The 461373-nt window shown below is 60.8% G+C and carries 357 protein-coding genes, 6 tRNA genes, 9 pseudogenes, 1 CRISPR repeat array and 2 riboswitches (1 of these 375 only partly in view); of the genes and pseudogenes, 244 read left to right on the forward strand and 128 right to left on the reverse strand.

Annotated elements, in window-relative coordinates; translation table 11 throughout:
* Positions 1 to 281: pseudogene (locus HWX48_RS02570) on the reverse strand (hypothetical protein); the annotation flags it as partial.
* A gap of 78 nt (positions 282 to 359) precedes the next feature.
* Between HWX48_RS02570 and HWX48_RS02575 the strand changes: the two are divergent.
* Positions 360 to 2078, forward strand: coding sequence for a DUF418 domain-containing protein (locus tag HWX48_RS02575; RefSeq protein WP_175954389.1), 1719 nt, complete (start codon positions 360 to 362; stop codon positions 2076 to 2078).
* A 99-nt stretch (positions 2079 to 2177) separates the two neighbouring features.
* Here HWX48_RS02575 and HWX48_RS02580 read toward each other — a convergent pair whose 3' ends face one another.
* Complete coding sequence (locus HWX48_RS02580) at positions 2178 to 2525, reverse strand: DUF418 domain-containing protein (RefSeq protein ID WP_175954391.1); 348 nt, start codon at positions 2523 to 2525, stop codon at positions 2178 to 2180.
* A complete protein-coding gene (locus HWX48_RS02585; protein ID WP_175954394.1) occupies positions 2510 to 3376 on the reverse strand; it encodes a hypothetical protein in 867 nt (288 codons plus the stop codon). The genes HWX48_RS02580 and HWX48_RS02585 overlap by 16 nt, the downstream gene beginning before the upstream one ends.
* Positions 3377 to 3754: 378 nt before the next feature.
* Between HWX48_RS02585 and clpB the strand changes: the two genes are divergently transcribed.
* The 3 genes from clpB to HWX48_RS02600 all read left to right on the forward strand — a co-directional run bounded on the left by clpB (position 3755) and on the right by HWX48_RS02600 (position 8204).
* Positions 3755 to 6367: an ATP-dependent chaperone ClpB gene (clpB, locus tag HWX48_RS02590; protein ID WP_175954396.1), complete on the forward strand. Its 2613-nt coding sequence runs from the start codon at positions 3755 to 3757 to the stop codon at positions 6365 to 6367.
* 312 nt (positions 6368 to 6679) lie between these two features.
* The gene (locus HWX48_RS02595; protein WP_175954398.1) at positions 6680 to 7420 is read left to right on the forward strand and encodes a TetR/AcrR family transcriptional regulator; all 741 of its coding nucleotides are present in this window, start codon (positions 6680 to 6682) and stop codon (positions 7418 to 7420) included.
* On the forward strand, positions 7398 to 8204 hold the full coding sequence (locus HWX48_RS02600) for a serine hydrolase (protein WP_175954400.1): 807 nt from the start codon (positions 7398 to 7400) through the stop codon (positions 8202 to 8204). The genes HWX48_RS02595 and HWX48_RS02600 overlap by 23 nt, the downstream gene beginning before the upstream one ends.
* Before the next feature lie 46 nt (positions 8205 to 8250).
* Here the strand turns inward: HWX48_RS02600 and HWX48_RS02605 are convergent, their stop codons facing one another.
* Together HWX48_RS02605 and HWX48_RS02610 are read right to left on the reverse strand one after the other, a co-directional pair.
* Positions 8251 to 9045 carry an exodeoxyribonuclease III gene (locus tag HWX48_RS02605; protein WP_175954402.1) on the reverse strand — a complete coding sequence of 265 codons (795 nt, stop codon included), beginning with the start codon at positions 9043 to 9045 and terminating at the stop codon, positions 8251 to 8253.
* A 109-nt stretch (positions 9046 to 9154) separates the two neighbouring features.
* Entirely contained in the window at positions 9155 to 10609 is a 1455-nt protein-coding gene (locus HWX48_RS02610; RefSeq protein WP_175954404.1) for an ATP-binding protein, read from the reverse strand.
* A gap of 474 nt (positions 10610 to 11083) precedes the next feature.
* Here HWX48_RS02610 and HWX48_RS02615 point away from each other — a divergent pair, with 474 nt between their 5' ends.
* Positions 11084 to 11857, forward strand: a complete 774-nt coding sequence (locus tag HWX48_RS02615; protein WP_175954406.1) for an SDR family oxidoreductase — start codon at positions 11084 to 11086, stop codon at positions 11855 to 11857.
* Between the two features lie 160 nt (positions 11858 to 12017).
* Here the strand turns inward: HWX48_RS02615 and HWX48_RS02620 are convergent, their stop codons facing one another.
* From HWX48_RS02620 to HWX48_RS02630, 3 genes are all read right to left on the reverse strand, one after another.
* Positions 12018 to 14195, reverse strand: a complete 2178-nt coding sequence (locus HWX48_RS02620) for a hypothetical protein (RefSeq protein WP_175954407.1) — start codon at positions 14193 to 14195, stop codon at positions 12018 to 12020.
* Between the two features lie 479 nt (positions 14196 to 14674).
* Positions 14675 to 15241: an orotate phosphoribosyltransferase gene (pyrE, locus tag HWX48_RS02625; RefSeq protein ID WP_175954409.1), complete on the reverse strand. Its 567-nt coding sequence runs from the start codon at positions 15239 to 15241 to the stop codon at positions 14675 to 14677.
* Positions 15242 to 15374: 133 nt separating this feature from the next.
* Entirely contained in the window at positions 15375 to 16196 is an 822-nt protein-coding gene (locus HWX48_RS02630) for an HAD-IIA family hydrolase (protein ID WP_175954411.1), read from the reverse strand.
* A gap of 100 nt (positions 16197 to 16296) precedes the next feature.
* Here HWX48_RS02630 and HWX48_RS02635 point away from each other — a divergent pair, with 100 nt between their 5' ends.
* The 4 genes from HWX48_RS02635 to cas6 all read left to right on the forward strand — a co-directional run bounded on the left by HWX48_RS02635 (position 16297) and on the right by cas6 (position 20543).
* Positions 16297 to 17031 (forward strand): TrmH family RNA methyltransferase, encoded by a 735-nt coding sequence (locus HWX48_RS02635; RefSeq protein WP_175954413.1) that lies wholly within the window; start codon positions 16297 to 16299, stop codon positions 17029 to 17031.
* A gap of 153 nt (positions 17032 to 17184) precedes the next feature.
* Positions 17185 to 18210 (forward strand): class II fructose-bisphosphate aldolase, encoded by a 1026-nt coding sequence (fbaA, locus tag HWX48_RS02640; protein ID WP_175954415.1) that lies wholly within the window; start codon positions 17185 to 17187, stop codon positions 18208 to 18210.
* A gap of 105 nt (positions 18211 to 18315) precedes the next feature.
* Positions 18316 to 19656, forward strand: coding sequence for a hypothetical protein (locus tag HWX48_RS02645; RefSeq protein WP_175954417.1), 1341 nt, complete (start codon positions 18316 to 18318; stop codon positions 19654 to 19656).
* Between the two features lie 77 nt (positions 19657 to 19733).
* Positions 19734 to 20543, forward strand: coding sequence for a CRISPR system precrRNA processing endoribonuclease RAMP protein Cas6 (cas6, locus tag HWX48_RS02650; protein ID WP_175954420.1), 810 nt, complete (start codon positions 19734 to 19736; stop codon positions 20541 to 20543).
* Between the two features lie 3 nt (positions 20544 to 20546).
* Here the strand turns inward: cas6 and HWX48_RS02655 are convergent, their stop codons facing one another.
* Positions 20547 to 21878, reverse strand: coding sequence for an SAVED domain-containing protein (locus HWX48_RS02655; protein ID WP_175954422.1), 1332 nt, complete (start codon positions 21876 to 21878; stop codon positions 20547 to 20549).
* Positions 21879 to 21926: 48 nt separating this feature from the next.
* Here HWX48_RS02655 and HWX48_RS02660 point away from each other — a divergent pair, with 48 nt between their 5' ends.
* Genes HWX48_RS02660 through HWX48_RS02680 form a run of 5 tightly spaced genes read left to right on the forward strand, consistent with a single transcriptional unit; the run spans position 21927 to position 30581 of the window.
* A complete protein-coding gene (locus HWX48_RS02660; RefSeq protein WP_175954424.1) occupies positions 21927 to 24038 on the forward strand; it encodes a hypothetical protein in 2112 nt (703 codons plus the stop codon).
* A gap of 13 nt (positions 24039 to 24051) precedes the next feature.
* Positions 24052 to 26196, forward strand: coding sequence for an RAMP superfamily CRISPR-associated protein (locus HWX48_RS02665; RefSeq protein WP_175954426.1), 2145 nt, complete (start codon positions 24052 to 24054; stop codon positions 26194 to 26196).
* On the forward strand, positions 26193 to 27902 hold the full coding sequence (locus HWX48_RS02670; protein ID WP_175954428.1) for an RAMP superfamily CRISPR-associated protein: 1710 nt from the start codon (positions 26193 to 26195) through the stop codon (positions 27900 to 27902). Before HWX48_RS02665 ends, HWX48_RS02670 begins: the two co-directional genes overlap by 4 nt.
* Positions 27899 to 28438: a hypothetical protein gene (locus HWX48_RS02675; protein WP_175954430.1), complete on the forward strand. Its 540-nt coding sequence runs from the start codon at positions 27899 to 27901 to the stop codon at positions 28436 to 28438. Before HWX48_RS02670 ends, HWX48_RS02675 begins: the two co-directional genes overlap by 4 nt.
* A 1-nt stretch (position 28439) precedes the next feature.
* Entirely contained in the window at positions 28440 to 30581 is a 2142-nt protein-coding gene (locus HWX48_RS02680; RefSeq protein WP_175954432.1) for a hypothetical protein, read from the forward strand.
* 284 nt (positions 30582 to 30865) lie between these two features.
* Here the strand turns inward: HWX48_RS02680 and HWX48_RS02685 are convergent, their stop codons facing one another.
* From HWX48_RS02685 to cas1, 6 genes are all read right to left on the reverse strand, one after another.
* Positions 30866 to 31132, reverse strand: a complete 267-nt coding sequence (locus HWX48_RS02685) for an antitoxin (RefSeq protein WP_175954434.1) — start codon at positions 31130 to 31132, stop codon at positions 30866 to 30868.
* Positions 31110 to 31385 carry a BrnT family toxin gene (locus HWX48_RS02690; protein WP_175954436.1) on the reverse strand — a complete coding sequence of 92 codons (276 nt, stop codon included), beginning with the start codon at positions 31383 to 31385 and terminating at the stop codon, positions 31110 to 31112. Before HWX48_RS02690 ends, HWX48_RS02685 begins: the two co-directional genes overlap by 23 nt.
* A gap of 1037 nt (positions 31386 to 32422) precedes the next feature.
* Positions 32423 to 32686, reverse strand: coding sequence for a type II toxin-antitoxin system RelE/ParE family toxin (locus HWX48_RS02695; RefSeq protein WP_175954438.1), 264 nt, complete (start codon positions 32684 to 32686; stop codon positions 32423 to 32425).
* Between the two features lie 9 nt (positions 32687 to 32695).
* Positions 32696 to 32941 (reverse strand): type II toxin-antitoxin system Phd/YefM family antitoxin, encoded by a 246-nt coding sequence (locus HWX48_RS02700; protein WP_175954440.1) that lies wholly within the window; start codon positions 32939 to 32941, stop codon positions 32696 to 32698.
* A 209-nt stretch (positions 32942 to 33150) separates the two neighbouring features.
* Positions 33151 to 37586: a CRISPR direct-repeat array (repeat unit 37 nt; unit sequence GTCTCAATGCACCTTATGGCGCTGGGAGCCTTCTGAC).
* 376 nt (positions 37587 to 37962) lie between these two features.
* On the reverse strand, positions 37963 to 38250 hold the full coding sequence (gene cas2, locus HWX48_RS02705) for a CRISPR-associated endonuclease Cas2 (RefSeq protein WP_254872929.1): 288 nt from the start codon (positions 38248 to 38250) through the stop codon (positions 37963 to 37965).
* Positions 38241 to 39902, reverse strand: a complete 1662-nt coding sequence (gene cas1 / locus HWX48_RS02710; RefSeq protein ID WP_254872930.1) for a CRISPR-associated endonuclease Cas1 — start codon at positions 39900 to 39902, stop codon at positions 38241 to 38243. The genes cas2 and cas1 overlap by 10 nt, the downstream gene beginning before the upstream one ends.
* A gap of 618 nt (positions 39903 to 40520) precedes the next feature.
* On the opposite strand from cas1, the gene HWX48_RS02715 reads away from it, so the two are divergent.
* The 3 genes from HWX48_RS02715 (at position 40521) to HWX48_RS02725 (ending at position 41989) form a co-directional block, all read left to right on the forward strand.
* Positions 40521 to 41192, forward strand: a complete 672-nt coding sequence (locus HWX48_RS02715) for a DUF6318 family protein (protein ID WP_175954442.1) — start codon at positions 40521 to 40523, stop codon at positions 41190 to 41192.
* Positions 41189 to 41599 (forward strand): hypothetical protein, encoded by a 411-nt coding sequence (locus HWX48_RS02720; protein ID WP_175954444.1) that lies wholly within the window; start codon positions 41189 to 41191, stop codon positions 41597 to 41599. Before HWX48_RS02715 ends, HWX48_RS02720 begins: the two co-directional genes overlap by 4 nt.
* A gap of 69 nt (positions 41600 to 41668) precedes the next feature.
* Entirely contained in the window at positions 41669 to 41989 is a 321-nt protein-coding gene (locus tag HWX48_RS02725) for a hypothetical protein (protein ID WP_175954446.1), read from the forward strand.
* Between the two features lie 130 nt (positions 41990 to 42119).
* Here HWX48_RS02725 and HWX48_RS02730 read toward each other — a convergent pair whose 3' ends face one another.
* Genes HWX48_RS02730 through HWX48_RS02750 form a run of 5 tightly spaced genes read right to left on the reverse strand, consistent with a single transcriptional unit; the run spans position 42120 to position 49297 of the window.
* On the reverse strand, positions 42120 to 44072 hold the full coding sequence (locus HWX48_RS02730; protein WP_175954448.1) for an ABC transporter ATP-binding protein: 1953 nt from the start codon (positions 44070 to 44072) through the stop codon (positions 42120 to 42122).
* On the reverse strand, positions 44069 to 45997 hold the full coding sequence (locus HWX48_RS02735) for an ABC transporter ATP-binding protein (RefSeq protein WP_175954450.1): 1929 nt from the start codon (positions 45995 to 45997) through the stop codon (positions 44069 to 44071). The genes HWX48_RS02730 and HWX48_RS02735 overlap by 4 nt, the downstream gene beginning before the upstream one ends.
* Before the next feature lie 11 nt (positions 45998 to 46008).
* Positions 46009 to 46824, reverse strand: coding sequence for an energy-coupling factor transporter transmembrane component T (locus HWX48_RS02740; RefSeq protein WP_175954452.1), 816 nt, complete (start codon positions 46822 to 46824; stop codon positions 46009 to 46011).
* Positions 46821 to 48662, reverse strand: coding sequence for an ABC transporter ATP-binding protein (locus HWX48_RS02745; RefSeq protein WP_175954454.1), 1842 nt, complete (start codon positions 48660 to 48662; stop codon positions 46821 to 46823). Before HWX48_RS02745 ends, HWX48_RS02740 begins: the two co-directional genes overlap by 4 nt.
* Before the next feature lie 29 nt (positions 48663 to 48691).
* On the reverse strand, positions 48692 to 49297 hold the full coding sequence (locus HWX48_RS02750) for an ECF transporter S component (RefSeq protein ID WP_175954456.1): 606 nt from the start codon (positions 49295 to 49297) through the stop codon (positions 48692 to 48694).
* 307 nt (positions 49298 to 49604) lie between these two features.
* On the opposite strand from HWX48_RS02750, the gene HWX48_RS02755 reads away from it, so the two are divergent.
* The gene (locus HWX48_RS02755) at positions 49605 to 51872 is read left to right on the forward strand and encodes a CAP domain-containing protein (RefSeq protein WP_175954458.1); all 2268 of its coding nucleotides are present in this window, start codon (positions 49605 to 49607) and stop codon (positions 51870 to 51872) included.
* Positions 51873 to 51991: 119 nt separating this feature from the next.
* Here HWX48_RS02755 and HWX48_RS02760 read toward each other — a convergent pair whose 3' ends face one another.
* From HWX48_RS02760 to HWX48_RS02770, 3 genes are all read right to left on the reverse strand, one after another.
* A complete protein-coding gene (locus HWX48_RS02760) occupies positions 51992 to 52747 on the reverse strand; it encodes a glycerophosphoryl diester phosphodiesterase (protein ID WP_175954460.1) in 756 nt (251 codons plus the stop codon).
* A gap of 140 nt (positions 52748 to 52887) precedes the next feature.
* Positions 52888 to 54210: a DUF4032 domain-containing protein gene (locus HWX48_RS02765; RefSeq protein WP_175954463.1), complete on the reverse strand. Its 1323-nt coding sequence runs from the start codon at positions 54208 to 54210 to the stop codon at positions 52888 to 52890.
* Between the two features lie 121 nt (positions 54211 to 54331).
* Entirely contained in the window at positions 54332 to 55456 is a 1125-nt protein-coding gene (locus HWX48_RS02770; protein WP_175954465.1) for an ABC transporter ATP-binding protein, read from the reverse strand.
* A 332-nt stretch (positions 55457 to 55788) separates the two neighbouring features.
* On the opposite strand from HWX48_RS02770, the gene HWX48_RS02775 reads away from it, so the two are divergent.
* The 3 genes from HWX48_RS02775 to HWX48_RS02785 all read left to right on the forward strand — a co-directional run bounded on the left by HWX48_RS02775 (position 55789) and on the right by HWX48_RS02785 (position 59685).
* The gene (locus HWX48_RS02775) at positions 55789 to 57654 is read left to right on the forward strand and encodes a serine/threonine-protein kinase (protein ID WP_175954467.1); all 1866 of its coding nucleotides are present in this window, start codon (positions 55789 to 55791) and stop codon (positions 57652 to 57654) included.
* Between the two features lie 130 nt (positions 57655 to 57784).
* Entirely contained in the window at positions 57785 to 58609 is an 825-nt protein-coding gene (locus HWX48_RS02780; RefSeq protein WP_175954469.1) for a thioredoxin domain-containing protein, read from the forward strand.
* Between the two features lie 245 nt (positions 58610 to 58854).
* Entirely contained in the window at positions 58855 to 59685 is an 831-nt protein-coding gene (locus HWX48_RS02785) for a thioredoxin domain-containing protein (RefSeq protein WP_175954471.1), read from the forward strand.
* A 120-nt stretch (positions 59686 to 59805) separates the two neighbouring features.
* Here the strand turns inward: HWX48_RS02785 and HWX48_RS02790 are convergent, their stop codons facing one another.
* Positions 59806 to 61119 (reverse strand): DUF5067 domain-containing protein, encoded by a 1314-nt coding sequence (locus HWX48_RS02790; RefSeq protein WP_175954473.1) that lies wholly within the window; start codon positions 61117 to 61119, stop codon positions 59806 to 59808.
* 335 nt (positions 61120 to 61454) lie between these two features.
* Positions 61455 to 61527, reverse strand: a tRNA-Thr gene (locus tag HWX48_RS02795).
* A gap of 268 nt (positions 61528 to 61795) precedes the next feature.
* Here HWX48_RS02795 and HWX48_RS02800 point away from each other — a divergent pair.
* Positions 61796 to 64180, forward strand: coding sequence for a bifunctional UDP-sugar hydrolase/5'-nucleotidase (locus HWX48_RS02800; RefSeq protein ID WP_175954475.1), 2385 nt, complete (start codon positions 61796 to 61798; stop codon positions 64178 to 64180).
* A gap of 98 nt (positions 64181 to 64278) precedes the next feature.
* On the opposite strand, the gene HWX48_RS02805 is transcribed toward HWX48_RS02800, so the two are convergent.
* Positions 64279 to 65205: a DUF5692 family protein gene (locus HWX48_RS02805; protein WP_175954477.1), complete on the reverse strand. Its 927-nt coding sequence runs from the start codon at positions 65203 to 65205 to the stop codon at positions 64279 to 64281.
* A 283-nt stretch (positions 65206 to 65488) separates the two neighbouring features.
* On the opposite strand from HWX48_RS02805, the gene HWX48_RS02810 reads away from it, so the two are divergent.
* Entirely contained in the window at positions 65489 to 66088 is a 600-nt protein-coding gene (locus HWX48_RS02810; protein ID WP_175954479.1) for a TetR/AcrR family transcriptional regulator C-terminal domain-containing protein, read from the forward strand.
* Here the strand turns inward: HWX48_RS02810 and HWX48_RS02815 are convergent.
* The 3 genes from HWX48_RS02815 to HWX48_RS02825 are packed head-to-tail and all read right to left on the reverse strand — an operon-like array spanning position 66085 to position 68129.
* Positions 66085 to 66330 (reverse strand): helix-turn-helix transcriptional regulator, encoded by a 246-nt coding sequence (locus HWX48_RS02815; RefSeq protein WP_175954481.1) that lies wholly within the window; start codon positions 66328 to 66330, stop codon positions 66085 to 66087. The two genes, HWX48_RS02810 and HWX48_RS02815, sit on opposite strands and share 4 nt — an antisense overlap.
* A 21-nt stretch (positions 66331 to 66351) precedes the next feature.
* Positions 66352 to 67188, reverse strand: a complete 837-nt coding sequence (locus HWX48_RS02820) for an ABC transporter permease (RefSeq protein WP_175954483.1) — start codon at positions 67186 to 67188, stop codon at positions 66352 to 66354.
* Entirely contained in the window at positions 67185 to 68129 is a 945-nt protein-coding gene (locus HWX48_RS02825) for an ABC transporter ATP-binding protein (protein ID WP_175954485.1), read from the reverse strand. Before HWX48_RS02825 ends, HWX48_RS02820 begins: the two co-directional genes overlap by 4 nt.
* Before the next feature lie 395 nt (positions 68130 to 68524).
* On the opposite strand from HWX48_RS02825, the gene HWX48_RS02830 reads away from it, so the two are divergent.
* Positions 68525 to 70990 carry an ATP-dependent Clp protease ATP-binding subunit gene (locus HWX48_RS02830; protein WP_175954486.1) on the forward strand — a complete coding sequence of 822 codons (2466 nt, stop codon included), beginning with the start codon at positions 68525 to 68527 and terminating at the stop codon, positions 70988 to 70990.
* A 104-nt stretch (positions 70991 to 71094) separates the two neighbouring features.
* On the opposite strand, the gene HWX48_RS02835 is transcribed toward HWX48_RS02830, so the two are convergent.
* A complete protein-coding gene (locus HWX48_RS02835) occupies positions 71095 to 71982 on the reverse strand; it encodes a TPM domain-containing protein (RefSeq protein ID WP_175954489.1) in 888 nt (295 codons plus the stop codon).
* Positions 71983 to 71987: 5 nt separating this feature from the next.
* Positions 71988 to 72755 carry a hypothetical protein gene (locus tag HWX48_RS02840; RefSeq protein WP_175954491.1) on the reverse strand — a complete coding sequence of 256 codons (768 nt, stop codon included), beginning with the start codon at positions 72753 to 72755 and terminating at the stop codon, positions 71988 to 71990.
* Positions 72756 to 73468: 713 nt separating this feature from the next.
* Between HWX48_RS02840 and HWX48_RS02845 the strand changes: the two genes are divergently transcribed.
* Both HWX48_RS02845 and ppdK read left to right on the forward strand, forming a co-directional pair.
* Positions 73469 to 74722, forward strand: coding sequence for an SPFH domain-containing protein (locus HWX48_RS02845; RefSeq protein ID WP_175954493.1), 1254 nt, complete (start codon positions 73469 to 73471; stop codon positions 74720 to 74722).
* 236 nt (positions 74723 to 74958) lie between these two features.
* Positions 74959 to 77668: pseudogene (gene ppdK / locus HWX48_RS02850) on the forward strand (pyruvate, phosphate dikinase).
* A 528-nt stretch (positions 77669 to 78196) separates the two neighbouring features.
* On the opposite strand, the gene HWX48_RS02855 reads toward ppdK, so the two are convergent.
* Positions 78197 to 79528, reverse strand: a complete 1332-nt coding sequence (locus HWX48_RS02855; protein ID WP_175954495.1) for an O-acetylhomoserine aminocarboxypropyltransferase/cysteine synthase family protein — start codon at positions 79526 to 79528, stop codon at positions 78197 to 78199.
* A 38-nt stretch (positions 79529 to 79566) separates the two neighbouring features.
* On the opposite strand from HWX48_RS02855, the gene HWX48_RS02860 reads away from it, so the two are divergent.
* Positions 79567 to 79713, forward strand: coding sequence for a hypothetical protein (locus tag HWX48_RS02860; RefSeq protein ID WP_175954497.1), 147 nt, complete (start codon positions 79567 to 79569; stop codon positions 79711 to 79713).
* Between the two features lie 513 nt (positions 79714 to 80226).
* Here the strand turns inward: HWX48_RS02860 and HWX48_RS02865 are convergent.
* Positions 80227 to 81039, reverse strand: coding sequence for a hypothetical protein (locus HWX48_RS02865; RefSeq protein ID WP_175954500.1), 813 nt, complete (start codon positions 81037 to 81039; stop codon positions 80227 to 80229).
* Positions 81036 to 81704, reverse strand: a complete 669-nt coding sequence (locus HWX48_RS02870) for a DUF6318 family protein (RefSeq protein WP_254872955.1) — start codon at positions 81702 to 81704, stop codon at positions 81036 to 81038. Before HWX48_RS02870 ends, HWX48_RS02865 begins: the two co-directional genes overlap by 4 nt.
* 1259 nt (positions 81705 to 82963) lie before the next feature.
* On the opposite strand from HWX48_RS02870, the gene HWX48_RS02875 reads away from it, so the two are divergent.
* From HWX48_RS02875 to HWX48_RS11180, 3 genes are read left to right on the forward strand one after another with little or no spacing between them, the layout of a single operon-like run.
* Complete coding sequence (locus HWX48_RS02875; RefSeq protein WP_175954503.1) at positions 82964 to 83188, forward strand: FeoA family protein; 225 nt, start codon at positions 82964 to 82966, stop codon at positions 83186 to 83188.
* Positions 83185 to 85404 carry a ferrous iron transport protein B gene (gene feoB / locus HWX48_RS02880; RefSeq protein ID WP_175954505.1) on the forward strand — a complete coding sequence of 740 codons (2220 nt, stop codon included), beginning with the start codon at positions 83185 to 83187 and terminating at the stop codon, positions 85402 to 85404. The genes HWX48_RS02875 and feoB overlap by 4 nt, the downstream gene beginning before the upstream one ends.
* The gene (locus HWX48_RS11180) at positions 85356 to 86030 is read left to right on the forward strand and encodes a hypothetical protein (protein WP_254872932.1); all 675 of its coding nucleotides are present in this window, start codon (positions 85356 to 85358) and stop codon (positions 86028 to 86030) included. Before feoB ends, HWX48_RS11180 begins: the two co-directional genes overlap by 49 nt.
* 135 nt (positions 86031 to 86165) lie before the next feature.
* Here the strand turns inward: HWX48_RS11180 and HWX48_RS02890 are convergent, their stop codons facing one another.
* The 7 genes from HWX48_RS02890 to HWX48_RS11395 all read right to left on the reverse strand — a co-directional run bounded on the left by HWX48_RS02890 (position 86166) and on the right by HWX48_RS11395 (position 95814).
* On the reverse strand, positions 86166 to 86624 hold the full coding sequence (locus tag HWX48_RS02890; RefSeq protein WP_175954507.1) for a GNAT family N-acetyltransferase: 459 nt from the start codon (positions 86622 to 86624) through the stop codon (positions 86166 to 86168).
* Between the two features lie 116 nt (positions 86625 to 86740).
* On the reverse strand, positions 86741 to 88525 hold the full coding sequence (locus HWX48_RS11185; protein WP_254872933.1) for a S1C family serine protease: 1785 nt from the start codon (positions 88523 to 88525) through the stop codon (positions 86741 to 86743).
* Between the two features lie 88 nt (positions 88526 to 88613).
* Complete coding sequence (gene menD / locus HWX48_RS11190) at positions 88614 to 90587, reverse strand: 2-succinyl-5-enolpyruvyl-6-hydroxy-3-cyclohexene-1-carboxylate synthase (RefSeq protein ID WP_254872934.1); 1974 nt, start codon at positions 90585 to 90587, stop codon at positions 88614 to 88616.
* A gap of 77 nt (positions 90588 to 90664) precedes the next feature.
* Positions 90665 to 91906: an o-succinylbenzoate synthase gene (locus HWX48_RS02915; RefSeq protein ID WP_254872935.1), complete on the reverse strand. Its 1242-nt coding sequence runs from the start codon at positions 91904 to 91906 to the stop codon at positions 90665 to 90667.
* On the reverse strand, positions 91903 to 92658 hold the full coding sequence (locus tag HWX48_RS02920) for an HD domain-containing protein (RefSeq protein ID WP_175954509.1): 756 nt from the start codon (positions 92656 to 92658) through the stop codon (positions 91903 to 91905). Before HWX48_RS02920 ends, HWX48_RS02915 begins: the two co-directional genes overlap by 4 nt.
* Before the next feature lie 159 nt (positions 92659 to 92817).
* Entirely contained in the window at positions 92818 to 95325 is a 2508-nt protein-coding gene (locus tag HWX48_RS02930; protein ID WP_254872936.1) for a beta-galactosidase, read from the reverse strand.
* 261 nt (positions 95326 to 95586) lie between these two features.
* Entirely contained in the window at positions 95587 to 95814 is a 228-nt protein-coding gene (locus tag HWX48_RS11395; RefSeq protein ID WP_175954511.1) for a transposase, read from the reverse strand.
* Positions 95815 to 96096: 282 nt separating this feature from the next.
* Here HWX48_RS11395 and HWX48_RS02940 point away from each other — a divergent pair, with 282 nt between their 5' ends.
* The 3 genes from HWX48_RS02940 to HWX48_RS02950 all read left to right on the forward strand — a co-directional run bounded on the left by HWX48_RS02940 (position 96097) and on the right by HWX48_RS02950 (position 101353).
* Entirely contained in the window at positions 96097 to 97200 is a 1104-nt protein-coding gene (locus HWX48_RS02940) for a hypothetical protein (RefSeq protein ID WP_175954513.1), read from the forward strand.
* Positions 97201 to 97278: 78 nt separating this feature from the next.
* The gene (locus HWX48_RS02945; RefSeq protein ID WP_175954516.1) at positions 97279 to 98259 is read left to right on the forward strand and encodes a 1,4-dihydroxy-2-naphthoyl-CoA synthase; all 981 of its coding nucleotides are present in this window, start codon (positions 97279 to 97281) and stop codon (positions 98257 to 98259) included.
* Between the two features lie 160 nt (positions 98260 to 98419).
* Positions 98420 to 101353, forward strand: a complete 2934-nt coding sequence (locus tag HWX48_RS02950) for an FAD-binding and (Fe-S)-binding domain-containing protein (RefSeq protein ID WP_254872956.1) — start codon at positions 98420 to 98422, stop codon at positions 101351 to 101353.
* A gap of 16 nt (positions 101354 to 101369) precedes the next feature.
* Here HWX48_RS02950 and HWX48_RS02955 read toward each other — a convergent pair whose 3' ends face one another.
* The 4 genes from HWX48_RS02955 to HWX48_RS02970 all read right to left on the reverse strand — a co-directional run bounded on the left by HWX48_RS02955 (position 101370) and on the right by HWX48_RS02970 (position 105003).
* A complete protein-coding gene (locus HWX48_RS02955) occupies positions 101370 to 102854 on the reverse strand; it encodes an isochorismate synthase MenF (RefSeq protein ID WP_175954520.1) in 1485 nt (494 codons plus the stop codon).
* Positions 102855 to 102953: 99 nt separating this feature from the next.
* Positions 102954 to 103724 (reverse strand): hypothetical protein, encoded by a 771-nt coding sequence (locus HWX48_RS02960; RefSeq protein ID WP_175954522.1) that lies wholly within the window; start codon positions 103722 to 103724, stop codon positions 102954 to 102956.
* Positions 103721 to 104626: an ATP-binding cassette domain-containing protein gene (locus HWX48_RS02965; protein ID WP_175954524.1), complete on the reverse strand. Its 906-nt coding sequence runs from the start codon at positions 104624 to 104626 to the stop codon at positions 103721 to 103723. Before HWX48_RS02965 ends, HWX48_RS02960 begins: the two co-directional genes overlap by 4 nt.
* Positions 104623 to 105003, reverse strand: a complete 381-nt coding sequence (locus tag HWX48_RS02970; protein ID WP_175954527.1) for a GntR family transcriptional regulator — start codon at positions 105001 to 105003, stop codon at positions 104623 to 104625. The genes HWX48_RS02965 and HWX48_RS02970 overlap by 4 nt, the downstream gene beginning before the upstream one ends.
* Positions 105004 to 105418: 415 nt before the next feature.
* Here HWX48_RS02970 and HWX48_RS02975 point away from each other — a divergent pair, with 415 nt between their 5' ends.
* Positions 105419 to 106135 carry a class I SAM-dependent methyltransferase gene (locus HWX48_RS02975; RefSeq protein WP_175954529.1) on the forward strand — a complete coding sequence of 239 codons (717 nt, stop codon included), beginning with the start codon at positions 105419 to 105421 and terminating at the stop codon, positions 106133 to 106135.
* Positions 106136 to 106598: 463 nt separating this feature from the next.
* Here the strand turns inward: HWX48_RS02975 and HWX48_RS02980 are convergent, their stop codons facing one another.
* From HWX48_RS02980 to HWX48_RS03040, 13 genes are all read right to left on the reverse strand, one after another.
* Positions 106599 to 107120: a hypothetical protein gene (locus HWX48_RS02980; protein WP_175954531.1), complete on the reverse strand. Its 522-nt coding sequence runs from the start codon at positions 107118 to 107120 to the stop codon at positions 106599 to 106601.
* On the reverse strand, positions 107117 to 107491 hold the full coding sequence (locus tag HWX48_RS02985; RefSeq protein WP_175954533.1) for a glycohydrolase toxin TNT-related protein: 375 nt from the start codon (positions 107489 to 107491) through the stop codon (positions 107117 to 107119). The genes HWX48_RS02980 and HWX48_RS02985 overlap by 4 nt, the downstream gene beginning before the upstream one ends.
* 97 nt (positions 107492 to 107588) lie before the next feature.
* Positions 107589 to 108704 (reverse strand): hypothetical protein, encoded by a 1116-nt coding sequence (locus HWX48_RS02990; RefSeq protein ID WP_175954535.1) that lies wholly within the window; start codon positions 108702 to 108704, stop codon positions 107589 to 107591.
* A 21-nt stretch (positions 108705 to 108725) separates the two neighbouring features.
* Complete coding sequence (locus tag HWX48_RS02995; protein ID WP_175954537.1) at positions 108726 to 109730, reverse strand: Imm61 family immunity protein; 1005 nt, start codon at positions 109728 to 109730, stop codon at positions 108726 to 108728.
* 126 nt (positions 109731 to 109856) lie between these two features.
* Complete coding sequence (locus HWX48_RS03000) at positions 109857 to 110963, reverse strand: hypothetical protein (protein WP_175954539.1); 1107 nt, start codon at positions 110961 to 110963, stop codon at positions 109857 to 109859.
* Between the two features lie 104 nt (positions 110964 to 111067).
* Positions 111068 to 112099: a hypothetical protein gene (locus HWX48_RS03005; RefSeq protein WP_175954541.1), complete on the reverse strand. Its 1032-nt coding sequence runs from the start codon at positions 112097 to 112099 to the stop codon at positions 111068 to 111070.
* A gap of 21 nt (positions 112100 to 112120) precedes the next feature.
* Positions 112121 to 113236 (reverse strand): Imm61 family immunity protein, encoded by a 1116-nt coding sequence (locus tag HWX48_RS03010; RefSeq protein ID WP_175954543.1) that lies wholly within the window; start codon positions 113234 to 113236, stop codon positions 112121 to 112123.
* A 21-nt stretch (positions 113237 to 113257) separates the two neighbouring features.
* Positions 113258 to 114373 (reverse strand): hypothetical protein, encoded by a 1116-nt coding sequence (locus tag HWX48_RS03015; protein WP_175954545.1) that lies wholly within the window; start codon positions 114371 to 114373, stop codon positions 113258 to 113260.
* 19 nt (positions 114374 to 114392) lie between these two features.
* Positions 114393 to 115508 carry a hypothetical protein gene (locus HWX48_RS03020; RefSeq protein WP_175954547.1) on the reverse strand — a complete coding sequence of 372 codons (1116 nt, stop codon included), beginning with the start codon at positions 115506 to 115508 and terminating at the stop codon, positions 114393 to 114395.
* Positions 115505 to 119188, reverse strand: coding sequence for a putative T7SS-secreted protein (locus tag HWX48_RS03025; protein ID WP_175954549.1), 3684 nt, complete (start codon positions 119186 to 119188; stop codon positions 115505 to 115507). Before HWX48_RS03025 ends, HWX48_RS03020 begins: the two co-directional genes overlap by 4 nt.
* Positions 119185 to 119535, reverse strand: coding sequence for a hypothetical protein (locus HWX48_RS03030; RefSeq protein WP_175954551.1), 351 nt, complete (start codon positions 119533 to 119535; stop codon positions 119185 to 119187). Before HWX48_RS03030 ends, HWX48_RS03025 begins: the two co-directional genes overlap by 4 nt.
* A 6-nt stretch (positions 119536 to 119541) precedes the next feature.
* Positions 119542 to 119841, reverse strand: a complete 300-nt coding sequence (locus tag HWX48_RS03035; RefSeq protein WP_175954553.1) for a hypothetical protein — start codon at positions 119839 to 119841, stop codon at positions 119542 to 119544.
* 1 nt (position 119842) lies between these two features.
* Positions 119843 to 120016 carry a hypothetical protein gene (locus HWX48_RS03040; protein ID WP_175954555.1) on the reverse strand — a complete coding sequence of 58 codons (174 nt, stop codon included), beginning with the start codon at positions 120014 to 120016 and terminating at the stop codon, positions 119843 to 119845.
* An 861-nt stretch (positions 120017 to 120877) separates the two neighbouring features.
* Between HWX48_RS03040 and ndhC the strand changes: the two genes are divergently transcribed.
* From ndhC to HWX48_RS03135, 19 genes are all read left to right on the forward strand, one after another.
* Positions 120878 to 121237 carry an NADH-quinone oxidoreductase subunit A gene (gene ndhC / locus HWX48_RS03045; protein ID WP_175954557.1) on the forward strand — a complete coding sequence of 120 codons (360 nt, stop codon included), beginning with the start codon at positions 120878 to 120880 and terminating at the stop codon, positions 121235 to 121237.
* 21 nt (positions 121238 to 121258) lie between these two features.
* Positions 121259 to 121813: an NADH-quinone oxidoreductase subunit B gene (locus HWX48_RS03050; protein WP_175954559.1), complete on the forward strand. Its 555-nt coding sequence runs from the start codon at positions 121259 to 121261 to the stop codon at positions 121811 to 121813.
* The gene (locus tag HWX48_RS03055) at positions 121810 to 122544 is read left to right on the forward strand and encodes an NADH-quinone oxidoreductase subunit C (RefSeq protein WP_175954561.1); all 735 of its coding nucleotides are present in this window, start codon (positions 121810 to 121812) and stop codon (positions 122542 to 122544) included. The genes HWX48_RS03050 and HWX48_RS03055 overlap by 4 nt, the downstream gene beginning before the upstream one ends.
* Positions 122544 to 123908: an NADH-quinone oxidoreductase subunit D gene (locus tag HWX48_RS03060; protein ID WP_175954563.1), complete on the forward strand. Its 1365-nt coding sequence runs from the start codon at positions 122544 to 122546 to the stop codon at positions 123906 to 123908. Before HWX48_RS03055 ends, HWX48_RS03060 begins: the two co-directional genes overlap by 1 nt.
* Positions 123905 to 124633: an NADH-quinone oxidoreductase subunit NuoE gene (gene nuoE / locus HWX48_RS03065; RefSeq protein ID WP_175954565.1), complete on the forward strand. Its 729-nt coding sequence runs from the start codon at positions 123905 to 123907 to the stop codon at positions 124631 to 124633. The genes HWX48_RS03060 and nuoE overlap by 4 nt, the downstream gene beginning before the upstream one ends.
* Positions 124633 to 125934 carry an NADH-quinone oxidoreductase subunit NuoF gene (gene nuoF / locus HWX48_RS03070; protein WP_175954567.1) on the forward strand — a complete coding sequence of 434 codons (1302 nt, stop codon included), beginning with the start codon at positions 124633 to 124635 and terminating at the stop codon, positions 125932 to 125934. The genes nuoE and nuoF overlap by 1 nt, the downstream gene beginning before the upstream one ends.
* Positions 125931 to 128504 (forward strand): NADH-quinone oxidoreductase subunit G, encoded by a 2574-nt coding sequence (locus HWX48_RS03075; protein WP_175954569.1) that lies wholly within the window; start codon positions 125931 to 125933, stop codon positions 128502 to 128504. Before nuoF ends, HWX48_RS03075 begins: the two co-directional genes overlap by 4 nt.
* Positions 128501 to 129802, forward strand: coding sequence for an NADH-quinone oxidoreductase subunit NuoH (gene nuoH, locus HWX48_RS03080; RefSeq protein ID WP_175954570.1), 1302 nt, complete (start codon positions 128501 to 128503; stop codon positions 129800 to 129802). The genes HWX48_RS03075 and nuoH overlap by 4 nt, the downstream gene beginning before the upstream one ends.
* A 17-nt stretch (positions 129803 to 129819) precedes the next feature.
* Entirely contained in the window at positions 129820 to 130455 is a 636-nt protein-coding gene (nuoI, locus tag HWX48_RS03085; protein WP_175955019.1) for an NADH-quinone oxidoreductase subunit NuoI, read from the forward strand.
* On the forward strand, positions 130452 to 131441 hold the full coding sequence (locus tag HWX48_RS03090; RefSeq protein WP_175954572.1) for an NADH-quinone oxidoreductase subunit J: 990 nt from the start codon (positions 130452 to 130454) through the stop codon (positions 131439 to 131441). The genes nuoI and HWX48_RS03090 overlap by 4 nt, the downstream gene beginning before the upstream one ends.
* On the forward strand, positions 131438 to 131737 hold the full coding sequence (gene nuoK / locus HWX48_RS03095; RefSeq protein ID WP_175954574.1) for an NADH-quinone oxidoreductase subunit NuoK: 300 nt from the start codon (positions 131438 to 131440) through the stop codon (positions 131735 to 131737). Before HWX48_RS03090 ends, nuoK begins: the two co-directional genes overlap by 4 nt.
* 46 nt (positions 131738 to 131783) lie before the next feature.
* Positions 131784 to 133745, forward strand: a complete 1962-nt coding sequence (gene nuoL / locus HWX48_RS03100; protein ID WP_175955021.1) for an NADH-quinone oxidoreductase subunit L — start codon at positions 131784 to 131786, stop codon at positions 133743 to 133745.
* 17 nt (positions 133746 to 133762) lie between these two features.
* On the forward strand, positions 133763 to 135310 hold the full coding sequence (locus HWX48_RS03105; RefSeq protein WP_175954576.1) for a NuoM family protein: 1548 nt from the start codon (positions 133763 to 133765) through the stop codon (positions 135308 to 135310).
* Positions 135307 to 136875, forward strand: coding sequence for an NADH-quinone oxidoreductase subunit NuoN (gene nuoN, locus HWX48_RS03110; protein WP_175954578.1), 1569 nt, complete (start codon positions 135307 to 135309; stop codon positions 136873 to 136875). Before HWX48_RS03105 ends, nuoN begins: the two co-directional genes overlap by 4 nt.
* A complete protein-coding gene (locus HWX48_RS03115; RefSeq protein WP_175954579.1) occupies positions 136872 to 137885 on the forward strand; it encodes a polyprenyl synthetase family protein in 1014 nt (337 codons plus the stop codon). The genes nuoN and HWX48_RS03115 overlap by 4 nt, the downstream gene beginning before the upstream one ends.
* Positions 137886 to 138335: 450 nt before the next feature.
* A complete protein-coding gene (locus HWX48_RS03120; protein ID WP_175954581.1) occupies positions 138336 to 141863 on the forward strand; it encodes a DUF5979 domain-containing protein in 3528 nt (1175 codons plus the stop codon).
* 288 nt (positions 141864 to 142151) lie between these two features.
* Positions 142152 to 143651, forward strand: coding sequence for an FAD-dependent oxidoreductase (locus tag HWX48_RS03125; RefSeq protein ID WP_175954583.1), 1500 nt, complete (start codon positions 142152 to 142154; stop codon positions 143649 to 143651).
* 999 nt (positions 143652 to 144650) lie between these two features.
* Positions 144651 to 145523, forward strand: a complete 873-nt coding sequence (gene htpX / locus HWX48_RS03130) for a zinc metalloprotease HtpX (protein WP_175954585.1) — start codon at positions 144651 to 144653, stop codon at positions 145521 to 145523.
* Between the two features lie 1428 nt (positions 145524 to 146951).
* The gene (locus HWX48_RS03135; RefSeq protein ID WP_217701577.1) at positions 146952 to 147557 is read left to right on the forward strand and encodes a hypothetical protein; all 606 of its coding nucleotides are present in this window, start codon (positions 146952 to 146954) and stop codon (positions 147555 to 147557) included.
* A gap of 366 nt (positions 147558 to 147923) precedes the next feature.
* Here HWX48_RS03135 and HWX48_RS03140 read toward each other — a convergent pair whose 3' ends face one another.
* A complete protein-coding gene (locus HWX48_RS03140) occupies positions 147924 to 148427 on the reverse strand; it encodes a YajQ family cyclic di-GMP-binding protein (protein ID WP_175954588.1) in 504 nt (167 codons plus the stop codon).
* A gap of 104 nt (positions 148428 to 148531) precedes the next feature.
* On the opposite strand from HWX48_RS03140, the gene HWX48_RS03145 reads away from it, so the two are divergent.
* The 5 genes from HWX48_RS03145 to HWX48_RS03165 all read left to right on the forward strand — a co-directional run bounded on the left by HWX48_RS03145 (position 148532) and on the right by HWX48_RS03165 (position 150611).
* A tRNA-Tyr gene (locus HWX48_RS03145) sits at positions 148532 to 148613 on the forward strand.
* Between the two features lie 100 nt (positions 148614 to 148713).
* A tRNA-Thr gene (locus HWX48_RS03150) sits at positions 148714 to 148786 on the forward strand.
* 28 nt (positions 148787 to 148814) lie between these two features.
* Positions 148815 to 148891: transfer RNA gene (locus HWX48_RS03155), tRNA-Met, on the forward strand.
* A 56-nt stretch (positions 148892 to 148947) separates the two neighbouring features.
* Complete coding sequence (gene rpmG / locus HWX48_RS03160; RefSeq protein WP_175954590.1) at positions 148948 to 149118, forward strand: 50S ribosomal protein L33; 171 nt, start codon at positions 148948 to 148950, stop codon at positions 149116 to 149118.
* Positions 149119 to 149528: 410 nt separating this feature from the next.
* Positions 149529 to 150611 (forward strand): UDP-N-acetylmuramate dehydrogenase, encoded by a 1083-nt coding sequence (locus tag HWX48_RS03165; protein ID WP_175954592.1) that lies wholly within the window; start codon positions 149529 to 149531, stop codon positions 150609 to 150611.
* Positions 150612 to 150633: 22 nt separating this feature from the next.
* Here HWX48_RS03165 and HWX48_RS03170 read toward each other — a convergent pair.
* From HWX48_RS03170 to HWX48_RS03180, 3 genes and pseudogenes are all read right to left on the reverse strand, one after another.
* Positions 150634 to 151690, reverse strand: a pseudogene (locus HWX48_RS03170) (adenosine deaminase).
* A gap of 104 nt (positions 151691 to 151794) precedes the next feature.
* Positions 151795 to 152592 (reverse strand): alpha/beta hydrolase, encoded by a 798-nt coding sequence (locus HWX48_RS03175; protein WP_175954594.1) that lies wholly within the window; start codon positions 152590 to 152592, stop codon positions 151795 to 151797.
* 107 nt (positions 152593 to 152699) lie between these two features.
* Positions 152700 to 153857 (reverse strand): pyridoxal phosphate-dependent aminotransferase, encoded by a 1158-nt coding sequence (locus HWX48_RS03180; protein WP_175955022.1) that lies wholly within the window; start codon positions 153855 to 153857, stop codon positions 152700 to 152702.
* 768 nt (positions 153858 to 154625) lie between these two features.
* On the opposite strand from HWX48_RS03180, the gene HWX48_RS03185 reads away from it, so the two are divergent.
* The 8 genes from HWX48_RS03185 (at position 154626) to HWX48_RS03220 (ending at position 163969) form a co-directional block, all read left to right on the forward strand.
* Positions 154626 to 154701: transfer RNA gene (locus HWX48_RS03185), tRNA-Trp, on the forward strand.
* A 57-nt stretch (positions 154702 to 154758) separates the two neighbouring features.
* The gene (gene secE, locus HWX48_RS03190) at positions 154759 to 155052 is read left to right on the forward strand and encodes a preprotein translocase subunit SecE (protein ID WP_175954596.1); all 294 of its coding nucleotides are present in this window, start codon (positions 154759 to 154761) and stop codon (positions 155050 to 155052) included.
* Between the two features lie 191 nt (positions 155053 to 155243).
* A complete protein-coding gene (gene nusG / locus HWX48_RS03195) occupies positions 155244 to 155978 on the forward strand; it encodes a transcription termination/antitermination protein NusG (RefSeq protein WP_254872957.1) in 735 nt (244 codons plus the stop codon).
* 614 nt (positions 155979 to 156592) lie between these two features.
* A complete protein-coding gene (gene rplK / locus HWX48_RS03200; protein WP_124869589.1) occupies positions 156593 to 157024 on the forward strand; it encodes a 50S ribosomal protein L11 in 432 nt (143 codons plus the stop codon).
* A gap of 74 nt (positions 157025 to 157098) precedes the next feature.
* Positions 157099 to 157815 carry a 50S ribosomal protein L1 gene (gene rplA, locus HWX48_RS03205; protein ID WP_175954598.1) on the forward strand — a complete coding sequence of 239 codons (717 nt, stop codon included), beginning with the start codon at positions 157099 to 157101 and terminating at the stop codon, positions 157813 to 157815.
* A gap of 415 nt (positions 157816 to 158230) precedes the next feature.
* On the forward strand, positions 158231 to 161041 hold the full coding sequence (locus HWX48_RS03210) for a CshA/CshB family fibrillar adhesin-related protein (protein WP_175954599.1): 2811 nt from the start codon (positions 158231 to 158233) through the stop codon (positions 161039 to 161041).
* A gap of 90 nt (positions 161042 to 161131) precedes the next feature.
* Entirely contained in the window at positions 161132 to 162775 is a 1644-nt protein-coding gene (locus tag HWX48_RS03215) for a SpaH/EbpB family LPXTG-anchored major pilin (RefSeq protein WP_175954601.1), read from the forward strand.
* A 201-nt stretch (positions 162776 to 162976) separates the two neighbouring features.
* Positions 162977 to 163969, forward strand: coding sequence for a class C sortase (locus tag HWX48_RS03220; protein ID WP_175954603.1), 993 nt, complete (start codon positions 162977 to 162979; stop codon positions 163967 to 163969).
* Between the two features lie 196 nt (positions 163970 to 164165).
* On the opposite strand, the gene HWX48_RS03225 is transcribed toward HWX48_RS03220, so the two are convergent.
* Positions 164166 to 165188 carry an LCP family protein gene (locus tag HWX48_RS03225; RefSeq protein ID WP_175954605.1) on the reverse strand — a complete coding sequence of 341 codons (1023 nt, stop codon included), beginning with the start codon at positions 165186 to 165188 and terminating at the stop codon, positions 164166 to 164168.
* Positions 165189 to 165460: 272 nt separating this feature from the next.
* On the opposite strand from HWX48_RS03225, the gene rplJ reads away from it, so the two are divergent.
* The 14 genes and pseudogenes from rplJ (at position 165461) to HWX48_RS03290 (ending at position 184031) form a co-directional block, all read left to right on the forward strand.
* Positions 165461 to 165982: a 50S ribosomal protein L10 gene (gene rplJ, locus HWX48_RS03230; protein ID WP_175954607.1), complete on the forward strand. Its 522-nt coding sequence runs from the start codon at positions 165461 to 165463 to the stop codon at positions 165980 to 165982.
* 85 nt (positions 165983 to 166067) lie between these two features.
* A complete protein-coding gene (gene rplL / locus HWX48_RS03235) occupies positions 166068 to 166454 on the forward strand; it encodes a 50S ribosomal protein L7/L12 (RefSeq protein ID WP_175954609.1) in 387 nt (128 codons plus the stop codon).
* Positions 166455 to 166957: 503 nt separating this feature from the next.
* Positions 166958 to 167064: riboswitch (TPP riboswitch) on the forward strand.
* Positions 167055 to 167573, forward strand: a pseudogene (locus HWX48_RS11400) (hydroxyethylthiazole kinase); the annotation flags it as partial. Its footprint overlaps the riboswitch before it by 10 nt.
* A gap of 88 nt (positions 167574 to 167661) precedes the next feature.
* Positions 167662 to 167754: pseudogene (locus HWX48_RS11405) on the forward strand (hypothetical protein); the annotation flags it as partial.
* A gap of 161 nt (positions 167755 to 167915) precedes the next feature.
* Positions 167916 to 168580, forward strand: a pseudogene (gene thiE, locus HWX48_RS03245) (thiamine phosphate synthase).
* Positions 168577 to 169431, forward strand: a complete 855-nt coding sequence (thiD, locus tag HWX48_RS03250) for a bifunctional hydroxymethylpyrimidine kinase/phosphomethylpyrimidine kinase (protein WP_175954611.1) — start codon at positions 168577 to 168579, stop codon at positions 169429 to 169431. The pseudogene thiE and the gene thiD overlap by 4 nt, the downstream one beginning before the upstream one ends.
* A 37-nt stretch (positions 169432 to 169468) precedes the next feature.
* On the forward strand, positions 169469 to 170116 hold the full coding sequence (gene tenA / locus HWX48_RS03255; RefSeq protein ID WP_175954612.1) for a thiaminase II: 648 nt from the start codon (positions 169469 to 169471) through the stop codon (positions 170114 to 170116).
* 662 nt (positions 170117 to 170778) lie between these two features.
* On the forward strand, positions 170779 to 174255 hold the full coding sequence (gene rpoB / locus HWX48_RS03260; protein ID WP_175954615.1) for a DNA-directed RNA polymerase subunit beta: 3477 nt from the start codon (positions 170779 to 170781) through the stop codon (positions 174253 to 174255).
* Positions 174256 to 174270: 15 nt separating this feature from the next.
* A complete protein-coding gene (locus HWX48_RS03265; protein WP_175954617.1) occupies positions 174271 to 178170 on the forward strand; it encodes a DNA-directed RNA polymerase subunit beta' in 3900 nt (1299 codons plus the stop codon).
* A gap of 279 nt (positions 178171 to 178449) precedes the next feature.
* On the forward strand, positions 178450 to 179322 hold the full coding sequence (locus HWX48_RS03270; protein ID WP_217701578.1) for a class II fructose-bisphosphate aldolase: 873 nt from the start codon (positions 178450 to 178452) through the stop codon (positions 179320 to 179322).
* Positions 179319 to 180230, forward strand: a complete 912-nt coding sequence (locus tag HWX48_RS03275) for an HAD-IA family hydrolase (RefSeq protein ID WP_175954619.1) — start codon at positions 179319 to 179321, stop codon at positions 180228 to 180230. Before HWX48_RS03270 ends, HWX48_RS03275 begins: the two co-directional genes overlap by 4 nt.
* A gap of 60 nt (positions 180231 to 180290) precedes the next feature.
* Positions 180291 to 181637 carry a transaldolase family protein gene (locus tag HWX48_RS03280; RefSeq protein ID WP_175954621.1) on the forward strand — a complete coding sequence of 449 codons (1347 nt, stop codon included), beginning with the start codon at positions 180291 to 180293 and terminating at the stop codon, positions 181635 to 181637.
* A gap of 162 nt (positions 181638 to 181799) precedes the next feature.
* Positions 181800 to 182495, forward strand: a complete 696-nt coding sequence (gene deoC / locus HWX48_RS03285) for a deoxyribose-phosphate aldolase (protein WP_175954623.1) — start codon at positions 181800 to 181802, stop codon at positions 182493 to 182495.
* 18 nt (positions 182496 to 182513) lie between these two features.
* Positions 182514 to 184031 (forward strand): FGGY-family carbohydrate kinase, encoded by a 1518-nt coding sequence (locus tag HWX48_RS03290; protein WP_175954625.1) that lies wholly within the window; start codon positions 182514 to 182516, stop codon positions 184029 to 184031.
* A gap of 74 nt (positions 184032 to 184105) precedes the next feature.
* On the opposite strand, the gene HWX48_RS03295 is transcribed toward HWX48_RS03290, so the two are convergent.
* Positions 184106 to 184846, reverse strand: coding sequence for a GntR family transcriptional regulator (locus HWX48_RS03295; protein WP_254872937.1), 741 nt, complete (start codon positions 184844 to 184846; stop codon positions 184106 to 184108).
* Between the two features lie 325 nt (positions 184847 to 185171).
* Positions 185172 to 189077 (reverse strand): alpha-L-fucosidase, encoded by a 3906-nt coding sequence (locus HWX48_RS03300; RefSeq protein ID WP_175954629.1) that lies wholly within the window; start codon positions 189075 to 189077, stop codon positions 185172 to 185174.
* A 477-nt stretch (positions 189078 to 189554) separates the two neighbouring features.
* Between HWX48_RS03300 and rpsL the strand changes: the two genes are divergently transcribed.
* From rpsL to rpsQ, 19 genes are all read left to right on the forward strand, one after another.
* A complete protein-coding gene (gene rpsL / locus HWX48_RS03305) occupies positions 189555 to 189929 on the forward strand; it encodes a 30S ribosomal protein S12 (RefSeq protein WP_124869554.1) in 375 nt (124 codons plus the stop codon).
* Positions 189929 to 190399, forward strand: a complete 471-nt coding sequence (gene rpsG / locus HWX48_RS03310) for a 30S ribosomal protein S7 (RefSeq protein WP_124869552.1) — start codon at positions 189929 to 189931, stop codon at positions 190397 to 190399. Before rpsL ends, rpsG begins: the two co-directional genes overlap by 1 nt.
* A gap of 82 nt (positions 190400 to 190481) precedes the next feature.
* Positions 190482 to 192605, forward strand: a complete 2124-nt coding sequence (gene fusA, locus HWX48_RS03315; protein WP_175954631.1) for an elongation factor G — start codon at positions 190482 to 190484, stop codon at positions 192603 to 192605.
* Between the two features lie 178 nt (positions 192606 to 192783).
* Positions 192784 to 193974 (forward strand): elongation factor Tu, encoded by a 1191-nt coding sequence (gene tuf, locus HWX48_RS03320; RefSeq protein WP_175954634.1) that lies wholly within the window; start codon positions 192784 to 192786, stop codon positions 193972 to 193974.
* 1284 nt (positions 193975 to 195258) lie between these two features.
* A complete protein-coding gene (locus HWX48_RS03325) occupies positions 195259 to 197541 on the forward strand; it encodes a prealbumin-like fold domain-containing protein (protein ID WP_175954636.1) in 2283 nt (760 codons plus the stop codon).
* A 170-nt stretch (positions 197542 to 197711) separates the two neighbouring features.
* Positions 197712 to 199418, forward strand: coding sequence for a SpaH/EbpB family LPXTG-anchored major pilin (locus HWX48_RS03330; RefSeq protein ID WP_175954638.1), 1707 nt, complete (start codon positions 197712 to 197714; stop codon positions 199416 to 199418).
* A 262-nt stretch (positions 199419 to 199680) separates the two neighbouring features.
* Positions 199681 to 201375, forward strand: a complete 1695-nt coding sequence (locus tag HWX48_RS03335; protein WP_175954640.1) for a SpaH/EbpB family LPXTG-anchored major pilin — start codon at positions 199681 to 199683, stop codon at positions 201373 to 201375.
* A 91-nt stretch (positions 201376 to 201466) separates the two neighbouring features.
* On the forward strand, positions 201467 to 202423 hold the full coding sequence (locus tag HWX48_RS03340; protein ID WP_254872938.1) for a class C sortase: 957 nt from the start codon (positions 201467 to 201469) through the stop codon (positions 202421 to 202423).
* 545 nt (positions 202424 to 202968) lie between these two features.
* Positions 202969 to 203277: a 30S ribosomal protein S10 gene (gene rpsJ / locus HWX48_RS03345; protein WP_003790631.1), complete on the forward strand. Its 309-nt coding sequence runs from the start codon at positions 202969 to 202971 to the stop codon at positions 203275 to 203277.
* A gap of 11 nt (positions 203278 to 203288) precedes the next feature.
* Positions 203289 to 203957, forward strand: a complete 669-nt coding sequence (gene rplC, locus HWX48_RS03350) for a 50S ribosomal protein L3 (RefSeq protein ID WP_175954642.1) — start codon at positions 203289 to 203291, stop codon at positions 203955 to 203957.
* Between the two features lie 2 nt (positions 203958 to 203959).
* A complete protein-coding gene (gene rplD, locus HWX48_RS03355; protein WP_175954644.1) occupies positions 203960 to 204604 on the forward strand; it encodes a 50S ribosomal protein L4 in 645 nt (214 codons plus the stop codon).
* Positions 204601 to 204906, forward strand: a complete 306-nt coding sequence (gene rplW, locus HWX48_RS03360; RefSeq protein WP_124869531.1) for a 50S ribosomal protein L23 — start codon at positions 204601 to 204603, stop codon at positions 204904 to 204906. Before rplD ends, rplW begins: the two co-directional genes overlap by 4 nt.
* Positions 204907 to 204933: 27 nt before the next feature.
* Positions 204934 to 205770 carry a 50S ribosomal protein L2 gene (gene rplB, locus HWX48_RS03365; RefSeq protein WP_175954646.1) on the forward strand — a complete coding sequence of 279 codons (837 nt, stop codon included), beginning with the start codon at positions 204934 to 204936 and terminating at the stop codon, positions 205768 to 205770.
* A gap of 16 nt (positions 205771 to 205786) precedes the next feature.
* Positions 205787 to 206068, forward strand: coding sequence for a 30S ribosomal protein S19 (gene rpsS, locus HWX48_RS03370; RefSeq protein WP_175954648.1), 282 nt, complete (start codon positions 205787 to 205789; stop codon positions 206066 to 206068).
* 32 nt (positions 206069 to 206100) lie between these two features.
* Positions 206101 to 206472 (forward strand): 50S ribosomal protein L22, encoded by a 372-nt coding sequence (rplV, locus tag HWX48_RS03375; RefSeq protein WP_124869522.1) that lies wholly within the window; start codon positions 206101 to 206103, stop codon positions 206470 to 206472.
* Positions 206472 to 207272, forward strand: coding sequence for a 30S ribosomal protein S3 (rpsC, locus tag HWX48_RS03380; protein WP_175954650.1), 801 nt, complete (start codon positions 206472 to 206474; stop codon positions 207270 to 207272). Before rplV ends, rpsC begins: the two co-directional genes overlap by 1 nt.
* Positions 207273 to 207277: 5 nt before the next feature.
* Entirely contained in the window at positions 207278 to 207697 is a 420-nt protein-coding gene (gene rplP / locus HWX48_RS03385; RefSeq protein ID WP_124869515.1) for a 50S ribosomal protein L16, read from the forward strand.
* Positions 207697 to 207930: a 50S ribosomal protein L29 gene (gene rpmC, locus HWX48_RS03390; protein ID WP_124869512.1), complete on the forward strand. Its 234-nt coding sequence runs from the start codon at positions 207697 to 207699 to the stop codon at positions 207928 to 207930. Before rplP ends, rpmC begins: the two co-directional genes overlap by 1 nt.
* A gap of 5 nt (positions 207931 to 207935) precedes the next feature.
* Positions 207936 to 208205: a 30S ribosomal protein S17 gene (rpsQ, locus tag HWX48_RS03395; protein WP_175954652.1), complete on the forward strand. Its 270-nt coding sequence runs from the start codon at positions 207936 to 207938 to the stop codon at positions 208203 to 208205.
* 669 nt (positions 208206 to 208874) lie between these two features.
* Here the strand turns inward: rpsQ and HWX48_RS03400 are convergent.
* Positions 208875 to 209993, reverse strand: coding sequence for a hypothetical protein (locus tag HWX48_RS03400; protein WP_175954654.1), 1119 nt, complete (start codon positions 209991 to 209993; stop codon positions 208875 to 208877).
* Between the two features lie 545 nt (positions 209994 to 210538).
* Between HWX48_RS03400 and rplN the strand changes: the two genes are divergently transcribed.
* The 20 genes from rplN to HWX48_RS03500 all read left to right on the forward strand — a co-directional run bounded on the left by rplN (position 210539) and on the right by HWX48_RS03500 (position 223008).
* Entirely contained in the window at positions 210539 to 210907 is a 369-nt protein-coding gene (gene rplN, locus HWX48_RS03405) for a 50S ribosomal protein L14 (RefSeq protein WP_124869504.1), read from the forward strand.
* Positions 210907 to 211335, forward strand: coding sequence for a 50S ribosomal protein L24 (gene rplX / locus HWX48_RS03410; RefSeq protein ID WP_175954656.1), 429 nt, complete (start codon positions 210907 to 210909; stop codon positions 211333 to 211335). The genes rplN and rplX overlap by 1 nt, the downstream gene beginning before the upstream one ends.
* 1 nt (position 211336) lies before the next feature.
* Entirely contained in the window at positions 211337 to 211882 is a 546-nt protein-coding gene (gene rplE / locus HWX48_RS03415; RefSeq protein WP_124869497.1) for a 50S ribosomal protein L5, read from the forward strand.
* Between the two features lie 3 nt (positions 211883 to 211885).
* Positions 211886 to 212071, forward strand: coding sequence for a type Z 30S ribosomal protein S14 (locus tag HWX48_RS03420; protein ID WP_124869494.1), 186 nt, complete (start codon positions 211886 to 211888; stop codon positions 212069 to 212071).
* Positions 212072 to 212134: 63 nt separating this feature from the next.
* Positions 212135 to 212533: a 30S ribosomal protein S8 gene (gene rpsH / locus HWX48_RS03425; RefSeq protein WP_175954658.1), complete on the forward strand. Its 399-nt coding sequence runs from the start codon at positions 212135 to 212137 to the stop codon at positions 212531 to 212533.
* A 15-nt stretch (positions 212534 to 212548) separates the two neighbouring features.
* Entirely contained in the window at positions 212549 to 213085 is a 537-nt protein-coding gene (gene rplF, locus HWX48_RS03430; RefSeq protein ID WP_175954660.1) for a 50S ribosomal protein L6, read from the forward strand.
* Positions 213085 to 213456 (forward strand): 50S ribosomal protein L18, encoded by a 372-nt coding sequence (rplR, locus tag HWX48_RS03435; protein WP_124869486.1) that lies wholly within the window; start codon positions 213085 to 213087, stop codon positions 213454 to 213456. Before rplF ends, rplR begins: the two co-directional genes overlap by 1 nt.
* Before the next feature lie 28 nt (positions 213457 to 213484).
* Positions 213485 to 214177, forward strand: coding sequence for a 30S ribosomal protein S5 (rpsE, locus tag HWX48_RS03440; RefSeq protein ID WP_124869483.1), 693 nt, complete (start codon positions 213485 to 213487; stop codon positions 214175 to 214177).
* Complete coding sequence (rpmD, locus tag HWX48_RS03445; RefSeq protein ID WP_124869480.1) at positions 214177 to 214359, forward strand: 50S ribosomal protein L30; 183 nt, start codon at positions 214177 to 214179, stop codon at positions 214357 to 214359. Before rpsE ends, rpmD begins: the two co-directional genes overlap by 1 nt.
* Before the next feature lie 2 nt (positions 214360 to 214361).
* Positions 214362 to 214844, forward strand: coding sequence for a 50S ribosomal protein L15 (gene rplO / locus HWX48_RS03450; protein ID WP_175954664.1), 483 nt, complete (start codon positions 214362 to 214364; stop codon positions 214842 to 214844).
* A gap of 199 nt (positions 214845 to 215043) precedes the next feature.
* Positions 215044 to 216336 carry a preprotein translocase subunit SecY gene (gene secY, locus HWX48_RS03455; protein ID WP_175954666.1) on the forward strand — a complete coding sequence of 431 codons (1293 nt, stop codon included), beginning with the start codon at positions 215044 to 215046 and terminating at the stop codon, positions 216334 to 216336.
* The gene (locus HWX48_RS03460; RefSeq protein ID WP_175954668.1) at positions 216333 to 216926 is read left to right on the forward strand and encodes an adenylate kinase; all 594 of its coding nucleotides are present in this window, start codon (positions 216333 to 216335) and stop codon (positions 216924 to 216926) included. The genes secY and HWX48_RS03460 overlap by 4 nt, the downstream gene beginning before the upstream one ends.
* Positions 216927 to 216932: 6 nt before the next feature.
* The gene (map, locus tag HWX48_RS03465; protein ID WP_175954670.1) at positions 216933 to 217799 is read left to right on the forward strand and encodes a type I methionyl aminopeptidase; all 867 of its coding nucleotides are present in this window, start codon (positions 216933 to 216935) and stop codon (positions 217797 to 217799) included.
* A gap of 285 nt (positions 217800 to 218084) precedes the next feature.
* Positions 218085 to 218306 (forward strand): translation initiation factor IF-1, encoded by a 222-nt coding sequence (gene infA / locus HWX48_RS03470; protein ID WP_175954672.1) that lies wholly within the window; start codon positions 218085 to 218087, stop codon positions 218304 to 218306.
* A gap of 48 nt (positions 218307 to 218354) precedes the next feature.
* On the forward strand, positions 218355 to 218468 hold the full coding sequence (gene rpmJ, locus HWX48_RS03475) for a 50S ribosomal protein L36 (RefSeq protein ID WP_124869464.1): 114 nt from the start codon (positions 218355 to 218357) through the stop codon (positions 218466 to 218468).
* 150 nt (positions 218469 to 218618) lie between these two features.
* Positions 218619 to 218990 (forward strand): 30S ribosomal protein S13, encoded by a 372-nt coding sequence (rpsM, locus tag HWX48_RS03480; protein WP_124869461.1) that lies wholly within the window; start codon positions 218619 to 218621, stop codon positions 218988 to 218990.
* A 56-nt stretch (positions 218991 to 219046) separates the two neighbouring features.
* On the forward strand, positions 219047 to 219454 hold the full coding sequence (rpsK, locus tag HWX48_RS03485) for a 30S ribosomal protein S11 (protein ID WP_124869458.1): 408 nt from the start codon (positions 219047 to 219049) through the stop codon (positions 219452 to 219454).
* 162 nt (positions 219455 to 219616) lie between these two features.
* A complete protein-coding gene (locus HWX48_RS03490) occupies positions 219617 to 220618 on the forward strand; it encodes a DNA-directed RNA polymerase subunit alpha (protein WP_175954675.1) in 1002 nt (333 codons plus the stop codon).
* A 49-nt stretch (positions 220619 to 220667) separates the two neighbouring features.
* On the forward strand, positions 220668 to 221219 hold the full coding sequence (gene rplQ, locus HWX48_RS03495) for a 50S ribosomal protein L17 (protein ID WP_175954678.1): 552 nt from the start codon (positions 220668 to 220670) through the stop codon (positions 221217 to 221219).
* A 436-nt stretch (positions 221220 to 221655) separates the two neighbouring features.
* Entirely contained in the window at positions 221656 to 223008 is a 1353-nt protein-coding gene (locus HWX48_RS03500) for a DUF5979 domain-containing protein (protein ID WP_175954681.1), read from the forward strand.
* Positions 223009 to 223036: 28 nt separating this feature from the next.
* Here the strand turns inward: HWX48_RS03500 and HWX48_RS03505 are convergent, their stop codons facing one another.
* Positions 223037 to 223942: a CPBP family glutamic-type intramembrane protease gene (locus tag HWX48_RS03505; RefSeq protein WP_175954684.1), complete on the reverse strand. Its 906-nt coding sequence runs from the start codon at positions 223940 to 223942 to the stop codon at positions 223037 to 223039.
* Between the two features lie 119 nt (positions 223943 to 224061).
* Here HWX48_RS03505 and HWX48_RS03510 point away from each other — a divergent pair, with 119 nt between their 5' ends.
* From HWX48_RS03510 to HWX48_RS03565, 12 genes are all read left to right on the forward strand, one after another.
* Positions 224062 to 225363 carry a sensor histidine kinase gene (locus HWX48_RS03510; protein WP_254872939.1) on the forward strand — a complete coding sequence of 434 codons (1302 nt, stop codon included), beginning with the start codon at positions 224062 to 224064 and terminating at the stop codon, positions 225361 to 225363.
* Positions 225356 to 226009 carry a response regulator transcription factor gene (locus HWX48_RS03515; RefSeq protein WP_254872940.1) on the forward strand — a complete coding sequence of 218 codons (654 nt, stop codon included), beginning with the start codon at positions 225356 to 225358 and terminating at the stop codon, positions 226007 to 226009. The genes HWX48_RS03510 and HWX48_RS03515 overlap by 8 nt, the downstream gene beginning before the upstream one ends.
* A gap of 229 nt (positions 226010 to 226238) precedes the next feature.
* Entirely contained in the window at positions 226239 to 227576 is a 1338-nt protein-coding gene (locus tag HWX48_RS03520; protein ID WP_175954688.1) for an SHIRT domain-containing protein, read from the forward strand.
* A 201-nt stretch (positions 227577 to 227777) separates the two neighbouring features.
* The gene (locus HWX48_RS03525) at positions 227778 to 228626 is read left to right on the forward strand and encodes an ABC transporter ATP-binding protein (RefSeq protein WP_368483976.1); all 849 of its coding nucleotides are present in this window, start codon (positions 227778 to 227780) and stop codon (positions 228624 to 228626) included.
* Complete coding sequence (locus HWX48_RS03530) at positions 228623 to 229270, forward strand: ABC transporter permease (protein ID WP_217701579.1); 648 nt, start codon at positions 228623 to 228625, stop codon at positions 229268 to 229270. The genes HWX48_RS03525 and HWX48_RS03530 overlap by 4 nt, the downstream gene beginning before the upstream one ends.
* Positions 229267 to 229938, forward strand: a complete 672-nt coding sequence (locus HWX48_RS03535; protein WP_175954691.1) for an ABC transporter permease — start codon at positions 229267 to 229269, stop codon at positions 229936 to 229938. The genes HWX48_RS03530 and HWX48_RS03535 overlap by 4 nt, the downstream gene beginning before the upstream one ends.
* 10 nt (positions 229939 to 229948) lie before the next feature.
* Positions 229949 to 230980 (forward strand): ABC transporter substrate-binding protein, encoded by a 1032-nt coding sequence (locus HWX48_RS03540; RefSeq protein WP_254872941.1) that lies wholly within the window; start codon positions 229949 to 229951, stop codon positions 230978 to 230980.
* Between the two features lie 146 nt (positions 230981 to 231126).
* Positions 231127 to 232212 carry a tRNA pseudouridine(38-40) synthase TruA gene (locus tag HWX48_RS03545; RefSeq protein WP_175954693.1) on the forward strand — a complete coding sequence of 362 codons (1086 nt, stop codon included), beginning with the start codon at positions 231127 to 231129 and terminating at the stop codon, positions 232210 to 232212.
* Between the two features lie 224 nt (positions 232213 to 232436).
* A complete protein-coding gene (gene rplM / locus HWX48_RS03550; RefSeq protein ID WP_175954696.1) occupies positions 232437 to 232880 on the forward strand; it encodes a 50S ribosomal protein L13 in 444 nt (147 codons plus the stop codon).
* 44 nt (positions 232881 to 232924) lie between these two features.
* Positions 232925 to 233416: a 30S ribosomal protein S9 gene (gene rpsI, locus HWX48_RS03555; RefSeq protein WP_175954698.1), complete on the forward strand. Its 492-nt coding sequence runs from the start codon at positions 232925 to 232927 to the stop codon at positions 233414 to 233416.
* A 218-nt stretch (positions 233417 to 233634) separates the two neighbouring features.
* Positions 233635 to 234987, forward strand: coding sequence for a phosphoglucosamine mutase (gene glmM / locus HWX48_RS03560; protein WP_175954700.1), 1353 nt, complete (start codon positions 233635 to 233637; stop codon positions 234985 to 234987).
* Between the two features lie 132 nt (positions 234988 to 235119).
* Complete coding sequence (locus HWX48_RS03565) at positions 235120 to 237144, forward strand: BCCT family transporter (protein ID WP_217701580.1); 2025 nt, start codon at positions 235120 to 235122, stop codon at positions 237142 to 237144.
* Between the two features lie 101 nt (positions 237145 to 237245).
* Here the strand turns inward: HWX48_RS03565 and coaA are convergent, their stop codons facing one another.
* Positions 237246 to 238217, reverse strand: coding sequence for a type I pantothenate kinase (gene coaA / locus HWX48_RS03570; protein ID WP_175954703.1), 972 nt, complete (start codon positions 238215 to 238217; stop codon positions 237246 to 237248).
* 110 nt (positions 238218 to 238327) lie between these two features.
* On the opposite strand from coaA, the gene HWX48_RS03575 reads away from it, so the two are divergent.
* From HWX48_RS03575 to HWX48_RS03620, 9 genes are all read left to right on the forward strand, one after another.
* Positions 238328 to 239221, forward strand: a complete 894-nt coding sequence (locus HWX48_RS03575) for a GRP family sugar transporter (protein WP_175954705.1) — start codon at positions 238328 to 238330, stop codon at positions 239219 to 239221.
* Between the two features lie 69 nt (positions 239222 to 239290).
* Entirely contained in the window at positions 239291 to 241204 is a 1914-nt protein-coding gene (glmS, locus tag HWX48_RS03580; RefSeq protein WP_175954706.1) for a glutamine--fructose-6-phosphate transaminase (isomerizing), read from the forward strand.
* A 75-nt stretch (positions 241205 to 241279) separates the two neighbouring features.
* Positions 241280 to 242770, forward strand: a complete 1491-nt coding sequence (gene alr / locus HWX48_RS03590) for an alanine racemase (RefSeq protein WP_254872958.1) — start codon at positions 241280 to 241282, stop codon at positions 242768 to 242770.
* A 65-nt stretch (positions 242771 to 242835) separates the two neighbouring features.
* Positions 242836 to 243366, forward strand: coding sequence for a tRNA (adenosine(37)-N6)-threonylcarbamoyltransferase complex ATPase subunit type 1 TsaE (gene tsaE, locus HWX48_RS03595; protein WP_175954708.1), 531 nt, complete (start codon positions 242836 to 242838; stop codon positions 243364 to 243366).
* Between the two features lie 118 nt (positions 243367 to 243484).
* Positions 243485 to 244180: a tRNA (adenosine(37)-N6)-threonylcarbamoyltransferase complex dimerization subunit type 1 TsaB gene (gene tsaB, locus HWX48_RS03600; protein ID WP_175954710.1), complete on the forward strand. Its 696-nt coding sequence runs from the start codon at positions 243485 to 243487 to the stop codon at positions 244178 to 244180.
* Positions 244180 to 244746, forward strand: a complete 567-nt coding sequence (gene rimI, locus HWX48_RS03605) for a ribosomal protein S18-alanine N-acetyltransferase (protein ID WP_175954712.1) — start codon at positions 244180 to 244182, stop codon at positions 244744 to 244746. Before tsaB ends, rimI begins: the two co-directional genes overlap by 1 nt.
* Before the next feature lie 225 nt (positions 244747 to 244971).
* Positions 244972 to 245676: a succinate dehydrogenase cytochrome b subunit gene (locus tag HWX48_RS03610; RefSeq protein WP_175954714.1), complete on the forward strand. Its 705-nt coding sequence runs from the start codon at positions 244972 to 244974 to the stop codon at positions 245674 to 245676.
* 15 nt (positions 245677 to 245691) lie between these two features.
* On the forward strand, positions 245692 to 247668 hold the full coding sequence (locus HWX48_RS03615; protein WP_175954716.1) for a fumarate reductase/succinate dehydrogenase flavoprotein subunit: 1977 nt from the start codon (positions 245692 to 245694) through the stop codon (positions 247666 to 247668).
* Positions 247665 to 248408, forward strand: a complete 744-nt coding sequence (locus tag HWX48_RS03620) for a succinate dehydrogenase/fumarate reductase iron-sulfur subunit (protein ID WP_175954717.1) — start codon at positions 247665 to 247667, stop codon at positions 248406 to 248408. The genes HWX48_RS03615 and HWX48_RS03620 overlap by 4 nt, the downstream gene beginning before the upstream one ends.
* An 821-nt stretch (positions 248409 to 249229) precedes the next feature.
* Here the strand turns inward: HWX48_RS03620 and HWX48_RS03625 are convergent.
* Complete coding sequence (locus HWX48_RS03625; protein WP_175954719.1) at positions 249230 to 250327, reverse strand: hypothetical protein; 1098 nt, start codon at positions 250325 to 250327, stop codon at positions 249230 to 249232.
* A 391-nt stretch (positions 250328 to 250718) separates the two neighbouring features.
* Here HWX48_RS03625 and tsaD point away from each other — a divergent pair, with 391 nt between their 5' ends.
* The gene (tsaD, locus tag HWX48_RS03630) at positions 250719 to 251795 is read left to right on the forward strand and encodes a tRNA (adenosine(37)-N6)-threonylcarbamoyltransferase complex transferase subunit TsaD (RefSeq protein ID WP_175954721.1); all 1077 of its coding nucleotides are present in this window, start codon (positions 250719 to 250721) and stop codon (positions 251793 to 251795) included.
* A 141-nt stretch (positions 251796 to 251936) separates the two neighbouring features.
* Here the strand turns inward: tsaD and HWX48_RS03635 are convergent, their stop codons facing one another.
* Positions 251937 to 253190, reverse strand: a complete 1254-nt coding sequence (locus tag HWX48_RS03635; protein ID WP_254872942.1) for a class I SAM-dependent methyltransferase — start codon at positions 253188 to 253190, stop codon at positions 251937 to 251939.
* Positions 253191 to 253420: 230 nt separating this feature from the next.
* Here HWX48_RS03635 and groES point away from each other — a divergent pair, with 230 nt between their 5' ends.
* The gene (gene groES / locus HWX48_RS03640; protein ID WP_175954723.1) at positions 253421 to 253717 is read left to right on the forward strand and encodes a co-chaperone GroES; all 297 of its coding nucleotides are present in this window, start codon (positions 253421 to 253423) and stop codon (positions 253715 to 253717) included.
* 268 nt (positions 253718 to 253985) lie between these two features.
* On the opposite strand, the gene HWX48_RS03645 is transcribed toward groES, so the two are convergent.
* On the reverse strand, positions 253986 to 254279 hold the full coding sequence (locus HWX48_RS03645; RefSeq protein ID WP_175954726.1) for a WhiB family transcriptional regulator: 294 nt from the start codon (positions 254277 to 254279) through the stop codon (positions 253986 to 253988).
* A 340-nt stretch (positions 254280 to 254619) separates the two neighbouring features.
* Between HWX48_RS03645 and HWX48_RS03650 the strand changes: the two genes are divergently transcribed.
* The 4 genes from HWX48_RS03650 to HWX48_RS03665 all read left to right on the forward strand — a co-directional run bounded on the left by HWX48_RS03650 (position 254620) and on the right by HWX48_RS03665 (position 259640).
* On the forward strand, positions 254620 to 255552 hold the full coding sequence (locus tag HWX48_RS03650; RefSeq protein WP_175954728.1) for a MerR family transcriptional regulator: 933 nt from the start codon (positions 254620 to 254622) through the stop codon (positions 255550 to 255552).
* An 84-nt stretch (positions 255553 to 255636) separates the two neighbouring features.
* Positions 255637 to 257007, forward strand: a complete 1371-nt coding sequence (locus tag HWX48_RS03655) for a hypothetical protein (protein ID WP_175954729.1) — start codon at positions 255637 to 255639, stop codon at positions 257005 to 257007.
* 90 nt (positions 257008 to 257097) lie between these two features.
* The gene (guaB, locus tag HWX48_RS03660; RefSeq protein WP_175954731.1) at positions 257098 to 258621 is read left to right on the forward strand and encodes an IMP dehydrogenase; all 1524 of its coding nucleotides are present in this window, start codon (positions 257098 to 257100) and stop codon (positions 258619 to 258621) included.
* Positions 258622 to 258950: 329 nt separating this feature from the next.
* On the forward strand, positions 258951 to 259640 hold the full coding sequence (locus tag HWX48_RS03665; RefSeq protein ID WP_175954733.1) for a transaldolase family protein: 690 nt from the start codon (positions 258951 to 258953) through the stop codon (positions 259638 to 259640).
* A 9-nt stretch (positions 259641 to 259649) separates the two neighbouring features.
* Here the strand turns inward: HWX48_RS03665 and HWX48_RS03670 are convergent, their stop codons facing one another.
* A complete protein-coding gene (locus tag HWX48_RS03670) occupies positions 259650 to 260366 on the reverse strand; it encodes an exonuclease domain-containing protein (protein WP_175954735.1) in 717 nt (238 codons plus the stop codon).
* Positions 260367 to 260505: 139 nt separating this feature from the next.
* On the opposite strand from HWX48_RS03670, the gene HWX48_RS03675 reads away from it, so the two are divergent.
* Positions 260506 to 261636, forward strand: coding sequence for a GuaB3 family IMP dehydrogenase-related protein (locus HWX48_RS03675; RefSeq protein WP_175954736.1), 1131 nt, complete (start codon positions 260506 to 260508; stop codon positions 261634 to 261636).
* A gap of 308 nt (positions 261637 to 261944) precedes the next feature.
* Positions 261945 to 265169: a CshA/CshB family fibrillar adhesin-related protein gene (locus HWX48_RS03680; protein WP_175954738.1), complete on the forward strand. Its 3225-nt coding sequence runs from the start codon at positions 261945 to 261947 to the stop codon at positions 265167 to 265169.
* 158 nt (positions 265170 to 265327) lie between these two features.
* On the opposite strand, the gene HWX48_RS03685 is transcribed toward HWX48_RS03680, so the two are convergent.
* On the reverse strand, positions 265328 to 267025 hold the full coding sequence (locus tag HWX48_RS03685; RefSeq protein WP_175954740.1) for a fumarate hydratase: 1698 nt from the start codon (positions 267023 to 267025) through the stop codon (positions 265328 to 265330).
* A 306-nt stretch (positions 267026 to 267331) separates the two neighbouring features.
* Between HWX48_RS03685 and HWX48_RS03690 the strand changes: the two genes are divergently transcribed.
* Complete coding sequence (locus HWX48_RS03690; protein WP_175954742.1) at positions 267332 to 268732, forward strand: aspartate ammonia-lyase; 1401 nt, start codon at positions 267332 to 267334, stop codon at positions 268730 to 268732.
* A gap of 645 nt (positions 268733 to 269377) precedes the next feature.
* On the opposite strand, the gene HWX48_RS03695 is transcribed toward HWX48_RS03690, so the two are convergent.
* Positions 269378 to 270679 (reverse strand): ISL3 family transposase, encoded by a 1302-nt coding sequence (locus HWX48_RS03695; RefSeq protein WP_175954743.1) that lies wholly within the window; start codon positions 270677 to 270679, stop codon positions 269378 to 269380.
* Positions 270680 to 271472: 793 nt separating this feature from the next.
* The gene (locus tag HWX48_RS03700) at positions 271473 to 273938 is read right to left on the reverse strand and encodes a bifunctional UDP-sugar hydrolase/5'-nucleotidase (RefSeq protein ID WP_175954745.1); all 2466 of its coding nucleotides are present in this window, start codon (positions 273936 to 273938) and stop codon (positions 271473 to 271475) included.
* A 158-nt stretch (positions 273939 to 274096) separates the two neighbouring features.
* Here HWX48_RS03700 and HWX48_RS03705 point away from each other — a divergent pair, with 158 nt between their 5' ends.
* Entirely contained in the window at positions 274097 to 274597 is a 501-nt protein-coding gene (locus tag HWX48_RS03705) for a DUF456 domain-containing protein (protein WP_254872944.1), read from the forward strand.
* A gap of 125 nt (positions 274598 to 274722) precedes the next feature.
* Entirely contained in the window at positions 274723 to 276096 is a 1374-nt protein-coding gene (locus tag HWX48_RS03710) for an MFS transporter (RefSeq protein WP_217701581.1), read from the forward strand.
* Here the strand turns inward: HWX48_RS03710 and HWX48_RS03715 are convergent.
* From HWX48_RS03715 to HWX48_RS03725, 3 genes are all read right to left on the reverse strand, one after another.
* A complete protein-coding gene (locus tag HWX48_RS03715; RefSeq protein ID WP_175954747.1) occupies positions 276093 to 276857 on the reverse strand; it encodes a hypothetical protein in 765 nt (254 codons plus the stop codon). The two genes, HWX48_RS03710 and HWX48_RS03715, sit on opposite strands and share 4 nt — an antisense overlap.
* A gap of 113 nt (positions 276858 to 276970) precedes the next feature.
* On the reverse strand, positions 276971 to 277327 hold the full coding sequence (locus tag HWX48_RS03720) for an SdpI family protein (RefSeq protein ID WP_175954749.1): 357 nt from the start codon (positions 277325 to 277327) through the stop codon (positions 276971 to 276973).
* 70 nt (positions 277328 to 277397) lie between these two features.
* The gene (locus HWX48_RS03725) at positions 277398 to 279485 is read right to left on the reverse strand and encodes an NAD(+) synthase (RefSeq protein WP_175954752.1); all 2088 of its coding nucleotides are present in this window, start codon (positions 279483 to 279485) and stop codon (positions 277398 to 277400) included.
* Positions 279486 to 279798: 313 nt separating this feature from the next.
* Between HWX48_RS03725 and HWX48_RS03730 the strand changes: the two genes are divergently transcribed.
* The gene (locus HWX48_RS03730) at positions 279799 to 280980 is read left to right on the forward strand and encodes an ATP-binding protein (RefSeq protein WP_175954754.1); all 1182 of its coding nucleotides are present in this window, start codon (positions 279799 to 279801) and stop codon (positions 280978 to 280980) included.
* Between the two features lie 545 nt (positions 280981 to 281525).
* Here HWX48_RS03730 and HWX48_RS03735 read toward each other — a convergent pair.
* Positions 281526 to 282707: an acetate/propionate family kinase gene (locus HWX48_RS03735; RefSeq protein ID WP_175954756.1), complete on the reverse strand. Its 1182-nt coding sequence runs from the start codon at positions 282705 to 282707 to the stop codon at positions 281526 to 281528.
* A 55-nt stretch (positions 282708 to 282762) separates the two neighbouring features.
* Entirely contained in the window at positions 282763 to 284217 is a 1455-nt protein-coding gene (gene pta / locus HWX48_RS03740) for a phosphate acetyltransferase (protein WP_175955035.1), read from the reverse strand.
* Positions 284218 to 284540: 323 nt separating this feature from the next.
* Between pta and HWX48_RS03745 the strand changes: the two genes are divergently transcribed.
* From HWX48_RS03745 to HWX48_RS03760, 4 genes are all read left to right on the forward strand, one after another.
* Positions 284541 to 284843: a hypothetical protein gene (locus HWX48_RS03745; RefSeq protein WP_175954758.1), complete on the forward strand. Its 303-nt coding sequence runs from the start codon at positions 284541 to 284543 to the stop codon at positions 284841 to 284843.
* Between the two features lie 79 nt (positions 284844 to 284922).
* Positions 284923 to 286140, forward strand: a complete 1218-nt coding sequence (locus tag HWX48_RS03750; protein ID WP_175954760.1) for an NADP-dependent isocitrate dehydrogenase — start codon at positions 284923 to 284925, stop codon at positions 286138 to 286140.
* A gap of 208 nt (positions 286141 to 286348) precedes the next feature.
* A complete protein-coding gene (locus HWX48_RS03755; RefSeq protein WP_175954762.1) occupies positions 286349 to 288004 on the forward strand; it encodes a family 20 glycosylhydrolase in 1656 nt (551 codons plus the stop codon).
* A gap of 104 nt (positions 288005 to 288108) precedes the next feature.
* Positions 288109 to 290421, forward strand: a complete 2313-nt coding sequence (locus tag HWX48_RS03760) for a transglutaminase domain-containing protein (protein WP_175954764.1) — start codon at positions 288109 to 288111, stop codon at positions 290419 to 290421.
* A gap of 51 nt (positions 290422 to 290472) precedes the next feature.
* On the opposite strand, the gene HWX48_RS03765 is transcribed toward HWX48_RS03760, so the two are convergent.
* From HWX48_RS03765 to lysX, 3 genes are read right to left on the reverse strand one after another with little or no spacing between them, the layout of a single operon-like run.
* Positions 290473 to 291501, reverse strand: a complete 1029-nt coding sequence (locus tag HWX48_RS03765) for an alpha/beta fold hydrolase (protein WP_175954766.1) — start codon at positions 291499 to 291501, stop codon at positions 290473 to 290475.
* A gap of 60 nt (positions 291502 to 291561) precedes the next feature.
* Positions 291562 to 292389, reverse strand: coding sequence for a DUF998 domain-containing protein (locus HWX48_RS03770; RefSeq protein WP_175954768.1), 828 nt, complete (start codon positions 292387 to 292389; stop codon positions 291562 to 291564).
* Complete coding sequence (gene lysX, locus HWX48_RS03775; RefSeq protein WP_175954770.1) at positions 292379 to 295819, reverse strand: bifunctional lysylphosphatidylglycerol synthetase/lysine--tRNA ligase LysX; 3441 nt, start codon at positions 295817 to 295819, stop codon at positions 292379 to 292381. Before lysX ends, HWX48_RS03770 begins: the two co-directional genes overlap by 11 nt.
* 198 nt (positions 295820 to 296017) lie before the next feature.
* Here lysX and HWX48_RS03780 point away from each other — a divergent pair, with 198 nt between their 5' ends.
* Positions 296018 to 297343, forward strand: coding sequence for a dicarboxylate/amino acid:cation symporter (locus HWX48_RS03780; protein WP_175954772.1), 1326 nt, complete (start codon positions 296018 to 296020; stop codon positions 297341 to 297343).
* A gap of 351 nt (positions 297344 to 297694) precedes the next feature.
* On the opposite strand, the gene HWX48_RS03785 is transcribed toward HWX48_RS03780, so the two are convergent.
* Together HWX48_RS03785 and HWX48_RS03790 are read right to left on the reverse strand one after the other, a co-directional pair.
* Entirely contained in the window at positions 297695 to 300439 is a 2745-nt protein-coding gene (locus HWX48_RS03785) for a DUF5979 domain-containing protein (RefSeq protein ID WP_175954774.1), read from the reverse strand.
* Positions 300440 to 301346: 907 nt separating this feature from the next.
* Positions 301347 to 302204: a TetR/AcrR family transcriptional regulator gene (locus HWX48_RS03790; protein ID WP_175954777.1), complete on the reverse strand. Its 858-nt coding sequence runs from the start codon at positions 302202 to 302204 to the stop codon at positions 301347 to 301349.
* Between the two features lie 330 nt (positions 302205 to 302534).
* Here HWX48_RS03790 and HWX48_RS03795 point away from each other — a divergent pair, with 330 nt between their 5' ends.
* Complete coding sequence (locus HWX48_RS03795; protein WP_303048060.1) at positions 302535 to 304865, forward strand: 6-phosphofructokinase; 2331 nt, start codon at positions 302535 to 302537, stop codon at positions 304863 to 304865.
* A 661-nt stretch (positions 304866 to 305526) separates the two neighbouring features.
* Here the strand turns inward: HWX48_RS03795 and HWX48_RS03800 are convergent.
* A complete protein-coding gene (locus HWX48_RS03800) occupies positions 305527 to 306549 on the reverse strand; it encodes an acyltransferase (protein WP_175954779.1) in 1023 nt (340 codons plus the stop codon).
* A 269-nt stretch (positions 306550 to 306818) separates the two neighbouring features.
* Here HWX48_RS03800 and pgi point away from each other — a divergent pair, with 269 nt between their 5' ends.
* Positions 306819 to 308495, forward strand: coding sequence for a glucose-6-phosphate isomerase (gene pgi / locus HWX48_RS03805; protein ID WP_175954781.1), 1677 nt, complete (start codon positions 306819 to 306821; stop codon positions 308493 to 308495).
* Positions 308496 to 308621: 126 nt separating this feature from the next.
* Here pgi and HWX48_RS03810 read toward each other — a convergent pair whose 3' ends face one another.
* The 5 genes and pseudogenes from HWX48_RS03810 to HWX48_RS11195 all read right to left on the reverse strand — a co-directional run bounded on the left by HWX48_RS03810 (position 308622) and on the right by HWX48_RS11195 (position 315210).
* A complete protein-coding gene (locus HWX48_RS03810; protein ID WP_175954783.1) occupies positions 308622 to 312050 on the reverse strand; it encodes a glycoside hydrolase family 2 TIM barrel-domain containing protein in 3429 nt (1142 codons plus the stop codon).
* Positions 312047 to 312865 carry a carbohydrate ABC transporter permease gene (locus HWX48_RS03815; protein ID WP_240623061.1) on the reverse strand — a complete coding sequence of 273 codons (819 nt, stop codon included), beginning with the start codon at positions 312863 to 312865 and terminating at the stop codon, positions 312047 to 312049. Before HWX48_RS03815 ends, HWX48_RS03810 begins: the two co-directional genes overlap by 4 nt.
* A complete protein-coding gene (locus HWX48_RS03820; RefSeq protein ID WP_124869289.1) occupies positions 312849 to 313775 on the reverse strand; it encodes a carbohydrate ABC transporter permease in 927 nt (308 codons plus the stop codon). Before HWX48_RS03820 ends, HWX48_RS03815 begins: the two co-directional genes overlap by 17 nt.
* Before the next feature lie 127 nt (positions 313776 to 313902).
* A pseudogene (locus HWX48_RS03825) lies at positions 313903 to 314997 on the reverse strand (ABC transporter substrate-binding protein); the annotation flags it as partial.
* 15 nt (positions 314998 to 315012) lie between these two features.
* Positions 315013 to 315210, reverse strand: a complete 198-nt coding sequence (locus HWX48_RS11195; protein ID WP_254872946.1) for a hypothetical protein — start codon at positions 315208 to 315210, stop codon at positions 315013 to 315015.
* Positions 315211 to 315500: 290 nt separating this feature from the next.
* Between HWX48_RS11195 and HWX48_RS03830 the strand changes: the two genes are divergently transcribed.
* Complete coding sequence (locus HWX48_RS03830) at positions 315501 to 316574, forward strand: LacI family DNA-binding transcriptional regulator (RefSeq protein ID WP_368483977.1); 1074 nt, start codon at positions 315501 to 315503, stop codon at positions 316572 to 316574.
* 233 nt (positions 316575 to 316807) lie between these two features.
* Positions 316808 to 317794: a malate dehydrogenase gene (locus HWX48_RS03835; protein ID WP_175954785.1), complete on the forward strand. Its 987-nt coding sequence runs from the start codon at positions 316808 to 316810 to the stop codon at positions 317792 to 317794.
* A 408-nt stretch (positions 317795 to 318202) separates the two neighbouring features.
* Here the strand turns inward: HWX48_RS03835 and HWX48_RS03840 are convergent, their stop codons facing one another.
* Positions 318203 to 319567: a dicarboxylate/amino acid:cation symporter gene (locus tag HWX48_RS03840; protein WP_175954788.1), complete on the reverse strand. Its 1365-nt coding sequence runs from the start codon at positions 319565 to 319567 to the stop codon at positions 318203 to 318205.
* 778 nt (positions 319568 to 320345) lie between these two features.
* Between HWX48_RS03840 and purU the strand changes: the two genes are divergently transcribed.
* The 7 genes from purU (at position 320346) to HWX48_RS03875 (ending at position 328211) form a co-directional block, all read left to right on the forward strand.
* On the forward strand, positions 320346 to 321224 hold the full coding sequence (purU, locus tag HWX48_RS03845) for a formyltetrahydrofolate deformylase (RefSeq protein WP_175954790.1): 879 nt from the start codon (positions 320346 to 320348) through the stop codon (positions 321222 to 321224).
* A gap of 121 nt (positions 321225 to 321345) precedes the next feature.
* Positions 321346 to 321810 (forward strand): adenylyltransferase/cytidyltransferase family protein, encoded by a 465-nt coding sequence (locus tag HWX48_RS03850; protein WP_175954792.1) that lies wholly within the window; start codon positions 321346 to 321348, stop codon positions 321808 to 321810.
* Positions 321807 to 322571 (forward strand): CDP-alcohol phosphatidyltransferase family protein, encoded by a 765-nt coding sequence (locus tag HWX48_RS03855; protein WP_175954794.1) that lies wholly within the window; start codon positions 321807 to 321809, stop codon positions 322569 to 322571. Before HWX48_RS03850 ends, HWX48_RS03855 begins: the two co-directional genes overlap by 4 nt.
* Positions 322564 to 323565: a glycosyltransferase gene (locus HWX48_RS03860; RefSeq protein WP_175954796.1), complete on the forward strand. Its 1002-nt coding sequence runs from the start codon at positions 322564 to 322566 to the stop codon at positions 323563 to 323565. Before HWX48_RS03855 ends, HWX48_RS03860 begins: the two co-directional genes overlap by 8 nt.
* Positions 323562 to 325265: a hypothetical protein gene (locus tag HWX48_RS03865; protein WP_175954798.1), complete on the forward strand. Its 1704-nt coding sequence runs from the start codon at positions 323562 to 323564 to the stop codon at positions 325263 to 325265. Before HWX48_RS03860 ends, HWX48_RS03865 begins: the two co-directional genes overlap by 4 nt.
* Positions 325266 to 325497: 232 nt before the next feature.
* Positions 325498 to 326844, forward strand: coding sequence for a glycosyltransferase family 2 protein (locus HWX48_RS03870; protein ID WP_254872947.1), 1347 nt, complete (start codon positions 325498 to 325500; stop codon positions 326842 to 326844).
* Positions 326841 to 328211, forward strand: a complete 1371-nt coding sequence (locus tag HWX48_RS03875) for an O-antigen ligase (RefSeq protein ID WP_175954800.1) — start codon at positions 326841 to 326843, stop codon at positions 328209 to 328211. The genes HWX48_RS03870 and HWX48_RS03875 overlap by 4 nt, the downstream gene beginning before the upstream one ends.
* Here HWX48_RS03875 and HWX48_RS03880 read toward each other — a convergent pair.
* Positions 328174 to 328806 carry a hypothetical protein gene (locus tag HWX48_RS03880; protein WP_175954802.1) on the reverse strand — a complete coding sequence of 211 codons (633 nt, stop codon included), beginning with the start codon at positions 328804 to 328806 and terminating at the stop codon, positions 328174 to 328176. The genes HWX48_RS03875 and HWX48_RS03880 overlap by 38 nt on opposite strands.
* Before the next feature lie 273 nt (positions 328807 to 329079).
* Between HWX48_RS03880 and HWX48_RS03885 the strand changes: the two genes are divergently transcribed.
* The 3 genes from HWX48_RS03885 to HWX48_RS03895 all read left to right on the forward strand — a co-directional run bounded on the left by HWX48_RS03885 (position 329080) and on the right by HWX48_RS03895 (position 334908).
* Complete coding sequence (locus tag HWX48_RS03885) at positions 329080 to 330606, forward strand: oligosaccharide flippase family protein (protein WP_175954804.1); 1527 nt, start codon at positions 329080 to 329082, stop codon at positions 330604 to 330606.
* Positions 330607 to 330685: 79 nt separating this feature from the next.
* On the forward strand, positions 330686 to 334138 hold the full coding sequence (locus HWX48_RS03890; protein ID WP_175954806.1) for a fibrinogen-like YCDxxxxGGGW domain-containing protein: 3453 nt from the start codon (positions 330686 to 330688) through the stop codon (positions 334136 to 334138).
* Positions 334135 to 334908 carry a WecB/TagA/CpsF family glycosyltransferase gene (locus tag HWX48_RS03895; protein ID WP_175954808.1) on the forward strand — a complete coding sequence of 258 codons (774 nt, stop codon included), beginning with the start codon at positions 334135 to 334137 and terminating at the stop codon, positions 334906 to 334908. The genes HWX48_RS03890 and HWX48_RS03895 overlap by 4 nt, the downstream gene beginning before the upstream one ends.
* A 49-nt stretch (positions 334909 to 334957) precedes the next feature.
* Here the strand turns inward: HWX48_RS03895 and HWX48_RS03900 are convergent, their stop codons facing one another.
* On the reverse strand, positions 334958 to 336487 hold the full coding sequence (locus HWX48_RS03900) for a sugar transferase (protein WP_175954810.1): 1530 nt from the start codon (positions 336485 to 336487) through the stop codon (positions 334958 to 334960).
* Between the two features lie 203 nt (positions 336488 to 336690).
* Positions 336691 to 336774, forward strand: a riboswitch (ZMP/ZTP riboswitch).
* A gap of 41 nt (positions 336775 to 336815) precedes the next feature.
* Between HWX48_RS03900 and glyA the strand changes: the two genes are divergently transcribed.
* The 13 genes from glyA (at position 336816) to HWX48_RS03970 (ending at position 359985) form a co-directional block, all read left to right on the forward strand.
* Positions 336816 to 338105, forward strand: a complete 1290-nt coding sequence (gene glyA, locus HWX48_RS03905) for a serine hydroxymethyltransferase (RefSeq protein ID WP_303048061.1) — start codon at positions 336816 to 336818, stop codon at positions 338103 to 338105.
* Positions 338102 to 339001, forward strand: coding sequence for a bifunctional methylenetetrahydrofolate dehydrogenase/methenyltetrahydrofolate cyclohydrolase (locus HWX48_RS03910; protein WP_175954812.1), 900 nt, complete (start codon positions 338102 to 338104; stop codon positions 338999 to 339001). The genes glyA and HWX48_RS03910 overlap by 4 nt, the downstream gene beginning before the upstream one ends.
* 330 nt (positions 339002 to 339331) lie before the next feature.
* Positions 339332 to 345247, forward strand: coding sequence for an Ig-like domain-containing protein (locus tag HWX48_RS03915; RefSeq protein WP_175954814.1), 5916 nt, complete (start codon positions 339332 to 339334; stop codon positions 345245 to 345247).
* Positions 345248 to 345616: 369 nt separating this feature from the next.
* A complete protein-coding gene (locus HWX48_RS03925; RefSeq protein ID WP_175954819.1) occupies positions 345617 to 346582 on the forward strand; it encodes a MoxR family ATPase in 966 nt (321 codons plus the stop codon).
* A gap of 2 nt (positions 346583 to 346584) precedes the next feature.
* Positions 346585 to 347892 carry a DUF58 domain-containing protein gene (locus HWX48_RS03930; RefSeq protein ID WP_175954821.1) on the forward strand — a complete coding sequence of 436 codons (1308 nt, stop codon included), beginning with the start codon at positions 346585 to 346587 and terminating at the stop codon, positions 347890 to 347892.
* A complete protein-coding gene (locus HWX48_RS03935; RefSeq protein WP_175954823.1) occupies positions 347889 to 350360 on the forward strand; it encodes a transglutaminase domain-containing protein in 2472 nt (823 codons plus the stop codon). Before HWX48_RS03930 ends, HWX48_RS03935 begins: the two co-directional genes overlap by 4 nt.
* The gene (locus HWX48_RS03940; RefSeq protein WP_175954825.1) at positions 350353 to 351789 is read left to right on the forward strand and encodes an RDD family protein; all 1437 of its coding nucleotides are present in this window, start codon (positions 350353 to 350355) and stop codon (positions 351787 to 351789) included. The genes HWX48_RS03935 and HWX48_RS03940 overlap by 8 nt, the downstream gene beginning before the upstream one ends.
* Before the next feature lie 75 nt (positions 351790 to 351864).
* Positions 351865 to 353571: an FHA domain-containing protein gene (locus HWX48_RS03945; RefSeq protein ID WP_175954827.1), complete on the forward strand. Its 1707-nt coding sequence runs from the start codon at positions 351865 to 351867 to the stop codon at positions 353569 to 353571.
* A complete protein-coding gene (locus tag HWX48_RS03950; RefSeq protein WP_175954829.1) occupies positions 353571 to 355328 on the forward strand; it encodes a serine/threonine-protein kinase in 1758 nt (585 codons plus the stop codon). Before HWX48_RS03945 ends, HWX48_RS03950 begins: the two co-directional genes overlap by 1 nt.
* A 209-nt stretch (positions 355329 to 355537) precedes the next feature.
* On the forward strand, positions 355538 to 356749 hold the full coding sequence (locus HWX48_RS03955; RefSeq protein WP_175954831.1) for an arginine deiminase: 1212 nt from the start codon (positions 355538 to 355540) through the stop codon (positions 356747 to 356749).
* Between the two features lie 216 nt (positions 356750 to 356965).
* On the forward strand, positions 356966 to 357967 hold the full coding sequence (argF, locus tag HWX48_RS03960; RefSeq protein ID WP_175954834.1) for an ornithine carbamoyltransferase: 1002 nt from the start codon (positions 356966 to 356968) through the stop codon (positions 357965 to 357967).
* A gap of 133 nt (positions 357968 to 358100) precedes the next feature.
* Positions 358101 to 359027, forward strand: coding sequence for a carbamate kinase (locus HWX48_RS03965; protein WP_175954836.1), 927 nt, complete (start codon positions 358101 to 358103; stop codon positions 359025 to 359027).
* A gap of 121 nt (positions 359028 to 359148) precedes the next feature.
* A complete protein-coding gene (locus tag HWX48_RS03970; RefSeq protein ID WP_175954838.1) occupies positions 359149 to 359985 on the forward strand; it encodes an exodeoxyribonuclease III in 837 nt (278 codons plus the stop codon).
* A gap of 176 nt (positions 359986 to 360161) precedes the next feature.
* Here HWX48_RS03970 and HWX48_RS03975 read toward each other — a convergent pair whose 3' ends face one another.
* From HWX48_RS03975 to HWX48_RS03985, 3 genes are read right to left on the reverse strand one after another with little or no spacing between them, the layout of a single operon-like run.
* The gene (locus HWX48_RS03975) at positions 360162 to 360566 is read right to left on the reverse strand and encodes a hypothetical protein (RefSeq protein WP_175954840.1); all 405 of its coding nucleotides are present in this window, start codon (positions 360564 to 360566) and stop codon (positions 360162 to 360164) included.
* Between the two features lie 13 nt (positions 360567 to 360579).
* A complete protein-coding gene (locus HWX48_RS03980) occupies positions 360580 to 361698 on the reverse strand; it encodes a YhjD/YihY/BrkB family envelope integrity protein (RefSeq protein ID WP_175954842.1) in 1119 nt (372 codons plus the stop codon).
* Between the two features lie 26 nt (positions 361699 to 361724).
* Positions 361725 to 362267: a 2'-5' RNA ligase family protein gene (locus HWX48_RS03985; RefSeq protein WP_175954844.1), complete on the reverse strand. Its 543-nt coding sequence runs from the start codon at positions 362265 to 362267 to the stop codon at positions 361725 to 361727.
* A 356-nt stretch (positions 362268 to 362623) separates the two neighbouring features.
* Between HWX48_RS03985 and galK the strand changes: the two genes are divergently transcribed.
* From galK to HWX48_RS04025, 8 genes and pseudogenes are all read left to right on the forward strand, one after another.
* Positions 362624 to 363919: a galactokinase gene (gene galK, locus HWX48_RS03990; protein WP_175954845.1), complete on the forward strand. Its 1296-nt coding sequence runs from the start codon at positions 362624 to 362626 to the stop codon at positions 363917 to 363919.
* 290 nt (positions 363920 to 364209) lie between these two features.
* Positions 364210 to 364809, forward strand: coding sequence for an aminoacyl-tRNA hydrolase (gene pth, locus HWX48_RS03995; protein ID WP_175954847.1), 600 nt, complete (start codon positions 364210 to 364212; stop codon positions 364807 to 364809).
* Positions 364810 to 364967: 158 nt separating this feature from the next.
* Positions 364968 to 368612: pseudogene (gene mfd, locus HWX48_RS04000) on the forward strand (transcription-repair coupling factor).
* Positions 368613 to 368813: 201 nt separating this feature from the next.
* Positions 368814 to 369377, forward strand: coding sequence for a hypothetical protein (locus HWX48_RS04005; RefSeq protein ID WP_175954849.1), 564 nt, complete (start codon positions 368814 to 368816; stop codon positions 369375 to 369377).
* 226 nt (positions 369378 to 369603) lie between these two features.
* Positions 369604 to 370884, forward strand: a complete 1281-nt coding sequence (gene eno, locus HWX48_RS04010) for a phosphopyruvate hydratase (RefSeq protein ID WP_175954852.1) — start codon at positions 369604 to 369606, stop codon at positions 370882 to 370884.
* A 222-nt stretch (positions 370885 to 371106) separates the two neighbouring features.
* The gene (locus HWX48_RS04015; RefSeq protein WP_175954854.1) at positions 371107 to 371913 is read left to right on the forward strand and encodes a septum formation initiator family protein; all 807 of its coding nucleotides are present in this window, start codon (positions 371107 to 371109) and stop codon (positions 371911 to 371913) included.
* A 72-nt stretch (positions 371914 to 371985) separates the two neighbouring features.
* Complete coding sequence (locus HWX48_RS04020) at positions 371986 to 372492, forward strand: DUF501 domain-containing protein (protein ID WP_175954856.1); 507 nt, start codon at positions 371986 to 371988, stop codon at positions 372490 to 372492.
* Between the two features lie 230 nt (positions 372493 to 372722).
* Positions 372723 to 373682 carry an exopolyphosphatase gene (locus HWX48_RS04025; protein WP_175954858.1) on the forward strand — a complete coding sequence of 320 codons (960 nt, stop codon included), beginning with the start codon at positions 372723 to 372725 and terminating at the stop codon, positions 373680 to 373682.
* 91 nt (positions 373683 to 373773) lie between these two features.
* On the opposite strand, the gene nhaA is transcribed toward HWX48_RS04025, so the two are convergent.
* Positions 373774 to 375390 (reverse strand): Na+/H+ antiporter NhaA, encoded by a 1617-nt coding sequence (nhaA, locus tag HWX48_RS04030; protein WP_254872948.1) that lies wholly within the window; start codon positions 375388 to 375390, stop codon positions 373774 to 373776.
* Positions 375391 to 375698: 308 nt separating this feature from the next.
* Between nhaA and HWX48_RS04035 the strand changes: the two genes are divergently transcribed.
* The 3 genes from HWX48_RS04035 to HWX48_RS04045 all read left to right on the forward strand — a co-directional run bounded on the left by HWX48_RS04035 (position 375699) and on the right by HWX48_RS04045 (position 377862).
* A tRNA-Leu gene (locus HWX48_RS04035) sits at positions 375699 to 375775 on the forward strand.
* 561 nt (positions 375776 to 376336) lie between these two features.
* A complete protein-coding gene (locus tag HWX48_RS04040; protein ID WP_254872949.1) occupies positions 376337 to 377191 on the forward strand; it encodes a Bax inhibitor-1/YccA family protein in 855 nt (284 codons plus the stop codon).
* Between the two features lie 272 nt (positions 377192 to 377463).
* Positions 377464 to 377862 carry an FKBP-type peptidyl-prolyl cis-trans isomerase gene (locus HWX48_RS04045; RefSeq protein ID WP_175954860.1) on the forward strand — a complete coding sequence of 133 codons (399 nt, stop codon included), beginning with the start codon at positions 377464 to 377466 and terminating at the stop codon, positions 377860 to 377862.
* Positions 377863 to 378083: 221 nt separating this feature from the next.
* Here the strand turns inward: HWX48_RS04045 and msrA are convergent, their stop codons facing one another.
* The gene (gene msrA / locus HWX48_RS04050; protein ID WP_175954862.1) at positions 378084 to 378701 is read right to left on the reverse strand and encodes a peptide-methionine (S)-S-oxide reductase MsrA; all 618 of its coding nucleotides are present in this window, start codon (positions 378699 to 378701) and stop codon (positions 378084 to 378086) included.
* Positions 378702 to 378898: 197 nt separating this feature from the next.
* Between msrA and HWX48_RS04055 the strand changes: the two genes are divergently transcribed.
* Positions 378899 to 380548: an AI-2E family transporter gene (locus HWX48_RS04055; RefSeq protein WP_175954864.1), complete on the forward strand. Its 1650-nt coding sequence runs from the start codon at positions 378899 to 378901 to the stop codon at positions 380546 to 380548.
* 187 nt (positions 380549 to 380735) lie between these two features.
* On the opposite strand, the gene greA is transcribed toward HWX48_RS04055, so the two are convergent.
* The gene (gene greA, locus HWX48_RS04060; RefSeq protein ID WP_175954866.1) at positions 380736 to 381215 is read right to left on the reverse strand and encodes a transcription elongation factor GreA; all 480 of its coding nucleotides are present in this window, start codon (positions 381213 to 381215) and stop codon (positions 380736 to 380738) included.
* Positions 381216 to 381390: 175 nt separating this feature from the next.
* Positions 381391 to 382077 carry a hemolysin III family protein gene (locus HWX48_RS04065; protein WP_175954868.1) on the reverse strand — a complete coding sequence of 229 codons (687 nt, stop codon included), beginning with the start codon at positions 382075 to 382077 and terminating at the stop codon, positions 381391 to 381393.
* Positions 382078 to 382411: 334 nt separating this feature from the next.
* Here HWX48_RS04065 and HWX48_RS04070 point away from each other — a divergent pair, with 334 nt between their 5' ends.
* Positions 382412 to 383173 (forward strand): isoprenyl transferase, encoded by a 762-nt coding sequence (locus HWX48_RS04070; RefSeq protein ID WP_175954870.1) that lies wholly within the window; start codon positions 382412 to 382414, stop codon positions 383171 to 383173.
* 230 nt (positions 383174 to 383403) lie between these two features.
* Here the strand turns inward: HWX48_RS04070 and HWX48_RS04075 are convergent, their stop codons facing one another.
* The 3 genes and pseudogenes from HWX48_RS04075 to xseA all read right to left on the reverse strand — a co-directional run bounded on the left by HWX48_RS04075 (position 383404) and on the right by xseA (position 386149).
* Positions 383404 to 384336, reverse strand: a complete 933-nt coding sequence (locus tag HWX48_RS04075) for a carbohydrate kinase (RefSeq protein WP_175954872.1) — start codon at positions 384334 to 384336, stop codon at positions 383404 to 383406.
* 199 nt (positions 384337 to 384535) lie between these two features.
* Positions 384536 to 384754, reverse strand: a complete 219-nt coding sequence (locus tag HWX48_RS04080) for an exodeoxyribonuclease VII small subunit (protein WP_175954874.1) — start codon at positions 384752 to 384754, stop codon at positions 384536 to 384538.
* A 118-nt stretch (positions 384755 to 384872) separates the two neighbouring features.
* Positions 384873 to 386149, reverse strand: a pseudogene (gene xseA, locus HWX48_RS04085) (exodeoxyribonuclease VII large subunit).
* Between the two features lie 261 nt (positions 386150 to 386410).
* On the opposite strand from xseA, the gene HWX48_RS04090 reads away from it, so the two are divergent.
* From HWX48_RS04090 to HWX48_RS04105, 5 genes are all read left to right on the forward strand, one after another.
* Positions 386411 to 387550 carry a 4-hydroxy-3-methylbut-2-enyl diphosphate reductase gene (locus HWX48_RS04090; RefSeq protein WP_175954876.1) on the forward strand — a complete coding sequence of 380 codons (1140 nt, stop codon included), beginning with the start codon at positions 386411 to 386413 and terminating at the stop codon, positions 387548 to 387550.
* A gap of 209 nt (positions 387551 to 387759) precedes the next feature.
* Positions 387760 to 388854, forward strand: a complete 1095-nt coding sequence (gene ychF / locus HWX48_RS04095; RefSeq protein ID WP_175954878.1) for a redox-regulated ATPase YchF — start codon at positions 387760 to 387762, stop codon at positions 388852 to 388854.
* 9 nt (positions 388855 to 388863) lie between these two features.
* Entirely contained in the window at positions 388864 to 389301 is a 438-nt protein-coding gene (locus HWX48_RS11200) for a recombinase family protein (protein ID WP_254872950.1), read from the forward strand.
* An 87-nt stretch (positions 389302 to 389388) separates the two neighbouring features.
* Positions 389389 to 390405: a recombinase family protein gene (locus HWX48_RS11205; protein WP_303048064.1), complete on the forward strand. Its 1017-nt coding sequence runs from the start codon at positions 389389 to 389391 to the stop codon at positions 390403 to 390405.
* A 717-nt stretch (positions 390406 to 391122) separates the two neighbouring features.
* Positions 391123 to 391410: an antirestriction protein ArdA gene (locus HWX48_RS04105; RefSeq protein ID WP_175954880.1), complete on the forward strand. Its 288-nt coding sequence runs from the start codon at positions 391123 to 391125 to the stop codon at positions 391408 to 391410.
* A 162-nt stretch (positions 391411 to 391572) separates the two neighbouring features.
* Here the strand turns inward: HWX48_RS04105 and HWX48_RS04110 are convergent, their stop codons facing one another.
* The 9 genes from HWX48_RS04110 to HWX48_RS04150 all read right to left on the reverse strand — a co-directional run bounded on the left by HWX48_RS04110 (position 391573) and on the right by HWX48_RS04150 (position 397999).
* Positions 391573 to 392163 carry a cadmium resistance transporter gene (locus HWX48_RS04110; protein WP_175955046.1) on the reverse strand — a complete coding sequence of 197 codons (591 nt, stop codon included), beginning with the start codon at positions 392161 to 392163 and terminating at the stop codon, positions 391573 to 391575.
* Positions 392160 to 392510 (reverse strand): helix-turn-helix transcriptional regulator, encoded by a 351-nt coding sequence (locus tag HWX48_RS04115; protein ID WP_175954882.1) that lies wholly within the window; start codon positions 392508 to 392510, stop codon positions 392160 to 392162. The genes HWX48_RS04110 and HWX48_RS04115 overlap by 4 nt, the downstream gene beginning before the upstream one ends.
* Before the next feature lie 448 nt (positions 392511 to 392958).
* On the reverse strand, positions 392959 to 393153 hold the full coding sequence (locus HWX48_RS04120; RefSeq protein WP_175954884.1) for a hypothetical protein: 195 nt from the start codon (positions 393151 to 393153) through the stop codon (positions 392959 to 392961).
* A gap of 17 nt (positions 393154 to 393170) precedes the next feature.
* Positions 393171 to 393746, reverse strand: a complete 576-nt coding sequence (locus HWX48_RS04125; protein WP_175954886.1) for a hypothetical protein — start codon at positions 393744 to 393746, stop codon at positions 393171 to 393173.
* The gene (locus tag HWX48_RS04130; RefSeq protein WP_175954888.1) at positions 393694 to 394977 is read right to left on the reverse strand and encodes a relaxase/mobilization nuclease domain-containing protein; all 1284 of its coding nucleotides are present in this window, start codon (positions 394975 to 394977) and stop codon (positions 393694 to 393696) included. The genes HWX48_RS04125 and HWX48_RS04130 overlap by 53 nt, the downstream gene beginning before the upstream one ends.
* A complete protein-coding gene (locus HWX48_RS04135; protein ID WP_175954890.1) occupies positions 394974 to 395264 on the reverse strand; it encodes a hypothetical protein in 291 nt (96 codons plus the stop codon). The genes HWX48_RS04130 and HWX48_RS04135 overlap by 4 nt, the downstream gene beginning before the upstream one ends.
* A gap of 251 nt (positions 395265 to 395515) precedes the next feature.
* A complete protein-coding gene (locus HWX48_RS04140; protein ID WP_175954892.1) occupies positions 395516 to 395839 on the reverse strand; it encodes a hypothetical protein in 324 nt (107 codons plus the stop codon).
* 55 nt (positions 395840 to 395894) lie between these two features.
* On the reverse strand, positions 395895 to 397646 hold the full coding sequence (locus tag HWX48_RS04145; RefSeq protein WP_175954894.1) for a phage/plasmid primase, P4 family: 1752 nt from the start codon (positions 397644 to 397646) through the stop codon (positions 395895 to 395897).
* Complete coding sequence (locus HWX48_RS04150; RefSeq protein WP_175954896.1) at positions 397643 to 397999, reverse strand: helix-turn-helix domain-containing protein; 357 nt, start codon at positions 397997 to 397999, stop codon at positions 397643 to 397645. The genes HWX48_RS04145 and HWX48_RS04150 overlap by 4 nt, the downstream gene beginning before the upstream one ends.
* Before the next feature lie 600 nt (positions 398000 to 398599).
* On the opposite strand from HWX48_RS04150, the gene HWX48_RS04155 reads away from it, so the two are divergent.
* From HWX48_RS04155 to HWX48_RS04170, 5 genes are all read left to right on the forward strand, one after another.
* On the forward strand, positions 398600 to 399391 hold the full coding sequence (locus tag HWX48_RS04155; protein ID WP_175954898.1) for a helix-turn-helix domain-containing protein: 792 nt from the start codon (positions 398600 to 398602) through the stop codon (positions 399389 to 399391).
* A 183-nt stretch (positions 399392 to 399574) separates the two neighbouring features.
* Positions 399575 to 399916 carry a nuclear transport factor 2 family protein gene (locus HWX48_RS04160; RefSeq protein ID WP_175954900.1) on the forward strand — a complete coding sequence of 114 codons (342 nt, stop codon included), beginning with the start codon at positions 399575 to 399577 and terminating at the stop codon, positions 399914 to 399916.
* A gap of 17 nt (positions 399917 to 399933) precedes the next feature.
* Positions 399934 to 400056: a hypothetical protein gene (locus HWX48_RS11340; RefSeq protein ID WP_303048062.1), complete on the forward strand. Its 123-nt coding sequence runs from the start codon at positions 399934 to 399936 to the stop codon at positions 400054 to 400056.
* Between the two features lie 113 nt (positions 400057 to 400169).
* Positions 400170 to 401417, forward strand: coding sequence for an ATP-binding protein (locus HWX48_RS04165; protein WP_175954902.1), 1248 nt, complete (start codon positions 400170 to 400172; stop codon positions 401415 to 401417).
* Positions 401414 to 401584, forward strand: coding sequence for a hypothetical protein (locus HWX48_RS04170; protein WP_175954904.1), 171 nt, complete (start codon positions 401414 to 401416; stop codon positions 401582 to 401584). Before HWX48_RS04165 ends, HWX48_RS04170 begins: the two co-directional genes overlap by 4 nt.
* Here HWX48_RS04170 and HWX48_RS04175 read toward each other — a convergent pair.
* The 3 genes from HWX48_RS04175 to HWX48_RS04185 form a co-directional block, all read right to left on the reverse strand.
* Positions 401581 to 403614, reverse strand: a complete 2034-nt coding sequence (locus HWX48_RS04175) for a phosphotransferase (RefSeq protein ID WP_254872952.1) — start codon at positions 403612 to 403614, stop codon at positions 401581 to 401583. The two genes, HWX48_RS04170 and HWX48_RS04175, sit on opposite strands and share 4 nt — an antisense overlap.
* Before the next feature lie 69 nt (positions 403615 to 403683).
* The gene (gene treS, locus HWX48_RS04180; protein WP_175954905.1) at positions 403684 to 405444 is read right to left on the reverse strand and encodes a maltose alpha-D-glucosyltransferase; all 1761 of its coding nucleotides are present in this window, start codon (positions 405442 to 405444) and stop codon (positions 403684 to 403686) included.
* A gap of 16 nt (positions 405445 to 405460) precedes the next feature.
* Entirely contained in the window at positions 405461 to 406489 is a 1029-nt protein-coding gene (locus HWX48_RS04185) for a LacI family DNA-binding transcriptional regulator (RefSeq protein ID WP_175954907.1), read from the reverse strand.
* Positions 406490 to 406688: 199 nt separating this feature from the next.
* Here HWX48_RS04185 and HWX48_RS04190 point away from each other — a divergent pair, with 199 nt between their 5' ends.
* From HWX48_RS04190 to HWX48_RS04210, 5 genes are all read left to right on the forward strand, one after another.
* Positions 406689 to 406997, forward strand: a complete 309-nt coding sequence (locus HWX48_RS04190; protein WP_175954909.1) for a hypothetical protein — start codon at positions 406689 to 406691, stop codon at positions 406995 to 406997.
* Entirely contained in the window at positions 406970 to 408061 is a 1092-nt protein-coding gene (locus tag HWX48_RS04195; RefSeq protein WP_254872961.1) for an ABC transporter substrate-binding protein, read from the forward strand. Before HWX48_RS04190 ends, HWX48_RS04195 begins: the two co-directional genes overlap by 28 nt.
* A 283-nt stretch (positions 408062 to 408344) precedes the next feature.
* The gene (locus HWX48_RS04200; protein ID WP_175954911.1) at positions 408345 to 409070 is read left to right on the forward strand and encodes a carbohydrate ABC transporter permease; all 726 of its coding nucleotides are present in this window, start codon (positions 408345 to 408347) and stop codon (positions 409068 to 409070) included.
* Positions 409067 to 410407 (forward strand): alpha/beta hydrolase, encoded by a 1341-nt coding sequence (locus tag HWX48_RS04205; protein WP_175954913.1) that lies wholly within the window; start codon positions 409067 to 409069, stop codon positions 410405 to 410407. The genes HWX48_RS04200 and HWX48_RS04205 overlap by 4 nt, the downstream gene beginning before the upstream one ends.
* A 244-nt stretch (positions 410408 to 410651) precedes the next feature.
* On the forward strand, positions 410652 to 411104 hold the full coding sequence (locus tag HWX48_RS04210) for a cytidine deaminase (protein ID WP_175954915.1): 453 nt from the start codon (positions 410652 to 410654) through the stop codon (positions 411102 to 411104).
* A gap of 168 nt (positions 411105 to 411272) precedes the next feature.
* Here HWX48_RS04210 and HWX48_RS04215 read toward each other — a convergent pair whose 3' ends face one another.
* Positions 411273 to 412859, reverse strand: a complete 1587-nt coding sequence (locus HWX48_RS04215) for an endonuclease/exonuclease/phosphatase family protein (RefSeq protein WP_175954917.1) — start codon at positions 412857 to 412859, stop codon at positions 411273 to 411275.
* 347 nt (positions 412860 to 413206) lie between these two features.
* On the opposite strand from HWX48_RS04215, the gene HWX48_RS04220 reads away from it, so the two are divergent.
* The 3 genes from HWX48_RS04220 to HWX48_RS04230 all read left to right on the forward strand — a co-directional run bounded on the left by HWX48_RS04220 (position 413207) and on the right by HWX48_RS04230 (position 415047).
* Positions 413207 to 413698: a GNAT family N-acetyltransferase gene (locus tag HWX48_RS04220; RefSeq protein WP_175954919.1), complete on the forward strand. Its 492-nt coding sequence runs from the start codon at positions 413207 to 413209 to the stop codon at positions 413696 to 413698.
* An 85-nt stretch (positions 413699 to 413783) separates the two neighbouring features.
* The gene (locus tag HWX48_RS04225; protein WP_175954921.1) at positions 413784 to 414383 is read left to right on the forward strand and encodes a hypothetical protein; all 600 of its coding nucleotides are present in this window, start codon (positions 413784 to 413786) and stop codon (positions 414381 to 414383) included.
* Positions 414384 to 414528: 145 nt separating this feature from the next.
* Complete coding sequence (locus HWX48_RS04230; protein WP_175954923.1) at positions 414529 to 415047, forward strand: PH domain-containing protein; 519 nt, start codon at positions 414529 to 414531, stop codon at positions 415045 to 415047.
* A 64-nt stretch (positions 415048 to 415111) separates the two neighbouring features.
* Here HWX48_RS04230 and HWX48_RS04235 read toward each other — a convergent pair whose 3' ends face one another.
* Complete coding sequence (locus HWX48_RS04235) at positions 415112 to 416008, reverse strand: D-hexose-6-phosphate mutarotase (RefSeq protein ID WP_175954926.1); 897 nt, start codon at positions 416006 to 416008, stop codon at positions 415112 to 415114.
* A gap of 249 nt (positions 416009 to 416257) precedes the next feature.
* Here HWX48_RS04235 and HWX48_RS04240 point away from each other — a divergent pair, with 249 nt between their 5' ends.
* The 5 genes from HWX48_RS04240 (at position 416258) to HWX48_RS04260 (ending at position 423491) form a co-directional block, all read left to right on the forward strand.
* Positions 416258 to 417511, forward strand: coding sequence for a hypothetical protein (locus HWX48_RS04240; protein WP_175954927.1), 1254 nt, complete (start codon positions 416258 to 416260; stop codon positions 417509 to 417511).
* Positions 417512 to 417799: 288 nt separating this feature from the next.
* Positions 417800 to 419719: a translational GTPase TypA gene (typA, locus tag HWX48_RS04245; RefSeq protein WP_175954929.1), complete on the forward strand. Its 1920-nt coding sequence runs from the start codon at positions 417800 to 417802 to the stop codon at positions 419717 to 419719.
* A gap of 454 nt (positions 419720 to 420173) precedes the next feature.
* Entirely contained in the window at positions 420174 to 420497 is a 324-nt protein-coding gene (gene fdxA, locus HWX48_RS04250; RefSeq protein ID WP_175954931.1) for a ferredoxin, read from the forward strand.
* Positions 420498 to 420781: 284 nt separating this feature from the next.
* Positions 420782 to 422005, forward strand: a complete 1224-nt coding sequence (dapC, locus tag HWX48_RS04255; RefSeq protein ID WP_175954933.1) for a succinyldiaminopimelate transaminase — start codon at positions 420782 to 420784, stop codon at positions 422003 to 422005.
* 163 nt (positions 422006 to 422168) lie between these two features.
* Entirely contained in the window at positions 422169 to 423491 is a 1323-nt protein-coding gene (locus HWX48_RS04260; protein ID WP_175955050.1) for a citrate synthase, read from the forward strand.
* Positions 423492 to 423897: 406 nt separating this feature from the next.
* Here the strand turns inward: HWX48_RS04260 and dapD are convergent, their stop codons facing one another.
* Together dapD and HWX48_RS04270 are read right to left on the reverse strand one after the other, a co-directional pair.
* On the reverse strand, positions 423898 to 424881 hold the full coding sequence (dapD, locus tag HWX48_RS04265; RefSeq protein WP_175954935.1) for a 2,3,4,5-tetrahydropyridine-2,6-dicarboxylate N-succinyltransferase: 984 nt from the start codon (positions 424879 to 424881) through the stop codon (positions 423898 to 423900).
* A 259-nt stretch (positions 424882 to 425140) separates the two neighbouring features.
* Positions 425141 to 425851 (reverse strand): nucleoside triphosphate pyrophosphatase, encoded by a 711-nt coding sequence (locus HWX48_RS04270; protein ID WP_175954937.1) that lies wholly within the window; start codon positions 425849 to 425851, stop codon positions 425141 to 425143.
* 130 nt (positions 425852 to 425981) lie between these two features.
* On the opposite strand from HWX48_RS04270, the gene HWX48_RS04275 reads away from it, so the two are divergent.
* The 6 genes from HWX48_RS04275 (at position 425982) to galE (ending at position 432938) form a co-directional block, all read left to right on the forward strand.
* The gene (locus tag HWX48_RS04275) at positions 425982 to 427028 is read left to right on the forward strand and encodes an adenylate/guanylate cyclase domain-containing protein (RefSeq protein WP_175954939.1); all 1047 of its coding nucleotides are present in this window, start codon (positions 425982 to 425984) and stop codon (positions 427026 to 427028) included.
* Between the two features lie 287 nt (positions 427029 to 427315).
* Complete coding sequence (locus tag HWX48_RS04280) at positions 427316 to 427996, forward strand: response regulator transcription factor (protein WP_175954941.1); 681 nt, start codon at positions 427316 to 427318, stop codon at positions 427994 to 427996.
* A 163-nt stretch (positions 427997 to 428159) separates the two neighbouring features.
* A complete protein-coding gene (locus HWX48_RS04285; protein ID WP_175954943.1) occupies positions 428160 to 429485 on the forward strand; it encodes an ATP-binding protein in 1326 nt (441 codons plus the stop codon).
* A gap of 397 nt (positions 429486 to 429882) precedes the next feature.
* On the forward strand, positions 429883 to 431049 hold the full coding sequence (locus HWX48_RS04290) for a 5-(carboxyamino)imidazole ribonucleotide synthase (protein ID WP_175954945.1): 1167 nt from the start codon (positions 429883 to 429885) through the stop codon (positions 431047 to 431049).
* A 146-nt stretch (positions 431050 to 431195) separates the two neighbouring features.
* A complete protein-coding gene (gene purE / locus HWX48_RS04295; protein WP_175954947.1) occupies positions 431196 to 431753 on the forward strand; it encodes a 5-(carboxyamino)imidazole ribonucleotide mutase in 558 nt (185 codons plus the stop codon).
* A gap of 198 nt (positions 431754 to 431951) precedes the next feature.
* Positions 431952 to 432938, forward strand: coding sequence for a UDP-glucose 4-epimerase GalE (gene galE, locus HWX48_RS04300; RefSeq protein WP_175954949.1), 987 nt, complete (start codon positions 431952 to 431954; stop codon positions 432936 to 432938).
* 133 nt (positions 432939 to 433071) lie between these two features.
* Here the strand turns inward: galE and HWX48_RS04305 are convergent, their stop codons facing one another.
* The 4 genes from HWX48_RS04305 to HWX48_RS04320 form a co-directional block, all read right to left on the reverse strand.
* Entirely contained in the window at positions 433072 to 434091 is a 1020-nt protein-coding gene (locus tag HWX48_RS04305; protein ID WP_175954951.1) for an LCP family protein, read from the reverse strand.
* Positions 434092 to 434733: 642 nt separating this feature from the next.
* Entirely contained in the window at positions 434734 to 435963 is a 1230-nt protein-coding gene (locus tag HWX48_RS04310) for an LCP family protein (RefSeq protein WP_175954953.1), read from the reverse strand.
* A gap of 258 nt (positions 435964 to 436221) precedes the next feature.
* Complete coding sequence (locus HWX48_RS04315; protein ID WP_175954955.1) at positions 436222 to 436617, reverse strand: DUF2304 domain-containing protein; 396 nt, start codon at positions 436615 to 436617, stop codon at positions 436222 to 436224.
* A 5-nt stretch (positions 436618 to 436622) separates the two neighbouring features.
* Positions 436623 to 437297, reverse strand: a complete 675-nt coding sequence (locus HWX48_RS04320; RefSeq protein ID WP_175954957.1) for a glycosyltransferase family 2 protein — start codon at positions 437295 to 437297, stop codon at positions 436623 to 436625.
* 164 nt (positions 437298 to 437461) lie between these two features.
* Here HWX48_RS04320 and HWX48_RS04325 point away from each other — a divergent pair, with 164 nt between their 5' ends.
* From HWX48_RS04325 to HWX48_RS04350, 6 genes are all read left to right on the forward strand, one after another.
* The gene (locus tag HWX48_RS04325; protein ID WP_175954959.1) at positions 437462 to 438148 is read left to right on the forward strand and encodes an acyltransferase; all 687 of its coding nucleotides are present in this window, start codon (positions 437462 to 437464) and stop codon (positions 438146 to 438148) included.
* Positions 438145 to 439359: a DegT/DnrJ/EryC1/StrS aminotransferase family protein gene (locus HWX48_RS04330; protein WP_175954961.1), complete on the forward strand. Its 1215-nt coding sequence runs from the start codon at positions 438145 to 438147 to the stop codon at positions 439357 to 439359. Before HWX48_RS04325 ends, HWX48_RS04330 begins: the two co-directional genes overlap by 4 nt.
* Position 439360: 1 nt before the next feature.
* Positions 439361 to 440425, forward strand: coding sequence for a Gfo/Idh/MocA family protein (locus tag HWX48_RS04335; protein WP_175954963.1), 1065 nt, complete (start codon positions 439361 to 439363; stop codon positions 440423 to 440425).
* Positions 440426 to 440506: 81 nt separating this feature from the next.
* Complete coding sequence (locus tag HWX48_RS04340) at positions 440507 to 441625, forward strand: glycosyltransferase (protein WP_254872953.1); 1119 nt, start codon at positions 440507 to 440509, stop codon at positions 441623 to 441625.
* Between the two features lie 92 nt (positions 441626 to 441717).
* Positions 441718 to 442917 (forward strand): oligosaccharide flippase family protein, encoded by a 1200-nt coding sequence (locus HWX48_RS04345; RefSeq protein ID WP_175954965.1) that lies wholly within the window; start codon positions 441718 to 441720, stop codon positions 442915 to 442917.
* Entirely contained in the window at positions 442914 to 444182 is a 1269-nt protein-coding gene (locus HWX48_RS04350) for a glycosyltransferase family 4 protein (protein ID WP_175954967.1), read from the forward strand. The genes HWX48_RS04345 and HWX48_RS04350 overlap by 4 nt, the downstream gene beginning before the upstream one ends.
* Before the next feature lies 1 nt (position 444183).
* Here the strand turns inward: HWX48_RS04350 and wecB are convergent, their stop codons facing one another.
* The gene (gene wecB, locus HWX48_RS04355; RefSeq protein WP_175954969.1) at positions 444184 to 445284 is read right to left on the reverse strand and encodes a non-hydrolyzing UDP-N-acetylglucosamine 2-epimerase; all 1101 of its coding nucleotides are present in this window, start codon (positions 445282 to 445284) and stop codon (positions 444184 to 444186) included.
* 214 nt (positions 445285 to 445498) lie between these two features.
* Between wecB and HWX48_RS04360 the strand changes: the two genes are divergently transcribed.
* The 12 genes from HWX48_RS04360 (at position 445499) to HWX48_RS04415 (ending at position 458210) form a co-directional block, all read left to right on the forward strand.
* Positions 445499 to 446782, forward strand: coding sequence for a glycosyltransferase (locus tag HWX48_RS04360; RefSeq protein WP_254872954.1), 1284 nt, complete (start codon positions 445499 to 445501; stop codon positions 446780 to 446782).
* 67 nt (positions 446783 to 446849) lie between these two features.
* Positions 446850 to 448160: a nucleotide sugar dehydrogenase gene (locus HWX48_RS04365; RefSeq protein ID WP_175954971.1), complete on the forward strand. Its 1311-nt coding sequence runs from the start codon at positions 446850 to 446852 to the stop codon at positions 448158 to 448160.
* A 67-nt stretch (positions 448161 to 448227) separates the two neighbouring features.
* The gene (gene rfbA, locus HWX48_RS04370) at positions 448228 to 449091 is read left to right on the forward strand and encodes a glucose-1-phosphate thymidylyltransferase RfbA (protein WP_175954973.1); all 864 of its coding nucleotides are present in this window, start codon (positions 448228 to 448230) and stop codon (positions 449089 to 449091) included.
* A gap of 12 nt (positions 449092 to 449103) precedes the next feature.
* On the forward strand, positions 449104 to 449835 hold the full coding sequence (locus HWX48_RS04375; RefSeq protein WP_175954975.1) for a glycosyltransferase family 2 protein: 732 nt from the start codon (positions 449104 to 449106) through the stop codon (positions 449833 to 449835).
* A complete protein-coding gene (locus tag HWX48_RS04380) occupies positions 449832 to 450188 on the forward strand; it encodes a DUF2304 domain-containing protein (protein WP_175954977.1) in 357 nt (118 codons plus the stop codon). Before HWX48_RS04375 ends, HWX48_RS04380 begins: the two co-directional genes overlap by 4 nt.
* Before the next feature lie 31 nt (positions 450189 to 450219).
* Entirely contained in the window at positions 450220 to 451320 is a 1101-nt protein-coding gene (locus HWX48_RS04385; RefSeq protein ID WP_175954979.1) for a UDP-N-acetyl glucosamine 2-epimerase, read from the forward strand.
* A complete protein-coding gene (locus HWX48_RS04390; RefSeq protein ID WP_175954981.1) occupies positions 451283 to 452842 on the forward strand; it encodes a DUF2142 domain-containing protein in 1560 nt (519 codons plus the stop codon). The genes HWX48_RS04385 and HWX48_RS04390 overlap by 38 nt, the downstream gene beginning before the upstream one ends.
* The gene (locus HWX48_RS04395) at positions 452820 to 453821 is read left to right on the forward strand and encodes a glycosyltransferase family 2 protein (RefSeq protein WP_175954983.1); all 1002 of its coding nucleotides are present in this window, start codon (positions 452820 to 452822) and stop codon (positions 453819 to 453821) included. The genes HWX48_RS04390 and HWX48_RS04395 overlap by 23 nt, the downstream gene beginning before the upstream one ends.
* Positions 453822 to 453827: 6 nt before the next feature.
* Positions 453828 to 455096, forward strand: coding sequence for a lipopolysaccharide biosynthesis protein (locus HWX48_RS04400; RefSeq protein ID WP_175954985.1), 1269 nt, complete (start codon positions 453828 to 453830; stop codon positions 455094 to 455096).
* A 41-nt stretch (positions 455097 to 455137) separates the two neighbouring features.
* The gene (locus tag HWX48_RS04405; RefSeq protein ID WP_175954987.1) at positions 455138 to 456052 is read left to right on the forward strand and encodes a glycosyltransferase family 2 protein; all 915 of its coding nucleotides are present in this window, start codon (positions 455138 to 455140) and stop codon (positions 456050 to 456052) included.
* A 102-nt stretch (positions 456053 to 456154) separates the two neighbouring features.
* Entirely contained in the window at positions 456155 to 456613 is a 459-nt protein-coding gene (locus HWX48_RS04410) for a GtrA family protein (RefSeq protein WP_175954989.1), read from the forward strand.
* Positions 456614 to 456617: 4 nt separating this feature from the next.
* The gene (locus HWX48_RS04415; protein WP_175954991.1) at positions 456618 to 458210 is read left to right on the forward strand and encodes a hypothetical protein; all 1593 of its coding nucleotides are present in this window, start codon (positions 456618 to 456620) and stop codon (positions 458208 to 458210) included.
* 154 nt (positions 458211 to 458364) lie between these two features.
* Here the strand turns inward: HWX48_RS04415 and HWX48_RS04420 are convergent, their stop codons facing one another.
* The 3 genes in view from HWX48_RS04420 to HWX48_RS04430 are tightly spaced (at most 8 nt apart) and all read right to left on the reverse strand, a layout consistent with a single transcriptional unit that may run on beyond the window.
* Complete coding sequence (locus tag HWX48_RS04420) at positions 458365 to 460422, reverse strand: glycoside hydrolase family 99-like domain-containing protein (protein WP_175954993.1); 2058 nt, start codon at positions 460420 to 460422, stop codon at positions 458365 to 458367.
* Positions 460423 to 460430: 8 nt separating this feature from the next.
* Positions 460431 to 461252, reverse strand: coding sequence for a rhamnan synthesis F family protein (locus tag HWX48_RS04425; protein WP_175954995.1), 822 nt, complete (start codon positions 461250 to 461252; stop codon positions 460431 to 460433).
* On the reverse strand, positions 461249 to 461373 hold the 3' portion of the coding sequence (locus HWX48_RS04430) for a methyltransferase (RefSeq protein WP_175954997.1). Its footprint extends 97 nt past the window's final position; the window shows 125 of its 222 coding nt (coding positions 98-222); its start codon lies off the right edge, out of view; its stop codon occupies positions 461249 to 461251. The genes HWX48_RS04425 and HWX48_RS04430 overlap by 4 nt, the downstream gene beginning before the upstream one ends.

Genomic DNA, 461373 nt, shown 5'->3' on the forward strand with positions numbered 1-461373 from the left:
GTGGAGTAGGCGGCGATGCCGGCAACGACGAAGCCGAGGATCACGGAGGCTGTGATTGCGAGGATGGTGACGATATTGCGGTCTGACGAGGGCGCCGCCGGCGGCAGGGGCGCTTGGGGCTGTGAGGTTTGGGGGTGTGGCAGCCCAGGTTGGGGCATGGGAGCCAGGGTGCTGGGAGGCTGGGTGTTGGGAGGCTGGGGAGAGTGGGGCTGAGGCATCTGGGGCTGCGCGGAATCAGCGGATGCGGGCGTGCCCTGTGGGCTATCTGGATTCAAGCTCATTTCATCAGACTACTGAACAAGTGTGTCTGCCGCTGCGGGTTGAGGCGATGCTTTGCTTGCGCCTGATAGGCTCGATGCATGTCGAAAGCTGTTTCATTTACCGAAGGAAGGGCCGTTCGCTACCCGGCGCCTGACGTCGCTCGCGGATTCATGCTGATCCTGATCGCCCTTGCAAACGTTGGCGTGTGGGCTAAGGCTCTGTCTGTTCACATTCAAAGTACGCAGCTTGACGCGATTTTTACCGTGCTCCGAGTGGGCCTTGTCAGCCAGCGCGCTTACCCGCTGTTTGCCATGCTTTTCGGTTTTGGGCTGATGACCATGGTCATTCGCCGTAAAGCGAACTACATGAGTAAGGCTCGGGCCTCCATGGGGGCCTTGGATCCTGCCACAACTCCTCGGGAGTTCATGGATGCCCAGGAGCAGTCCTTCCTGCAGGCCTCGCTGGTGGATGCCCGCCACTTGCTGCGCCGTCGCGGCTGGTGGATGCTGCTCTTTGGCCTCGTTCACGGCCTGATTTTCCCCGGCGATATTATCGGCACCTACGCCCTGGTGGCCTTGATTTTTGCGGGAATGATCGTGCATGAACGCTACCGCGGCATGATGATCATTGGCGCATTCCCGCTGCTGCTGGGCTTGATGGGCGCTGCTTTCGCTCCGTATAAGGAGGGTGGGAAGGGCCTTGATGACCTCATCTCCTTGACTTACTGGCCATGGGATCTGCTGCGTAATTTTGGTCTGTGGTTCGTCTCCACCGCTGCGAGCAACCTGTTCACTCCGATTATTTTGTCGGTTGGTTTTGGTGCGTTCTTGGCGACGACCGACATCATTACTCACCCGGAGCGTCATCGTCGCCTGCTGGTGACCAGTGCCGTGCTTGGCTTGAGTGCCGCATTCTTGCTGGGGTTGCCCGGCGGCCTGTATATGGCTGAGCTGGTTGACTGGGAAGCCTCGTGGTGGATGTATGTGTTGACCGGCATTGGTGGCCCGATTGGCGCGTGGGGGTGGCTGAGCCTGCTGACCCTCTTTGCCGGTCCCGCTCCGACGACGGGTGAACTACGAGGCGTCCGCTGGGTTCTTTCCGCTGTTGGCCGCCGTTCGATGACCGCTTACCTGCTGCAGAGCCTGAGTTTCTTGGCGATCTTCCTCGTGGCGAATGCGCTGGAGTGGCCGGTGTCAGAAACGGCGACGGTGTTCTTCGCGTGGGCGACGTGGCTGATGATTGCGGCCCTGTGTGTGGCTTTGGAGTTTGCGGGCAAGCGCGGGCCCTTTGAGGTGCTGCTGCGTAGTGCGGTGACGTCAACGGGTAAGCCGGTTCCGGTTCCTCCGGTGCTGTTGCCTCCGGGTGTTCCGGGCGTGCAGGGGATGCCGATGGCTACTGGGGCGCCCTACCCTGGCGCGACTGCCGGTTATCCTGGCCAATCTGCTGGGTATCCTGGCCAGCCTGCGGGCTACCCGGGTGCTGCTGTGCCCAGCGTCCCCGATGCTCAGCCGGGCTATGCTGCGTCGACTGGTACGTTGCCGCCTCCTCAAAACGGCCAGCCTGCACAGAACGGCCAGCCTGCACAGCCCCCAATGCAGCGTGTGCCGGTGATTCCTCGCCCCTATCCTCAGCCGGGTCAGGAAGCCCCCAATGGCGCCTATCCGATGACGCCTCTTATGGGTGAGCAGATGCCGGTGCAGCCTCCTCAGCAGCCCGGCTCTCAACCTACCCCGGATCTTCCCTCCTCGCCTGCCGAGGGGAATCCCCCGACCAACCCCAATGAGGATGGTCGGGGCACCTGGGCTCAGCCCTTGTAATCTCTGAGAAGGGTGACAGTCCTTTTAGTCGCACCTGGTGGTAAAAAACCGCCGCTTTTACGGCCAATTATTACCACCAGGTGCGACTAAAATTTTCGCCTAAGCGCGGTCGCGCTCCGTCGCAGCGACCACCTTGCGCAGCAGTGTCTCCAGCGGACCGCGTTTACCAGCCTTCTCCATCGCCACGCATGCAGCCGCGATGACCGCCCACACCAGCCAGGCGATCAGCACATTGAGGCTTTCTGACATGGGAACCGAGGTGTGTTGAAGGAGCGCGAACAGCAGGCAGAACACGACACTTTGGGCGATGTAGGCAGTCATGGAACGGCGGCCAACAGCGGAAAGAACCCAGCGGACCCCTCGTAAATCGCCGCGAACGGGCGCTGGACCCGTCAGGAGGGCAATGAGAGCAAGCCACCCCCATCCGCCCGCTACACCTCCCAGCATGGACAGGCAGTACATCCACCATGAGGGGGTGCGAGGCCAACACCGGTGAGCGCTCCTACTTGAGCAAGACCTTGGGGGAAGCCGCTGAGCATCGCCAGCCCTAGACCCGCAATCGCACTGAGCGTGAGCAGTTTCCGGTGCCTCTCGGGGTGGGTAATAACGTCCGTGGCGGCCAGGTAGGTGCCAATGCTGGTGGCCATGACAACGGCGGTGAATACGAGACCCGCGAAGGTCGTGACCACCCAGCCGCTGGCATTGGACAGCAGTGCGGCCCAGGTGCCCTCCAGAGTGCGGAAGGGTGGGGTGCCATCGTTGGCAATAAACACCCGCAAGGAAGCGGCCGCAATCGAGATGATGAAGAAGGGCGTGGCGATGGCGAGCATTGCCCGGTGTTTGCCGCGAGAGATGAGGCCAGCGAAGGTCAGGGCCAGGATGCCGTAGGTGCCAATGACTTCAGTGGGGAAGATGAGCCCATGTGCGAAGCCGAAGGGCAGCATCCACCAGCCGCGTCGGCGTAGGAGCCTGCGGGCGTCGGCTTGCGCTGCCTGTGTTGCTGTCTGCGGCTCCTCGGGTGTGTTGCGAAGGGTGTGCGTGCTTCTGCGCTGGGCCATGATGGCGAGCCCGAACCCGAAGAGCATGGCAAAAAGGGGGTAGGCGCGCACATCTACGAGGCCCACGCGCAGCACGGTGAAGACGGTGTCGAGGCGTGAGGGGGTGGCCTGGGCGGGCATGAGTTGAGCCCAGAGGCCAACGTGGGCCAGGGAGATGAGGATGAGCATGAAGCCGCGCGCGACATCGGGAGCTGGGTAACGGATGGTGTTTCCGCCGGTGAATGACAGAGGGCTGGCCATAAAACGAGGTTAACACCGTGGGAAATCGGTTGTAGGGCCCGGGGAGCGTTGGGAGGCTACTGCGTGCGCTGCTCGAAGCGCTGGAGATTTTTACTCGCACCTGGTGGTAAAAAACGGCGCTAAAAAGGCCCGATTCGTGCCACCAGGTGCGAGCAAAATCCAGTCCACGGGGTGAGCGCCCTGTGCTGGGCGACACAGCGCTTCCCCTGGAAAAGCAAAGTTGAGTGGAGTAGGCTCAACTTTGTTGGTGGGGCTGCCACAAAAGCGCAGACGCCCACATCACATCACCGTAGAAACCTGTCTGACCTGCGCAGTATGTCGTTACCCGGCCTCGAACAGCATCAGCACCCAGGCCCCAACAACCTCAAAGGAGGCACCGTGACCCAAGAATTCACCACGAAATCTCAAGAAGCCATCTCGACTGCCCTCCAGAACGCAGCCGCAGCCGGCAACCCCCAGGTGGACACCCTCCACCTGCTCCAAGCACTCCTCGAACAAGAAGGCGGCATCGCCCTCTCCCTGCTCTCAGCCGTCGGAGCCGACCGCGCCATCATCGGCGCGCGCGCCCGAAACGGCGTCGCCGCCCTGCCTCGTATGACAGGAGGCGCAAGCGCAGCCCAACCCCAAACCTCCCGCGCCCTGCTGGAGGTCGTCAATAACGCCCAAGAACTGGCCAAGGAAGGCGGCGACCAGTACGTCTCCACCGAGCACCTGCTCATCGCCCTGGCCAACACGCCATCCGACGCCCAGCGCATTCTCACCGAAGCTGGCGCCACCGCCGACGCCCTCCGTCAAGCCCTGGCCCAGCTCCGCCCCGACCCCATCACCACCGCAAACCCGGAGGGCACCTTCGAAGCACTCACCCAATACGGCCGCGACCTCACCGAGGTCGCCCGCCAAGGCAAACTCGACCCCGTGATCGGCCGCGACACCGAAATCCGCCGCGTCATCCAAGTCCTCTCGCGCCGCACCAAGAACAACCCCGTGCTCATCGGTGAACCCGGCGTCGGTAAGACCGCCGTCGTTGAGGGCCTGGCCCAGCGCATTGTCGCAGGCGACGTCCCCGACTCCCTGCGCGACAAGACACTCATCGCCTTGGACTTGACGGCTATGGTCGCCGGGGCGAAGTATCGCGGCGAATTTGAGGAGCGCCTCAAGGCCGTGCTGGCCGAGATTGAACGCTCCGACGGGCAGATCATCACCTTCATCGACGAGCTGCACACCGTCGTCGGCGCAGGCGCGGGTTCGGAAGGGGCAATGGATGCGGGCAATATGCTCAAGCCCATGCTGGCCCGCGGTGAACTGCGCATGGTGGGCGCGACCACCCTGGACGAGTACCGCGAGAACATCGAAAAAGACCCCGCCCTGGAGCGTCGCTTCCAGCAGGTCTTCGTCGGTGAGCCCTCGGTGGAAGACACCGTGGCGATCCTGCGCGGTATCGCCCCCAAGTACGAGGCCCACCACAAGGTGACGATCTCGGACGGTGCGCTCGTTGCCGCCGCGCAGCTCTCGGACCGCTACATTACGGGCCGTCAGCTGCCCGATAAGGCCATTGACCTGATTGACGAGGCCGCCTCCCGCCTGCGCATGGAGCTTGACTCCAGCCCGGTGGAACTGGATGCCCTGCAGCGTCAGGTGGACCGCCTGCGGATGGAGGAGTCCTACCTCGCCGAGTCTGACCCCGAGCGCCTGGATGAAGCCACGCAGGATCGTCTGGCGAAGCTGCGCGCTGACCTGGCCGATAAGAACGAGGAGCTGACCGCGCTCACCTCGCGCTGGGAGGCGGAAAAGGCTGGCCACAACCGCGTGGGTGATCTGCGCGTGCAGCTTGATGAGTTGCGCACCCAGTTGGAACTCGCCGTGCGCGAGAACCGTTGGGAGGATGCGGGCCGCCTCCAAAACGGGGCGATCCCCGAGGTGGAAGCCCAGATCGCGCAGGCCGAGGCTGACGCCGCAGCCGCCGAGGCTGACGCCGCCGATCCGCTGATCGCCGAGAAGGTGGGCCCTACGGAGATCGCCGAGGTCGTTGAGGCGTGGACGGGGATTCCCACCGGGCGTCTGCTCCAGGGGGAGAGCGAAAAGTTGCTCCACATGGAGGAGGTCATCGGCGGGCGCCTCGTCGGCCAGAAGAAGGCTGTGCGCGCGGTGTCGGATGCAGTGCGACGTGCTCGCGCCGGCATTTCCGATCCTGACCGGCCCACCGGCTCCTTCCTCTTCCTGGGCCCCACGGGCGTGGGCAAGACGGAGCTGGCCAAGGCGCTGGCAGAGTTCCTCTTCGATGATGAGCGCGCGATAGTGCGTGTCGACATGAGCGAGTACTCCGAGAAGCACTCGGTGGCCCGCCTGGTGGGTGCGCCTCCGGGGTATGTGGGCTATGAGCAGGGTGGTCAGTTGACCGAGGCCGTGCGCCGCCGCCCCTACTGCGTGGTGCTGCTTGACGAGGTTGAGAAGGCTGATCCTGAGGTCTTCGACATCCTGCTGCAGGTCCTTGACGACGGCCGCCTGACTGATGGTCAGGGCCGCACCGTGGACTTCCGCAATACGATCCTGATCCTCACCTCGAACCTGGGGTCGCAATTCCTGGTTGATCCGATGCTCAGTGAGGGGGAGCGTGAAGAATCCGTGATGGCGACGGTTCGTCGGGCGTTCAAGCCGGAGTTCCTCAACCGTCTGGATGAGACGCTGCTTTTCGAGGCGCTGTCGCGTGAGGATCTGGCTCATATTGTTGACCTGCAGGTGGCGGCGATGGCTGCGCGCCTGGTGGGTCGACGTATTGAGCTGAGCGTGACGGACGAGGCTCGTGAGTGGCTGGCTGAGGTTGGTTATGACCCGGCTTATGGTGCTCGCCCGCTGCGTCGCCTGGTTCAGCGGGAGATCGGTGACCGTCTGGCTGGCTTGATTCTGGCCGGAGAGGTCAAGGATGGTCAGAGCGTTGTTGTGGATCGTGCGGGTGAGGGGCTAATGGTGATCGCATCAGAGTCTGCGTCGTAGGTTCATCTCGATAGATGAGCGAATGGGATAGCACAAACGTGTGCTATCCCATTCCTTTTCTGGCATGATCAATACTGAGCATTTGGTTGGAATATGTGAAAAGCCTTGTGATCTCAGGAGTTCTGCAATGTTGCCGAACAAAAGCCATTAGTGAAGCAGGTAGTTAAGTAGTTCTAAAGGCTTGCCTGAAGGCTGTGTGAGGGGAGAGAATAGGTGACAACCAAAGTAAGTCTTGAAACAACCTCGCTAAGTGATTGTCTAACGTATAATGCGGCAGCATTGAGCTCTGGATGTGAAGGAAATGGAGAAACCATGCCTGAGGGGCGTCGATTAAAAGGGTCATACTCTGTTGGTCTGGCAACGCGAGAAGCCATCCTTAAGTCAGCGACTGAACTGATCGCTGAAGTCGGCTACCACGGCATCTCCCTGCGCGATCTCGCCCGCCACGTCGGTATTTCCCACCCGGCAGTTGTCTACCATTTCCCCAATAAAGAATCCCTCATTCGGGCTGTTGTTGTCCGATGGGAAGAAGCCTATGGCGCCATCGATGTTGCCATTGATCCGCAGACCGATGAGCTGGTTATTCACGGCCTCAAGATTGAGTCTTATAGTGAGCTGGCAATGTGCCTTATGCGTCTGACAAAACGCGAAGACGCGGACATCATGTTGGCCCTTTCAGCCGTCGTCGCCTGCGAAGCAACCGCTCAGGACCACCCCGCCCGCGACTACATTATTGCCCGCCGTGAGATCATCCTGGATTTCCTCACCGCGCAGGCTGAAAAGGCCCGCGAAGAAGGCTCTTTAGGTTTCGTCATCCCCGCAGATCGCCTCGCGGACATGATTCTCACCTACTGGCAGGGGACAGGGCTGCAATCTCGGTATATGGTGAATGGTGAGAGTGCGCTGGACACCATTGCGAAGTTCCTGGCGACCTGCATCGTTCAAATGAAGGTCACCCCAGATACCCTCGTAGAGCTCAGCGGACACGTCTCTGAAGAGATCGCTGACGTCTACGTGAGGGTGATGTACTTTGTTCGCCACATCATTGAATGACTTCCCCATTCCCTTCGAGCACGCCTACGCACTATTTACCCCCGATGAGACGCTGATCCGTGACGGAGCCCAGCGGCGCACCTATCCGCTGGCCTCGGTCAGCAAACTCTTCTCCGCCTACGGCGCGTTGATCGCCATTGACGGCGGCTACATCACCCTCGACACGCCAGCTGGCCCAGAGGGCGCTACCCTGCGCCACCTCCTCGCCCACGCCTCCGGCCTGCCCTACGAGTCGCGCGAGGCTCAAGTGGAGGTCGGCAAGCGCCGCATTTATTCCAACACCGGCTTTGAAATGTTGGCCGAGGCCGTCGCCGCCGCCACCGGCACCGCTTTTGACCAATGGGTAGCGCGGACCGTTTTTGAACCGTTGGGTCTGCATGACACGACCTTTGAAGGCTCCCCAGCCCACGGCATTACCTCCTCGGTTGCCGACCTGGTGATCTTCGGGCAGGAACTTCTCGCTCCGCGCCTGCTCACCCCGGCCATGTACATGGAGGCCATCACCCCTCACTTTGGGGAACTGGCTGGCGTCGTCCCCGGGTATGGACGCTACCGCCAATGTCTCTGGGGCCTGGGCATGGAAATCCACGGCGACAAAGACCCCCACTGGATGCCACGGGGAGCCTCACCCCAGGCCTTCGGACATTTTGGGGTGACTGGTTCCTTCCTGTGGGTTGATCCCATTGAGAAACTCGGCGCCGCCTTCCTCGGCACAGAACCCTTCGGCCCCTGGCACAAGGACAACTGGGCCAACTTCAACGACGCCCTCACCGCCGGGCGGTAAGTGCTGGGCTTGTCGGTACCGCGATCTTCCTGTTCGCCGGGAGCGCTTAGTTGACGTCCACAATCACCGGTACATGATCGGACGCGCCCTTGCCCTTACGCTCATTGCGGTCAATCTCCGCCGCGCGCACAGCCTCGGCCAACGAGGGGGAGGCGTAGACGAAGTCAATGCGCATGCCCTCATTCTTCGGGAAACGCAGCTTCTGATAATCCCAGTAGGTGTAGTTATCCACGCGCTCGCGAGTGACCTCCATCCAGCCATCCTCAGCGAAGGCGAAGAAAGCGGCGCGCTCAGCCTCGGACACGTGCGTGGCGCCCTCGAAAGCCGCCATATCCCACACATCATGGTCAAAGGGCGCAATATTCCAATCACCCACCAGAGCAATACGAGCGTTGGGATCAGCCTCCAGCCAGGTCCTTGCCTCGGCGCGCAAGGCGGCCAACCACTCCAACTTGTAGGGGTAATGCGGGTTATCCAACTCGCGCCCATTGGGCACATACAGGCTCCATACGGTGGTGCGCTGCCCGGCCTCGTCCTCCACGGTCACGCCCAAGGCGCGCGCTTCGACAACAGCGGGATCACCCCACGTGGGCTGAGCAGGGAACTCCTGGCGTACCTCCACAATCGGCAGACGGCTCGCCACCGCCACACCATTCCACTGATTCAAGCCATGAACGGCAACATGATACCCGGCTTCCTCAAAAGCCTGGGTGGGGAATTGGTCAGGCTTGCACTTGATCTCCTGCATAGCCAGCACATCCGTGCCCGAGCGCTCCAGGAAAGCAATAACCCGATCAACGCGGGTGCGAATGGAGTTAACGTTCCAGGTGGTAATCCTCATGGGCACTAGCCTACGGGAGGGCAGGCAGAGGTGGCGGTATGGAGGCACAAGGTGGGACTTCACACCAGCTTCGTACTGAACTTCGTACTAGTACGAAGTAGGTGTGAAGTTAGGTGTGAAGTTTCGATGAGTGAAGCCTACTGGTGTAACGCTGTTTCGGACTGCGTGCAGGTTCGGTTTGGCGGATCTTCTTCTCATCTAAGAGAGAGCTCAAAGCTTTTTGAACGGCACTACGCGAAACCGCTAACATTTCCGCAAGTTCTGCACTGCTTGCGCTTTCCTGATGTGTTAAAGCCTCTAGGACACGGTCGCGGACCGTTGCGTACTTCTCGCTCGGGGCGACAATGCGTCTGCGGAAAATAACCGTGAAGGTTGATGAGGAGTTAATGAACTCTGGGGGCGGCATAAGAGACTCGGCGAGTGCGGACTGCATGACTGCAATGCCTGTGCCGCGGTTTTCCGCTACGACTCCTCCACCCGGAAGGGGGACAGACTCCAGGATTGTTGCCAAGCGTTGGTTGCGGGTCGAACTAATGCCATCTTGTCCGAGAGTGCGAAGGGTGGTTGCCCCGTAAAGGCCGCCAGGATTCTTAATCTCAAGCCGGTCAATGTATAGGTTCATTTGAATGGCTGTGCCACGAGATGCTGGCGAGTAATCGCGATGCATGAGAGCGTTGGTGATCGCTTCGCGAACGGCAACAAGTGGGTAATCTGGCAGATTTTGACGGAAGGCGCCTTCAATGTACGCCGCGTTGCGCATATTGTGGCGCAGCTTTTCGACTGCGGCCTCTACTATTTCCGGTATTGAGCCATTAAAAGCCGTTGAGTCTGTGAGTCTGACCCCCTCTGTCACCGAGCCTTTTGATGTGCCTGGAAACTCGGCAAAGGTGACACATAGCCTCGGAAAAAACTCTTGGGGGTAGTCACCCAATGCCAAGAGAGAGGCAAGGGTCAGGTTGCCGCCCTTAGTTACCCGCAGTCTTTCGAAAGCGCGATCTTCTCCCTGGCTAAAAGTCCGTTGCCGAAGCGCACGCTGAGAGTCGATGAAAGCATTAAGGGCTTCGGCAGCAAGGTCATCAGTGCTGGTTTCGGGGACAACCTCTTCGTCCCAAAGAGGTTGTGTGCGTTCTTCGAGTAGGCGGTCGATTTCATATTTTTCAAGACGGACATCTCCGTCGCCGGTGCGTGTGTAGCTTCCGCTGTAGCGACCTCGTGTTTCGATGTAGCAAGGCTTATCTTCTGAGGGTAGGGCAGGGATTTCTGCGACGAGAACCAGGGAATCCTCGAAAGGTAAAACGTCGATCTGCGGGCGAACGTGGGGTGACATCTCGGCGCAGCGGGCCATAAGCGCATCCTGTGCTTTTTTGGCGTCAAAATCGGGGGTTGGAAGAAAGCCAGTTTGCTCGTCAAGGCCGACGAAGATGAACCCCCCTTCACTGTTGGAGAAGGCGCTAAGAGTCTCAAGAATTGACTTCCCGATACCGCTTTTCACCTCAATGAGCTGTGTATCTTTCCCGACAAGGCGTAGGTCGGCGATCGTGGCTGCCAAGGCTGCAGCATCCATGGGCCCATCCTTCCATCGAACTTCACACCAACTTAGTACATAGCTTAGTACTAGTGTGAAGCTGGTGTGAAGTTCAGTGTGAAGTTCTGCTGCGCCCGAGTGTGACTTCAGGGCGGATTTGTGGGTTTTGAGTGTTGAAAAGCCGCTGGATGCACATGCGGGAGCGTGGCTGCTGGAACGCCGGGGTAAAGGATGTTGGTGAAGCATCCCGTAGTGTGCTGTTGTGAAGGGAATGCTGGAATCGCAAGGAAGAATTGAACTTCATACCAACTTAGTACTGAGCTTCGTACTAGTACGAAGTAGGTGTGAAGTTCGTCTGCGCCCGCGTGTGACTTCAGGGCGGATTCGTGGGTTTTGGGCGTTGGAAAGCCGTTGGACGCACATGCGGGAGCGTGGCTGCTGGAACCCCGGGGTGAGGTAATAGCGCTGCAGCCGTTTCAAGAACAGCGACTGACAACACGTAGCATTGCACCCATGGGTACAGCTTTAGTGACCGGAGCGACCTCCGGCATTGGTGAAGAGTTTTGTTGGCAACTGGCTGCAGCCGGGCACGACTTGGTGCTTGTGGCACGCAATGAGGAACGCCTCGAAACTCTGGCCAATGATCTACGCATGATTGCCGGAGTCAAGGCTGAGGTCATCTCCGCAGATCTGTCCAACCGTGAGGATTGCGAGCGCGTGTGCGCACGCCTGGACGTTGGCCTCGGGGAGGAACTGCCCCCTGTTGGCCTGCTGGTCAATAACGCCGGATACGCTCTGGGAGAATCCTTCCTCACCAACGCCTTCGACGCCGAAGAAGCCGGCCTGGACGTCATGGTCCGCGCCGTCATGATGCTTTCCCATCACGCCGCACGCTCCATGAGCGCTCGCGGACGCGGCGCCATCCTCAATGTCTCCTCAGTTGCAGCCGTCACCGGCATGGGAGTCTACGGCGCCCATAAGGCCTGGGTGCGTGCCTTCACTGAAGCGCTCTCCCAGGATCTACGAGGCACCGGCGTGACCGCCACCTGCGTCAGCCCTGGCCCCACGCTGACGAACTTCCATGAGCGCACGGGCATGAATTACGAGGACATGCCCACCTGGGCGTGGACCTCCGCCGAGCAGGTTGTTACCGAAGCTCTTGATGCGGTGCGCCGCGGGCAAAAGCATGTCACGCCAGGCGCCCAGTACAAGGTGGCGCAGCTTGCGGTGCGCTTGGCTCCGCGCGGCCTTGTGCACAAGGTGACAGGCCTGTTCCCCCACATGTGAGAGGCGTCGTGCGGCGAGGCCGCCGCGTGAAAGTGAGCTACTGCGCGACAATGAGCCGCCACGTATGGAACGCTCAAAAACTGACAACGCACGAGTTGGGGGTTCATGCGCACCACGCATGAACCCCCAACTCAGCTATGGGAGGCTCCTCGCAGATGCGTCACTCAGCCCTTGAGGGAGCCTGAATCCATGTGATCTGAGTGTGTCTTCTTCGATCAGCTCCTCTTGCGTCGCGTCGCGGCAGCGAAACCGGCGATACCCAAGGTGGCAGCAAGAACAAGGACGTGGGCATCAGCACCGGTGGCGGCCAGGCCTTTGGAAGGAGCTGGAGCCTTCGTTTGGGTGACAGCTGGCGGTGCGGGTTTCGGCTTTGGCGCTGGAGCGGGAGCGGGTGCCGGAGCAGGCGGCGGCGTCGGCTGGGGTTGGGTTGCGGCTGCGGTTGGGGCTGTGGTTGGGGTTGCGGCTGCGGTTGGGGCTGTGGTTGGGGTTGCGGCTGCGGTTGGGGCTGTGGTTGGGGTTGCGGCTGTGGATTTGGTGCAGGTGGCGGTGTCGTCGCCTTCCTCACCCACACGGGCACGATGGTGAACTGCCCATCTTGTCCCAGCACCATCTGTGTCGGCGCAGGGTGAGCCGGATCAAGCTCGTAACCAGCTGGCATCTCAGGGTAGGAGGAGAAGTCCCACACCTCGCCCTTGGCGCCTTCCTTCGTCAAGAAGTGAATGACGGTGGGCTGGCCATTGCTATCCAGCGTCACGTAGTCCACGCGGCCGTTAAAGAGCGTTGTGGCAACATGCAGGGCTTCGCGCACGCTGAAGGTGATGGATTCTCCTGGAGCGAGGGTGCGCGGAGAGAACAGGTAGTAGACGGCGGAGTCAACGCTCTTGGTCAGCTGCACGCCAGCAGCAGCGTTGGTGACATCGAAAATTCTCTTGGCGATGATAGCGTCACGGACGCTTCGAGCGTTGTTGTACGAGTCACTCCAGGTGCCACCATACATCGTGCCCGAGGGCAGGCTAATGGCATCCAGGTAGACCGACAGCTCGTCGTTGGAAATGACAACACCGCCCCTGCCGGTGGTGTACAGATCAACAATGTCATTGCCGTCCAGTTCCGTGTCGATACTCATGAGGATCTCAGTGGCCTGAGGGGTATCGGTGACATTAGTGACCGTCACGGTGTGGACGATGGTGCCGTCACTTTGGACGAGGCGCACCTCGTCGCGCTTGAACGTTTGGCCAAGGAGGAAAGAGTTTTTGGTGCCGTTGGGGGAGGCCTCAAAACTCAGCGGACGTGCGCCCCTCAGGTCCGGGCGCACGCTGAAGTACGAGGTCCGGCCTGAACCGTACTTGTAGGAGTAGGTGTGTTCGCCCCCGTCGAGGATGTAGGCGCCAGAGGGCCATGAGTGGTTGGTGTGGCATAGGCGGTGGTCGTAATACTGTGGCTTGCCAGCGCGAGTGAATTCCACGCGCGGACAGATAGGGGTGCCCGTGATGATAATGTCGTGGGCTTTGGGATTGCGTGAGAGGTCGACAGAGGTGACCGCCGTGTTCGACAGGTCAAGATAAGACAGGTGAGGAAGTAGATGAATGCCTTCGAGGCTTTTCACCTCAGAATTCCTCAGGGTAAGACCGCTCACACGAGTGAGGTCGGCGTAGGTAGGCGTCGGAATGCCTGCGAGCATCTTTTGAATGGCGGCCCTCAATACCGGATCGGGGAAGGATTTTTCCCAGTCAATCGGCGTACTGTCGGCTTGGCGGAAAGCGGCTCCTACCGGTGCGCTGGTAGGCAGGGGCTTGGCTGATTCCGGTGCGTCTGACGAGGCTGACGCCGTGGTTCCAGCAGGCGGCTCGGCTGGCGTTACGCCGGAGTCCGTTGCGTTCGTTTCGTCTTCGGTAGAAGCGGTCGTTGCTGCAGGATCTGCAGCAGCAGCGGTGGAGGTAGGCGGCGTCGCCTCGCTGGCATCTGTATCAACTTCTGCGGAGGTGCCATTCTCTACTGCCCCTCCTGTTGTGCTGTCGGCTTCTGCAGTGTCATCTTCAGCACCGCCATCTTCTGTGGTGGTGTCTGTTTCAACGGCAGACGCGGGCGGTGCGCTGGTCGGTGTTGGTGTGGCTGCCTCGGGGGTGGCGGTGGTGGCGTCTTCAGTCAGAGGCTGCGACTGGGGCAGATCAGCATCCGCGCTGGAGGTGATCACAGTGATGGACACTGCCGGTGTGGACTCGCTCGCGGCGCTAGTGTCCGCTGCCCAAGCGGCGTTGCTCAGATTGGTGGTGACGAGGGCGAGAAGTGAAGCGGTGGTGAGAATACGTAGTGTGTGCGGAAAATGTCGGCTAAACATGGCAGTCCTTAGCTTGGGCGTGGGGTGCAAGCAGGTGGCCCTTCGGCATCGGCACTTCACGGGATGCAGCAGGGCAGAGGCCACAGGTCGTGGAGCACAAGAGAGTAACGCGCGGAGGCAACCGCCATTGGTCGCCTCGTTGGGGGCATCACTCAACTATCAGCGAGTGCGGTGAACACTCAAGAGCGACACATTCATGCGCTGTGTTGGGGAATCGGATGATGAACAATCAGCCTCAACCCCACAGGATGTATATGGGGCAGGTCACTTCCATTATGTGGCGAGGGAGTAAAAAAGGAAAGAGCTGTGCAAACAGATCTTGCGCGACGAAAGGCGAAAAAAGCGCGTGTCGCCAAAGACGAGAGTCTTTGGCGACACGCGCAGAGCGTGACAAGGCAACGTCAAGGCCGCGATTGCCCAGGTCATCAGCGACAACCTCAGGCCGCCAGCAGAAGCGTGAGAGCCGCGCGCCTGCTGTGTCAGGCCAGGCCTAGATCCTCCAGGCCCAGGGCGTAGAAGTAGGGGAAGCCCTCGGCCTCGATCTTTTCCTTCGCTCCGGTTGCGCGGTCGACGATGACGGCCACAGCCAACACCTCGGCCCCGGTCTCGCGCAGCGTGCGCGCAGCTTCCAAGGGGGAGCCGCCCGTGGTGGAGGTATCCTCCAGGACAATGACGCGGCGGCCCGAAACATCGGGGCCTTCAATCTGGCGCTTCATGCCGTGATCCTTCGCGGCCTTACGCACGACGAAAGCATCCACATCCAGGCCGCGTGATGCGGCAGCGTGCAGCATTGCGGTAGCCACAGGATCGGCACCCATGGTCAGGCCACCAACGGCGTCGTAGTCGCCGGGGGCGAAACCGGATTCTTCCAGCAGATCCAGCATGACGTGTCCGATTAGAGGCGCAGCCTCATGGTGCAGCGTTGCGCGACGCATATCCACGTAGAAGTCGGATTCGAGGCCGGAAGCCAGGGTGACTTTTTCGTGGATGACTGCGAGTTCGCGGACCAGTTCGGACAGGCGTGCCTTGTGGGAATCATTCGTCATAGTGCTAAGCCTAGCGTTTCCAGAGGAGTATCCACCTCGCCGGTCATGGAGAGTGGGGATGGCGGCGCTGCGACTCCATGGCTGGCTGTGGCTTCTTAGGCGGACACGGAGGGGAGGTGAACCCCGTAGGTCCTCAGTGTCCTCCCTCGATCAACTCAATGAGCTCACCAATGCCGGTGTGAATCCCGAAGGGACGGAAGGGGAAGTTCTCCACCTGCTCAATCGAGGTTGAGCCCGAGAGCACCAGGTGCGTGCGCAGGCCTGCCTCAACACCGGCCTGAATGTCAGTGTCCATGCGGTCGCCCACCATCGCGGCATGCTCGGAGTGGGCGCCAATCTTATTCAGGCCAGCGCGGATCATGACCGGGTTGGGCTTGCCCACGAAGTAGGGTGAGCGGCCTGTAGCTGCTTGGATCATGGCGGCGATTGCGCCGGTGGCAGGCAGGGTGCCTTCGTCGGAGGGGCCGGTGACGTCGGGGTTGGTGGCAATGAACTTGGCGCCTTTTTCGATCAGGCGGATGGCGCGGGTAATGGCGTTGAAGTCGTAGGAGCGCGTCTCGCCCAGCACCACATATTCAGGGTCCTGGTCGGTCATGATGTAGCCCGCAGAGTGCAGGGCGGTGGTCAGGCCGGCCTCGCCGATGGCGAAGGCTGTGGATCGCGGGGACTGCTGGTGCAAGAACGCGGCGGTGGCGTTTGCGGAGGTCCAGATGCGTTCTTCGGGCACGTGCAGGCCGGAACGCTCCAGGCGTGCGGAAAGGTCGCGGTTGGTGAAGATGGAGTTATTCGTCAGCACGAGGAAGGGAATGCCGCGCTGTTCGAGGGCGTCGAGGAATTGCTGTGCGCCGGGGAGGGCGCGGTTTTCCTTGACGAGGACGCCGTCCATGTCGGAGAGCCAGGCGGAAACGGGAGGCAGGTCATCCAGGGGAGTGGGGGCAGCATCAATTGTCGTCATACCTCAAATGTAGCGCGCATCACCGCCAAAGTCGCTGTGCGCGGCGGCCTCGTCGGGCGGCGGGTGCCGATGTGCAGGGCGGGCGATTACCCTAGAGCAAATGAGCGCAGAACATGAGGGGGCAGAGGGCGTGAGCCTGGGGGGACACGCAACGGGTGACCGGGCGGGCGACCGGGCGGGCGGCGTTGCATCGTTTGACGAGGCCACCGCCGATGGCCAGGCCGCCACGCAAGCAAGCGTCGGTGTGGGCCCCTGGCCCGGCGGGCGCGACTGCTGGCCTGAAGGCGAGCACTACGACCCCGAATTGCTTGAACATGGGGACCGGCGCAATGTGGAAGACCAGTACCGCTACTGGACGGTCGAGGCAATCAGCGCCGACATCGCCGAACGCACCCTGCCCTTCGAGGTGGCGATCGAAAACCTCGGCCATGACTTCAATATCGGCTCCATCGTGCGCACGGCTAATGCGTTGGGCGCGCGGCGGGTGCATATTGTGGGGCGTCGGCGGTGGAATCGGCGTGGCGCGATGGTGACCGACCGCTATATGGAGGTTCTCCACCACGAGGACGTCGCCGCGTTTATTGCCGATTGTCGTGGGCGTGGTCTGGATGTGGTGGGCATTGATAATACGGAGGGCTCGCAGCCGATTGAGGCCGATGAGCTGCGCGGCGAGGTGTGTGTGGTCTTTGGGGAGGAGTCCTCGGGGCTCAGTGAGCAGATGCGTCAAGAGTGCTCCAGAGTGCTGCACATCACTCAACGAGGCTCCACGCGTTCAATGAATGTTGGACATGCTGCGGCGATTGCCATGTGGGCGTGGGTGAAAGCTAACGCCTGAGCGGAAAATTTGGTGTTGGCCTCCCGTGAACATCCGTTCTCTATGGAGGGCGGATGTGCGGGCGTGGCGGGCCGGGACTTCATGCCCTTCACAGGGGTGCAGAATGTGGGACAATTTGATCTGTCAGTTGCTTAAGTCGATGAGGAGGCTCCTGTGCCTATCGCAACCCCTGAGGTCTACAACGAAATGCTCAACCGCGCTCGCGACGGTAAGTTCGCTTACCCCGCGATCAACGTGACCTCTTCCCAGACCCTGACCGCTGCAATCCGCGGCTTCGCCGAAGCAGAATCCGACGGCATCCTCCAGGTGTCCGTGGGTGGCGCTGAGTACTGGTCCGGCTCCACCGTTCGCGACCGCATCGCAGGCTCCCGCGCAATGGCTGCCTACGCCCGCGAAATCGCCGACGGCTACGGCATCACCGTCGCCCTGCACACCGACCACTGCTCCAAGGAAAACCTCCCCGGCTGGACCGAAGCCCTCATGGAACTCGAAGCTGAAGAGGTCAAGGCAGGCCGCCTGCCCTGGTTCCAGTCCCACATGTGGGATGGCTCCGCTATCTCCCTCGACGAGAACCTCGAAATCGCCAAGCGCCTGCTGGACCTCGCTGTCCGCTCCAAGACCATCCTCGAGATCGAGGTTGGCGCTGTTGGCGGCGAAGAAGACGGCGTCGTTGGCGAAATCAACGAAAAGCTCTACACCACCACCGCCGACGGCATCAAGACCGTTGAGGCCCTGGGCCTGGGCGAAAACGGCCGCTACATCACCGCCCTGACCTTCGGCAACGTCCACGGCGCTTACAAGCCCGGCTTCGTCAAGCTCCGCCCCGAAATCCTGGGCACCATCCAGGACGAGGTCGCCGCCCACTTCGGCATCGACCACCGCCCCTTCGACCTGGTCATGCACGGCGGCTCCGGCTCCACCGACGAAGAAATCGCACTGGCAGTCGCCAACGGCGTCATCAAGATGAACGTCGACACCGACACCCAGTACGCCTACACCCGCCCCGTCGCCGACTGGATGCTCAAGAACTACGACGGCGTCCTCAAGATCGACGGCGAGGTCGGCAACAAGAAGACCTACGACCCCCGCGCATGGGGCAAGGTCGCTGAAGCAGGCATGGCTGCCCGCGTTGTTGAGGCCTGCCAGCGCCTCGGCTCCGTCGGCACCAAGATGGCCTGACGGTCAGCTATCTCACTGCGAGCGAACCCGCCAAGGAAAACCTTGGCGGGTTCGCCCTGTTTATGGTGGGATTAGTACAGTGAAACAATGATGGAAGGAACCGCGATGTCGCAGGCTCAACTTCAAGACTGGAACCGCTGCCACGGCGTAGTGGTGGGCGTTCATCTCGACCCCGAACTCGTCGCAGAAGCTCTGCGAGAACGCGGCGTCATGGCAGAACTATCCTGGTTCGACTACGCCCTCAACCAAGTCAGCCTCGTCGTCGCCGCAAAAGACGGCCACGTTGGCCTGCTCGCCAAGGACGGAAGCCACCTGACTGAAGGCCCCACCCTGGATGAACTCGCAGCCGAACTGGCCAGCCTCCTGGACGCTGAGGTCCGCATCGGCACCGCCCTCGCCGACGGATTCCCCGAAGAAGAAGCCGCCGATGCCGAGCAGTGCTGCGAACCGGCCGACGTTGCAGCCGAGAGCGAGGACGCCTGCTGCGCCACCACCTCCTGCTGCGCCTCCTCCGAAGAACCAGAACGCCAACTCGACGACGTCTTCCCCGACTCCACCCGCATCGTCGAACTCTCCCGCGCGGTAGCCTCGTCAGTGCCCCTCTTTGCCGCTGTTGAAGGCGTGGACGTGGCCGACATGGAGCTCGCCGACGGCTGGCGGGCCCTCATGGCGAACCTGCCCGAAGGCGCCGCTGGCTGGGGCTTTGGCGACCTGCCGACCGTCACCCTCGCGATCGACGACCACGGTCTGAGCACCCTGCTTGTCACCGACGACCACATCGAGCACATGTCCGCCTACGACTGGACGATGAGCCGCATCTTCGTTGGCGGCACCACCCCTTACGGCACCGCCGAGCTCGCCCCCGAGCTCACCGACCTCGTGACCTCCCGCCAGGACCTACTGCGCATCGCCGAGGCCGTCCCCGGAGCCGACGTGGATGCCTTCATCGCCGCCGCGCGTTCACCTAAGCGCGACGAGGCATGGCGTGACGCCGTCCTCGCCCTGGGCCTGCCCGAATCGGTGGTCGGCTTCCTCGCCGGCGAGATCGCCCTGGACGAGGTCGAAGGCACCACCTTCCACCGCTCGCGCGGCGTCCCGGCTGCCATTGGCCGCAGCGTCGACATGCTGCTGACCGACATGGAAGGCCCCACCCACCCCCTGTGGGACGCCTACGAGAGCTTCGCCGTCGACCGCCCCTGGGCATTCCGCGCCGCCGTCGCCGCCGAAGCCGCCGTGGGCGCTGGCCTGCTGGGCTTCTCGATCATCAAGCGCCCCCCGCGTTCGGGCTGGACTGTGCTGGCCGGTATCGTCGGCGGCCTGATGGTCGTTGACTCCATCGCCGAACTGTCCCTGGCCCGCTACTCGCGCCGCCGCGCCATCCAAGAACGCGCGCGTTACGTCGGCGAGTTCGGAGCGGATGATCTGGGAACCGATGTGAAGTACTGAGCCGATGACCCCCGGCGCGCTCGAGTGCGTGCCGGGGGTTATTGCGTGTGATTGTCTGTCTAAGGTGGAGGATCCTCGTGCCCGCAACGATCTTTGTGCGTTTCGACGCGCCCGCCCCTGTGCCCGCTACGCCGCGTCGTCTACACGCAGCATTGGGACATATCTTTGACCTGCCAGCAGGCGTTGACCCTGATCGGGCACGGACAATCGCCTCTCTTGCTCATCGTCCCACGCACGACAGTGGAAAGCTAAAACCCTATTCCATCGGCGAGATGAGCCAGATTGGTGACATGTTCGTCATGGAGATGCGCCTTCTGGATGACCGGCTGATCTCGACTTTGGACGCTTGGCTGGCGTGGGGTGGTGTGCTGCCCATTGGTGATGGCGGGCCGGACACCGTTCATCTGGCTGCTGTGGACGCGCAGATTACCTCGAAAGTGACCTGGGAGGAGCTGGCCGCCACTGCACCAGCAATGTCGTGGGAAGTGGACTTCGTAACGCCAATCGTCTTTTCTTCACGCGGATCTCACCTCTACGGGGTCACGCCAGCAGCCCTGGCCACCAGTTTGCAGCAGCGCTGGTGGAGCTACGATTCTGCAAGCGCACCCTCGAAGCCCAACCGCGAGGAGATCGAGGCACTCTTCGACTGGGAGACCGACCTGCAGCCCGTGACCTTGAGCCTGGCGAAAGGCCGTGGGGACACGCGAGGTCGCCTGGCCTCACGCAGCATTGAAGCCTACGAAGGGAAGATGTGGATCGACGCCCTGGAGGCGGGTGCCTACGCCCAGGAGTTCTCACAACTCATGGCGCTGAGCCGCTACACCAATGCCGGGTCGTACACGAGCTATGGACTGGGCGTGATGGTGGCAAGGGCTGTGGAGGAATAGGGATTAGCAGATTGCCGTGATGGGGCCGCCTTCTTGGCCGGGATTGAGAGAAAAGACCGGGGTGTAGGCGTTGTTGTCATACTCGTAGACAACGGTGGTCAAGGTATTGAGGAGTCGTCCGATGAGCACGGCCATTGGAAGCGGACCCGCATAAGCAAGATGGACTTCGGCCTGAGACGCTCCATTGATGCTTCGGGCGAGTTTCTTGATCTGTGTGGCGATATCCCTACTTAAGTGAGCAGCTTCGTGCGAGGAAATGTCTCTGTCCTCGGTCAATGTGATGCTTCCGGCAGCGTGAAAGGGACGAGCAGAATTGACAACGAGGGAATTAAAAGCCTCGTCGTCGGCACTTCTTAAGAGGTTTACGAAGAGGGCGATACGGGGAGCTTTGCCGGGTTTTGGTTCTGAGTGTGAGGATGTGATAACCGCAATTGAATCGGCCTCAGAGTGCTGTTGTGAAGAGAATGACGACCATGTTTGACCGTCTCGGTGCTCCACATTTAAGACATTAGCCAGTGTCTCTGGTAGCGCTGCACCCAAGGCGAGTCCTACCGATAGATGTGCGTGACCTGAGATGCGGATGCTTTGGGCGCGAGACGATTGAACTGTACTGCTGATGAGCGGGAGAGATTTGCGGAGGAGGTCCATGCTCTCTGTGGAGAGCAGGCGTGAATCCTCTGAAGGTTCCAGGAGGATGTGGAGATCCTCCCCTTGAGGAACAGGCCGAACTCCCGTCCAGCGAGTATCAATATGGATAGTGAAGTCGCGCTTGTCGAAGGTATTTATGGCTTGACGCTGTTTGAGGCGATGCTTCAGAAGTATCTGAACGATCTCCTCTGAGCCTGAGGGCTCAAGTAGGTTTACCTGGTTCCTATTAGCGAGTGTCTCTTTCCAGCTAGTCCCTAGAAGTTCGTCTGGGGCATCATAGTCGCATTGAGGCTTACCTGCCACGGCTCGCACAGCGTTAGCAATACACAAGCAGAAGTTGGGGTCCTCGGCGCGTTTGAGCAGGGCCGGAAGCTCAATGTTACGTACCACCTTACTCTTGACGATGTCCGGCGTTACTATGAGCACTGCTGCTTGTGCTTGGGCGATGACTTTAGTGACTTGATCAGCGGTGACACCGTGATCGAGGTCTTCGGTATCCTGCCAGGCATCAAGTCCTGCTGCGCGCAATAGGTCTCGAAGATCCTTAGCGTAGTCCTTGCCATCGTCGCGGCGGTAGGAAATAAAGACAGTGCCATCGCCTGTGGAATGTGTTGTCGATGAGCTTGCCGCAGTGGGAGCTGTAGCGGCATTCGAGCCCTGTTCGTGCAGATCTTGGATATTGCTCATCAGTACTCCCTCTTCATTGGGTAAGTGGCACACATAAACGCAGTGTGAGTGCTGCAGGTCGGAGGCTCATCCTTAAGCGCAACACATCATTATGCCTCTGAAGAATGTCAAAGAAAAGGACTCAGTCAAATTCTCCAGGATGTGGCCGCCTTAAATGAGAGATCGTCGAAAATCGCGGAGATCCGGGACTGGTGTGGCACACTGTGTGTGGATGCGGACCAAAGGAGGTTCTTCGTGCAGTTAGTAATGATCGAAACTAAAGGAAACCAGCGATATATTTTCTCCTCGCCGCGCCTGCGTGACGCGATTGGTGCCTCCTATTTGATTGCGCGCATCGGCACAACGAATGGTGGGGAAGACTCCTGTCAATCTGAAGACTGGGTAAAAGTAGAATATGACCGATTGCGTTCAGGTGCGTATCCGACCTATGAACAGGCGTGTGTGTCACGCTCATCAGGAAAGGTGATTCTCCACGTCGAGGATGCCGGATTTGCCAAAGAACTCATCGCCGCTGTCACACGGCGTGTGGCGGCTCAGGCTCCAGGTCTGGATGTCATCGGCACCTTTCTACCAGTCAACAAGACTCTAACGGGCCACGATCTGTGGCGGATTCGTGAACAATCTGAGCGTTACTCTCAATCGCGTCCCCCTGCAGTGGCACGTTTTGCGCAGATGCCCTTCCTGACGCGCGGACGCGATTCTGCGCTGCCAGCATCGCCGAGGTTGGCGAAATTTGTCGATGGGGAGTCCTCACAAGAAGGTAATGGGCGGCACGCGCCATCAGAGTTGCCAGACTCGGAGACGAAGAAGATCGAGTGCTTCGGTGAAGCCAAGGATGATCGGACGACAGCTCTAGCTTTACCAAGCCGCGTCAAGCGTTACTACGCCTTGCGCGGACGAGTAGATTTCTTACTGAATGTGGCTGGCCATCGCAGCATCGACTATCAAAACCTTGTCCGTGACCTCACCAAGCTTGAGCAGAATGTGCAAAAACTTGCTGACACCTTTGAAGGTAAGGTTCACGATGAGGCCACGGTGAAACCCGAAGAGCGATTGAGTCGCGTTGCCGTGATCCATATTGACGGCAATGGCATTGGTGCCCTCATGCAGAATCTTGAAGGTGCACTGAAGACGTTCCAAGACAGGTGCAGCGACCTTGAGCTCCTTCGGAAGCAGGGCCTCGAAGAGACTAATCCTTACGCTTTCCACAATTTCGTCAAGGCCATCAACGCAGCTCTTGAAAAAGCCATCACCGACGCGTGCCGCAAGGCCTACTGGATGGTGGCGCGTTTGCAATACCCCCATGACCATGAACGGTTAAAGCCGGAGCAGATTATCCACGTCGTGTCCGTCCTTCTAGGTGGCGATGACGCGACTGTCATTGCAAACGCCGACTACGCCTTGCCTTTCACCGCCGAGTTCCTTCGCGCCTTCGAGCAGGCCACTGCGGCAGATCCGCTACTGTCAGTCGTTGCTGAGGAAGGGAAATTCACGGCAGGCGCGGGCATTGCGATTGTGCGCACCGCCTTCCCCTTCCACTTGGCCTACGATCTGGCAGAGCACCTGGCATCTCAAGCGAAGAGCTTTGGCAAGAAAGAGGGAATCTCAACCTTCGCTTACCATCAGCTTGTTGATACAACGATCCTTGACCCGGATGACCTTGTCAGCAGGTATCGCAAACTCTCCTGCCAGCCCTTTGTGGTCAGCGAAGGATGGGTGGCGAAAACCTCGTCAAACGAAGGGGACGCACAGGAACTGCATGGCACGAACTGGGCCGAGATGATCCGTAAGACCGCACTCTTTACCGGCCTGACTCCCGCAGACCGCCAGAGTGAGGCGGTCGCCTTCCCTGGCACGCGAGCCCAACGGATGCGCCGCTATGCCGCCTTGATCGCAGCGGACAAGAACAAAGTCGAGTACGGGCTACCGGCAATAACGGAGGGGCCAAACAAGCGGGATGGAAAGAAGCCTTCGCAACTGCTCGCAGATGAATGGGAGGTCGCAAAGGGCGAAAGTGAAGCCCTGAAGGCGGCATGTGAAGCGATTGGCAGCCACACGTTCTTCTTCGACCTGATTAACCTCAAGGAGCTGCTGCCAGACGCTTATCTGCAAGGCGAACTGGGGCTGACCTCGGATGATAACGACGCTTCGGGCAAGTGAGGAGAGAACACCGATGACACACACAAATCGCTCCGAGCAGCCTCAGGCGTTGCCCATCCGCATTCACTTCACAACCAACTGGGGTGTGGCCACAGGCGAAGGCTCGCGAGGCATCGTGAACTCCACCGTTGAGACCGACGCGAAAGGCTATCCGCTTGTGCGGGCAACCGTCCTGACCGGCATTATGCGTGAGCAGGCCGAGGTCGTCGCCCGCGCTCTCGATAGCGGCGCAGAGCCCGATGGGTCCGAAGGGCAGTGGCAGACATTCGTTGCGCGCCTCTTCGGTTCACGAGGCCGAGCCGCTGGCGGCAGCGGGGAGGACGCCGCGCCCAGCGAAGGGACGACGGCTAGGCTCCTGAGTTTTAGCGATGCTGAGATCGACAAGGATCGCAAGGCCCCGGATCAGAATCCCACTACCGAAGCCGTGAGCATCTCTATTGACCCGGAAACCGGGTCGGTCAAGAACGACTTCTTCCGAACAATCGAGCGCGCATCAGCCAACGTACTTATCGGGAAAGTGCTCTTCATGGAGACCGACCATGCGGGCAACCCCATTGAGTGGACAGAGGAACAACAGCAGGCCGTCCGTTTTGTCCTGAGCCTTGCGGCCACGCTGGTACGTGGTATCGGGTCGGATCGCAGCTCGGGTGATGGCGAGTGCGCGGTGCTTGTGGGCGAGCACTCTGATGAGGTTCAGCAGCGCCAGTGGTGCAAGAAGAAGATGGAGGAATACCTCTCAGCGTCACCAGAGGAACGCGAGAAGAAGTGGCCCCCGCATCTTCCCGAGGCATCACAGGATCTCAAGGCTGCACCTCTCATTGAGGCTCAGCGGGATGCGACGCGTGACGGACGCGATACGGCCTCCGCAGGCTTCGTAGAAATCCCCCTGACATTGAAACTGTGCAGCCCAGTGGTCTCCTACGAGGTACCCATGTCCAACGAGGTGCGCACTCTGGACTTCCTGCGTGGTACGACCCTGCTGCCCTGGGTTCACAGCCGACTGCGCGCTGCGATGCCTGATAGTGAGATCATCCGTGACGCAGTGGTAGCCGGCGACCTTTACGTCTCGGATGCACTGTTCATGGCTAAAACTTCTGGTTCTTCAAGCTGCGGTGAGGATACGCCAGTTGTCGGCTTGCCCACTCCCTTGTGCCTGTCGCGGAGCAAAGCTGCAGGCGATGATGCGGACCATGTTCTCAACCGTCTGCGAACGGCTCCCGCGAAGAACGGTGAGGGCATCCCTGAAACTCACGTGTCACTGCGCGGAGGATTCATTTTCCTCCGTGGCCCGGAGGACCCTATCTCCCTTGGAGGGCCCAGCACGGTTGGCCGTCAATCCAACGCCCACAATGCCGTCACCGGTGCGACGGCGAATGCTCAGTTGTTCCTAGTGCGCGCGCTCGCGGCCGAGCAGGACTTCGGCGCGACGGTCGTAATGTCGGCCAGGCTTCAACAGGAACTGTCTTCTCTTGACCTTTCTGCAGTTCTTAGCGGAGAGGCGCGCCTGGGCACACGCAAGCTTTCTGGCACTTACGGTCAGGTGACATGTCAAGCGGGTACCGTGAGGGAAGTGCCCGAACTCCCCAACTACTGGAGTATGCCTGACTCAGACTGCGAAGAGGGGCCGTGGGAGGATGACGACACGACGACTCTATGGTGCGCGTCCGACCTCTTAGTGCGTTCCTCTTCCCTTGGACACGGCGGCAGCGTGGAGGACATTATCCGTGCTCTTCGCAGGGTGGGGGTGGAGGTTGATCGGCTCGAAGAGCCGGAAGCTGATACACCTGAAGATGAACTGTTCCGCGTGTCCATTCGCCACCGTCGCGTGGACTCATGGTCAGGTGGCGGCGATGGAGCCGACGGGCAGCCTCGCCCCACACGAATGGCCGTCCAAGCGGGGTCGGTTCTGCGCGTGAAGCTCGCTGCCGACGCAGACAAGGCGCAGGTGACCGAGGCGCTGGCGAAAATCGCCACCACCGGACTGGGAGACCTGAGAGCGCAGGGCTACGGGCGGATGCTCGTCGGGCACCCGCTTCTACGGGAGCAACGTATCGCTGTTACCCAGCCGCCAAACGAGGCTCCCGCCGGTACTGAGGCCAGTGCAGACACCGAGGAGTGTCCAGATAGCGAGGCAGTGGAAGGGAGCGTAGAGGCATGAGCATTACGCGCTATCAACTGATGATGTATCTGAAAACCATATCGGCGCTGCACTCAGGCGGGGTTGAGGAAACGGTCAATCGTGAAGACCCGGAGACAAAGCAGGAGCGGAAAGCCACCGCGCAGCGTTTCGCCCGGGACGGTCAGGGGCAGCCTTACCTGCCGGGGCGCTCTATCAAGGGGGCGATTCGCGCAGCTTGCGAGCAGACTGTCGCTCGGGCGGATGGTGCGATTGACGAGGACGGGCTGCTCACGAAGGACTCCCTCAAAGCGCTGTGGGGCGGTGAGACGGCTGCCTCGGTGTTGACGGTCCATCCGATTGTCCTGCCAGTCGTTGAAGAAGCCGCAGAGAAGCAGGGCGAGAATGAGGGCGAGGACGGTGCCCGCGCTGTATTGCGTGAGCGCCCAGGTATTGCCATTGACCGCTACTGGGGTGCCGTCGGCGATGGGGCTCTTTTCGTGCACGAGGTGCTGCCTGCTGGTGCGGAACTGAAACTGCGAATTAGCGCGCATGTGGATACCGAGTCGGGTAGGACGCCTGAGCAGGTTGAAGCACTGCTGCGTCTGATTGTGGAGCTCTTCAAGGCCGAACAGATTGCTTTCGGTAAGCGCAAAGGTGCCGGTTGGGGTGGTGTGACACTCGCCCAAGACTTGCCTGAAAAGTCGGTTTTCCTGACAAGGACAAAGCTTGATACTCCTGACGGGCTAGTCTCATGGCTTAGCGGCGGAGAGAAGCTTCCTCTTGAAGAGCTTCCTGCTATTGAGAGTGTGTCCGACGCTCAGGAACGACTGACGATCCGTGTGGAATGGTCGAGTCCGACGGGCATTCTGGTGGCCGATGTGGAACGCTACGAGCATGAGTTGAAGAAGAAAAAAGAGTGCGAGGAGTCCCGAAAGAAGACAGGTGAGCCGGAGGAGTGCCCGCCGGTTTCCTTGCGTCAGCTCAGTGAGCCTTCCAAGGATCCCAAGAATAAGCTTGTCATCCCAGGATCATCCATTCGTGGTGCTCTGCGTAATCGGGCGACTCGGATCGCCAGGACGATACTGTTTGCGACCGAAGGTGCAGGCGGGGAATATACCTCGGACTGGTCGGACGAGGACGTGCACAAGCAGCTAGCAGCCGACGTGCCGTTGATTCATGACCTCTTTGGGACTACTGATCGTCGTGGCGCACTGACCGTCCGCGAGGTTCGATCAAGAACACTGGGCGAGAAGATCACGGTCACCCACAATGCAGGGGATCGCTGGACGGGCGGTGTCATTGATGGCGGCTTGTACTCCGAGGAGTACTACGTCGATATGGATTGGCAAGACATCCGCCTAGAGATTGACCCTGCCTATCTCTACAGACCCAAGGATGGGCAGGGAGTATCCGATGAGTACGCGCGGGGAAGGCGGCTTTCCTCCCTCGTCCTTCTAGGACTCGTGGTGGCTGAGTTTGCCACCGGAACTCTGCCGATTGGTAGTCGAGGTACGCGCGGTATGGGCGCTGTGGAGGTCAAGACAGTGGAAGTGTCCGGACCTAAGGAACTGCTTGGTACGTCCCGGTGGGAGCTCGAGGGCGGTGGACAGGCGATTGCGCGTGAGCTTCTCAAGAAACTGCGGGAAATGAATGAGGGAATCAACGGTAATTGGACGGATTATTTGACGAAGGAGCCCGAGGCTGCACCCTCGGCCAGTGGTGAAGGTTTGGAGGAGCAGTTATGAGCAGCGATCAGATTCAGGAATTGAAAGCCCTAGCATTAGCTCCGTTGACAGAAGCGCGCTTCGAACGTCCTGATTGTGATGACCGGGCGGCGTTGCAGGCGGCAAGTGCGAGGGAGCTTTGCCGCCATGCGGACTCAGTGGAAGGGGCTGAATGGGCAGGGATTGTCTACAGTACCCGGGGCTTTTTCCTCGTCTACGGGGTAAGTGGCAACTCCGTAAAATCGACAGAGCGTGCATCGGATGATCTTCTGGATACTGCATATGAACTGCGCCTGTGGCGCGTGAATCTCAATTCGAATACCGATAACGTACTGGCCCATGAATTGCGGTGGGTCAACGGCGGGGGCGCAGTTGATCTCCGCGTAGTGAAAGCAGTGGAGTCAGATAAGACCGGGTGTTGGTACCGAGAAAATCAGTATCTGCAGCACGGCCAGGAGATTGATGGCCCAACCATGACCTCATTGGAGGTCTTTACCGAAGATACTTACGGCAATGTCGTGTTCGCCGATGAACTTATGACAGGAAAGTGGGCGTGAGATGAGCAAAGGGAAAAAAGGCTCTCAGGGAGGAAAGCCCAGGCCACAGGGACGCATTGATGGCAGCCCCTTCCACTCAGCAGTCAACCGCATTCCCGTGCCGCGCGAAAAAATTCTGCGAGAGGTGAGGCAGGGGACACTACCTGCTGTCCTCTTTGGGGATAGCGCTTCTCTTGGTCACGATCATCTGTCGGCTGAGTGCTGGAGTGGGACAGTAAAGCTGGTAATGACGGTGCAAACTCCGTTAGTTTATGGGCAGCAGCACTACCTCAACAAGCGCGAGGGGGTGAAGTATGTGGAGTTACCTGTGAACGGAGACGAAATCTATCTCCCGGCAACAATGGTGAAGGGGATGATTTCCCGCGCATACGAGACGCTCACTGCCTCGCGATTCCGCGTGTTCGGTGAGCATAGTCGGCCATTAACCTACCGGAGTACAAGTGATGAGGCCTCATGGCTTGTCGGCGCTCAGGTTGAAAAAGAAGGAGAGAACCTCATAATTCGGTTGCCGCAAGATCCAACTAAAGAGACGCGCCTGTTGCTCATTGAGGATGACCCAACCGGAGGGCCTAGGCGTAAGCAAAAAATCGAAAAGCTCAGAGAACGTTTGAGGCATGGAGAGCGAGTAAGCGTTGGCGTGCACGGAAGTAAGTGTGTTTTAGAGAGAGCGGATGTTCCTGGTGTGGTTTTCCGAACTGCCACAGATGGTGCCTACTCTCCAGAACTCTTCGGACCAGAGGAGGATTCATCGGATCCCTCCAAACAAATTCGTAAGAAATATGAGCGCCTTGTCAAAGATCTAGAAGGGGGTCAACCCCAGACGCGCGTATTGGACGAAGAGGAGCACATCAAGCCATACCTGCGCATCCTTCAAGCTTATGTCGATGAGTTTGAGCGCGGGTTAAGAAGGATGGAGGAAGTCCCTCCAGAAAAACTCAAGAAGCTGAATCGGGCAGCTTTCCAGCATAGGGAGGATTCTAAGCGCGGTCTGGAGGAGGGTGATCTAGTTTTCGTCGCTCCTCTGGGCCCTGTGAAGGATCCGTTCAAGAGATTTGCTATTGTGCCGACGATGGTTGGGCGACGAGCCTACAAATGCTCTCCCCGTGCTCTAGGGGAAATGCAAGGGGTACTTCCTTTAAAGGCTCCTTCTGAATCTTCGCCTGCTGACCGGCTGTTTGGATATGTTATTGACTCTTCCGAGGATGAAACTACCGATACCCTCCTGCCAGAACGTGGACGCAGTCTTCGAGGCCGAATAGAGTTTGGGCCGGTCTCTGTCGGCTTTTCTCTCGAGGAGGCTCGAAAGCAAAGGGAGGTGGTGCTACCTCCATTGCTAGAGCCAAAACCTAGCGCGGCGAGGCGTTTCTTGACCGACGCAACGATTCAAGGGAGGACGCCCACTACTGGAGGTAATCCCCTGCGTCGAGAGAACCTATACACATCTGGCCAATTTTTAGGTCGGGCTGCCTACCCGGTGCAGCGCGAGCGCTTCACCCAAAAATTCACCACAGAGTCGCTGCAGCCACCTTATGACGGAAAGCTGAAACAGGACAATGAAGAAGTTTGTCTTCGTGTCAAGAGCTGGATACCAGAAGGCGTACGTCTTGAATGCACGTTGACATTCGTCAATCTTATGGAAGACGAACTACGAGCCTTATTGTGGGTGCTCACACCTGAAAACCTATGCCCTGAAGAAAATGCATCTCAGGGAAGTGTAGGTTTTCTGCGAATGGGGATTGGCAAGCCGTACGGCCTCGGAGCTGTCGAGGTTCGCGTTGATGAACAGAGTTTCACTGCCGTGAAAGGTAGCAACCTGGCTGACGCGTACCGTCAACTTGATTTTTGTCTGGGCACTGACAGCACTGAAGATAGTTGCTCTGTTGTTTCTGATTTCAGGTTCAGTGAACAGATGGAAGCAAATCTCCGAAGGCGATCGTGGGTGAAAGCTTTTCAGCGTGCTGCTTATGGCTATGATCGTGAGCCCCGAAGAGTTCCCGTGAGATACATGAGCCTTGAAGAGGAGCAGGCGAACAATCGTGTGAACCGAGAGACACGTAACCCTCTTAGAGGCTGCGGCGTATTTCCTGAAGACTTGGCTGAAACGCCCTCGCCGATTCGGATACCGATGCCGAAGCGGAAATAGCGTATTCCTGTCTCAAGATCACGGTTAAGACCCTTGCTATCAGAGGGTATTAACCGCGTGCCATGTATCAATGCGCTTTAGGGCACTGAAGATTTCTGATCGAAAGGCACTCCTTTACTGCCGGTGCCTCCTTCAAGTTAGATCGCAACACGCGAAAAGGAGCGTCGCCGACAGGTCAGCCCAGCGGGTGCCCTCGTGACTCGATGGTGCACGGAGGTAAGGGGCGCTAAAGAATGTCGGCGTCGCGCGGTGCGATCTTCAACGATCAGGGGTGGGGCGCTGCCTCAGTGTGTCTGTACCTCGAAAGCTTCGGCGACGATCACGTTCAGGAGTGCATTGCGGGAGATTGCTAGATGCTTTGCGCGTTCATCAAGGGCATCGATGAGCCAAGCGGGCATAGTGAAAGTTGCTTTCTTGTTTCCCTTGCTCTGGGGCTGAACCATGCGAGCGTGGGAAAGATTGAGGTAGGGGATCAGGTCCTCTCCTTCCTCAAACTTGCGGTCAAACTCTTCAGTGGAGATCCTGGTTTTACCGTCTGCTGCTGTAGTCACGATAAAGCTCCTCTTCATTCAGGAGAGAGCGGCGAGCCGAAATGATGCGTGTGCGCCCATTGCGTTCTGTAACAATCACCGACCAAGGGAGACCGTCGATGAGGCCGATCACAAGAAAACGCTCCGCGTCGCTCCCTGCGTAGGTGGGGATGACTAGGGTTGGTCCTTCCCAAAGTTGCTGCACCTGGTCAAAGTCGAGACCGTGCTTGATCTTGTTGGAGCGGCTTTTGGCTGAGTCGTATTCAAACTCCATCGAACCTCCCCACTGATGTTTTGTGGTCGTAGCAGGAGTATTGTCAAAGCGCCATCGATCTAATGTCAGATCAACAGCATTTTGGCATTGTGCTGGGTGAGGCTCAGATGGGCTTTATGGTGTTGGGGGAACCGTCTCTGGCGCATGACATCCACCGTAAAAGTGGCTGATTGGCCTCGATGCGCCTTGTGGCGCTAGGAGCCTTCCGGCCCCCGTTCTGGGCCAACTGAGCGTAGCGACAATCATGTCTCAATGCGCCTTGTGGCGCTGGGAGCTTTCCGGCGAGTGCGTCGAAAGCACCAAGGCAACTTGGTACACGTCTCAATGCGCCTTGTGGCGCTAGGAGCCTTCCGGCACACGCTACCTGCCCGATCGTCTCGGGATATCCCTTGTCTCAATGCGCCTTATGGCGCTAGGAGCCTTCCGGCGACTCAGGTTCCCACACCGTCTCTGACGGCCGCATGTCTCAATGCGCCTTATGGCGCTAGGAGCCTTCCGGCTCCTCGTGTTTTTCACCCCTTCTGACCTGCGGCGTTACTCGCGTTTGCGCCACCGACCAAAAATAGGGTGTTTTGGAAGGCTCGAACACCCTATATTCAAGCACATAACTGCATGTCATCGCTATAGCGCCACCGATGGCATTTTCGCTGATTTTGGAACCGACTTGCCAACGCAAACATGCGGAAAAGTCTGCTTGTCTGACAACTAAGCGTTCTCTGTCGGCATCCGTATCTTGCTAGGTGAGAAGCTCAGTTCCCTCTGATTCTTCGAAGGTGTCCACCTTATCTAGGGGTATCGCACAAGTGAGAAGGAAGGCGGGTGGGAAGCCTTTTTGCGGGTGAGCTCGTTGATCGAAGGCGCTGGGAAAGGCAAATTATTGAGTGTCGCCGACGTCAGGTGATGCGAGCCTCAATGGCATTGATGAGCCGTGTTGGCATGGGTAGCACCGTTCCACTCTCCTTGCTGCGAGGGGTTTGAACGGCCAAGGATCCCGCCAGCCAGGCTCAAGGCGGCCATTAAGAATAAAAGTAGACGCTTCAGGGTAGCTGTCGGTAGACATCTCGACGGTGGCCGATCTTGAGGACGAGGATGATTAGCTCGCCGTTGTTGACCTCGTAGATCACGCGGTAGTCGCCGACTCGGATTCGCCGTTCTCCCTGACCTCCCTTGAAGTGGATGCTTCTGGGAGGGGTGGGATCGTTGGCGAGCTCCTCTATGGCATTGAGGAGACGCCTTTGGGTTGAGCGGTCAAGTTTACGTAGGTACTTGACTGCTGAAGGGGTGTATGAGACCTGGTACATCGCGAAGGGTTAGAATCCGAGTTCACGCGTGACGTCAGCATGCGAGATGCGACCAGTCTCCATGCGCGCGGCGGCAGCGTCCTTTATGTCCTGCTGATTTTCCAGGGCTTCCATGGCACGTGAAAAAAGTTCAGGTGAAACTACCACCGCTCGCGCAGTTGCGCCACGCGAGGTGATGGTGACAGGCTCACGCTGAGCGTGAGCCAGCCATGTGCTTTGCTCTTGGCGGAATTGGGACAGAGTAACCGTAGCCATGTATCAACCGTACAACATGTACAAGTTGTATGGAAGGGTGAGTCGCTAGAAGTTAGAGCTTACCCGTGAACACCGCTGCAGCTCGTGGATGATCCGTCGCTCGGCAGTTACTCATGTCAAGTGAATGCACCTTATGGCGCTGTCATCATGCGTCGAAACTCTGTCGTATTGACGAGATAGAGCCGAGTTGCCCGGAGTTTTGTCGATAAGACAGAGTTTCGACGAAAGTGCTGGGAGCCTTCTGGCGCGCGCCTGGCGTTCTCATCACTGATGAGGAACTGGACCGTCTCAATGCACCTTATGGCGCTGGGAGCCTTCTGACGTGACGGGCCAGGTGCATGATCTTGATGGGTTTGCGGAGTCTCAATGCACCTTATGGCACTGGGAGCCTTCTGACGCAGACATCAGCGGAGACGAAGAGCACCCCCTCGGTCTCAATGCACCTTATGGCGCTGGGAGCCTTCTGACCCGAGAATCAAGGGGGGCGAGCACTATGAGTGAGAAGTCTCAATGCACCTTATGGCGCTAGGAGCCTTCTGACACGAAGGCACTTGGTTTCGTGGAGCGTTCCAAGATGGTCTCAATGCACCTTATGGCGCTGGGAGCCTTCTGACGTCCTCGCAGTTCTTCACGAGGCGTGCCTCGTCGGGTCTCAATGCACCTTATGGCGCTGGGAGCCTTCTGACGGCCACTTCACCGGCCACGACGTTGGGGTCGGTGAAGTCTCAATGCACCTTATGGCGCTGGGAGCCTTCTGACTGAAATGGTCATCGGCGCACTAGAGGATGCGGCAGATGGCGTCTCAATGCACCTTATGGCGCTGGGAGCCTTCTGACAGGGATCTCGGAATGGGTGACGTGCTCGGGCTGCGAGTCTCAATGCACCTTATGGCGCTGGGAGCCTTCTGACCCCGCACCATCGTCCGCAAAGCCGCATCCGACAAGGTCTCAATGCACCTTATGGCGCTGGGAGCCTTCTGACCACGACAGTTGGCAACACATGGCGGAGATATTCGACCTGTCTCAATGCACCTTATGGCGCTGGGAGCCTTCTGACGGCCCAGAACATGCCTTCGCGGTAGGCAATGACGTCTCAATGCACCTTATGGCGCTGGGAGCCTTCTGACATGGCACGATGAGCACGTAGAAGAGGGGCATTTCTTCGTCTCAATGCACCTTATGGCGCTGGGAGCCTTCTGACAGGGGAATTAGTAACGATCACATTGTTTGTTGATTTGTCTCAATGCACCTTATGGCGCTGGGAGCCTTCTGACCGCTTGGTATCAAGACCGGTGAGTAGGGCTGTCAAGAGCGTCTCAATGCACCTTATGGCGCTGGGAGCCTTCTGACCAGGCAAGTCTTCGCGGAAGAAGAACAACTCTTGCTTGTCTCAATGCACCTTATGGCGCTGGGAGCCTTCTGACGCAGGGGCGCGAAGTGTCAGACGCCCACCTCCTCCGACGTCTCAATGCACCTTATGGCGCTGGGAGCCTTCTGACTGAAGGAGATGGGCTCCGAGAGGGCTTCGTTCACGGGTCTCAATGCACCTTATGGCGCTGGGAGCCTTCTGACACCGCCGCGTCAGGCGTGAGATTCGCGTTCATACCTGCCTCAATGCACCTTATGGCGCTGGGAGCCTTCTGACCACATTCAACCGCATCTTCGGCGTGCAGGGCGGGCTGTCTCAATGCACCTTATGGCGCTAGGAGCCTTCTGACCTGCCGGACTTCTCCAAGCTCGCGGCGCGCACGGTCAAGTCTCAATGCACCTTATGGCGCTAGGAGCCTTCTGACCATCAGCGCGGAGCTGGGCGACAGCTTCAGCTTGGGTGTCTCAATGCACCTTATGGCGCTGGGAGCCTTCTGACTGAAGCCCGAAGGGTCCACGGTCTACGATTTTTCTGTCTCAATGCAACTTATGGCGCTGGGAGCCTTCTGACACCTAGCGCGCGTGCTACGGCAGCGCGGGAGCGGCGTCTCAATGCACCTTATGGCGCTGGGAGCCTTCTGACCATGACAACACCACGCGCAATCTTCATCGAAATGGCGCGTCTCAATGCACCTTATGGCGCTGGGAGCCTTCTGACCCAACACACCAGAGTTGGGGTTGAGGCGCGTCAGCGGTCTCAATGCACCTTATGGCGCTGGGAGCCTTCTGACTGGGATGAGCTGGGATGGAGTGAGGCTCGTAAATCGTCTCAATGCACCTTATGGCGCTGGGAGCCTTCTGACGAACGTCCGTGGCGCATATTCGGCGCAGGCTTTTAGCGTCTCAATGCACCTTATGGCGCTGGGAGCCTTCTGACGTGAAGGCCGTCCAGCAGGCAACCGCTGAGGCCCTGCGTCTCAATGCACCTTATGGCGCTGGGAGCCTTCTGACAAGGCTGTCGCTCTGTTGGCTGGTCTAGCGATTGTGGGTCTCAATGCACCTTATGGCGCTGGGAGCCTTCTGACCGTCACCTCACCACCACCCACACGAACGGTAGCCTAAGTCTCAATGCACCTTATGGCGCTGGGAGCCTTCTGACCGTCACCTCACCACCACCCACACGAACGGTAGCCTAAGTCTCAATGCACCTTATGGCGCTGGGAGCCTTCTGACGCGCGCCTCCGCCACTTCTTCCTTCGCGGCCTTCGTGTCTCAATGCACCTTATGGCGCTGGGAGCCTTCTGACTGAGCTCCCAGCCGATGAATCCGCAGACGTTCCCGCGTCTCAATGCACCTTATGGCGCTGGGAGCCTTCTGACAACCCGTCAGCTCAACACCGAATACACCACTCAGAACGTCTCAATGCACCTTATGGCGCTGGGAGCCTTCTGACTCTCAAGTCGGTGCTGCTGCACCTCGATCTGGAGTTCCCGTCTCAATGCACCTTATGGCGCTGGGAGCCTTCTGACTGTAAACGGTATTCGTGCACAACAGAGCTCTAGGTCTCAATGCACCTTATGGCGCTGGGAGCCTTCTGACGCAGCAATCGACCCTCCTAGGTCGCCTGAGTGAGCGGTCTCAATGCACCTTATGGCGCTGGGAGCCTTCTGACACATCGGGGACGGGGATACACAGCTTCTTGCTTTGTCTCAATGCACCTTATGGCGCTGGGAGCCTTCTGACCTGGTAGATAGTCCAGAGCACGTACAACTGTGGTCGTGGGAGTCTCAATGCACCTTATGGCGCTGGGAGCCTTCTGACGCAACAAAGTATGCCCTTCCTGCTATCGGAACCCTTGTCTCAATGCACCTTATGGCGCTGGGAGCCTTCTGACCTCCAACGCCAAAGCCGGGGCGACGTTGGCGGCCAGTCTCAATGCACCTTATGGCGCTGGGAGCCTTCTGACGCACGGTGAAGGGCACGTGGAGGATCCCTGAGTCAGTCTCAATGCACCTTATGGCGCTGGGAGCCTTCTGACGATCCCGGCTTTTTCACAACAGCACCAATGGCGCGCGTCTCAATGCACCTTATGGCGCTGGGAGCCTTCTGACCCCTAAGAGGGTGGTCTTCCTGTGCTTTTCCGAAGAGTGGTCTCAATGCACCTTATGGCGCTGGGAGCCTTCTGACAGGGAAGCCTTTGCAACAGTTATGAAAGAGCTTGGTAGTCTCAATGCACCTTATGGCGCTGGGAGCCTTCTGACTTCGAAAAATGGACGCTCATGAAATTCTGACCGAGTCTCAATGCACCTTATGGCGCTGGGAGCCTTCTGACTTTCTAGCGTCTCCTGGTACGTCTCGACCACCCAGGTCTCAATGCACCTTATGGCGCTGGGAGCCTTCTGACACTGTGGACACCACCACCACACGCCAAACCATGCTCAGTCTCAATGCACCTTATGGCGCTGGGAGCCTTCTGACACAACAGCCGCGTGGCAACGTCAAGGCTCTGGATGTCTCAATGCACCTTATGGCGCTGGGAGCCTTCTGACCCTGACCAAAAAGTTCTCCCATACCTCCGCTGTTGAGTCTCAATGCACCTTATGGCGCTGGGAGCCTTCTGACGGCTCTCGGTTGGGACCATAACTCCACCAGCCTTGCGGTCTCAATGCACCTTATGGCGCTGGGAGCCTTCTGACTTAAAAGCGGCTGCCCTACCGCGGCAGGCCACACGTCTCAATGCACCTTATGGCGCTGGGAGCCTTCTGACCGGCAGCACCGCTCTTGGATGCTTACGAGAACGAGTCTCAATGCACCTTATGGCGCTGGGAGCCTTCTGACTAGCGAAATCCAGTCGCTGATCCTCATGATGAGGCAGTGTCTCAATGCACCTTATGGCGCTGGGAGCCTTCTGACCTGGAAGACCCGCCCCACCGTCGACGACTACGAGGGTCTCAATGCACCTTATGGCGCTGGGAGCCTTCTGACTCGAAAACCACGCCGGAGATGTTGAACCCGTGCTTGGTCTCAATGCACCTTATGGCGCTGGGAGCCTTCTGACGGAGACAGAGAATGACTGACCAGCAGACCGAGAACCAGTCTCAATGCACCTTATGGCGCTGGGAGCCTTCTGACCGCGGAGCGGAGGTCACACCCCCACTTTGAGCGCTGTCTCAATGCACCTTATGGCGCTGGGAGCCTTCTGACACGCTGAAACAACCGTGGGCAACGCTCATAATGCAAGGTCTCAATGCACCTTATGGCGCTGGGAGCCTTCTGACCCCCTACCGAAAAACACCCCTTCTGACCTGCGGCTTTACAAGCATTTCCGCCACCGATCAAAAACAGTGCTTTTCAACAGGCTCTGATAGGCCCTATTTAACCATAAAACCCCAGGTCAGAACCACCCCGCCACCGACGGCGGTTTTCGCTTGTTCTCCGCCGACTTTGAACGAGGTTATGCGGAAAAGTCGCCCTCGCCTCGCCCTCGTCGTACTGAAAATTACAGAAAACGCCAGCCCCGCAAGTCGACCTCGCAACCCAGCCCTGCAAGTCGGGCCGCCAAACCGACCTCGCAACCCAACCCCCGCCAAGCCGACCTCGCAACCCAACACCACAACCCAACAACACCCAGCAGCAGCAACCATCACCGCCCACCTACCACAGCCCTCGACAAAACCCCACATCATCCAGGGCCACGCCAACCCCGTGAACCTCGGCCCGCTCCTCACAATGTGCGCACAAGGGATAAATGTGCACTACATCCTCACGGTCATCAATCGCATCGGTGACCTGACGGCGAACCACCCCAATATCAGCCACCGACACGCGCAACTGAAAAACAGACTCCTGAATCCGATATCCCCAGCTCTGCAGGATCTTCGCCACGCGATTACGTCTACGATCAGAGGTAATGTCATAGGCAACCAGGTAAATCACCGCCACACCACCCCCACCCACCGATAGTCAGGCTCCATCATCGCCCGCGCCAACAACTGAGCCTCATGATGAATGTGCCTGCGCCACGAGCCAGCAAACCCCGGCAGAGCGCCACGCACCGAACGCTGCAATGTCTGCTCGTATGCGTCAGTGACTATCTTTTTCCCCTCAGCAGTCAACCACACGCCGCCCTCGTCAGCCGGGTTGGCATGCTCAGCGCGCAAACGTTTTGACCGCAACAATGCCATCACCGTCTGATCTACCAGAAGCGGGCGAAACTCCTCCATCAGATCTAAAGCCAAACTCGTGCGCTTATCCGTTGAGGCATGCAAAATCCCCAAAGAAGGCTCCAGCCCGGCAGCCATTAATGCGCCCACGCACTCGGACAACAAAATCGCATACCCATACGACAGGGCCGCATTCGCCAGATCCCGCGGAGGGCGGCGGCTACGCCCATGAAACGCCACCTCCGGCGGAACAAAACGGGGGAGAGCCTCAAAGTAGGCCTCGGATGCCGCGCCCTCCAACCCCATAAGCTCACTGATTGTTTCGGCATATTCGCACTCTGCGCTCAGGGAACGGATCGCCTGACAGGTTCGCCGCACGTCGCCCTCTTCGGACCGCCTGGCCAGACGTTGGACGAGGTACACCTGGTTACGAAGTTTGGCACGTACGATCGCCCTGGCCAGGGGCAGGCGTGTCTCCTCCTGGGCTGAGAGCGCGGCCTGCCGTAGAAGGCGCTGGGCGTGGGCTGCGCCGGACTTGCCCGCGAGCTGTCCCAGGTAGCCGCCGCGTCGCGTCAGGAAGCACACCGCAACATCGCTACGCAGCGCCCACGAGCGCGCGCCCGCAGATAAACCGACATTTCCACTGAGTACGATCCGCGACACCAGTCGGCAGGGTATGGACATCTCTGCGGTGCCTGTGGGGGATGCGACTATCACGCGGCCCGAGGCAACGCGGATTCTCGCTCCGTCGCGGCCGACGTATAAGACTTGGTCGGCGTGACCGGCCTCTTCTAGCCGAGGGGAGCTGGGGAAGGCAGACAGGTCGGGCCGAAGGAAGGCGTCAGCATCTTCTGTGGCAAAGCAGGTGATCTCGCAGGAAAGAAGAGGAAGACTAGTGAGATTCGCGTGTTGCTCAATGACAAGCTTGGCTGCGTGCAGGTCTGCCTCGCGCAGGGCGCACACTGCTCCCGTCGCGCCGAATCGCGCGTAAGCCAGGCCGAGGTCGGTCAGGGCGTGATCCATGGGGGCCAGCAGGTTATCGACAATGAGGGTGCGAAGGTGGTCAAAGGTCTGTGCGCGGGCTGTGGGGGCAGGCAGGGCATGGTTGTCTGTTGGGGCGTGGCGGACAGGGAAGACATCGTGGACAGGCAGCGCATTCTGGATCAGCGCGTCGAGGTGGACGCAGCGATCCTGAAGGGGAAGAAGATCGCTGAGGCGTGGGGCGAGCGCCCTCCAATCAGGTGGGGCAAAGGTAAAGAGGAGTGAGCTGCCTGCACTGGCCGCATGAATGTCGACGAGTTCATCAATGGCTTGGCGGGGGTCGCTGCCTTCCCGTGGAGTGAATGCTTGAGGGTGAACCTTGGAGGTGAGGGTGCCTTCGAATGCTTCAAGCAAAAGGGCGGTGCTGAGTTGTGCGAGCAGTGGAGACAAAGCTTCGGTTGATTGATGGGCAGGGTGTTTGGGGTCGCGTAGGTGTTTGCTGAGTGTGGCGCTCAGACTGACGAGGTCATCGCCTGTATCTGGTATCGAGTGGGATGGGAGTTTGTGGAGGGTGGTGAGGATGTGTTCTGGCGAGGTGAGGGAAGTGCAGAGCGTGCAGGAGGGGCGAGGGGCTGGGGTGGCCGGAGTCGTGGGAGTGATGGGAGTGGCTGTACTGGCGGGGTGAACATGGCGGCAACTTCCTTGTTGCTCGATGGGACTTTCCTAAAATATCGGGAATTAATTCGCTATTCAATAGATATTGTGGTTTTTGCTTTCTGAGAGCCTGAGGGAAGGCCTGGGGAGGGGGAAGCCCGGTCGAAGTGGGACTGGAGAGCGGTGCGAGACAAGAGGGTCTGGGGTGAGGTGCGCGCGGGAGAGGTTGCGTGGGAGGGATCGTGTGGGAAGGAGGGTAGAGGGGGAATTAACGCAGATGGCGGCGCAGGGGCTAACGCATACTCCCGTTGAAAACCTCATAATGTTTCACGCGTGAAACGCCATCGAAGTGCGAGTTATCCACAGATTTTCTGTTCAGCTGTGGTGTGGGTGTGGGGGCGGTAGCGTTGGGGCATGATGTTGTTGAATGCCTCAAGGAAAAGTGTTGGTGTGCTGCTTGCCTGTGTGGTGGTGAGCGTGTCGCTTAGTGCGTGTGGTTCTGCTGGTTCAGAGCAGGGGATGTCTGCGTCGCTTCCTGTAGAAGATGCTGTGCAGTCTCAGGTGGGGTCGCCTGATGATGTGGTGGCGATGTCTGGCATTTATGAGGTGACGCGTGAGGGGAAGTTGTTGAGGTATTCCTCCGATCCTCGCTTAGATAAGCCTGAGCTCAGCGACGTTGCGAAAGTGCATGACAATAACGGTGCTGAGGAGTTCGCACAGTATTTCATTCGGGTGGTGGAGTACACCTGGGATAGTGGAGACACATCCTTGCTGAAGGAAATCTCGTTGCCGTCGTGCACGTGGTGTGAATACATGAGTGCAACTACCGACGAGCGCATGAAGAATAAAGGCTGGGTCCGCAACCTGCGGGCAACGGTCATCGAGGTGCAACCGGCGTTTGAGGTCCCTGATCATCCAGGTCTGTGGCACGTTGACACAGTGTCTGAAACTAGTGCTCACCAGGAGTATGACGGTAAGAGACTGAAAGAGGTTGAAAAGGAGAGAGTGCGTTTATCGCTCCAAATGCGCTATGAAGAGGGTGCATGGAAGATTAGCGGTAGCAAGGGAGAGAGTATTTCCGAATGAAATCTCTTCGCTTGTGTTGTGCTTTCGTCGCTATTCCGGCGCTGCTTACAGTGCTTTCTCCAGCTGCTTACGCAGAAGATGATGGGGGTACGACGACGTTTTCAGTGAACAATTCCGGTCGTGACATGGTCGATGTCAGTGGGGTTTACTCGCAGCGTCAGGAGGGCAAGTCGGATCTGCCTGCTCCGGGTTCTTCTCGGGTGGAGTTGGGGCGGTCTGCTCCTCCGCCGTCTGCGGATTTGGGGTGTGTGGGTCAGTTGAGTGCGGGTGGGTGGAGTGGGGCGGATTTGTGTCCGTATCGTTTTGCTGATGATGAGCCTGCTGAGGAGATTCCTACTATTGATCTTCTCTATCATGCGCTCGCCCAGACGCAGGTGAAGGGCGCTGGGCTGAAGGTGGAGCCGTGAATTCGTACCTATGTGGGGCTGCCAACCCTGGTGCATGCGGCTACTCCTGTGAGGCAGGAGGTGGTGCGGGTGTTTGACCATGATGTGGTGGTCGATTTTGAGGCAACCTCGTTTAAGTATGACTTTGGGGATGGGTTGGATCCGTTGGTGACGACGGATCCGTCTTCGAGGTTTCCGGTGATGACGCTTCATCATGTGTACCTGGAGCCCAGGGAGTGGGTGAGTGTGGTGTTGGAGACGAAGTGGAGGGCTAGGGTGCTTCATCCTGTGACGGGTGAGACCTTGACGGTGCCTTCAGCCTTACTAACTACGGAAGTGTCAGCACCTTTTGAGGTGCGCAAGGCAAAGGGGTACCTGACCGACACGGCTGAAGAACTCATGGGCCGCTAAGAGGCAGCACCTATGCTCCCGCGTTGCACCGGTGGCGCCGCGTTGCACCAATCCACCCGGACCCGGCGCAATAAGAGCGACCAGAGGCCACCAGTGCAACCGCAAGCCACAGCTGAGCCAAGAAAACCCGCTACAGCCTCCACCTGGCCACAGCGCTTTGATCCTCCCAGAACTCACGGTAGGTGGGGGAAGCCTCGTACAGCTCATCATGACTGCCCACGGCCTCCACCGCCCCATCGGTGAGGACAATGATTTGATCGGCTCGGCGGATGGTGCTCAAGCGGTGAGCAATCACCAAGACCGTGCGGCCCTGTGCCAGGTCATCCAGGCTCTCAGTCACGCGCGCCTCGTTGACGCCGTCTAAGGCGCTGGTGACCTCGTCAAGCAGAAGGATGGGGGCATCCTTCAAGAATGCGCGCGCTAAGGCCACGCGTTGCCTTTCCCCGCCCGACACTGAGGCGCCGCCCTCGCCAACCCGGGTCTGCCACCCCTGCGGCAAACGCTCGATGACCTCGGTTAATGCCGCGCGCTGAGCGGCGGCGTGCACCTCTTCATCGGAGGCGCCGGGCCGACCAATGCGGACATTTTCCTCAATGGTGGTATCGAACAAGTAGACATCCTGGAACACCATGGACATGAGGCTCATCAGGTGCTCCTCGCTCATGTCGCGCACATCCACGCCGCCGACGGTGATGCGTCCGGCGCCGACATCCCAGAAGCGGGCGGCCAGGCGCGACAGGGTGGACTTGCCTGAACCTGACGGGCCGACGATTGCCGTCACCAACCCGGCCGGCACGCTGAAAGAAACATTACGGAGAACCTGACGAGGTGCCCGCGCGGCTGAGTTGAGAGTTGAGCCAGGGTTGAGAGTTGAGCCAGGGGTGGGAGCAGAGCCAGGGGTGGGAGCAGAGCCAGAGGTGAGCGCAGAGCCTGAGTGAGGGCCAGAGCTTTGGCCGGCCGCAAACCCAGAGGTGGGTAGTGCCTCGGGGGCGGAAAAACTCCCGGAGCCGGACACACTCTCTGAGCCAGACGCATCCCCTGTACCAGGCGTATTCCCAGCCTCGTCGTAGGAAAACTCCACGCCCTCAAAGCGAATATCAAAAGGCGCGCTCGCAGTTTTCTCTGCCCCCACAGCGGGTGCAGGCAGCAGGGGAGCCTCTGTAATGTCCTCAATGGCGTCCATAGCAACCTGCGCTTCATGCAGGGCATCAACGTAGAAAGCCAACATGCCCACGGGCTCACTAAAACGAGCCGCCATCAGGGCTAACGCGATAAAGACCGGCGCGCTCATTGACCCGGCAAAGAGCAGGGCAATACCGACAGCAATACTGCCGAGCATGCCCGCAGCGACGGCCGTGTGGAACAGCGAGCCGGCAGGGCCTTTAGCTTTACCTGCGGTAAACATGGTGTCACGCTCTGACGCCAGGGCATCCTCCAAAGGAGCCCACCCATTGCGGCAGCTGTCGGTCGCCCGCAAAATAGGCTGGAGCTGCGCGAACTCCATAATCCGATTCGACAGGTGATGCAGTTCCACGGCGTGCACCTGATGCTCGCGCACGACCATGCGGCGCATCCAGCGCAGCGCCCCCAATGCCACGGGCACGGGCAGCACCATCACCAGTGCCACACGCCAATCCACCACGACCGTCACCAGGAAAATGCCCACCAGGCTCCCTGCAGCCGAGGCAATATAGGGCAGTGCGATTGAGGGCATGTGGGACAGGAAGCTGACATCGCGTGAGGCGGCCTTGCTCACCTTCCCCACCGCGCTGGCATTAAACCAGCCCAGGGGTAGTTTCTGGACGCGTTCGGCCACCCGGCAGATCAGCGTGCCGCACACCTCCAGGCAGGCAAGAGCCATGGATTGCAGGCTCGCGGTAATAGAAAACGCCAAGGACACGGCAACAGCTAACGCCACCGCGGCCAGCCAGCCCCAGGCGGGCTCACCAGCCAGGAAGCGTGAGAGGAAGGGAATGAGCAGCCCCAGGGCAACGCCTTGGAACACTCCGCCCAGAGCGTGGCCGACGAGCATCCGCGTCGTCGCCGCGCGTTGGCCGATAATGCGGAAAAACTGGGTAATCATTGCTGTGCCTCCCACATGCGTCGGTACACGCCAGCCTCGCCTCCAGAAGCCCCGCCTCGCAGCAGCTCCTCATGCGTGCCGACCTCAACGACGCGCCCTTCATCCAGGACAACAATCTGATCAACGCCCTCAATGGTGCTCAGGCGGTGGGCGATGACCATGACGGTGCGTTCGCGCGCCAGGGCGGTCAGGGCCCGCTGGATGAGGCGCTCCGAATGCGGGTCGGTCTGCGAGGTTGCCTCATCCAAGAGCAGCAGCGGCGCATCGGACAGGAAAGCCCGCGCCAGGGCGATGCGCTGTTTTTCGCCGCCCGACAGGTGCGCGCCGTCCTCGCCAAGCACGGTGTCGTAGCCGTGGGGGAACTCCATAATCCGGTCGTGAATGAGGGCCTTGCGGGCGGCCTCTTCAATCGCCGCATCGGAGGCGCCGGGCACAGCCAGGCGGATATTCTCACGCACGGTGTCGGTTAGCAGACCAGGGTCTTGCAGCAGAATCGTCATCGTCGACAGCAGCGAGGACGTGGAGAGGTCACGCACATCCACCCCGTCGACGCGCACGCTGCCGCCGCTGACATCCCAAAAACGCGCGGCCAGGCGCACCAGCGTACTCTTGCCCGACCCGGAGGGGCCCACAACGGCGGTGACTGTGCCCGGTTCACACACGAGGTTCACGCCCGCCACCGCTGGCGGGGCGCCCTCGGCGTAGGCGAAGGTAACGTTGTCAAAGACTAACGAGGGTGCCCGCCCGCCCAGATCGAGGGAAACGGGGTGCTCCGCTTCGGGCAATTCGGGCAGGTCAAGGAGTTCGCTCAGGCGCTCAGCGGCGTCCGCCCCCAGGGTGATGAGGTGGAAGAGCTGACTGACGGAAATCAGGCCACCGGGCAGGGAGACGCCCAGCAGAATAAAGGGGATCAACGTGACGGGCTCAATGACGCCCCAGGCGTTCAGCGTTACGCCAAAGCCCAGCACGGGAATGAGCATGCCCGCAGGGGAAAACAGGGCCTGCACCACGGACATGACACTGCCTGAACTGCGCATCCAGTCGTAGGCTGCGCCGGTGTAGGTGTCCAAGGCTCCAGAAAAACGGGTGAAGAGCGAGCCTCCATTGCCGAAAGCCTTGACGGTGGCAATACCGTCGACGAGCTCCACAGTGGATGCGGCCAGGGTTTTCTCTGCTGACATGAAGCGCTCGCCCGTGTCGGCGGCGCGCACAAAACCCAGGTAGGCCAGGAGGATGAACACGATCACCACCCAGGCGAACACCAGCAGGGCAAACACCCACGAGCGGGTCAGCAGGTAGGTCAGGGCAGCAAGCGGCGTGCCAATGGCCGCGCCCAGGTCGGTGGAAAAGTGGGCGATCATCGTGTGAATCTTCGCCACGTCTTCGCTGATGATCGTGTGTACGCGGCCCGAGGATTCCTCGCTATGCCAGCCCAGCGGTAGGCGCGCCAGATGGCGGGCCACGCGGGTACGCAGGTCGTGGCGGAAATGCCCTTCAACAATATGGGCCCACCCCGTTGAGCTGAAGAGCACCAGGTGGGACAGGAAGACGCCCGCCGCAATCGCTGCAAACCACGCCCATGCCGCGCCCGAGGTGAGTGTGCCGGCCAGCAGTCCCTCAGCAATGGCGGTAATGCCAATGGCAGGCAGCAGGGAAAGGGCCGCGCCGATCATGCCCGCTACGAAGGCGGTGATCATCTTGCCTCGCACGGGACGTAGGAGGGTCGACAATGCGCCAGTCTGCGGGGCGCGCGCGGTGCCGCTGTCGCCTGTGGAACTAGCCTCGCCTGCGGGAACAGCGCCGCCTGTAGGATCAGTGTTCCCTATGGAGCCAGTCTCGCTTGCGGGACCAGCCTCGCCCGGCGAGGCCACCGCCCCCTTCTTGTGCCCGACCGGCTGGGCGTCGTCTGTGTGCGCGTCCGTCATCTCACCCTCACTTATACGTCGTGGAGAACCACGCCAGCATCACCAAAGAAATACGCCACCGCGACGGTCGCCACCCAGCCCGCCAGAAGCAGCACACTGTCTCGCCACCGCCAGGTCAGGACGCGCGGCTCCGTGCGCGTCGGAAACGCGGCAAAAGCGCGCGAATCCATGGACATGGACATGCGCTCCGCATGGCGCACGGCGGCCGCCGTTAAGGCCGGAATCGACGTCACCCACCGCACAGGTACGGTCAGCAGCGGAGTGCGCAGGCGCGAACCTCGTAGGGCGTGGGCTTCGCGGATAGCGCGGTGTTCGTCGCGAAAACGCGACATGAAACTCAGGGCGGCGATACCCGCGTAGGGCACGCGGTAGGGCAGGCGCAGGTGCTGGACCAGGGAACGCAGCAGGTCCTGGGGCGTGGCCAGCAGGCCCGTCAGCGCCGCCAGAGAGATCACCGCCGCGAGCTTCGCCCCCAGTTTCGCGCCAACGAACAGCTGATTGTGCTCAATGGGCGCCCCCCACAATTCAAAGACCACAGGCGAGGCGCCAACCTTCGAAATGGGCGTGGCCTGCGCCATCGACAGGCTCAACACTGTGGCAAACACCAGCAGTGCCAGGGCAATAGGAATGCCCTTGCGCGGCTGAATAAGGAAGAGCAGCGGGATCGTGAGCGTCAGCGTCCACAGGGCTGGCAGGGGAGTGTTGAGCGAGGCCACCGCCAGCATCAGCGGCAACGCGGCGGCGAAGGGCGAGAGCGGATCGAAGTTCAACCTGCCTGCAAGACCGGGTAGGGAGGGCAGGGGCGGTGGAATCATTGGCGGGGTCATGCGGGCACGACCTCTTTCCATGCGCTCCACTGCGGGCAGACCGCAGAATACTCGCGTGCCCGCGCCGTCATCTGAGCCAGGGGAGTGGGCATCAGTCCATAGGCTTCGAGCAAGGCAGTGTCGGCCAGTGCGCTCGCGGCAGGCATAAAGGCAGACCGCATGTCGCCGCCGTCTGCATGCGCTCCAAGCAGCACCATCGCATCGGCGTACTCGCTAATGAGCTCTAGGTCGTGCGTGGCCACGACAATCACCGCCCCGCGCGCAGCCGCCTGCACCATGGCATCCATCAGCCGCAGGGCGTGGCGATGATCCTGCCCAAAAGTTGGCTCATCGAGGCAGATGACGTGGCGTTCCTCGGCCAAAGCGGAGGCGACGGTCAGGCGCCGCTTCTGCCCGCCAGAGAGCGTGAAAGGATTGGCGTCGGCATGCGCAGAGAGTGAGAACTCCTCCAGCAGGCGCGCCACCGTGCGCTCAATCTCTTCGGCTGGACGCCGGGCAATACGCAGGCCGCGCCCCAGTTCAGCGGCGACTGTTCCTTCGAGGAACTGGTGTTCAGGATTTTGGGGGACGAGGGTGACGCGCGCATTGGGTCTGCGCGGATGGCGAGCCTTCCCGTCCACGAGGACCCGCCCGGCCTTCCATGGTTGGACGCCGGATAGGGCGCGCAGCAGCGTGGATTTTCCGCTGCCATTGATGCCAGCGACGGCAATGATCTGGCCAGGGTGAGCGTGGAAACTGAGGTCGTGCAAGATGGTGCGCGCCTGCCTGCCGCGGCCTCGCGTGACGTGGAGGCCGTCGACCTCAAGCAGGGGCCGAGAGGCGGAGGTGTGCGCAGGTAGCGGGTCTGGGGCAGTAGGGGCTCCTCCCGCAGGATCATCCCAGGTCAGCGTGCCTGCCTGCCGAGCAAAAGCGCGGGCGGCCTCGTCAATCGTCAAAGGGCAGGAGAGCGTAAGGTCGTCGCCTCCCCCTACGTCGCCAGGCGCGGTGGCCTCGTCGTAAGAGGGGGTGCGCAGCGTCCCCAGGGCATGCTGAAAACGCAGGGCGGAGGGCAGGCGAATCCCCTGCTCGTGCAGGGTGGGCGCGTGCGCGGAAAAGACCTCGCGCGGGGCGCCCTCAGCGATGACGCGCCCATCGGCGTCGAAGGCAAGCATGTGATCGACGTGCGCGATCACCGGATCGAGATTGTGCTCCACCACCAGCACAGCCGTCCCGCGCCCAACGATGTCAGGGAGGAGTGCGTAGAAATTGGCGCCAGCCTGGGGGTCAAGATTGGCGGTGGGCTCATCTAGGACCAGAAGACGCGGGTGCATTGCCAAAGCGGCGGCCAAAATGACGCGCTGGCGCTGCCCGCCCGACAGGTGCCAGGGGTTGCGCTCAGCTAAATGCGCAACCCCGACCTGCTTGAGCGCTCTGTGGGCGCGCTGGTCAATCTCGTCCTGGGGGAGGCGCAGGTTTTCGAGCGCGTAGCAGACTTCGTCCCACACGCGGGTGGTGAGGATCTGCGCGTCGGGATCTTGAAGGACGAGGGCGACGTGGCCGGCGAGGTGAGCGGGGGAGGCGTCAGCTACCTCTTCGCCGAGGAGGCGCAGTGAGCCTCGGTAGTGGGAGGGAATCGAATGCGGGACGATCCCGTTAAACGCCAAGGTCAGGGAGGATTTACCGCAGCCGCTTGGCCCAGCCAGGAGAGTCACCTGACCGGGCTGGAGGGTGAGAGAACAGGGCTGAGGCACCCACTGCTCTGCGCCGTGGTAGCGGATGGCCAGATCGGCGGCTGTCGCAAGGGGCGCCTCGGAAGGGGTGGTGTGCCCCTCGGATGAGGGGGCCTGTTCGGGAAGCATTGCTGAGCGTGGCACTGTGACTGGCAGGCTCACTTCGTGATGCCGACGCCGGCCTTGGCGAGGGCGCGCTTGAGCAGCAGGCAGACGCCCACCCCGGCGAAGCACGAGAGTAGGGAGAGGACCATAGAGATGGCCATGTCGCTGGTGGAGCCGTCAATGCCGTAGGCGGACCAGTACATCCAGCCGTTCATGCCGCCAAAGACTGCGGCGGAGATCATGTACACCCACCAGGTCCAGAAGCGGTAGAGGAATAGCGCCACAGGAATTCCGACGAAGGCGGCGCCAATGAGGTTACCGACGATGGCGCCTGCGCCAAGAGAGGTGGTGAAGGTGGAGATCACGCCCAGAATGAGGCCTGCGATGACGAAGGCTCCGGGCTTGTTCACGATGACGCCGGGCAGCAGGTAGGGGATCATCCACACGCCCATGATGGCGCACATGATGATGATGCCTCGCGGGGAGGTTGCCACGAGTGGCGTGATGTAGGTCAGGGGGATGGCGATGAGGGAGCCGACGACGGCCAATGCCGCGACGGTCATGAGGTTGCGGGTGCCGAGGACGGAGTCGCGCAGTCCTGATCGTGCGGAGCTGCGGATCTCGACGTCGTCACTGATTGAAGTGGGTGAAGAGTCCATGGTCGGGTCTTTCATCAACGATCCGTAGTTTAGGTGTACCTAACCTTACCCCTCTCGGGAATGTGATGTTTATGACACTTTGTTCGCCTCGTGGAAGATGAGATGAAATTATCTCAAGTTTTCGTAGGTCGCGAAGATGTTGTGAGTGATATTTGACCACGTGGTAAGCGGTTTGGTGTTGTGGAGTTCTCACTTTGTTGCTCAGTGAGACATAAGTAAGTGGGCATCGCAGGTGATTGGATTGTGGAGTTCGGCACATAGTAGGGTGCCTGTTGCATCCTTCACAGTGCTTAGGAGTTCCTTCGACATGACAACTCATTCGACGAAAAAGCGTCTTGCCGCCAGCGCCCTCGCCGCACTGGTTGCCATCCAACTGTCTGGCTGTTCACATGGTGCAGATACCGCCGATGCCTCCCCTGAGGCCAGCGCGCCAAGCGCAGAGGCGCCACAAAGCCAAGAATCGCTCCAGGGCGCAGAATCCACAACGGAATCGACACCGAAGGCCGGGGACGCTTCGAAGGAGCAAGAAAAGGCCAACGAGGGCGCCACCCCCGCCAAGGAGCCTGCTGCCAACACAGCTCCTTCACAGGAGCCTTCCGCAGCGCAGGATGCTAGCCCGCGCCAGAGCGCACCGGCTCCCGTTACCTCCGAGAATGGACGACCCCGCGCCGCAGCTGCCATCCCCGCACCTCAGAGGCACGAGCAACGGCGCCCTGCTGCGCAAGCTGGGAATGCGTCCGCAGCAACGCCTGCCGAACCGGTCCAGCCGAGCAGGCCCGCCGATCCGGTCCAGCCGAGCAATCCGCAGCCGACCGATCCGCCCAAGCCCGCAGAGCCCTCGCAGCCTGCCGATCCGAAGCCCGCAGATCCCCCCGCAAGCGAGCCTCCCGCAGTCACCCCCACGCCCCCTAGCACCGACAACGGCACCAACGCCGGAGCGGGCGAAGGCAACGGCGCTGGAACGGCTCCCATCACTGTCCCCGACGAAGCCCTCAAGCTGGCTGAAGCCAAGGCGCGCCTCGAAGTAGCAAAGACCCTGCGCCAGAACAAAGAAAGCGCACTGGCCCAAGCCCGCGAACTCCTCGACGCAAAGAAGACCGCCAAGGCTGACGCCCTGAGCCGCCAGGCCGCCGCCCAGGCCGAGGTACAAAAGGCCTCCGCCCGCCTGGCCCAGCTGCGCAGCGCCCACGGTGAAGCCAGCGCCCAGGCGCAGCAGGCCCGCGAAAGCCTCGCCGCCGCGCAGGACACCCTCAACCGGGCCACTGCCGCCCTCGAAGGGGCTCGCACCCGCGAAACCCGGGCAAGCATCAACCTCGCTACCGCTCAAGGAGCCCTGGCTACCGCCCGCATGCTGGAAAACGAAAAGCGCGGCGAACACCAGCTGGCCAACACCGCCCTCGTCCGCGCGCAAGACAAGGTCCGCGTTGAACGCGAACGCTACGATGCGCAGCGCGCCGCCTACGAGGCAGGTGCAGGACAGGTCGGCACGGACTGGAACAGCGTTCCCAAGGAAACTCGCGAGCGCGTCATTGAGGTCATCGTCCTTGACCTCATCAACAAGTACCGTCACAGTGAGGGCCTGCCCGCCTTCAAGACGAATGACGCCGTCATGGAGGACGCACGAATCTGGTCGCGCCAAATGGCGACGACGAAGAACTACGTACACGACCGCTTTGCCAACACCACCCTCCGCGGGCGCTACAACGCGAACTCCTTCAGTGAAAACATCTTCAACCCGCGTTTCTACGCTGATGAAGATCCCATCGAGATCGCAAAGTTCCTCTTCCTTGGCTGGAAGAACTCTCCGGGTCACAACAAGAACCTGCTTGAGAACGAATTGCATGAACTCTCTGGTGTGGGTGTCGTCATTGACGAGACCAACCGCGTGTGGGCAACCCACCGCGCGTGGGGCGTCCCCACTGCCCCCGCCGAAGCCGTGTGGGAGGTGCCCGATACGGGCGCCATCTACGGCGTTGTTGCCACGGAAGAGACCGCGCGCCTTGCCAACTCGCCCGGCTACACCCCCACTCCGCAGGAGAACCGCCGAACCTACACGGTGGTTGATGCTCCGAGCTCCTTCACCCCCGAGGTGCGCCCCGAAGGCGTCCAGCCCCCCTCGGATTCGGCGCTCCGCCAGGCCCGGGGCGAACTCGACGCTGCCACTGAGCGTTACGAGGCCACCGGCCAGAGCCTCGCTGCCGCCACCGAGGTGACAGAAAATGCGGAGAACTCCGAGCGCGTGGCCAGCCAAGAGTTCACCGAAGCGCAGGGCGCAGTGACCGAGGCGGGCGCCGCCGTTGAGGAGGCGACGGAAGCGAAGAATGGCGTGGATACCTCCGCCATCGCCCGCGCCGATGAACTCGCCGCTGAGGTCACCGCGGCCACCACTGCCGAGAGTGAAGCCACCCGCGAGGCACAGAACGCAACCGCCGCCGTTGAGGAGGCGACCTCGCAGGCAACCTCGCAGGAGGAAGCCGTGAGCGCCGCGCAGGCCGAGGCCACCGCCGCAGCTCAGCAGGTCGCCGAGGCCGAGGCCGCCGTGGCCGCATTGGAAGGAGCGACCACCACCCCCTGATCTTTCGTGAGTGAGGTGTGAAAATGCTTGCCGCCCCGCACAATGTGCGGGGCGGCAAGCGCGTGTGGGAGGCGTGGCGTGTCATCCTCCGAGCATAGGAGACACGCTCAGTGCGCCATCTATGAGGAGGCGGATAGTGCCTCGGCGGGGAAGTCTTGGGGACGGTCGGTGAAGATACCCGTTACGCCCCAAGAGGCCAGCTCGCGGGCCTGTTCGACATCATTGACGGTCCACACATTGACCTCAAAGCCCAGGTTGCGCAGCTCAGCGACCTCGTCCTTGGTGAGGCCCTCCACGCCGGGGTGAACGGCCTTGCAGCCCAGTTCGACGGCTCCGTGGGACCAGTGGGTGCGCTCATCCTCAGGATCAACCAGCCAGCCCAGCGCCACATTCGGACGCAACTCGTGCAGGCGACGCAGCTGGCGGTGGTCGAAGGAGGACACAATGAAGCGTGATGGATCAGCGACCTTATCAATGGCAACGGCAACGGATTCCACCAGGCGTTCTTGCATCTGCGGCCCGCCCAGGCAGGGCTTCATTTCGAGGTTGGCACCCATGCGATGCCCGTTGATGAATTCGAGGACGGTTGCTGCCTCAGGGATACGCTCGAAGCGGTACGTGGGAGAGAACCAGGCTCCAGCATCAAGCTTACGCAAGTCGGAAAAGCCCAGGTTGTAGTAGCCGCCGCTGCCATTGGTGGTGCGGTCAAGGGTGTCGTCGTGGATGACCAGCAGGGTGCCATCTCCCATAATGTCCACGTCGAATTCGATCCAACGCGCTCCGACCTCCATGGCCTTGACAAAAGAGGCCATTGTGTTTTCGGGTGCCAGGGAGGATGCGCCGCGGTGCGCAATAATGCGGGGAAATTCAGACATAATGCCTCACTCAGAAAGATAAGATCCCGGCCATTTTACGCTTGACCCTGCGGGGGTCAGTCGCCCTCGTCGGGGATGGCAGCAAAAGTCTGCCCGCCGCGGGGGCGCATGGGTAAATGTGCGCCGCGCCAAGCCCAGCGTCACTCCCAGTCGGGGGTAACGGGCAAGACCTCGTCATCCTCGGGGGCATCAAACATGGCGGCAAAATCCCCACCCAACGCCGGATACTCTGAGGTGTCCACCCCATCACCGGGGTCAAGGAGCAGAGCCTCGTCGCGCTTGGTGGGAAGCACGGTCTGCACGTAGGACTCGATGACCTCAGACAGGGGCAGGTCATGCCCGGCCTGCTGGGCGCGGAACCAGCGGTGGTCTAAGAACTCGTGGAAGACCTGCGCGGGCTCAAGCTTGCGCGCCAATTCCGGCGGGATGGCTTTAATGACGGGTTCGAACACTTCACGCATCCACTCGTGGGCGGCGATCTCCAGGGGCACATTTGCCCGGTTCGTCATGGCGCGGAAGGTTTCCAGGTCATTGAGCATACGCTGGGCCTGGAGTTCGCCCACGTCCATGCCGGTCAGGCGCATGAGCTTGCGGTGGTGGTGGCCGGCGTCAACGACCTTGGGTTGGATGAGCAGGCGCGTGCCATCCACGTCGGAGGTCATGGTCAGCTCGCCCACCTCGAAGCCCAGGTCGTTGAGTCTGCGGATACGTTCGGCCACGCGCCAGCGCTGGTTCGCTTCGATGGATTCCGATTCGGTGAGCTCACGCCATAGTTCCTCGTATCGGCTGCGAATACGGTCGCCCACCTCAATGGGGTCTTCCGTTTCGGGGAAGAAGGATCCGGCCTGCAGGTCCATGAGTTCGCCGATGATATTCGTGCGCGCCAGGTCGACGTCGTATTCGCGTTGGCCGCGTGTGAGGGCGGGGTGGAGTTCACCGGTTTCCGCATCGACGAGGTAGGCCGAAAACGCGCCGGCATCGCGGCGGAAGAGAGTATTGGACAAGGACACGTCGCCCCAGTAAAAGCCCAGCAGATGCAGACGGACCAGCAGTACCGCGAGGGCGTCAATAAGGCGTTTAGCGGTGTCGGGGGTCATGTACTGGCTGAAGAGTGCGCGGTAAGGCAGGGAAAACTGCAGGTGTTCAGTGACGAGGACGGCGTTCAATTCTTCGCCGTCGGGGGAGCGTCGTCCCGTGATGACAGCGGTGGGAATGACTGAAGGAGCATCCAGACGGTGGAGGTCGCGAAGGAGCTCATACTCCTTATGGGCTACAGATTCGCCAATTTCCTTGACGGCAATCACTCGGTCAGAAAGGTTGACAAAACGCACCACGTGGCGGGAAAGGCCGCGTGGGAGGGCCGCAATAATATCGGTGGGCCACTGGGAAAGGGGGACCTCCCAGGGGAGGTCAAGGAGTGCAGGATCAACTGTTGCCGCAGTAATCTCCATAGCGTTTGCCATGCCTTCTATTGTCGCACCCTTTACTTGAATTGCACATGGAGACGAAGAAAAGGGGGGTGCCCCGTCCGTGTGGACGGGGCACCCCCGGGGTCTCTCAAGCGATCAGCTCAAGGTCAGCAACTCACTCGGGAAGGCGCATGCCGGTCGAGGCCGAGAAGTTGTGCTGCTGGCCGGGCAGGATGCGGGTGTGGATGATGCCGCCGCGAGCCGGAGCAGTACGAGGAGGAACACGAACGATCAGCTGACCGCCCTTGCCTTCCTCACCCGAGCCCAGGGCTTCACCGTGGCCGCCTGCCAGGTGACCGTAGATGAAGGCGTCCGAACCCAGTTCTTCCACGAAGTCCACTTCGATCGGAATGGTGTTTTCACCTTCGGGAACAACCTCAAGGCCTTCAGGACGGAAGCCGATGGTGATCTGTCCGCCGTCCTCAGGAACCAACGCTGACACGGTCGCTGCCGACAGGGGCACGCGAGCGGGGCCGAGCTTGGCGACATTACCCTCAACGTCGAACTTGCCCAGGTTCATGGCGGGGGAGCCAATGAAGCCTGCGACGAAGTCGTTGGCGGGAGTGTCGTACATTTCCTGCGGGGTGCCGACCTGCTGGAGCAGGCCGTCCTTGAGCACGGCAATACGGTCGCCCATGGTCAGAGCTTCAGTCTGGTCGTGGGTGACGTACACGGTGGTGACGCCGAGTTCGCGCTGCAGGGAGGCAATCTGAGTACGGGTCTGGACACGCAGCTTGGCGTCCAGGTTGGACAGGGGCTCGTCCATGAGGAACACCTGGGGCTTACGCACGATGGCGCGACCCATAGCCACACGCTGGCGCTGACCGCCGGAGAGCGCCTTGGGCTTGCGATCCAGGTAGGGTTCGAGGTCAAGGATGCGGGCAGCTTCGTCGACGCGCTTCTTGATCTCTTCCTTGGGGGTGCCGGCGATCTTCAGAGCGAAGCCCATGTTTTCGCGCACGGTCATGTGCGGGTACAGGGCGTAGTTCTGGAAGACCATGGCGATGTCACGGTTCTTGGGCTGGACGTCGGTCACATCGCGGTCGCCAATGAAGATTTGACCAGCGTTGACGTCTTCGAGGCCTGCGAGCATTCGCAGGGAGGTGGACTTGCCGCAACCCGAGGGGCCCACGAGGACCAGGAATTCGCCGTCGGCGATTTCAAGGTCGAGGCCATCAACGGCGGGCTTGTCTGCACCGGGGTAGATGCGGGTTGCCTTCTTGAAGGACACGGTTGCCATTATTTAATTCCCTCCACCGGCAGGTACGTGCCGGACGATCCGTAGTAGAGATGTCACCTTGGCGTCTTCACCAGGGCGGCCGCAGCACTCATCCGACCTCCATCTTCGAAGATTGGATGCGAACCTCAACGAGAATCAAACTAGCATGTGCGGGCCGTCTTATCTAGGTGAATGAGAGAAAATGGACAGCGACTTTTGTCTGACAAATCGCGCTTTTCAGAGCATATTTGTCTGACGAGTACGGGTGGGATGAGGCGAGCCACCACAAAGGATCCCGAGGCACTGCCACGCTACGGCCACACAGTGCCTCCTCTCCCGCTAGGGTTGTCGGTGTGGAAACAGGGCAATGGCTAGGTGGATATCGCCTGATTGAACGCCTCGGTATCGGCGGAGCTGGAACAGTCTGGCTCGCTGAAGATGAGGGCGGAATGCGCGTTGCCCTCAAACTCCTCCACCCCGCCCTCGCCCACAGTGAACAGGCACGCAAGCGTCTGATCCGTGAGACACAAACCGTCAACGCGGTCCGCAGCGATGGGGTTGCCCACGTCCTCGACGTCGAAGTTGACGACGCCCAACCCTTCATCGTCTCAGAATTTGTCGAGGGCCCAACCCTGTCCTCCCTCCTCCGTCACGGCGCCCTCCCCTTCGATCAGGTCATCGAAGTGGCCCACACCCTGCACGCCACCCTCAGCGCCGTCCACGCCGCCGGAATCGTCCACCGCGACGTCAAACCAGGCAATGTCATTATGAGCCCGCGCGGGCCCGTCCTCATCGACTTCGGAATCGCCCAGAGCAGCGACGATGACCCCCTGACGGTCACCGGTTTCGTATCGGGCACCGCTGGTTACGCCTCCCCAGAACTCCTGCGCGGCCAGGGCGCCAGTGAAGAAAGCGACTGGTGGGCGTGGGCCGCGACTCTCCTGACAGCAGCCACCGGCCGACCGCCCTTTGGTGGGGGCGCGCAAGAGGCCGTCATGCGTCGCGTCCTCGAAGGAGACCCCGACGTGTTGGGCCTGCCCGCCGACCTGGCAAGCATCTTTACCGCCGCCTTCGTCGCTGACCCGAGCGTGCGCTCCACCCCCGAAGAGGTGATGTGGAGCCTCACCCACCGCGAGCAATTCGTCCCCCCGCCCACGCCGCAGGATCCTCACGCTGAGGGCCAGACCTCCCCTGACGAGGCCACCGCCGTCCTACCCGCGCACGCACCGCATCCTCAGCCCGGGGGCGCCTCGTCAGACGAGGCCACCGCCGTCCTTCCCCAGGCGAGCACACACACCACCCCCGAGGACGCCACCACGATCCTCCCCGCCTACGACCCGCCCATCAACCGGCCACCGGCACCCAGCCTCGCGCAAACCTCCATCCTCCCCACCACGCAGGCCACCCACTACGCGGCGCACCCTCTCCAGGCACCCCCTCTCCAGGCGCCACCAGCCCCCGGATACAACTACGCCCCACCCCAGTCGACCCTCTCGCACGACCCCGGAGGCGGGAACCTCGTCAATGAGGGCTACCCCGCGTACTTGCCCGAGGCACACGGCCCCACATGGGCGCCCATCGACACCGAAAGTCCCGCCCTCAGCACACGCGCCCGACCCACGCCCCTTGTGGGACTGGCCCTCATGCTCACCATCGCCATGCTGCCCATCCTGCTCGGCACGAATGGCACCATCGCCATGGGCATCATCCTCCTCGCCCTCGCCCTGCCCGGAGCCATCCGCAAAACCCTGTTCAAACGCAGCGCACTCTACGGGGCGCCCCGACGCTCCGACTACTGGATCGTCGCCCTCCAATCCCCACTCCTCCTGCTCTGGAGCGCCCTCACCCTCGCCGTCGGCGCCGCATTTGGCGTCGGCATGAGCATCCTCATCTGGTGGCTCGCCCACCCCTACCTCCAACAGATCGCCGTCGTGGACGCCTGGCTGCCCCTCACACTGCTGCAAAGCAGCCAGCCGCTGGCCATCTTCACCATGACAGACTCCCAGCCAGTGGTCCTCACCCTCTACGGCCTCAGCGCCCTCGTCACCCTGGCCACATGGGCCATGCCCACAGGTGACTCCCTACGCGAAGGAATCTCCACCATCGCTCGCGCCGCACTGCCTCCCACCTGGGCGCGCGTCATCTTCGTCCTCATGCTGCTCAGCGTCATCGGCGCCACCTGGAGCGTCACCACCGCAGCCACCGCGCCATGGGGATAAACCCACCCGTAGTCGACGCGCACACACCCCGGCCACAGGGGCGAGCAAGCGCAGCGTGCATCACATAACACGCGCTGGCCCAGAGCAATTCGCTAGTGTGTTCCAGTAACTTATTTCTGGAAGGATCTTCATGTCTCAGAAGCCCACCGGCACAAACGCCGTTCGCGCCAAGGCTCAGCAGATGCGACAGGAGCAAGAACGCGCCGACAAGAGGATGCGAGCCATCATTATCGGCTCCGTTTCCGCCATCGTCCTCGCCATCGTTGCCGTCGTCGCCGTGGTCGTCACCCAGCAGGTCAAGGCAGACGCAGAGATCAACAATGTTGACCCCAAGGCTGTCCTGGGAGCCTACGCTGACGGATCACCTATCGTGCTGTCCCCTGCGGGCATTGGCGAGGCCGACCCCTCCCTGCCGATCCTTACCGACTACTTCGACTACTCCTGCCACGTGTGCGCAGACGCTGAAGTTGGCTTCGGAGAAGAACTCGTCGCAGACGCCAAGGAAGGCAAGTACAACATCGTCTTCCAGCCGGTCAACACCGTCGAAGCACCCTACCAGTACGCTGCGACCACGGCCTCGCTGATCGTCGCGAAGGAATCCCCCGAACACTGGACGGCCCTCCACCACGCGCTCATGGCCTACTTCGCCGAGCAGTACAACGCCGGTCAGGGCACCGTCGTGCGTGACCTGGACAAGTCTGCTGCGCAGGTGCGTGAAATCGCTCTGAGCGTGGGCGTGCCCGAGTCCCTCGTGTCGACCTTCCCGAAGAACATCGCCGAGGAATACCTGACCGCCAGCACGAACGCCTGGCAGGCCGCGACCTTCGAAGGCCGCGACCCCAACAGCTTTGGCACCCCTGAATTCATCGCCAACGGCAAGAAGAAGGTTGACTTGACCTCCTTCGACCCCGCGCAGATGCTGCCCACCTTCCGTGAAGGCCTGGGTGTGAAGTGAAGACGTTGAGCCTTTCCTCCTTGGCATAGCTGACGAGGGAGCCCGCAGGCGGGGCAGGGTGGGGAACACCCTGCCCCGCTTTGTTTATGCGCTCCACCTCGGAACCTGGCTTGTCAGTTGGGCGTGCTGAGGCAGAAGTTGGCAGGGCTGCCAGGGCTGTCGGTGCTGCCAGGGCTGCCAGAGCGATAGGGCGGAAAGGTGGATCGGACTAGTGCAAAGGGGGTGCGGAGGAGTAGCTTCGTCATATGTCAAAGAAAACCGCATCACCAACGAGTGCGGCCTCTGCCGCTACCCGCGAGAAAGCAGCGCAGCTTCGCGCCGCCCAAGAACGCGCAGATAAAAAAGTGCGCACCTACATTATCGGCTCCGTCCTTGGCATTGTGGTGGCCGTGATCGCGGTCGTCGCCTACGTCATTAGTCAGCAGGTGCAGGCCCAGAACGAAGCAGCCAATGTCGACCCCGCTGCCGCCCTCGGCATCTACGCTGATGGCCGACCCATCGTCGTATCCCCCACGGGCATCGGCGAGGCCGACCCTGCACTACCGACCCTCAGCGAGTACTTCGACTACTCCTGCGGAGCCTGCGCCCAGGCAGAAACCCTTTTCGGGGAGCAGATCGCGCAAGGCATTAAGGATGGCAAATACAACGTCGCCTACCAGCCCGTCAGCGGACACGCGCTCTACCAGCTCCCAGCGGTCAGCGCCTCCCTCGTCGTCGCCCAAAAAGCTCCCGATCAGTGGCTGGACTTCCACCACGCCCTCATGGCATTCTTCGTCGACCAGACGGCCAAAGGGGAAGGGCGCATCGTCGGCGACCTCGACAAATCAGCAGAACAGGTCCGTGAACTCGCCCGAGGCGTCGGCGTCCCCGAAGACGTTGTCGCCACCTTCCCAGTCAACGCCGCCGAAGAATACCTCACCAAGGCGGGCGAGACGTGGAAAGCGACCACGGTTGAGGGCCGTGAGGGCTTCTTCACCCCAGAGTTTGTCGCCAATGGCAAGAAGAAGATCGAACTGTCCAGCTGGGACCCCGATGCCGTCATCGCCACCATCCACAAGGAACTTGGCGTGAAATAGGCATTGCGGCGCAGGTCATGGCCTCACACAACACAAGGCGGGTGGGAGAAGCGTTGCTTCTCCCACCCGCCTTGGTGTGACAGCAGCATGAAAGCTACGAAGGTGACACCTGAGCGCTCATCAATTGAGGGGGAATTCCTTCGTGACCATGCCTTCGGTGAAGAGGCCTTCAGCCTCAATGAGCACAGGTGCTGAGGGATCCCTCAGGACAAAGCCCGTCACGAAGGTGTGGGTGGCGCCAGGCTTGAGCTCCAAGAAGACATCCTTGTAGTCAAAGCCCTCAGGCACTTCCTGGGAGTAGACAGCGGTCTTGAGCTGAATACCGTTCTGGAAGGCTTTGATCTGGACGTCGAACATGTTGTATTCCCCGTCCTTACGCTGATTGGTCAGCTCGTAGGTCAGGGCAGCAGTGGCGTTGCCCTCGTAATCGTTGACCGACTTCGACATGGAGAGCAGCTTGATGTGGTAGTTACCCTCGTCAATGTCGCCTTCAGCCTCGGCAACCATGCCACTGCCACCATCGGGTGCAGTGACAGGAGCGTCACCCTCAGGAGCAAGCTCAGTCGTGGGAGCCTCGTTGGCTTGCTGCTCAATCTGCTGCTGAAGCTTCTCAAGGTCGTTCCCGAACTCAGTGAGGGCCCTAGCGTAAAGGGCTTGCAGAGCAAAGGTGAGAATGAGTGCCAGTACGGAAATGATGGTGGCGGCAATCGCAATACCGCGGCCGCGCGTCGCTCCCTGAGGGCCGCTCTTCACAATCGCAATAATGCCCATGACCAGAGCCGGAATCGCCAGCAGGTAGCTGAGCAGGTTGATGAAGGGAATCCAGCTCAGCAGGATGGCGATAACGGCCATCACGAGGGCGGTAATGCCAAGCGCCGACAGCGGCTTGGTAGCGCCCGCAGGGGCAACGCCATAAGCGGCCTGCGGGGCGCCATAGGGAGCGGCCTGCGGAGCGCCATAGGGAGCAGCCTGAGGCGTAGCGTAAGGGCCAGCTTGGGGAGCGCCATAAGGAGCAGCCTGCGGGGCACCGTAGGGCGTGGGCTGGGGTTGCTCGGAGAACTGAGCGGAAGCAACGGCCTCAGGTGCACCATAGGGCTGATCCTGAGGAACGCCGTAGGGAGCTTCAGTGGGGGCCGGAGCCTCGGGCATTGCCGGAGCGACCGGTTCTTCGGAAGCGTAGGGGGTGGCGGGCTGCGCCGGTTCCTCAGAAGCCGTGGCGAAGGGGCCGGACGCATAGGGAGCGGCGTAAGGCTGAGTGAGAGGAGCCTCCGGAGCCTGATCGGAGGGAGCTACGAAGGGGTCCTGGTGAACTACCGGCTCGGCTGCTGACTCTGCCTCCGTGGGCATCTCAGGCTGAGGCTGTTCGGGAACCGGGGGAAACTCCTGATCTGAAGGAGTTTCATCAGGGCGGGGCTGGCCGTCAGGGAAAGACATGAGGTCTCCTGCAATCTGCGAATAATTTCTTCGACACGCTGAAAAACAGCGAGGTCTTATCTGAACGTAGCATGGGAGACCCGTATCCCGGGAGTGAAAGACAGGGAGAAAAGGCCGCTGTGCTGTGATCTCTGACAGGCGAGGAAGGGCCTCAGCCCCCCAAAGCCTGTGATAGAGGCTGAGTTACGCGAGGTGACAAGAGCGCCCGTGAAAATCTGTGCACACCCCCGAGAGCTTCTGTGCAAGCGCATATCGGCACTGCAACAGCCTGGCACTACGGGAGAAGGGGGCAAACGGAGCCCCAAAAGAACTGAAGGTCTTGGGACGATGGGCGGAGCCACCTGCGGGACTCGAACCCGCGACCGTCCGCTTACAAGGCGGGTGCTCTACCAACTGAGCTAAGGTGGCGCGCTGCGCACAGAGATGCAGGGATGAACGAGTCAACACTGATGCTTACGGGGCAGCCCTAATAGTTTGCCATGTCCCTGTGAATTTGCCGAATCGAAGAGGAAAGCGCCTGGGTGTGGGGCCTCTTACCCCACCCCTCCCTCTCTTTCAATGTCTCAATGAACTGCCTCTGACCTGGACTTTTCGGCTGCCCAAGGGTTTGTTAGCCTAAACGAAGGCATATTCAAAGCCTAACAAAAGAGTTCCCTATCAACGTGAAGGACATTCAATGAAGAATCGGATTCTGCGCGGATCCGTCGCTTTCACCGCAGCCCTCGCCGTGGCCGCGACCCCTGTGGCAGCACTGGCCGACGGCAACGACGGCACTGCGGCCGAGGCGACAACCTCCACCACACAGCCGAGCACTGCGGCCGAGACGACCACCTCCACCGCACAGCCGAGCACTGCGGCCGAGACGACACCCCCCGCCGCACAGCCGAGCACTGCGGCCGAGACGACCACCTCCACCGCACAGCCGACCACTGCGACACCCGCCACCACGGTCACTCTCGACCTCTTCAACCTCACTGACATTCACGGACGCCTCGTCAAACGAATCGACCGCGGCGCCATCAAGGAAGCCGGCCTGGCCGAAATGCAGTGCTACATGGAGGCCCACGCCAACCCCAACAAGTCCTTCACCCTGCTCGGCGACAACATCGGCGCCTCCACCTTTGAATCCGGCTCCCTCAACGATAACCCCGTTGTCGCCGCCCTCAACCTCATGCGCCCCCTGGCCTCCACCATCGGCAACCACGAATTCGACGCCGGTAAGGACATCCTCAAGAAGCGCATCGACGGTACCGACCCCGCCTACATCAAGTTCGAATTCCCCTACCTCGGGGCCAACGTTGACGGCATGGGCACCTACGGCACCGACACCCCCTACCTCGGCGACTACGTCATCAAGGAAATCGCCGGAGTGAAGGTCGCCTACATCGGCGTCATTGCCGACGACGCCCCCGCAAAGCTGCCCGCCAGCGCCATCGAAGGCATCACCTTCAACGACCCCCACCCCAAGCTCGCCGCCCTCGCCAAGAGCCTCAAGGCCGAAGGTAAGGCCGACGTCGTTGTCGCCATGCTTGACGACGACGTGCGCCGCAACTACTCGCGCATGCCCGCTGAGGTCGACGTCCTCATGGGTGGAGACACCCACCGCCCCTACGAATTCGACCACGTTGACTCCAAGGAAACCCTTGAATCCGTCAACCCCCTGCTCGCTGGCGTCGCCTCCGGTTCCTACACCGACAACCTTGGCCTCGTCACCCTCACCTACGACACGACAGCCAAGAAGGTCCTCTCCGCTGACGCCAAGCTCATCAAGGCAGAAACCGTCGTCAAGGCCGTTGAAGGCAGCGACTGCCTGACCAACTCTCCCATCGCAGGTGTCATCAACACCTACATCGAGAAATCCAAGCCCCTGGGCGCAGTAGTCCTCGCCGACAACGCCACCGGTGACTTCCGACGCGGCACCTACGACGTCGAAGGAAAGGGAGCCACCGAGAACCGAGGCACCGAATCCGAAGTCGGAAACCTCGTCGCCGACGCCTTCCACAAGGAAATCACCACCAAGGAAGGCAAGCCCGTCGACTTCGGCGTCACCAACGCCGGCGGCCTGCGTTCCGACCTCAAGCAGAAGGGCGGCGCCGTCACCGTCAAGGACGTCTTCAACCTCGCCCCCTTCTCCAACTACTCCGCCTACCGCGAAATCACCGGCGCACAATTCAAGCAGGCACTCGAAAACCAGTGGACCACCCAGACGGGCGCAAACTCCCGTCCCCTGCTGCGCATGGCGACCTCCTCCAACGTCACCTACACCTACGATGCCACCCGCCCCATGGGCGAGCGCATCACCTCCGTCCTCATCAACGGAAAACCCCTGGACCCGGAGGCCACCTACATCGTCGGCTCGACCGACTTCGTCCTCAACGGCGGCGACTCCTACTTCCCGAAGTCCTCCGAAGTTGTGCGCACCGGCGAACTCGATCGTGACGTCATCGCCCGCCACCTCGGCAAACTCTCCAAGGCTGGCACGCTGACCCCCTCAACCCTCAAGCGTGCAACCGGCATCATCCTGCCCACCGGCACCGTTGAACAGGGCGCACAGGTCGATTTCGCCCTGCGCAGCCTGTCCTTCACCGCTGGCGCCCAGGCTCAAAACGTCACCGTCATGGTCGGCTCGGCCAAGGGCAGCGCAAGCGTCAACAACAGCATCCAGGAAGCAACGCCAAACCTGCCCACCGCCATCATCACCACCGACGGCTTTGGTCAGGCACTCGTGCCCGTGAAGATCGACTTTGATCCGGCGAAGGTGTGCGCAGCTGGCGCTAAGACCGCTGAACTTCCCGTCACCGTCACCAGCGAACTGGGCACACACATTCCCACTGCAGCCGGCCTGACCGTGACCGTCAAGTGCCCCGACACTGCTACCACCCCGGTGCCGCCGAACAACGGAAAGACTGGCAAGGACGTTGCCCCCAAGGGCAAGCAGGATGCTCAGACCTCGAAGAAGCTCGCCGCCACCGGCGCCCAGACCGATGTCCTCGCACTCGGCGCTGGCCTGGTGGTCCTGCTCGGCGCGGGAGCACTGACAGCTGCACGCCGCCGCGCCTGAGGCTAATCACCTCAACAGGGTTCTGAGCTGAGCTCAGCACTGCTGAAACAAGTGGCCCGACACGCATTCTGCGTGTCGGGCCACAGTCATCAGGTCAGTTACTTCGTGGCAGCAACAACCTCTTTGTACTGGGGAAGATGAGTGTAGAGCTCATCCGTGAGCGGATTCAGACGGCGCGAGACAATCACATAGATCTGGTAGACCGCCACCGCGATATTCGCCAGCAGAGCAACCAGGGACACGGTGAAGAGTGCTGTGGGGTTGTGGGACGCCTCGACAGCGAACATCGAGTCCGTGACGAAAGCTGGGAACGCCATGGTGAACATCATCCAGAACGCTAGGGTGTGGGCGCGGTGTTGCAGCCAAGCACCCTTCTTCATGAAGAAAGCTGGGATGGTGCAGGAAATCAGCAAAGCAGCGCCAGCGTAGAAGGAATGGTCGCCCACGCAGTTGTAGACATAAGCAAAGTTCCACAAGTCGTAGGCGATAATCCAGAACCACAGCATGTCAGGCCACATCATGTCCTGAGAGGAATCCTTCGAGATGTAGATGCCGAACCAGCCGCAGATTGTCAGCAGATTAATGATCCCGGCAATGCCATTCATGTAGTTCCACGAGCCAGACACCATGAACACGCCATCCACCATGCCATTGGCTCCCATCGTGCCCACTTCGAAGTCACGGATGCAGGCTTCAAGGATATTGATAGCCAAAATGGCGGGCGGGAAAACCAACGCAGCCTTCTTCGCCGCAATCTTCGGGTGGTAGCGCAACAGCATGAAGCCCAGGCAGCCAGCCAATGCCGAGTAGACCTTCACCCAGTGGAACCAGGTGCCTGTGGACGAAGTCGCTGGATTAGCGGTAGTGGGCCACACGAAGATCGTGCAGACGATCGGCACGACAATGAAGAAGAACCAGCCCGCCCAACGCCAGCGGCGGGAGACCTCGTTCAGCCCAATGAGGGCGGCGAGGACAACACACCACGCCACCCAGGAATACCAAGGAATCGACTCAAAGAGGAACATTTTTCCACCTCGCTGTCACGCAACGGCCGACATGTCGTTGCTGGGATGCCATGAATGTAGGGCTCCCTCAGCGGGTGCTAATACTGACACACACGCGAAAGTGTCAGAATTTCGGCTGAACGAGGTAAAAGCGGCAGCCTCGTCAGAGGAAAAAGGGGACTAAGGTCGTGGGCGCAGCCCATTTGAGCTGCACGAAAGTGACGCGCTGAAACGGCAGCAGCGAAACCATCAGCAGCTCAGGGGGCCTAAAGTGGAATGCAGGCAACACGAAAGGCGAAGACACATGTCGGCAGAACACACCCGCATGGCCTTAGCCACTGCTTTACGGCAACAACTTGCCCAGATGCCCCTGGCGAAAATTACCGTCTCTGGCCTGTGTGAAGCCGCAGGCATCAAGCGGCAAACCTTCTACTACCACTTCGCGGACGTCTACGCCCTAGCCGTATGGGTATTCCGCCAAGAGGTGGCCGACCGCATCCTCTCCAACGCCAGCTACGAAGAGTGGTCTGCCGGATTTTGCCAAATGCTCGAATACCTTGAACGCAACAAAGTCCAGACCTACGCGGTTGTGAACTCACTGAGCCACAGGGAGCTTGAGCAGTTCTTTTTCCACGCTCTGCGCCCCATGATGGTCGCGATCGTCGCCCAACTGACCAGCGATCCAGGGACATCCCCAGGCGAGCAGGAGGATAAACCTCACCTGCACCCCGAGGATAAAGACATGGTCATTGACCACTATACGGTGACAATCCTTGGCCACCTTTTCCATTGGCTCGCCAATGATATGCACATTGAACCTGAGGCTTTTGTGCGCCAGATTGAGTACATTCTGCGGGGGCATGTCCGCCACTCAATCACCCGCCTCGCTGCCACTTGCCGCTAAGCGGGGTTCTCGCCCTCGCCCTCGCCCTCGCTTTCATTCTCGCTCAGGGAAAAGATGGCCTCTACCGGCACCTTAAAGAGCGCCGCGAGGCGTAAGGCCACAGCGAGGGAGGGCGAATACTCGCCGCGCTCCAGGTAACCCACCGTTTGATAGTGGACGCCAAGAGCGGCAGCGAGTTCGCGGCGGGAAATATTGCGCTCCTTACGGAGGCTGGCGATACGGTTGAGGACCTTTTCCTCCATCACCTCTCCTTCCGTACGGGCTCACACACCCAGTTGGGAACGCATTGCGGATTGCATTGACGCCAAGCTTGACAGGGAAAGTTTACGGAAGGAGCGGTTAATACTCCACGTTGCCAGGGCAAAGCCGCCAATCATCCACGCCAACAAAATACCGGCGGCCAACAAGGGTTGGGAACCTCCTGCGAAGTCATACGATGCTCCATCGGCTCCCAGCAGGACCCAGCGGCTCAGGTGGCCAGCCCAGTAGAACGGCAAAGGCATGTGAAGGTATTGCAGCCAGGTGGGCAAAATGGTGATAGGGAAGAATGCTCCACTTGTCGCCACGACGATCATCGTCCCAAAGAAGAGGAACATCTGCGAGTACACGCCCCGCGCCAGGGCGCCGACCATGAAGCCTAAAGGTGCTGTGGCACAAATTGTGAAGAGCACAAGGCCAATGGTGACAAGCCATTGCGAGCCGCTAATCCCCAGGGGCGGCAGTAAAAGGAACGCGCCCACCATAATGACGGTTTGCAAAATGCCCTGGAGCACCACATTCGACAGGGTTTTCCCAATCGCCCACGAGAGCGCCCCATGCGGCAGGGTGCGCACACGCAAAAGGGTGCCGTCAAGACGCTCAGAGGACATTTCAGAGGAGAGCTGCATGACGATCATCGTTGAAAAAACGCCAATGGTGCTGACCAGCATGAAGCCCCCAACACTGAGCGGCATATCGTCGCTTACCCGGTCAGACAGGTAGTAGGCCCACCCCAGAATGAAGGCAGGGCCAAGCAGGACACCAATAACCGCAGGGGAGAAGAACACTGCGCGCAGGTCAGCGCGAGCCTGGGTGAGGGCGGTACGGATAATGCTGCTCATGCCTGGGACTCCTTCGTGGTGGGCTGTGCCTCGCCTGCCAATGTGGGGCTGCTGAGGGCGGCAGCCTCGTCGCTTACGAGCGAACGTTCACCGATCATGCGCAGGTACACATCTTCAAGGGTGGGGCGTGTGACTGTCAGTGCCGTGATGTCTGCGTCATTGCGACCGAGGAGTTCGCGGACGAAATCCTCGGGCGTGGTCGAGGAATGGACCTGTGGGCGTCCGTCTTCACGCCAGCGAATCTCCGCATGATGCGTGTATTTCTCGCGGTAGCCGTAGGGGGTGTCGTCCGCAATGATGCGTCCGCCGGCCAGGATAACCACGCGCGAGGCAATCTTTTCTGCCTCGGCCAGATCGTGAGTGGTCACCAGAACTGTCGCACCGGCGTCAACCTCTGCGCTAATCAGATCGTGAATCTGCGCCTTCGCTGCAGGGTCAAGGCCGGTGGTGGGCTCGTCAAGGATCAGGAGCGAGGGGTGAGCGATGGTGGCGGTAGCGAAGTCAATGCGCCTGCGCTGTCCGCCCGACAGTTTGCCCAGGCGTGCGTGCTTCTTGTCGACGAGGCTAACTGCGGCGAGGGCCTCGTCCACTGTGCGCGGTTCGCGGGTGGGGGAGCTGGAAGATCCGTTGAGGTGGGCGTTGCGCACCCATTCGAGCTGGTCGCAGACCCGCCATTTACGGTGGTCATTCCACTGCTGTTGGACGAGTCCAAGGTTTGACCAGTAGGCGTTGTCGGCTTCACGCGGGTTGATACCAAGGACGCGCACACTGCCTGCGGCGGGGGCGTAGGTGCCGATGAGGTTTTCAATGAGGGTTGTCTTGCCTGCGCCATTGGGGCCGAGGATGGCGACGACCTCTCCGGCTTGGACGTGGAGGTTCACCCCCTGGAGGACGGGCGTTGATCCGTAGGAGAACTCAAGATTGTTGACGTCAATGAGCATGTCTCTCCCCTTTCTTATGTAGTACATGTGCTACATGTCGATAGGGAGAATGTAGCACACCTGCTACATCTGGGGTCAAGGGACGCGGAAGAGTTCACGCGCCCATCAACCCCCACCGCACCCGCCAACCCCCACACAGACGACACCAGGAGCCATGTCGCCTCTCCGCCAACAGTGAACACGAACGCGGCGCGCGAACAAAGCCCCTAGGCTTGACCTCAGACAGGCGCACTGTACTCGCCCTGCCACCCGGTTCAGGCCCACCGGCCACGCCCGCCCGCACGAAAGCCCCGCTTTCAAGCGGACACGCGCCGCCGCTACGACCTCGTTGAACGAGGGCGCAGCTGCGGGGAACCTCGCCAGAGAGCGCAGTGCACACACACGAAGGAGAGCCCATGTTCGAAAGGTTTACCGACCGAGCTCGACGCGTCGTCGTCCTCGCTCGCGACGAAGCACGCGGACTCAACCACAACTACATCGGCACCGAGCACCTGCTCCTGGGCCTCATCACCGAGGGCGAGGGCGTCGCCGCCAAGGCCCTCGACAGCGTCGATATCAAGGGCGACGCCGTCCGCGACGCCATCATCGACATTATCGGCAAGGGCGAAAAGCCCGTCGAAGGCCACATCCCCTTCACCCCCCGCGCCAAGCGCGTCTTCGAACTCTCCCTGCGCGAAGCCCTCCAACTCGGCCACAACTACATCGGCACCGAGCACCTGCTCCTGGGCGTCCTCAAGGAAGGCGAAGGCGTCGCCGCCCAGGTCATTATCAAGCTCGGCGGCGACCTCGAAAAGGTGCGCCAAACCGTCATCCACCTGCTCCAAGGCCACCAGCGTGGTGGCGAGGGCGAAGGCCGCGAAGCCGTCGGCGTTGGCGCCTCCTCCGTGCCCGGCCAGACGACCTCGGCCATCCTTGAGCAATTCGGCCGCAACCTCACCCAGGCCGCCCGCGAAAACAAGCTCGACCCCGTCATCGGACGCCGCACCGAAATGGAGCGCGTCATGCAGGTCCTCTCCCGCCGCACGAAGAACAACCCCGTGCTCGTGGGTGAACCTGGCGTCGGTAAGACCGCCGTCGTTGAAGGCCTCGCCCAGGCGATCGTCGCTGGCGACGTGCCCGAAACCATTAAAGACAAGCAGATCTACAGCCTCGACATGGGCTCCCTCGTGGCCGGTTCGCGCTACCGCGGTGACTTCGAAGAACGCCTGAAGAAGGTCCTCAAGGAAATCCGCACTCGCGGTGACATCATCCTCTTCATCGACGAGCTCCACACCCTCGTGGGCGCCGGCGCCGCCGAAGGCTCCATCGACGCCGCCCAGATGCTCAAGCCCATGCTGGCCCGCGGCGAACTCCAAACCATCGGCGCCACCACCAACGACGAGTACCGCAAGTACATTGAAAAGGACGCCGCCCTCGAGCGCCGCTTCCAACCCGTCAAGGTCGAAGAACCCAGCGTTGAGGAAACCGTCAATATCCTCAAGGGACTGCGCGACCGCTACGAGGCCCACCACCGCGTCATCATCACCGACGCCGCGATCCAAGCCTCCGCAGAGCTCGCCGACCGCTACATCTCCGACCGCTTCCTGCCCGACAAGGCCATCGACCTGATGGACGAGGCCGGCGCCCGCATGCGCATCATGCGCATGACCGCACCCCCCGAGCTGCGCGCCCTGGATGAGAAGATCGCCCAGGTCCGCCGCGATAAGGAACAGGCCATCGACGATCAAGACTTCGAAAAGGCCGCGTCCTTGCGTGACGAGGAGCAAAAACTCGGTGAGGAACGCAAGACCAAGGAAGCCGAATGGCGCGGCGGCAGCCGCGATGAAATTGCCGAGGTCGGCGAGGAAGAAATCGCCCACGTCCTGGCCATGTCCACCGGTATCCCCGTCTTCAAGCTCACTCAGACCGAGTCGGCGAAGCTGCTCAAGATGGAAGACGAACTGCACAAGCGCGTCATCGGCCAGGAGGAAGCCGTCAAGGCTCTGGCCCAATCCATTCGCCGCACCCGCTCTGGCCTGAAAGACCCCAAGCGTCCCGGCGGCTCCTTCATCTTCGCTGGCCCCACCGGCGTTGGTAAGACCGAGCTGGCCAAGGCCCTGGCAGAGTTCCTCTTCGGCGACGAGGATGCCCTCATCCAGCTCGACATGTCCGAATTCTCCGAGAAGCACACCTCCTCGCGCCTCTTCGGTGCCCCTCCGGGCTACGTCGGCTACGACGAGGGTGGCGAGCTCACCGAGAAGGTGCGCCGTCGTCCCTTCTCCGTCGTCCTCTTTGACGAGGTTGAAAAGGCTCACCCGGACATCTTCAACTCCCTGTTGCAGATCCTTGAAGAAGGTCGCCTGACCGACTCGCAGGGCCGCAAGGTGGACTTCAAGAACACCGTCATCATCATGACCACCAACCTGGGCACCCGCGACATCAACAAGGGTGTGCTCACCGGCTTCCAGTCCACCGACAACCTGGCCCACGACTACGGCCGCATGAAGGCCAAGGTCAACGAGGAACTCAAGCAGCACTTCCGCCCCGAGTTCCTCAACCGTGTGGACGAGGTTGTTGTCTTCCCGCCGCTGACCAAGGAGCAGATCACCAAGATTGTCGATCTGATGATCGCCTCCCTCGCCAAGCGCATGGAAGCTCAGGACATGAAGCTGCAGATCACCGACGAGGCCCGCGAGCTGCTGGCCGACCGCGGCTTCGACCCCGTCCTCGGCGCTCGCCCGCTGCGTCGCGCTATCCAGCGCGACATTGAGGATGCTCTGTCTGAGCGCATCCTCTTCGGTGAGATCCTGCCCGGCGAGGTCGTCACCGTCGGCGTCAAGGGCGAAGGCCTGGAGCGTGAATTCACCTTCAATGGTGAGTGAAGCGAGCAGAGCGTAAAAAGTCGTTCAGCGTTCATTCCTGCATCAAAGGCTGGGGCTCACCTCATAGAGGTGAGCCCCAGCCTTTGACATGCGCCTAGGAGGCGTTAGAACTTCGAGGAGAAGCCTCCACGTGATGAACTCGATGATGACCATCCTCGAAAGGAGGAGGATCCAGAAGAAGAACGTGAGGAGCCACTCCAGAAGGAGGAGCGAGGCGAGTCATCGTCATCGAAGTAGGAATGATAAACGGGGATGTCGTCATGTTCTTCTTTCGACCGGATCAACTTTTCGTTTTGCTCATCTATCCCAAAGGAGATCACGATTGCTTTGGCCTTCTGGGGGAGGGATCTTGACTGCGACACACGGTTTTCCAGGTTCGCGGTCACGAAGTGCTTCGCAACGAAGAAAGCAATCAGCGCGATGATGAGGGGCGGCAGTGCTTCGAGCGGATCGCGAGGGAAAATCAAAGACCGATTCGTATAGGCTGAGAGTTCCCTCTCGCTTTGCTTGGCAAAGGCTTTAACAGCATCAACCCAGTCGGATCTACTGAGAAACGGGCGAGTGGTCGTGCCAATTCTACGAAGTCCCTCGCGGCGCAGGATATCGTGAGCTCTCCCATTCGACAGGAGATGCATGTCTCGCGAAGCGACCGAGACGAAGAGAAGCACCCCGTTTCGGCGAGAGCCATACCCAAGGCCCCGACTGTCAAAGTACTGGGCGGCGCTACCAGCGACATCCCCGTTCTTGACAGGGGAGAAGACGACGCTGATCTGCATCTGGGTCTTGCGCGAAACGTCGGTTAAAACGCGATTAAGAATGCTTTCCTGTGCGGGAGTAAAGATTTCGTCATCGTCGTACAGAAGGCGCTCCTGGTCGGCAGTGGCGGCATACGCTGCCGTTGGCTGCGTCAGCGGAAGGATAGTGACGAGCAGTAACGCCAGGCCGAGGCTGAGGAAAAGTCGATGCCACCGAGGCACATGTGTGGGAGTCAATGGTCTTACACTCCAAACATATTGAGAACTACTTGGGTGACGATGTCGCCCAGCCATAGCGCTGCGACCGTCGCTGCGGCACTGCAAGCGCCAATAATGCTGCGTTTTTGCAGCACCGAGACAGGGTAGTGCCCGGTCACTTCGCCGTTGTAACCGTTAATCAGATACTCATAGGTGCTGCCGCGGTACTCGATATTGAGGAACCATAACGGGATCATGGTGTAGGTGATCGTGGGATGCGTGAGGTGTGTCGTTTTGCGTCGTAACGAGACGACCTGGTGGCGGACCGAGTTGCGGACACGGGAAGAAAACTCGCTATCTGCCTCAACCTTTGCGGAGAGCTTTGCCTTTTCCGCAGACACCGACACATTCGGCGTGATGTAGCCAGCGAGGTAGGCGCCTTGGAAAGGAACGAAGGCGTCGGGAGTGAATGCTGGAGTTACGGGGATACGACGCTGAACTGAAGCGCTATCGGCGCATACCGGAAGGAATTTGAAGCCCGAATGTGCTTTTCGTGTGACCACATATTCATCGGTGGTGGTCACGGTCTTTGTGAGTTCGCGTTCCTTCCAGGTGTCGGAGGCTGAAAAGAGGAAGGTGCCCGTGATGACGCCCTCAACCATCCAGAACGGCACATAGGTCCCCTGAGCTTGGCGGATGAGGGCCTCGTCTTTGAAACGGCGAGGAAGAAGGAAACGTCCCTTCGTTGACTCAAGGAAGGCTTTCACCATTGCGTCGCGGTCGATAGAGAAGGGGATGATGAGTTCTGGCATAGGGGCGTCCATGCTGGAAGAACTTTGTACCAGGGTGCTGTTGCAGTAACCACAACGGGTCGAGAGCAGCGTCCGGTCAGAGATCACATGAGCGCCGCAGGAATTACATTCCCACGAGGACAGGGCCTCCTTGTCCCGCGCACTGAGGGCCTTCCCCTCGCGTAATGTCCAAACGAGGTCTTCTTCGGGTGGTTCGGTCCACTCGACCTCCTTTAGGGGGTCGACCTCTTCCACTGGCGAGGGCGTTTGTGGAGTTTGCTGTGGCCTGTGCTCCTCGCCTGTGCTTAGGCTTCGTCCTCGTTGACGAGGAGCGGTGGCGGGTGGCGTCGTGTTGGCGGTGGGAGGATTGTGGGCGGCCTCGACTTGTGCGGGCGTGAATTGTGACAGGCAGAAGGCACAATGCATCATTCGTGATGTCACCACATACTCAATGGAGGCTCCGCAGGAGGGACATTTATAGGAGGTAGCGGCCATAGGTGTGATGCTCCGAAATTCTGATGTAGCAGTGACGCGTGCCTCGGGCAGCAGAATTCATTTTAGAGGCAGAGCAGTCCTCACTTGTGAGGAACGACTTAAACAATTTGTGAACTGCCTCCGCAGAGCGGGCAAATCTGGAAGAATTCTAGGAAGACGGCCACGCAGAGCCACCCGTTCCAGAAAAACCCGCGCGCTGCCTCGCCGCCTTCCATCATTCCATTTTCTAAGGAGATCTCATGGGGCTCGAACGTGTCACTGACCAAACGCCTCAATCCTTTACCGCAGGTGACGTTCTGCGAGCAGGCAAAGACGCTGTTCTCGGTGGCCTGGGAGACCAGTGGCTCGAGGTCATTGAAGCTGCAAACATGGGAGAAGGCGTTGTCTTCACCAAAGGCTCACGCCTCAAGGGCGCAGGGCGTTCTAACGGCGTCAATGCGGGTACCGAAGATGTCATCTCCTCCGGATCACGCATTCACGTATATGACAACCAGGCGATGCTCCTCGTCGACTCCGGCGCAATCGTCGACGTCACCGCCGAACCTGGCGTCTACACCGTCAACACCTCAAGCTCGCCCTCAGTCATGGTCGGCCAACTTGAGGCCAGCGTCCGTGACACCTTCGAACGCTTCAGGTTCGGCGGCGTGACACCTCGGAAACAGCAGGCTTATTACGTCAATCTCCAAGAAATCAAGGGCATTCGTTTCGGAACCCCCAACCCCATTAACTACTTCGATAGCTTCTACAACGCCGAGCTATTCTTGCGATGCCACGGAACCTTCTCCATCAAAATCACCGACCCGATCCTGTTCTACCGCGAAGTGATCGCACGGAATGCCAGCCATGTGCACATCAATGACATTCAAGAGCAGTACATGGCGGAATTCCTTGAAGCCCTGCAAAGCGCGATCAACCAAATGAGTGTTGATGGAGTGCGCATCTCTCAAGTCACCTCGAAAGCGATGGAACTGTCACGCTACATGCGCGAAGCACTCGATCAAGAGTGGCGAGAGCGTCGAGGCATCGAAGTATGCTCGGTGGGTATTGCCGCATTGAGCTACGACGACGCCTCCCGCGAGATTATCGACATGCGTTCCAAGGGCGCCGCCCTCCAAGACCCCTCCCTCCGTGAGGGCTACGTTCAAGGCAGCGTCGCCCGCGGTATTGAGGCCGCCGGATCAAACGAGGCAGGTGCGGGCACCGCCCTCTTAGGAGTTGGCATCGGCATGCAGGCCGGTAGTGGTTTCACCCAAGCAGCTTCGGCCTCCAACCAGGCTCAGATGGCCGCAGGAGCTGCCATCCCCACCACTGGAACCGAATGGAACTGCGCGGACTGCTCAACAACGAACCGCACGAACTTCTGTCCCACATGCGGTCAGCCTCGCCCGAAGGCTGCCGCAGTGGCCTCGTTCTGCGGCGGATGCGGAGTGCGCTTCGAGGGTGCGCGGCCAGCCTTCTGCCCGGAATGCGGAGCGTCCCAAGCCTCAAACTGACCCCGGCGCGATAGGGCGTGCAGCGGGCTGGAAACACGATGTTCTCAACGGCTGTGCGCCCTATCTATCTGCGGGACGAAGGTGGGTGAGCGGCCCCGTCCGACCTGCGACGAACGGCGAAATCCCGGCGAAGATCACGTTGGCGGGCGTGGTGACCTAGGTCCCACACTTGCTAGGATGGGATCGACGTGCCCAAAGAAGGGCCGATATCGAAAATCTGAAGGAAGAGGGCCTCAATGGTCAAGTACGTGTACGACTTCTCCGAGGGTGACAAGTCCCAGAAGGACCTGCTCGGCGGTAAGGGTGCCAACCTGGCAGAAATGACGAAGCTCGGGCTGCCCGTGCCTCCCGGTTACACCATCTCCACCGAAGCCTGCCGCGCCTACCTGCGCGAAGGCGTTGTCCCCGAAACCCTCGCCACCGAGGTCACCGCTGCACTGCGCAACGTTGAGGACAAGATGGGCCGCCACCTCGGCGACGCCACCAACCCTCTCCTCGTCTCCGTCCGATCCGGCGCCAAGTTCTCCATGCCCGGCATGATGGAAACCGTCCTCAACATCGGCCTCAACGACCAGTCCGTCGCAGGCCTGGCTGAAGCCTCCGGCAACGAGCGCTTCGCATGGGACTCCTACCGCCGCCTCATCCAGATGTTCGGCAAGACCGTGCTCGACATCGAAGGCGACCTCTTCTCCGACGCCCTCGACGCGCTGAAGAAGGAACGCGGCATCACCGCCGACACCGACCTCGCCGCCGAAGACCTGCGCGGCCTCGTCGAAACCTACAAGGCCATCGTCAAGGCCGAAAAGGGCATGGACTTCCCGCAGGACCCCCGCGCCCAGCTTGACATGGCCACCGAGGCCGTCTTCCGCTCCTGGAACACCGAGCGCGCCCACATCTACCGCCGTCGCGAGCGCATCCCCCACGACCTCGGCACCGCCGTCAACGTCCAGACCATGGTGTTTGGCAACATGGGCGACGGCTCCGGCACCGGCGTGTGCTTCACCCGTGACCCCTCCACCGGCCACTCCGGCGTGTACGGCGACTACCTCGAGAACGCTCAGGGCGAGGACGTCGTTGCCGGTATCCGCAACACCCTGCCCCTGTCCGCTCTCGAAGAGCTGGACAAGAAGTCCTACGACGAACTGCGCGGCATCATGCGCAAGCTCGAAACCCACTACCGCGACCTGTGCGACATTGAGTTCACCGTTGAGCGCGGCAAACTGTGGATGCTCCAGACCCGCGTGGGCAAGCGCACCGCCGCCGCCGCCTTCCGCGTCGCCATCCAGCTTGTCGACGAGAAGCTCATCACCATGGATGAAGCCCTCAACCGCGTGACCGGCGACCAGCTGACCCAGCTCATGTTCCCGCAGTTCGACGCCGCAGCCTCCAAGGAGCTCGTCGCCCGCGGTATGGCCGCATCCCCCGGCGCAGCCGTCGGCGTCATCGTCTTCGACAACGCTCAGGCCGAGGCCGCCGCCGCTGAAGGCCGCAAGTGCGTCCTCGTCCGCCGCGAAACCAACCCCGACGACCTGCCCGGCATGGTTGCCGCTGAAGGCGTGCTCACCGCCCGCGGTGGTAAGACCTCCCACGCAGCCGTCGTCGCCCGCGGCATGGGCAAGACCTGCGTCTGCGGTGCCGAGGCCCTGCAGATCGACGCCGAGGCCGGCACCGTCACCATCGGCGACCGCGTCCTGACCGCCAACGACACCATCGCCATCGATGGCCAGACCGGCGAGGTCTTCTTCGGCGAGGTTCCCGTCACCGACTCCCCCGTCACCACCTACCTGGCTGGCGGCCTGGAGGCTGGCATCGCCGCCGCTGAAGGCGATGAAGGCACCACCGAACTCATCGAGGCAGTCCACAAGCTCCTCACCCACGCTGACTCCGTGCGTCGCCTGCGCGTGCGCGCCAACGCCGACACTCCCGAAGACTCCCAGCGTGCGCTGGACTTCGGCGCTGAGGGTATCGGTCTGTGCCGCACCGAGCACATGTTCCTCGGCGATCGTCGCCCGCTCGTTGAGCGCGTGATCCTCTCCGAAGAGGGCTCCACCGAGCGTCAGGAAGCCTTCGACGCCCTCGAGAAGCTGCAGAAGGAAGACTTCCTGCAGATGCTGGACGTCATGGACGGCAAGGCCATGACCGTGCGCCTCATCGACCCGCCGCTGCACGAGTTCCTCCCCTCCCTGTCCTCCCTCGAGGTCAAGGTGGCTCTGGCGAAGGCCGCCGGTGGGGCTGACCCCGCCGACGAGGAGATGCTCGCCACCGTGCGCCGCTTCCACGAAGAAAACCCCATGCTGGGTCTGCGCGGCGTCCGCCTGGGCATCTACCTGCCCGGCCTCTTCGCCCTGCAGATGCGCGCACTGTGCGAGGCTGCCGCCGAGCTCGTCGCCCAGGGCAAGGATCCCCGCCCCGAAATCATGGTGCCCCTGGTTGGCTCCATCCGCGAGCTGCAGCTCATCCGCGCTGAAGGCGAAGCCATCATCGCTGAAGTTGCCGCTGAAAAGGGCGTTGACCTGTCCAAGGTCACCATCGGCGCCATGATCGAGCTGCCCCGCGCAGCCATGACCGCTGAGGACCTCGCCACCGAGGCTGACTTCTTCTCCTTCGGCACCAACGACCTCACCCAGACCGTGTGGGGCTTCTCGCGTGACGACGTTGAAGGCGTCTTCTTCCCGCAGTACATTGAGGCCGGCATCTTCGGCACCTCGCCCTTCGAGTCCATCGACGTTCACGGCGTTGGCACCGTTGTGGCCGAGGGCGTGCGCCGCGCTCGCTCCACCAAGGGCGACATCAAGCTCGGTGTCTGTGGTGAGCACGGCGGCGACCCGCTGTCCATCCACTTCTTCCACAATGTTGGCCTGGACTACGTGTCCTGCTCTCCCTTCCGCGTGCCCGTCGCATCTGGAGGCTGGCCGCGTGGCAGTGGAGTCCAAGGTTTCCGAGTGAAGCTGTGTTGGCTGACGGTAGGGCCGCTTTGAGGCCCTGCTGAACTGAATGCCTGTGGGGAGGGCGCTGGGTGGCGCTTCACAGGCGTTGTTGGTGGGGATGTTGTGGTGGGGTGGGTGGTCTGAGGCGGTGGCCTGGGGTGGGGTGGTCGGGGGTGGGGTGGTGAAATGGGAGGGGCGTTGTAGTTTTTGGGGGTTATGCGGTGGGGAAAGTGCAACGCGGTGTGTATTTCTGGGGTTTTGCGCGATTGGCGAGGTCGGTGGCCTGGGGCAGAGGTCTGGGGTGGGGTGGTCGGGGTGGGGTGGCCGGGGTGGGGTGGTGAAATGGGAGGGGCGTTGTAGTTTTTGGGGGTTATGCGGTGGGGAAAGTGCAACGCGGTGTGAAAATCTGAGCAGAAGGCCGACAAGACCTGCCTCTGCCGGTTGGAGATTGGCTGGTTAGGGGTATGCGGCAGAGGTTGAGCATACGCAAGGGGGCCGTGTGTGCGCACCGCACACACGGCCCCCCGCAGCCTGAGCAAGCTATCTGTTAGGGCAGAGAGCCTGCAGCGGCGAAGCCCTTCTCCAGGTCAGCCAGAATGTCAGCAATATTCTCAATGCCGATCGACAGGCGCACGGTGCCACCCGAAATACCTGCGGCAACCAGTTCAGCCTCGGACAGCTGAGAGTGCGTGGTAGAGGCCGGGTGAATCACCAGAGACTTGGTGTCACCGATATTGGCCACCGTGGGCAGCAGCTCCAGAGCGTTGGCGAAAGCCTTACCAGCCTCGGCGCCCCCCTTAATGACAAAGGACAGCAGGCCGCCCGCACCCAGGGGTGCGTACTTCTGAGCAAAGGCGTAGTGCGGCGAGGACTCCAGGCCCGCGTAGGCCACAGACTCAACCTGAGCGTGAGCCTCGAGGAACTTCGCCACCGCCAGAGCGTTATCCGCGTGACGCTGCACGCGCAACGACAGGGTCTGAATGCCCTGCTCCAGCAGGAAGGCATTGAAGGGCGACAGAGCAAAGCCCATGTCTCGCTGAATCACAGTGCGGGCGCGCAGGATGAACGCAAGGTTGACGCCGAAGACGCCCTCGGCCCCCAAATCGCGGCCAAAGACAATGCCGTTGTATGAGGCATCGGGCTGGTTAAACAGGGGGAAACGTTCAGGCTGAGCAGTCCAGTCGAAGTTACCCGAGTCGATAACGACGCCAGCGATGGAGTTGCCATGACCACCCAGGTACTTCGTGGCCGAGTGAATGACTATGTCGGCGCCCCACTCAATCGGGCGCACCAGGTAGGGGGTGGCCACAGTGTTGTCCACGATCAGCGGCACGCCGATGGCGTGGGCGGCCTCGGCAATGGGCTCAATGTCCAAGATATCGCCGCGAGGGTTGGGGATGGTCTCGCCGAAGAAAGCGACGGTGCGATCGTCGGCCAGCGAGGTCCACGCGTCAATGTCACGCGGGTCGGAAACGAAGCGGGTCTCGATGCCCAGGCGCCCAAGGGTCGACTTCAGCAGGGAGACGGAACCTCCGTAGAGCGAGGGCGATGCCACGACATTGTCGCCAGTCTGTGCCAGAGTGAGGATCGCCAGGGTAATGGCGGCCTGCCCGGAGGAAACGACGAGGGCGCCGACGCCGCCTTCGAGTGCGCTAATGCGGTTTTCGAGGGCGTCGAGGGTGGGGTTGCCCAGGCGAGTGTAGATCGGGCCGAGCTCTTGGAGGGCGAAGCGTGCGGCGGCCTGCTCGGCGCTGTCGAAGGCGTAGGAGGCAGTCTGGTGGATGGGCAGGGCGGTTGCGCCGGTTGCGGCGTCGCGGTCCCAGCCTGCGTGGATCTGCTTGGTTTCGAAGGACCAGTTGTCGGCGTTTGCGGTGGACATGACATCTCCTTTGCGGGTCATCCACCCGCTGTTGTGACGTGAACACCACCTACGCTAGTGGCCTGGCCCACGAGGCCGGGCGGGTGTTTGCATGGTGGAAGAGTGTAACGGGGGTGCCGGTGGCCATCCCCTTGACGATTGTCGAGGCCGACGCCGTTGCTGAGGCCTGTGCAAAGGCTGAGTGAGGGTGCGGCGTGTGTGGTGGGCGTTAGCTGCCTGCGCTGGTACTGCTACTGGTGTCGGTATCTCCCGGGTGTACTGGTGACGCATGGTTGTACTGCTGGCGCCGGGTTGCGCTGGTAGCGCCGGGCCCGGCGCAACGCGATCGACCATGCGCAGCCAGTGCAACCAGGAGTAACTGGTGCAGGTTGCGTCCGGTGCAGGTTTGGGCTGAGGAGTTTCACGGGTGTCGTCTGGTTGTACCGGGGCTTTCTTGTTGCACTGGTAGTGCCGGGTTGCACTGGTAGCGCCGGGCCCGGCGCAACACGATCGACCACGCGTCACCGGTGCAACTAGGAGTAACTGGTGCAGGTGGCGCCCGAAGCAACTGGGAGTGATCAGTGCAGGTTGCGCCCGAAGTAGACAGGCGCCACCCCGTGCAACCACAGGCGCCTAGTGCTGTGAGGGGATTGTGCTGTGCTTGGGCGCCTGCCTGGTGGTGTGGCTGGGTGTCCTGCTGGGGAGAGTGGTTGGGGGTGTTATCTGCCTTTGAGTTCTTCGGCGGTGTCGGTCAGGTAGCCCTTGGCTTTGCGGACTTCGAAAGGTTGGGAGGTTTCGCGGGTGGTGAGGGCGTTGTTGAGGGTGATGACCTGCCCGGTGGTGGGGTGGGTGATGTGGGCGCTCCAGATGGTTTCTAGGGTGATGGTTTGGGTGGGGAAGGGCTGGTGGTAGATGTGGCGTAGGCGGCTGATGGGGAAGGGGCCTGATGGGTCGGTGGTCACCAGTGGGGCTGAGCCGTCGTTGAAGGTGTAGGTGTAGGAGGAGGCGGTGAAGGTGATGTGGATGGGGTGGCTGAGGAGTTCCACGGTTGTTTCGCGTGTGGGGTGGGTGGCGTGGACGAGGGTGGGGACGCCGACGTAGGCGCGGATGTGGGGTTGGACTTTCAGGCCTGCGCCTTCGATTTTTGTCAGGGCGAGGGCCCGGTAGGCGAGTTCTCCTGCGGGGAGGGTGTTGATGGTTTCTTCAGCTGGTGGGGTCTCGGGGTAGCAGGCAAGGGGGGTGCGAGGGATGTTGGCGAAGAAGCCATCGCAGGATTGGGCGGGCGTGGCCTGAGGATCAACACCCCACCCCTGCCATAACTGTCCAGGCACAGGAGGCTCAACAGGCGCAGGAGCAATCAAGCCAGACATGCCCAGCGCCAAGGTGGAGTTATCCAGCACCTCGGTGGTGAGGGTAGAGGTGTCGGCACTTGGAGGTGGAGGGTCTGAAGGGGAGGGAATAACGATGGAGTTTGGTAATGAGAGGACAAGGAGTGCGAGTAGGCCTGTGGTGGCAATGGATGCAGATGTCATTCTTCGCTTCCCAACGCCTGGGCTGCATAAACCTTCCAAGTGTCTCCATCGAGGAAAACTTGGACCTGGAAACGGGTGTCGAGAAGGTCTTTTTCGACGATCTCTTTCCCGGTGTAGTGAGTATGCGGATCTTGGCTGAGATCCATAAAAATGTTCCAGTATCCGGGGTGGTCGGGAATGGGCATGGCATCTTCTGTGCGGATGATGGCGATGCGTGCTCCTTGAATCCACCCTCCGGCTTGGGTGCGGGCGTCTGTGGTGTCGGCAATGTGAGCGCACCAGGCGCATTCGGGGCCGGAAATGCTGCGAAGGAGTTCGGTGTTGCCGGTTTGCCAGGTGTATTCGACGACGTGGATGAAGTATTGGGCGAAGGCTTTGGCGCCGTTCTTGTCGGGGGCTTGAGCAAGGTCGGATGGGGTGGGGGCCTCGTAGGTCTTATCTGCGTCAGGATTGATGAGTTTGCCGTCGGCACCCACCTCGAAGCCTGCTGACATGGCGGTGTCGGTTTTGCGGGTGGGAGTTGATTGGCTGAAGTCCCATCCTGGGTAGGCCTCGGACATGCTCATGACCTCAGGCTCGCTCGTGCAAGCAGTGAGGGAGAGGGAGGCGGTTAGGAGGGCTGTGGCGAGTGTGAGAGTTTTCTTTGATGAGTTCAACCAGTTCATGTGTGTCACGCTACAGCCTTGCCTGGTGGTTGTGGTGGCGATTGGGAAAACTGTGGATAACTCGCGCCATTGTCCATGTGTATCCCAGGTGTTTCTCATGGTTCTTTCAGCGGGCGGTGGCTGTGGGGCGAGAGCGCGGTGGAGCTGTGGGCGGTGCCTGTATGTGGGGCTGCGGGTCTGGACCTCGTCGGGTGGATGAGGTGGCGGGCGTGTGTCTGCTGCGTGCGAAGGCTAGGGGTGTCACTGGTGTTGTCTTGTTGCACTGCTGGCGCTGGGTTGCACTGGTAATGCCGGGCCCGGCGCAACACGATCGACCAGGCGCAACCAGTGCAACCAGGAGTAACTGGTGCAGGCGAGGCGCGCTGCAACCAAGAGTGTGCAGTACAACCAAGAGCGTGCAGTGCAACCAGGAGTAACTGCTGCAAGCGGCGCCCGAAGCAGAAAGGCGCCACCCAGTGCAACCACAGGCACTCTAGTGCCGTAAGGGGATTGGGCGGCGAGTGGGGCTGGGCTGGGAATGCAGGGTGTATTTAGCGATGGAGCTGTGGGTACTGCCTGCATGTGGAGCTGCGGTCCCGCACCTGCTGCAACAGACGCGGGGCCAAGTGGGTGCTGCCTGCATGTGGAGCTGCGGGTGGATGAGGTGGCGGGCGTGTGTCTGCTGCGGGCGAAGGCTGGGGGCGTCACTGGTGTTGTCTTGTTGACTGCTGGCTCCGGGTTGCACTGGTAACGCCGGGCCCAGCGCAACACGATCGACCATGCGCAACCAGTACAACCAGGAGTAACTGGTGCAGGCGGCGCCCGCTGCAACCAAGAGTGTGCGGAGCGACCAGGCGCAACCAGTACAACCAGGAGTAACTGGTGCAGGCGGCGCCCGCTGCAACCAAGAGTGTGTAGTACAACCAAGAGTGTGCAGTGCAGCTGTGGTAGCCCGGTATGACTATGGGAAGCCCAGGGCAATGATGCGGTGCAGGCGCTCAGTGGATGGATGTGGGCGTCTGGAGGGTTGGCTGCCCCTTCTCTTCGAAGATGTCACATTTTCGGGTAGGCGAAAGCAGAGGCAACTGTTTGTATGTCGAGGCTGTTGTGTTCCTCTGCTTAGGCCGAGGATGTGGGGGATGTGAGGACACCTCCACGCTATCTGACAGTCTAAAGGAGGACTGTCATATAGTTTCGGCGCGTCGAATCGTTGGAATAAGGCGAAAAAATGGTTACAAAGGTCCCGCTTCAAGGCATTAGGGCTTACTAAACTCCCTTACATGCTGCTCGCTAAATGTCCCGTGAATGTGCGCGCGAGATTGACCAAGATTGACGTCGATCCCGCCTATCAACTCCGTCTCCAAGAACTCGGCCTGCGTCCCGGCGCCGAGTTCTTTTTGACGAATCGCGCTGCTTTTGGCGGCGTCGTCATTAATATTGCTGGCACCCGCGTCGCCGTTGATCGGCGCTCTGCTGGCCGAATCCAAGTGGAGGTGGCCCAATGAGCTGCTCAAAGTGCGGACCCGGAACCCCTGACCAGGGGCCACTCCTCGTCGAAGAAACCGCCGACGGCAAGAAGGTCGAACCCACCATCCTCATCGTGGGCAACCCCAACGTTGGTAAATCCACCCTCTTTAACGCTATTACCGGCGCCCGACAGGCCGTCGTCAACGCCCCCGGCACCACCGTCGAGGTCATGCGCGGCCGCTGGGGAAGCCTCGGTGCGCGCATCCTCGACATGCCCGGCACCTACTCGCTCATCGCCAACTCTCCCGACGAGCAGGTCGTTGTCGACACTCTCGCTGGCGCCCCAGGATCTTTCACCGACCCCGCACGAGGCCAGGGCGTTGACCTCGTCCTCGTGGTCCTGGACGCCACGGCGATCACCCGTTCCCTGTACCTGCTTGGCCAGGTCGCCCGCACCGGCCGCCCCGTCGCCGCTGTCGTCACCCTCAATGATGTGCAAGAACACGACACCGGCAAGCGCGTGGACGTCTCTGCCCTTTCGCGCACTCTGGGCATCCCGGTCATGTCCATCGACCCGCGCTCCAAGAAGGGCATTGAGGGCCTGGATGACATGGTGGCGGCCGCCTTGCGCACCCGCCCTCGCGTGACCGGCATCGTGCCTGACCCTCGCGCGCCCGGATACAACCACACGGCCGCCCTCGCCGCAGCCTCTCGTGGACATCGCGAGGTCGACCCGCTTGACCTGACTGCCGTTGACAGTTGCTCCACGGGGCCCTGCGGATGCGGTCAGGAGGCCATGAACTGTGCCGAGGTGCCCGACTCCTCGGCAGCCGCAGCCGCCGCCCTCGCCGCAGATGAGTCTGGAGGGCGTGACTCTATGGCGGAGGCCGACGAAATCTTCCACTGGGTGGAGGCTGTCGAGGACGGCGCCTTCGGTGCGCGTGCTGACGCCGCCACCCTCTCGACCTCGGATAAGGTCGACCGTCTGCTGCTGCACCCGATCGTGGGCATCCCGGTGTTCTTCGCGCTCATGTGGCTGCTGTTCAAGGCCGCCGCCGAATGGGTGGGGCCGCTGCAGGACTTCTTTGACGGGCTGTTCACCTCGACCGACGAGGGCGCCTTCTCGCTGGCGAACCTGATTAATGCGGGCCTGGTGGCGGTGGGTGCTGACGGAGGCTGGCTGCAAGCATTCCTTGTCGATGGCCTGGCCACCGGCCTGGGGGTTGTCGCCTCTTTCTTGCCCCTCATGTTCGTCATCTTCCTCATGATTGCGATCCTGGAAGACTCGGGTTACATGGCGCGCGCGGCCTTCCTCGGCGACCGCGTCATGCGACTGATCGGCTTGGATGGACGCGTCATTATGCCCCTGATCATGGGCTTTGGCTGTAACCTACCCTCCCTGGCAGCGACCCGCACCCTGCCTAGCACGAAGCAGCGTCTGGTGACGACGCTCATCATTCCCTACACCTCTTGCGCTGCGCGCCTGAGCATCTACCTGATGATTGCTCGCATCTTCTTCCCGGATAATGCGGGCACCGTTGTTTTTGCCATGTATGTCATGTCGATCATTATGGTGATTATTGGTGCGCTGGTGCTCAAGCCCTTCATTACGAAGGGTGAGTCTCAGGCTCCCCTGATGCTGGTGTTGCCGCCCTACCAGGTGCCGCGCGTGCTGGTGATCCTGAAGAACACGTGGATGCGCGCGTGGTCCTTCGTTGAGGGTGCGGGCAAGATCATTGTCATTATGACGATCATTGTGTGGCTGATGTCGGCCATTCCGGTGACTTCGAAGCACTCCTTTGCTGATGAGATTCCCATGGAGGAATCCCTCTACGGGGCGACCGCCATGGCTCTTGAGCCTGTCTTTGCTCCTGCTGGCTTTGGCGAGTGGCACATGACGGGTGCGCTGATGACCGGCTTCGTCGCGAAGGAAACGGTGATTTCCTCGATCGTCTTGTCCTACAACCTGGATCCTGAGGTGGATGGCGGCGACGCTGAGGATGCTGGCGAGGACCTGGGTTCTCTGCCTGAGTTGGTCACGCAGTCTTTCGAGAAGTCGGCGGGCGATGCTGCGCCCTTGGCGGCCTTTGCCTTCCTCATGTTCGTCTTGACTTACACGCCGTGCTTGGCGACGGTCGCCGAGCAGGCGCGTCAGATTGGCGGGCGTATTACTGCCTTGTCGGTGGTGGTGCAGTTGGCAGCTGCGTGGATTTTGGCGGTGGCGATCTTCCAGATCGGACGCTTGTTCTTGTGACGCCTTCAGCGTTGCGTTCTGCGTGGAGGAGGTTCGTTTCGGGCCTCCTCCACGCGGGGCGTTTACCGCAGGACGAGGCTCCCGCCGGGGCTGGGTTCGTGGAGAAGGACGAGGCTCCCGCCGGGGCTGGGTTCGTGGAGAAGGACGAGGCTCCCGCCGGGGCTGGGTTCGTGGACGGGACCGGGGCTGCTGCTGTGCAGGAGAGTGCCACTGCGCCAGTCGGTGCTGCTGGCTGTGGATGCCAGCTTGGAGAGGGGAAAGCCGAAGGTAAATCCCCAGGCAAGAACTCTGAGCAGCAGGAAGCCTCGTGCTGCTCACCAGTGAGCGGCGGAGGATCAAACGCTCCGATCTTAGCTTCGAGGAGGACTCCATCTCGCCCTCCAGGCGCACGCCAAAAGCTCTACGTTGCCCTCCGCAGGGGCGCGACCCTCAACGCTGCGGCTGCTCAAGCTGGTGTTGATCTAGCCTATGCGGAGATCATGTGCGATGAGATGAAGCGCCAGGGCCTGCTTGACCGGGCTGAAAGCTTGTGCGCTTCAGGCCTGGGAGCCTGTGGAGGTGGAACCTCTGATGAGGTGAAGATTCACTGCGCGGGCTGTCCGATCTTGCCGTTGAAAGCTTCTTAGCCTGCCCGCTCAGGCCGGTGCCCCAGGCCTTACGCCTGGGGCACCGGCCGTTGAGCTGTAAGCAGTGATTCGCCTGTTGGGCTGTGCGGCTGACGCAGTTTGTGCACCTGAAGCAGGCTTGTGCGCCGAAGCAGGCTACATGGCTGAAGTGGGCACTGCCGCAGAAGAGACTGACCGGCTGAAATGGTAGGAGCTAATCCGATACCCGGCTCGGAAATACAGGCGATGCGCATCCTGGCGCTCAGCCTGCACGCCAGAATCCAGATGAATCTGAGTAATGCCTAGGCGTTGGGCTTCCTCCACAATCCACTCCAACAGCAGTGAAGCCGCTCCTTTGCCGCGTGCTTCGGGCAGGGTGGAGAGGTCGTCAATGTAGAGGTGCTCACCCCAGGCAAGGTTGCGCCCAAGGCGCAAGCCCGCCACGGCGATGGCCTCGTCAGAGGTGTCATCAAAGACGCCCAGCAAACGGTAGCCCTGCTGCATCTGCGCCGCGACCAGCGTGGGGAAGGAATCGGCGCTCAGGGCCGGGCGCAGTGCGCGCATAGCGGCGAAACCGAGTGCGCAGTCAAGAGCGGTGAGTTCGCGAATGTGCATGGCATCCTCTCGAAGATTGTCGACAGAAAAATAGTCGCACCTGGTGGTAAAAACAGGGGCTTAAAACGCCTTATTTTTACCACCAGGTGCGACCAAAATTCAGGTGCGCTCAGGCATCACTTCGCTTGGAGCGTCACCTCAACCTCGGAGCTCTTACCACCACGAATGTAGGTGATGGTCACCGTGTCTCCCGCGCTGTAGCGGCGGATGAAACCCGACAGGGACTTGGCGGAAGTCACCATCGACCCGTCAACGTGAGTGATGGCGTCACCGACTTGCAGGCCCGCCTGCTCTGCTGCGCCACCGGGGACGAGCTCTTCAATGCGGGCGCTGACGTAGGTCGTTCCGTCAGATTCAACGGCGGCGGTGGAAATGTTCACGCCCAAGATTGCGTGCGCGACGGTGCCGGTGGCGATGAGCTGATCGGCAACGTTTCGCACCAGATCCACCGGAATGGCAAAGCCCAGACCAATCGAGCCGGCCGTATCCGAAGAGTTCTGCGTCAGCGAGGCAATGGAAGAGTTAATGCCGATCACCGAACCGGCCGCGTCAAAGAGAGGCCCGCCGGAGTTGCCGGGGTTAATCGAGGCGTCCACCTGGATCGCGTTGGTCACTACAGACTCGGTGGCATTCGCATTGGGGTCGAGTTGGCCGAAAGGATCGTTCGGATCGAATTGGCGCTGGGACTTGGCCTGCACTGACACGGGCCGGTCAAGGGCAGAAATAATGCCGGTGGTGACGGTGTTGGACAGGCCCAGGGGCGAGCCGATCGCCATCACGTGGGAGCCGACCGTGAGGTTCGCGGAGGAGCCAAATTGAGCAACCGCGAGATCCGACGGGGGGTTGGTCAGGCGGATGACGGCAAGGTCAGTGCTGGGGTCGGTGCCAACGATGGTGGCCTCGTAGAGGCGTCCGTCTTTGAGGGTCACTTGGATGCGGCCTTGGCTGTTGACGGCGGGCATGATGACGTGATGGTTGGTGACGATGGTGCCGTCATCAGCGTAGATGACGCCCGAGCCGACTCCGGATTCGGTGGGGGCGGTGACGTGAATGGTGACGACCGTGGGGGAGACGGCTGCGGCAATGGCTTGCCAGTCAATGGTTGCGCCGCCGTTTGTGGTCGGCGTGGTGGTGGGGGCGGGGGCAGCGGTGTTTGACGAGGCCGACGCCGTTCCTGCAGTTCGGGGGACGAGGTACTTCCACAGGCCGTACATGCCGCCCATGCTTAGCGCTGCGGTGAGGAGCATGGCGAGCAGGAGGGTGCCCAGGCCAACGCCCTTGCGCTGACGGGGCTGCTCAGCGTGGGCAGGCGTGGGTGCGGGGAAGGTGGGGAAGGGGGGTGCTGCCACCCGCGCGTCCGCATGTGGTTCCAGTCGAGTGCCTGCTGCATGCTGCGGCGCCGGGGTAGAGAATGTCGCAGTAGAGGGCGCCGGGGTAGAAGGGGTCGGGGTTGAAGGCGCCGGGGTAGAGAATGCCGCAGTAGAGGGCGCTGGGGCAGAGAACGCCGCAGTAGAAGGGGCCGGGGTTGAATGTGCTGGGGCCGAAAAGGCCGAGGGGGAAGCCGCTGGAGCTGCGTCGGAGCGGACTGCCTGTGCCGGATCTGCCTGTGCCGGTCCTGCCTGTGCGGGCGCAGTGAAGGGTGAGGCGGCCTGCGTGGGAGCGGTCCAGCGAGTCTCTGCTGCGGGCGCAGGCCACGGGGAGGCGATGGGATCCAGTGGAGCGGTGTGATCAGTGGATGTCAGGGCATCGTCGGCGGGTTCCATTGAGTGTTCGGGCTGGGGTGCCTCTGTGGGGGTTGCCTCTGGCTCGGGAAGAGGAGTCTCGCGCGGCTCATCGGGTGTGGGCAGCGGCGGAATAGTGGAGCGGTTTTCCTTGTTTTCGTTAAAGGGTAACTCGGTCATCAATCCTTCTTTCATATGCGCAATGCTGACATTGTGCGGCGGAGCTTTCGTGGATTCCTGAAGCTCTGCTGAATGTTTGCTGAAAGCGTTAGGGGTGGGTGAGGCAGCCCTTCACCCACTTCAGCTCCTGGCGCGCATCCTCAATGACAACATGGACGATCTCCATGCCACGAGGCCGTCGCCCGCAGTGTTCGCGCAAATCGGCAGCGTTCTTCGGGCGGTAGTAGGAGGCTCCATAGGCGCGGGCAAGATCCTCCACCGACACATCCTGAGGCGTCCCAAACCAGCGCTCAAACACCTCCGCATACTCGGGGCGGCCATGCTCAAGGGAGGCAAAAATCCCGCCACCATGATCATCCACCACAACGATCTGCACATCGGGAATGACCTCGCCCGGAGCGACCGACAAAGCAGAGACGTCATGGAAGAAAGCTAGATCCCCCAGCATGACACGCACCGGCTCACCCGACCCCCAGGCCAAACCCATGGCCGTGGCAAGGGTGCCATCAATGCCGGCAAGCCCCCGGTTTGCGCACACGCGCGCACGGCCTCGCCCTCGTGCGACAAGGTCCACTGCGCGCACGGAATTCGACGCACCCAGGAGCAGGGTCGAGGCCTCGCTCGTCCACACGGCCTCCGCCACCGTCAGCAGAGACAGCGCCTGCGAAGGCGCAGCGGCCCTCGCCTCAAAGCGGCGGCCAACCTCCTCAGCGGCGGCTCGCCACGCAGGAAGCCATGCAGCATCCGCATGCGGACCCAATGGGGCCGCCAGGGAGGCGCACACAATATCGGCCTGACCAGCGACATCAGGCCACTGCTCATGCGCGTGCTCAACAATGATGCGCACATCCGCGCGAGCCAGCAGAGCCGACACCGGCCGAGAGAGCGTCGGTCGGCCCGTCACCACCACCTGCTCAATCAAGGCAATGGAGGAAAACTCAGCCGAACTCGGGGCTGCGCTGAGAGCCCCACCGGCAATCGCCGTCAACAGCGTCTGCTGGTGAGGAACCCACGCAGCTGAGAGCGTCACATTACTCGACGGCTCAGCTAGCAGCGGTACCCCCGCGATCTCTGCCCACGAGGCCGCCTGCGGATTCGCCCCATCCCCCGCGACAATGAGCGTCCGCAAGGAGAGGTCCACCACCTGCTCCCAGGGGAGGGCGGTGGGGGCGGTGCGCAGAACCTGCGGGCCAGTGGCACAGGCAGCGTGGAAGTCGAGCGCCTCAGGCACCAAAGGATCACGGAAGCCCACGTTGACATGCACCGGCCCAGGCCGTCCCGTCGGCGCGCCCAGCGCAGCCGCGCAGGCTCGAGCGACCATCGCATCCAAACGAGCATCGGCCGCAGTACCAGCAGGAATATCCCAGGTTGCACGCACATGGGAGCCAAAAATCCCCACCTGAGCCGTCGTCTGGGAGGCTCCGACATCACGCATCTCAAAAGGACGATCCGCGCTGATAACAATCAGTGGAAGGTCAGAATGGGACGCCTCAGCAACGCCGGCGTGGAACTCGGCAACGGCGCCGCCGGAGGTGCACATGAGGGCCACAGGACGAGGGCGCCGCCCATGGTGCAGGGAAGACCCAGGGTGGAGGGAAGGCGCAGGGTGCAGGGAAGACCCAGGGTGGAGGGAAGGCGCAGGGTGCAGGGAAGACCCAGGGTGGAGGGAAGGCGCAGGGTGCAGGGAAGGCCCAGGGCGCCGCGCGGGGGACGGGGCTGCGGCAGGCTGAGCGGCCGACGCTGCACCGCAGGCCGGTTCAGAATGACAGGCCAGCGCGGCCTGGCCGTCGGACTTGGCCTCGGAGGCGGCGGCCTCCACCTCCAGCGGATCCAAGGCGCCCGCCCTCGACAAACCAACAGCAACAAAGGCGGCCGCACGCTCATCCAGGCGCACATGACAACGAAGCGAACCTGCAGCCTCAGCCTCGGCCAACGCGTAAGCGAAGGGTGCCGAACGCGAACCGGGACAATAGACCACGTCACGCACACCTTGTGCGCGCAACGCGCGCACAAGCGCGCGGGCTAGAAGAATCGACGAAGACTCAGCGACGGACACACTCACACTGCCTTTCCACCGGCGCACCAGCGCCACACGTCTCCCAATCTATACCCCCAGCCACCCCGCAGAATGTAGCGGGCTTAGGCGGCCCCCATGACATCACACATCGCCTCAAGCCGAGCCAACCAGCGCGTCAAACACTCCTGCGCCACCGGCACGCGGTCAATGAGATCCTCATCGGGGCACACCTCGCGCACCCCCAAGAACCCATTCACCGGCAGCAGAGGAGAAGCACACACATCAGCCGCCAGGAGCTGCGAGGTCGCCAAACCACAGGCGTAGGGAAGATCCGGCAAAGCAGCGGCCAGTGCCACGCCCTGCGCCAAACCCACCGAGGAATCCACCGCCGAAGACACCACCACATCCAAGCCCGTCTCCGCGGCAATCGCCAGCGCGCGCTCCACCCCACCTAGAGGTGCAACCTTCACCACCGCAATATCGGCAGCCTCCGCGCGCACCACCGCCAGGGGATCCTCCGCGCGGCGAATCGACTCATCGGCAGCGATGGGAATATCACAGCTGCGGCGTAACCTCGCCAACTCATCCACCGTCGCACAGGGCTGCTCGGCATATTCCAAGCCGCCCACAGCCTCAGCCGCACGGTCCAACTCCTCCAACGCCGTGCGCGCCTGATCCACATCCCAGGCGCCATTGACATCCACCCGCAAGCGTGGGCGGGGCAGATTCGCCATCGCCCGCAAAGCCGCAGGTCCCGCCATTGAGGACACGTCCCGCAAAGGCCGGGCAATCTCAGCTAAAGCCTGCGCGGCAGCCTCCACGCGCGCGCAATCCTCCGCCAGACTCACCCCAGGGTCAGCCACCTTCACCTTCGCTGTTAAACACCCATCCGAATTGAGGACGCGCTCGCGGGTTACCGCCGGTGAACACACAGGGATCGTGACATTGACTGGGATGCGCTCACGCAGGGGGGTGGGGGAGGGACGAAGGGCTGAACGCAATGCGGAACGGAGCCAGACGGAGGCCTCGTGGGGCGCATAATCCCAAAACGGGGCGGCTTCGGCCCACCCGTGGGGGCCGCGCAGCAGCAGACCGTCACGCACCGTCACCCCACGAAAACGCATCCGCATGGGCGTGGAATACACGAGGAGGCGGTCAATGCCCTCCAGGGTGCGCTGCACGGTGGTGGGAAGGGAATCAAGCGGCACTTCGCTGAGTTGCAGACCAGAGCCCGACGAGGGCGGCGGAACGGGCGTGCGCTCCCCCGAGGGCGTCGAGTGCGTCGGCAGGGAGGTCACGCCGGGGGGCGCAGCGTGGATTCCACGCAGGTCCGTGCGGTTAGAACTCAGAAGGAAGGCATTCACAGTTCTTTATTCTCTCCCGAAACAGCACTGCGCTGCTCGCGCAGTTCAACAATAAAGTGACGGTGCAGGGGCGGGACGTGAACCAGGGGGCACACGTGCTCGGAGGCGCCCTCGCCGTAGGTGCCGAGGTGACCGGTCATCCGATCGAGGACGGCCGTGAAGTCCGCGTACTTCTTATTGAGGCGAATCTGGGTGGCGCGGTCGAGTTCAGAGCGGCGAATGGGGCAGGTGTTGTCAGCCAGATCTGCTCGTTTGACGCATACCGCGTCGGCGTCGAGGAGTCGCTGAATGTAGTCCTCGGAGGATTCACCCTCACGTTTAGTCATCGCATCAACCATGCACACGACGTGTTCAGAAAAGCCCAGATCCCCCAGGATGTCGGCTGTCACCCAGGTGTCTTCGATGGTGTCGTGCAGCCAGCCAGCGGCGACGATTTCCGGCGAGTAGCCCTGTTCTTTGAGCAGGTGGGCGACCCTTCGCGGGTGGTCAATGTAGTCTTTGCCGACCTTATCGAGCTGGTTGCGGTGCGCTTCGCGGGCGACGATCTCGGCCGCGACGTCAGGGGACTCGGCGGCGAGGGCGTGCGCGCGCAGCTGGTCGAGGACGTCTGCCCGTGGTGGGGGCGGGTCGGAGGGAGCTGTCGCCCCGGAGGAGGCGGCAGGGTTGGTGCCGACTGAGGGCGCCGCGGGGGCGTGCGAGGGCGCCGCGGGGGCGTGCGAGGGGAGCGTGGAGGAGGCCGTGGGGGTGTCCATCCTGTGCCTCCTTCCGCTACGCACGTTCCAATGTCTCTCTCACTGTCTATTGTCCGCCTCGGGGGCGCAGCTTTCTACAGGGCGGGTCAGAATTGTCTCCCTTCTGCCGATTAGCTCGCCCTCCACCCGATCTTGCCGTGGGATTGTCGCAGGCGCGGGCTACTTGCCGGTGGCCTCGACAACCACTGCCGAACGCGGTGCCACCACCACGTGTCCCGTGCATTGGGCTCCGGTGAGCAGATCGGTGCCGATTACGCCGGAGAGCTCCGCAGCCCGATCGGAGTGGTTGACAATGAAGGTCACCGTACCGCGCTTCACAGCCTCCACACCATCAGGCAAGGCCGGAATGGTTGGGCGCACGCGCGCATAAGCGCACAGCACCGTCAGGAGTGCCTGGCGGGTGACAGCATCACAGTCGGTGGCCGCATACCAGGCGGCGCCTCCACCCTGCACAGCGGCCCGAGTGATGGCCGCGTTCCCGACCATGTCGGCGCCGCCACCGCGACCGTCAAAAGCGGCAATGACCTCGGCGGACGAGGCTTCAACGGTGGTGGCTGAGGCTGCAAGCCCGTCGACAGTGGCGGCTGTAGCGGCTGCGGTGCCAGGCTGTGGCCAGAGCGCAAAATGCGCAGGAGCCTGCACAATGCCCCCTGTTCCAGTCTGGCCTGGGTTCTGTTGGGCGCCGCCAGCCGAGGCGCCACTGTAGGGGCGGACATCCTCCACCCAGCGTCCACCTCGTAAATCGGGGGCGGGCTTGCCCAAAGCGTCGCGGGCGCGCAGAAGCGGAGCTGCCAGCGGCTCCAACCCCACCCACTCTTCGGCTGCGGGCGTGCTCACCGCGCGCGAAATACGGGCCGTCAGGGCGTCGCGGTCGCTCAGCGGATTCACCGGCCCCGTCAGCGCCGCATGCTCCACCACCTGCACGCCCAGCACACTCCGCCACGACCCCAGGTAGCCGCCCAGCTTCGCACCCAGCGTCGAATCAACGACGCCACTCGGACCCGTCACCAGCACCTGAGCACCACGCGCCACCGCCCGCTCGCAGGCGCGCGTGAAATCCGGATAGTCAATAAAAAGCGCGGGCACAATCACCAGCGAGTAGGCATCCAGCGCATCCTCAACACCAATAATGTCGGCGGTAATCCCCGCCTCCCACAGGCTGCGATGCCAGGCGCGCGCCTGCGAGAAAGGCTCATCCTCAGCCGCCGGGCCAATGGAAGCCCGCCGCGCCCACTCCGACTCCCAATCGACAACGATCCCCACCTGCGACACCACGCGCTGATCGGCCGCGCGACCCAGGCGCGCCAGGGCCTCGCCTGTGTCCGTCACTGCCTGCCAGGTCGGGCTCAGGCGCCCAGCGTGAGGCACCATCCCCGAATGGAAAGCCTCCGAGCCGCGCGCGGATTGACGCCACTGGAACTGCAGGGCACCCTGGGAGCCGCGCGCCACAGAGCACAGCGACCACAGCAGGAAATTCCCAGGACGCTTAGGGGAGTTGCGCGGACGCCACTGCACGGCCGAGGGTGCCTGCTCCATGAGCAGCCAGTTATCGCCGCCCGCCAGGCCGCGCATGAGGTCCCCATTCCAGGCGATCTCCCATGCGGCGGCCGGGTCAGCCGGATCAGGGTAGAGGTCATTGGTAATGATGTCCAGGTGCTCGGCCCACGCCCGGTAGTTCAGCCACGGGAAGGACCCCATGAAATTCGTCGTAACCGGCAGGGGTGAGTGGGCGCGGATTGCTGCGGCTTCTTCGGCCATCATGGAGCGAAGTTGCGCGTCGCAGAAACGACGCCAATCCAGCACCTGGCTGGGGTTGCGGAAGGTTGGCATGGCGCCGGGTGGTGTGACCTGCTCAAAGGTCGTGTAGGTCTGCGACCAAAACGCCGTGCCCCACGCGGTGTTGAGGGCATCGATGCTGGCGTAACGGGCACTCAGCCAGGAGCGGAACGCTTCGGAGCAGGTCGCGCAGAAGCACTCGCGGACGTGGCAGCCGTACTCGTTGCCGATATGCCACATGACCACGCCCGGATGGTCCCCAAAACGCTGGGCGAGGGCGGCGGCGAGCGCACGGTTGCGCTCGCGCAGGTAGGGGGAGCTGAGGCAGGTGTGCTGGCGTGAGCCGAACCCCAGGCGCACGCCCTCGGCGCTGACGGGAAGGATCTCGGGGTGCTCGTGGGCCATCCACGCCGGCGGCGAGGCCGTGCCCGTGGCCAGGTCAACGTAGATGCCGTGCTCGTAGAGGCGGTCGATAATGCTGGCCAGCCACTCAAAGTCGTAGTGGCCCTCGCGCGGTTCTAGGCGGGCCCAGGAGAAGATGCCCAGGCTGACGAGGTTCACCTTCGCCTCCATCATGAGGGCAAGATCCTCGTCGAAGGTGGTGCTTTGCCAGCGAACGGAAGGGGAGGGGGCAACGGTGGAGGGCGTGTTGGTGGGAGGGACGGCGTCGGCCTCGTGAATCGACGTGGTGGGAGTTTCCGGAAGGGCAGGCCAGTTGCGTGCGTCCACCCACTGTTCGGGGTTGTAGTCGCCGCCGTAGGCCAGTCCACCCAGACGCTCAACAAGGCGAGCAGCGGCGGAGAGCGTGCCTGAAGGCTCGGCGCTCGACGGTGAGGCAGTGCTATGTGAGGCAGCGTGAGTTGAGGCAGGAGAGGCTGGCACAGAAGTCATGCTCCCAGCATATCTTCCTGTTGAGGCGGCCTCTCTAAGTGAATGTCGGGTGATGTTAGGGCGTATCGCACCTGAGACTCAGCCTTTTCTCACTTGCTGCAGAGCTTCAAGGGCGGCTGCGGAGTCTATGTCGTAGAGACCGTTCTCGATAGCATCCCGTGTCAGCGCATTGAGAAGCTCATGTTGCCTCTTGCGTTGGCGAGTTAGTCGCTGGGGAAGCGCTCAGGGTGGTAGAGGGAAGGTTCGTCGAATGCATGGTCCCTACAGGGGGGGGCACTTTCGATGACTTCGGAGACATGCTGGAGCGTGGGGTTCCCTGAGTAACCGCAAGAGTTTTAAAGTGGCCTGCGCGCTGGGGAAAATGCCACGGGTCCTAACGATCTTTCGTAGCCGATAGTTCAACGATTCGATCCCGTGGATGCTGTAGATGACCTGCTGAACGGTACGCGCAAAGGTCAAGAAGAACCTGCTGAAAGTGGCATTGAACATGGCATTCCCTTGCGGACGGAAGGCGTGACAACTGCTGTCATATGAAAGATATTAGGCCTCTACCAGTACATATCTTCAAGGTCATTATGTAACTAAACCTTCGTCGGGGTGAAGTCAATCACAGCAAGAGTCCTTGCTGGTCGGATTGGCCTCAGTGTTAGCCGCAACTGCATAAAATAGGCGAACGGGGTCGAAGTATATCGGCACCACGGAGCTGGGAGAACTTTTGGAGATTCTTCAGTGAAGCATCGAATAGTTTATTGGCTGGCAATTGGACTGTCTTTGGCCTCAATTCTTTCATTTTTATTGCGTGAATACCTGGAGATTGAATCGCGCTTTACGTTCTACGTATTGTTTTGCTCTGTGATTGTTCTGAACGTAGCAGAATGGCTACTTCGTCGTCGCGTGGAAAATTCTGAATCTATAGGGGGTCGCAGTCATAAAAATGCAGCCCGAGAGGAGAAGCGATATTCTTGGCGAATTGATATTCTTTATAAATTGCTGACTCTCGCTCTGGCGGCCGTGCCCATTTTTCTAATGGACTCTCCTGAGAGTGTTCAAGCGCCTATTGCGACTCCAGAAAGTGTGCAGCAATCTGATGTTACGATGAAGGAAAAGGGTGATTCTGTGAGGAAGAGCTCTGGGCAAGATTCTGTGCAGCCAGTGCAGATAAGAACAATAAAAGGAGGCTATCTTCCAGCGGGTATCGGTTGCCCCTTGCCAAATGATCTTCGGGATGAGGTTAACCTGATGCTGAGGGTGTACTGGTGGTGCCATGCGCCAGCCTACACGGAAGAGGGATATTCTGACCCTAACCAGTTTCAGTTGAAGGTGCGCTTGGGAATTGAAAATGGCCTTTCCTCAAAGCGTGATGTATCAATATCGATTGATCGGCCAAGTGCTATCCGGTTATTGATTCCATGTTTGACAGATAGTCTTGATTGGCGTCCTCCGCCATTAACTCGCGAAGCAGGTGATAGTCCGACATGCGTTCTGGTTGACGACCAGAATGTCTGGGCTATCCCCCCAGATGTTAATGATGATTTGATTAAACTTGCAGATGGGAGTGGTTATAACCACATCAGCCATTGGCATCCCGAGTATCTTGGGCAGGATGACATGATTCTCAGTCCCGGCGAAAGAATCGGTGATGATTCAAAAGCTGATGGCCTGACCTCTGCGGCAGATTTAAGTGAGCGAGGGAATATTTATACCGATCTTGTTTTTACGGTACCGGGCATGACGGATTCCACGCCGCTTTATGGTATTGCCATATTTGATACTGCTGGTTCTGACGATCCCGCTAAATGGAGCCTGATTGCGCTTTGTGAGCAGGAGAAAGGCTGTTTCAATGAGCGAAACAAGGCTGCGCCGAGCATGTTTTAGGGCTCCCCTATCTCATAGAAAATCTCGCCCCATGGGGTCCTGACCCCTGCCCCGCTTGAAACGCGTACCCTTGAAGGTATGAGCGTTCTTCCCTTTGTCTCCGACACTTTCGACCCCTCGCGTTGGCGTGAAGTAGAGGGCTTCACCCTCTCTGACATCACCTACCACCGGGGCATCTCCCGCGGGGAAGAACTCGACGGCCGCCCGGCCGGGGCTGACATGCCCGTTGTGCGCATCGCCTTTGACCGCCCCGACATCCGCAACGCCTTCCGGCCCCTCACCGTCGACGAGCTCTACCGCTGCCTCGATCACGCGCGCATGACCAGCGACGTCGCAGCCGTGATCCTCACCGGCAACGGCCCCTCACCCAAGGACGGCGGCTACTCCTTCTGCTCGGGCGGCGACCAGCGCATCCGAGGCGCCGCAGGCTACCAGTACGAGGTCGAAGGCGCCGACGCAGACGCCGACACCGCCCAGCGCCGCGAACAGGTTGATCCCGCCCGCGCCGGACGCCTCCACATTCTTGAGGTTCAGCGCCTCATCCGCACCATGCCCAAGGTCGTCATCGCCGCCATCCCCGGCTGGGCAGCAGGCGGAGGACACAGCCTCAATGTCGTAGCCGACATGTCGGTGGCCTCCATCGAACACGCGGCCTTCATGCAAACCGACGCCAATGTGGGCTCCTTCGACGCCGGCTACGGCTCAGCATTGTTGGCCCGCCAGATTGGCGACAAACGCGCCCGCGAGATCTTCTTCCTCGCTGAACGCTACGACGCCCAGACCGCTGAACGCTGGGGCGTGGTCAACCGCGCCGTGCCCCACGCCGAACTGGAAAACACCGCCCTGGACTGGGCGCGCACCATCGCCCGCAAGTCGCCGCAGGCCATCCGCATGCTCAAGTTTGCCTTCAACCTCGCTGACGATGGCCTGGCTGGCCAGCAGGTCTTCGCCGGCGAGGCCACCCGCATGGCCTACATGACCGCAGAAGCGCAGGAAGGCCGCGATGCCTTCCTTGCACGCCGCGAACCCGACTGGTCCGACTACCCCTATTACTTCTAGGGCGACCTCCAGCGCTGCTACCCAGCCCGCCAAGCCCGCGAACACCCACCCACTTAAAGGAGAGGCCGTGACCGACAGCGTCGAACTTCCTCTTGCTTTCCTCGACGAGCTCCGCGCCTACGCCCAAGAGTACGGCCGCGAAAACCTCGTCGATCTCAGTGTGGGCGGGCGCGCACGCTACTCCACCGACGCCGGCAACTACCGCGTCGTCCCCGCCGCCGTCTGCTTCCCCCAAAGCACCGAGGACGTCCTCGCCATCCTCGCCGCTTGCCGCGCCCACAATGTGCCCGTCACCAGCCGAGGCGGCGGCACCTCATGCGCGGGCAACGCCTGCGGCCCCGGCGTCGTCATCGACTTCACCCGACACCTCAACCGCGTCATCAGCATCGACCCCGAAGCGCGCACCGCCCTCGTCGAACCGGGCTGCATCCAAGCCACCCTCCAAGCCGCCGCCGCCCCCTACGGGCTGCGTTTTGGCCCCGACCCCTCCTCCATGAACCGCGCCAGCATTGGCGGCATGGTCGGTAACAACGCCTGCGGCCCCCACGCCACCGCCTGGGGGCGGACCTCTGATAATGTCGTGGCCCTGGACTGCGTGGACGGCCTGGGCAGGCGCTTCACCGCCACCCTCAGCCACGACGTCGGCCTGCCTGAAGTGCCCGGCCTGGCCGACCTTGTCGAGGGCAACCTCGCCCTCATCCGCACAGAGCTTGGCCGCTTCGGCCGCCAAGTGTCAGGCTTCTCCCTCGAACACCTCACCCCCGAAGGCAAACGCAACCTCGCCGCCATGCTGGTCGGCACCGAGGGCACCCTCGTCACTGTCCTGGCCGTGACCGTGCGCCTCGTGCCTCTGCCCACTGCGCCCGTCCTCGTCGCCCTGGGCTACCCCTCCATGATCGAGGCCGCTGACGACGTGCCCACGCTGCTGCGCCACAAGCCCCTGGCCGCCGAAGGGCTGGATGCGCAGCTGGTCGAGGTTGTCCGCCAACACAAGGGTCCTGGCGCCGTGCCCCCACTGCCCGAGGGGCAGGGGTGGATGATGGTTGAGATGGGCGGCGATTCAGCGGAGGACTCCCTGGCGCGCGCCCACGCCCTGGCCGCCGACGCGCACACCGATGCCGTCGCCGTCTACCCTCCGGGGGACGAGGCCACCGCCCTGTGGCGTATTCGCGCTGATGGAGCCGGCTTGGGTGGGCGCACGCCCTATAATCCTGAGACGGGCGAGGGTAACGCCCCGGCCTGGCCCGGCCTGGAGGACGCCGCCGTCCCGCCGGAGAACCTTGGCCGCTACCTGCGTGATTTCACCGCGCTCATGTCCGAGTACGGGATCGACGGCCTGCTGTATGGGCACTTTGGGGATGGCTGCGTGCACGTGCGCCTCGACATGCCCCTGGAAACTGACGAGGGCGTCGCCCACTCGCGTCGTTTCATGGAGGAAGCGGCGAAGATCTGTGCCAGCTACGGGGGCTCAATCTCAGGCGAGCATGGGGATGGGCGCTCGCGGTCTGAATTGCTGCGCTTCATGTACTCACCCGACATGCTTGACCTGTTCGCCCAGGTTAAAGCCTTGTTTGATCCGCGCAATCTCCTCAACCCTGGCGTGCTGACCGCGCCGATGAGCGCAGCTGTTGCCGCCCAGAGGAAGGCAGAGCGCCTCTCGCAGCTCCCCCCAGCCCAGGCAGACCAACCCGCGCAGACCCCAGCGGCGGCGCCCCACCAGGACCCCCAGCCTGGCGTTGACCTGCTTGATGAGTACCTGCGCCGCCCGGCGGCCACCCCCATGCCCGCCACGCGCGGCTTCGCTTTCCATGAGGATGGTGGCGATTTCACCACCGCCGTGCACCGCTGCACGGGCGTGGGCAAGTGCCGCGCGAATATGCCCGGCACCTTCATGTGCCCCTCCTACGCCGCTACCGGCGAAGAAAAGGATGTCACGCGCGGCCGCGCCCGCATCCTCCAAGAGGCCGCGAACGGTCGCCTCGTCACCTCCCTGGCGGGGCCGGAGGTTGCCGAGGCCCTGGACCTGTGCCTGGCTTGTAAGGCGTGCTCCTCGGATTGTCCGGCGGGCGTGGATATGGCGAAGTACCGCTCAGAGATACTGTACCGGCGCTACCAGGGCAAACTGCGTCCAGCCTCGCACTACATGCTGGGCTGGCTGCCCAGGTGGGGGCGTTTGAGTGCCCGCGTGCCCGGCGTGGCAGCCCTGGGCAATCTCATGCTGGGCATCGAACCTATCCGGCGCCTATTCTTCCGCACCTTCGGGATGGATGTGCGCCGCCAGATGGCGCCCCTGCAGTACGGGACCTTCTCGTCGTGGGCGCGCGCGCAGGGCCTGAAGGCCGAGGCCGCCGCGACCTCAGGCGGCGGCCCGCGTTACGTTGTTTTGTGGGCGGACTCCTTCTCACAAACCCTGGAGTCCGAGGGCGCGAAGAGCCTTGTGCGCGTCCTGCAGGCCAATGGTTTCACGGTGCTGATCCCGCCGGACGCGTGCTGTGGCTTGACGTGGATTACCACCGGCCAGTTGGAAACCGCCCGCCACAAGCTGGAAGAACTGCTCGGGGTGCTGGGCCCCTATGCGGCCAATGGGATTCCCATTGTTGGCGTCGAGCCCTCGTGTACGGCGGTGCTGCGCGATGACCTGGTGGATTTACTGCCCAATGATCCGCGCGCGCACGCGGTGAAGGCCGCGACGCGGACGCTGGCGGAGGTGCTCTCCGAGGTGCCCGCCGAGCAGCGCAGCCTGCCGGACCTGACGGGTGTGGAGGTTGTGGCGCAGCCTCACTGCCACCACTACTCGGTGATGGGCTGGGCGGCAGATCGGGCGCTCTTGGCGTCCCTGGGGGCGACGGTGACTGAGCTGTCGGGCTGCTGTGGCCTGGCCGGTAACTTCGGCATGGAGCAGGGCCATTATGAGATGTCTGTCGCCGTCGCGGAGCGCTCGTTATTGCCTGCCCTGCGTGAGCATCCTGACGCCGTGTACTTGGCGGATGGCTTCTCTTGCCGCACGCAGGCGCGCCAATTGGCTGACCGAGATGGCGTGCACCTGGCAACGCTGCTGGCTGGGGCAGGCGATAGAACTCTGTCGCAGCCCTAACTGCCACAGAAGCGTCTCAGTCCTCGCTGGTCATTCCCAGCGCCTGCAGCAGGGGCGCCATCTTCGCGCGGGTTTCACGCAGCTCCGCCTCGGGAATGGAGTCGGGCATGATGCCGCCTCCTGCAAGGATGGTCAAGCGCTGCCCGTCTTCGGAGAGTTGCCCGCAGCGCAGGGCAATACCAAATTCGCCCTCGCCAGCCCCATCAACCCAGCCCACGGGCCCGGAGTAGCGGCCGCGTTCGGTGGACTCGAAGCGTTCGAGGATGTCAAAGGCCAGCTTGGTGGGCGTGCCGCACACGGCGGCTGTGGGGTGCAGGGCGGCAATAACGTCCAGAACATTGCCGCTGGCCAGGGTGGCGGTGACGTCGGTGGCTAGGTGGGAGACATTGGGCAGGTCAAGCACCATCGGCACCTCGGGCACATCCAGCGTTTGTGTAATAGGTGCGAGCGCGCGGGCCACAGACTCCACGGCGAACATGTGCTCGGTGCGGTCCTTCATGGAGGCCATCAGTGCCTCGCCCTCCCCTGGGGAGGTCGTGCCCGCGAGCACGCGTGAGCACACCTGCCCGTCGTGCATGGCGGCGAGCATTTCCGGAGTTGCTCCGACCAGGCCCTCGACGGCGTAGGCCCAGGTGGTGGGGTAGAGGTCGGTGAGGCGCTCAAGCAGGAAACGCGGGTCAACGGGGGTGGGGGATTGGACCACCATGTCGCGGCTCATCACGACCTTCGAGGCCGCCCCTGCGCGCAGCAGGTCGATGACCTCGCTGACGGAAGCCATCCACTGGGCTTGGGTCATGCGCCCCGACGCCGTGGTGAGCCCCTCAGGGGCGGCGCTGGCAACCTCCGCGCGGCGGGTAAGGGCAGCGTCTAGGACGGCAAGGGGGTCGTCCAGTCCGTGGGGTGCGTCGGTGCTTTCGTTGCTGTGCGACGAGGCCCCCGCCGCCTCTCCCACGCTGTCCGCTTCCGTTGAGCTGTCTGCCTCTTCGCGTGCGACCTCGGTGGTGATGACGTAGCGCAGGCTGCGGGCGGGGCCGAGCCCACCCCAGTCACTGCCCCACACGGAGGTGGGGGAGTGGGAAGAAGCTGCAGCGGGCACCTCAATCACCGCCACCTGAGGAACCACCAAGAAACCGGGGGTGGTCGCTGAAAAGCCGAAGGAGCCAAAGGCAATCGGCAATACGGGCATCTCATCATTGGCGCAGGTGGGCGCGCATACGCACTCAATGCGGGCAGAGCCTCGTAGGTCATCCCACGCGCGAGCGGCATCACGGATCGCATGCGGGCCAACGACGGACACGCGGGTAGCTTCGCCCCAGCCGACGATGCGGCGGGCGTGCCCAAACCACGCGTGAGACCCCTCAATGTCAGCGGGGAGGAGCTCATGCAGACTCAAAGTCTGCGCGGGGTGCTCCGCAGGAATCCGAGCGATGCGGACACGTAAAGGCGTGAGGGGACAATGGTCGGAAGAGGGCGAGGGCGAAGCGGAAAGCACGTCGGACATGTCCCCATGGTAGCCAAGTTGGGGCAGGCGGAGTGCGCGCACACGGTGGGGCCCCGGCCGCACGACCGGAGCCCCACCTATTAGGTCACGCAGGTCCTCTTAGCGAGGAATCAGCGGTGCGCGGCGCATGCCCCACCATATTGCTGCGGTCAGCATGAGGACGACCAGCGTAGAGCCGAGGTAGCCCACCATTCCCTGCTCGAAGACGAAGCCGAGGCCAATAGTGGCGATAATCAGTAGCACAACCAGGGCAACGACCTCGAAGGAACGCCCTGAGTGCAGGTACATCGTGGCAAAAGCACCGCTGAGCAGGGCAAAGATCGCAATGAAGAGGACGGCTGCGGCGACCCAGCTCCACCCGTGGGAGGCGCCGACCTGAATGTCGAAGGCCGACGCCTCCAGGGAAAAGGCCGCTCGGAAACCAAAGCTCATACGATCGTCAATCGTGGAGATCATTCCAGCAGGGGTAATCAACATGTGAAGGACACCAAGAGTTACGGTGACAACCAAAGCGGAGGCGATGGCCACGCAATAGGAGACGAAGAAGTCCCAGCGTCGGTCTCCGGCGTTGACGCTCACACGCAGCCACTGGGTGATGACACTCCAAGAGTAGATCGCCATGACCGCGCCGACCACCGTCAGTGAGCCGTACCAGACGACGATGCTGCCCACGAAAAGGGCTTTCCACATGCTGTCGACGGCGTAGTTATTGACTATCATCGGGGCGCCGCTCCTGCTGGCCATGACGTAGGTACCTGCAGCAAAGACCGCGCCAATGGCCATCATGCCCAGGAAGGTGGCAAGGGCTGTGCCCACAGCCGAAGGGACCAGAGCAAAGGGCTTCTTCAAAGCAACATTGGTGTTCATCATGCCTCCATTTCGGTGGTGTCCACGCCAAGGGCGGTGACACATTCGTCAAAACTCACGCGGGCTTCCACACTGAGCCCACCGGCTGCGTCGGCCTCGCGGTGGAGTGACTGTGGAGCCTGCCCGCGCAACAGAAAACGGGTGAAGGAGCCGGCGTCGCGGCGGTCAAGCAGCGTGTACTCGAGGTGGGTGTCGGCAAAGGCTTGCACCTGGGAGGCCTCGCCGCTGATGGCAAAGACACTGCTGGCGATCTCTTCGGGACTGCCCTGGGCAACCAGGCGGCCGCCCTCAATAATGACCGCCGAGGAAATGAGGCGCTCAACCTCGGCAATCAGGTGGGTGGATAGGACGATGGTGCGCGGGTGCGCCTCATGGTCGGTGAGGAGGATGTCGTAGAAACGCTGGCGTGTGCGCGCGTCCATCCCCAGGGTGACCTCGTCAAAGATCGTCACGGGTGCTCGGGATGCTAGGCCGATAGCGGCCGAGACTGCTGAGCGTTGCCCCCGTGAGAGAGCATCGACCTTCTTGCCCAGATCAATGTTGAGCGGGGAGAGGAACTCATCGAAGAGGGCGCGCTCGAAGGTCGGGCGAAATTCGCTGTGGGTTTTAATGCTCTCCTCAAGGCTGAAATCCTTGAGGATGAGGTCGGCGCCCGTCCCAACCAGGGCCACGCTACCGGAGAAGTAATCCGTGCGGGTTTCCTCGCCAATGTGGATGCTGCCGGCAGTGGGGAAGAGGAGGCCACCCATAAGGCTGAGCAGCGTGGTCTTGCCCGCACCATTGGAGCCAAAGAGGCCGCTGACCTGGCCGGCAGGGAAGGACAGCGTCAGATTATCGAGGGCGAGGGTGTTCTTGCCGTAGCGGTAGGACAGGCCGGTTGCGCTCGCGGTCAGTGGGGTGGTCATGATGTCCTCCCGGTCAGCTCAGTGAAGTGGATGCGGATGAGGTTGATGAGGGCGTCGGGTGTCATGCCGATGTCGGAGGCCCTTTTGATGAGGGGAGCGAGGTGATCGTCAACGAAGGCTTCGCGGGCTCGTTGGTTGAGGCGGTCGCGTGCTCCCGCTGCGACGAAGGTGCCGATACCGCGGCGTTTTTCGAGGATCCCTCCGTCGATGAGCAGGGAGAATCCTTTGGCGACGGTGGCGGGGTTGATGCGGTAGAGCGTGGAGTATTGGGTTGTTGACAGCACCTGATCTCCTTCTGCGAGTGTGCTCGAGAGGATTTGGTGTTCGAGGTCCTGGGCGATCTGGATGTAGATCGGTTGGGAGTCGTTATCAAACATGCTCACCTCCTTGGTTCATTACATGACTAATGAACCATAGAACCGATGAGGTTGTCAAGAGCTGGGGCGTGTGGGCGTGTGGGCGTGTGAGGGGTGTGGGGCGTGTGGCTTGGCAGGGACTTTTGTGACAGTTGTTGCGTTGCGTGACAGGTATAGCTTGTCACAAAAGGTCGCAGGTGCTCCGCAATGCAACAACTGTCACGTAACTGCCTGGGGTGAGGGTGGGGGAGGGTGTAAAGCTTGGCTGTGTGAAGGACGAGGGCGGGTGGGGGGAACCGAGAGGCTGACGAGGGCGGGTGTGGGGGAACCGGGAGGCTGACGAGGCGGCGTGGTTTGGCATGAGAGTAAGTGCGAAGGCAGGGCTCATTCTGAGGCGAAGCCTGAGGATGCCGCCAGATGTGGAAAGATAGTGCCTATGACTGATGCGTCCTTGTCCGCCAATGTGTATCTGGACAAAAACCCTGAGCATATCGCCACCCTCTTTGATCGTGTGGCTGCCCGCTACGACCTGAATAATGCCCTGCTGACGGGCGGTATGGATCATGTGTGGCTGCGAGCAGTCCGCAACGCTGTTGCCCCCCAGCCCGGAGAGCTTCTGCTGGACGTGGCGGCCGGCACGGGTGCGTCCTCTGCCGTCCTCGCCGCGACAGGCGCGCAGGTTGTTGCCTGCGACATTTCTGAAGGCATGATCGAGGTTGGCCGCCAACGTCACCCCGAGATCGAGTTCGTCCACGGCAACGCCATGGACATGGACTTCGAGGACGACACCTTCGATGCTGTCACCATCGTCTGGGGTCTGCGCAATATCCCCGAAACGGATACCGCCCTCAAAGAGATGCTACGCGTGACCAAACCGGGCGGACGCCTGGTGGTCTGCGAGTTCTCAACTCCCCCCAACCCCTCCTTCCGCCGCCTCTTCCGTGGACATATGGAGATGGTCATTCCCCCGATTGCCAAGGCTTTTGCGGATGATCCCGATGCCTACGACTATCTGGTGGAGTCCATCCTTGCCTGGCCCGACCAGGAGGAGCTGGGCCGCATGATCCTCGAATCTGGCTGGGAGAACGTCGAATACCGCAACCTGACCGGCGGTATCGCTGCCCTGCATAGGGCCACGAAGCCTGTGGTCTAAAACCAGCTGGCTACGCCGCCAATGCTAAGGCCAACCCTTCCCGTAGATGTGCTGTGTCGGTCTGACCCTCGCCATGAGCGCACAGTCGCGATGAGGAAGGAGAGTCCTTCCTGCTACCTCCTGTGTGTTTGAGGTCGGAGGGAGTTAGGGGGCTTCCAGTGCAGACGAAAGCCGTGAGTCCGCCTAGTAATGCTAAGAGGACTCCTTAGGCTGTCGAAGATGCCAATGGCGATCCTTGAGGAATGTCATTGAATGAGGAAGGCTGTATCGATCGGTTGAACACCTCACCACCCTGTACGTAGACACCGGGGTGAGAATGGGGGCCTTCAAAGGTATTCCCGGGTAGGGAGATCGTTTTCCCCCGCGTGTAGCACGGTTGCGGCGCGAGCCGATCGGGCCTCAGGCTTAGAGGTATTTGGTTGGAATGAACGGCCTTGTCGATCAATTGTTCCAGCTGAGAAAACTACTCCCGACCTCCAAGCGCAACAACAAACTGCGCCATGTGACCAGCGGGGGACGAGGCGGAGTACGCCTCAAGGATTTCTTCAGGGGAGAGCCCGGCAATATGGGTGTAGGCGGCAAGCCTTGTCAGTTTCTTAGGGTGATCCTTCATCATGAGGCTGAGTGTCTGCCCCTTCGGGGTGATGAGCTGCCCGCGCCGAGGCTCGACAAATACCGTTTGCCAGCCTGGAGCGATACCCTCAGGGCCTGCAGGCAGGGTGATCGGAGAAAATTTTGAGTCCTCACGCGCGATGCTTCCGATCATGACAGTCGCCCAGCGTGCGACCTCGTCAAAATCCTCGCTGGCTGCGTGAATATGTTCGATTCCGTAAGGGAAAGTCCTGCTGAAAAACCACGTATCAGTGTCAAACCAGACGCGGTACTTCCACTCGTGCCACTCGAAGATGCTTTGTGAAGCGAAATGTTGGACGCGGGCTCCTGCCTGAGCCTCGGCGTAGTCTCCCAAGGTAATAAGGAATGTCATTCTGCTGGCACCTCCACCACGAGTCCGTGTCGGATAAGATCCTCGGCGGACTGGAACTCTTCTTGATCATCCATAAAGAGGAACTGGATAGCTCCGCCCTTCTGCCCGTTCTTAGGAGCAAGCGGGCCCGCGCTAATGCGCCAACCTTCAGGTAGGTCATCAACGATTACCTGATAGCGGTGGTACTGGTAGTGGATGTAGAAGGGGGGGAGGCAGCGTTCTCCCCAGCTTGAGGGGCCTTCGGGAAGAATAAGGAAGAGCTGGAACCCGGCGCCGGGTCCCACCCGATCAAAGAACACTGGCTGATCCTGGGGCAGGTTGTATTGCCTCTTCACTGCCCGGAAAACGTCAGTAGTCGCAGTAGGTTTCATACAAGTTTCCTTAGTGGAAGATCTGAGATACGCGGTAGCGACCTCTTTTTTAGATTACCTTGAAAACGCTTGGGTGAGGGTGCCTATGGGAGTGTTTTTACGAGGTGTACCAGGGGTGGGAGGCGATGAACGCGTCGTAGCTGCTCAGGTCATAGTCAGAGTAGGAGCGCATCCCTCGTAGGCTTGGGCGCATAAATCTTTCCCAGTGTTCGCGGTCAAGGTACTGGTGAAGCATTCCGCCCCAAGGGTCCAAGAAAGCATTAAGCAACTCCTCAGGAGACAAATGAGTAGTATTAGCGAGCCGTGCCCGCCGGTAGGGCTGCGTGGTGGCAGAAATATAGACTCCTTCTGGTGTTGTTAGGCCATAGAAGTCGTTGTCATTATCGTCCACGATGTCCCAGCCCTGTGCGAGCTGATCGGCTTTGGAAGGTATCGTGATAGGGGCAAATTCGCGGTAGTAACGACTTATCCAGCCTTGCTCCATGATGAGTAAGCGAATGAACACCGTGAAATCGGGAGCGGCGAACTCGGTGCGACATGGACCTCCGCGTGAACTGGTGCCGCAGACGTAATTTTCCCCATCAAACCAGAGATAGGTCTTCGTTTCTGGACCGTTGGCGTATAGGTGTTTAGTGACTTGAGGGATGTTGTACTCATCAAGCGCAAAAGCACAAACATCTGCCAGTGCTTGTCTCCCTGTATTTTCTTTCTGCATGTTGACAAGAGCCGCGAGGTTGGGGAAAAATCCTTTCCCCATGGGGTCTGTTTCCCAGGTCTTGAAGTCTGTGAGGTCGTGGAGTGGGCCTCCTGTGGGTGACATGTAAGCCGTAACGAGAGTATCTAGGTCGGTGTTGAGGAAGGCGGGGATGCCTGGGGCGATGTCGAGGTTAATACCATGTCCGGTTAGGTGAACCCCTGTGGGTGGGGCTTCACTGGTGTGGGGTGGGGTGATGGCGGGGTAGCGCATGCAATAGCGCGTGTAGGCGCCAATACGGGTGAGGGCCCACTTCCAGACGAGTTCCTCTGACCCGTAGCATTCCGCGATCGGCTCACTACCGCGCCTGGTTGAAGCCGCGAAAGTTGTGCCGCGATCTTCCCAGATCCGCAGATACCAATCAAGCCAGTGCAACGTCACACCACCAGCAGTGACTCTCACATTGGCACACGAGGACGCAAAACGACGAAAAGGCTCAAGAGCATCAGGGATGTCCATGGCATGTCCTCGCAGGTGTTCTTAGTTTGCTGTGTACCAGGGGTGGGAGGCGATGAACGCGTCGTAGCTGCTCAGATCGTAGTCAGAGTAGGAGCGCATCCCTCGTAGGCTTGGGCGCATAAATCTCTCCCAGTGTTCACGGTCAAGGTAGTGGTGAAGCATTCCTCCCCAAGGGTCCAAGAAAGCATTAAGCAACTCCTCAAGAGACAGGTGGGCGGTGTGCGTTAGCCACACTCGTTTGTAGGATGCTGCGCCAATCTGAAGGAGGAGACCCGAAGGTGACTGAAGGCCTACAGAAAAGCCATCGTTGTCAATGAGCTCCCATCCTGGTGCGATCTGCTCATCTTGGTATGGAATCTCGAGGGGTGCATACTCGAGATATTCACGGCCTATCCAACCATGCTCGAGGATGAGTAGGCGGGCGAATACTTCAAACTCTGGGGTGGCAAAGTTAGTGCCACGCGGCCCTCCTCTTGAACTTGAACCGCAAAAGTACTTTCTCCCGTCGTACCAGAGATACATCTTGTCTTCTGGATGATCAGAAAAAAGATAGTCCGTAACGACAAGATTGTTATGCTTATCAAGCGAAAAACCGCATAGGTCACGTGACGCTGTTCTTCCTTGGCGGGCGTTGTGCTTGCTGACGAGGGTTGCGAGGTTGGGGAAGAAGCCTTTCCCCATGGGGTCTGTTTCCCAGGTCTTCATGTCTACCAAGTCGCGGAGTGGGCCGCCTGTTGGTGACATGTAAGCACTAATGAGGGTGTCCGTGTCGGTGTTGAGGAAAGCAGGGATGCCAGGGGCGATGTCGAGCTTGAGGCCGTGCCCGGTTAGATGAACCCCTGCGGGGAGAGCGTCGTTGGTGAGGGGTGTGGTGATGGCGGGGTAGCGCATGCAATAGCGCGTGTAGGCGCCAATACGGGTGAGGGCCCACTTCCAGACGAGTTCCTCTGACCCGTAGCATTCCACGATGGGCTCACTACCGCGCCTGGTTGAAGCCGCGAAAAAGGTGCCGCGATCTTCCCACATGCGCAGATACCAATCAAACCAATAAAAAGTTATGAGGTCGGAGGTGGATCTGACAAGGCAGAACTTGGAGGCGAACTTTCGGAAGTTACTCATTTTGGAATTAGGCATCACGATTGTGGTCGCTTCCTATCCTTCAATATACCAGGGTTGTTCTCGTAGAAAATCCTCGTAGTACTTGTAGTCTCCGCATTCTTTGTCACGCAATCGACGGTACATGTGGGTTAGCCAATAGGTCTCGTCAAGGTAATGGTGGAGCATTCCGCCCCAGGGGTCACAAAAAGCGTTAAAGAGTTGTTCGGGAGACAGAGAGATGGTCTGTGCGTACTCCACCATTCTGCCAAAGCCGGTACTAGCGGGAATAAAATTTCCAGAAGGATCAGTGATGCCATCAGTTTGAGGGAAGAGGTTTCGTTCTAGCATCCATCCCGAAGGCACCTGGTGGAGCTTGTATGGGATGTCGAGAGGGGCATACATGCGAAGGGAACGGAGATCCTCTCCATCGAGAAGAAGGATGAGTCGGGTAAGGACACCAAAGTCAGGAGTCGTAAACTCTAGCCTGCGGAAGGCGCGTGAAGAGGTCTCAAAGCCATAGACTTGTCCGTCGAACCAAATGTAAGAAGGGTTCTCAGGGTGAGGAGAATAGACCTCTTCACGGGGTACAGGACGGTTGTTTTCGTCGAGAGCAAAGCCATTTAGATGGCGATGGCGCACAGACCGACCCTGGTCGTTTTGCCACGCATTAAATGATTCGAAGCTTGGGAAGAATCCTTTCCCCATGGGGTCTGCTTCCCAGGTCTTGAAGTCTGTTAGGTCTCGGAGTGGACCTCCTGTGGGTGACATGTAAGCCGTAACGAGAGTATCTAGGTCGGTGTTGAGGAAGGCTGGGATGCCTGGGGCAATGTCGAGGTTGATGCCGTTGCCTGTGAGGTGAATCCCGGTGGGTGGGGCTTCACTGGTGTGGGGTGGGGTGATGGCGGGGTAGCGCATGCAATAGCGCGTGTAGGCGCCAATACGGGTGACAACCCACTTCCAAACAAGCTCTTCACTTCCGTAGCATTCCACGATGGGCTCACTGCCGCGCCTAGCAGATGCCGTAAAAGTCAAGCCTTTCTCGGCCCAGACGAGGTAATACCAGTCGAACCAGTGAAACGTCACACCACCAGCAGTGACTCTCACATTGGCACACGAGGACGCAAAACGACGAAAAGGCTGAAGAGTATCAGGGATGTCCATGGCATGTCCTCGTAGGTGTTCTTAGTTTGTTGTGTACCAGGGGTGGGAGGCGATGAACGCGTCGTAGCTGCTCAGATCGTAGTCAGAGTAGGGCTTCATGCCGCTTAATCTTGGGCGCATGGCTCTTTCCCAGTACTCCTCATCACGGTAGTGGGCGAGCATCCCCCCCACGGATCCAAGAAAGCGTTGAGCAACTCCTCAAGCGATAAGTGAGCGGTCCGGCTGAATTCCACTCGACTATACGGGGTGGCGGCAGTCAGAAGGAGTATTCCATCAGGGGTAGTGATGCCAAACGGTCGGAGACCGTCATCAACGAGTTCCCATCCTGGTGTGATCTGCTCAGGCTGGTAGGGAATCTCAAGCGGAGCATAGTTAAGATATGAACGAATCCATGGGCAGTGCTCGAGGATAAGGAATCGCGCGAAAATCTCAAACGCAGGAGTGTAGAACTGAGGTACTCGCGGGCCGCCCCGCGAAGTCCTCTCCATGTAGTACTTCTCGCCGTCGTAGCGCAAATACTCTTCAAATTCAGGAGGGTTAGAGAAAAGATAGTCAGTAACGACAGGGGTGTTGTGTTCGTTAAGGGCAAAACCGCACACGTCGCGTAACACTGATCTTCCACGGCCGGGTTCGTGCCAATTGACGAGGGTTTCGAGGTTGGGGAAGAAGCCTTTCCCCATGGGGTCTGCTTCCCAGGTCTTGAAGTCTGTTAGGTCGTGGAGTGGACCGCCGGTGGGGGAAATGTAAGCCGTAACGAGAGTATCTAGGTCGGTGTTGAGGAAGGCGGGGATGCCGGGGGCGATGTCGAGCTTGAGGCCGTGCCCGGTTAGATGAACCCCTGTGGGGAGAGTGTCGTTGGTGAGGGGTGGGGTGATGGCGGGGTAGCGCATGCAATAGCGCGTGTAGGCGCCAATACGGGTGAGGGCCCACTTCCAGACGAGTTCCTCTGACCCGTAGCATTCCGCGATCGGCTCACTACCGCGCCTGGTTGAAGCCGCGAAAGTTGTGCCGCGATCTTCCCAGATCCGCAGATACCAATCAAGCCAGTGCAACGTCACACCACCAGCAGTGACTCTCACATTGGCACACGAGGACGCAAAACGACGAAAAGGCTCAAGAGCATCAGGGATGTCCATGGCATGTCCTCGCAGGTGTTCTTAGTTTGCTGTGTACCAGGGGTGGGAGGCGATGAACGCGTCGTAGCTGCTCAGATCGTAGTCAGAGTAGGAGCGCATCCCTCGTAGGCTTGGGCGCATAAATCTCTCCCAGTGTTCACGGTCAAGGTAGTGGTGAAGCATTCCTCCCCAAGGGTCCAAGAAAGCATTAAGCAACTCCTCAAGAGACAGGTGGGCGGTGTGCGTTAGCCACACTCGTTTGTAGGATGCTGCGCCAATCTGAAGGAGGAGACCCGAAGGTGACTGAAGGCCTACAGAAAAGCCATCGTTGTCAATGAGCTCCCATCCTGGTGCGATCTGCTCATCTTGGTATGGAATCTCGAGGGGTGCATACTCGAGATATTCACGGCCTATCCAACCATGCTCGAGGATGAGTAGGCGGGCGAATACTTCAAACTCTGGGGTGGCAAAGTTAGTGCCACGCGGCCCTCCTCTTGAACTTGAACCGCAAAAGTACTTTCTCCCGTCGTACCAGAGATACATCTTGTCTTCTGGATGATCAGAAAAAAGATAGTCCGTAACGACAAGATTGTTATGCTTATCAAGCGAAAAACCGCATAGGTCACGTGACGCTGTTCTTCCTTGGCGGGCGTTGTGCTTGCTGACGAGGGTTGCGAGGTTGGGGAAGAAGCCTTTCCCCATGGGGTCTGTTTCCCAGGTCTTCATGTCTACCAAGTCGCGGAGTGGGCCGCCTGTTGGTGACATGTAAGCACTAATGAGGGTGTCCGTGTCGGTGTTGAGGAAAGCAGGGATGCCAGGGGCGATGTCGAGCTTGAGGCCGTGCCCGGTTAGATGAACCCCTGCGGGGAGAGCGTCGTTGGTGAGGGGTGTGGTGATGGCGGGGTAGCGCATGCAATAGCGCGTGTAGGCGCCAATACGGGTGAGGGCCCACTTCCAGACGAGTTCCTCTGACCCGTAGCATTCCACGATGGGCTCACCCCCACGCGTGGCGGAAGCCGCAAAAGTCAAGCCTTTCTCGGCCCAGACGAGGTAATACCAGTCGAACCAGTGAAACGTCACCCCATTGGAAGCAAAGCGATAATTACAACTCTTCGCCGCAAAACGACGAAAAGGCTCAAGAGTATCAGGGGTGTTCATGGCATGTCCTCGTAGGTGTTCTTAGTTTGTTGTGTACCAGGGGTGGGAGGCGATGAACGCGTCGTAGCTGCTCAGATCGTAGTCAGAGTAGGATTTCATGCCTTTGAGGCCTGAACATATAGCTCTTTCCCAGTACTCCTCATCACGGTAGTGGGCGAGCATCCCCCCCCACGGATCCAAGAAAGCGTTGAGCAACTCCTCAAGCGATAAGTGAGCGGTCCGGATGAATTCCACTCGACTATACGGGGTGGCGGCAGTCAGAAGGAGTATTCCATCAGGGGTAGTGATGCCAAACGGTCGGAGACCATCATCAACGAGTTCCCATCCTGGTGTGATCTGCTCAGGCTGGCAGGGAATCTCAAGCGGAGCATGGTGACGGTGGGAACGGGCCCACGGGCCGTACCTGAGGATCAGGAATCGTGCGAAAATCTCAAACGCAGGAGTATAGAACTGAGGCACTCGCGGGCCGCCCCGCGAAGTCCTCTCAAGGTAGTACTTCTCGCCGTCGTAGCGCAAATACTCTTCAAATTCAGGAGGGTTAGAGAAAAGGCAGTCCGTCACGATAGGGGTGTTGTATTCATTAAGAGCAAAACCACACAAGTCACGTAACACTGATCTTCCACGGCCGGGTTCGTGCCAATTGACGAGGGTTTCGAGGTTGGGGAAGAATCCTTTCCCCATGGGGTCTGTTTCCCAGGTCTTGAAGTCTGTGAGGTCGTGGAGTGGGCCGCCTGTTGGTGACATGTAAGCCGTAACGAGAGTATCTAGGTCGGTGTTGAGGAAGGCGGGGATGCCTGGGGCAATGTCGAGCTTGAGGCCTTGCCCGGTTAGATGAACCCCTGCGGGGAGAGCGTCGTTGGTGAGGGGTGGGGTGATAGCGGGGTAGCGTAGGCAATAGCGCGTGTAGGCGCCAATACGGGTGAGGCCCCATTTCCAGACGAGTTCTTCACTTCCGTAGCATTCCACGATGGGCTCACTACCGCGCCGAGCAGAAGCCACGAAAGTTGTGCCGCGATCTTCCCAGATCCGCAGATACCAATCAAGCCAGTGCAACGTCACACCACCAGCAGTGACTCTCACATTGGCACACGAGGACGCAAAACGACGAAAACCCTCAAGGTCGGCAAGAGTGTCCATGGGATGCCCTCGTCTCTGCTTAGTTTGTTGTGTACCAGGGGTGGGAGGCGATGAACGTGTCGTAGCTGCTCAGATCGTAGTCAGAGTAGGGCTTCATGCCGCTTAATCTTGGGCGCATGGCTCTTTCCCAGTACTCCTCGTCGCGGTAGTGGGCAAGCATTCCACCCCAGGGGTCCAGGACAGCGTTAATCAGTTCTTCAAGAGACAAATGAGCGGTCCGGATGAATTCCACTCGACTATACGGGGTGGCGGCAGTCAGAAGGAGTATTCCATCAGGGGTAGTGATGCCAAACGGTCGGAGACCATCATCAACGAGTTCCCATCCTGGTGCGATTTGATCGGGTTGGCAGGGAATCTCAAGCGGAGCGTGGTGAAGGTAGGAACGGGCCCATCGGCCGTACCTGAGGATCAGGAATCGTGCGAAAATCTCAAACGCAGGAGTGCGGAACTGAGGTACTCGTGGGCCGCCCCGCGAACTTCTCTCAAGGTAGTATTTCTCGCCGTCGTAGAGCAAATACTCTTTGTCTTCTGGATGGTCAGAAAAAAGGTAGTCCGTAACGACGGGGGTGTTGTGTTCGTTAAGGGCGAAGCCGCATAGGTCAGTTAACCAGGGTCTTCCCTGGCCAGCTTTGTGCCAATTGACGAGGGTTTCGAGGTTGGGGAAGAAGCCTTTCCCCATGGGGTCTGTTTCCCAGGTCTTGAAGTCTGTTAGGTCTCGGAGTGGGCCGCCTGTTGGCGACATGTAGGCCGTAACGAGAGTATCTAGGTCGGTGTTGAGGAAGGCTGGGATGCCAGGGGCGATGTCGAGCTTGAGGCCTTGCCCGGTTAGATGAACCCCTGCGGGGAGAGCGTCGTTGGTGAGGGGTGGGGTGATGGCGGGGTAGCGCATGCAATACCGCGTGTAGGCACCAATACGGGTGAGGGCCCACTTCCAGACGAGTTCTTCTGTCCCGTAGCATTCCACGACGGGCTCACTACCGCGCCTGGTTGAAGCCGCGAAAAAGGTGCCGCGATCTTCCCAGATCCGCAGATGCCAATCAATCCAGTGAAACGTCACCCCATTGGGGGCGAAGCAATAACTACAACTCTTCGCCGCAAAACGACAAAAAGGCTCAAGGTTATCAAAAAGGCTCATCTTGGTGTCACATCCCTGACTATTTTTGCTTGCATGACTTCTTCGATGCTTTTCTCCACAAGGGTCACGCCATCGGCGTCAGGTCCGAAGAATTGGATCTGAATAGCGCCCCCTTTACCGCCGTGCCATGGGGCGACCTTGCCAACGGTCATTGACCACCCCTCAGGTAGATCATCAACATTGAGCTCATACACATAGTATTTGCCGTGGACGGAGGTGGGAGCCAGCGAACGTTCCCCAAAGCTCGCAGGCCCATCCTTACCGATCAGGCCAAGATACTGCCCTGAAGGATGGCCAATACGGTCGAAGCGAATCACCCCATCTTCGGGCAGATCGTAGAGTCTGCGAAGAGTGTCTTGGATACCGGTGGTCTTATGGTGGGTCATGCCATTGTGAACCATGCCCTCAATGCCCGTGGTCTCCGACTTTTCCGGCACGGCATTGCCGAAGAGATGGCTCTCGGCGCGATAAGCGCCGTGGTAAATCTCTGCGCTGTCTTCGATCCATTTCGAGTACTTTGCGTGCCATTCATTGTAGGAACGCAAAGAGCCATCCTCGTTTCGACCGAAGATCTCATCAATGTCTTTAATGAGAGAACGGGTCGTTGGATCCATGCCGCTAGCATCTTCAGGGGGAGGAAGAACCACGTCATATCTGTTGTCGTACCTAGTCAAACAAGCGCATATGTCGTCGATGGTGTTTGGCCTCACTGCCCTGCGTGCCTCGACCTCGGGCGTCAGCTCCCAATTGACCTTCTTTTCGTCGTTGCCAGTTGTTGAAGCCTCATCCGCTTCCGCGTCGTTTACTTTGTTACTCGCAGCCGTACTGTTGTCGGTATCAGGCTCGTGTGTTTTTCCTGGCTCAACAGAGTTGTCTGGGGCGGAATTCCTTCCAGGACTGTCTGGGATGCTGTTGTTCTCGGGATCGTTCTTGGAGTGAGTTGAAGAAGACGAAGACTCTGCATGTGACTTGTTGACTCCAGTAGCGATGGAATCCGGGTTGAGGCCAGAATCGGTGTCGGTGTTGGGCTGAGTTTCTAGGTTGGTGTCATCGTCAAGCGTGTCTGGTTTATCGCTTCGAGTGGGGGCCTCTTCGTCCTTATGGGTGCTGACAACGGTGTTGTCGTCCGTGTCATTCTTGCTGACAGGCTCGGAAGCATGGTCCACTGCAGCACCCGAAGAGTCAGCGTCGGATTTAGCTTCTATTTCGGCGTGTTCAGGAGTGTCAGCGTTGGTGGTTGTGGTCGAGCCTGGCACCTCATCCGCGTGTGCAGTGTCTGCATCGGCCTTAGGCGCAGGGGCGAGCGCTTCGGCATCTTTGGCCTCGGGTGAAGGGGAGTCTGTGGTGGGAGTTTCGTCCGGAGTGAGAGTGGAGTCCGCAGCAGGTGTTTCATTCGGATCGACGATGGAGCCAGAGTCAGCGCCAGCATCGGTGTCGGTGTCGGTGTTGGGCTGAGTTTCTAGGTTGGTGTCGTCGTCAAGCGTGTCTGGTTTATCGCTTCGAGTGGGGGCCTCTTCGTCCTTATGGGTGCTGACAACGGTGTTGTCGTCCGTGTCATTCTTGCTGACAGGCTCGGAAGCATGGTCCACTGCAGCACCCGAAGAGTCAGCGTCGGATTTAGCTTCTATTTCGCCGTGGTCAGGAGTGTCAGCGTTGGTGGTTGTGGTCGAGTCTGGCACCTCATCCGCGTGTGCAGTGTCTGCATCGGCCTTAGGCGCAGGGGCGAGCGCTTCGGCATCTTTGGCCTCGGGTGAAGGGGAGTCTGTGGTGGGAGTTTCGTCCGGAGTGAGAGTGGAGTCCGCAGCAGGTGTTTCATTCGGATCGACGATGGAGCCAGAGTCAGCGCCAGCATCGGTGTCGGTGTCGGTGTTGGGCTGAGTTTCTACGTTGGTGTCGTCGTCAAGCGTGTCTGGTTCATCGCTTCGAGTGGGGGCCTCTTCGTCCTTATGGGTGCTGACAACGGTGTTGTCGTCCGCGTCATTCTTGCCGACAGGCTCGGAAGCATGGCCTGCTGCAGCACCCGAAGAGTCAGCGTCTCGAGTGGGGGTGGGGGCAGAAGCGTCATCGCCCCTGAGTGAAGCTGCTTCGGCTTGGGGAGCAGCCTCTCTACCGACGGGTGAGTCAGCATTGCTGACCGCATTGGAGCTCGGGGTGGTTGCTTCAGTCGGCGTGTTGGGAGGCGCAGAGCGAGGCTGATCCGAACCATGTGGGGAGGGGTCAGCGCTCACATTGGCCCTGGCATCGCCAGGGTGGGTCGCGCTGGATACCTCCATATCCCTCCCTGCATCAGGGGAGGGGCTACGAGCCTCCAAGACAGCATCCTTCTGGTGGGCGCTTACCTCTGGGGTGGGGTCGAGACGCCGTAGGAGGCGGTCGTGGTCGATGCTTGTGTGTGCGGATGAGGGGGCATTAGAGGTGTGGGTTCGGGTGTAGAGGCGTCGTTCGAGTTCGGCAAGAGGCTCGGCCTGTGCCTGCGCCTGTGGCGTGGGTGGGGAGGTGGGCGCGTGGTGAGTGCTGCCGACGGAGGGCGGAAGTGATGAGGCGCGTTCGGGTAGCGATACGGGTGCAGCACCGGGCGCCGACGCAGATGCGGGCGACGACTTTCTACTCAGCCCAAGGTCGTGAACGGAGCCATTTGTCGAGTCGGGAATCAGCTTGGTGTGAGGAAGATCGTTGACGTTTTTGATGGGCGACGAAAGATGGAGATCGTCAAGGTGCGAAGGAAGATGATTGAGGACACGGGTGCCTTTCAAGCCCGCGTAGATACCGTCAATCTTGGTCACGAGAGACGCACCCCTAGTGGCAACCGTTCCAGAGCCTGCAGTGAGCACTGAAATAACTGCGTCAGGCACCAAGCGGCCAGCAGCGCGGGCTGGGTCGTCGGCCCAGGTTTCAACATCGGCTACCGCACTGACAACATTGATGAAAGTCTCACCGGGCCGATTCCACGCAGCGCTTGCAAGGTCAGCGGCTTGCTCGAAAGGACGCATCTGAAGGGCAAGGACCTCGGAAGGGGTGAGTTTACCGTCCCACCATTGGCTGAGCTGCTCGCCCAAAGTAAAGGTGTTGGTAACGGGCAAGAAGAGTAATTTGCCAAGATCAAACAAGGCTTCCGCTGCCCCACCAAAAAAAGCACCAGCCTCATCCAACCACGAACGTTCTGCGGGAGCGAGATCGCACGCAGCCTCCAACGCGCGGGCGCATTGATCACCTGCCCGATTGAGATCTGACATGATCCGTGCGAAATCGCTGAGGGCACTTTCTCTCAAAGCGTCGCCAGGACGAGTAACTGCAGCTGAGGTCTGCGAAGAAAAGATCGCTGTGTCGACGTGACGCCAAGCGGTTTGAACGTTCAACTCCGTCCCGCGCGCGTACCTTTCGCGGCATTCTTGAGCTGCCTGCTGACACTGCTCAAGCACATCGGCATACTCATCCAAAACCTCAGCTGCGTGCCGGAACGCCCACGACGCCTCTGCCCACCGGGAAGGTTCAGTGTGGAAGCGTTCGCGGAAAATACCAGATGCAGGGCCGCTCCATCCTGTGACCTCAACGGCTTTCAACGCTCGTTCGATATCCCCGAAAAGGGTGGAGTTGCGATCCAACTGTTGTGCTGAGAGACGTAGGTCGGCGACGTCTCCAACGATGGTGAAATCAGGAGCACCTCGATGTGATGCGTTCATCGTTGCCCTTCATTCACGCGAGGCATTCCAACGCTGGCCTGCAGTGATTGCATGGCTGTGCGAAACTCGACCATGGCTTCTTCAGCGGACTGGTTATATTCGCCATAGGCCTGCAGAACTCCCCCGAGGCGCCCGCCAATTTCGCCGAGATCAGCCGCCAGATTGTTAATCCCCAGCTCCCATCGCGCGGAAAACTCTCGGATACCTTCAGCGACACCAGGGTGTCCGACTTCGCCGGAGGGTAAGAAATCTTCAATGTCGTGCTCCCAGACCATCTTTTCGACTGCGGAGATCTTCTCGACAAGCTCGCTCATTCCCTGAGCATCCACACTGAAATCACGGTTCACCAGCGTCTACCTTTCCGACATCAAGACAACGCATCGTGATTCAGCCGCATACCCGGCTTCACTGACCCGCTCTAAGGCATCACTGGCCTGGGTGAGGGCATCCATCAGTTGGTCAAAACGCTGCTGCATTTCCTTGCGTTGGCGGATTTGAGCTTGACGTGATTCTGATGCCGGGGACCAGCCGGAGATGTGAATCTCTACTTGCGTGTCCATCTGTGTGAACTCAGAGCTCAAATGATCGCGTAAGGAGGTGATGGCCCGTTGAAGCTCATCCACAGTGGCACGAGAATACGTGAGATTCGCCATCTCAGTTGATTCCGAGCCTGCGAGCGAGCTCGGTGAACTCATCGACAACATCAAGCTCGGTGTGCTCGACACGATCATCGACCGCACTCAATGAGAGTCCGTAGGCCATCAAATTTGAGGAAAAATCGCTAAAAGCGAGGCTCCATTCACCTAACGCTTCCGCGAAAACAGGCATGCCAGAGTTTATGAGCCCTTCGTTAGTTGCTTGGATCTCAGTAGTGAAAACATCCCACTCCTGTGAAAAAACCTCACAAGCTGACTCGACGCGGGCGCCAGCAGCCCTCTGGCCACCCAGGCATAAAGCAAATTCGGACGCCAACGCCCCTCCCCCCATCAAGGTGAACGATTGCTGAACAGTCTAAAAACTCAGATAATTTCCCCATCGCTGTTTTGATAGTGATGTTTCCCACTCGGGCCGTGTTGGTAGATCTTGAATCCCTCTCTTGTTGTTGGCCTGGACACCGTGAAGGCGCTGGGTGTCATTAGGTAGCGTGTCGCCGCCTCTTTAAAAAGGGGTAAAGGTAGCGCGAGGTGGGTCGAAGGTCTCTGTTGGGGCATGTTTGGGCTGGGTGCTAGCTCACCCAGCCCTGAATAAGATAAGCATTTCCTTTCGCAAATACGGGTTTCTTGATCTGTGTATGAGTCCGAAAAACCGCCAAATAATGCGCGAATCTGCCTGTGTTCATCGCGAGTCCTGAATGTCGCTAATCTTCATGAGGAACTTCGCTAGATGGCCAGCGATGTTTGTGAACATTCGTGCAGTCGACGGGCTGCGCGTTCAGTCATGGAGGAATACTGTGCCGGGTAGGCTCGTGCGCTCTGCGCAAGCCAATCGCATCGACGCTGATGGCGTCGTGTGTGCCCCCGCACACCCTCACACCTCCGTGACGGCCCCAATAGCCGAGCAGAAACTGACTGAAGCTGCTCGCGCTCATTGGGGTTTTTGTGCGTTTAGAGCACGAGAACATCAGCGGCTCCACAAAGCCGCGCCCCCGAACACTCCACTGACCCTGACCCGATCCCGCTGGGAGGAACAATGACGAATCCCTACTGGCCGCTACTCATTATGTTTGCGGCCGCCCTGGTCCTGGCACTCGGTGGCCTGGGCGCTTCGGCGATCCTGGGTCCGAGCAAGAAGAGCAAAATTAAGGCCGACAACTATGAATGTGGCGTTGATCCTTCTGGCCAGTATGCCGACGAGGGCCGCTTCCCCGTGCGCTACTACCTCGTTGCCATGACCTTCATCATCTTCGACATCGAAGTGGTCTTCATGTACCCGTGGGCGGTGAGCTTCAACATGCTGGGCCTCTTCGGCCTAGCCGCAATGCTCACCTTCATCGCCCTGATCACGGTGCCCTACATCTATGAGTGGCGCCGCGGCGGTCTGGACTACTGAGGACAGGACTGAGGAAACATAATGGGACTTGAAGAACACCTGCCGGCGGGCGTTGCCCTGACCAGCATCGAAAAGATGCTGGGCTTGGCGCGAAAGCACAGCCAATGGCCCGTCACCATGGGTCTTGCCTGCTGCGCCATCGAAATGATGGCCACCGCCACCCCCCGCTTCGACATGGCACGCTTTGGCCTGGAAGTCTTCCGCGCCTCGCCTCGCCACGCTGACCTGATGATCGTGTCGGGTCGCCTCTCGCACAAGATGGCCCCCATCGTGCGCCGCGTCTACGACTCCATGCCTGAACCCAAATGGGTGATCTCCATGGGTGCCTGCGCATCCTCGGGCGGCATGTTCAACAACTACGCGATCGTTCAGGGCGTCGACCACATCGTGCCCGTCGATGTCTACCTGCCTGGCTGCCCGCCCCGCCCCGAAGCGCTCATCCACGCGGTCCTCACCCTGCGCGAGCAGATCGCCAACGAGCCCCTGGGCGTGCACCGTCGCGAGATCGCACGCAAGGCCGAACAGGCCGCGCTGGCTGCCACCCCCACCCACCAGATGAAGGGACTGCTGGCATGAGCGAAAACCTGCCTGAGGCCGCTTCCGCCGACCTGCCCTCCACCCACGAGGCCACCCGCGGATTCGCCCACCCTGAAACCATCGCCCGCCGCCAGGGATCCTTTGGCGTGCAGGACGCTGGCGACACCACCGGTTTTGGCGGCATGGTCGAAACCTTCACCCTGCCTGGCGAAACCGCCCGCCCCTACGGCGGCTGGTTCGACTCGGTCGTGGATATCCTCGAAGAGCTCATTACCGAGGACGGCCTGAAGGTTGCTGAGGTCATCGAAAAGGTGACGGTCTACCGCGATCAGCTGACCATCTTCGTGGCCCGCGAGCACATCCGTCGCGTCTGCCAGTACCTGCGCGATGACCAGGACCTGCGCTTCGAACTGTGCCTGGGGACCAATGGCGCCCACTACCCGGCAGACCTGGGCCGTGAACTCCACGCCATCTACCCCCTGATGTCTGTCACCCACAACCGCATGCTGCGACTGGAAGTGACCTGCCCTGATGCAGATCCCCATATTCCTTCCGTGGTAGACATCTACCCGGCCAATGACTGGCAGGAACGTGAAACCTGGGACCTGATCGGCATCGTCTTTGATGGCCACCCGGCGCTGACCCGTACCGCCATGCCAGATGACTGGACCGGTCACCCGCAGCGTAAGGACTACCCTCTGGGTGGTATTCCCGTCGAATACAAGGGCGCCACAGTTCCGCCCGCCGACTCGCGGAGGTCGTACAACTGATGAGCGACGCACAAGCTTTCAACACGCGTATTCACGCGCCTCAGTCCTCATTGGGGATCGACGTTGACGAGATTCCCGAGGTCCTCGCCCAGGGCGGCGACTGGGAGGACGTCCTGGCGGAGATTGAGAAGATCTCCAGCGAACGCATCGTGCTCAATATGGGCCCCGTGCACCCCTCCACCCACGGCGTGCTCCGCCTCATCCTCGAACTCGATGGTGAGAAGGTCCGTGAAACCCGCGTCGATACCGGCTACCTCCATACCGGTATTGAAAAGAACATGGAGTACCGCACCTGGACTCAGGGCGTCACCTTCTGCACCCGCATGGACTACGTGGCCCCCTTCTTCCAGGAAGTGGCCTACTGCCTGGGTGTGGAGCGCCTGCTGGGCATCACCGATGACATTCCCGAGCGCGCCACGCTCATCCGCGTGCTGCTCATGGAACTCAACCGCATCTCCTCGCACCTAGTGGCTATCGGTACCGGCGGTAACGAGCTGGGCGCAACCACCATGTTCGGTGTGGGCCTGCAGGGTCGTGAAGAGATCCTGCGTATCTTTGAGCGCATCACCGGCCTGCGTATGAACCACGCCTACATCCGCCCTGGCGGTGTCGCTCAGGATATTCCCGCCGGCACCGTTGAATACGTGCGTGAGCAGCTGCCCCTGGTTCGCAAGGCCATTGGCAAGCTTGAGGACCTCACCCAGGCTAACCCCATCTTCCACCAGCGCTTCGGCAATGTGGGCTATATGCCTCTGTCGGCCGTGATGGCCTTGGGCGCGACCGGCCCCACCGCCCGCGCCGCTGGCCTGCCCTTGGACCTGCGTAAGATGCAGCCCTACTGCGGTTACGAGACCTACGAGTTCGACGTGTGCACGCACAACGCCTCGGATGCTTTCGCCCGTACCCGCGTGCGTTTCGACGAGTGCTACCAGTCCATGCGCATTCTCCACCAGGTTCTGGATCGCTTGGAGGCCTGCGAGGGCGCCCCCACGATGGTGGGCGACGCGCAGATCGCTTGGCCTGCCCGTCTGTCGGTCGGCAATGACGGCCAGGGTAATTCCCTGGAGCACATTGCGGAGATCATGGGCCGTTCGATGGAATCCCTCATCCACCACTTCAAGCTGGTGACCGAAGGTTTCCGCGTTCCTGCAGGCCAGGTCTACCAGAGCATTGAGCACGCCAAGGGCATTATGGGCGTCCACCTCGTGTCCGATGGTGGTACCCGCCCCTACCGCGTCCACTTCCGCGATCCTTCCTTCGCGAACCTTCAGTCCCTGGCCATGATGACCGAGGGCGGCCAGCTGGCCGACGTCGTCGTGTCTCTGGCCGCCATCGACCCGGTGCTGGGAGGCGTCGACCGATGAGCTACACGCAAGAAGTCGAGGCGCGCCTGCGCGCCGAAGCAGCCCAGATCATTGGGCGCTACCCCACGGGGCACGAGCGCAGCGCACTGCTGCCCATGCTCCACCTCGTCCAATCCGAGGACGGCTACGTCTCCGCTGACGGCATTGCCCTGTGCGCTGACGTGCTGGGTCTGAGCCGCCCCGAGGTGTCCGCCGTGGCCACCTTCTACACCCAGTACAAGCGTCACCCCAATGGTGACTACCTGGTGGGTGTGTGCACGAACTCCCTGTGTGCCGTCATGGGCGGCGATGAAATCTGGGAGGCCGTGTCCGAGCACGTGGGTGTCGGTTCTGATGAGACCAACGAGTCCGGAAAGATTACCCTCGAACGCCTCGAATGTAATGCGGCCTGCGACTACGCGCCCGTTGTCATGGTGAACTGGGAGTTCTTCGACAACCAGACCCCAGAGTCGGCCATCGCCCTCGTTGATGACCTTGAGGCCGGACGCCCCGTGCGCCCCACCCGCGGCCCCGACACCGTGGCCACCTTCAAGGAGATCGAGCACGTCCTGGCGGGCTTCCCTGATGGTCGTGTCCACGAGGGTCCCTCCGCTGGTGAGGCCTCGCTGTTGGGCGTGCGTATCGCTGCGAAGAACGGGTGGACCGCACCGGTCGCCATCGAAGGCGCTGACAACACAGCCGACGCTGCCGCTGAAAGCTCCGAGAGCAAGGAAGGACAGGCCTGATGACCACCTACTCTGCACCTTCCACCCTCACCCCCATCCTCACCAAGGGCTGGGGCGAGGACCGCTCCTGGACCCTGGAGTCCTACCTGGCACGCGGCGGCTACGAGGGCCTGAAGAAGGCCAACACCATGGAACCCGCTGACATTGTTGAGGCCGTCAAGGCTTCGGGTCTGCGCGGCCGTGGTGGCGCTGGCTTCCCCACCGGCCTGAAGTGGTCCTTCCTGCCTCCCGACGACGGCATGCCGCGTTACCTCGTGGTTAACGCGGACGAGTCCGAGCCGGGCACCTGCAAGGACATTCCCACGATCATGGCTAACCCCCACATCCTCGTGGAGGGCATGGCGATCACCTCGCGCGCCATTAACTGCACCCACGCTTTCGTGTACCTGCGTGGCGAGGTCGTGCACGTCTACCGCCGCCTGATGAACGCCATCGAGGAAGCGACGGCCGCTGGCCTGCTCGGCGACCTGAAGATCACCGCCCACGCGGGTGCTGGCGCCTACATCTGCGGTGAGGAAACCGCGCTGCTGGATTCCCTGGAAGGCTACCGCGGTCACCCCCGCCTCAAGCCTCCCTTCCCGGCGGTGGCTGGCCTGTACGCCCGACCCACCGTGATTAATAACGTCGAGTCGGTCTCTCAGGTTCCCGGTATTTTCGCCAACTCCGTGGACTGGTACACGGCCATGGGCACCGAAAAGTCCCGCGGCCACGGTATCTTCTCCGTCTCTGGCCACGTGAAGAACCCCGGCCAGTTCGAGGCTCCCTTCGGCATCACCATGCGTGAACTCATTGACATGGCTGGCGGCATCCGCGAGGGCCACACCCTGAAGTTCTGGACTCCGGGTGGCTCTTCCACGCCGCTGCTCACCGAGGAAGACCTTGACGTGCCCCTCGATTACGAGGCCGTCGGCGCTGCAGGCTCCATGCTGGCAACCCGCGCCCTGCAGGTTTTCGATGACACGACCTCCGTGGTGCGCGTCATCACCCGCTGGATTGAGTTCTACCAGCATGAGTCTTGCGGTAAGTGCACGCCCTGTCGTGAAGGCACCTACTGGCTCAAGCAGATCATGCTCCGCTTGGAGGCCGGTCGCGGCCTGCCTGGCGACGTCGACCTGCTTGACGAGATCGCCCACAATATCTTCGGCCGCAGCTTCTGTGCCCTCGGTGACGCGGCGGCAACGCCGGTGATGAGCGGCATTAAGAAGTTCCGTGAGGAATTCGAGGCCGGACTGACCACGCCCGCCCGGGAACTCTTCCCGTACGAGCGCTCCGCTGTTTTCGCACGAGGAGGAGCACGATGACTGAGCCCACCACCATGGTGGACGTCACCATTGATGACGTGCAGCTAAGCGTCCCCGCTGGCACGCTCGTCATCCGCGCCGCCGAAGAGGCTGGCATCCGCATCCCACGTTTCTGTGACCACCCGCTGCTGGCACCCGTGGCTGCCTGCCGCCAGTGCCTCGTTGAGGTCGGCATGCCCGACCGCAACACCGGCGAGGTGCGTTTCATGCCCAAGCCCCAGCCCTCGTGTGCGCAGACCGTCACCCCCGGCATGGTGGTGAAGACCCAGGAAACCTCCGAGGTTGCCGCCGTCGCTCAGCGTGGCGTCATGGAGTTCCTGCTCATTAACCACCCCCTTGATTGCCCGATCTGCGATAAGGGCGGCGAATGCCCCCTGCAGAACCAGGCGATGACCGACGGGCGCGCCACCTCGCGTTTCGCTGATGCTAAGCGCGCCTACCCCAAGCCTCTGCGCCTGACCAGCCACATTCTGCTCGACCGCGACCGCTGCATCCTGTGCCAGCGTTGCGTGCGTTTCGGGAAGGAAATCGCTGGCGACGCCTTCATTGATCTGCAGGGGCGTGGCGGCGGTTCGGCTCCCACCGACCACCACTACTTCATGGCCGAGCAGATCGGCTCCTTCGACACCCAGGTGCTTGACTTCCACCAGGATGGCGCTCACGGCGCTGCCCCGGCGGATATTTCGGGCCCCTACGGCCAGGCTGGCATTATCGGCTCGGCGAACTCGGGTGACATGCGCGAGTCGGACCGCGACCAGACGGGCCGCACCTTCGCCTCCTACTTCTCGGGCAATATCATCCAGATTTGTCCGGTGGGTGCGCTCACCGCAGCCTCCTACCGTTTCCGCGCCCGCCCCTTCGACCTCGTGTCCACCGCTTCGGTGGCAGAGCACGACGCCTCGGGTGCCGCGATCCGCGTGGATGTGCGCCGCGGCGAGGTCGTTCGCCGTATGGCGGGCAATGACCCGCAGGTCAACGAAGAGTGGATCACCGACAAGGATCGTTTCGCCTTCGAGTGGCAGAACGTGGGCCGCATTACCCAGCCCCTGGTTCGTGAGAACGGCGAGCTGGTGCCGACCTCGTGGTCGGACGCTTTGCACCGCGCCGCCGAGGGCCTCAAGGCCGCTCGCGCCAAGGGCCGCGTGGGCTTCATGGCCGGTGGCCGCCTGACCTTCGAGGACGCCTACGCGTGGTCGAAGTTCGCGCGCACCGTCATGAATTCCGATGACGTGGACTTCCGCTCCCGCACCCTTTCCTCCGAGGAGCGCACCTTCCTGTCCAGCCGTATCGCCGGTTCGGGCCTGGGCGTGACCTACACGGATGTGGAGAAGGGTGGCCAGGTGCTCCTCGTGGCCCTCGAACCCGAGGACGAGGCCGGCTCCCTCTTCCTGCGTCTGCGTAAGGGCGTGCTCGCTGGCAGCGTGAAGGTCGCCACCGTTGCGCCCTTCACCACCGCTGGCTCGCGTAAGCTCGGCGCTCAGGTGCTGCACGCAGCGCCCGGCACCGAGGTTGAGGTGCTTGGCTCCATCGCGGAAGGTGGCGTTAATGCCGAGCTCGCCGAGGCTCTGCGCGGTGGCATCATCCTCGTTGGCGAGCGCGCCGCCCGCGCTGTTGGCCTGCTGACCGCCGTTGGTGAACTCGCTGACCGCCTAGGCGCCCGCCTGCAGTGGGTGCCGCGTCGCGCCGGCGACCGCGCCGCCCTTGAGGCTGGCCTGCTACCCGGCCTGCTGCCCTTTGGTCGTCCCCTGAATGACGAGGCCGCCCGCGCCTCGCTGGGCTGGGCGAATCTGCCCGCGCAGCGTGGTTCCTGCTCCCGCGGCCAGTGCGAACGCGCAGCAAAGGGTGAAGTGACCGGTTTTGTTGTCGGTGGCGTTGACGTGCGCGACCTTGCAGACCCGGAGGCAACCCTCAAGGGCCTGCAGACCGCTCAGTTCATCGTCTCCCTCGAGGTCACCGAGTCCGCTGTCACCCAGCTGGCCGACGTGGTCCTCCCCGTGGCGCCCGCCGTGGAGAAGCACGGCACCTTCATTAACTGGGAGGGCCGCCTGCGCCCCTTCGGCCAGGCCATTTCGGCCCGCTCCCTGAGCGACCGCGACGTCCTCGTGCGCCTGGCACGCGAGTTCGGTGTGGACCTGGGCCTGGAGAAACTGACCGACGTCTACGACGAGGTCAACCCCCTGATGACCTGGACCGGCGCTCGCGTTGAGCCCGTGGCCGTGGAGGCCCCCGCCCCCACCGCTATCGCCCCCGGTCAGGCCCTGCTCACCACCCACAAGCCGATGCTGGACGCTGGCCGCATGCAGGCCGGTGCCCCTCAGCTTGCCGGCACCGCCCGCCGTTCGGTGGCCTTCGTGTCCCCCGCAACCCTGGAGGGCCTGGGCGTCGCTGAAGACGCGCCCGTCACCCTCAGCGGCGAGCGCGGCACGATCACCCTTCCTGTTGAGGTCGCGGACCTGCCCGACGGTGTCGTGTGGGTGCCCGAATGTTCGCAGGATTCCCTCGTCCACTCGTCCCTCGGAGCCACCGGCTCCGTCGTGACCCTCACCGCTACAGCGGAGGTGGCCCGATGAACGCTCTTCCCTTCGAACTCCCCATGGCAGTTCAGAGCGCAGTTGCGGACTTCTCGCAGGAGACCTGGTGGCTGACCCTGATTAAGGCAGTGTTCCTCATCGTCTTCCTCATCCTCAACGTGCTCATCGCCTTGTGGGTGGAACGTCGAGGCCTGGGCCGCATGCAGTCGCGTCCCGGCCCGAACGTGGCCGGCCCCTTCGGTTTGCTGCAGGCCATCGCCGACGCCGTGAAGCTGCTCTTCAAGGAAGACATGTGGACGCGCCGCTCGGACAAGTTCCTCTACCTGCTGGCACCCGTCATCGCCGCCTTCTGCGCGTTCAGCATCTTCGCTGTTATGCCTCTGGGCCCCAATGTCAACATCTTTGGCTACTCCACTCCGCTGCAGATGGCTGACATGCCCGTGGCTGTCCTCTACATCCTGGCGATGGCATCCCTTGGCCTGTATGGCATCGTCCTGGGTGGCTGGTCGTCCCGTTCGACCCTGCCGCTCTACGGCGCGATCCGCTCCTCCGCTCAGGTGATCTCCTACGAACTGTCGATGGGTATGGCCCTGGTGTCCGTGTTCATCATGGCGGGCTCCATGTCGACCTCGCAGATCGTTGCCTCCCAGGAGAGGGTGTGGTGGGCCTTCGCCCTCATGCCGGCCTTCATCATCTACTGCATCTCCGCAGTCGGTGAAGTCAACCGTCTGCCCTTCGACCTTCCTGAAGCGGAAGGTGAAATCGTGGCCGGCCACATGACCGAGTACTCTTCGATGAAGTTCGCATGGTACTTCCTTTCCGAGTACGTCAACATGCTCAACGTCTCCGCCGTTGCGACCACCCTCTTCTTCGGTGGCTGGCGGGCACCCTGGCCGCTGGGCTACTTCGGGATCATGGATGGCGGCTGGTGGGGCATCCTGTGGTTCTTCCTCAAGATGTGGTTCTTCATGTTCCTCATGGTGTGGACCCGCGCCACCCTCATGCGTTTCCGCTACGACCAGTTCATGGCCCTGGGCTGGAAGCGCCTCATCCCCATCTCCCTGGTGTGGATCGTGCTCGTCGCCATCTTGCGTGGCGTGACCAGCTGGGTGCATGTCTCCTTGCCGGTCATCGCCGCCGTCATCGTCGGCATCTTCGTCATTGCCCTCATCGTCGTGTGGTTCACCGACGGTGGGGAGGAAGAGCAGGACGAGGCACCCGCCGACCGTCCCTTCGACGCCTTCGCCGACGGCTACCCGGTCCCACCCCTGCCCGGACAGACACTGCCGCCCTCGCCTCGCGCGGGCCGCGCACCGATCGTTATTGAGGAGGCCTGATCGTGAGCGACAAGGAAATGCTCTACGAGCACGACCCCATGGGGCCGATTGCCCGATTCTTTGCGCCGCTGGCTGGCTACGGTGTGACGATCACGCAGTTCTTCCAGCCCACCGCCACCGAGTGCTACCCCTTTGAGCCCGCAGTGCTCCAACCTCGTTTCCACGGACGCCACCAGCTCAACCGCTACGCGGACGGCCTGGAAAAGTGCATTGGTTGCGAGCTTTGCGCCTGGGCGTGTCCCGCTGACGCGATCTTCGTTGAGGCTGCCTCGAATACTCCCGAGGCTCAGTACAGCCCCGGTGAGCGTTTCGGCGCGGTCTACCAGATCAACTACCTGCGTTGCATCTTCTGCGGCTTCTGCATTGAGGCCTGCCCGACGCGCGCACTGACGATGGGTCACGACTTTGAGATTGCGAAGTTCGATCGCGAGTCGGAGATCTTCGAAAAGGACGAGATTCTCGTTCCCCTGTCCGAGGGCATGCTCCAGCCCCCGCACCCGATGGTTGAAGGCCTGTCTGACGGTGACTACTACCGCGGTGCGGTTGTGGGAGCCACCCAAGCTCAGGTTGACTGGGTGCGTGAACACCGCCCCGAGGACGAGAGCCTTGCGACCGTCACGGTCGTTGACTACCTGCAGGAGGCACTGAAGTGAACCTCTTTGGAAACTGGCCTGCAATGGCCTCCACCGGAGAAGCAGTGCTCTTCGCTGGCGTCGCCGTATTCATGATTGCGTGCGCTTTCGGCATCCTCCTGTTTAAGAAGGCCGCCTACGCAGCGATCTGCATGGTCGGCGTCATGCTGGGCCTGGCTGTCCTCTACGTCACCATGGACGCTCCCTTCCTGGGCACCGTGCAGGTGATCGTCTACACCGGCGCCATCATGATGCTCTTCCTCTTCGTCATCATGATGATCGGCCTGGGTGCCTCCGATGAGTACACCCGCCAGGGCCGCGCTCGCGTGATCTCCTCGATCCTGGCTGGCCTGGGACTGGTCATCATCCTTGGCGGCGCGATTGCTCAGGCCAACGTGGTGGCCGCACCCGCACCCGCCGTGGATCCCTTCTCGAATACGCCGATCACCATCCTCGCTGCGGAGCTCTTCTCCAAGCACTGGTTCTCCATGCAGTTGGCTGCCGCGCTGCTCATTACCGCCGCGATTGGTGCCATGCTGCTGACCCACACCGATGAGCTCGGCCCCAAGGTTGACCAGCGCAGCACCGCTGAAGCGAAGATGCGTGCCTTCAAGGCTAAGGGGCGTCACATCGGCCAGCTGCCTTCGCCCGGCGTGTACGCCACCAGCACCGCTGTGGACGTGCCGGCCCTGTCGGGTGAAACCCTCGGCCCGGTTGAAGAGTCCGTGCCCCGCGTACTTCGCGTGCGCGGCCTGGAGCGCAGTGTCGGCATGGTCGAACCCGAGGTCGCTCAATCCCTGCTGCTGGCCCGCACCGGCGACTCCTCGCAGTCTCCCTTCGGCCCTGGCGCCGCTGGCACCGCCGAGCGTTCTGGCGCTTGGGGTATGCCCGGCCCTGCAGCCCCCACCGGCCTCAACCAGCCTCTTGCTCCCGAGGTGCCCGCTGCGGCAGCCTCGTCGGAGGAGGCCGAGGCAACCGCTACTACCACTGAGGGGGCAGAGAAGTGAGCCTCGCATACTACCTGCTGCTTGCCGCCATCCTCTTCACCCTGGGGGCCGTCATTGTGATGGTCCGCCGCTCTGCGGTGATCTCCCTGATGGGTGTGGAGCTCATGCTCAACTCGGCAAACCTGGCCTTCGTGACCTTCGCCCGTATTCACGGCGAGGTCGCCGGCGAAATCATGGCCTTCTTCGTCATGATCGTCGCCGCCGCTGAAGTTGTGGTGGGTCTGGCCATCATCGTGTCCATCTTCAAGTCGCGCGCCACCACGAGCGTTGACGACGTCAACCTGCTCAAGAACTGAGGGAGGTCAATCAATGAACAACGCATTCCTCCCCGCTCTGGCTGGCATGGAAGGGCACGGCGCGATCGCTGAGCCCGTCGCCGCCACCGGCGCAGCCTCCTTCGCGTGGCTGATGATCGCAATCCCCCTGGCCAGCGCGTTCTTCCTGCTGCTGGCTGGCCGTCACACCGACAAGTGGGGCCATTGGCTGGGCGTCCTGGCCTCCTGGTCCTCCTTCTTCGTGGGTGTGGCCATCCTGGTTCAGATGCTGGGCACCGCCCCTGAAGGCCGCCGCTTTGCGTCCACGCTGTTTAGCTGGATCCCCGCCGGAGAGTTCTCCGTCGACTTCGGCCTCATGGTCGACCCCCTGTCGATGACCTTCGTCATGCTGGTCACCCTCGTCGGCTCCCTCATCCACGTCTACGCCGTGGCCTACATGGAACACGACAAGGACCGCCGCCGATTCTTCGCCTACCTCAACCTCTTCATCGCTGCGATGCTCACCCTCGTTCTGGGTGATTCCTACGCGGTGCTCTTCATCGGTTGGGAAGGCGTGGGCCTGGCCTCCTACCTGCTCATCGGCTTCTGGAACTACGTCCCTGACTACGCCAAGGCCGCGAAGAAGGCCTTCGTCATGAACCGCGTGGGTGACATGGGCCTGCTGCTGGCCATGATGGCAATGGTCGCGAACTTCAAGACCGTCAACATGGAAGCCGTTGCCCACGGCGTCGCTGAAATCCCCGTCGCCCAGGCCACCATGATCGGCATCTTCCTTCTGGTGGGTGCCTGCGGTAAGTCCGCACAGTTCCCGCTCCAGGCATGGCTGGGGGATGCAATGGCGGGCCCGACCCCCGTGTCGGCCCTCATCCACGCCGCCACCATGGTCACCGCCGGCGTGTACCTCGTGGTACGTTCCGGCGCCGTCTACCAGGCTGCCCCCGTGGCCGCCACCATCGTGGCAATTATTGGTGCGATTACGCTGCTCTTCGGCGCGATCGTCGGTGCCGCCAAGGACGATATGAAGAAGGTCCTGGCCGCCTCCACCATGAGCCAGATCGGCTACATGATGCTGGGCGCTGGCCTTGGCCCCATCGGCTGGGCATTCGCCATCTTCCACCTCTTCACCCACGGCTTCTTTAAGGCCCTCATGTTCCTCGGTGCTGGCTCGGTCATGCACGGCATGGGTGACCAGGTGAATATGCGTCGCTTCGGCGCACTGCGCACCGCCATGAAGGTCACCTGGCTGACCTTCATGATGGGTTGGCTCGCCATCCTGGGTGTGCCGCCCTTCTCGGGATTCTGGTCCAAGGACAAGATCATCGAGGCCGCCTTCTCCATGGATACCTTCGCTGGCACCCCCGCCCCCTGGGCTGGCTGGGTCTTTGGCGGTATCGCCCTCTTCGGTGCGGGCTTGACGGCCTTCTACATGTCGCGCCTGTTCTTCATGACCTTCCACGGCACCGCCCGTTGGACCACTGAAGCTGAAGGCGCGCCCGTCCACCCCCACGAGTCCGGCCCGCTGATGACCATCCCCATGATCATCCTGGCTGTTGGCGCAGTCTTCATTGGTGGCCTGCTCTCCATCGGAGACTTCTTCTCCGTGTGGTTGACGCCCTCGATTGGCGCCGCCGAGCACGGGCACCCCGTCCTGCCGATCCCGGTCATTATGGCCGCCTCGCTGATCCTCGTCGCGCTGGGCGCGGCTCTGGCGTGGATGAAGTACGGCAAGGGCGAGGTCGCCACCGCAGTGCCCGCAGGCAATGCCCTCGTGCACGCTGCTCGTAACGACCTCTTCCAAGACACCATCAACGAAACCCTCGTGGTCACCCCCGGCACCGCCCTCGTGGCAATGGCCTCCGGCGGCGACAAGCGAGCGGTGGACGGCGTGGTCGATGGAGTGGCCGCATCCGCGAAGGGCCTGGGCCGCCTGGTGAGCATCACGCAAACCGGTAATGCCCGCACCTACGCGTCCTACATCCTGGGTGGCGTCCTGCTGTCCCTGGCCGTCATCATCGGTTTCCAACTGTGAGCGTGGGAGGAGAACTCATGGAAATCAACACTCTCATCCCCGCCACCACCCCGTGGCTGAGCATCCTCGTGGTGCTGCCGCTGCTGGGTGCGCTGGTCCTGGCTATCCCGGGGCTGCGTCCCCAGGCGCGCGTCCTCGCTGTGGGCGTGTCAATCCTCGAACTGATCCTCGCCGTCTTCGCTGCGGTCACCGCCTTCGATTGGTCGAAGTCGGGTGACTACCAGATGGTCGAGTCCTACTCGTGGATTCCCCCTATGGGCGTCTCCTGGGCTCTGGGCGTCAACGCCCTGGGCCTGGTGATGGTCCTGCTGGCAGTGGCGCTGGTGCCGATCGTTATCGGTGCTGCGTGGAGGGACGAGGACGAGGATCCCCGCGGCTACCTGGCGCTGATCCTGGTCCTGGAAACCTTCATGGTCCTCATCTTCGCCGCCTTCGACGTGGTCCTCTTCTACTTCGCTTTTGAAGCGATGCTCATCCCGCTGTACCTGATGATCGGTCGCTACGGCGTGGGTGATATTGAGGCTCGTCGTCGCGCTGCGATGAAGTTCCTCCTCTTCTCCCTGGCTGGCGGACTGGCTATGCTCGGTGGCATGGTTGCTCTCTGGGCAGCAATCCCGGAGCACTCCGCCACCTTCTTCCGCTTGGACACCCTTTCCGGCCTCTCAGGCAACCTGCCTGCAGGCCTGCAGATGGGCGTGTTCGTCAGCTTCATGATTGCTTTCGCTATCAAAGCCCCGATGGTGCCCGTCCACACCTGGCTACCTGACACTGCCGCCGTGGCCCGCCCAGGCACCTCAGTGCTGCTGGTGGGTGTGCTCGACAAGATCGGCACCTTCGGGATGATCGCCCTGGTCCTGCGCCTCTTCCCTGTTGCTTCGGCTCAGGCCGCGCTGGTGCTGTGCGTCCTCGCTGTGGTGTCGATCCTGTGGGGTGGCTTTGCCGCCATCGGCCAGAACGACATTATGCGACTGGTGTCCTACACCTCCGTGTCTCACTTCGGTTTCATGGTGTTGGGCGTCTTCGTGGGTTCCTCGATCGCTATGACCGGCGCCATGGTGTACATGGTCGCTCACGGCGTGTCGATCGCTGCGATGTTCCTCATTTCGGGCTTCCTCGCTGAACGTGGCGGTAGCCGCGACATGCGTGACTACGTCGGTATGCAGCGCGTGACGCCGATCCTGGCCGGCCTGTGGCTGGTGTCGGGCATGGCCTCCATCGCTCTGCCTGGCCTGTCGGGCTTCGTGCCCGAATACCTGGTGCTCATGGGCACGTGGTCGGTCTCTGCTGGCCTGGCTGTGTTTGCGGTTCTGGGTGTTGTGGTTGCCGCCGTGTACGTGCTGCTGCCCTACCAGCGTGTCTTCACCGGCCGCCCGGCAGGTAAGAGCGCGAAGCTCGAAGATCTCAATGGTCGTGAGAAGGTTGTCGTTGCTCCCCTCGTTGCCGCCATGGTCATCCTTGGCGTGTGGGCAGCACCGCTGGTTTCCTCGCTGACCCCGATCGCTGATGAGGCCGCCACCGGTTTGGTGGCTGCCTCCCTCGTCGCCACCGAAGGGAGCGCGAAGTGAATAACCTTCCCGTTGACGGTTTTGTAGCACCCACCATTGAGTGGCTCTCGCTGCTTCCTGTCATCATCGTCCTGGGTGGCGCTGTCGTCGCTGTCCTGGCCGAGGCTCTCGCCCCGGTGCGCCTGCGCCGCGCCATGGGTATTGGGATCGCTCTGGTCTCGACCCTCGCTGCGGCAACCGTCCTCGCCCTGCGGTGGATTCCCGTTCTCGCTGCACCGAAATCTTTGGGTGAGTACCTCGACGATCCGCTGACCGTCGCCTCGCAGTTCATCCTGGCCGTCCTGGGTTTCTTCGCGGTCCTCGTCATCGCGGACCGCACGGAGATTGGTGACGGCGCCTTTGCTGGCCAGCCCTCGGATCGCCCTGGTTCTCATGAGGAAGAGCTGACCGACTCGAAGAACTATCAGCGCACTGAGATTTTCTCTCTCGTGCTGTTCTCTCTGGGTGGCATGATGGTCTTCCCCGCAGCGAACTCCTTCATCGCCCTGTTCGTGGCCCTGGAAGTGATGTCCCTGCCGCTGTACATCATGGCTGCGACTGCGCGCCGCCGCCGCCAGCTCTCCCAGGAAGCTGCTCTGAAGTACTTCCTGTTGGGCGCCTTCGCCTCGGGATTCATGCTCATGGGTTCGGCCCTGCTGTATGGCTTCTCCGGTTCGCTGACCATCTCTCAGATCGGGACCGCGCTGCCGCACATGAGCGGCATGAACTGGCTGCTCTACATCGGTGTTTTCATGGTGATGGTGGGTCTGCTGTTCAAGGTGGGCGCTGCTCCCTTCCACGCGTGGACCCCTGACGTGTACACGGGCGCTCCCACGCCGGTCACTGGCTTCATGGCTGCTGCGGTCAAGGTTGCGGCTTTCGCTGCGATGTTGCGCTTCTACCACGTGGTGGCTGCTGCACTGCAGTGGGAACTGCTCGGGGTGCTTTTCGCCATTGTTGCTCTGACGATGCTGGTGGGTACCTTCGCGGGCCTTGTGCAGACTGACATTAAGCGCATGCTCGCCTACTCCTCGATTGCGCACGCTGGCTTTATCCTGCTGGGTGTGTTCTCACTGGCGCCGGGTTCGGCAGGCAACACCCTGTTCTACCTGCTGTCCTACGGTCTGGCAACAGTTGGCGCTTTTGGCGTGGTTGCTCTTGTGCGCCGTCAGGATGGCGAGGGCACTGTCGGCGCTGAGGTCACGGATTTCACTCGCTGGTCAGGCCTTGGTCGTACCAACCCTGTGGTGGCGGGCGCTTTCCTCGTGTTCCTCCTGTCCTTTGCGGGTATCCCGTTGACCGCTGGTTTCATTGGGAAGTTCGTGGTCTTTGCGGATGCTTTCGCTGGTGGATTGGGGTACCTTGTGGCCCTGGCGCTTGCCTGCTCGGCCGTCACCGCGTTCTTCTACTTCCGCGTGGTGCGTGTGCTCTTCTTTGAGGAGCCCACGGGTGAGGTCGTGGTTGTTCGTTCTGAAGGTTTGAGCACCGTCGCGATTATTGTCGCCGCATTGGGTACGATCGTTCTGGGCCTCTTCCCGGCTCCGGTTCTGTCCCTACTCAATCAGGTGGTCGTGCTTCTCCCGTGAACGTCTCCACACCCGATCTTCACGTCCCTGACCTCGAGGCCCGCATTCTGCCGGGCCTCGAGGCCGTCGAAGAATCTCTTCACCGGGCTGTTTCTGGTTCGAGGGATCTTATTGATGAACTCACCTCGCATTTGGCGGTCGCCGGTGGTAAGCGTATTCGCCCGCTGCTGACGCTGACCTGCGCGCAGTTTGGGAGCCCTCAGCTTGCTTTGGGTGAGAAGGTGCTTAATGCTGCGACTGCGATTGAGCTGACGCACTTGGCGTCCCTGTACCACGATGACGTTATGGATTCGGCTCCTACCCGTCGTGGTGTGCCTTCGGCTCAGCATCAGTGGGGAAATAACCGGGCGATCTTGGCTGGGGATGTGCTCTTTGCGCGTGCCTCGGTCCTGGTGGCTTCCCTGGGGCCAGAGTCGGTGGCTTACCACGCGCATACTTTTGAGCGTTTGTGTATTGGCCAGCTCAATGAGACCTTCGGGGTGACTGAGGGTGCTGATCCGGTGGATTTCTATATCCAGGTGTTGGCTGATAAGACGGGGTCGTTGTTGTCCTCTGCCGCTCACTTTGGTGCCTTCCATGGTGGTGCGGGTGAGGAGATCGCTGCCACGGTTGCCCGTTTTGGTGAGAAGATCGGTGTGGCTTTCCAGATCGCTGATGACGTGTTGGATTTTGCTTCCGAGGTGGTGACCTCAGGCAAGACTCCGGGCACGGATTTGCGTGAGGGGGTCGATACCCTGCCGGTGTTGTTGCTGCGTCGCCGCCAGGCGGAGGGGACGATTGACGAGGCTGGCGCTCGCATCCTTGGGATGTTGGCTGACGATTTGTCCTCTGACGAAGCCTTGGCCGAGGTCGTCGCGGCCTTGCGTGAGCATGACGTGGTCGAAGAGACCCGTCAGATGGCTCGTGACTGGGCGGCGGAGGCAATTGCTGAGTGTCAATCCTTGCCTGAGACTGAGGCGAAGACGGCGCTCGTATCTTTCGCGCATCTGATGGTTGATCGGATGGTCTAATTGTGGCGGCTTGGCCGTGTCTGAGGCTCTGATCCGACGGTAGATACCCCCTACAGAATGTCCGCATACTGAGAATTACTTTTCAGTATGCGGACTTTTTGTTGCCCGAAATTTTGACCGAACGTCAAGATGCGTGAGGGTGTTAGCGCTGAAAGACCGGGATCGACGGCGATTGTATCGAGTGGGGGAGTACTTTTTCGCAAGATTTGGCGGCTCTTCGGGATAGGGGTCCATTAGTCACTTCAATAGTATATTGAATGCTGAAGATTGATGCTGTCCATTCGGTAAGATTATGGGTATTTGGATAGGGAATTAGGTGGTTTATTCAAGTCAATAAATAATTCCCCTTGAATGTGCCTTCTATATATGACATTCTGTGCAGCATTTCCTACTGTTTCACTCCGATACAAAGTGGGAATTCCGTCAATGCAGTAGACGATGGAGTATGCAATGAATGCCAGAGCAATGTTCATCGGTCGACGTGTTCGGGTACTGATGATCGTGATCCTCACCCTCGTCCTTCTCCCCCTCCTGTCGGCCACCGAAGTTCACGCGGACACTGACGTCGACAAGATCAACCCAAAGATCGCCGTCCGAATCACGCAACTGTCCAGAACCGATAGCGAACAGCAGCCCATCCCAGGCCAGATCCGCCGCTGGGATATCGTCGGCATGAACTTCACCTGGGACGCCACCAAGGCCGACCCGCGCCCCGGAGACGCCTTCACCATCAGCCTTCCCTCGTCATTCCGAAACCGTCAGACCTCAGGCACCCGCGTACTCCTCACCGCCAGCAACATCAAAGCAGGCGAATGTCGCCTCGAAACTCAACGCATCGTCTGCGTCCTCAACGACAACATCCGCGGCTACGTCAACATCCGCGGCCGAGGCAGAGCCGAACTGCTCGCCGTTGAAAACACCGATACCACCGATACCACCATCACCGTCAACGGAGAAACCCAATCCGTCCCCCTGCCAGGTAACCAACAGATCACTGATCCCCCGGCACCCAGATACTGGGAAGCAAGCTTCGACAAGGGCTACCACGCCATCCTTCCCGGCGACAAACTAGTGTCCTGGTCCATCTGGTTCAACCCCTCCGTCCTCGCCAAACAATGGCCTGGCGCAAAGCCCATCAACCGCCTCGTCTTCACCGACATCGTCGGCGAAGGACACGAACCCTGCCTTGACACCTGCACCGTGCGCCTCGACCTCTACCGCCGCAAGGACGACCCAACAATTCCCTCACGCGTCGTCGCGAACAATCAGGGCATCAGTGAGGACGGCTTCACCCTCGAAGTGACACCCAACGCGAACAACCCCAAACAATTCAGCGTCACACTCACCGGCCCCTTTGGAACCTTCCTCAACGGCGAAGCCAACTACCGCATCGTCTACCAGAGCCGACTGACCGCAGGCGAAGGAAACGCGCAAGTCGGACAGCGCTTCTCCAATAGCGTCACCTTGGCCGACTACCCGCGCGACATCACAAAAGAGGGGTCCGTGCGCGAATCCCTCAACGTCACCGTGCAGATGGAACAAGGTTTTGGCGGATTCTCCATCCTCAAGTCCCTGCGCGGATCGGGAAGCGACACCGTTGCCGCCACCCAACGCTACCGCTTCCTCGTCAACTGGACCCTCCCCGACGGAAAAACCCCGCAGGACTACCCCAACTGGACAGCACCAACAGAAAACCCCGCCGAATTCATCGTCGAAGAAACAGGAAAGGCAGTGCCCTTCCCCCTGAACTTCCCCATCGGCACGCGCATCACCGTCACCGAGGACGCCCAGCAGCTGCCCACTGAAGTCGGGAAGACCCTGCTCGCCTGGGGCACGCCCACCTACACGGTCGGCACCGACACCGCTGAAGGCACCAGCCCCACCTTCGAGATCCTCAACCAAAACGTCACCGAGATCGCCGTCACCAACCCCGTCGACAAGCAGGCGACCTTCGCCATCCGCAAGACAGTCCAGGGTGTCGACGCAGCTGTCTTAGGCGACCAAAAGTACACCTTCCGCTACGAATGCGGCACCGTGAGCGGCACCCTCGAAGTGCCCCCCACCAACGAGGTCGTCGCCGTCGGCACAACCTTCGCCCCCGGCACCCAATGCACCATCTCTGAAGTGGGGCCGGCCTCCGATCACCTCAAGGACTACACCTTCACCGTCCCCTCGGCCCAGACCCTCACCCTGGAGGCAGGCAAGGATAATCTCGCCTCCTTCACCAACCTCTACCAACGGATGCTCGGACGCTTCAGCATCACCAAGACCCTGAGCCCCACCACCCCCGCAGACCTGCGCACACGCCTGGCTGACACCGCCTTCCCCTTCACCTACACCTGCGGAGGAGCCACCGCCACGGCGGAAGTCAAACTCGGCCAGGTATGGACCAGCCCTGAACTGCCCGTCGGCACAGAATGCACGGTCACGGAAGACGCCGCGAAGGCTCCGAGCCTCCCCGGCTATCGCCTGCATGCGCCCGCTGAACAGAAGGTCACCATTGCCGCAGGGACAGCACCCCTGGCCCTCACCTTCGTCAATGACTACGAGCTGGAACGCGCACACTTCACCCTAAGCAAGAGCGTGGCGGGGGATGGCGTGGTGCTCGCCCCCGCCGACTACTCCTTCACCTACAGCTGCGATCCCCTCGCTGAGGGCCTCGCCCCCGTCACGGGCACCCTGAAGGTCGCCTCCGCCGCGCCCGCCCGCGTCACCAACCTACCGCTGGGCCGCTGCACCCTCAGTGAAGAGCCCATCACGGTCGAGAATGTCAGCCACGCCCTGAATTGGATCCTGGACGGGAAGGCAGCGGGCACCCCCAACACGCCGCTGACCTTCGACCTCACCACGAAGGGCGCCACCGTCGAGGTCGCCGCCACCAACACCTTCACCCGCGAACGCGCCGCCTTCAGCATCCGCAAACGCGTCACCGGGGACGGAAACTTTGAGGCTGACAGCTTCACCGTCGCCTACGAGTGTCGAGTCCCCCGCGCCGATACCATCACCGGCACCGTGAAGGTGCCCGGCAATGGGACTGCCGTCCTCGTCCGCGACGACCTGCCTGTCGGCACAGACTGTGTGGTCTCCGAAAGCGAAGACACCAAGAAACGCGCAGGATACGAGGTGCAGACCAATATCGTGCCCGCCTCCGCGCTGCGCATCGAGAAGAGCGGGGCAAACACGGTAGAAATCACCAACGCCTACCGCGCCCTCGTCGGAGGCTTCAGCATTGAGAAGGTGCTCAGCGGCGATGGCGCAGGCCTTGCCCCCACCTCCTTTACCTTCGACTACACCTGCACCGCCGACTCCGGCAAGATCATCAAGGGCGAGGCAACCGTCGTGCCCGGACGCGCAACAACCGTCTCCAACGTCCCGGTGGGCCAGTGTGAAGTGCGCGAGCGGCCCAGCCTCGTCAATGGGACGACGCTGAGTAGCCTCCTTCGTGTCGGCGGCACAACCTACGACGAGGGCGTCGCCACCTTCACCGTCGCCGATAATGTGACAGTCGAGGTCCTCGCCGATAATACCTACACCCTCAAGCGCGGTGAGCTGGCGGTGAAGAAGGTCGTCAAAGGGGCCGCCGACGCGGCCTTCACCAACCACTCCTTCATCGTCGACTACAGCTGCAGCGGCGTCGAGGACCCCGTGAAGGGTAGCCTCGTGCTGAAGGGTAATGGCGAGGCAGTGACCATCAGTAACCTGCCCTATGGAACCAGCTGCTTCCTGCAAGAACGCGCCCAGAGCGCATCGCTTCGCGGATACACGCTGACTGCTCCTCAACCCACGACGGTCACGATCAACGAGGTCGCCGCCAACGTCCAGATTGAGATCGTCAATAGCTACACGCCTGAGAAACCCGGTCCGAAGCCGCCGATCGCCCGCACCGGCCTGGGCGGTGTGGAAATCATCGGAGCGCTCGCGGCTGGCCTGATAGTAGTGGGCGGAGGAATGATCGCCCTGCTGAGGCGCCGCCGCTAAAACACCAGTGAGATTGCGGAAGGTGAGCAGTCCGGCGCGGGCTGCCGCCTTCCGCAATCCTTTTGTGTGCTCTGCCGCTCGGGTGGGGTGGGGCCTCGGGTGGTTGTGGGCGCGGTGAGGGTGGCTTTGGGCGTTGTGATGTTAGGGCGGGGGTGGCTCACACCATGACGGTGGGACTGCAACAGCGGGGGATAGCGGCGCTAGAATTACCGAAGTATTGTTATGCAAAAATCCCCGCAGCTTAGCGGAACGACTCATTCGCCCGTGCGAAGAAAGGGGAGTGCCGACGTGAGCACTCTGAACGTGGCCGTCATCGGCGCAGGTCCGGCTGGTATTTACGCATCCGACATCCTGTCCAAGTCGGGCCTGGACGTCAATATCGACCTCTTCGAGCGCCTCCCCGCCCCCTACGGCCTCGTCCGCTACGGTGTCGCCCCCGACCACCCCCGCATTAAGCAGATCATCGTCGCCCTGTACAAGATCCTCCAGCGCGGCGACATCCGCCTTCTGGGCAATGTCGAGGTCGGCCGCGACGTCACCGTCGAAGACCTGCAGGCCCACTACGACGCCGTCATCTTCGCCACCGGCGCCGACCGCGACGCGCCCCTGCCGATCCCCGGCATTGACCTGCCCGAATCCTACGGCGCAGCCGACTTCGTGTCCTGGTACGACGGCAACCCCGACTACCCTCGTCAATGGCCCCTCAATGCCAAGGAAATCGCGGTCATCGGCGTGGGCAACGTGGCCTTGGACGTCGCGCGCGTCCTCGCCAAGCACCTGCCCGACATGATGACCACCGAAATCCCTGAGAACGTTGCTGCGGGCCTGGCAGAAAACCCCGTCACCGACGTGCATGTCTTTGGCCGCCGCGGCCCCGCGCAGGTGAAGTTCACCCCCCTGGAACTGCGCGAACTGGGCCACGTACCCGATGTTGACATTATCGTCAGCGAGGAAGACTTCGACTTTGATGAGGGCTCGCAGGAGGCACTGCGCAGCTCCAACCAGCAGCGCCAGGTCGTCAAGACCCTCACTAACTACGCCTCCATTGATCCTGAGGAGCGCACCGCGTCGCGCCGCATCCACATCCACCTCTTTGAATCGCCCGTCGAAATCGTGCCTGATGAGGACGGCCACGTGAAGGCTCTGCGCACTGAACGCACCGAGCTGACAGGGGATGGCAATGTGCGTGGCACCGGCGTCATCACCACCTGGCCCGTGCAGGCCGTGTACCGAGCCGTCGGTTACTACTCCTCGCCCATTGACGGTATCCCCTTCGATACTGTGCGTGGTGTGATCCCCAATATTGAGGGCCGCGTCGTCGCTGAGGTGGGTTCAGAGCAGACCCTCAATGGCGTCTACGCCACCGGTTGGGTGAAGCGCGGGCCTGTGGGCCTCATTGGCTCGACGAAGTCTGACGCGCAGCAGACGATTGCGCACCTGGTGGAGGACGCGCAGGCGGGCCGCCTGGCTGCGACCACCAGCGATGTTGGCCACGAGGCGATGGTGGCTTTGTTGGAGGAGCGCGGCGTGGCCTACACGACCTGGCAGGGCTGGGAGCTGCTTGATGCTTATGAGCAGGCTCTGGGCGCCGAGTACGGCGAACTGCCTGGGGATCGCGGCACCCGTGAGCGCATCAAGGTCGTCTCCCGTGAGGCCATGACTGCGATCTCTCGCGGTGAAGAGGTGACTGCGGACCTCATCGGTGAGCCCGGCGAAATGGGCGTGCCGGGGGCTGTGGAGCGCTTCGGCGATCACTACACCGGTCCTGGTTCCACTCGTCATCAGTGAGTGAGTCGAGTGTGATGTCCAGGCGCTAGGCTGCCTGGGCCTGAGGCTGCCTGGGTGTGACGCTGTTTGGGCCTGGTGTTGGATGGCCTCTGGTTGGGATGCCGGGTGTTGGATGGCGGAGCTGTTCAGGCTGTCTGGGGTTCTTGTTTCTTCAGCTGCTCGGGATTTGTGGGTGCCAGGCGGGGTGTTTTAGCGCCTGTGGGTATGTATGAGCGCTGTTGGTACGGCTCAGCGCTGTTGCTACGGCTCAGCGCTGTTGGTCTGGGGTATGCCATGTACCGATGGCGCTCATCCCTACCATTAGTGCTGGGACTCAGCTTGTACTGCTCAAGCACTGCCTTGAGGACTCTCATCCCTAGCCATTAGTGCTGGGACTCAGCTTGTAGTGCTCAAGCACTGCCTTGAGGACTCTCATTCCTACCATTAGTGCTGGGACTCAGCTTGTAGTGCTCAAGCACTGCCTTGAGGACTCTCATTCCTACCATTAGTGCTGGGACCCACCTCTGGCAGGAGGTATGCCTCTGGCGCTGGGGTATACCGAAGGCTCTGGGGCATACCTCTGGTTGGGATGCCGGGTGTTGGATGGCGGAGCTGTTCAGGCTGTCTGGGGTTCTTGTTTCTTCAGCTGCTCGGGATTTGTGGGTGCCAGGCGGGGTGTTTTAGCGCCTGTGGGTATGTATGAGCGCTGTTGGTACGGCTCAGCGCTGTTGGCCTGGGGTATGCCATGTACCGATGGCGCTCATCCCTACCATTAGTGCTGGGACTCAGCTTGTAGTGCTCAAGCACTGCCTTGAGGACTCTCATCCCTACCATTAGTGCTGGGACCCACCACTGGCAGGAGGTATCCCACTGGCGCTGGGGTATACCGAAGGCTCTGGGGCCTACCTCTGGCTGTGGGTGTTGCTGCTGCGGCCTTTTCCTCGTTCGGGGTTTCAATCGCGGTCTCAAGATGCTCTAAGGGGCGATCCCGGCTACGGTGGAGGCATTACTGAAAGGATGATGATGGGACACGGTCATCACAATGGCCTCAAGACTGCCTTCCTCTTTGGCGGTCTGTGGCTGATTCTCTTAGCAATTGGTGGAATTATCGCCCAATCAACTGGGCGTCCAATTTTCCTTTTTGGTTTTGCTCTTATTGGTTTGGGGACGACCTTCTATTCCTATTGGAACTCTGCGACCTTGGCCTTGCGCTCAATGAATGCCTATCAGGTGTCCGAGGCTGAGGCGCCCGCACTCCACAGGATTGTCAATGAGCTGTCCGCTCGCGCTGGTCAGCCCGCTCCGACTATCTGGATTGCTCCGACGCAAACGCCCAATGCGTTTGCCACTGGTCGTAATCCGCAAAATGCTGCCGTGTGCTGCACGGAGGGTATTTTGCAGCTTCTCAACGAGCGTGAGTTGCGTGGCGTTCTGGGCCATGAGCTGATGCACGTCTATAACCGTGACATTCTCACCTCTTCGGTTGCTGCTGCGATTGCTGGTTTGATTACCTCAGTGGCGCAGGGGTTGATGTTTTTCGGTGGAGGTCGCCGTGATGAGAACTCGGTGAATCCTTTGGTCATGCTGCTGATGGCCTTTTTGGCGCCCATTGCGGCGATGCTCATCCAGTTCTCGATTTCTCGCACCCGCGAATATGACGCCGACGAGGACGGCGCCGCCCTCACTCAGGATCCCTTGGCCTTGGCTTCTGCTTTGAGGAAGTTGGAAGCCGGTACGGATCATGTGCCGCTGGCTCCAACACCTGCCCATCAGAATGTCGCGGCGATGATGATTGCCAATCCGTTCCGCAGCGCGGGGCTGCGTAACCTTTTTGCAACGCACCCGCCCATGGATGACCGCATTGCTCGCCTAGAGAAGATGGCGGGCTACTGAGCCTCTGGCGGAGATAACGTTACATCGCGGATACAACAACGCTTAGTGGATGCAGGGAACTGTGCACGCTAAGCGTTGTTGTATCCCTGCCATATGTGCAGTCCTTTTCTTATGCTGATGCCTGCAGAACCCCATCGGTGCATCTGGTCGCTGTTGGTAGCTTTGGGTGCTTTTGGTGCGTGGTATACCACCTACCTATGGCGCTGTGCCGTACCGTTAGCGCTGTGCCGTACCGATGGCGCTGATCCGTCCCCTAGGTGCCAGCCTGTGCCCTGGGTGCTGTTTCCTCCCCAAGGGTGTGTCATTTCGTAGTTGCACTGCCTTGTCGTTACAGAGCTCCATCGGTGCATCTGGTTGCTGTTGGTAGCTTTGGGCGCTTTTGGTGCGTGGTACACCACCTACCTATGGCGCTGATCCGTCCCCCAGGTGCTGATCCGTCCCCTAGGTGCCAGCCTGTGCCCTGGGTGCTGTTTCCTCCCCAAGGGTGTGTCATTTCGCAGCTGCACTGCCTTGTCGTTACAGAGCTCCATCGGTGCATCTGGTCGCTGTTGATAGCTTTGGGCGCTTTTGGTGCGTGGTATACCACCTACCCATGGTGCTGATCCGTACCGATGGTGCTGATCCGTACCGATGGCGCTGATCCGTCCCCCAGGTGCCGGACCAGCCTGTCTCTGCAGAGTCACGCTTCAACATGGGCGCCGGTCTTTCCTAGGGCAATTGGATGCAAACTGTGTATTTCTTCGTGTGGGCAGAGTGTCTGGTGAGCTTCTTCCCCATAGGTCCGGGCTAGGAAAGGCTGTTATCCACAGGCCCTGACCTAAAAATGCGTTATCCACAGGTCCCAATTTGTCACTAGGGCACAGCAATAAACGCGGGCAAGCTAAAGGGAAGGAGCTGTGCGAAGGAAAGGGAGGATCGATGCAGTCATTAGGGAATGTGCAGTCTAGTGACGCTGTCATGTACGGCGATAGGGACTTGATTCTGAGTGCTGAAAAGGACATTCGTGAGATCAGTGCGCAAATGTTGGTCACGGATCACTCGAGTTACCCGCGTCTGCGCAGGGAGGTGAGATCCGGGCGTTACCTGCAGATTCGAAGTGGTTTCTACCTGGATCGCCAGTGCCTGGAAGGTGAAGCATCGGAGTGGATGGTCCATCGGCGGATTGCAATTGCACGTCATATCGCCCACTATCCAACGCATCGTCATATTGAAGCTTTTACGCATCAATCAGCGCTGCTTCTTCGTGGGCTTCCGGTTCTCAGGCGTCCTGGGGGGATTCATGAGCGCCGACAAAGACAACAAGGACGATCTGCCTCAGAGTATCCAGCCGTCCGAATGGGGAGGCAGACTCTGTCCCCTCCCGGTCGTGTCGTCGTTCATAGCGGCGAGGCTGTCGGTGATGAGTTTGAAACCATAGGCGGTCTGCCAGTGACGACTCTTCGTGAGACGGCACGAGACATTTTGATTTTTAGCCCTCCGGCTGTGGCGGTTGCCGAGGTGTCCATGTTGCTGCGATCGGTAACGGGTTACAGTCGTTGGCAGAGGCAAGATTCTGAGTCTCGTGCCTCGTCCTTCCGGGCGCTTGTGGAACGAACGATTGACGAGGCTGAGTCGGTGAAGAGCAAAAGGAGAGCGCTGGAGTTGCTCTCCATGTGTGATCCTGCCTGCGAATCGATAGCTGAGGCTTATTTTGCCTGGTTTCTTCACGCTTTCAACGCGCATCCATGGAAGACGCAAGTTGAGATTCTGGCTGATGGTTCGTTGTTTGTTGCCGATTTCTGCTTCCCCGATCAGAAGGTCCTTGTCGAGATTGAGGGGTTCACCAAGCTGGGAGCAGAAAGGAAGGAGATTGGTCGGAATCTTGATGCGCTCATGCAGCGAAGCAACCTGCTGAGTGCTCAGGGCTGGAACGTGATTCATGTTCCAGCGCAACAGATTTTCGTGGACCCCATCGCTCTTTACACGCACTTGCGTCAGGTTGCGGCGGGTATCTTCGCTATGCGGCCTCCGCAAAAGTGGTTATTGCGCACTTGAGCGTCCTGCGACCGGCATTGCTGGCTCGTCGCCAAGTGCTGAAGGGCATGAATGAGCGTGAATGGTACGTCCTGGCGTCATTGGTACGAGGTATACGCCGTACCAGTGGCGCTGAAACGTACCGGTGGCGCTGAAACGTACCGGTGGCGGTGATGGTGGTGACGTATTGATGACATCGAGACGCGCTGATGTCTGGATCTGGCTGGTGTTGCGCGAGTGGCTGATGCTCAGCTCATCGCTGTTGGTATGGTTCGGCGCCTTAGGTAGATGGCATATGCCGTACCTAAGGCGCCGAAACGTACCGGTAGTGACGAGGCGTGCCTATGGCACTGCCCCTCCACAGAGGTGCGGACCTTCTGGGTGGCCTCAGCGGTAGTTGACGAACTGCAGGGCGGCGTCGATATTGGCACCAGCTTCGCCCTTGAGCAGAGCGATAACAGCCTGTAGGTCATCGCGAGACTTAGAGGAGACGCGCACCTCATCGCCCTGAATCTGAGCCTTAACGCCCTTGGGGCCCTCATCGCGGATAAGCTTTGTGATCTTCTTCGCAACCTCTTGGCTGAGGCCCTCGCGTAGGGGTGCGACCAGCTTGTAGATCTTGCCCGATGCCTTCGGCTCGCGGCCTTCTAGGTCGAGGGCCTTGAGGGAGACGCCGCGGCGGATGAGCTTGGTTTCGAGCACATCGAGGATGGCCATGACTCGTTCTGGGGAGTTGGCTTCCATCTCGATGGAATCGCCGGAGAGGCGGATTGCAGCGTCGACATTTCGGAAGTCGTAGCGCTGGGCGACCTCCTTAGCAGCCTGGTTGACTGCGTTGTCGACCTCTTGGCGGTCAAGCTTGGAGACGATATCAAATGAAGAATCGGCCATTTTTCAGCCCTTTCTGGCGGTGTGTTGCAGTGCACGTCAAATCTGATTGGCGTTTGGCGTGTAGACCCTGCTATTGTTTCATGTCGTCGCCGAAACGGCGGCATGGCGGGATTCCCGAGTGGCCAAAGGGATCTGACTGTAAATCAGACGCGGAATGCTTCGGGGGTTCGAATCCCTCTCCCGCCACTGATCTTGGATGACAATCTGGGATCAAAATGACGTGAGTTTCTTCTCGCTCAAACCGATTTGCAAAGCAGATCGAAAGTGATGTAAGGTTCTCGACGTTGCCCCGATAGCTCAGTCGGCAGAGCATCTCCATGGTAAGGAGAAGGTCAAGGGTTCGATTCCCTTTCGGGGCTCTGGTCGCGGCACGAGCCGCGCCGCTGCGGCGGGGTAGCTCAGCTGGTCAGAGCGCACGACTCATAATCGTGAGGTCGCGGGGTCGAGCCCCGCCCCCGCTACCAAGCGTCTCTAAAACAAGGTCGCGCATCGACCACCTAAGCACAAGTGAGGGACCACCGTGGCAAGCAAGTCCCAGGACGTTCGCCCGAAGATCACGCTGGCCTGCTCAGCGTGCAAGGAGCGTAACTACATCACCAAGAAGAACCGTCGTAACACGCCGGATCGTCTGGAACTGCAGAAGTACTGCCCGCGCTGCCGTCAGTCCACGGCACACCGCGAGACCCGCTGATTGCAGTCTTAAGAAATACCCCGAGGAGTTCACTCCCCGGGGATTTTTCTTACCCGCCCGCACCTCGGCCACTCCTTAGCCCGCCACCCCTTAGGCTCCCGGCCCACTCACCCGCCCGCACCTCGCCCAACCCTAGTCCGGTAGGGCCATCCCTTAGGCGCACCCACCCACCCAGCTGCCTGACCTCCTCCTTCCACCGCCCACCCAGCTGCCTGACCTCCTCCTTCCACCCACCCACCCAGCTGCCTGACCGCCCTCCTTCCACCCGCCCACCCACTAGCTCGCCCGACGCGCTGACAGCTCAACTGAGTGAGCCTCGTTTAGTGATACGGTCGTAATGATTCCCGCGCGCATCCGCCTCCCGTAGGTGCGGCATTGCGGGCCCAGTAGATGTAGAAAGAGCGATACCGATGACGGCACTTCAGGGTTACACCCTTGCGGACTTGACGACCTTCCGTGTGGGCGGTCCGATTGATCGTTTTGTGCGCGCCACCTCGGAAGAGGAGATGATCGCCGAGGTCCGCGAGGCTGACGCCGATGGTACTCCGCTGCTTGTGATCGGTGGCGGTTCGAACATTTTGGCCTGTGATAAGCGTTTTGAGGGCCTGGTTATTCAGGATGGCCGGTGTGAGATCACGGTCGTTGAGGATGGGCCGACGGTGTGCGTGCGCGCTACTGCGGGGACCACCTGGGATGTGTTGGTGGCCTGGACGGTGGAGGAAGGCTTTTCTGGACTGGAGGCTCTTTCGGGGATTCCAGGTACGGTGGGTGCCTCGCCGGTGCAGAACATTGGCGCTTATGGTCAGGATGTCAGCGCGACGCTTAAAGAGGTGCGCGCCTGGGATCGTGACGCTCGTCGGGTTGTGACGCTCAGTCGTGAGGATTTGCAGCTTTCCTACCGTCATTCGGTGCTGAAGGAATCGCTGACGACGCCGCAGCCGTCGGGCCGCGTGTATGGACCCACCGGCCGTTGGGTGGTGTTGAGCGCGACCTTCGCCTTGCCGCGCTCGGAGATGTCGGCGCCGGTGCTCTACGGTGAACTTGCCTGTCATTTAGGCGTTGAGGTGGGCGAGGTCGCTCCTGCCGCGAAGGTTCGTGAGGCTGTGTTGGCTTTGCGTCGGGGCAAGGGGATGGTGCTTGATTCGGCAGATCATGACACGTGGAGTGCGGGTTCGTTCTTCACGAATCCGATTCTGTCTGACGAGGCCGCTGCCGCTCTTCCGGAGGGTGCACCGCGTTTCCCTGCGGGGGATGGTTGGGTGAAGACCTCGGCCGCGTGGCTGATTGCTCACGCTGGCTTCCCGAAGGGCTTTGCTGTAGAGGAGGGGGCGCCGGCGTCCTTGTCGACGCGGCACGTGTTGGCGTTGACGAACCGTGGTGGGGCGTCGTCGAGGGACGTGTTGGCGCTTGCTCATCGGGTGCGCGATGGGGTGCGCGAGGCCTTCGGCGTGGATCTGGTGCCTGAGCCTGTCACGGTGGGGGTCACCTGGTAGCTCCGGGCACCCTCACGGCCACCTACACAGTGGGCTCTGTCTCCAGCCACGCATCAATCTGAGCGTGCCAGCGTGCCTTTGATGATTCCTCAGCTAGGGAAGCGCTAATCGACGAGTGCGCCAGACCGGCCAGGGAAGCGTCGCTCAGCCCATGCACGTCGCGGGCTGCCGCATACTGGGCGAGCAGGCGCGAGTGGAAGAGCAACGGGTCATCCGCACCCAGGGCAATCTCCGCCCCGGCATCAATCAGCAGATTAAGCGGCACATGCCCCAGGTCGTGATACACCCCAAGCTGCACATTCGACGTGGGGCAGACCTCGAAGGCCACGCCCTCGTCAACCAGGCGCCGCAGCAGGTCGGGGTCTTCGGTGGTGCGCACGCCATGCCCCAAGCGACGGGGCGCGAGGGCGGCGACGACCTCGCGGACGGAGTGCGGGCCCAGCAGCTCCCCGCCGTGGGGCAGGGAAGCCAAGCCCGCCTGGCGGGCAATACGGAAGGCCGCCGAGAATGCGGAGGTTTCCCCCATGCGCTCATCATTGGAGAGGCCAAAGCCGACGACCTCGCCAGCGCCGCTCCCGGCGTAGCGTGCGGCCAGGCGCGCCAGGGTGCGGGCGTCGAGGGGGTGGCGGATGCGGGAGGCGGCGACGACGATCGCCACGTCGACGCCGGTATCGCGGGAGGCGGCTTTGGCCTCGTCGAGCACGATTTCGAGGGCGGGGGTGATGCCCCCAACCCAGGGCGCGTAGGAGGTGGGGTCGACCTGCATTTCCAGGCGGACTGACCCCTCCAGGGCTTCGTCCTCGGCGGCCTCGCGGACGATGCGACGCATAGTGGCTTCAGAGCGGACGAGGGCGCGCGCCGAGTCGTAGGAGCGTTGGAAGCGGAACCAGCCGCGCGCGTCGGCAGGGACGGTCAACGGTCCAGGTCAAGCAGATGCGGAGGCAGGCGAACGCCCTGCTCGATGGCCATTTCCACCAGGGTCTGCGGGCGCATCGCGCCGGTGAAGTGCAGGTGCAGGTGCGCCTTGGGCAGGGCGCGCAGGTCGCGGCGGCCTCGGGTGTGGGCGGGAGGGTGAGCAGGGGGACTCGCGGGGCGGGGGCCTCGTGGCGGCGGGTGAAGCGCGCGGAGGCTGGCCAGTGGTCGGGGGTGCGGCGTTGGGGGGATGCAGGCGTGTGGGTCACTGTCAGTGCTCACCTAGCCACAGGACGATGTCGCGCATGAGCATGGGGCCTTCGGGCTCGTTGAGGACCTCGTGACGGGCACCGTCAATGATCCTCAGGTGAATGTCGAGGCTGGGGTGGGCGTCGCAGGCGCGGGTGACGAAGAGTTCGGAGCCGGCGGGGTCGGTGAGCTGGTCGTCACTGCCGTGCATGATGAGCATGGGTATGCGCGCCATGGCGGCGTTATTGAGGGTTTGGTAGCCCTGGACGGTCATGGTCGCGCCGGTCAGGAGTGGTACAGAGCCCTTGTAGGTGAGGGGGTCGGCGTCGAAGGCTTCCTCGACAGCCGGGTCGCGTGAGAGGAGGCCCTCTCGTCGGGGTGCTGCAGGGGCTGCGGGGGCCATGCGCGCAGCAGGCAGCAGGGCTTTCGCGGCGGCGAGGGGCATGTGCGGCAGGGGGTAGAAGGCCGGGCCGGTGAGGACCACGCCGCGCAGCTGCGTGGGGTCAAGCAGGCTGGAGGCCGCGGTGATGAGGCCACCCATGGAGTGACCGAAGAGGAAGAGCTCGGGTGTGCGCGCATTGACGAGGGCGTCGCGGCGGTGTTCGACGTGGTCGAGGATGAGTTTGCCGACGTCCACGCAGGCGCGCTTGCCGGGGGAGGTGCCGTGTCCGGCGTGGTCGTAGAAGCAGGTGTCGTAGCCCGCGTCAACGAGGGCGTCAGCCAGGTGCATGAAGCGGCCGGAATGTTCGGCGTAGCCATGAGAAATAAGGACTGTGCCCAGGGGGCTGTCAGTGTCTGCGAGGCGCCAGCGGATCTCCATGAACTTATTCTACCTATGACAAAACGTTGGGTCCCCTGCCGACCGCAGTGATGATGCGGCGGGCAAGGGACCCAGCGTTTCAGCGTGTGTGCTCAGGTTGAGCAACCTCAGGCGAGCAGCTCCTGGATGCGGCCCACGCCCTCAATGAGGTCCTCGTCGGAGAGGGCATAGGACAGGCGCAGGAAGCCGGAGGGGCCGAAAGCCTCGCCGGGCACGACAGCAACCTCAACCTCGTCGAGGATCAGGTCGGCGAGCTCCGCGGAGGTGGTAGGCACCTTTCTGCGGATCTCACGGCCGAGGACGGCCTCGACGGAGGGGTAGGCGTAGAACGCGCCCTTGGGGACGGGCACCTCGAAGCCGTCAATCTGACGCAGCATGTCAATCATGGTGCGGCGGCGGCGGTCGAAGGCAGTGCGCATCTCAACAACGGCATCCATCGGCGAGGTGAGCGCCGCGAGGGCGGCCTTTTGCGCGACGTTGGAGACGTTGGAGGTCAGGTGGGATTGGAAGGAGGTGGCGGCCTTGATGATGTCACCCGGGCCGATCATCCACCCCACGCGCCAGCCGGTCATGGCGTAGGTCTTGGCCACGCCGTTGAGGACGATGGTCTGGTCGGCGAGCTCAGGGACGAGGCGCACGATGTGGGCGGGGGCGGCGTCCTCGTAAAGCAGGTGCTCGTAGATTTCGTCGGTGATCACCCAAATGCCGTGCTCAAGGGCCCACTGGCCGATGGCGATGACCTCGTCGGGCGTGTAGACCGCGCCGGTGGGGTTGGAGGGCGAGCAGTGCAGGAGGATCTTGGTGCGGTCGGTGCGCGCTTCCTCCAGCTGCTCAACGGTCACCTTGTAGTCGGCGTCCGCACCTGCGAAGACGGGCACGGTGACGCCGCCAGCCAGGGCGATGGCCTCGGGGTAGGTGGTCCAGTAGGGGGTGGGCAGGAGGACCTCGTCGCCCGGGTCGATGAGGGCGGCGAAGGCTTGGAAGACGGCCTGCTTGCCGCCGTTGGTGACGAGCACCTGGGCGGGGTCGATCTCGTAGCCTGAGTCGCGCAGGGTCTTAGCGGCGATGGCGTCGCGCAGCACTGGCAGGCCTGAGGCTGGCGTGTAGCGGTGCATGGCGGGGTCTTTGGCGGCGGCCACGGCGGCCTCGACAATGTGGGCGGGGGTTGCGAAGTCGGCACCTGCGCCAAAGCCGATGACGGGGCGGCCGGCGGCCTTGAGGGCCTTGGCCTTGGCGTCGACGGCCAGGGTGGCGGAGGGAGTGATGGCAGCAAAGCGTGCGGAGACGCGAGAACGAGGTGAGTGGTCACCTGTCTATGGTCGCATGGGGTGGCGGGGAGACCGGGCCCGTATTGCGGGAAGGGGTGAGGCTGGGGAGGTTTTGTGGCTGCGGGTAGGGTTTGGTGCTGCGGGTGCGGTTCAGCGCCGTGGGTAGGGTTTGGTGCTGCGGGTGCGGTTCAGCGCCGTTGGTAGGGTTTGGCGTTGTTGGTAGGGGGTATGCCATGTGCCGGTGGCGCTCATCCGTACCGATGATGCTGGCCCATACCGGTAGCGCCGGGGTGTGCCAATGCTGCGGGTGCGGTTCAGCGCCGTTGGTAGGGTTTGGCGTTGTTGGTAGGGGGTATGCCATGTACCGGTGGCGCTCATCCGTACCGATGGTGTTGGCCCATACCGGTAGCGCCGGGGTGTGCCGGTGCTGTTTGGCGAGGTGTCTGCCGTGCGGAGCTTGGGTGCACCGGTTGCTGCTTGGGGTGTTGTTGTGGGTACAGTTCGGCGCCGTGGGTAGGGTTTGGCGTTGTTGGTATGGAGTATGCCATGTACCGGTGGCGCTCATCCGTACCGATGGTGTTGGCCCATACCGGTAGCGCCGGGGTGTGCCATTACTTTCCGACGAGGCGCCCGCCGCAAGAGTTTCGGGGGCAGCGGAGTGTTTGGACAGTGATGTGTGTCCCTTAAATGGGGTCAGTTGGACATTCGGCCAGGGATTCCCCTAGACTCTATCGAGCTGGTTCAAGATGATTCTTGATCGAGCGTAGGGCAGTGGCGCAATTGGTAGCGCACCGGTCTCCAAAACCGGCGGTTGTGGGTTCGAGTCCCGCCTGCCCTGCCAGTCATATCTAAGCGAGTGTTCATTGTAGAGACGCTCACGACGACACGGAGGAATGCCATGACTGAGGCTCACGCTGGTGATGCACCCGTGCGCAAGGACCGCACGAAGGCTGCTCCGACCCGCACTCGCGCCGAAGCTGAGCATCCCATTGAGGAAACTCCGAATTTCTTCCGTCGTATTTGGCTGTTCCTGACCCAGATCGTTTCCGAGCTGAAGAAGGTCACCTACCCGACGTCGAAGGAAACCTGGACGTACTTCGTGGTCGTCATCGTTTTTGTGGCGGTCATCATGGCCTACACAGGACTTCTTGACTTCGCATTCGGTAAACTGAATGCATTGGTCTTCGGCTGAACGCCAAAAAGACACCGCCTACAGGACACTGTAGGCGGATTTTTTTCCATAATTTCACCCCATCTGTGGTGGGGAACGGGCGGCCACCGGCAGGGGGCTTGCACGGCTCGGGCTCGCGATTCTCACGCGCGAGCTGAACTAGGAGGGTAACTGTGAGCGAAGAGTTCATGGCTGAGGAAGCCGTTGAGGAGATGCTTGACTCTGTCGAGGAGGCGACCGAGGCTGAGGCGACCGAGGCTGAGGCTACCGAGGCTTCGGTTGACGAGGCTGTAGCTGAGGAAGCTGTCGCTGAAGAGACCGTCGTCCTCGAAGAGGCTGCGATGGATCCGGTGGAGAAGCTCCGTATGGACCTCATGCTCCAGCCGGGCGAATGGTACGTGCTGCACACCTACTCGGGCCACGAGCGTAAGGTCAAGGCCAACCTGGAGCAGCGTATTCAGACCCAGAACATGGAAGAGCAGATCTACCGTGTTGAGGTTCCTGACGAGTACGTCATGGATTTCCGTGGCTCGCAGAAGAAGCGCGTGCGTCGCGTGCGCATTCCTGGCTACGTCATTGTCTGCATGGAGTTCACTGAAGAGGCTTACCGTGTCGTGAAGGATACTCCGGCTGTGACGGGCTTCGTGGGCGACCAGCACAATCCTGTGCCGCTGACCATTGACGAGGTTGTCATGCTGCTGACCCCCAATGTCATGGAGGAAGCTGCTGTCGAGGCGAAGACGGGTCCTGCGCCTGTTCAGGAGATCGAGGTCAACTTCGAGGTGGGCGAGGTCGTCACCGTTATTGATGGCCCCTTCGAGGCGATGTCGGCTGTTATTTCAGAGATCATGCCTGAGACTCAGAAGCTGAAGGTGCTTGTTACCATCTTCGAGCGTGAGACTCCGCTGGAGCTTTCCTTCGATCAGGTGGAGAAGCTGGAGAAGTGATTCTCTGAGGAGAGCGTCGTATGTGATGCTCTTGTCGTGTGCTCTTGCCTGGGGTTTCTGCGTGTGAGCCTTCTGCTTGAGCCTGATACTGACTGAGGTTGTGCCCCCGGATGCGATCGCATTCGGGGGCATAGCTGTATTGAGTGTGCGCAGCTGTATGGAGGGAGCGCAGCTGTATTGAAGGGGCGTTGTGTGGAGTGGAGTTGTTGGGCCTTGCCTGTCGCGGGCTTGCGGCGGGCGGTAGGCGTGGTTGTGGTGCACTTGTTGCATGAGGTGACGCTTATACCCGTCACCTAAGGTCGCAACTGCTCCTTTGCGCAACAAGTGTCACGTAATTGCGGTGTCGTCGTCTTCTGGCGCCCTGCCTCTGCCTGTCGGGGAGGTATTTTCGGGGCCATTTGCCGACGCTGGGCGGACATTCTGCCCAGTAACGTGATGTCGCGCACCCGGACTTGGGGAGAGTGTGGGGTGCGCGGTAAGATGACCATTTGTGTATGGCACCAGTGTGCCTTGCGTGCTTTCGTTGTTTGACGAGGGCGACGCGGGCGGCTGGCTATGCATAGTGTGCTGCGGTATCCGCCGTGGCATGGAAGTAGAAGAAAGACCCGAATCACATGGCACCTAAGAAGAAGGTCACCGGCCTGATTAAGCTGCAGATCCCTGCAGGCGCAGCTACCCCTGCTCCGCCTGTTGGTCCCGCGCTTGGTCAGCACGGCGTGAACATTGTTGAGTTCACCAAGGCCTACAACGCTGCGACTGAAGCCCAGCGTGGCTCCATCATCCCCGTTGAGATCACGGTTTACGAAGACCGCTCCTTCACCTTCGTTCTCAAGACGCCTCCGGCTGCTGAGATGATCAAGAAGGCTGCTGGCCTGCAGAAGGCTTCGGCAACCCCCAACACTGTCAAGGTTGGCTCGATCACCCGCGCTCAGGCTCGTGAGATCGCTGAAGCCAAGATGGTTGACCTCAACGCAAATGACCTCGATGCGGCTGAGAAGATCATCGCTGGCACTGCCCGTTCTATGGGCATCACCGTCGAAGACTGATCTCGACCTCATCAACCCCCAAGTGGTAGGGCATGCGCTGCCCGGATTACCACGACTGCAAGGAGATAAGCAGAATGCCTAAGCGCTCTAAGAGCTACCGCGCCGCCGCGGAGAAGATCCACGCCGGCGAGATCTACGCTCCCCTGGCCGCCATGCGTCTGGCCAAGGAAACCACCGTCACCAAGTTTGACTCGACTGTTGAGGTCACCTTCCGTCTGGGCGTTGACCCTCGTAAGGCTGATCAGATGGTTCGTGGCACCGTCACCCTGCCGCACGGCACCGGCAAGACCGCTCGGGTCTTGGTCTTTGCCGTTGGCGAGCGCGCGCAGGAAGCCCTTGACGCCGGTGCTGACGAGGTCGGCGGCGACGAGCTGATCGAGAAGGTGGCCGCTGGCTACACCGACTTCGATGTTGCTGTTGCTACCCCCGACCTCATGGGCAAGGTCGGCCGCCTGGGCCGCGTCCTCGGTCCCCGTGGCCTCATGCCTAACCCCAAGACCGGCACCGTGACCATGGATACCGCTAAGGCTGTCCGTGAGATCAAGGGTGGTCGTATCGAGTTCCGCGTCGACAAGCATGCCAACCTGGCATTCATTGTTGGCAAGGCTTCCTTCACTTCTGAGCAGCTCACCGAGAACTACGCTGCTGTTCTCGAAGAGGTTCTGCGTCTGAAGCCGACCGCCGCTAAGGGTCGTTACATCATCAAGGGCACCGTGGCTACCACCATGGGTCCGGGTATCCCTGTGGATGTTACGAAGACTCGTAACCTCACCTCTGAGGATGCTTCCTGATTTCAGGTTGCCCTATAGGGTGTTGAAGGCGCCGCTCCCCTGCGTGGGAGCGGCGCCTTCTTGATTGATGGAATATTGGTGGCTGTGGGGGAGGGGATGCTGAGCTGTGTTGAAGGATCACCACAGGAAATTCAATAGTTAGACAGAATGGTACAATCTACCGATTGTGTAGAAAGTCATATCGGGATATTGAGGATCGATCATTGCGGATTTGTCAGCATTTTTCCAGGCTATTCAGCTTTATCTGATTGCGCACCTAAAGGGCCCTGGGAAAAAAGTGAACTTCACCACTTGTTTTAGATATTGCTGGTCAATAAGATGACGCTATTCCATCAGCATCAGATGAGCAGGACCGTGTGCTTGGCGCATGCGTTGACAACGAACCCTGCCTAGATTTCAAGTAGGAAGGGGAAGAGTGAGTCCTGTCAAAAGGCGCTCATCATTTGCCTTCCTTATCGCAGCCGTCAGTGCCGCCGTCCTGACACTCAATACTGTTCAGGCACAAGGCCTCACGGGCACCACTGATGATTCTTCCACCACTGATGCAGAACACGCCGTCGCGACAGAATCAGTAGCCCATCCTGACCGCGAGCAGTCCAGCGAAATGCCGCATTCGAATCTTCCCCAACCTCACACCTCTGAGACTGCGGATAATGGTGCGGAAGATCCTCAATCCGATCCTGAGAGGAAAGAATCGGATCCCACGTTAGAGACGGATAAAGAGGGTATTGCTCCGTCCGACCCTGAGGGTATTTCACCTCAGCCAGCACCAATGCGCACCGCTCTGCGCGCAGCAACCAATAATGCTCCGACATCGGCAGATGCCAACGATCCCTCAATCCCCGAGGCACTCTTCGCCAATAATGGCTCTGGCCGTTTCAAGGACCTCATTCAGTGGATGCAGTGGGCGAATCGCGATGATTACGACGCACAAGGTGCCCCCCGCTTCCCGGGGATCCCTCAGAACGATATTCGCAACCACATTGATCCTCGGACCATCGTTCTTGATCCCGGATATGCAGGCGATGCCTCCCACGCTGCCCGTACCCCTGTAACCTCTCAGACTCGGCATAACCGTAAGGACGTCGGTCAGGACTATCGAGTGGTGACAAGCTGTGTGGTCCGCAACCTCAGCCACGCCGCCACGAGTTCAGCAATATCCGTTCGGAAGACCGCGCCCCTTGTCGCATCAGTCCCAGGTGCATGGCATCGTGACTTTCTCGATAACCTCTACAGCGTTGGCGGTTTCAACGCGGCCAATCAGCTCGTCATTGGCTTGGCAAACGTCTCCCCCAACCAAGTGGGCTGGCGACCCGGCGATGGCTCAACCCCAAGTTTCGATCTGTCCTGTACAGCAGCAGTGTGGAGCAAGACCGGTCAGAATCGTTACGGCAATCCCCGCTCCTTCCCCATCGACGGGCTTGTCTTTGCTGATGCTGAGACTGCGAGCAACGGTATTATGCGTAGCGGCGCCTCCGTCTCTGAACGAGTCCAGGTGACCACTGCCGCTGATGTGCAGTGGCGCGTCCTCGATCAATTTAGGAGCCCCTTCTGCGTTCCGCAGGCGGGGCAGATGCCAGTCTTGCCCTCGCCAAACAATCGGGAGGGCGCGACCTCGTCCTTTGGTATCTTGACCGCCTCCTCGCAGACGAGTCAGAAGACCCTTGTCATCCAACCCAATGGCCCCGAATGCTTCGACCCGGCGAACCGAGCCTCTGACGTGACCAACCCCGGTGCTGTCCTCTTCGCAGAGGGCGTCACGAGCGCGAATGTGCTGCTGCACGGCACCGGCGCTCAGGCGGTAGCGGTCGGCGTCATGGTGCCCTCCGACTTCGGTGATGCGCCGGCCTCGTATGGCAATCCGGTTGCCTTCTACCGCCCCGACTGGGGTACCCATACGCTCGTCGAGGGAACCAACGACCTGGTTTACGGCATCCAGAGCGCCCCCGAAAGGCAACCCGCGACATTCCGCCTCGGCGCTGACACGAGCAACGACAACGCTGAGAAGCACAGCGTCGGAGCGGATGCCGACAGTGGTGACGACGCTTTGAGCGCCAATGATCTTCAACTTGTCGCCCTTCCTGGTCTTAACCTCTCTCGCACTGTCTCCTGCGGCGGCAATGGGATCGTCGCTGGCTGGATTGACTGGGACGTGAACGGCACGTTCGAGGACGCAGAAAAGAGCAATCAAGTCCGCTGCACCAATGGTTCAGCGACGCTGACGTGGGCCGTGCCCAGGAACGTCAAGCGCGCTGTGCGCAACGAGGTTGACACGCCCAATAGCGTTTCCTACCTTCGTTTGCGAACCGCTGATAGCCAAGATGCCTTCCTTCCCGGTGACGGGGCGCTTTCCCCCATTGACCCCACGGCAAGCGGCGAGGTTGAAGACTACGCAGTCGAAATCTTCGCTCCTATGCTGAAAACCGTGGTCGAGGTTGTTGATCCGCATCATTACGCTGATCGCCTTGAGTCGCCGAGTTCTTGGACTGTGAGAGCCATCCCTGTTGGTCAGCATCAGCCGGTCCACCGCCTGTCAGGCTCTGGCGGATTTGACTGGACTCACGCGCAATTCCTGATGTACGCCCTGTCCTCGAATGGACCGGGCAACCGTCCGGTTCCCGGATACACCACCGAAGGATGGCGCTGCAGCGTTCGACTCGATTCGCGCTATCCCCAGGGCGTCACGCCGAGCTTCGAGCTCAACCGAAAGTCCTCGCGTCTGTGGATGAAAGCTCCAGACAGGATGATCTGCACCATCCAGTACACGCCGACTCCTGCGGTACTGAAGTGGTCGAAGATTTCCGCCGACGGAACAGCCCTTGCTGGTTCGCAATGGTCCCTACAACGGCCGAACAATGCCCAGGCCGTCACCATCACGGATTGTCGCGATCAAACATGTTCCAACCAGAACGTTGACTTTGTTGATCGTGACCCGCGCCCAGGGTATTTCGACATTGGGAACTTGGCCTGGGGCAGGTATGTACTTACTGAGAGTAGAGCTCCTGCGGGGTATCAACTCCGTACGCAGGAAGAGAGCGTCACTTTCAGTGGACAAGTCCTTGAAAGGGACTTTGGAGGAATCGTCAATGAGCTGCGTGAGCCCGTGGCTATTCCTCTCACTGGAGGCACTGCCTCCGTCCTCTATGTGGCCGGTGGCCTCATGGTCACTCTACTGTCCGTGGCTGGTGGTGCAGCCGTGGGACGCTGGGGCCGCCATGCCGGATAGATCACCGATCTTCACGACACGTGACTACTGAATCCACAACCCATCACACTGGCGAGGGAAACTCCCTCCCGAAAAATAAGGAGAAAAATTATGAGCAGGAACGGAGGCTTCTCTGTGAAGCGCACCGTTTGCACTGCAGCTGCGGTTGCTCTGGCCGCTTCCGGCCTCATTGCAGGCGCTGCCCATGCTGACCAGGGACCGCTCGTAGGGCCGGAATATGGCAATGTTCAGGCAAATGCTCAGGCCTCACTGACCATCCATAAGTTCGAGACAGGCTCTCTCGGTGGAACACCGAGCGCAGCGAGTGATGCCGGAGTCACCGGCTCTGCCGTGAATAACGTCCCCTTCGTCATGTATCGCATCAATGCTGACCTGACCACGAAGGAAGGCTGGGACCTCATCTCCGGTCTTAATGTTCCTGCAACTGCTTGTGGTGCTGATGGTGCAGCAAACTTCGCAGCTTTCGGTTCTACTGTGACTCAGAAGGATGCTGAGAAGTACGAAGGCACTACCACTGCCGGTACCGTGACCATTGAGGCACCGGTTGGCGCCTACCTTGTCTGTGAAAAGAACGCGCCGGATGCGACGAACGCTAACGGCACAAAGGTTGATATTGTGGCGAAGGCGGCGCCGTTTGTTGTCACCCTTCCTCGCCCTGATGCCGCTACTAAGAAGTGGATCTATAAGGTCCACTCTTACCCCAAGAACACGGTTATTGAAGCTCCCTCTAAGAGCGGCCAGGTTCAGGCAAAGGGTATCCAGACTGCTGACGGCTTCCAGTACACCATCACCGCGAAGGTTCCTAGCCTGCTGGACAATCAGCATTTCAAGTATTTCTCCATCCTCGACCAGATGCCTACCGAACTAGGCAAGGCCAAGGTCGCGAGTGTCACGGTCGACAACGAGACCTTTGATCTCAATGAGGAATACACCGTGGACTACACGGAGGATAGGGATTTTCTCGCAGTGAACTTCACCTCCAAGGGAATTTCGGATCTGCGAGCCAAGGCGAACAAGAACATCGTTGTCACGCTCACTGCTACTGTCGAGACCCTGCCTCAGGCCAAGATTGAGAATGTCGCCTACGTTGCAGTTGATACTACGAACGTTGCTCCAGGAGTCAACCCTGCAACGCCTGCGACTTCCAATGGCCCTGGTCAAGCACCTTCTTTGAAGGAGCAAAATGTTCCCGCCCTCAAGGTCTCGAACAAGACCGGCTCCACCTGGGGCGATCTCAAGATCAAGAAGTACGACGCGGGCAATGTTGACTCGGGCCTCGATGGTGCTGAGTTCAAGGTCTACTGGGCCAACGACCAGGTGAACTGTACCGACACTGCCCACGACGGAAACGCCATCTCTGTTAATGGCAAGGCAACCTTCACCACGGAAAACGGTGGAGACTTAACAATTGCGGGTCTCTTCCTTGACAGCAACGATGCGGTGGGTACCGGCGAAACCACCCCGAAGAACAAGGCCTGCTACGTTGTGGAGGAAACGAAGGCTCCCGCAGGTTTCGTCCTGCCTACCGACGGCACTCAGAAGAAGGCCGTCTGGGTGAATATTGGCACCTCGCCTACCGCTGACTGGAGCCTCTCCAACACCAAGGTCACTGTCCCTGCGCTGCCCCTGACCGGTGCCTCCGGCCGCGTGCTGCTCATGGTCGGCGGCCTGGCCCTCGTGCTCGGCTCCATGGGCTTCGTCATGGTGCTCCGCAAGCGCAACGCTGAGGCCTGAGACGTCCCACATCAGTACATAGCCCGCGCTGACCTCTGCTCGAGCGGGCTATGACCAAGGGTGGAGCCGCAGCCCCCTGCGGCTCCACCCTTCACACTGCCCACACCAGCCCACGGCCACCCGGCCATCAGCCCACCCGGCTACCCACCAGCCCACCCGGCCATCCAACGGCCACCCGGCCACCCCACGGAAGGAGGGACCATGCGCGACGGCCTCGTCCTACCAGGCGCTCAGCACCGCAGACCACGCTGGAAACTCAACCGCATCTCCCTCATCCCCGCATTCATGGCGATCGTCGGAGTGGGCATGTTCCTCTACCCCGACGCCGCCGCCTGGGTCACGCAATACAACCAATCTCAGATCATCGCCGTCTACGAAGAACAGGTCAATAACGCCGAACCCGAAGCCTCCGAGCAACTCCGCCAAGCCCGGCTCTACAACGACGCCCTCAGCGCTGGCGCCGTCCTCGATGCGAACGCCAACAAGCCCCGCGGCACGGGAACCTCGGTCAACGAACTGCTGGACTACAACCACCAGCTCAAAGCCTCGCCGACGGGCCTCATGGCCCGCATCCGCATCCCCAAAATCCACCTCGACCTGCCGATCTACCACGGCACCTCGGAGCACACCCTACTCAGCGGCGCCGGACACCTCGAAGGTACCTCCCTGCCCGTGGGCGGCCTCGGCACCCGCACCGTCATCACCGCCCACCGCGGCCTCGCCGAAGCAGAGATGTTCACCAACCTCGACAAAATCGGCAAGGGCGACACCTTCACCCTCGAGGTCTTCGGCGAAGTCCTCACCTACCGGGTAACCACCACCGAAGTTATCGAACCCGAAAAAACCGAAGCCATTCGCGCCCAGCAAGGCCAAGACCTCGCCACCCTCATCACCTGCACGCCTCTGGGGATCAACAGCCACCGCATCCTCGTCACCGGAGAGCGCGTCATCCCCACACCCGTGCGCGAACTCGAACAGAAAGGCTCCCCACCCGACGTGCCCTTCTTCCCCTGGTGGGCGGTGTTCTTCCTCCTGAGCCTGTGCGTCGTCATCCTCTACCTCTGGTGGGCCGGGCGCCCCGTCGGACGCAGGAAAGCAGCAAAGAATGCGGCCGCCCGGGCAGGCGAGAAGAAACGTAAGGGCGCCACGGGAGCGAATACCAGCCGCACGCGGCAGACAAGAAACCGGGCCTAAAGCGCGCCGTTGCGGACGCCGATAGGTGCTGCGCGGGGGCCTCGTCAAACCGAGCTGGCCGCCAGGCTGGCCCGCCCAGCGAGCGCCGAGCCCACCGAGTGCACCCGCCCACCGGCCGCACCCGCACAGCGAGCCTGCTCGCCCAAAGCCGCCCGGCACAGCGGGCCACCCCGCCCAGACCCGGCCTGTGAAGCTCCTACTGAACCGGGCTCTTGCCCAGCCTCTGCACATCCGGCGAAGAAGCCACGTATTCCTTCACGCGATCCTCCGCCCACGCCTGGCATAACTCCTTCATCGCGTCGGTATTGAGCAGGAGAATCGACTGCCCATCATCGGAGGTCCCCGCGCCCGCGATCGGTGCCGTGAAGAACACTATGCCATCGCGCCGCAGGCCGCGCGATTCCAACGCCAGTGCCGCCATGGAATCGAAGGAAAGTCCCTCATCCACGGCCGAATGCTGAAGCAACGCCTGCAACATCTCGTTCATCGCCAGGGGATTTTGCAGGGTTTGCTTGTCAAACATCGTCGTCAGGATCGCCTGAATCCACGCCTGTTGGCGTCGCACGCGATCCAGGTCTCCGTTGGGTAGCGAGTAGCGTTCGCGCACGAAAGCCAGTGCCGACTGCCCGTCCAAATGTTTCGGGCCATCCACGGTCTGAACCGTCACCCCACCCAACTGGTCCGTCATCTGCGCAAAGCTTTCAAAGTCGACGATGGCGAAATGATCAATGGGGGAGCCCACCACGGCCTCGACCGTGTCGATCGCCAGTTCTGCCCCTCCCAGGGAGTACGCAGAGTTGATCTTGCCTTCTCCGTGGCCGGGAATTGCCACCCACAGGTCGCGCGGCAGGGACATGACCGACAGGCGTTTGCGGTCGCCGCTGAGCTGAAGGACCATCATGACGTCGGAGCGTTGCGCTCCGGCATGCCAGTCACTCGGGTCCCCGCCTGAAGAGCGTGAGTCCGAGCCGAGAACCAGGAAATTCACGGCCGGATGGGTGGCGGCGGGTCGTGCCGACTGTGGGGCGGGGGAGGGGCCGGCCTCGACAGCGATGGGGATGTGGCGGATTTGCGCGTTAATGGAGTGGCGCAGGTAAGCGAATGCGCCGCCCACAATGAGGAAGAAGGTCAGGACGAGGATGAGCAGGGCGAGAAAAAGCGAACGCCGTCGGGTGGTGTGTGTTGGTGAGGGGCCTGCGGTCATGCGTTCAGTATGCACCCGCGTAGCCTGCCGATTGACGTGAAGGACGAGGGCGTGGCGCGATGCACAGTTGCGCTGCTTGAGTCCAGTGGGTCGGGCCTGTTAGCCTTATCGGGCCAGAGACCGTCGGAATCCACTGCTGTGGATCGAAGAGCGAAAGCAACCGACGCAGGTGAGTGACTATCGACGGATGAGAATCCGGGGTAGAGGGAATCTTCGGAGCCCAGCACGATCCTGCGTGCTGGGCTTTTTCGTTATTGTCCGGCGGCACACACATTGGAAGGAGGACCATGGCGAGGTCTGACAAGGTGGCTGCTGTCGCCGAGCTCGTGGAACGTTTCCGCGCAGCCGACGCAGTGCTGCTCACTGAGTACCGCGGCCTGACTGTTAAGCAGCTCAAGGAGTTGCGTCGCAGCCTGGGCGACAACGCGAACTACGCCGTGGTGAAGAACACGCTTGCTGCACTGGCGGCTAAGGAGGTCGGCCTCGACTTCCTCGCTGAGGATCTCACCGGTCCTACCGCTATTGCTTTTGTCTCCGGTGAGCCCGTTGAGGCTGCCAAGGCGCTGCGTGATTTTGCCAAGGAAAACCCTGCGCTGGTGCTGAAGTCCGGCGCCATGGACGGCGTGCAGCTGTCCGCTGAGGGTGTCAAGAAGCTTGCCGATCTCGAGTCCCGCGAGGTCCTGCTGGCCAAGGCCGCAGGTGCTCTCAAGGCCAAGGTCGCACAGGCGGCGTACGTTTTCAACGCGCTTCCGTCCAAGACGGTGCGCACCATCGATGCTCTGCGCGACAAGCAGGAGCAGGCGGCCTGACGCGACAGGCCCGGTCAGGCTCCGGCCTGACGGAACTCAACCCAATCTGCTCGCGTAGCAGGCCAAATAGGAAAGGATGCCAACCATGGCTAAGCTCTCCGCTGAAGAGCTCATCGAAGCTTTCAAGGAAATGACCCTCATCGAGCTCTCCGAGTTCGTCAAGCAGTTCGAAGAGGTCTTCGACGTGACCGCCGCTGCTCCCGCTGCTGTGGCCGTTGCTGCTGCTCCCGCCGCAGGCGAGGCTGCCGCCGCTGAAGAGAAGTCCGAGTTCGAGGTTGTCCTCGAGTCCGCTGGCGACAAGAAGATCGCTGTTGTCAAGGTCGTCAAGAACCTGACCGGCCTGGGCCTGAAGGAAGCTAAGGACCTCGTCGACGGCGCTCCCTCCACCATCTTCGAGAACGCCAAGAAGGAAGACGCCGAGAAGGCTAAGGCTGAGATCGAAGAGGCTGGCGGCTCCGTCACCCTCAAGTGATTTCACCATCACTGAGTCTTTCGTGAGCACTGAGTGCTCTGTGAGTGCCCATTGCTCTGTGAGGCCCGCGCGTTTTACGCGCGGGCCTCACGCTTTATGCGTCTCATCCCCGGATGAGCATCGCACTTTCCCAGGCAGCGTTGCTGCCTGCCCAGGTTTTTACGCACTGCGTTGCTGCCTGCCCAGGTTTTTACGCACTGCGTTGCAGTTTGCACACCGCATAGCCCCCAGAAACTGCAACAACCCTCCCATTGGTGGTGTGATGCCGCAGGTGCGTCTCATCCCCGGATGGGCATCGCACTTTCCCAGGCTGCGTTGCTGCCTGCCCAGGCTTTTACACACTGCGTTGCTGCCTGCCCAGATTTTTACGCACTGCGTTGCAGTTTGCACACCGCATAGCCCCCAGAAACTGCAACAACCCTCCCATTGGTGGTGTGATGTTGCGGCTGCGGCGGAGCCAGCACCTCGTCTGTCAACCAGTATTTAAGCTCTGTTACACTCATTCCTGTGACACGGGGTGCCACGCCACACAGAAGAGGCGTGCGCTGAGAAAACACCCGTTGAACCTGCTTCAGATAATGCTGACGAAGGGATGTCCTTATGGTGACATTGGTTCCTGCCCGCCAAATTTCCGCCGAAATCCGTGAAAAATCGCCGCTGGTCGGCTGTATCACCAACTCGGTTGTCACAAACTACACCGCTAACCTCTTGCTCGCAGTCGGCGCCGCTCCCGCTATGGTCGACATTGTTGGTGAGGCCGGGCTTTTCGCCGGGGTCGCCAACGCCACCCTCATTAACCTCGGCACCCCCACGCCAGAGCAGCGTCAGGCCGCCCTCGAAGCAGCCCCCTCAGCTCACGAGGCCGGCCGCACCTGGGTTCTTGATCCGGTCGCTGTCGGCCTCCTGCCGGTGCGCACCGCCCTGGCGAAGGAACTCCTCGCACACTGGCCGACCGTCATTCGGGGCAATGCGTCGGAGATTATTGCCCTCGCTGGTGAGGGCGCAGGTGGCCGGGGTGTTGACTCTGCCGACTCGGTGGATGCGGCGATCCTCGCAGCTCAGGCCCTCTCTGACGCCTACGGGTCGATCGTTGCCATCTCCGGCGAGGTTGACGCCATCGTCCAAGGTGACACGCTCGTGCGGGTAGCCGGTGGCTCAGCCCTGCTGACCAAGGTGACGGGGGGCAGGTTGCGCCCTCGGCGCACTTATTGGCGCTGCAGCCTCCACGGCCGCCGACCCCCTCTCTGGCGTGGTTGCCGCCCACGTCATGTACGCTGCGGCCTCGGAAAACGCTGCTGCTCGCTGCACAGGTCCGGGCACTTTTGGCGTGTACTTCCTTGACGAGCTCGCTGCTGTGAGCGACGCCGATCTTGACGCTGTGTCCGTCACCGTTGAACAGATCAGCGCTGGTGAAGCTACCCCCACGGGAGCGGCCCAGTGAACGCCCTCGCCCTCTACCTTGTGACCGATCACGATCTGTGCGAAGGGGCGGGCCGCAGCATCCTCGACACCGTCATCGCTGCCGTTGACGGGGGAGTGACCTGCGTACAACTGCGTGAGAAGGACAATCAGGCTAAGGATTTCCTTGACCTGACGATGCAGGTCTGCCAGGCCGTCGGAGCCAAGGTCCCGGTCATTATTAATGACCGCGTCGACGTCTTCCTCGCTGCCCGCGCCCAGGGAGCGGCGGTCGCTGGCGTGCATGTCGGCCAAAGTGACCTGGCCGCAGGCCTCGTCCGTCAGATGATCGGCGCCGACGCGATCCTTGGCTTGTCGGCCTCCACCCCGGAGGAGATTCGCCTCGCTGAGGAGTCCGGCGTCGTCGATTACATCGGGATTGCGACGGTGCGCGCTACCGCTACGAAGGAAGATGCCCCGAGGCTTTCGGGGTTGAGGGCGTGAGCGAGCGCGCCGCGATGAGCAGCCTGCCAGCCGTTGCTATCGGTGGGATTGGCGAGGCCGACATGGCGCCCTTGGGTCAGTCGCATATTGATGGTGCTGCCGTGGTGTCGGCGATCTGCTGCGCGCCGGATGCGGAGGCGGCCTCGCGCACGCTGCTGGAGCAGTGGCAGCGTGGCCGCGCGTTGAAGAACCACTCTGACCGCTCTCAGGAGGACGCCCAATGAGTATCCCCCGCGTATTGTCTATTGCTGGCTCTGACCCGTCGGGCGGGGCGGGCATCCAAGCTGACCTGAAAGCTATGAGTGCCTGCGGCGCTTATGCCATGACGGTCATTACGGCCCTGACCGCCCAGTCGACGAAGGGCGTGATGGGTGTGCATGCCGTGCCAGTAGATTTTGTGCGCGCTCAGCTCGACACTTTGCTTGATGACATCACGCCGGATGCGACGAAGGTGGGGATGCTCGCCAGTCGTGACCTGGCTCAGGCAGTGGGGGAGTACCTGCCGCGCCTGACCAATGTGGTCCTTGATCCGGTGATGGTGGCAACCTCGGGGGATCCACTGCTGGCTCCTGATGCCATCGAGGCCGTGCGTGAACTGTGCACACAGGTAGACCTCATCACGCCGAATATGGCCGAGGCTGCCGTGCTCCTTGACTGCGCGGTGGCCACTACTCCTGATGATCTGTGCGACCAGGATCAGGCTCTGCTGGATCTGGGAGTGCGGCGGGTGATTGTCAAGGGCGGGCACCTTGATGATGTTGCGACGGACGTGTATGCCGACGCCGATGGCATCAGCCTTATCACCTCGGCGCGCGTGGCGACCTGCAATACGCACGGCACGGGGTGCAGTCTTTCGAGCGCGATCGCCGCCCTGCGTCCGGCCTCTCCCTCGTGGTACGAGGCCGTCGCCCGCGCCAAGCGCTACCTGACGGGCGCGATTGGGGCGGTGGACAGCCTCGATCTTGGACACGGACACGGGCCTGTCCAGCACTTCTACGAACTGTGGTCGGCCGCTCAGAACGCCGAGGCCACCACCCTGGCTTTCCCTGAGATCGCACCGCGCACCTTCCGCTGACCTTCCTTCCTTCTTGATCCTTTGAAAGGGGCCTCCCATGACTTTCACCGATGAACTCTGGGATAACACCACCGACGTGTACCAGGCGATCACTGAACATCCTTTCGTCACCGGGCTTGGCGACGGTAGCCTGCCTCGTGAGACTTTCACTTACTACATGGCCCAGGATGGCCTGTATTTGGGCGAGTATGCGCGGGTCCTGGCAGGCTTGGCCACTCGCTGCGATAACCCTGATGACCTGCTGTTTTGGGTGGAGTCGGCGCGTACGGCCATTGTGGTGGAGCGCCAGCTGCACGCCTCGCATGTGGACCTTGAGGCGAAGACTCCGATGAGCCCCACCTGCCGCGCCTACACCTCTTTCCTGCTGGGTTGCCTTGAGTCTGGCTCCTATGGTGTGGCTACTGCCGCCGTGCTGCCGTGTTTTTGGATCTACCAGGAGGTCGGCCAGCACCTGTTGGCCAGCGCCGGTGACCTGGAGGGCCACAACTACGGGGATTGGATTGGCATGTACGCCGACGAGGAGTTCGCCCAGTCCGTGCGTCACGCCCGTGACATTGTCGACCGCCTGGGTGAGCGCGCCTCGGCTGAGGAGCGTGCCCGCATGCACGAGGCCTACGCGACGGCCTCGCGCTATGAGTGGATGTTCTGGGATGCGGCCTGGCGTAAGGAGGGTTGGCCGGTCTGAGAGGCGTCATCTGCTCAGCGCTTTTCGGTTTCCTATTTCTGAGCTGTGATGGCATAGGTGGGGTCTGCACGCGGTGGCGTGCGGGCCCCATCTGCTTTTACACACCGCGTTGCTGCCTGCCCTGCTTTTACACACTGCGTTGTAGTTTGCACACCGTATAGCCCCAGAAACTGCAACGCCCCTCCCATGGGCGGGTTGGGGAGCGAGGGCGGGTTGGGGGCGCGGCTGGCGGCGAGGGCGGGTGCTTTGAGTGGGCGGTTTGACTGGGGCGGTGGCCCCATCTGCTTTCCACACTGCGTTACTGCCTGCCCTGCTTTTACACACTGCGTTGCTGCCTGCCCTGCTTTTACACACTGCGTTGTAGTTTGCACACCGCATAGCCCCCAGAAACTGCAACGCCCCTCCCATAAGCTGTGGTCCTGGGTCTTTGCCTTCGGTCTGACGAGGCTCCTGCGGCGGCCCAAGAGTGAATCTGAGCACACCGCCCCAGACTCCCTACAATCCGCGCGGCGGCTTGCCTATGATGAATAGTTGCGCCTCAGTGTGCCCGAGGTGACCTGTACCCATTTTGCCGTAAACAGCGCCGAGCAAATATAGGTACCCGTCAGTTAGGGGCCGTAGGCGTGTCCGCGCTGAAAAGTTTTCGCAGGGAAGGACCCCTTTTGGCTGCCAGTACTACTGCCAACCAGTCCCACACCCGCATTTCTTTCGCTAAGCTTTCTGAGCCTTTGCAGGCGCCGAACCTGCTGGGCTTGCAGATGGAAAGCTTCGATTGGCTGCTGGGTAACGACGCGTGGAAGGCGCGAGTTGAAGCCGCAAAGGCTGATGGTCGCGTTGACGTGCCCGACATTTCGGGCTTGGAAGAAATCTTTGCCGAGATCTCCCCGATTAAGGACCTCGCAGAGACCATGGAACTGTCGTTCCGTGATTACCGCCTTGAAAAGCCCAAGTACACGGTGGACGAAGCGAAGGTGAAGGATTACACCTATTCGGCCCCAATGTACGTCACCGCCGAGTTCATGAACTACGACACCGGCGAAATTAAGTCGCAGACCGTCTTCATGGGTGACTTCCCCCTGATGACCCCTCGCGGCACCTTCATTATTAACGGCACCGAGCGCGTGGTTGTGTCCCAGCTCGTCCGTTCCCCCGGCGTTTACTTCGAACGCGCCTCGGACCGCACCTCGGATAAGGACACTTTCGGTGCCCGTATTATCCCCAGCCGCGGCGCCTGGCTTGAGTTCGAGATCGACAAGCGCGACTCTGTGGGCGTACGTATTGACCGCAAGCGTAAGCAGTCCGTCACCCACTTCCTCAAGGCCATCGGCATGACCGAGGGCGAAATCCGCGCCGAGTTCGCGGACTACCCCGTCCTGCTGGAAACCCTGGAGAAGGATACCGTCGACACCCAGGAAGCCGCTCTGCAGGACGTGTACCGCAAGCTGCGCCCGGGTGAACCCGCCAACGTTGAAGCCGCCCAAGTGCTGCTCAACAACTTCTACTTTGATTCCAAGCGCTACGACCTGGCAAAGGTTGGCCGCTACAAGATCAACAAGAAGCTGGGTATTGAAGCCGACCCCAAGGCCTCGGTCCTGTCCCTGGAAGATATCGTCGCCACCATCAAGTACCTGCTGGCACTGCACAAGGGTGACAAGACCTTCGCTGGCGTCCGCAATGGAGAGCCCGTGCAGGTCCGCGTCGAAACCGACGACATTGACCACTTCGGCAACCGTCGTATCCGCGCTGTGGGTGAGCTTATCCAAGCTCAGGTCCGTACCGGCCTGTCCCGTATGGAGCGCACCGTCCGTGAACGCATGACCACGCAGGACGCTGACGCCATCACGCCCCAGTCGCTGATCAACATCCGTCCCGTTGTGGCCGCGATCAAGGAGTTCTTCGGCACCTCGCAGCTGTCGCAGTTCATGGACCAGAACAACCCCCTGGCTGGCCTGACGCACAAGCGTCGCCTGTCGGCCTTGGGTCCCGGTGGTCTGTCCCGTGATCGCGCCGGCATGGAAGTGCGTGACGTTCACCCCTCGCACTACGGCCGTATGTGCCCGATTGAAACCCCTGAAGGTCCCAACATTGGTCTGATTGGTTCGCTCGCAACCTTCGCACGCATCAACCCCTTTGGTTTCATCGAGACTCCCTACCGTGTGGTGCGCGACGGCAAGGTGACTAACGAGGTTGCTTACCTGACCGCCGACGACGAATTCACTCACTACATCGCTCAGGCTTCTTCGCCGGTGAACCCTGATGGTTCCTTCGCTGAAGAGTTCGTTCTGTGCCGTGTGGCCGGTGAGGATCCCTCGCTGATTGCTCGCGACCGCGTGGATTACATGGACGTCTCTGCACGTCAGATGGTGTCTGTCGCGACCGCCTTCATTCCCTTCCTTGAGCACGACGACGCGAACCGAGCCCTTATGGGCGCGAACATGCAGCGTCAGGCCGTGCCGCTGCTCACTACCGAGGCGCCCCTCGTTGGTACCGGTATGGAACGCCGCGCCGCCACCGACTCCGGTGAAATGGTTCTCGCCTCCCGTTCCGGCGTGGTCACCGAGGTTTCCGCTGACCTCATTGTTGTCACCACCGACGAGGGAGGCCGCGACTCCTACCGCCTGGAGAAGTTCGAACGCTCCAACCCCGGTAACTGCACCAACCAGCGTGTCATCGTTGACGAGGGCGACCGCGTGGAAGCAGGTGACGTCCTCGCTGACGGCCCCGCCACCGACAATGGTGAAGTGGCTCTGGGTAAGAACCTCCTCGTGGCCTACATGTCCTGGGAAGGCCTGAACTTCGAGGACGCCATCATCCTGTCGCGCCGCGTTGTGGAAGAGGACATCCTCACCTCCATCCACATCGAGGAGTACGAGGTTGACGCCCGCGAAACCAAGCTCGGTGAAGAAGAGATTACCCGCGACATCCCCAATGTCTCGGAAGAATCCCTCGCTGACCTGGACGAGCGCGGCATCATCCGTATTGGCGCCGAGGTCACCGCCGGTGACATCCTCGTCGGTAAGGTCACCCCCAAGGGCGAGACTGAACTCACCTCCGAAGAGCGTCTTCTGCGCGCCATCTTCGGTGAGAAGGCACGCGAGGTGCGCGACACCTCCCTGCGTGTCCCTCACGGTCAAGAGGGCATCGTCATCGGCGTGCGCGAGTTCAACGATGACGAGGACGACCTGACCCCCGGCGTGCGCCAGACCGTGCGCGTGTACGTGGCCCAGCGCCGCAAGATCACCATCGGTGACAAGATGGCTGGTCGCCACGGTAATAAGGGTGTTGTTTCTAAGATTCTGCCCGTGGAGGATATGCCCTTCCTCGCTGATGGCACCCCGGTTGACATTATCCTCAACCCTCTGGGTGTCCCCGGCCGTATGAACGTCGGCCAGGTGCTCGAATACCACCTTGGTTGGCTAGCCAGCCAGGGGTGGGACGCCACTGCCGCTGTTGAGGCTGGCGAAGAGTGGACTCGTTTCTTGCCCGAAAACGGTGTGAAGGCAGAGCCTCGTTCGCTGGTTGCTACCCCCGTTTTTGACGGTCTTGAGGCCGACGAACTCGCAGGTCTGCTGCGCTCGGTCAACCCCACCCGCGACGGTGAGCACCTCACCAACGACGAGGGGAAGGCCATCCTCTTCGACGGGCGTTCCGGTGAACCCTTCCCGTACCCCATTGCTGTGGGCTACGCCTACATGCTCAAGCTGCACCACCTTGTTGATGACAAGATTCATGCACGCTCCACAGGCCCGTACTCCATGATTACGCAGCAGCCCCTGGGTGGTAAGGCCCAGTTCGGTGGCCAGCGTTTCGGTGAAATGGAAGTGTGGGCCCTGGAGGCTTATGGTGCTGCCTACGCCCTTCAGGAGCTGCTGACCATCAAGTCCGATGACACCACCGGTCGTGTCAAGGTCTACGAGGCCATCGTTAAGGGCGAGGATATTCCCGAGCCCGGTATTCCCGAGTCCTTCCGAGTTCTCATCCAGGAAATGCGTTCGCTGTGCCTGAACGTCGAAGCTCTCGACGCTGTCGGCAACACGATCGACCTCAAGGATGAAGACGATGACTTCAATGCGCGCGAGGATCTGGGCGTCTCTTTGGATGCCCGCCCGAACGCTGCGGCGACCATCGACACGATCTGATAAGGAGCAAAGACTTTGCTGGACGCCAAGACGTTCGACTCCCTCCGGATCACCCTTGCGACCTCTGAGGACATCGCAGGCTGGTCTCACGGTGAGGTCAAGAAGCCTGAAACCATCAACTACCGTACGCTCAAGCCCGAGCGTGACGGCCTTTTCGGCGAGCAGATTTTCGGTCCCACCCGCGACTGGGAGTGTGCTTGCGGTAAGTACAAGCGTGTCCGCTACAAGGGCATTGTCTGTGAAAAGTGTGGCGTGGAGGTTACCCGCTCGAAGGTTCGCCGTGAGCGCATGGGTCACATTGACCTGGCTGCCCCCGTCACCCACATTTGGTACTTCAAGGGCGTGCCCTCTCGTCTGGGCTACGTGCTGAACCTGGCTCCGAAGGACCTGGAGAAGGTCATCTACTTCGCCGCCTACATGATCACCGAGGTTGACGAAAAGGGCCGCGACGAGGACCTCGCCGACCTGCGCGGTGAGCTTGAGGTGGAAAAGGGCCACCTTGAGAACCAGATGAACACCGCTTTGAACGCTCGCGCCGAGCGCGCCGAGGCAACCGTGGCCCAGCTTGAGGCCGAGGGTGCTAAGCCCGCTGAGCGCGAGAAGGAACGCAAGGCTGCTGAGCGTGAAATGGCTCAGATCCGCCGTCGTTTCGAAGCTGACATGGAGCACCTGGAGGCTGTGTGGGAGCGTTTCAAGGACCTCAAGGTCGGTGACCTTGAGGGCGATGAGCGCCTCTACCGTTCGATGATGCTGCGCTATGGCACCTACTTCAAGGGTGATATGGGCGCTGCCGCCATCCAGAAGCGCCTGCAGAACTTCGACATTGAGGGCGAGGTGGAGAACCTCCGCCGTGTGATTGCCTCCGAAACGGGCCCGCGTAAGACCCGCGCCATCAAGCGCCTCAAGGTCATTAACGCTTTCGTTGCTACCGGCAATGCGCCTGAGTCGATGGTTCTGACCACCATTCCGGTGATCCCGCCGGATCTGCGCCCCATGGTGCAGCTTGATGGTGGCCGCTTCGCGACCTCGGACCTCAACGACCTGTACCGTCGTGTCATCAACCGCAACACCCGCCTCAAGCGTCTGCTTGAGCTGGGCGCTCCTGAGATCATCGTCAACAACGAAAAGCGTATGCTCCAGGAGTCTGTGGACGCCCTCTTCGATAACGGCCGCCGCGGCCGCCCTGTCGCGGGCCCCGGTAACCGTCCCTTGAAGTCCATCTCGGACATGCTCAAGGGTAAGCAGGGTCGTTTCCGTCAGAACCTGCTGGGTAAGCGCGTTGACTACTCGGGCCGTTCGGTCATCGTGGTTGGTCCGCAGCTCAAGCTCCACCAGTGTGGTCTGCCCAAGCAGATGGCTCTGGAGCTCTTCAAGCCCTTCGTCATGAAGCGCCTCGTTGAGAAGAACTTCGCCCAGAACGTGAAGGCTGCTAAGCGTAAGGTTGAGCGCCAGCGTCCTGAGGTGTGGGACGTTCTTGACGATGTGATCCGCGAGCATCCTGTGCTGCTCAACCGTGCACCTACGCTGCACCGTCTGGGTATTCAGGCTTTCGAGCCTCAGCTCATTGAAGGTAAGGCCATCCAGCTTCACCCGCTGGTTTGTGCCGCTTTCAACGCCGACTTTGACGGTGACCAGATGGCAGTTCACCTGCCCCTGGGCGCTGAGGCTCAGGCTGAGGCCCGTATCCTCATGCTCTCGACCAATAACATTCTCAAGCCTTCCGATGGCCGACCCGTGGCAATGCCCTCGCAGGACATGATTATTGGTCTGTTCCACCTGACCTCTGAGCCTGATCCGACGGTTGAGGTTGAGGTTGACGCTGAGGGTAACGAGGTGATTCCTTCCTTCACCTCCGCCGCCGAGGCTCGTATGGCTTTCGATAATGGTGATCTGCACCTGAATGCCAAGGCTCGCATCCGCTTCACCGACATTGTTGCTCCTGAGGGCTGGGGAGCTCCGGAGGGGTGGGCTGAGGGCGATCCGATCACCCTGGTCACCTCCCTGGGCCGCACCATCTTCAACGAGACTTTGCCGATCGACTACCCCTACGTTAACGAGGTTGTCGGTAAGAAGCAGTTGGGGACGATTGTCAACAACTTGACTGAGCGTTACCCCAATGTTTTGGCCGCAGAATGCCTCGATGCTCTGAAGGCTGCCGGCTTCCACTGGGCGACGTGGTCGGGCATCACCATCGCCTTCTCGGACATTCAGGCCTCTCCCCGTAAGGAAGAGATTCTGGCTCGTTATGAGGATCGTGCTGCTGAGATTCAAGAGCAATTCGACATGGGTTTGATCGTTGAGCAGTCTCGCTACGACGAACTCGTGGATCTGTGGCTGAAGTGCACCGAAGAGGTCGCAGCCGACATGAAGGCGAATTTCGATGAGCGCAACACTGTGTTCCGCATGGTGTCCTCAGGTGCTCGTGGTAACTGGTCGCAGGTCCAGCAGCTGGCTGGTATGCGCGGCCTGGTGTCTGACCCGAAGCAGAAGCTCATCGAGCGTCCGATTAAGTCCAACTACCGTGAGGGCCTGACGGTTCTGGAGTACTTCATCGCGACCCACGGTGCCCGTAAGGGTCTGGCCGATACCGCTTTGCGTACGGCAGAGTCGGGTTACCTGACCCGTCGTCTGGTTGACGTGTCGCAGGATGTCATCGTCCGCGAGGCCGACTGTGGTACCCGCGGTGGTCTGAAGATTCAGATCGCTGAAAAGAACGAGGACGGCACCTGGGTTGCGTTGGAGACCAACGAAACCACGGCTTACGCTCGTACACTTTCGCGCGACGCTGTGGCTGAGGATGGCACTGTTGTTGCTCCTGCTGGCACCGACCTGGGCGACCAGCTCCTGGCTGAGCTTGTGGCTGCAGGTGTTGCTGAGGTTCACTGCCGTTCGGTCCTGACCTGTGAATCTCAGGTTGGCACCTGTGCCACCTGCTACGGCCGCTCTCTGGCAACCGGTAAGCAGGTTGACATCGGTGAGGCTGTTGGCATTATTGCTGCTCAGTCCATTGGTGAGCCTGGTACGCAGCTGACGATGCGTACCTTCCACACCGGTGGTGCTGCTTCGGCTGCTGACATCACCCAGGGTCTGCCGCGTGTGCAAGAGCTCTTCGAAGCCCGTACACCTAAGGCTGAGGCCAAGATGAACGAGGCCGCTGGCCGCGTCCACATTGACGATGATGATCCTGCAATCCGTCGCGTGGTGATTACCCGTGATGATGGTAAGGAGGATCTGGTCATTGAGGTGTCGCGCCGCCAGAAGCTGCTGGTTTCTGAGGGTGAGCACATTGAGGCGGGCACTCCGCTGACCGAAGGCCAGCTTGATCCCAAGGAAGTTCTGCGCATTATGGGCCGCAATGTGGCTCAGAAGCAGCTTGTGGACGAGGTGCAGAAGGTCTACCGCGATCAGGGTGTGGGTATCCACTCCAAGCACATTGAGGTGATCGTTCGCCAGATGCTGCGCAAGGTCACCATCCTTGAGCCTGGCGACACGAACTTCATGCCTGGTGAGCTGGTTGACCGTATGGCTTACCTGACGCAGAACCGTAAGGTTGCTGCTGAGGGTGGCCAGCCCGCTTCTGCACGTCAGATGCTCATGGGTATCACCAAGGCTTCGCTGGCTACCGATTCGTGGCTGTCTGCCGCGTCCTTCCAGGAGACCACGAAGGTTCTGACTGAGGCTGCGATGAACGGCAAGTCGGATGCTCTGCTGGGTCTGAAGGAGAATGTCATCCTCGGTAAGCTCATCCCGGCTGGTACGGGTCTGGCACGTTACAACCGCGTGCTGGTGGAGCCCACCGCTGAGGCGATGGCGAACTCTAACTACTCGGAGATGGACTTCCAGGATGGCGAGGTGTCCGAGGACTTCCTCAACGCCCTGGGCAGTATCGACTTCGGGATGCCTTTCCGTAGCTGAGGCTGAATAGGCTAAGGGGCGGGGTTCTCGTTACTCACCGTGTGTGAGGAGCGAGAACCCCGCCCCCTTTTTTTGCTTGTATTCCTGTTCTTGTTGTAAGAGTTGCTGATGTGTGAGGGCGATGGGCTGTCTGACAAAGGGCTGCCCAGCGTGAGCTTGCGTGGGGCGCTTTTCCTCCGTCGCCGTCTTACCGCATCGAAGCGCAGTCTGGTATAGACCAGTCTAGGGGATGGTGTTAGGATGAGGGCCACATCACTGCCGCCCTCTGCCCTTGGGAGAATGATGAAAGCCTCAACCCTGGATATCGTCACCGCAGCTCAAGAACAGGGCTACGCCGTTGGCGCCTTCAATGTCTTCGATGACCTGAGCCTGCGCGCTGTGGCCAGAGCCGCCCAGGAGCAGCGCTCCCCGGTAATCATCCAGATCTCCGTGCGCACCGCCAAAGCTATCGGGGCAGAACTCGTCGCGGACATGTTCTCCGCCGCAGCCACGAGCGTTGATGTGCCGCTTTCCCTTCATCTCGACCACTGCCCCGACCCCACCTATGCCATGGAGGTCATTGATGCCGGTTGGTCCTCGGTCCTCTTTGACGCCTCCAGCTACGACCTGCCACAAGCCCGCGAACTTACCGCCGCAGTCGCCGCCCACGCCCATCAGCGCGGCGCCCACGTCGAGTCCGAGATCGAAAACATCGTCGGCGTCGAGGACGGCGTCGGGAGCGACGTCATCGTCCATGCCTACAGCGACGAAGAACTCGTGACGGTCGCCCAGGAAACGGGCGTCGACATGATTGCCCCGCAGTTGGGTACGGCACACGGCCTCTATAAGGGGCGGCCCGCCCTCCTGCCTGAACGAGTACGCAGGCTGCGCACGATGACCAGCCTACCCATCGTCCTCCATGGCGGCACGGGGCTCAGCCCGGAGGACTTCGCCAGCTTCATCGCTGCCGGCGTCAGTAAGATCAACGTCTCGACCGCCCTGAAACATTCCTTCCTGGATGCACTGGTGGATGTCAGCGCTGAAGCGCGCGCCTACGGTCGCGTGGAACCCCTGCCGATCCTTGCCCAGATCGAACAGCGTGTGGCGGGGACCGTTGCCGAGCATCTTGCTCTTTTTGGAAGTTGCGGCGCGATTCCAGGGGGTGCGCAATGACCACGGTGCGGAAGCAGGCGCAGGTCCGCGCGCTCATCTTTGACTGTGATGGCGTCCTGGCTGACACCGAACGTGACGGACACCGCGTCGCCTTCAACGCGGCCTTCAGCGAGGCTGGCCTGCCCATTCACTGGGATGCAGGCTTTTACGGCGAGCTTGTCACGATTGGTGGGGGGAAAGAACGCATCGGTCATGTGCTTACCCCCGAGCTCCTGCGTGCGTCTGGGAAAAAAGGCGATCACGAGGGCGCCGCCAGCGCCAGGCCCTCCAGCGCCAGGCCCTCCAGCGCCAAGCCTGCCAGCGCCGGCGCAGTCACCAGCAGTGACCCCGCCGCCTCTGCCCTCGATCGTGACACCTTGATCCGCAGCCTCCACGCCCGCAAATCCCGCATCTTCCAAAACCTCGTCGCCGAGGGGAAGGTCCCGCCGCGCCCCGGTGTCGCCCGCCTCATTGACGAGGCCCTCGCCGTCGGCTGGCATGTCGCTGTTGCGTCGACCTCCGCTCAGGCGTCGGTAGAAGCTGTGCTCCGCACGGTCGTGGGTGTGGAAGTCGCCGAGCAGATCCCCGTATTCGCTGGCGACATTGTTCCCCGGAAGAAACCCGCTCCGGATATCTACCTTCATGCCCTCAACGCTTTGGGCATCGCCCCCGAGCACGCGATAGCTGTGGAGGATTCTGGCGTGGGCGCCCGAGCCGCCCTCGCTGCGGGCATGTCCTTGCTGGTCACGGTCGCCGGTTACACGCGCGAGGATGACTTCAGTGGCGCCCGCCTGGTTGTGGACAGCTTGGGGGAGGCCAACGCGCCCGCCCTCGTCCTTTCTGACCCGTATCAGCTGATGGCGGGCCGCGACATGGTGGATATGGGGGTGATTGCCGCCATTCACGCTCTGGCCCAGCAGCAGGAGTAATGCGCGAATGCGATGGGATGACGGCTGCGCAAAGGCGCGCGGCCGAAAGGAAGAACTCACATGCGTCTGACCACCACCCCCCAACCAGCCTCTCTGCGCCTCACCCTCAACGACCTTGCTCTTCCCGTGAAAACCGGGAAGGACACCATGGTCCACCGCGTGCTTGACACGCCCCTTGACCCCGAAACCTACGAGCTTTTCCGCCGTTACGCCACGGGTATCACCGTCGGTGCTGAACTCGAAAAGGTCGTCACCTACTTCGCCACCCCCGAGGGCCACACCCCGGCGGGCTTCCGCCGCACGCTCAGCCTCAACGGTGAGGGCATCGTGTGCGTGGACCTCGTGCGCGATATTAGCTGTGACGTTGACGGTACTGAGCGCCCCACGAAGGTGCTGTATTCGGCGGACTCAGCCAACCCTTATGAGGTCGCCCACGTCGCGCCCTTTGTCGCAAACCTGACCTGCAATCCCGGTATTATCTACGACCTCTTCCTCAATGACCCAACAGCTAATGTGGGCGGCCATTTCAAAGACCGTGACGAGGTCATGGCCGAGTTGGGGAGGGTCCTTGGCCCGGGGGCGGATATTTCCGTTGAGCTCAATAATCCCTTCGAGGCTGACTTCGGGGCAATCCTGGAAGAAGCCGAGCGTTTCCGTGAGATCCTCTCTCCCTGGCGCGTAGTCATTAAGGTCCCTCACACAGGGCCGGTGAATGCTGCCAATGTGGGTCAGCTCCTTGAGGGTGATAAGCGCTTGGATGTGCGCTACTCCCAGGGCACAACGGAGGACCGAATGCGCGGCCATCACCTGGCGCTCAAACTGCGTGAGGAGGGTTTCCGCGTGAACTTCACCCTCATGTTTGAGCCCTACCAGGCGCAGATGGCTCTGCAGGCCAGGCCCTACTTCATTAACGCCTTCGTCCGTCACCGGCGGATGCAGACCAGCCGCATGGCTGGGCTCATGCAGGCCTACGCGGTGACGGGAGATGACTCCTTCCTCAAGGATCTGCGCGCCTATATGGTGGCCAACGACTACCTGGCTTCCCACGAGGACACCCTGGAGTTGCACAGCGTGCGTGCCCTGGCTGAGTCGATCCTTCACATTCGTAGGGTTGACGAGGGTGACGCCGACGCTCCCCTTGTGGGGGATGGTTTGGATTCGGCGCGCCACTGTTTGCGCGTGCTCAGGCAGGCGAATCTGCCGGACACTCGCCTGATTATCTGTTCGATGGAGGGTGAGCTGAACTATCCCGACATTGACCGCCTCCTCGTTGAAGAGGAGTTTGCCGATATGGCTGGTCGTGTGGTGGTCACTGCTGAACCCCAATATCTGGCTCGTTTTACCTCGACGAACCAGGTCATTTCTTATCAACGTCGGTTTATGGCTGCCGCGCAGGGGCAGGCCTAAGCCGCATGATCCTGTGTTGGGCGCTGCCCCTGGGTGGCGCCCCCGCCAGGTGGAGGCTACGCGCCTACCACCTCACCTACTACGACAAGTGGAGTACCTACCCCGCTGCATGGCAATGAGGCTGCTCAGCGGGTCGACGGCAACGATGCCAGGAGGGACATCATGAATCTGACAGTTGAGGAATACGCTAAGCACTTCGATATGGCCTTGCACCTGCAAAGCAGCGTCGAAGATGATATCCGCCAGCATGCGCGCACCGCCCGCGAGGCGGGCGTGGCTGCTTGCTACACAAACTCCATGTGGACGCCGGTGGTGGCTGAAGAGCTGGCTGGTAGCGACGTGCGCGTCGGTACCGCGATCTCTTTCCCCTATGGCTGTACCTCCACCGCCATGAAATTCGCTGAGATCGACGAGGGCCTGGAGCTGGGCGCGACCGCAGTGGATATGGTGGTCAATATTGGTCGCCTCCGTGAGGGCGACAATGATTACGTGCGACGCGAGGTTGAAGGCCTCGTGGAGCGCACCTACGGGCGCGCCCTGTCGAAGGTCATCTTCGAGGTGTGCTTCCTCAATGACGAGGAGATCGCCCGCCTGACCCGGATCTGCTCGGACGCGGGGGTGGACTACGTCAAGACCGCCACCGGCTCTGAGGGCTTCCCCACCGAGGCGCAGGTGGCCATTATGCGCGCCAATATCACCAATCCCAATACGCGGCTGAAGGTGTCGGGCGTGCCGCGCACCTTCACGATGCCAGCGACCTTGTGGATGATCGAAAAACTAGGGGTTTCCCTTATTGGTACCCGCTCGGCGGCAAAGCTCGTCGCCCAGTATGCCGCCTACATCGGCGCCGACGACTAAGAAACGGAGGAATAGATCATGGCTGATTACCTTGTGGGCATCGATGCGGGCACCACGGGCTGCAAGAGCATTGTCTTTGACCTGGAAGGCAATGTCCTCGGGCAGGATTACCGCGAATACCCGTGCATTTACCCAGGTCCAGGTTTAGTGGAGCAACGATACGAGGACATTATTCCGCCTCTGGAGGAGTCCTGCCGCGTTGCGGTGGAGGCCTCAGGAGTGCCGCCGGAAGAAATCCGGGCGGTGGCGTTCTCCTCCCAGGCACCCCTCTTGGCCCTGGTTGACGAGGCCGGAGATCTCATCCGTCCCTTCCTGTCCTGGCAAGACCTGCGCGGCGCCCCCTACATTCCTCAGCTACGCGAGGCTTACGGGGCCGAACGTTTCTACCGAGAAACGGGCGACCCGCTGGGAACCAATAGCGCTGCGCCCAAGTGGGCGTGGCTGCGTGACAATGAGCCAGAAAACTGGGCGCGCACACGCTGGTTCCTCTCTGAGCAGGAATACTTGCTCAAGGAATGGGGCGCTGAAGGGTACTGGACGGATCTGTCCTCGGCCTCGCGTGAAGGCATGCTTGATGTTGACGCCCAGGAATGGTCCGCCCCGGTGCATGAGCTCATAGGGATTTCTCTGGACCAGCGTGCAACGATCGCACACGAACCCGGAAAGGTCGTAGGAACCATCGGACCTGACCTCGCTCGACGAACGGGCTTGGCCGAAGGAACGCTCCTGTGCGTGGGTGCCCACGACCAGAACTGTTCAACCTTTGGTGGTGGAGCTGTTCGCGGAGGGGACTGCGTGATGGTGATGGGCACCTTCGGATCGTGCTACGTCGTCATGGACGAACCCTTGCGCGACCCAGAACGCAAACTCGTCGTCAAACCCAACCACGGCGTTGGGAACTGGACGATCGAAGCCTTCTCCAACACGTCGGCCTCGTCCTTTAGGTGGTATCGCGATACCTTCTGCGCGGGCGAGCGTTTCGCCGGGGAGCTTTCCGGTCAAGACCCCTACGACCTCATCACCTCGCAGGTGGCGAAATCTCCGATTGGAGCCCACGGCGTGACTTTCCTGCCCTACCTGGGTGGAGTATCAGGAGCACGCCAAAACCCTCATGCGCGTGCTAATTTCAACGGAATGACACTGGCTACCACCAAAGCCGATGTCGCCCGAGCTGTGCTGGAGGGCATCTGCTTTGAGATGAAGGATATTCTCAATGCTCAGGCGGCAGCGGGTATTGAGGCTGAAACCATTCGCCTGGTGGGCGGGGCCGCGAAGTCCCCCTTCTGGTCGCAGATGCTTGCCGACATCTTCCAAAAACCCATTGAAGTGCTGCGCACCTCTGAGGCAGGATGCCTTGGGGCAGCGATGTACGCTGGCGTCGGTGCAGGCCTGTTCAGCTCCTGCCAGGAGGCAGCCGACCGTTCGGTAGCAGTAACAGGCCGCTACGATCCCGACCCGTCAACACAGCAGGCTTACGAGGACGCCTTCAAGCGTTTCGTCGATGTGTACGAGGCGTTGAATGGTCGCGTGTTCTAGGCGGCGAATTTGACTCCCCTCGCCTGCCCGCTAGGTGGTGTGTGCCGTCGGGCTGGTGGGGGAGGGGAGCACCCTCACGAAGAGGTGTAGTCGAAATGGAGGGTCACGCGGTCACCTCGGAAAAGGATCTTGGAGTACTCGAAGACAGTGCCTTCCGCATTACTCAGCTGATCTTTCAAGAGGAGCAAAGGAGCGCCAACCTTCAGGCCAAGTAGAGCAGCCTCCTCTTTTGTGGCGGCAGTAGCTTCAAGGAACTCTTTGGTGTGCGTTGCCCACTGGCCGTACTTACTTTCGAGAATGACACAGAGCTGTTCGGTGATGACGTCATCGTCTTCAAGGCCCGGTGCCAGGTGAAGGGGAATATAGGAGCGGTGCAAACTCACTGGTGATCCGTCAACCAGGCGACGGCGAAGGATCTCGCGAACAGGGGTGGCTGCATCAATACCAAGGACTTGCCGGATATCGGGTGAGGGAATCGTTGTGCGGATCTCGACTAATTCTGTGGTGGTATCAAAGCCCATTTCCTCCAGCTGCTCACGTACTCCCATATAGGCGGGGGAGCGGGCTTCAATGCGGCGCTCGGTGACGAAGGTGCCTTTGCCGGGAACGCGCTGGAGGACTCCGTCATTAACCAAACTTGTGATGACGCCGCGCACAGTCATGCGTGAAACACCTAGCTGTTGATGCAGAGCCAGCTCGGAAGGAATGCGTTCCCCTGGAGCCCAATCGCCACGAGCGATCGCTTGGCGGAGAAGATCCTCAATTTGAACGTAAAGGGGCACGGGAGAATTCCGGTCCAATGTGGGCGCTACCATGACTCTATTTTCCCGCGCTCGCGGGCTTCTCTCCCGTCGACATAGTTCCTTATGTACGAAATAGCGCTCTGCATCCCAAAGATTTCGTGCGTAAGAGAGTATTTCAGCGAGGCTAGCTGGGGTGAGAGTCTGGTGTCTAGCCTAACAAAGCTTGCAAGGTAACCCCTAAATTCTGAGGACCTACTCCTCGACTCGCTGATATGTGTCAATTACAGGCAAGATTTAGAGGTATCGAGCAATTGCTCCCTCGCCGTCGGAGACGTGAGAACATCCCGTCTCTGAAACGGTGAGGGAGCAATTGCGTCGACTCAGAGGAATCGGAATGTCACTCCTTCACTCGCTTGCGATGCGCGAGCACCGTGGTTCCACCGAGGAGGGAGATAAGCAGTGCGCTACCGAGGAGGGCGATGCCACTGGCTCCTGTAAAGGCCAATTGCGATGGGGAGGAGGACTTCTTCCCAGGCGCTGTCACCTTAGTGTTGGTCTTAGTGGAGGAGGGGCCATCATTGGGCGTACCGGCGGACGGTGTCTCCTGGTCCCGATCTGGTTTTGCTGTTTCCTTCACGAGGAAGTGAAGGGTGATTTCATTGAAATCACCGGTGGCAACAACACGGTGACGCCCGCGCTCAAAATCAGCAGGTACGGGCCACGTGATGCTGGCAATACCGTCAGCTCCGGCTTTCACAGTGCCAACACGGTGCGGTTCTGAATAGACAGTGAATGTCGCTTCCTTACCCTGCTCAAGCCCCTTGAGTGCGAAGGTAACATTCGTGCCGGGCTGAACCCTTGGAATGCCATCTTCATCGGCTACGACACCAGAAGTGATGCTGAGTGATGGCTTCAAAGGTAACGCGGGTTCGTTAGGATCGCCGGAGTCTGTAGGTTGCTCAGGTAACGACCATCCTTGGGCGCTGTAGCGGGCAAAATGTTCAGCTAAGGGCTTGCCGCCAACGGTGGGGGCAGTGCCTTCGCCCCAGGTCAGCAGTTCAACGGGGTCGTCTTGTGTGCCATACGCCCACACGGTGAGATTGGCGTCCGCACAGTCAACCCCTGCACGGAAGTGAAGGGTGGCACCCGGAGCAAGCTCTTGCTTTCTGAGTTGTTCAAGGGAGTTGAAGGGTGAGGTCTCCGTGCCAGTCCCAGCGCGCTCGGCAGCGCAGTTGATCCAGACGGCGTTCGGGAGTCCGGGATCGCTAGCCAGCGTCTCGTAGAGTTGGAAACTTGAGATCGTGTAGTCCGCTCGCGCGCTGGTTACGGTGATACGGAACTTTTGCGAGGTGATCCCAGTGTCGCCAGATCCAAGCTTAATAATGCGCTGTGAGCCTATGACACCGCTGGAGGCAATCTCGGTCCATTCACCGTCGAGCTCGGCATGCACAGTGAAGCTGCGGATTACCTGACCAGAGTTGAGAATGTCCTCACTGATACCTAGGCGATGAACGGTCTTTGGAACTCCGAGGTCGATCTCGAAAGGAGTCCTGTCATCACTTGGGCGCGTCACACCATCACGAACATTCCCGTTGGTGAGCTGATCCGTAGTGGTGTCGCCAATGGTTACAGGTAGTCCCAAGGCGTGATCGCGGGTGTACGCCTTGCGTCGCTCGGCGGCGAAGTTCTGAATCGCACTAACGGCGCTATCAGCGAATGAACCCGTGATAGTAGGAGGAACATTGAGGAGCATGACGGAGTTACGGCCGACTGTTTCCTCATAGTGACGCATGAGTTGTGCGGCACTCTTTGGGCGGTCAATGTTCACACCTTGAGCATTATGGTGGGCAAACCATCCTTGAGTGAGCTTCATATCGGCTTCTGCAGGCCACCAGTGCAGTTTATTGACGCCTCGGCCGCTGCGAGCTGCAGCAATAAGCTGTTCATCAGAACCAAGGTTTTGATTGAAAGGCCCTCCCGGCTGGAACAGGTTGATCTTGCCTGTGCCGGGATCGGTAATAGGCAGAGGAGACCACTCATTGTTACGTGCTTCTCCGCGTTCGTTACCAATCCAGCGGATATCACGACCGCCGACTGCGACGTTTGCTCCTGGTTGCAGTCTGTAAATCATGTCGTAGTAGGCGTCATAGTCATAGAGTTCAGGTCGTTCCGTATTGCCAGTGGCGCCGTCAAACCATACCTCGTGGATTTCGCCGTACTCTGTAAGAACTTCATAGAGTGTATTGAGGAAGAATGCCCCGTAGTCGGTGGCTTCGTATACGAAGACCTTATCCTCGGGGATCTTGCCAGCACGATCATCACCGTCTACCAAGGTGGGAATAGTGCGGGGGGATCGTGCTGAACCATTACCGTGCGTGCCGCCAATACGGGTTTCTTCATGGGAATCAGCAGGGGAGATGTACACGCCAACCTTCATGCCGTATTTGTGTGCGGCGTCAGTAAAATCGCGCAGAAGGTCCCCCTTGCCGTCCTTCCACGGAGAGGAGGCGACATCGTAATCGGAGTAGCGGGTCGGCCAGCTCATAAATCCATCGTGGTGCTTGAGGACCAGAATGGCGGTGCGATATCCGCTATCACGCAGAGTACGCACCCATGTGTCGGCATCTACCTCGCCCGTGGGATTGAACTCACTGGCAGGGACTCGCCCGTAACCCCATTCGATACCAATGTTCCCGTTGGAAGCCTTGGTGTAGGTGTTGATGCCGTAATGCATGAAGGCGGTCAAACCTTCTTCTTGCCACACGGCTTGTTTTTCTGTCGGACGGACGAGAGCCGCCTTCTTAAGGATATTGGCGCTGCAATCCTCTGCTGAGATATCGATATAGTTGCCAGGTTCGACATCACTGATATCGGCACATACCTCGGCAAGCTCTTGGAGGACAAAGTCGTTGGGGCGCAGAGGGCCATTGAGTAGCGAGAAACGGGATTCACCTATTGAGCCAACAAACCCTCGGGTGTTTGCTCCGGGATTGACTTCGTTGCCGAAGGCAGCGCTGCCAGCAACACTCTCGTTTTGGCGAGTGGGAAGATTGCCGCTGATGGGGGTGAGGGCGACACCATCAAGCCAAGCTGTTACGGTGACGGTACCGTTGTCTCCCGGGAAGTAGGCTAGAGAAAGTGTGTGCTCTTGATTAGCGCTGGGAATATCGGTCTCCGCAGTGAAATTAGGCCATGCGTTCTGGGATCGAGCAGCATACCCATAGCGGAGTTTGCCGCCCTGGTAGCGGGCAAAGAAATTACCGCCGACGCTGACGAGCGTCGCCATATCTGCCTGTGTACCTTGAGGGGTGAAGGTCGTCTCAACAATGAACCCCTTGGTGAGATCCTGGGCGCTTAAGGCATCAGTGGTGGGGGTAAAGATTACGGCATCAGTGTTTCCGGAAAAGGTGAGGGAACCATCACTGGCCGCAGCATTGCCCTTACGGGTCGCCGTACCTTCGACAAGCTCTGAATCTGCTCCCGCGTACGTGTCGTCCAGGGTGCCGACCCATGAAGTACGGAGGAGGTCTTCTGTGTTGGGCTGAGGTTGGAATTCAAACATCGCCCGTGTAGTGGGCTGATCAGCAGTTTCATGAACGCGAATTCTATGAAGTTCACCATTAAAACCGCGGTTACGAGCCTGTGGGTGGACGTCGTTACCGAATCCGAATAGCTTGGCACCTTCCGCAGCGATATTTGCGGCCGAGGGGCCTTCTACTGTAGGTAGCTCTACACCATCTAGCATGGCATTGAGGATGACAGCGCCGTCATCTTTGACTCGGTAGTGGGCGGAGAATACGTGTGGTTGGCCATTAGAAGGAGGAGTGACACCGCCGAGGTGCTTCACCCACCTTCCGGTGCCGTTGGTGTCCCAACCGTACTTCAACTGGTCGCCGTCATAGCGGACGGAGAAGTTTCCGCCGGCAGACATGAGAGTGGCAAGGGCGCCCTGTTCTCCCTTGGGGACGAAGATCGTTTCCATGACGAAACTCTTGGAAATGCGTTCCTGCCCAAGTGTGAGGTCACTTGCTGTGAAGCGCAAGCCTTGCTGTCCTCCCCCGAGAGACACGCCCGAGGAAATCTGAGATTCATTACCGGAGGCCCCTTGGAGGGTGCCGCGCATGATCTCACCTTCTGTCGTTGTGTACTGCTGAGTGCCGACTAACGAGCCGCCGAAGGCGACGTTAAGGGCGTCATTGTCAGCTGCGTGAGCGGCGGAGGTAGCGATGAGGGAAGTGGCTGTTAAGGCTGTCGTCGCAGTGACGGCGCACAACACTCTTGCAAGAACTGTGATGGATTTCATTGGATTGCCAAACCTCTCTGTATGGGATATCCACCTTGTTACGGTAGTCACTGAGAAGCGATGTGGGCAAATGTATCCCCGTGGATAAGACGCTCGTTGTTAACTGTTTGAAAATCTGCTGCGCGCGGGGGCTTGTGGCGAAGATAACCGTTGTTGTTGCGCCTTTGCCATTGTGAAAGGGGCGTGGTGATCGCTATCATTATTGACGGTATCTGGGGTTCTGCCCGGATTCCTCTTTGAGTCGCACTGCTCGCTCCTGCGTGCTGGTGCTGACCGCGGGCTCCCTTCCGTTGGAGCTCCGGGCGTCATTCTCTGACCCAAGTGGTTCTTCCACAGCGGTTATCATGGCGCGCCGGCCCCTGACGGACACCCGTGCGTCCGTAAAGGGGAAAACGGCAGACCCTGGCTGACTGACACCAGGGTCTTTTTTCATGCTCAGGCCGAAGAAGACCACCAACGGAAAAGACTGGAGTACCAGTGCCTACTATTCAGCAGCTCGTTCGCAAGGGACGCAGCTCCAAGCGCAGCAAGGTCAAGACCCCTGCGCTGAAGGGTTCTCCCCAGCGTCGCGGCGTGTGCACCCGCGTGTACACCACCACCCCTAAGAAGCCGAACTCGGCCCTCCGCAAGGTCGCTCGTGTTCGCCTCTCTTCCGGCATCGAAGTCACCGCTTACATCCCCGGTGAAGGCCACAACCTGCAGGAGCACTCGATCGTGCTCGTCCGCGGCGGTCGTGTGAAGGACCTCCCCGGTGTGCGTTACCGCATCATCCGCGGCTCGCTTGACACCCAGGGTGTCCGCGGCCGTCAGCAGGCTCGTTCCCGTTACGGCGCTAAGAAGGAGAAGAAGTAATGCCTCGTAAGGGCCCCGCTCCTAAGCGTCCCCTCGTTGACGATCCCGTATACGGCTCCAAGGTTGTCACCCAGCTCGTGAACCGCGTGCTCCTCGACGGTAAGAAGACCGTTGCTGAGCGCATCGTGTACTCGGCTCTGGAGTCCGTGCGCGAACGCACCGACCAGGATCCCGTAACCGTGCTCAAGCGCGCTCTGGACAACATCCGTCCCGCCCTTGAGGTGCGTTCCCGCCGTGTTGGCGGCGCCACCTACCAGGTGCCGGTTGAGGTCCGCGCTTCCCGCGCAACCACCCTCGCCCTTCGTTGGCTCGTCGACTTCTCGCGTCAGCGTCGCGAGAAGACCATGACCGAGCGTCTGGCGAACGAGATCCTCGACGCTTCCAACGGTCTTGGTGCCGCTGTGAAGCGCCGCGAGGACATGCACAAGATGGCCGAGTCGAACCGCGCGTTCGCTCACTACCGCTGGTGATTTCCAGGAACGACGAGGGCCCCCGGGCTCTCGTCGTTCCCTCCACCAGCCACTCACGACACTTCGAGCGAAGGACATTTCAGTGGCACTTGACGTGCTGACCGACCTCAACAAGGTCCGCAACATCGGCATCATGGCACACATCGATGCTGGCAAGACCACCGTGACGGAACGCATCCTGTTCTACACGGGCATCAACTACAAGCTGGGCGAAACCCACGACGGCGCTTCGACCACCGACTGGATGGAGCAGGAAAAGGAACGTGGTATCACCATCACGTCCGCAGCTGTGACCTCCTTCTGGAACGGTAACCAGATCAACGTTATCGACACCCCCGGCCACGTTGACTTCACCGTCGAGGTTGAGCGCTCCCTGCGCGTCCTCGACGGCGCCGTCGCTGTGTTCGACGGTAAGGAAGGCGTTGAGCCTCAGTCCGAGACCGTGTGGCGTCAGGCCGACAAGTACGAGGTCCCCCGTATCTGCTTCATCAACAAGATGGACAAGATGGGTGCCGACTTCTACTTCTCGGTTCAGACCATCAAGGATCGCCTCCACGCAACCCCCATCGTCATGCACCTGCCTATCGGTGCTGAGAACGAGTACGAGGGCTCCATTGACCTCGTGACCATGGAGTCCGTGCGTTACCCCGCCAAGGACGAAAATGGTCAGCCCACCATGGGTTCGCTCATCGTTCGTGGCCCCATCCCGGAAGAACTCCAGGAAAAGGCCGAAGAGTACCGCGACATGCTCATGGAAGCTGCCGCTGAAGGCTCCGACGAACTCACCGAGGCTTACCTGGAGAACGGTGAACTCACCGTTGAGCAGATCAAGGCTGGCGTGCGCGCCCTGACCATCTCCGGTCGCGCATTCCCCGTCTACTGCGGTACCGCTCTGAAGAACATGGGTGTTCAGCCCGTGCTCGACGCCGTTGTGGACTTCCTCCCCTCGCCCCTCGATATCGCTGCCGTTGAGGGCTTCAAGCCCGGCAATGAAGAAGAGGGCAACACCGAGGTTCGTAAGGCCTCCGAGGACGAGCCCTTCTCTGCACTCGCATTCAAGGTTGCAGCTCACCCCTTCTACGGCAAGCTCACCTTCATCCGCGTGTACTCGGGCAAGGTTGAGGCTGGCGCTCAGGTTGCTAACTCCACCAAGGGCAAGAAGGAGCGCATCGGTAAGATCTTCCAGATGCACTCCAACAAGGAAAACCCGGTGGACGTCGCACACGCAGGTCACATCTACGCTGTGATCGGCCTGAAGGACACCACCACCGGTGACACCCTGTGCGCCATGGACAAGCAGATCGTGCTTGAGTCCATGACCTTCCCCAAGCCTGTTATCCACGTCGCCATCGAGCCCAAGTCGAAGGCCGACCAGGAGAAGCTGGGTACCGCTATTCAGAAGCTTGCTGAAGAAGACCCGACCTTCTCGGTCGAGCTTGACCCCGAGACCGGCCAGACCGTTATCGGTGGTATGGGTGAGCTTCACCTCGACATTCTCGTTGACCGTATGCGTCGCGAGTTCAAGGTTGAGGCTAACGTTGGCAAGCCCCAGGTTGCTTACCGCGAAACCATCCGCAAGGCGGTTGAGAAGCACGAATACACGCACAAGAAGCAGACCGGTGGTTCGGGTCAGTTCGCCCGCGTCATCATTGCTCTTGAGCCTATCGAGGCTGACGCGGAGAAGGATTACGAATTCGAAGATCGCGTGACCGGTGGTCGCGTGCCTCGCGAATACATTCCTTCGGTTGACCAGGGCATCCAGGCCGCAATGGAGACCGGCGTTCTGGCTGGCTACCCGATGGTTGGCGTGAAGGCCATCCTGCTTGACGGTGCCTACCACGACGTTGACTCCTCCGAAATGGCCTTCAAGATCGCCGGCACCATGGCAATGAAGGAAGCTGCTAAGAAGGCTTCTGCCGTTCTGCTTGAGCCGATCATGGACGTCGAGGTTCGTACGCCTGAAGAGTACATGGGCGACGTTATCGGCGACCTGAACTCTCGTCGTGGTGCCATCCAGTCCATGGATGAGCAGCACGGTGTGCGCGTTGTTCGCGCACACGTCCCGCTGTCGGAAATGTTCGGCTACGTTGGCGACTTGCGTTCCAAGACGCAGGGCCGCGCCGTGTACTCGATGCAGTTCGATAGCTACGCCGAGGTCCCCCGGAATGTTGCCGAGGAGATCATCGGAAAGTCTCGGGGCGAGTGAGTCCCACAGGGGAGTGACGTTTTGGCCCGTTCAGCGATCTTTCGAGGTTGTCTCGGGCGGGCCAAAATGTGGCACCCCACACCAACTGAAAATCCCTGTAGGATCTCACGCCCTGTAGGTGTTAAAGTACACCTAGCCATAGGCTTGAAAGATCTACCCGAGTCCAGGAGGACACCAAGTGGCAAAGGCCAAGTTCGAGCGCACCAAGCCGCACGTCAACATCGGTACCATCGGTCACGTTGACCACGGCAAGACCACCCTGACCGCAGCTATCACCAAGGTGCTGCACGACAAGTACCCGGATCTGAACGAGTTCACCCCGTTCGATCAGGTCGACAACGCTCCTGAAGAGCGCGACCGTGGTATCACCATCAACGTTTCCCACGTTGAGTACCAGACTGAAGAGCGTCACTACGCTCACGTTGACGCTCCCGGCCACGCCGACTACGTCAAGAACATGATCACCGGTGCTGCCCAGATGGACGGCGCTATCCTCGTGGTTGCCGCCACTGACGGCCCCATGGCCCAGACCCGCGAGCACGTTCTGCTTGCTCGTCAGGTTGGCGTTCCCACCATCCTCGTTGCACTGAACAAGTCCGACGCTGTTGACGATCCCGACATGCTCGAGCTCGTTGAAGAAGAGTGCCGCGACCTGCTCAACTCCCAGGGCTTCGATGGCGACAACGCTCCCATCGTTCAGGTTTCCGCTCTCAAGGCTCTTGAAGGCGATCCCGAGTGGGCAGCCAAGGTTGCTGAGCTCATGGAGGCTGTGGACTCCTACGTCCCCACCCCCGAGCGTGACATGGACAAGCCCTTCCTCATGCCTATTGAGGACGTCTTCACCATCACCGGCCGCGGCACCGTTGTGACCGGTCGTGTTGAGCGTGGCAAGCTGCCGATCAACTCCGAAGTTGAAATCCTCGGCATCCGCGAGCCTCAGAAGACCACCGTTACCGGTATCGAGATGTTCCACAAGCAGATGGACGAGGCATGGGCAGGCGAGAACTGTGGTCTGCTCCTGCGCGGCACCAAGCGTGACGAGGTTGAGCGTGGTCAGGTTGTGGCCGTTCCCGGCTCCATCACCCCCCACACCAACTTCACCGGCCAGGTGTACATCCTGAAGAAGGAAGAGGGCGGCCGCCACAACCCCTTCTTCACCAACTACCGTCCTCAGTTCTACTTCCGTACCACTGACGTGACCGGTATCATCACCCTCCCCGAGGGCACCGACATGGTCATGCCCGGTGACACCACCGAGATCTCCGTTGAGCTCATCCAGCCCATCGCTATGGAGCCCGGTCTCGGCTTCGCTATCCGTGAGGGTGGCCGCACCGTTGGCTCCGGGCGCGTCACCGAGATCACCAAGTGATTCTCTCCCTCTGCAGCGTAGAGCTGTTGTGAGGGAATAGTTCGGAGGGGTTATCCCCCATGAGGGTCCGCCGTGGATGCTATCCACGGCGGACCCTCTTTCTATGTCCTGCCGGTGATTTACTCAAGGTGCGCAAAAGAGCCGCCCGAATGGACGTGACCCCGTGAGCTGCCTAGTTTGTCCCGTTGAACTGATAGCTCGTATTACGCAAGGGGTTAAGGAGCAGTTTTACGAGAGGGTAGTGCCTCGTTGCATTGAAGTGCGTGGATATACCTGCGATGTTGATCCTCGCGAGCGTGCGCCCGCTGTTGCTGCCGTTGACATGGCGTGCTGGGGGAAGGGTAGGGCAGGTCAATTAGGAAAACATAAATTTTTCCTATTGTGGGGCGACCGGGGGTATAAGGTGCCGTGGTGTCTACTTTGCCACAGTGGTTGCGCGACATTACTGAAACTGTGAAAATACGGTGATACACCTGGGAAAACGCTGAGTTAGTAAAGGTGTTTAAGGAATAATTTTATGCCTGTGGCATTCATCTATACGATTTAGCTTTATATTGTGCTCAAATTGTGGCTACATAGATGCATTGATGTTTGCCTAAGCGTGATCGGCATTTGGTGTTGGTGCATTAATCGCAGACACTCCGAACAATGTCATTTGTGGGCTGAATGAGGGATACGAAGATGCGCGAAATGCTCCGCAATGCGGGACATATGAATGCTCGGAATGGGGGGTTGCTGCCCCTCGCTGTCGTCCTGTTCAGCGTTCTTGCCTTTGTTGCGAGCATCTTGTTTGCGCTTCCCGCCCCCACCTACGCCGATTCAGTTCATACCGCTAATTTGGGTGAGAGTGATGCGGATGATCCTCAATCGTCGTTGCTTGACAGGCCCGCAAGCGAAGGCGAGATTGGCGAGAAGCAGGGTGATTTGGTGGGTGCTAATGCACCTGAACTACCCCTAATGGAAGAGTCCTTTTCGGATGATAGCGCTCAGACAGGCAGTGAGCGTGTTGACAATTCTGCTGCAACCGATTCCAAGGGTTCGTCCCAGCCAGATAGTGCGACTGATGATGAGAGGCCGACCCCGAGGAGTGGATTCCGACGGGCTGCAGCACTTACCGCATCAAGTTGTCTTAATGGCTCTGTATTCTCCATCCGGCATGATGGTACTCTCGTTGAAATACTTTCTTCAGGTAGAACCCGTGAGTTCCGAGCAGTTCCTACCGAGGATTGGCGCTATGGAAGTCATTACCCGTACCCTCCGCGAGAAGGTGATCTAGGAACTAGTGTGAATGCCCTCGGCATTGGAGCAAACGCCGAGGATATCTACGCAATTCGCCATTACGAATACCGTTATGATCCCTATGCCGAACTTGGCGAGTGGGACTATGTCATCTACAAATACGACCATGGCGCTAATCGTTGGGTCCGGCAAACGGCCCGCACGCAAAGCGGTCTCAACGTTCCCTATATTGCAGGCGCAGTACAGTTGAACACTGGAATGTTCTACTTCGGTACGTACGATGCGCCGGGTAACGTCAACACCGTGCGACAACTCCGATTCCGTCTTTATCGTTTCGATCCTCGTAATGGTAGTACGCAGTACTTGGGCTCCTTCGCTACGGGTAGACAGCTTGCGGCAGGTGAACCCTACAACAGTGCGGCCAATGGTGATATGGCCTTCGATGATCAGGGTAACCTCTTCGTTGTGCGCAGTGGTACTCGCTCCTATGGTTCGTCCATTAAAGAAACGAGTATTCACTCGATTACGGCAGACGCTCTCGCGCGAGCTAATGGCGGGAACATACCCGCTTCATCGACCGCTCCCATCAGGACAGATGAGAGCGTCAATGGAATTGCGTTTGACGCGCACGGTCGCCTCTACCTTGGAGATGCGACAACGGTGCGCCAGCATGATCCCATTGACTATGAGAATCTCGGTGTTTTCAAGAGTGGTCTGACTGGGAGCCGCGACCTTGCCTCCTGTGCCTCCCCAGCAACATTCCGTCTGCGAAAAAATGTGGAGGCCAGGCACGCAGCGGACGATCAGTTCGTCTTAAACCTCACCAAGAACGGTCCAGGTGGGAAGCAAACGGTGATTCCCTCAGTGACAACGACAGGTAATCGTGACGGTTTGCAGGCCGAGACGATTGGTGTGTTCCCGGTTCGTACTGGTACGCAGTACACCTTTAGTGAAAACATGGCGAGTAGCAGCCCCTCTGCCGCAGGTACTTATCGTTCTACGTGGCGTTGTGTAGATAAAAGTGCGCAAATCGCTGCGGGTGAGGGGCGTAGCGGCAGTGTTGTGATTCCTAACGCCCCGAGCGCTGAGGTGATCTGCACCTTCACGAATACCCCACTCAGCGGTAGCCTTGTGTGGGAAAAGGTTGATAGTGAGGAGCGGAACACGCGCCTGGCAGGCTCAGTCTGGACCATTAGTGGCCCCCTTGCCCGAGGGCGTTCGGGAACCGTGAAAGATTGCGTGGTGGCAAATGCCAGCCAGTGTCGCGCGGAGGATAACGACACTGACCCGCGTGCGGGGTACTTCAAGGTGGATAACCTTTACCTTGGTCGATACACCCTGAGGGAAACGACCCCGCCAAGTGGCTATGAGGGGACAACGCAGACTTTCACCCAGACACTTGACGCAGATAAGCAGCAGCGTTCCTTCGGGAAGATTGACAATAAGAGACTTGTTGCGCAGATTCAAGTGACGAAAGAAGTTCGCGATCCCTCCGGGGGAAAGGTGGCGAACGCTTCAGGGTGGACCATGTCCGTTGACCTGGCAACTCGACTCAATGGCACCTTGTCTCCGCTGAAGGACAGAAACAATCCGTGGTTTGGAAAGCACCAGGTGTCGGACGCATCTGGCGCAGTACCTGAGCAATGGACGGTGGCTTTCCCGAACTCCACGTCAACCCAGGATATTCGTATCACCGAGGCTCCTAAGCCCTCCAGCTATCAGGCTTCAATACGATGCACGAGCAATAAGCGCCAGCCCGTTGAGGCAGCAGGTAATGGGCTGAATATTGCTGCGGTGACTCCAGGCGAAAAGTTTTTATGTGTAGTGACCAATAAGCAGTTGCCAGGCAGCGTCGTATGGGAGAAAACTGATGCCTCGGGAACATACCTTTCTGGTTCGGAGTGGTCGGTAACGACAACTCAGCAAGGTGTCATTACTGTGAAAGACTGTGTGAGAGCAGGTGCATGCCAAAACGGCGGTGATCGTGACCCTCGGCCAGGCCGATTCCGCCTGGAGGGTCTGAAATGGCAAGAGGTCACCTTAGAAGAGACAGCCGCACCGCCGGGTTATCGGCGTAACACTGAAGTGCTGAGGCGAACAATTGGTGAGAACGCCCTACAAGCAAACTTTGGTCGAATCACGAATGAGACCGTCACTCTGCCCCTGCTTCCACTCACCGGTGGCATGGGAGCTGACAGCTTTCTCATGGCTGGTGCGGGCATTCTGATTCTTGCGGTCGGAGCAGCCTTGATGCGTCGTCTGCAACTCGCAGGAGTGAGCAGTCTTGCTACACAATCCCTGTATGGGGATAAGACAGAGAGGGGTTAAAATCAGATTTAATTTCTTTCCTGTCTTTGGAGGAGTGTTTTCTCAATCTTGAGTAAGTGGAGAACGCCTCTACACCCCCACATTCTTCCCGCTCTATAGCGGGCGGGCAACATCCCACAACACATGACTGTCACCCCGAAAACCTGAGGTGACGTTGCGAAAGGAAAATCATGAGCGCACATCCCCAATCTCTGGGGCGCCGCATCATGGCTATCGGTACTGCTGCGGCGCTGGCACTGACCGGCATCATTACCGCAGCAGGCATAGCCAACGCTCAAGAACACCGTCCCGAGTACGGAAATATCAATACCGCCCAGACGGGTTCTATCACCCTTCACAAGCGTGAGTCTGGCTCTCAAGGTGGAACCGTCGGTTCTGTCTTCGAGAAGACTGATGCGGGTCGCCCTGTCAAGGACGTTGAGTTCACCTACTACAAGATCAGCGGTCTGGATCTTACTAAGCCTCTCGACTGGGAGAAGTTGAGCAAACTTAAGGTCGCTGCTAATAGCTGCGATACGGCAAAGACCTCAAAGACGATCGGCGGGCACGCTCTTGAAGATGGCGTGAAATTCCCCTTGAAGACGGATGCAGCCGGTGATACCAAGGTTGATTCTCTGCGTATCGGCGCGTACCTGATCTGTGAAACTGACCGTCCTTCGACGGTTGTGAAGCCTGCTGCACCCTTCGTTGTCTCGGTTCCGACCTTTGACAACATCAAGGGCTGGGTCTACAACGTTCATGCCTATCCGAAGAATACTGTGCTTCATCCTGCCGTCAAGGATGTCCTTCCCGTAGAAAAGTATGGTATCCAAACCGACGATCAGGTGACCTTCACCATTACTGCCAAGGTTCCCCAGCTCTCCAAGGGTGATGATGGTCCCTCGGCTAAGGATGAGTACTTCAAGTACTTCGTCATCGGTGACTCCCTTGGCTCTGGCTACAGTGACGGGAAGATTACGAATGTCCAGCTCGCCAACGATGCCCAGGGCGGAAGCCCCAGTGTCATTGAGACCAGCAAGTACGACAAGGCTGATTCCACAACGCCTACGAATAATACGAAGCATTGGCTTTCTGTGACCTTCAATAAGGAAGGCCTTGCTTTCCTGCGTGATAACCCGAATAAGTACGTCATCGTCACCATGACTGCTAAGGTTGATAACCTTGCAGGAACTGGCGTGCTGCCCAACACGGGTTATGTCATCATGGACACCGTTATCACGGGCAAGCCGACTCCTCCGGATCAGCCGGAGACCCCTCCCTACACGCCTCCCACCGATCCGGGCAACCCTCCCACGAACACTCCTGATCGCGAAATTCCGATCCCTCCGTCCAATAAGGTGGTCACCACCTGGGGCGAAGCCAAGCTGAAGAAGCATTCGCAGGATGGTCAGGAAACCGGCCTTGAAGGCGCAATCTTCGAGGTCTACCACGCCCAGACTCAGGACGATAGTTGCAGCTCGAACGCGATTTCCACGACGAAGAGCGAGAAGATCACCGTCAATGGCGAGTCTCAGTTCACCTCAAATAATCAGGGCATCGTCACGGTTGCTGGCCTTTATGTCTCATCTGGTAAGGCCACAGGAAATGAAGACCCTGTTCCCACAGAGAGCCACCGCTGCTACATTCTCAAGGAAATCCAGGCGCCCCTTGGCTACGTCCTTCCCAAGGACACCGCCTCCCAGGTCGCCGTCAAGGTTGAGCCGGGCCTGATGGATCAGGTTACCGTGAACTTCCCCAACACCCCGGTCTCTGTTCCCGAACTGCCCATCACCGGTGCTTCTGGCACCGTGATCGCAACGGTCGTTGGCACCTCCTTGCTGCTCCTGGCTGTAGGCGCAGTGCTGGTGCGCCGCCGCCGCGAGGCCATTGAGGCCTGAACGAATACGTCGTGTCATCACACACCTGTGATGACCCGCTGAATCGGCAAGGGTGCTCTGGGACTCCGTGCGATTCCCAGAGCACCCTGCTCATTCACTCAAGAAACTTTGGAGTGCCAGCAGGCATCCTGCGGTATCTCTCGACTCCCTCCTCCTTTTCCCATCACACTGAGCCCGCAGCGCAACACCGTGATGTTAGCGCCACACTGTGCCCATAACATCACAGCGTGCCTACAGCGGGCAGCTCAAGAAGGCAAAGTCAATGAACAAATGGCTGCACATGAGGCGGCGTATGGTTGCGCTAGGCGCATCCATCGTTCTCATTGGTACCTCGGTAGTATCGGGCGTCAGCGCGCACGCCGCCGAAGGCGACCTCGGTAATATCAAAACTGACCGGACCGGCTCCATCACCCTGCACAAGCACGAATCCGGCACCCAAAATGCTGCCGGTCAGATCAACGGCGCAAACGCCAACTCAGTCGGTGGAGCAGGCGTTGCGGGCGTCACCTTCACCGCCTACCCCATCAGCAATGTCAACCTCACAACCAGTGCAGGCTGGCAAAAGCTCCACAACTTCCAAGTGCCAGCAAACGCCTGTGACGGCAATAGGCCCTCTATTGCTACGTTGACCTTCGGTGCAGCCAAGACCTTCCCCGAAACGCAGGCTGATGGTGCAACCGTGCTCAATCGTATGACTGTTGGCGCCTATCTGATCTGTGAGACTAATGCTCCAGATACTGTGAAAAAGAAGGCTGCCCCCTTCATTGTGACCCTGCCTCAGCCAGGTGCCACCCCAGGATCCTGGGTTTACGACATTCACGCCTTCCCGAAGAACACCGTTATTAACACTCCTGTCAAGTCCGTCAAGGTCACCGGTGTGGGTATCGGCGAACACGAGGACCAACGTCAAGTCTCCTTCGACATCCGCGTGAAAATCCCCAACCTGGCAAAGAACACCAGGGCCAACCCCCAAAGCGATGAGTTCTTCCGCTACTTCATCATTGGCGACTCCCTCGTTGCTGGCCACACGCGAGGCCAGGTGACGGCCGTCCGCCTCGCAAACTCCGATACTGAGGCAGGCAGCGATATTCCCGCCACTTATTACGAAGCTGACAACAATAGTGCCACCCGCCACTGGCTGAGTGTTTCCTTCCTGGAAGGACGGACCTCCAACACCAAAGGGCTGAGCTACCTGCGCGACAACGCTGGTAAATACGTTGTCGTCACCATCGCCGCCAACACCACCACCCTGCCCAGCGACGGTAAGCTGCCCAACACCGGTTACCTCATCGTGGATACCACCAAGGGCACTCAACCTCCCTACACGCAGCAGACCGGGCGTCCCTACAACCCGCCCACACAGGCAGGCGAGACTCCTACCAAGAAGAGTAACGAGCCCGACATTATTCCCACCAACAAGGTGGTCACCGCATGGGGGCGTGTGCAATTCACTAAGATCAGCGACGATACCCCCGGCACCCCGCTTCAGGGCGCTGAGTTCGAAATCTATGTGGCAGCTAACAATGGAGAAGCCTGCCTTCCCAACCCCACAGGCAATGCCATCAAGGTCAACGGCAAGACCCGCTTCACCTCGAATGAGCAGGGAATCGTTGAGATTCCTGGCCTGTTCGTTGCCTCCGCTGCAAGCAGCGGGCAAACCGACCCTCAGATCGGGGACGCTCACAAGTGTTATGTCCTCAAGGAAGTTGTCGCCCCGCTGGGCTACATCCTTCCCCCGGGTCAGGGTGCCTACACGCCGGTGAAAGTCGTGCCAGGCGCTACCTCCACTGGCAACGTCCAAAAGATTTCCAACCAGCGCGTCACCGTCCCTGAACTGCCCCTCACCGGTACCTCGGGCACCTTGATCGCCAGCACTGTCGGAACCGGACTCATACTTGCTTCCGTCGGAGCAGTGCTTGTGCGCCGCCGCCAACAAATGGCCGAGGGTGAAATCTAACGAGCACCCAAAGGTGTCTGCATGGGGTGGCGGACGCGAGTGAGAGTATCTCCTACGTCCGCCACTCCCTGATCATAAAAGGGGTTTAATTGTGGTTCACGCAGTCAAAGGCCGCCACATTGCGCGTCATCAACGCCAGCAGGAAGAATCGCCCGCATGGCGTTTTGACCCCTTCTCGCTTTTTCCTGCCACCTTGGCGTTGGTGGGCCTACTGGTTGTCTCTTACCCAACGGTTGCAAACTGGCTGTCGCAGTACAACCAATCTCAGATCATCTCCTCCTACGTCACTCAGGTCGAAACGGTGCGCCCAGCCGCACATGAGCAGCTCCTCAAGGCAGCCGAATACAATCGTGCGCTCTCCTCCGGTGCGATTCTGGAGGCGAATACGAACGTGCCAACAGGTGACGGTGACCTTGAGGATGACTCCCTTGACTACGCGCACATGCTCCGCGCCAACGACAGCGGACTCATGGGACGCATCCGTATCCCCAAAATCTACGTGGACCTGCCCGTCTACCACGGCACCTCGGATGAGACTCTCTTAGCAGGTGCCGGACACCTGCAGGGAACCTCCCTTCCCGTAGGCGGGGACTCAACGCGATCCGTCATCACCGCCCACCGTGGCCTCGCAAACGCCAAAATGTTCACCGACCTTGACGAGGTTGACGTCGGGGACACCTTCAGCGTTGAGGTGTTCAACGAGGTCTACACCTACAAGATTTTCGATAAAAAGGTTGTTGAACCCACGGAAACCGAAGCATTGCGCGTCGAGGCTGGACGTGACCTTGCCACCCTCGTCACCTGTACGCCCCTGGGGATTAACACCCACCGCATCCTTGTGACTGGTGAGCGGGTCCTGCCTACTCCGGCCAAGGATGTTGAGCAGGTGGGAAAGCGGCCTGAACTCCCATTCTTCCCCTGGTGGGCCATCTGGATTCCGGCGGGAATTGCCCTCATCGGCGTGTACATCTGGTGGGCGGGTCTACCCCGTTGCACAAAAAAGCGCGCATCAAAGGAGCGGTCACGAAAGTGCAGACCTGCACATTAAGAGCAAGTGCGCCGCACTCTGCACACTGCTACTTTAGGCGCCTCACATTCTGTGCGTGCGGCATCTTGCTTACGTGGCATTTCACCTAGGCGCCCCTTTGAGTCCTCTGAGTGTGCGACGAACCTCGTTGAGGCCACTACGTAGGTGGAGCTCAACATTCCGCGCCACGCGACGAGCCTCGACGCTGGGGGAGAAGCGCTGTGGCGAAGCTAATGTTGTCGCCGCGCGATGCTGGCCGCTACCGTTGACATGTCTAGTTATCAGACCCGCATCGTTAATGTCGGTGGACTCACACGATGAAAAGTCAAAGCGACTTGCGTTGGCAAGTGCCTATCTGACAGACTAGGACAGTTGCCCCGGAAGGGGCTTATCCAGAATCTTTCTGGGCCGGGCAAATTTGCCCTGGTTCTTTGGACAAGACAACGGTCCACCTCTCTCAGGATGGGAGGACCGCACAAGAGTGTGATTGCAGAGTGTTGTTAGCGCGTTGCGACACGCCCGAATGCGGGGACCGGTCGAAGCTGTACGAGAAGAGGTATGACGGCATGGCGGGACAGAAGATCCGCATCCGGCTTAAGTCCTATGACCACGAGGTCATCGACAGCTCCGCGCGCAAGATTGTGGACACCGTGCAGCGTGCCGGTGCCACCGTCGTGGGCCCGGTGCCGCTGCCGACCGAAAAGAATGTGTTTGTCGTCATTCGGTCGCCCCACAAGTACAAGGACAGCCGCGAACACTTCGAGATGCGCACACACAAGCGTCTCATCGACATCATCGACCCGACGCCCAAGGCTGTCGATTCGCTCATGCGTCTCGACCTACCTGCGGACGTCAACATCGAGATCAAGCTCTGAGGACATCTGCAATGACAACTAAGACCAAGCAGCTGGCTGGCACGCCCGTTAAGGCGCTGCTCGGCCGTAAGCTCGGCATGACCCAGGTATGGGATGCCGAAGGGCGCCTCGTGCCCCTGACCGTTGTGCAGGTGGACACCAATGTTGTGACCCAGCTCCGCACCGAAGAGGTCGACGGCTACACCGCCGTTCAGATCGGTTTCGGCGACATCCATGAGCGCAAGGTCACCAAGCCCCTCGCCGCCCACTTTGAAAAGGCAGGCGTAGCCCCCCGTCGTCACCTCACCGAGGTTCGCACCTCCGCCGCCGACTCCTACGAGCTCGGCCAGGAACTCGCAGCCGACCTCTTCGAAGCTGGCGAGCACGTTGACGTCTCCGGCAACACCAAGGGCAAGGGTTTCGCAGGTGTGATGAAGCGCCACGGCTTCGCCGGCGTTTCCGCCTCCCACGGTGCACACCGCAACCACCGCAAGCCCGGTTCCATCGGCGCCTGCGCCACCCCCGGACGCATCTTCAAGGGCCAGCGCATGGCCGGCCGCATGGGCGGCGTGCGTCGTACCGTCCAGAACCTGACCATTCAGGCTGTTGACGTCGAGAAGGGCCTGCTGCTCATCAGCGGCGCCATTCCCGGCCCCAAGAACGGCGTGGTCCTGGTTCGTACCGCTGTGAAGGGTGCGTGATCATGTCTGACGTCCGTACCGTTGACGTCCTTGACCTCAAGGGCAAGAAGGTCGACTCCGTCGAACTTCCCGCCGAGATCTTCGACGTCCCCACCAACATCCCCCTGATGCACCAGGTCGTCGTGGCCCAGCTGGCCGCTGCCCGTCAGGGCACCCACGCCACCAAGACCCGCGGCATGGTCGCCGGCGGCGGCAAGAAGCCTTACCGCCAGAAGGGCACGGGCAACGCCCGTCAGGGCTCCATCCGCGCACCCCAGTTCACTGGCGGTGGCACCGTGCATGGCCCTCAGCCTCGCGACTACTCGCAGCGCACCCCCAAGAAGATGATTCGTGGCGCACTGCTCTCCGCTCTGTCCGACCGCGCACGCGCTGGCCGCATCCACGTCGTTACCGCCCTCGTTGAAGGTGAAAAGCCCTCCACCAAGGCTGCACTTGCCTCCCTGCGTGCCCTCGTGGCTGACCGCAGCGCCCTCGTGGTCCTGGAGCGCAACGACGAACTGACCCTGCTCAGCCTGCGCAACGTCCCCGAGGCGCATGTCCTCTGGGTCGACCAGCTCAACACCTACGACGTCCTCGACGCCGACGATCTGGTCTTCACTCAGGATGCCCTCGCTACCTTCCTCGGAACCAAGGAGGAGACCAAGTGAGCACGATTGAAGCGGGCAAGAACCCCCGCGACATCATCCTGAAGCCGGTCGTCACCGAAAAGTCCTCCGTCCTCATGGACCAGGGCAAGTTCACCTTCGAGGTCGACCCCCGCGCGAACAAGACCGAAATCAAGATCGCCATCGAGGCCATCTTCGGTGTCAAGGTCGGTTCCATCGCTACCCAGAACCGCAAGGGCAAGACCTACCGCACCCGCACCGGCACCGGTAAGCGTAAGGACGTTAAGCGCGCCATCGTCACCCTGCGTGAAGGCACCATTGACGTCTTCGGCGAGCTGGCCTGAATCGGCGCTGGAGAGTAGAGGAACATTATGGGAATCCGCAAGTACAAGCCGACGACCCCGGGTCGTCGCGGCGCTAGCGTCTCCGACTTCGCCGAGATCACTCGTTCGGAGCCCGAGAAATCGCTAGTGCGCCCCCTGCACAAGACCGGTGGTCGTAACTCCAACGGTCGCGTCACCAGCCGTCACCGCGGTGGTGGCCACAAGCGCGCCTACCGCATGATCGACTTCCGTCGTCATGACAAGGACGGCGTGCCGGCAAAGGTCGCTCACATCGAGTACGACCCCAACCGCACCGCTCGCATCGCCCTCCTGCACTACGCAGATGGCGACAAGCGCTACATTCTGGCTCCCGCCAAGCTCGCTCAGGGCGACCGCGTCGAGGCTGGTCCCAACGCCGACATCAAGCCCGGCAACAACCTGCCCCTGCGCAACATCCCCCTCGGTACTGTGATTCACGCCGTTGAACTGCAGCCCGGCGGCGGTGCCAAGATCGCCCGCTCCGCAGGCTCCTCGGTGCAGCTCGTCGCAAAGGAAGGCCGCTTCGCTCAGCTGCGTATGCCCTCCGGCGAAATCCGCAACGTGGAAATCACCTGCCGCGCCACCGTTGGTGAGGTCGGTAACTCCGAGCACGCCAACATTAACTGGGGTAAGGCTGGCCGCTCCCGCTGGAAGGGCAAGCGTCCTCACGTTCGTGGTGTTGTCATGAACCCCGTGGATCACCCCCACGGTGGTGGTGAGGGCCGTACCTCCGGTGGCCGTCACCCCGTCAGCCCCTGGGGCAAGCCCGAGGGTCGTACCCGCCGTCCGAACAAGCCCAGCGATCGTATGATCGTGCGCCGTCGCCGCACCGGCAAGAAGCGCTGATTAGGGAGCTGAACAAATGCCACGTAGTTTGAAGAAGGGTCCCTTCGTCGACGCTCACCTGCTCAAGAAGGTTGACGCCGCGAACGAGACCGGCTCGAAGAACGTTATTAAGACCTGGTCGCGTCGCTCGGTCATCACCCCGGACTTCCTGGGTCTGACCTTCGCCGTTCACGACGGCCGCAAGCATGTGCCCGTTTTCGTCACCGAGTCGATGGTGGGCCACAAGCTCGGCGAGTTCGCACCTACGCGTACTTTCCGCAGCCACGACAAGGACGATCGTAAGGGACGTCGGCGCTGAGCCGGCCCTCAGAGAAGTAGAGGCAGGATTTCATGGAAGCCAAGGCGCAGGCGCGTTATGTCCGCGTCACGCCCCAGAAGGCTCGCCGCGTTGTGAACGAGATTCGCAACAAGGCCGCTCTGGAGGCCGCCGACATTCTGCGGTTCGCACCGCAGGCAGTTGCAACCGACGTCCGCAAGGTGCTGCTCAGCGCCGTGGCCAACGCAAAGGTCAAGGCAGAGCTCGCCGGCGAGACCTTCAACGAAGCAGACCTTCTGGTTCTGGAAACCTTCGTTGACGAAGGCCCCACGATGAAGCGTTTCCGTCCGCGTGCCCAGGGCCGCGCCGGACGCATCCTCAAGCGCACCAGCCACATCACCGTTGTGGTCGGCACCAAGGACGATAAGAAGAAGGGAGACCGGTAATGGGCCAGAAGGTAAACCCCACCGGGTTCCGCCTGGGAATCACCACCGATCACCGGTCTCGCTGGTTCTCCGACTCCAGCGCGAAGGGTCAGCGCTACGCTGACTACGTCGCCGAGGACGTCGCCATCCGCAAGACGCTCACCGAAACCCTCGAGCGCGCCGGTATCGCCAAGGTCGATATCGAGCGCACCCGTGACCGTGTGCGCGTTGATCTCCACACCGCTCGCCCCGGCATCGTCATCGGTCGCCGTGGCGCAGAGGCTGACCGCCTCCGCCAGAGCCTGGAGAAGCTCACCGGCAAGCAGGTGCAGCTGAACATCCTCGAGGTCAAGAACCCCGATCTGGAAGCTCAGCTCGTTGCTCAGGGCATCGCCGAGCAGCTCGCTGCACGCGTTTCCTTCCGCCGCGCAATGCGTAAGGGCATTCAGTCCGCGCAGCGTGCAGGCGCTAAGGGTATCCGTGTGCAGGTCTCCGGCCGCCTCGGTGGTGCTGAAATGAGCCGTTCCGAGTTCTACCGCGAGGGTCGCGTGCCGTTGCACACCCTGCGTGCGAACATCGACTACGGCTTCCACGAGGCACGTACCACCTTTGGTCGCATCGGCGTCAAGGTGTGGATCTACAAGGGTGATATCACCGAGCGTGAGTTCGCCCGTCAGCAGGCTGAGCAGAACAACCGCGGCGGTCGCCGTGGTGAGCGTCGCAACCCCCGTCGTGGTGGCGGCCGCCCCGCTCAGCAGGACAACGCCCAGTCGCAGGCCGCACAGGCTCCCGCGGCTGCTGAAACCGGAACGGAGGCCTGAGCCCAATGCTCATTCCTCGTCGTACTAAGTGGCGCCGCCAGCACCGTCCGCACCGCACTGGTGTGGCCTCCGGCGGAACCGAACTGGCATTCGGCCAGTACGGCATCCAGGCTCTCGAGCCCGCTTACATCACCAACCGTCAGATTGAAGCAGCTCGTATTGCCATGACCCGTCACGTCAAGCGTGGCGGCAAGGTGTGGATCAACATCTTCCCGGACCGCCCCCTGACCAAGAAGCCGGCTGAAACCCGTATGGGTTCCGGTAAGGGTGCTGTGGAATGGTGGGTTGCTCCCGTCAAGCCTGGTCGTATCATGTTCGAGCTGGCCGGCGTGCCTGAACCCCTCGCTCGCGAGGCCATGCGCCGTGCTATGCACAAGCTTCCTATGAAGACCCGTTTCGTGGTCCGCGAGGGTGGTGACATCTGATGGCTAAGAAGGGTCTGACCACCGCCGATCTCGATGCCATGGATAACGCGCAGTTGTCCAAGGAACTCGAGAAGGCTAAGGCCGAGCTGTTCAACCTGCGTTTCTCGCAGGCCGTTGGCTCGCTTGAAGATCACGGCCGCATGAAGACCGTGCGCCGCGACATTGCCCGTATCTACACCGTTGCGCGCGAGAGGGAGCTTGGCTTCCGTACCGCCCCTAGCACCAAGGAGTGAGTCGAGTGTCTGAGACCACCAATGCACGCAACGACCGCAAGGTCCGTCGTGGCTACGTTGTGAGCGACAAGATGGACAAGACCGTCGTCGTCGAGATCGAGGACCGTGTCAAGCACGCCCTCTACGGCAAGGTCATGCGTAAGTCCAAGAAGTTCAAGGTTCACGACGAGGCAAATGAATGCCACGTTGGCGACCTCGTCCTCATCATGGAAACCCGCCCGCTCTCCGCTACCAAGCGCTGGCGCGTGGTGGAGATCCTCGAACGCGCGAAGTGATCGAGAGTCTCTGACTTCCAGGTTTATGGCTATGGCCCCTCTCCTCGGAGAGGGGCCATAGCCTTTTCTGTTAGTTTCTGGGGCCGCAGCCTTTTCTGCCTCTCTTCCCCGTCGGCCGCGCCCTCCCCAACTTTTCACACTGCGTTGCAGTTTCCACACCGCATAGGCCCCTGAAACTACAACATCCCTCCCATAGTCGACTGCCTGTGCCTGTACCCCTGGCCCTCGGTCCCAGCCCTGGCCCTGGCCCTCGGCCTCGCCTCAACCTCAGCCCCGGCCCAGCGCCAGCCTCGCCCTTCCCCAACTTTTCACACTGCGTTGCAGTTTCCACACCGCATAGCCCCCTGAAACTACAACATCCCTCCCATAGTCGACTGCCTGTGCCTGTACCCCTGGCCCTCGGTCCCAGCCTGCCTCTGGCCATCGGCCTCGCCCCTCGGCCTCGCCTCAACCTCAGCCCCGGCCCAGCGCCAGCCTCGCCCTTCCCCAACTTTTCACACTGCGTTGCAGTTTCCACACCGCATAGCCCCCTGAAACTACAACGCCCCTCCCATAAGGAGGGGCGTGCAGTGAAGGTGCGCTCTGGAGAAGGCCAGAAAGGGGGCAATCTGCCAATAGGACGATCAGGGCGTGCCTGAGCGTTTGGATGAGCCGCTTCGCGGGAGGCGCTCAGCGATAGTCGGTGAGGAGCCAATGTTGAGGCGCCCGCGAGTGGAATACCTCAGGAGCAACACTTCTCAGATGGGCAAAGAGTTCGGGAGGAGGGCCGAATACTTGCGACGCGGTAAGGTGAAGGACTTTCCAGCCCTGAGCACTCAGTTGATTATCCCGCATCAGGAGGTCATTGAGATTGTCCTTAATCTGACGATGTTGTTGGCCAAGTTTGGCAACGCCTTCGATCTCGATGAGCACGCGGATATCAGGAAAGAAAAAATCTGCGAAGTACAGGTGCTCGCCGAAGGAGAATTCAACCTGCGTCTGCCATGGCACGGCATTAAAGGTGTATAGGAACCACAGGAATGTGGATTCGGCGATCGATTCGCATGCTGGATCACACATTTGTAGGAGTGTGAGCGCCCTGCGCTTCTTGAATGAAGATGGCACAGCACTAATCGCGTCAGCCCAATCCTCGCGAAGCTGCTCCGCACGCCGCATGCTTTCGTCCTTATTCCAACGGTCGTAAGTGCTGGCGTGCCTCATGAGCAGACTCACTTCGGCGACCGCCTCGACCGGCGGAGCGGAACACAGGATATCCCGCGCGGTCTGACGAATGCTGCTTACCGGCATTCCCGCGATGTAGTCGGGTGGATCATCCACCGTGTGATCCTCGTGAGTAATGACCTTTGCCCACGGAATGTCGACCCCACTCTCCAGCGAGATTGCGGGATAGCGTGGCCGTTTACCTGGGCGTCGGTGTGTCCGACGCTCATGAATATGGAGGGGCGAGCGCTTGAGGGGGAGGCCCCGCAGAAGCAACGAAGACTGGTGGCTGAATACTAGGAGGCGTTCGGTGCGGACGGCATGCACGTAGTGTCTGAAAAGTGCAAGATCGCGCCTTTGCTTCCAGTGTGGTGCGGAACTATCGAGATGCTCCTTGGGAAGATAGAACCCGCGCGTGAGGGCGTAGAAGTTACCAGATTCGATGTCGCGGCGGAAGACCGGGTGGTTGTCGCGGTTTGTTATGACGACCTGACTGAGGATGGATTCTAGGTTGGGACCCTCAGGAGTAGGAAGCAGCATGGCATCCTGCCGAGTGCTCTCGTAGGTGGATGGGGGTGTGGGATTCATATTCGGCGCGCTCCTTTGACGTTGTGTAGTCCCCACTGTTGCGCTCGCGAGCCCGGAAAGCACATCAGGATCGATGCCCTGTGGATAAGCGAGGTCGAGCGGGGGGACCTGTGGATAACCTTCCAGGGGCACAAGAACAGGGGAGGGGTGTTGCAGTTTGTGGGGGTTATGCGGTGTGGAAACTGCAACGCGGTGTGGAAAGTGTGGCGAGGGCGGGGGCGAGGGAAGCTGCTGAGCTAAGCCGGTGAGGAAGCGCACAGCGCCTGCGATTACCGGCTACTTTCGCGAAACTCAGCCGATAGCGTAGGATAAGGAAGTTGCAGTCTCACGCGTACGCTTGGCATTGGAGTAACTCACCAGCCCAAGTAGCTGAGGCTCGGCTTTCTTCATGCAGAGACCTAGCACCCTGACGGTGTGCTCGAGTCTGCTTGATGAGAGAACAAGATGCGCAACAAGCGTTGCGTGTTGTCCGTACATGTTCGGCTAGGCTCGCGGGCGGTGTCCCGCCCGCAGAGAACCGGCTCGACGACAGGAGTCACTGAAAAATGATCCAGCAGGAGTCGCGACTGAAGGTCGCCGACAACACCGGTGCCAAGGAGATCTTGACCATCCGTGTTCTCGGCGGCTCGGGTCGGCGCTACGCGGGTATTGGCGACACGATTGTCGCCACCGTGAAGGACGCCATCCCCGGCGGCAACGTCAAGAAGGGAGACGTCGTTAAGGCGGTTGTTGTGCGTACGCGCAAGGAAACCCGCCGTCCCGACGGTTCCTACATCCGTTTCGACGAAAACGCAGCTGTCATCCTCAAGAATGACGGCGAACCTCGCGGAACCCGCATCTTCGGCCCCGTTGGCCGCGAGCTGCGCGACAAGAAGTTCATGCGTATCGTCTCTCTCGCTCCGGAGGTGATCTGATGGCAGCGAAGATCCGTAAGGGTGACCTCGTAGAGGTTGTGCGCGGCCGCACCGCTGACGAGCAGAAGCTCGCCGAGCGCAACGCTCGCCGCGAAGCTGAAGGCCTCGAGCCCCTCAAGCCCGGTGATAAGGGCAAGCAGGGTCGCGTCATCAAGGTCTTCCCCGCAGAGGAAAAGGTCCTCGTTGAGGGCGTGAACCTCAAGACCCGCCACGTCCGTCAGGGCCCCAACCAGGCCGGCGGCATCGAGACTGTGGAAGCCCCCATCTCGCTGTCCAAGGTTGCACTGGTTGACCCCGACACCAAGCAGCGCGTCCGCGTTGGCTTCCGTGAGGACACCGTTGAGCGCGACGGCCGCACCCGCACCGTCCGCGTTCGCGTGACCCGCGGTGGCGCCAAGCGTGGCATCGAGCAGGGCAAGGAGATCTGAGATGGCCCCGCGTTTGAAGGAAAAGTACAACTCCGAGATCCGCGATGCCCTTCGCAAGGAGTTCGAGCACGCAAACATCATGGAAGTTGGCGGTCTGACCAAGATCGTCGTCAACATGGGCGTTGGCGAGGCTGCTCGCGATTCGAAGGCACTCGAGGGTGCAATCCGCGACCTTACCGCTATCACCGGCCAGAAGCCCTACGTCACCAAGGCTCGCAAGTCCATCGCTCAGTTCAAGCTGCGTGAAGGCCAGGCCATTGGCGCGCACGTCACCCTGCGTGGCGACCGCATGTGGGAATTCCTCGACCGTCTTCTCTCCACCGCACTGCCTCGTATCCGCGACTTCCGTGGCCTCTCGGCCAAGCAGTTCGACGGTCATGGCAACTACACCTTCGGTCTGACGGAACAGTCCATGTTCCACGAGATCGACCAGGACTCGATTGACCGAGTGCGCGGCATGGATATCACGGTCGTCACCTCGGCCTCCACCGACGAAGAGGGCCGGGCCCTCCTGCGTCACCTCGGCTTCCCCTTCAAGGAGGACTGATCCATGGCCAAGACGTCCCTCAAGATCAAGGCCGCCCGTACCCCCAAGTTCGGTGTGCGTGCCTACACTCGATGCAACCGTTGCGGTCGTCCGCGTTCGGTGTACCGTAAGTTCGGACTGTGCCGCGTCTGCCTGCGCGAACTCGCCCTCCGTGGTGAGCTCCCGGGCGTGACCAAGAGCAGCTGGTAAACACTGACGTCGTAGGTCCCGGTACGCCGGAGAAACCGCGACGAGGAAGGGGAAATTTCCCCCATGACTATGACTGATCCCATTGCAGACATGCTGACGCGTCTGCGCAATGCGAACCAGGCGTACCACGAGTCGGTCTCAATGCCCTACTCGAAGCTCAAGGCCGCCATCGCGAACATCCTCGTCGAAGAGGGCTACATTGCCTCGATCGACGTTGAGGACGCCCGCGTGGGCCAGACCCTCACGCTCAACCTCAAGTACGGCTCCCGTCGTGAGCGCGCCATTGAGGGTGTCCAGCGAGTGTCGAAGCCCGGTCTTCGCGTATACGCCAAGTCCACCAACCTGCCCAAGGTCCGCGGCGGCCTCGGCGTGGCTATCCTGTCCACGTCCTCTGGCCTGCTTACCGACCGTCAGGCAGCCGACAAGGGTGTGGGTGGGGAAGTCCTCGCCTACATCTGGTGATAAGGAGGCTGGACAATGTCGCGTATTGGTAAGAACCCCATTGCCATCCCCGGTGGCGTCGATGTCAACATCGACGGCGCAGATGTGACCGTGAAGGGCCCCAAGGGTACCCTCACCCACACTGTCGTTGACCCCATCACCGTGGCAATTGAAGACGGACAGATCGTTGTGGCTCGCCCCGACGATGAGCGCCGTTCCCGTGCAATGCATGGCCTGACCCGCACCCTGATCGCCAACATGGTGATTGGTGTGACCGAGGGCTACAAGAAGCAGCTTGAAATCACCGGTACCGGTTACCGCGTGGTTGCAAAGGGCAAGGACCTTGAGTTCTCCCTCGGCTTCTCGCACACCATTCTCGTCCCCGCTCCCGAGGGTATTGAGTTCACCGTCGATTCCCAGACCAAGTTCACTGTGGCTGGCATCGACAAGCAGCTCGTGGGTGAAACCGCAGCTCGTATCCGTAAGCTCAAGAAGCCCGAACCCTACAAGGGCAAGGGTATCCACTACGTGGGCGAGACCATCCGTCGCAAGGTCGGAAAGGCTGGTAAGTGATGGCTTTCAAGATCACCGGCAAGGGCAAGGTTGTTGCACGCAAGCGTCGCCACCTGCGCCTTCGCAAGAAGATCTCCGGCACCGCCGAGCGTCCGCGCCTGGTCGTTACCCGTTCCAACCGTCACATGGTTGCTCAGGTCATCGACGACACTGTCGGCCACACCCTCGTGTCCGCCTCCACCCTCGAGGCCGATCTGCTCGCAGCAGAAGGCACCAAGGTTGAGAAGGCACACAAGGTTGGCGCCCTCGTTGCAGAGCGCGCTAAGGCTGCCGGCATCACCTCCGTGGTCTTCGACCGCGGTGGCAATAAGTACCACGGCCGCGTGGCGGCTGTCGCAGAGGCCGCCCGTGAGGGCGGACTCGAGCTGTGATGGCGTCTGAGGAAAGAGAGATCAACTGATGGCTGCACAGCAGCGAGGCAGGAACGGTCAGGAAGGCACTGAGCGCGCTGACGGCGAACGCCGTGGCCGCCGCGAGGGCCGGCAGGACCGTCGCGACAATCGTCGCGCCGAGGACAAGAACCAGTACATCGAACGCGTTGTCACCATCAACCGCGTCTCCAAGGTTGTGAAGGGTGGACGTCGTTTCTCCTTCACCGCCCTGGTCGTCGTTGGTGACGGTGAAGGCACCGTGGGTGTAGGCTACGGAAAGGCCAAGGAAGTTCCCCAGGCTATTTCCAAGGGTGTTGAGGAAGCGAAGAAGAACTTCTTCCGCGTTCCCATGATCCGCCGCACTATCACCCACTTCGTGCAGGGGCGCGACGCCGCCGGCGAGGTGCTCCTCCGCCCGGCAGCTCCCGGTACCGGCGTTATCGCCGGTGGTCCGGTTCGCGCCGTGCTCGAGGCCGCCGGTGTGCACGACGTGCTCACCAAGTCCATTGGTTCAGACAACGCAATCAACATCGTTCACGCAACCGTGGCTGCTCTCAAGCAGCTCGAACAGCCTGAGGCCGTTGCAGCCCGACGTGGCCTGCCCCTCGAGCGTGTTGCTCCCGCAGCAATGTTGCGTGCACGCGCCGAAGGTGAGGCCGAGGCTCGCGCCAAGGCTGAAGAAGCCGAGGCTGAGAAGGCCGCTGCAGGGGTGAGCGAGTGATGGCAAATCTGAAGATTACCCAGGTCAAGTCCACCATCGGCACCAAGCAGAACATGAGGGATACCCTGCGTACCCTCGGTCTGCGTAAGATCGGCCAGAGTGTCGTGCGTGAGGATACTGACGCTGTTCGCGGCGCAGTTCGCACCGTTCGTCACCTGGTGACCGTTGAGGAGGTCGACTGATTATGGCCAACTCCAAGGCTACTGAGGGCGCAACCGAGAAGGTTCGCGTCATCAAGCTCCACCACCTGCGTCCCGCTCCGGGCGCCAAGACCGCTAAGACTCGCGTCGGCCGCGGTGAAGGCTCCAAGGGTAAGACCGCTGGTCGTGGTACCAAGGGTACGAAGGCCCGCTACCAGGTGAAGGCAGGTTTCGAGGGTGGTCAGATGCCCATCCACATGCGCCTGCCCAAGCTGCGCGGCTTCAAGAACCCCTTCCGCGTTGAATTCCAGGTCGTCAACCTCGATCGCCTGCAGGAACTGTTCCCTGAGGGTGGCAAGGTGACCGTGGAAGATCTCGTTGCACGCAACGCAGTGCGTGACGGCCACGCCGTCAAGGTGCTGGGCACGGGCGATGTGACCGTCAAGTTCGACCTCGTGGTCGATGCTTGGTCGGCCTCCGCCGAAGCCAAGATCACTGCGGCTGGCGGTAGCCTCACGGCCCGCTGAAACGTGTGAGGAGGGGTGGTCCGGTGGTAAACCGGGCCACCCCTTTCCCCACGAATAGGACCAACGTCCTAAATGACTTTTTTGGAGTGACATCGTCTTGTCACCGAAACTCGCATATTTCCCCGTCCCTCGGGTACGCTTTCCACAGTCCTAATCCCGAGACCACGGGTTTTCCCCACAACACCGGAGGAGGAACGCCTTGCTCAGTGCGTTCGCGCAGGCATTCCGCACACCCGACCTTCGTCGGAAGCTGCTCTTTTCCCTGCTGATCATGGCCCTGTTCCGCCTGGGAACCTTTATTCCCGCACCAGGCGTGGACACCAAGGCCGTCCAAGCATGTTTGGCCCAACAGGAACAGGCGTCCCTGCTGGACCTCGTCAACCTCTTCTCCGGTGGCGCACTCCTCCAGCTGTCGATCTTCGCTCTGGGCATCATGCCCTATATCACTGCGTCGATCATCATTCAGCTGCTGCGCGTGGTCGTCCCCCGCTTCGATGACCTCCACAAGGAAGGCCAGATCGGGCAGGCGAAACTCACCCAGTACACCCGCTACCTGACGATCTTCCTTGGCGTGCTCCAGTCGACCACGACCATCACCCTGGCTCGATCGGGCGCACTGTTCCCGACCTGTCAGCAGAGCATCATTGCTGATGACTCTGTGACCAGCTTCCTTGTCATGGTGATCGTGATGACGGCAGGTACCTCGGTCATCATGTGGCTCGGTGAGCTCATCACTGAACGTGGTATCGGCAATGGCATGTCTTTGCTGATCTTCACCTCGATCACCGCCCAGCTTCCTTCGCAGCTGCTCTCCATCGGCCAGGGCGGTAACTGGAGCGCCGTCGCTGCCATCGTCGCAATGATCCTGGGCGTGACCATCGCTGTGGTCTTCATTGAGCAGGCGCAGCGTCGCATTCCCGTCCAGTACGCCAAGCGCATGGTTGGACGCCGCACCTACGGAGGCTCCTCGACCTACATCCCCCTGAAGATCAACATGTCGGGCGTTATCCCCGTCATCTTCGCTTCCTCGCTTCTGGCAATGCCTTCACTGGTGGCACAGTTTGGCGCTCAGGACGCTGACTGGGTGCTTTGGATCCGCACGAACTTCTCGTCTACCGCATGGCTGTACCTGACTGTCTACGCGCTGCTGATCCTGTTCTTTGCCTTCTTCTACACGTCGATCACCTTCAACCCTGAAGAGGTCGCAGACAATATGAAGCGCTACGGTGGCTTCATTCCTGGCTACCGCGCTGGTCGCCCCACCGCTGAGTACCTGCGCTACGTCGTCAACCGCATTACGAGCGCCGGCGCTGTTTACCTCGTGGTGATTGCGCTCCTGCCCTCTCTCCTGATCATTCCGCTGGGCCTTGGGGCTGGACAGATGCCCTTCGGCGGCACGACCCTGCTGATTATCGTGGGCGTTGGCCTGCAGACCGTGAAGGAAATCAACACGCAGCTGCAGCAGCATCACTACGAAGGCTTCCTCCGATGACAACCCTCATCTTGCTGGGCCCTCCTGGGGCTGGCAAAGGAACTCAAGCCAAGCGGATTGCCGAACGCCTCGGCATCCCGGCCATTTCGACTGGCGCCATCTTCCGGACCAACATGTCGGAAGGCACCGAGCTGGGTAAGCAAGCCGCCCTCTACATTGATCGCGGCGAGTTTGTTCCCGACTCCGTGACCAACCCGATGGTGAAGGCGCGCCTCGCAGCTCCCGACGCTCAGAACGGCTTCCTGCTTGACGGCTACCCTCGCACCCTCGATCAGGCGCACGTCCTGCGTGACATGCTTGCTGACCTGGGGATCACGCTCAACCTCGTCCTTGAGATTGAGGTTGACGAGGACGAGGTCGTCACCCGCATGCTCAAGCGCGCCGAGGAGCAGCACCGCACGGACGATACCGAGCCGGTCATGCGCCACCGCCTGGAGGTCTACCGCGAGCAGACCATGCCGATGGCGACCTACTACGCAGACCAGGATCTGCTAGAGGTTGTGGATGGCTCAGGCAGTATTGATGAGGTATCCGAACGGATCTTCGCCGTTTTGGATGCCTTGCCAACCTGCGAACGCACACAGGGCTGACCGGCAGTGGGCCGCATTGAACTCAAGACACGAGACCAGATTCGCTACATGCGTGAAGCTGGTCTCGTTGTCGCTCGGATTCATTCTGCGTTGCGTGCAGCTGCCGTCCCCGGCGTACCGACGGGCGAACTTGACGCGATCTGTCACGAGGTCATCCGCAATGCCGGTGCGAAGTCGAACTTCCATCGCTACTACGGCTACCCTGCCTCGGTGTGTATTTCCCCCAATGATGTGGTCGTTCACGGTATTCCCGGCGACTACGTCCTGCAGGCGGGTGACATTGTGTCCTTTGACTGCGGTGCCTTCGTGGAGCGCAGGGGGAAGCAGTGGCACGGCGATGCCGCCTTCACCATGATTATTGGCGAGGACGAGGCTGCCGGTCAGGTTGATGGGGTCGTCTTGCAGCGTCGCCGCGAGTTGGAGGCAGTGACCCGCGAGGCTATGTGGGCCGCGCTGGCAAGCCTTGCCAAGGGCAAGCGCGTGGGTGCTGTTGGAAACGCCGTTGAAGATGTTGTGGCTGCGAAGGCCGATGAGCTCGGCTGGGAAGCGGGCATCGTCGAGGAATTCACGGGGCACGGCATTGGCACTGCCATGCATCAGGCGCCCGATGTGCTCAATTATCGTGTGCGTGGGGTGACGGCCCGCCTCAGGCCCGGCATGGTGCTGGCTGTTGAGCCCATGCTGACCACCGGCGGGATTGACACCTTCACTGAGGATGATCAGTGGACGGTGCGGACCATGGACGGGTCGGATGCCGCCCAGTGGGAGCACTCGGTGGCAATCCTCGACGATGGTATTTCGATCCTCACAGCACCTGACGGGGGAGTGGCGGGTCTGGCTCCCTATGGTGTGACGCCGGTGCTCCTTGACTAAAGGCCCGGCGCGGGGCGGTACCGTGTGAGCAACGGAATGCCTCTGGGGCGTCAAGACGACGCCGACAGGCAGCCTGCGAAGAAGGGAGTGGGGGACCCCCACTCCCTTCTGCGCTAAAAGGTGAGGGAGTGAACAGTGTTGTTGACTACCACAAAACCCTGCGCATGGCCTATTGTGGATAGTCGGGCGTGTCCACGCATACCCGCATTCGGATGAGTGTCGGGCCGGGCGCGCTCTGCGGTAACACCGCGGTACTACTGGACATACTAAGGACAGACGGAGTTCATGGCGAAGAAGGACGGCGTCATCGAGATTGAAGGCACGGTTATTGAAGCCCTGCCTAACGCAATGTTCCGCGTGGAGCTGAGCAATGGTCACATTGTTCTTGGCTACATTTCGGGCAAGATGCGTCAGCACTACATTCGTATCCTCCCTGAGGACCGCGTTGTGGTGGAGCTGAGCCCCTACGACCTGTCCAAGGGCCGTATCGTTTACCGCTACAAGTAAACCAACCGACACGACAGCGCCATGCTGACATGGCGTGGAGGTATACCCATGAAGGTCAAGCCGAGTGTCAAGACGATCTGTGACAAGTGCAAGGTGATTCGTCGCCACGCTAAGGTCATGGTCATCTGCGACAACCCCCGGCACAAGCAGCGTCAGGGCTGAATCCTGATCCTGTAGCTGGAATTGGGGCCGAGAAGGCCCGTCAGCATCACACCAAACGTTGCCTAGCAACGACCCCCGGTTCGGAGGCCGGGGCCGGAGATCATCCGGATGGAGTGGTGACGACCTCCGAAAACCCACTGGAGAAACAAAATGGCACGTATTGCCGGCGTAGACCTCCCTCGCGAAAAGCGTATGGAGATCGCGCTTACCTACATCTACGGTGTTGGACGCACCCGCGCCAAGGAAACCCTCGAGGCCACCGGTGTGAGCCCCGACCTGCGCGTGAAGGACGCCACCGAGGACGACCTCGTCAAGCTGCGTACCTACATCGAATCCAACTACAAGGTCGAGGGTGACCTGCGCCGCGAGGTTCAGGCCGACATCCGCCGCAAGATTGAGATCGGTTCCTACCAGGGTCTTCGCCACCGCCGCGGCCTGCCCGTTCACGGCCAGCGCACGAAGACGAACGCTCGTACCCGCAAGGGCCCCAAGCGTACCGTCGCAGGTAAGAAGAAGAAGTAATAGACCCGGCTTGAGCTGCAGGCCCCTGTAGCTCTTCGACATCGAAGGAACTTTCAATGGCTACTAAGTCCACCCGCTCCTCCGCGTCGCGCAAGCCGCGTCGCAAGGTGAGCAAGAACGTCACCCACGGCAACGCCTACATTAAGTCGACGTTCAACAACACCATCGTCTCCATTACCGATCCCACCGGCGCCGTTATCGCCTGGGCTTCCTCCGGCCAGGTCGGCTTCAAGGGTTCGCGTAAGTCCACCCCCTTCGCCGCTCAGCTCGCTGCTGAGGCTGCTGCACGTCGCGCACAAGAGCACGGCATGAAGAAGGTTGACGTCTTCGTGAAGGGTCCCGGCTCCGGCCGTGAGACCGCGATCCGTTCCCTCCAGGCTGCTGGCCTTGAGGTCGGTTCGATCCAGGATGTCACTCCCCAGGCACACAACGGCGCTCGTCCTCCGAAGCGTCGCCGCGTCTGACCCGAGCCTGAGCGGGCTGTCCCCGTGCGCACGTACAGGGACAACCCCACGTCTGAGTGGCACTGCGCCCTCGGCTAAGTGGCCACTCCACACTCCCTTCCCCGTTCATCGGGACCCGCATCCGGCGTCATATGGCGGTCGCCGGGAAGAAAGGAACAAGACGTGCTCATTGCAGAGCGACCCATCCTGACCGAAGAAAAAGTCAGCGACTTCCGCTCCCGTTTCACCCTCGAACCCCTCGAGCCTGGCTTCGGCTACACGCTGGGTAACTCCCTGCGTCGTACCCTGCTGTCCTCGATCCCCGGCGCAGCCGTGACCTCCATCCGCATTGATGGAGTGCCTCACGAGTTCCGCACCGTTGAGGGCGTGAAGGAAGACGTTGCCGAAATCATCCTCAACATCAAGCAGATCGTCCTCTCTTCGGAGAACGACGAACCTGTCGTGATGTACCTGCGCAAGGCTGGCCCTGGCACAGTTGTGGCTGGAGATATCACTCCTCCTGCCGGCGTGGAGATCCACAACCCTGATCTGCACCTCGCCACCCTCAATGAGAAGGGCAAGCTGGAGATCGAACTGACCGTCGAGCGTGGCCGCGGCTACGTCTCTGCCGCTCAGAACAAGGATCCCCAGGCGGAGATCTCTCGTATTCCGATTGACTCGATCTACTCGCCGGTCCTCAAGGTGACCTACAAGGTCGAGGCCACCCGTGTTGAGCAGCGCACCGACTTTGATCGCCTCGTCATTGACGTGGAGACCAAGCCGGCCATTAGCCCCCGCGATGCTCTTGCCTCCGCTGGCAAGACCCTCGTGGAGCTCTTCGGCCTGATGCGCGAACTCAACGAGGAAGCTGAAGGTATTGAGGTTGGCCCGTCCACCACGGACGCCACCCTCGCTGCCGACCTGGCCCTGCCGATTGAGAGCCTGAACCTGCAGTCGCGTTCGTACAACGCCCTGCGCCGTCGTGGCATCCTCAACATCGGCGAACTCGTTGCTCACTCCGAGGCTGACCTGCTGGATATCCGCAACTTCGGCACCAAGTCCATTGAGGAAATCAAGGAAGCCCTGGGCGCCCTTGGTATGACCCTCAAGGATTCCCTGATGCCGTCCATGCCCGGCGAGGGCGACTCCGGTTCGATCCAGTTCAGCGACGACCAGTCCTTCTGACCCTGGGCGTCGCCAGACGCTCGACTTCATACTTTTGTAGGAGACACCAATGCCCACCCCCAAGAAGGGTGCTCGCCTGGGCGGCAGCCCGGCACACCAGAAGCTGATCCTGGCTAACCTGGCCACGCAGCTCATTGAACACCGCGCCATCACCACCACCGAAGCTAAGGCCAAGATGCTGCAGCCTTACGTGGAGAAGATGGTGACCAAGGCTAAGCGTGGCGATCTGCACGCTCGTCGTACCGTTGCTAAGCGCATCACCAACAAGGATGCTCTCTACGAGCTCTTCGACGTGATCGTTCCCGCCATGGATGCTGAGCGTAAGGGCGGTTACACCCGCCTGACTCGCGTTGGCTACCGTAAGGGCGACAACGCTCCTCTGATGCGCATCGAGTTCGTCATGGAGCGCCTTGAGAAGAAGGCTGTTGTGGCCGCTGCTGAAGCTACCGTTGCTGCTGCAGAGAAGAAGGCTGAAGAGGCTAAGGCTGAGGAAGCCAAGGCTGAAGAGCCCGCAGTTGAGGAAGCTGCTGCCGAAGAGGCTGCAGTGGAAGAGGCTGCTGTTGAGGCTGAGGCAACCGAAGAGGCTGCTGAAGAGAAGTGAGTGTTCCGGTACTGAGGTACCGTGCATGACCTGATGTGAGGCTGGGGCCCAGGATCGTAGGATCCTGGGCCCCAGCCTTTTGGTGTGTTTTGCCTGGTCCTGGAGCTGACCATGGTGGGTTTCTGGCGTGACAAGCGGAAAGTGTGCGACCTTGGGCCCTCTTGTCAGACAAGAGGGGGTGTGTCCTGTGACATAGTTTTGGAGGCTCTGTTTCACTGCTGTGAAAAGTAATTTATGTGGCGCCCTCGTGAATAATGCATCCTTCGAGGTCGGAGGATATTTGATGGGCGGACTTTGATCATTATTCACGCCCCCGGTGAAAAATGGCTCAATTCTTGCAGCATGCTAGCAAAGGCAAAACCACCCGACTAGGGTCAGGGCAATCCTGGCGAGGATGCTCGGAGGTCGAGCATTCATCTCAATGAAGGAGAGAATGATGATGACCAACACGACCGTGCCCCCACCGCAGAGCACACTTTCACGCATACGACAGCTCGGAGGAATCCTCGGCCTTTCCGTAGCCGCCCTGAGCCTCGTGCTATCCGGAGGGGGAACCCCACCAGCTTTCGGCGCCGACGAGACATCTCAAACAGACACACCAACAAACGCCTCCACCCCCGCCACTGAAGACGACGCGGGAACCTCGTCAATGACAACCCGTACGCCCACCGTCCGTCAGGTTGACGAGGAACGCTTCGAAGTCGCTACAACGGCGCGCGTCGACTTCATGATGAACGACAAGCCTGATCTTGAGAACAAGACCTTCACCTACTCCTACATCTGCGGGGCCGACACGGGCACTGTCGTCACAAAGGGAGACCGGGTGCCTGTGCAGACCACTCAGACCTTCCCCATGGGAACAAAATGTACGGTCACGTTAGATACTACGAACATCGAGATTCCCCACTACCGCAACAGTATCCCCAAGCCGATCACCCTCACCATTGGACCCGAACTACTGACCGTTGAGATGGAAATCGACTACTCACTCAAGGGAGCAGGTATAGCGCTGGAGGTCACCGCCACGGGCGTGCCCATGCTCGACGGCAGGGGATACCAATTCGCCTACGAATGCACCTTCAACGGGGAAACAATCGTGCCAAACGGATGGCCCCCAATCCTTGAAGCATCGGCCAACGAGGGCCCAGCCGTGAGTAACCTGGCGCTGCCGGTTGGCACCGTGTGCACACTGACCGAGGACGTCGACAAGGGGCACGTCCGAAGCCATACCTTGGAAGTCAACAGTCCTATCACCCTGACACTTGACACGGAAGGGGACCACACGCTGTTCCTCTTCAAAAACGTCTACACCCGGGACACTGGAACTTTCCGGATTATTAAGTCCTCGATGGGGGCGGACACGAAGAAGAAGTTGTACACCTTCAACTACACCTGTGGGAATGAAACGGGGCAGATCATCACTCCTGGTGATGGTGGTCCGACCGGGTCGAAGGTGTATTTTCCGACGGGTACGGAGTGCGCGGTCAGTGAAGAGCTGAGTACGGCTGAGATTCCGGGCTACACACTCACGCCTGCTCCGCCGCAGACCTTCACCATTAATGACAATGGAGAAACGCCTGATCTGACATTCGTCAACACCTACGTGAAGAAGTCAGCGACGCCGACCCCCAATACACCTGATAAACCAGGCGCGACTAGGCCCGGTAGCACCAAGCCAGGAGGCACCATCGCTTCGACCGGCACTGACGCTGGCGTCTTCGGAGCCCTAGCCGTGCTCATGCTCATTGTGGGCGGGGCGCTCGTCCTCACCCGACGCAACCGACACTAGCCTCGGCAAATCCCGCAGCGCCCGGTAGCTAGCGGCCGTACGGTCCGTGGGCGGCAACCTCGTCCCACCGGGCGCGCGGGATGACACGAGCAACCACCAGCCCAGCAACAAGGAAAACCAACCCGCTGACGATGACGAAAAGCATCGTATTCGTATCCAATGCAAAGCAAAGGCTGAGCAGCATACCGCCCATGTGCATGCCGCCGTGCACCCCCACAGCAGCCCAGGTACTGCGCAACAGTACCGCCAGATAACCGGCAAGCGCCGCAAAACCTAAGGGAAGGATCAGGTAGAGCACCCGATCAAGGACGCCTTGTTGAGGGCCGTGGGACAGCAGGTGAAGGACCGTGAATGCTGTGACCGACATCCACAGCGCACGCTGCGGGCGCTCCGACAAGGACTGCATGAGGTAACCGCGGAAGAGTACCTCCTCCCCGAAACCTTGAAGGAGGAACGCCTGCCCGATAAACATCATCACGATCAGCGCGACGGGGGCGTCAGCAGGCCCAGCGTGCGCGCCAGATACCGCAGACACTGCGCCCAGCGCGTAGAGCACGAAGGCTGTCCCCCACACAATGGCGATGGCGAGCAGCGTCCCGCACAGGAGGGAAACAATGCCTCGGGTATTCACACGAAGGCCCAGGGCAGAAAAGGTCCGGCGATCCAGCACGCGGATAAACATCGCAGCGAAGGCAAGCATCATGAGTCCCACGCTGAACTGCGCGCTGAGATTCGCCACGGTGTTCACCAGGTAATTGCTCGACTTCAACCATTCCCTGAAGGCGGGAATCGACGAGATCACCATGATCGGCACGTAAGCGGCCAACATGGCGATCATGGTCATGAGGATCCGTGCCCAGGCGGGCAGACGTGGACTGCGAGAAAAAGAGGACGCGGCGGGCGCGGAGGCAGAAGAAAGAGTGTGAGTATCCATAGCTCCACGGTATGGAGATGCCCCAGCGCCAACGAGTGCCCGCCGTCGGGACTTCTCTGGAAAGAATCATGACCACGGTCATGGGACGGCGTGACCGTCGCTCATCTAGGGTGTCACCTATGGGCATCCTAAACGGCACTCCTTTGGGTGGGCGTACAGACGTCCAGCACGTCGGTCACACCATGATGGCAATACTCCAGGTGCTGGCATTCCTGAGCTATATCGCCTTCTCGGCAACAATTCTTGCCATCGTCGATGACGATGAACTGCTTCCTGCTCTCCTCCTGCCTGCGGCAGGGGTGATCGTGGGCGTGCTGTGGATCGTGCGCCATCGCCTGCCTCAAGGGCGAGGGCGAGCCGCCTGCTCGATTCTCGTCCTTCTCCTCCTCCTAATCCCCAGTGTCATTGGGCAGCTCGGCTTTAACGTCCCCTTCCTCCTGGTGGCGCAGGCGCTGCTCGTGATCGATGTGGGATTGTGGGCCGGGCTGCTGGGTAATGCGATCGTGGCCGCTACAGGAATGATTGTTCTGGCCAGCCATGGGGAGCTGAGCACCGCCCTCGTCAATGGGCTGCTGGTGTTCATCCTCACGACGGTGGGGACCGCCCTGGGCCTGCTCCTGGTTCGCTACGAGGCGCTCGTTGCCGACCAGCAATCCATGATCAGCGAACGTGACGCCGCCTTAGTGCGAGCCGAACGCCAGGCCGTCCTTGAAAAAGAACTTGTCCTCGCTGAGGAGCGAGCCCGCGCCGCACACGAGCTTCATGACGGGCTGGGGCACCGACTGACGCACATCGGCATGAGCCTCGAGTTCGCCTCCCGCGTGAGGGATTCTGATCCGTCAGCAGCGTGGGCAGAGATCGCCGTCGCTCAACGGACCACTCGCGAGGCCGTGGGCGAGATGCGCACCTGGGTGCGGGCGTTGAGCCCGGCCATTGGCGAGGGCGAGCGGGGAGTGGCGGGCCTGGATGCGGTGGCGGCTTCCTTCCGTGGGACCGGGGTACATGTGGATGTTGAGGACCGCCTAGGAGAAAGAGCGCTGGAGCAGATTGAGGATGTTGTGATCCATCGCGCCGTCCAGGAAGGCCTGACGAATGCCCTGCGCCACTCTCACGCGCGTCATGTCACCATCACAGTTGCTTGCGTCGAGGGCGGCATTGAAATGCGCATGGTGAATCGAATCGCCCCCGAGCTGCTGGCGGCCATCCCCGCCTCGGCAGTAGGGGAAAGGGGCGGCCCCGCAGCAGGTTTTGGGATTGGCGGACTCGCCGATCGTGCGCGTGAACTTGGAGGATGGGTCCGGGCGGGCCGTGACAACGCGGAGTTTGTCCTCCACCTCTTCCTTCCCAATCAGCCGCCTGCGACCGATGGCGCGGCTAACGGAGCGTCCGGCGCGAAAAAGAGGGGAGCGGAAGATGCGTGAAGAGCAGATGATTCGTGTGCTCGTCGTGGATGACCATCAGTTGCTGCGCCGCGGCCTGGTCATGCTCTTTGGGACAGTGCAGGGAATCGAAGTCGTTGCTCAAGCAGCTCACGGTGCAGAAGCCCTGGCCGTCTTAGGATTGCTGCCTGTTGACGTAGTGGTGACCGACGCCAAGATGCCAACAATGGACGGTATTGAGCTGACGCGCCGCTGTCAGGAACTGTATCCGGATCTTCCTGTCTTGGTTCTGACCACCTTCGATGAACCGCACCTCGTGCAGGGGGCGATTGGTGCGGGAGCTGCTGGGTTCTTGCTCAAGGATGCTTCGATTGAGGCGCTAGCTCAGGCGGTGCGGGCGGTCGCTGATGGCGGGATGGTGATTGACCCGCGGATTGCGAGGCTCGCCCTCGCCTCTTCTGCTGACGAGGGGGCCACCGAGGCCCCTATTCTTGCGGTGTTGACCCCAACGGAGCGTGAGGTCGCTGTTTTAGTGTCGGAAGGCTTGTCCAATCGGGCGATTGCGGAGCGAATGGTCCTGGCTGAGGGGACGGTGAAAAACCATGTGTCGTCGTTGCTGCGTAAGTGTGATGCGCCTGATCGGACTGCTCTGGCGTTGACACTATATAAGGCGTTTCATTCCATCTAGTGACATATAAGCTCCAGCTTATTTAGGAATTTGGAATACCTGGGAAAATGTGCACGATGGCTATATCAAGATAAGTGCAATGATAGATGTTGTGTGTTTTCGCACGTCGAGTTTAGTTTTGAGTGGGGTGTGAATTCCGGGGTATAGCTTTACTATGTATTCAGCGAGTTCTACTATGGGGACTTGCCTCACAGGGTTCTGTGATTGTTTATTGATGAGGATGGTTTCTATGACTCTGGTCCCGACTACGACTGCGCAGATAGTGTCTCAAGTTGGAAAGTTAACTGCTGCTACTGCGGCTGTGGTAGCGATGTCCCTGGGCATGACGGTTTCTTTTCCTTCTGCCGCCCATGCTTCTGATGACATCACAAGTCGACTGCAAGTGTCGGTGACTGCGTCGGCTGACTCCGCTACGTCTGATATCTCGCTTAGTGAGAGTGATAGTTTTCGGGGGCTGATTTGCCTTCATGACAAGGAAATGTATTCCTTGGCCTACAAGGGATCAGTGAGCCTGCCGCCCATTGGGAGGAGTCTTGACTCGGTTGTGAAGCAAGCATTCGTCGCTTCTCCTATTCCTGACAACAAACGCACTGAGACCGTGGATAACGCAAAGATTGCGGGAACAATTGTTGCCACAACGGTGCTGGATGTGGACATTGATATCAATAAGGAAGCACTGACTGCTGAGGCCATGCTTGCGGCGCACCGGGCGGCGAATCCCGGTCATCCTGTTGCCGCAGTTCTGCTCCCTACGGCCGTAAATATTGAAGGCCGCTCTGTTCGGGTGACCTATAGCATTGCGGAAAACACTGCTCTGCGTACAGTTATGGATGGTGCTCTTGGGCGCGCTGAGATGTTTCTGGCGTTCCCTTCTGGAGCTTTTTCTATGACCCGTGACAATGTTGGAAAGGGCACAGACTTCGCTTCTAGCTTTTTTAACATTGAGGGGTCTTTCCGTTCTGAGCTAAGCCATGAGGGGACTAGCCACGTCCTGACTCTCAATATGGAAACGGCTGATGCATCCATTCCTACAGTAAGTCTTTCGCGTAAAATCACCCCTGCACTTTCTGTCGCCTATGTTTCTGGCACAGCCAATAAGGACCTCCCTGCTGAGCTTGTTAACAAGGCTCCCGGCCGCGTCGACTATCCCACCGTGGATGCCAAGCCTCAGGCTCCTGCTGCCCCCGTAGAAAAGACCTTCAAGGCCGCAGATGGCACCTGGACCTTCAGCTCCTACCGTCCCGCTGCTACTGCCTCGGTATGTGGTATCTCCTTCTACGAAGGCGTGTGGACCTTCGCCTCCGATACAAAGGATGACCAGGGCACCCAACCCGCTCCCAAGGACACCCCTAAGGCCAAGGATGACGACTCATCCAAGAAGCCGAACACTAACAATGCGGACAAGCCTGACTCGGGCCAAGTCACGCCGAAGAATGTTGGTCAAGCCAAGGCCGACTCCGCCCACAAGGGCCTCGCCCGCACTGGTTTCGGCGTTGGTATCGCCGCCACGGGTCTTGTCCTCCTCATCACCGGCGCCGGCGCTCTCCTCATGCGCCGTCGCGCCTGACCAGCTCACAACGCTTGAGCAACTCACTCACGAGATGAGATGACCACAAGCGACTGATGGGTGGAGGCCTCTTGAGGCCTCCACCCATCAGTGTCTTAAGCGGGGAATCTCTCAAAGAAGTATGATCGCCGCCTGTGATGCTGCCGGACATACTGGTACCTGATAGCGTTCATTACACCCGTGAAGCTGAAGAAAACGAGCATGACAATGATCGAATTCAGATCTGTCTCCAAAACCTATCCCGGCGGAGTGGTTGCCGTACGCGACTTCTCCTTGACCATCCACTCCGGACGTTCCGTTGCCTTCCTCGGCTCCTCAGGTTCAGGAAAGACCACGCTTCTACGCATGGTCAACCGCATGGTCGACCCCACCAGCGGCACCGTCCTCATTGAAGGTGACGACGTATTGACACGAAACGCCGTCGAACTACGCCGCTCCATCGGCTACGTCCTCCAGGCTGGAGGCCTCATGCCACACCGCACGGTTGCTGACAATATTGCCACCGTACCGATCCTCAACGGCATTCCCAGACGCCAAGCGCGAGCGACGGCCTGCGAACTCCTTGAACGCGTCGGCCTCGACCCGGCGCTCGCCCAACGCTACCCCTTCGAACTCTCCGGCGGGCAGCAGCAGCGCGTCGGCGTGGCCCGCGCCCTCGCTGGCGACCCGAAGATCCTCCTCATGGATGAACCCTTCGGAGCCGTCGACCCGATTGTCCGCCGCGAACTCCAAGACGAACTCATTCGCCTTCAAGACGAGATCGGCAAGACCATGATCTTCGTGACCCACGACGTTGACGAGGCCTTCCGTGTCGCCGACGAGGTCGTGGTCCTCCAAGAAGGCGGCCAGATCGCCCAATACGGCACTCCTGAAGAAATCGTGGCCTCACCCGCCAACGAGTTCGTCGAAAAATTCATTGGCGCCTGCCAAAGCGAACGCCAACTGGAGATCAAACTCCTCAACGGACGCAATGTCGTCCTCGACGCTGCTGGGACACCACTCGGCGTCGTCAAGGGCGCCCCTACCCTCGATCGTCAGGGCGCGCTGTGAGCTGGCTACAGCAGAACTGGATGATGGTGGTGGATTACCTCATCGCACACCTGTGGTTGAGTATCCCACCGATTATCGCCGCCTCCCTCCTTGCCATCCCCATCGGGAGGCTAGCCTTCCGCTACCCCAGGGTGGGCGGCTCAATCCTCAGTGGCGCCACCCTGCTGTACGCTATCCCCGCACTGCCACTGCTGGTCATCATCCCAGCCGTGTTCGGGGTGCCACTGCGTTCCCCAATCACCATGATGATCGCGCTGACACTGTACGGGCTCTCCCTCATGGTGCGTACCGCCCTCGACGCTTTTAACTCCGTGGATCACCGCGTCCGCCAAGCTGCGGTTGCCCTGGGCAACTCTCCGCGCTCAATCTTTTGGAAGGTTGATCTGCCGCTCGCTGGACCGGTGCTCGTTGCCGGCATCCGCGTGGTCGCGGTCTCCACCATTGGGCTGGTGCCGATCGGTGCGCTCATCGGCATTCCCAGCCTGGGGTCCCTACTCACCGACGGTTTCCAACGAGGTATTAGCCAGGAAATCTGGGTTGGCGTCATCGCCACCATGCTCCTGGCAATGCTCATCGACGTGCTCTTGCGGGCGGGAGCCTCGATTCTGATGCCGTGGACGCGGCGAAGGAGGGCCCGCGCATGAGCCTCATTATCGCCGCCATCGTATGGCTGACAACGCCAGGCCACTGGATGGGGAATGCTGGCATCCTCGCACGCATCCTCCAACACCTCATGATCTACGGCATGGCACTCGCGATTGCCGCCGCAATCGCTCTGCCCGCGGGCCTCATCATTGGCCACACGCGTAAAGGCACAGGTTTCATCGCGGCAATGACGGGCGCCGCCCGTTCCATTCCCACCCTGGGCCTGCTCACTCTATTCGGCTTGTGGCTGGGGATCGGCGTGGGTGCGCCCCTGCTCGCCCTCGTCATTTTGGCGATCCCCTCCCTGCTGGCAGGCGCCTATTCCGGAGTGCAGGCGATTGATCCAGCGATCCCGCTGGCTGCCCGCGCTATTGGCATGAACCGCGCGCAGGTGCTGTGGGGCGTGGAGCTCCCCCTAGCCCTGCCCACCATCATTGGAGGCATTCGCGCCGCCTCGATCCAGATTATTGCGACCGCGACCCTGGCCGCCTACACCTCCGACTTGGGGCTCGGACGCTACCTCTTTATCGGCTTGAAAACGCGTGACTACCCGCAGATGCTGGGTGCGGCGCTCCTCGTGACGCTGTTGGCATTGATTGTCGAGGTCGGACTCGGCCGCCTCCAGAAAGTTTCAAGCCGCCGCGCTCAGCCGACCACCGCACGTTAAAGGACACGCCATGGGTCTCTTTTCACGCCAGCATGATTCCGATGCCGCGCACCTTCACGACCCCCAGGCGGGGACGGAGCACATGCGCGCTAGTGGTAGCGGCGCTTCCCGCGCTCGCACTCGCTTTGCCGTCCCTCGCGCGAGCCGCAAGGGTATGGGCATCCTCGCCACCGCAGCCGCCCTCGTCCTTGGTGCCTGCGCGGCATCCGACCCTTTCGGCGAGGCTGGCGCCGACACCGCAGCCCCAATGGGTGCGATCGTTGTGGGCTCGCAGGACTACTACTCCAACGAGATCATTGCTGAGATCTACGCTCAAGCCCTTGAAGCGGAAGGATTCACCGTCGATCGACAACTGCGCATCGGCCCACGCGACGTCTACCTGCCCGAGATTGAGGCCGGACACATCGACGTCTTCCCTGAATACAGCGGGAACCTGCTGCAGTATTGGAAGCCTGAGACTCAAGCCCGCCAGGCTGACGAGGTCATCACCGAGCTGCAGGCCGCCGCGCCCGCTGGGCTGCGTGTCCTTCCCGCCGCGCAAGCCAGCGATCAGGACTCCTACACCGTCACCCGCGCTTTCGCTGACAAGTGGGGGCTGAAGTCGATCTCTGACCTGTCGAAGGTCACTGATCCGCTGCTGCTTGGCGCGAACTCTGAAGCCCAGGAACGCCCCTACGGCCCAGCGGGCTTGGCGGCCACCTACGAGGTCGACATCTCCTTCACGCCCATCGAAGATAGCGGCGGCGCACTCACGGTGAAGGCACTGCTTGATGGCGATATCCAGCTGGCAAATATCTACACAGCTGACCCCGCGATCGCCACCCATAACCTTGTCACGCTTGAGGACCCCAAGGGCCTGTTCCTTGCCTCAAATGTGGTGCCTCTGGTCTCCGAACGTCTCAGTGAGGAGGCCGTGACCACCCTGAATGCGGTGAACGCCCAGCTGACAACCGATGATCTTGTCACCCTTAACTCCCGCAGCGTGAATGAGGGCCTGCCCGCCGGGGTGCTCGCCGCCCAATGGCTTGAGCAACACCGCTAACATTAAAGAGACTGGCCAAGTGCGGACACGGAAATGACCTGCCTGAGCTTGCGGCCGTGGCCAGCCAATGGCCCGGGAGATGTAGGTCAGACTCGGGTAGCTGGAGCCAGGCTTAGACGGCGGACACGAACAGGGGGAGGGCCAGGATGGGGACCGCAGAGGTAGACGCGTCGGCGCAGAGCCCACTCACCCAGCGCCTGCGCCTTGACCTGGCCTATGACGGCACCCTCTTCCACGGGTGGGCAGCTCAGCCGGGCCTGCGCAGCGTCGAAGGAGAGATCACCGAGGTCCTCAGCATGATCGCTCGCAGGCCCGTGACCCTCACCGTTGCCGGTCGCACCGACGCCGGAGTGCACGCCAGCGCTCAGACCGCCCACGTTGACCTGCCTGCCGCCGTGTGGGACAGCGCTGTGCGAGGCCGCAGTGCCCCGAGCGGGGGCAATGCTGCGCGTGGCGCTACCAACGAACCCATTAACAATGCCGCCCCTGAAACCGCCAATGATCTGGTCACCGATGCCGCCAGTGAGGTGGGCAGCCCGCAGGCACAAGACGCGGCCAGCAACCGTCTGGCCCACCGTATCAATGGCATGCTCGCCCGCCGCTACGCCCAGTTTTACCAGGAGCGAGGCATGCGGGTGCCTCGTGGAACAAGCGACATTCTTATCCACGCTGCACGCCCCGTATCCACCGACTTTGACGCCCGATTCAGCGCCACCGGCCGCACCTACATCTACCGCATGAGCGACGGGCAAGCCGCTCGCAGCCCCCTGCGTCGCCACGACGTCCTCTGGCTGGGCGGGGCAAGCGTGAACGTCGACGCAATGAACGAAGCCGCCGCCGCCCTCCTCGGCGAACACGACTTCCTGTCCTACTGCCGCCCTCGTGAAGGGGCCACCACCATCCGCACCCTGCGCACCCTGTGTTTCCGACGTGACGACGAGGGAGTGGTGGAGGCGCAGGTGGAGGCCGACGCCTTCTGCCACTCCATGGTGCGCTCGCTCGTAGGAGCCGCCATTGAGGTGGGCAGCGGGAGGCGCGAGGTGGGGTGGATGGCGGAGCTGCTTGCCGCGCGCTCGCGGGAGCAGGCTGCCCCCATCGCTCCCGCTCATGGCCTGACCCTGTGTCGTGTGGACTATCCGCCGGCGGAGGAGTGGGCGGCGAGGGCGACTGCGGCGCGGCGTCGGCGTGACGAGGTCGGCGTCGACGCGGGCGCTGGGGAGTGCTGCGACTAGGTCGGGTGGAGTCTGCCACAGTCCCGGCAAGGCTTTGACCGAAGATGTTCTGCGCGGCTAGACTAATGGACGCTGTGCGTCAGCAGCATTATCGGTGCCTTCCCACTCGCCGAATGCATGAACGCTGACGCTTCGCGCTAACCGATCTCATCGTGAGCGTGCTCGGCCCCGTATTGCAGTGGCTCCGGCGCGTTCCATGACAGAAAGAATTGAAGGTTACGCCCGTGCGCACCTATTCACCCAAGCCTGGGGACGCTAACAAGCAGTGGTACGTCATCGACGCCACTGATGTTGTCCTGGGTCGTCTGGCGTCTCATGTCGCCACCCTCCTTCGTGGGAAGCACAAGCCGACGTTCGCCCCTCACCTGGATATGGGCGACTACGTCATCGTCATCAATGCTGACAAGATTGCTCTGTCGGGCAAGAAGGCCGAACAGAAGATGGCTTACCGCCACTCCGGCCGTCCCGGCGGTCTTCGCGCCGTCAGCTACCGCGACCTCCTCGCAGAGCGCCCTGAGCGCGCAATCGAGAAGGCCGTTCGCGGCATGCTTCCCCACAACAGCCTCGGCCGTAAGCAGCTCAAGAAGCTGCACGTCTACGCAGGTGCTGAGCACCCGCACGCAGCCCAGGCTCCCGTCCCCTTCGAAATCACCCAGGTCGCCCAGTGAGCGCGTCGCGCTTCTGAGCACTACGAACTGCACTGAGGAGAACTGTGGCTGACACCACCGAGCTCGTCGAGCTGGATGAGGAAACCACCCCTAGCTCGTACACCACTGAAACCGAGTCAGCTCCCGCTGGCGCCGGTCAGTCCATCACCGCCCCCGGCGCCGGCCTCGGCCGCCGCAAGGAGGCTGTTGCCCGCGTCCGCCTGGTTCCTGGCACCGGCCAGTGGACCATTAACGGCCGCACCCTGGAGGACTACTTCCCCAACAAGCTGCACCAGCAGCTGGTGAAGTCCCCCTTCGTTCTGCTTGATCTCGACGGCCGTTTCGACGTCATCGCCCGTATCAACGGCGGCGGCATCTCCGGCCAGGCTGGCGCCCTCCGTCTGGGTATCGCCCGCGCTCTCAACGAGATCGACCGTGAGGCTAACCGTCCTGCTCTGAAGAAGGCAGGCTTCCTCACCCGCGACGCCCGCGCCATTGAGCGTAAGAAGGCAGGCCTCAAGAAGGCCCGCAAGGCGCCGCAATACTCCAAGCGCTGATCTGTCATCCGCCTTGTGGTGGAGCACAGAACAACACCCCGCTGGGCGACCCCAGCGGGGTGTTGTGCATCTTCAGAGCAGCAGCGGAATGTGCCTCGTCATGCGGGGTTAATGCGCGCCCCCATCCCTACCCCGTAAAATCACTGTGGATATACCGCTGCAGACACACTCATCCACCCGCGCCACCCCACCGTGGCGCGCAGAAAGGGGAAACGCCCATGTCACGCATCTTCGGCACCGACGGTGTGCGCGGCCTGGCCAATAAGGACATCACCGCTGGCCTTGCTCTCCAACTCGGCGAAGCCGCAGCCCGACTCATTGGCGGCGGACCGGGCCCCGACGGGCAAAAGCCTAAGGCCGTCATCGGCCGTGACACGCGCATCTCGGGTGAGTTCCTTGACCACGCCCTCGCCGCTGGCCTTGCCTCGGCGGGCATGGATGTGGTGCGTATCGGCGTCGTCTCCACCCCCACGGTCGCCCACATCACCGCCACCGCCCCCGATGTGGATCTGGGCGTGATGATCTCCGCCTCCCACAATCCCATGCCTGACAATGGCATTAAGTTCTTTGCCCACGGCGGCTATAAGCTGGCCGACTCCGTCGAGGACCAGATTCAAGCCCTCATTGGTACCGAGTGGGATCGCCCGATTGGCGCCAACGTTGGCGAAGTCGGCTACGACGACGATTGGGCAGAAAAGTCGTACATCGATCACCTGGTGAAGGCCACGAATTGCGACCTGCGGGGTCTGCGTATCGCCGTGGATTGCGCTAATGGTGGCGCCTCTATGCTTGGTCCCGAAGCTCTGCGTGAAGCCGGTGCAGACGTTGTTGTCATCAACGCCTCTCCCGATGGTCGCAATATCAATGCGAAGGCAGGCTCCACCCATCCTGAACAACTCCAGGCTGTCACTGCGGCTTCTGAGGCTGACTTCGGTGTTGCCTACGACGGTGATGCTGACCGTTGTTTGGCTGTCGATCGTAATGGCAACCTTATTGACGGTGACAAGATTATGGGCGCATTGGCTGTTCATATGCGTGATGCGGGCACCCTTGCCGACAACACTCTGGTTGTCACCGTCATGTCGAACCTGGGGTTGCTCCTCGCGATGCAGGAGGCCGGTATTGAGACCGTTCAGACTGGCGTGGGCGATCGCTACGTTCTCGAAGCCATGCTCGCTGGTGGCTATAACCTTGGTGGTGAGCAGTCCGGCCACATCATTGCCTCCGATCATGCGACAACCGGTGACGGCGTCCTGACCTCGCTCATGCTTGCCCGCATGGTTAAGCAAACGGGTCGTGACCTGGCTGACCTGACCTCTTTCGTCAAGCGTCTGCCGCAGACCTTGGTGAATGTCTCGGGTGTGGATCGTGCGCGCTGTGCGACGGATGAGGGCTTGGCTGAGGCCGTGCGCGCCGCTGAAGCCCGCTTGGGTGATTCGGGTCGCGTGCTCCTGCGCCCTTCGGGTACAGAGCCCTTGGTGCGCGTCATGGTGGAGGCTGCGACGCAGGAGACGGCTGATGAGGTTGCTGCTCACCTGTCCTACGTGGTTCGGGAGCGTTTGGCGCTCTGAAGGAACGCCCTGTTGCGTGTATGAGTGTGCCCTTAACCCCTCGTGGTTAAGGGCCCACCAACATGTGCTCGGGTTGCGATGGGGTGATATGCCGATAGGGTGGAGGTAAAGAAATGTCAATGAAAGGCAGTCGTGACTTTACCCCGCGAAGAGAACAGCACGCCCTGCGAACACCGCGAGCCCACCACTGAGGCTCCCCCAAGCGGCTCCCTGCCCCGCATCGAAGTCGTCTCCGCCGACACCACACCCACCCCCGAAGAACTCGCCGCCCAACACAGCGCAGAAGCGCCCAACGCCCTCGACGCCATCAGCGCCACGACCCCTGACGCTGGCCTCGTCGAACAGAACGTGCCCGAGCACAACCTCCATTTCGGCCCCGAAATCACCCTGCCTGAAGACCCCGCCAGCGTTGCCAGGGTCGTCGCAGAACTCGAAGCCGCCCACTCCGACGCGGCCCTCGTCACCGAACACGAGGCAGCCATGGCCACCATCGCCGCCGCCGACGATGAGGTTGGAACCGTATCCTGGCGGGTCATGCTTCCAGCGCTCCTCATCGCCGTGGCCCTCATTGCCCCCGCGATCCTCGTCCCCGACGCCATGAAGGACGTTGTCAACGCCATTAGCCTGGGTCTCATTCACTCCCTGGGCTGGTACTACTCGCTCATTGTCGTCGGCTTCGTCATCTACGTCATCGTCATTGCCACCTCCCGCTACGGGGACATCACCCTGGGCGCCGACGATGACGAGCCAGCCTACTCGCGCGCCTCCTGGTTCGCCATGCTCTTCGCCGCAGGCATGGGTATCGGTCTGGTCTTCTTCGGCGTATCCGAACCCCTCAGCCACTACGTCTCGCCGCCGCCGGGCACTAGCGCAGGCACGCAAGCCCAACTCGCCCAGAACGCGATGGACACCACCTTCTTGCACTGGGGGCTGTCCGCCTGGGCGATCTACACGGTTGTGGGCCTGTCTGTGGCCTACATGTCCCACCGCAAGGGCCGCTCCGTGTCGATCCGCTGGGTCCTTGAACCCCTTCTGGGGGATCGCGTGCGCGGCTGGGTGGGGGACCTCATCGATATTGCCGCCGTTCTTGGCACCCTTTTTGGTGTGGCTGCATCCCTGGGGTTTGGTGCCGTCCAATTCACCGCAGGCATGGAATACCTTGGTGTGCTCACCTCCACGCCCGTCGTTCTCCTCCTGGTCGTCATTGGCGTGACCTCCCTGGCGGCCCTGTCGGTCGCATCAGGCTTGGACAAGGGCATTAAGATTCTCTCGAACTCGAACCTCATCTTGGGCATCATCCTGCTCCTAGCCGTGCTCCTCTTGGGGCAGCCGCTTTTCGTTCTCCGAGAGTTCGTTCAATCCCTCGGTCAGTACATCCAACAGTTCATCCCCCTGTCCTTCCGCACGATGCCTTTCCTGGGCGAGGAGGGTCAAGCGTGGCTGAGCTCGTGGACCGTGTACTACTGGGGCTGGTGGATGAGCTGGTCGCCCTTCGTTGGCATCTTCATCGCCCGCATTTCCCGTGGCCGCACCATCCGTGAATTCATTGTGGGTGTCCTGGCCGTGCCCACCCTGGTGACCTTCCTGTGGTTCTCCGTCATGGGCGGCACCGCCCTGTGGCAGCAGATGAACGGCGTGGATCTAACGGCCAATGAAGGGTGGAGCACCACCGCCCTTTTCACCATGCTTGAGCAGCTCCCCGGCGGGCCGGTCCTATCGGGCCTGTTCATCCTCCTATTGGTGGTTTTCTTTGTCACAAGCGCCGACTCGGCGTCCTTCGTGCTGGGCATGCTCTCGTCCGGAGGCTCCTCCCAGCCGCCACTGGGCGTGCGCCTCGTGTGGGCCGCAATGGAGGGAACGATCGCCGCGACCCTACTGTGGGTGGGTGCCTCCACCGGTCACGCCACCGACGGTCTGACTGCCCTGCAGGTGCTTGCCGTCATGACCGCCCTGCCCTTCTCCGTGGTAATGGTTCTGTCCTGCGTGTCCATGTTCAAGGCCTTCCACGAGGAGCAGCGCCTGCGTGATGCGGCTGAACGCCAACTCGTCCGCGAGCGCGTCAACGCCATGATTGATCATGCGGTGGCCACGCCGCGTCGGCCTCGTGAATGGATGCCCAGCGTGCCGCTGTACACCGCGCCCCGTCGCCGCAAGTAGGCGGGAAGGACACGCGGCGGTGGCCTCGTCCCTGAACGGTGGGACGAGGCCACCGCCCGTGCTGTGGTGCGTGCGCGGGCCGCACCTGGGAGCGTGGGAACTTAGATCTTGCGCAGGAGGAGGGATTCGACGCGGTGGTCGGCACCCTTGGTGAAGATCATCGAGGCGCGCGGCCGGGTGGGCAGGATATTCTCGTGCAGGTTGGGCAGGTTAATGGCGTGCCAGATCATGCGGGCGGTGGCCTCAGCCTCCTCGTCGCTGAGGGAGGCGTAGGTGCGGAAGAAGGAATCCTCACGGCTGAAGGCCGTGTCGCGCAGGGCGAGGAAACGATTGACGTACCACTGTTCAATGTGGCACTCATGAGCGTCAACGTAGATGGAGAAGTCAAAGAAGTCCGACACGGCCACACCCGGTGCGCCCGGGTGAACGCGCGGAGGCTGCAAGACGTTGAGGCCCTCGACAATGAGAATGTCGGGGCGGGAGACGCGGATGCTTTCACCGGGAACAATGTCGTAGAAGAGGTGAGAGTAGACCGGCGCCTCCACGCAGTCTTGCCCGGCTTTGACGGCGGCCAGGAAGTCGATGAGTCCCTGGCGGTCGTAGGACTCGGGGAACCCCTTGCGGGCCATAATGCCGCGCTCTTCGAGCACAGCGTTGGGGAGGAGGAAACCGTCCGTGGTTACCAGGTCCACGCGCGGCGTCGTCTCCCAGCGGGACAGGAGCAGTTGAAGGAGGCGTGCCACCGTTGACTTGCCCACGGCAACGGACCCGGCAATACCAATAATGAATGGGGTGTCGGGCTCGGTGGGGGCGCCAGGGAGGGAGAGGAAGGCTTGGCGCTCGCGGATGGTGCGACGCCGACCATCGACGTAGAGCTGCAGCAGGGCCGATAGAGGCCGGTAGATGGCTTCCACTTCGCGCATGTCAATGGGGTCGCCGAAGGCTGCGATCCTGTCGACATCATCTTGGGTGAGGGGCAGGGGGGTTCTCTTGACGAGGTGGGCCCACTGGCTGCGTTCAAAGCGCGTGTAGGGGCTTGAGGGGCCTTGGAGGGTGTGCGTCGTGCTGTCCACCCGATCATTTTGTCCTATTTTGAGGGCGTTCGCGTGCAGATACGCTCACTTTTGAGCCGATGGCAGGTGGCTAGTGGCGCAAATGGAGTCTGGGCGCGTACTGTTGCCCAGTGCTTGATCTGCTCATTGCCTGCATCCCATCCCTCATGTTTGGCGTTATTTCGCCTCTCGTCATGAAAATCGGCGGGGATAACCGCCAGCAAACGACTGGCCAACTCACCGGCGGCTTCCTTTTTGCCTCCGCTGTGACGCCTTTCCTGGGCGTCACGTGGACGATGCCGGTGTTCCTTATTTCCCTTTTTTCTGGCGTGCTGTTGGGTGTGGGTATTCAGTGGCAGCTTAAGAGTTTGCGCAGTGTGGGCGTGTCGCGTGCCATGCCGATTTCGACGGGCGCGCAGCTCATTGGTATCGCCCTGGGTGGGGTCGTGCTGATGGGGGAGTGGCGTGGCCCTGGCGCCCTCCCCGTTGGTGCTTTGGCGCTGGCCCTCATCGTTGGTGGAATCTACCTGTGTTCGCGTAGCGAGGGCGCTGCCCATGCTGACGTGGATTGGAGCAGGGGAGCTCCCCAGCTTGTGGTGTCCTCTATTGGCTTGGTCACCTACGTGCTGCTGCTGCGCTGGTTCGATATTGATGGGGTGACGGCCCTATTTCCGCAGGCCCTGGGCTACTTTTTGAGTACCTTGGTGCTGACCTCTCCTCGTTTTGATCCTCAGGGCGGACCGGTGGATACCCGGTGGAGCCTGATTACTCTGCGTCAATTCCTGCCCGGCCTCATCTTCGGGGCGGCGCTGCTTATTATGCTCACCTCAAGCGCTCGAGTGGGGGTGGCGACTGGTTTTACCCTGTCGCAAATGGGTGTTGTTCTCACCACTTTTTTGGGAATCGTCTGGTTGGGCGAGACCCGTACACGCAAGGAAATGCTGTGGACGGTTTTCGGCGTCGTCGGTGTGGTTGGGGGCGCCATCTTGATCGGTGTAGCGAAAACCCTCGACACCGTTGTCTGACAAATCCGCAGGATTTTGCGCATTTCTTCAGGTGGAAGCCCTCCGCCCGCCTGTGCTGAGATAGACCGCATGTGTGGAATTGCCGGTCATATTGGACACGAAGAATCCGGGCGCTCCCAAGAGGTCGTCCTCAACGGGCTCGCACGCCTCGAATACCGCGGCTACGACTCCGCAGGCGTCGCCCTCGCCTCCCCCGGGAAGCTCGACATCATCCGTGAGGTCGGGAAACTCGCCAACCTCCGCGACGCCATCAACGAGGCCACCCCCGGCCCCGCCCTCGCTGCCATCGGACACACCCGCTGGGCCACCCATGGACGCCCATCCGTCGCCAACGCCCACCCTCACGCCACCGAGGACGGGCGCCTCGCCCTCGTCCACAACGGCATTATCGAAAACGCTGGCGCCCTGCGCGCCCGCCTGCGTCAGGAAGGCCACCACTTCTCCTCCGACACCGACACCGAGGTCGTCGTCCACCTGCTCGGACGCGCCGCAGCCGACCCGGCCATCACCCCCTGGGATGGCCCCATCGGCGCCCTCGAAGGAGAGGCCCTGGCCAACGCCCAAAAGCTCTTCGCCGCCATGCGCCACGTCGCCGCCACCCTGCACGGCACCTTCACCCTCCTGGCCGTGAGCGCCGACGCCCCCGGCGTCATCATTGCCGCCCGCCGCTCCTCTCCCCTGGTCATTGGCCTGGGAGAGGGTGAGAACTTCCTCGGCTCTGACGCCCTGGCCTTCGTGGAACACACCAGCGACGCCCTCGAAATCGGGCAGGACCACTTCGTTGCCGTCACCGCCGACTCCGTCACCGTCGTTGACGAGGACGGAGCGGAGGTCACCCCCAAGCGCTTCACCGTCGAATACTCCTCCGAACGCGCCACCAAAGACGGGTGGAGCACCTTCATGGAGAAGGAAATCCACGAACAACCCCGGGGCGTGGCTGACACCATCGCCCAACGCCTCGACGCTCACGGCATGCTCAGCCTCGACGAGGTGCGCATCCCCGAACATGTCCTGCGCAGCATCGACAAGGTCATCATTATTGGCTGCGGCACCGCCTCCTACGCCGGACAGGTCGCCCGCTATGCCATCGAACACTGGTGCCGTATCCCCGTCGAGGTCGAACTCGCCCACGAGTTCCGCTACCGCGACCCCGTCGTCACTGAAAAAACCCTCGTCGTCGCCATCTCTCAATCGGGTGAAACCATGGACACCATCATGGCGATCCGTCACGCCCGCGAACAGGGCGCGAAGGTCGTCGCCATCGTCAACACTCCCGGCTCAACGATCTCCCGTGAATCCGACGCCGTCCTCCTCACCCACGCTGGCCCGGAGATCGCCGTGGCCTCCACCAAGGCCTTCACATCGCAGGTTGCCGCCACCTTCATCCTCGGCCTGTACCTGGCCCAGGTGCGCGGCAATAAGTACGCCGATGAAATCGCTGACTACCTCGACAAGCTCGGCGAAATCCCCGGCAAGATTGCTCAGGTTCTTGAACGCGGCGACGCTGTGCGTGAGGCCGCCCGCACCATGGCTGACACCACCTCCGTCATCTACCTGGGCCGCCACGTCGGCTACCCCGTCGCCATGGAAGGCGCCCTCAAGCTCAAGGAGATCTGCTACATCCACGCAGAAGGCTTCGCCGCCGGTGAACTCAAGCACGGCCCCATCGCCCTCGTCGATGAAGGCCAGCCCGTCATCATCGTCGTCCCCACCCCACGCAGGCCCGAATTGCACGCCAAGGTGATCTCCAATATCCAAGAGGTACGCGCTCGCGGTGCCCACACCATCGTGGTCGCAGAAGATGGTGATACCGCCGTTGACCAGCATGCCGAGGTGGTTTTCCGCGTGCCAGCAGCGCCCACGCTCTACGCGCCGCTGCTGGCTGTGGTGCCCCTGCAACTCTTTGCCTGTGAGCTTGCCTCAGCCAAGGGCCTGGACGTGGACCAGCCAAGGAACCTCGCCAAATCAGTCACTGTTGAGTAATACTCGTACACGAATCAGCCGCAAGGTGGGATACTGGACAGCGTGACTGGAGAGACCAAGCTGAACGCGCAGCGCATGACAACGCCCTGCCCAGCTCAAACCTACCCTGGACGGGCAGTCATCAACCACGCCGCGATCACCCAAAACCTGCGTGTCTTGCGTCGCCTCGCACCCGCCTGCCTGCAAATGGCGATCGTCAAGGGCGACGCCTACGGGCATGGCCTCCTGCCAGTCTCCCTCACCGCTCTCGACGCAGGAGCCGACTACCTGGGGGTCGCCCAGGTGCAAGAAGCCATCTCCCTGCGTGAGGGCCTCGATTCGGCGGGGATTCCTCGCAGCCAAGCCAAGATCTTCACCTGGATTAACCACCCCGAGGACGACTGGCGCCGCGCGATCGACGCCGATCTGGAACTCTCCGTATCCTCCACGGCGGCGCTCGCCCAGATTTGCGCGACCATTCGTGCCATCCGTGAGGAGGCTGAGGCTGAGTGCGCGCGCTGGGAGGATCAACACTCCAACAGAGTGACGAACGGCAGCGCGAATGGCGCCTCTGAAGCCTACGAGGACGTCGACGCAGCCTTCACCCACGAGGGTGACGACCTCACCTACCCCGGTGAAGAAACCATTGCCGCACCTCCGCGCCACCCCCACGCCGACACCAGCACCGAAGAACTCCCTCTAGGGCTGGCCCTCAAGCGTGAAATCAAGGCCCGTATCCACATTAAGATCGACACTGGCATGTCCCGCGCCGGGGCGACCCTTGATGAGCTTCCCGCCCTTGCCTCCGCTGCGCGCATGGCCAAAGATGCCGGACTGATTACCGTCGTCGGCGCCTGGAGCCACCTTTCCCGCGCCGACGACCTCAGCCATGAGGGGCGCGAATCCACAGCCTCTCACCTGCGGTACTTTGAGGCGGGCCTGACCGTCCTGGAGGCAGTGGGCATCACCCCGCAGATCCGCCACATTGCCGCGACCTCGGGCCTACTGTGGCACCCTGACACCCACTACGACATGGTGCGCCCCGGCATTGGCCTGTACGGTCTGAGTCCCGACCCTGAGGAGGCCACCAGCGCTGACCTGGGCCTCCAGCCCGTCATGACGCTCATGGCGCCCCTGACCTCCGTGAAGATTATCGAGGCTGACGCGCCCGTCTCTTACGGGGGAACCTGGCGTGCGCCCTCACGCCGATGGGTGGGTATCGTGCCCCTGGGCTACGCCGATGGCATTATTCGCGCCGTGTCGAACAAGGCCCCCGTCTGCGTCAATGCTGCCACCCCCCTGCGCACCCAGATCGTGGGGAGGGTCTGCATGGACCAGTTCATGATTGACCTGGGGCCAGCTCCCGAATCAGCCATGACCAGCGCCCAAGCCGCAGACCAGGCGCCCGCCCTCGTCGGAGATACGGTGATCCTCTTTGGGAAACCCGACGAGAATGTGCCCTCCGCTGACGAGTGGGCGCTCGCTGCTGACACCATTAACTACGAGATCGTGTGTCGGGTGGGCGAGCGCGTGCCACGCAGCCACATCGTGCCCTCTATGAGCTGGAATAACGTCCCGGCGATCTAGTTGGCGCCCTGCCCCCTGCCGCAGTATCACAACCACCACACCCTGAATGACCAAGGGGAGTCCTTATGTTCGTGCAGATCACCTCCGTTGACCAGACCCAAGCCCTGGGCCAGGCCCTTGGGCGACTCCTTCGCGCCGGCGACCTGCTGATGCTGCGCGGAGAACTCGGCGCAGGTAAGACCACCTTCGCCCAAGGCATCGGACGAGGTATGCAGGTGCGCGGGCAGGTCTCCTCGCCGACCTTCATCGTCGCCCGCGTCCACCCCTCCCTGGTAGGTGGCCCCGACCTCATCCACGCGGACGCCTACCGCATCACCGATCTTGAGGACCTCGAAACCCTCGACCTAGATTCGACAATCGACGAGTGCGTCACCATTGTCGAGTGGGGCGAAGGCAAGACCGAAGCCATGTCCGATGCGCGCCTGGAAGTGGACGTCACCCGCGCAACCGGCGGCATGGCAGCCACCGACGGGGAGGTCATCGACCTGGAACACATGGATGACGGCAGCCGCGTCATCACCTTCCACCCCCACGGCACACGCTGGGAGGGCGTTATTGAAGCCGCCGTGGCCGAGGCAGGCTTGACTCTGGAGTGACCTGCCCCGGTGAGGAGGACCTCGCCTGCCCACGTGTTTCACGCCCACACCAGCGTGAAACGCCACAGTGCTTTGACTGCCTGAGCACGCAACCTCCACGAGGAAGTAAAATCCCCCTGTGACCATACTGTGCATTGACACCTCGCAGGCAACCGCAATCGCCCTCGTCCGCGACGGGAAAGTCCTCGCGCGCGCCCGCAATGAATCCGGCCGCCACCACGCCGAATCCATCACCCCCCTCGTGCGTGAAGCCCTCGCAGAGGCAGGCATGCCCACAACCGTCACCGAAGCTGGCCTCGATGCCGTCGCCGTCGGTACAGGCCCCGCCCCCTTCACAGGCCTACGCGCTGGCCTCGTCTCCGCCCGCGTCCTCGCCTCCGCCGCTGGCGTACCCGTCTACGGCGTCTCCAGCCTCGACGTCGTCGCACGCCAAGCCCTTGACCTCTTGTCGCAGGACAGCGAGGTCATCGCATTGACTGACGCGCGCCGCAAGGAACTCTACTGGGCGCGCTACCGCACCGAGGGTCCCGACGACGTCATCCGCCTTGAAGGCCACGAAGTCGAAAGCGCAGCCGACCTCGCCCGTGCGGTGAAAAGCAACGCCGTGCGCCTCGTCTCCTGCGCGCCCATCCCGGGCCACGCCGCAGACGCCCTCGCCGGACTTGAGCAGGGCCCCATCGCACCCCTGGATGCGGCCGTCCTCGCCCGCATTGTCACCGCCCGCCTCGCACGGGGCCTCCACGACGCCCTCGACACCGAACCCCTGTACCTGCGCCGCCCCGAAATTCACGGCCAGCCCATGGAGCGCATGTGATGACCCGCGTGCGTGGCACGCTGATTCGCCAGGCCACCTCCGACGACTTCTCTCTCATTCGCCGCCTTGAGGACCAGATCTTCCCCGAGGACCCCTGGACTGACGGCATGATTGCAGAAGAACTTGCCTCACCAGCGCGCGCCTACTTCATTGCCCAAATTCCATGTCCCATTGGCGAAGTCACCTGCGAGCGTGACAGCGACAGTGACAGCGGCAGTGACAGTGACGGCCACGACAACGACGGCCACGACAATGACGAAAGCGTCCTCGGATACGGGGGAGTGAGCCTCGGCCTCGACGCCGACATTATGACCATCGGCGTCCTCCCCAGCGCGCGCGGCGTAGGAATGGGCAGCGCCCTCGTCAACGCCCTCATTGACGCGGCCACCCAGACGGGCGCTGAACGAATCTTCCTGGAAGTACGCGAATCGAATACGGCTGCACAAAAACTGTATGAGAAGCACGGCTTCGACACTGTAGGGCGGATCCGACGCTACTTCCGCAATCCCCTCGAAGACGCCGTCACCATGGTCCGACAACGCCCCAGTGACCCAAGCGTTCACTAAGAAAACACAGTGCCAGGTAATTTGAGAAAGCCCTGTTGTTTAAATACCCCCCAGGCGAGGCAAGGACACGGGTTTTTCTGACACTCAAAGGCCCTCTGTGTGCGGCAGAAGAGGCGCGCAAAAACGGCGAGAATCCGCCAAAAAACTCGGGGTGGGAACGAAGGTCCTAGTCGGGCGGGCCGCCGGTCCCACTTTCACGGTGATATTGCCAGTTACTGTTCCCTCATGGCCACTACAAATGTCGCAACGAAGAAGCGCCGCGCGTGGACTACCAGTGTGTTCGTCAAGCAACTCATGGCAGTCTCCGGCATCGTCTTCGTCCTCTTCCTCCTGTTCCATTCCTACGGAAACCTCAAGATGTTCCTGGGTCAGGAAGCGTACGACAGCTACGCTCACTGGCTCCACCACGAAGCTCTGTACCCCATCTTCCCCCACGGTGCCTTCATCTGGGTCTTCCGCGCAGCAATGCTGCTGATGCTCGTGATCCACGTCGCCGCAGCCGCCATCACCTGGCATCGCTCCGCTCGCGCACGCCGATCCCGCTATGTGGTGAAGAAGAACGCAGCTGACGCCTACGCAGCACGCACCATGCGCGTCACCGCCGTCGTCCTGCTCGGCCTCATCCTCTTCCACATCCTCCACTTCACCACCGGCACCGTCCAGACCGGCTTCGTCCACGACAACACCCCCTACGAGCGCATGGTTCTGTCCTTCCAGAACCCCATCTGGGTCCTCGTCTACCTCGTGTTCGTCGCCGCAGCCTGCCTGCACGTTGCACACGGCTTCTGGTCCGCCTTCCAATCCCTGGGCTGGGTCCGCGCTGGCACCCGCAAGCCGCTTGAGATTCTTTCGGGCCTCATCGGCGGCCTCATCTTCGTGATGTTCATGCTCCCGCCGGTTGCCATCGTGCTCGGATTCATCACCATCTGAGGAAGGCACTGAATAATGACTGACCTGATTAAAGGCTTCTACCGCGAAGGTGAAGCCATCGCCGACACCAAGGCTGACCTGAGCCAGCCGATCTCCCAGATGTGGGAGCAGCGCAAGTTCACCGCAGCCCTCGTCAACCCCGCCAACCGTCGTAAGCTCCGCGTCATCATCGTCGGCTCCGGCCTCGCCGGTGGCGCAGCAGCCGCATCGCTGGGCGAAATGGGCTACAACGTCGACGTGTTCTTCTACCAGGACTCCGCCCGCCGCGCACACTCCATCGCCGCACAGGGTGGTATCAACGCCGCGAAGAACTACCGCAATGACAACGACTCCGTGCACCGCCTCTTCTACGACACCGTCAAGGGCGGCGACTACCGCGCACGCGAAACCAACGTCTACCGCCTCGCCGAAGTTTCCGCAGCGATCATCGACCAGTGCGTCGCCCAAGGCGTTCCCTTCGCCCGCGAATACGGCGGCCTCCTCGACAACCGCTCCTTCGGTGGCGTGCAGGTGTCCCGCACCTTCTACGCCCGCGGCCAGACAGGCCAGCAGCTCCTCATCGGCGCCTACCAGGCCATGGAACGCCAGGTCGCAGCAGGCACCGTCAAGGAATACCCCCGCCACGAAATGGTCGAACTGATCGTTTCCGACGGTCGCGCCCGCGGCATCGTCGCCCGCGACATGTCCACCGGCAAGCTGGAAACCTTCGTCGCTGACGCCGTCGTCCTCGCATCGGGCGGCTACGGCAACGTCTTCTTCCTCTCCACCAACGCCATGGGCTGCAACGCCACCGCCGTGTGGCGTGCACACCGCAAGGGCGCCTACTTCGGCAACCCCTGCTTCACGCAGATCCACCCCACCTGCATCCCGCAGCACGGTGATCAGCAGTCCAAGCTCACCCTCATGTCCGAGTCCCTCCGTAACGACGGCCGCATCTGGGTGCCTAAGAAGGCCGCAGACTGCGAAAAGGACCCCCGCGACATTCCCGAAGAGGACCGCGACTACTACCTGGAGCGCATCTACCCCGCCTTCGGTAACCTCGTCCCCCGTGACATCGCCTCCCGCCAGGCAAAGAACATGTGCGATGAGGGCCGTGGCGTCGGCCCCAAGATTGACGGCGTAGCACGCGGCGTCTACCTGGACTTCTCCGACGCCATCAACCGCATGGGCATGGCAGCCGTCTCCGCAAAGTACGGCAACCTCTTCGACATGTACGAGCGCATCACGGGCGACAACCCCTACGAGACTCCGATGCGTATCTACCCCGCCGTCCACTACACCATGGGTGGCCTGTGGGTCGACTACGACCTCGAGTCCAACCTGCCCGGCCTCTACGTCACCGGCGAAGCCAACTTCTCCGACCACGGCGCCAACCGCCTGGGTGCCTCCGCACTCATGCAGGGCCTGTCGGACGGCTACTTCGTCCTGCCCAACACCATCAACGACTACCTGGCACACGCCTTCAACCTGCCCAAGCTGGATGAAACCTCGCCAGACGTCGTTGCCGCCCTCGAAGAAGCACAGTCGCGCATCGACCGCCTGATGGCCGTCAACGGCACCCGCTCCGTGGACTCCTTCCACAAGGAACTGGGCAACATCATGTGGGAATACTGCGGCATGGAACGTACCGAGGAAGGCCTGACCAAGGCCATCGGCATGATCCGCAAGCTGCGCGAGGAATTCTGGCAGAACGTCCGAGTCCCCGGTAAGTCCATTGGCGAGCTCAACCAGTCCCTCGAGAAGGCCGGCCGCGTGGCCGACTTCATGGAACTGGGCGAACTCATGTGCATTGACGCCCTCCACCGCGAGGAATCCTGCGGCGGCCACTTCCGCGCCGAATCGCAGACACCCGAAGGTGAAGCACTGCGTCATGATGACAAGTTCCTCTACGTCGCAGCCTGGGAGTGGACCGGCGAAGGCCAGCCCCCCATCCTGCACAAGGAAGATCTCGTCTACAACAACATCGAGCTGAAGCAGCGGAGCTACAAGTGAACCTGACACTGAAGATCTGGCGTCAGTCCGGCCCTGAGGCCGAAGGCGCCATGCACGAATACCAGATCCGCGGCATTTCCGAGGAATCCTCCTTCCTTGAGATGCTCGACGTACTGAACGAAGAGCTGTTCGCCCGCGGTGAAGAACCCATCGCATTCGACTCAGACTGCCGCGAAGGCATCTGTGGTCAATGTGGCATCGTCATCGACGGTATCGCCCACGGCCCGGAGGTCACCACGACCTGCCAGCTGCACATGCGTACCTTCAACGACGGTGACACCATCACCATCGAGCCCTGGCGAGCAACCGCCTTCCCGGTCATCAAGGACCTGGTTGTCAACCGCTCCGCCCTCGACCGCATCATCCAGGCAGGCGGCTACATCTCGGTCAACACCGGTGCAGCCCCCGACGCCCACGCAACCCCCGTCCCCAAGCAGGACGCGGATCGAGCCTTCGAAGCAGCCGCCTGCATCGGCTGTGGCGCTTGCGTGGCAGCCTGCCCGAATGCTTCGGCCATGCTCTTCACCTCTGCGAAGGTCACTCACCTTCAACTGCTGCCCCAGGGCAAGCCGGAGAACTACCGCCGCGTCGTCAACATGCTCAACCAGCATGATGAAGAAGGCTTCGGTACCTGCACCAACATTGGTGAATGTGCAGCCGTGTGCCCCAAGGAGATCCCCCTCGACGTGATCTCCACCCTCAACCGCCAGCTCGGCATGGCCGCCCTCAAGGGCGTCTGATCCAGCTGATCGCCGTCTGAGTCACCTGCCCGCTTGAGGCAGAGGCCCCGAGGAACGCGCGCGTTCCTCGGGGCCATCGTTCTGCCCGCGCATAGAGGCCGTGATCTTTCCTGAATGCCGCGCGGTGTCAGTGTCATGAGTTCTGCCCGGGCATAGAGGCCGTGATTGTGGGGCTCTCCAGGGTGTCGGAGAACATGCGTGATTCTCGCAGTTGGGGTTTGAAGTGTCCCTGAGCTGTCTTTGCTCCGGTCCGACCTGGCCTGGGTCCGTCTTGAAATGTCCTTGGTCTGTCCTTGATATGGCATGACCTGGCCACGATCTGTCCTGACCTATCGTGATCTATCTGCGGGGCGTCCCGAACTGTCCTCGACCCGTCCTGAATCTCTCCACGGCGGCTCTGAACCTTGACTTTTGTGACGGTTGTTGCGTTGTGGAGCATTTGTTGCCTTGTGGAGCAGGTGTAGTGGTCACGCAAGACAACAACTGTCACCTAACTTCCTTCAGGTCTTTGGCAGGCGCCGCTGGTAAGCGCCTCTGGCTGGGCTGGCTGCTTTCTCCGTTTGAAGTGTCCTGGGTTGTGGTTCGGGGGAGGGGATGAGTGTCTTTACGGCGGCTCTGAACCTTGACTTTTGTGACGGTTGTTGCGTTGTGGAGCATTTGTTGCCTTGTGGGGCAGGTGTAGTGGTCACGCAAGACAACAACTGTCACCTAACTTCCTTCAGGTCTTTGGCAGGCGCCTCTGGCAGGCGCCTCTGCCTGGGCTGGCTGTTCTCGTAGCATGGTCTGGAGTGTCTGTCAGTGCCAGCGCGCAGCGTAGGCGGCTAGCTCAGTGACATCCATGAATCTTGTAGAGCAATAGGGATGAGCCGGTTCCGCGGGAAGAGATGAGGCGCCTGCTCACTGAGGAATCTCCGTAAGAGTCGAGGATCGCCCAGGGCAAGCGCAGCGGGTACGTAAATGATCCGCCAGCCCTGACCAGACACATCCGTGCCTCGCATGAGGAGCTCACGGGCCCTCACTCTTTGCTCAGTTTCTGTTGGGCCTAGCTTGCTCTCGCCTTCGATTTCAATGGCGACGTGTGCAGCAAGCTGAGCAAAGTCAAGGTAGTAAAAACGTTGCTGTGTTCGCCCCTGAAGGCTGTCGCCCGAAACGCTGCCAACCTGATACTGGAGATCCCAAGCATCAGCGCTAAAGGCATGGAGGGCCCACAGGAAACTTCCCTCAGCAGGGGATTCACATGCGGGATTCATCAACTCGAGGAGGCGGCGGCCTCGTGCGCGACGATAGCTCACGGGCGAATCCTCCATGAAGGTGAGCAGTTCCTGTCCGACTTTCTGCGCCCGTTCGAGGGAGGCAACATCCCCTCGTCGGAACTGGGTTTCTTGACGCAGCAAAGCGGAACCCACGGCGATTGCCTCGCGTGAGGGCATGAAACGCGCAGAATCGACCAAGGTTGCACGCCTTGAGGTCAGTGGCAACCCTGCAAATTCCCACATCTCGGTACTCACGGGTGTTCCACAGTGGCGCTGAATGCTCACAGCGGGAGCCAAGCGCTGTGGACTGAGGCGCACTGCAGGCATGCGAACACGACGGCGCGACCCGCCATCAGCTATCTGAATATGAACATCAGGATTGCCCTGAAGGATCCCAACCCCGTGGAGAATCGCAGCAGAGGTTCGGGCAAAAACGCCACCATTGAGCAAGCGTTGGCTCGTGAGGATGCGGGCAATATTCACCACCTCTTGGCGTTGCCACAGGTAGTCGAAAGAGTCAAGGAATTCGAGGGGCAGCCAGAAACCGCGAAAGATTTTGGCGTACTCATGAGAGGAAATACGAGTGCGCAAGGAGGGATAGAGGTCGCGTTCGGCGTGAATGAGTGCCGCAGCAGTGGATTCAACCATTTCAGAGGTGATAGCCATGCTCGTTTCCTTTTTTCATGTGAAACTGTCTCACTTCGATGGTGTCGAATTCACAGGCGCTCAGCAAACGATCGCGTCAAGCTGTGGATAACTTTCCGTTGGACGTGGAAATGCCAGTGTTGGCATCGTTACGTGACAGTTGTTGCGTGGCGGAGCATTTGTTGCCTTGTGGAGCAGGCGTAGTGGTCACGCAAGACAACAACTGTCACCTAACTGGGAGGGCGAGGGGAACACGGCAGATGCGAGGGGAACACGGCCAGAATATGAGCGCTTGAATCCAGCTGAGGCTCAGCGATCGTTCCAGAGAGGCACCCACTCAGGCAGGAACTGCCGCACCAGCGTGAGCGACGCTACCGTCAGCACCCCACTAACCGCGGGCTAGAATAAGCGGGTGAGTGAGTCGACAACACCCCAAGAACCCCTGATCCTCGGCATCGAATCCACCTGCGACGAAACCGGCGTCGCCCTCGTGCGCGGGTGTGAACTACTGGCGGACCGCACCGCCACGTCGATGGATGAATACGCCCGCTATGGCGGTATCATCCCCGAGATCGCCTCTCGCGCTCACCTTGAATCCTTCCTCCCCACTTTGCACGCTGCTCTTGACGAGGCCGGAGTGACGCTTGACGAGGTCGACGCCGTGGCCGTCGCAGCGGGACCGGGTTTGGTTGGCTCACTCACCGTGGGTATTTGCGCAGCTAAAGCCCTGGCCACTGCGATTGGTAAGCCTCTCTACGGCGTCAATCACGTCATTGGGCACCTCGCCGTCGATAAGCTCGCTGATGGGCCGCTGCCGGAGCGCTTCATTGGCTTGGTTGTCTCCGGGGGGCATTCGAATCTGCTGCTGGTCAATGACATTGCCACTGACGTGCGTGAACTGGGCGGCACGCTTGATGATGCTGCGGGTGAGGCCTTCGATAAGGTTGGGCGCCTGCTGGATCTGCCCTACCCGGGTGGGCCGCACGTTGACCGACTCTCTCAGCAGGGGGACCGTGATGCGATTCGCTTCCCCCGAGGTCTGGCCGCAGGTAAAGACAAGGAACGTCATAAGTATGACTTCTCTTTCTCCGGCCTGAAAACTGCCGTCGCCCGCTACATTGAGGGTGCCCGCGAACGCGGAGAAGCCATTCATCCAGAGAATATCTGTGCGGGCTTTTCTGAGGCGATCAATGATTCTCTGACGGCGAAGGCCGTGCGCGCAGCCCTCGATCACGGCTGTGACACCATTGTGGTGGGCGGTGGTTTCTCCGCGAATTCTCGCCTGCGCGCCCTGCTGGCCGAGCGTGCCGATGCCGCTGGCCTGACTGTACGCATGCCTCCGCTGCGTTTTTGCACCGATAATGGTGCTCAGATTGCTGCCATGGGCACGGAGCTTGTGCGCGCTGGTGTGGAGCCCTCTGATTGGGATTTCTCGCCCGATTCAGGCATGCCGCTGACGCAGACGTCGATGCTTCCTGCAGGCCGCTGAGCTGAGTGTGACCTGAACGGGGTTGCTTGGCCTGTATTTCCTGCGGGCTGTTGTTCCGTGCAGGTCCGGAGGGCTGCGTGCAGCTCGTGTCGGCTCGCCACGCGCCTGAAAGTGCGCCTTTTAACGGGCGGCCCCTAGTTTTTAGTCGCGCACGCGCCGGGCAATAATCGCCCGATGCCGCCCCGCAATACGCGTGGCGATCACTGTGGCCTCCTGAGAACCGGAGAGCTTCAACGCTGAACGCAGAGCCGCAGGATCCAGGTCAGCGCCGCGCTTTTTCACCTCGACTTGCCCCACGTCCATTGCCCGCAGTGCGGCGGTGATGGCTTTGGGACGGAGGGCAACGACCTCGCACACCTCAAAGCGTGCTGCAAAGGGAGTGGAGGGCAGAGTGTCGCCGCTGAGGTAGGCGATCTTGTCGGAGATCAGGTGCGCGCCGAGTTCTTCGGCGAGGGCGCGCACGGTGCCTGAGCGAATGACTGCGGGGTCGGGCTCGGCGATCATTGCCCCGAGGGCGCCGGTGGGTGCCTGGGGGACGGGGGCGGTGGCCTCGTGAATCTGGGGGTCGGTGAGGACGTGCGTCGTTTCGCCGCGAAGGACGAGGGCGGAGCGGCCAGCTCCTTCGGGCGCGAGGGCGGGGGTCCACAGGGCGGCTTCGACGAGGTTCCCGTCGACGCTGGCCCACTGTGCGTGGCAGTCAGCGGGCAGGTCGGTGTGGTCAATGCCGGGGGCGAGTTTGATGCCGATGCGTTCGTAGGATGCGCGCCAGGAGAGGACGGTTGGGAGAGAGGGGGACCATTGCTCGGGGGAGAGGATGCGGGCTGAGCCTTTTGCAGCACCGGTGCGTCGGGCGGGGTCGGCGAAGATGGCGTCGACGCCCTGCGCGGCCAGGCCGGGTACGTCCATGATGGTGACGTCAGCTTCGATGACCGTGGCATCCGGTGGTGTGGGGAGGGTGGCGGCCACAGCTTGAAGGTTCCAGCGGGCTGCGGCGGCCGCGTCGGGATCAATATCGACGGCGAGGACATTGAGGCCGGCGAGGAGGAAGGTGAGGGAGTCGCCGCCGTTCCCGCAGCCCAGATCAGCGATGGTGTGCGCCCCTGACGCGGCGAAACGCTGCGCGTGGGCGGTGGCGACGGCAAGGCGTGTGGCTTGCTCAATGCCGTCGCGGGTGAAGAGGAGGCGTCGGGCTAGGGGGCCGAGTTTTGCTTCGGCGCGGTCGCGGAGTTCGCATTGGGTGATGACGGCGGCTGCGACCTCGGCAGATGCGCCTTGGGTGCGCAGTGCGGCATTGAGTTCGAAGGCGCTCATCGAGTGGCGCTCAGGGTTGGTGTCCCATTCGGCCAGTAGTTCTGCGCCGGGGCTGTCGAGGACGAGGGCGATGGGGGAGGTCACGTTCCCATGGTAGTTGGTGGGTGCGTGAGGTGGGCAAAGTGTGGGATAGGGGCGGTGTTGGGGAGGGTGAGGGCGGCCCGCGCTTTTGGCACTCAGGTTGTCAGAGTGCCAATAGGGTTCTAAGCTGGATGTGATCGGCTGCGCCTGACCGCCAGCCTCCCCCGCAGAACTGACCCCCGCGACGGCAGTAATGCAGGGCCAATGTGTGAATGAAGAAAGGTAGTGGCGAAGTGTCCATCACTATCAAGCCTCTCGAAGACCGTATTGTCATCAAGCAGGTGGAAGCTGAGCGCACCACCGCCTCTGGCCTGGTGATCCCTGATACCGCCAAGGAAAAGCCCCAGGAGGGCGAGGTTCTTGCTGTGGGCCCCGGCCGCGTTGATGACAACGGTCAGCGTATCCCTATGGATGTCAAGGTTGGCGATGTCGTGATCTACAGCCGTTACGGTGGCACCGAGGTCAAGTACGCAGGCGAGGAATACCAGATCCTCTCGGCCCGCGACGTCCTGGCTGTCGTTGAGCGCTGAACACTCTGACCTGATCTGCGAGCCTGCCGGAATGGTTGTGCTTGAACAGATCTTCTGAGAGCCTCCAGTGCCGCCCTCGTGTGAACGAGGGCGGCACTGTTGTGTTGCGGGGGTGGTGTTGGCTGAGGCCCCTGTGGCGGTGTGGAGTGAGGAATACTTCGCTAGAGCCTGGCCTTTTCTTGTTTAGCCCTGTTGTTGCATAGCAAAAGAGCCTCTCCGGCGGAGAGGCTCTTTGTGGGGCTGTGTGTCCGGCGCTGCGCGCTGTGTATCAGGCGCTGCGCTTGGTGCGGCGTGCCTGGATGTATTCGCGACGTTCTTCTTCGGTCATTCCACCCCAGATGCCGTAGGGCTCTTGGGTGGAGAGTGCGTGCTGTCGGCACTGCTCAAGGACCGGGCAGGTGGCGCAGATGGCCTTGGCGGCGGCTGCGCGGCGGCGGCGAGTGGAGCCTCGTTCGCCTTCGGGGTGGAAGAACTGCTCGGTGTCGACCTCGCGGCATGCCCCCTGATACTGCCACTCCCATGCGTCGATCATTGGACCGGGCAAGCGTGAAACATCGGTCATGGGGTCCCTTCCTTTCGCGGTCGGGGTAGGGGAGGGGCTCCTCCCGTTTTGAACACATGTAACACTACAGAGTTGCGCATGCCTTGTTCAAGTAGCAGAGAAAAACTTATGGCGATTTCTCAGAACAATCCACAAGTCTGAGAGTTTCCTGAGAAAGAAATTTGCTTCCTGAGTGTTCGCTGATGAACAATGTATGCGCAAGTTCGAGATTTCCTTTTTCATTCCGGTGGCACGAGAGCTTCAAAAGGGCCACAATCGAAGATGAAAGAAAAATGAACCCGCTGCAGCGGCCCCAGCAGACACCGCAGCACACACCACAACACTGAAGGGAGGAAGCGGAATGCCTCGTGCAACACTCACCACAATCACTGCTGCCGACTCCGTTGAAGCCCCCCTCAGCGTCGCAGCCGTCGCCGTCAAACTCGGTGTCTCCGCCTCCACACTGCGCACATGGGAGCGCCGTTACGGCATGGGCCCAACCAGCCGCCGCTCAGGCGCACACCGCCGATACACCCCCGAGGACGTCGCCCTCCTCAAACGTATGGTCGAGATGATCCGCTCGGGCGTAGCAGCCTCCGAAGCAGCCAAACGCTTGCTCAACGCGATGCCAGGAGCGATCGCCTACGACCACACAAACCCCCCGGCCGTCGAAGATATTCTCCGCTGCGCATCCTCAGGTGAACTCACCGCCCTCGAGAACCTTCTTGGAATTGCCATCGCCGCCAACGGCCTCGTCCATACCTGGGCGGACCTCCTCGAGCCGGCACTGGATAGGATCTACTCCTCCGAAGACGGGCAAAAGCCCGGCTATGCCCCCTCAGCCATGCTGACTGTGGCGGTGTTGCGCGTGCTGGCACAGCTCTCCCACCAATGCGACGACACATCCATGACCTACCAGCCAGCCGTCATCGTCGCCGACCATGATGTTATGCTGGCAGCTCACGTGACAGGGGTCGCCCTCGAATGGAACGGGATCCCCACGTCTATCCTCGACACAGGCCAACACGCCGGGCAGGAAGCTCAAGAACGCCTCCGCGCCCACCTCAACGCCAAGAAGCCCCACAGCGTCATCATGATGGGACGCGGCGCCCGCTGCGAAACACTCATTGAGAGCAGCCTTGACGGATTTGAGTTCAATATCATCCTCGTCAGCGCTGAAGCTCCCCGCATCCTTGACCCCCGGATCCAACGAGTCCGCTCGTTGGCAGCCTGCGTTGAAGAAATGCTCGCACTCTCCCGCGAGGAAGGGCCCTGCCCCGACCTCGTCAACTAGCGCAGCTCCAGAGTCCTGCGGTGCCAGCGTAGGCACCGTTCCCCCAACCTCTGGGCACCCTCCATGCCAGCGAAGGAGCTGAACATGCAGACTCCATGGTCCCACCCGGCCGTCCGCACGGAATTCGACGAAGAAATCCGTCTTCTCATCACCGCAATGACCCACACGCCCACAGATGCGCTCAGCGAAGATGACGCGCAGGCGGCGGGGTGCCAGGTGGTTGAGCGTGCCCACCTGGCCTCACTGTGGTGCAGTGCCGCCCTCTATGCCCCATGGACACTCACACCCATGGACACGGGGCAGATCACGAGCCAGGCAGGCCAGCTCTATCACTGCCTCCGCAGTACCGAAATCCTCCACGACGAGGCAGGGCGTGCAACACGTGCGCGGCAAGCTGAAGCCTCGTGTGCCCGCAAGCTCAGCGCTCGCGAAGCTCTCGCCCTCATTGAAGCCTCCGCTCACGCCACCCTCCTGGGAATCGAAGGGGCAGCAGAGGATCTCCTCTCCCTTCTCAGTGAACATGAGCGGAGGCACTGGGATCCGCGCTACGGCCTCCTGGGCTCGACGCGCGAAGACCACGGCTATGAACTGGCCACGAATGTGGCCGCCATCGGCATTTACATTCTCGCTGCCGAGGTCACCGGTGAACGCCTGTGGGCTGACCGTGCCCGCGCCGTCGCCAGTGCCCTCGCGCGCAGCCTCCCCGTAGGGGCCCTGCCGCTGCGGGCCACCACAATCACAGAAGGCGGGGACTGCCTCCCCACATCGGCTGATGAAGGAAACAACGCCGATCCTGCCGCTGACACAGTCCAACGAGGGCGAGGCGCGACCTCCTCTGCCGCCCTCGTCGCCCCCATCAGCCCCGCGTCCCACAGTGGCGTGTACTTCACCTGGGTGCGCCAGCTCCTGTTCTTGCGAGCCCACCTGGTTGAGGCCGGTGATGAGGCGCCCGAATGGCTGCTCACCAGCGCATGGGGTATCTACCGCTGGGCAATGAAGGCATCCTGGAAGGGTGAGGAGGAGGGCTTCTCTCCCGTTATTTCCCCCCTTGCAACCTTCGCCTCCACGGGTGTCGTGGCCACAGACGATGCCCTAGAGTGCCCGCCAGCCTTCTGCCCGCTGGCCGAGGCCGTCAGCGCAGCTGAAGCCCTCGGGAAAACCCTGGAGTACGCGGGTGGTAGGGATGAGTGGTTAACCCAGCTCAGCGCTGATTTCGCTACGGCGATGACCTGGGCGGATCTGCATCTGCGGCGCGGGCCAGGCCAATGGGAGGCGCGCAAGGGGCAGGAGGCATCGACCTCGCCAGCGACCGGATGGGAGATGCTGCACCACCGGCACGGAATGCTCTACGGTCTTTTGCCCCCGCTCATGCTTGCACGCCTGCCGCTCGCCCCCTCCATTGCCAGCGCCCTCAAGCACGGGCACCTGGCGCCGGTGTTCATCTACCTTGACTGAAAGGAGGCCTCGGGGTGAAACTCGCCACCCCGAGGCTCAGAATCCGATCTGAGGTTTTTGAGCAAACACTCCAGCGCCTAACATTGGCTCATGGGACACTTTGACGACACAGACCCCTTCGCTCTGACCGGCCTCACCTACGACGACGTCCTGCTTCTTCCTGAATTAACGGATGTGGTGCCCTCCGAAGTGAACACCAGCTCCCGACTGACGAAGAACATCACCCTGCGTATCCCGCTCATCTCCGCAGCAATGGATACCGTGACCGAAGCCCGCATGGCCATCGCCATGGCCCGCCAAGGCGGCATCGGCATCCTTCACCGTAATCTGTCCATTGAAGAACAAGCTCACCAGGTCCGCCAGGTGAAGCGCTCCGAATCGGGCATGGTTGACGACCCCGTCACCGTCAGCCCCGATGCCACCATTGAAGAACTCGACAAGCTCTGCGGCCACTACCGCGTTTCGGGTCTGCCCGTCGTTGCTGAAGACGGCTCCCTGCTGGGCATTATCACCAACCGCGACCTGCGTTTCGTGCCACCCCAGGACTGGTCTCGCCTGACCGTCTCGGACTGCATGACCCCCCGCGAGCGCCTCGTCACCGGCCATGTGGGGATCTCCCGCGAGGACGCCAAGGCCCTGCTGGCCGAGCATCGCGTGGAAAAGCTCCCCATCGTCGATGACGACAACCGCCTGATGGGCCTCATCACCGTCAAGGACTTCGTCAAGACTGAGCAGTACCCCAACGCCACCAAGGACGCTCGCGGCCGACTCATTGTCGGTGCTGCCATCGGCTTCTACGGCGATTCCTGGGAGCGCGCCATCGCGCTGGCCGAGGCAGGCGTGGACGTCCTCGTCGTGGACACCGCCAATGGTGGTGCTCGCCTGGAGATCGAAATGGTCAAGCGCATCAAGTCTGACCCGCGCTTTGAGGGGATCGACGTCATCGGCGGTAACGTCGCCACCACGGAGGGCGCTCAGGCCCTCATTGATGCTGGCGTGGACGCCGTCAAAGTCGGCGTTGGTCCCGGCTCCATCTGCACGACTCGCGTGGTCGCAGGCGTGGGTGTGCCCCAGGTGACTGCCATCTACCTGGCGGCCAAGGCCTGCAAGCCCGCCGGTGTTCCTTTGATCGCTGATGGTGGCCTGCAGTACTCGGGTGACATCGGTAAGGCCTTGGTGGCCGGTGCTGACACGGTCATGCTTGGCTCCCTGCTGGCCGGTTGCGAGGAATCCCCCGGTGAGCTGGTCTTCACCAACGGTAAGCAGTACAAGCGCTACCGCGGCATGGGCTCCCTGGGCGCGATGAGTTCGCGCGGGCGCAAGTCCTACTCCAAGGACCGCTACTTCCAGGCCGATGTGTCCTCCGACGACAAGATCGTGCCCGAGGGGATTGAAGGCCAGGTGCCTTTCACCGGCGCGCTTGCCTCCGTGGTCTACCAGCTGGTCGGCGGCCTGCATCAGACCATGTTCTACCTGGGTGCCTCCACTATTGAGCAGGTCAAGGCCAATGGCCGCTTCGTGCGCATCACCTCGGCAGGCCTGCGCGAGTCACATCCGCACGACGTGCAGATGACGACAGAGGCCCCGAACTACCACGGTCAGGGTGCGAAGTAACGCTGAGCTGTAGTGTCTGACGAGGGCGGGGTCGCGACTGCGGCCCCGCTTTCGTGTGCGGCCCCGCTTGCGTGTGTGAAGAGCGTGGTGGTGCGGCTGGTGTCCAGTCTGCGCTCAAGCGGGGGAGTAGGGCGCTCAAGCGGGGGAGTAGGGCGCTCAACTCGGAGCTGCGGAGGATATGTCAGGCGCTGGCTGGCCTGGTGGCATCTGCCGGATCGATCAGGTACTGAGTCCCCTTGTGGTGGGCAGAGGCTAGGGTATCTTGAGAGATAAATAATGATGTGAGTGCCTCGCAGCGCTCACGACTCAAGCAGAACAGAGGGAAATCAATGCTGATCCTCATTGACGATGCAGATGTCGCCGCCATTGCCGACGTCCTGTCCTACCTGCCCGTAGACGGCGTTACCACCAACCCGACGATTCTGTCGCGCGTGGGAAAGGACCCGGTTGAGGTCTTACGTGAGATCCGCGAGCTTCTGCCCGCCCGCGCCCAGCTGCACGTCCAGCTGGTCTCTACCACCACCGAGGGGATGATTGCCGAGGCCAAGGCCCTGTGCGCCGAGCTGGGCAATGACCTCTACGTTAAGATCCCCGTCACCCGTGAAGGCTACGCCGCCATTCCCCGAGTGACCGATCTGGGTTTCCGCGTGACCGCTACGGGCATCCACTCCTCCATGCAGGGCTTTATGGCAGCCAAGGCAGGTGCCAAGTACATTGCTCCCTACGTCAACCGCATGGACAACTACGGTATTGATGGCGTGCGCGTGGCAGCGGATATCCACAAGATGCTGCGCACCCATGAACTCGACTCCGATGTGCTCGCAGCCTCCTTCAAGAACTCCGAGCAGGTTCTAGAACTTGTTCGCGCGGGCATTGGCGCCATCACCGCCCACCCTGACGTGCTCGCTCACCTGGTCGGTAACCCCGCAACCGATGCGGCCATTGCCGACCAAAATGACGACTTCGCCTCTCTGGTGGGTGGACGCCACACCTGGACCGATCTCCTGTCGCGTGAATAAGCCGCAGCTTCAGGAGCGCGGCCAAGCGCGAGAAATATGCGCATCGCGACCCTGGCGACGCAGATAGCCTTCAAAATCTTCGGCCCATTCGGCGTGGGCTCGCACCTGAAGCTCATGCAACTGCGCAGGGCTCAACCCTGCGAGGGCCTCGATCTTATGCGCCATCGCCCCCAGCACATCCAAGGTCATGGCAACGTCAACCTCGGCCGTGTGGGCGTCGTCGTCAGCCTCCACGCCGTAGGCGGGCGCCATGGTTGTCAACGTCTTCTTGCCCTTACGGAAGCGGTCAAAATGGCGGTCAAGCACAAGGGGATCGACAACGAACATGGGAGCACCTGCCAGGCGCTCATCCAGGGTCGCTAGGCCGTGACGGGCCAGTTCAGCGTCAAGGATCGTCATGTCATAGGGGGCGTTGAAGGCCACCACGGGGAAACCGCGCTGCCAGTGGGCAACGAGGGTGGCGGCAACCTCGTCAATCACGTCGCCAATGGGGCGGCCGTGTTCGCGTGCGTACTCGGTGCTGATGCCGTGGACGGCGCTCGCGGCCTCGGGGATGGGGACGCCGGGGTCGGCCAGCCACGTGTGGGTGTGGTCGGCGCCCTCGGGGGTGGCCCCGCCCATGCGCAGGACGAGGGCGGCTGTGACAATGCGGTCAGCGCTGGGATCAACGCCAGTTGTTTCCGTGTCAAAACCCATCCAGGGGACCTCGGTCCACGAGAGTGTCATCGCAGGTTCTCCTTCGTGCGCAAGCATTTTCACTACTGATCCTAGTGTGCGCTATCGGCCCCGACTTTCTCGTATCGGGAGCGTGCACATCAGCGTGCGGGGGAGCACAGGAGGCTCGGATCTGGATAAAATTGTCAAGGTGAGCACTGAAGTGGAAATTGGCCGCGGTAAACGCGGGCGGCGCGCCTACACCCTTGATGACATTGCCCTGGTGCCTTCGCGGCGCACTCGTGACCCGAAGGACGTCAATGTCGGTTGGCAGATTGACGCCTACCACGTGGATATTCCCATTATGGCTGCGCCAATGGACTCGGTGATGAGTCCGCAGACCGTCATCCAATTTGGCCGCCTCGGGGGCATTGGCGTGCTCGATCTGGAAGGTTTATGGACTCGCTATGAGAATCCTGAAGCGATTTTGGAAGAAATCGCTGCCTTGCCGGTGGATCGTTCGATTGCTCGCCTGCAGCAAATCTATTCCGAGCCCATTAAGAATGAGCTGATCACCGAACGACTGCGCGAGATTCGTGAAGCGGGTGTGGTGGTTGCGGGAAAGCTTTCCCCGCAGAGCACGCAGGAACATTGGCGTGCTGTCGTTGAGGCGGGCGTGGACCTTTTTGTGATTCGCGGAACGACTGTTTCAGCTGAACACGTTTCCTCACGTACTGAGCCGTTGAATCTCAAGCGTTTTATTTATGAGCTGGATGTTCCGGTGATTGTCGGTGGGGTGTCCACGGATACTGCTGCCTTGCATTTGATGCGCACCGGCGCAGCTGGTGTGCTGGTGGGCTTTGGTGGCGGCGCTGCGCATTCAACCCGCCAATCACTGGGTGTGCATGCCCCGATGGCAACGGCCCTGGCGGACGTGGCGGCCGCGAGGCGTGACTATATGGATGAGTCGGGTGGCCGCTATGTGCATGTCATTGCTGATGGAGGCATTGGCCGTTCGGGTGACCTGTGCCGGGCGATTGCGTGCGGTGCGGATGCGGTGATGTTGGGTGCGGCTTTGGCTCGCGCTGAGGAGGCTCCGGGTCGGGGCTGGCATTGGGGGTCTGAGGCGACTCATCCGGATATGCCCCGTGGGCAGAGGGCCTATGTGGGGACCTCGGGCACGATGGAGGAGATCCTCTATGGGCCGTCCCATCGCGCGGATGGTTCCTTGAATTTCGTTGGGGCTTTGCGTCGGACGATGGCGTCGACGGGCTATTCGGAGGTGAAGGATCTGCAGCGTGTGAACGTGGTGGTGAGTCCTTATCAGCCGTCGGATTACTGACCTGTCGGGCAAAGTTAATATGGGTTGAGATCTAAATAAAATGGCTTTGCCAAATGGGCAGGCTGTAGCTATTATTGTGAGCTTTGAAAAAGTTCTTCTGTGTAGTTATCCATGAAAATGGTCTTCGAATAGGGAGAAATAGTAGGATTTAAGCCGATAGGGAAGGCGATGAAGATCTGCAGTCCGTGGTTTTTCTTCACGCCGGACCCCTACATCCCCACATCGTTTATCCCATACGGTTTAATCCCGCACAGTGTCACACGGCGCGCATCCCATCATGTGTGAGCCGTTAAGTAAAGGAACGCCTCGTGAAGCACGGAAAGCGAGACAGTAGGCTCGATCTTTCATTGCGTGCGCGCGCTCATCAGCCGCGCCGCAGTATTCTTCGATCTTCCCTTGCGGCTTTTCTTGCCCTCAGTACATTGGCAGCATTGAATAGCTCCTTCGCCATTGACATTGCCCTTGAGCGGGACTCAGAACAGGCTCAATCGGCACAGAGTGACGCCTATCGCGGCGCACTTGAGGGGGACGATGCCCACGAACCAGGTATTCGTGGTCATAACCCCCGCGACCAGGAACCTGGAGGGACCTCGGACGATCAGCAAGTCCCCTCCTGGGAGGACGGGGCTGGCACCGGGAGTATAGATGGTGGGAACGAGGGAGCGAGCAGTCCCGATGTTTCTGGCGCCCCAGTTGGCGACGCAAGCGAGGCCACCGAGGATGGCTCTGCTGCTGAAACAGCCGTGCCTCAAAAGGATGAAGGCTCAGAGGTAGCAGGCGAGAAAAAGCCTGAAAAATCGCCTACAGGGTACTCCGGCTTCTTCCGGGCTCGCCAGCCAAGTGGGACATCCACAGTGCCTCGTGACCCCAGTATTTTGCCCGCAGTGTTTGCAGCGGGAGGTAGTGGCAGCTACAAAGAATGGATCCAGTGGCTCCAATGGGGAAATTACGACGACGATTTCGCGGGGACCTCTCGCCCTGATGTGCCTGTTCTTCACTACGGTAGATCGCGAACGATGAGGAACTACCGAGATTTTGGTACATCAGGCTACTTGCTGACACAATGCACTCTTTCGGACCTGACGTACCACAGTGCGCGATCGGGAGTGCCGGACGCTCAAGCGAGAGGACCGCTTGTCGCAACAGTTCCAGGAGCCTGGGCTGGAGACGTCCTCGATAATCTTTATAACAGTGGCAAGGGCGGTCAATGGAGTAGTGGGGGTGAAGTACGGGCTTCTTGGGAGACGTACCCCGAGCACTACACCAACTTGAATAAAATGGTTATTGGCCTGGCAAATGGTTATGCCTATAACGGTAATGGGTCGATCGCGGGACAGAAATACACAGCTTCTGGATTTAGTTCGGAAGTGAGCTTCAATATTCAGTGTTCGGCAGAGCTTGTTGAGCCCTCCGGACAAAAAAGAAACATTCCCCTAAACGGGCTTGTTTTTGCAGATGCTGAAGCCTCAAGTGCATACGACGGTGGGGACAGGGACGAGTGGATTCAAGCGTACGCCTGGAACCCAGGCACGAAATGGCGCGTCCTGGACACCCTCCGATCCGATGGCTGTCCGACCTTCGCCCGTGGTAGTTACCTTGATGCTGACATTAACAGCACGCAGCTTCTGCGCTTGATTCCTAGTGGGAAAGAGTGCGTCTACCAAAACCAAGGCCGCTACCGCACACCAAGTGGTGTTGGCGGTCCTGGTGCTGTGATGTTTATGGAGGGCGCTAATGGTGCAACCATTCGCATGCAGGGTAGTGGATATTCTGCAGTTGCCCTTGGCATGGTGATCGCTTCTGATTTTGGTGATGCGCCATCAAGCTACGGCATTGCAGGTTCCCTTTTCCAACCCAAATGGTCAGCGGGACAACCAGCCAACAACTCAACCCATGAAGCGCATATGGGTGCCAATCTTATGGAGACAAGGCCAGCAACGGTTATACCTGGCCCCACTCGGCTTGGCCAACTAATTGATGCTGATTCTCATTACTCTGCCAGTGTCGGGGCTGACCAGGATGATCAATCCGGGCAACAGCCCAGTGACGAGGATGCGCTTAACGCTGAGGCCTTGCGCACGAAAGGTATCAACGTTAATTTAGGTGGCACGCACGCAGTGAGTGTGCCCTGTCAAGGGCCAGGCAAGGTTGCTGGCTGGATTGACTGGGACCGTAACGGCGTATTTGATGACACTGCAGAGCGCAGTAATGTCGCCACATGTTCCGGCTCCGAGGTTGAGCTCCAATGGACTGTTCCGATGAAAGCCAAGCGTTCCGTTGCCGGAGAGCCCGGATCTGCAAACACCTTCATGCGTTTACGAATCGCGAACGCAACTCGCGATGCTGAACTCAAACCGACTGGCGTTACTGTGGCGGGTGAAGTTGAAGACTACGAGCTGAAGGTCTACGTTCCCACAGTCACCCTTGAAAAGACTGTCAGCGCTCCTTGGACGTCTAATCCGCTTCCAGCAGACAGATGGACTCTGAAACTTACGCACCAGAGGCTTACTGGAGATGGGTACGCTCTCACAGGTAGTGGGCGAACGGTAGAGACTCCGGTTGTTGCCGGTACCTTTAACTTAACCGAGAGCAGTACTGCCCGAGAAGCGGTTGCTTATCAAGCCGGCCAGTGGGTCTGTTCTGAGGCTCCCGGCACTATTAAACCTCCAGGGCACAGCTACAGCAGCAGCCTCGTCGCCTCCGGCCGATTGTCCGTTGCTCAAGCTGACCGCGTCCTGTGTCGCATTACGAACACCACCAAACCCGCCAGCCTTGCGTGGCAAAAAACGAATAAAGCGACCGGGGATCACCTGGGCGGAAGCTCATGGACGCTCAGAGGCCCCTCGCACCCTTCGGGCGTAACTGTTGAAGACTGCATGAGCGGCGCCTGCGGCGGCCTCGATAAAGATAATCGACCGGGATTCTTCAAAGTCACCCCGCTGAAATGGGGAGACTACACAGTGCAGGAACTCGCGGCCCCTGCCGGATTCCGTAAGGATGGGCGCATGCACCACTTCCCCCACATGGTGAACGGCATCATCGATGTGGCTCTTCCCGCGCCTATCCCTAACGCGCCCAATGACACGCCTATTATTTGGCGCAAGGTAGATGCCTCCGGACAAGGTCGCACACTCTCAGGCGCTCAATGGCGTTTGGAACGACAGGGCGGAGCAACAATAGCGATCCCCGACTGCGTGGCCACTAATCAGCAAGCCTGCACCGGGATTGATAAGGACCACCGGGGAGGTTACTTCCGGATTCTCACCACAGAAGCTGGACGTTACACACTGACTGAAACGGTCGCTCCGATCGGCTACCACCGCAACACGCAGCCCCTCGTGCGAAACATTAGTGCGCAGGAACTGGGCAGCCAGATCGATCTTGGGGCTATCGCAAATACCGCGATCACACCCCCCGCCCTCCCCTTCACCGGTGGAGCAAGCGCGGATGCCTTCCTCTTCGTCGGTGGCGGAGCCCTAGGAAGCGCAGCGATTGCTGCGGCGTACCGTCGCCGTCAACAGTCCGTGCTCTAAAGAAGTCTCACCTCGCCTACTAGAGCCCTGACCACAAGAGGCTCGACCACAGAACCCTCGACCACTAGACAGGGCAGGGGGGCTGGTGCATCACAGCACCAGCCCCCCTGCCCTTTACAGAGCCTCCAGCCCTCTACAGAGTCAGACTCCGCGCGGCCTCACAGGCCAGGGCGCTTTCCGATCGTCAGGGTCACTTCCTGCGTGCCAGCGAAGAAGTCATTGCCCTTATCGTCAACAACGATGAAGGCCGGGAAGTCCTCAACCTCGATCTTCCAGATGGCCTCCATCCCCAGCTCGGGGTACTCGACCAGCTCGACCTTCTTAATGCAGTCCTGAGCCAGGCGCGCAGCGGGGCCGCCAATGGAGCCCAGGTAGAAGCCGCCGTGCTTCTCGCAAGCGTCGGTGACAGCCTTGGAACGATTGCCCTTAGCGAGCATAATCATCGAGCCGCCCGCAGCTTGGAACTGGTCAACGTAGGAGTCCATACGGCCGGCGGTCGTGGGGCCAAAAGAACCGGAGGGCATGCCCTCGGGGGTCTTGGCCGGACCCGCGTAGTACACCGGGTGATCCTTGAGGTACTGGGGCATGTCCTCGCCAGCGTCCAAGCGCTCCTTGATCTTGGCGTGGGCAATATCGCGGGCAACAATAATCGTGCCGTTGAGGGACACGCGCGTCTTGATCGGGTGCTTGCTCAACTCAGCGAGGATCTCAGGCATTGGGCGGTTGAGGTCAATCTTGACGGCCGCTCCCTTACCGGTGGAGGACACGCCGCAGGCCTCAGCGTCCAGGTCTGCGTCGGTGACCTCGGGCAGGAAACGGCCCGGATCGGTGTCCAGGGCTTCCAGGAATACGCCCTCGGAAGTGATCTTGGCCTTGCACTGGCGGTCAGCCGAGCAGGACACGGCCAGAGCGACGGGCAGGGAGGCGCCGTGGCGGGGCAGGCGGATGACGCGCACGTCGTGGCAGAAGTACTTACCGCCGAACTGGGCGCCAATACCGATCTGGCGGGTGAGCTCAAGGACCTGTTCTTCGAGCTCAATGTCGCGGAAGCCGTGGCCGGTGATGTCGCCGTGGGTGGGCAGGGCGTCGAGGTACTTCGCGGAGGCGTACTTGGCGGTCTTGAGGCAGTACTCGGCGGAGGTGCCGCCAATGACGAGGGCCAGGTGGTAGGGAGGGCAGGCTGCGGTGCCGAGGGAGCGGATCTTTTCTTCGATGAATTGCATCATGCGCTCGGGGTTGAGCAGGGCCTTCGTCTCTTGGTAGAGGTAGGACTTGTTGGCGCTGCCGCCGCCCTTGGCCATGAAGAGGAAGGAGTATTCTGCCTCGTGGCCGGGCTTGGTGTCGGCGGCGATCTCAATCTGTGCGGGCAGGTTATTGCCGGTGTTCTTCTCGTCCCACATGGTCAGGGGAGCGTTTTGGGAGTAGCGCAGGTTGAGGTTGACGTAGGCGTCGTAGATGCCGCGCGAGAGGGCTTTCTCGTCGGGGCCCTCGGTGAGGACCTGCTGGCCGCGCTTGGCTGAGACGATGGCGGTGCCGGTGTCTTGACACATGGGCAGTACGCCGCCGGCGGCGATCACGGCATTCTTGAGCAGGTCAAGGGCGACGAACTTGTCGTTGGCTGAGGCTTCCTCGTCGTCGAGGATATTGCGCAGCTGCTGCAGGTGGGCGGTGCGCAGGTAGTGGGAGATGTCGTGGAGGGCGGTCTCGGCTAGCAGGGAGAGCGCCTCGGGAGCGACCTTGAGGAAGGTGCGCCCGTCGGGGCCTTCGACTGTTTCGACCCCTTCGGTGGTGAGAAGACGGTATTGGGTGGTGTCTTCACCGAGGGGAAGCATGTCCTCGTAGAAGAACTCAGTCATGAGTGGCTCCTTTACGCCCGTAGTTTCGCAACAGCGTGTCTGCAACCCTAAAGGTAGGTGGCGCGGAGGGGGGAAGGGGGACAGGGGTCCCTCAGTGCTTTTGTCATGACTGACGAGGGCGACGCCGCCCTCGTTTTCGGCGGAAAACCGGGGTTTGGTGGTGGGTGGGAGGGTGGGATGCGTGGGTGACGTGCGGGGATGTGGGGCGAAAGGCCGGGGAGGGGGAGGGATTTTCGTCCTACCGCTTTGGTAAAAATAAGGGACAATAGATAAGGCGCTCATTGCGAAAATCACTAAGGAGAGGCTATGTCCCAGCAGCGTACCGACGAATACCGCATCGAACACGACACTATGGGTGAGGTCCGCGTTCCTACCAACGCCCTCTACCGCGCACAAACCCAACGCGCCGTCGAAAACTTCCCCATCTCCGGCGAGCGGCTCAACAGCCACCACATCGCCGCCCTGGGACACATCAAGCGGGCTGCAGCCCTGACCAACCATGAACTCGGCGTCATCACCGAAGCACAAGCCGCCGCCATCGTCGCCGCAGCCGACCGCGTCATCGCCGGCGAGTGCGACGAGCACTTCCCCATTGACGTCTTCCAGACCGGGTCGGGCACCTCGTCCAATATGAACACCAACGAAGTCATCGCCACCCTGGCCTCCACCGAGGACCTCCCCATCCACCCCAACGACCACGTCAACGCCTCCCAATCCTCCAACGACGTCTTCCCCTCCTCCATCCACATTGCCGCCTACGGCGCCGTCGTCAACGTCCTCCTACCTGGCCTGCACACCCTCCACGACTCCCTCGCGGCGAAGGCCAGTGAATTCACCAACATCGTCAAGTCCGGGCGCACCCACCTCATGGACGCCACCCCCATCACCCTCGGCCAAGAATTCTCCGGCTACGCCACCCAGATCGCCAAAGGCATTGAACGCGTCGAAGCCGCACTGCCACGACTAGCCGAACTACCCCTGGGCGGCACAGCCGTCGGCACCGGCATCAACACCCCGGAGGGCTTCTCCGCCCGCGTCATCGAACACATTGCGCAGCACACCGGCCTGCCCCTGCGCGAAGCCGACAACCACTTCGAAGCACAGGCTGCGCAAGACTCCCTCGTGGAAATGTCAGCAGCCCTGCGCACGGTGGCCGTGTCCCTGGTCAAGATCGCCAACGATCTGCGCTGGATGGGCTCTGGCCCGCGCACGGGCCTGGGAGAAATCAACCTGCCTGACCTGCAGCCTGGCTCGTCCATCATGCCCGGCAAGGTCAACCCCGTCCTGCCCGAAGCCACCGTGCAGGTCGCCGCGCAGGTCATCGGTAACGACGCAGCCATTGCCTTCGCCGGAGCTCAGGGCAACTTCGACCTGCTCGTCATGCTGCCCGTCATGGCTTCCAACCTGCTCCAATCCATCACCATCATCGGCAATGTCTCCCGCGTACTCGCCCAGCGTTGCGTGGACGGCATCACCGCCAACGAGGAACGCTGCCTGCGCCTAGCAGAATCCTCGCCTTCCATCGTCACCCCGCTCAACCGCCTCATCGGCTACGAGGCCGCCGCCGCCATTGCCAAGCACTCCGTCAAGCACGACCTCACCGTCCGCGAGGCCGTCATTGACCTGGGCTACGTGGAGCGCGGCGAACTCACCGAAGCTGACCTGGACGCCGCCCTCGATGTGCGCTCCATGACCGGCGACTTCTAGGCGGGGGGCTAACGTAATGAGGTGGGTGCACGATGAGAGTCGCGCACCCACCTCAGGTTCAAGAAGAAAAGTGTGACACAAGCACGAGTGAGAAAGACTTAAGGCTCGTCATACGTTTTCTCGCCTCTGTCTCATTGCAGCATTATGGACAGCCATCATCTGGGCCTTGATTCTGACACGCGTCTCTTCCTGTTCAGGCAGAGCCGAAGCGATTCTGTTCCCAGTCGGTGAGTCAAAGTGCGGACGATGCCTATGAAATAGATCGGATTTGAGGAAACCGCCTGAACTACTCCGATAGAGAAAAAGGCGAGACTCGAAGGTGAAGGGTCTAAGAGCAGCTAGATCAAGGTCAGGAATCCATGTGAAGCGTGAATCTTTGATGAGCTGGTAGTCGATTGCCCGATTAACGCAGGCCGCAACCCAATCAGCAAACTGAATACACGGACTGATGCGGCTGTCCAGGTGCATAGGAGCCTCTATGATCCGTCGCATATCCTCATGCTCCTGGGAGCGAGAAAACACTTAAGCGTACATGTCTGAGGTTTGCCGGGAACGCTCTTTCTCATTCACGCAATCCATGATGACCATGATGTTCTCATCATGACTATCCGCGTAACGGGCCAGGCGATTGAGGGCTCTTCCCATTTAAGGGTGTAGCTGGGGTTTGAATCCGCCTGCTTCGAGCAGGCTGCGGGTGATGTAGTTGGTCAGGTTGCGAAAGCCGAGTGCTGAGCCGCGTAGGTGTTCCAGGCGTCCGTTGAGTGCTTCGGTGGGGCCGTTGCTGGTCCTGGGATGGTCGAAGTAGGCCAGGATGTCACCGGCGCGTTTCTTCAGTGTTCGTCCCAGGGTAATGACCTCGCTCAGGGCGGCAGGTACGCCGCTAGAAATCGCGGTGATCAGTTCTTGCATGAGTCTTTTGCCCTTGGCCCGCTCGGGCTGACGGTAAGCGGCCACCATCTTCTGGTACACACCCCAGGTCACCTCGACTTGGGCATGGTCATCGTTGGCGAAGAGCGCGTCTAAACGCTTGCGCTGGGCAGGGGTGAGCAGGTCGCTACCGGTGTGCAGAGTACGGCGGGCCTTGTACAGGGGATCATCAGCCCGTCCCCGCCGTCCATGTAGTTCTTGCTGAACACGCCGACGACACTCATCAAGCGCCTGGCCTGCCAGGTGTACTACGTGGAAGGGATCGAGCACGGCCCTGGCCTGGGGCATTTCCTCGGTGGTGGCGGTTTTAAACCCGCTAAAACCGTCCATCGCGACCAGTTCCACGCCATCTCGCCATGCTCGGGGCTGCTGGGCCAGCCAGCCCTTGAAAGCCTGCTTGGAGCGGCCCTGGACCATGGCGAGTAGCCGGGCCGGGCCAGTGCCATCCTTGACGGGGGTTAAGTCGATGACCACGGTTACGTACTTGTCACCTGCGCGAGTATGGCGCCAAACATGCTCATCCACGCCGATAACTCTGACTCCTTCAAGCCGGACGGGGTCGTTGATCAAGAGGCGCTGTCCTTCGGCCAGCACAGCATCGTTGGCGGTGTCCCAAGCCACGGACAGGCCCTGAGCGATGCGGGATACGCTCAGGTGTTGACACACCAAGGCTTCCAACGCCCAACGCACCGCACGCCTCGATAGGCGTGCCCTGGGCTCAGCTGCCAGGTCCATGTTCTGACGCCATACGTGTGCGCATTCCTGGCAGCGGTAACGACGCAGTCGCACTTCCAGTGTGGTGGGACGCCATCCAAAGGGCTCGTGAGCCAGCCGGCGCTTGACCGTGTCACGTGCCAAGCCTTGACAGCCACACCGCCCACACCAGTCATCAGGCTCGACCAGGCGGCATTCCAGTATCGCCCGCTCAGGCTCGACACGCTGGCCAGTAACGACAAGACCAAGCTCGTCCAAGCCAGCAAAAGTAGTCAGATCAGGCGCGACGAAGGTAGCGTTGGACATGTTGAGGTCTTCCCGTTGGGCGGTGTGATGACTCCCATCATCGGAAGACCTCAACCCCTACCCACACACCAACACACCCTCCCCTGGATCACACCACCAATACACCCTCAATTGGGAAGAGCCCGATTGAGGGTCTCTTTAAGCGCATCACTTTCCCGGGCTCTCTGGTCGAGACTCGTCTGTCGTGGGGTTCCCAAGGGCTTCTCTGCTGCGTAGTAGAAAAGTCTTCCTCCTAGCTGAGTCACCCTGCGAACGAGATGTCGAAAAACACGCAAGTTTTGAGGGTTTTCTGTCGACGTTTTCTCTCGGAAAACGAAGGCCCCTTCGCTTCCCATGTCCCAGGATCATTCTCCCCAATGAGGTCAGCGAAAAGCGTGTGTTTCTCGTAATGAAACTCTCTACTGAATGTGCGAACGGCCTGTTCTGGAAGGATAAAGCCTGCGTAGCCAAACGCTGGACTTGTCTTGTATCGGGAATCGGAACGTGAGACAAACGCGCCGGTTTCTCCCACCTCATCCAAGTATGCGATGAGCATAGGGCTTCCATTCTTTCCACGCGAAAGGCCCCGCACGAGCGGGGCCTCCGGAGTCGGCGCATGGGAGCCTATAGGCTTTCGCCGCATCTCCTGCTACCAGAAGCCATTTTATAAGTGATAGTGCTTGATTTGCAATCGGGCAGTTCAGATGTAGCAAGTACCCGCAGAAGCAAGGGCATGACAGCGCCGTGGAAATGGGCCAAACAGTGGCAGTTGTGTGGGGCGAGGGCAATACCCTTGCCCCACACAACCGAGCAATTAGCGGCGTCGACGCAGGAAGATGAAGGTCAAACCAATAGCTGCCAGAAGCACCACAGCGCCTACCGCATAGCCAGCTACCGAACCGGTCTGCGCGATCTTACCGCCCTTGGATGGAGCCTTGGGTGTGAGAGGATCCTTCGGCGTGATGGTGGCATCAGCGGGTCTCACCGTGAATTCAGCCTCGGCACTGTGACCTGCCGTGTCGGTGACGACGACGCGGTGCTTCGAAGCGGTGAAATCGGAGGGAATTGTCCACTTCAATGACGCTGCACCTTCAGTGTTGGCCCTGGAAGTACCCGCTGTCACGGGAGTCGAATGCACCGTGAAAGTCAGGTCAACACCAGGATCAAAACCTGATGCCTCGAAGGTGATGGTTTCACCGCGCTTAACGGACCCCGGAGTCGCGCTCACCTTCGGGGCGATGTCAGGAACTCGCGCTTCAGCGCCTCGGCGCGCAACTTCCTTTCCAGAAGCATCGCGGAGGACGAAGGACAGCGGGTAGCAATCAGCCCCAGGCGTCTTCACACAGGTCTGAGAGGGCGAAGTGCGTGGAATATCAACGCTGATCGAGGCGGTACCCATCTCCGGACGCAGGGCCACGGGAGTCATATCGATAGGCGCCGACGCAATTGACGTGCCGAGTAATTCCACATCAAGTGTCGTCGCTCCCAGGGTCTTTTCCGCATCGTTGCTGTAGACAGCCCCGTAGACGGACAGCGTCAGACGGTCAGTGGCGCCGTTCACGAAGGTCGAGTCGGTCTCAACAGCAATCTGGCGCTTCTTGGTGGTGGCCACCAGCGGGTCAGCTGCGAACTTGTTCAGGTACATGGCCGTGACATCACGGTCAAGGGTTCCGGTGTTGACGAAAGGAACGCCCTTAAAGACAAGGTATCCATCGCCACCTTCCAGGACGAAGCTATTGCTCGCGACAAGGATTGGAGCGTCGGCGGTCACAGCCTTGCCATCCACCATCACCGACTCCACGGCTTCTGAGCGCAGGGCAGGGATCTGCGGGTCATCAGCGGCCGTCAGAGCAGCAAGTGCACGCACAGCCTTCTGATTGAGGGTCACCTCAACGTTACTTGACAGGCCCAGCATGAGAACAGGGCGGTCCTTACCTGGCTGGAACTGCTGCCCGAGTAGCTCCCGGAACTGGGCGCCGGTCAGCTGCGCGTAGCCCATCTCGTTACCGAAAGGCTGCACGGTGTAAGCCTCGCCCAAGGTCACCACGCCGTCGGTGGCCTCGTCGCCCGACTTGGCGTAGAGAAGGTCAGCGCGCACGCCACCGGGATTCATCACACCCACGCGGGTCGCCACAGGGTGGGACACCTCGTCAGTCAACCACGAGGCAAAAGAGTCGGCGAGCATATTCGATGCGGTGGACTCGGTGCCACGGTTCGAACCCGGATCCGTGCCCTTATTCGTGCCGCGCAGGAAGTCTGACCCGATACGTGCCAGGGGCTTACCGCCCTCGATCTTCGCCTGAGCGACGGCCGTATCCACGATGGCCTGCACGCCATAAGCGTCCTCGAGGCACTCTGACTTTTGCAGGTCAATGGATTCGGCCTTCACCGCTGTGATGGTCTTTGTCGCCGGATCAATACTGATTGAGGCCTTCCCCAGGTTCCAGCCGTAATGGTCAGCCTGGATGACAGCAATCTGATTGCCCTCATTGCCGGTGACGACCTCAAGGAAATCAACGTGGGTGTGGCCGGCAAAGACCGCGTCAACGGACTTATTGAACTGTGTGGCCTGGTCGGCGGCGTCCTCGTGAGTGAGGACGACGACAATGTCGGCCTCGCCATTGGCGGCATCCCCGTCCTTCAGAGCGGTAGCCTTCGCGTTGGCGGCGGCGAGGGCGGGGGTGATTGTCAGGCCTGCCAGGGCGCTGGGAGAGACGAGGGAGGGCAGCTCGTCAGTGAGCGCACCCACGAAGCCCACCTTGACGCCCTGGACCTCTTTAATGAACACGCCGCCGCCATTGCCCTGAGCGTCCAAAGCAGGCGAACCAGAGAGATTGGCTGCCAGGTGAGGGAAGGTTACCAGCGGGAAGACACGGTCAGTGAGGTCCTTAATGCCCAGGTCAAGTTCGTGGTTGCCCACAGCGGACACATCCAACTTCATGGCGTTGAGGACCTCAAGGGTCGGCACATCCTTGAGGATGGAGGAGGTGTATGCCGAGCCTCCGATATTGTCGCCAGCGGAGGCGAACAGCAGGTCGGGGTTGGTGTCGCGGGCCTTCTTCAGCTCACAGGCCAGGGTCACCGCGCCGGGATCAACGACCTTGTCAGGCTTGCCGGGCTCCTTGGCTTTTTGGATGACTCTTTCGAGGTGACCGTGGAAGTCAGTAATGCCATACACATCCACGGTGACGGTAGCTGGGTCGTCAGCTACAGCAGCAGCCAGAGGGGTGAATGCCAGTGCTGAGGCAAGCAGCGCCGAGCATACGAAGCGGGTCTTCATGCTATTCCTTCGTCTCTGAAGTGGGGAGATTGGGCGTCCCCACATTATTCCCCATGAACGGTCAGGATTCAGGGGGAAGAGTCACGCAGGGTGAAGAGTCCCGCTTCCCTCTAGGATGGAGGAAGTTTTGTTCCTCCTCATGACGGAGCGTGCCCACAGTGAGTGCCTCTTTTCTCATCATCCTTATCAGTGGTCTTTTGGTCCTCGCCGGTATCGTCGGCGCCGTTGTCCAAATCTGGCCCTCCGGCCCTTTCGTCGCCGGTGGCATCCTACTGTGGGCGTTTCATGTCAATACCCCGTTGGCCTGGGGCGTGTTCGCCTTCGCCCTCTTTATCCTGGCTGTCGCTTTCGTGGCAAAGTTTGTCATCCCAGGAAGGAAACTCGCCCAATCGGGCATCCCGAATTCGACGCTGATCTGGGGACTGGTCGGCGCCGTCGTCGGCTACTTTGTCATCCCCGTGGTGGGCTTCATCGTTGGCCTGGTCGCCGTCATTTACGTTGTGGAATACCTGCGCCTTCAATCCCCTCAAGATGCGTGGAAAGCCACCCTTGAGGCTCTGAAGATCGTCGGCCTATCCATTGTCATCGAGTTGCTTGCGGCCCTGGTGGCCACCTCGGCGTGGATCGGCGGCATGATCTTTACAGCCATAGGCGTCTAAGGACCAGTGGGAACCTGAAGGCCACGGGGAGGCAAAGACAGAGCCTAGTACCCTTCCCGCCAACGGTGCCCCCTCGCTGAAAAACTCCACGTCCAGCGCCCCAAGCTCTCCTGAGGAGACCCCACATGACAGAGCACATGACACTCGCGCAGCCACCGGATCGCGCAATTCTTCTGCGACGTGCCCGCGTCGCCGTCTTCGCGCTCTTTATGACGAACGGTGCGCTCTTTGCTGCGGCCGTCCCACGTTTCCCGGAGATCAAAGACATTTTTGGCCTTTCCGAACCGGTCTACGGCCTGACAGTTGCCCTCTTCCCCCTTGGCGCCATCACCGCAGGTCCCCTTGCCGGGCGTATCATCCGGCGCTTCTCCTCAGCCCGCACCGCAGCTATGGGAACCGTGGGTGTTGGTCTCATGATGAGCATGGTCGGCCTCTTTGCGGCCCTCAACGCCAGCGCCGCCAGCAGCGCATTGAGCTGGATCACCTACCTTCTGTTCGCGGCCGCATTCTTCCTCGCCGGAGCCAGTGACGCCATCACCGACGTCGGCCAGAACGCCCACGGTCTGCGCGTCCAAAAACACTACGGTCGGCCCATTATCAATTCCTTCCACGCAGGATGGTCCGTTGGCGCCATGTGCGGCGCCCTCCTGGGTTCCCTCGCCGTTGGCTTTGCCCTGCCCCTGTCCGTTCACCTCATCGCCTCCTCCCTGTGCTTCGTCGCCCTGGGCCTGGCCGTCCAGCCTTTCCTTTTGCGAGGCCGAGACGCCGACCAATCGGCCACCCTCCAGCATGATCAGGAGGCTCAGGGTGGGCAGGACGAGGCTCCGACCCGCGACGCTGAGCAGGCATCCTCCCACGCCGCCACTATCGCCCTACCCGTCGGCATCCTCCTGGCAGCCCTGACCCTCATGTCCATCGCAGGGATGCTTATCGAGGACGCCTCCTCCACCTGGTCCGCCCTCTATCTGCGTGACTTCCTGGGCGTCAATGGCGCGGCCGTAGGCTCAGCCTTCGTTGTGATGCTCGCCGCCCAAGCCATTGGGCGCTTCCTCGCCGACGGGGTCATCGCCCGCATTGGCTCACGCGCGACCCTGCAGGCAGGCGGCCTCCTCATCGCGGCGGGCATGAGCCTCGCCCTGCTCTGGCCCTCCCTGCCCACCACCCTCATCGGTATGGCTGCCGCCGGCCTGGGCTGCGCAGCGAGCGTCCCCATCGCCATGAATGCCGCCGACGACCTTCCTGGACTCCCCGTGGGAACCGGGCTGACCGTTGTCACCTGGCTGGGACGCCTAGCCTTCCTCTGTGCTCCGCCGATCGTTGGCCTCATCGTCGCCGCAACCTCACTCAAGGCAGCGATGATTGTCCTGCCCATTGCGGGCCTACTCATCGCCCTGACCGCCCTCGTCCTGCGAGGCCACGAGCGCGCCGGGCGCTCAGCGGCTGGCGCGGCCCACGCCATGCGCGTCGGCCACAGCACGGCGGATGAGTGGCGCTTTTAGCGTCCCGTCGGCGCAGACGATGATGCCTGTGAGGAGGGCGCTCCTGCAGGACGCGGCAGCTGCCGTCCATGCGGGTGAGCATGGCGATAATCCAAGGCTATCGCCCATAACTGACCGATGAGCGCGGCTCCGGGCGGCAGAACTGCGCCGGATTCCTTGAGCCACCCCACGGGTCCCAGCGTCAGAAGGAGAAGAAAACCGATGACCCCGCCCATCGTGACAAACAGGGGACCCCGCCAGCCTCGCGGAGCATAGAAATACTGGCCGAGCAGGAAGGTCATCGGATACAGAGCGAGCCAGACGAGGGGGAGAAGCGTGCCAACTGTCACGCCCCGGGTCAGCGCCGCCTCAAGATTCGCCATCCCCGGTAGGAAGGGAAACCAGCGCAACCCCAGCATGAAGAGAGCGTACGCGAGGGTCAAGACAGCGCCACCAGCAAGGTAGATTCCAAGCTGCTTGAGGAACACCTGCCCGCGCGTCAGAGGCGGGGGGATCCTCCGAGAAGGGCGATCTGCCGACTGGAGGGGCAGGACAGATGCAGGGCGGGCAGGGCGAGATAACGGGTGCTCAAGATAACGGCGGCCATCGGCGCGTGAAGCACGCGGAGGTTTGAGCACAAAGGCGCGACGCGCAAGAAGCCGCGCGTTCCCAGGCCCGCCTGCACCGGGCGCATGAGCCTCAGACGGCATGCCCGCCCGCACCCACGCGGCCTGCAAACCAGCCCCCCGATTGTTGAGGAAAACAATCGTCCTCCTGCGCATCCTCCTCGTCACAGAGGAACTACTGGGGCCTCCGCAGGCGAAAGCCCCCGTCAGCGCGGAGGCGCCCCAGCTCCGAGGTGGAGAACATGAGAGTCTACTCATCGCTGACCCCGTCAGCGCACCGTAGCCACGCCAGCCTTCTCCGCCAGAATCGACATAGCGACCAGCACGAGAACGCCAGCGCCGACAATGACCGCCAGAAAACCACCCATGCTAATGCCCGAGGCCCAGGGCGCTAAGGCGCAGGCCACGCCATGCCCGGCGGACACACCTGTCGCCGCAGCATAGATCGGCCACGCCGCCCGGTGAGCCTTATTCCACGTGTCAACATCGGAGCGGACCTCGCGGGCCCGAATCCCCATGGACGACTCAAAAGGCAGCGCGTCCGTGCGCGCATAGTGGGCGAGAAGGCCAAAACGCACCGCAGCAAACACGAAAAGCACGGCGCACACAATGGCAAGAATCGTCATTTTCTCTCTCCTTCAACGAGGCAGAAGCCAGGCACAAGCTGAGCGCAAACTCCCCGCGAGCAGTCGGCTACTATTCGCCCAACTCCAAGCCGGCCACGGCCTCGTCCAATTCTGCCAGCCACGCAGCCCCCGACACATCCGAGGGCATCCGCCAATCCCCGCGAGGCGACAAGGAACCGCCCCCCAGCACCTTGGGGCCATTGGGCATCGCTGAGCGCTTGAACTGGTTGGTGAAGAAACGACGCAGGAAGACGCGCTCCCATTTCACGATCTCCCCCAGGCAGTAGGCCACGCGCGACTCCTCTGGGAAGCCCTCCGGCCAGCGGCCAGCCGTCGCATCCCCCCAGGCGTGCATCGCCATAAAAGCAATCTTCGAGGGACGTGCGCCGTGGCGCAGGAAGTGGAAGAGCGTGAAGTCTTGCAGGTTGTAGGGGCCAATGCTGGCTTGCGTGGACTGGGGAGCCGTGCCCTCAACCGTGGGGATGAGTTCGGGGCTGATCTCCGTATTGAGGATCGAATCAAGCACCGCAGAGGCGCCCTCGCCAAACAAATCCGAGGCAATCACCCAGCGGATGAGGTGCTGGATCATGGTCTTGGGGATTCCGGCGTTCACCCCGTAGTGGCTCATCTGGTCGCCCACACCGTAGGTGCACCAGCCCAAGGCCAGCTCGGAGAGGTCACCCGTACCCAGCACAATGCCACGATGATGATTCGCCAGGCGGAAGAGGTAATCCGTGCGCAAGCCTGCCTGGACGTTCTCAAAAGTAATGTCGTAGAGGTCGGCACCATCGGAGAAGGGGTGCTTCATATCGGCGAGCATCTGGCGAGCAGCCGGGGTAATGTCGATCTCCTCAAAAGAGGTCCCCAGGTGCTCGCAGAGCTTGTAGGCATTGGACTTGGTGTGATCGGTGGTGGCAAAGCCCGGCAGCGTGTAGGCCAGAATATCCGTGCGAGGGCGGCCCAGGCGGTCCATTGCCTGGGCGGCCACCAGCAGCGCGTGCGTGGAATCCAAGCCGCCCGAGACGCCAATGACGATCTTGGGGTTACCAATAGCGCGCAGGCGCTGCGCCAAGGCCGAGACCTGAATGTTGTAGGCCTCCCAACACTCCTGCTCCAGCAGATCCGGGTCGGAGGGGACGAAGGGGAAACGCTCGATCTCGCGGATGAGGCCCAAATCTCTGCGGGGTGGGTCCAGGCGGAAGGTGATTGGTGGAATGGTGGAGATCCCCATTGTGGGGCTCATGACGCTGTGGGCATTGTCCTCGAAGGAGTTGTAGCGGGCGCGCGAGTTCGCCAGGGCATCGAGGTCAACGTCAGCAAAAGCAAAGGTCGCGCCATTGTGAGAGAAGCGTTCACCTTCAGCCAGGCAGGTGCCAGCCTCGTACACCATGGTGTGCCCATCCCAGGCCAGGTCCGTCGTGGATTCACCTTCGGCTGCGGCAGCATAGACGTAGGCGGCCTTCAGGCGCGACGAGGTTGCTGCCACCAGCTTGGAACGCTCGCCAGCGCGGCCCACCGTCGCCGGTGAGGCAGATAGGTTGACGAGGACGTGCGCGCCCTGCAGTGCCGCGATAGTCGAGGGCGGGGTTGGCACCCACAGATCCTCGCAGATCTCCGCTGCGACGGTCAGACCCGGTACGTCCTCGGCAGATAGGACCACAGTGCCGAAGGGGACAGTGAGGGTTTCCTCTCCTGCGGGAGTGAGGAAAGGCAGGTCAATGGTCATCGGGAAGGGGTCGGTGGGAGCAGCAAAATAGCGCTTCTCGTAGAACTCGTTGTAGTTCGTGATGTGACGCTTCGGGGTAATGGCCAAGACTGTGCCGCGGTGAATGGCCAGGGCGCAGTTATAGAGGCGGTTGCCGTGGCGCAGGGGAGCACCCACCCACAGCAGGGGCAGCAGATCACGGGAGGCCTCCACGACGCGCACAATGGCAGCCTCAACCTCATCCTGGAGGGTCGACTGGAGGAAGAGATCATCCAGGGAGTAGCCCGTCAAGCACAGTTCCGGGAAGGTCACCACAGCGGTGCCCGCATTCGAGCACAGCGTCGCGGCGGCGATGACCTCGTCAGCGTTGAGTTCGGGGCGAGCTGGGTGCACTGGGATCGACGCGGCGGCGACGCGGGCAAAACCATGGTCGTAGAGGGAATGGAAGTTCACAAGGTCTCCTGAGGTATCGGCTGCTGGTGGCCTGTCACTTGCGGGGGTGCCGCGGGGGCTATCTACTGGCAGCGAATTCACCCCTGATGCTTGAGTGATCCGCAGATCGTTGGGGTAGCCCTTGTGTGAGCACTGCTTCTATTGTGCCTGTTTTTGGCTGTGCGTGGAGAAGGGGAGGTCGGCGCGCTCAAAGAAGTGTAGGCGTCTTTATATCGCTTTATATGGCAGTATATATTATGCTATATACAGTGATATAGTGTCGTATACTCAGGGTGGTCTTGCTTGAAGCCTGCCATGAAAGAATGGAGTCGACATGGATCCTGCCTTGAATCCATACAATCCGGGCTCAGGGTTGATGCCGCCGCTCCTGGCAGGTCGCTCCAGTGAGCTTGAACGCTTCGACACGTTAATTATCCGCGTTGGTATGGGAAATCTTGCCAATCGAGGTCTGGTGTTTTCGGGCCTCCGCGGAGTTGGAAAGACCGTCTTGTTGAACCAGCTTCGGCATCAAGCCGAGCAGCATAACTGGCTTACAATCCAATTTGAAGGGCGCAGCGAAGAAAAGGGTGATGCTGGAAATCACCTAAGGCTGGCCGAAGAGTTCGAAAGGGCTCTCCTGCGTAGTAGAAACCAGCGCATCAAGAAATCCTTGAATTCTCTCCTTCCGGGAGTCTCATCCTTCAAAGTGCAGTTGCTTGGTGCTGGCATCGAGGTTGATTTCTCTTCTCAGAACCGGAATTCGGTGACACTAGAGATTGGCCTATCGAACCTTGTAGAGGTAGTGGTGGAACCTCTTAAGGGGTCGGGAAAGGGGTGCGCCCTCTTTATTGACGAAATGCAAGAACTTGAACCCCAGCTCCTGAGCTCATTGCTTGCGGTACAGCATGCTGCCCATCAGGACGGGTGGCCATTCTTCATCATCGGAGCAGGTCTGCCAACGCTTCCTGCAACGTTGAGTAGTGCGCGCTCCTATGCGGAACGTCTTTTTGACTATCGGGTAATTGGGCCACTGAGCGAAGAGGCAGCGCGACTAGCGCTTGCTCAACCAGCAGAAAAATGTGGAGCCCGTTACAGTGATCCTGCCGTGGAATACCTCATCGACGCGGCAGAGGGCTACCCCTTCTTCCTTCAAGTGTTTGGGCAGCAGATCTGGGATATAGCCCACGAAAAGGAGTTCTCGATTAGTGATGCTCAGGAAGCGGTGTATCGCGGTTTTGAACATCTTGACCGCGGCTTCTTTCCTTCTCGCTGGGATCGAGCAACTGAGAAAGAACGTCGATACATGCGTGCCATGGTCGACGCTGGACAGGGCGTCATCGAGACCTCAGACGTGATTGCTTCCCTTGGAGGGGCCTATTCTGAATGGAGTGTAGCGAGGGCATCCCTTATTAAGAAGGGCGCCATTTATGCTCCCGAACGCGGAAAGCTCGCCTTCACCGTCCCGGGCATGGCGCGCTTCATCGAAAGACATGGGGCGGACGAGGGGGAAAGGTAGAGCAAAAAGTGAGAGTCTGCGACAGGTTCCCCGCACTTGAGCAGAACAGATGTAGGCATGGGGGAGGGATGGTTTCAGATCACGGGATCTTGATCGTTTCGGAACCTAAGAGTGTGGTCCTTCTCCTGCTCCTCCAGCCAAGTCATGAACCAGCGGTAAAAACTAAGCGGCGCGCCTGAATCATCACGCACCGGCTCAACCTGGTGGGGATCATCCACGCGGCCGTCGTACCAGACCTGACCTCGATGTGGGCCGGAGACAACGAGAAGATAGCGCAGGGCACAGTCAGCATACGCCTGCACACGCCCTTGACTGCATGATCGTCTGGCATTCCAGAGTGCGCGGGGCCGGAGGGCACTGCGAGCCTAACACTGTGGCCCTGGACCGGTAGGTCCAGGGCCACAGGCTCACACAGCAATGCGTTAGCAGCAATGAGTTACCAGCGATGCTCTAGCAGCAAGGCGCATTGAGCTGCACATAGGCGTTCAGCTGGGGTGAGGGTCCCTTCGGATGAAGTGAGACGCACTCACCCCCAGCTACTGCACTCAGATCAGGGTCATTGCCTGACGGGCGATAGCGAGCTCCTCATTGGTGGGGACGACCATGACGCGCACGGAGGAATTCCTCGTGGAAATGGTCGTGGGCTCGGACACGCGCTCGCGGTTGGCATCCTTATCGAGCTCGACACCGAAGGGAGCGAGGCGCTTGCAGACCTCGGCGCGCAGGGCGGCATCGTTCTCGCCGATGCCAGCGGTGAAGGAGATGACGTCAACGCCACCCATTTCTGCAGTGTAAGAGCCGATGTACTTGATGATGCGGGTGACGTAGATGTCCAGCGCCAGGCGGGCATCCTTATTGCCCTCGGTGGCCATCTGACGCACAGCGCGCATGTCGTTTTCGCCGGTGAGGCCCTTCAGACCCGACTTCTTATTAAAGAGGGTGTCGACCTCGTCGGCGGTCATGCCGGACTGGCGCTGAATGTGGAAGACAACAGCGGGGTCAATGTCACCGGTACGTGTGCCCATGACCAGGCCTTCCAGCGGGGTCAGGCCCATGGAGGTGTCAACGGCATGGCCCGAGTCAATGGCGGAGACGGATGCGCCATTGCCCAGGTGAAGAACGATCTGCTTGAGGGTGCTCTGGCCCAGCATCTTCGACACAAGGGAGGACACGTACTGGTGGGAGGTGCCGTGAGCGCCGTAGCGGCGGATGGCGTACTTCTCCGCAGTGGCGCGGTCGAGGGCGTAGGTCGCGGTGTCGGCCGGCAGGGACTGGAAGAACGCGGTGTCGAAGACAGCGACGTGGGGGATGTCGGGCAGGAGTTCGCGGGCCACGTCAATGCCCTTGAGGTGGGCGGGGTTGTGCAGCGGGGCGAGGGCACACAGGTCGTCAATGAGTCGGCGAACCTCGTCTGTGATGAGGGCGGGGCCGGAGAAGTACTTACCGCCCTGCACGACGCGGTGGCCAACGGCGACGATATGAGCGTCGTTGAGGTTGGGGCCGACGGCGTTGAAGAGACGCAGGACCTCGCGCAGGCCGACCTCGTGGTCGGGCACAGCTTCGTTAACGTCAACGGTGGTCACGCCGTAGTGGTGGCGGATATGGCCGTCTTCTTCGCCGATGCGCTCGACCAGGCCCTTGGCGATGGAGGCGCCGGTGGTGGGGTCAACGAGCTGGTACTTCAGCGAGGAAGAGCCGGAATTGATGACAAGAACAGACTGGGTCACGGAACGTGCCTTTCAGGGGTTAATAGCTGAAAAGAAGGTGAGGCGTTCAGGATACTCAGCCCTGCGCCTGAACGGCAGTGAGGGCGACGGTATTCACAATGTCTTCGACGAGGGCGCCGCGGGACAGGTCGTTCACCGGCTTGTTGAGGCCCTGCAGGACGGGGCCCACAGCCACGGCGCCGGAGGAGCGCTGCACGGCCTTGTAGCCGATGTTGCCCGAGTTGAGATCTGGGAAAACAAAGACGGTGGCCTTGCCGGCAACGGGGGAGTCGGGCAGCTTAGTGGCGGCCACGTCGGCGTCCACAGCGGCGTCGAACTGGATGGGGCCCTCAATGGCGAGCTCAGGGGCCTTCTCGCGAGCCAGGTGGGTGGCTTCGATAACGGCCTCAACGTCTGCGCCCGAACCGGAAGAACCGGTGGAGTAGGAGAGCATGGCTACGCGAGGCTCCACGCCGAACTGGGCGGCGGTGCGCGCCGAGGTGACAGCAATGTCCGCGAGCTGCTCGGGCGTGGGGTTGGGGTTGACAGCGCAGTCGCCGAAGGCCCACACGCGATCCTTCATCAGCATGAGGAAGATGGAGGACACGATCGAGACGCCAGGGGCGGTCTTGATGATCTGGAATGAGGGGACGATGGTGTGAGCGGTGGTGTGGGCGGCGCCGGAGACCATGCCGTCCGCATCACCCATATGCACCATCATGGTGCCGAAGTAGGACACGTCCTTGACCGTTTCGCGAGCCTGCTCAACGGTGACGCCCTTCTTTTCGCGCAGGCGAGCGAATTCAACGGCGTACTTTTCGTTGTAGGCGGGGTCGTCGACGGAGACAATGGAGGCGGCGTCAATGTTGAGGCCGAGTTCAGCGGCGCGGGCGCGGACGGTAGCCTCGTCGCCCACAAGGATTACGTCGGCAATCTGACGTTCGAGAACCTCGGCTGCGGCCTTGAGAACGCGGTCATCCTCGGGTTCGGGCAGGACGATGCGTTTGCGGTCGGCGCGGGCGCGCTCAATGAGGTCAGCCTGGAAGGCAAGGGGGGTGACGACGCTGGGCAGTTCGACAGCGTCGAGGGCGGCCAGGGAGGCCTCGGTCAGCGGCAGGGGCAGGACGGCAAGGCCGTCGACGGATACCTGTGCGGCGATGGCGGCGGGCAGAGCCACAGCAGCGAGGGTGACATGGTGGCGGCGGGCGCGGGCGCGGGCGCCGTGGATCTCAGCGGAGATGAGGGATTCGGAGGCGCCTTCGACGTCGAGGGCGAGGACGCCGCGCGCGCCGGTGGAGGCTGCAAGGTCGAGGTTCCAGCCGAAGGCGTCAATGGCGGAAACGGAGAATTCGCCTGCGTCGATGAGGACGGAGTCGCTGTCAATGTCGCGCACGGCCTGCACGGCGGTGGGCAGGTTGGCGATGGGGCAGGAGCCCTTGATGGAGTCGAGGGGGTTGACGCGGGTGAATCCGCCGCGCGCCTCCAGCAGGGTGGCGAGTTCGTTGCTCACCTGGTGTGCGAGATCGTTCATGCCGGGCTGGATGACGATGTAGCGGGAAGTCACGGGGGCTCCTTTGCGTAGGGTGTCATGCGTAGGACGTGAGTCGTCGCTGACGATGCGGGCGACGAGGTGTGGCCGCTGCGGTCACAGTGCTTCCATGATATCGCTCCTGGGCGTCGTTTAGTTTGCGGTTCTGGTCATATCGAAAGTGAAAACGCTCAATTTTGTGGCGCTTTTCAGGGAGGCGTGAGTGTCGATCAATAAGGGGGAAAGGGCTCTAGGGCCCATTGCCGTGCGAGGGTGCGCTCGCGCGGTTGAAGGTGGGGATTGAGGGCGAGGTTGAGGGGCGATGTGTGAGTGGCGGTGATAAGCTCAGAGTGATGGAAAAGCACTCCTTTATTCCCCCTGCGCCCCCGCATCACGTGGCTGCGCGCTTTGCGACGATCGCTGTGGTCTCGCTGGTGGTGCGGTCGCCTGCCTCGCCCAGCGTGCTCAGTGTGGCGGCCCTTCTGGCGATCGTGGCTATTCTTCGCGCCATTACTCCAGGGCGACCGTGGTTTTCCTCCCGGAATCGTATTGCCGACACGGCCCTGCTTCTGGCCATTGCCGCGGCGATAGTCTATTTCTCGCCCTACGTGAATGTGGCAGCCCCCTGACAGATATCTCGATATCGAGTAATCTTGGGGCTGTGTCGGGGCAAAAGACCCCGCGTCCTATCTCAACCGAGGAGCATCAATGGCGAAGATCAAGGTTGTCGGCCCTGTCGTCGAACTTGACGGCGACGAAATGACCCGCATCATCTGGCAGTTCATCAAAGACCGCCTCATCCACCCCTACCTAGACGTGGATCTGCGCTACTACGACCTGTCCATCCAAAACCGCGACGCCACCGACGACCAGGTCACCATTGACGCCGCCAACGCCATTAAGGAACACGGCGTGGGCGTCAAGTGCGCCACCATCACCCCCGACGAGGCGCGCGTCGAAGAATTCGGCCTTAAGAAGATGTGGCGTTCCCCCAATGGCACCATCCGCAATATTCTCGGCGGCGTCATCTTCCGCGAGCCCATCATTATCGACAATATTCCCCGCCTCGTGCCCGGCTGGACCCAGCCCATTGTCGTGGGGCGCCACGCCTTCGGCGACCAGTACCGCGCCACCGATCTCAAGCTCCCAGGTGCTGGCACCATCACCCTGACCTACACCCCCGAGGATGGCTCCGAACCCATCGTTCACGAGGTCGTGCGCATTCCCGAAGAGGGTGGCGTCGCCTTGGGCATGTATAACTTCAACGAGTCCATCACCGAGTTTGCTCGTGCCTCTTTCGCCTACGGCCTTAAGCGCGGCTACCCCGTGTACCTGTCGACGAAGAATACGATCCTCAAGGCCTATGACGGCCAGTTCAAGGACATCTTCCAGGACGTCTATGAGCGTGAATACAAGGAGCAATTCGAAGCTGCTGGCCTGCATTACGAGCATCGTCTCATTGACGACATGGTGGCTTCTGCCCTTAAGTGGGAAGGCGGCTACGTCTGGGCCTGCAAGAACTACGACGGCGACGTCCAGTCCGATATCGTCGCCCAGGGCTTTGGTTCGCTGGGCCTGATGACCTCGGTGCTCATGACCCCTGACGGGCGCACCCTTGAGGCAGAGGCCGCCCACGGTACCGTCACCCGCCACTACCGCCAGCACCAGCAGGGCAAGCCCACTTCCACCAACCCCATTGCCTCGATCTTCGCCTGGACCCGAGGCCTTGCCCACCGTGGCATGCTCGACAACACCCCCGAGGTCACGGAGTTCGCCCAGACCCTCGAAGACGTCGTCATCAAGACCGTTGAGGCCGGGCAGATGACGAAGGACCTGGCGCTGCTCGTGGGTGAGGATCAGCCGTGGCTGACCACCGAGGAATTCCTCGCAGCCTTGGATGAGAATCTGCAAAAGCGTCTGGGCTGAGTGATTCTTCCCGCCTGAAACTGCGGGGCGGTGCCGTCTCCTGTTGGGGGCGGTGCCGCCCTTTTATGTGCGCTGCGGCCCTTGTATGTGCGCTGCGGTTGTGCGGCCGGGTTGCGTTCGCGTGACAGTGTTGCCCGAGCAATTCTTATGCCATATTCTGACAAATCACACAGTACTGGCGCTGTGTTCTTCGCGAAAGGGGCACACCATGTCGACCTCAACCTCCGCATCCGCTGACACACGCCCTTTCACTGCTCGCATCCCCGCCGCCCTCGTCCCTCTACCCGCCGTCATCAATGGGGTGGCCCGCAGCGCCTCAACGTCGAGCATGCGGTGGGTGCTCGAGAATGCGCGCGATCTGCAGGACGAGGCTAACGCCGGGGTTGAGATCCTCGCTGCCCTTCGCCTCCGGGGGTGGGAGGACGCAGGAGATTCCCTGTGTCCCGCCACTGTCGTGGATGGGGAGAAGGCGGAGTACTTCCGGGTTGAGACCCTCACTGATGAGGGCGTGGGTGCGGAATCCTACCGCCTGCGCTGCCTGCCCACCCCTGCCTCCGCCGCCGGGCAGGAAGCCGCGCTTGTCGTGCAGGCCGAGGCCGCCACCCCCGCAGGCTTTTTCTACGCGGGCCATACCCTGGCTGCCCTGGCCGGTAGTGGTGCCCTCCAGGTGGGCTGCCTCGTGGAGGACGCCCCTCGTTTTGCGCACCGAGGTCTCATGGTTGACGTGGCCCGCTCCTTCTTGCCCGTCTCGGCGCTGCGTGATCTCATTGCGGCGGTGGCCTCGCTGAAAATCAACGTCCTTCACCTGCACCTTGTTGATGACCAGGGCTGGCGCATGGAGATGACGAACGAGGGCCGCGAAGCCGACGATCCCACCGACTACACCGCCTTGCACCGCGTGGGCGGCCTGACCGCCTGCAACCCGGGCAGCGACCCGGGCTTTGACATCCCCGGTGCTGCCATGAGCGAGGTTGTGGCCATGAACGCCGGATTTGAGAGTATCGCCGCAGGTATTCCCGGCTACTACACGCAAGCCGAACTCCGTAGCCTCGTCGCCTACGCTGCTGATCTGCATGTGCGCCTCGTGCCCGAATTGGAATTCCCCGGCCATAACCACGTGGTTCTCCACGCCCTTCCTCACCTTGCCACGGCGGGCGCCTCGACCTGCGACGAGGGCGAGGGCGTGGCGCCGTGGACCCGCTGGCAGGTGGGCCACTCCTACCTTGACTTTGGCAATGAGGACACCTGGCGTTTTGCCCGCCACGTCATGGCTCAGGTGCGCGCCATTTTCGGTGGTGAGCACCTGCATCTGGGTGGGGATGAGGCCCTGAAAATGCTGCGCACCCTCGGGCAGGACACCTATGACGAGGTCGTCGCCCGCGTGGTTGCCCTGGCTAAAACCTGCGGTTTTGAGCGCGTCACCCTCTGGCAAGAAGGGGCGATGGCCCTTGAGTCTGCTACCGACAGCGTCCAATTGTGGAACTATGGTGCGGCGGGGGAGGTGGAGCGCCTCTTGGAGGCTGCTGGGGAGCGCCAGCTGCGGATCATTAACTCTGATGCTCGGCATGTCTACCTCGATCAGAAGATCCGTCTTGAGGATGTGCTGGGGCTGACCTGGGCCTGCCCAGAGGGGCTGCCAACTCGCCAAACGTACGAGTGGGATCCTCTTGAGGTCTTTCCCCCTGCCTTGCGTGGGCAGGTCATTGGTGTGGAGGCCTGCCTGTGGAGCGAAACCGTTCGAGGCGCTGCGGATGCTGCCAGGCTGATCTTCCCGCGCCTGCTGGCGATCGCGGAGGTTGCGTGGAGCCCGCAGGAGGCTCGGAAGTGGAGTGAGTTTGACGAACGTGCGGCGTGTGAAGAATAGGAGGTAATTGTCCTCTCAAAAGGGGTGTGAAGCCTTGGGGAAACTGGTAGTGTCGAAGAGGAAATTCCCCTGACAAGTGCATCTCCTGCGCAGGATTGTGAGCAATGAAGAGACTTCTCATTGGGGCCGCAACGTTCGCCCTGGCTTTTAGTGCCGCCCTCCTCACCCCTCCCTTCGCAATTGCGCATGAGGGACCCGCAGGTGGGACGATACACTCTGATGCTGTCGCCAATGAGGAGGCACTGCGATTCCTCCAGCTCCTTGCACCCACAGCCCTGAGTGAACGGGGGGTTCTTCTGGGCGCGTACACCGACGAGGAACGCAAGGAAGTCACTGCCTTTACCCTCCGCGAGGTCCTTGCGGGCGCCACCGATCCAGCCACTCAGGCCCAGAGGATTCACGCGTGGATGAGCACCAATATTCGTTTCTCTGCTGCCGGGGACAAGCATGACCAGCGTCCGACGCAGGTCCTGAAAGAGCGCGTTGCCGGAGGTGTCGGCTTCGCCAACCTCTACAAGGCCATGCTTGACGCGGTGTCCATTCCCAATACCGTGGTCAGTGGCGTATCCACGCAGGGAGTCCACCAGTGGAATGTCCTTCTCCTCAATGGTGAATATTTCTACTCTGATGCCTCAGGAGGGAAGGATTCCTTCCGCAAGTCCCTGCGTGACTTCTCTGTCGACCATGCCACCGTCCACATCCACGGCGTGAGTATGAGCGATGGCGCCTACGAGTACGAATACAAGCGAGGAGTCTCCCTCAAGGGCGTCAAGGGTGCTGAGCACTCTCAAGCGCTGAAGGTTCCCAGCAGCGTTAAGGCCATGCCGGTCGTGGGCGTCTCTGAGGAAGTGTTTTCCACCCCAGGTCTGAACACCCTGTACCTGCCGACCTCCGTCACGAGGGTCGATACCCGGGCGGGCACCGGTTCCCTCACATGTTTTGAGGTCGCTGAAGGTCACGCCTCCTTTGCCGTTGAAGGCTGCGCGCTCTTCACCGCTGATAAGGCCGAACTCCTTGCCTACCCGATGGCCGCACCAGCAGTGTCCTTCACCCTGCCCGCAGCAACGCGCTCCCTGGACGAGGACAACGCTTTTGCAGCTCCTGCATTAGGCACTCTCAACGTTCACGCAGATAACACCACCTACGCTGCCCACGAGGGTGCGCTGTATTCGAAGGATTTCTCATCCCTTCGGGCAATCCCCGGTGGGATGAAGCGCCTCGTTGTTCACGGAAAGACCACGGTGAAGGAAGGGGCGTTCTCTCAGAAGAATAGCCTCGACACCATTGTGTTTGAGCCTGGGGTGAGAACTATCCCCTCACGGGCCTTCACCATGCTGCCTGCACTGCGTCAGGTCGTCTTCCCCGACAGCCTTGAATCGCTGGCGCCCGACGCATTTGCCTCGATCGAAGCTGCGAAGGTGACCCTCGTTGGCAAGAAGGGCTCTGTGGTGGAACGCTACGCCGCAGAACGAGGCTTCCCCTTCCGTGCGAACGAGACCGAACCTCCCGCCAATCCGCTTCCCCCCGCCAATCCGGCGCCACCCACTCACCCTCAGCCTCCCACGACAGGGCCGGGGACAGGCGGAAAAACCCCCGCTTCGCCCCACGATTCGCCGCAACCTGAGCGACCGGAAGACACGGTGCCGTCACCAGAAACAGGCCAGTCGCCTGAGGAAGGTTCATCCAACGAGACAGCGCCCCCCGCTCAGCCTCCCCTCACCACGCCCACTGAAGGAACAGAGCTGAGCCCCACTGACAGTGGAAGCCAAGAGCCCCTCGCTGGGTCCTCCCTGCAAGACGCCCTCAGCATTGGTGAGAACACTCCAGAAGGCATGGTCCCCTCTCCTTCTGAAGTGGATCCTGCGGCAGAAAAAGCACTGAAGCCCTCCGAAACCGCAGCTGGCACCTCGCCCCTAGAGAGCGCCGTCGTTGAAGGCAAGATCAACCCTGCGGAATTGGGCGCAGGTATTGAAAAGATCGGCCTGACCACGGATCTGACGCTCTCGCCGGGAGCTACCATGACGGTTGTTGCCTCAGGCTACGCCTCCAACGAGTATGTCACCTTCGTCATGAATGTCGGCTCCAAGACCATGGGATTGGTGCGCGCCGACTCCATGGGCATCGCGAAGGTCACCTGGACCATTCCCCAAGACTTCACTCCCGGTGAACACACGGTCTTGGCGATCGGTACGACGGGTAAGACCTTGAAAATGCCGGTGACGGTGGCCGCCTTCCCTGACCTGAAGAAGAGCCCGGTGAGCGCCGTGAAACGCCGCCCCAGCGAGACCCGCAGCATTGATCTTCTTGCCCAGACCGGCGCCCATTCGGCGAAGGCTGCGGCCGTGGTCGCCCTCTGTGTCGGCGCCGGGGTGACAGTCCTCGTACTGCGACGTCGCGTGGACGACCCACTGTCTTGACCCTACCCGCTGATGCTGAGGCGCCCCGCAAGGAGAAGACCATGCGGCGACCTAAGGAGACTCGTGGCGTCTGGCCGCGAGGGACGCAACCAGCTCAGGGTTATCACGCATGAGGAGGTGTGATGCGGAAACGACCTCGTAGGAGTTCTGAACCCCTGCCCCGCTCCTTCCCGCAGCCCCCGACATGCCGACGCCCTCAATCTCAGCATCAAGGGCCTCAAAACGTGCGCGCTGCCTGACAACCCACGGGTCCTGCAACACCCGGTGACGAGTCGCCACCGCTACCCGAAGCTCGCAACGCAGGGGCAGCCTACGCGTCAGTGCATTCAACTCCTGGGCCCACAGGTCATAGACCCGCATCTCTTGCCACATGGTGTGAATAAAGCGCTCATCAGCGAAGAATGACTGGGCGTAGACGCGTTCCTCCTCGCGGGCGATCGTGCGAAGCCCACGGCGGCGCGGCCACCACAACACCCGGGCGTACAGGGCACGCACCCACGCACAACGCGCGGCCCTCAGGAGAAGCCTCTCGGTCAACCCAGCACACCGCAATTCAGGAACGCTCTCCGTATCTCTCGAAGCGTAGGTGGGAGGGTTTGTGCAAGAGCCGTCAACAAACACAAGGTGTTCGCAGCGCTCCGGATAAAGGCGGGCGAAAGCCTCCCCAATAAAAGCCCCCATCGAGTGGGCAAGAATCCGAACGCGCGCAATCTTCAACGTATCGAGCAGAGCAGCCACGGCGTGCGCCTCGTCAACGAGGGAGGGGGAAGAGGCAGCCCCCGCAGGGCTGGGCGGGAGGGGTGCGGCAAGGCCCTCCATTCCGTCTCTTTCGACGAGGACGACGCGCTCGCGTGAGCTGAGCAGGGAGAGGACATCGGCCCAATCCACCCACGGCACCGCCACTCCCGAGAGAATGAGGACGGCGCTGGAGTTGCTGTCCCCAAGCTCGCCGGGCACATCATTGAGGCCAGCACGAGAGCGGTCAGGGAAGCCAGTATCGAGCAGCGTATACCTGCGCGAGGCGCTCTCCTCACGGCGCCGAAGCGCAGCCCAGCGTCCAAGAACAGACAGGGAATCCATCAACGCATTCTCCTTCACTGGGCATTGCAGGCAGATGAGCGTCCTGCGAGGAAGTGTCGTCTACACGCGCGAAGGTTCTGGACTTGCAGAGAGCGGGGAAGCTGCACGCTTGAGAACATGAGACAAAGACTGGGAATCCACACGATGGCGTCCCTGCAGAAACCCCCTGCCCGTCGGAGAAAGCACAAGGAGTATCGTCCACAGGGACAATGCCGCAATAGAGAGACGCTGCACGTAACCCATGACAGCTAAGCCCGGTACGAGAGCTCCCACAAAGGTGTAGACCGCGCCGCTCACATGGGCCCCAGCACAGACAATCAAGACCCACATCATGGGCCTGCGATGCCATGACCTGCCGTAATAGCGGACAAGAGCCACTGTCGTTGCCACCAACGCAATAATCGCCCCTGTCCCGGCCAAGGTAGAGGTGACATCATGAGCCGAGGCCAAGGGGCCCACGCAGGGAGGTGCCGTCGCCTCGGCGGGGGGCAAGATCGACAGTGCGCAAGTCATAGGGAAGGCAGCATCGGCCATGGTGGAGAGGGCAAAGAGCACGGTCCCCAACCACGCCAGGATGCTCCACCCCTCCGGGGGAGCCATATAGCGCGTCACGCAGCCCGAAACGCGCAACAGATGACGGTGGATCCCCACCATGATCGCTGCGATCAGTACCAGAGCGCCCGAGACTGCATCCATTGCCCGGAAAATCAGCGAGTTCGGCTGTGAAGGCACCGAGTACTCCGACACGAAGGCTGCGGCAGCAGGCAAATCCGGGTTGAGGGTGGAGCTCAATGCCCAGTTGTTATAGGCCAGGGCGCCCAGGACAAGCAACAGGCATGCGAGCCCAACCGAGCGGCGGCAGGAAGAGGGAAGAGGATCAGTTGCCATTGAGGGGCCTCACAAAGGGGAAGGCGATAACATCACGAATATCAGTGCCGCACAGGAGCATGACCATACGATCAACGCCCATACCCATACCGCCCGTCGGAACCATGCCCAACTCCAGGCTGTCCAAAAATTCCTCATCAACGCTCATGGCTTCAGGGTCGCCTGCAGCGGCAGCAAGAGACTGAGCAATGAAACGTTCACGCTGATCACGTGGATCGGTCAATTCGGTGTAGGCAGTGCCTATCTCCATGCCGAAAGCGACCAGATCCCAGCGCTCAGCGAGGCGCGGATCCTCGCGGTGAATACGTGTCAGAGGGCATCCCTCGGCAGGGAAATCCGTGTAGAAGGTGGGGTAGCCCGTACGCGGCTCGACCAGTTCCTCGTAAAGCTCATTGATCATTGACGCCACACTTGCGTCAGCAGCTACCTCAATACCTTCAGCGCGGCACAGGGCCTGGAGGGCCTCCGGCGAGGAATCCATACTCACCATTCGCCCCGTCACGCGTGAAATACCTTCACACACGCTCACCACCGGCCACGGCTCGGACAGGTCCACCTCCACCAGGTCAGCGCTCGCAGTGAACACATCCCGGTGCTTGGCCCACTGCGCGGCGGGCATGATGGGAGCATCTGCCACTCGGGGGACCTCAAGGGGGAGGGACGTCGTTACCTTCAACTCAGGCGTGCCCGGCAGCGGATTTGCCGCACAGCGCTCCACTATCTCACGAGGCTGCCACACGACCTCCCTCCCATGAATCCGCCGGGCTGCGCTACGGATCAGCTCTTCGGTCATCTCCCGCATAACGACATAGTCGGCGCCGGCCTCGTAGGCCTCAAGGGAGGTGAATTCGGGGTTGTGGGTACGGTCCACGCCCTCGTTACGGAACGAGCGGCCAATCTCGTACACGGCCGTCATCCCGCCCACCATCAGGCGCTTGAGATAGAGCTCAGGGGCAATACGCAAGGTCACCTGACAGTTGTAGGCATTGAGGTGCGTGACGAAGGGGCGGGCATTGGCGCCTCCCTTGACCGCATGCAGGATAGGGGTTTCGACCTCCAGGTAGCCCCGCCCATTCAGACACTCGCGAATCGCCGCAGTGGCGCGCGAACGCATCTGCAATAGTTCCAGAGAGCGCGGCTGGTGAATGAGTTCGGCGCTGCGGTGGCGGGCCAGGGTCGTGCGATCCACGTTCTGGCGCGGCGGGTTCACTGGACGGAGGGTCTTGGCAAGCATCCGCCACGAGGAAGCAAAGAGGGTGAGCTCACCGGTATCAGAACGGCCCAGGTGGCCGCGCACCTCAATGGCGTCACCTACATCAACCAACCCCAGCAGATCGTAGTGCTCGGTCGAATCTGCCGCGCAGTGCACCTGCAGGGAGGTATTACCTTCGAAAACATCGAGGAAGCGCAAACGCCCATGGTGACGGCGCGCCTCCACGCGCGCGTGACAGACGAGATTGGCGCCCATCAAGCCCTCCACATTGGTCAGGATCGTGCTCAGCGGCGTGGTTGCGACACTGGGATCACCTGGAGGATAGGGGTCCATCCCCGCCTCCATCAGACGCTGCGCCTTGAGGTGGCGGGTACGCTGCTGGTCATTCAAACGCTGCGGAGGAAGAGCCACGCGGGCCGCATCAGCATAGAAGCCTGCCACCGTCGCTACATGCTCGCTATTGCCCAGCCACGCGGGCAGTTCCGGCGTAGGCTCACCCCAGGCGGGCAAGAAGCCTTCCAAACGAGCGGCCGCAATGAGCGTGGCTGTCAACTGCGCTGGAGACACAAAGCCCAGATAGCGGGTGGTCCACGTCGGGTTGTAGCGGGCGTTGGCCTCGTAGAGGGACTCCAACTGCCATACGCGTGACGCCAACATCATCATGCGACGCAACAGGCGCTGCCCCCAGGTGGCATCCACCGCGTCACCTTCAATGAAAGCATTACGGAACATGGCGAAATTCAACGAAATGCGATCGACACCCACGTCACGGCAGTGGTCAATGAGGGCCAAGACCATGGCCTCAACCACGCCATTCGTACTCCGAGGATTACGGCGCATAAGGTTGAGGGATAAACCTTTACGACCCCACGGGACAAAGGTGAGCATTCCGTCAAGCTCACCGTCGGGCGTATGAGCCGTCACGATCATCTGATCGCCATCCAAACGATTCATGATGCGATCAAGCGCCATGGAGAAACCACGCTCGTCACCCTCACGGAAGAGGGCGGCCTTGGAACTCAAGGTGGCGAGCTCCTCGTCAGTCAACGCCGACAGTGGACGGCAGGCGATCTCGACACCGGCGCGCGCCACACGTCGTTTCGCGGCAGCAAGAGGACGCATCGCCGCCTCGCTGAGATTAAAGAGAGGGACCTCGATGACGGCCTCGTCACCCATTGCGCGCAGGGTGAAACCCGCATTCTTATAGGCGCGCGCACCACGCTCAGAGGTCGACATCACGCCGGGAGTGAGACCCTGCGCGTACATGGCCTTCATCCACGTGCTGATCGCGCTATCCCAGCTGGCAGGGTCGCCAATAGGGTCACCGCCAGCCATCGCAACACCCGAGGAGACGGCATAGGACACAGCCGCCTGAGAATCAGGACTGAAAACGACAGCACGACGATTACCAGTAGCGAAATAGTCCAGGGAATCCGCAGGGAAACGAGCCAGAAGATAGTGCAGCCTCTGGTCCTCGGCTGCACTTCGAGCAGGCACCCCCTGGGCGCGCAAGAAGCCATGGAGGGAGACAACGAGGACCACGAGGGACGCCAGGGAGAGGAAAGACGCGAGAAGAACATTGCCACCCGCAGGCACCCCAGCGCTGCTAATAAGAGAGGAATAGCCGGTAGCCGACTGAAGGGCCCACAGTGCCTTAGCTCCGGCCCCCTTGAGGTCGCCGGGGAATAGCCAGGTCGTGACGAAGGCCGTCACGAGCACAATGCCTGATCCAATGAGCAGCCGCATGAACGCCGTCTTCGCTGACCGCGCGTGGACGGGAGCGGGGAAGGAGTCACGCGCCCACACGATCAGCGCCACGAGGGCGACGCTGATGACGCTATTGGCCCATATTTGGACGATGAAGCTCGTCGGTACTCCCTCAATGGCCTCAATCCCGACGAAGGCCAGGAAGAGCGCATTACTCACCAGGACAATGGCCTGGATGAAGATCAGCAGAGGGACGATGAATCTCTTCCGACGGAAGGACGCTGTGCCGACAATGAACATGATGGCCGCAAGGAAGAGGGAGGGGCCGTGGATGACATTGAAAAGGTCGAAGACGACGCCGACCACATCAACGACAGAATTGGGAAGGGCGGCGAGGAATAGTTCGACAACGCTCCACCCTGCCGCGATGAAGCTTGCCCACCCGATCCAATCGGGGAGGGCGTTCTTCGTCGAGTTTTTCAGGGAGTGAAGTGTGAAGGGCTTAGCCATGTGTTCTCTTCCGGTGCTCATCGGTCTATCCATCTCACCCTATTGCATCGCCTGCCGTGGTGAGAGGCAAATACGCTTGCGAATCGGACGAGAAAGGATGTCTCACCATGTGGCCCTCGTCGACAAAGCAGGGCAAGGGGGGAAGGCTGAAGATACTTATTCGTTCATTTCCTCTGTGACTCGTCAAGGAATCCTGATATGCGCGCATTCTTCGCAAAAGGCAGCATCCTCGTCTGGGTGCTTCTCGCGATCATTCTGGCACTCGTCCTGGGCTCCATCACCATCGGTGGTAGCCCTCTCGTCCCCGAGGCTGTCGGCCGAATCTTCGCTACTTTCTCCGCCGTCTTCGGACAGTTCCTCTCCTTCTCGATTCCTCTGATTATTGTCGGTCTGGTTACCCCCGCTATCGCAGACCTTGGACGAGGCGCCGGAAAGTGGTTGGGAATCACCGCAGCCATCGCCTATGGTTCAACCCTCTTCGCAGGTTTCATCACCTACCTGGCCTGCGCCACCCTCTTCCCTGTGCTGCTCGACCCCTCCAGCCTCAGCGACGTTGCTGAACCTGGGTCCGCGCTGTCAAGCTACTTCACGATCGAGATGCAAGCCCCCGTTGGCGTCATGACCGCATTGCTGCTCTCCTTCGTCATCGGTATCGGCCTGTCCATGGTGCCCCGCGGTGTCCTGCGCAAGGGCTTCGTTGAATTCCGCGCCATCATCAAGGCCCTCATTGAACGCGTCATTATCCCGCTGCTGCCGATCCACATCTTCGGTATCTTCCTCAACCTCACCTACACCGGTGAAGCCTGGTCGATCATGCAGACCCTCGTGCGCGTCGTCTTTGTCGTCATCGCCCTTGAGGTCGTCATCCTCCTCACCCAGTACCTCCTCGCTGGCGCCTACGCCCGCACCAACCCCTTCAAGGCACTGGCCACCATGCTGCCCGCTTACCTGACGGCACTGGGTACCTCCTCCTCCGCAGCGACCATCCCTGTCACCCTGCGTCAGGTGCGCAAGAACGGTGTGTCCGAGGCCGTCGCTTCCTTCACCGTGCCGCTGTGCGCCACCATTCATCTGGCTGGCTCCACCTCGAAGATCTTCGCTTTCGCCTTCGCCATCGTCTACACCCAGGGCATTGAGGTGAGCGCTACCCAGTGGGTTGGCTTCATCTTCATGCTCGGTATCACGATGGTCGCAGCCCCCGGCGTTCCCGGTGGGGCCATTATGGCCGCCACCGGTCTGCTCGTCTCTATGCTCGGCTTCAGCGAGGCGAATGTGGCCCTCATGATCGCCACCTACATCGCCCTTGACTCTTTAGGTACCGCCACTAATGTCACCGGCGACGGTGCGATCGCCCTTGTCGTAGACAAGATGGCTGACGGTCGCCTCGGTGTGGAAGCCCACCCCGAGAATGCTCGCGAGCTGTCCTTCGATGGCATGGCCTACCTCGACAAGGTCGCTGTTGAAGGCGTCGTCTCCGCTGAAGAACTCGAAGCTTCCGCCAAGGTCAACGGCCCTTCCGCCTGAAGCTGGCCTATCCGGCCCCGCTCTGGTGAGCGGGGCGGAGGCCGTTCCTGACTGAACTATGCGGGTGCCTCCCTCCATGAGGAGGGCGGCACCCGCATAGTCGTAGCAGGTTGAGCCTGACACGTGGGGTGCCCCGCAATGAGGAGGACGCTGAGCGCCGAACCCTCCTTACAGAGGAAGAAGCAGCTATGCGCCCACCGCCCGGTGAGTGATCGGCGAAGGAGGCACTTGTCGACGTTGAATGGCACTCAGAGGTTTTTAGCACCAGCACCTTCTTGTCAAAGCAAGGTGGGGTTCGGGTCAAGAACCCGAACCCCACCGACAGTTTGAGCAGTCACAGACCGCTACGGATTAGCGTCGTTTGCGGCGAAGAACCCCCACCAGCAGTGCGCCGCCGAGCAGTGCAGCTGCAACACTGCTCACCATGAACGCGTCGCTACCAGTGTGAGCCAGCTTGCCGCCCTTCACGACCTTGCCGTCAGTGCCGCTCGCCCCCGCAGGTTTCTCGGCCTTGTAGACGTTGAGGAAGCTCACCTCAATATCTTCGTCGGACACGATCGTCACCGTTTGCTCGGCAGGAGGAGCCAACGTGTATCCGTCGATCTTGGCCTGAGCAGTGTTCTCGGAGATAGTGCAGACCGTTCCGGTCGGAAGGGATTCACCAAGGGGAACGGTCACGCCATCACCCTTTGCGATCAGTGTGCCTTCACGGTTACCGCACTTCCAGTTGAACTCATAGCTCTTGGTCGTTGCACTAGCTGGTCCGCCCTCTACAGTCTTTTTCACCTCGAAGGAGCCGGCCTCGGAGTAGGTATTGACGAATTCGACTTCTACAGTCTCATTCTCCGTAATTGTCACCTGCTGGGCAGGCGGCGGAGTGAGAACGTAGCCGGGCATACTGGCGTACCCCTTCCGCTCAGTGACCGTGCACTGCGTGCCAGCAGGCACCACCGGGTCGAGGCTGTATTTCGTGTCCTCGGCAGTGGCTAGAAGCACGGCGGAAGCGTTGCCACACTTCACGTCGAAGACGAAGGGGACGGTCTTGGCTGTAGGGGGTCCACCGACCACGGTCTTCTTAATGTGGAGCTCACCAAACTTGTCGGAGAACGTGTTTTCGAACTCCAGCACACTCGTCTTGCCAGCTTCAATCGTCACCGTCTGGGGTGGTGGCGCAATACTGACAAAACCGTCAATGTCTTGGTAGTCAAGCGCCTCCGTTACGGTGCATTCAGTTCCGGCGGGGATATTCACCCCTACTGGAGTGGGCACACCGTCGCCCGTCACGGACATTTCATCCTCAAGCTCCCCGCACTTCCAGTGGAAGTCGTATTCCTTGTCTGATGCCGCTGCGGGGCCACCTGACACGGTTTTCTTCACCTCAAAGCTGCCGAACTGTTTCGTGTATGTGTTGGTGAAGTGCAACACGGGCTTCTTCCCGGCGCTAATTCGAACCTTCTGCCACGCGGGTGCCTGTAGTGCCCACCCGTCAATCGCGGCTCCCGATAGATCCTCCATCACCAGGCACTCAGTGCCGGGACTGAAAACGAGTTCGGGACTTACTGGAACGCCGTCGCCCTTGGCTCCCAGAATGCCTTCGAGAGTGCCACATTTCCAATAGAAGCCATACTCCTGGGTTGCCGCATCTGCTGGGCCACCAACCACGGTCTTCGACACCTGGAAACTGCCGTTTCTGTCCGAGTAGGTATTGGTGAATTCCAGGACAGGGGTTGTCCCGTTCTTGATGACTACTGTCTGAGGCGGAGGCACAATGAGCGCTTCACCGGGAATGATCGCAGAGTCGAAAACCTCTCCGACGGTGCATCTCCATCCAGCGGGAAGGAGCTTGCCGATCGAGACGGGAACACCATCGCCCTTCGCAGTGAGGCTACCGCCACCTTTTTCAGAGCCATACTCGTCGACACAGAACCACACGAAAACGAACTCTTTAGTGTCGACGTCGGAGGGGCCACCCTCTACTCTCTTCTTCACCTCGAACGAACCCGCTTCGTCGGCGTATTTGTTGACGAACTCGACAACCGGGGTTTCCCCATCCTCTAGCTCGACACCCGCTCCGCGAGGGGGTTCGAGGGCGTAGCCGTCAATCTCAGCCTTTTGTTCATTTTCTTGGATGAGGCATCTTGTGCCTGCGGGGAAATCTTTGTCGACACGGACGGGCACGCCATCGCCCTTTGCCATCACAGTTCCGCGCTCGTTGCCACACACCCACTGGAACTCATATTCCTTATTCACCGCTTCTGGCGGACCGCCTTGAACGACCTTCTTCACCTTGAAGGTGCGTTTTTCTGGCTGGGTACTCTTATAGGTGTTGACAAATTCAAGGACCGGGGAACTGCCTGCCGCGATGACAAGCTGTTGAGGGGCGGGCTTTTCCAGGGTGTATCCCCCGATCGGCCTTATGTGATCGCTCTCAGCAATCTCACACTGTGTGCCGACGGGGAAGAGTTGCTTGATTCTTACCGGAACACCATCGCCCTTGGCCGTCACCCTGCCCTTGAGTTCGCCACATGTCCAGAAGAACTCGTATTCCTTGTCGGTGACGTTGCCCGGCCCGCCCTGTACGACCTTCTTCACCTCGAATGTTCCACCTGGCTTGGAATAGTCGTTCACGAAGTCCAAGACAGGTGACTTATTGAGTTCAATGGTCACCTTCTGCTGCGGCGGCGGAATCAACGCATACCCGTCAAACTGGGCGCTAGGAGTTTCTTCGTAGACGGTGCATTCAGTGCCGACAGGATAAAGGCGATGCTGGTGTATGCCCTTCGCGGGACTCAGCTGGACCAGTTCTTTACCCTGGCCACAGTCAACCCTGAAAACGAAACGGTGGGTGCGCGCCTCAGTAGGTCCACCTTCCACCTTCTTGCGTATCGTGAGGCTACCTGTCTCGGAGTGGTAGGTCGCCACTATCTCGTAAACCGGCGACTTCCCCGCCTCAATCACGAAGGTCTTGCTGGGAACAACTACCGCATAGCCATCCTTGCCGAAGGGCCAAAAGTTAAAGACAGAAAGCGTGCAGCTTGTCCCATCGGCAAAGTCCCTCCCCGCAGGAACAGGAACGCCGTCGGTGGCAGCACTCACGGCCCCGGACTCCTCGCCACATGTCCAGTAAACAGTGCTCGCCCTGTTCTCAGGAAGGGGAGCGCCTACGCTGCTGAGCTTTACCTGGAAACTGCCCGTGGATTGCGGTTGGTTCTGGGCCAGTAACACGGGCCGAGGGGCGGGGTGCGATGCTATCTCCCCGGCTCCCATCTGGGGGACGTTGAGAAGTGGTGCCACCTCCGGTAGCGACTCGATCGCAGGAGGCGTTGGCGGCTCAGACGCCGTTGGAGTGGCTTCTGTACTCTCTAGTTTGGGAGTCTCGGGCACCGATGGTGCGGGTGAGGGGGCTGCGCTCGTTTCGGTGTGCTCGCCCCCTTTTTCTTCTTCAACGCTACCGCCCACTACAGCCGCAGTTAGCGCTCTGGCTTCAGTCACCGCCTTGATTTCTGGCAAGCTTTCTTCCGTAGGTGCACCAGCGTCATCGTGTTGCTGTGTGTGCAACGGGTCTTCTACTTGCGCCGCACTGGCGTCAACTCCGGATAGTGCAGTGCCCGCCGCGATGAGCGTGAGGGATGCTAGGGCTGCGGTCAATTTCCGCGCCCACGATGATGCCCCTATTCCCCAATGCCACTTTCTCATAACACGCCTCCCCAATATTTGAAAACCGTAACACGCCGCGTTGAGTGTGAGGTATCTCAAATTCTACATGCTGAGTGTTTGCTGTGGGAAGGCTTCGAGCCGTCAATTTTCAGGGCACTCCTCCCCAGAAAAGAGAGACCTTCAAACGCTGAGGAAGTACGCTCACCCATTGGCGAGGGGTCTTGGCAGGAGTGGCGGCAGACATGCTGAAGGCGCGTCTCTCTAGGGTGGCGAAAAACGCCAGAAGAAAAACGCCGGCTTCTCCTCGTTGAGGCGCAGGTGGCCCCGTAGGTGTTGAACGCAGGAGCTAGGACGCCGCAGTGCGCTCCACCAACAAAGGAAGAATCACCGAGAAAAGCCGGTCCGTTAAGGAGGACTGCAGATCGCGGCCCGTCAACACCGACCTTGTCCCGTCCAAAGCAATGAGCTCATTACGAATGGAACGCAACCCCACTGCCACCACCAGATCCAAAAGATCATGGGTGCTGATCACACAGGTCAACCCCAAGCGCTCCAGAGCCTCATCAATGAAGACAGAAATGCCGTGCCGGAACTCGTGGAAAGCAACGATCGTGGGGTGAGAAGGATCAGCGCAGCGCACCAGATAGTTACTCACGCTCGTCCACAGCAACAAAGTCTCTCGATCCTGGGGAAGAGCTGCCAAGAGGCGCGTCGCCACATCGGTAAACCGTGCCTTATCGTCTGCCGCACCCTCGCTTTCAATACTGGCGAAGAAACCCTCCGTCGCAGCATGAAGGCCCGCAGTGACTTTCGCACTATTGACATAGTCGGGGATGCTCTGGAGAGGATCGGAGGTGGCCTCGTCAAAGGGGCCCGCCCCGCGCTCCGCGCGAGCCTCGCCCCGCAAAGCGGCATAAGCCCTCGACAGCGTCCGCTTCCATTCGTTGCGGATCACCATCCGCACAAAATGGTCCATGTCGGTGAAGTTCGAATAGAACGCGCCACGAGTAAAACCAGCGCGGGAGGTAATGAGATTGACCGAGGTTCCACCAACGCCATGCTCGGCAATAATGTGACGGCCCGCCTCAATAAGGCGACGCTGAGTATCCGCACGGCGCTCTGAAGCCTCCTGCTCTTGAAGCTTGCGGACCTTATGAAGGCGCTGCGAAATCTGCGGAGCGGGCGTGGTGGTGTCGGTTGTCATGGCGGTGTGGCTCTCTTATTCACCGTGAACCCGGTAAAAACCGGCGGCTCGTAGGACTCGGTGCAACCCCGTATTTTAGCAGAGGAGGGCAGCGCAACAGGGTGAGCCCAAGCCCCACCGCCGCGCCCAAAGGAACGAACGCGTATCGCCTTCCCGCGCAAGGCGGCAACGCCCTCGTCCTGCACACCGCACTCGCGCTTCACGCCCTCCTCCTGCGCACTACACTCCCGCAACAACTCATCTCCCCATCAGCGCCTCAGCACACTAAACTGGACACCTGTAGTGAGGTGAGGCGCTCCGCCTCGCCCATTCCTGGAAGGAAACACTCCTGTGGCGGGTTCCCAATACGCGGATATTAAAATCGGCATCCTCACTTCCGGCGGTGACGCCCAAGGCATGAACGCTGCGGTTCGCGCAGTCGTTCGTTCCGCACTCGCACACGGCGCACACCCCTTCGCCATCCTCGAAGGTTGGGCAGGAGCCGTCGCAGGCGGAAACTCCATCCGCGAAATGGGATGGACAGACGTCTCCAACATCCTCCCCGCCGGAGGCACTGTCATCGGCACTGCCCGCTGCCCCGAATTCCGCGACTACGAAGGCCGCCACCTCGCCGCCAAACACCTCCTCGAACGCGGCATCGACCGCCTCGTCGTCATCGGCGGCGACGGCTCCCTCACCGGCACCGACGAATTCCGCGGCGAATGGTCCCAACACGTTCAAGAACTCCACGCCGAAGGCGTCATCAGCGCAGAAACCGCTGAAAAACACTCCACGCTGACAGTGGTCGCCCTCGTCGGATCCATCGACAACGACATGGTCGGCACCGACATGACCATCGGCGCCGACACCGCCCTCCACCGCATCGTCGACGCCATGGACCAAATCAGCTCCACCGCGGCCTCCCACCAACGCACCTTCATCGTCGAAGTCATGGGCCGATTCTGCGGATACCTTCCCCTGATGGCAGCCGTCGCTGGCGGCGCCGACTACGTCTTTACTCCTGAAGCCCCCGCAGGCCCCGGCTGGGAAGACGACATGTGCGACAAGCTCGTCCGCGGCCGTGAAGCGGGACGCCGCGAGTCCATCATCCTCGTTGCCGAAGGCGCCGCCGACCAAGCCGGTGAAGCCATGAGCGCCACCCGCATTGCCGCCGCCCTCAAAGACCGCACTGGCGAAGACGCCCGCATCACCATCCTCGGCCACGTCCAACGAGGCGGCTCGCCCTCGGCCTACGACCGCTGGATGTCCACCCTCCTGGGCTACGCCGCCGTCCAAGAAATCCTCGGCGGCGACCGCAGCGCCCAACCCTGCATCCTCGGCGTGCGACACAACCGCATCACGCGCATCCCCCTCATGGAAGCCGTCCTCGCCACCCGCGCCGTCAAGGGCTACATCGCCGACGGAAACTACACCGCAGCCCAAGAAGCACGCGGTTCCTCCTTCACCACGATGTACGCCATCAACCAAATTCTCTCCGAGCCCCCCGCCCCCTCCAGCGAACAGACCCGCACCGATGGCCTGCCCGCACAACTGAACGACCTCCACGGCACCTCCCTCCAACGAGGCGCCCGCGTCGCTATCCTCCACGCAGGCGGCCTCGCCCCCGGCATGAACACCGCCGCCCGCGCCGCCGTCCGCCTCGGCATCGCCCGCGGATGGACCATGCTCGGCGTTGACGGATCCTGGGCAGGCCTGGCCGACAATCGCGTCCGCGAACTCGAATGGCGCGACGTCGAAGGTTGGGCCTTCCAAGGCGGTGCCGAACTCGGCACCCGCCGCCCCGTTCCCACCATCGAAGAGTTCTACTCCCTCGGCCGCGCCATCGAACGCAACGAGATTGACGCACTCCTCGTCATCGGCGGCCTCAACGCCTACCTTTCCGTTCGAGCCCTGACCGCTGAACGCGACCGCTACCCCGCATTCCGCATCCCCATGGTGCTCGTTCCCGCCTCCATCGACAACAACCTGCCCGGCTCCGAGCTTTCCATCGGCGCCGACACCGCGTTGAATAATGCCGTGTGGGCACTGGATCGCATCAAGGAATCCGCAGCAGCATCCCGACGCTGTTTCGTCGCTGAGATGATGGGCCGCCGCTGCGGCTACCTCACTCTCATGTCCGGCCTGGCCAGCGGCGCAGAATACGCCTACCTCAACGAAGAACCCGCCTCATTGTCGAAGATCGACGACGATGCGCGTACCCTGCGTGCCGCCTTCGAAGCCGGTCGGCGCCTCTTCCTCGTCCTGGTCAACGAGGGCGTCTCCGCCCACTACGACCGTGAGTTCCTCGCCACCGCCTTCGGAGCCGTCGGCGATGGCCTCTTCGATGTGCGCCACCAGGCCCTGGGGCACCTCCAACAAGGTGGAGCGCCCTCACCTTATGACCGTCTGCTGGCCACCCGCCTGGTCTACAAGGCACTGGGCTACCTTGGAGAACAATTCGAACAAGGCAAAGCATCTGCCGTCTACATCGGCATGGTTGGCAACCAGATCGAAGCCCGACCCGTCGAACGCATGGACGAGGACCTTGACCTGGTCAACCGCCGCCCCTACAACCAGTGGTGGATGGATCTGCGCCCGGTGCTAGAAGCTGTCTCCCTGCAAAACAGCCAGGCCGAGCTGATGCCCGTGCATATTGCCGATGCGGAGAGTATGAAGCACTGAGCTTTCACAGGTTTTGGGTCGACGAGGTGGGGCGCTTGTGCCCACTCGCCTTCGCTTTGCTTTGGCTCCTATGCCCAAGCGCGCCGCAAGCGCCCCGCCTCGCCGACTAATGGCTTGTGTTTGGCTGTGTTTGGCTGCGGTACGTCTGGGCGCCTCGGGTACGTGGCATGCCGCGTACCAATGGCGCCGATCCGTACCTATGGTGCTGATCCGTACCGACGGCGCTGATCCGTCCCCAGGGTAGGCCGTACCCATGGCGCTGATCCACACCAATGGCGACCATCAGTTCCTCAGGCACGACAGGTCTGCGGTGCTGATTAGTAGCTGTGGTGTTGGTGCCTTGTTGCAGGTTCTGTGGTCGACGAGGTGGGGCGCTCGTGCCCACTCGCCTTCGCTTTGCTTCGGCTCCTATGCCCAAGCGCGCCGCAAGCGCCCCGCCTCGCCGACTAATGGCTTGTGTTTGGCTGTGGTACGGCTGGGCGCCTCGGGTACGTGGCATGCCGCGTACCAATGGCGCCGATCCGTCCCCATGGCGCCGATCCGTACCGACGGCGCTGATCCGTCCCCAGGGTAGGCCGTACCCATGGGGCCGATCCGTACCAATGGCGCCGATCCGTACCCATGGCGCCGATCCGTACCGACGGCAACGAGGGAGGAGTCTCTAACGGCCTGCAGTCAAGGCCTTTGGTGCCTGCCACAGCCACGGAAGGTACCGCCTCGTCAGTAGCCATAGGGCTAGCGGCACAACTACACCTGTCATCGTTCCCAGCAGAAGATGAAGCATAGGGTCTGTCAGGCCTATCTTCGACAGGGCAATGCGCACCCCGGCTGTGGCCAGGGTGTGAGCCAGGAAAATCTCCAACGAATGAAGACCAACATAGGCCAGCCACTCTGACACCACCCGCAGGCGCGACAGCAATGCAGACAGTGCAAAAACAGCAAGCACACCCAAACAGGTTGCAAGCACACTCACCGAAATGTTGGGAACCGTCCGCTCTAACTTCGAATAGGTGGGACCTGCAGCAGGAGTCATCACCACGAGAAGCAGCCAGGCCATCGTGGCGGCAAGAAATACAGGCAGCTCATGCCACATGCTGAGCCTTCCGCGCACCCGCTGGAATCCCGTCAGCCCCACACAGGCAGCAATCACAAAGAACGCCGTCAGGCCGTGCCCCTGCAAGAAAATGACGGGGCCAAACCAGCCCCAGGCGGCCAAAGAAACCACCACCGAGATAAGGACCGCAACAACCGTCCTCGTCCTCGATAGCCACGGACGCCACAGGGCTACCACCAAAGAACACACCGCAATCCACGGGAAAAACCACATGTGATTCTGGGGCTGGGACAAGTTCAGAACCGTCGCCCAATCCTTCTCATGGTTCACGCTGCCAGAAAACACCACCTGCAAGGCACCCAAAGGCAGGCTCCACAAGACATACAGCCAGGTAAAGGTCACCAGGCGATGACGCAGGTAGGGGCCAATCCCTCGCCGATCAACCGCCCCCGCCACCAGCAGGCCAGCCGCAACAGCGAACACCGCCAAGTGGAAGGAATAGATCGCGCGGTCGGCCAGCAGATACCCGGCGCCCTCCTTGGCGACAATGCCAGCATTGCCAAGGCCACGCAGGACATGGCCAACAACAATGGCAATAATCGCCAAGCCTTTAGCAATGTCCAAGGTCATGTCGCGGGTGCTCATCTCAGCAGTGTAGCGGGCAGGAACCCTCGCAGGGGCCACCTTGGCAGTGCGAGGAAGCTAGGAAAGGGCAGGACCATGCCCTAGCGAAAACGGCGCTCACGAGCCGACGAGGCACCGCGCGCCGCCCTCGTCGCTCAATCACGCCGACAGCCTCCCCGCTGATCGCGGGGAAGCCCGGGAAAGCGCTACCCTTGAACAGTATGCGCGCCCTGGAGAAACGACGAGGCGCACCGGACAGTAGGAGACGACTCAGCATGAGTGACCTCACCCCCATTGACCCGACCATGACCCCCGCCTGGGAGGCCCTCGACCTGCGTGCCGACACCTTCGCCCCTGACCTGCGTGAATGGTTCGCTGCTGACCCCCAGCGCACCGAGAAGTGGACGCTCAGCGCCGCCGACCTCTACGTTGACCTGTCCAAGAACCTCATTGACGAGGGCGTCCTCGACGACCTCCTCGCCCTCGCTGAGCAGACCAAGGTCGCCCAGCTGCGCGACGCCATGTACGCAGGCGAACACATCAACGTCACCGAAGACCGCGCCGTCCTTCACACCGCCCTGCGCCGCCCCGCCACCGACACCCTCATCGTCGACGGCCAGGACGCCATCGCAGACGTCCACGCCGAACTGGCCAAGGTCTACGCCTTCGCTGAGCGCGTCCGCAGCGGCGAATGGGTGGGCATCACCGGCAAGCCCGTCGAAACCGTCGTCAACGTCGGTATTGGTGGCTCCGACCTGGGCCCCGTCATGGCTTACGAGGCCCTCGCCCCCTACGTCAAGGAGGGCCTGACCTGCCGCTTCATCTCCAATATTGACCCCACCGACGCGGGCGAAACCACCAAGGACCTCGACCCCGAGACCACACTGGTCATCGTCGCCTCCAAGACCTTCACCACCCTGGAGACCATCACCAACGCCAAGGTCGTGCGCGAATGGTTCCTGGGCTCCTTGCGCGAACGCGGCCTGGCCACCAACGAGGCCTCCACCGCCGAGGCCATCTCCAAGCACTTCGTGGCCGTGTCCACCGCCCTCGATAAGGTCGCCGAGTTCGGCATCGACCCCGCCAACGCCTTTGGCTTCTGGAACTGGGTGGGTGGCCGCTACTCGGTGGACTCCGCCGTCGGCACCGCCCTCGCCATTGCGATTGGCCCCGAAGGCTTTGCTGACTTCCTGGCGGGCTTTAACGCCATGGACCGCCACTTCGCCGAGGCCCCCGCTCGCGAAAACGTGCCGCTGATCATGGGCCTGCTCAACGTGTGGTACGGCAACTTCCTGGGCGCCGACACGCACGCCGTCCTGCCCTACTCCCAGTACCTGCACCGCTTCCCGGCCTACCTCCAGCAGCTCACCATGGAGTCCAACGGCAAGTCCGTGCGCCGTGACGGCACCTCCGTCACCTACGACACCGGCGAGGTCTTCTGGGGTGAGCCCGGCACCAACGGCCAGCACGCTTTCTACCAGCTCATCCACCAGGGCACCCGCATGGTCCCGGCTGATTTCATCGCCTTCGCCACCCCCGCGTGGCCCCTGGCTGACGGCGATGCGGACATGCATGAGTTGTTCCTGTCCAACTTCCTGGCTCAGACCAAGGCCCTGGCCTTTGGTAAGACCTCCGAGGAGGTGCGCGCCGAGGGCACCGCTGAAGAGATCGTCTCTGCCCGAGTGTTCACGGGCAACCGCCCGACCACCTCGATCATGGCTCCCTCACTGACCCCCTCAGTGTTGGGCCAGCTCATTGCCCTCTACGAGCACATCACCTTCGTTCAGGGGGCCGTGTGGGGTATTGACTCCTTCGATCAGTGGGGCGTGGAGCTGGGCAAGGTCCTGGCCAAGCAGATTATGCCCGCTATCGAGGGCGACGCCGCTGCTCTGGCAGCGCAGGATCAGTCGACCCGCGCCCTCATTGAGTACTACCGCAAGCATCGAGGCTGACAGCGTCAAGGGTGGCACTGTAGCTGAGCGAATGTCATAACGAAGCGGCCGCTTCCCCGGAGAGTGACAGGAGGGGAGGCGGCCGCCTCGTATCATGAACACCTCACGCGCCGTTGAGTCAGGCGTTCACGGTGTGACCGGCCAGAAGGAGAAGCGGAAAATCAGTTCCTCTCCCGCTGGCAGGCAGTATTCGGGATGGGTGCGCGCACCCCATGAGTTGTCACCGCCCACCCCTCGACGCATCAAGGCCGGACGCAGCCAGGTGGAGTGTGCGTGTGGCAGATCAGTGGGATGGGTGGCATTCTCCACCTCGAAGGGGCTCCACGGCAGGGCAGAAAACTCCATCCCGAACACGGGCGCGTCAAGCTCACTGCGCCCCCGAACCGGCCAGCCCTCGCAGGAAAAGCCGATGCCAACACCGTCCTCGTCGCTCAGGGTTGCCCACCGGACCTGCGTGTGAGAGCCACATTCTTGCGGGCGAATGTATCGGGCGAATTGTTCGCTCACTGTCGATTCCCACACATCCAGCAGAGCCCCCTGCTGGCGGTCAACATAGGATTCAGCGGGGCCGTGACCATACCAGCGCAGGCGGGAGTAGTCGGCTGGAATCTGGAAGAGCATGCCGAACTCCGGTGGGTCCCCCATGCCTGTACCTGGCGTCAGATGCTGGGTGACCTCTATCTGGCCGTCGGCCCACACCTCGTAGTCGATACTGTAGGACGAGGCCGGCCGCGTGGCCAGGTCAAAGCTGGCGCGCACCGTCACGCTGTGCTCGCCGTGCTCCACGCTCAAGCCCTCAATACCGCCGCGTAAGGTGGCGTAGCGGCTGGCAAGCAGCCACTGGCTGTCCTCTGCGGGGGCGCCCCAGCCTCGTTCATTGGAGGTGGGCGCATGCCAGAAGTTGGCGTGGGGTGGGCGGGTGAGCAGCTCACGAGGGGAGTGAGGGCCTGCCTGCGAATCCTCCACGCGGAAAGAGACAAGCTGGCCGCTGACCCGAGAAAAGAGCAGGGCAAAGCCCTCGCCTTGAACACCAATGTTGTGAATACCCTCAATGACGCGCGGCGGGTGAGAGGTGGTGGTGCTCTGGGGGAATGAGGCGGCTGTGGTGGAGGCTTCTTCGCCAGAGGCTGCCTGCGTGAGGGCAAAGACCTGCTGATCCCACGCCACAGCGTGACCAGCCTCAGCCCAGGGCGAGGCTGTGCGGGTACGCCACGTGATGGTCACCGTGTACTCGCCGCCAATGCTGCCGTCACCATTGCCAACGCCGCTGTCACCAGTGTGTGGCACGCCGCTAACGTCGGCCAGTTTCTCCACCAGCGACCAGGGCAGGGGATAGGTGCGCGTGCTTTCAGGGGCAACATCTGTGGCAACCGTTGTCTGAGCAATGACCTGGCCTTCGCGAGCGAGCCTCAGCTCACAGTCAAAAACAGCCGAGGAAGTGAAAAGGTACTCGTTCGTGACCGTGAAGGCATCCTCATCAATACGCGTACGCAGACGCTGATACACATGCTGCACGGCCTGCATAAACGGCTTGGGCGTGTGATCAGCGTAAAAGATGCCATTCCCACTGAAGTCGCCGTCGTGGGGGCGATCCCCAAAATCGCCACCGTAGGCGTCATAGGCCCGCCCAAAACGATCACGAGCAGGTAGAGCCTGATCAGCGAAATCCCAGATGAAAGCACCGTGGAATAAAGGCTCAGTGCGGGTAAGATCCATGTACTTATCCACCGCGCCAAAGGAGTTCCCCATCGTGTGGGCGAACTCGCAGAGGATAAACGGCTTCTCACGATGAGTGCGGAGGTGTTCTTCAATGTCAGCCGCACTGGTGTACATCTGCGAGGTGACATCCGTTGTGTCAGGCAGACGGGGGTCATAGTGCACGCCTTCGTAATGAACCAGGCGCCCATCAACGCTGCGGAAGTAGTCGGCAACGGCCAGCAGGTTCCCACCGCCCAGGGACTCATTCCCACACGACCACATGAGGATGCTCGGATGGTTGCGATCACGCATGAGCATGGAGCGCGCCCGCGACAGCAGGGTGTGCTCCCACTGCGGGCGATCCCCTGGGGTTGCCTGCGAAAGAGGCAGGTCATGGAAACGAATCTCATCCCACAACCCGTGGGATTCGAGGTTCATTTCATCAATGACATACAAACCCAGCTCATCGCACAGACGATAGAAGCTACTGCTATTGGGGTAGTGGCTTGTGCGCACCGCGTTCAACCCGTAGGCCTTGATCGCCAGCAGATCGGCGCGGATGGCAGCCTCGTCCATGACGCGACCGTGCGGGCCAAACTCGTGCCGGTTCACCCCGCGGAACACTAGCCGTTTGCCGTTGAGCAGCAGCAACCCATCAGCGCTTTCAAAACGGCGCACGCCCACGGGTTGGCGCACATACTCGCACACCAGCCCGTCAGAGCCGCTCACGGTAATATGCAGCGCGTAGAGGTGCGGGTCCTCCTCGCTCCACAGGTGCGGGGTGTCGAGGTTGAGTGCGTAGTAGAGCGTGCGGGTTGGGCGCGAACTAGCGGTGGGTGTGCCCGTTGGCAAGACCGACGCCTGAGGCTGAGAGTCAGGCTCGACTGCCGCGATATCACCAGCAGCAGGGCCAGCCGTAGTGCCGTTAGCTGTGTTTGCTAAAGAGTCTGGCCCAGCGTCCCCTGCAGCATCCGCTACTTCGGATTGCGGCAGGAGTCCACACGCGCGAGCTTCGTCCTCGCCGATCAGCGTCGCTTCGCCCACCCCCTCACAGTGGACGCGCGCCTCGCCCTCGCCCTGCACTGTCAGAGCCAGGAGAATACGGGCACGCACGGCGTCATCCTCACCCCACTCCACAGGGGTGAGAACCTGCAGATCCTCCACATGCGCTCGCGGGCGTAGGCGCAGCTCCACATCGCGGAAGATCCCGCTGAATCGGAAGAAATCCTGGTCCTCAATCCAGGATTGAGCCGACCACTTGAACACCTTGACGACCAGCGTATTTGTGCCCGGCACCAGCAGATCAGTGAGGTCAAACTCTGAGGGCGTAAAACCATCGGTCGCCCAGCCCACGAAGCGGCCATTCAGCCACAGGGCGAAGGCGCTTTCCACGCCGTGAAACACAATGCTCACGCGATCTGCACCGTTGAGGCCGCCCTCGAAAGTCGTGGCGTAACACCCCACAGGATTGAAATCGACGGGTGCGTGATCGCGGGGCACATCCTCGTTGCCATCCCAGGGGTACTGGGTATTGACGTACTGGGGGCGGTCGTAGCCGTGCAGTTGAATGTGGGCGGGAACGGGCAGGTCATCCCAGGAACTGTGGTCGAACTCAGGGGACTCACACCCTGTGGGAATGAGCGCGGGGGAGGGGGCGTAGTGGAACTTCCATGTGCCGTTCAGAGAGCGGATGAACGACGAGGCGCCTGCGTCGGCCTCGTCGCGGGAGGCGTAGTACAGGTGGTCCGAGTGGGGAAGGAGGGTGCCCTCAGCGTAGTAGCTGGGGTCTGTCAGGCCACGCTGCTCTGACGGGTGGAGAAGGGCGAGAGGGGAGGAGGGATCGCGGTGAGAGGTCATTTGATTGCTCCTGTAATGCCCTCGGTGAAGGCGCGCTGCAGGATAAGGAAGACGACCATGGCGGGCAGTGACGCGATAAGGACCGCGAGCATGAGCACGCCGTAGTTCGTGGTGTAACCAGCGGACAGGTTGGAGATCAGCATGGGCATGGTTTGGTAGGCGTTGTCGACCAAGATGACACGCGGCCATAGGAAGTTATTCCACGCTGCCATGAAGGTGATGACCGCTGCCGCAGCGTAGGTCGAGCGCATGGTGGGGATGTAGATGCGTGCAAAGATTGCGATCTCGCTGAGCCCGTCAAGACGCGCAGCTTCAAGAACTTCATGAGGGAAGGAACGCGAGGCTTGGCGGAAAAGGAGGATAAGGAAGGGGGTGGCGATGGTGGGAAGGATGACCGCCCAGATGGAGTTCACCAGACCGTTCTTGGCGAAGAGCTGGAACAGGGGGATCATGGTGGCCGCGAAGGGGATCATCATGGCCAGCAGCAGGATCGACATGAGCAGGTCTTTGCCGCGCGAGTGGTAGATTTCGAAGCCGTAGCCAGCGATGGAACATACGGCGAGGGAAAAGACGGTGGCGAGGATAGCGTTGACCGCTGAGTACCACATGGCGGAGGCGACATCTTGCTGGGCAAGGAGGTCTGAGAAGTTTGCCAGGAGGTTACTACCCGGGAGCATATGCGAGGCCAGCACGTCTTGGCTGGTGTGGGTAGCGCTGACAGCCATGTAGTACAGGGGGAATACCGAGAAGATTGAGAAGATCGTCAGGGTCAGGTATCCGGGGATTTGGCGCAGGTACTTAGTCACGCTTGTCACCGACCTTCATTTGGATGAATGCCAAGATGGCTACCAGAATCAAAATCACATAGGAGATGGCGGCCGCATAGCCGAAATTGGGGTTCTTCAGGAAGGAGAGCTCGTAGAGGTAGTGAGACATGGTCATCGACGTGTAGGCGGGGCCGCCCTTGGTCAGGTTCCAGGACTCGTCGAAAAGCTGCAAGGTGCCATTGGTGGACATGATCGCGGTCAGAAGGATCATGGGCTTAAGCTGCGGAACAGTCACATACCAGAAGGTTTTGAAGGGGCCGGCGCCGTCAATGCGGGCGGCTTCAAGGGTGGAGCGGTCAATGGTTTGCAGGCCGGCTAGGAAGAACACCATGTTGTAGCCGGTCCAGCGCCACAGCAGACCCAGGATAATGACGAATCGTGCGGTGTCGGGTTGGCCCAGCCAGTTAACGGGGGAGTCAATGAATCCAATGCTCATGAGGACGTCGTTGACGAAACCGTCGGTGGCGAACATGGTGCGAAACACCAGGGAGTAGGAGACGAGGGAAACCGCGCAGGGCAGGAAGATGGCGGTTCTCCACATGCTTTTCCACTTGAGGGTGGGATTGTTAAGCAGCACTGCCAAGATCAGGGCCAGGACCAGCATGATGGGCACCTGGATGATGAGGTAGATGAAAGTGTTTTTCAAGGTCATGAGGAAGATTTCGTCCCCCATGAGCCTTTCGTAGTTGAACCACAGTGGGTCAGCAAAGCTGAGTCGGGAGCCTCGGCCTGTCTTCATTGACAGGAGGAAGGCCTGCACCATGGGGTAGAAACTCATCACGGTGATGAGGATGGTGGCGGGCATGAGGAAGGCCCAGCCCACGAGGTTTCGCTTGCGGTTGAGAGAGGCGCGGGAAGGCAGTAGTGACCTGGAGGCGCCTGGGGTCGCTGTGCTCATATGAGGTCTCCGATGGAGGTGAGAAGGAAACTAAGCCAGATGTCCTGAGAGCAGGGGGCTCCTGAGAAGCGGGTGCCCTGAAAAGAGGGGCTCGCCCTGCGCGGGGAGGCAGGGCGAGCCCGGGGGATTACTTCATCGCGAACTCAACGGTTGCCTGAGCTTCAGCGAAGGCAGCCTTGGGGTCTTGACCGTTGATGATCTTGGTCAGTGCGGCTGAGACGGCGTCGCGCCCTTCGTAGTAGTACACGCCGGTATAGTTGGACGGCACCTTCTCACCGAAGCCAACGACATCAGCGTAGATGGCCTGGCCTCCGAAGAAGTCGTGGGGTGCTGCGTAGGCATCGGACTTGCCTGCGGGAATCCAGTTGGCGATAGCTCCCGAGGACGACAGGATCGTGTCGTAGAAATCAGTGGAACCTGCGAAGGTGGAGTTAAGGAAGTCAACGGCAAGATCGCGGTTGGCGTTCGAGCTGACTGCCCAGGATGAGCCGCCATTTGCGGTGTAGTTGGTTGCGCCGTCAATGCCAACGAGGGAGGGAACGTTGGTGACAGCCCACTTTCCGGCCTGATCCTTGGCGGTCTGGATCGAGGCAGAGATCCACACGCCGTTGAGGGTTCCGGCTGCGCCCCCGTTGACGAAGGCAGAGATGGACTCGTCCCAGGAGTTCACTTCGATGACGACACCTGAATCAATGAGCTTCTTGTAGGTTTCCGCAGCTTTGAGCAGGACGTTGTTGTCTGCGATAACGGGGTTTCCGTCCTTATCGAAGAGGGAAGCACCCGCGCTTTGCATCATCATCATGATCAGGTCTGAGCTGCCTGCGGTTGTAGCAAACATGGGCTTGCCGGTCTTTTCTTTGACGATGGTGCCCTTTTCGATGAATTGATCCCAGGTGATGTCAGTGAAGTCTTGGACGCTGAGGCCAGCTTCGGCAAGGATGTCGGTGCGTAGGGCAGTAATTGCGGTGCCGGAGTCGAAGGGGATGCCGTAGTTGATGCCATCAATGACGGAGTAGTCCACAACGGATGTGGGGAATTGGCTGAAATCAACGGGGGTGTCTTTAAAGTCCGAGAAAAGCTCGGGGTAATTAATGACGTTCTTTTGGAAGGCGTTGTTCTGCATGAGGAAGATGTCAGGCAGATCGCTGAGCTGCTGGGACTGGGCAAGGGTGGTGATTTTTGCCTGGAGGTCGTCCCAGGGGACTTCCACAACGTTGAGTTGGAAGTCGGGATGATCTTATTGGTAGACCTTGGCGGCTTCTTCCATGGCGTAGATGTTGAAGGCTGGATCCCAAGCCCAGACAGTCAAAGTGTTGTCGGAGTCGCCCCCGGCGTTGCCGGATGCGCCTGAGTCGGCGCCGCCTGAGCATGCTGCGAGGGTCAGTGAGAGGGAGAGGGTGGTGCCGAGGGCAAGGAGTTTACGAAGGGTGCTCATCGTCGAGCCCTTTCTTTGTCGTGCGCGGGGTGCGCGGTGTGGGGTGGTGCGTATTCTCATGCGCAATCTGTTGGGCTCCGCCGGGGGAGGAGTCCGAATGTTTACGTAAACATAGGCTAGCTTCTCGATCTGCGTGGCGCACTACTCTGGTGTAACGATTGGGTAACAGACTCGCCCTATCGCGCGAATAATAAGGGGTTATTTCATACTTTTCTGATGGTATTTTCAGGACGCTGAGTTCTTTGCTCTATGGTGACGTAAACATTTATGCGCTTTGATAGGATGCTTCCATGCCTTCCCCTCAGCTCTCGACTTCCCAAATGCCTGGCCGACTCCTCGGCCCTCGCAGTGTCCAGAGTGCCTCGATCGCCGACGTTGCCCGACTGGCAGGGGTGTCGGCACAAACCGTTTCGAGGGTGTCAACGGGTGCGCAGAGTGTTCGACCGGAAACCAAAGCGCGTGTCCTTAAAGCAATGGCTCAACTTGGCTACACGCCAAACCAGGCAGCTCGCGCCCTACGTGATGGTCGATTCAAAACCATTGGGGTGATTACGCAACAAGTCTCACGGACAGGCGAAGCCCTGATCACTGCCTCGATTGTTGAGGCTGCAGCAGAAAAAGGCTATTCCATCAACCTTTTCCAGGTCGCACACCCCGAAACAGAAGAGCTCACCCAAGCGGGTCGGCGTCTTTCTCAGCAAAGCGTTGATGGTCTTATCATCGTTCAGGCGGGGCAAGCCCAACCCGCAGCCTTGAATCTTCCAGCGAATATGCCTGTCGTCGCCTCAGACTCGGCATTTATTGATATTTACCCCTCCGTTGTCCATAACCAAGAACACGGTGTGAACGAGGCAATGCGCCATCTCCTTGACCTTGGACATCAACGCATCGCCCACATCACCGGCCCTAGCGACTCACGCTCAGCACTCATGCGACGGGCTGCATGGCGGCGCAGCCTTGAAGAAGCAGGCCATCCTGCGCCAGATCCTCACCTGGGGGATTGGAGCGCCAAAAGCGGCTACTACGCGGGAAAAGCAATAGCCGAGGACCCTGCAGTGACGGCAGTATTTTGCGCCAATGACGAGATTGCCTTTGGCCTTATGCGAGCCCTCCATGACGCGGGTCGGCGCGTGCCCGATGACGTATCTGTCGTTGGATTTGATGGCATTGAACTCTCTGAGTTCTCCGCACCTGCTCTCACGACGGTTCGCCAGGATTTCCGCTCCGTGGGGCGCGAGCTTGTCGACCTCCTTCTTGAACAGATGCACCAACCCTCTCACTCGCATGCACATCAGATAGCGCAGCGTGTGGTTCGCTCTGAACTCGTCATACGTGACAGCACGGCGCAGCCCCGCGCGCTCTGACACCTGTTTGCCGCGCGAGAGTGTGCCGCCCTCGTCAATCGGCAGCGAGCAGCGAACAATTATGCCGCAGGTCACGTCTGGGCGGGGAGGGGACTAGGACCGCGTACCCTCCCAAAAGAGGCTTCGACAACGTACCCTTGAAGGGTCGTGTCCGGCGAGGGCCATCCTCGTCGGCAGGAAATGCTCAGCGGCACTAAAACGGTGCCGCAGGAACTATCGAGGAGTTCATCACCATGGCAGAACCCCGCATTGTCACCGTCACCGGCGCTGCTGGCAATATCGGCTACGCACTGCTCTTCCGCATTGCCTCCGGCCAGGTTTTCGGCCCTGACGTCCCCGTCAAGCTCAACCTGCTGGAAATCACCCCCGCTCTTAAGGCTGCTGAAGGCACCGCCATGGAGCTCGACGACTGCGCATTCCCCCTGCTCAAGGGCATTGACATCTACGACGATGCCAACGCCGCATTCTCCGGTACCAACGCAGCATTCCTCGTGGGCGCACGCCCCCGCACCGCAGGCATGGAGCGCGCCGACCTGCTCTCCGCTAACGGCGGCATCTTCGGCCCCCAAGGCAAGGCCATTAACGACAACGCCGCAGACGACATCCGCGTCCTCGTCGTTGGCAACCCCGCCAACACCAACGCTCTGATCGCCGCAGCCGCAGCACCCGACGTACCGGATTCCCGCTTCACCGCCATGATGCGCCTAGACCACAACCGCGCCATCTCCCAGCTGGCCCACAAGGTCGAAGCCGACGCCGCCGACATCAAGAACATCGTCGTGTGGGGTAACCACTCCGCCGACCAGTACCCCGATGTCTCCTACGCCACCGTTGCAGGCCGCCCCGCTTCCGAACTGGTCGAAGAGCAGTGGCTCTCCGAGTACTTCGTGCCCACCGTTGCCAAGCGTGGCGCCGCCATTATCGAAGCCCGTGGTGCTTCCTCGGCAGCTTCGGCAGCCGGTGCCGCCATCGACCACATGCGTGACTGGGTCCAGGGCACCCCCGAGGGCGAATGGGTCACCGCCGGTGTTGCCTCCGATGGCTCCTATGGCGTCCCCGAAGGCCTCATCTACGGCTTCCCCTGCACCTCCAACGGTGGCGAGTGGGAAATCGTCAAGGATCTGGAGATCTCTGCCGCTACCCGCGCAGGCATCGACCACAACATTGCCGCCCTCGAAGAAGAGCGTGCCGCTGTGCGCGAACTCGGCTTCGTCAAGTGAGCGTTGCCCTCCTGACTGAGGAACGCCTCCCGCTCTAGGGGGCGTTCGAGGAGGCGCATAGACATACAAGCTGGTGGGAGAGTCGAAAGGTTCTCCCACCAGCCTTTTGTGCATTCTTCGGGGCGTGCAGGGTGGGTGCTGAGTGAAGGCGCTGATGCTGCTCCTGGTGCGCGGCGTTGCACTGGTGGCGTTGTGTTGCACTGGTGCTCCCGCGTTGTTCTGGTGGCTGCCCGTTGCACCTTTAGCTCGGCGTCGCTCTAAAGTCGCCGGGCCCGGGCACTTCGGTGCAACCCGGGGTGATGAGTGAGCTGAGACCTACCACTGCCTGCGGATCATGCTCCCCCAAGCCTGAGGTACCAGCAGGAGGCCGGGCCGCACCACAGCGCAACCCGGCCTCCCTTCGTCAACTCAGCGGTGGGCGATAGCCTCGCCCTTCGTGCGCGACATGAAACGCGCCCGATCCAACAGCCCCTCACGCGCCGCCACCACGGTCGGTACCAGCGCCTGACCTGCGACATTGACCGCCGTGCGGCCCATGTCAAGAATTGGATCGACAGCCAGCAGCAGGCCAACGCCCTCCAGAGGAAGGCCCAGGGTGGACAGGGTCAGGGTGAGCATCACCGTCGCACCCGTCAGACCAGCGGTCGCTGCCGACCCCACCACAGCAACGAAGGCAATAATGAGGTAGTCGCTGACGGCCAGCTCAATGCCGAAGAATTGCGCCACGAAGATCGAGGCCACCGCCGGGTAAATTGCGGCGCAACCGTCCATCTTCGTTGTCGCCCCCAAAGACACGGCGAAGGAGCCGTAGGCGGGATTGACGCCGAGATTCTCGGTGGTCACCTGCTGGGTGACGGGCATGGTTCCCAAGGAAGACCGCGACACGAAGCCCAGTTGCATGGCCGGCCACGCCCCACGGTAGAAGGCAAGGGGGGACAGGCCATTCAGGCGCAGCACCACCGGGTAAATGATGCCAATAACGATCAACAAGCCAATGTACACCGTCAGAACAAACCACCCCAGGGACGCGACTTTATCCCATCCGTAGGTGGCAACCGCGTGACCGATCAGACCTGCGGTGCCGATGGGTGCCAGGCGAATCACACCCCATAGGACCTTCTGAAGCACCTTGAGGAGGGAATCGACGACGGAAATGAAAGGCTGGGCAGCCTCGCCGACCTTGAGTGCGGCAACGCCAACGGCAATGCCGATGACGAGAATCTGCAGAGCATTAAAGGAAGGGGAGGCGCTCACAATGTCCTCTGCCACGCGCGTGCGAATCTCCAGGCCCAGGAAGTTGGTGGGCACCAGGCCTTGGAGGAAGTCCGACCATTGGCCCACGCGCGAGGGCATGGTCGCAGCATCCTTGGTCACGGAGGTGTGCAAGCCTGGATTCACGACAAGGCCCAGGACTATGCCGGTCACCACCGAAGCCAAGGCGGTGATTGCGAACCAGATGAGGGTCTTGACTGCGAGGCTGGCCGCGTTGGCTACGCCCTTGAGGTTATTGATGGAGATGACCATTGCGGCAAAGATGAGCGGTGGTACGAGGGCCTTGAGAAGGGTGACGAAGCTGGAGCCAATCCAGTTCATAGTGGCAATCAGCCATGTGCCGCCGCCCTCGTTGGACTGAAGGTAGGAGGCGAGCAAGCCCAGCGCAATGCCGATCCCCAGGCCCAGGAAGATCTGGACGGTGAAAGAGGGCAGGGGGAGGCGCCTGCGGGAGCCAGGTGAGGCGGGCGTGTTGGTGGGGGTTGTGGAGTGATGAGCCATGGGGTGATCTCTCAATTCATCGAGGTGATAGCCATCCTGCAGGTCAGCGTGGATTGATGCTGGGGATGGACTCTTGCGAGGGAAGCGGGTGTGGTCCTGAGGGGTCCGGTGCCTGGTCCGGGGGCGACCAGGGCCCGCGTCCAAGGGGTACTGGGCTAGGCGCCGAGAGGGCGTTTGCCTGGCCCCGAGGGCGGGCAGTTTTCAGGGGAGTATGGGCGAGGCCGCCGCCGCTTTGCACAGGGCGGGCGGTGACAGTGGTCGCTGCGGGGAGCACCCGGACAGGAGAGGGGAGCCCCGTGCGAGGCGGCGATACTCAGGGAGCGTGAAGAGTTAGAGGAAGCTTTGACAGGAACACAGGCAGCAGCACATGTGGCGCAGTGAGTGCGGCCAGGAGCGCATGCGGGTCTGCATGGGCGTGTTCCCTTCATCAGTGGTCAGAAAGCTCAGCATCGTGTGTTGCTTCTGTCTTGAGTGGTGCGGGGCACCAGGCTTCGCCGGGCTAAGGTGGTCAAGTTCAGTGCAACAACAAATCACCACGGTAACAGTTTGATCCCTACGGCGCCAACGCACCCTCCCCTCTCCGCGAGTGGTCGCTTCGACGCGACCACTCGCGGTGTTTTTTCAGGTTGGGGTGTGTGGAGGTGACTACTCGCGGTGTTTTTTCAGGTTGGGGTGTGTGGAGGTGACCACTCGCGGTGTTTTTTCAGGTGGGCTACGGGGAGGAAGGGTTTGTGAGCGCTCGTGGAAAAGGGCAAGGGGAGCGGGCTACCCTAGGGCCATGACGAATTCTGCACCCCTCGCGCCTGCGACCTCGGAAAAGCTTGTCCTCACCCTCTCCTGCCCCGACCAGCCCGGTATCGTGCACGCAGTGACAGGGGTGATCACACGCATCGGTGGAAACATCATCCAGTCGCAGCAGTTCGGAGATCCCGACTCAGGCCTGTTTTTTATGCGCGTTGAGGTCGATTCCCCTGTGGGGCGCGAACCCGTTGAAGAAGGCATGCGTGAGCTTGAGCAGCGCTTTAACGCCACATGGAATGTCGACCAGCTCGGACGCCCTCTGCGCACCGTGATTATGGTCTCACGCGAAGGGCATTGCCTCTCTGACCTGCTGTATCGCCAGCGCTCTCAAGGCTTGCCGATCGAGGTCGTCGCCGTTGTCGGCAACCACCCTGATCTGGCTCCCGTCGCACAGTTCTACGGGATTCCCTTCCTGCTGGTGCCCGTGACGAAGGAATCCAAGCAACGCGCCGAGGAGGAGCTCTTGACCCTCGTGCGCGCTGAAAATGTTGAACTCTTGATTCTGGCCCGGTATATGCAGATTCTTTCAGAGAATGTCTGCGCAGAAATGGCCGGACGAATTATCAATATCCACCACTCATTCCTTCCTTCTTTTAAGGGAGCTCGCCCCTACGCTCAAGCGCATGAACGCGGCGTGAAACTCATTGGCGCAACTGCGCATTATGTCACTCCCGATCTTGACGAAGGGCCCATCATTGAGCAGGACGTCACCCGCGTTACCCACGCCGATTCCACTGCTGACATGGTCGCACTGGGCCAAGACGTGGAGCGACGCGTCCTCGCCCAAGCCGTGCGCTGGCACTCTGAGCACCGCGTGTTGATGGATGGTGCGAGAACTGTTGTGTTTTCTCAATAACCCAAAGTGATGGTAAGAGGGGCGGAAGTGTTTTACGCTGGAATGACTGTGTCAAAGCTACTTCCGCTCCTCACCACAGTGGCAAAAACAGGGGAGTAGCAGTCTAAGTAAAGGAAACGGCGTGATTATCGGCTACGTCCCCGGTGGATTCGACATGCTCCACGTTGGGCATCTCAATATCTTGCGTGCTGCACGGGAACGCTGCGATCGCCTCGTCGTGGGGGTAGCCACCGACGAATCCCTCGAACGGATGAAGGGCCGCCCACCCGTCATCCCCCTCCGAGAGCGCTGCGAGCTCATCGCCTCCCTCCGCTTCGTTGACGCTGTCGTCGTCGATCTTGACCAGGACAAACGTCTGGCATGGCACCTCCAACCCTTCGACGTCCTCTTCAAAGGCGATGATTGGGAGGGCACTGAAAAGGGTGCCCGCCTCGAAGCCGAGCTCGCTGAGGTCGGCGCCACGGTGGTCTACCTGCCCTACACGCCCTCAACCTCCTCGACCATGCTGCGCCAATTCCTCTCTGCCGCCGAGGTTGAAGAAGAACTTCAAAGCACGCCCGCTCCTGCCAGCGGAGCCCTCCGATGAGCGCCCCCCTTCAGCTTCCTCCCAACGCCTCGTGGCCCGATCATTTCCGCGCCGCCCGGGCCACCCTTGACGCCGCACAAAAGCCCGGCAATGGCGTGCCCGCCTACACGCGCTGGGTGAACCGCCGCGCCGCCCGCCTCATCGCCTCCTTCGGCGCGGCCAGCCGCATGACCCCCAATATGGTCACCGGCATCTCCTTCCTCCTCTCACTGGGTGGCATGGCCCTCATGCTCAGCCAACCCCCCCACCCCCTCCAGGGTGTGGGGGTCGCAGTGCTCCTCGCGCTGGGCTACATCTTTGACTCCGCTGACGGACAGCTTGCCCGCCTTACCGGCCGCTCTTCCAAAGCGGGGGAGTGGCTTGACCATGTGGTTGACGCGATCCGCTCGCCCGCCATTCACCTCAGCGTCGCCATCGCCACCGTCCTTTACCAGCCGCACCTGTGGTGGCTTGCCCTCGTTGCCCTGGGATACTCCCTGGTTACCTCCGCGCAGTTCCTCAGCCAGATCCTTGCGGAGGCCTTTGTCCGCGCCGCTGGCCGCCCGCAAACGCGAGGCGGGAACCTGCGCTCCTGGATCCTCCTGCCCACCGACCCTGGCACCCTGTGCTGGTCCTTCCTCCTATGGGGCCTTGCCCCCTGGGCTGGACTGTCGCCCTTTGCGCTGCTGTACACGGCTCTGGCGGCTATTGCCGTGGCTCACGCGCTCATGTCGATGCGTCGTCGTTACCGCGACCTGACCGCCCTCGATCGCAATGCCTGAACTCAGCGTCCTCCTTCCCGCACGCAACGCGGCCGCCACCATCGCTCAGGCGGTCACCTCCACCTTGCGTGCCATGCCGCGTGACGCTGAGTTGGTCATTGTGGACGATGGTTCCCAGGATGCCACCGCCGAAGAGGCCACCGCAGCAGCTGAGCGTGTGGGAAAAGCTGCCCACATGCGCATCATCGGGCATGAGGGCAGTGGGGGAGTGTCGCACGCCCTCAACTTCCTTCTGGAGTCCACGGATTCAGCGTTGGTTGCGCGTATGGATGCTGACGACCGCTGTCTTCCCTGGCGCTTCACCCGCTCTTTGGCTGCCCTCCAAGCCGGTAATGACATGGTCTTTACGCAGATCATCGAGGATCGAGGCCGCCGCCTCACCCCCAAGCCGCCCATCGGTATTGCGCCGGAGGCTTTTGGCTTGCACCTGCTGCTGACCAACCCCGTCTCTCACCCGACGATGCTTGCCAGGCGTGAACTTCTCAGCGAGCTTGAGGGCTACCGGCACCTGCCCGCCGAGGACTACGACCTGTGGATGCGGGCAGCGCTCGCGGGCGCACGAATCCGGCGCCTGCCGCTGTGGGGGCTGCTCTACCGCATGCATGATGCGCAAATTACGGCCTCCGCCCAGTGGCGCCAATCCTCGTGGGACAATCCTGAGCAGGCGCAGGTCTTTGCTCAGCTGAGTGAATCGCTGGTAGGTCGGCCTCTCGAGCGCATCGTGAGTCTGGCCGCGCTTCCTCCCGCGCGCAAAGCTGCCGCTTTAGTGGATTTCCGCAGCGCGCTCCTTCCTGCCATTAATGCCCAGGAACCTTTGAGCGCGCGGATTCTGCGTCGGAAGTTGTATGAGCGTTTAGCGTGGGCGAGCTCCTACACGCCTCCTGTCGATCGTGCCCCCGCGCTTTCGCCTCGACACTCAGACTCTGCTGAACAATTAGCTGATATCACTGCTGACAGCGCCACCCGCACCACTCAGGAAGGTACTGCGCGATGACCCTTTTGACTCTGCCTCCATCTGCGGGCCCTCAAGTTGTGAAGCGAGTGCTGCATACTCGCTGGCGAGCCCTCATTATCACCTTCTTTGTGGTGCTTTTGACCAGCGCGCTTGCTGTGACGCTCATTCCTCGTCAGTACACGGCGTCGAATACGGTCCAGATCACGCCCTTGGGGGTTGAAACCGCTGCTCCCTCGCGTTCAGGCTCGGTGGATATGACAACGGAAGTGGAGCTGGTTCGCTCAGCGAAGACTGCTTCCAACGCGTTGGAGCATCTGGGGTCGGGGTGGGTGCTCGAAGACCTTATGGAGAATGTCAGTGTGTCGGCTGATCCCCTTGGCGCGGTGCTGACGATCTCATGGACGGACACTAACCCGGATCGCGCTAGGGCTGCCTCTGCAGCGCTGGCAAAGGCGTATCTGCAGGTGCGCGCCGAGTTAGCTCGCCTTCGTGCGCAGGCTCTGCGTGAGTCTCTCGACACTCAGATAGAGAAGCATCAGGAAGAGCTGAAGAATATTACGGACAGCTCACCGAGCGCTCAGGGCCAGCGCGACGCTATTTTTAGTGCCATTACGACCCTGGTCTCTCGCCGGGCAACCTTGGAAAATTACAATGCTCCAGCCGGTCAGATCATCACGCCCGATACTGCCGTTCCCCTCATTATCGGCCCGTCGCGCGTGAAGATTATTGCCGCCTCCCTTTTGAGCGGTGTTTTCCTTGGCCTTCTGGTGGTCCTCCTGCGTGAGAAAACCGACCCGCGTATTCGTGACGCCGCACAGCTGGCAGAGATCGTAGCAGCGCCTGTGTGGGGCCCTGATCTGACCGGCGAGGGCGCCGTGCGCTGGTACGGTGCGGCCCGAATGGCCGTGTTAGCGGGGAAGGAGCATGGCCGTGCCGCCCTCATCATTGACTCCACTGAGGCTGAGGCTGAACTGCTGATGAGTGCCGTTGCCGACGCCAATGACGACCAGGGGAATGGGGAGGATCTGCTGGTCATTGATCTGCATGCCCCTCGCGAGAAGGTGTTGCGCTCCCTGGCTTTCGTTGGTCACGTGTCGATCGCGCCCGGTATTCACATGCCGCGTGCGGAGGTGCGTCAGCTTGTTGACCAGATCGACTCCAGTGGATGTCACCTCATCGGCGCCTTCATCCTGCCGCCAAAGTATTACGCCGATGGGAAGGACATGATGGGGGTCACCTCCGCAGCGGCAGGACGCGATTCTTCGGCGGGAGAGAAGAGTGGCCGCGCAGCAGAGGCTGACTACACGCTCAACGTCCCCGCCGATACCTCCAAGGAAGGCCGCCGCACCTTGTCTGCAGAGGAGTACGCGCAGTTGCCTGATCCCCAGCTGGTATTTGAACGCGCTGATGATGAGGGCGTTGGTGGCCCAGAGGCTCATCACGAGTACGTTCTCGGAGCCGATACCGAGTCTGCGCGCAGTGAAGTCAACGCCAAGGCCGGTGATGCAGGAGATTCAGGAGACGCACCCTCCGCCGCTGTTCTTGAGACCGGCGCTTCTGACAACGCAGCAGGTGATGCCGCGCAGGACTGGCGCTCCCGGGAGAGTCACCGCCCCTCTCAGACCGACCTCATTATTGGTGAGGATCGAGCACCGACGGTCGCCATCATCCCCAAGGGGACAGCTCCGGGGAGGATCTCCCACCCGGGTTCCACCCAGCCGTCGAGCAACAACGCATAGGAGGCCCGCCTGCCGCGTTCTTGTCACCACCGCAGCGTCACCCACCGCAGTGTCACCCATCGCAGTGTCACCCACCGCAGCGTCACTATAGCGGCGCCCCGCAGCAGGGCAGAGCCGCGCGAGCATCGTGACGATGTCGGCACTGCACTTCCCCCTCACTAGCACATCCCTTGCCGCCGCCAAACATGTGGCTTTTTGGTAGGCGCACTCCCGTTCGAGGAGGCTTCCCGCAATGACCGTCCCCCAGAGGAACACACCCGCCCCTCTTCCCGCTACCCACGCTGAGCAGGAGCATGGGGGCGACCGACGAATGCAGGATGCTCCCCAGGGCGAGGGCGCGCTTATCGCGCATTATGTCGATGAACGCGACCTTCATGTCCTTGCGGGAAGCGAGGCCGACCCGCGTGCCCTCGTCCTTGTGCGCAGCGAAGGCCGAAGCTCCCACATCATTGACTGCGCCCCCGCCGCAGCACTGCCGACCATCCTGCGTGAACTCCCTCCCGTCATGGTCAAACCGCGCGGATGGACTGAGGGCGCGGGCGCAACACTGAGAGCCACCGTCGTCATCTGCACCACGGGAACATCGCCCTACCTGCGCCGCAGTGTTGAAGCCGTCCTCGCACAGCGCCACGACGCCTTCGACCTGTGTGTCGTTGATAACGATCCAGCTTCCGGAGCGACCAGGGCGGCGCTTGTGGATATTGAGGACCCGCGCCTGAGCATTGTGAACGCATCCCAGCCGGGCTTGTCGCGGGCACGCAACCGTGGGGTTCTTGCCGCAACGGGTGAGATTATCGCCTTCACCGACGATGACGCCTTCGTGGACGCCGACTGGTTGCGCGCCCTGTGCGACCCTTTCGCCTCCGATCCGGAGCGACGGATCGGCGCCACCACGGGGATTGTCCTCCCCGCAGAGCTGACCCACCGCACGCAACGGTGGTTCGAAGCGCGCGGCGGTTTCCCCAAGGACCTCATCCCGCGCCTGTGGTCCTTGCGTGAGGAGCCGCACCTGGCCTCCTTTGGTGAGGTCGGCGAGGGCGGGCCCCTTTATCCCGTGACGACGGCCCGCGTGGGGGCAGGGGTCTGTATGGCCTTCCGCGCGGAAGTTCTCCGTGAGGTCGGCCCCTTCGACCCGGCGCTGGGGGCTGGAACCCTCACCCGAGGCGGTGAGGATCTTGACATGTTTGCGCGTGTCCTGCGCGCTGGTTACGCCATTATCCACAGCCCCGATGCGGTCGTGCATCACGTTCATCGCACGGACCGGGAGGGCCTTGAGCGTCAGGTTCGCGGCAATGGGTCGGGTATGTCGGCTCTCATCACTAAGGCCGTGCGCGAGCGGCCCTCGAGCCTGCTTCTGGTGGCGTCCCGATTGGGGGCTGTGGCTCGTCGCGTCGCCCCTGGATCGGAGCGGGTAGTGGGAAGCGATCCTGATGTGCCCGCCTCCCTCACCCGCGAGGAGATCCGCGGCTTCCTGGAAGGGCCTTTGCTGTACGTTCGGGCTCGCTTGCGCGCTGAGCGTGTGCGGCGCCGGCGACGCCCTCGTCCTTCCTTCCGCTCACGTGGTGAGGGGCGAGGATGAAAGAAACGTTGCCAACGGCGCTTGGCGTGCGTGAAGAGCGCCTCACCGCACTGTGGAAAGAGCGCGAGCGCGGCGGCCCTTTCGATAATGGACGAGGCCACCGCGCAGATCTCATGGCCGCCTGGCCCTTCCATATTGCCTTCGCTGGGTATTTCCTGTGGTGGCTACTGGGGCCGGGCGATATGGTGTGGCTGGCCGCCGCGATTCTGATGGCGATGTTCTGGGTGGGGGCGCGAGGCTTCGCCTTCCCTCGAGGGGCGCTGCTGTGGGCGCTTTTCCTTGTGTGGGTTGTCGTCTCCCTCAGCATGATTGATACCAGCGGGCGTATGGTGGGCGCCCTGTATCGTTTTCTCTTACTGTTGGCGGCTACCGTCTTTGGGCTGCACGTCTATAACGCGCGCCGATCCTTGTCTTTGCGGGCAATTAGCGCGGCCATGACGCTCTTCTTGCTGGCGGTGACTGCGGGTGGTTTCCTCGCGATGGCACAACCGGATCTGGTGATCAAGACGCCGATGGCCTACATTGTGCCCTCCTCGTTGCTGGACAATGAGTTGGTGCGTGACATGGCGATCCGCCACACGACCCAGTGGGATCCGACGCTGCTGGTTCAGGGGGAGCCCCGCCCTTCGGCTCCTTTCCTTTATGCCAACACTTGGGGAAATATCTATTCTTTGCTGCTGCCTATGTCGTTGCTCCACGCGCGTTTGGAATGGGACCGGCGCTCTTTGTGGCGCTGGCCGGTGACAGTGCTGTGCCTCGTGTCGACGATTCCCGCTGTGTACACCTTGAACCGTGGGATGTTTGTCGGCTTGGCAGTGGTGGCGCTGTGGGTGGCTATCCAATCCCTGCGTGAAGGGCGCTGGAAGGGTGTGGTGAGTGGTGCGGGGGCGCTGGGTGTTGCAGGTGTTGTCTGGATGGTCTCTCCGGCGGGCACGGCCTTCTTTGAGCGCCTAGAGACAACGAAATCGACGGTGGATCGTTTTTCGCTCTACTCCATGACCTTGGCTGAGCTGAACGGCTCTCCCTTATTGGGCTTTGGAGCGCCTCGTCCTTCGCCTTTCCCGTGGCTTCCCTCTTTGGGAACCCAGGGGCAGTTCTGGACGGTTCTTTTCTCGCACGGCTACGTCGGGGCGACCCTGTTCATGGGCTTTTTGGGGTTCAGTTTTCTTATCGCCTTCCGACGCACGGATTTGGCGGGGGCGGTGTATGCCGGTGCCGTCTTGGCAACGATTGTTGAGACCATGTATTACGGCATGACGACGGGTTTGATTGTGACCTTCGTTGCCATTGCTGTGATTGCTCGAGGGGATGTGCTTCCAGATCCGGTGGTCAACATTCGGGGTTCTCGGGGAAGGACTGGTGCGTGACCTTCCATTTCCCGTCAATGAACTCCAGGTCAAAGAGGGATCGTGAGCGAGTGGGGGCCTGGTCATCGGAGACCTCGGCGCCATTTTCGTCGAGGACACGCACGGTGCTGGAGTCGACGCAGGCGAGGACTTGCATGGTGGTGCCGGTTTCTGAGACCTTCAGGACTTGGACATCGGAGATGACGGGTGTGCCTTCCTGCGTGTATCCCAGTAGGTTCCACTCTTCAGCTGTTGCTTGGAGGTCTTCCAGGGCAGTATTGGCGAGGGAATCGCTGGGGTCAATGGTGTCAGCAGGCGCTGCGAGGACCTCTGCTGAGCGGGCGAAGGCGTGGTCGATGGCGTCGATGGGGATGGTGACGTCAATGGGCGCAGTGTTCTTTTGGGGTTGGCCCGCTGGGGCTGCTGACTGCGCGGATTGTGTGGACTGCGCCGACTGCGCAGATTGTGCGGCGTTGGCGTGGGGTGTTGGTTCTTCGGACTGGTTGGCAGTGTGGGAGCGGAGGAAGACCACTCCGGCTGCGAGGAGGAAGGCCAGGGTTGCGCACAGGGCAATGAAGAGCGCGGCTTTTGAGAGTGATGCCAGGGTTTTCTTCACGGCAGGCCTTTCTTCCACGGGTGGTTGGGTGTGTTCTCTTCTGTTGAGCATATCCTGCCTTCACCCTGCTCCACAGCGAAACATTGGCACAGATCATGACGGTACATGTCACACTCCTCAAACAGTGCCTGTGGGCGGAGAGGTCGCCGCTGCTGTGGGAGGAAGGCGCTTGAAGGGGGGAAGCTGCTGATGACGGACGCGAATGATTACCGGGGTTCCGGTGCCCTCCCGGTAGAGGGGAGAGTCTCGGGAGGAGGATCGTCGTCTGCGCCGATGCAGGCTCGCCGTGGTCTTGCCCGGGGTGGTGCTCTTGGTTTTATTGGTGCGGCCTTGAGTGCCATCTTGGGTTTTGCCTTGACGATTGTGCTGACGCGTCTCCTGGGTAAGGAGGGCGCGGGGGTGGTCATGCAGGCCACGGGTGTTTTCGGCATTGTGTTGGCGCTTGCTAAGTGTGGGCTAGATTCAACCGCTCTGTATTTATTGCCGCGCCTGAGGGCGGATCATCCAGCTCAGATTCGCCCGATGCTGCATTTCATGGCTGCACTCATCGGTGTGATTGGCATTGTTGCTGCGGCAGTGCTGTATCTGATGGTTCCGGTGATCTGGCGGGGGAGTGACCCTGAGTTGCAGCAGAGTATCCGCGCGATCGCTGTTTTTATTCCCGTGGGTTCCGGGGCCTTGGTTGCTGCGGCAATGATGCGGGCTTTAGGGGGGATGAAGGCCTATGTCCTTATCCACAATATTGCTCTGCCTGCCCTGCGCCCACCGGCTGTTGCGCTTGCTGCTGTGGCGGGGGGCTCTCTTGCTGTGGTGACGGTCGCGTGGGCGCTTCCTGTAGTGGTGACCGTGGTGTTCTCCCTTGGGGTGCTGGGTTCGTCGCTGCGGCGGATCGAGAGTGAGGCGGCTGATGCACATAGGGCCGAAACTCACCGTTTGACGAGGTCGGAGGGGTCTTTCTTTCCGCCGAAGGGGCAGCGTCATGCCCTGGTGGGTTTTGCTCTGCCTCGAACGCTCTCGGCGGCGTTGGAGCAGACCCTGGTGTCGGTTGACGTCGTCATTATTGGTGCGTTGGTGGGTTCTGGGGCTGCTGGTGTGTACGGCGGGGCAAGCCGTTTCATCCAGGCGGGCATGATTGTCGATTCTGCTCTGAGGCTCGTGGTGGCTCCTCGTTTTTCGGCTCTCCTGCATGCGGGTAGGCGTGAGGAACTTGTGGATACCTACACAACGGCGACGATGTGGTTAGTCCTTTTTGCGACGCCAATTTACCTGCTCATGGCCGTGTTCGCACCTGTGTTTATGGGGGTGCTTGGTCCTGATTTTGTTGAGGGTGGGATCGTGCTCGTCCTATTGAGTGCGGGGGCAATTACGGCTTTCCTGGCGGGCAACATTCATTCGCTTCTCATCATGAGTGGTCGTAGTGGCTGGGCTGCGTCGAATAAAGCCGTTGTGGTTATTGTAAATATCCTGGGAAATATCTTATTGGTTCCTGTATATGGCATTGTGGCTGCCGCCTGCATCTGGGCAGTCTGCATGGTTCTCGACGCGCTGATGGCGGCAATCGAAGTCAAAATCTTCCTCGGGGTTCCTGTTCCCCTCAGGGCTGCATTGGGGCCGCTGCTGCTCAATCTCCTTGTTGTCGGCCTCCCCTCAGCGCTCATTGCGAGCATCAATGGCCCAACTTTGGGTGCCTTTTGGGCTGCGATATGTGTCTCAATAGTGAGCTTTTTTGTCGCCTGCTTCCTGTTCCGAGAACGTTTGCGTCTATCAGGTCTCATTCTTCTGAAGAATCCACCGAAGTGAAGAATATTGATCACTAAAGTGCGACAATAAAAAACAGAGTCTTTCATTAGTGAGATCGTGTGAACAGGGGGGATCGTAGGTGAAACTTCGGTCTTTTGCGGGGGTTGCAGCCGTTGCTGCTCTAGCCTTCTCGACGCTCGTCATGCTGAGCCCTGCCGGTACTGCCATCGGTACTCGTGACGGTAAAACCGCCGATACCGCCGCAGCCTCATGCTGGGAAATCAAACAGCAGAACCCCGCCGCCGATAGCGGCACTTATTGGATCGTGACCCCCTCAATGCCTGAGCCCATGCAGGTCTTTTGCGACCAGCGCATGGACGGGGGCGGCTGGGCCCTTGTTGGTCGTGGCCGTGAAGGGTGGGACCTCTACCCCCAGGGGAAGGGCAATCAGTCGGCACTGACCAGCCGTGATCGTGGCCCAGGTGCCTTCGATACCGTTCAAATGCCCGGTGAAGTGATCGATGGCCTCATTAACCGGACCCCCGTGAACTCCCTTGACGAAGGCTTCCGCGTCCTGCGCGCTACGAGTCCTCATGGGAGAAGTTTCCAGGCGATCGACATTCGACCTGGCCACATGCTCCGCTGGCAGTGGGCCTTCGGTTCGGCAGAGACCCTCTCCTACCGCTTCGATGGCGGTCAATGGTATTTCGGGGGTAGCTTCCAAAAGCGCTTCGGCCTGGACTCGGGCTACCGCAACCTCGACATGAGCCAGGGATCCAATCGCTCCTACCGGGTGGGATACGCCTTTGGCCCTCAGGTCCACGGCGGCTCCACTTCGCCCTCCAACTACTGGTGGCAGAGCAACTCTCATGTTCTGCCCTACTCAGAGGTCTACGTCCGCCCGCGTATCATCTCTTCCGACTCTGGTTTTACCCGCATCCCTGACGAAGGCACGCCCGCTGTTGTCCGCCCCTTCGTTGCTTCTGACATGGCAACCCCCACACGCTGGGGTGTCGTTGGCAACCTCAACGGAAAGACCCGAGAGGGGAACTCTCCCGTTCAGGCCTTTGTGAAGATTGGCAACACCATGTACGTCGGCGGTAACTTCACCGGCGTTCAAGCCGGTCGCAACGGTGCCTTCCAATCGCGCACTGCCTTGGCTGCCTTCAACGCCACGACGGGCGAGTGGATCTCCGACTTTGGAGCCACTTTCAATGATCAGGTCAAGGCCCTGGTCGCCATGCCTGACGGGAATCTTCTAGTTGGCGGTGACTTCACCACGGTCAATGGTCAACGCCACTCGGGAACCGTCCTCCTCGACAGCCGAACGGGTAACCCCATTTCCACCTGGGACCTGCAGATCGATAACCGCCTACGTCGCGGCGTTGTCTCCGTTCGCTCAATCGTCCGCTCAGGCGACCACATTTACTTTGGTGGCACCTTCACCCACCTCAACGGTAGGGGAGTGAAGAACGTGTATGCGCGTGCTGCCGGACGAGTTGATCTCAACGGTCGGCCCGACCGCTCCTGGAACCCGGAATTCAATGGCGGCGTCATGGACATTGACGCTTCCAGCGCCGAGGGACGTGTTTACGCCGCAGGTTTCTTCTCTCGCTCGGCCAACCGCTATGAAGTCAATAAAGCGGCGGTCGTCTCCGACAAGGCTGGGGCTGAGATTATTCCCTTTGCCTTCAGAGGAAGCTACGGACACAATGACTTCCAACAGGCGGTGGCCCACACCGGCACACTTGTCTTCTTCGGTGGATCCCAGCACAGCATCTATGGCTTCCTCCCCGAAACGATGCAGCGTGTGTCCTCGTCGATCACGAGCCATTCGGGTGGCGACTTCCAAGCCTTCGCTACCGACGGTCAAGTCATCTACGGTGGCTGCCACTGTTTCGGCTGGTCCTACGAGGACGCCGTCACGTGGCCGGGCCTCGGCCCCGGGTGGACCCAGGCGTACAAGGTGCAAGGTGTTGGAGCCTGGAGCGCCACTGACGGTTCCCAGATCCCCTGGGTGCCCTTCCGTCTAGCCAGCAAGAATGCTGGTGCGTGGAGCCTGTACGTTGCCGACGACGGAGCCTTGTGGGTCGGTGGAGACTTCACCGGTTCCCACACCTCGATGGACCGTCACCAGTGGAATGGGGGCTTCGTCCGCTACCCCGCAGGTGACACCACTCCTCCGAATACCCCGCAACCACTGTGGGCGAGCTCCTACGACAAAGACACTGTCACCCTCCAGTGGGGGCGCTCGCAAGGTGCGGCCCGCTACCAGATCCTCCGCGATGACCGTCCCATCGCGTCTACGACGAACACCACCCTGGTGATCCCTCGTGGCGGCGATGACCGCTACTTCGTCCGCGCTGTTGATGAGGCCGGTAATATCAGTGCCTCAAGCGCGGTGTACACGGCTCCACAGGTCAATGAGGAGACCCCGGAGCTGCCCAAGCCGGAGATCCTCATTGAGGAAGCGAGCGAGTGGAAGTACTACAACCTTCCCCAAGCCCCTGACGCTCAGTGGCGTGAGGTTGACTTCGATGACTCCACTTGGGGTCGAGGCAAGGCTCCGCTGGGCTATGGCTCACCTGGACTGGGAACAACACTCAACTCCGGTCAGGGTGCTCAACGTCCCATCACCACCTACTTCCGACACGAGTTCACCGTGGATGACCCCACGACCATTTCGGCACTGGTGTTGACCTACGTTGCTGATGATGGAGCAGCGGTCTATCTCAACGGTAAGGAAGTATCGCGCGAGCGACTCTCTGAGGGGCGTATCGACCACAATACGCGCGCCAACCGATCAATCGGCGCTACTGCGGCACTCAATGATCCGACTGAGGTTCGTTTGACACCTGAGGAGATTCGCGAAGGAAAGAATGTCCTCAGCGTTGAGACCCACCTCAACTACCGTTCGAGCCGCACCCTGACCTTCCAAGCTCGCCTTATGAGTGAGCCGCTGACACCGCGCGCTGCCATGTTGACCCCTGCGGAAGACATGGAAGAGCTAGAGGGTGACGACGCTGCGGCTGAGGAATTGGTTGTTGCGGACTGCGATGGCCAGAATATTCGCCTCATTGAACCTCAATCGACGTGGCGCTACCTTTTCTCTCCCGCAGCCCCTGTAGAGGGGTGGGAAACCGACGCTGATCTGTCCCCGTGGCAGACCGCTAAGGCGCCTCTGGGGTGGGGATCGAAGGCCATTGCCACTGAGCTTGACCCGGCGGCACACCCCGTGCCCGTTCACTTGCTCGCAGTGCGCGACATTACCTTGGGGGAGATCACTGACAACACCCGCCTGGTGCTGAATGTTCAGGCTGATGATGCGGTTGTCGTGCGAGTGAATGGCGTTGAGGTCGCGCGTCAGGGGCTGCCTGAAGGAGACCTCACCCTGATGACCCCAGCGATTACCGGAAGGTCCTCTGCAGACGCCCAAGGCAAACCCCTTGTCGTCGAAGTCCCATCGGCGCTTCCGGGAGTGGACGCGCCGGTTTTGCGTCAAGGGATGAATCGCATCGCAGTTGAGATTCACCGTGCTATCCCCGATGATGGAGACATGTTGTTTGAAACCATCGCTGAGGTTCGCCAATGACTTTCCCCCCTCCTCATGAGGGACCACCTCCCCGGCATTTGGATGAGGAAGAGCAGATGCACCGGCATTTTGCTCAAGAAATCGTCAGTGCCGGCGGGGGTACCACATCGTGGTTGAATCATTGGTCGCTGATGCACGCCAACTGGGCGGCGTTGAGCGCTATGGACCGGGTTGGTTTCGACGGAACATTCCTCCAACTTGCCCTCTATCGAGCGGGCCACCACGTGCACCGCACGTCGGCTGATCTTGTGCTCCCACATGTGTTGCATGATCTCTTGCCAGAAGGATCGCGGATTGTCGTCGTCGGCGCTGCCCCCGGCGTGGCTCAACAGGCCAGCAAGCGGATGGGGCCTCACGACATTCGCTCATTCGACGGCTATGGTCAGCTGCGTGAGATTCGCGCTCATCCGCAGGAGATCATTGATTTTGCGCCCCGTCTGATCCTCGTGGGATTGGGGGCAGGGCTCCAGGAAGAGGTTGCTGCTGAACTCCACGCAGCCTGCCCGCAGGCAATGGTCTGTACGGTCGGTGGTTGGATCGATCAGCTCGCTCGTTCGGAGCACTACTTCCCTCGATGGGTGCACAAACTGCGCCTCGGATGGGCGTGGAGGATTCTTCACGAACCGAGACGAGTCCTCCGGCGTTACACCATTGACGCATTGAGATTCTCGCGTAAATCCCGCTCCTTGATCGCCAAGGTCGAAGCTCTGGGCCCCTGGGACGAGTATGCGGTCTACCCGAAGAAACCCTCCGACACGAACGCTCAGTAGCGCGAACTCTCAGTAGCGCGAGCGCGATGCTCGCTTGGCTGAGAGCTTCCTAGTAGGCGCCATCCCGATCGAAGACGACTTTGACGGTCTTTGCGAGGATCCATAGATCCATGCGGAGGGAACGGTGCTCAATGTAGTGAAGGTCAAGGCGAACTGATTCCCTCCAGGAAAGGTCGGAACGCCCCGAAACCTGCCACAGCCCCGTAATGCCAGGACGGACGGTAAACTTTCGCATCACCTTGGGGGAGTAGCGTTCAACCTCGCTAAAGAGGGGAGGGCGAGGACCAACCAGGCTCATATGCCCCATCCATACGTTGAAGAGCTGAGGCAGTTCGTCCAGGCTTGTGCGCCGCAGGAAGCGCCCCACGCGGGTGATTCGCGGGTCCTCTTCGAGTTTAAAGAGGACTCCGGTATCAGGGTCATCACTGTCGCCACCCTCCACTGCGCCCTCGGGGATGGAGATTTGCTTTTGGAGCTGGGGGAGCAGGGCTTCTGCGTTGGTCACCATCGTGCGGAACTTCATCATCTTGAAGGGGCGTCCGTACTTGCCGACGCGGGTTTGCAAGAAGAATGCCGGGCCGCGGTCGGAGACTCGGATCCACACGATGAGGATGAACCACAGAGGAAGGAGGAGGACGATCAGCACCGAGGAGGCGACGATATCAAAGGCGCGGCGCAATACTGATTCCAGAGGGGAGTCGGTATTGGCGTTCGTCTCTAGAAGCATGAGTCCAGGAGCTGAGCGCGTGATCATGGTCTGAGAGGAGAGGGAGGAGGGCTCAGCGAGGATATTGAGATGGCGTCCGGTTTGTTCAAGAAGCCAGCGAAGATTTTGCAGGTCAGCGAGATTGGTCAGCGAGGTTGAGGAGACTGTTAAGGATTCTGCCTCGCAGTCATCCATGGCCTGGGTGATCTCGTCGAAGCTGGCGGTGAGGTTGGTCAGTGGGCGCGGGAGCCAGTCATCCCAGGACATGGTGCCGACAATATCGAGGCCAAGGTGCTGGGCGTATCGGGCGATGTGCTGACGAAGCAGGGCGGATTCTGACTTGGGCGCAAGGAGGAGGGTGCGTTCAAAGCAGCGGGGAGAGTATTGCATGGCCCCTGCCCACACTTCGCGCTCGATGAGGAGAGCGGGGATGATGAGCCCGGCGCCAAGGGGTGGGAAGATCGGAACGATTTCGGGTAGAAGCCAGTGGGCGAGAGAGAACAGGCCAACGGCAGTGAGGCCGGTGGTGGCGACCTTCGTGGGCGCTGTCGACAGTGCTACTGGTCGCGGCCGGGCGTACATGCCGCCAAGAGCGAGGGCGGTCAGCCAGAGGGCTGTACCCAGCAGGATCGTCAGGAAGGCATCGGAGCCGAGGGCTTGGGCGAGGAGTTCGAAGGGGTAGGTGAAGGGGTTGCTGTGCTGAATCGGGGTGAAGGCCGGCTCAGCGGGAAGGGTGGTGTAGACCAGGCAGAGGGTAATGATGATCCCGTCGAGGGCGACGACGAGAGTGCGGCGAAGCCGCGGGCGCTTGAACAGGCGAGCTATACGCAGGGCCTGCGGTGAGCGCTCGATGGGGGCTTCACTCAATGCCACGGATCTCCTTCAAGAACTGCTTAAAGAGACTTTATTTCGAGGAATATTCCTTCGCTGTTTAGTTTAGACGCCGAAAAGAGGATTAGGGGCCGATTTGAAAATCGACCGTTAGGTAGAAAAATGCTTCCGTCTGCGAGTATGGAAAAACGTACTATCTCAGAAGTGAATACTTTCATGCTAAAGGACCGGTGACTGCGCTACCCTTAGAAGGTCGTGACTGGCGAATAGGTGGGTGACCACCGGGGAGCGAAGGAATGGGTTTGTGGCCGCCCGCCTGGGCCACGAACCCGACCGGGAAACCGGCAGATAATGACATCAGGAGCCACACATGAGCGATGCCCTCAACGACATGACCCTCGCGGAACTCGATCCCGAAATTCAAGCCGTCCTCGACGCTGAGCTCGGCCGCCAGCGGGACACCCTCGAGATGATTGCCTCGGAGAACTTTGTCCCGCGCGCCGTCCTCGAAGCTCAAGGGTCAGTGCTCACGAATAAGTACGCCGAAGGCTACCCTGGCCGCCGCTACTACGGTGGTTGCGAGCACGTCGACGTCGCCGAAAGCCTCGCCATTGAGCGCGCCAAGCAGGTCTTCGGCGCCGACTATGTCAACGTCCAGCCCCACGCCGGCGCCCAAGCCAATGCTGCCGCCCTCATGGCAATGGCCAATATCGGTGACACCATCCTTGGCCTCTCCCTGGCCCATGGCGGCCACCTCACCCACGGCATGCGCATCAACTTCTCGGGCAAGAACTACAACGCCGTCGCCTACGAGGTGGACCGCGAAACCATGCGCATCGAACCTGAAGCCGTCCGTGAAGCAGCCCTGCGTGAACGTCCGAAGGTCATTATCGCGGGCTGGTCGGCCTACCCTCGCCACCTCGACTTCGCTGCTTTCCGTGAAATCGCTGACGAGGTCGGCGCCGCACTCTGGGTGGATATGGCCCACTTCGCTGGTCTCGTCGCCGCAGGCCTGCACCCCAACCCTCTGCCCTACGCCGATGTTGTCACCACCACCGTCCACAAAACCCTCGGCGGTCCCCGATCGGGCATGATCCTCTCGGCTCGCGGCGAGCAGTGGGGCAAGAAGCTCAACTCTGCCGTCTTCCCCGGCCAGCAGGGTGGCCCCCTCATGCACGCCATTGCTGCCAAGGCCATCGCCATGAAGGTCGCCCAGACCGAGGAATTCAAGAACCGTCAGCGTCGCACCCTTGAGGGAGCCCAGCTCCTCGCCGAGCGCCTCGGCGCCGAAGATGCCCAAAATGCCGGAATTAAGCTTGTTACCGGGGGTACGGACGTCCACCTCGTCCTCGTTGACCTGGTGAACTCCGAACTCAACGGCCAACAGGCAGAAGACCTCCTCCACGAGGTCGGTATCACCGTCAACCGCAACGCTGTTCCCTTCGACCCCCGCCCGCCGGCAGTGACCTCGGGCCTGCGCATCGGCACTCCGGCCTTGGCCTCGCGAGGCTTCGATGCGGCCGATTTTGCTGAGGTCGCCGACATTATCGGCACCGCACTGGTTCAGGGCGCTTCGGGCAATAACGTTGACATTGACGGCCTGCGCGCTCGCGTCAAGGCCCTCACCGACGCTCACCCCCTATACGCGGGTCTGCAATGAGGGCTCCCTGGAACGGCTCAGCGCGCGTCCTCGATGGGACGGCAACCGCCGCTGCCATTAAGGAAGAATTGCGCGAACGTACCGCATCCTTGCGCGCTCAGGGGATTGTCCCAGGCCTGGGCACAGTCCTTGTCGGGGAAGATCCCGGTTCGGTTGCCTATGTGGCGGGCAAGCACCGCGACTGCGCCGAGGTGGGCATCGAATCCATCCGGGTCGACCTGCCCGCAGATGCCACGCAGGCCGATATTGAGGCTGCCATTGATCGTCTCAATGCTGACCCCGCGTGCACCGGTTACATCGTTCAGCTGCCCCTCCCTGCGGGCATCGATAGTAATGCCGTCCTTGAGCGCATTGATCCAGCCAAGGATGCTGACGGCCTGCACCCCATGAACCTGGGGCGTCTGGTCCTGCGAGGCTCTGGGCCGATCGACACTCCCTTGCCCTGTACCCCACGTGCAGTCATTGAGCTGATGGAGCGTCATGGCATTGACCTCAATGGCAAGGAAGTGTGCGTGGTTGGCCGCGGCGTCACCGTCGGTCGTTCAATTGGCTTGCTGCTGACCCGTCGGGGCGTTAATGCCACTGTCACCCTGTGCCACACCGGCACGCGAGATCTGGCCGCGAAGGTGCGTCAAGCTGATGTCATTATCGCTGCGGCTGGTAGTGCGGGCCTGATCACTCCCGATATGTGTGCGCCAGGTGCGATCGTTCTCGATGTGGGCGTCAGTCGCGTCGTGACCGAGGATGGGAAGGTGCGCCTGCAGGGTGATGTTGCTGATGGTGTTGACGAGGTTGCCTCGTGGCTTTCGCCAAATCCTGGCGGTGTCGGGCCAATGACACGAGCGTTGCTAATGACGAACGTCGTTGAGGTAGCTGAGAGAAGCCTTGAAAAGTAGCGAAGACTGCCATTGCTTGTTGTGAAGTCGGCAACCATTCAGACAAAATAGAATACTTAGTGATCGCTTGTAGTACTCCGTCTCACTTCTCTAGGGATCTCTTGCGAACCCACTATCATCGGCGCGTTCTCGCCACTTTGATGGAACTCCCACCCAAAACAGCTGCGCTTCACATATTGGGAGGGTGTATAAACAGTTGGGAAATTGCTGCGCCATTTGTCTTTCGTAGTCTCCTAAAACCGCCTAAGCTGGCTCTCGGGTATGCACATATTAAAAATGCTTTGGAGGCAGTGAGTTGATCGTCAAAGTTCGAGGAAGGAGGCTGGTGCCATGAGGAAAAAACGCCTCATCCAGAAAATGACAAGCTTAACGACAATGGTCGGCGTTACCAGTATCGTTTTTGCTGCCCTCCTTAATCCCGGACAGCACACAGCCGAGGTGAACCTCCACGATGGTGGTGTATGGGTGACCAACAGCAGTCTCAACCTCGTCGGACACCTGAACTACCGCGCCCGCACACTCGACTCGGCTATGCGCACCAGTAGCAGCGAGTTTGATGTCGTCCAAAACGGTGAAAGCGTTCATCTGCTTGACACCGAAAACGACACATTCGCCCCTATCGACGTGGCGACATCCTCCATTGTCAATCCAGTGTCTTTCCCTGACCTTAGCGTCAATGCCGGAGGGCGCACCATCGCTCTCAGTGATAGGGGTTCAGGACGTGTTTGGACCCAGTCACTCACGTCCGCTAGCGAGTTCTCACCCGATGCTGTCGCTCCCGTTATCGATAATGTTCCCAGTGCCGTCACTCTCGTGGGTACTGACGGCACTGTCCATGCAACCTCTCCTCAATCGAAGATTCTCGTCTCCGTACCAGCAGGACGTGACGCGAGCAGCGCCGTAGTACGTGAACTTCCTCAGCTTGGGGAGAACGCAAACCTCGTGCTCACGGCAGTTGGCTCCAAGCCAGTTGTTTTCGATCGAGCACACTCCACCCTTTATCTCCCTAACGGTGATCGGCGTGTTCTTGAGCCGTCCACTTACGCGCTTCAAGAACCCGGACCAGAATCCGACAGCGTGATTCTCGCTGACATGACTCGGCTTCTGAGCGTCCCCCTCGCAGGTGGAGAGATCGCATTCTCTCAAAAACACGAATCTTCCGGTAATCCTGTCAGGCCCGTTGTTCACCGAGGCTGCGCCTATGGTGCCTGGACCGGCTCTGGGAACTTCAGCCGCGACTGCCTCAAAGATGGAGCTGACTCACATGGTCTCGTTGATTCCCTCAGCAACGTCCATGAAGCACGCTTCCGCACGAACCGTGATGTCATCGTCCTGAACGATATCAAGTCCGGTTCACTGTGGCTTCCTGATCACAACATGATCCTTATCCAAGATTGGGACCAGGTACACTCCCAAGTTGAGGAAAAGGAAGAGTCAGAGGAAGACTCCGTCGACACTACGAAGGAGACCATCCTTCCTGAACGCACCGAAGAGAACAGTATTCCCATCGCTGAGGATGATGAGTTTGGTGTTCGCCCAGGACGTACCAACATCTTGCCGGTAATCCTCAATGATTCCGATCCTGATGGAGATTTCCTCACTGCGGTACCTGTCACGCAGCCTGAAGGGGCAGACGTTTCCGTCGCCAGATATGGGGCAGCGCTTCAGGTGAAACTTAAGGACGGCGTCACTGGAAGCCTTAGTTTTGACTACGAAGTTAATGACGGACGTGGTGGAATCGCCCGTGCTACCGTCAAACTTCTCGTTCGTGAGAATGGTGAGAACCATGCCCCCGTCCAGATGGTCATTCCTTCTGTTGACCTTGGCACTGCGAGTACGGCCACCTTCAACGCGCTGGCGAATTGGTACGACCCAGATGGGGACCCCTTCTACCTTGAATCCACAAAGGCTCCTCAAGGCATTAGTGTTCGACAACGTGAAACCGGGACTATCGATATGACTGAGGCAGGTCACGGCCCTGGGAAAGCCGTCGTTGAACTTTCTGTCTCCGATGGGCGTGCTACTGGTAAAGGTGAGATTGCTGCCAATATCAGTGGCGAAAGTAATGTTCCTCCTGTCGCAAACGTTGACCACCTGGTTGTTCGTCAGGGCGAGACTGCGGTTGCTCGAGTGCTCGACAATGACACGGACGCCAATGGCAACCCCCTGCGCATCGTCCAAGTCTCATCTCCGCCACTCGGCATCAGCCTCGACTGGGACGGTAGCGAAGGCACTCTCACAATCGGTGGAGATCGCGTTGGCTCCTACTATCTCACCTATATCGTGAGTGATGGCCCATCAACAGCCTCAGGAATTGTGCGTGTTGATGTCGTTGACGTGGCCGATGATCTGCATATTTCCGCTGAGGATGATTTCGGAGTCCTTCCCGTCGGCGGCTATGTACTTGTCGATCTCCTTGCTAATGACTCAGATCCTTCGGGCGGTATCCTCGCAGTTCAAAAAGTTGATCTTCCAGAGACATCACCGCTGTCTGTCGCCCTGCTCAATCACCAAGTCGTGCGAATCTCGGCCTCGCACAGTCTTGATAGTCCCCAGACCTTCGATTATACGGTGTCTAATGGAAGTTTCTCTGCGATCGCAACGGTCACCGTCATCCCACGCCCTGCAGACAACGCTCCCGAAAGACCTCAGGCTGCACCCGACAACCTTGTCGTCAGAGTCGGCGACGTTGGGAGCGTTGCTGTCCTCGACAATGATAGATCCCCTGCCGGGCTCAAACTGAGCGTTGCGCCTGTCCTCGAACACAGTGTGCCACTCGAGATGGCTACCGTCTTTCTTTCCGATAATGTTGTGCGAGTGCGTGGCGGCAACACTCCGGGGGCAGCCGACATTCACTACACCGTGGTTGATAGTTTTGGTCAGTTCCACACCTCGGTTGTTCACCTTATCGTTCGAGACACTGACGAGGGAGATAACACTGCGCCCAAGCCTCGGGACATCATCGTGCGCGCCCTTGCCGGTTCAACGACGAGCATCAAGATTCCCCTTGACGGAATCGACCAGGAAGGTGATTCAGTTACAGTTGAAGGTCTTGCAAGTTCGCCCCGGCTGGGTACAGCGCGCCTTGAGGGCACGACCATTCACTACGACGCTAGCCCCGAGGCTATTGGGACCGACACCTTTAGCTACAGCGTGCGTGACCGACTTGGCTTGGCGGCAGTAGGACGTATACGTGTGGGTATCGTTCAACGCTCTCCCCTGAACCAAAACCCTGTTGCTCTGCCGGACCTTGTTCGAGTACGGCCGGGAGCGAAGGTTGCTGTTGACGTTTTAGGAAATGACACAGACCCCGACGGTGATACAGTTCGCCTTGTTGACGGCTCCTTGAGTAGCCCTACAGCAAACCTCATTAGCCCAACCATTCACTCTGGCAGAATTGTCCTTAAAGCTCCGCAGCAAGAATCTCGCCATACGGTGCTCTACGGAGTTTCCGATGGTGCGGGCGGGAAGGCAGAAGGGGTACTCACTCTCTTGGTTACCCCCGATGCTCCGCTGCTTGCGCCTATCGCGCGAGACGATGCTGTCACCATTGAACAGGTACAGACAACTGAAGACAGCACCGTCACCATCTCAGTCCTCATGAATGATGAGGATCCCGATGGACTTACCGACGATCTTGAGCTGACTAGTAATGACAAGAATCTTCGAGTTAACACTGATAAAACCGTCACGGTGACTGTCACCGAAAAGGAACAGGTTCTCATCTACAGCATCACCGACCCCGATAAGATGACGGCCTCGGCGATTGTCCGTGTACCTGGACGCACCTATGAACGTCCCACCCTTGATACCCGTCCCCGGACGCTGGAAGTCAACGCCGGAGAGAGCATTGATATCTCCATCAATAACTATGTGGTAACCCGAGAAGGACGAAGCGTACGTCTGACCTCTGAAGACAAAGTCCGTGCAGGTATCGGTGCCAACGGTGCGCGTCTCGTGAAGTCACCAACCACCTTGACTTTCACTTCGGTACCTGACTTTGCTGGAATGACCTCCATCTCTTTTGAAGTCACAGACGGCACTGATATCAACGATTCTGAGGGGGCGACCGCATTCATCACCCTGCCAATTCGCGTCCTTGGAAAACAAAACCGGCCGCCGACAATTCGCCCCCGTCTTTTGCATGTCGGAGCAGGTGAAGACCCCATAACGCTTGACCTCGCACCAACAGTTTCAGATCCAGACGGCGAGAGTCCCACTACTTTCACCTACGCCCTGGCGGATGTTCCAGTAGGAATCAATGCTCAGCTTTCAGGTAGCACCTTGACCCTGAGCGCCGGTATCGAACAGCGAAAAGGCCCTATCGGAACCTTGACCGTCACTGTCACTGACGGTCAGGGAGCATCGGCAAGTGGGCAGTTCCCCATCACAGTGTTGGCAACGAGCCTGCCTCCGATTAAAATCTCGCCCGCACATATTGTCCTCGAAGGCGATGCAAGTGAGGAGATCGACATTGTCGATTACGCCGTCAATCCCATGCCAGAGAAAGGTCCTCTTACCCTCATTGGACAACCGCAGGCGAGCGAAGGCGGCATTGCCACGGCGAGCGGCACGCGTATTACCATCCAAGCTGCTCCTAAGTATGCCGGAAAGTTTGTTGTCACCTACCGCGTTGGCGACGCTACTAAGGATCCCTCTCGCGAGGTAACGGGCACGATCTCTGTTTCAGTTCTAAGCGTTCCTGAGGCCCCAAGGAACCTCCAGGCCGAAGCAGTTTCATCAAACGCTGTGCGCCTCACCTGGGAGACAGGAGACACACGAGGCCTACCGATTACTCGCTTTGTTGTCACCGATCATCACCAGGGTGACACCATTGATTGTGGAGTTGTGACTACCTGCGTTCTTCAGAATCGACGCCCAGGACAAGAACATGTCTTCTCTGTTGTTGCGCACAATAAGGTCGGTCCTTCCGATCCTTCCGCTCATGTCAGCATCAAACTTGATGTTGTTCCTGAGGCTCTCGCCCAGCCGTCCGTGAAAGCAGGAGATCGCGAAGTGTCGGTGACATGGTCTCCGCCACGCAATGAAGGATCTCCCATTCAGTCCTACGAAGTAACTTTGTCTCCTCATGGAAGCCAGACTATTCAAGTCAGCCCCGGACACGGCCCTCAAACAGCGGTGTTCAACGGATTGACGAACGGCATTGAGTATGTTGCTACAGTGACCGCCACCAACGCGCAGGGAACCTCTGTCGCCTCGCCTGCCAGCGTAAAGGTGAGGCCCTACGGGCGTCCCAGTCCTGTCGAGGGATTGGAGGCTACTTACGCCAACCTCGGTGCGGCAGCGCCGAGTGACAAGCCGATAGTTTCCGTGAGCTGGCGCCCCTCGTCCAACAATGGTCGCGCTGTCGAGTACTACACCGTGCGATCTGGCGATATTGTCAAGACTGTGGACGCCCCTACAACGTCAACCACCATCGAATTGCCGAGCTTCCCAACACAGCAAGTCACCTTCACGGTGACAGCGACGAATAATCGATCCAAGCCTAACGAATCGACATCAACGGCTGCATCAGTCTCGATCTGGGTGTATGGACGTCCTGCTCCGCCCAAGATTTTGTCCTTCACCCCAACGGGAAGAAGCAATGAATTGCGGCTGAGCTGGCAGCGAAGCCTCGGCGCTGCCGGTTGGAACCCGGATGAGCTTAGTTACGAATGGAGCAATGGTAGCCAGTGGTTCCCTCTCAGAGAGGATGTTCTCCGCGAGCCTGCATGGACGAATGGAACACCTCAGAGGGTGTCGCTACGCGCTGTCGGCCTTAGGAATGGGCAATCAGTGGCGTCTGAACCGGTAACTTCCAATGCCGCCATACCTTACGGCCCCCCTCAAGCGCCTGAGATCACCTGTCGAGGCGGTGACAAGCACGTTTACTGTAGGTGGCATGGAGGATCGGAGAACGGACGTTCAGGAACCCACCGTTTGCGTGGTCACGTCAACCGCGAAGTTGCCGCACAAGGTGAGCAAAACTTCCCTGTTGAACCCTCAACACCCGTGCGCGTCTGCATTGAGTTCACACAGAACGACTCGGTAAACCATGCCGTCCAAAACTGTGCGTCGGCAACTTCGGACGCCCACCCCACCCCCCGCCAGACCCAGAACCAGAACCAGAACCGCCCGGTCCCACGCCGAATCCTCCGGGTGGCGGTGATCCTCCGGGTGGCGGTGATCCTCCGGGTGGCGGTAATCCTCCGGGTGGCGGTAATCCACCTGATAATGGGTACTTAACATTCAGCCTGAACATGCGCTGGCCATATGGGCAGGTTACCTACACCGGAGATAATCTCCCGCAAGGTCGGTACAAGATTTATTGCTGGAATGCTGCTTCCGAGGATCAGATCAACTGGGGTGACTCGTTCCATAATCCTGGTAATTTCCTCGGGCTAGCTCCCGATCCTCGCTTTCCCAGCGAGCCGATGACGATTGAATTTGTTGGGCGTGGAGGCTTCAACTTCTACTGCTCAGGTAACCAGTATCAATCTCAGAGGCCCAACGAGAATTTCTCCATCCAGCTCTACTCTATTGACGGCCAACCGAATATCTGGATCCACTAACGCGCGGCAATTGTCCTCCAAGAAAGAGAAAGTAAGGTCTTCTATGACAACGACAGTGGAAAAGGCACAGTGGTTTGCTGACTCCTTCACCCGCATCACGAAGAACGTCTCGCAGGCTGTTCTGGGTAAAGAAGAGGTTGTTCGCCTTGCCTTGACCTGCATGTTTGCTGAGGGGCACCTGCTGCTTGAGGATGCTCCCGGAACGGGGAAGACCGCCTTGGCTCGTGCGATCGCCGCCACCGTGCAGGGCACGCACTCGCGCATCCAGTTCACCCCCGACCTGCTACCCTCAGACATCACCGGCGTGACCATTTACGAGCAGAAGACGGGGAATTGGGAGTTCCACAAGGGTCCGATCTTTGCCTCCATTGTGCTTGCGGATGAAATTAATCGCGCCTCGCCTAAGACCCAGTCCGCACTGCTGGAAGTCATGGAAGAATCCCGCGTGACCGTTGACGGCGTCCGCCACGAAACGGGCCGCCCCTTTATGGTCATCGCCACCCAAAACCCAGTCGAGCAGGCTGGCACCTACAAGCTGCCCGAAGCACAGCTGGATCGCTTCCTTATGAAGACTGAGTTGGGTTACCCAGACCATGATGCCGGGGTGTCCATCATCCTCGGTTCTGCTGCCCCGGACCGCTCTTCTCGCCTCAAGGCCGTCGTCTCCACGCAGGCTGTCGCCGAAATGGCCGACCTGGCTGCGGGCAACCATGTTGATCCGGCTATTGCCAGCTACGTTCAGAGCCTGTGCGAGGTCACCCGTATGGATCCCACCGTCCGTATTGGTGTGTCCACTCGTGGTGCAATTGGCATGATGCGCGCAGCCCGCGTGTGGGCCATGGCCCAGGGCCGCAACTATGTCACTCCCGACGACATCCAGAGCCTGGCCCAGCGCGTGTGGGCACACCGTCTCGTCCTCGACCCCGACGCAGAATTTGGCGGTGCCACCCGCGAGGCCGTGATCAGTGCTGCCCTTAAGGCAGTTGACTCGCCGACCGCAAGGGGGTAGTGGTGCCGCGTTCGACTCTTGCCCACCACCGTCGTGACGATCTTTCCCTGCGCGCCCGCACGCGTTTGCGTGCCCAGGCGCAAAAGGAGAGCCTGTCGCGAGCGTGGTCTGCTGCCGGAATGGCCTTCGAACGCATCCCTATTGTTGGTCGACTCAGACCCATTGGCCTGGCTATCACCCGCCTGGGATGGGCAGTGTGCTGGTCCGCTGTGCTCAGCCTCGGCATTGGCGTGTACTTCTCGTGGATTGAAGCCATTGCCACGGGCACTGTCTCACTCACCATCTTTCTGCTGGGGGTGCTTTCCTCTATGGGACGTGGCGGCCAACAGGTTGAGGTCGCCCTTGAAAGGTGCCGCGTTGTAGCTGGGGAGCACGCTTTGGGCGAAGTGACCGTCCTCAACCCCACCAGCCGGGCATTTAGTAGCACGCGCATTGACCTCCGTGTGGGGGAGACACTGGCTACTTTTACCGCCCCCCGTCTGGCAGCAGGGGAGGAACACCGCGAAGCCTTCGCGATCTCCACTTATAGACGCGGCGTCGTCACCGTCGGCCCTGCCCGATGTGTGCGAGGAGACGCTCTTGGTCTACTCCTCCACGCGAAGGCCTCGTCGGAGGTACTTGAACTGTTCGTCCACCCACGCACGGTGCGTATCTCATCGTCAGCCGTGGGCTTCATCCGCGACGTCGAAGGAGCCACCACTCAGGATCTGTCCTCAACAGATGTCTCCTTCCATGCCCTGCGCGACTACATGCCCGGCGACGACCGACGCAATATTCACTGGAAAACGACGGCGCGCACGAACTCGTTAATGGTTCGCCAATTCGAAGAAACCCGCCGCGCTCACCTGCTGATCGTGTTCGACCTTGATGAGGAGGCGTGGGAAGACGATCACGAGTTCGAATTAGGCGTCTCCGCAGTGGCCTCCCTCGTGCGTGTGTCCATGGGTGATTCCAAAGAGACGTCCATTGTCACTCAGAGCGGCCAACTAAAGTGTCCTACTGCCGTCCATGCCCTTGACGTGCTTGCTGGTATTGAACGCCTCAGCGTCGCTGAACGCCTTGTGAGCTTCACCCATCGGGCAGTCACGGAAGTTCCTCAAGCGTCTGTGGTCATTGTTGTTACTGGCTCACGAACATCGATCTCTGACCTCCACTCGGCCCTAGTGAAACTGCCCGTCTCATTGTTGATTGCCGCTTTGCGAATAATGCCCAACACGGAGCTGGAATCACGAACCATTGCTGGCGTCCCCGTTCTAGGTCTCCCCGATCTTGATGCTCTCGAAACTGCAATGAGGAAGGTGGCAGGATGAACACGATCCCTACCTTCTATCTGACTACCTCAGGGGCCGATAAGAAACAGCAGCGCCGCTACCTGCTCACCGACCTCATATTGGCCCTGGTACTCCTCCTGACCGCCGGGGTGGCCCACGGTGATGTCTTTGGTGACGCTTCGGGATACATTGCGGCAACAGGTGGCGTTGCTGTTGGACTGCTGTGCGCGCTCATTGCCGCGAAGGCGCGCTTTGGCCCGGCAATGAGCGCATTGATGCTCACCGCCGGATATCTCGCCGCTGGGGCCTACCTCGCGCTGCCGGAGACTCTTTCCCGAGGCTTTTTGCCCACCTTGGAATCGGTCCGTGCACTGCTCATTGGTGCGGTGACAGCGTGGAAGGACCTGCTCACCATCCAACCTCCAGCGGAGTCCTTCTCGGGGATGACAGTAGTCCCTTATCTTTCCGGCCTCGTCGCAGCCTTCGTCAGCGGTACCATCGTGATGCGTTCACAGAGGCGCACATGGGCAATCCTTCCGGCCATAGTCTTCGCTGTGATCGGGATCCTGTGGGGGTCTCAGCGTGCAGACTACGCGTTGGCTGTGGGTACTGTGGGTAGCATTATCGCCTGGGTGTGGGCTGCGGAAATCAGTAACCGCCGCCGCCACGCGGACGAGCAAAGCTCGGTTACCTTCGTAAATAGCGCCAAGCAATCCGCTCACCTCCAGCGAACCCGTGGTGCTGTGGTCGTGATCCTCGCCGCGGTGACGACTGCAGTGCTGGTGCCCATGCTGCCAGCGGCGCATCGAACAGTGCTGCGCGATTACGTTGATCCCCCTTTGGACCTGCATGAATACCATTCGCCGCTGGTGTTCTTTCGTGCGTGGAATACGCAGGAGGCCGACACTACTCTCTTCACCGTTGAAGGCCTGGGCAAGGATGAGCGCATCCATCTTGCGACCTTAGACCATTACGACGGCACTGTCTTTAAGATCAACGGTGAAGAAGGGGCGAAGAGTTTCCGACATGTGGGTCGTGACTTCACTGATTATGCCCTGCCTGAGGGAAGCGAAACGCGCACTCTGACGATCTCTTTGGCGAATTATGACGGGAACTGGTTGCCCACCGGCGGTCAGGTGCGTTCCTTGGAATACACGGCGGGTGATCTCGATGCACTCGCCTCGGCATTGTTCTACTCCGAGGAGCTCACGACCACGTTGAGTGTGCGTCAATTAGGTGAGGGCGTCACTTACCGAGCGCAGAGCGTTGTTGCCAAGCCGTGGGCTGACGCTAAGCTCCAGGACAAACCCTTTGAGAAGATCACGCTGCCTGAAGACAGCTATGTGCCTGAGAGTATTCACGATACGGCGCAGTTGTTCACCGAGGGGAAGAACGCGGGTATCGAGCAGGTACGCGCCCTTCAACAGCGCCTGCATGACGAGGGATTCTACTCTGATGGTCTTTCGGGGAGTTCTGTCCCCGGGCACCGTTCCGATCGTTTGGCGGCTTTCCTTGAGGCGCCGCAGATGGTGGGCGATGACGATCAATACGCTCCCGCGATGGCGCTCATGCTGCGTTCGTTGGGTATTCCTTCTCGGGTGGTCATGGGCTTTTACCCGGAGACCTACACTGATGGGCCGATTCCGATTACCGGCAAGGATGTCCACGTGTGGGTGGAGGTTCCTTTCCGAGGTGCGGGGTGGGTGCCTTTCGATCCGACTCCGCCCAAGGACCAGCAGCCTCAAACCGAGGTGCCAAAGCCGAAGCCGAACCCGCGTCCTTTGGTGATTCAGCCTCCCGAGCCTCCTGAGGAGCCTGCGGAGGTTCCTCCGGAGGCCGTTGAAGATCCCAAGGATGACGATGAGCCGAAGGACGATGGGTGGGGAGAGCTCCTGCTTCTCATTGTCAAGATCGGGGCCGGGGTTTCGGTTCTGATTCTGCCCTTCGTCGTGATTGTCCTAATCAAGGGCATGATTCGTTTGCTGCGTCGCCGTCGCAAGCGTGAGGATCTGCGCGCTGCTGCCGCCTGGGATGAAGTGGTGGACCGTGCGACTGACCTGGGTATTGAGGTGATGATGGGAGTTTCGCGCCCGCGTCAGGCTCAGTGGATTGATCGTCAGCTCAGTGACGAGGCCGACGCCACGGTGTCTGAGGGAAGCGAGTTGAGTTTCCTCGCCTATGACGATGAGCGTTCGGAGTTGGTGACCCTTGCGGAGGAGCTGGACCGGGCGGTCTTTAGCGCTCCGCGGGTGAGCAGCAGCCAAAGTGACGACATGTGGTCAAGAAGTGTTACTGTTGTCAAAACTTTGCGTAAGCGCGCCTCGTGGCGCCAGCGTTTGGGAGGGACTTTCTCGACGCGGGCTCTACGAATGCGGGCACGACGACGTCGAATTCACAAACGGCGGGACAAAAAACTGATTGCACAACGCAAAGCCGCACACAAACGTGGCGGGAATGGTAGTGTCTCTGCCGTTACCACATCCCGCAGGAGGAACCGCAATGGCTGAAATGAAGGTCCAAGGCCGCATTCCCGTCGTGGTCCCTGAGCACCTTGACGGGGCAGTTGCAGCAGGAAACAGCCCGCGGGCGCAGGCAAAGATCGTCGACATTATCGTTTACGTGCTTGGTCTGCTCATCACCTTTGGTATCCCCCGGATCCTTCTTTCCCTTCATCCGGGCGTCGCCTCAATGCCTGACCAGGGCTGGAACGCCGTGCTTGTCGTGTTCTGGCCGATCTTCGGCATTATTCTCGTCGCTGCCTACACGATCATGAGCCTGTACTGGGTGAGTCGTGATGGGCAAACCCCCGGGATGAAAATTGCCTCTATTCGTTGGATCCGCCTTGATGACGGTACCCGTGGCGGAAGCAGCTCTATCCGCAAGTTCGCCTTGGAGCTTCTGACGGGTCTTGTGAGCGCAGGTCTTTTCCCGCTGGTGGTCTGGCTGACGTCCCAGGGCGAGGTCAATAGGACATGGTTTGACCGCGTCTGCGGCACCGTCACCATTCACCTTGGCGAAGGAACGGATCCTTCGGCCATGCTTGGTCGTCGGGGAGGACGTTACCGCCGCCGTCAGGAACGCTCGCAGGGATCGGCCGCCGAGGACAGTGGCAACCGGCGCTACGCCTTGAGTGCGCGTCCTGACGAGGTTGTCGTTCAGGATGACGGTGTCATCGGTGATGTCCCCGCACTTGGGGCACTCGCCGAAGAAATGGGCGTGGAACACGCACCCGTGACATCCATTCCTATTGAAATGTCGCGAGACTACGACGACATTCGTCAGTCTCTTGAAAAGGTTCGCTCAATCATTAATCCGGAAGAAGGAGCCTCCTCCTCGCATGAGAGTGCTCCTCAACCGGCAGACGAATCAACGCCGACGCCCTCTGTGCCCCCCACGCCTGAAGAAGCTACCCCTCAGACTGATATGAGCGTCTTTGCTCCCGTCGCCCCTGAGGTGGAGGAGGCTCCTCTGGCCCCCTCTGAGGTTGAGGCCGAACGCGATATTGACCTGACCACGGTGCGTGGCGTCCCCCTGATGGCTGCCATGGCCGCTCAGGAAGGCGATGAAGGTTTCAGCGCCTTTGAAAGGACGCTGGGTTTCCGTCCGATCGGTTCAATCCGCCTTGTCTTCGACGACGGAACAAGCATTGATCTCGTGGGTGAGGCTGTCATCGGCCGCGACCCCGTGCTTCCTGAAGGGCACACGCATGTGCGTCGCCTTTCCGTTCGTGATCCGAGTCGCTCAGTGTCAAAAACCCACCTGAGGGTCGCGGTAGAGGGCGATGCCGTCATCGTGGAAGACCTCCACTCAACCAATGGCACACGCATTACGCCTCCCACAGGAGGTTCGCGTTCGCTGACCCCGGGCACACCTGAACGTGCTGAAGCAGGATCCTCTGTCATATTCGGCCGCCGAACCTTCGTGGTTGGCGGATGAGACTCCCCCGCAACGTTGCGGACACACCAGACCACTATCGGGCTCAAGAAGCCCACCAACCCTAGGAAGGTAGACATGAAGAACTGGAAATGGACCATCGGTTCGGCGCCGGCGGCAATCGCTCCCGGCGGCGTTGTTGTCCTCGAGAACGGATACGAACAGCTTGCCCATCGTCTGTGGGAGATGCTCAACGCCGACGCGGGCTTGGGACGTATCCTGCAAGAGATCACCGCAGCGTCCAACGCTGACCTGGAGTCACTGCCAAGCTTCGTGGTGATGATCCACAACGGTGACAGTGAACATATCGCGGTTCGTGGGAGCTTCGACATCGATCTGCACATGGGAGGACACTCCCAGACCATCTCCGGCGCCTCGCTGATTACCTGGTCCGAGCAGCGTGACATCCGCGCTGAAGGCTGGCGTATTCGCTCCACCCTCGCAGCCATTGATCCGGTCGCCACCGAGTGGACCGCCAGCAGCGGTGTGCTGCCTATCCATACCCTCAGCTCCGGCTCTGAAGGCTCCGGCTCTTCAGATAAGGAGGGAGACACAGCGGAGTTATCCGCTGACATTCTCTCTGACATCGTTGACGACAACTCCTCGGCATCCCGTGCCCTCGTGGATGACCACGAGGAGAGCGCAGAGGACCTCCTAGGTGATACCGATCCGATTACCCCAGTGGACGGTATGCCTGCCGCCGAGCTCCAGGAGGCCGCCCTCGTTGAGGAGCCTCAGAATGCTGCGTCTCCCGCAGAATCCGAAGAGCCTGTGGAAACAGAGCTGCCTTCCGCCCCGGAGGACAATGCACAGGGCGCGCCTGAGAGGGAGGATATCCCTGAGGCTGAGCTCGACGTGACGGAGGCTGATCCTGCTCACGAGGGCGCCGCCCTGCCCGAGGCAGAGGAGACGGAAGCGGAAGAGATTCATGAGCCCGAACCCGTCGCCGAGGTCATTGATCACGTCGCAATCTTCGACGAGGAAGCTCCAATGGTTGAGCCTCAACCCGTCGATGAGCCCGTCGAGGCTGCACAGGATGCCGCTCTGTCCGAGGAACCCATCGTCGTAGCTGAGCCAGTGGAGGATCACGTTGACGCTGCTCACAGTGTTGACGATGAGGAGCCCGCCTTCAGTGCGACGCCGACGAATGTCTCTGAGGAGTACCCGGCGGAGTTCACCTCCGGGAAGTTCTTCATTGACTCGGTTCCTCAGGAGTTCATCCCCTCTGACACCCAGTCCACCCCTGAGGAAGAGAGCGACTTCGGCGATCATGCGGGTGACACCGTGATGGTTTCAGGGGCGACTGTGAGTGATCCTCACGGAGCAGACGAGGTTCCCCAAATCCTCGCTATCCTCTGCGAGGATGGACACCCCAATCCCACTCACGTCAAGCAGTGCCGCGTGTGTGAAAAGCCGATGAGCCGCAATCTGGTGCGCGTCCCACGCCCACCGTTGGGTTCACTGATTTTCTCCACCGGTGAAGTGGTCTCTTTGGACCGCGACGTTGTGGTGGGCCGCCGCCCTTCGGCCAAACAACAAGAGGGACGGCCGGAACCACGCCTGGTGTCCCTGCCAAGCCCGAATCGTGAAATCTCTCGTAATCACTGTGAGATCCGCGTGGACGGTTGGGATATCCGCATTCGCGACCTGGGCTCCAACAACGGCACCTTCCTGACACGTGAGGGGCAAGAACCCCTGCGTGTGGGCGAGGCATTCCCCGTGATCCTGCGTAATGGTGACACTATTGATCTAGGAGAATCCATCACCATTCGATTGGAGTACTGATGGCTCGACGCCGTCTGGACCCGCCGCCACTACCCAATGCCTCGTATATGAGCCACTTGGGTAGTGGCGGCTTCGCTGACGTTTTCCTATACAAACAGGACATTCCTCAACGCAATATTGCCGTCAAGGTCCTTCGCCATGAAGCGACCTCGGAGCAGAACGTCGCCTTCGAAGCCGAAGCGAACCTCATGGCGAGCATGTCCGCACACCCCTCAATCCTGTCCGTGTATGGGGCAGGCGTCAGCTCAGATGGGCGTCCCTACCTCATGATGGAATACTGCCCGCCCCCCAACCTTGGGCAGCGTGCCAGAAAGCGTCCCCTGCCAGTGCCTCGCGTGCTCGATATGGGCATCAGGATCGCAGGAGCGGTGGAGACACTCCACCGGGCGAATATCCTTCACCGCGACATTAAGCCCTCCAACATCCTCATCACCCAATTTGGCCACCCGGTCCTGACCGACTTTGGTGTGGCTGTCGCAACCGACCAGACCAAACGCCTAGGTGGGGGAGGGTTCTCTATCCCGTGGGCGTCCCCCGAGCAGCAAAACGGGGTGGGCCCTTTCAGCCCAGCCATGGACGTGTACTCACTGTCGGCAACCATTTACACGATGCTGACAGGACGCTCGCCCTTTGAAATCCCCGGCGGAGACAATAGCGAGGTCGCCCTCCTCTCACGCGTTCTGCGCTCACCCGTTCCCAGCATCGGACGTCAGGACGTCCCTGAGGAACTGGAGCGCGTGCTGTCGATCGGCATGTCCAAAGATCCCAGCCACCGCTACCCCTCGGCGATGGACCTGGCCATCGCCTTACAGCATGTCCAAGCCGACATGCATCAGCGGCCCACGCACTTCGACGTCCTCGAAACCGAACCGGCCCTGTCGGTCACGATCGACGACGATGACCGCACACGTGTCCGCCCTCTGCTGGCCATTGACCTGCGTCGAGGCGCCGCTCCCGCCGAACGCGCCGCATCTTCCCCGACGGAGGCCTCAACGAGCCAGGGCTCCTACGGGCATGCCGCCACCGCCCCCCACACTGGATCCTCCGCCTCGGCCTCGTCAGAGAATGCCCCCCACGCGCCTGCGTCGTCGGCAGGCAGTGAGGAGGCATCCGCCGCCGATGGCCCGCGCGATCTCGAGAGTGAACTCGCACCCACCGACGTGATGACCGACGGGAGGCGATACGCCTCACCGGCCGCCATGCCGCATTTGGGCTCAGAAATTGACGAGGTCACCAGCGCCTCCCGTACCGGCAACGATACCCACACGACCTGGTCCACCCGTACCGGCACCCTGCTTGAGGACGGCCTGGTCTTTACCACCCGCGGTGGCGTCGATAAAGCAAAGCCCTCCTCCTTGTCGCGTGGCCTCCTGGGCGCGGTGCTCATCATTCTCAGCGCTCTTGTGGGCTGGGGGATTTGGGGAGTCATTCAGGGCAGCCTCCTGCCCTCAACCTCCCCCAATCAAGAACCCTCCCATGAACTGCCCGTCGAAGACACTGCAGCCCCTGTGACCGGGTTACGCGGGGAGGTCAACGATCAGGGCGTGCGCTTCACCTGGGATCGCCAAGACTCCGATGTCATCTATCTTTTCCGCGTCAGTGACCCCCTGGAAGAGCACCAGGTTCGGCGTACCCGCAGCCCTGAAGCGACAGTGGATCCGGTCAAGGGACGCACCTGCCTGGAAGTTGTCGTGGTCCCCGCTAAAGGTGCTGGAAAGAACTCCGCCCCTGTGGTGGAGTGCGTCGAAACGCCCTAGCAACGGCCCCGCATCGCCCAGGCATTGTGTTGGCCGTGTAGTGGCCCGTCGCTAAGGGACTACTCGCATCCGGGCACCTGCCTGGCCTGATCGCTCCCTCTCCGGAATGCCACGAGCTGGGCAAAATCCCCCGTACGCGCCGAAAGCTGTACGGTTAAGCAAAGCGTTTCGACGCGCGCACCCCAGCGACTCTGGAAAGGAACCTGCCCATGATCGTCTCTGATCTTGCACCCCTGGCCCAAGTCATCGTGCACCGCCCCGGCAAGGAAATGCTGCGCCTGACCCCGTCGAATAAGGACGAACTCCTCTTCGACGATCTCCTGTGGCTTGAACGCGCCCAAGAAGAACACGACGCCTTCGCTCAGGCCCTGGGCAGCCGCGGAGCTGAAGTGCTCTACTTTGAGACGCTCCTAGCGGAAGCCCTGCATTCACCCCAGGCCCGCGAACAGGCCCTCAACGAGGTCGTCACCACCGAGGCCTTCGGCTGCGCCGCCCTGGACGCTATTCGCTCCTACGCTGAGAGCCTCAGCCCTGAAGACCTGGCTGAACTTCTCATCGCCGGTATCACCAAGCGTGAACTCCTAGACCGTGTGGCCGTGCCAGCCTCGACAATCATTGGCGCCTTGAACGCCGACGATTTCATCCTCACCCCCCTGCCCAACCACCTCTTCACCCGTGACACCTCCGCCTGGATCCACGACGGGGTGTTCATCGGCTCCATGTGTAAGCGTGCCCGCCTGCGTGAATCCGTCAACGCGCGCCTCATCTACTCGCACCACCCGCGCTTTGCTGACACCCTGCAGTGGGATGACGGGCGCGCGGGCACCGCCACCGTTGAAGGCGGCGACATTATGGTGCTCGGCAATGACACGGTCATAGTCGGTATGGGGGAACGGACCAACGCCCAAGGCGTTGAACGCCTCGCGCTCAAACTCTTCGAGGGCGGCACCATCGCTCAGGTGATCGCCATGGAAATGCCCAAAGCGCGCGCCCTCATGCACTTCGATACGGCCATGACCATGGCTGATGAGGGAACCTTCGTCAAATACGCAGGCCTTGGCATGCTGCGCTCCCACACGATCCGCCCCGGCCTGACCCCTGGAAGCGTGTCCGTCACCGACAATCCCGGCGAAGACATGCACAAGGTGATCGCCGGAGCTCTTGGCCTAGACTCCATCCGCGTCCTTAACCCGCCGATGGACAGCCTGGCTGCCGAACGTGAGCAGTGGAACGACGGCTCTAATCTGCTGGCTATCGCTCCCGGTGTCGTCATTGCCTACGAACGTAATACTGTCACCAATGACTATCTGGAGAGTCAGGGATTGACCGTCGTGCCCGTCCCCGGCAATGAGCTTGGTCGAGGACGAGGCGGCCCGCGCTGCATGAGCTGCCCCATCGCCCGCGACTCCGACGAGGAGTAAGTCGCACGCGCCCTAGGAAGGGAGGCTATGCCGGGAGGGGTGGCCGCCCTGGGAGAGGCGGCCACCACCGGTGGTGAAGGGCCCCACGGCGGGGGACGGGAGGCCGCCACGCTGGGAGGGCGGCCTCGCCCTCGTCAATCGACGAACGCGATACCATACGAGCGACACGCCGCACCGGCACCCCAACATCCCCTCACTCCGGGAAAGGACACCCCCATGCCCCACGCGCTTCACGGCCGCCATTTCCTGCGCGAGCTCGACTTCACCCCCGCCGAATGGCGCTCCCTCATCGACCTCGCCGCCGAACTCAAAGCCGCGAAGAAGGATGGCCGTGAAAAACAGACGATGACGGGCCTGAATATCGCCCTCATCTTCGAAAAGACCTCCACCCGCACCCGCTGCTCCTTCGAGGTCGCCGCCCACGACCAAGGCGCCCACGTCACCTACCTCGACCCCACGGCCTCGCAGATAGGCCACAAAGAATCCGTCGCCGACACCGCTAGGGTCCTGGGCCGCATGTTTGACGGCATTGAATACCGCGGTGACCTGCAGTCCAATGTGGACATCCTCGCCGAGCTTTCAGGCGTGCCCGTGTGGAATGGCCTCACCGACGACTGGCACCCCACGCAGATGCTCTGCGACTCCCTGACCATGCTCGAACACGCCGGCGGGCGAGACCTCAACGAAATCTCCTACGCCTACGTCGGTGACGCCCGCTTCAATATGGGCCGCTCCCTCCTGATCAACGGCGCGATGATTGGCGCCGACGTGCGCATCGTCGCCCCCAAAGCCCTATGGCCCGACGAGGAATGCATCGCTCAAGCCCGTCGCGTCGCAGAAGAGACAGGCGCCCGCGTTACCCTCACTGAATCGGTGGACGAGGGCGTCGCCGGGGTGGACTTCGTGCACACCGACATTTGGGTGTCCATGGGCGAACCCAAGGAGGTGTGGGACGAGCGCATCGCCATGCTGCGCGACTACCAGGTCAACGCCTCGCTGATGGCCACGGCCGGCCCGCAGGCAAAATTCATGCACTGCCTGCCGGCCTACCACGACCGCAATACCGTCATCGGTGAGCAGCTGTACCAGGCCACCGGCATGGACGGGGTGGAGGTCACCAATGATGTCTTCGAGTCAGAAGCATCCATCGTCTTTGACCAGGCAGAAAACCGTATGCACACCATTAAGGCCGTGATGGTGGCAACCCTGGGGCGCTGATCGAGCCTTGAGGCGGCTCACAGCCCGATGCAGGGCGCCGGGAGTGTCGGCGCCCTGCATTCACTTTTCATTCGTTCAAACGGGACCGTCACCGCTGGCCTGAGGGCTGGCCGACACGTGGAGGACACAGGACATGCGAATCGTGGCAGCCCTGGGAGGTAACGCCCTGCTGCAGCGCGGGCAATCATCAGACCACGCGCCACAGGTTGAGAACGCGCGGATCGCCGCCGAACAGCTGGCCCATATTGCGCGCCAGCACGACCTGGTGGTCACGCACGGCAATGGGCCGCAGGTGGGCGTGCTGGCGGCGGAATCCTCCGCTGACCCGCGCCTGAGTGAGCCCTACCCCTTCGATACCCTCGTCGCTCAGACCCAGGGCATGATTGGCCACTGGCTGGTGCAGGGCCTGCAAGAAGCTCTGCCGCATCGCAACGTTGTGGCCTTGGCTGGGCGCACGGAGGTACGTGCTGACGATCCGGCTTTTAATGCGCCAACGAAGTTCATTGGGGAGGTGCTCAGTCCAGAGGAAGCCCGCGCGCTCGCACAGGAGAAGGGCTGGGTGTTCGCCGCTGACGGACCCTTCATGCGCCGCGTGGTGCCCTCACCCACGCCGTACGCCATTGTGGAAGCACCAGCGATTCGTATGCTCGTCAATGGTGGTTTTGTGGTGGTGTGCTCGGGAGGGGGAGGTATTCCCGTGGTCCGTGATGAGCGTGGCCTGATGATGGGGGTGGAGGCCGTGGTGGATAAGGACCTCAGTGCCGCCCTGTTGGCGCGCGAGCTGGAGGCGGACATGCTCATTATTGTTACCGACGTTGATGGCGTGTATCGCGACTATGGGACTGAGGCGGCCACTCGCGTGGAGCGGGCGACGCCTGAGCAGTTGCGTGCGTTGGCGCTGCCTGCGGGGTCAATGGGTCCCAAGGTGGAGGCGGCCTGCGCTTTCGTGGAGGCGACGGGCAAGCGTGCGGTCATTGGCTCCCTCCACGAGGTGACCGCGCTGGTGGAGGGGCGGGGCGGGACCCTTGTGCTGCCTGCGGGCGAGGACGGCGCCGCATAGCCTCGTCATTTCTGAACAATCCCTGACCCTCCCCTGTATTTTTCCGCGAGTGGTCAGTTCTATGCGTCCACTCGCGTGCACTGGGGGAGGAAAAGCGGGGCAGTGCCGTTAGGATGAGGCAATGACTTCAACCGCATCCATCACCACCGTCAACCTCAACGGCATCCGCGCCGCCGCGAAGAAGGGCCTCTACGAATGGCTCGAACGCGAGGCCCCCGCCGTTGTCCTCATGCAGGAAGTGCGCGCCCCCGAAGACGTCGCCGCCGAACTCATGGGCGAGGACTGGGACGTCATCACCGTCCCCTGCCGCATTAAAGGCCGCGCAGGTGTTGCCATCGCCGCACACAAGGAGCGCGCCACCATTGACCGCGACTCCCTACGCACCATCCTTGACGAGGAAGAAAGCGACGCTGACTCTGGCCGCTGGGTCGAAGCCAACGTCCACTTCGTCGGCGGAGGCGTTATCCGCGTGATTTCGGCCTACTTCCACTCCGGCGAAAAAGACACCCCCAAGCAGGAAGCCAAGATGGCCCACCTTCCCCGCATCGGCGCCCGCCTGGCTCAGCTGCAGGCCGAGGCCGCCGCAGGTGGCCCCCAGGTCGTTGTCGGCGGCGACTACAACGTGGTGCGCTCCGAGAAGGACATTAAGAACTGGAAGCCCAACCACAATAAGCGCTCTGGCGTTCTTGACGAGGAGATCGTCTTCCTCGACCGGTGGGTGAGCGAGGGCTGGCACGACGTCATGCGCGACCTCGCCGGCGACGTACAGGGTCCCTACACCTGGTGGTCCTGGCGCGGCCAAGCCTTCGACAATAACGCTGGCTGGCGTATCGACTACCACTACGCCACCCCCGCTCTAGCTGCCGCCGCACAAGCCTTCCGCATTGACCGCCCCGACAGCTACGATCAGCGTTTCTCCGACCACGCGCCCCTGACCATTGACTACGCCCTGAGCTAAACCCCAAGGCCGCTCGCTCCGGCGGGCGTGATGGCCATGCAATCTGGCGGCACGCACCCCCAGATGCCCCTCAACCCCACCTGAAGACTGAACTCGGGAACGCAATGCCCTCGCGAGGATCACCTCGCGAGGGCATTGCCGTTCAGACAGTAAGCGCATGCACGCCACTACGGGCACTACGCTGAAGGCGCCTGACCCTCAAAATTCGCGTCCTGCTCCTTCACGCCCGCGCGCTCCTGGCGCTGAACGTCGGTGAGCTCCTCCAACGAGGCATCCCCATCGGAGGCGTGCTCACCTGCAGTATCGCTCTGAGGAGTAGTGCCCGCCTGAGCGGTATGCGCCTCGTTCACCGTCGCTTTATCCTCAGGCTCTCCTTCCGCGCGCGCCAGCTCACGCGTGGCGGAGGAAGCAGCGGCGTCGGCCACGTGAACCCCACTGCCTGCCGGAAGGTCAGGGACGGCCGAAACGGCGGCGGCGCGCACCTCGTCGGACGAAAGATTATCGACCGCCCCGGCCTCCTGCCGGGCGCGCGCCTGCTCGCGCTGGGCGATCTCCGAAGGGCCAAACAGCCACGAGCGCAAGGTCCGCAGCTTCCTATCGAAGAACGGCAGGGAGAGGGCGGGAGGAGGAGGAATCGGGCGGCGCCAAATCGCCAGTAATCATGTGGCGCGGCCACTCCAACGTGGTCGGCACCGACATCGTCACGTAATTCGGACGCTCCTCGAAACGCATATGCTCAGGGTCGCTGATCGGCAGTGCGCGCGGCGGATTCGCAATCCACGCCGCCACCATCAACGTCACGCGCATCTGCAGGTTAATCCACAGCACCAAGGTCACCAGTGTTGTTGCCGTGGTCAGCAGCGGCCCCGACACCGACGACACCACGCTCGTTCCCGCCAGACGCAACAGCGTTGAGGCCGAGGCCATGAGCACTAAACCCCACAAAAGATCCTTCTTCGGCGGGCGGATACCAGCCACGACCTGCAAAAGGATGAACCCCACCCCCATGTACATAATGAAGGGGACAATGAGGGAGGCAAGCCACACCAGGCTCCCCGTCAACGGGGTTGGCTCAATGGACAGCACACCAAAGAGCCACTCGCGGGCTACATCGACCACCAGGCCCACACCCACACCCACCAGGAGGGTCAGAGCTAGGCTCACCGCGCCCACGAGGTTACGCAGGTAGAACTTCACAATATGCTCAGGCAGAACCACCAGGCCAAAAACCGTGCGCAGCGAGCGGCCAAGACGCCCCACCAGACCAATGCCCGTCCACGCCATCACAAGGAAGGCCACGATCGACGTCGGCGTCCACGCTGAGGAGGACACCAGCTCATCGGGGTCGACAATGCCGGGGGAAGACGGGGTATCAATCAGCCCAGGGAAGTTTGAGGCGATTGCCTCAAGGGTGGCCGTGCGAATCTCATCGTAGGTGCCCAGCACCGCCATGAAGATCGTCCAGGCGACCGTCATTGCGGCGGTGAGGGAGATCAAAATGGTCAGAGCCAAACCGGAGGCAATAAGGTCCCCATCAACACCGAAATAGCGCTCAAGGGTGCGCGCCAGGCGGGTGGTGGGCCACCACTGGAGGAGCTTTTGGAGCTTCCCACCAAAGGTGGGGGCGCCAAGGGCCTGGCGGAACGAGGGCGCAACCAGATGCGAGGCAGTAGCCGGTGGGGATTGAACTGCGGGGGTGGCGGGAGTGTCCAAAGGGCGCTCCTTCACGGTAGGGGTGGTCAGTTGACCTCGAAATCAAAGAGGGCCATCGACGAGTAGTGGCCCGTGGCATCAACACGATCAAGGCGGAAACCGGGCACCTTCCAGGATGCTTCAAAATCCGTGGTGGCGTCTAGTGCAGCATCGAGGGAAGCGTCATCAAGACCGTGAGCCAAAGTCACATGCGGGTGGTAGGGGAAACGCAGATCGACATCGAGGATGCCACTGCGAATATCCTCAGCAAGCTCTATGCATTCCTGCGCGCCGCCCTCAACCTTGACGAAGGCAACGGGTGAGACTGGTCGAAAGGAATCAGAACCACGCAAAGTAATCGTGAAAGCTCGATGGCGTTGGGCAATGCTGGACAGGTGGTGGATGAGGGCCTCGCGGTCACTCGTATTCACCGCCGTTGGCGGTAGGAGCGTGATGTGAGCGGGTACCCGGTTAGCCTGGTCGTCTCCTAAAGAACGGCGCAAATCCGTCAGCTGCGTCACCCAGGGTTCAGGGATCGCAATGATGATGCCGATCCACTCCTGCCCGTCGGCAAGGGGAGGAAGATACATAGCGCCCTTTTCTGACTGGTTTCCGCAGACTGCTCTCAGCGAGTGCGCAGGCGGACACGACGAACCGTTAACTTTATGAGTGTACAAAGTGAGGCCCCTTGTCGGAGCCGATTTGCTGAGTTTAACAGCAAGAAAGCCTGCGCAGACGTGTGAATACGGGCAATAAATGCCCTAAACTTGACCTGGAGTGAGCGAATTCGCAGATTAGAGGCATTTTGTTATCACATGACCCTGTGGAGATACTCTCATTACAGGCTGCACATGGAGTAAACGCTGACCCTGCAGATCGCCCCCTTTGTGACAACAAAAGCTCACTAACACCCGAAGCAGAGCGACATCAAAGAAGTGTGGTGACCATGACGAACACCCCCGACATCATCTGGACCCCCGCAGCCTCCACCGAAGACGGCGCACGCAACGCCCGCGAACTCTTCACCCGCATCTTCGGCGGCGAGGCCGAAGGCGTATGGCGAGCCCCCGGACGCGTCAACATCATCGGCGAACACGTCGACTACAACGGCGGCCCCTGCCTTCCCATCGCCCTGCCCCACGCCGCCTACGTCGCCGTCCGCCCCCGACCAGACCGACGCGTACGCCTCGTATCCCCCCAAACCGTGGATGCCGTCGACGAACTCGACCTCGACACCGTCGGCCCCGTCGGCAGCGCAGGCGCCGTCAAAGGCTGGGCCGCCTACCTCATTGGCGTCGCCTGGGCACTCGAACAAGCAGGATACGGGCCGCTGGCAGGCTTCGACATCGCCCTGTGGTCCTGCGTGCCACTGGGAGCGGGCCTGTCCTCCTCAGCAGCACTTGAATGCTCCACCGCCGTCGCCCTCGACGACCTAGCCGGGCTGGGCCTGGCGGGCAGCGTCGACGCCCCCAATAAGGAAGGACGAGGTATCCTCGTCGCCGCCTCACGCCGCGCAGAAAACGAGATTGCGGGCGCCAACACCGGCGGCCTCGACCAGAGCGCCTCCATGCACTGCACACGCGGGCACGCCCTCGTCCTCGACTCGCGCGACATGAGCGTGCGCCAAACCCCCTTCGACATTGCCGCCAGCGGATGCGAACTGCTCGTCATAGACACTCGCGCTCCCCATCAGCTGGTGGACGGCCAGTACGGGCAGCGCCGCGCCGACTGCGAGGCAGCCGCCACGCTGCTGGGCGTGGACCTGCTGGTCGACGTGGAGGACTATGAGGCGGCCATGGCGACCCTGGCCGGAGAAGGCGCTGAATCGGGAGAGGCCGAGGAGGCAGAGCGCGCACGCCTGCAGGCCCGCACCCGCCACGTCCTCTCCGAGATCGCCCGCACCAAAGCCTTCATTGAGATCCTCGAATCTGCGCCGCTGCTCAGTGAGGAGAAGTTGCAGGTGCTGGGCGGTCTGATGAACGACTCCCACGATTCGCTGCGCGATGACTACGAGGTCACCGTCCCCGAGCTGGACGTGGCCGTGGATGTTGCGCGCGCTCGCGGCGCCTATGGTGCGCGCATGACGGGTGGTGGTTTTGGCGGCAGCGTCATCGCGCTGGTGAAGATCGGTCAGGGCGAGGAGATCGCCCAGGCTGTTACGGCCGCTTTTGCTGATCATGGGTTCGCGCAACCGCATGTCTTCGTGGCAACCCCGGCTGATGGGGCTGGCCGCGTGGAGTGATTGTCTGACGCTTGCTGTTTAGAGCGCAGCAGGGCAGTTGGAGGAGTGGGGTTCCCAAGTGGAGCCCCACTCCTTATTTCTGTGTTCCCTCCTCCCCTCCCTGGGAATTCTCCGCGAGTGGTCGCATAGAAGTGACCACTCGCGGTGAATTCCCAGCCTGAAGTGACCACTCGCGGGAAATTTTCAGGTGCAAGTGACCACTCGCGGGAAATGTTCAAGTGTGGTGAGGGGCAAAGATCACAAGGTGGGCGATTGTGCCCGCACCTGGGAGCAATGGGACAATCAGGCTTATGACTTCGCAGCCGTGGCTCATCGTTGGACTGGGCAATCCTGGAGAGCAATACGCACACACCCGCCACAATGTCGGACACCAGGTCATTGACGTGCTGGCCCGCCGCGCCGGAACCAGCCTGGTGCGCCATCGTAGTCGCACTCACATGGCTGATATTCGGCTGGGCGTGCTCCCCGGAGGCATTCCCGGACCGCGCGTTATCATCGCCAAATCCGACAGCTACATGAACGTCTCGGGCGGCCCCGTCTCCGCCCTCGCTAAATTCCTGGGTGTGGGCGCCGACCAACTCCTCGTCATCCACGATGAGCTCGACCTGCCGCCGCACCAGATGCGCCTCAAGCTCGGGGGCGGAGAAGGCGGCCATAACGGCCTCAAGTCTCTCTCTCAGCATTTCGGCACGAAGGACTATCACCGCCTGCGCATGGGTATTGGCCGCCCGCCGGGCCGCCAGGATGCCGCCGACTTCGTCCTCGCCACCCTGCCCGTCAAAGAGCGCCCCGAATGGGACGTGTTTTACGAGGAAGCCGCCGACGTCGTTGAAGAGGTCGTGACCTTGGGCTTTACTGACGCCCAGCAGCGCCTCCACTCCCGATCCTAAGCTCTTTTTCCGCGAGTGGTCGCGTAGAACCGACCACTCGCGTTATCAGGGTTTATTCAGCTTTGTGGTCGTGGTGAGACCACGACGAACAATACCGAGTTTCAAGCACCACTGACACCCACTGCCCGCCAGCGGCCAGCCACGAAAGGATCCCCCACATGAAGATCACCGGCCTGGCCCCCCTCCTCGCCACCGACCCCGCCTTCAGCGAAGCCCTGTCCTCCATGCAGGCCCGCCACGACGGCACCCTCGTCGCGCCCTCCGGCATCCGCCCCGCCCTCGCAGGGGCCCTCGCCAACAGGGCACTTTCACCGTCTACCTCACCGCCACCGGACGCGACGCCCACATCGCCGCCGAAGCCCTGCGCGCCTGGACCGACAACGTCGCCCTCTTCCCCGCCTGGGAAACCCTGCCCCACGAGCGCCTCTCACCCCAAGTGGACACCATGGCCACGCGCATCGCCGTGCTGCGCCGCCTCGCCCACCCCACCCCGGCGACCCCACGCAGGCCCCATCAACGTCCTCGTCGTACCCGTCCGCGCCCTCCTCCAACCCATCATCACCGGCCTGGGCGAGCTCGAACCCGTGCGTGTGCGCCCACGCGACATCGTCGACCTGCCCGGCCTCGTCACCCGCCTGACCGCCCTGGGCTACCAGCGCGTCGACATGGTCGAATCTCGCGGCCAAATCTCCCACAGGGGCGGCATCCTCGACGTCTTCCCCCCGCAAGAAGCCCACCCCCTACGCATCGAACTCTGGGGCGACGAGGTCGACGAAATCCGCGCCTTCTCCGTCCAGGATCAGCGCACCCTCGGCGCGGCACCCGACGGCCTGTGGGCGCCAGCCTGCCGCGAGCTCCTTCTCACCCGCGAGGTCCGCGCCCGCGCCGCCCAAGCCTCCAGTCAACTGCCCGGAGCTGCGGAAATCCTTGCGCTTGCCTCCGAGGGGATCGCCGCGCCTGGCCTTGAATCCCTCGCGCCAATCCTCGTTGACGGCATGGACTCCCTGGCCGACCTCCTGCCGGCCAACACCGTCTTCCTCATGTCCGACCCTGAACGCGTGCGCGCCCGCGCCGCCGACCTGGTCGCCACCACCGATGAATTCCTCACCGCCGCCTGGTCGGTGGCTGCAGGTGGGGGCGACGTGCCCCTTGAGGCCGGCAGCGCCTCCTTCCTCGAACTTGACGACATCTGGGGTGGGGGAGTGGCCCCCACCGCCGAGCGCGCATGGTGGGAGCTCACCGACCTGCCGCCGGCCGCCCTCGCTGAGGTCAGTGGGGACAGTGACGAGGTCGCCGCCCTTGCCGCCGCCAGCGTTGAGGACGACGTCCTCGCCTCCTCCGGTGCCCTCCTGGCCCGCGAGGCCCACGCCGCCATCGCCTCGCCCACCCTCATGGCCGTCGGCGCACGCGACGTACGCCCCTACCGCGGCGACTTCGCCAAAGCCTCCGCTGATCTTGCCGACCTTGCCCGGGCGCGCTGGCGCATCCTCGTCACCTCCGAAGGGCCCGGCCCCGCCCGCCGTATCGCCAGCATCCTGGGCGAGGCCGGGGTGGGCGCTCGCCTCGTTGATGACCTGACCGACGCCCCCGAAGAAGGCCTCGTCTACGTCACCTCCGCAGGCGCGGGCAAGGGTTTTGTCGCTGCTGACCTTAAACTCGCGGTCCTCACCGAATCTGACCTCAGTGGTCGCGTCGGAGCGACCACCCGCGACATGCGGCGCATGCCCTCCAGGCGCCGCAAGGGCGTTGACCCGCTGACCTTGCAGCCAGGCGACTACATCGTCCACGACCAACACGGCATCGGGCGCTTCATTGAGATGGTTTCGCGTACGGTGGGCCGTGGGGACGGGGCGGTCACGCGCGACTACCTCGTCATTGAGTACGCGCCCTCCAAACGAGGCCAGCCCGGCGACCGCCTCTTCGTGCCCACCGACTCCCTCGACCAGATCTCGAAGTACACGGGCTCAGACCAGCCTGCCCTGACGAAGATGGGCGGAGCCGAATGGGCCAAAGCCAAAGCGAAGGCCAAGAAGGCTGTTAACGAGGTCGCCAAGGAACTCATCCGCCTCTACGCCGCGCGCCAATCCACGCGCGGGCACGCCTTCGCGCCCGACACGCCTTGGCAGCGCGAACTCGAGGACGCCTTCCCCTACGTTGAAACCCCCGACCAGCTCGTCACCATTGACGAGGTCAAGGCCGACATGGAAAAGTCCGTCCCCATGGATCGCCTGCTCACCGGCGACGTCGGCTACGGCAAGACGGAGATCGCTGTGCGCGCCGCCTTTAAGGCCATCCAGGATGGCAAGCAGGTAGCCGTCCTCGTGCCCACCACGCTGCTCGTCCAACAGCATGTCGAGACCTTCACCGAACGCTATGCGGGTTTCCCCGTGACGATTGGCTCCCTCTCGCGCTTCACCACCGCCAAAGAAGCCGAAGAAATCAAGGAAGGCTTGACTTCGGGGCGGATTGATCTGGTGATCGGCACGCACTCCCTGCTGACGGGCACCGTGCGTTTCAAGGACCTTGGCCTGGTCATTATTGACGAGGAACAGCGCTTTGGCGTGGAGCATAAGGAGACGCTTAAGGCCATGCGCACGGACGTGGACGTGCTGTCCATGTCGGCAACGCCCATCCCACGCACCCTGGAAATGGCGGTGTCGGGCATCCGAGAAATGTCGATCCTGCAGACCCCGCCCGAGGAACGCCAGCCGGTGTTGACCTTCGTTGGCAGTTACACGGACGCTCAGGTGAGTGCTGCGATCCGCCGCGAGCTGCTGCGTGACGGGCAGGTGTTCTTCGTTCATAACCGGGTGGAGAGCATCAATAAGGTGGCCGCGCACATTCAAGAACTCGTGCCTGAGGCGCGCGTGCGCGTCGCCCACGGCAAGCTCTCCGAGCAGCAGCTTGAGCGGGTCATTGTCGATTTTTGGAACCACGACTTTGACGTGCTCGTGTGTACGACGATTGTTGAAACCGGTCTGGATATTTCCAATGCGAATACGCTGATCGTGGATCGCGCTGATGCTTTCGGCCTGTCGCAGCTCCACCAGTTGCGTGGCCGCGTGGGGCGAGGCCGTGAACGCGCCTACGCCTACTTCTTCTACCCTGCGGATAAGACGCTGACCGAGACAGCGCATGAGCGTCTCAAGACTATTGCGATCCACTCAGACCTGGGCTCGGGTTTGGCTGTGGCGCAAAAGGACCTGGAGATTCGCGGTGCCGGAAACCTGCTGGGTGGCGCGCAGTCAGGGCACATCGAGGGCGTGGGCTTTGATATGTATGTGCGTATGGTCGCTGACGCTGTGGCTGCCTTCAAGGGGGAAAAGCCCGCTGAGAAGGCTGAGGTCAAGATGGATCTGGCGGTGGATGCCCACATTCCGGTGGATTATGTGGTTTCTGAGCGCCTTCGTCTGGAGGTTTACGCCAAGATCGCGGCCTGCTTCACGCCCGAACACGAGGCCGATGTGCGTGAAGAACTGGCCGACCGCTACGGGCCGCTGCCTCGCGAGGTGGAGCTGCTCTTCGCTGTGGCACGCATGCGCGAGATGCTGCGAGGGGCGGGGATTGCCGAGGTTGCCACACAGGGCAAGTATGTGCGGGTTGCTCCCGTTGAGCTGGCGGACTCTCAGGTGATGAGGCTCAAGCGCCTGCACCCAGGTGCGGTGATTAAGGCTGCGGTCCGCCAGGTGCTTGTGCCCCTGCCGTTGACTGCTCGTATTGGTGGCGAGCCCGTTACCGACGAGGCTTTGTTGGAGTGGGTGGAGAATCTGGTGATGAAGATTCTCGTGCCTTTTAGTAGTTGAGCTGGGGATTTTCCACTGCTTTGCTTCCGCATCTTCTCTTCACATCCTGATCTTTTTTCGCGAGTGGTCGCTTCGAAGCGACCACTCGCGAAAAAAGAGGAAGCAGGATGGGAGCCCTCGTGAAAAACTCGTGTGTGAAAAGTAGTGGGAGACCGCTAAAATAGGTGATGGCCCACCAAGGGCCCCTACGAGAGGACAACAGTGCATCTCAATCGCAAGGCACGTATCGCCACATGGACTGCCGGACTCGCCGCACTCTTCACCCTGAGCGCCTGCGCCGGAAACCCTGGAATCGCCTTGAGCGTCGGCGATACGGTCTACAGCAACGACGACATCGCAGAAGGCGTTGCTCAGATCAGTGAAATGGCCGGACATCCCGTGGATCCCCCCCTCCTCGTCAACTCCATGTCCCGCGCAGCCATCATCACCGAACTTGCTAAGCAAAACGGCATCACCGTAGCCGACTCCGAGGTCGTCGAGTTTCTCAAAGGACAGGTCGAAAAGGGAGAGTTCGTGACTGTCCCCGAAGGTGAACTGGCGACCGTGACCCGCGACTACCTGCGCCTGCAGATGGTCTCCGATAAGCTCGGCGCCGTCATCACTGACCCCGCTCAGGCTGAGGCCGCCAACGAGCTGTACGCTGACCTCCTCCAAAACACCCCTATTGAGGTCAACCCCCGCTACGGCGCCTTCGACTTGGGCCTCAACCTCGTTCCCCTCACCTTCGGTGACGTTGTCGGCCCCCACGCCAGCGGCGCCCACTAGTTTTCTGAAGGTGCGACAGCCCCCTCAGAACAGAGTGTGACGCACCCCTCCCGCCAGAGGAGCGTTTCCTCCCCGCGGATGGGACCATCGTCGCCCTCGCCCTTCAAAACGGCCCGACCTTTGGGCCGCACAGACTTCGTACCCCCACCCCGGGGGTGCTGAAACCCCGCCACCGGGGCTACGGTGGAACCTGACTGCCCACGCAGACGATCGATTGGAGAATGACGTGGCAAGGATTGAGGCTATCGGAGCACGCGAGATCCTGGACTCCCGCGGTAACCCCACCGTTGAGGTTGAGGTTCTGCTTGAGGACGGCACCGTTTCGCGCGCTGCTGTTCCCTCCGGTGCATCCACCGGCGCTTTCGAAGCTGTTGAGCGCCGCGACGGCGACAAGGACCGCTACCTCGGCAAGGGCGTTCAGGACGCCGTTGACGCCGTAATCGAGGTCATCGCCCCCGAACTCATCGACGAGGACGCCGCCGACCAGCGCCAGATCGACGAGGCTATGATTGCCCTCGACGGCACCGACAACAAGGGCAAGCTCGGCGCCAACGCCATCCTCGGCGTCTCCCTCGCCGTGGCCAAGGCCGCCGCTGAATCCGCAGGCCTGCCCCTCTACCGCTACATCGGCGGCCCGAACGCACACGTTCTGCCCGTCCCGATGATGAACATCCTCAATGGTGGCTCCCACGCCGACACCAACGTTGACATCCAGGAATTCATGATCGCCCCCATCGGCGCTCCCACCTTCCGCGATGCCCTCCGCTGGGGTGCTGAGGTCTACCACACCCTCAAGTCCGTCATCAAGGAACGCGGCCTCTCCACCGGCCTGGGCGACGAGGGCGGCTTCGCCCCCAACCTCGACTCCAACGCCGCTGCTCTCGACCTCATCATCGAGGCCATTGAGCGCGCAGGCTACAAGCCGGGCGCCGACGTGGCTTTGGCTCTGGATGTCGCCTCCACCGAGTTCTTCAAGGACGGCCTCTACCAGTTCGAAGGCGAAGGCCGCCCCACCGACTACATGGTGTCCTACTACGAGAAGCTCATCTCCGACTACCCCCTCGTCTCCATCGAAGACCCGCTCTCCGAGGACGAATGGGATGCCTGGAAGGCCCTCACCGCTCAGATCGGCGGCCGCTGCCAGCTCGTCGGCGACGACCTCTTCGTCACCAACCCCGAGCGTCTGCGCAAGGGCATCGACATGGGTGCCGCTAACGCTCTGCTCGTGAAGGTCAACCAGATCGGCTCCCTGACCGAGACCCTGGACGCCATTGAGCTCGCACACCGCTGCGGCTACCGCTCCATGACCTCGCACCGCTCCGGCGAAACCGAGGACACCACGATTGCCGATCTCGCCGTTGCCACCAACTCTGGCCAGATCAAGACCGGCGCTCCCGCTCGTTCCGAGCGCGTCGCCAAGTACAACCAGCTGCTGCGCATCGAAGAAGAACTCGGCGATGCAGCTGTCTACGCTGGCCGCGACGCTTTCCCCCGCTTCTCCGCCTGAGCCTTCGTCTCTGTCGGATAAGCGAGCGGATAACCGTTTCGCGCCTGCCCTTCGCTGAAGGGTAAAGACGACGGTGGGGGCGCGTACTTCCTCGGAGGTACGCGCCCCCACCTTTTTCACGCCCTGAATAACCCTCCGCGAGTGGTCGCTTAGAAGCGACCACTCGCGGAAATACACAGGAAGACACCAGGTCCTTCCCAGCCTGCGGAAGCCCGTCCTGCTGTGGCAAAGGCGGCAGACTCCGTCTTCCCCGCGCGCCGCAGATGCGCCCACCCCCTACGGCAGGGCACCATAAGAACATGGAACACACACCCCGCCCCAAGAGGCCCCACAGCCCCGCCGCAGAGGCTACCGCTCCACCACCTCCCCTCGGCCCGCCGCAGCCGCCGAGGCCCCAGCGCCAAGCCCGCCGACAGCGCGGCTCACTCCACACCGCGAGAAACCCCGGCAGCGCGCCTCCTCACCGCCCCAACGAGCGACGCCCTCCCTGAACTCCTCGCGCGCGGAGCCTCGCCAATCAGCCACCCCACCCCCCCCCGGCACACCCGCCCCAAAGAACGCTCACGTCAACGCACGCGCACGCGAGAAACCCAAGCCGCCGCGCCCCCTCACAGCGTCAATATCGGCGGCGTCGAGATCTCCCTGAAGTTCATGTTCATTGTCATCATCGGAGCTCTGCTGGCGGTAATGCTCATGCCTTCCCTCTACCAGTGGTGGCGCCAGGAACAGGACTACCGTGACATTCAAGCTCGCGTCGAGGCCGCGCGCGAACGGAATGAGGAGATTCAACGAGAACTCGAACTGTGGAATACCCCCGAGTTCATTGCCTCCCAGGCGCGCGAACGTCTAGGGTATGTCATGCCCGGAGAGACGCAATACTCCGTCGTCGATCCAGGCCCGGGATACCAGGATCAGGCTGCTGTGGCCGCCGCCGCTCCGCGCGGCCCCGCCCGCCCATGGGTGCATATGTTCGCCCTGCTCACCAGCGAGGCAGACGCCCCCACCGAGCCGCAGTCCGCAGTACCCTAAGCTGGCCCTCCCGCCCCTGCCGTCCGCTGATTGGCGTAGTGCTGATCGCCTATCTCACTGAGAGGAACCGCCATGAGCGCTCACTTTGACGCCGCTACCGACGAGGACCTGGAGGTTCTGCGCGAACAACTCGATCGTGTCCCTCGTGGCGTCGTTGGCATCGGCGCGCGCTGCTTGTGCGGTCGGCCCACTGTCGTTGTCACCGCGCCTCGTCTGGAGAACGGCGAGCCCTTCCCCACGACCTTCTACCTGACCAGCCCGCCGATCGTGCACGGCTGCTCGGTACTTGAGGCTGAGAAGGTCATGGAGGAACTCAACGCTTGGCTGGCCGAGGACGAGGACGCCGCCGCCGCGCACGCTCGCGCTCACGATGCTTACATCGCCCTGCGTGACGAGTTGGGCGAAGTTCCTGAGATCGCCGGCATTTCCGCCGGTGGGATGCCGACCCGCGTGAAGTGCCTGCACGCTCTGGTGGGCCACGCGCTTGTGGCTGGCCGGGGAGTGAATGTGGTGGGCGATCGCGCGCTTGACATGATGGCTGAGCGGGGACTGTGGAGCGCTGAACGCTGCTCGTGCTGAATGATCTTTGCTGAAGGATGGGGCAGGTGAATCGTGGATTTACCTGCCCCATTCCTGTGTGTTCACCGCGAGTGGTCGCTTCGAAGCGACCACTCGCGGTGCCGGAAGCGCCAAACGAGGCCACGGCGTCGCCCTCGTTGGCCCGAATCCGAGCGGAGCACACAGGGACGGGGGAAAGCTCACAGGTCACCTTGAGTGAGTGGGCGGCCCAGGTGTGGAAGGATTGGCGGGTGACTCGAGTAGCAGCAATAGATTGTGGAACAAACTCCATCCGCCTTCTTGTGGCCGAAACCGACCCAGAAACCGGCCACCTCTCCGACCTGACCCGGCAGATGCGCATCGTGCGCCTGGGGCAAGGCGTCGACAAAACCGGCCTCTTGGACCCGGCAGCGATCGAGCGCACCCTCGAGGCCACCCGCGAATACCGCGAGATGATCGGCCGACTGGGCGCGGAGCGTATCCGCTTCGTCGCAACCTCCGCCAGCCGTGATGCCGCAAACCGTGACGTGTTCGTTGACGGAGTGCGCCAGATCCTCGGGATTGAACCAGAGGTAATTCCCGGTAGCGAGGAAGCCTCACTGTCTTTCACGGGGGCGTGCCGTTCTGTGCCTACCGAGGCCGCCCGCCCCATGCTGGTTGTTGACATTGGCGGTGGATCCTCTGAGCTGGTGCTGGGGGACGCCTCAGTGATGCAGTCAATCTCGATCAACATGGGGTCGGTGCGCGTGACGGAAAAGTTCCTCGCCCACTGTGACCCTGCTGCCGGGATCGATGCCGCTGCCCGTGAGGCGGCGTGCGCGTGGATTGACGCTCAGCTTGACGAGGCTGAGGCCGCAGTTGACCTGCGGGCTGTCGGCACCCTTGTGGGGGTGGCGGGTACGGTGACAACCGTGACGGCGCAAGCCCTGGGGTTGGAGATGTACCAGCCTGAGCGGATTGATGGTGCGGCGTTGAGCGCCGAGGAGCATCAGGCGGCGATTGATTTCATGGTGGATCAGCCGATTGCCGTCAAGGCAGCTTTAGGGTTCATGCCTACGGGCCGTGAAGACGTGATCGCGGCGGGCGCGCTGATTTGGGAGAGGATCATCCGCCGTGTTGCTGCTCGCATTGGCGAGGATGGGCGCGAACTGGGCAAGATCGTGACTTCAGAGCACGACATTCTTGATGGGATTGCTATGTCTTTGCTCTGAGCTTCCTTCCTCCTGAGTGTTGACCGCGAGTGGTCGCTATGCGACCACTCGCGGTATTTTTCAGGAAGCAGGGGTTGCATGCAGGGAACTGTCAGACAGATGTGACCACTCGCGGTGTTTTCTCAGGAAGAGGGGCATCCTCAGGAGGGGGGCAACGCGTAGGAAAAGCACAGACAGATGTGACCACTCGCGCTAAATCCACCTCGCCTCCCAGACCCAACCCGCCCTCGCCAAGCGCGAGCCTCCACCAAACCCGCCCAGCGGGAACCACACGGGGCGGCCCACCGCAGTGAGCCGCCCCCGCAGGACGCATCCGCTTACTTCGCCGACGAGGCGCCACGCGCCCGCACTCGCGTGCGACGATGAAGCGCAATAGCACCCAGAAGCGCTGACGAGAAGGTACCAGGATGACGCCGAAGGACGCGTGGAAGGTTTCGACCTCGTCACCCTTGAAAGCCAAACCAGCGATCAGCATCGCAACGGTGAAACCAATACCCGCCAGCAACGCGATCGCCGCAACATCGGGCAGGTCAACACCATTACCCAGGCGCAGCTTCGTGAAGCGCACCAAGACCGCCACAGAGCCCCAAATGCCCAGCAGCTTACCCAGGGGCAGGGCCAGTGCGATTGCAAAGGTCACGGGATCAGTCAAGGCGCCTGCGAGACCGCCCTCGGCACCCAGAACAGGCACGCCAGCGGCGAAGAAGGCAAAGATCGGCAGAGCCAAGCCAGCCGACCACGGGCCCACTTTCTCAACGAAAGCGTGGGTCATCTGATGGCCGTGAGCATCGCGGCGAGCCGGAACCACCAGGCCCAGAGCGACTCCCGCGATCGTGGCATGGACGCCGGAATTAAACATCAGACCCCAGGCGATGATGCCCAGAGGGATCAGGAGCCATGGGGAGGTCACATTGCGGTTGATCAGCACAGCAAAGATAGCGACGGTCAGCAGCGAGCCTGCCAGAGCAATGAAGTTCAGGGTGCCCGAGTAGAACACTGCGATCACGATAATCGCCAGCAGGTCATCAACCACCGCCAAGGTCAGCAAGAAAGTGCGGGCGGCCGGGGGAAGGCCGCGGCCGAAGATCCCCAGCAGCGCCACCGCGAAGGCAATATCCGTTGCGGTGGGGACCGCCCAGCCGTGGTAGGCGTGGGTGGAGGTGACGCTCTGGATAATGACGTACACCAGCGCGGGTCCGACCATACCGAAAGCGGCGGCGATCATTGGCAGCGCGGCCTCGCGCATGTCGCGCAATGCGCCGGTGACGAACTCGGTCTTGAGTTCCAGGCCAACGACGAAGAAGAACAGGGTGAGGATGCCATCAGCGGCCCACGCGTGCACCGACAGGTTCAAACCCAAGGATTCGGGGCCAAAGTGGAGGTGGGCGAGGTGCTGGTAGGCGTCGTTGAGGGGGGTGTTCGCAATGACGAGGGCGGCGACGGCCACGCCAATGAGCAGCAGGCCAGCTTTCGTCTCGTTTGCGAGGAAGCGCGTGACCGAGCGGCGCAGGTGCAGAATCGGGTGGGCCTGCGCGCCTGCACCCAGGGCCGCAGTTCGGCGGGTAGGCGTTGCGGAGGACAGGGCGATGGGGCGCTGGATGCCTCGCTGGCCGGGCAGGTTGTAAACCGATCGGCGAATAACGCCCTGGCCGCGGTGGGAGATGCGGTTTTTGGCGGGCGAGCGGGGGGTGCGCTCTGCAGTGTTCATGGTGGGCAGGATCCTTCGCCTGTTGTCGATGCCGCGAGTGGTCGGTTCGATGCGACCACTCGTGAGAAGAACGGAGTAAACCAGGTTCTATTTTAGGGGAAATGCTTGACGAGGACGGAGGCGGATAGTCCTTTTCGGGAAGAGTCACAGTGTGGCGTCCAACGGGGGTTTCCTCCGTCGGTGAACGCGAGTGGTCGCTTCGAAGCGACCACTCGCGGAAATAGAGTGAGGGCAGGCGCGAGGCGGGGGTGCGGCTGTGGTGGGTGAATCGGGTAGTATGGCACGCAGGCAAACGCGGCTTTGCCCCGGCCCCCATGGCCCAATTGGCAGAGGCAACCGACTTAAAATCGGTGTGTTGTCGGTTCGAGTCCGACTGGGGGTACCACGATTACCGTTCACGCTCAAGAGAGAAACCCTCGGCGAAGCGTACTCTCCCGTTGGCTAAGACGCTCTGGAAACCTTTTCCCATGCTGGTGTGGATTCTGCTTGCGCTCACCATCGCCCCCCACCCGCATCTGAGACCTCACCTGGCAGCTGCGCAGCCGCAGGAGCAGTGCGCTCTCTTCCCTCAGGAAGCGAGGGCGTCGGCCTCGCCAAACGAGGCCGTAGCGCCCCTTCCACGGTGCGCAAAAAGAAAGGAGCGGCGGCGCCCTCGTCAAACAATAGGAGCGCCTCACGTCAACCATGACGTGTTGTCCCCGTGAAGATGCGTCACCCCGTGAAGAGGGAGTGCGACGCTTACCCAGCACGAGTGGCGTGCGCCGCATTCCCCTGATTTCACCCCGAATGCATGTGAAAAAGGTGGAATCAGGTGGCAGCCCGCGCCTAAACATGGGACATTTACTTGTAGAGCTGGGCGCCAGACCGCGCCCGCTGCCTGAATAATCTGGCCCAACGAAGCTGGAGGGACAATGTCCAACCCCGTTCTTAACCGCATGCAGGACCAGTGGAACGCCACCACTCCTGCCGGCTACCCGACCATGCCCGGCTACGAGGTCGGCCAAGGATCGCAGACCCTGCCCCCGCCCGCAAGCCCCCTCCTCCGAGCAGCGCGTACAACCCCGCTGACATCGAAGCCATGGAGCACGCCTACACGGGCGCTCCGGCAGACGCTGTTGACCGCGGCCAAATGACCTACGACGACGTCATTATCAAGACCGCGATCTCCCTGGGCGCCGTGATTCTTGGCGCCGCGCTGGGCTGGTTCCTCTTCGCACTCAACCCCGCTTTTGGCCTTGCGGCGATGGCTGTTGGCTTCCTCGGTGGTTTCGTGCTGGCGATGGTGAACATCTTCTCGCGCACCATCCGCCCCGCCCTCGTCCTCGCTTACGCCCTGGTGGAAGGCTTGGCTTTGGGCGCACTGTCGGCCGTGATGGAACTGGCCTACCCGGGCGTGGTCATCCAGGCTCTGCTGGCAACCGCAGCTGTGTTCACCGTGACCCTTGTGCTCTTCAGCTCCGGTAAGGTGCGTAACTCGCCTAAGCTTATGCGCTTCATGCTCATTGGCATGGTTGGTCTGATTGTCTACCGCCTGCTGAACATGGTGCTCGTGTGGACCGGAGTCCTGTCAACCAGCGTTGACAATATGCGCATCATGGGTATTCCCTTGGGTCTTGCAGTGGGTGTCTTTGCTGTCATCCTCGGCGCGATCTCCCTCATCGGTGACTTCGATCAGATTCAGCAGGGCGTGCGTGCGGGCGCTCCGGCGAAGTTCGCTTGGGCCTGCGCGTTTGGTCTGATGGTGACCATTATCTGGATGTACACCGAGATGCTGCGTCTGCTGGCAATCTTGCGAGACTGATTTTTTGTGTGAATACGCGAGTGGTCGCTTCGAAGCGACCACTCGCGTATTTGTGTCTTTAGGGCGGCTGAGAGAGGGGAAAAGGTCGAGGGGGAGCGGAGCGTGAGGGGACGAGGCAGAGGCGTGGTCCTAGTGCGCGAAGGCCGAGGCCGAGCGTGCTCCTACAGCATGTGGGACTGCCCTCGTTCGGCAGTGGCGGGCACTGTAGTCTTAAAGAGGTAAAGGGCCCTCCCCGGGGTGCCCATTCAACGCTGACTGATGAAGGAGTGACGATGGAGAACATCACTGTCACTGGCGATTTTGGCCGTAAGCCCTCCCTGGAGTTCACGGGCGCTGAACCCAGCCCCGAACTGCTTGTTGAGGTCCTGCGCGAAGGCGATGGGCCTGAGGTTGAGCCCGGCGATCAGATCCAGTGCCACTACCTGGGCCAGGTGTGGAATGGAAACGTCTTTGACAATTCCTACGATCGCGGCCAGGCCCTGGCTTTCCAGATTGGCGTCGGCATGGTCATCCGTGGCTGGGATGACGGCCTGGTAGGCCAGAAGGTGGGCTCACGCGTGCTTCTGTCCATCCCCTCCGAATATGGCTACGGTGACTTTGGCGTGCCGCAGGCGGGCATTGCTGGGGGCGACACTCTGGTGTTCGTCACCGATATCCTCGGCGTGCGCTGATTTTCTTGACGTGGGCGGACGTTCACTGCGGGCGCTGGAAGCTGAGCTGTCTGCCGACAGTTGATGCCGCCGCCGTGAGGGCGGTGGAGGCTGCCTACTGATTGCAGAAGAAAACGACAGGCGGGGTGCTGACCAACACGGTCAGCACCCCGCCTGTTCATTCGCCCGGGCTCCCCTTTTTTCGCGAGTGGTCGGTTCGATGCGACCACTCGCGGAAAACGTCAGGAAGTTTTCATGACAGGGCAGGCGACGCCGGTACGAGAATGACACTGGTACCCGTCAGGATTCTTGAACAGGTAGCCCTGGTGGTAGTCCTCAGCCTCCCAGAAGGTCACGCCCTCAGCGCCAGCGACGGCTGTCGTAATGGGTGGGAAACCCTCCTGAGCGAGACGATCCTGGTAAGCGGACAGGGTGGCGGCGGCAACCTCGTACTGCGTGGGCGTCGTGGTCCAAATGGCGCTGCGATACTGCGGGCCAATGTCATTGCCCTGACGGTCCCCCTGCGTGGGATCGTGGATTTCAAAGAAGAGGGCGATGAGGTCGGCGGCGCTGGTGCGGGCAGTGTCGAAGACGACGCGCACGGTCTCAGCGTGACCGGTGGTCTTCGTGCAGACCTCGCGGTAGGTGGGGGAGGGGGCGTGCCCGCCCATGTAGCCAGTTGCGGTGGTGACGACGCCGGGCGCACTCCAGAAGATCTTCTCAACGCCCCAGAAGCAGCCAGCCGCAAAGAAGATCACTTCCTCGCCCTCCTTGGGCTCAGCGTCAATGGGGGCGCCGAGGACGACGTGCAAACGCGGGTCGGCGGGGCGGGGCTGAAGAACATTATGGAGGTCAAACACGGGCTGCTCCTTAAACGTCGGATTACTGACGAGGCTAAATGTGCTGGTAGCGAACACTGGAGAATAGTTTGCTACTTCCTGAGTGTTTTCGCGAGTGGTCGCATAGAACCGACCACTCGCGAAAACAGGACAACAGGAGGACGCAGAGACGGGGTGCAGGCTGTACCCTTCAAAGCAGGACCTTTCATGGAGGTGACATGGAGAAGAAAAACTCCCGCCGGACACTCAATCCCGTCGCGGCACTGCGCGCACTGAGAAACCTCGCCCCCGCACAACTTGCCCTGCCCACCGAAACGCCCGACACAGGCGTCATACACTTCCGTGAAGGCGAAGGCCTCCGCCCTAAAGCGCACGCCGAGGCCGCCGTCCCCTGGGCCCTGCGAGTATCGGCTGCGGTTTCATGGCGCATGATCGTTGTCGCAGTTGCCGCAGCCGGCCTCACCTGGCTGGCCATGCAACTGTCCATGATCATCATGCCCGTTGCCGTCGCCCTCCTCATCGCCGTCCTGCTTGACCCGCTCGTCGCATGGTTCCACCGCAGGCTCCACATCGGGCGCACCACCTCCGCCGCACTCGGCCTGATCCTGTCGGTCCTCTTTGTTGTCCTCGTCCTGTCTCAAGCCCTCAGCGGCATCATCAAACAGGTGCCGACGCTCCTGTCAGAAGCGAATGACGGCCTGCAACGCTTCACCCAATGGCTCACCACCAACCCCTTCGGCATCGACATGTCAGGGGCAGAGCAAACCATCCAAATGCTTCAAACAGAAGTGACCTCCTGGCTGCAACGCAACTCGACGACACTCGCGTCGGGCGCTCTCTCGGTGACCACCTCAGTCCTGTCCATCGCAGCATCCACCCTGATCATGGTGTTTTGCCTGTTCTTCTTCCTTAAAGACGGGCGCACCATCTGGCTGTGGATTGTTCGCCTCCTGCCCGCCCCCGCCCGTGAACCTCTCCACGAATCAGCCATTCGCGGCTGGGTCACTCTTGGCGGATACGTTCGCACGCAGATCAAAGTCGCAGCTATCGACGCAGTTGGTATCGGTATTGGAGCTTTTCTCCTGGGTGTCCCGATGGCGCTGCCGATCACCGTCGTGGTCTTCTTCGGCTCCTTCATCCCCATCGTGGGTGCCATGACGTCGGGAGCGATTGCCGTGTTCGTCGCCATCGTTGACCAGGGGCCCACAGCAGGCTTGATTATGATGGCCATCATTTTGGGCGTCCAACAGTTTGAGGGCAACGTCCTCCAGCCCTGGCTGATGTCCTCGGCAGTATCCCTGCACCCCCTGGCCGTCCTGCTGGTTGTCGCCGGTGCTGGCTCGGTGGCGGGCATCCCCGGTGCGCTCTTTGGCGTGCCCATCGCCGCGTTCTTGAACTCCACCTTCCTTTACCTGCACGGCTACGATCCGATTCCCTCCCTGCGCACCGATAGGGACCGCCCGGGCGGACCCCCAGGCATGCTCAACGAGATGATTATTGCCACCTACTCCGACAAGGGGTCAGCCTTTGTGGAGGAAGACCTCGAACTCGCGAAGAATGCCCCGGAAGGGACTGGGACACCGGCCGGAAGCACGCCCGCAAGCGGGGCTGGCACTGCGGGAACCTCGTCAAAGACCACGACCGCTCACGAGGCCACCGCTGCGGCTCAGCGCGGCGCGGGAGCCCCCTCCCGGGAGACGCCCAAGGAAGGCGCGTACTTGGCTACGGGGGGAGCAGGAGGCGCAGGGAAAGCCGCAGTGCCCCAAGAGGCAACACCTCCGGGGAAGGAGGATGGGGCGGCGCCCTCGTCAGAGAGGCGTGAGAACCCGCCACCTTCCAAGAAGGACTCTTCTTCAGGATCCCACTAGGAACCCCCCGGAATTCCTGCCCGGTTGCCGAGGGACCTTCTGAGGAGCAGCGGCTGGAATGGTGGACGCCCGCGAGCGGCTCTAGTGGGAGCACTCGCGGGCGTCAACTGTACGATCACACGCGCCGGTCGCGTCACGCCGCACCCTCTTCGGGGGCTCGGCCTAAGGGCGCGCGCAGCAGGGGCTTTCAGCCGGCGAAGGGCGTGGCCTCAAGGATCTTGACCTCAATCTCACGGCCGTTGGGGGCCTCGTAAGAGAGGACGTCGCCGGGACGGTGGCCAATCACTGCCGCACCCAGGGGCGCGTCGGCGGAGAACACCTGAATGCCCAGGTCGCCGCCAGCTTCGCGCGATCCCAGGAGGAACTTCTGCTCGCGGCCAGCAACGAGGGCAGTGACAACCATGCCGGGTTCGACGATGCCGTCGTCAGCGGGGGTGGCACCAACCTCAGCGTTGGCGAGCATTTCTTGGAGGGCCTTGATGCGCGTCTCATTCATGGACTGCTCGTTGCGGGCAGCGTGGTAGCCGCCGTTCTCCTTGAGGTCTCCCTCTTGGCGGGCGGCGTCAATGAGCTTGGCAATGTGGGGGCGCTTGGCGTCAATACGTTCTTCAAGCTCCGACTTAAGAGCGTCGTACTGGGCTTGAGTGAGCCACTGAGTGTCAGACATGGTGTCCTCCGAAAAAGATTTGAGCCGGCACCACGAAGGGCCGGCGGCGTTTCCTTGAATAGCATAGCAACCCATCTGTTTTTCGCGAGTGGTCGGTTCTATGCGACCACTCGCGAAAAATAATGAGGATTATGAAATAGCAAGGAAGGAAAGAAGGAGAAAGGAAAGGAACGGGTCAGGAAGCGTTGAGTACCGCCAGATACACGGCCACACACTGGCACGCCCACGCTAAAACCGTGAACAGGTGGAAAAGCTCATGGAAACCAAACCATGTGGGAGAAGGATTTGGCCGCTTCAAGGCGTAAAAGACAGCGCCGATCGTATAGAGCACGCCACCGGCAGCGACCAGCAGCACAATCGCCGGGCCGCCAGCCACCCACAGCTGCGGAAGATACGCGATGGCCACCCAGCCCAGGGCAATGTAAATAATGGTGATCAGCCATCGAGGAGCATGCGGCCAAAAGAGGCTCAAGATGACGCCGGCAGCAGCGCCAATCCACACGATCAACAAAATGACCTTTTGATCCCATGGGGACAGCAGCGCGACGCACAAAGGAGTGTAGGTGCCCGCAATAAGGAGGAAAATATTGGAGTGGTCCAGGCGTCGCCAGAATTTCTCCCATCGGGGCTCCCAGTAGAAGCGGTGGTAAAGCGCTGAAATACCAAAGAGGACGAGGGAGGCAGCCAGGTAGACGGCTGAGGCCCACTTCGTTGCCGTCGTCGGGGCGAGGACGAGGAGGACAATGGAGGCCGCCAGCGAGAGCGGCGCAGCAATGAGGTGAAGCCATCCGCGCAGGTGAGGCTTGATAGCCACAAGCTGGTCGGGGACCCACTGGGTGGGGCGTATGGATGCAATCTTCACCGTAGTCTCCTCGGTAGGCGAATTAGGACGCTCTTTACAGGGTAGGCCACCGGGGGACTTCAGTCCTGGCAAGATGCATTGCTTTTCCCTCACATCTTTGTCTTGCCTCGCACTCCTTGTCCTTCACTCCTGCCCCTGCTCTTTCCTTCCCAATCATCGCGAGTGGTCGCTTCTATGCGACCACTCGCGAAAAGATGGGCAACAGGCAGAGGATGAAACAGACATCGCGCCACTCTCGAAGTAGCCTTATCTTCTGAGGCGCCGTGCCGCGCCGCCCTCGTTCAACAACAACGCCTGCGCGCCTGCGCACCCAAGGAACCACGGAGGAGACGACATGGGACAGTGGAACCTCTTGTACGACCTCTACGAGCGTCGTATTCGCGCCGACCTTGACTCCTCGGCTATCCCCCGACATGTCGGCGTCATCCTTGACGGCAACCGCCGCTGGGCGAAATCCATCGGCACAACGGCCTCCCACGGCCACCGCGCGGGAGCCGGGAAGATCTCTGAATTCCTCCAATGGGCTGACGAGGTCGGCGTCGAAATCGTCACCCTGTGGATGCTGTCCACCGACAATCTTGGCCGCGACGAGGGCGAGCTCAACGAACTTTTGCGTATTATCGCCGACGCGGTCGCTTCCCTAGCAGCCACTGAACGCTGGCGCTTGAGCGTGGTCGGCGACCTTGAGCTGCTGCCGGGTGAGATTGCCGAGGAAATCCGACGCCACGTGGATTCAACCGCCACAGTGTCGGGGATGACGGTCAACATTGCAGTGTCCTACGGCGGGCGTCATGAGATCGCTTCTGCGGTGCGCTCTTTGATGAAAGAGGCGGCCGCGCAGGGCCGTACCCTCGAAGACCTGGCGGAGACACTCACCGACGAGGACATCACCGACCACCTGTACACCAAGGGTCAACCCGACCCTGACCTGGTGATTCGCACCTCCGGTGAACAGCGCCTGTCCGGTTTTATGCTGTGGCAGTCGGTGCATTCTGAGTTCTACTTCTGCGAGGCCTACTGGCCCGATTTCCGTCGCGTGGATTTCCTGCGTGCGTTGCGTTCATACGCGCAGCGGGAGCGCCGCCTGGGCAGGTAGTCCCTGGCGCCAACCCGGCAGTAATTCCGGCGGAGAGGTTATTCCTACCTTCTTCCTTTCCTGTATATCCCCTGTGAAAGCGAGTGGTCGCTTCTACGCGACCACTCGCGAATTCCGTTGACGTAGACTCCTTCCCGCCTGCATAAATACGCGAGTGGTCAGTTCTAACCGACCACTCGCGTATTCAGGAAATATTCAGGATTGGGGGTCGCCCCGAGGGCAGACCTCACTCAGAGCTCATGCGACCACGGAGGGTTGGCGCCCGCACGCGAGATCGTCACCTCGGACACCTCGGTGGCCCTGGCCAAAATTCGCAGCACCTGCTCTTCCGTGAGGGAACGCAGCGCGTGGCGAGCCTCCGCCCCGTGGAAGCCAAGCTCCCACATGGCATCCAGGATCGCGCCCATAAAGGAATCGCCTGCGCCCACCGTGTCAACGACCTTCACATCATTGGGGGAAGACTCGCACTCCACCCCCGAGGAGGTACGGGCAATCGCGCCCTTACCACCGCGAGTGACGATCACCAGCTGCGGCCCCATATTCAGCCACTCGGTGACGACCTCGTCTAGCGGACGATTATTCGTCAGCCACGCGATGTCCTCGTCCGACACCTTCACCACGTCCGACACAGCAACGAAACGGCTGACGATCCGCCAAGCCTCTTCGGGCGTGCCCATAATCGAGGGGCGCGCGTTGGGATCGTAGGTGATGAGGGCGTGCTGGCGAGCGGAAATCAGGGCATCGAGCACAGCGCTCGCACCGGGCTCAACAACAGCCGAGATTGAACCGGCCTCAACGATGCGGGCCTGCGGGCTGACGGCGATGGGAGCGACGGGGGCCCACTCCATGTCGAAGGTGTAGGTGGCGGCGCCCTTTTCGTTCAGGAGGGCGTTGGCCGTGGTTGTGTGGGTGGCGCCGCGTGATTCGGGGGTGATGTAGACCTTGGAGGCGGCGAAGTGTTCGGCGATCATATCCCCGTAGGGGTCGTTGCCGATCCACGTTTGCAAGGCCACATCGCGACCCAGGCGCCCCAGGGTCATCGCCACGTTTGCGGGCGAGCCGCCGGGAATCTCCTTGCGGTTGTCCGGGTCGTTGGCGGGGGTGACAACGTCGATGAGGGCTTCGCCGATGGCGAGGATGTGGGGGGTGGTGGTGAGGTCCATGTGGCGCTCCAGATCCGGTGTGGGGCGAGGGCGGGTGGCGCGGTGGCGTGCCACGAGCGCTCGCGGGGGAGTGCCCGAGGGGCACAGTCTTAATGGTACGTTCTCTTTTTCCGCGAGTGGTCACATAGAACTGACCACTCGCGTGTCAGACAAATTTTTGACGAGGTTCCCGCCCGCATCCTTACGTGGAGAAGGGGCTTCAGTCCTTTGTGGGCGTGGCAGCCTTCTCGAGCCGGGATTGAGCGTCATTGAGGATGGCCCGGCAGCGGGCGGCCAGCGCTTCACCGCGTTCCCACATGGCGATGGTGTCTTCAAGGGGAGCCTGGCCGCTTTCGAGTTGGCGCACGATGTTGACAAGTTCGTCGCGGGCGGCCTCGTAGCCCATGGTCTGCGGGTCGGTGGTGGGAATGTCAGTCATGGTGATCCTTCAGCGTGGGGAGTCGAATATGTGGGGAGTGGAATAGGGGGACTGTCTGGAACAGTCCTGTGTGTTTTTCACGAGTGGTCGGTTAGAAGCGACCACTCGCGAAAAAGGACTAGGGGGAGGGGTCGTGCTTGGGCGTGCCGGGCGTGGATCCCACAACCTGAGCGACCATGCGGCCCTGAGCGAGGATGCCCTCAATGAGCGCACCCTTACTGATCTGCTCAGCGCTGCGAATCACCTCGCCCGAAGGCAAACGCAGCAGCGAATACCCGCGATCCAAGGTGGCCTGGGGAGACAGTGCCGTCAGCGTCGCCTGGGCGGCCGCGATCTCACGCGACTGACGGTTCACAACCGCCGAAACGCCCTGGCGAAGCTGCATCTCCAGAGTCGTCAGCAAATTACGATGCCCCTCCACCACCGCGTCAGGGTGAGTAAGCACAGGCCGGGAAGCCAGCAGAGTCAACGCCTCCGCCTCGCGCCCCAGTCGACGCCCGAGCGCCGCCCTCGCCTGCGACAGCGCATGATCCAGTCCTTGCAGCTCCTGCGCCCGATCCGGCACGATCCGCCGCGCCGCATCGGTGGGTGTGGACGCACGATAGTCGGCCACTAAATCCAGCAGGGGCGCGTCGCCCTCGTGACCAATCGCCGACACCAGAGGAGTGCGCACGGCGGCCGCGGCGCGCACCAGCGCCTCCTCAGAGAAGGGCAGCAGGTCCTCCACCGAGCCGCCTCCACGAGCCACCACGATGACGTCAACCTCGTTGATCGCATCCAGTTCCGCCATCGCGGCGCTGACCTCGCGCACCGCATGCTCGCCTTGGACGGCGACCTCTCGAATCTCAAAGCGCACGGAGGGCCAGCGGGCCGAGGCGTTGACGATGACGTCATCCTTGGCTTTGGCGTTACGTCCGCATACCAAGCCGACCACTCGCGGCAGGAAAGGCAGGGGAACCTTGCGTTCATCTGCGAAAAGACCCTCGGCGGCGAGGCGTCGGCGCAGCTGTTCGATGTGCGCCAGAAGGTCACCAATGCCCTGGAGGTGCACCTCGTCGGCCCGCAGGTTCAGCGTGCCGCGCCGCTCCCAAAAGACGGGCTTAACGCGGGTGACCACTCGCGCGCCCTCTTCGAAGGCGGGACCGGCAGCGTCGAGGACACCCGGGTAGGTGGAGACCGTCATCGACATGTCGGTTTCCACATCGCGCAGGACGAAGAAGGCCAGTGTGCCGGGGCGGGGCTTGTATTCGACGACCTGTCCTTCGACCCACAGGGTGGACATCTTGTCGACGTAGATCTTGATGTTTCGCTCAGGCGCCGCAGCGGCCAGGGGTTTTCGCGCGTCGTGTCGGCGGCGCGGGCTGCGGGGGCGGGAGGGGTCTGGTAGTCAGGCACCCTGTCAGCATTCCACCTCAACGGCGCTGGCGCAGGGAGGGCACCCCGACGTGAGACAAAAAGGTGGGATCTCACGAGGAAGAGCTGCATTGTGGGTTTCCTGTTTTCCGCGAGTGGTCAGTTAGATGTGACCACTCGCGGAAATAAGAAAGGAAATAGGAAAGAGGGGGAGGGGCTTAAAGAGGGAGCGTGAGTGTGACATTTGCGGTGTGGCGCGGGCAGACGCGGCATTGCGAGGGCCCGCCCGTTAGAGTTTTGTCCATGACTGAAACCTCCGCTGCGGCCGACGCCTGCTGCTCGCCCCAAACTGGCGGCTGCTGCTCGTCCAGCACTCCCGTTGACATCGTCACTGCAGACGCGGCCACCAGCGTTGCTTCCGCTCCGGCTGAGAAGGCAAGCGGCGGCACTATCCTCGTCGCAGCCCCTCGCGGCTACTGCGCGGGTGTTGACCGCGCTGTGGACGTCGTCGAAAAGGCCCTTGACCTGTACGGCCCGCCCGTCTACGTGCGCAAGGAAATCGTCCACAATAAGTACGTCGTGGAATCCCTCAGCCGCCGCGGGGCGATCTTCGTCCATGAAACCGACGAGGTTCCCGAGGGCGCGCGCGTGGTCTTTTCCGCTCACGGTGTCTCCCCGCAGGTTCGCGAGGCCGCTGACGCCCGCAACCTCCTGTCCATTGACGCCACTTGCCCGCTGGTGACCAAGGTTCACCGTGAGGCTGTGCGTTTCGCGAAGGAGGACTACGACATTGTCCTCGTTGGCCATGAGGGCCACGAGGAGGTGGAGGGCACCTACGGCGAGGCTCCCTCGCACATTCAGGTGGTTGGCTCACCTGACGAGGTCGACAAGGTGGTGGTGCGTGACCCCGAGCGCGTCGTGTGGATTTCGCAGACGACCCTGTCGGTGGATGAGACGAAGATGACGGTGGATCGCCTGCGGGAGCGTTTCCCGGCGCTCATTGATCCGCCTTCGGATGATATTTGTTATGCGACGCAGAACCGTCAGGTGGCGGTGAAGAATATTGCGCCGCGAGTGGACGTGATGGTGGTTGTGGGGTCGGCGAACTCGTCGAACTCGGTGCGCCTGGTTGAGGTGGCTCTGGAGGCTGGGACGCCCTCGGCATATCGGGTGGATATGGCCTCGGAGCTGGATCCGGCCTGGTTTGAGGGGGCGAGCACGGTGGGCCTGACTTCGGGCGCGTCGGTGCCGGAGATCCTGGTCAAGGACGTGATCGAGTGGCTGGGGGAGCGGGGCTTTCCCAATGTTGAAGAGGTCCGCACCGAGACGGAGACCATTACGTTTGCTCTGCCGAGGAACCTGCGTTCAGAACTGTCTGCGCAGGGCATGGAGGATGCGCGCCCGCACGCGAGGCGCAAGTCCGGTCCGAACCATACGAGCTGACAAAACACTGAGGCTGAACAAGGCTTCACCCCCTCTGATTGCCTGCTAATGCCGCGAGTGGTCGCTTCTACGCGACCACTCGCGGTGTTCTTTCAGGAAAGGAGGGCATGGGTGGGCGTGAGGTGGGAGATGGGTGAGCGCTGCCTGAGCGCCCAAGGCCACACTGCGGGTGCCTCGTCAAACAACAGCGAGCGCCTACAATGGAGGGCGTGTCTCTTACTATCGGTATCGTGGGACTGCCCAACGTTGGCAAGTCGACCCTGTTCAATGCTCTGACCCGCGCCACAGTTCTGGCCGCGAACTACCCCTTCGCCACCATCGAACCCAACGTCGGCGTCGTCCCCCTGCCCGACCCGCGCCTGCAGGGCCTGGCCGACATCTTCGGCTCCGAACGCATCCTGCCCGCCACCGTCTCCTTCGTGGACATTGCCGGCATCGTCCGCGGCGCCTCCGAAGGCGAAGGCCTGGGCAACCAGTTCCTCGCCAACATTCGCGAGGCCGACGCGATCTGCCAGGTCACCCGCGCATTCACCGACCCCGACGTCATTCACGTTGACGGCAAGGTCGAGCCCGCCAACGACATTGAAACCATCGCCACCGAGCTGATCCTGGCCGACATGCAGACCCTGGAGAAGGCCATCCCGCGCCTGGAAAAGGAAGTGCGCGGTAAGAAGACCGATCCGGTGGTCCTCGACACCGCCCGCGCCGCACTGGAAATCCTCGAAAAGGGTCACGTCCTCTCTGGCCCCGAGGGTGCGCCCCTTGATCAGGACGCCCTCAAGTCCTTCCAGCTCATGACCACCAAGCCTTTCATCTACGTGTTCAACATGGATGCTGACGGCATGGCTGACGAGGCCAAGCAGGACGAACTGCGCGCACTGGTGGCCCCCGCAGACGCGATCTTCCTGGACGCTCAGTTCGAGGCTGAGCTGGTTGAACTTGACGAGGATGACGCCCGCGAAATGCTCGAAGAATCCGGCCAGTCCGAATCGGGCCTGGATAAACTGGCACGCGTCGGCTTTGACACCCTGGGCCTGCAAACCTACCTGACTGCAGGCCCCAAGGAGGCGCGCGCCTGGACCATCCACAAGGGTGATACTGCTCCTGTTGCCGCTGGCGTCATCCACACGGACTTCCAGAAGGGCTTCATTAAGGCCGAAATCGTGTCGTACGAGGACCTGGTGACCTACGGTTCTGTTGCCGAGGCTCGCGCGGCTGGCCGCGTGCGCATGGAAGGCAAGGACTATGTCATGGCTGACGGTGACGTGGTGGAGTTCCGCACGGGGCTTACGTCTAAGAAGTAGACTGGAGGCATGAAGACGACCTCCTCCCAGCCTGTCCGTGCAGCGATCTACCTGCGCATCTCGCTCGACCGTGAGATGGACGGGCTCGCCGTCGACCGTCAGCGCGAGGACTGCGAGAAGCTCGCGCAGTTCCGTGGCTGGGAGATTGTCGAGACGTACGTCGATCAATCGATCTCGGCCTCAGACAAGACGAAGAAGCGCCCTGCCTACCTGCGGATGGTGCAGGACTACGAGGCGGGGCTACTTGACGCGATCGTGTGTTACGACCTCGACCGGCTCACCCGCCAGCCTCGCGAGCTGGAGGACTGGATCGACAGAGCCGAGTCCCGTGGCCTGCTCCTCGTGACGGCCAACGGGGACGCCGACCTCAGTACAGACGGCGGCCGGATGTACGCCCGTATCAAGGCGGCGGTCGCCCGCGCAGAGGTTGAGCGCAAGGGCGCTTGACAGTCCCGTGCCCATGTCCAGCGTGCACGGCAAGGGAGGCCGCCCAAGGGCGTCCGGCCCCTCGGCTATACGACCTCGGGCGAGCTCATCGAGCATGAGGCCGAGGCCGTCCGTGCCATCTACGCCGCCTTCCTTCGAGGTGACTCGCTCCAGGGCATCGCGCGTGCCCTGAGTGGGACTCAGGGCGACGGTGAGGGTGCGCGAGTGCCGCACCTGCCCCTCCACAGCCGGACGATTGTCCTGGAACGCAACGCGCGGCGCGAGGCCGAGGGCAAGGCGCCTCGACCTATCCCCGAGGACCGCCCATGGAGCGCCTCAACCGTGCTCGGTATCCTGAGAAACCCCCGCTACGCCGGGTACTCCGTGTATACCTCGAAGGACACACGCAGGCAGGAGGCGGGGGAGTCTCGTCGCAAGGCTCTGCGAGACAACCTCGTCAAGGACGAGCACGGGGAACTCGTCCTCGGACAGTGGGAGGCCATCGTCGAAGCCGACGAATGGTGGACTGTGCAGAACCTTCTCGACGACCCTGCCCGTGTGACGAACCGCAGCGGCTCCACCGTTCGCAAGCATCTCGGGGCGGGGCTCTACCGGTGTGAAGTGTGTGGCGAGCGTGTGAGGACCCGCGCCCGCTACTACAGCTGCAACGCCGGGCATCTCAACCGCACCCGAGACGCGATTGACGACTTCGTGCGGGCTCTCGTCGTCGCCCGCCTACAGAAGAAGGACCTCAAGCGTCGCAAGAAGCAGGCGGACCCAAAGGTCAAGGACGCGTTTTCCGAGCGGATCGCCCAGCATAGGGCCCGGATCGCCAGGGCTGAGCGGGACTACGACTCTCAGGTCATCGAGGGTGAGGATCTCGCTCGCATCCGCAAGGCTGCCCGGGCTGAGATCGCCCGCCTTGAGGCCGAGAGACTGGCCTCAGGAACCGGCACGGTGCTCGGACCCATCCTGGGGGTCGACGACCCCGCAGCGGCTTTTCTGGAGGCTCCTATGGCCCTGCAACGGACGATGATCGACACCCTCATGACCGTGAGGCTCAGGCGGGCGAAGCAAGGGAAGAAGGGCTTCGATCCCGAGTCGGTTGAGATCGTGTGGAAGTGACCTGGCTTCGGGGCGCTGACGTTGGGTGCTCCACCTGGGGATCCAGAAACACACAAGACCGCGCCCTGCGGGCGCGAAAAGGCGCTACTGGTCAGCGCGCCCTGCGGGCGCGCGAGATCATTCGCGCACGAGATCGGGCTCGGGGGAAGCGGGTGGAGTGTGTGTGCAGCGGTGTGTGACGTCGGTTACACATTGCTGCACACATTGCACACATCTGCACACATGATGTGTGCACTAGTTTTCGTTGAAATACCAGGCGAAACTCGGCCCCTGCACACATGCGCACATCTCAACGCATTACGCCCCCTATAGAGCAATTATTGGGTGCTGTTCTCTCCCTATAGCAATGAGTAAGAAAGATGTGTGCAATGTGTGCATTTAACGAGTTTTCATTGAGGTGCCAGGCAAAACCACTGCACACATCCCTGCACACATCTCAACGAGGCCCCGACTTGTATGCACTCAAGGTGACGCGCCTCACAAACAATGGCGCCTGCCTACCTCATCACCCTCCTGCTCCCTTGCTCCCTCCGAGCCCTACGCAGGATGGGAGGTCTCGCTGATTCGATGAATGTTCCTGCCGCCCCGTAGGGGCGCTGTAGGTGAGGCAGACCCCTGCCGGGGTCCGAGCGACCTCCTGGAGGTCGGGCTGTTCGTGAGCGTCCTTTCCCGAGTGGACTGCTGCAGCCCGGCCTCCACCTAGCTCGGGAGGTCATCGTGAACATGAAGAACATGCAGGAAGCGCTCGAATTGTGGATCGACAGCGGCATGGCCGTGCTCGACGAGGATGGAGCTCCGTCCCTCACGGGCTTCGAGGATGCCTACCGAGGCTGGTGGGAGTCGTTCCGGGATTACCTCGCTGAGGAGGTTGCGGAGTTGCAGCGTGACTGGCTCGAGGAGGCAGTCAGGTACTTCAATTGGGACCTCTATGAGCGAGACGCGCAACACGACTACACCCTCTGCGAGGCTCAGAACGGCGGCGTCCACGTGTTCCTAGATCTGTGAACGACGAGAGACCCCCTAGCCCAGGTGGCTAGGGGGTCTCTCGTTTCTCACTCACAGCTCGGGCCCGTCATCCTCGCGATCATCCGCTGTCAACGACGGCCGAAAAGTGAGCAGGAATCGATGCCTGAAAACTGAGCAGGTCCGGGCGCCGTCCGACTGAGATCACAGGCCAAAAGCGCCTCCTTGGACAAGGATCATGACGCCCAAGATGATCAGGACGAGTGGGAACAGGATGTGTTCGGACTTCTCGAGGACCTCGTCGATACCCGGCCGGGTGGACACGAACTTCGCAATGGCCACGAGGACTGCGACGAACAGCAGGAAGACTGCGCAGTAGGTCAGGATGCTGGCTGGACTGACACTGAGGAAGACGGGGACGTAGACACCGATGTTGTCCCCGCCATTGGCGAAGGTCACAGCCGCGACGGTCAACGGCGCGACCTTCTTGCGGTCATCGAGCTCGTCATCGTCCTCGCCCTGCCATGCCTCCCATGCGGCGCGAAGCCCCAAGAGCAGGGGGATCAGACCGAAGTAAGGGATGGCGGATTCCGGCAGGGCCAGGCTCGCGCCCCAAGTAGTCAGGAGAGCCGCGCCAAGGATGCCCAGGAATCCCAGGTACTGACCCACGACGATGCGTCGCGTGGTTCCTGCGCGGCCAGCGCCACGAGCGAAGAACAGCGACAACACGATGACGTCGTCGATGTTGGTCGCGACGAACAGGCCGACGGCTTGGATCATGGTGGCCAACATCAGCGGACCTCCTGGCAGGCGCTATTGCTGCAGGCCGGATCGAGACAGGGTGCGGCGTCGTTCACGGCCAGTGTCACCTCGACCAGCGAAGTGAGAGCGTCGCGCAGGTGATGATCGGCGATGTCGTAGCGGACCTTGCGCCCCTGCATCTCGGCCACAACAATGCCGCAGTCACGCAGGCAGGCCAGATGGTTCGACACGTTCGACCGGGTCAGGTCCAGACTCTGGGCGAGTTCGGCGGGATACGAGGGCGCATCCAGCAGGCTCAACAGGATGCGCGCTCTGGTGGGGTCAGCCAGGGCCCGTCCGATGCGGTTCAGGGCGTCAAGACGCGAAGCAATGGTCAGCATGTGCTAAATAGTACAGCATCAGCTGACGTGTTGATGGGTGAGCCCTGGCGCGAGGTGGGGGGCCCAGCCACGCATCTTCTTCTCTGCCCCTAGTTGTTGCGGTCTTTGGTGAGGAGTTCTCGGTGGGCGCGGGTGCGGATGCGGTCCTTGAGGATGGTCATGGAGTGGCCTGCTGAGCCCTGAGCCTGACCCCGGTCGCCCGGTCAATGAAGGTCTCAAGACGGACCCTCTATCGGGCATTAAAAATGGCCCTCATTGACCGCCCGCTAGCGCAGATCCCATCTGGCGTTTTCATGCCCCACATCGGCCCCACTTTGGGCCTTCGTTGTCCCTGAGGTCCTCCGGGCCATTACTGGGCCATTACTGGGCCATCAATGGCCAAAGAAAGACCCCGGTCACCTCATCGGTGACCGGGGTCTTTCTTGTCTCCTCCTCACTTGTCTCCTCCTCACAGCTCGGGCTCATCATCGCCCTCCGAGCCCCAGTCCAGGGACTCAATCTGGCCGATCATTCGGCGCTGATAATCAACGACGCTCTCGCGTTCCCGGATCCTGCCGTCGAGGCGCTCGGCTCGCTTTGCGCGCTCTTCGGGTGCCTTAGGCCTTCCGATCGTGAGGCCCTTTCCCATCATTGGCTGGATCATCGTCCTCACCTCCTTCCTCATCGCAGCTCGTCATAGATCCACTGACTCACCCTCAGCACGAGCCACACAAACAGCCCAGCTCCACCGAGGGTTCCGACCGCAATCAGCGCCTTCGCCCACCACAGCAAGGCAGCAGAGAACGACGCCCAGGCCCAGCTGAAGAGCGGTCCAATCCCGAACATGGTGCCCAGCCCCCACACGAGGCCACCGACGAGGAGCAGCGAGGCGAACAGCGGCAGCACTGCAAGCGCGAGCCGCGAGATCCCGACAAAAGTCACCCGGCGCTCGATCGCCTCGATGTTTCTGCGGGCCTCGTTGAGCTCGCTCAGCGACTCATCGACGGCTACGCGGGTCTCAGAGAGCCTCTCAGAGCCCAGAGCACTCATCTCCTCACGGAACCCTTGGAGATCGCGCCTGAGGGCCTGCACTGGCTCCTGGACGCCCTTCTGGAAGTGCTCCTCGACCCGCCGAGACATGTAGGCAGCGACCTTCTCCTCGTTGAGCGTGACGCGGCTTTTGGCTTTCACCTGGGCAGTGAGCTCACCCAAGGCTCGGGCCATCGTCTGATGAGACGCTTCGAGCGTCTTCATCATCCTGAACGCCTCCAGATCCGACGCGCTCACTGTGGACCCGTCGCTCTGCTTCACGACGCGCCTGTCGCTCACGGTCTCGCCGAGCGTGCTCAGCGTCGCGCTCTGCTTGTTGAGCGTCTTCTTGATCTCGTTGACGTCGTTCGTCAACGAGTCGGGCAGCGAGACCTCCGAGGTCTGCATCGACGATTTCAACGCGTTCGTGCGCGTGATCATCTCCTGCTCGACGCTCGTCAGTCGCTTGCTCAGGCTCGCTTGCGACTCGATGAGGGCGAGGAGCAGCTCCTCGATCTTCCTCAGCTGCTCGGAGGTCTGCGAGGGCGGCGTCGAGCTGCTCTCCATCTTTTGCAAGGCTCTGGACATCTTCCATCTCCCGTTCTCGCATGATGCGTTCGTTCATCGTGTTGTGGAGCGAGCTCCACGAGTAGTCCGCACCGAGCTTGCGCGCGGTGCACGCCGCTTTCGATCTGCCGAACCTGCGCACCTCGTCGTTGTCATCGACGAGGGCATAGGTCACGCTCGGGTCTCGTCCCTCGGCCTCGCTCTTCCTACGCGTCTTCTTCTCGATCGAGACGCCGTGCTCGCGAGCGACTGCGCGCAGGCTCTCGAAGTCCACTGAGCGAGGATCGAGGAGCGCCTCATCGACACGATCCGCGAGGAACTCTCTCCACGTGTTCTTGTTGAGTTCGTCGACGGTGAGCCCCTGAGCGCTCTCACGGGAACGTGATCTGTTCACATCGTGAGCGAGGGCAGCAGGTTCAAGAACCTGCAAGCCCATCTCGCGCATCACTTTGTCGTTGGCCTTCTTGAGCACCCAATGAGCAAGGCCGTTCTCTCTCGCCGCCTTGCCCGTTACGAGATCGACGTTCGCGATGGTGATGTGCGCGTGAGGGTTCCCACCGTCGCTGTCGAGGTGCACAACAACGTCACACGGGCTGTTGGGGGCTACCTCCTTCGCCAACGCATAAGCGGCGTCAGCGACGATCTGTGGCGTTGCTGGATCGTTCGGGTCGAGCTCAGCAGCCGAGAACGACTGGATCACCATCAAGGCTTGATTCTTACGACCCGTGCCCTTGAGCATCGACTCGATCTTCGTGATTGCGTCATAGGGAGAACGGAAGTCAGACCGCCACGCCGCAGCACGCGACTGCTTCACGTTCGCGGGCCTCCCGTAATGGGCATACATGATCGCAGCGGCTGCTCTCACCGTCGTCGTTTGCTTCGTGATACTCATTCACTCATCTCCTTCGCTAACGCGAGGAGCCGAGCCGTCGCATCACGCAGATCGCCAAGCTCCGGCTTAATACCAGCCCACCCTTGACGGGTGAGCTGATTAATGTTGACGCCCACAGCGTTGACCGCCGCGACGAGACGAAGCACGTCGCGGTCAACAACGCGGGGCGGAGGCGCGCCATCGAGCATGTCGATGGCGGCCCTAATCGCTCCCGACTCAGGGAGACGGTAGCGCTGAGCAACGCGGGCGAGCTGTGCAGCTTCTCCTTCGGAGAACCTGACAGTCACACGCGACTCACGAGCCTGTCGGCTCGCGATCCTCCGGTCCCCACCGTGCATTGCCCCCACCGGGGACGATGCAGCGGTGTTGACCTCCGGCTGGACCCGTGGCACACCATCTTTCGACTCATTCTGAGTCGTCCTTTGAGGGTGTGACACAGGTCGGCCAGCAGACGATTCGGCTGACGCCTCATCGTGCTGGCCAGAGGGGCGGCTACGCCCCCCTCTGGACTCCCCCCACACGCTCGCATCGGGATTCGTCATCGTTCCTCACCCCAACCGGGCTGAGGAACGGCCTCGTTCGGCGCTTCGCGTGCCGCCTCACGGCGTGCCGCCTCACGGCGCGACGCCGCAGCCTTGGCGGCTGCGCGCTTACGCTTCGCGTTCTGTTCGTCGAGCATCGCACGTGCTCGATCGACCAGAGCACGAACGCTCACCGAGTCAGCATCCTCGATCTCATCGAGGGCGCTCATGATCGCCTCGGCGAAACGAGCACGCTCCTTCTCCTCGGCGAGGCGCTTCTTCTTGCGAAGGCGCTCGACCTTCGCCAGAGCGTCTGCGATCTCCTTATCGAGATTCGACATGGTTCTCTTCCTTTCGTCACGGAAACTGAGTGCCGGTGCCGACCCGGCGTGAGGGCTAGATGGTGGTGATCGGCTGAAGACGAACGAGGCCACGACCCCGAGGGCGGTTCTCAAAGAAGCGCGGGTACCCAGCGGACATGTCTCCCCACTCGACGCCCAACGCGTAGCCGTACTCCTTGGCAAGTGGTTCATCGCTCCAGTACTGAGTCCAGGCGACCGGGTTCTCGTTGCGATCCATGAGGCGGAACGCAGGTGCCGTCTCACCGTCGAGGATGACTTTCAGACGGTCACGGAACTTGCGGTACGAGATCAGTCGGCCTGAAGGGTTCGTCTGCTTAAACCAAGCGACGTAGGTCGCGAACAAGAACTCGACCGGCAAGAGAGAGGACATCAAGCGGTGCGAGTTCTCAACCCACCAAGCACGAACCGGGTCGTTGTTGAGCTTGACGTCTTCACCGAGCTCGACGGCCTTCGCTCCGACGATGAAGTCGTCGAAGTCGGGCAGCTCCAGCGCGACCTTGAGGACGTACTCAAGCACCTCAGGGTCACGCATGAACTTGTCCTTGATGGACGAGTCACGGGCTCCGGTGAAGCACTTGTCGAAGGGCAGGAACGCGAACCGCCGCCAGAGCGAATCGGTCTTATCGGCGAACTCAGGAAGATCGTTCAAGCACTGCACCATGACCCCACGTGGACGCCACTGGACGGCACGCTGATTCCTACGGTCGATCGTGATGACCTCATGCGTGATGTACTGCTTCAAGTCGCTCGCAGTCTCGGTGAAGACGCTCACCGAATTCTCGTCGGTGAAAACCGCAGACTTACCGAAGAGCGGCTCGGTACCGAAGCGGTCAGAGAACTTCTTGAGGGGCACGGACGCCCAATTGCCAGCACCGACGAGCTCCTTGAGGAGCACGAGCAGCGTGCCCTTGCCGCCCTCGCCCTTGGACGAGTAGAAGCACACGGCCTTGTCGTAGTTCTTGTGGACTCGAAGAGCCGCCGTGATCGTCTGCCAGACGAGCGCGACCCGTTCCATGTCTCCCGTGAACAGATCGGCCAGCCAAGTATTGAACTCCCACTGTGACCCGTCCTTCAACGTTCGTGTCGGAGATACGGCGCTCGGGTTGTAGGCGGTCATGCACTTCGTGAGGTACACGCGATCCGGCGAGAACGCTTCAAGCGTGCGAGTCTCAACGTTATAGATGCCGTTGTCCACCGGGACAAGGTGAGGCTCAGTGCACTCGCTGACCATCGGCGCGAACGAACGTAGATGCGCGTACACCTCGTTCACGAGATACGTGTTCGCCGTCTTCGTGTACGAACTCAGAAGCTCGCGTACACCCTCGCGCTCGGTGATCTCCCGGTACGTGCCCTCGAAGCGACCCGATGCGTGATATCTCATGAGCGGCATCTTGGCGACCTCATCCGTCTCCTCGCCGACGAGCACCACACGATGCTCGGCGGCGATGAACTGCGCGAGCATAAACGGCGGCAGATTCTCTGGCGCGCTCTTGACGACGCAGCTGCCCTTGTTTGCCTTGATGATGGCGAGGAGGTTGCGGATCAGATCGAACGCCTTGCGGTCCATCTGTCGACCACGGTTACGGCCTGTGAGGCCCCTGTCGTTTGCCCAGCGGATCACCGTCTTGGAGATGAGGGAGTAGAACTCGCTCGGGGTGATGAACGCGCCCTTGTCGATGAGGAACATCAGGCTTTCAATGGCGTCATCTTCAATGGTAGGCTCGTGATTGAACTGATCGGCCCCCGTGTCCCCCTGGATGCGGGGGTCTTCATTTGTGTTGCTCATGCTGCACCCCCAAGGGCGAAACGCAGGCGCGCGATCTGCTCGTCGCTGAGGCGCGGAGCGGCATCAACGAGGGCCGAGATGTGACGGGAAACTGACTCATCGAAGCTCGGCGTGCTCACGCGGTGGGCCTCGACGTAGGCCCGCAAATCGCCGAGACAATAGCCGACGGTGCCTCGTTGACGACCGAGACCGTCAATGGCACCCGCATACTTCACGTAGGAGGGCCCGCGCCCCTGCGAGCGCCAGTTGTTCAGCGTCTTGGGGTTCACCCCGAGGAACTCGGCGGCCTCGGCTGAGGAGAGCGTGCGATCCGAGTCTGTACCCAGCTCGGAAAGCCTGGTTGCGGAGGACATGAAAAATGCCCCTTTCCCTGAGTAGGAAAGAGGCTTGTCACCTGCGTGAACGCTAGGAAACCCCTGTTGAACCTCGCACGGGAGAGGTTCCTGCCCACGGTGGGTGCGGCTCATCTCATCGGCACCGCTCATCCCGTCGAGAGCGATGTGAGGGTCGCGGAGGACCCTCAACCGGCCAATCTCACGCCGGTCCAGGCTCACCTTCGCGGCATGGAGATATCACGCCGTGCCTACCCTTGTTGGGCTCGGCCAGAAGGATTGTTCCGAGCCTAGCACACCTCTGCAAATCACGGCAAGCCCTCGCTGCCGCTGCTATCTCTGAGGCTATGACGTTCGTTACATGCGTAATGCGGTCGAGTTCAGGTTTAATGTCTGATTTGCCGTGTATGTGAAGGTTGGGGGCGCGCCGGAGGGCGCGCCCCCGGTCTTTTTTCCTGAGGCACGGAGTGGATAAGGCAGATGAGCCCTCTGTGGGCATTGCCGCCCATGAATCGCTCCGCGCTCTGAAGTAGCACCTCGCTTCCCCTTGACCCTCCTCCTACAGGAACCCTCAGAATGGTCGGACACGCGTCACCGTCAACGTGAGAAAGGGCTCTGACTATGTTCACCATTGGGCTTTTTGCTCAGCTTACTGGGCTGAGTGTGAAGGCACTGCGCCATTATGACTCGATTGGGCTCCTCGAACCGCAAACGACAGACCCCGTCACCGGCTACCGCTATTACGCGGCAGAACAAGCGCGCGATGCCGCCACTATCAGCGCCCTACGAGCCCTGGGAATGGGCCTTCCCGCAATTCGGGAAGCCCTCGACAATGGAGCACCTCAGGCAGTAGAAACCTTCCTCCATGAACGCGCAAAACAACGCGAAGCCGAGGACGCCATTGCCCGCACCGTTCAGGACCTCCTCCGCGGCTACACGGAACTGCCCTCCACCGCGGTCAGAACAGTTCCAGAACAGAAGATCGTCTCGCTCCGCTGCACGCTCTCCCTGACGGGAGACATCGAAGAATCGCTTAACGAGGCCTTCGCCGGACTTCTTCAGGCCGTCCACGACGCCGGGTGTGTGCCCCTCGACTATTGGTGGCTGAGCTTCATGCAGGCTGACGCCGGGCAGGTGGCAATGACGTGGGCGATTCCAGTGCAGAGCCTGCCCTGCGAAGAGATTCCCATCGACTATGACGCTGGGTTTTCGCTAACTGTAGGCGTCGACCCAGAACACGAGGAAACATTTGTGAGCGCTGCGGAGGCTCCCTCTCAACATGAAGATTTCGTCCCGGCCTCGCCGGAACTGATCGCTCTACTCACTGCTGGGACTGACCCTCAGGGGGAGATTCGGCAGATCTATCGCCACCGGGACGGGCAGATCCTCCTCGAACTCGCCGTCGTGCACTGACCTCGGCGCCCCACTCGCTGTGCTTCGCCCGTGAAAGCGTCCATTCACGTCGCCCTCGCCAATCGGGAAACCCACACGAATCGTCAATGGGGAACATCACCGATTCCCCTCCGTGCGCACCATGGCGATAATGAGGGTGCAGCCAACTAGATGGCAGACTGAGCGACGAGGAGGACAGGAAACATGACCGCACTGCGCGACACCCTTGAGGCTTTCTTCGAGGCCGAAAACCAGCGTGATTGGGAGCGCTACGTGGAATTCCTCCACCCCGAGGTCGAATGGACACTCCACGGCAATACCATCCACGGCCGCGAGGCCTACATGGAGCTCATCACGCGGGCGTACGCGAACTCCTCCGTCACCTTCCGCACGCACCAAGTGCTCGAATCCACCAGCGTCAATATCGTCGCCACCTTGTTGATTGACGAGGACGGCAACCGTTCCCTCGACATCTTCGAGTTCGGGGATGGGTTGATCCGCCGAGAGTGGGAATTCCTTATGGGTCCTGGTGAAGGCTGGCGCTGAGTGGGAAGGCGCTGAGCGTGAAGGTGCTGGGTGGGAAGGCGCTGAGCGTGAAGGTGCTGGGTGGGAAGGCGCTGAGCGAGGCCGCGCTACGCCACCGTGACTCGATCGAACTCCCTGCGCTGCAGATGATGCCCTGTTGAAGTCATGTCATCGGAAAACAGGCCTGTGGAACATCGGAAAATAGACCAGTAGATCATCTGCAAATAGGCTAGTAGAGCATCTGTAAATGGGCTAGTAGTGCTACTGTTGGGACATGGCCTACTTGGAACGTACGGTTGACCGTGAGCTTGACGAATTGCTGCCTCATGTCCCCGCAATCGCTCTTGATGGGCCCAAAGGCGTTGGAAAGACAGGCACTGCATCCCGTCGAGCAGACTTCACCTGGAAACTTGATGATCCTGCTCAAAGAGATGTCGTCAAAGCTGACTTTGCGCTATCAACGGCGCCAGAAGGTCTTTTGCTCATTGATGAATGGCAGCATGTGCCGCAGGTGTGGGACGCAGTCCGTCGGAAAGTTGACGAGGGCGCGCCATCTGGACGTTTCCTCCTGACAGGATCGGCTACCCCGCATCATGCAGCGGGCACCCACACGGGTGCCGGTCGCATTCTTTCCCTTCGTATGCGTCCCATGGCTCTTTATGAGCGCGGCGTAGCGGCGCCATCGGTTTCCTTGGCCGCGTTATTAGAGGGGGAGTCAGCAGTTTCAGGTGCGACTGATTGTGTGCTGGAGAACTATGTTGAATCCATAGTTTCCAGCGGTTTTCCCGGGATTATGTCTGCTGCTTCCCGCGTTCGTCGCATGATGCTCGACTCTTACCTGGAACGCGTCATCGACAGAGAGCTTCCTGATCACGGTTTTGAGGTCCGACGTCCGGAAACGCTGCGCCGATGGATGGCTGCCTACGCCGCAGCATCATCAACCACGACGGCGTATTCAAAGATTCTTGATTCCACAACGGGTGGGGACGGAAGTCAGCCAGCCAAAGCGACGACCGTTGCTTATCGAGACCATCTCACGCGACTATGGCTGCTTGACCCAGTGCCCGGTTGGTTGCCCGCCAATAATTCCCTCAAACGACTCCAACAAGCCCCGAAGCATCAGCTTGCTGATCCAGCTCTGGCAGCGCGATTGTTAGGGATGACGGAGAGAAGCCTCATCGGAGCAGCTGGCGCGCATATGCTCGGACCATTGTTCGAATCGCTCGTTTCCCTGAGCGTGCGTGTCGCCGCTCAGGCTGCGGAGGCTCGCGTGAGTCACCTGCGCACGAATGGTGGAGAGCGAGAGGTGGATTTGATCGTTGAGGGGCCCGAAGGTCAAGTGCTCGCCATTGAAGTCAAGCTTTCCGCTGAGGTAACTGATTCGGACGTGCGTCATCTGCTGTGGCTTCGTGAGCAGATCCCGGATCGAGTGGTCAACCTTGTCGTCATCAATACCGGACAGGTTGCTTATCGTCGGGCTGACGGAGTGGTCGTTGTGCCTCTTGCTCTGCTTGGCGCGTGAATCGCGAATCCACCAGCGTCAATATCGTCGCCACCTTGTTGATTGACGAGGACGACAACCGCTCCCTCGACATCTTCGAGTTCGAGGACGGCCTGATCCGCCGCGAGTGGGAATTCCTCATGGGGCCGCGCGCGAAATGGGCGGTCGAGGCCGCCCCGCGAGCCTAAGCGAGGAGCGCCTCGATCCCACGCAGGGGAATTTCCAACCAGTCAGGGCGATTACGCGCCTCGTAGACCACCTCATACAGGGCCTTGTCCAATTCGAGAGCATCGATGAGGGCGGCCCTCCGCTGTGCCACAGTGGTCAACGAAGCACTGCCGTCACCTCCGCCGGGAGTCGTGTTCTCAGAGGACATACCTGGCCGTTCGACTTCGTAGCCCTCCAGAAACGCACGACGAACATCGGAGAGCCAAGCGTGCCCATGACGCTCTTTCTCGGCGGCATCGGGGACAGGGACACCCACTGCAGCCGCATAGTCAAAGGACCTGAGCATCCCGGCCACGTCCCGCATCGGCTGATCAGGCAGCAGCCTTTGCGCGAGTGGTCGCAATGGTTCTCCCTCGAAATCGAGGACGAACCATCGGCCAGAATCCCCCATGGAGCCTGCCTCACTACCGGGGATCTTTTCCCGCAGCACCTGGCCCAGGTGGTAGTCGCCGTGAATCCGTGTTGCGGGCTCCAGGCGGTCGCAGGCCTCCAGGCGGGCATAGACTCGGGCAATCTTGCCCTCAATGCCGATAATTCGTTGTCGCAGGTCGGGCACCTCTTCCAGTGCCCATGCGGCGCGCTGGCGTAGGGAAGCGACGAAGTGCGTGGGAGACGCAGGCTCATGCTCGCCGCAGGCCAGGGCAAGAATCGAGTGCATCTGAGCAGTGGTCGCCCCCAAATCGCGAGCAAGCGCAATGGCGCGGCGACGAGCTGTTCCCGGAGTGTTAGGAGCATCTGCCCCCTCAGTCGCACACGCGCCTGCCCCATTGGCCTGGCGAGTATCCGCGTGGACAGCGTTGGGCGCATCCGCGCCTGGGCACCCGCAATCAGCCTTGCTTTCAGCCGCGTCCTGGGCTGCCAGGGCGCAGAAGAGCTCAAAACCGTCATGCGCCTCGGGGATAAAGGTGCAGGCCACCGCCGAATGAGCGCTCACCTCCTTGCCAGAGGAGGCATCCACCCACGACAGCGTTGACCACGCCACCGGCTTGCGCACCCGATCCCATCCTTGGGCCGCGAGCGCCAAGGAGAGTTCCACATCAGGATTGGGCCCTGGCGAGAGCACGCGGAAGAGCTTGACCACCAGGTCGGGCGTCGCGGCATTGGCAGGCGCTCGCATGACGACATTCGTATTCGACTGCTCGCCGGTCATCACCCGTGCCGCACCGCTGCGCTCACCGATGGCCCGCGCGTCGGCCTCGTCGAGCACGCTGCCAGAGAGTCGCGCGGCCTGGGCCCACGCCGCCCAGAACGCGGGGTGGTGGGCGCCATCGACGAGGGCGACGCCGCGACCGACCTCGGCCGAAGCGCAGACTTTCGCCGGCGGTGCGGAGGCGCCCACAGGTCGGTCAGAAGCGTCCGCCGGGGGAGCAGAAGCGTCCATCGGGGGAGCAGAAGCGTTCACAGGTGGGGCAGAGGCATCCGCGGGTGGGGGAGAGGGGAGAGTGAATCCGGCTGCTGCGGCTGGCTCGCCGGGCGCAGCAAAGCTGGAGAACGTGCCAGGGGCGTCAAGGACGAGGGGAACATGGACGAGGACGGGCGCAGAAGCGTCCTTTTCGCCCCGATCGCTTTGTCCTGCCTGTCCTCGCTGCGCTTCCTGAGTCTCCTGTACGCCCTGTGCTTCCCGTCCGCCCTGTGCTTCCTCTCCTTCCCGTCCACCCTGTTCGTCTGCCTGCGGCCGGGCCACGGCAATGAGCAGATCGCGCACGCCCGGAGCCAGCTCTACATCGGCAACGATGCTCAGAGCCTCGGGTGAAGGCACGCCTGAACCTTTCAGGGGGAACCAGCGGCGCTCATACATCCACGGCCCGAGGGCGGCCAAAAGCTCAGTGTCGCTGGGCCAGCGGAGCTTCGCGGGCGAAGGGCCAGGCCCTGAGGAAGGAGGCACCGAGGAGCCATGCCGAGAAGAGTCGGCCCCTGAGGAGGGAAGCGCCAAGACGCCAGGACGAGGAGAGGACTCCCCAACTGGAGGGGTGTGTGACTGCAGGGTCATGACGCTTCCTTGCTCATGATGGTGGCTTCTTGACGACAATGGCATTCTCAGGGGGCCAGGTTGCCTCGCTCAGGCCAAGGCCCGCTCAACGGCAAACCACTGGAAGCCCCTGGCAGGCAGTGCAATCTCCAGCGCGCCGTCCTCGCCGAGGCTACTCGACACCGCGCGGGCGCCTTCGCCAACAGAAAGGAGGGGGCGCACTGCGGACGCATCCCACTCACCCACACTCAGGCGGCCAGCGACGGCCTCGTCAGCAAGGTTCGCCACGCACACCAGCACCTCCCCAGCGGGCCTGCCAGCAGCAGCGTCAGCATCAGTGCCACTATCCTTCCCCCGGCGCAGGTAGGCCAGTATGCGCTCATCCCCAGCATCGATCAACTCAAAATCGCCCGTACCGAGCACAGGATGCTGACGGCGCACAGCCAACATGCCACGCAGGGTGTGCAAGAAAGAGGCAGGATCAGCTAGGGCGTCGGCGACATTGCGCTGCGCATACCCCTCGGCCTCGATCAGCGGCAAGCTCAGGCGTGAAGCGTCGCTCACAGCAGAAAAACCCATATTCGCACTCGAATCCCACTGCATGGGGGTGCGCACAGCATCACGATCCGCCAGCCAGATATTCTCACCCATCAACACCTCATCGCCGTAGTACAGGCAAGGCGAGCCCGGCAAGGACAACAGCAGCGCGTGGGCGAGCTCAATCTCCGCCCGCGAATCCCCCAAGAGGGAGGCCAGGCGGCGGCGGATGCCGACATTGGCGCGCATACGAGGCTCAGGCGCATACCAGCCGTACATGAGGGCGCGCTCCTCGTCACTGACCATCTCCAACGTCAACTCATCGTGGTTGCGTAAGAAGGTGCCCCACTGGCCGTGGGCAGGAATCGAGGGCGTTTCAGCTAGGACCTGGCGGATGGAACGAGGCGATCCCTCCCGAAGTGACAGGTAGATGCGCGGCATGATGGGGAAGTGGAAGCACATGGTGCATTCGGGACGCTCCTCAGTGCCGAAGAACTCCACCACCTCCTCGGGCATCTGGTTGGCCTCAGCAATGGTGATGACACCGGGATACTCGGCGTCAAGGAGGGCGCGAATGCGGGCAATAATGTCATGGGTGCCCGGCAGGTTTTCACAATTCGTGCCCTCACGCTCAATGAGGTAGGGGATGGCGTCGAGGCGGAAACCGTCAACTCCGCGTTCGGCCCAAAAACGAATGAGGTCAGCGACGGCTTCAAACACGGCTGGCTCGTCATAGTTGAGGTCAGGCTGGTGGGAGAAGAAACGATGCCAGTAGTACTGGCCGCGCACCTCGTCAAAGCTCCAGTTGGAATCCTCCGTGTCAACAAAGATGATGCGCGTCTGGTCGTAGCCCCTATCGTCATCGGCCCACACGTAGAAGTTGCCGTAGGGCCCATCGGGGTCGGTACGGGAGGCCTGGAACCACGGGTGGGCGTCGGAGGTGTGGTTGAGCACCAGGTCAATGACCACGCGAATTCCGCGGGCGTGGGCTGCCTCAACGAGGGCGTCGAAGTCGTCCAGTGTGCCATAGCGCGGGTCAACCGCCGTGTAGTCGGCAATGTCGTAGCCGCCATCACGCAGGGGCGAGGGGTAGAAGGGTGGGATCCAGATGGCATCAACCCCGAGCCACGCCAGGTAGTCCAGGCGTGAGGACAGGCCCGGGAAGTCGCCAAAACCATCGCCATTGGAATCGGCGTAAGCACGCAGGAGGACCTCGTAAAACACCGCCGTGCGGAACCACTCCGTGTCAGGGGTGCAGCCGGTGCGTTCGCTGCTGTGCGCGGAGTAGGGGAGAGCAGGAATGCCGGGGATCATCGTCTGCCTTTCAGGCTTAGGCCGTTGCGCGGCGGATGAGGGTGACGGGGAGGGTCAGGGAGGGAACGACAGTATCGGGGGACTCGAAGCGAGAAACGAGGGAACGTACCGCCCACTCACCGGTGGCACGTAGGGGCTGATGGACGGTGGTCAGGCCAATTAATTCAGCGAAGGGAGCGTCATCGAAGCCAATAATGGCCAGCTCATCAGGGACGCGAATACCGAGGTTGGTGGCGGCGGTCAGGCAGGTGGTGGCAATACGGTCGGTAGCGGCAAAGATCCCATCGAAACTACCCGCAGACAGGAAGGCTTCAATGTCGGCCAGAGCCTCCGAGACTTCCTTTCCCACAATCAGGATGTGGTCGTCGGGCAGCTCCACTCCGTTTATCCGGAGGGCTTTAGTGAAACCGCGTTCACGTTTAAGGGAGGCGGAATCAAAGTCGGGGCGAGACTGCGCCATACCGATGTAAGCAAGTCTCTCGCGCTCATTTTCAGCCAAATGGCGGCCGGCAATCACGCCACCGATCTCATCATCAATGGTGAGCGAGGGGAATCCCTCGTGGGTGGTGTCGACGAGGACGGTGGGCAGGTGGGCAAGGAGTGCTTGGGCGACGTGGTCAGAAAACTCGATCCCCATAATGATGAGCCCATCGACCGTGTCCAGGGCGGGCAGAGTCTCTAAAACGGAGGAGGACTCCTCATTGGAAATTGCGTCAAAGACAGTGACATCAATGCCTTTGGCAGTGCACTCGCGCAAGATGCCGTTAAGGCGCTCCGAGAAGGACTGGTGAGTGGAAAAAGGAGCAATGACGCCGATAGAGCGTAGGGCTTTGGTGGCGCGTCGGGATGCATCAGAACGAGGTCGGAAGCCCGTGGCTTGGATGGCTTCAAGGACGCGGCGGCGGGTGGCCTCGGCAACGCGATGAGGGGTGTTGAGAGTCTTGGAGACGGTGGAAATGGAGACCCCTGCTTTGTCGGCGACATCGTAGATCGTGGGACGCGCGCCGTTGCCTGTGGAGCCTCTGCTGAGGGAACTTTTACTCACGGAACCTCCATTGGTGATGGCGACGCGTCATTACGTCGGCGGCTTGTGGCTCCAGCCTACCGATGGAAAGTGCTTTCCGAAAGTAGTTACCGAATTGTTTCTGGCTATCGGTTGAGATAACAGGAAAAGAGGGCAAGAATCTAAATTAGCGCTTTCTGCGATGCACTTTCATTCGACTTCAAGGACGAAGGGAATCGAAATGAACAAGTCCACCCACATCCTCCCGGCTACAGCCCTCGCCCTCATCCTCACCCTCACCGCCTGCGCACCAGCCACCACCGAAAACGCTGAAGCCGCAGAATCCGTCCAATCCACCATTAAAGAAAGCCCCTTCTACCAGCCCGCCTACGACAAAGCCGCAGCCATCGCAGAAGGAAAAACCTCTCCGGACAACTCACGATCCTGGGATCCCTCGGCGGTGAAGAACTCGACCGCTACAAGAGCCTCTACCAGCCATTCGTCGACGCGACCGGCATTGAAATCGCCTTCGAATCCACCCGCGACATGAACTCCGTCCTCCAAACCCGCGTCGACGGCAACAACCCACCCGACATCGTCACCTCAGCCCAAGTTGGCCAACTCACCGAACTCGTCGCCAACGGTGACGTCCTCCCCCTCACCGACCTCGTCAGCGCAGAAGCGCTCACCCACTACCCCGACTCCGTCCTCGACATTGTCAAAAAAGACTCCACGCCCTACGCGCTCATGCACGCCTCAGTGCTCAAGGGCCTCGTCTACTACAACCCCTCTCACTACGACGGCCCCACCGACCCTAAAACCTGGGCAGAACTGACCGCCTGGACCACCGCCACAGCCAAAGAAGGCCACACCCCCTGGTGCATCGCCCTCGAATCAGGCTCAGCATCAGGCTGGCCCGCCACCGGCTGGATCGAAGAACTCTTCCTCACCAGCGCAGGCGCAGACGCCTACGACAAATGGACCCGCGATGAAATCTCCTGGACCTCCCAGGAAATGAAAACCGCGTGGGAAACCTTCGGAGCTGTCGCCGCCAACGAAGACATGGTCAACGGCGGACCCGTTGCCGCCATCTCCACCAACTTCATCAAGGGCCTGCTCCCCATGTGGTCAGACCCGCCCCGCTGCTCCCTCGCCATGCAAGCAGACTGGCTGCCCGCCACCGTCTCCACCCGCGTGGAAGGCATCGAAGTAGGAAAAACCATTGACTTCTTCATCGCCCCACCCGTCAAGCCAGAAAACGAAGGCCTCATCGAAATCTCCGGCAATATCCTCGCCGCCTTCAAAGACAGCCCCGAAGTGCGCGCCTTCATGGAATACATGGCCTCCCCCGAAGCGCAAAACCTCGTCGCCCAAACCGGCCTCTGGCTCCCCACCAACAGCGCCGTAGCCGACGATGCCTTCCCCAGCCCCGACCGCCTCGCCCAAGCCCAGATCATCAAGGAATCCACAGGTGTCTTCTTCGACGCCTCTGACACCATGCCCTCGGCAGAAAACGAAGCATTCTGGGCCGCCACACTCGAATACGTCGACGACCCCACCCAACTCGACACCATCCTTGCCGACCTCGAAAAGATTCGCCTCACGAATCGCTGATTGACCCGCCCCGCACTGAAGAAAGGTCTTGACGGATGTCGCCACTGCTCACCGCCCTCATCGCCGGCGTGTCAATCCCTATCGGGATCCTCCTCTACCTCCTCGCCGGTGAAGCCCTCCTCAAAAAGCAGGCACCAGCGGCGGACGCACCATCCGCGTCGCCCTCTGGCTCGCCCCCGCCCTCGTCCTGCTCACCCTCACCCTCGTCTACCCCCTCGTCTCCACCATCATCCTCTCCTTCAAAGACGCCAGGGGAGAAGCCTTCGTCGCCCTCGCCAACTACGTGGACATCTTCACCCGCTCCGAAACCCTCATCGCGGTACGCAACAACCTCCTGTGGATCTTCGTCTACACCGTATTCGTCACCGCCATCGGCCTCGTCGTCGCCACACTCTCAGACCGCGTCGGCTACGAAAAACTCGTCCGCACCATCGTCGTCCTCCCCACCGCGATCTCCTTCGTCGGCGCAGGCGTCATCTGGAGCTTCATGTACGCCTACGAGCCGCCCGGCCTGCCCCAAACAGGAACGGTCAACGCGCTACTCACCGGCCTGCTCCCCTCGGTTGACCCCATCGCCTGGCTAGCCGACAAAACCACCGTCAACGGCGCACTCATCTTCATCGGCCTGTGGATGAGCGTCGGCCTGGCCTCCGTCATCCTCTCCGCCGCCGTCAAATCCGTCCCCTGGGCCTCCATCGACGGCGCCACCGACCTGCAATCCTTCTGGAAGATCGGCATCCCCCTAGCCGCTCCGGCGCTCGCAGCCGTCGGCGTCTTCCAATTCATGTGGGTGTGGAATGACCTGCTCGTCTCATTGATCTTCCTTGGCGGAGCCCCCGACGTTGCGCCCCTGACCGTGGCCGTGTCCTCCCTGCTGAACTCGCGCGGCGAAGGCTGGGAAGTGCTCACGGCAGCGGCCTTCATCCTCATGATCGTGCCGATCATCGTCTTCTTCGCCCTGCAACGCTACTTCGTACGCGGCCTGACCGCAGGAGCCGTGAAATCGTGAGCGGAGAAGGTATCGGTGGTACGGGAGGTGCCGGCTCGGGACCTGCTGGAGGTGCTGGCTCGGGACCTGCTGGAGGTGCTGGCTCGGGACCTGCTGGAGCTGCTGGTAGTGGCCACGTAGAAACCGGCCACGTAGGCGTCGCCTCCGACACCACCCCGCTGACCAGCCCACACTCCGCGAGTGGTCACAATGTGCCGAGGGAAGGGGAAAAGGACCTTCCTGCTCACCAGGGCCGTGATGCCCAGAGCGCCCAATCAACCACACACCTGCCGCTGACCAGTCCATACTCCGCGAGTGGTCACAATGTGCTGGGGGAAGAAGGTGGGGAAGTTCTGCGGGCCAGCCCGGATGAGCCGGAGCTCAGCACCCAACTCAACGAGGCCACCCGCGCGTGGATCCTCGCCTGCAGAGAAGAAAGCACGCCCCTCGACCCCGCCGCGCCCATCCCCCTCCAACGCGCACACCAGCACGCCATCAGCGAACGAATCTTTGCCCGCATCAACCCAGGCATGCCCGACGGCCTCGACTGGGAGGAACACACCACCACCAGCGGAGTACCCCTCCTGCTGTGCCAACCACGGCGGAAACCTCGCCAAACTGAAGAATCTGCAGACGAGAACCCGAACCTGCGGCCAGTCCTGCTCTACAACCACGGCGGTGGATTCTGGCAGGGAAGCGCGGGGGCAACCCTCGACCGCGTCCTCGTTGCGCGGCGGGCCCTCGACCTGGGGGCGCTTGTCGTCAGCGTCGACTACCGCCTGTCGCCCGAGGCCACCTTCCCCGCCGCCCTCGACGATATTGACGAGGCCGTCGCGTGGATCCACGTTCACGCCCAGGAACTGAGGGTGGATGCGTCAACGCTCGTCATTGATGGGATATCCGCGGGAGCCTCCATCGCGATGGCGACCTGCCTGCGCGCTGCGGGGCAGGGGAGGAAGAACGCGGCCGGCCTCGTCCTTGAGGTGCCGATTGGAGACATGCGGAACGAGGCACTGTGGGTTGGCAAGCACGCCGCGCTGAACGGCTTGGAGGAGCTTCCAGCGATGTACCGCATGTATGCGGGGGCTGAACCTTTGGACAACCCACTGCTCTCCCCCGTGCTGGCCACGTCTTTTGCTGGGATGCCGCCCACTCACGTCATGACCGCCGAGTACGATCCGCTGCGCGATGCAGGGGAGGAGTTGGCGCGCCTCATGCGAGTGGCGGGAGTGAGCGTCACTGGCACCCGTCACTTGGGAGCCTTGCACGGCTCATCAGGGCTGGCAGGTATCGAGCCGGTTTCCCAAGCTTGGCATGATGATGTCTGCGCGGCGGTGCGTAGGATGCAAACACGCTAGCCCCGCCCGCCCCCATTTTTCCGCGAGTGGTCGCATAGAACCGACCACTCGCGGAAAACGCTGGCCACGGGCATACGGGGTAGGGACAGCCAACTGTCTTTCACTCCACCACCGGACCTGCCGGGTAGACTCAACCCCTGAACGTGCTCAAGAACCTGATCCAGAGCCTGGCACCGATCCCCAATCTGGCCACCAAACTGGCCGCTGCTCGGACCACTTGACGTATAAGAAGGAGGGCCACTCCATGGCCGAAACCCCCTACCCAACAGCACGCCCCGTCAATGAGGAAGAAGAAGCCCTCATTGAAAGCGCGCAGCAGATGATCGACGCAGCCACAGACACCACCCAGCTTGACGAGGACGGCATTCACACGATGGGTGCGGCTGTTCGCAGCGCAGACGGGCGCATCTTCACCGGTGTCAACCTCTACCATTTCACCGGCGGCCCATGCGCAGAACTCGTCGCACTAGGCGCTGCCCGTGCTGCCTGTGCCTTCGAAGTCACTCACATTGTGGCCGTTGGCAACCACGGACGAGGAGTATGCGCTCCCTGTGGCAAGGATCGGCAAGTCTTCATCGACTACTACCCACACCTGCGCGTGATCCTGCCCGGCCCGGACGGGCCAGTGAGCGTCCTCGCTACAGATCTACTCCCAGGCGCCTACCGTGTGAGTACTGCAGTCACCACCGAGAGCTGAACTCCTCCTCACTAATACCGCGAGTGGTCGCATAGAACCGACCACTCGCGGAAAAAATATGTGGTGGAGCCGGAAAATTCCGGCTCCACCACACTGCTTCAACGCGCCTCACGATCCATCACCGCCGAACTATCCAGCGGCAACGGCCTCGTCAAACGCGAAACGCCACTACTGGCCGCGACGCTTCAGGAACACCAACAGCACGCCCACCAGCACAAGCACGCCACCGCCCAGAAGCACCCAGGTCAGGCCAGAAGCGCCAGTGGCAGCCAACTTCTCCGAAGTCTTCTTCGACGGAGCGTCAGCAGTCTTCCCCTGAGGAGCAGAAGGAGTCTTTGTCTTTGAGGAGGCAGCATCATCCGCCTTCGGAGGAACAACCGTTGCTGGAGGCGTCGGCTGCACGGGAGGCGTCGGCTGGCCCGGCGCCACCGGAGGAGCCGGGGGAGTAGTGGGAGCCGGAGGAGTAGGGGGCGTCGGCGACGTGGTTGGAGGCACCGTCTGATCCGCGCTCGCGGGGAACCTCATCCGCACCCACACCGCGCGGTGGTCCGAGGTTGGGAAGGGCTGACGCTCACCCGTCTGAGGATTCTTATCCAGGCCGGTCAGACGGAAGAGCTCATCCTCACGAGTCGGCCAGAACACGCGGGCCTCCTCCACGAAGACACCGCGGTTGGGAAGCACGTAGTCCACGCGCAGATTGCCGGTGCGGCCATCACTGAAATCAGCGGTGTCATACTTCGGGTCACCCTTGTGGGTGGCGTTGGCCTCGCCCTGCAGAGCCTGCTCTTGCGGGCCGCCCTCAGAAGTGGGCAAAGTGTCGAGCACACGCGGGTTGCCCAGCAGCTGCATAATGGCGTGCTGATAAGAGTTACCATCAGAAGGATCAGCGTTGTAATCACCCAGGATCACAAAATTCGCATCCTGCGCCAGCGTGCCAGTCCCGCCCTTATCGTCATAGAGATAGGTGCCAGCCCCTGAAATGTAGTCCGCCCACATACGGATCTCATCATGATTGCGTTTCTGATTGCGCATCTCGGGCCCGTCAAAGGCAGGGGGAGTGGGGTGCGCAGCCAAAACGTGCACGATCGTTCCATTGACATCCACCGGGATGTCGGCGTGAGTCTTGGACGAGAGCGGGAACTTGGCCAGCTCCTCTACCGAATACCAGGAGGAGCCATCCGCGTTCACCGGCAGCGCCGCGCCGGGCATATCCTTCCACAAGAAATTCTGGAAGGTCCGCACCTGCTCAGCCTTGATCGGGTACTTCGAATACACGACGAACCCGTACTGGCCGGGGAACATGCCAAAGCCCCACGCGTCGTTCCCCGGCTTAATCTGCCCGTCATTATCCAGGTCAAAGCCTGAAGGGACGCCCGTGTTCACCGGGCCGGTCCACATGTAGGGGTAGGTGATGGGCTGAGCGCCGTTATGGCCGACCTCAAGGTAGTTTTTCCGGAAGAGGTCAGCGGCCTTGTGCTCAGTGTCGTAGTCGAACTCGTTAATGAGGATGATGTCGGCGTTGATGCGTTGGATGGTTTCCGCTGCGTTTTGCGCCTGGACATTGTCCCCGTTGGCGAGGTGCTCAAGGAGCTCTCCTTCGCGGGAGCGGTTGAGGCTCGCGTTGAAGGTGGCGACAGTGATTGGGGCCGTCATGGGAGCCGACGAGGAATCCGACGCGAGGGCCGGCGCGCCGGTCAGCAGGCTCAGGCAGAGCGCTGCCACGCCGCCGCCTGCCGCGACAGTACGAAACGTCATGCGGTGTCCTTTTGTGGGTAAGCAGGAAAGGGACGCTCGAGGACGAGCCGCACAGTAAGGATGGGAAACGACAGTAGAGTACCCGAGAGGTGCCTAGGGCAGCCACCATCGCTGCGCGCAGAAGAGCGTCATGTTTGTGCTGGTCACGCTCAGATTCGCACGCAGAAAGTCTAGCGTGGCGCTGAAGCAGGCGCTGGGAAACGAGGAACGGCACTGGGAAACGAGCGGAAGAGGCTAGGGAGCCCTGAGCGGAACGAAGGAGGGCAGCGGGCCGCCGGTTGCGCGTTCACCTCGTCAGTTGCCGCTGCCCTTCCCGCCCCCGGTGGCGGCTCACTACAGTGGTCGGCATGGATACTCTATTTCGTTGCGCGAGTGGTCAGGATCGTTCGCTCCTAGCCGAGGCTGTCCTTGGAAATATCAACTGGTGCGGCCCCCGATTCAGCGCTGCAGACGTCACAGATCAGCCTGACTTCGCCCGCTACGCCGCCCTCGTCGAAGAGAGGGGCGACTTCGGGGTTGTTGCGCTTGGCGAGGGCGGCGAGGCGGTCGGCGTCGTGTGGGCGCAGTACCTTGGCGCGGAGAACCCCGGATACGGCTACGTAGACGAGGCGACGCCAGAGCTGAGCCTGTGGGTGAGGGACGGCTATCGCAGTCAGGGGATCGGCCGAGCGCTGATGCGGGTGATGAAAGCTGAAGCATTGCGGCGAGGTGTGAGGCGCATCAGTCTATCCGTGGAAGAGGGAAACTACGCTCGCATGCTGTACGAGGACGAGGGCTTCGTTGCCGTTGCCGGGCGGGAGGCGGAGGGTGTGATGCTCTGGGAAGCAGGTTCAAACTGATACAATTCTGGCGCTTGTCTCAGTCAATTTTACCCTGAGATTGTATGAGAATTTTAGAGAAATATAGGAGTGATTGGGGGAGAACATGGTGAAGAGGCTTGTGGCAGGCATTATCGTTCTGATGCTGCTGTTGGCAGTGTTGTTGGGGTTTGCCGCTTGGCTGGGGAACTTCTCTGTCTTCTCGGTGTTTGCAAGCTCGTCGGATGAGAAAGTCGTCCAGTCGATCTCCCGTGAAGAGGAAGTCGTGCTGCTTCGCCTCGGAATCCAGGGGATTGCCGAGGAGACGGTCGCTACTGAAGTGTTCGGTCAAGCCCTGCCAGGAAGTGGACGGGCACATTTCTTGAAATACAAGTACTCGGCGATGCTGGGCGTTGACGGCGCTGAGGTCGACATTGAAAAAGTTGCCGACAAGAAGTTCCGCATCTCGGTACCGGAGTTCACCTTCCTGGGACACTCTGACGTGTCTTTCGAGACAGCAGTGGAGGATAACGGCGTGATTAGCTTCTTGACGCCAGAGATTGATATTCCTCAAACGGTGACGAAGATCCTCAATAATGAGGCGAAGGACCAGCACATTCAGGACAACAAAGAGCTTCTCGAAGACCAATGTAAGAACTTCTATACCTCAATTATTCGAGGGGTAGATCCAGGTGTGGAGTTCGAGTTCAGCTTCGCGGGATCCTGAACCACCTTCTTTTCTTTTTCCGCGAGTGGTCGCTTCTAACCGACCACTCGCGGATTTTTGAGTCTGGGGAGCTGAGCATGTTGATGATTCCCCGTAGCTATGCTGATACCAAGAGAGTCTCTCCCCATCTATATGGAGGTCTGCAATGGGCATCCCACAGAGCCACCTGGGTGCAGGCGAACATGTCATCCTTCACTTGCGCACCCATATGAAGGCAGTGTTTGGCAGGATACTCCTGGGAATTATCCTGACCGCAGCATTAGGTGGGGCCTATTACCTTGAGCCATTGAACTGGCACCCCTATGGCCTTATCGCTGCTACTGTCATCTGGGTTGTAACAATGCTCGTGTGGGTGCTGTGGCCGATCCTTAAATGGCGAATGCAGACCTACACCATCACCAACCGGCGCATCATTACGCGCGCCGGGGTGGTGAATAGAAGTGGGCATGACCTGCCGCTGCGACGCGTGAATAACGTTCAGTACGAGCGTGACCTTCTGGACCGTGTCCTGGGGTGCGGCACGCTTATTCTCGAAACTGCTGCCGAGGAGCCCCTCGTTCTTCACGATGTTCCCCGCGTTGAGAGGGTGCATGTGCAGATCACAGAGATTCTCTTCGCCGATGCTGATGCCGATGGGGAGCCTGAACTTCTGCGCGAAGAGTAGCGCCGTCTTCTCCTGGCGCGAGTGGTCGCTTCTAACCGACCACTCGCGCTTCTACCGGTTAGACCTAGGCGCCTGGGAAGCTCTCGACGCTCACTTTCATCACCATTTCGAGGGTTTGTCCTGCTTCGATTCTCCGCTCGGTACCGAAAGCATTGCCCGCCTCCACGCATAGGAAGTTCGTCCACTCCTCGTTTGGAATATCAGCCATACTGCGGGTGCCTTCTTCCCAGGGTGTCCAGACAATGCGGCTCCCAAATCCCTGCGTCTCGATCCGGATCGTTCGGGAAAAACCTGGGTCATGGAGCGTCACCGGAGCGTTGCAGGTAACAACGCGGTCGGTGGGGCCTATGAAAATCATCCGAGGCTCGCATATGCCTGGAGTGAAGCCCACAAGCCCGTCGAAGAAGGGCTCACCCGCTAGGCCTTCCAGATGCACACTGCGAACATCTGATACCCGAAAGTAGGTGTGGAAAGCGTTCTCGAACACAAACGAGTGGTCATCTGTGTTCGTCACCGTCAAAGACAGCTCAAGTGTCTGCTGGGCGCGGAGGGATAGCTCCGCCTCAAAAGAATGTGGGTAGAGAGCCCAGTGCTCCGCCGAGGTTTTTCCGCGAGTGGTCGCTTCTAACTGACCACTCGCGGAAGGGGTGTGGGTAAGGCGATAACGAAGTGTCTCCTCGCCTGTTCCTTGCACCGTTTCCCACTCGAGGTTTCGTGCGAAACCGTGGGAAGGTGCCTGCTGTGTATCAATGGCAGCAGAGCGGGCTGGCTGCCCGAACCATGGAAGGCATATGGGGATGCCGCCTCGGATGGGAGAGGGGGTGTGAAGAGAGGCAAGCGGGGAGACCCAGAGGACCTCGTCTGCATCTTGTGGGCGCCACGAGAGGACTTGCGCCCCGAAATTGCGGGCAATGAGGTATGCCTGTGGAGCGTGAGCGGTTCGGAGTGAGGAAGCAGTCATGGTTTGAGAATAGTGCGCCCGCCAGCGTACCTGTATGAACTTATAGGGAGTTTCAAAGATGGTTGGTTAGCTGTACTTTCGCGCGAGTGGTCGCGTAGAACTGACCACTCGCGGAGATATCCACAGAATTGGGGACACAGCGATGGCAAGGAAACAGCGTTATCCACAGCTTGCTACCCTCCAGACGGGGTATCCACAGGTAGAAAAAAGTCATTTCATCCACGAGCACCCCCGCGCCACACTGCCTTCATGGAACAAACAAGCACCCTCATCTACCCCTCCGCCGCCAACCTTCGAGCAAGCGCGCCATCTAGCCCTCTGCTCACCCTGCGATCGCGCAGCATCAATGAATTCCACTCTTCGCCCGCCGAGAAGGACGTGAGTCTTCCCAGTGAACTGACGGCCTCGCCCTCGTTAGGGGAACAACGAGAAAAGCCGCCGCAGATCCCGAAAACTGCAGTCGCCGCCGATGAGACGTGCATTCTCTTCCGCACGGACCTGTATGCGCGCGGAGAAACGCCGCGGACTATCCGGCGGAAGGTCCGCACCGGTGAGCTGATCCAGGTCGCCAGGGGCTGGTATGCGAACCGGCCGATGTCGGATATGGAATTACTGTGGGAGATGCAAAAGATTCTGCCAGCAGACGTTGTGTTCGCTGCTGAAACGGCAGGGCTTTTCTATGGCGTTGACGCGCGTGGTCAGGATCGCCCTGATGAGCCGTTTCGCTTGTGTATCCTTCGGCCTCGGGGTCGGCGTTCCTTGCGCCGTCCGGGTGAACGCTGCCGTTCCATGATGCTTGAGGACGAAGATGTTGTTGTCGTTGGTCAGGGGATTCGTATTACCTCACCTGTTCGTACGCTGTGCGACATCGCGATGTCGGAAAGGATTGATCGGGCGACAGCAGTGGTGGAGGAGTTTCTTCGCCTTCAGCTTGTCACCTTCAAGGAGTTGTGGGAAGCGATTCGCGTTCGACGAGGGCGACGCGGGGTGAAAACTTTACGTCGCGCTGTGCGGGAGGCTGATCCGCAGTCTGAATCGGCGCAGGAAACCGCTGTTCGTCTACGGCTGAAAGAAGCGGGGCTTCCTCCTCCGAGCACACAGATTGAGGTGAAGCGTAAGTGCGGTCGACTCTACCGCATGGATCTTGGTTGGCGTTGTGGTGAGGGCGGGGTGGCTGTGGAGTATTACGGTCGTGATTTCCACCCTGAGGGCGGGGAGCGAGGCGAAGCTGATGAACGGCGCCTGACTGAACTAGCTGAGGCCGGGTGGGACGCTATTGTCGTGCGAGCGGAGGACATGGCGGGGATTGAACCTGTGTTTGAGCGGGCGGTAGCGGATGCTTTGCGCGCGCGGATGGGGCGTCGTTTCCGCGTCGGTTTACGAGAAAAATGGCGTCGGACGAGGACGAACCGAGTTCGCAACGCCTGGAGTCGCAACGTGGGGATGGGGTGGACACTCTGGGAGGGGCGGAGGCGTGAGGGGCGTGATCGTCAGCGGCCGTGAGAGGAAGAGTGCGATGAGAGGAAGTAGAAAGATTGGAGTGTGGTTGGTGAGTGAGGTGGAGGTGAGAGCTGCGGGGGCATTATGGGCTTCTTGGAGTTATGCGACATGTGTTGACGTGGTGCATGTCGCAACAACCGCGGATGTCAACAAAGGGTAAAAACCGATACCCTGGATTGCGCAGAAAAACCGGCAGATCTGCCAGCACCCTGCGCTTTTCTTTCCTTTTCTCCGCGAGTGGTCGCGTAGAACTGACCACTCGCGGAAAAAGAGAAACACTGAGGAGGAACCATGTCGCTGCGTCACAACCTGCGTAACGTCGCAATCGTCGCCCACGTTGACCACGGCAAGACCACGCTTGTTGACGCAATGCTCTGGCAGTCTGGCGCATTCTCCGAACGCGACACCGTCGAAAAAACCGGCGAACGCGTCATGGATTCAGGCGACCTTGAGCGCGAAAAAGGCATCACCATCCTCGCCAAGAACACCGCCGTCCACTACCGCGGACCCTCCGCCACCGCCCTCGGCCTCGAAGACGGCGTAACCATCAACGTCATCGACACCCCCGGCCACGCCGACTTCGGCGGCGAGGTCGAACGCGGCCTGTCCATGGTTGACGGCGTCGTCCTCCTTGTTGACGCCTCCGAAGGACCCCTGCCTCAAACCCGCTTCGTCCTGCGTAAAGCCCTCCAAGCCCACCTGCCTGTAGTTGTCGTCGTCAACAAGGTCGACCGCCCCGACTCGCGCATCGAAGAGGTCGTTTCCGAAACCACTGACCTGCTGCTTTCCCTCGCCGAAGACCTGATGAACGAGGGCGTCGACGCCGACGTGGACGCCATTCTCGACGTCCCCGTCATCTACGCCTCCGCAAAGGCCGGCGTCTCCTCCCTCACTAACCCCGGCGACGGGCAGCTCCCCACCGAGAACCTCGAACCCCTCTTCGAAACCATCCTCAAGCGCATCCCCGGCCCCACCTACGACGAAACCGCGCCTCTTCAAGCGCACGTCACCAACCTGGACGCCTCGCCCTTCCTGGGGCGACTGGCTCTGCTGCGCATCCACAACGGCGTCCTCCGCAAGGGGCAAAGCGTTGGCCTGGCCCGCCACGACGGCACCACCAAGTCGGTGCGCATCACCGAACTGCTGCGCACCGAAGGCCTCGAGCGTGTGCCCGCAGAAGAAGCCCACCCCGGCGACATCGTGGCCGTGGCCGGCATCGAAGACATCACCATCGGCGAATCCCTCGTTGACCTGGAAGATCCCCGCCCCCTGCCGCTAATCAAGGTCGACGACCCAGCAATCTCCATGACCATCGGCATCAACACCTCGCCCATGGCCGGGCGCGTCAAGGGCGCGAAGGTCACCGCACGCCAGGTGAAGGACCGCCTCGATAAGGAACTAGTCGGCAACGTTTCCCTGCGCGTTCTGCCCACCGAACGTCCCGACGCGTGGGAGGTTCAAGGACGAGGCGAACTCGCCCTGGCGATCCTTGTCGAGCAGATGCGTCGCGAAGGTTTCGAACTTACCGTTGGCAAGCCTCAGGTTGTCACCAAGGAAATCGACGGTAAGACCTGCGAGCCGATGGAGCGCATGACCATTGACATTCCTGAGGAATACCTCGGCGCCGTCACTCAGCTCATGGCCCAGCGCAAGGGGCGTATGGAGACCATGGCCAACCACGGAAGCGGTTGGATCCGCCTGGAATTCGTGGTTCCGGCGCGCGGCCTGATTGGCTTCCGCACGCGTTTCCTTACCGAAACCCGAGGCACCGGCATTGCCTCGTCCATTTCGGACGGTTACGCGCCGTGGATGGGCGCGATCGAGCAGCGCCTGACGGGCTCGCTCGTGGCTGACCGCGCGGGCCAGGCCACCCCCTACGCCATGATTAACCTGCAAGAACGTGGCTCGTTCATTGTCGAGGCCGGCTCGGAAGTGTACGAGGGCCAGGTTGTGGGCGAGAATTCGCGTGGTGAGGATATGGATGTCAACATCACCCGCGAGAAGAAGCAGACCAACACGCGTTCGGCCACCGCTGACGTGTATGAGTCGCTTACGCCTTCGCGTCGCCTGACCTTGGAGGAGTCGCTGGAGTTTGCCTCGAATGACGAGTGCGTTGAGGTGACCCCGGAGGCTGTGCGCGTGCGTAAGGTTGTGCTCGATTCGCAGGAGCGCTTTAAGATCGCTGCCCGCGAGCGGCGCGCGAACCGTTGAGAGTGTTCGAGGTGAGTCCACCCCTCTCGCGCTCCTTTTTGCCGCGAGTGGTCGCATAGAACCGACCACTCGCGGTAATAGGAGAAAGGGAAGCCGACTAAAAGCTTCTAACTCAGCGGGAATGAGGGCGGCGGAGGCACCCGCTTGCCGGTGACCATCGTGGGAGCCTCGACTCGCACAGGGCCGCGGCGCGTATTGATCGTGACATGGTCCACTGCGGATTCAATCACGTCCCCGAGGGCGTCGTGTAGACCGTCCTCGAGCCTGTATCGCAATACCACGCGATCACCGGGTTTCCACTCAAGCCAGGGCAGACGTGGAGGGCGTGGAGAAGCCGGGGAATTGCCGGGCTGAGGTTCGCCTACACCTACTTGTTCGCTCACCTGAGTGATAATAGAGTGCCTCGAAGAAAAGCTGTAGTCTTCATTGCAGCAGTTCAAGTGAAGGAGAAGAAATGACGTACGTGATCGCGCAGCCTTGCGTTGATGTCAAGGACCGTGCGTGCGTTGACGAATGCCCGGTGGACTGCATCTACGAGGGCGCCCGCTCGCTGTACATTCACCCTGAAGAGTGCGTGGACTGTGGTGCGTGTGAGCCTGTGTGCCCCACGGAGGCCATCTTCTACGAGGACGACCTGCCAGATGAGTGGGCTGACTATTACCAGGCGAATGTGGACTTCTTCAACGATCTGGGTTCTCCGGGTGGTGCGCAGCGTGCGGGCGTGCAGGATTTCGACCCGCCGATGATTGCCGCATTGCCGCCGCAGAACCAAGACTGAATCTCACGCGAGAAAACCCGGGCGCTCCACGGATGCCCGGGTTTTTGGTGTTCGCCGGGCCTATGCGTGGCCTCTTATTTCCGCGAGTGGTCGGTTAGAAGCGACCACTCGATGAAATTGGGGATCGCCGAGGGCGTCTTGACGCTAAGGTCGAGTACTAATCAAAGACCCCGCCCCGATACCGTCCGCCCACGCGCCGCATCATTGCCCCTGACCTCAGTGGAGCTCATTCCTGAGCTTCTGACTCGAGATGGGGAGGCGCCCGATAGGAAGAGAATCCACTGATGCTCCCCAATACTCTTGGTCTGCCTGATTTCCCTTGGGACAAACTCGCTCCTGCTAAAGCTCAGGCCAGTGCGCACCCTGGCGGCATCTGCGATCTTTCGGTCGGCACCCCTGTTGACCCGACGCCACGTCTCATCCAAGAGGCGCTCAAGGAGGCGTCTGACGCTCCCGGCTACCCGACGGTCATCGGCACTCAGGAGGTGCGTGATGCTATCCGCGCCTGGGGTTCACGGCGCAATATGGTTGACGTGGGTGATAAGGGGGTAGTCCCGACGATCGGCTCGAAGGAGGCCGTCGCCTGGATCCCTCTTCTGTTGGGAGTTCGGCCAGGGCAGACTGTCCTCGTCCCTCATGTTGCTTATCCGACGTATGACGTTGGCGCGCGCCTCGCCGGAGCGACCCCGGTTCCCGTTGACCCCACGCGTCCCGACACGTGGCCTGATGCCACCCTCGTGTATCTCAATTCGCCGGGTAATCCCGATGGGCACGTTCTTTCTATTGAGGAGCTCAGGGCCGCTGTGGATTGGGCGAGGGCGCGTGGCGCGGTGATTGTGTCGGATGAGTGCTATGCCGCGTTGCCGTGGGCGGAGCCTTATGTAACTGAGGGTGTGCCCTCTGTTTTGGATCGGCGCGTGTGTGGGGAGGATCCGAGCGGCATTATCGTCTTGTATTCGTTGTCTAAGCAGTCTAATTTGGCGGGTTATCGCGCGGCGTTGATGTATGGTGATCCGGCGCTTATTGGTGCTGTTGTTGAGGTGCGTAAGCATGCTGGGATGATGGTGCCCGCGCCCGTGCAGCGTGCGTTGACTGTGGCTTTGGGGGACGAGGCTCATGTGGCCGAGCAGTATCGTTTGTACGCGCGTCGTCGTGAGGTGCTCAAAGAGGCTGTGGTGTCGGCGGGTTTGCTGGTTGACGAGGCTTCCGCTGCGGGTTTGTATCTGTGGGTGAGCCGCCCTCGCGTGGAGGAACCTTCAGATCTTGCTGCTTTTTCCGCGAGTGGTCGGTTAGATGCGACCACTCGCGGAAGTGGGGGAGAGGGTGAGGGGGATTCCTGGGCTTTGGTGGAGCTGTTTGCCCGGGCGGGCATCCTTGTTGCGCCGGGTGCGTTTTACGGCGAGGCCGCCCGTGATCATGTCCGGATTGCTCTGACTGCCACGGATGAGCGGATCGACGCGGCTGCTGCCCGAATCATGGAACTGGGCGCGGAGTTTTTTCGCGCCTGACTATGCGACGTATTACAGTTAGGACGAGAGTCCTATTTCATTGTCGAGAAGACCCTACATGCCCAAGGAGGCACGAATGACCCCCAAGGCGTCCCCCGCAGCCAGCAACGAAGCTGACGCAACGCCCCACGCCGCTGACGAAACCACAGCACCCGAAGTGGCGATGGAAGAAAAGCAAACGCCCGCCTCCGCAACCCTCACCGTGGGGGAGACCGTCATCGACCTGCCTCGTGTCCCAGCTGCCATCGGCTGCGACGGCGTCCGCATCGGCACCCTCATGAGCTCGGCGGACATCGTCACCCTCGACACCGGTTTCACTAACACCGCCTCCTGCGAATCCGCCATCACCTACATTGACGGCGATGCGGGTATTCTCCGCTACCGCGGCTACCCCATCGAGCAGCTCGCCAAAAACTCCACCTTCCTTGAGGTTGCCTACCTTCTCATCTACGGTGAACTGCCAGACGCCGCCCCCCTCGAGGCATTCAACCGCCGCGTCCAAAAGCATCGCCTCCTTCACGAGGACTTCAAGGCGTTCTTCACCGCCTTCCCCCACAAGGGTCACCCCATGTCCATCCTCCAGGCTGGCATTGCCGGCTTGGCCACCTACTACGAGCACACCCTGGATCCGCGCGATCCGAAGCAGCTCAATGACGCCCTCGTCCTGCTGATCGCCAAGGTCCCCACCATGATCAGCTACATCGCCAAGCGGGCCGCTGGCTTGCCGTTGCTCTACCCCGACGCGCAGCGCGGCTACACCGAGGACTTCATCCGCCTGACTTTCGGCATGCCCTACCAGGAGTACGACATCGACCCCGCCCTCGTGCGTGCCCTCGACATGCTCCTCATCCTCCACGCCGACCACGAGCAGAACTGCTCAACCTCCACCGTGCGCCTCGTTGGCTCCTCCCAGGCGAACCTCTACGCCTCGGTAGCTGCCGGCGTGGGCGCCCTCGCCGGCCCTCTACACGGCGGTGCGAACGAGGCTGTCTTGCGCATGCTCCACCAGATCCGCGACGAGGGTATGAGCGTGCAAACCTTCGTCGATAAGGTGAAGAACAAGGAAGATGGCGTGCGTCTGATGGGCTTTGGCCACCGCGTCTACAAGAACTACGACCCGCGCGCCGCCATCGTCAAGGACACCGCCCACGACGTGCTTTCACGCCTGGGTCGCCGCGACGAGCTGCTCGATATCGCGATGGAGCTCGAGGAGATCGCCCTTTCGGACGACTACTTCAAGGCCCGTAAGCTCTACCCGAACGTGGACTTCTACACCGGCTTGATCTACTCGGCCATGGGCTTCCCCACGAAGATGTTCACCCCGCTATTTGCCCTGGGGCGCCTGCCGGGATGGATTGCCCAGTACAAGGAAATGACCGAGGATCCGGCCACGAAGATCGGCCGCCCGCGCCAGGTGTACGTCGGCGAGGTTGAGCGTGATTATGTGCCGCTGCGTCAGCGCGGCCCGCGTTTGATGGAGAAGTAAGTCGCCGTCATTGCGTCATTGTTTGACGAGGGAACCCGCCCCGGTGCCGAGTGCATCGGGGCGGGTTTTTATGTGTGTGGAGTGGGGGAGTGGCGGTGGGGTGTGGGGAGAGGGCAGCGTTGAGGGGCAGGCGGAGGGCCGGTGTTTGGTAAGGAGGGGCGCTGTCCGTCTGGCCGAGGAGTGTGTGTTGCTGAGGGGGCACGTGTGGAAGAAGGAGTTTGACGTGAGCGTGACAGGTGAGGAAAGGCTGGATCTTCCCTGGATATTTCCGCGAGTGGTCAGTTAGAAGCGACCACTCGCGGAAAAGGCGAGGGGCTGTAGGGGCTGCTTCTCTCTCCTCCCCACCAGATCGCAACAAAAGCGGCCGCCGGAAGGATCTCCAGCGGCCGCCCTCGTCAATCAGAATTTAGTTCGTCGCGTGCAGCGCGTCATTGAGCTCAATGCCCGCCCCGCCGCGCGAGAGCGCCTCGACGCGACCCGACAGTGAGTTACGGCGGAAGAGCACATTCGAAGCGCCGGCGAGCTCACGAGCTGCAACCGTGCGAGGCTCCGCGAAGAGGCCGTGACGGCCGGGGATGACACCGCCCGAGGGCATGATCGTCACCTTCGTGCCAGCCGTCAGGTACAGGCCTGCCTCGACCACGCAGTCATCACCCAAGGGAATCCCCAAACCGGAGTTGGCGCCCAACAGGCAGCGTTTGCCTAGGCGCACGCGCTCGCGGCCACCTCCCGACAGGGTGCCCATCGTGGAAGCGCCGCCGCCGACATCGGAGCCATCGTCAATGACGACGCCCTGCGAAATGCGGCCTTCGACCATGGAGCGGCCAAGAGTGCCGGCGTTGAAGTTGACGAATGCGGCGTGCATGACGGTGGTGCCTTCGGCGAGGTGTGCGCCCAGGCGGACCTTCGCTCCGTCGGCGATGCGCACGCCGGAGGGGACGACGTAGTTGACCATGGGCGGGAACTTGTCGACACCAGTGACGGTGACGCCAAAACCATATTTGGCGCGTAGGCGCATGCGGGTGGTTTCGAAATCTTCGACGGCGCACGGGCCAACGCTAGTCCACACGACGTTGGGGAGGCGCGAGAAGATGCCGTCAAGGTTGATGGAGTTGGGGGTGACGAGCCGGTGGGAGAGCAGGTGCAGTCGCAGGTAGGCGTCTGCGGTGGATTGTGGCTGGTCGTCGAGGTCGGCGCTGCAGGTGACGACGGTGGTGCGCACTCCTCGTGCGTCGTCGCTGGTTTGCAGGGCTGTGAGGGTGTCAAGCAGTTCGTTGCCGTCGCCGTCGGCGCGTTCGCCGAGGTGCGGCTCGGGGTACCACACGTCGAGGGTTTGGCCGCTGGTGGTGACAGTGGCGAGGCCAATACCCCATGCTTTCGTATTTTCCATGTTCTTTACTCTATGGCGGTGTCTGGGGGTTTGCGCGGGAAGTCCATCTGGTGAGGATTCAGGCGCTCACGCCGGAGGGAGCAACGAGGGAGGGCATGGGAATTGAGGTTGGAGTGAAGATACCCTCGGCGTTCCCTGGTGAAGCAAGTGATTTCGCGAGTGGTCGGTTAGATGCGACCACTCGCGAAAAGAAGTTGGGGGAGTGAAGGAAATCGGGAGGAGGTGAGATGAGCACAGAAGAGAAGAAGGCCAGCGGGGGTTAGCGCCTGTGATCCCATAGGTCGGGCCAGAAGACACCTAGTTCAGCAAACAAGGAGCGGGTCAGCGGCAGGGAAATGCCGACCACCGAATGGTGATCTCCTGTTACGCCACTAATGAAGGGGCCGCCCAGAGAATCGATCGTGAAGGAGCCTGCCACCTTGAGGGGTTCGCCCGAAGCAACGTAGGCGTCGATTTCCTCGTCGCTCATGGTTCCAAAGTGAACGAGCGTCGAGGCTGAGGCGCCAGCTTCTCCCTGAATGGTTCGGACAGCGTCCTCCGGCCCTTGCGTGGGGGTCAGGCGCATGGCGTAGTGGCCGGTCCAAAGCACTGCGTCGCGTTCGCGCATTTCCTTAATGCGCTCGACAGCGACCTCGGGGGTGTGAGGCTTTCCGAGCATGCGTCCGTCGAGTTCGAGCATTGAGTCGCAGCCGATGAGTACGAGGTCCTCAGTGGCGGGAAGGGGATCGCCTGTTGATTGGTCGACGCCGCCGGTGGTCAGGAGGTCTTCGGCGACTGCGCGACATTTTGCTGTTGCGAGGGCGAGGACCTCGTCAGCTGGGGTGGTGCCGCCGGAGAAGGCGCGTCCGCCGGGAAGGTTTGCGAGGACGGCGTCCTCGTCGACTTTGGAGACGACGATGAGGGGGGTGATTCCGGCGTTGATGAGGGTTTGGCGGCGGGCGGGTGATTTGGAGGCGAGGAGTAAACGCATGGTTCTATTGTCGCTGATTCACCGCGCGTTGAACGCGAGTGGTCGCATCTAACCGACCACTCGCGAAAAAAAGGGGGTGAGGTGGGGTGGGATCGCATTTTCTTGCGCCCATGACTACACTCTGATGGTGATGACGGACACACATCTGACTTTGGTTTCCTCGAATGAGCATCCCCAGGTGCCCAATACGATTAGCAACTACGAGGAATGTTTGCTTGGCGGCCCTGTGACTTTAAGTGCGCAGGACCTTGCTGAGTGTACCTCCACCACTGTCGAGATGGTCAACGACTTCTGGTCCGCCATGGGTTTTCGCACGGTCACCGCTGACGAGCTTGCTTTCACCCTCCGTGACTTGGAGGCCTACGAGCGCTGGAGTGCCCTTGTCGCTTCAGGCGACATCGACGAGGCTACCTCGCGCTCTCTCCTTCGCGCCCATTCTCATCTCGCTGACCGTCTGGGGTTGTGGCAGGTTGAGGCCTTGGTGGAAGATGCGATGCGTCGCCATGGCTTGGATGACACGACGGCGCGTATCTACGTTCTGGATCATATGCGTGAGCGTGTTGAGATCCTCCAGGAGGCCTTCACTCACGCTTGGCAGCGCCAGCTTGAAGCGCTTCTGACTCGTACGTTTAATGAGGTGTCTCGCCGTGGGCACGTGGATGCGAAGAAGCGTTTCCCGCTGACGCGTTCGTTGGGTTTTGTTGACATGGTGTCCTACACGTCGACGTCAACGATTTTGGGTGGGCGTCTGCCGGATCTGATTGGTCGTTTCGAGGATGCGTGTCGTTTTGCTGTGACTGAGGCGGGCGGGCGCGTGGTGAAGATGATTGGCGATGCGGTGTTGTTTATCGCCGATGATCTGGAGACGGGCCTGGAGGTTGTGACGTCTTTGATTGACCGTTTGCAGGCTGATGATGAGATTTTGCCTGTGCGGGCTTCTTTTGTGCGTGGCGATGTGTTTTCGCGTTCGGGTGACGTGTTTGGTCCGACGGTGAATCTTGCGGCTCGTTTGGTGGGGATTGCGCCTGAGGGCAAGATTTTGACGGATGCGTCGACTGCGGCGGCGATTGGTGCTGGTAAGGGGGGCGCTGGCTATATGGTGGATGAGTTCCCGCCGGCGGAGTTGCGGGGTGTGGGGACGGTGTTGCCGTATTTGGTGTCGCGTCGTTTTGATTGACGAGGGCGTCGCGGGTGGGGCGTTGTGTGGGGTGTCTTCCCGTGGGGGTGTTGGAGCGTTTGTGGAGTCTGTGGAGCTCGCCGTTGCTGGCGGGCTTTTCTTTATGTTTCCTGGGCGAATCCTGCATTTTTTCGCGAGTGGTCAGTTCTATGCGACCACTCGCGAAAAAGAGGGGGTGTTTGGGGGTGGGGGTATCCCCCCGAGTCGAAAGTAATGTGAGATTTGAAATAGGCTTTACTTGGTCAACAACTGTGCAAGAAAACATCTCATTAGGGTATGATCATGGCGTGACTACAGTTCTCCTCGTCGAAGATGACCCCGCAATCTCTGAACCCCTTGCCCGCGCGCTGGGCCGAGAAGGCTATGAAGTGCGCGCCCATGGAACCGGACGCGGCGCGCTAGCCGAAGTTGACGGCTGCGACCTCGTCGTTCTCGACCTTGGCCTTCCTGACATTGACGGCCTCGACGTCGCCAGGGAAATCCGCGCATCCGGACGTAGCGTCCCGATCCTCATCCTCACCGCCCGCACCGACGAGGTCGACATGGTAGTCGGCCTTGATGCTGGTGCCGACGACTACGTCACCAAACCCTTCCGCCTGGCTGAACTCCTCGCCCGCGTTCGCGCCCTTCTGCGTCGCACCGGCTCCGACCACTCCGACGGCGACCTCATCGCCCAGGACGTGCGCGTCGAGGTCGCTGCCCACCGCGCCTTCGTCAAAGAACGCGAGCTTCAGCTGACCGCTAAGGAATTCGACCTCCTGCGCGTCCTTGTGCGCGAGGCCGGGTCCGTTGTCGAACGCGACGCCCTCATGCGTGAGGTCTGGGGGTCGGATCCGACCGGCTCGACCAAGACCCTTGACATGCACGTATCGTGGCTGCGCCGCAAGCTCGGTGATGACGCTGCTGATCCGCGGTACATCACCACCGTACGCGGCATGGGTTTCCGCTTCGAAAACGCGAACTCCTGAGCAAAGCCACAAAGCGTTAATCCCCCGGTTCTGACCGGGGGATTAACGTCACCAGCTTTCACACGTGCCCCGCTCGCCCACCTGGCTCTGACGTCAGCGGGACGTACACTCGTGGAAGCAGCGGGGTCCGCGAGGCCGTGCCACACTATCGGAGGTGATAATCGTGCGTAAACGCGCTGTTCACATGATTTTGACGACCGTGACTGTTGTCGCTCTCCTCCTGGGGGTCCCGGGCGCGATCGCTGCTTCGATCGTGGTGTGGCACCACGATCAGGCCGCCCTCGAAACTCGCGCTGAGTCCCTGCTGCGGGCCGTTGATCGCCGCCTTCAAAACTCCTCTGACGTGCCCATTAGTCTCATTGACGCGTGGGCCACGCCCTTTTCTAAAAATCAGGCCGAGGCTCACGCCCGCGTGTCCATCCCCGGTGGGCGCGTCTACGCGGTGGGTGGAGAGGTCACGGGCCGCAAACTCGTTGCTTTCACCTCCTCCGCGAGTGGAACGGCCGTTCACATGGAGGTTTCCGCCCAGAAGTCGATCAGTAAGGTGCTGATGGTCTTTGGTCTCTTTCTTGCTGGGATGGCGACATCCTTGGGTGTTGGGTGGTTGATGGCTTCGCGTCTGGCCCGCCGCCTGTCGGCGCCTCTTATTTACCTGGCTGCTCAGGCCGAGCAGATCGGTTCTGGCCAGGTGCGAGCCCGCGTGAAGCCTTGCGGCATTGAGGAAATTGACCTTGTGCAGGAAGAACTTGCTCGCACGGCGGAGCGTATGGCTGGGCGCCTGGCGGCTGAGCGCCAGTTCGCGGCGGACGCCTCTCATCAGCTGCGCACGCCCCTGACCGCGCTATCCATGCGTTTGGAAGAGATCGAAATGATCAGCACGGAAGAGGAAGTGCGCGAGGAGGCTGCTAGTTGCCTGGAACAGGTGGAGCGCCTTACCACCGTGGTGAGTGAGTTGTTGGATGCTTCGGCGCGCACCGGCGGCAATACGGAGGCCATTCACATCATTGAGATTCTCAACGCTCAGCGTGAGGAGTGGGAGGATGCTTTTGAGCGCGCCGGGCGTGAGCTGATCTTTACTGACGAGGCCGACCTTCCTGTCCTGGCTGACGCTCCAAAACTTGGGCAGGTGCTCGCCACCCTCATCGAAAATTCCTTGCGTTACGGGGCGGGGGTGACGCGTGTGGTGGCCCGCCGTAGTGCGAATAAGCGCGGCGTGATGATTGACGTGTCTGACGAGGGCGAGGGGGTGGCCGAAGATCTCGTTTCGGAGCTGTTTGAGTATGGGGTGTCGGGTCATGGCTCGAGCGGTATTGGTTTGGCTTTGGCGCGGGATTTAGCTGCTGGTATGGGCGGGCGCCTTGAGTTGGCGCAGAATTCGCCGCCTGTGTTCACTATTTCTTTGGCGGCAATTCCGGCCTCTTTGCGTCCCGATCGGGTGATGCCTGAGGGGCCGTTGGTGTCGACGGGACGTCGCAGCCGCCGCTTCTAGTTCTCCTCGCGCCTTCCACATTTTTCGCGAGTGGTCGCTTCTAACCGACCACTCGCGTGTCAGACAAATGTGGGGGAGGGGAATTGACCGCAGCATGTAGCCTGAGTGAGCGTCCTTGCCGGGGTTGGGTTGGCGTCCTTGCCGGGGTTGGGTTGGCGCCCTCGCCGGGGTTGGGTTGGCGCCTTTGTCGGGTTGGCGACTTCGCCAGATGGCACCTTCACCAGATGGTGCCTTTTCAGGGCAGCTTCTTTGTCGAGTCGCGAGTTGTTCCCGCATCGCTTCCCTCTGTCTTGGGCTGCCTGGGCTGCCGTGCTCTTATCGCCAGCATCCTCCTCTGCCTTCGCCCAGTCGGTGAACATACCTGCGAAAAACGCTGTGCTGACGCTAAGTTGAAAGGGTGCATGTCGCAAAAACCAGCCCCCGCCCTGTTGTTGCCGTCATCGGAGGCGGCCAGCTCGCCCGCATGATGCAAGAAAGCGCGATCGCCCTCGGCATTGAATTGCGCGCCCTCGTCGAAGCCACCAACGGCTCCGCCGGACAATCCATCGTCGCCGCCCCCGCAGGCGCCCCAGCAGACATCGAAGCCGTCGGACGCATCGCAGCAGGTGCTGATGTTCTCACCTTCGAGCATGAGCATATTCCTGCCGCCACTTTCGAAGCCTTCGCTGCGCACCTGCCAATCCACCCCAGCCAGGGGGCACTCCTCTACGCCCAAGACAAGCTCGCCATGCGCGCGCGCCTGACTGAACTTGGTCTGCCATGCCCCGCGTGGGAGCGCATCGAAACTCCCGGCGACCTGCAGGCTTTCGGGGATGCTCAGGGGTGGCCCGTAGTCGTGAAAACTCCGCGTGGTGGCTATGACGGTCGCGGCGTGCGCCTCGTCAATGACGCCAATGGCGTCGACGACTGGCTGGCCGCTGGTGGCCCCCTCTTGGCTGAGGCGTGCGTTCCTTTCATCGGCGAGGTCGCCGCCCTCCTGGCCCGCCGCCCCTCCGGCGAGGTTCGCGCATGGCCCGTCGCGCAGACTGAACAGAGGGACGGTGTGTGCGCCGTGGTCACGGCTCCTGCCCCGAATCTCAGTGAGGAGTTGGGCGAGCAGGCTCAGGAGATTGCCGCGACCATTGCCCGCGAACTTGATGTCACGGGAGTGCTCGCTGTGGAAATGTTCCTCGCTCCGGGTGAGGATGGGCAGTTGCGATTGCTTGTCAACGAGTTGGCCATGCGCCCGCACAATTCGGGCCACTGGACGATTGAAGGCGCTGTGACCAGCCAATTCGAGCAGCACCTGCGCGCGGTGTTGGATCTGCCTCTGGGGGATACTTCGATGCGGGCGGAAGCTGCCGTCATGGTCAATCTCTTGGGTAGCGCCTATGAGGATCCGTCGCAGGGACTCACCGAAGCTATGAGCGTAGCTCCCGCAGCGAAGATTCACTTGTATGGCAAGGAAGTTCGTCCTGGTCGTAAGCTCGGCCATGTGACTGTCTGTTCTGATTCTCGCGAGTGGTCGCGTATAACCGCCCACTCGGCGATTGCGGCGTTGTCGGGGCCGACGCTGGAAGGCTAGGAGGCGTCCCCGCGCTCCCCTTGCCGGATCCGGATGCCCTCCCCTGCGCTAGTGCCCCGCTCAGCCCTTTCGCCTCTCAGCCCCTTTCAATTACCCGCTCGTCAGCCCCGCTAGTCGCCGCGCTAGCCGTCCTACCAGGAGAAACAATGACCACCGATCCTCGTTTTGTGGAACCTGAACTCACTGCCACCGGCCCTCATCCCGTGGTTGGCATTGTTATGGGCTCTGACTCTGACTGGCCGACGATGAAGGCCGCCGCCGATGCCCTCGCGGAATTCGGTATTGATGCCGAGGTCGGTGTTGTCTCTGCTCACCGCATGCCTGAGGACATGGTCACCTATGGCCGCGAGGCCGCCGCTCGTGGGCTGCGCGTCATTATCGCTGGGGCTGGGGGCGCCGCCCACTTGCCGGGCATGCTCGCTTCCTTGACGGAATTGCCGGTGATTGGCGTACCTGTGCCGTTGAAGTATTTGGATGGTATGGATTCGCTGTTGTCGATCGTGCAGATGCCCGCTGGCGTGCCGGTGGCGACGGTGTCGGTGGGGGGTGCGCGTAATGCGGGCCTGTTGGCTGCTCGTATTCTTGCCGCTGGCGAGGGTGAGGCCGCCGAGAAGTTGCGCGAGAAAATGCGGTCATTCCAAAGTGAGCTTCGTCAGGTGGCGATGGATAAGGGGGCTGCGCTGGCTGCCCGCGTGTCTGCCTGATTGCTCTTGTCGCGGTCGCGCCCTTGCGAATGTGGAGGGGCGCGGTTTCTGTGAGCGCCCCAGAAAACTGAACGTTTCCCGCGTGCTCCCTGAGTTTTTCCGCGAGTGGTCAGTTCGATGTGACCACTCGCGGAAATACAACAGGGGTTGGGGGATGGGATGTGACCTTGGACAACAAAACAGCGTAAAATTATCGACATGAGCATTCTTGTCACAGGCGGCGCCGGCTACATCGGCGCACACGTAGTCCGACTCCTTCAGCAGCGCGGCGACAAGGTGATCGTCGCCGACAACCTCTCCACCGGACGCGCCGACCGCATTGGGGACGCCGTCCTCGTCAATGTCGACGTCGCCTCCGACAAAGCCCGCACCCTCCTGGCCAACGTCATGGTTGACGAGGACGTTGAGGCCGTCATCCACTTCGCCGCGCGAAAGCAGGTGGGTGAATCCGTCGAGCGCCCCGCCTGGTACTACCAGCAAAACGTTGGCGGCCTGGCCAATATTCTCATGGCCATGGGAGAAACCGGCGTCGATAAGATGATCTTCTCCTCCTCAGCGGCCGTCTACGGCATGCCTCCGGTTGAGGTTGTCTCTGAGGATATTGAGAAGCGCCCCATCAATCCCTACGGTGAAACCAAACTCATTGGGGAGTGGATGATGGCCGACTGTGAGCGCGCATGGGGCCTGAACTGGATTGGTCTGCGCTACTTCAATGTCGCTGGCGCAGGTTGGCCAGACCTTGCTGACCCCGCTGTGCTCAACCTCGTTCCCATGGTGCTTGATCGCCTTGCCCGCGGTGACTCGCCAAAGATCTTCGGCGCTGACTACGACACCCCTGATGGCACCTGCATCCGCGATTACATTCATGTGATGGATTTGGCTGAGGCTCACATCTTCGCCATGGACGCCCTCGATAAGGGAAAGCCCGAACACCGTTCCTTCAATGTGGGTACGGGCGTGGGTACCTCTGTGCGTGAAATTATTGACGGTCTGCGCCGTGTTTCTGGTTGGGACTTCCCCGTTGAAGAACTCGAACGCAGGGCCGGCGACCCGCCTCAGCTGATTGGCGATACTACGAATATCACTGTTGACCTGGGCTGGAAGGCGAACTTGGGCGTGGAGGAGATCCTTGAGTCCGCGTGGGAGGGGTGGCAGCAGGGGCCGCGAAGGATTGATGTGCCCTAGATTGCGCGCTCTGCGAGGGCGTTCAGCCTCATTGCCGGAAGTACAACTGTGGGTCAATGTCACTGACATTGACCCACAGTGTGTGATGCCGATAGCTCCCGCAGTGAAGCACCGTGGTGAGGCCCGAAACAGCCTAGAGTAGCTCTTGTGTGAAGGCCTCCGGAGTGAGGGTGCCCTCACGCAGGGCGGTGAAAAAGTCTGGTGCAGTGTCGTCAACGAGGCGGACCGCTGAGCCCGATGGTGTTTCGTAGGCAAGGCTGTCTAGCGGGGGCGTGCCTGTGAGTCCCTCGTTATTTGCCTGACGGATGGCTAAAACAAGCCTGCCAATGTCAAGGACTGAGGTGTCTTGGTCGACGGTGAGAGCGCTACTTCCAGCTCTTCCGAGCCGCCAGGCGGAGACAGGATTGAGAAGCGTTGAGGGAGACAAAGCAGTCTTGATGGTCTGGGACACGACCTGTCGTTGGCGCTGCGCACGGCCAATATCACCCAAGGGATCTGAATAGCGCATACGAGAGAAGGCAAGGGCAGTGGTCCCGTCGGAGAGGTGGCATCCCGCCTGCCAGTGGAGTCCAGAGAATTCATCGTTGACGTCGGCGTCGTAGCAAAGCTCCACGCCTCCAACGGCATCAACGATACGTCCAACCCCTCCCATGCCGATTTCGACGTAGTGATCGATAGTGAGTCCGCTGAGGGTTTCGACGGTGGAGACAAGCTCAGGGGCTCCGCCGTAGGCGTAGGACGCATTGAGCTTATCCCAGTCTCCTGTTGGGAGTTCTACCCATGTGTCACGCGGGAGGGAAACGGTGCTGGCCTGGCCATTGGGGGCGAGGTGTACGAGCATGATGGAGTCTGCCCGCTGTCCCTCGGTGCCGTCGTTGACAGCACCATCTTCGCGGGAATCTGACCCTGCGAGGAGGAATGTGGTGCCGGGAGTGTCCGGCGCTCCACTGAGGCCGTCGGTGCGGCCAAGGTGGGCGTTAGCGTCCGTGACGAGGAAAAGCGGCCATGCTATCAGCAAGGCGGTAAGGACAAGGAGGGGGAGAAGGCGACGCTTTCGGGAACGAGGCCGTGGCGCTTGGCGAGGAGGCGCAGAAGCGGCTGACGCATGCGGGTGGGTGGCATGTGTCCGCTGGTGTTGAGTCTGGGTTCTCATTGCGGTCGCAGGCCGTTGGGTGATGGGGGGAGTGCCATATGGGGTGTCGGTATCGGAGGAGCGGAGGGTGTGAAACTGCCGCTGAGGGAGAAAAGATGGAGGTTGGCGGAAAACAGGAGACGGGGTGTGCGTTGTCTCTGGGCTGTTGGCATCAGTGGGGGTAGCCTCGCGTGTCCTTGAGGGCGGTACAACAGATCGGCGACGAGGCACACGCGGCGGGTAGGCGGGGGCGCGATGAGGAACGCCGCGTGGTTCTTCTGAACGCCGCGTATCTGCATGGGTGCGTTCAGTTCGCTTGACGGCGGGAGGTAGGGGAGGGCTGAGTGGCGGGGGAAGGACGCTCATGGCTGGAGCCACTGCCTTGGTGGGAGGAGGAGGATTGCCCGATGACGGGAGATGACCCGAGGGCGTGCCGTCTTGCCGTGCGGGAGATAGGGGAGCGACTCCTCTCTGGGAGAGTCGGCGCGGCCCATGACCTTCTTGGGATACGGGGCGTGAAGGGCGGATAGGATTCGGTTCTGGCGAGTGCGATGAAGAAACGGCTGCATCTTCGGCTCGACGCGATGGACGCTCCACGGGGTTTTCTCTTTCACGTGGAGGGAAAGAGGGCGGGGGGTCAAGAGGCGCCATCATATTTGTCACTCAGGATTTTGGCGGGCATTGAGGGATTGAGGGGGTCTCAGCCTCGCTAGCAGGGGATTGCTGGTCCTGTGTTTGGGGAGAAGCAGTCGCGTCGTCAGCAGGGGCGGCGTCGGCTGCGCCAGCTGTGGTGTCGGCTTGTCCGTCGGCTGCGGCGTCGGGATTTGCCGGAGTGTTGAGGATCTCAGGAACTGTGACTTCCATGCCGTTGCCGTCAGTGTACGTTGATCCTGCTGGGAAAGGCTCGTCGTTACGGAGGGCACGCCAGATATCTTCAGCTTCGTACTCGGAGGCGAGAACGCGGTTGTGATCGTCAGGGTTGGGGTATGTTGGCATCGTCATGAGCTGGATATTGGCTCGCTCTATCCCTGAGAGCGATAACAAGAGGCCCATGTCGGCGTTGAAATCCGAGAGGTTCGGTGAGGTGTTCACCGCTTGGAGAGAGGATTTGACGAAGGCGAGGACGGAGGGGAACTCCGTGACGAAGTTCTTAGAGAAGAGTTCTCGGAGCATCGCAGCAACGAGTTTTTGCTGTCGGCCGATGCGGCTTAGGTCTGAACCGTCGCCAACGCCGTAGCGTGCGCGAGAGAAAGCCAGGGCTGTTGAACCATCAAGTTTCATGCAGCCTTCGGGGATATAGAGCTCGAGGGTGTCGTCGTTGACCGGCTCATCAAAGTAGTACCAGATTCCCCCCAGAGCATTCACCATGCCGGTGAACCCCCGGAAATCGGTGAGGACGAATGCGTCGATACTCAAACCGGTGAGGTACTCGGTCGCGCGCTGTGTGCATGCGATTCCTGCGGCGGTGTTGTCGGTGACAGCACCGGTGGAGAATGAGGAGTTGAACATTCCCGTGTAGGGAGAGGTCTCGACATTATTGGCGTTGATGCACGAGGGGATGTCGGTGACGAGGTCGCGCGGGATCGAGACAAATTGGATGCGGGTGCGATCTGCGGAGATATGGGCGACCATGGTCGCGTCAGAATGGATGGTGTCGATTTCTTCGACATCCCCATATTCATCCGTGCCCTGGTCGTAGCGGGAATCAATATTCGCGATGAGAATGTTGAGTGCGCGCCCTTCAAAAGCATCGGATGGTAGCTGAGGGGATGGGGGAGCATCCAATGAATCTTTGAGGAAGGCTGAGGCGTCAATGGAGTTGTCGGCGACCTGGTGAACGAGGTCGCGATAGATGAAGCCAGTCGTTGAGGAGATGAACAGTCCGGCTGCCATAAAAAAAGCGGTGACCGAGCGTAGCGCGCCAAAGCGACCATAGGGAGTGGCCGCGTGCGTGATAGGAAGATGGCGGGATGCCTTGTGAGTGTTCATCAGTGGCAGTGTAACAAATCGGTGACGATGGGTGGAGAGAGGAATCTCAATCTCGGGCTCAGGACGAGCAGGAATAATGCCACGCTACCGACGCTGCCTGAAGAGCGAGAAGGCGCGCAGTAAAGGGCCGCGGAGGGAGAGTGTCCTCACGAGCGAGGAATCTCAGGAGCTGAGGTCCGGCGTCGAAGGATTCTTTCGAGACCGAGGGTCTTCTTCGGAAGGGAATAGAGGGAAGTGCAGGGCAAATGCGCGTCCGAGTTCCTCAATGCGTCGTTGTTGGGCAACCTCTCGCCGGTAGGACGAAGCGATGAGGGAGAAGAAACCAACTACCAGCGCGTAGACCAGGAGATTAATGCCTTTTTCCACCCCGAGAAGCTGCGCGAGCTTGGTGAGCGTGCTGGGAACAGCCACGACATATACCGACGCCATCAGCATGGCGAGTACACCGAGACGTCTCAGAGCGAGTCCACGCGACGAACGAATCGGGCGCATGAGGGCCACAGTGACAAGAAGGAAGCTTCCAATCAGCAGTAACTTGATCAGCCAGTAGGGGGTCATGCACGTCACCTCATCGCTAGATCGACAAGAATGTTCACCGAGTTGAGAAGAGGTTGTCCCTTCGCGCGTGAGTAATCGGTGTAGCGAATAGTCACAGAATGCTCTTCCCAAGGGAGCGCGGTGGCTGCAAGCTGTTCAACGATCTCGGAGGCATGTGCCATTCGTGCTTGGGTGAGTCGGATTGCCGCGAGGGCATCGCGTCGTATGAGGCGTAATCCGTTATGCGCATCTGTGACGTCCAGCCCGGTTCTCCAGCGAGTCACCTGCGCCGCAGTTTTCAGCATCCACTGCTTGACGATGCCGGTGTTGGCGGGGTGGTGCAGAAAGCGAGAGCCAAAAATGAAAGCGAGGTCGTGCGCCTCTGCTCTTTCACGCATCGCAACGGCGTCATTAAGGCAGTGTTGCCCGTCGGCATCAAAGGTAATGACGTAGCGATACTCGGGTTGTCGCAGGACCCATTCGAAGCCCGTCTGCAGGGCCGCGCCTTGCCCGAGATTGACGGGGTGAGGCAGAACGACTGCCCCAGCTTTGAGGGCTTGGGTTACTGAGCCGTCTTCGGAAGCATCATCGACGCACACGACGTTGGGAAAGACTGTGCGCAGGTCAGACACTACCTCGCCTACGACGCGCGCCTCGTTGTACATGGGGACAACGAGGCAGGTGTCAGTAATGGTGGACATGCTCTAAGTATGGCACTGCTTCCTGAATGAACGAGAGAAAGCGGCGTTCAGGAGCAGCCTCGAATATCATCGCGTGCTTGTGGGGGCGTAATGTGTTCAATAATGGAGCCTGAATGGGAACCCGAGTAACGGTCAGATAGGCAACCTCGATCAAGGAGAGTTTCATGGCGCGAATCGCCTCTTCGGCCGATGTGGCCGACTCGGCCGATATTGCACAGAGTGCTGCCGTGTGGCATTTGGCTCAGGTGAGAGAGGGAGCCGTCATTGGGGAACACTGCGTGATCGGCAGAGGCGCCTATATCGGGGTAGGCGTCCGCGTGGGGAAGAACTGCAAGATCCAAAACCACGCTTTGCTGTACGAGCCCGCTCAGTTGGGGGACGGTGTCTTCATTGGTCCGGGCGTTGTCTTGACCAACGATCATAATCCTCGTGCTGTTACCCCTGAGGGGGAGCTCAAGACCGCTTCGGATTGGCTTCCCGTTGGTGTGCGAATTGACGAGGGAGCTGCGGTGGGCGCTCGAGCGGTATGCGTGGCTCCGGTGCATATCGGAGCATGGGCGTTGGTGGCGGCAGGCGCGGTGGTGACCTCTGATGTTCCACCCTTCGCTCTCGTTGCAGGTACTCCAGCGCGTCGTATTGGATGGGTCGGCAAGGCAGGGATCCGGCTTGTCGAGGAATCGCAAAGGCCAGGGTTCTTCCGCTGCCCTCAAACGCAGACACTCTATCGACTGCGCGAGCCCGACGCCCTCGAGGAATATCGTGGTGAACGTGACGATGACGCCTCGCTCAACGCTGAGGAATGTGCAGGTCAAATGTCATCAGAGATGAAGAATGCAGAGGAGAGACGATGAGTGAGCGCCCTTTTATTCCAGCTGCCAAACCCCTCATCGGGGATGAGGAAATCACTGCCGTTACTGAAGTCATGCACTCGGGCATGGTCGTTCAAGGTCCGCAGGTTCAGGCTTTTGAGGAAGAGTTCAGCGCAGCGATGGCGCCCGGCACCTACGCCATTGCCGTCAACTCCGGCACCTCTGCGCAGCACATCGCGACCATGGCTTCCGCCCTCTGCAAAATGGGGGTGGTGAGCGAGGACGCTCATGGTAAGAGGCTGGTTCCCGCACCGCATCTGATGGGAAGTAACGCCACGGCGACATCACATGCTCATCAAGAAGTCATCGTTCCCTCTTTCACTTTCGCTGCCACCGCTAATTCTGTTGCTCTCACCGGCGCCCGGCCGGTCTTCGCTGATATTGATCCGCGTACCTTCACTCTCGATCCAGCCAGCGTGGAGGCGGCGATCACCGAGCGGACGGTAGCTATCGAGGTCGTTCACCTCTACGGACTGCCCGCTGCAATGGAGGAGATTCTGGCAATCGCCCGCAGATACAACCTTGACGTGTACGAGGACTGCGCCCAAGCTCATGGAGCGATGCTGAACGGTAAGCGGGTGGGTACTTTCGGGCAATGGGGGTCATTCTCCTTCTACCCCACGAAGAATATGACCAGCCTTGAGGGGGGCATGATCACCACGACAGACCCCGACCTTGCCCGTGTCTGTCGCCTGCTGCGCAACCAAGGCATGGAGCGACAGTATGCCAACGAGGTAGTGGGCCTCAATAATCGTATGACGGATGTTGCAGCAGCGGTTGGCCGAGTGCAATTAGCCAAGGTCGGCGGATGGACTCAGCAGCGTCAACGCAATGCGGAGGTGCTCACGGCAGGCCTGTCCCCTCTGGCTGGTGTTCACACACCGTATGTGCCCGAAGGGGCAGATCATGTCTACCACCAGTACACGATTTGTTTTGAGGGGATGACAGGTGCCGAACGAGACCGTCTCGCACAGGCGATGAAGGATGAGTGGCGTGTTGGGACGGGTGTGTACTACCCGATTCCTAACCACCGGCTCGAATCGTTGCGCTCCTTTGCGCAGGATCTGGAACTGCCTGTGACAGAGAAGGTCGCACGAGAATGCCTCTCCCTGCCTGTTCACCCATCTTTGACTGAAGCGGATCTTGAACGAATTATTGAGGCTGTCCACGCCTGTGTATCGGCGGGAGCATGATATGAAGTCGCCAATCCGCCTGGGAATCATCGGTCTTGGGTCCATGGGACGCCACCACGTCCGAAACGCCCGGGCAACCGAGGGCGTCGCCCTCGTCGGACTTGCTGATCCTGCTGGTGATGTGCACAATGTCGCCGGAGGTGTGCCCGTCTTTTCAGAGGTCAGCGCGCTGATCGAGGCGGGGATCGATGCTGCGATCCTCGCTGCTCCCACCCTTTATCACGAGGAGATCGCCCTCAAACTCGCCCAGGCTGGGGTGCATACTCTTGTCGAAAAGCCCCTCGCTACCGACTACGCTTCAGGTCAACGAGTTGCGGAGGCCTTCGCCACTCGGGGGCTCATCGGTGCGGTGGGATACGTTGAGCGCTGTAACCCTGCTCTGCTGGAAATGCGTCGACGCATTGCTGAGGGGCAGTTGGGCCAGGTGTACCAGGTCTCCACGAGGAGGCAGTCTCCGTTCCCTGCGCGTATTTGCGACGTGGGTGTGGTGAAGGATCTCGCCACCCACGATGTTGATCTCGCGTCGTGGGTAGTTGGCGCGCCCTACGAATCCGTCTACGCTCAGACAACGAATCGCTCTGGACGTGAACACGAGGACATGGTGACAGTAGCAGGACGTTTGACTAACGGTATCCTTGTCAACCACCTTGTCAACTGGCTCAGCCCGTACAAAGACCGGACAACCATTGTTATCGGGGAAAACGGTGCCCTGGTTGCTGACACTATCTTGGGGGATCTGACCTTCTACGAAAATGGCACGCAGCCTCTGCAGTGGGATCAGGTCGCTGCTTTCCGCGGAGTATCTGAAGGGGCGGCTATTCGCTACGCCCTCACTAAACGTGAGCCTCTCGCTGTGGAGCATGAACACTTCCGCGACGCCATCTGGGGGGTTGGAAGCGAGCATGTCACGATGGAGGAGGGGCAGCGTGCCTTGGCCGTCGTTGACGCGATCCTCCAATCTGCACGTAGTGGGCAAGCCGTCGAATTGAGCAGCATTACTCGAACGGGTGACACAGCGTCCACCTGCGAAGGCCCTGGGGGCCAGATGCTCAAGACTCAGGGATAAAACATGTCGCGGATGCTCTACCACGCTCCTTTCCCTCTGAATCCTCAGGCTGAATCCGCCTCAGGAATCAGGCCGGTGTGCATGCGGAGGGCATTCGAGGAGTGCGGATACGAGGTTATAGAAGTCACCGGCAACGCACGTCAGAGGCGTGAAGCCATCGCAGGTGTGCGCTCTCTGTGCGCTTCCTCTCCAGACCACGGCATTGATTTCCTCTACTCGGAGTCAGCGACCATACCGACGATGTTGACTGAGCCACGGCATCTACCGCCTCACCCTCTGCTTGATCCCGCTCTCTTTGCTTTTGCCCGGACTCACGGGATTCCTACGGGCCTGTTCTATCGAGATATCTACTGGGCTTTTGACGCCTATAGCCAGCAGCTCGGGCAGCCGCTGGCGGCTGTCATGCGCCTGCTGTATCGCTACGACTTAGCCTGGTATCAACGCTACGTTGATCGCCTGTACCTTCCCTCCCTTGCGATGGGCGAGCATATCCCGGGTATTGATCGCTCGAGGATGGCTCCATTACCGCCTGGAGCGATGGCACCTCAGGTGGACGTTGTCGGGGGTGAGACCTTTTCCTCCTCGCAGTCTCCCGGAGGGGAGACGCAGGTTTCCGCTTCAATTCGTCTGCTGTACGTCGGAGGAATCGGCCCGGCGTACGACCTTCGAGAATGTGTGAAAGCAGTGGCGGGGGTGAAGGAGGCTCACCTGACGATCTGCACACGCTCAGGCGAATGGGAGGCCCAACGGGCGTTGTACGCGCCATTGATGGCTGACAATATTGAGGTCGTTCACTCTTCGGGCGATGAACTTGCTGCTCTCTACGCTCAAGCGGACTGCGCAGTCCTCTTCCTCAGCCCCGACGAGTACCGTCGCTTTGCATCACCTGTCAAACTCTACGAATACTTGGGGTACGGTAAGCCAGTGATCGTCACCGCAGGGACACACGCCGCCGACCTCGTCGACGCAACGGGGTGCGGGTGGGTTTTGCCCTACGAGGCTGGCGCCCTGCGTTCTCTTCTTCTTCGCTTGGCCTCGGCAGGGAAGAACGGTGCGGAACTTTCTGCTGCAAAGACGCGGGCCCGTAGTGAGGGACAACGCCATACCTGGGCGGCCCGCGCACAGCAGGTCGCTCATGAGCTCACTGAGTTGGGACGTCAAAGAGGCAATGCAAGCTGGGAACGTGGTGATGTCCCGTGACACGGCGTTGGCACCGGTGGAAACGGGCTCATCCAGCGACTTCGCAGATCCTGACCCTTGCCTCTGGCACTGCCACTGCGCAGGGAGTGGTCATGCTCATCCATATCCTGCTCGCGCGTGTCTACACACCGGAAGATTTCGGTGTTTTCGCCCTGTACACCTCAGCTACCGGTGTCATTATTGTTCTCGCCGGTGCGCGCTACGAGATGGCGACGATGCTCCCTCGCCACGATGTTGAGGCGCGGGTTATTCAGACCCTGGCCATGCGGATTATCCTCTCGTCGGCGGGGATCACGACCCTTGTGGCTATCACCTGCTATCCGGTGCTGGCATCCCTTCCTTCCATCGGTCCCTGGCAGGGATTGGCATTCCTTGGTGCGGGGGTGACGGTAGCGTTGAGCGCTACCCTCGCTGCGCGCAGCTTTTGGCTGACCCGTACAGAACGCTATGGCGTGTTGGCGGGAAACCGTGTCCTTCAATCAGCGTCCTCTGCCCTCGGCCAGCTTCTGTGCGGGCTTTCAGGGATAGGCGGGGCTTTGGGTCTGATGTGTGGACAGGCAGCTGGACAGCTTTTGGCTCTCCTGCGTCTGCGTTCTCACACGCCCGAGCTTCGTCAAGACCCCTCCGTGATGTCTGATGGAAGGCCTGTTCCGAGCGTGCGTGAGATGGCCATTCGCTATCGTCGCATGCCTCTGCTCAACGGCCCCAACGCTTTGGTTGACGCTCTCCGCATCAACGGCATTAATATCTTGATTGCCCAGGTGGCAGTGAGCCAGTTGGGGCAATTTGACCAAGCCTGGCGTCTCCTTCAAGTCCCGGTTGCGCTCATCACAGGAGCTGTCGCCCAGGTGTTTTTCCGTACACTGACGACTATTGAACCCGGCCACATGCGCCCCCTCGTCATGCGTCTTGTTCGCAGGGCAGGTGTGGCCGCTGTCATCCCCTTCATCCTGATCTTCATACTGTCTCCGGCTCTTTTTCCTCTGCTTTTAGGTCATCAATGGACCGAGGCAGGGTATTTCGCCAGAGCGCTCACCCCCTGGCTCGCGATGACGGTGATGACATCCCCGATTTCTCAGGTCTTCATCGTGACCGAACGCCAGCAGTGGTTATTGGCTTTCGCGATCGTCTACTGCGTGGTTCCTTTGGCGATTCTGTATCTGTCGCCTTACGACCTTCTGACGACGGTCAGCGTCATGAGCATGGCGATGGCACTGCTTCTTGGAGGAATGATCCTTCTCGCATGGCACGTGTCCGGCCTCTATGATCGTCAGGGGAGTGAGGACCGATGACGATGTTCCAGGCGACGGGCGCCCCTGGAGAGGCAGGTCGGCGCCCTCGTGTTCTCTACGTCACGGCTTGGCTTCCCACTCCTGCCTCTTCAACAACCGGTATCTTCGTTGAGCGTGACATTCGTGCATTGGCGCGCATTGCTGATGTCCACGTTATCCACCTTGTCGCACCTCATCTGGCTCAGGGGGCCGCTCAGCGGGAGATCTGGAAACAAGCGGGGCGGAAGATCACGATTGAGCGGGTGCCGACGACTCCGACGAACCCTCTGTCGCTTCTGCGTGCAGGCAGGAGTATCCGCCGGAGGTTTGCTCACGCCGACCTACTCCACACTGCTACCCCGGCGAGTCTATTGGCTCTGGGAGCCATCCGGGTTCCGATTCCTTGGGTTCATACTGATCATTGGTCCGGCTACGCTGACGTTCAGATTCCCCGCCAGCATGGCGATGAAAGTGCTGGTCAGGCGCAGATGGCGGGAGATGCTGGAGACCGGCATGCCGGGGTGTTTATTGTCAACGGAGGCGCTCCTCCCGCGCCTGGGGCTGGCAAGAGGATCACCCTTGGTGCACTCGGATATGTGATGCGCAGGGTTGATGTTCTGATCGGAGTTTCCACGACGCTCAGTGCCCAGCTTGCGCAGCTTTCAGGGCGCGAGGCAATAACAGTGCCCAATATCGTTGACATGGCACTGTGTGAGGCTCGCCCGCACGTGAATCCTTGGGCGGCTCAACGTCCTTTGCGTATTATCTGCGTCGCTAATGCCGTTGCTGGCAAACGTCCCCTCCTCGCGGTGGATGTGTGCGCTGAGCTTATTCGTCGCGGCAGAACGGTTGAACTGCTGTGGGTTGGAGAAGGCCCGCTTCTGGGTTCTTTACGAGAGCACGCCCACGCCTCCGGGGTGCCTTTGCACGCCCCTGGGGCACTCCCTCCTGAGCGGGTGCGGGATAGCCTTGCTGTTAGCGACCTTTTTCTCCTGCCAACAGTCTGGGAGAGCTTCTGCCTTGCGGCTGCCGAGGCGCTCAGCGCTGGGCGTCCCGTTGTCATGGGAGATCAAGGGGGGCAGCGTGCGTTTGTTCACGCTCCTTCGGGAGCGCTCGTCTCCGGTGATGAGCCCATGGCGTATGCGGATGCGATTGAGGCGGTTTTACACGCGACTGCAGGTCTCTCGGCCGCTGAGATTGCCCGGAATGTGCGCCAGAGTTACAGCGAGGAGGCGTTCGTTGGCCGCTACCGGAAGATCTACTCCTCAGTGCTGTCGAAGGGGTGAATCAAGCTGATGCTGAGCGGTCCCCACCCGTTTCTTTCTCCTGCTTGTGAGCTCGGATGAGTGCCTGTACGACCGCAGTGGCTGCATTCCCATCTCCGTAGGGGGTGGCGTTCGTTGGAGCGGGATGGGGACGTTGGACAGCGCGAACGAGGTCGGGGCCGGGTTCAACGAGGACGTTCCACCCCAGATCGACTGTCTCAACCCATTCAGTCTCGGGGCGCACCGTTGTTGTGGGGACACGAAGGAGAAAGGCTTCTTTTTGGAGTCCACCCGAGTCGGTAATGATCGACCGCGCGTGGCAGGCGGCCGCAATAAGGTCAGGGTAGGACAAAGGTGCATGTGAGACGAGGTTCCCGCGGTCGATGGTGATGCCGTGTTCACTGCACTTGGCGATGAGGCGGGGGTGAGCGAGCAGGATGACAGGATCGGCACATTGCGCGAGGGAGTCAAAGATCTTCTCGAGGCGCTCTTTGGAGTCCGTGTTATCGGGGCGATGAATCGTGGCAAGGTGGTAGCCGTCCCCGGAGACGATGTTGGCGACGGGGGAGGGACGCTCAGCAACCTGGTCGCGCACTGCTAAAAGGATGTCGGTCATCACGTCACCTACGCAGACACTTCGTGCCTCCAGGCCCTCGTGACGCAGGTGTGCCATTGCTGTGGGGGTGGGAGCCAGGAGAAGATCAGAGGCGTGGTCGGTGAGAACTCGATTGTGCTCTTCGGGCATGCGACGATTGAAAGAACGCAGGCCCGCCTCAAGGTGGGCAACGCGGATGTGCATCTTGACGGCGGATAAGGCGGCAGCAAGGGTGGAATTGGTGTCGCCGTAGACAAGAACCCAATCAGGCTGGTGTTCTTCGAGTATCCCATCCAGGGCGGCGAGCATGGCGCCTGTCTGGCGCCCATGTGAGCCCGATCCGATCCCGAGGTGCGCGTGGGGGGTGGAGATTCCGAGGTCGGTGAAGAAAACGTCGGAGAGCATCGGGTCGTAGTGCTGACCAGTGTGGACAATGATGTGCTCAATGCCTGCGTCGCGAAACGCCCGGTCGATAGGGGCGAGCTTGACGAATTGGGGGCGTGCGCCCACCACAGACATGACGCGCATGGCGAAGTCTCCTTAGGTTGTTTTTCTTTGCGCCCTCATCGCCGGTGACAGGTGACACCTGTCAAGTGGGGGGTTATGGTGTCTGAGAGTGCTGTCAGTCAAGACCCTTTCTCTCAGCACCATACACGCGAGTGGTCGCTTCTAAGCGACCACTCGCGAAGAACTAGGCTGAGGCAGTGGGAAGCTGTCGTGAAACTCCATGAAAGGACTGGCAGTGGCAAAGCGTCGACAGGCAGTGGATGTGATGATTGCCACTCGGATTCATGAGCCTGAAGCAGCCGCAGCCTCATTCCGTCTCAGAGCAGTTGAAAACGCCGCCATCACCGCCGGGCGCCGCATACACGTCCTGACCGTTCGGGATGCTCGCGAACAAGCCCCGATCGAAGATACGCGTTCGCCCTTACTGCATGTTTCCCGTTGGCCAGTCCTTCGCGATGCTTCGGGATACGTTCGTGGATACCTGCCCTACTTAAGCTTCGATATCCCCCTCGTTGCTCGCCTGCTACTCGCACCTCGCCCACGCGTTCTCCTCGTCGAACCTCCACCCACCACCGGCCTCGTCGTACGCAGTGTGTCTTGCCTACGTTCACTCCTCAACAGGCGTGTCCCCTATGTGTGGTACGCGGCCGACATTTGGTCAGATGCCACCGCTATCGCCGGTGCGCACCCTTTGGTCACCACTGTTGTGCGCTGGATGGAACGGACTACCATCCGGGGCGCTACCGCGAGCATCGCAGTGTCAGAAGGCGTTGCTCAACGTCTGCGCGACCTGGAACCAAATGCTCGGGTGCATGTTATCCCCAATGGCATCGACACCGAGATCTTCACGCCTCACGCAGCCCCGTTGAGTGAACAAGAGCGTGCACAAATCGGTATCACCGGCCCATTCTTCCTCTACGCCGGTACTGCCTCAGAATGGCAGGGCGCCGAAATCTTCGCTCACGCCATTGCCCAGGTGCGAGAGCACCATCCCAACGTGCAGCTCGTCTTTCTTGGGCAGGGGAGCTCATGGGAGCATCTGTCGGATCTCAATAAGCAACGGGTTGCTGCCGAAGCAGAACGCGGGAAGAGCGGGGCGAATACCCCCATCATCCAACTCCCCGTGGTGGCGCCTGACCAAGCAGCGCGTTTCCACGTCAGCGCCGTAGCAGCCCTCGTTTCCATCGTCCCTGGGCGCGGTTATGACTTCGCGTACCCCACCAAGATCCTCTCTGCCCTCGCAGTCGGTAAGCCGGTAATCTACGCGGGTACAGGTCCTGCGGCGGAGGATATTCGGAATGAATCCCTCGGCTGGGCGGTGGAATACGAGGTCGATGCTGTCGCCTCCTCGATGAGTGAAGCGCTCAGGAGTGCCATTCCTCCGGAGGCGGCCTCGGAGCAAGAGGAAAGCCCGGCGCGTCGTCGTCGATGGGTGTGTGCCCATCGTTCGATGGCGGCGACAGGACGACAGGTCCTTCAACTTCTTGAGAGTGTGATGGCGGAATCTGGGTCCCCATAGAATGATGCATGCGGTGCCGCGCGCCAGGCATCACACTCTGAAGAAGGCATACGAAGGAAGAAACGTCATGCGCATTGCTGTTGTCGCATGTGGGAAGATTGGCCTTCCCCTCGCTGTCCAATACGCCACTCAAGGCCACCAGGTCGTTGGTGTCGACATTTCCGAGCGCACCGTTGCCCTCATTAACGACGGCGTGGAACCCTTCCCCGGTGAAGCCCATCTTGCGGAGCGTCTGAGGGCAGTGGTGTCCGCTGGTCGCCTGCATGCCACCACCAACTACGCCGAGGCGATCCCCGGAGCAGACGCCATTGTGCTCGTCGTCCCGCTTTTTGTCGACGAGGGCGGCGCTCCAGACTTTGCGCTGATGGATGCAGCCACTACCTCGCTCGCGCAATATCTCACCCCCGGAACTCTCATCTCCTACGAGACCACCTTGCCGGTGGGGACAACCCGCACGCGCTGGGTGCCGATGATCGAATCGATCAGTGGCATGCGTGAAGGAAAAGACTTCCACGTGGTGTTCTCTCCAGAGCGTGTCCTGACAGGTCGCGTCTTCGCCGACCTGCGCCGCTACCCCAAGTTGGTGGGCGGCCTCACTCCTGAAGGCGCTGCAGCAGGTATTGCCTTCTACGAGCAGGTGCTTGACTTTGACGATCGGCCCGACCTTGCCCGCCCAAACGGAGTGTGGGATATGGGCAGTGCTGAGGCCGCAGAGATGGCTAAGCTCGCAGAAACCACCTATCGGGACGTCAATATCGGCCTCGCCAATCAATTCGCCGTCTACGCCGACGAGGTCGGCATTGATATCCAGCGCGTTATTGAGGCCTGCAATTCTCAGCCTTTTAGTCATATCCATCAGCCAGGCATCGCCGTGGGGGGACACTGCATCCCCGTCTATCCCCGTCTCTACCTGTCAACCGACCCTGACGCCAGCATTGTGCGCGACGCGCGGGCCTTCAATGCCCGCATGCCGGAGTACGTCATTGGCCGTATTGAAGATGTTCTCGGTTCTCTTGAGGGCTTGAAGGTTGCTGTCTTGGGTGCTGCCTATCGCGGTGGGGTCAAAGAGACGGCTTTCTCGGGTGTGTTCGCCAGCGTTGATGCTCTGCGCGCTCGCAGTGCGCGGGTCGCGGTACACGACCCGATGTACAGTGACGCGGAATTGCTTGCTTTTGGCTGGGATCCCTACCATCTTGGCGACGAGGTTGATGCCGCGATCATCCAAGCTGACCATGTGCAGTACCAAGAGCTGTGCCCGTCTGATTTGCCGGGGGTGAAGCTTCTCTTTGATGGCCGTCGCGTGACGGATCCCCAGCGGTGGGTGGGGCACGTGAGGATGGTCATTGGTGCGCCAAACCGCGCCCATATCGAGGAATAAGGGAGGAAGGGGGCATAATAGATCCGGGTAGAGAATTGCTTACTCACGACTGGAAGGCTGAAGTTAGATGAAGGGTATTATCCTCGCAGGAGGTTCGGGCACCCGCTTGAATCCCATCACTCTGGGGACCTCTAAGCAGCTCGTCCCTGTTTACGACAAGCCGATGATCTACTACCCCTTGAGCACTCTGATGCTCGCGGGCATCCAGGACGTTCTGGTCATCACTACTCCGCATGATGCTCCTGCCTTCCAACGCCTGCTAGGTGACGGCAACCAGCTTGGTGTCAATATTTCCTACGCTGTGCAGGAGCAACCCAATGGTCTTGCCCAGGCATTTGTGCTGGGCGCTGAGCATATCGGCAATGAATCGGCAGCTCTGGTATTGGGCGACAATATCTTCTATGGCCCTGGCATGGGGACTCGTCTTCGTCGCCATGTTGACCCCAACGGTGGTGCTGTCTTCGCCTACCACGTGTCCAATCCGTCAGAGTATGGCGTGGTCGAATTCGATGAGGACTTCAAGGCAGTGTCGATCGAAGAAAAGCCCGCGATGCCGAAGTCTCATTATGCTGTCCCCGGCCTGTATTTCTACGATAATGACGTGGTTGCTATCGCCCGCGATCTTCAGCCTTCAGCGCGTGGCGAGTACGAAATCACCGACGTGAACCGCGTGTATCTTGAAGCTGGCAAACTCGCAGTCGAGGTTCTTCCGCGAGGCACCGCATGGCTGGATACGGGGACTTTTGATTCGCTCGCCGACGCGACGAACTTCGTCCGAACGATCGAATCACGTCAAGGGATGAAGATCGGCGCACCTGAAGAGGTAGCTTGGCGTATGGGCTTCATCGACGATGAAGGCTTGCGTCAGCGTGCTGAACCTCTTGTGAAGTCAGGCTACGGGCAGTACCTGCTGGATCTTCTGGCCGAGTAGGCTGCGCCACCTATGCAAGGTACCTCTGAACTCCTCATCATCATTCCTGCGTGGAATGAGGAAGCTGTCCTCGGCGGAGTACTTGATGAACTTCTCCCCCTCACTGAAGGGGCGGATATCCTCGTAGTCTCCGACGGATCGACTGATCATACGGTGAGGGTCGCGCGAGAACGCGGTGTTTCTTGCCTCGATCTGCCCCTCAATCTCGGGGTGGGAGGTGCGATGCGTGCAGGTTTTCTCCACGCGTATCGGTACGGGTATGAATGGGCGCTCCAGCTTGATGCTGACGGCCAGCATGATCCGCGAGAGATCCCCACGCTCGTCGCACATGCGAAAAGCAGCGGCGCAGACGTCGTGATCGGAGCGCGCTTCGCGGGCAAAGGCGAGTACAGTGTGCGCGGGCCCCGTTGGTGGGCGATGAGGGTACTTGCAACGGTGCTTTCGGCTGTCTGCGGCACCACACTCACTGATACGACCTCTGGTTTTAAGCTCATGTCCCGCCGAGCCATCGAGATTTTTGCTCGCGACTATCCCGCTGAATACCTGGGTGACACCGTTGAAGCTCTGGTGATCGCGCGACGGTCGGGGCTTCATATTTCCCAAGTGCCTGTCGCTATGCGCCCTCGTGCGGGAGGAGAACCCTCACAAAGCCCGCTGAGAGCCGCTCGTTTCCTGATCCGTGCGTGGTTCGCATTGCTCATTTCTCTCACTCGCCGGTCTCTACGTGAAGGACAGAGGGCATGACGAGCTATTTTCTCGGGATACTCTTCTCTCTGCTTGTTTTTGTGGTCATTTTTATGAGCCTACGGAACGCGCGGATGAAGCAGCGTTATGCCACGTGGTGGGTTGCTATTGCATTTGCAGTGCTCACTGTCAGTATTTTCCCTGATGCAATGGCAAACTTTGCCCGTTCCATCGGCATCATTATTCCTCTCAATCTTGCTTTCTTCCTGGCGGGTCTGACTCTTCTGTTCATCACGCTTCAATATTCTGTGGACTTGTCACACCTGTCCGAAGACAAACGTCGACTTGTCGAAGAGATTGCCGAACTTGACCGGCGCGTCTGTGAGCTCGAGAAAAGAAACTCCCCGCAGTAGCGCCCGGCACATATTTCATAAGGAAGAAAAGATGATCGTTTTTGTCGCAGGAACCACTGCGGAATTCATCAAGATTGCCCCTGTCATTGTTGAACTCGATAAGCGTGGCATCGACTATCGAATCTGGAGTACCGCACAGCACGCGCAGGGCGTCGAAGAGACATTGTCCGACTTGGGAGTGCGCCAGCCAGACCGCTACTTAGTGAGCAAGCATCGTACCGGCGTTGCCACGGTCTCCCAGGTTCCCCGCTGGCTGGCAGATCTGACTGTCACCACCTTGCGATCGCTACCGACTTTGCGTCAGGAAGCCAACAAGGGAATCGTCGCAGTACATGGTGACACTTTCACGACCGTTATCGGCGCCATTCTTGGGCGCACAATCGGTGCGAAGGTTGCCCACATCGAGGCTGGATTACGCTCTGGTTCGTGGCGAAGCCCCTTTCCTGAGGAGCTGAATCGTCGCATCGTTGGGCGCTTGGCACACATCCATTTCGCCCCGACCGCCCGTGAGGCGCAGAACTTGAAGTATCGCATTGGGCGGCGCGGAGTGCGGGTGGTTGTGACGGAAGCGAACACCGTCGTTGATGCTTTGAGGACTGCCCGCGAGGTGCAGGCTCCGGCCCCTGAACTTCCCGAAGAGTTTGGTCTGGTGACCCTCCATCGCTTTGAGCTGGTTCACGACCGCGAGGCTTACCGCACGGTGATCGAGCGGGTGAAGGAGCTGTCGCACAAAATCCCGCTGGTGATGATTATTGGCAAGTCCGAGCAGGCATTGTTAGCCGAGTACGGGTTTGAGAATATTTTTGATGAGCGTCTGATCCCGATTGACAAGCTTGGCTACTCATCCTTCCAGGCGATCTTGTTGCGCGCGAAGCTTGTCATCACCGACTCGGGGGGCCTCCAGGAAGAATGTGCAGCTTTGGGGATCCCGTGTGCGGTACACAGGGAATACACGGAACGTCACCAGGGCCTTGGAGCGAACATCGTGCTCACGGGCATGAATGTTGATGTCCTTGATGACTTTCTTGCAAATTGGTCCGACTACCAGCGTCCGTCACAGTTGGACGCCTTCCACCCGTCAAGAATGATTGTTGATGTCCTCGAAGAAGAAACAGGTCCTCAGGGTGCGTGAAACCTTGTCCTTTGGGAGTCTCCACTGGCAATTCCCTCCCTCAGTACGTAGTTTCTTGGCGCGTTCGCTCCCACTGGCCACCGTCTTTTTCATGACTCTCGCCCTGATCGGCTGGGCGTTTGCCTCTCCGGTAGGTGGTTCACCTGATGACGACTATCATTTGCCGTCGATTTGGTGTCCCTCAGGGGGTGCTGAGGGCGAGTGCCCGACACGCACAGTGAATGACAAAGTTGAGGTTGCCGCGCCTGAGCCCATTGCGCGAGCATCTCTGTGTTACGCCATGCACTCAGAGAGGTCAGCAGAGTGCACGCTTGCTTTCTCCGAAGAGACATCGGCGTACACTGCCCGCGTTGATCACGGTGACTACCCGCCGGGCTTTTACGACTTCCACCACCTCTTCGCCTCCGAATCGGCAGTGAATGCGTCAGTGCTGTGGATGCGCGTGCTCAACGTCTTTGTGGCGGTCTTTGGGGTGGCAGTGGTGATGGCTTTGAGCCCTCGAGCTCAGCGTTCCGAGATTCTGATGGCGCTCATGCTGGCCTGGATGCCGATGGGTGTCTATTTCGTTGCATCGAATAACCCGAGTTCGTGGTCGCTGTCGGGGATCGCAATCTTTGCTGCCGCCCTGTTTTCTGCCGCTCAGACTGAGGGGAAACGGCAGTGGTTCCTCAGTGCCCTCGCCGCCTTCGGGGCGCTGCTTGCTTGCTCAAGCCGCGCTGATGCTGCCTTCTATTGCTTCGTGGTGGCAGTCGCCTTCTATGCGCGCTTTCCACTGTCGAAGAAGCGGATTGCACCCTTCATCGTGTCAGGGGCTGCTGCCATTATCGGTGTCCTCATTATGCGTAGCACGGGGCATGCTGGGGCAATTGGAGCCACCCAGGTTAATCACGGTGTTCCGTTCCGGCGTTTAGTGATGAGCAACCTCATCAGCCTTCCCGAGTATTTTGGTGGCCTTTATGGACACCAGTGGGGACCTGGATGGTTCGACGTCCCATTGCAAGCCACCTCAACGATCGGCTCGATGCTTGTCGTGGGAGCGGGGCTATTTCTGGGGGCACGGAGCCTCGATGTGCGGAAAACCCTGTCGTCCATCGTGCTCGTAGGAGCTTTGGGCGGTATCCCCGTGGTCATGATGGTCAGCCAGGGGTATCTCAAGACCTATATCTACCAACCGCGCTACTTACTTCCATTGTTGGCGGTCTTTTTCCTGGTGTGGGTCTCCTCGTCAGATCGCCAGGCGCTGCAGCTCAGTTCCGGGCAGAAAGCGTTTTTCGCGCTGGTATTGTCCGTAGTCAATGCCGCAGCTCTGCATTCGGTGATGCGCCGCTATATCACGGGCACTGATCTGCCTTCCTATGATCTGAACTTCCAGAAAGAATGGTGGTGGTCGATGCCGATCACACCGATGATGTGGTGGATTTTCGCCTCTGGCGCATTCCTTGTCGCTATCACCTGCGCCCTCCACCTGATCTTTACGCCGCAAGAGAAGGAAAAGCCTCATGCCAGACTTGACGCGTCTTGACATCGTTATGCCGGTGTGGAACGAGAAGGATAATGTCCGCGCCGCATTGGAGAGCATCGAAGAATCAGCCTCCCAGGCGGGGGTGGAAACTCGCCTGATCGTCATTGATGACGGTTCTGCCCCTGAACACGCCGTTTTCCTTGACGAACTTGCAGGTGAAGGGAGGATTCACCTGATTCGCCAGGAGAACTCTGGGCGTTTCCTCGCGCGCCAACGTGGGATGGACGAGGTCTCCTCCGACTACGTGCTTCTCATGGACGCCCGGGTGCGTCTCTATCCGGATACACTCGCTTCGCTGCGGGCAATGGTTCAACAGGGGAGCCATCCTGTCTGGAGTGCTCATGTGGATCTGTTGAACGCTGAGTCTCCATGGACGTCCTTTTGGTTTGGGATTACTTGTGTCTGGTGGCGCGAGTACTTTCAAAACCCTCGGCGTAGTGTCCTGACTGAGGAGAATTTTGATCGCTACCCGAAAGGAACAGGGGCTTTCTTCGCTCGCTCTGACCTCATGCGTGTCGCGATGGAGGCTTTCACCACGCGTTTCGAGGGGCACGCCTATAGCTCGGATGACACGGGACTTTTACGATATTTTGCGCGTAACGGCGGTATCAACCTCACTCCGCAGATCCGTTGCGGCTACTACGGGAAGGACTCCTTCAAGGGGTGGGCGCGCCAGTCGTTCTACAGAGGGACGACTTTTATCGACGGCTATCTTCCCCAAGACGCCAATCCTGCCTACTATCTTGCGGCGGCATGCGCTGCCGTAGGTGTGGGCGTAGCTGGCATGATTGCCGCGCCACGCGCGATGGCTGTGGGTGCGGTGGGAGCCGCTGTAAGCGCTGGTGTGGGTGCACGCTGGTGCGGTGCGACGCCCCACCAGGCGGCCTCCGTGACGGCCCTGTGCCTCCCCTTCGGCGTTGTTTTTGGTGCTGGCCTGATGCGAGGGCTGCTCATGGCCACTCGGCAGTTTGCGCGATAGCTACCGATGTTGAAGCGTATCGGCACGATTGGCATCGCACTCATTGTTTCGAGCATCTTAGGGGTGCTCTTCTTGAGTGTCACCGCACGCTGGCTGAGCCCAGACGATAACGCGCGCTTCATCGCCTTATGGGGACTTCTCTTTGCTGGGGGCTCCATCCTGTCCCTGTTGGAGCAAGAAATCTCCCGTTTGACCAGTCGCGCTGCTGCGGAGGGACGGGGAGCACCATCTGCCACCCTTCAGTATCTTGTGGTGGGCGTTGTCGCCTCGATGCTGGCTATCCCCGTGATTGCCTTCAGTCGTTTGGGTACGACGGTGCTCGGCGGGGATGTGGTGAGTGCCCTCGCTGTGGGGGCCGCCTACGTTGGCTTTTCTTTTCAGTTTTTTGTTCGAGGGACGCTGCTGGGAAGTGGGCGCGAGAAGGCCTATGCGGGGGTCATTATTGGCGAGGCCATCGCTCGCTTCCTTGCGCTCTTTGCTTTGTTCGCTGTGAGTGTCGCACCCCTGCCTCGTTGGGCTTTGGTGGCCACGGCAGCGGGTTCCTTTGCATGGCTGGCTTTCATTCGCCCCACTCGTGAGACCTTGGAGGGGGATGGTGAATGGCTTGGGAAAACCACGATCCTCACCCGGACGGCTCTCCTCGCTCTTGCGAATGCTTTCCTTGCCGGTATCTTGACGGGGTTTCCGACTATCGTCACCGTCATCCTCGGCTCTTCGGATGGACTGGCGGTTTTCTTCGCTGTCGTTGTTATTTCGAGGATCCCTCTGGTGCTCCTCTCGCCGGTGCAGGCCATCATTATTCCTGTGACCACGAGGGCGTTGGCGCGCGGGGAGTGGCGCCGTTTGCTTCAGCTTCAGGGTCGTTTGCTCATGGGTATTGTCGTCACCTCTGTACTCTTTGCTGCTGGAGCATGGCTGCTCGGCCCCTGGGCGATCCGCCTCATCTATGGCCAGTCCTATGAGGCTTCAGCCCTGCTTATCGTCATTTTGTCGGTTGCTACGGTGCTTCTGGGCGGAGCTTTGCTTCAGGCGGCTGTGTTCGTCTCCTTGGAGCGTTATGGGACCTTGGCTCTGACCTGGGGGCTGTCTCTGGGGTCGTCGGCTGTCACGATCGCTGTCACTCCAGGAGGGGGTGTTGCCGCCGGGACGATGGGCTTTGTTGTGGCCTCTGTGGTGGCCTTATGCGTGTCTGGCGGGGCTCTGTATCACGCTTTGGGGCGTTCATCGGGACACCTGCGGGGTGAGCCTCGTTGTGAAGTTCCAGGGGAGGCGTGATGGCGGGCGGTGCGTTCACAGGAGAATTTCAGGAGGGCGCAATGGTTGCCTCAGCTGCGCAAGCGTCAGTGTATGCGGTGGTGGTCACCTACCATCCTGAAGAGGGTGTAGTGGCGTTGCTGGACACTTTGGCGGCGCAGTGCGCAGGTGTTGTCGTGGTGGATAATGCCTCGGATGCGAGCACAGTGGCGGTATTGCAACGGTGGGCCAGCGCGGATAGTGCCAGGGAGCTTGTCGCTTTAGGAGCCAATGAGGGCATTGCACGTGCCCAGAATATTGGCATTGAGCGCGCTTTGGGGCACGGAGCCACCCATATTCTTCTCTCTGATGATGACTCGGAGCCGCCGCTGTCTATGGTGGAGGACTTATTGACTGCGATGGGGAGCATTTCTCCACCTCCTGGTGCCGTTGGACCTTTGGTCGGTGAGATGAAGGAAGGCGGGGATCAGCTCGTCTATGTCTCTCGACGCTGGGGGCCACGACGTGCCCGCCCTGACGAACTTGCCACGCAAGCCCTGCGCGTCCCCTTTGTCATTGCCTCAGGTTGCTTGATTGACGTGCGTTGCCTGAAGAGGGTAGGGCTCATGGATGAGTCCCTGTTCATTGATCACGTGGATCTGGAGTGGGGTTTACGTGCGGGCGCTCATGGTTTTGCTCTGTATGTCATTCCAGGTGTGGCGATGGAACACAGTTTGGGTGATGCGACGACGAAGCTGTGGTGGCGAGCGCAGCCGATTCATATTCATGCGCCGGTGCGCACATACTATCTTGTGCGAAATACGATAGCGCTGATCCGACGAGGCACCTTTACCCTTCCGTGGGCTTTGGGATATATGCTCTGGTTGTGTAAGTACACGGCCTTTAATGCGATATTGGCCGACCGGAGGGGTGAACGCATTCGGCAGATGACCTTGGGGGCGACGCACGCCTTGCGAGGGCGGTCGGGCCCTCGCTAGGACGGGATCGAGAATGATGACGAGGGTGCTGGGCGCCGCAGGGCAATGCGAGGGGCGAGGCTCAGAGCATGCTTTCGTTTCACGTTATTGTGAACTCGCGTGATGATGAAAGGCATGAGAGAGGCGATTTTCTTGTCAACATTTATTCGTTTTGCCTGTGTCGGTGTCGTCAATACCGCTGTTGGCGCACTAGTGATGTTCTTGCTTTATAATTTCACGTCCGCAGGGTATTGGTTCTCGTCGGCAATGAATTATATTGTCGGAAGTATCCTGTCCTATATTCTCAATAAGTACTTCACTTTTAGCCAAAAGGGGCAGTCGTGGGCTGAGATCTTTCGATTCATCGCCGCGATCGCCATGAGCTATCTTGTAGCCTACGGATTTGCGCTCCACATCATTGGATGGGTACTCGCTGATTGGTCTGAGATCAGTAGGGGCAATGTGTCGATGGCTCTGGGGGCCATCCTCTATACTCTTCTCAACTATTTTGCCCAGAAGTACTACGTTTTTACCGGTCCGCGGCGCTCTGCTTCCGATGGTGCCGCAGAGGCAGGGGAGTGAGGCAATGGTGAAGGGTGTCGTGGCCTGGGCTGTTCGCGCAGTCTTTGGTATTGCGTTATTTGTGCTGGCCTCAATATTTCTTGCCTCACTCTTTCGGCAATCTTTTTTGCCGCTCGACGGTAATGAAATTCCTGAGATTTCGTCGATGGGTATTCCTCAGTTCCTGGTAGTTGTCGGGATTGTCCTTTCCGTCGTCGGAATGGTTGCCGTTCTCAGCCGTATTCGCGCCCATCATCTTTTTCTCGGAGTATCTCTCTGTCTTGTGCTGACAGGAGTCTTCCTCATTTCTCATTTTGACCCACAGATGCGCGCCGATGCCCTCTTCACCTTCCAAGCAGGCGAGGCCTTTCTTCGCGGTGACTATCAATCATTCAAACCCGGAGGGTACATGCACATGTACCCTCATCAGCTTGGACTGATGTATTACTACATTCTTGGAATGACGGTTTTCTCTGGCGCATATTGGCTGTACGCTCTGAATCTACTGTGGCTGATTGTGGCCAATTTCTATCTCTGGCAGATTGTTCGTCACACCTCGGGTGGCAACTCATATGCTCAGACCGGGGCCATTGTTTTGCCCGCTATTTTTGTTCCCCATCTTCTCTTCATCTTCTTTGGGTACAACCACCTGCCGGCATTGGCTCTTTTTCTTGCGGCCCTCTACTACCTCGTCCGTTTTCTTGATGGCACTTGTGAGCGCTGCTGGATTTTGGGCGTGGTGCTTGTGACCCTCGCCTGCGTTATCCGTCCGAACTATTCCATCGGGGTTATTGCGATCGGCTGCGTCTACCTCGCCGCCCTTCTCAAAGCGCCCTCCCTGCGGAAGGCTGCCTCAGCCCTCGTGCTGATAGCGAGCGTCACTCTGGTGCCTGCAGCGCTGCAGGCATCGACGCGACAAGTGACCGGCCTGGAAGCCTCGGAAGGGTTGCCATCATTGAGTTGGCTCGCCATGGGTTTCCAGGATTCGCGCACGGATGCTGAGTTTTTCACCCTGCGCCAAGGCGCATTGCCAGGCTGGTACAACGGTTACCCCGAAGCCCTTTGGCGTGATAGCGGGTACAACTCCGCTGCCGCTCAAGAGCAGGCTCGTCAGGACTTCTCGACAGCCGTACACTTGCGAATATCCAGCCCAGATCACGGATTGCGCTTCCTGGCCACTAAGGCTCAATCAACATGGCTCGATCCGATGTTTCAAGCGGTGTGGGCCAGCGATGTTCCTGCTGATCGCCCAGGTTTCTCGCAGGGACTGGTGCGCGAGCTTTATTCAGGAGGGTCCCTTTATGTCGCTGTCACGATGGCGATGAGAGGGGTTCTCGTCTTTATCTATGGTTTTGGTGCCCTTGAGCTCATGAGGCGCCTTCGAAGCGATCAGGGCACCCTCATGCGGGCCGCTCCGCTCAGCGTTGCGCTATTCATGGTGGGAGGCTTTCTCTTCCACTTGCTCTGGGAAACAAAGGCGCTCTACGTGTATTCCTACGTCTACATCGGCATCATCCTCGCCACCATCGGCTGCGCAGCCGTTCTTCCGCGCTGCCTGTCTACCGTCGCGCACTGGAGAAAACAGACAGGCAGGAGAGAATCGCGCCTTCTCCCGTAAAAATATGAAGGCTGGAGGGAGCCCTGCCGCGGAGCGAGGTGACACTCCGCCATCGACAACGGTGCCTCAATTCGGGCCAGTGGCCTGAGCATACAAGAAGGCCCTGGCCAGACGAGAAGGTCTAGCCAGGGCCTTTCAAGAGGCGGAGTGGAGGCTATCCTCGAATCGCATCACGAAGGGCGAGCAGGTAAGTCATGCCAAAACGTGTTGTCGGTTCAAGAACGGCACTCTCTGCCCACTCATTCCACGCATTGACGAACATGATTCGTGATTCAGGAGGGCGGGTCATCAGCGCGTCCAGGTGGGAGGCTACCCAGCGTCTAAAGGTATAGGGATTCGATCCGTACCAGATGTCAGGTTTCCACTGGCGCCGTGCCGTGTTATCAAAGGTCACCATCACGCCGGGGTACTCGTCATCGTTCATCACATGAGCCTTCCGCATGGAAGCGGCTGCACTGGCTTGGTAGCTCATGAAATTACCTGCATACCGTGAATCGAGATGAGCATCCCAGCTGGGACCAGCTACCCATGGAAGTCCGTGGGGAGGAAACTCTAGGGTGCCGTCCACTTCCAAACGGGATTCAGCGTCGATGGCGCCAAAATCTCGTGCAACTGCTACGGAGAGGATCATGAGTTCGCCAGCGCCAGCTTCGCGGGCTCTGCGGCGCCATTCGGCAGCAACGCGCCCAAAATCAGGCATTTGGCCGGGGCGGTAAACGGCAATGATGGCTTTGCCATTTACACGGATGTACCGAGGATCAAGAAGGAACTCCATAATGTCGTCGATGAAGTCCTCAGCGGGGACACGATGGTAGTCCTGGCCGATCAGGATATCTTGTGAGCGTCCGTCCCAACGTCGCGTCCAATTCTCATTGGCCCACATGAGACAGAAGGGGAAGTCTACGGAAGAGTCCTTCAAACGCTCAATGGGAAGATTCAACACCCGTTCGCCGGAGAACCAATAGTAGTAGTACATGAATCCCGCGATGCCGTGAGCAGCAGCCATGTCAGCTTGCGCCTGACGGACCTCGTCAAGACGCAGATCATAAAAGCCCAGATCTGTTGGAATCTTGGGTTGGTAATGGCCTTCGTACGCTGGGATTGCCCCGGCAACATTATGCCATTCGGTGAATCCGGTACCCCACCAGCGATCATTGTGGGGGGAGGGGTGGAACTGAGGAAGGTAGAAGGGAAGGACTGTGGCCCTCTGAGTGGGAGCACATTCTGGTCGATACGCGTCGAGAAGACGGCTGAGAGCGTCTCGGTCGACAGCAGTTTCAATGTCATCTGAAGTGGCGAGGCTGAGGCCAGCTTCCTCTGCGACGATGCCAATAATGCGTTCAACGGCATGGGCGGTAGTGCCGTCAACTTGACCGGCTTCCCGATCAAAGTCGTCTGCGATCAGGTTAAACGCGCGAAGTCCTTGGAGGACGAAACCGCGACACCAATACATTGAACCTGCCGGGAAACGCAAGGAATCGGGATCAAGCGATAATTCAATGCGGCGAAGAAGCTGTTCAACAATCCGCTGATCGCCGCCCCAGAACTCTTTGCCGACGATATTGCCTGGTGCGGTAATGACCCCCAGATGGGGGTCTTGGCGGAACGCTGTGATCAGTTCTTCGATTCGTTCTTTCGAGGGAAGCAGAGCGTCGAGGAATTCATCGCGCCACTGCTCTCCTGAGCCGGAAAGTTCGGCATGATCGGCACGCCAGGGGCTCTTCTTCGTATGGACCTTCAAAATGAGGTCATAAGGGTCGAGCAAACGCGCATTGACCAGCTGCACCATAGGGAGGATATCGCGGCCGTGATTGGCGCAGTCAAGCACAACGCTATGGTTCATATTGCCTAGCGAAGTAGGGATCTTCACCTCTTGACCGGACACATTGGTGACGAAGAGATCGAAGGGAATAGGAATGAGGGTCAAACGCTCAAGGAGCTGTGGAAGAAGGTCGGTGTAGTAACAGTTGAGCACGACGGCAAGGCGCGCGGGCTTGTCAATGACTAAGCGATCGTCCACTCTCCACGCTGCGGGGAAGCCTTCATCTTGGCGGCCCCCCTGACGCTCCAGAAAGTTGAGAAAATCTGCGGGATGCTTCGCAAGTCTCCCGTGGGGATTTCCTGTTTCGATGATATTTACGGCAATCTGGCGGAGGCGATTGTTATAGTGCCTCAAACGGCGTTCCACTCCGTGCTTAGTGATGCGTCGCATGAAGACTCCTACCAAAGATTAATGTTTGTTCGATACTGGGAAGATACAGCTGCTTGAACCAGCGGGATTTGATCTGAGAGAGAGGGGTGGGTAAGCAGAGTGCGTTTAATGAAGGGAACACCAGCAGCTAAGAGCGCCCGCCACGCTTCGGTGGTGGGGTTAGTCCCATGGGGTTCTATCTGGTGATCCTTGACATAAGCCTCCATGGAGTACGCCTCTTGGAACGCGAAACGAGAGAGCTCAATCTCGTAACGCATCACGATGCTTTCCTTGTCTGCCTCTGTGCGGATATTCCCGAAGAAGCGTCGCCATGGACGATCATTGAGAATCCCCCCATGGAAGCAGAGGAAGTAGCTCTGATGGTGAGGGCGAATCTGGAAAGAACGCGTCAACGAGGAGATATCCGGACCTGGTGTACACGCCCACTGCAGAAGGTCATCAATGGGGGCGAAGGGGCCAAGAAGCGAGTCGTTGGTGAGGAGGACTGCCTGGGTGTTTCTCACGTGAGGGAGGAAATCCAACGCGTTGGCCCAGGAACCAAAGTCGTACCCGATGTTCTTGCGTCGCAGTACGACGGTGTCATCTGGGAGCCCGTGGGGAAACTCCAGGGGGGTATCACCTTCAGTCGTCGAGATGATAACGGTCGAGAAGCCCGCGCGGTTGAGAGCAAAAGCGTATTCCGACAGTGAGCGAGACTGGACAGCCCCAGCCGAATACTGCGCGATAAGCGCGACACGCCCCGTGGAGAGGGAATCAACATCTCCCCGCTCCACGCGAATCGAATTCGCGGGAGAGGCAACACGTACGAGGGTTCGGGAAGAAGCAGTCATCGTCGTCCGGTCAGAATTCGGAGAGGGAAGGTAATGCGCCAGGAGAGGGATGAGCGAATAGCGCGCATATGGTCCCGGGTTTCATCAAGCTGCCGACGGCTATCTGCTAGTTCTTCTTCAA

The organism is Schaalia sp. Marseille-Q2122, assembly GCF_903645355.1.
Taxonomy (GTDB): domain Bacteria; phylum Actinomycetota; class Actinomycetes; order Actinomycetales; family Actinomycetaceae; genus Pauljensenia.

What these genes read in the sequence shown, in the direction of transcription:
- HWX48_RS02575 (WP_175954389.1), top strand. Translation starts at nt 360, where the DNA reads ATGTCGAAAGCTGTTTCATTTACCGAAGGAAGGGCCGTTCGCTACCCG.
- HWX48_RS02580 (WP_175954391.1), bottom strand. Translation starts at nt 2,525, where the DNA reads ATGCTGGGAGGTGTAGCGGGCGGATGGGGGTGGCTTGCTCTCATTGCC.
- HWX48_RS02585 (WP_175954394.1), bottom strand. Translation starts at nt 3,376, where the DNA reads ATGGCCAGCCCTCTGTCATTCACCGGCGGAAACACCATCCGTTACCCA.
- HWX48_RS02595 (WP_175954398.1), top strand. Translation starts at nt 6,680, where the DNA reads ATGCCTGAGGGGCGTCGATTAAAAGGGTCATACTCTGTTGGTCTGGCA.
- HWX48_RS02605 (WP_175954402.1), bottom strand. Translation starts at nt 9,045, where the DNA reads ATGAGGATTACCACCTGGAACGTTAACTCCATTCGCACCCGCGTTGAT.
- HWX48_RS02610 (WP_175954404.1), bottom strand. Translation starts at nt 10,609, where the DNA reads ATGGATGCTGCAGCCTTGGCAGCCACGATCGCCGACCTACGCCTTGTC.
- HWX48_RS02615 (WP_175954406.1), top strand. Translation starts at nt 11,084, where the DNA reads ATGGGTACAGCTTTAGTGACCGGAGCGACCTCCGGCATTGGTGAAGAG.
- HWX48_RS02620 (WP_175954407.1), bottom strand. Translation starts at nt 14,195, where the DNA reads ATGTTTAGCCGACATTTTCCGCACACACTACGTATTCTCACCACCGCT.
- pyrE (WP_175954409.1), bottom strand. Translation starts at nt 15,241, where the DNA reads ATGACGAATGATTCCCACAAGGCACGCCTGTCCGAACTGGTCCGCGAA.
- HWX48_RS02630 (WP_175954411.1), bottom strand. Translation starts at nt 16,196, where the DNA reads ATGACGACAATTGATGCTGCCCCCACTCCCCTGGATGACCTGCCTCCC.
- HWX48_RS02635 (WP_175954413.1), top strand. Translation starts at nt 16,297, where the DNA reads ATGAGCGCAGAACATGAGGGGGCAGAGGGCGTGAGCCTGGGGGGACAC.
- HWX48_RS02645 (WP_175954417.1), top strand. Translation starts at nt 18,316, where the DNA reads ATGTCGCAGGCTCAACTTCAAGACTGGAACCGCTGCCACGGCGTAGTG.
- HWX48_RS02655 (WP_175954422.1), bottom strand. Translation starts at nt 21,878, where the DNA reads ATGAGCAATATCCAAGATCTGCACGAACAGGGCTCGAATGCCGCTACA.
- HWX48_RS02665 (WP_175954426.1), top strand. Translation starts at nt 24,052, where the DNA reads ATGACACACACAAATCGCTCCGAGCAGCCTCAGGCGTTGCCCATCCGC.
- HWX48_RS02670 (WP_175954428.1), top strand. Translation starts at nt 26,193, where the DNA reads ATGAGCATTACGCGCTATCAACTGATGATGTATCTGAAAACCATATCG.
- HWX48_RS02675 (WP_175954430.1), top strand. Translation starts at nt 27,899, where the DNA reads ATGAGCAGCGATCAGATTCAGGAATTGAAAGCCCTAGCATTAGCTCCG.
- HWX48_RS02680 (WP_175954432.1), top strand. Translation starts at nt 28,440, where the DNA reads ATGAGCAAAGGGAAAAAAGGCTCTCAGGGAGGAAAGCCCAGGCCACAG.
- HWX48_RS02690 (WP_175954436.1), bottom strand. Translation starts at nt 31,385, where the DNA reads ATGGAGTTTGAATACGACTCAGCCAAAAGCCGCTCCAACAAGATCAAG.
- HWX48_RS02695 (WP_175954438.1), bottom strand. Translation starts at nt 32,686, where the DNA reads ATGTACCAGGTCTCATACACCCCTTCAGCAGTCAAGTACCTACGTAAA.
- HWX48_RS02700 (WP_175954440.1), bottom strand. Translation starts at nt 32,941, where the DNA reads ATGGCTACGGTTACTCTGTCCCAATTCCGCCAAGAGCAAAGCACATGG.
- HWX48_RS02715 (WP_175954442.1), top strand. Translation starts at nt 40,521, where the DNA reads ATGATGTTGTTGAATGCCTCAAGGAAAAGTGTTGGTGTGCTGCTTGCC.
- HWX48_RS02720 (WP_175954444.1), top strand. Translation starts at nt 41,189, where the DNA reads ATGAAATCTCTTCGCTTGTGTTGTGCTTTCGTCGCTATTCCGGCGCTG.
- HWX48_RS02730 (WP_175954448.1), bottom strand. Translation starts at nt 44,072, where the DNA reads ATGATTACCCAGTTTTTCCGCATTATCGGCCAACGCGCGGCGACGACG.
- HWX48_RS02735 (WP_175954450.1), bottom strand. Translation starts at nt 45,997, where the DNA reads ATGACGGACGCGCACACAGACGACGCCCAGCCGGTCGGGCACAAGAAG.
- HWX48_RS02740 (WP_175954452.1), bottom strand. Translation starts at nt 46,824, where the DNA reads ATGACCCCGCCAATGATTCCACCGCCCCTGCCCTCCCTACCCGGTCTT.
- HWX48_RS02745 (WP_175954454.1), bottom strand. Translation starts at nt 48,662, where the DNA reads ATGCTTCCCGAACAGGCCCCCTCATCCGAGGGGCACACCACCCCTTCC.
- HWX48_RS02750 (WP_175954456.1), bottom strand. Translation starts at nt 49,297, where the DNA reads ATGGACTCTTCACCCACTTCAATCAGTGACGACGTCGAGATCCGCAGC.
- HWX48_RS02755 (WP_175954458.1), top strand. Translation starts at nt 49,605, where the DNA reads ATGACAACTCATTCGACGAAAAAGCGTCTTGCCGCCAGCGCCCTCGCC.
- HWX48_RS02760 (WP_175954460.1), bottom strand. Translation starts at nt 52,747, where the DNA reads ATGTCTGAATTTCCCCGCATTATTGCGCACCGCGGCGCATCCTCCCTG.
- HWX48_RS02765 (WP_175954463.1), bottom strand. Translation starts at nt 54,210, where the DNA reads ATGGCAAACGCTATGGAGATTACTGCGGCAACAGTTGATCCTGCACTC.
- HWX48_RS02770 (WP_175954465.1), bottom strand. Translation starts at nt 55,456, where the DNA reads ATGGCAACCGTGTCCTTCAAGAAGGCAACCCGCATCTACCCCGGTGCA.
- HWX48_RS02780 (WP_175954469.1), top strand. Translation starts at nt 57,785, where the DNA reads ATGTCTCAGAAGCCCACCGGCACAAACGCCGTTCGCGCCAAGGCTCAG.
- HWX48_RS02785 (WP_175954471.1), top strand. Translation starts at nt 58,855, where the DNA reads ATGTCAAAGAAAACCGCATCACCAACGAGTGCGGCCTCTGCCGCTACC.
- HWX48_RS02790 (WP_175954473.1), bottom strand. Translation starts at nt 61,119, where the DNA reads ATGTCTTTCCCTGACGGCCAGCCCCGCCCTGATGAAACTCCTTCAGAT.
- HWX48_RS02800 (WP_175954475.1), top strand. Translation starts at nt 61,796, where the DNA reads ATGAAGAATCGGATTCTGCGCGGATCCGTCGCTTTCACCGCAGCCCTC.
- HWX48_RS02805 (WP_175954477.1), bottom strand. Translation starts at nt 65,205, where the DNA reads ATGTTCCTCTTTGAGTCGATTCCTTGGTATTCCTGGGTGGCGTGGTGT.
- HWX48_RS02810 (WP_175954479.1), top strand. Translation starts at nt 65,489, where the DNA reads ATGTCGGCAGAACACACCCGCATGGCCTTAGCCACTGCTTTACGGCAA.
- HWX48_RS02815 (WP_175954481.1), bottom strand. Translation starts at nt 66,330, where the DNA reads ATGGAGGAAAAGGTCCTCAACCGTATCGCCAGCCTCCGTAAGGAGCGC.
- HWX48_RS02820 (WP_175954483.1), bottom strand. Translation starts at nt 67,188, where the DNA reads ATGAGCAGCATTATCCGTACCGCCCTCACCCAGGCTCGCGCTGACCTG.
- HWX48_RS02825 (WP_175954485.1), bottom strand. Translation starts at nt 68,129, where the DNA reads ATGCTCATTGACGTCAACAATCTTGAGTTCTCCTACGGATCAACGCCC.
- HWX48_RS02830 (WP_175954486.1), top strand. Translation starts at nt 68,525, where the DNA reads ATGTTCGAAAGGTTTACCGACCGAGCTCGACGCGTCGTCGTCCTCGCT.
- HWX48_RS02840 (WP_175954491.1), bottom strand. Translation starts at nt 72,755, where the DNA reads ATGCCAGAACTCATCATCCCCTTCTCTATCGACCGCGACGCAATGGTG.
- HWX48_RS02845 (WP_175954493.1), top strand. Translation starts at nt 73,469, where the DNA reads ATGGGGCTCGAACGTGTCACTGACCAAACGCCTCAATCCTTTACCGCA.
- HWX48_RS02855 (WP_175954495.1), bottom strand. Translation starts at nt 79,528, where the DNA reads ATGTCCACCGCAAACGCCGACAACTGGTCCTTCGAAACCAAGCAGATC.
- HWX48_RS02865 (WP_175954500.1), bottom strand. Translation starts at nt 81,039, where the DNA reads ATGACATCTGCATCCATTGCCACCACAGGCCTACTCGCACTCCTTGTC.
- HWX48_RS02870 (WP_254872955.1), bottom strand. Translation starts at nt 81,704, where the DNA reads ATGAACTGGTTGAACTCATCAAAGAAAACTCTCACACTCGCCACAGCC.
- HWX48_RS02875 (WP_175954503.1), top strand. Translation starts at nt 82,964, where the DNA reads ATGCTGCTCGCTAAATGTCCCGTGAATGTGCGCGCGAGATTGACCAAG.
- feoB (WP_175954505.1), top strand. Translation starts at nt 83,185, where the DNA reads ATGAGCTGCTCAAAGTGCGGACCCGGAACCCCTGACCAGGGGCCACTC.
- HWX48_RS02890 (WP_175954507.1), bottom strand. Translation starts at nt 86,624, where the DNA reads ATGCACATTCGCGAACTCACCGCTCTTGACTGCGCACTCGGTTTCGCC.
- HWX48_RS11185 (WP_254872933.1), bottom strand. Translation starts at nt 88,525, where the DNA reads ATGACCGAGTTACCCTTTAACGAAAACAAGGAAAACCGCTCCACTATT.
- HWX48_RS02920 (WP_175954509.1), bottom strand. Translation starts at nt 92,658, where the DNA reads ATGGACACCCCCACGGCCTCCTCCACGCTCCCCTCGCACGCCCCCGCG.
- HWX48_RS02930 (WP_254872936.1), bottom strand. Translation starts at nt 95,325, where the DNA reads ATGACTTCTGTGCCAGCCTCTCCTGCCTCAACTCACGCTGCCTCACAT.
- HWX48_RS11395 (WP_175954511.1), bottom strand. Translation starts at nt 95,814, where the DNA reads ATGTTCAATGCCACTTTCAGCAGGTTCTTCTTGACCTTTGCGCGTACC.
- HWX48_RS02945 (WP_175954516.1), top strand. Translation starts at nt 97,279, where the DNA reads ATGAGCGTTCTTCCCTTTGTCTCCGACACTTTCGACCCCTCGCGTTGG.
- HWX48_RS02955 (WP_175954520.1), bottom strand. Translation starts at nt 102,854, where the DNA reads ATGTCCGACGTGCTTTCCGCTTCGCCCTCGCCCTCTTCCGACCATTGT.
- HWX48_RS02960 (WP_175954522.1), bottom strand. Translation starts at nt 103,724, where the DNA reads ATGATGAACACCAATGTTGCTTTGAAGAAGCCCTTTGCTCTGGTCCCT.
- HWX48_RS02965 (WP_175954524.1), bottom strand. Translation starts at nt 104,626, where the DNA reads ATGACCACCCCACTGACCGCGAGCGCAACCGGCCTGTCCTACCGCTAC.
- HWX48_RS02970 (WP_175954527.1), bottom strand. Translation starts at nt 105,003, where the DNA reads ATGTTTGATAACGACTCCCAACCGATCTACATCCAGATCGCCCAGGAC.
- HWX48_RS02975 (WP_175954529.1), top strand. Translation starts at nt 105,419, where the DNA reads ATGACTGATGCGTCCTTGTCCGCCAATGTGTATCTGGACAAAAACCCT.
- HWX48_RS02980 (WP_175954531.1), bottom strand. Translation starts at nt 107,120, where the DNA reads ATGACATTCCTTATTACCTTGGGAGACTACGCCGAGGCTCAGGCAGGA.
- HWX48_RS02985 (WP_175954533.1), bottom strand. Translation starts at nt 107,491, where the DNA reads ATGAAACCTACTGCGACTACTGACGTTTTCCGGGCAGTGAAGAGGCAA.
- HWX48_RS02990 (WP_175954535.1), bottom strand. Translation starts at nt 108,704, where the DNA reads ATGGACATCCCTGATGCTCTTGAGCCTTTTCGTCGTTTTGCGTCCTCG.
- HWX48_RS02995 (WP_175954537.1), bottom strand. Translation starts at nt 109,730, where the DNA reads ATGTGGGAAGATCGCGGCACCTTTTTCGCGGCTTCAACCAGGCGCGGT.
- HWX48_RS03000 (WP_175954539.1), bottom strand. Translation starts at nt 110,963, where the DNA reads ATGGACATCCCTGATACTCTTCAGCCTTTTCGTCGTTTTGCGTCCTCG.
- HWX48_RS03005 (WP_175954541.1), bottom strand. Translation starts at nt 112,099, where the DNA reads ATGGACATCCCTGATGCTCTTGAGCCTTTTCGTCGTTTTGCGTCCTCG.
- HWX48_RS03010 (WP_175954543.1), bottom strand. Translation starts at nt 113,236, where the DNA reads ATGAACACCCCTGATACTCTTGAGCCTTTTCGTCGTTTTGCGGCGAAG.
- HWX48_RS03015 (WP_175954545.1), bottom strand. Translation starts at nt 114,373, where the DNA reads ATGGACACTCTTGCCGACCTTGAGGGTTTTCGTCGTTTTGCGTCCTCG.
- HWX48_RS03020 (WP_175954547.1), bottom strand. Translation starts at nt 115,508, where the DNA reads ATGAGCCTTTTTGATAACCTTGAGCCTTTTTGTCGTTTTGCGGCGAAG.
- HWX48_RS03025 (WP_175954549.1), bottom strand. Translation starts at nt 119,188, where the DNA reads ATGAACGCATCACATCGAGGTGCTCCTGATTTCACCATCGTTGGAGAC.
- HWX48_RS03035 (WP_175954553.1), bottom strand. Translation starts at nt 119,841, where the DNA reads ATGGCGAATCTCACGTATTCTCGTGCCACTGTGGATGAGCTTCAACGG.
- HWX48_RS03040 (WP_175954555.1), bottom strand. Translation starts at nt 120,016, where the DNA reads ATGCCTGTTTTCGCGGAAGCGTTAGGTGAATGGAGCCTCGCTTTTAGC.
- ndhC (WP_175954557.1), top strand. Translation starts at nt 120,878, where the DNA reads ATGACGAATCCCTACTGGCCGCTACTCATTATGTTTGCGGCCGCCCTG.
- HWX48_RS03050 (WP_175954559.1), top strand. Translation starts at nt 121,259, where the DNA reads ATGGGACTTGAAGAACACCTGCCGGCGGGCGTTGCCCTGACCAGCATC.
- HWX48_RS03055 (WP_175954561.1), top strand. Translation starts at nt 121,810, where the DNA reads ATGAGCGAAAACCTGCCTGAGGCCGCTTCCGCCGACCTGCCCTCCACC.
- HWX48_RS03060 (WP_175954563.1), top strand. Translation starts at nt 122,544, where the DNA reads ATGAGCGACGCACAAGCTTTCAACACGCGTATTCACGCGCCTCAGTCC.
- nuoE (WP_175954565.1), top strand. Translation starts at nt 123,905, where the DNA reads ATGAGCTACACGCAAGAAGTCGAGGCGCGCCTGCGCGCCGAAGCAGCC.
- nuoF (WP_175954567.1), top strand. Translation starts at nt 124,633, where the DNA reads ATGACCACCTACTCTGCACCTTCCACCCTCACCCCCATCCTCACCAAG.
- HWX48_RS03075 (WP_175954569.1), top strand. Translation starts at nt 125,931, where the DNA reads ATGACTGAGCCCACCACCATGGTGGACGTCACCATTGATGACGTGCAG.
- nuoH (WP_175954570.1), top strand. Translation starts at nt 128,501, where the DNA reads ATGAACGCTCTTCCCTTCGAACTCCCCATGGCAGTTCAGAGCGCAGTT.
- nuoI (WP_175955019.1), top strand. Translation starts at nt 129,820, where the DNA reads ATGCTCTACGAGCACGACCCCATGGGGCCGATTGCCCGATTCTTTGCG.
- nuoL (WP_175955021.1), top strand. Translation starts at nt 131,784, where the DNA reads ATGGAAGGGCACGGCGCGATCGCTGAGCCCGTCGCCGCCACCGGCGCA.
- HWX48_RS03105 (WP_175954576.1), top strand. Translation starts at nt 133,763, where the DNA reads ATGGAAATCAACACTCTCATCCCCGCCACCACCCCGTGGCTGAGCATC.
- HWX48_RS03120 (WP_175954581.1), top strand. Translation starts at nt 138,336, where the DNA reads ATGAATGCCAGAGCAATGTTCATCGGTCGACGTGTTCGGGTACTGATG.
- htpX (WP_175954585.1), top strand. Translation starts at nt 144,651, where the DNA reads ATGATGGGACACGGTCATCACAATGGCCTCAAGACTGCCTTCCTCTTT.
- HWX48_RS03140 (WP_175954588.1), bottom strand. Translation starts at nt 148,427, where the DNA reads ATGGCCGATTCTTCATTTGATATCGTCTCCAAGCTTGACCGCCAAGAG.
- HWX48_RS03165 (WP_175954592.1), top strand. Translation starts at nt 149,529, where the DNA reads ATGACGGCACTTCAGGGTTACACCCTTGCGGACTTGACGACCTTCCGT.
- HWX48_RS03175 (WP_175954594.1), bottom strand. Translation starts at nt 152,592, where the DNA reads ATGGAGATCCGCTGGCGCCTCGCAGACACTGACAGCCCCCTGGGCACA.
- secE (WP_175954596.1), top strand. Translation starts at nt 154,759, where the DNA reads ATGACTGAGGCTCACGCTGGTGATGCACCCGTGCGCAAGGACCGCACG.
- nusG (WP_254872957.1), top strand. Translation starts at nt 155,244, where the DNA reads ATGCTTGACTCTGTCGAGGAGGCGACCGAGGCTGAGGCGACCGAGGCT.
- rplK (WP_124869589.1), top strand. Translation starts at nt 156,593, where the DNA reads ATGGCACCTAAGAAGAAGGTCACCGGCCTGATTAAGCTGCAGATCCCT.
- rplA (WP_175954598.1), top strand. Translation starts at nt 157,099, where the DNA reads ATGCCTAAGCGCTCTAAGAGCTACCGCGCCGCCGCGGAGAAGATCCAC.
- HWX48_RS03215 (WP_175954601.1), top strand. Translation starts at nt 161,132, where the DNA reads ATGAGCAGGAACGGAGGCTTCTCTGTGAAGCGCACCGTTTGCACTGCA.
- HWX48_RS03220 (WP_175954603.1), top strand. Translation starts at nt 162,977, where the DNA reads ATGCGCGACGGCCTCGTCCTACCAGGCGCTCAGCACCGCAGACCACGC.
- rplJ (WP_175954607.1), top strand. Translation starts at nt 165,461, where the DNA reads ATGGCGAGGTCTGACAAGGTGGCTGCTGTCGCCGAGCTCGTGGAACGT.
- rplL (WP_175954609.1), top strand. Translation starts at nt 166,068, where the DNA reads ATGGCTAAGCTCTCCGCTGAAGAGCTCATCGAAGCTTTCAAGGAAATG.
- thiD (WP_175954611.1), top strand. Translation starts at nt 168,577, where the DNA reads ATGAGTATCCCCCGCGTATTGTCTATTGCTGGCTCTGACCCGTCGGGC.
- tenA (WP_175954612.1), top strand. Translation starts at nt 169,469, where the DNA reads ATGACTTTCACCGATGAACTCTGGGATAACACCACCGACGTGTACCAG.
- HWX48_RS03270 (WP_217701578.1), top strand. Translation starts at nt 178,450, where the DNA reads ATGATGAAAGCCTCAACCCTGGATATCGTCACCGCAGCTCAAGAACAG.
- HWX48_RS03275 (WP_175954619.1), top strand. Translation starts at nt 179,319, where the DNA reads ATGACCACGGTGCGGAAGCAGGCGCAGGTCCGCGCGCTCATCTTTGAC.
- HWX48_RS03280 (WP_175954621.1), top strand. Translation starts at nt 180,291, where the DNA reads ATGCGTCTGACCACCACCCCCCAACCAGCCTCTCTGCGCCTCACCCTC.
- deoC (WP_175954623.1), top strand. Translation starts at nt 181,800, where the DNA reads ATGAATCTGACAGTTGAGGAATACGCTAAGCACTTCGATATGGCCTTG.
- HWX48_RS03290 (WP_175954625.1), top strand. Translation starts at nt 182,514, where the DNA reads ATGGCTGATTACCTTGTGGGCATCGATGCGGGCACCACGGGCTGCAAG.
- HWX48_RS03295 (WP_254872937.1), bottom strand. Translation starts at nt 184,846, where the DNA reads ATGGTAGCGCCCACATTGGACCGGAATTCTCCCGTGCCCCTTTACGTT.
- HWX48_RS03300 (WP_175954629.1), bottom strand. Translation starts at nt 189,077, where the DNA reads ATGAAATCCATCACAGTTCTTGCAAGAGTGTTGTGCGCCGTCACTGCG.
- rpsG (WP_124869552.1), top strand. Translation starts at nt 189,929, where the DNA reads ATGCCTCGTAAGGGCCCCGCTCCTAAGCGTCCCCTCGTTGACGATCCC.
- HWX48_RS03330 (WP_175954638.1), top strand. Translation starts at nt 197,712, where the DNA reads ATGAGCGCACATCCCCAATCTCTGGGGCGCCGCATCATGGCTATCGGT.
- HWX48_RS03335 (WP_175954640.1), top strand. Translation starts at nt 199,681, where the DNA reads ATGAACAAATGGCTGCACATGAGGCGGCGTATGGTTGCGCTAGGCGCA.
- rpsJ (WP_003790631.1), top strand. Translation starts at nt 202,969, where the DNA reads ATGGCGGGACAGAAGATCCGCATCCGGCTTAAGTCCTATGACCACGAG.
- rplC (WP_175954642.1), top strand. Translation starts at nt 203,289, where the DNA reads ATGACAACTAAGACCAAGCAGCTGGCTGGCACGCCCGTTAAGGCGCTG.
- rplD (WP_175954644.1), top strand. Translation starts at nt 203,960, where the DNA reads ATGTCTGACGTCCGTACCGTTGACGTCCTTGACCTCAAGGGCAAGAAG.
- rplB (WP_175954646.1), top strand. Translation starts at nt 204,934, where the DNA reads ATGGGAATCCGCAAGTACAAGCCGACGACCCCGGGTCGTCGCGGCGCT.
- rpsS (WP_175954648.1), top strand. Translation starts at nt 205,787, where the DNA reads ATGCCACGTAGTTTGAAGAAGGGTCCCTTCGTCGACGCTCACCTGCTC.
- rplV (WP_124869522.1), top strand. Translation starts at nt 206,101, where the DNA reads ATGGAAGCCAAGGCGCAGGCGCGTTATGTCCGCGTCACGCCCCAGAAG.
- rpsC (WP_175954650.1), top strand. Translation starts at nt 206,472, where the DNA reads ATGGGCCAGAAGGTAAACCCCACCGGGTTCCGCCTGGGAATCACCACC.
- rplP (WP_124869515.1), top strand. Translation starts at nt 207,278, where the DNA reads ATGCTCATTCCTCGTCGTACTAAGTGGCGCCGCCAGCACCGTCCGCAC.
- rpmC (WP_124869512.1), top strand. Translation starts at nt 207,697, where the DNA reads ATGGCTAAGAAGGGTCTGACCACCGCCGATCTCGATGCCATGGATAAC.
- HWX48_RS03400 (WP_175954654.1), bottom strand. Translation starts at nt 209,993, where the DNA reads ATGAATCCCACACCCCCATCCACCTACGAGAGCACTCGGCAGGATGCC.
- rplN (WP_124869504.1), top strand. Translation starts at nt 210,539, where the DNA reads ATGATCCAGCAGGAGTCGCGACTGAAGGTCGCCGACAACACCGGTGCC.
- rplX (WP_175954656.1), top strand. Translation starts at nt 210,907, where the DNA reads ATGGCAGCGAAGATCCGTAAGGGTGACCTCGTAGAGGTTGTGCGCGGC.
- rplE (WP_124869497.1), top strand. Translation starts at nt 211,337, where the DNA reads ATGGCCCCGCGTTTGAAGGAAAAGTACAACTCCGAGATCCGCGATGCC.
- HWX48_RS03420 (WP_124869494.1), top strand. Translation starts at nt 211,886, where the DNA reads ATGGCCAAGACGTCCCTCAAGATCAAGGCCGCCCGTACCCCCAAGTTC.
- rpsH (WP_175954658.1), top strand. Translation starts at nt 212,135, where the DNA reads ATGACTATGACTGATCCCATTGCAGACATGCTGACGCGTCTGCGCAAT.
- rplF (WP_175954660.1), top strand. Translation starts at nt 212,549, where the DNA reads ATGTCGCGTATTGGTAAGAACCCCATTGCCATCCCCGGTGGCGTCGAT.
- rplR (WP_124869486.1), top strand. Translation starts at nt 213,085, where the DNA reads ATGGCTTTCAAGATCACCGGCAAGGGCAAGGTTGTTGCACGCAAGCGT.
- rpsE (WP_124869483.1), top strand. Translation starts at nt 213,485, where the DNA reads ATGGCTGCACAGCAGCGAGGCAGGAACGGTCAGGAAGGCACTGAGCGC.
- rpmD (WP_124869480.1), top strand. Translation starts at nt 214,177, where the DNA reads ATGGCAAATCTGAAGATTACCCAGGTCAAGTCCACCATCGGCACCAAG.
- rplO (WP_175954664.1), top strand. Translation starts at nt 214,362, where the DNA reads ATGGCCAACTCCAAGGCTACTGAGGGCGCAACCGAGAAGGTTCGCGTC.
- HWX48_RS03460 (WP_175954668.1), top strand. Translation starts at nt 216,333, where the DNA reads ATGACAACCCTCATCTTGCTGGGCCCTCCTGGGGCTGGCAAAGGAACT.
- infA (WP_175954672.1), top strand. Translation starts at nt 218,085, where the DNA reads ATGGCGAAGAAGGACGGCGTCATCGAGATTGAAGGCACGGTTATTGAA.
- rpmJ (WP_124869464.1), top strand. Translation starts at nt 218,355, where the DNA reads ATGAAGGTCAAGCCGAGTGTCAAGACGATCTGTGACAAGTGCAAGGTG.
- rpsM (WP_124869461.1), top strand. Translation starts at nt 218,619, where the DNA reads ATGGCACGTATTGCCGGCGTAGACCTCCCTCGCGAAAAGCGTATGGAG.
- rpsK (WP_124869458.1), top strand. Translation starts at nt 219,047, where the DNA reads ATGGCTACTAAGTCCACCCGCTCCTCCGCGTCGCGCAAGCCGCGTCGC.
- rplQ (WP_175954678.1), top strand. Translation starts at nt 220,668, where the DNA reads ATGCCCACCCCCAAGAAGGGTGCTCGCCTGGGCGGCAGCCCGGCACAC.
- HWX48_RS03500 (WP_175954681.1), top strand. Translation starts at nt 221,656, where the DNA reads ATGATGACCAACACGACCGTGCCCCCACCGCAGAGCACACTTTCACGC.
- HWX48_RS03505 (WP_175954684.1), bottom strand. Translation starts at nt 223,942, where the DNA reads ATGGATACTCACACTCTTTCTTCTGCCTCCGCGCCCGCCGCGTCCTCT.
- HWX48_RS03510 (WP_254872939.1), top strand. Translation starts at nt 224,062, where the DNA reads ATGGGCATCCTAAACGGCACTCCTTTGGGTGGGCGTACAGACGTCCAG.
- HWX48_RS03515 (WP_254872940.1), top strand. Translation starts at nt 225,356, where the DNA reads ATGCGTGAAGAGCAGATGATTCGTGTGCTCGTCGTGGATGACCATCAG.
- HWX48_RS03520 (WP_175954688.1), top strand. Translation starts at nt 226,239, where the DNA reads ATGACTCTGGTCCCGACTACGACTGCGCAGATAGTGTCTCAAGTTGGA.
- HWX48_RS03525 (WP_368483976.1), top strand. Translation starts at nt 227,778, where the DNA reads ATGACAATGATCGAATTCAGATCTGTCTCCAAAACCTATCCCGGCGGA.
- HWX48_RS03535 (WP_175954691.1), top strand. Translation starts at nt 229,267, where the DNA reads ATGAGCCTCATTATCGCCGCCATCGTATGGCTGACAACGCCAGGCCAC.
- HWX48_RS03540 (WP_254872941.1), top strand. Translation starts at nt 229,949, where the DNA reads ATGGGTCTCTTTTCACGCCAGCATGATTCCGATGCCGCGCACCTTCAC.
- HWX48_RS03545 (WP_175954693.1), top strand. Translation starts at nt 231,127, where the DNA reads ATGGGGACCGCAGAGGTAGACGCGTCGGCGCAGAGCCCACTCACCCAG.
- glmM (WP_175954700.1), top strand. Translation starts at nt 233,635, where the DNA reads ATGTCACGCATCTTCGGCACCGACGGTGTGCGCGGCCTGGCCAATAAG.
- glmS (WP_175954706.1), top strand. Translation starts at nt 239,291, where the DNA reads ATGTGTGGAATTGCCGGTCATATTGGACACGAAGAATCCGGGCGCTCC.
- alr (WP_254872958.1), top strand. Translation starts at nt 241,280, where the DNA reads ATGACAACGCCCTGCCCAGCTCAAACCTACCCTGGACGGGCAGTCATC.
- tsaE (WP_175954708.1), top strand. Translation starts at nt 242,836, where the DNA reads ATGTTCGTGCAGATCACCTCCGTTGACCAGACCCAAGCCCTGGGCCAG.
- rimI (WP_175954712.1), top strand. Translation starts at nt 244,180, where the DNA reads ATGACCCGCGTGCGTGGCACGCTGATTCGCCAGGCCACCTCCGACGAC.
- HWX48_RS03610 (WP_175954714.1), top strand. Translation starts at nt 244,972, where the DNA reads ATGGCCACTACAAATGTCGCAACGAAGAAGCGCCGCGCGTGGACTACC.
- HWX48_RS03615 (WP_175954716.1), top strand. Translation starts at nt 245,692, where the DNA reads ATGACTGACCTGATTAAAGGCTTCTACCGCGAAGGTGAAGCCATCGCC.
- HWX48_RS03625 (WP_175954719.1), bottom strand. Translation starts at nt 250,327, where the DNA reads ATGGCTATCACCTCTGAAATGGTTGAATCCACTGCTGCGGCACTCATT.
- HWX48_RS03645 (WP_175954726.1), bottom strand. Translation starts at nt 254,279, where the DNA reads ATGACCGATGTTTCACGCTTGCCCGGTCCAATGATCGACGCATGGGAG.
- HWX48_RS03650 (WP_175954728.1), top strand. Translation starts at nt 254,620, where the DNA reads ATGCCTCGTGCAACACTCACCACAATCACTGCTGCCGACTCCGTTGAA.
- HWX48_RS03655 (WP_175954729.1), top strand. Translation starts at nt 255,637, where the DNA reads ATGCAGACTCCATGGTCCCACCCGGCCGTCCGCACGGAATTCGACGAA.
- guaB (WP_175954731.1), top strand. Translation starts at nt 257,098, where the DNA reads ATGGGACACTTTGACGACACAGACCCCTTCGCTCTGACCGGCCTCACC.
- HWX48_RS03665 (WP_175954733.1), top strand. Translation starts at nt 258,951, where the DNA reads ATGCTGATCCTCATTGACGATGCAGATGTCGCCGCCATTGCCGACGTC.
- HWX48_RS03670 (WP_175954735.1), bottom strand. Translation starts at nt 260,366, where the DNA reads ATGACACTCTCGTGGACCGAGGTCCCCTGGATGGGTTTTGACACGGAA.
- HWX48_RS03685 (WP_175954740.1), bottom strand. Translation starts at nt 267,025, where the DNA reads ATGACTGAGTTCTTCTACGAGGACATGCTTCCCCTCGGTGAAGACACC.
- HWX48_RS03690 (WP_175954742.1), top strand. Translation starts at nt 267,332, where the DNA reads ATGTCCCAGCAGCGTACCGACGAATACCGCATCGAACACGACACTATG.
- HWX48_RS03695 (WP_175954743.1), bottom strand. Translation starts at nt 270,679, where the DNA reads ATGTCCAACGCTACCTTCGTCGCGCCTGATCTGACTACTTTTGCTGGC.
- HWX48_RS03700 (WP_175954745.1), bottom strand. Translation starts at nt 273,938, where the DNA reads ATGAAGACCCGCTTCGTATGCTCGGCGCTGCTTGCCTCAGCACTGGCA.
- HWX48_RS03710 (WP_217701581.1), top strand. Translation starts at nt 274,723, where the DNA reads ATGACAGAGCACATGACACTCGCGCAGCCACCGGATCGCGCAATTCTT.
- HWX48_RS03715 (WP_175954747.1), bottom strand. Translation starts at nt 276,857, where the DNA reads ATGCGCAGGAGGACGATTGTTTTCCTCAACAATCGGGGGGCTGGTTTG.
- HWX48_RS03720 (WP_175954749.1), bottom strand. Translation starts at nt 277,327, where the DNA reads ATGACGATTCTTGCCATTGTGTGCGCCGTGCTTTTCGTGTTTGCTGCG.
- HWX48_RS03730 (WP_175954754.1), top strand. Translation starts at nt 279,799, where the DNA reads ATGGATCCTGCCTTGAATCCATACAATCCGGGCTCAGGGTTGATGCCG.
- pta (WP_175955035.1), bottom strand. Translation starts at nt 284,217, where the DNA reads ATGAACGATCTCGCACACCAGGTGAGCAACGAACTCGCCACCCTGCTG.
- HWX48_RS03750 (WP_175954760.1), top strand. Translation starts at nt 284,923, where the DNA reads ATGGCGAAGATCAAGGTTGTCGGCCCTGTCGTCGAACTTGACGGCGAC.
- HWX48_RS03755 (WP_175954762.1), top strand. Translation starts at nt 286,349, where the DNA reads ATGTCGACCTCAACCTCCGCATCCGCTGACACACGCCCTTTCACTGCT.
- HWX48_RS03760 (WP_175954764.1), top strand. Translation starts at nt 288,109, where the DNA reads ATGAAGAGACTTCTCATTGGGGCCGCAACGTTCGCCCTGGCTTTTAGT.
- HWX48_RS03765 (WP_175954766.1), bottom strand. Translation starts at nt 291,501, where the DNA reads ATGGATTCCCTGTCTGTTCTTGGACGCTGGGCTGCGCTTCGGCGCCGT.
- HWX48_RS03770 (WP_175954768.1), bottom strand. Translation starts at nt 292,389, where the DNA reads ATGGCAACTGATCCTCTTCCCTCTTCCTGCCGCCGCTCGGTTGGGCTC.
- lysX (WP_175954770.1), bottom strand. Translation starts at nt 295,819, where the DNA reads ATGGCTAAGCCCTTCACACTTCACTCCCTGAAAAACTCGACGAAGAAC.
- HWX48_RS03780 (WP_175954772.1), top strand. Translation starts at nt 296,018, where the DNA reads ATGCGCGCATTCTTCGCAAAAGGCAGCATCCTCGTCTGGGTGCTTCTC.
- HWX48_RS03790 (WP_175954777.1), bottom strand. Translation starts at nt 302,204, where the DNA reads ATGACAACCGACACCACCACGCCCGCTCCGCAGATTTCGCAGCGCCTT.
- HWX48_RS03800 (WP_175954779.1), bottom strand. Translation starts at nt 306,549, where the DNA reads ATGACCTTGGACATTGCTAAAGGCTTGGCGATTATTGCCATTGTTGTT.
- pgi (WP_175954781.1), top strand. Translation starts at nt 306,819, where the DNA reads ATGAGTGACCTCACCCCCATTGACCCGACCATGACCCCCGCCTGGGAG.
- HWX48_RS03810 (WP_175954783.1), bottom strand. Translation starts at nt 312,050, where the DNA reads ATGACCTCTCACCGCGATCCCTCCTCCCCTCTCGCCCTTCTCCACCCG.
- HWX48_RS03820 (WP_124869289.1), bottom strand. Translation starts at nt 313,775, where the DNA reads ATGAGCACAGCGACCCCAGGCGCCTCCAGGTCACTACTGCCTTCCCGC.
- HWX48_RS11195 (WP_254872946.1), bottom strand. Translation starts at nt 315,210, where the DNA reads ATGAGCACCCTTCGTAAACTCCTTGCCCTCGGCACCACCCTCTCCCTC.
- HWX48_RS03830 (WP_368483977.1), top strand. Translation starts at nt 315,501, where the DNA reads ATGCCTTCCCCTCAGCTCTCGACTTCCCAAATGCCTGGCCGACTCCTC.
- HWX48_RS03835 (WP_175954785.1), top strand. Translation starts at nt 316,808, where the DNA reads ATGGCAGAACCCCGCATTGTCACCGTCACCGGCGCTGCTGGCAATATC.
- HWX48_RS03840 (WP_175954788.1), bottom strand. Translation starts at nt 319,567, where the DNA reads ATGGCTCATCACTCCACAACCCCCACCAACACGCCCGCCTCACCTGGC.
- purU (WP_175954790.1), top strand. Translation starts at nt 320,346, where the DNA reads ATGACGAATTCTGCACCCCTCGCGCCTGCGACCTCGGAAAAGCTTGTC.
- HWX48_RS03855 (WP_175954794.1), top strand. Translation starts at nt 321,807, where the DNA reads ATGAGCGCCCCCCTTCAGCTTCCTCCCAACGCCTCGTGGCCCGATCAT.
- HWX48_RS03860 (WP_175954796.1), top strand. Translation starts at nt 322,564, where the DNA reads ATGCCTGAACTCAGCGTCCTCCTTCCCGCACGCAACGCGGCCGCCACC.
- HWX48_RS03865 (WP_175954798.1), top strand. Translation starts at nt 323,562, where the DNA reads ATGACCCTTTTGACTCTGCCTCCATCTGCGGGCCCTCAAGTTGTGAAG.
- HWX48_RS03870 (WP_254872947.1), top strand. Translation starts at nt 325,498, where the DNA reads ATGACCGTCCCCCAGAGGAACACACCCGCCCCTCTTCCCGCTACCCAC.
- HWX48_RS03875 (WP_175954800.1), top strand. Translation starts at nt 326,841, where the DNA reads ATGAAAGAAACGTTGCCAACGGCGCTTGGCGTGCGTGAAGAGCGCCTC.
- HWX48_RS03885 (WP_175954804.1), top strand. Translation starts at nt 329,080, where the DNA reads ATGCAGGCTCGCCGTGGTCTTGCCCGGGGTGGTGCTCTTGGTTTTATT.
- HWX48_RS03895 (WP_175954808.1), top strand. Translation starts at nt 334,135, where the DNA reads ATGACTTTCCCCCCTCCTCATGAGGGACCACCTCCCCGGCATTTGGAT.
- glyA (WP_303048061.1), top strand. Translation starts at nt 336,816, where the DNA reads ATGAGCGATGCCCTCAACGACATGACCCTCGCGGAACTCGATCCCGAA.
- HWX48_RS03910 (WP_175954812.1), top strand. Translation starts at nt 338,102, where the DNA reads ATGAGGGCTCCCTGGAACGGCTCAGCGCGCGTCCTCGATGGGACGGCA.
- HWX48_RS03915 (WP_175954814.1), top strand. Translation starts at nt 339,332, where the DNA reads ATGAGGAAAAAACGCCTCATCCAGAAAATGACAAGCTTAACGACAATG.
- HWX48_RS03925 (WP_175954819.1), top strand. Translation starts at nt 345,617, where the DNA reads ATGACAACGACAGTGGAAAAGGCACAGTGGTTTGCTGACTCCTTCACC.
- HWX48_RS03935 (WP_175954823.1), top strand. Translation starts at nt 347,889, where the DNA reads ATGAACACGATCCCTACCTTCTATCTGACTACCTCAGGGGCCGATAAG.
- HWX48_RS03940 (WP_175954825.1), top strand. Translation starts at nt 350,353, where the DNA reads ATGGCTGAAATGAAGGTCCAAGGCCGCATTCCCGTCGTGGTCCCTGAG.
- HWX48_RS03945 (WP_175954827.1), top strand. Translation starts at nt 351,865, where the DNA reads ATGAAGAACTGGAAATGGACCATCGGTTCGGCGCCGGCGGCAATCGCT.
- HWX48_RS03950 (WP_175954829.1), top strand. Translation starts at nt 353,571, where the DNA reads ATGGCTCGACGCCGTCTGGACCCGCCGCCACTACCCAATGCCTCGTAT.
- HWX48_RS03955 (WP_175954831.1), top strand. Translation starts at nt 355,538, where the DNA reads ATGATCGTCTCTGATCTTGCACCCCTGGCCCAAGTCATCGTGCACCGC.
- argF (WP_175954834.1), top strand. Translation starts at nt 356,966, where the DNA reads ATGCCCCACGCGCTTCACGGCCGCCATTTCCTGCGCGAGCTCGACTTC.
- HWX48_RS03965 (WP_175954836.1), top strand. Translation starts at nt 358,101, where the DNA reads ATGCGAATCGTGGCAGCCCTGGGAGGTAACGCCCTGCTGCAGCGCGGG.
- HWX48_RS03970 (WP_175954838.1), top strand. Translation starts at nt 359,149, where the DNA reads ATGACTTCAACCGCATCCATCACCACCGTCAACCTCAACGGCATCCGC.
- HWX48_RS03985 (WP_175954844.1), bottom strand. Translation starts at nt 362,267, where the DNA reads ATGTATCTTCCTCCCCTTGCCGACGGGCAGGAGTGGATCGGCATCATC.
- galK (WP_175954845.1), top strand. Translation starts at nt 362,624, where the DNA reads ATGACGAACACCCCCGACATCATCTGGACCCCCGCAGCCTCCACCGAA.
- pth (WP_175954847.1), top strand. Translation starts at nt 364,210, where the DNA reads ATGACTTCGCAGCCGTGGCTCATCGTTGGACTGGGCAATCCTGGAGAG.
- HWX48_RS04020 (WP_175954856.1), top strand. Translation starts at nt 371,986, where the DNA reads ATGAGCGCTCACTTTGACGCCGCTACCGACGAGGACCTGGAGGTTCTG.
- nhaA (WP_254872948.1), bottom strand. Translation starts at nt 375,390, where the DNA reads ATGAACACTGCAGAGCGCACCCCCCGCTCGCCCGCCAAAAACCGCATC.
- HWX48_RS04045 (WP_175954860.1), top strand. Translation starts at nt 377,464, where the DNA reads ATGGAGAACATCACTGTCACTGGCGATTTTGGCCGTAAGCCCTCCCTG.
- HWX48_RS04055 (WP_175954864.1), top strand. Translation starts at nt 378,899, where the DNA reads ATGGAGAAGAAAAACTCCCGCCGGACACTCAATCCCGTCGCGGCACTG.
- greA (WP_175954866.1), bottom strand. Translation starts at nt 381,215, where the DNA reads ATGTCTGACACTCAGTGGCTCACTCAAGCCCAGTACGACGCTCTTAAG.
- HWX48_RS04070 (WP_175954870.1), top strand. Translation starts at nt 382,412, where the DNA reads ATGGGACAGTGGAACCTCTTGTACGACCTCTACGAGCGTCGTATTCGC.
- HWX48_RS04075 (WP_175954872.1), bottom strand. Translation starts at nt 384,336, where the DNA reads ATGGACCTCACCACCACCCCCCACATCCTCGCCATCGGCGAAGCCCTC.
- HWX48_RS04080 (WP_175954874.1), bottom strand. Translation starts at nt 384,754, where the DNA reads ATGACTGACATTCCCACCACCGACCCGCAGACCATGGGCTACGAGGCC.
- HWX48_RS04090 (WP_175954876.1), top strand. Translation starts at nt 386,411, where the DNA reads ATGACTGAAACCTCCGCTGCGGCCGACGCCTGCTGCTCGCCCCAAACT.
- HWX48_RS11200 (WP_254872950.1), top strand. Translation starts at nt 388,864, where the DNA reads ATGAAGACGACCTCCTCCCAGCCTGTCCGTGCAGCGATCTACCTGCGC.
- HWX48_RS04115 (WP_175954882.1), bottom strand. Translation starts at nt 392,510, where the DNA reads ATGCTGACCATTGCTTCGCGTCTTGACGCCCTGAACCGCATCGGACGG.
- HWX48_RS04120 (WP_175954884.1), bottom strand. Translation starts at nt 393,153, where the DNA reads ATGATCCAGCCAATGATGGGAAAGGGCCTCACGATCGGAAGGCCTAAG.
- HWX48_RS04125 (WP_175954886.1), bottom strand. Translation starts at nt 393,746, where the DNA reads ATGATGAAGACGCTCGAAGCGTCTCATCAGACGATGGCCCGAGCCTTG.
- HWX48_RS04130 (WP_175954888.1), bottom strand. Translation starts at nt 394,977, where the DNA reads ATGAGTATCACGAAGCAAACGACGACGGTGAGAGCAGCCGCTGCGATC.
- HWX48_RS04140 (WP_175954892.1), bottom strand. Translation starts at nt 395,839, where the DNA reads ATGTCGAATCTCGATAAGGAGATCGCAGACGCTCTGGCGAAGGTCGAG.
- HWX48_RS04145 (WP_175954894.1), bottom strand. Translation starts at nt 397,646, where the DNA reads ATGAGCAACACAAATGAAGACCCCCGCATCCAGGGGGACACGGGGGCC.
- HWX48_RS04150 (WP_175954896.1), bottom strand. Translation starts at nt 397,999, where the DNA reads ATGTCCTCCGCAACCAGGCTTTCCGAGCTGGGTACAGACTCGGATCGC.
- HWX48_RS04155 (WP_175954898.1), top strand. Translation starts at nt 398,600, where the DNA reads ATGTTCACCATTGGGCTTTTTGCTCAGCTTACTGGGCTGAGTGTGAAG.
- HWX48_RS04160 (WP_175954900.1), top strand. Translation starts at nt 399,575, where the DNA reads ATGACCGCACTGCGCGACACCCTTGAGGCTTTCTTCGAGGCCGAAAAC.
- HWX48_RS04165 (WP_175954902.1), top strand. Translation starts at nt 400,170, where the DNA reads ATGGCCTACTTGGAACGTACGGTTGACCGTGAGCTTGACGAATTGCTG.
- HWX48_RS04175 (WP_254872952.1), bottom strand. Translation starts at nt 403,614, where the DNA reads ATGACCCTGCAGTCACACACCCCTCCAGTTGGGGAGTCCTCTCCTCGT.
- treS (WP_175954905.1), bottom strand. Translation starts at nt 405,444, where the DNA reads ATGATCCCCGGCATTCCTGCTCTCCCCTACTCCGCGCACAGCAGCGAA.
- HWX48_RS04190 (WP_175954909.1), top strand. Translation starts at nt 406,689, where the DNA reads ATGAACAAGTCCACCCACATCCTCCCGGCTACAGCCCTCGCCCTCATC.
- HWX48_RS04210 (WP_175954915.1), top strand. Translation starts at nt 410,652, where the DNA reads ATGGCCGAAACCCCCTACCCAACAGCACGCCCCGTCAATGAGGAAGAA.
- HWX48_RS04215 (WP_175954917.1), bottom strand. Translation starts at nt 412,859, where the DNA reads ATGACGTTTCGTACTGTCGCGGCAGGCGGCGGCGTGGCAGCGCTCTGC.
- HWX48_RS04220 (WP_175954919.1), top strand. Translation starts at nt 413,207, where the DNA reads ATGGATACTCTATTTCGTTGCGCGAGTGGTCAGGATCGTTCGCTCCTA.
- HWX48_RS04225 (WP_175954921.1), top strand. Translation starts at nt 413,784, where the DNA reads ATGGTGAAGAGGCTTGTGGCAGGCATTATCGTTCTGATGCTGCTGTTG.
- HWX48_RS04230 (WP_175954923.1), top strand. Translation starts at nt 414,529, where the DNA reads ATGGGCATCCCACAGAGCCACCTGGGTGCAGGCGAACATGTCATCCTT.
- HWX48_RS04235 (WP_175954926.1), bottom strand. Translation starts at nt 416,008, where the DNA reads ATGACTGCTTCCTCACTCCGAACCGCTCACGCTCCACAGGCATACCTC.
- HWX48_RS04240 (WP_175954927.1), top strand. Translation starts at nt 416,258, where the DNA reads ATGGAACAAACAAGCACCCTCATCTACCCCTCCGCCGCCAACCTTCGA.
- typA (WP_175954929.1), top strand. Translation starts at nt 417,800, where the DNA reads ATGTCGCTGCGTCACAACCTGCGTAACGTCGCAATCGTCGCCCACGTT.
- fdxA (WP_175954931.1), top strand. Translation starts at nt 420,174, where the DNA reads ATGACGTACGTGATCGCGCAGCCTTGCGTTGATGTCAAGGACCGTGCG.
- dapC (WP_175954933.1), top strand. Translation starts at nt 420,782, where the DNA reads ATGCTCCCCAATACTCTTGGTCTGCCTGATTTCCCTTGGGACAAACTC.
- HWX48_RS04260 (WP_175955050.1), top strand. Translation starts at nt 422,169, where the DNA reads ATGGAAGAAAAGCAAACGCCCGCCTCCGCAACCCTCACCGTGGGGGAG.
- dapD (WP_175954935.1), bottom strand. Translation starts at nt 424,881, where the DNA reads ATGGAAAATACGAAAGCATGGGGTATTGGCCTCGCCACTGTCACCACC.
- HWX48_RS04270 (WP_175954937.1), bottom strand. Translation starts at nt 425,851, where the DNA reads ATGCGTTTACTCCTCGCCTCCAAATCACCCGCCCGCCGCCAAACCCTC.
- HWX48_RS04275 (WP_175954939.1), top strand. Translation starts at nt 425,982, where the DNA reads ATGACGGACACACATCTGACTTTGGTTTCCTCGAATGAGCATCCCCAG.
- purE (WP_175954947.1), top strand. Translation starts at nt 431,196, where the DNA reads ATGACCACCGATCCTCGTTTTGTGGAACCTGAACTCACTGCCACCGGC.
- galE (WP_175954949.1), top strand. Translation starts at nt 431,952, where the DNA reads ATGAGCATTCTTGTCACAGGCGGCGCCGGCTACATCGGCGCACACGTA.
- HWX48_RS04305 (WP_175954951.1), bottom strand. Translation starts at nt 434,091, where the DNA reads ATGAGAACCCAGACTCAACACCAGCGGACACATGCCACCCACCCGCAT.
- HWX48_RS04310 (WP_175954953.1), bottom strand. Translation starts at nt 435,963, where the DNA reads ATGGCAGCCGGACTGTTCATCTCCTCAACGACTGGCTTCATCTATCGC.
- HWX48_RS04315 (WP_175954955.1), bottom strand. Translation starts at nt 436,617, where the DNA reads ATGACCCCCTACTGGCTGATCAAGTTACTGCTGATTGGAAGCTTCCTT.
- HWX48_RS04320 (WP_175954957.1), bottom strand. Translation starts at nt 437,297, where the DNA reads ATGTCCACCATTACTGACACCTGCCTCGTTGTCCCCATGTACAACGAG.
- HWX48_RS04325 (WP_175954959.1), top strand. Translation starts at nt 437,462, where the DNA reads ATGGCGCGAATCGCCTCTTCGGCCGATGTGGCCGACTCGGCCGATATT.
- HWX48_RS04330 (WP_175954961.1), top strand. Translation starts at nt 438,145, where the DNA reads ATGAGTGAGCGCCCTTTTATTCCAGCTGCCAAACCCCTCATCGGGGAT.
- HWX48_RS04335 (WP_175954963.1), top strand. Translation starts at nt 439,361, where the DNA reads ATGAAGTCGCCAATCCGCCTGGGAATCATCGGTCTTGGGTCCATGGGA.
- HWX48_RS04340 (WP_254872953.1), top strand. Translation starts at nt 440,507, where the DNA reads ATGCGGAGGGCATTCGAGGAGTGCGGATACGAGGTTATAGAAGTCACC.
- HWX48_RS04345 (WP_175954965.1), top strand. Translation starts at nt 441,718, where the DNA reads ATGCTCATCCATATCCTGCTCGCGCGTGTCTACACACCGGAAGATTTC.
- HWX48_RS04350 (WP_175954967.1), top strand. Translation starts at nt 442,914, where the DNA reads ATGACGATGTTCCAGGCGACGGGCGCCCCTGGAGAGGCAGGTCGGCGC.
- wecB (WP_175954969.1), bottom strand. Translation starts at nt 445,284, where the DNA reads ATGCGCGTCATGTCTGTGGTGGGCGCACGCCCCCAATTCGTCAAGCTC.
- HWX48_RS04365 (WP_175954971.1), top strand. Translation starts at nt 446,850, where the DNA reads ATGCGCATTGCTGTTGTCGCATGTGGGAAGATTGGCCTTCCCCTCGCT.
- rfbA (WP_175954973.1), top strand. Translation starts at nt 448,228, where the DNA reads ATGAAGGGTATTATCCTCGCAGGAGGTTCGGGCACCCGCTTGAATCCC.
- HWX48_RS04375 (WP_175954975.1), top strand. Translation starts at nt 449,104, where the DNA reads ATGCAAGGTACCTCTGAACTCCTCATCATCATTCCTGCGTGGAATGAG.
- HWX48_RS04380 (WP_175954977.1), top strand. Translation starts at nt 449,832, where the DNA reads ATGACGAGCTATTTTCTCGGGATACTCTTCTCTCTGCTTGTTTTTGTG.
- HWX48_RS04385 (WP_175954979.1), top strand. Translation starts at nt 450,220, where the DNA reads ATGATCGTTTTTGTCGCAGGAACCACTGCGGAATTCATCAAGATTGCC.
- HWX48_RS04390 (WP_175954981.1), top strand. Translation starts at nt 451,283, where the DNA reads ATGTCCTCGAAGAAGAAACAGGTCCTCAGGGTGCGTGAAACCTTGTCC.
- HWX48_RS04395 (WP_175954983.1), top strand. Translation starts at nt 452,820, where the DNA reads ATGCCAGACTTGACGCGTCTTGACATCGTTATGCCGGTGTGGAACGAG.
- HWX48_RS04400 (WP_175954985.1), top strand. Translation starts at nt 453,828, where the DNA reads ATGTTGAAGCGTATCGGCACGATTGGCATCGCACTCATTGTTTCGAGC.
- HWX48_RS04405 (WP_175954987.1), top strand. Translation starts at nt 455,138, where the DNA reads ATGGTTGCCTCAGCTGCGCAAGCGTCAGTGTATGCGGTGGTGGTCACC.
- HWX48_RS04410 (WP_175954989.1), top strand. Translation starts at nt 456,155, where the DNA reads ATGATGAAAGGCATGAGAGAGGCGATTTTCTTGTCAACATTTATTCGT.
- HWX48_RS04415 (WP_175954991.1), top strand. Translation starts at nt 456,618, where the DNA reads ATGGTGAAGGGTGTCGTGGCCTGGGCTGTTCGCGCAGTCTTTGGTATT.
- HWX48_RS04420 (WP_175954993.1), bottom strand. Translation starts at nt 460,422, where the DNA reads ATGCGACGCATCACTAAGCACGGAGTGGAACGCCGTTTGAGGCACTAT.
- HWX48_RS04425 (WP_175954995.1), bottom strand. Translation starts at nt 461,252, where the DNA reads ATGACTGCTTCTTCCCGAACCCTCGTACGTGTTGCCTCTCCCGCGAAT.